The following is a 384302-nucleotide window of genomic DNA, read 5'->3' as shown; positions in this document are numbered from 1 at the left end:
CGCGAACGACAAGCCAGGCCCAGACCAAGGGAGTCACGACAAAACCCCCGGCCAGCTTGCGCTTACCGGGGGTTCCAACGTGAACTACTTGGCGGAGACGGAGGGATTTGAACCCTCGGTCCCCTTACGGGGACTCCACCTTAGCAGGGTGGTGCACTAGGCCTGACTATGCGACGTCTCCAGGTGATCGACGCCGAGGCGCGAGCACACCGGACCATAGTAGCCGGTCGGGGCGTGGCATCCGAATCCGGGGATCGGGATGCCACGCCTCCGGCTCAGCGGACGTTTCCGTTCGAGCAGGTGGCCTGCGCGGCGGTCTGGCCGGCGATCTCCGACGGCAGCGTGATGACGCTCGACGACGGTTCAGGAGTGGGCGTCGCCCCGTCGGTCGGGGCCGGCGCGTCGGTCGGGGCCGCCGCGTCCGTCGCGGCGGGTGCCGGGGTGGCGTTCTCGTCGACCACGACGCCGTTGCCGTCGCTGAGGTTGCCGGACAGCTGGATCGGCTGGTTCGCGGCGAGCGCCGACCAGAGCGCATCCGCGGCCTCGCGGTCGGGGACGACACGGTTCGGGTCGGACGGATCGGTGTAGGTCGGGTACTGAACGAACACGATCTCGTTGAACGGAACGTCCTTCACCGCCATCGCGATCTGCACGAGCGTCAGCGGGTTGGTGAGCGAGGTGGACGGGTCGACGTTGCGCAGCGTCGTGGATGCGAGCTTGTACAGCGTCGCCGGGTTCGACAGCACCTCTTCGCTGCGAAGCTTCGAGACCAGTCGCGACATGTACTGCTGCTGGTTCGAGATGCGCCCCAGGTCGCCGCCGTCACCGACGCCGTGGCGGGTGCGCAGGAACTGCAGCGCATCGAGACCCTTGATGGTGCGCATGCCGGCGGGCCAGTCGATACCGGTGTACTGATCCTTGATGCCGTTGGCGATGCAGACGTCGACGCCGCCGATGGCATCCGTGATGTTGATGACACCACCGAAGCTGACCTTCGCCGCGAACGGGATCTGGAGGCCGCTGAGCTCGGAGATCGTCGAGACGACACAACCGAGGCCGCCGTACATGAAGGCACTGTTGATCTGCTGCTTCGACATCGCCGAGCTGACGTTGCCGTCCGCGTCGGTGCACGAGGGGATCGGCACCATCAGGTCGCGCGGGAACGAGATCACCGTGACGCGGCGGGGCTCGTCGGAGATGTGCACGAGCATGTTGACGTCGTTGAGGTTGCCCTCGGAGTCCGCCCCGCTGCAACGGTCGCCGAAGTACTGCGCGAAGTCGGGCTCGCACTCGTCGGTGCCGACCATGAGCAGGTTCACGCCGCCCTTGAGCTCGCCGATGTCCGGCGGGACCGCAGGCTGGTCGGGCAGATCGACCGCGTCGGCGGTGAAGCTCGACGACAGGTCGTACACGGCGTACGCGGCCACCCCGGCGCCGGCGACGAGGACGACGGCCATCGCGACGGCGAGCGCCCGGAAGAACTGTCCCAGCGGGCCGAGGGAGCGCAGGCGCCCATGACGCGCGATCGTCCTGCGCCCGCGCGGGGTCGTGGTTCTGCTCACTCGGGTCCTTTCGGGAGGACGGATGCCACGGGGCGGCACGCCGAGACCGCGACAACGCGCAGGTCGGGTCGAGTTTAAGGACCGACACCTGAAAAGTGCGTGAACGAACGGTGTGGCGAGTGGACGCGGGGCTGCGGCTGGGCCGGACGGGTCAGGCGCCGAGCTCGGAACGGGAGCCCGGTGCGACGGGCGTGTCGATGTGGAACGTCGCGGCGAAGCGTTCGAGCAACGACTCGTCGCCCGCCAGGACGTGGACGACACCGGAGTCGATGGCATCCCCCGGCGTCAGCGAGCCGGCGATGACGTTCCGGATGCCGGGGCCGGCGGCGAACACGAGGTCGGGCTCGGTGTCGGGGAGCCGTCCGCCGACCGGGGGCGGTGCGGGCGCGAGCGGGATGACCGTGAGGCGATCGCCCGCGACCTCGACGCGGAGCGACACGTCGGCGACGTGGAGTTCGTAGTCCATCGGCGGCATCCCCTCGGCGACTGCGGGCTGGAACGCCGTCCTCAGCGCCATGGTCAACGAGTCGGGCGTGATGACGTCGCCCTCACCTGGCTCCCCCATCGCCGCGAACCCCCACCGCCCGAGAGCCAGGACGATCGGCTCGAGCGCACGCCCGTACGGGGTCAGCTCGTAGATCGGCCCTCGGCCCTTGTAGGGCACGCGTCGGACGACCCCCGACTCCTGCAGCTCCCGCAGCCGGGTCGCGAGGATGTTCGTGGGGATCCGCGGGAGACCCTGCTTGAGGTCGGTGTAACGACGAGCCCCGACGAGCAGATCGCGAATGATGAGCAGTGCCCATCGCTCGCCGATCAGCTCCACGGCCGTCGTCAGGCCGCAGTACTGCCCGTAGTTGCGGGCGGCCACTAGGCCTGCGCCTGCTCCTCGTAGGCCCCCGGGCCTTCCGCAGCCGCCGTCGGGTCCATGTAGAGGAACCCAAGCGAGTTGCCGTCCGGGTCGTCGAGGTCGCGCGAGTACATGAAGCCGTAGTCCTGCGCCTCGCGCGGCTCGGTGCCGCCGGCAGCGAGCCCGAGAGCCAGGATCGCGTCGACGTCTTCACGGGAGTCGCGGGTGAACGACAGCGAGACCTGGACCGCCTCGTTCGGGTCGCCGATCGGCTTGTCCGTGAACGTCGCGAAGAACTCGCGCTTGAGGACCATGAAGTAGATCGTGTCGCTCCACACGACGCACGCCGCGTTGTCGTCCGTGAAGTTCGGGTTGATCGTGCAGCCCAAGGCCGTGTAGAAGGCCTTGGCGCGTTCGAGGTCGGTGGTGGGGATGTTGACGAAGATACTGGTGTCCATGCCCGCGATACTTGCAAAAGACAAGTTCACTTGTCAATAACAAGTATTTCGCGGCGCTCTACTCTGTGCGCATGCGCATGCGCCTCGAACTGATCCCGTTGACCGTCTCCGACGTCGACCGGAGCATCACCTTCTACCGCGACGTCCTGGGCTTCGCGCTGGATCACGACGTCTCTCCCGGCAACGGCATGCGGGTGGTGCAGCTCACCCCGCCCGGCTCGGCATGCTCCATCGCGTTCGGCACCGGGATCGGAGGCGGTGCCCCCGTCACGAACATCCACCTGGTCGTCGACGACCTCGAGGCGGCCCGCACGGCCCTCGCTTCGCGCGGCCTCGAGGTGAGCGGCATCCACGACCTGGGCGGCGGCGTGCGCTACGCCTTCTTCGCCGACCCGGATGCCAACTCCTGGGCGCTGCAGGAGATCCGTCCGGGCGCGTCGCTTCCGGAGTGAGGAGCTGAGCGGCGGCGGCGACGACCCGCTCACCCGTTGATGACGAGCGTTCACCCCTTGGGGGCTCGCGCCTGATGGCGTCCAGAAATAGAATAAAATAAATACGATTCGGGAGGCGCCAATGTCTGAGAGCGCACCGAGCCCTTTTACCCCGGGCTATGGCAGGAAGCCTGCCATCTTCGGCGGTCACGGGGAAGAGCTCACCGAACTCCGTCGCGTCTTCGACACCCTCGATTTCGGGGAGAATCACTCGGTGCTGGTCTCCGGCCTGCGCGGCGTCGGCAAGACATCGTTCCTCACCACGTTGCAGGACGATGCTCGGGAAGCCGGCTGGCTCGTCATCAGCGACGACGCCAGCGCCGGCCTCATGGGGCGAGTCATGGACTCCACCATCCCCACCCTCATCAATGAGCGAGCCCCGGAGTACCGCGCGCGCCTCAGCAAGCTGGGCATCTGGCAATTCAATGCCGAGGTCAGCTACGTCGACCGCCATCGCTCGGTGAAGCCGCAACTGCGTACCGACCTCGTCGCACTGTCCGCCGCGCTCGATGGATCGGCGGGCATTCTCATCACTGTCGACGAGGTCTCGGCAGGCAAGGTCCGCCTCCGCGAACTGAGCAAGTTCGCGCTCCAGGTCTCTCATGCCTTGGAAGACGGGGCGCAAGTCATGGTCGTCTTCGCCGGGGTGAAGGTGAGCCTCGACGCCCTTCTCGCCGAAGCGCACACGACTTTTCTCCGTCGCTCCCGCGAAGTCGAGTTCGAACGGCTGTCTGCGCCCGAGACGAGGAGAGTGTTCGTGGAGACCGCGCGCCTCGGCGGGCGCTCCATCGAGCAGGAGGCACTCGACAAGCTCGTCTCCCTGTCTCAGGGATACCCCTACCTCGTACAGCTCGCCGGTGATTACGCGTGGCGGAACAACTCCGCCGATCCCACCATCACCCTCGCCGACGCCACCGTCGCACATGACAGAGCCATCAAGGCTGTCGAGAGCCGCGTCATCAGTCGTGTCTACGGCGACCTCTCCGACGTCGACCAGAAGTTCCTCGACGCGATGGCCCAGGACGACGATCGCACCAAGGTTGCGGACATCGTCAAGCGGATGGGCGTCTCGGACGCCTACGTGCAGGTCTACAAGAAACGGCTGCTCGACAGCGGCTACGTCCACGCCGCCGGGCGCGGTTACGTTCAGTTCTCCTTGCCGTACCTCGGTGCCCACATCCGCCGGCAACTCGCGGCGGAAGCGAGCGACAATCGCGGCGACGGCGGGTGGAGCGCCTATCCCGCTCCCGATCTGCCGTCGTAGGGCACCGGGGGCGCCCTACGAGAAACGACGGAACGCGGACCCCGGTGGGGCCCGCGTTCCTTTGTGGCGGAGGGTGTGGGATTCGAACCCACGGGACATCTCTGCCCACTGGTTTTCAAGACCAGGTCCATCGGCCGCTCGGACAACCCTCCCGATCGTGCGAGTCTACCCAGCCGCGCACGACCCCACGCGAACGCCCACGATCCGGTCGAGCGCCCCTCGAACGGTCGCCCCGAACCTGGGCGTTCGACCCGAACGTGGGCCTTCGCCCGCCGCGCGGCTGCGCCATCGACGCGCCGAGGGCGCGGCGCCGTTCACGGGGCTGTCGGGGATCTGTCACCTCGTGCCGTTACGATCGGCCGGTGACCTGGGGGACGCGAGCGGAGACCGGCGCGACGAGACGGACGAGCGCTCGTGCACCCCGCGGCCTCCGCGGAGCCGACACCGCGACGTCGAGGAAACCGTTCGCGCGGCACGCCGCCGCCGAGACCGCGTCACAACGGTGGCGTCGGAAGGCCACCGTCGTGGCGGCTCTCCTCGGCGGTCCACTCACCGTCGTCGTCCTCACTCTGGCGGTCGCCGCCGGCGCGTTCGCCTGGCAGGTGCTCCAGGTGCGCGACGACCTCGAGGGAGCCCTGGCGCAGTCGAAGGAGCTCGTCCGCGCCGCGGCGAACGGCGACACCGACGGCATCCAACGATCCGGCGGCGACATCGTCGCCCGGGCACAGCGCGCCTACGACACCGCGCAGAACCCGCTCTGGGATCTCGCGGCGCAGATCCCGGCGGCCCGCACGAACGTCCTGGCGGTACGCGCCGTCACCGACATCGCCCACACGATCACGTCGCAGTCGATCCCCCCGCTGATGACCATGATGGCCACGTCGGGCGGGGACAGCACCGGAAACGGGATCAACCTCCGCCCGTTCCTCCACGCCGGCGAGGTCATCCCGACCGTGCTGACGTCGTTCGATGAGGCATCCCGCATCGCCTCGAGCATGGACCGCACGGGCGTCCTCCCCCAGATCTCCGCGCCGATCGACCAGCTCCAAACGATGATCCAGCAGGCCACCCCGATCCTGACGACGGTCGAGCAGCACCTCCCCGAGATCCTCCGTGCCGCAGGCGCCGAGCGTCCGATGCTGTACCAGGTCATGATCCAGACGCCGGCCGAGATCCGGGCGACCGGGGGTGGGGTCGCTCAATGGCTGGTGCTGAAGGTGGACGACGGCAACGTCGACATGCTCAGCCTCGACACCGGCACCGACCTCATGTACGTCGATCTGCCGTCGCGGGGCTTCGACACCGTGAACGGGTCGCTCCTCCGCCTCCCCGCCGAGACGCGGCAGCTCTACCCGCCCGAGATGACGAACTGGTCGTCGAACTTCACCATGTCCCCGGACTTCCCGACCGCTGTCGAACTGTTCCAGAAGACGCGCGAGTGGACCGACAAGCCGACCTTCGACGGTGCGTTCTCCATCGATCCGATCGTCCTGGCCCACCTCCTCGAAGCGACCGGCCCGATCACCCTCGCCTCGGGCGAGACCGTCGACGCCCAGAACGCCGGCTCCAAGCTCATGAGCGAACCGTACGAGCGGTACGGCATCGACAACGGGGCCATGGACCGCTACTTCAGCGAGATCAGCGCGGCCATGTTCTCCAAGCTGACCGGGCGCCAGTGGGACGTCGGGACCATGTGGAGCCAGGTCGTCCGCAGCGCCCAGGAGGGGCGCATCTACGCCTGGTTCGACGACCCGGGCCTGGAAGCCCTCTCGAAGCAGTACGGTCTGGACGGCACCCTGCAGGAGGACAACACCTCGTCCACCCAGCTCGGCATCTACTTCAACGACTACTCGATCGGGAAGCTCGAGTACCACCTGACCTACTCGCAGTGGGCGACGTGCAACGCCGACGACCGGACCATCACGGTGTCGATGGAGCTGCACAACAGCATCACGGATGCCATCACGAGCGGCTACACCTTGGGACTGCGCAACATCGAACGCGGGATCGACCTGCGCACCATGATGCTCGACGTGCTGTTCTTCGCCCCGCCGGGCGGGGAGATCGTCTCCACGGATCCCGACGAGGGCGACCGCTGGGATTCGACTTTCCACGATCGCTCCGGGTCCGACCACTCGAACCCCGCCGTGAGCCGGACGCTGCTGCTGCCCGAGGGGGCCACACGCACCGTCTCGTACACCGTGAAGCTGCCGGACGGAGACCTCGGTCCGCTGGAGCTGCGCCACACCCCCGGCGCGAACGACACGAAGGTCAGCATCGACGCGAACTGCGCCCCGCTGTTCCGCAGCCCCGAGGGATCCGACAACGTCCTGCTGTCGAAGATCGGCTGACCCCCGCAGAGGGCGCGCGCCACGAGAGGCGATCTCACCGCGCGGTACCCGCCCGGCGTCGCGCCACCTGCACCCCTCTCGCGGACTGACCTGCGCAGACGCGCGGCGGCGGCCCCGGGCGCACCCGCCCGGAACCGCCGCCGTCGTCTTCTAGCCCAGCGGGCCGTAGTTCGCCGGCGTCGTGCGGGCGTGGGTCGCCTGCTCGAAGCCGTAGGCCAGACCGAGGAGCGGCCCCTCGGCGAAGTCGCGACCCAGGAACTCCAGGTTCACCCCTCCCGTCGAGGCCTCTCCGGCGATGCCCTGTCCCATCGGCACCGTGACCGCGGGGAGCCCCGTGTTGGGGCTCAGTCGCATGTTGGTCCCGATCGTGCTGTAGGGGTTGCCCGTCGGATAGACGACGGCATCCAGTCCCTGGTCGTCCATGAACGCCGTCATGATCTGCTTGCCCTTGGCCAGCTGCAGCGTGTGGGTCCCCTGCGGGCCCGCCCACGCCTGGTACGCCTCTTCGGTGACCGCGGCGCGAGTGCCGTAGGGGTTGGTCGCCCGCCCCGGGACGATGTTCGGCGACTGCGAGATCGCGAGGAGGCTCCGGGTGGTCACCGCGGGATCGAGGTAGGCGTCGATGTAGTTCTGCAGGTCGTGTCCGAACTCGGGCCCGCTGCCGCTGCCCTCACCCACGATCGCCGCGAATCCGTCGGGAGCGGCGACCTCGACGAGCGTGGCGCCCTGAGCCTCGAAGGTCGCCCGGGCCTCGGCGAACAACCGCTGCGTGATGGGGTTGGTTCCGAGCATCGAGGCGATGTAGCCGATCTTCTTCCCCTGCAGGGACTCACCGTCGAGGTAGGCGGTGTAGCTCTCCGGGATCTTCCCGGCCGAGCGGGCCGTGACGGGGTCACCGGAGTCCTCGCCGACGACGGCGTCGAGGGCGACGGCCGCGTCCAGGACGGACCGCGCGATCGGGCCACCCGTGTCCTGCGAGAGCGCGAGCGGCACGATGCCGTCGCGGCTGGCCAGACCCACGGTGGGGCGCACACCCACGAGCTGGTTGTACGTCGAAGGGATGCGGATCGACCCGCCGGTGTCCGTCCCGAAGCCGATGCCGGCGAGGTTCGCCGCGATCGCCGCACCCGTACCGCCGCTGGAACCGCCGGAGGTCTGGTTCGTGTCGTACGGGCTCGAGACCGTGAGCGCCGTCCCGGCGGGCTGGAACGCCGACCACTGCGACGACAGGTTGATGGCGAACTCGTCCATCGACGCCTTCGCGACGATGACCGCGCCGTCGGCGCGCAGGCCCTTCACCATCGTGGCATCCGTCGTCGTCTGATTGTCCGTCCAGCAGCCGCAGCCCGCGGTGGTGGGCATGTCGACGGTGTTGTAGTTGTCCTTGAGGGCGATCGGGATGCCGAGCAGCATGCTCGTCATGCCCTTCTCGGCGCGGATCGCGTCGGCTTCGGCCGCCGCCTTCAGCGCGACGTCACTGGTCGTGATGATCGAGTTCAGGGGACGACCGCCGTCCTGGCGCACGACCTTGTCGTACGCGGCGATGCGGTCGAGGTACTGCTGCGTCAGCTCGACCGAGGTCAGCACGCCGGCGTTCATCGCGGCCTGCATCGCCACGGCGTCGGCCTCGACGATCTGGAACGGACCGTCGTCGTAGACGACGCGCTCCGACAGAAGCGCCAGGTCGGATGCCGTGATGGCGCCGTCGTCGTCGAGGTCGAGCGCCGAGATCTGCGCCCACCCGGCGTCGCTCGAGGACTGACCGATCTTCTCGGCCAGCAGGGCCAGATCAGCCTCGGTCACCTGAGCGTCACCGGTCAGGTCGAGCTCGGTGTAATACGGGGCGAGGAACGGCGCCGCCGCGGGGGCGGGGGCGGGCGCAGCCACCGCCGCGGGAGCGGTGAACGCGGCGGCCGCGACGACGCCGAACGTCGCGGTGACGGCGAGGGCGCGGCGGGACAGGGGGGTCATGAGCGATCCTTCACGAGTCGGGGAGGAAGAGGCGGGCGCGATCATCCGCGCACCCCCTGACGGCGACGGGCGACGAGGACCGCGCCGATCGCGACGAGAGCGACACCGACGGCACCGGAGATGAGCCACGGCGTGGCGTCGACGCCGGTGGTGGCGAGATCGCCCGAGCTGCTCACGATGGGCAGAGCCGACGAGGACGACGAGGGCGACGGGGATGCCGAGTCGCTCGGCGACGCGGACGGCTCCGGCGTGGGCAGCGCCGCGAGCTCGACGGTCTCGGATGCCACGTCGGTCTGCTCCGCGGTGTCGCCGGTCGAGGAGACCAGACGCACGGACGTGAGCTCGACGCGGGCCGTGCCCGAGCCGATCGCCCGCAGGGGCACGGTGGCCAGGACGACGGTGCCGGACAGCCCCGGCGAGGTTCCGAGCCGAGTGTGCGAGACGGTGAGGGTGCCGGGACCCTCCACGGCCGAGGTGAACCCTCCGTCGGGGCCGACGGGAGCGTCGGCGGACGCGAGCGCGCCCTCGGTGACGGTGAACACCAGGTCGTAGGCGTAGAGATCGCTCACGTCGGTGCCGGAGACCGTGGCGAGGACGGTGTCGCCCTCGGTGGCGCCGGAAGAGGAAAGCTCGAGCGTGAAGGTGGCGGCGGGCTCGGACGCGTGCGCGGCGGTGGCGGCCGCCAGCGGCGCGAACAGCGCCAGGACCGCGGCGATCGCGGCGCTCACGCGCCGTGTCGCTCTCGAGGGTGATGCGGGGATACGTGCGGACATGCGGTGGCGAAGCTCCTCGGGGAGGGGGCGATGACGACCGCGCGAGCCGGGGTGGTGGCCGGAGCGGTCGACGGGGGTGCCCCGACCCTTTCAGCCCAGCATGTCCGACAAGTTGCGCCAGATTTCGCCCTCGTATCGCGCGCCGCTGGGAGCGTTCGATGCTCCGGGTATGGATTCGTTGTGAACCCATCCCGTCTTCTCTGACGAAGACGTCCTACAGCGCGCGGAGCACCGCGGCGACGCCGCCGTCCGACACCGACAGACCCACCTCGCCGGCGGCGGCGTGCACCTCGGCCGGACCCTGCTGCATCGCGATGGCGCGGCCGCCGTGCGACACCGCCCACTGCATCATCTCGATGTCGTTGCGCCCGTCGCCCATCACGAGCACGTTCTCGGGAGGGATGCCGAGCCACTCGCGCACCAGCTCGAGGGAGGTGGATTTGTTCACGCCCTGCGGCGCGATGTCGAGCCACGCGGTCCAGCCGATCGCGTAAGACACCTGGGTGAGGCCGATGCGCTCGACGAGCTGGAGGAAGTCCTTGTCGGTCTTCTCGGGAGCGACCACGACCACGCGGCACACCGGCTGGTGCGACAACTCGGCGAAGGCCACCTTGTTCGCGCCCTGCAGGTTCCAGTCGTCGAGGTAGTCGGTGAACAGCCGCTGCCCGTCGGGCAGCTCCACGAGGAAGTGCGCATCGTGCAGATGCTCACCCAGCAGCGTCAGGACCTCGGTCGGGTCGAACGTCTCGACGTGCGCGCGCTCGTAGTCGGTGGCATCCGGTCCACCGATCCGCCGCATGACGATGGCCCCGTTCGAGCACACCGCATATTCGGGGTGGATGCCGAGGCGTCCCATGACCGTGTGGGTGCTGTCCCAGCTGCGCCCGGTGGCGAGCATGACCTCATGCCCGGCGTCCTGCGCGTGGCGCACGGCATCCACGACTCCGGGGCTGAGCGACTCGTCCTCGAGGAGGACGGTGCCGTCGATGTCGAGCGCGATGAGCATGCGCCCGACCGGGGCCGTGCGGGCGACGTCGACGACGACCTCGGCCGCCTCGTCCTGCGGCGACGTGTCGACGTCTCCGATCCGGGGAAGGGCGGCCTCGTCGGTCACGCGATCGGCTCCATGACCTCGAGCCCGCCGAGGTACGGCCGGAGCACCTCGGGGATCGTCACCGAGCCGTCGGCGCGCTGGTGGGTCTCCAGCAGCGCGACGATCCATCGGGTGGTGGCGAGCGTGCCGTTCAGCGTCGCGACGGGCTGCGTCTTGCCGCCATCGGCCGGGCGGAAGCGCGTCTCGAGGCGACGCGCCTGGTAGGTGGTGCAGTTCGAGGTACTCGTCAGCTCGCGGTAGGCATCCTGCGTGGGGACCCACGCCTCGATGTCGAACTTGCGCGCGGCGCTGGATCCGAGGTCGCCGGCGGCGACGTCGATGACGCGGTACGCGAGCCCCAGGTCTTGCAGCATGCCCTCCTGCATCGCGACGAGACGGTCGTGCTCGGCCTCGGCATCCGCCGGGTCGGTGTAGACGAACATCTCGAGCTTGTTGAACTGGTGCACACGGATGATGCCGCGGGTGTCTTTCCCATAGGACCCGGCCTCGCTGCGGTAGCAGGTCGACCAGCCGGCGTAGCGCTTCGCCCCGCGCTCGAGGTCGAGGATCTCGTCCATGTGGTACCCGGCCAGAGGCACCTCGCTCGTGCCGACGAGGTAGAGGTCTTCCTTGGGCAGGTGGTAGACCTCGTCGGCGTGCTGGCCGAGGAAGCCGGTGCCGCGCATGACCTCGGGCCGCACGAGCGTCGGCGGGATCATCGGGGTGAAGCCGGCCTGCAGCGCCCGGTCGAGCGCGAGCGTCATGAGCGCGAGTTCGAGGCGCGCGCCGATGCCGGTGAGGAAGTAGAAGCGACTGCCCGACACCTTCGTGCCGCGCTCCATGTCGATCGCGCCGAGCTTCTCGCCGATGGCGAGGTGGTCGAGCGGCTCGAAGTCGAACGTCGGGACGTCACCGTGCGTGCGCAGGGTGACAAAGTTCTCCTCGCCACCGGCCGGCACGCCCTCGATGACGATGTTCTCGATCTTGCCCAGCGCCGCCTCGGCGGCCTCTTCGGCCGCGGTCACCGCGTGCTGCGCGGACTTGACCTTCTCGCTGAGCTCCTTGGCCTCGGCCACCAGCGCGGCCTTCTCCTCCTTGGGCGCCTGCGCGACCTTCTTGCCGTGCGCGTTCTGCGCCGCACGCAGCTCCTCGAAAGCCGTGATCGCGGCGCGACGCGCGCGATCCGCCTCGATCGCGGCATCCACGGAGTCCGGCGACTCCCCGCGCGCGATCTGGGAGCGCTTCACCAGTTCGGGATCTTCACGCAGCAGAGTCAGGTCGATCACGCGTCCATCCTACGGTCGGCTCCGCTCCCGCATTCCCGCGTCACGACCCGGCGCTCGCGGGGTCGAGCGCCTTCGTCACCGCGAGCACGTCGGCGTACTGCCCGTCGATCGCCGCGCGGCGTGCAGCAGCGTCGGCGTCCGCGGCCTCGACGGTGGCGACACGCGAATCGAGGTCGGCGTGGCGCGCGTCGAGGTCGGCGAGGCGCCCGGCGAGCGCCTCCTGCCACGTCCCGCTGCGCCGCACGCCGTCAGCCCCCGTCCAGTCCTGTCCCCACTGCGCCCGATCTGCGGGGGCGAGGGAGTTGTACCGGTCGGCGTCCTGTTGGTAGAGCAGGCGGTCGCGCTCGTACACCTCACGGTCGGCGTCGAGCTGCGCGCGTCGAGTCGCGGCATCCGTCACCGCCTGCCGGAGTTCCGCATCGGCCCGCTCGTAGTCGGAGATCAGCCCGTCGACAGCCGCGGTCACGCGATCGTGCACCTCGACGAGCGCGGCACGATCGGTGAAGTAGCGTGCGTACACCGCCTCGAGCTCGGGGGCGAAACCGCCTTCCGGCCACACCTGCGAGCCCAGGTAGGCGAAGAGCTCGGTGTCGCGGTTCTCCTCGTGATCGCCGACGGACCAGTCGATCTGCTGACGGACCGGGTCATCGGCGTCGACCCGGTCGATCGCATCGTGCAGCAGATCGCGCACGTGCCACACCTCGCCCGAGCCGAGCCGGTCGAACGCCGCGTGCAGGAGTTCGTGCGCGAGGGTCGTGACCGCGGCATCGGCCACGCGCGGATCCGTCGGAACGAAGACGAGGATGCCGGCGAGGCCGTAGCACCCGGCGACCGCGTGATCGTCGGCGGTGTCGGTCACGCCGCAGGAGCGCTGCAGCTCACGCCCCCGCGCCGACGTCGCACCCACGAGCGTGAGCAGTTCGCGCCCCTCGCCCGTCAGGAATGCGTGATCGGCGACCGCCGAGATGTCGGCGGCGAGGGCCCTCGGCCCCATCCATTCCCCGACCTGGGCGACCAGCGCACGGTCTGCGCCGCTGCCGAACACCGCGACGGTGGACACGAGCAGCACCACGGTGACGACGCCCGACACCACCAAGGTCCGACGGCGACGGCGCGACCGGGCGAGGGAGGCGAACGGCTCCTCTTCGGCGGGCCGCCGCGACCGCTGCGGCGGCTGCTCGAACAGGGTCATGGGCGCACGCTAGACGCCCGCGGAGAACGGCGGAGGGCGGCATCCTGAACAATGCCCGCCGTAGCCTCCCGGTCAACCCCCGTCCGCGGGAACGGAAGCGCGCGCGGGCGGTCCTATGGTGGATGCCATGGCCGACCCTCAAGAACCGCACGACGACGCGGACGCCCCCCTCTCCCCCGAGGCCGAGAAGGACCGGGCGGCATCGGAGGGCTCGGGCGAGGACTTCCACGCGGCGAGCCTTCGCGCGGAGGACGAGCCGGACACGGTCGCGGTGGACGACCCCGATCCGAAGGATGCGGCCGAGCCCGACGACGTCATCCATGAGCCCGGGGACGTCGATTCCGACACGTCCGACGGCACCTCCGGCGAGGCGGTGCGCGTCACCCCCGACGGCGACGACGCCCCGATGGATGCCGAGCCCACCGACAAGAAGCGCGCGGCACTCGTCTACAACCCCACGAAGGTCGACCCCGAGGTCCTGCGCCCCCGCGTGAGCGAGCTCTCCGCCGAGGCCGGCTGGGCCGAACCCCTGTTCTACGAGACGACCGTCGACGATCTCGGCGACCTCGCGACCCGCGCCGCCCTCAAAGAGGATGTGGATGCCGTGCTCGTCGCCGGCGGCGACGGCACCGTCCGTGCCGTCGCCGAGGCCCTGACCTCGACCGGCATCCCGTTGACGATCGTCCCCAGCGGCACCGGCAACCTCCTCGCCCGCAACCTCAACCTGCCGCTCGACGACGCCGACGCGATGATCCGCGCCACCTTCGACGGGAAGGTGCACGCGACCGACACCGGGATCGCCCGGATCCGCCGCGCCGACGGGACCGTCGAGGAGCACGGCTTCGTCGTGATGGCCGGAATGGGCCTGGATGCCGCGATGATCCAGAACACCCGCCCCGAGCTGAAGAAGTCCGTGGGCTGGGTGGCGTACGTCGACGGGGCCGCGCGTTCCCTGGTGAACGCCAAACCGTTCCGCGTCATGTACCAGCAGGACGGGCACGGGCACCGCCTCCACTCCGCCAAGGTGCAGAGCGTGCTCTTCGCCAACTGCGGCGCGCTGCCCGGCGGCGTCGCGCTGATCCCGGACGCGTCGATCGCCGACGGCATCCTGGACGTCGCCGTCATCCAGCCGACGGGTCCGCTCGGGTGGCTGGGCGTCTGGCGCAAGATCTGGTGGGACAACTCGGTGCTGCGTCGGTTCCGTGCCGGGCGCCGGGTGCTCGAGCGCCGCCGCGACTCGTCGGTGCGCTACCTGCGCGGCACCGGCATCGAGCTGGCCACGGCCCCCGCGCAGCCGATCGAGCTGGACGGCGACGAGTTCGGCGAGGCGACGCGCATCTACGCCCGCGTGATCGAGGGCGGCCTGCAGGTGAACCTCCCCGCCGGCCACGACACGTCCACGCTGTAGTCGCGCGTCGGTGCTGTGCCCGTCTGGCATCCAGATCACGTGATCTGGCCGAGGTCACCCGACGGTGCGCGTCACGTCGGGTGATCTCGGCCACTTCGCGTGATCTGGCGGCCCGGGCACCCGAGCGCGGGGCACGACGGGACGAGAGGCGCGCGCGGGACTGTCAAGCCCGGCAGCGCGAACCGCAGGCTGGATAGCGTCGCTGCATGGCTTCTCCGTCCCTCGTCTGGTTCCGTGACGACCTGCGACTGACCGATCACCCGGCGCTGCGCGCGGCGCTCGACCGCGGGGAGCCGGTGATCGCGCTGTACGTGCTGGACGAGGAGTCCGACGGCGTGCGCCCGATCGGCGGGGCGGCGCGATGGTGGCTGCACCACTCGCTGGCATCCGTCGCCGAGCGCCTCGAGAAGCGGGGATCCAGCCTCGTGCTGCGCCGGGGACGCGCGGCCGACGTCGTGCCCGCCGTGGTCGAGGAGACCGGGGCAGGGGCGGTGTTCTGGAACCGGCGCTATGGCGGGGCCGAGCGCGAGACCGACGCGGGGATCAAGGAGAAGCTGCGCGGCGACGACGTGACGGTCGCCTCGTTCGCGGCGAACCTGCTGTTCGAACCCTGGACCGTGCGCACGGGCGCGGACAAGCCGTACGGCGTCTACACGCCGTTCCGTCGGGCGGTGGAGAAGATGCCGTCGCCCCGCGCACCGCTGCCCGAGGCGCGGAAGATCCCGGGCCCGTCCAAGGCGCCCGCCTCGGACGACCTGGACACGTGGAACCTGCTGCCCACGAAGCCGGACTGGGCCGGGGGCCTGCGAGAGACGTGGGAGCCGGGCGAGCCCGCCGCCCTCGCGCGCCTGCGGGAGTTCCTCGACGACGACCTCGGCGACTACGCGTTCTCGCGTGACGCGTTCGCGGGCGGCGCCACCTCGAACCTGTCGCCGCGACTGCGCTGGGGCGAGATCAGCCCCTACCAGGTGTGGCACGCCACGCTCGAGCACCGGGGCTCCGGGAAGCACGCCGAATCGGCCACCGGCTTCCTGTCCGAGGTCGTCTGGCGCGAGTTCGCGTGGCACATCCTGTTCCACTCCCCCGATCTCGCGACGAAGAACTGGCGCGCGCAGTACGACGCATTCCCCTGGCCGCGGCTGAACCGTGCGCACCTGGAGACCTGGCAGCGCGGGGAGACCGGGATCGCGGTCGTGGATGCCGGGATGAAGCAGCTCTGGCACACCGGGGTCATGCACAACCGCGTGCGCATGGTCACGGCATCCTTCCTCACCAAGAACCTCCTCATCGACTGGCGCCACGGCGAACAGTGGTTCTGGGACTGCCTCGTCGACGCGGATGCCGCGAGCAACCCGTTCAATTGGCAGTGGGTCGCGGGATCGGGGGCGGATGCCGCTCCCTACTTCCGCGTGTTCAACCCGGAGACGCAGCGCGAGAAGTTCGACCCGCACGACGAGTACATCCGGCAGTGGGCGCCCGAGCACCTCGACGGCGGGGCGCCGACGCCGATGGTCGACCTGAAGCAGACGCGTCAGCGAGCGCTCGACGCGTACGACAAGGTGCGGCACGGCGGCTGAGCCCTCCGGGGTATCGTCGTGCGATGCGCGCCGTTCCGCCGTCCCTCGATCCGCTGATCGTCGACGAAATCGACCGCCGGCTCGTCTCGGTGTCGACCGCGCACGACGTGCGCATCCCCTGGGCGATCGAGAGCGGAAGCCGGGCCTGGGGTTTCCCTTCGCCCGACAGCGACTACGACTGCCGGTTCGTGTTCGTCCGGAGCCCGGAGTCGTACCTGTCGCTGTGGCCGACGCGCGAGGTCATCGAAACTCCGCTCGACGAAATCTACGACGTCAACGGATGGGATCTCGCCAAGACCGTCCGCCTCCTCGTCAAAGGCAACGCCACGGCGATCGAGTGGCTGCGCTCTCCCATCGTCTATACCGGCGATGCCGCCTTCCGCGACCGGCTGCTCGCCCTGGCGGACGCCACGGCGGAGCGAGCCGCTGTCGGACGCCACTATCTGCACGTCGCGCGCCGGCAGAAGACGGGCACCGCGACCCTGAAGCGGTTCTTCTACGTTCTGCGCCCGGCGGCGGCCCTCCGATGGCTGGAATCGCATCCCGGCGCGGTGCTCCCTCCGATGGACCTTCCGCGTCTGCTCGCCGAGGGCGACGTGGACGACGCGGTGCGCCGCGCCGCCGACGAACTCATCGCGGTCAAGTCGCGGACCCGGGAGTTGGGCGCCGGTTCGCCGCCCGACGTCCTGGAACGATTCGTCGCCCGGCAGTTGGAGTGGGCCGGGCGGTTCGAGGACGCACCGCCCGAGAAGGACCCGGTCGAGGTCCGTCGGGTGGCCGACGACTACTTCCGCGCCGAACTCGCGATGCGCTGACGCCGCCCGGCGGGCACGCGAAAGGGGCGCCGGCCGAAGCCGACGCCCCTTTCCACGGAGTCGTCAGTTGACGCGGGTCTCGGCGACCTCGTCCTCGTCGTCGTCGCCCGGGATGAAGACGTCGACCACGGTCACGTTGATCTCGGCGACCTTCATGCCGACGAGCTCGGTGATCGCCTGGTGCACGGCGGCACGGACGTTCGAGGCCACGCGCTGCAGCTGCTCGGGGTAGTCGACCTGGATCGCGATGTCGGCGGCGACCTCGGTCTCGCCCACCTCGACGCTCACGCCCTGGGCGTAGTCCTTCGCACCGACGGCCTGACGGATGTTGCCGATGACGCGAGCCGCACCGCCGCCGAGGGCGTGGACACCGGGGACCTCGGCCGCGGCGATACCGGCGACCTTGGCGACGACGGCATCCACGATGACGGTCGAGCCGCCGTTCTTCGTGGCCGTGGCGGGGGTGGTGGCGGTGGTGTTCTCAGCCATTGCGCTTTCCTTCCGTGAGTGCGGAACCCTGTGTTCCGCGAAGTCACAGTGGAGACGCGCTCGGGCGGGGGTTCGTCACGGCGGATCGGCTGAGAGAACCCTGAGCGTCCGGGGGCGCCGGCGTCACTCGTCGAAGAAACCGCCGTATGGGAGGTCGGCGGTGCCGTCGTCACGCTCGTCGACGGCGACGGTCTCGACCGAGAACACCACGGACGTGTGCGGCGAGAACAGCACGCTCACCTCCCTGTCGCCCACGACGACGAACGACTCGAACCGACCGCCGCGGTCGACGGCGCTCTCGATCCTCGCCTTGAGCGTCTCGATGTCCTGTCCCTGCGCCAACGCGAAGACCGCGTCGTCGACGGCCATCTGTGTGCGGATCATGGTCTTGCCCCCGTTCATGCGGGCGACGGTAGGTCGGTCGGTTCCCCCCGCCGAGGGGGTTGCGGTATCCCCGCCACCGGAATACCCCCGGCCGCCGCCGGGTTGTCTCCGGGGTGAACGTCGCGATCCCCTCCCTCTCCGTTCTCGACCTCGTGCCCGTGCGCGCGGGCCAAACCAGCGCGCAGGCCGTCGCCGCATCTCTCGATCTGGTCGAACGTGCCGACCGTCTCGGCTACCGCCGCTACTGGTTCGCCGAGCACCACAACATGCCGGCGGTCGCCTCGACCGCACCGCCGGTCCTGATCGCCGCGGCCGCCGCGCGCACCGCCCGCATCCGCGTCGGGTCGGGCGGGGTGATGCTGCCCAACCACTCGCCCCTCATCGTGGCCGAGCAGTTCGCCGCCCTCGAGGCCCTCGCCCCGGGCCGCATCGACCTGGGTATCGGGCGGGCCCCGGGCAGCGACCCCGTGATCACGCAGCTGCTGCACCGGTCGGGCGCCACGAGCGACGTGTCGCGCTTCCCCGATCACGTGACCGACATCCTCGCGCTCACCTCGCCCGAGGGCGCGACGGTGCGATTCACCTCCGGCACCGAGTACCAGGTGAAGGCGACACCGCTGGCATCCGGGATGCCGCAGGTGTGGCTGCTCGGTTCGAGCGACTACTCGGCGCAACTGGCCGCGTCGTACGGGCTCCCCTACGTCTTCGCCAACCACTTCGCCGGCGAGGGCCTCGAGCACGCGCTGCGTCTGTACCGCGACCAGTTCCAGCCGAACGAGTCCGGCGACGGCCCGCGGACGTTCGTCACGGCGAACGTCGTCGCCGCCCCCACCGCCGAGGAGGCCGAGGAGCGCGCGCTGCCGCAGCTGCGGATGATGGCGCGTCTGCGGACCAACCGCCCGCTCGTGCCGCTCGAGACGGTCGAGCAGGCGAAGGCCGACCCGTTCGATGCGATGGCGCAGTCGCTGATGGCATCCAGCCGCCAGAAGTGGTTCGTCGGCACCGGCGACGATGTGCGCGCACAGCTGGCCGAGTTCGCGGCCCGGTACGACGTCGACGAGATCATGCTCTCTCCCGTCGCGGGCGCGTACGACGGCGAAGCGCTGGACGCCGCGGGCGGACGCGCGCAGACGTTGGAGCTGGTGGCGGAGAGCGCCGCCGTCGCGGCCTGACGACCCGGGTTACGCGTCGGGCTCGCCGCTGAGCAGGCCTCGCAGCCAGTCGCGCGCCTCGACGAAGACGTCGTCGGAATACCGCTGCGGGTAGCGCACGATCGCCCGGTCGGCGCGCGCGTACGACCCGAGGAAGATCACCTTGGGGCTGAAACGCCGCAGGCCCAGCAGCGCGTCGGCCATCCGTTCGTCCTGCACGTGCCCGTCGGCGTCGATCACGAACCGGTACCGGCCGAGCGCGTCGCCGATGGGACGGGATGCCAGCAGGCTCAGGTTGATGCCCCGGGTCGCGAACTGCTCGAGCAGTTCCAGCAGCGCACCGGGGTGATCCTCGGGCAGTTCGACGATGAGCGAGGTCTTGTCGGCGCCGGTCGGGGGCGCGGGAGCGACGGTCCGGCTGACGAGGACGAAGCGGGTCACCGCGTTCGGGTTGTCGCCGATCTCCTCCGCGAGCACCTCGACCTCATGATGCGCGACGATACCGGGCGCCGCGATCGCGGCATCCGCTCCGCTCGAGCCGTCGAGGACGCCGAGGGCGCTCGCGACATTGCTCGAGGCCGGCAGGTGCGCGTGCGCGGGGAGGTGGTCGCGCAGCCAGCCGAGGCACTGTCCGTAGGCGACGGGGTGGGCCGCGACGAGCGAGACGTCGGCGAGGGTCGCCCCGCGGCGACCGACGAGCACGAAGTTCACCGGCACCAGGTACTCGCCCACGATCCGCAGTCCCGGCACGGTCGCGAGGGCGTCCTGCGTCGTGGAGACACCGCCGTCCACCGAGTTCTCGATCGCGATCATCGCGGCATCCGATCGGCCTTCGATGACGTCGGCGAGCGCCTCGGCGACGTTGCGGACGGGGCGCCAGACCTGGTCGCGGGCCTCGGGCACCTGCGCCAGTGCCGCCTCGGTGAACGTTCCGGCAGGCCCCAGGTAGCTGTAGGTACGGCGGGCGGGCACGGTGTCGGTGTCGGGCAGCACCGGCTCAGCCTAGTCCTCCCGGCGATACGGACGAGATCGACCTGGGGACCGGACGATTTCGGGGGTGAAGAGAACCACCGGAATAGGGGGTCGATGCGGCCGCATGGACCGCCGGGGTATTGGCACGATGAGCGATACCCGCCTGCCCGAGGTGGGTGATCCACCGCCGCGTGCCTCAGCAACCCGCGAGCAAGGAGCCCGATCACCGATGAAACGTGCCCGCCCGAAAACTCCGCGTCGACGTCGCCCGAGAGGCCCGCTCGACCCCACGCCCGGAGCTCTGCACCCCCGGCCTTCGCCCGCGACGATCGTCCGGTCGCGCGTGGCGCTCGTGGCCACCGTCGGACTCTGGCTCCTCTACATGACGACGGTCGTGGTCACGCTCTCCCGCGGCGACGCCCTCACGGACACGTGGCACTTGATCGGGACGGTGGTCTTCCTCGTCTCGGTGGCCGCCCTGACCTTCTCGTCGAGCATGTATCTCCTCGCCCGTGTCGGCGCGCTGCCGCGCATGGCGGCGCATCGTCGGGCGCGACGCGCGGACATCGACGAGCGCTTCGACCGGGACGACCTCCGCGTCCTCGCGCTCCTGCCCTCCTACGGAGAGGATCCCGCCTACGTCCGGATGGCGCTGTGGTCGGTCGCTCTGCAGGAGGTCCCCGACCTCCGCGTCGTGCTGCTCCTCGACGACCCTCCGAGCGACGACCCCGAGATCGTCGACCGACTCGCCCGCACCCGGGCGATCATCGACGAGATCAGCCTGGAGCTGTCCGGCCCCCTCGAGCTCGCCCGTGAGGCGTTCGAGCGCACCGGGACGGATTCCGTGACCGAGGCTCGCAGTGCCGTGGCCGCCGCCTACCACATGGCATCCTGGTGGGTCCGCAGCAGGGCCGACGTGGAACCGCGCGACGGGCACGTCGAGACGTTCTTCGCCGAGAGTGTCCTGGAGTCCCTCGCCGACGAGCTGGGCGCGATGGCCGCCGCCCTCGACGAAGCGGATGACGACGGCGACCAGGCGTTGAGTCCCGCTCGAGTCCGTTCGCTGGCGCACCGCCTGGTGCGGATCTTCAGCGCCGAGGTGACGGTGTTCGAGCGCAAGCGCTTCCGCGAACCGTCGCACGAGCCGACGAAGGCGGCCAACCTCAACGCCTACCTGGCCCTCGTCGGCGGCGTGCACGAGCTGCACGACCTCGACGGCGTCCCGCACACCCTCGACGTCCCGAGCTGCGACGCCGTGATCACGCTCGATGCCGACTCGATCCTGCTGCCCGAATACGCGGCCCGCCTGGTCTACGCCCTGGAACAGCCGGGCAACGAACGCGTGGGGATCATTCAGACCCCGTACTCCGCGTATCGCGGTCGGCGCAGCAGCCTCGAACGCCTCGCGGGCGCGACCACCGATGTCCAGCACATCGTGCACCAGGGCCTGACGGCCTTCGACGCCACGTTCTGGGTGGGGGCGAACGCCGTCATCCGCTGGGCCCTGCTCGAGGATCTGCGCACGGTGGAGGCCGTGGACGGCCGCGACGTCGTCCGTTTCATCCGCGGACGCACCGTCATCGAGGACACCGAGTCCAGCATCGACGTCATCGCCGACGGGTGGACGCTCGTGAACTATCCCGAGCGGTTGAGCTACAGCTCCACCCCGCCCGACTTCGGCACCCTGGCGGTTCAGCGACGGCGATGGGCCAACGGTGGGCTGCTCGTGCTGTCGGCTCTCTGGCGGACGGCTGTGGCCCGACGTGCCGCGGGGCACCCGATGCGTCTGTCCGAGATCCTGTTGCGGGCCAATTACCTCGGCTCGATCGCCTGGGTGACCGCGGCGCTCATCATCCTGCTGACCGTGGTCCCCCTCAACGGCGAGTTGGTCAGCGTCACGCTGATGGTCATGGCTCTCCCGTACTTCATCGAGATGGCCCACGACCTCCGCGTCCTCGGGTACCGGCGGCGCGACATCTTCGGCGTCTACGGCTTGAACCTGTTGTTGGTGGCCGTGAACATCGCCGGGACCGCGGGCTCGATCGCTCAGGCCTTCACGGGACAGCGCGTCGCCTTCGCCCGCACGCCGAAGCAGGGCGACCGGACACCCGCGGGCGCCCTCCTCATCGCCGCCCCGCTGATCATCGCCGGAGGGGCCGTGGTCGTGGCGGTCCGCTCGATCCAGGGCGGGTCGTGGATCGCGGCGGCCTTCGCCGTCTTCACCGCCGTCTGCGTGGGAGAGGCGCTGATCCGGCTGATCGGGATGCGGGCCGCGGTGTCGGACCTGTGGAACGGGTGGCTGGAATGGATCTGGGTGCCGACCGATCGCCGTCCCGCCGCCGCGGCCGACACGACGGTGCCGGCATGGCGCCGCGTGCTCGACGACGGCCTGATCGAGCCGGTGAGCGCATGAGCGCCCGGCCGCGGACACGCTTCGGCGGACGCCGGGTGTCGTGGCTCCGCCTCGCCGTCAGTGTGCTCGGGGGCCTCGGGCTCGTCGCGGTCGGTGTCGCCGCGGTCGCTCCCCCGATCTCGTTCGGCGCTACGGGCACACCGGTGGACCAGCGGTGGTACGCCGGGTACTACGACGTGACCCTGGACCAGGGTGCGGAGCTGGCGGACGACGAGCTCGCCGCGGCACCGGGTGGCGCGGTCCTGGCGTTCGTGGTCGCCGCCGGCGACACCGACTGCACCCCGACGTGGGGCAAGACGTACACGCTCGACGACGCCGCGACCCGCTTCGACCTGGACCGTCGGATCGAACGGATGCGCCGGGAGGGGCATCCCGTGACGGTCTCGTTCGGGGGCGCGATCAACACCGATCTGGCCGTCGCGTGCACGACCTCCGTGGATGCCGCGAAGGCGTACGGCGCGGTCGTCGACCGCTACGGCATCGACACGATCGACCTCGACATCGAGGGCAAGACCCTCGCCGACCGGTCGTCGTGGTCGCGACGCGCCAACGCGATCGCCCGCCTGCAGGGCGCCCGACCGGCGGACCACCCCCTCGCCGTCTGGCTCACGCTCCCCGTCGCCCCCGACGGCCTCACCACCGATGGTCGGGACCTCATCGCCGGCATGCTCCGCGCGGGGGTGAAGCTGGCCGGGGTCAACGCCATGACGATGAACTACGGCATCCAGGATCCGAAGAATCTCGTCGACATCTCGACGCACGCCCTGGATGCCACGGCCTCGCAGCTCCGCACTCTGTGGGACGACGCGGGCCTGGACCTTCCGCCCGGAGGGGTGTGGGAGCTGATGGGTGCGACCCCGATGATCGGACTCAACGACGTCCCGACGGAGACGTTCACCCTCGATGACGCCCGGGCGTTCGCGGCCTTCGCGAGTGAACGCGGGATCGCGCGCCTGTCGATGTGGTCGATCAACCGCGACCACACGTGCGGACCGAACTACCCCTTCACGGGGACGGTCTCGACGCGCTGCAGCGGCATCGACCAGGGCGACGAGACGTTCGCCGGGGTTCTGTCGAACGGGTACCTCGGGCGGGTGGCCCACGCGAGCGTCGAGACCGATCCGCCGATCCTCGAAGACGACCCGAAGACCAGCCCGTACCCGATCTGGAACTCGACCACGTTCTACTCGGCCGGGGTGAAGGTGGTCTGGCACGGCTCCGTGTACGTCGCGAAATGGTGGAACCAGGGCGGGAACGCGCCCGACGATCCGACGCTCGACACCGGGGCGGCCGCCTGGAGCTACATCGGTCCGGTGCTGGCATCCGATCAGCCCTTCCGACTGCCGCAGCTCCCCGCGAACACGTATCCGGAATGGGATGCCACGACCCTCTACAACCAGGGCGACCGCGTGATGGTCGACGGCACCGGGTACGAGGCCAAGTGGTGGTCGCGCGGCCAGAACCCGGCCCGTTCGATCCTCGACCGCGACTACTCGCCGTGGACACCGATCGAGGGCACGGCCGACCCCGCCGCGGGCGACGCCTCCGCGGGCGACGCCTCCGCAGCGGGCGACGCGCCCGCGGCGGGCGGGGTGGCGGTGAGCGGCGGGCCCGCGGGGCGCGTCGGCGCGCAACCGGCACCCGCGGCGGGGTAGGTCGTCAGGCGCCCGTCGGCGACGACGTGGGCGAGCGCGAGACGCCCGGGCGGCAGCACCCGCACGACGACCCGGTGCTCTGCCGTCTCCAATCGAACGCGCACGACCGCGGCGAAGTCCGGCACCCAGGTCTCCGCGCGTCCGGGGGAGCCGCCGTCGTCGAGCAGGACGACGTCGACGCCGCGCAGCCGCGCCTGCATCGCGGCATCCGCGATCCCGTGTCCGTGCAGGCGGCCGGCGCGATAGCCGTCGCGGAGGCGCCCCTCGATCGCCCGCGCATGGCGACGGTCGTCATCGGTGACCGTCCCGACGCGCACGACGTGCTCCAGGAGCGGCCGGGCGTACACGTCGACCTCGGTGAGGTGGGCCACGAGCTCGGCGTGCGCCGCGGCGTCCCAGGCGGCACGACGGGCCGACCCGACGCGGGCCTCGGCTTGCGCGGCCGCCGAGGCCCGCAGTCGACGGAGCACCGCGACGAACACAACGCTGAGGCCCACCATGGTCGCGACGCGGGTGCCGATCCCCAGCATCTGCTGCAGATCGGCGCTGCGCACGACCGCGTCGGCCGCCAGGAGCGCGAGCAGCATGCCCCCGCCGATCAGGGCGACTCCGCCGCGGTCCCGCAGGGCGAGGGCGACCGCGACGAACGCCGACGCGGTCACGAACCACGCCGATCCGTAGCTGATCGGCGCCGGGATGCTGGAGATCCCGACCGCGACGCACCCGCTCAATACCATGACGATGGCCAGCGCACGCAGACGCGAGACCCCGTCACGAGCACGCCCCACGATCGCGGTGAGGACGAGCAGGATCGCGAGCATCGCCAGAGACACCACCCCCGCCCCGCCGATCCCGGCTTGGAACGCCGCGGCAAGACCCACCGCCGTCTGCGTGACGACGAAGATCGCCCCCACCAGGCCTTCGCGCGTGCGGACCGTCCACCCCGGAGGTGTCGAGGAGGTCGGGACGGGAGGCTCGTCGGCCGCCCAACGAAGCCGTACCCGCGTGCCCCCGCCGGGCGCGCTCTCGACCTCCGCCCGCATCCCCGGAATCTCGGCCGGCACGCCGAGGACCGTCATGGCGAGTCCCAGGCGGTTGGCGCGCACGTTCTCGGGAGTGAAGCCCGGGCCGTCGTCGGCGACCTCGATGCGTCCTCCCGCCGGCTCGACGGAGATCGTCACCCTCACATCGGCGCCCGGGGCGTGCCGACGGGCGTTGTCGAGAGCCTGAGCGGTCGCGGCGACGAGGGCATCGGTGACCTCCGGCGAGCACGTCGCCGCGCCCGGGGGGCGCTCCGCGCGGACCCGCGCCCCGGCCTCCTCGGCGAGCGCCGTGACACGCGCGACGAGGTCGGACGACGGCGGATGCGCCCGCACCGACGCGGTGGCGCGGGCCGCCTGGTGGAGGACGGCATCCTCCGACCCGGGCGTCGCGTCGGCGACCCCGCGCAATGCCGCGAGGACCTCGTCGTGCACGAACGCGGCGGCGCGGGATCGGGCCGACAACCGCGCGCGCTCCCCCGCCTCGACCACCGCCGCCGCCGCCGCGCGCACGGCCGCGCGATCGACGTGAACGGCCGTGCGCAGGGCGATGTCGGCCACGGCGCACGTGGTCACGGCGGAGAGCAGGGCCTGGGTGTCGTTGGCGAGTCCGGTGAGCGAGTAGCCGCCGAGAACGCTGCGGGACAGGACGATGACGACCGTCCACATCGAGAGGAACGCCGCCGTCCACCGCCACCCGCCGGCCACGAGGATCGCCAGTGACGGCGCCGAGACCGCGGTGAGCAGCCACGGGACGGTGCCGGAGCTTCCGGCATCCATCACGGCGAAGCCCGCGAAGGGATAGACCACGACGGCGGCCGCGAACGCGACGGCCGCGATCCGGGAGACCCGTCGCCCCGCGGTCGCGCCCATGATCGCGGCGACACCACCGGCGAGCGTGAGCGCACCGAACCCGCCGACCATCCACGCCGACCACCACGCCGGAGCCGTCGCTTCATTGACGGTGGACACGACCAGGACGGCGACGGCGGCGGAGGCGAGGATCGACACCGCCACCCCGAGCAGCAGCGCCCGCCGCGTCGCCTCGACGGCGGACTCGACGCGCGGCTCAGTCACGGCGCGGCACCGGGAGGAACCCGTCCTCGATGCCCCGGCGGTAGAGGTCGACCTTGTTCGGGGCCGGACGGCCGAGCCGCTGGTAGACACCCTTGATCCGCCGAAGGTGGTCGTTCACGGTGTTCTCGCTCACCCACAGGGCCGCGGCGACCTCGCGGGCCCCCATGCCGGAGGCGTAGAGCGACAGCACCTCACGCTCGCGCTCGGTCAGAGGTGCGGCGGTGAGTCCCGGGTCGGAGTCGAGCGCGGACGCCCACTCGGTCGTCGGCACGTGGTGCCCGTCGGCGGCCTCGAGGATCGCGGCGAGCAGATCGTTCCCCGGGAGCGACTTCCGCGCGATCCCCAGGGCGGCGGTACGGGAGGCCTCCCGGACGAGGAAGGGGTTCTCGGCCGAGGTGAGCACGAGGACGTGCGTTCCCCATCGGCGCAGAGCCTCGACGTTGTCCTGCGGAGTACTGCCGTCGCGCAGGCTGAGGTCGAGCAGGACGAGGTCCGCGTCGCGGACGTGCCGCGTCATGGCGGGGACGGTCTGCTCGTGACGGGTGAAGGCGAGCTGCGCGGAGCCGTCGAGGAGGTTGCGCAGGGCGAGGCCGACCAAGTCGTGGTCATCGACGAGTGCGACGCGTTTCACCGGCCCTCCCGGTCAGACTTTATCCATCCTGCGCACCCGCCGGTGACACATGACGCAATCGGACACCGACCGTCGTCACCAGGACGCCGCCCACGAGCAGCACTCCCCCGATCACTTCGGCGGGCGCCGGGATCTGGCCGAGCAGGAGGGCCGCCGAGACCATGGCGACCACCGGCGCGAGGAGCACCCAGGGGACGACCGCCGCGGACGGATTGCGCGCCAGCAGGCCGTTGAAGATCGCGTAGCCGGCGAGTGTGCAGAGGCCTGCGGTGTACAGCGTCGACAGCGCGGCCGACCAGCCGAACGACGCGAGGCCGGCGGTGATCGCAGACGGCCCCTCGACGGCGAACGCGAGCACCAGCGCCGGAACCGGCACCACGAGCGCCGACCACACCGTGAGCGACAGGGCGCCGAGGCGGCCGCGCCCCGCGACGACCCCCGCCCGCCGAGAGATGACGTTGCCGACGGCCCACGACAGCGCCGCGGCGAGCGCGAGCACCACGGCGAGGGCGGGCGCATTCCCCCCGCGGCCGAGGGCGACGGCGGCGAGGCCCGCGACCCCGATCGCGACGCCCGCCGTCTGACCGGGCGTCGGCCGCTCGCGGAGCACGCCGGCGGCGATCACGACGGTGAACACCGCCTGCGCCTGCAGCAGCAGTGCCGCGAGACCCGGCTGGAGACCGAGCGCGAGCGAGGTGTACAGCAGCCCGAACTGCCCGAGGCTCATGAACAGCCCGACGCCCACGATCGTGCTCCAGGATGCCACCGGCCGGGGCACCACGACGGCGAACGCCGCGACGACGGCGAAGCGGATCGCGACGAACAGCAGCGGCGGGATGCCCGGCATCCCCCAGTCGATGACGAGGAAGTTGAAGCCCCAGGCGGAGGCCACCGCGGCGGCCAGGATCATGTCACGACGACTCACGGGTTCAGTCCAGCGCGTCCGCCGATGAAGCACCAGCGAATGTTTCTTCACGAAAAGCAGTAGCTTTGCTTCATGATCGATCTGGAGGCCGTCCGCTCCCTGCGGACCGTCGCCCGCGAGGGCAGCGTGTCCGCGGCCGCCGCCGTGCTCGGCTTCACCCCGTCGGCGGTCTCGCAGCAGATCAAGCGCCTCGAGCGCGAGACGGGGGTCGCTCTGCTCGAACGCGTGGGGCGGGGGGTCGCGCTGACCGACGCGGGCACGCAGCTCGTCGTCGGCTCGACGCCGATCCTCGCCGAGCTGGAGCGGCTCCGCTCCGACCTGCAGGCGAGCGCGCCGGATGACGGATCCGTCAGCGGGGAGGTCCGCATCGCCGCCTTCTCGACCGTGGTGCGGGGGCTCCTCGCACCGCTGCTCGTCGACCTGGCCCGGACGCACCCCGACCTGCGGCTCCTCGTGCGCGAAAGCGAACCGTGGGAGACCGTCGCGCTCATCGCGTCCGGCCAACGCGACCTCGGCATCGCCCACCAATGGGGCGGGGTGGCCCTCGCGATCCCCGACAACATCGTCGTGACCCCGCTGTTCACCGACGTCGCCGACATCGTGCTGCACCGCGACCACCCGCTCGCCGACCGTCACGTCCTGCACCCGCGCGACCTCGCCGATCAGGCATGGGTCGCGACCTTCGAGACGACGATCTGCCGACAGTGGCTGCGCCGCCTGTTCGACGGCATCGGCAACGCGCCCCGGGTCGTGTACGAATCGATGGAGTTCGAGAACCATCTCGAACTGGCGCGCACCGGTGCGGTCGTCGCTCTCGTCCCGCGACTCGGACGCGCGCCCCTCGGCCCCGATCTCGTCGCGATCCCGACCGTCGACCCCGCCTCCACCCGCGACGTCGTCGCCGTCCACCGACGTTCGCAGGCCGATTCCCCCGCGCTGCGCGCGACACTCTCCGCTCTGCGCGAGCGCGGCGCGGCGCTCGAAGGGGCTCGCTGACCTGCGGCATCCCCCGGTCTGGGCACATTCGCGGCATCCCTTGCGCCGGCGCGTGTGCACGACGGCCGCGCAGCGGGCAGACTGTCCGCATGAGCAGTCGCGCAGGACAGCCCGCCGAGGCGTCCGATCTCATCGACATCGACGAACTGATCGCCGCCTACTACGACCGCAAACCGGATGCCACGGTTCCCGAGCAGCGCGTCGCCTTCGGCACCAGCGGCCACCGGGGATCCTCGCTGAGCACGAGTTTCAACGAGGACCACATCCTCGCCACCACCCAGGCGATCGTCGACTACCGCGCGGCGCAGGGCATCGCCGGCCCGCTGTTCCTCGGGCGCGACACCCACGGGCTGTCGCTGCCCGCAGAGCGCAGCGCCATCGAGGTGCTCGTCGCGAACGGCGTGGACGTGCGCGTCGACTCGCGCGACTCGTGGGTGCCGACCCCCGCCCTCAGCCACGCGATCCTCACCTACAACCGTGGCCGCGACGCCTCCGACGCGGGCCGCGCCGACGGCATCGTCGTCACCCCGTCGCACAACCCGCCCCGCGACGGCGGCTTCAAGTACAACCCGCCGCACGGCGGCCCCGCCGACACCGACGCGACGGGCTGGATCGCCGACCGCGCCAACGAGCTCATCGCCGCGGGCCTGGACGGCGTGAAGCGCACCCGCCACGCCGACATCGACCTCGACGGCCTCGGGCAGTACGACTTCCGTGACGCGTACGTGCGGGATCTGGCATCCATCATCGACGTGGATGCCATCAAGAACGCGGGCGTCCGCATCGGCGCCGACCCGCTGGGCGGTGCCTCGGTGGAGTACTGGGCGCTCATCGCCGAGGTGTACGGCCTCGACCTCACCGTCGTGAACCCCGAGGTCGACCCGACGTGGAAGTTCATGACGCTGGACTGGGACGAGAAGATCCGCATGGATCCCTCGTCGCCGTCGGCCATGGCCTCGCTCGTGGCCGCGCGCGCCGACTACGACATCCTCACCGGCAACGACGCGGACGCCGACCGGCACGGCATCGTCACCCCCGACGCGGGGTTGATGAACCCCAACCACTACCTCGCCGTCGCGATCGACTACCTCTTCTCGCACCGCCAGGGATGGCCGACGGATGCCGCGGTGGGCAAGACGCTCGTCTCGTCGATGATCATCGACCGCGTGGCATCCGCTCTCGGCAAGACGCTGCTCGAAGTGCCCGTGGGCTTCAAGTGGTTCGTCCCGGGGCTGCTCGACGGCTCGGTCGCGTTCGGCGGCGAAGAGTCCGCGGGTGCCTCGTTCCTCCGCAAGGACGGCACCGTCTGGACCACCGACAAGGACGGCATCCTGCTGTGCCTGCTCGCGGCCGAGATCCTCGCCGTCACCGGCAAGACGCCGTCGCAGCGGTACGCCGAACTCGAGGCCGAGTTCGGCGCCTCGGCCTACCAGCGCGTCGACGCCCCCGCCACGCCCGCGCAGAAGGCGACGCTGTCGAAGCTCTCGCCGGATGCCGTGACCGCCACCGAGCTCGCGGGCGAGCCGATCGTCGCGAAGCTGTCGCACGCGCCGGGCAACGGCGCCGCGATCGGCGGCCTCAAGGTGCAGACCGAGTCCGCATGGTTCGCCGCCCGCCCCTCCGGCACCGAAGACGTCTACAAGCTGTACGCCGAGTCGCTCCGCGGCGAGGAGCACCTGCGCGCGGTGCAGGAAGAGGCGCGGGCCGTGGTCTCGGCCGCGCTCGGCGGCGCCTGACGCCCTGGTTTCGCGATAAACGCGATTCCCGACGAGACACGGCACGCCGCGTCGTTTCTCGCCGGGATCAGCGTTTATCGGTGGAGGGGCGGCGGGATGCCACGGCCTGCGGCACCGCGGGACGCGGCGACACCACGGGACGCGGCGCATCGCAGCCGAGACACACGAAGGCCCCGACGTTCCGGAGAACGCCGGGGCCTCGTGGCATCCAGGATCAGGCGAGGGTCGCGGCGTCGATCACGAAGCGGTAGCGCACGTCGCTCTTCAGCACCCGCTCGTAGGCCTCGTTGATCTGCTCGGCGGAGATGACCTCGACCTCGGGCGCGATGCCCTTCTCGGCGCAGAAGTCGAGCATCTCCTGGGTCTCGCGGATGCCGCCGATCGACGACCCGGCGAACGAACGGCGGTTGGTGAACAGCGTGAACACCTGGATCGGGAGCGGCTCCGGCGGGGCGCCGACGTTGACCATCGTGCCGTTGAGCGTCAGCAGCCCGAGGTACTTCTTCAGCTCGAGCGGTGCGCTGACGGTGTTGACGATGAGGTCGAAGGTGTTCTTCAGCGCGGTGAAGGTCTCGTCGTCCTTCGTGGCGTAGTAGTGGTCGGCGCCCATCGCGAGGCCGTCGTCCTTCTTGCTCAGCGTCTGCGACAGCACCGTGACCTCGGCGCCCATCGCGTGCGCGATCTTCACGGCCATGTGACCGAGACCGCCGAGGCCCACGACCGCGACCTTCTTGCCGGGGCCGGCGTTCCAGTGGTTCAGCGGCGAGTAGGTGGTGATGCCGGCGCACAGCAGCGGCGCGGCCTTCTCGTACGGGATCGACTCGGGCACGCGGAGCACGAAGTCCTGGTCGACGACGATCTTCTGCGAGTAGCCGCCCTGGGTGACCGTGCCGTCGCGGTCGATGGCGGCGTAGGTGCCGGTGTTGCCGTTGAGGCAGTACTGCTCCTCGCCGGCGAGGCAGTTCTCGCACTCACGGCACGAGTTGACCATGCAGCCCACGCCGACCCGGTCGCCGATCTTGTGCTTCGTGACGTCGGCGCCGACCTCGGCGACCGTGCCGACGATCTCGTGGCCGACGGTGAGCGGGTAGGGCACCTCGCCCCACTCGCCGCGGATGGTGTGGATGTCGGAGTGGCAGATGCCGGCGTAGGCGATGTCGATGAGGACATCCTTCGGGCCCACGTCACGACGCTCGATCGTCGTGGGCTCGAGGGGGGAGGTCGCGGACGACGCCGCGTAGGCGTTGACGTGCATGGGGCTCCTCGGGGAGGGGAATCGAACTCGTCCATCTTTCCGCGCCGGCGGGCGGGAGAGGGCGGGGTTGCACGGATGTGCGTTTCGGATACGGGATGCCACGGGCGCCCACGCGCGAGTCCCGCGCGAACGACGCGGCCGCGCCGACGCCCGGGGGCGATCGACGCGGCCGCGTGATCCGGTGGGGTCAGCCCTCGGTGGAGCCGGCTCCCCGGCGACGGCGCCACAGCACCAGACCGCCCAGGAGGAGGAGCAGACCGGCTCCGGCCGCCAGCACGGCGATGCCCTCCGACTGCAGACCCGTCACGGCGAGATCGCCCGCCGTCGTGCTCGTGGACGAGCCGTTCGAGCCCGACCCGGCCGACGAGCCCGCACCGGTGTCACCGTTGCCCGAGCCGTTGCCCGTCCCGGAACCGCCACCGTTGCCGTTGCCGTTGCCGTTGCCCGACCCGTCGCCGCCCCCGGTGCCCGGGTCGACCGGCGCCGCTGCCGGGACGATGGCCGCGGAGCGCGCGGATCCGGACGTGAAGCCCTCGGCGGACGCCGTGACCTCGACCGAGATCTCCCGCCCCTCGTCGGCGGCGGTCAGCGCATAGGCGTCCGCCGTGGCATCCGGGATCGGCGAACCGTCGCGAAGCCACACGAACGCCAGCGCGGCGTCGGCGGGATCGGTGACGGCCGTCGCCCGCACCGTCGAACCGACGCGCGGCTCGCCCGCGAGGGTCGGCGTCTCGATGCCGACCGCGCGCTCGACCGTCACCGTGTAGGTCTGCTCGGTGCCGTCGGGAGCCGTGACCCGGACGGAGCCCGCGTCACCGGCGGCGCGCGCCGTCTCGGACCCGGCACCCGGCTGGGTGATCCGGACCGCGGCATCCTCGTCGACGGCGAGGGCGTGTAGTTCGGGCCAGGCGGACCCCGTCGACGAGACGGTGTAGTCGAAGACCTTCGGGTCGAAGCCCTCGACGGGCTGGTCGCCGACCGTCAGACGTGCCAGATCGGCGATGCCCGCGGGCGATGCCGAAGCCGCGTAGATCGACACCTCGGACACGATCATGTGCGTCTGCGACCGGGCGTTCATCACGACCCGCACCTCGTCGGCGGCACCCGTCACGGGCACCTCGACCAGGGGAGCACCGCTGGACGGGGTCGGCACGGTGATGAGGTCGCCCTGCACCCACTCGCCGCCGCTCAGTCGGTGATCGACGCGCATCGTCGCCGGCCAGCTCATGCTGCTGCCGTCCTTGTAGAACTGGACGGCGACGCGCGTGAGGGTCTCGCGCTTCGCGAGCGCGTAGCTCAGAGTGTCCTGGTCGTTCTTGGTGCCGCCTCGCCAGTTCGACCATCCCTTGTCGGTCGCGATGCCGTTGATGGTGTTGCTGGCGGGGTAGCCCGACTCGGTGTAGGTCGCCGAGGGAGCGCTCTGCGGGGCGACGTTGTTCTCGGTCGCGGCCGTGACGATGACCGTCAGCTTCGCGTCGAGACGCTCACCGGTGGGACCCGTGGCGACGCCCGCGACAGTCACCGTTCCCGGCGAGGAGAAGGCGGCATCCGTCAGGTCGCCCCACGTCCACTCCACCGGCACCCGGTACCCGCCGCCCGACGGCGTCAGCTCGGCCGGGACGTCGCGGTCGGCGAGGCCCTTCACGACATCGAGGGCGCTGCCCACCGGAACCGTCACCGAGACCGGTCGCGTCGCCGTGAAGGCACCGACCTCGACGGTCGCCGTGGCCTCGAACTCCGTACCGAAGAGGTCGGTGCCCGTACCGCGCACCTGCACGGTGCCGGGTCGCGACCAGTCGGCCCCGTCGAGCTGCCAGGTGACGTCAGCGGCACGGAGCGTGTTGCCGGCGTACCGGACCACGGCTCGAGACGGCAGCTGCGGGGCGACGTCGACCGCGGTCGCCACCGAAACGGGCTCGGTGCCCAGGATGCGCGTCGTCGCGATGCGCCACTGCTGGTTGCCCCCGCCGTTGGACGTCCACAGCCCCACGGTCGCGCCGGGAGTCGTGCTGGCCTGGTTCACATCGAGGACGCGCTCGGCGGCGACGTTCAGCAGCGAGTAGTACTCACCGTCCGTGGTCGAGGCCATCCACTGCGTCGCGGGGTCGCCCGCGGCCGCGGTCGGATCGGCGTCGACGAGAGCGGTGCCCCCGTTGCTGGATGCCAGGAACTTGCCCGCCCCGTTCTGGAGCGTGAAGCGGTGGCGGTTGGTGCCCTCGCCGTCGATCGTGCGCACGGTCCAGGTCTGCGCCCGGGCGGCGTCGGCCGTCGTGGCGGTGGCACGGATCGCCAGACCCGACGAGGCGTCGAGCGCGAGGCCGCTCTGCAGGCCCGTGAGCTGCACCGACTCGCCGTCACGGAACGCTGCAGCGTCCTGCGAGACGCCCGACACGCCGTCGATCACGAACGTCGTGACCGACTTCGCCGGGACGGTGACGGTGGCGGTCCGGGATGCCGCGTCCACGGCCACCTTCGCACCCTCCTTCAGGGCGTTGACCGTCGGCTGGTCGACCGTCGACTGGGTGGTCACGATGGGGGTGACCGTGGCCCCGGGTGCGATCGTCCCGAAGTCGCTCAGGTCGATCTGCACCGTCTTGGCGGAGTCGTCGCCGTTCACGTGCACGATCGTCGCGCCCTGACCGTCGGCGTCGACGGCCGCGGTGGACTGCGCGTTGTCGGTGGCCATGAGGCGGTCGCCCGGGTGGATGTAGTGCGTGAAGTTCCGGACGGTGTTGTACTTCTCGTTCGTCAGCACCTTGCAGGAGGGGTCGGCCTCACCGTCGGCGATGCGCCGCAGCGACTTGCCCTCGGCGTTGCAGTCGAAGTCGATGTAGACACTGCCCCAGTTGAGGTTCTCGACCTTCTGCATGTTGTAGAGGTCTTCGACGGGCTGCCAGAACACCCAGGCGGTCGGCTCGAGCTCGCGGAGGTCGCCCACGATGTGCTCGGCCATTCCGATGCCGTTGTTGATGTCGTTGGTCGTGAAGCCGCCGGCCGTCCAGTTGCCCTCGACCTCGCTCATCCACAGGGGCTTGTCGGCGGCCTTGGCGATGTCGCGGACGACCTGGCGTCCGCTGGTGCCGTAGGTGTGCACGTTGAGCTGGTCGACGAGGCTCTTGGACTGCGCCGACCAGGTGTTCCAGTTCGAGGCGAAGATCCCGGGGTTCGTCTCGTCCATCGCCGAGATCACGGCATCCGTCGTCGTCCCCGGCTGCGCGAGGCGGGCCGCGAGCGCCTTGACCATGGCATCCTGCGCCTGCGGGCCGATGTGCGCACCCTCCTGGCGTCCGCCGGTCGGCCACTGCGCCCCGTTCGGGATCTGGGTCTGCCAGTAGTTCGTGTTCGGCTCGTTGAACGGGTCGATCGTGTCGAACTTCACGCCGTGCTGCTTCTCGAGCTCGTCGACGACATTCACGAGGTAGCCCGCGAACTTGTCCATGTCGGCGGGGGCGAGCTGCTCGCTCGTGGCGTTGTTGATGCCGCCGGAGACGTAGCCGCTCTGAGTGAGGAAGTAGGGCGGCGAGTTGCTGAACGCCTCCCAGTGGGTGATCTTGCCCTTGAGCGCATCGATCCACCACCGCTGGGCGGAGTCGGCGTCGAAGTCATAGGCGTTCGGGTCGTCGGGGTTCCACGCGGCCTTGTACCGCGCACGGTCGGCGTAGTTCGAGGTGATGGCGCCCTGGTCGTCGCTCGCCTGCAGGTCGGGGTTCCAGAATCCGGGCACCGCGCCCCCGGGACGCAGGTAGTCCGGCACGTCCGACGCATTGCCGCCGCCGATGTTGTACCTGGCGATGTTGAGGTTCAGGCCGTCCTCGCCGAACACCGCGTCGTAGAGCTTCTGGCGCACGTCGGCGGGATAGTTGCCGGTGGCGTTGGCGAACCACACGAGGCTCGTTCCCCACCCCTCGAACGGGTCGGCCGCGGTCGCGGGGTTGGGGGTGATGCGCACCGTCGCGTTCGGCGCTGCCACCGCCGCCGCGGGGGCCGCGGTCGCGGCGAGTCCACCGGCCGCCAGGGCGACCGCGCAGGTCATCGACAGCAGTCGAGCTGACTTCATCGTCATTCCGATCCGGCCGCAGCGTCGCGGCCCTTGAGGAGGGGAGATGTTGACGTCAACATGTTGACGTCAACATCGAACTTAGCGGAGCCCGGGGTCGCGATACAACCGCTGCTCCGGCCAGGCATCCCGCGCGGTCGTCCTGCGCGGGGCTGCGTCGCGCGCGCCCCGCGGCATCCCGGGCCCCGCGCCGCACCGAATCCGCGCGCCCGGCGGAGGAGATTCGGCGAAGGGAGGACGGATGCCGCCGATCCGGCCCTCCGCCCGCCGCATCCCCTCCGCTCAGCAGCCGCCCGAGCGCACACCGCCCCTCGCGCACGCACGCGGGAGCCGCGCACGTCGAGCGCGCAGACGGGAGCCGTCAGGCGCGCGGGCCGGAGCTCTCGCGCACCACGAGGGAGGTGGGCACGAGAGTGCGCGTGTGCTCGCTGCCCGAGCCTTCGATGTCGGCGATCAGAGCGCTCATCGCCTCTTCGCCGACACGCTCGAACCGCTGGCTCACAGTCGTCAGAGGAGGCCAGAAGTTCGCCGACTCGGGCATGTCGTCGAAGCCGACGACGCTGATCTCACCGGGCACGGCGCGCCCGGCCTCGTGCAGCGCGCGGATCACCCCGAGGGCCATCTGGTCGTTGGCCGCGAAGACCGCCGTCACCGCCGGGTCGCGTGCGAGCTCCGCGCCGATGCGGTGCCCCGACTCGGCCGTCCAGTCACCGATCTGCACCGGCGGCACGCGGCATCCGCGTTCCTCGAGGGCGGCGCGCCAAGCGTCGCGCCGACGCTCGGCCGCGAAGGACTCCGGCGGGCCCGACACGTGCCACACGGTCTCGTGGCCGAGGTCGAGCAGGTGCTCCGTGGCCAGGCGCGCGCCCTGCGCCTGGTCGTTGTCGACGACCGCGTACGGGTAGTCGGCGCTCGAGTCGACGACGACGACCGGCAGCCCGGAGGGGATGGAGAGTTCGTTCTCACCGAGGCGGTGCGTCTCGATGAGGATCACGATCCCGTCGACGGCGTGCTCGTGGAGTCGAAGGAACGCCCCCGACACGTCGGACTGCGAGGCGGACTGCACCGTGATGAGCGTGATGGAGTACCCGGATGCCGCAGCCACCGACGCCAGCGCGTCGAGCGTGCGCGTGTTGCCGTAGGAGCTCAGCGAGAACATGATCACGCCGATGCTGCGGAAGCGCCCGGATCGCAGGGCCCGTGCGGCACTGTTCGGCCGGTAGCCCAGGGAGGCCATCGCATCGAGCACGCGCTGCCGCGTGTCAGGATCGACGTTGGAGCGATCGTTCGCCACGCGCGACACGGTCTGCCCCGAGACCCCCGCCGCCGCAGCGACATCGGCCATCGAGACTTCCCGTCGTCGCCCGCGACCCCCCGCCGCGGTCGACACCGTCGTCGTCTCGCTCACGTCTGCCTCCTCGGATGTTGACGTTGACATGCTAGCGGGACGGGAGTTATGTTTACGTCAACATCGCGGCAACCCGTCCGCGTTGCGCACCAATGAAGAGGCATCCGGACGATGACGACCACCGCGGCACCCCCGCCCGCTCTGCGCCCCCCGCGCCGTAAGCGACGCGCCCGTATCGACGACCGCGGCTGGCTGTTCGTCGCCCCCTTCGCCATCGTCTTCGCGCTGGTCTTCCTCGCGCCCCTGGCGTACTCGCTCTACCTGAGCGTCTTCCGCGATCAGCTGGTCGGCGGCAACGCGTTCGTCGGCTTCGCCAACTACATCGCCGTCTTCGGCGACGGGAAGTTCTGGGACGGCCTCGGCCGCGTCTCGCTGTTCCTCGTCGTGCAGGTGCCCGTCATGCTCCTGCTGGCGCTCGCCGCCGCGCTCGCGATCGACAGCGCCAGGCTCCACGCCGCCGGCTTCTACCGCATCGTGATCTTCCTCCCCTACGCCGTTCCGGCCGTGGTGGCGGTGCTCATGTGGGGGTACATCTACGGCGACCAGTTCGGCCTCACCCGCAACCTCAACGACCTGCTCGGCGGCTCGTTCATCCAGCCCTTCGTGCCCGAGTGGATGCTGGTCTCGATCGGCAACATCGTCACCTGGCAGTTCGTCGGCTACAACATGCTGATCTTCTACTCGTCGCTGAAGACCATCCCGGGCGAGCTGTACGAAGCGGCATCCATCGACGGAGCCGGAGCCTGGCGCACGATCTTCTCGATCAAGATCCCCGCCGTGCGCGGCGCGGTCGTCATCGCCACGATCTTCTCGATCATCGGCAGCTTCCAGCTGTTCAACGAGCCCAACATCCTCAAGCCCCTGGCGCCGAACACCATCACCACGTTCTTCACGCCGAACATGTACGCCTACAACCTGTCGTTCGCGGGCCAGCAGTACAACTACGCGGCCACGGTCGCGATCATCATGGGCGTCATCACCGCCGTCATCGCTTACGTCGTGCAGCTGCGCGGCTCTCGTCAGGAGGCGCGATGACCACCGCGACCGCACCCCGCACCGACACCGTGGCCGTGACCACCTCCCGTTCGCGCTCGCGCCGCGGCTTCGCCCGCACGTCGCCCACGCAGAGCAAGAAGTCGATCGTCCTCAGCATCGTCATGGCGCTGTACCTCCTGTACACGCTCGTGCCGCTGTTCTGGCTCGTCATCAACGCGACCAAGACCCAGCCCGACCTCTTCTCGACGTTCGGCCTCTGGTTCGGGGACAGCTTCGCCCTGGGCGACAACATCGCCCAGACGCTGACCTACCGCGACGGCATCTTCCTGCGCTGGCTCGGCAACACCCTGCTCTACGTCGTCGTCGGCGCCGGTGGGGCGACGCTGCTGGCGACCCTCGCCGGCTACGGTCTCGCCAAGTACAACTTCCGGGGTCGCAAGGCCGTCTTCGCGGTCGTGCTCGGCGCGATCGCGGTGCCCGGCACGGCGCTCGCCGTCCCGACCTTCCTGCTCTTCAGCCAGCTCGGCCTCACGAACACCCCCTGGGCGATCATCATCCCGTCGCTCATCAGCCCGTTCGGTCTGTATCTCATCTGGGTGTACGCGACGGATGCCATCCCCACCGAGCTGCTGGAGGCCGCGCGCATGGACGGCGCGGGCGAGTTCCGCACGTTCTTCACGATCTCGATCCGGCTGCTGACGCCCGGCATCGTCACGGTGCTGCTGTTCGCGGTCGTCGCGACCTGGAACAACTACTTCCTCCCGCTCATCATGCTCAGCGACCCGGCCTGGTACCCGCTGACCGTCGGTCTCAACCAGTGGAACGCGCAGGCCACCGGCGTCGGCGCCCAGCCGATCTACAACCTCGTGATCACCGGCGCTCTGCTCTCGATCATCCCGATCGTCGCCGCGTTCCTCGTCCTGCAGCGCTTCTGGCAGTCCGGCCTCAGCGCCGGAAGCGTCAAGCAGTGACCCAAGATCTCCTCCCGAAACCGGAGCGTCCTGCCCCGGAACCACGCAACACCATCCACAACAACGAAGTGAAGGAATCCCGATGACATTCATGCGCAAGGGCACCGCCGTACGGCGGACCGTCTTCGCTCTGGCCGCGACCGCGCTCACGGTGGGCGCACTGACCGCCTGCTCCGGCGGCAGCACGGGCGGCGGCAGCAACGGCGGAAGCGCCAACGACATCGAGAAGGCGCTCCAGGAGGGCGGCGAGATCACGTACTGGTCGTGGACGCCCTCGGCCGAGGCGCAGGTCGCGGCCTTCCAGAAGAAGTACCCCAATGTGAAGGTCAACCTCGTCAACGCGGGCACCAACACCGAGGAGTACACCAAGCTCCAGAACGCGATCAAGGCCGGCTCGGGCGCCCCCGACGTCGTGCAGATCGAGTACTACGCCTTCCCGCAGTTCGCGCTGTCGGACTCGCTGCTCGACCTCGCGCCCTACGGCTTCGGCGACCTCGAGAGCGCCTACGCCCCGGGCCCGTGGGGTGCGGTCGACTTCGACGGCAAGATCTACGGCCTGCCGCAGGACTCGGGCCCCATGGCCCTGTTCTACAACAAGTCCGTCTTCGACCAGTACGGCATCGCCGTCCCGACGACGTGGGACGAGTACTACGCGGCCGCGCAGAAGCTGCACGCCGCCGACCCGACGAAGTACATCACCGCCGACACGGGCGACTCCGGCTTCACCACCAGCATGATCTGGCAGGCCGGCGGCACCCCGTTCAAGGCCGACGGCACGAACGTCACGATCGACCTGCAGGACGCGGGCTCGAAGAAGTTCGCCGACAACTGGAACCGTCTCATCGACGGCGGTCTGCTGTCCGACACCCCCAGCTGGAGCGACGAGTGGTTCAAGGGCCTCGGTGACGGCTCGATCGCCTCGCTCGTCATCGGCGCCTGGATGCCGGGTGTCCTCGAGTCCTCCGTGAAGGACGGCGCGGGCAAGTGGGCCGTGGCCCCGATCCCGACGTACGACGGCAAGGCCGCGACGGCCGAGAACGGCGGCGGCGGACAGGCCGTGACCAAGCAGAGCAAGAACCCCGCGCTGGCCGCGGGCTTCCTCAAGTGGCTCAACAACGACGACGAGAGCCTCACGATCTTCGCGGAGTCGGGCGGCTTCCCCTCCACGACGGCGCAGCTGAGCGACCCCGCCTTCGTCGACAAGAAGTCGGACTACTTCGGCGGCCAGCAGATCAACCAGGTCCTCACGCAGGCGTCGAGCGACGTGGTGAAGGGCTGGAGCTACCTGCCCTTCCAGGTGTACGCCAACAGCATCTACGGCGACACCGTGGGTCAGGCCTACGCCACCAAGGGCGACCTGAACGAGGGTCTGTCGACGTGGCAGGACCAGCTGGTCCAGTACGGCAACGACCAGGGCTTCAGCGTCAACAAGTAAGCCGATGATCGGGGGCGGGTCGCAGCGCACGAGCGAGCGGCCCGCCCCTTCCCTTCCCGCTCCAGGAGAGCCCGCATGACCTCCCCCACCCGCATCACGCTGGACCCCCACCGACCCGGAGCCGAGGTTCCGCGCCGCCTGTTCGGCACGTTCGTCGAGCACATGGGCCGGTGCGTGTACGACGGCATCCATTCGCCCGGACACGCGACGGCGGATGAAGCCGGCTTCCGTGCCGACGTGCTCGCCCTCGTGCGCGAGCTCGGCGCGACGGTGGTGCGCTACCCCGGCGGGAACTTCGTCTCGGGCTACCGCTGGGAGGACGGTGTCGGTCCGCGCGCGGATCGTCCGGTGCGGCTGGATGCCGCGTGGCACAGCACCGAGACCAACCAGGTGGGGCTGCACGAGTTCGCCGAGTGGGCGGATGCCGCGGGCCTCGAGGTCATGGAGGCCGTGAACCTCGGCACGCGCGGCGTCGCCGACGCGGCCGACCTGCTCGAGTACGCGAACCACCCCTCCGGCACCGCGCTGAGCGAGCGCCGGCGCGCGAACGGCCGCGACGAGCCGTTCGGCATCCGGCTCTGGTGCCTGGGCAACGAGATGGACGGGCCGTGGCAGATCGGCCACAAGACCGCCGACGAGTACGGGCGCCTCGCCGCCGAGTCCGCGCGCATGATGCGCTTCATCGACCCGACCGTCGAGCTCGTCGCCGCGGGCAGCTCGAACCACGAGATGCCGACGTTCGGCGAGTGGGAGCGGACGGTGCTGCGGCACACCGCGGGTCTCGTCGACCACATCTCGGTGCACGCCTATTACGAGGAAGACCCCGCCGACCCGCAGAGCTTCCTCGCCAGCGGCGCCGCCCTCGACCGCTACATCGGCGAGGTCGCCGACATCATCGACGAGGTCGGTGCCACGACCCCCCAGGGCACTCCGATCGGCATCAGCGTCGACGAGTGGAACGTGTGGAACCAGACGCGCTGGAACGAGGTCGACAAGCCCCGCGTCTTCACGGGCGACTGGCCGATCGCGCCGCGCCTCATCGAGGACGACTACACCGTCACCGACGCCGTCGTCGTCGGGTCGCTGCTCATCACCCTGCTCCGGCGCGCGGACCGCGTGTCGATGGCGAACCTCGCGCAGCTGGTGAACGTCATCGCGCCCATCCGCACGGAGCCCGACGGCGGACCCGCGTGGCGGCAGACGACGTTCCACCCCTTCCGCCTGACGGCCGAGGCCGCGACCGGCCGGGTCGTGCCGGTCGACGTCGAGGGCGCCCGGATCTCCACCGCCCGTCACGGCGACGTCGACGCCGTCGATGCGATCGCCACGGTCGACGGCGACACCGCCCACGTGTTCCTCGCCCACCGCGCGCTCGACGCGGCGACGGAGATCGAACTCGACCTCGGGCCCGTGGCATCCGCCGACGCCGTCGTGATCACGATCCCCGACGGCGGCGACCGCAACACGACGAACTCCGCCGACGCCGAACCCGTGGCGCCCGCACCGCTCGCGGTCGACGTGGTCGACGGCATCCTGCGCTTCACCCTGCCCCCGCTCGCCTGGGCGCGCGTCCGCGTGCAGCTGGCCCTGTGATCCCGAAAGACATCGTGACGACCTTCACCATCGGCGAGACCGACTTCCTGCTGGACGGGCAGCCCTTCCAGGTCATCTCCGGGACGCTGCACTACTTCCGCATCCACCCCGAGCACTGGGCCGACCGCATCCGCACGGCGAAGGCGATGGGGCTCAACACCATCGAGACGTACGTCGCGTGGAACGCGCACGAGCCGGTACGCGGCGAATGGGATGCCACGGGCTGGAACGACCTCGGACGCTTCCTCGACCTCGTCGCCGCCGAGGGTCTGCACGCCATCGTCCGGCCAGGCCCCTATATCTGCGCCGAGTGGCACAACGGCGGCCTGCCGGTCTGGCTGACCTCCACCCCGGGCATCGGACTGCGCCGCTCGGAACCGCAGTACCTCGCCGCGGTGACGGAGTACCTGGAGCGCGTGTACGAGATCGTCGCGCCGCGCCAGATCGACCGCGGCGGCAACGTCGTGCTGGTGCAGATCGAGAACGAGTACGGCGCGTACGGCTCCGACAAGGACTACCTGCGCGAGCTCGTGCGCGTCACCCGCGACGCCGGGATCACGGTGCCGCTGACGACCGTCGACCAGCCGATGCCGTGGATGCTCGAGAACGGCAGCCTCCCCGAGCTGCACCTTACGGGCTCGTTCGGCTCGCGCTCGGCCGAACGCCTCGAGACGCTGCGCGAGCATCAGCCCACCGGTCCGCTGATGTGCTCGGAGTTCTGGGACGGCTGGTTCGACTGGTGGGGCAGCATCCACCACACCACCGACCCCGCGGCCTCCGCCCACGACCTCGACGTCCTGCTCGCGGCGGGCGCCTCGGTGAACATCTACATGGTGCACGGCGGCACGAACTTCGGCGCCACCAACGGCGCCAACGACAAGGGCCGCTTCGACCCCATCGTGACGTCGTACGACTACGACGCCCCGATCGACGAGTCGGGCCACCCGACGGCGAAGTTCCACGCGTTCCGCGACGTCATCGCGAAGTACGCCGCCGTGCCCGATCTCGAGCCCTCGCCGCGGCCGGACGCGCCGGTGTTCGAGGTGGCGCTCTCGGGCGAGGGCGACTGGATGCCGGCATCCACCGGTTCCGTCTCCGACGCGCCCGCGACGTTCGAGGAGCTCGGACACCTCGGGGCCCTGGTGCGGTACGACGTCGCGCTGCCCGCGTCCTCTGCGGACCGCGCCGTGCTCGCGTTCGGCGAGGTCCGCGACCTCGCGTGGGTGCACGTCGACGGGGCGTTCGTCGGACGCCTCTCCCGCACGCTGCACGAGCGCGCGCTCGCGATCCCCGCGGGGGCCACGCTCACCGTGCTCGTCGAGGACCAGGGCCGCGTGAACTACGGACACCGCCTCGGCGAGCAGAAGGGCCTGATCGGGGGGGCGACGCTCGACGGCGCGCCGCTGACGGACTGGACCGCGACGCCGATCGACCTCGCCGCCGCCACCGGGACCGGCGCGGGAGCCGTCGGACGGGTGATCCTGCGCGGGAGCTTCGAGCTCGACTCGGTCGCCGACCTGTTCCTCGACACCGCGGCGTGGGGCAAGGGCTTCGCGTTCGTGAACGGCTTCTTCCTCGGGCGGTACTGGCGGAACGTGCCGCAGCAGACGCTCTACGTCCCCGCGCCGGTGCTGCGCGCGGGCGCGAACGAGATCGTCGTGCTCGAACTGGAGCAGGCCGTCGAGCTCGTCGCGCGCTTCGTCGCGCAGCCGGAGCTGGGGCAGCTCGAGGAGTAGAGCGCGTTCCCGCACCAGGCATCAAGCCCGAGAACAGGCCGATCACGCGAAGATCGGCCTGTTCCCGTTGCGGCGCCTGTTTTCGCGCCGGAGGTTCGCCCGCCGTGGAGCGAGAAGAGTCGGCGACCCGGTACTCATAATGCCGGTTGGGATTTTTATGAGTAAAGTTACTACCGCATAAAGAGCGAAGGGGGCTTTATGACCGCGTCGGACTCATGGCCGCCCATCGGGAGTGAAGACCTCCTGTGGGAACCGTCGGCGATGACGATGTCGAGAGGCCCGCAACGCTACCGCGCGGCCATTCCCTCGAGGATCGCGAGTCTTCTTCCCGCACCGGTTCCGGAAACGAGCGCTCTCGCCGATCTGGCCGCTCAGGAGCTGAGCCGATTCGACGCCGAACTCGGCCACCGCATCTCGACCTTCGCCCCCGTCCTGCTTCGCTCCGAAGCGGCTTCGTCCTCCCAGATCGAGAATCTGACCGCCAGCGCACGAGCCATCTTCAGCGCCGAACTCGGCGCCACCCGAAGTCGGCATGCGATCGAGATCGCGGCGAACACGCGCGCGATGGCGACAGCCCTGGATCTTGCCGAACAGATCTCGACCACGGCGATCCTCCAGATGCACGCCGTCCTCCTCCACGACCAGCCTCGCCACACTCCTGGGCGATTCCGGGATGAGGCCGTGTGGATCGGCACTCGCTCGGATTCACCCGTCGGCGCGGAGTTCGTCGGCCCATCGCACGAGCGAATAGTCGGCCTCATCGAGGACGCGCTTGCATTCGCACGACGCACGGACATTCCTGTCCTCACCGCGGTCGCCGTCGCGCATGCGCAGTTCGAAACCATTCATCCGTTCAGCGACGGGAACGGTCGCACCGGACGTGCGCTCGCGCAAGCGATGCTCCGCTATCGCGGCACGACCCGGAATGTGGCCGTTCCCGTCTCGGCGGGGCTTCTCGCGGACGTCGAGGGGTACCATCGCGCGCTCACGGCTTACCGCGCGGGGGACGTTTCACCCATCATCGCGGCCTTCGCCAACGCCGCCCTGCGAGCCGTCGCCAACGCTCGCGAGCTCGTCCGCGAACTGGACGCGATCCGGAACGATTGGGACACCCGCCTTCATGCGCGGAAGTCGAGCAATGCCTGGCGCCTGCTCGACGTCCTGCTCGCCCGCCCCGTCGTCGACTCCGCAACGGCTGCCGATGCCCTGGGCGTTCGACAACCGAACGTCTATCCACCCCTTCAGTCGCTGGTGGATGCCGGCATCCTGAAGTCCAAAGCCGAGCACCGTCTCGGACCGTACTGGCGCAGCGACGAGGTGCTGGCCGCGATCGATCGGTTCGCCGAGCGTGCGGGGCGCCGCCAGAAGGCGACCTGACCTCCGTCAGCGAGCGCTGTCGCGGACGACCAGCGTCGCGGGCACCGTCTCGCCCGTGTGCGCGCCGCCCTCGATCGCGTCGACCAGCACCGCGACGGCGCGCGCGCCGAGGGCGTCGAAGTCCTGCCGGACGGTCGTGAGCGGGGGGCGGTACTCGGCGGCATCCACGATGTCGTCGAATCCGACGACCGCCACGTCCTCGGGGACGCGGCGACCGGCGTCGGCGAACGCGCGCAGAGCGCCGAGCGCCATCTGATCGTTCGCGACGAAGACCGCAGTGGCACCGTCGAGCGCGCGGGCAGCGGCATGACCGGATGCCGAGGTCCAGTCGCCGCGCACGAGGTCGGGCACGCGGCGACCGGCGTCGGCCAGGGCCTCGCGCCACCCGCGCTCGCGCTCGGTCGCGGCGAACGAGCGCGCGGGCCCGGCGATGAGGTGCACGGTGTCGTGTCCGCGGGAGAGGAGGTGCTCGACGGCCGCGCGGGCACCACCGGCGTGGTCGGTCTGGACGATCGAGAACCGGTCGTCGGGCGGGGAGTCCACGACGACGAGGTGCAGGTCGCCGGGCGGATCGATGTCGCGCACGAGCTCGGTCGCCTCGTTCAGCACGACCGCGCCGTCCACGCCCTGCGAGCGCAGGCGAGCGAAGGCGTCGCGGATGCCGCGCTCCCCCACGCTCACGACGGCGAGCGCGTAGTCGCGCGCGGCGGCGGTCTCGGAGATCGCCTGCAGCATGCGGGAGTTGCCCACGGATGCCAGGGTCGACACGACGAGTCCGATCGTGGAGGTCTGTCCGGTGCGGAGCGCTCGCGCTGCGCGGTGCATGCGGTAGCCGAGATCGCTCATCGCCTTCTCGACGCGGGCACGGGTCGCGGGGTCGACACGGGGACTGCCGTTGGCAACGCGCGACACCGTTTGCGCCGAAACACCGGCCGCTGCGGCCACATCGGCCATCGATACGCGCATGCCACCCCCTCGGTGTTGACGATATCACGCCTGATCTGTAGCGTGTTATCGTGAACACGGACAGCCCCACCGCGGTGGCCCTCGGCGCCGGAGTCGTCAAGCGCCCCACGCGCCTGGCCGACGGCCGCGAACTGATCTACTTCGACGACGCCGACACCGCCCTCGGCGCGGAACGCTCGGTCGACGCCCGCACCCTCGACCCGCGCCCCACCACCGCGACCATGCGACAGGACGTGCTGACGGGCGACTGGATCACCGTGGCATCCAATCGCCAGAACCGCGCGTTCCTGCCTCCCGCGCACCTCGACCCGCTGGCCCCGCAGACGCCGACCAACCCGTCCGAGATCCCGTCGCGCTACGACGTGGCGGTCTTCGAGAACAAGTCGCCCTCGTTCGGCCCCGCGCTCGACATCGCCACCGCCGACGCCCCCGCCGCGATCGACCCGCCGCGCGGCGACGACGACCTCGAGCACCTGGGCCTCGGCCGCACCCGCACCTCGGTCGGGCGCTGCGAGGTCGTCTGCTTCAGCCCCGAGCACGAGGGGTCGTTCGGGACGCTGTCGCGCACCCGCGCGCGGACCGTCATCGAGGCATGGGCCGACCGCACGGCCGCGCTGTCGGCGCTCCCGGGCATCCGGCAGGTGTTCCCGTTCGAGAACCGCGGGCAGGAGATCGGCGTCACCCTCCCCCACCCGCACGGGCAGATCTACGCCTACCCGTACGTCACCCCGCGGACGCAGCGCCTGCTCGACACCGTCTCGCGCACCTCGCCCGACCTCTTCACGCACATCCTCGAGTTCGAGGCATCCGGTCCGCGCGTGGTGCTCCGCGGCGAGCACTGGACGGCCTTCGTCCCGTTCGCGGCGCGCTGGCCCATCGAGGTGCACGTGCTGCCGCACCGCCACGTCGCCGACCTCGCCGAGACCACCGATGCCGAGCGCGACGAGCTCGCCCCGTTCTACCTGCGGCTGCTGCGCGGCATCGACGCGCTGTACGAGACGCCCACTCCGTACATCGCCGCGTGGCACCAGGCGCCCGTCGCCCGCGCGCGCGACAGCGTGCGGCTGAACCTGCAGATCACCTCTCCCCGTCGCGCCGCCGACAAGCTGAAGTACCTCGCCGGATCCGAAGCCGCCATGGGCGCCTGGATCGGCGACGTGACCCCCGAGTCGCAGGCCGAACGCCTGCGCGCCGCCCTCGACACCGTTCCGGAGGTGACGGCATGACCGCCGTCGACGACGCCCGCGCCCTGCTCGCCGCACCCGAGGTGGGAGTGTGGTCGGCGCCCGGCCGCGCCAACCTCATCGGCGAGCACACCGACTACAACGAAGGCTTCGTGCTGCCCTTCGCGATCGCGCAGCGCACCGCCGCCGTGGTCGCCCTCCGTGACGACGACGTCATCCGCGTGCGGTCGACGTTCGCCGACGACGCGGTCGAGGTCTCACTCGCCGACCTCGACGCCCGCATCGCCGCCGGTGGCCTCGACTGGGCGGGATACCCGCTCGGTGTGGCGTGGGCGCTGCGCGCGGCGGCCCCGGATGCCACGCCCCGGGGCGTCGACATCGCCCTGGCGTCGGAGGTGCCCGTGGGTGCCGGCCTCTCGTCGTCCGCCGCGATCGAGGGGGCCGTGGCATCCGCCCTCAACGACGTGTGGGGCGCCGGCCTCGACAAGGTCGCTCTCGCCCGCGTGGGTCGGACGGCCGAGAACGACGCGGTCGGAGCGCCGACCGGGATCATGGATCAGATGGCCTCGATGCTCGGCGTCGCCGACGCGGCCACGTTCCTCGACTGCCGCACGCTCGAGACCCGGCCGGTCGCGCTGGGTTTCGCGGAGGCGGGCCTGGCGATCCTCGTCGTCGACACACTCGTCGAGCATGCCCACTCCTCGGGCGGGTACCGCGAGCGCCGCGAAGCGTGCGAGCGCGGGGCCGCGGCCTTCGGCGTGCCGGCGCTGCGCGACCTCACCGTCGACGACCTGCCGCGGGCCGCCGAGATCCTCGACGACGTGACCTTCCGCCGGGTGCGCCACATCATCACCGAGAACCAGCGGGTGCTCGACACCGTCGCCGCGCTCGATGCCGAGGGCCCGACGGCGATCGGCGACCTGCTGACCGCATCGCACGCGTCGATGCGCGACGACTTCGAGATCTCAGTGCCCGAGCTCGACCTCGCCGTCGAGACGGCCCTGGCCGCGGGGGCCCTGGGCGCGCGCATGACCGGCGGCGGCTTCGGCGGAGCGGCAATCGCGCTGATCCCCACCGAGCTCGTGCCCGCGGCGACCGACGCAGTGCACGCCGCGTTCGCGGCATCCGGATTCCGCGCCCCGAACGTGTTCACGGTCACGCCGTCGGAAGGTGCGCGCCGCGACGCGTGAGGTGCGGCCCGCGCGGGGCGTTGCGGCGCAGCGGCGCGGGGCGCGGTGCGGCCTGCACGGGGTGCGGCGCAGCGGCGCGGGGCGCGGCGCGGCGGGGTTGTGCTGCGATAAACGCGATCCACGACGAGAAACGCCACGTCCCGCCGTGTCTCGCCGCCGATCCCGTTTATCGGTATCAGGGCACGCCAGGATGGGGCGTATGGATGCCGCGGAACCCGTCGTCGACACCACCCGGGGTCGCGTGCGCGGCTTCACCCGCGGCGCAACGGCGGTGTTCCTCGGCATCCCGTTCGCCCAGGCGCCCGTCGGGCCGCTGCGGTTCGCCGCCCCGGTGCCGCCCGAGCCGTGGGAGGGCGAGCTCGACGCGACCGCGTACGGCGCCACGGCGCAGCGCGGCGACACCGGCATCACGCTGATCCCCGAGCCGAGCGTGCCCGGCGACGCCACACTGAACATCAACGTGTTCGCGCCGGTGGACGCGACTCCGGATGCCGCCCTCCCGGTGTTCGTCTGGATCCACGGCGGCGGCTTCGTCTCGGGGTCGCCCGCGAGCCGGTGGTACGACGGCGACGCGTTCACCCGCGACGGCGTCGTGACGGTGGTCCTCTCCTACCGGCTGGGCTTCGACGGATTCGGGTGGATCGACGGCGCCCCGTCCAACCGCGGGCTGCGCGACCAGATCGCGGCGCTGGAGTGGGTCAGAGACGAGATCGGCGCCTTCGGCGGCGATCCCGCGCGCGTCACGGTGGCGGGGCAGTCGGCGGGCGGCGGATCGGTGCTCGCGCTGCTGGCTTCGCCCGCGGCATCCGGTCTGTTCGCCCGCGCCATGGCGCTCTCTCCCGCGGTGGGAGCCGTCAGCGGAGCCGCCGCGCGCGGGTTCGCCGGACGCCTCGCGGACCTCGCGGGCGTGCGCCCCGACCGCGAGGGTTTCGCCACCCTGCCGGAGGAGCGTCTGCTCGAGCTGCAGCGGCTGGCGCAGAAGCCCGAGCGCCGAGCGCGGCTCACGGGGCTCACCGCGCTGCTCGACGACGGGCTGCCGCTCGGCCCGGTCATCGACGGCGACCTGCTGCCCCGCTCTCCGTTCGAGGCCCTGGCCGACGGCGCGTCGGCCGGCATCCCGCTCGTGGCGGGCGCGACCGACGACGAGTTCACGATGGTCACCGCGCGCTGGCGGAAGCCGTTGCGGTTGGTCCCGGTTTCGCTCGCCCTCGCGATGCTGGGGCTCGGGCGTTCCCGCCGCCGGGCGTACCTCGCTCGGTCGCGCCGCCGGGGTGCCGCGGCCCGGCTCGGCGGGTACGTCTCGGATCGTGTCATCCGCTCCGTCGTGCTGCGCACGGCACGGGCCCGCGGCGGGACCGCGACCTGGGTCTACCGCTTCGCGTGGCGTTCCCCCTCGGTCGGCTTCGCGTGCCACTGCCTCGACGTGCCGTTCTGGTTCGATCACCTGGATGCCGAGGGCGTGACGACGATCGCGGGCGACGTTCCGCCCGCCGACCTCGCCGCCGCGATGCACGAAGCCGCGGTCCGCTTCGCCCGCGACGGCGATCCGGGATGGCCGACCTGGGATGCCACGGCCCGCCGCGCTCGCGTGTTCGGAGCCCCGGCATCCACCCCGCCCGTCGAGCCCGACGCGTACTCGGATGTCGCCCCGCTGGTCTGACCGCACGGGCGCACGCAGCACGTACCGCGCTGCGGAGAACCTGCCCGACACGCCGGAATCTCAGTGCGGCGAGCGGCCTGTCGACGCCGAACTCCGCCCAGCGGTGCGGCCACAGGCCGCCGCTGCGCGCGCTACGCGAGCGCCGGAACCACCTCACGCTCGAACAGCGTGATGCCCGAGGTGTCGTAGGCGGCCTCGGGGAAGTAGTGGATGGCGTACCCGAGGCCGTGCTCGGCGCGGGCGCGCAGGCGCTCGACGATCTGCTCGGGGGTGCCGAACGCGTCGGAGGCGCGGTAGTCCGCCTCGATGGCATCCGCCCGCTCGTCGCCCACGTGGGGCCGCAGGCGTGCCACGACCGCCGCCAGGCGCTCGTCGGCCTCGGCCTCGGTGGCCGCGACGATCGTGTTGAAGTTGGTGGACCGCGTGATCTCGCCGAAGTCGCGGCCCAGAGTCTCGCAGTGACTGCGGAGCACGTCGGACTTGTGGTCGAACTCCTCGAGCGAACCGCCGAAGTTCGTGTAAGCGGCGTACTTCGCCGCGATCTTGAGCGTGACCTTCTCGCCGCCACCCGCGATCCAGAGCGGGATGCCACCGGGCTGCAGCGGCTGCGGCTGGACGATCGCGCCGTCAACCTCGTAGTACTTGCCGGCGAGCGTCGCCGAGCCCGTGGTCCAGGCCTGGTGCATGATCTCGACGCCCTCGCGGAGGCGCCCGAGACGCTCGGCGATCGGCGGGAAGCCGTAGCCGTAGGCGCGCCACTCGTGCTCGTACCAGCCGCCGCCGATGCCCATCTCGGCACGGCCGCCCGAGATGAGGTCGACCGTCGCCGCGACCTTCGCGAGGTACGCCGGGTTGCGGTAGCCCATGCACGTGCACATCTGCCCCAGGCGGACGCGGTCGGTGACGGCGGCGAACGCGGCCATGAGCGTCCACGCCTCGTGCGTCGCCTCGGCGCTGGGCACCGGGGTGGTGTGGAAGTGGTCGTAGACCCAGATCGACGACCACGGCCCTTCGTCCGCGCTCTGCGCGAGCGAGCTCATCGCCCGCCACTGCTCGGCGGGGTCGATGCCCACCAGATCGAAGCGCCAACCCTGCGGGACGAAGATGCCGAATTCCATGCGTTTCAGACTAGGGGCGGACGCGGATGTCCGGGCAAGGTCAGGGGTCGGTCGCCCGGAAAGGCACGGCCGACCCCCAGTCCGCTCAGCCCGTCAGCACGCCGCGTTCTGCACGAAGTTGATCCGGGCGCCGTTGGTATCCGTCATCCCTCCTGCCGCCGACGAGACGTTGCTCACGAGGGGCGTGGAACCTGCGTACAGGTCGCCGGTGGGAGTGAGGAAGAACCATCCGCCGACGGCCTTCGTACCCGAGGGCATCGCGGGGTACGTGTTGGTCACGTTCGCCCCGTTCGCGACCTTGGGTACGCCGTGGTCCATGAAGTTCACCATTGCTCCGCTGACGTCCGTCGCGTTACCGGAGGCCGAGGAGACACCGCTTGCGAGGGGCGAGTTCCCGGCGTAGAGGTCTCCGCCAGGCGTGAGGAAGTACCACCCGCCGACGGCCACCGCGTCCGCGGGCACGGAGTCGTACGAGGCAGTGATCGCCGTCCCCTTGATCTCCCTCCCCCCGCCCGGTTGCATGAAGTTCGCCTGCGCTCCGTTCGCGTCGGTCATCGACCCACGCGCGGACGACACTTGCTTCGCCACGGAGGTGTTCCCGGCGAACAGCTCCCCGCTCGAAGACAGAAAGAACCACCCACCCACGGCCGTGACATCGTTCGGGACAAGCGAATACGTCGTGACCACCGAAGCAGCGTTCGCGAGTTTGGCGACGCCGCCCTCGACGAAGTTCACGTAGGCGCCATGCACATCCGTTTGATTGCCGACCGCCGAGGAAACGTTGCTGGCGATGTGCGTGGTGCCGGCATAGAGGTCACCACCCGGCGTCAGGAAGTACCACCCACCGACCGCGACGGCATCAGCCGGGAGCGGCGAGTAGGTCGCTTGAAGCACCAGCCCCATGGCCTCCTTGCCCACGACGCTCGACGCGGTTCCGGTCAGACTGCTCGTGGCAGAAGCCAGGCCCGACATCGCGACGATCGTCTGCGTGGACGGAACGGTCGGCACGGTGATCGCGGGAACCGTGAGGGTTCCCCCCGCGGTCGAGACACCGCTCCACGTCGTGGCACCGCCGGCGAACGTGTACCCGCCCGAGAGGGTGACCGTGACCGACTCACCCGCCGAGGGAACGCCGTTGCGCGTCGCTGTCACCTGGGCACCGGTGATGGTGGCGCACGCCTGGCCGCTGTACGAGCTCTGGTCGAACGCGAGGGCGAGGGTGGTGGACGCCGCCGCAGCGGATGCCGTTGTCGTGATCAGAACAGCGGGAATCGTCCAGGCCGCTCCGGCAAGCACCGTGCGACGGCTTGTGGCCCCGAACTCCCTCTCACGTTCCGGTTTGTCGCCCGCTGCGGGGGGGGGGGGGGGGGGGGGGGGGGCAAACTGCTCTCGTTCGTTCATTTTCGTCCTCCGGGTTCGGGTATGGAGGTCGGCACGGGAAGCCGCTGTTGCGCACAACGGGAAGGTGTCGACGTCACCAACTGTTGCGACGAGCACCAACGAGCAGATCGCGCAGTCCTTCGGCGAACCCCGGGTGAAGGACAACTCCGCCGTGGGTGAGATCTCAAGGTGCGGAGTCGACGCACTGCCGATCCGACCTTCCGCATCCGGCCCTCAGCGAATTCGACGGATGGCCGCGAGACCGCATGCACGTGACATCTCCACTGCAGAGTGCAGTGGAGATGTCGGTCGGATGCAGTCTCGCGGATCGAGCCGCGCCACCCCGCGTCACCCGACGGCGCGGCGGCGGCCCTGCCACGGCAGGGCCTGCATCAGGCTGAGCACCGCGATGATCGCGATGCCGAGGGCCGCGGCCGAGCCGAGCAGGGGCAGCACGAGCGGCGAGAGCGCCCGACTCGCCTCGGGGACGAGGCCCGCCGCCTGCGGCACGGTCGTGATCGGGGCGTTCGCGGCGAGGAACTCACGCGCCGACACCGCCGGGTCGATCGCCGCGGGAGCCCGGCGCAGCGGATTCACCGGCGCGGCGGCGGTCGAACCGCCCCCGGTCGCGGCCGGTACGGCGACCGGCGCCGCGGCCGAGTAGCTCACGGTGAGCGGCGACGCGGGCTTCGCGGCATCCCGGACCCCGCCGGTCGTGAGCCAGTACCCCTGCTGCCCCGTCTGCCGGTGGAAGTCGATGAGCGTCTGCGGGAACGACCCCCAGTGCGCCTGATTCGTCGAGGACCGCGCGATTTGCCCCCCGCCCGTGGTCGCCACACCGAGATACTGCGGCGTGACCGTGAAACCGCCGGTGCCGGCGACGTCGGCGCCGCGGATGTCGGCGAGCACGACGGTCTGCGGCGCGAGACGGTTCCAGGTCGTGGTGTCGTCCATCGAGGTGCCGTATCCGCTCGCGGTGGCCACGAGTCGTCCGGTGCCCGACGCGTCGAGCGTCAGCCGCGGATCCGTGACGCTCCAGTACGTCATCCCGCCGTAGAAGACGACCGTGAACGATCCCGACCACGAGATCTCGACCGCCCCGTCGCGTCGCGTGCCCGTGCCGCCGTCGATGACGGCCTGGTTCCCCGAGACGCTGGTGACGGATGCCACCGACACCGGCGACCCGTCCGGCCCCTGGCACTTCGTCGCCCAGGATGCCGTGACCCACCCGCCCGCGGTCGGCTTCTCGATCCGCACGTTCGCGTCCTGCGCGCGGTAGAGGCCATCGCCCTCCGTCCACGCGCGGGAGCCGCCGGCATCGCCCGCGGCGCCGGCGCTGAGGAAGTTGCATCCGCCCGCGAACGCCCCGCCTCCCGCCTCGGCGTTGAGTCCCCACCGCAGCTGCGCGTCGATGATCGTCCCATCGGTCCCCTCCGCCCCACCCGAGCCGGGGACGGTCACGACGATGTCGCCCGGTCCCGCAGCCGCGGCCGGCGTGGCGGCGAGTCCGAGCACGAGGGCGAGGGCGAGGCCCGATCGCCGCAGCAGCCCCGACCTCATGACGCGGCCCCCGCCGCCGCCCGCTCGGGGATGGGCGCTCCCGCCGCCCTCCGTGCCCGCCGGCGCGCCCGTGCGCGCACGAGGGCGGTGACGATGCTCGTGACCACCAGCGCCGCGGCGAGCGCGATGCAGGCCAGCAGCAGCACGAGCACCCAGGTCGGCGCGGTCGGCGCCTCGGAGACGGATGCCACGGCGATCCCACCGGTGACCGCGACCTCGGCCTCGGCCACCGCCCCCGACCCGGCCCCGCGGAGCGTGAGCAGGTGTGTGCCGTCGCGGATCTCGCGGGGCACGCTCAGCGCCGCCGCCACCTCGCCCTGCGCTCCGGCGGTGAGCGGGCCCACGGCCGTCAGCCCGCCGTCCAGCGACGCCACGACCTGCTCGCCCGGCGTGAACCCCTGACCGGTGAAGACGATGGAGGTGCCCGCCGCGACCGACGCCGACTCCAGCCCGACCCGCACGGTACCCGCCATCGGCGCCGCGGCGGGCGCGTCGGGGGCGGGAGCCGCAGCGGCCGCGGCGAACGACACCGGTGTGAACGTCTCGTTGTTGGCGTTCTTCACGCCGTGCGCGCCGATGGTGATGATCCCGCACGTGACCTTGCGGCAGTCGACCTCGGTGACGCGGCCCTCACGGTCCTGGCTCTCGAAGACCGCCCCCGGGATCACCATGCCCACCGACCACGACCCGTCCGCGCCGAGCACGCCGTTCGCCGAACTCTCGGTCTCGCTGCCGGGGAAGGCCAGGAAGCGCTGGTAACCGTTGTTCTCGCTCGACTCCGCGTCCGGGACGTAGCGGTAGTCCTCGCCGACGACGCCCCCGGCGCTCGGGCGCCACGAGCCTCCCGCGGGGTCGTCGACCCAGCCGAACAGCACGTAGACGCCGCCGAAGCCGTTCGGGACGGCCTGGAAACCCGACCCCGACACGGTCACGTCGGTGGCGTACTCGGCATCCGCGGATGCCGTGCCCCCGGGACCGGTGACCGTCACCGTTCCGGCGGCCCACGCGGGGGCGCCGACGACGACGCCGGTGGCCGTGAGCGCGAGCGCGGTCGCTGTGGCGACCAGGCGACGGGACAGAGCATTCATGCGGGGACTCCGGGGGTGGGGGATGTCACGGGGGCGGGGTCGGCGACCACCAGCAGGGTTCCGCCGGGTCCGTCGACGACGGCGATCGGATGCCGATAGACCCGCGTCAGCAGCTCGGGATCCAGGACGTCGCGCGGGGGGCCGACCGCCACCACGCGCCCGTCCTCGAGGAGAGCGATCCGGTCCGCGTATGCGGCGGCGAGACCGAGGTCGTGCAGGACGACGACGGCTGCTCCCCCGGCATCCACCCGTTCCCGGGTCCGTGCGAGCACCCGGTGCTGGTGCCGGATGTCGAGGCTCGCGGTGGGTTCGTCCAGCAGCGCGATCGCACACTCCTGCGCGTACGACCGGGCGAAGGCGACGCGGGCCCGCTCGCCGCCCGACAGTCCCGTGACGGGACGATCGGCGAACGCCCGCACCTCGCCGGCCGCGAGTGCCTCGGACACCGCGGCGTCGTCGCGGGAGGCCGCCGGATGCCGCCGCCACGGCGCGCGCCCCATGCGCACGACCTCGCGCACGGCGAACGGGAAGGACACCTCGTTGCTCTGCGTCAGCACCGACCGACGCCGGGCCCGCCCCGCGACGGGCCATGCGGACAGCACCGCGCCGTCGAGTTCGACCGATCCCTCGGCGGGAACGCGGTCGCCCGCCAACACCGACAGCAGCGTCGACTTGCCCGCGCCGTTGGGACCGACGAGCACGACCATCTCGCCCGCGGCGAGATCGAGGTCGACGCCGTCGAGCACGCGTCGACCCGCGACGTCGACCGAGATCCCGCGGGCGCGCAGCACAGCGGTCATCCCCATCCCCCCGAACGGCGGCGCGTGCGGCGCAGGAGCCAGAAGAAGAACGGCCCGCCGATGAGGGCGGTGAGCATGCCGATCGGCAGCTCCGACCCCGGCACGATCGTCCGCGCGACCAGATCGGCCGCAACCAGGAGCACCGCGCCGCCGAGGGCGCTGGCCGGCAACAACAGCCGGTGCCCGGGCCCCAGCACCATGCGCATGAGGTGGGGCACGACGAGCCCGACGAAGCCGATGATCCCGCAGAACGCCACCGCCGCGCACGTGAGCAGCGCGATCACGACGATCGCGACCACGCGCAGCCGCTCCACGCGCACCCCCAGATGCTCGGCCTGCCGTTCCCCGAGCGCGAGGAGGTCAAGACTGCCGGCGAAGAACAGGCACGCGACGATGCCGACCACCGCCAGCGGTGCGACCACGGCGAGGTCGTCCCACCGCGTACCGTTGAGCGAACCCAGCTGCCAGAACACGATCTGCTCGCGCTGCTGCGTCGACCCGAGGTAGGTGAACAGCGCGATCGCGGCACCGCCGACGGCGTTGACCGCGATCCCGGTGAGGACGAGGGTCACGACCTCGGTGCGGCCGTCGGCGCGCGCCGAGGCGTACACGACCGCGATCGCCGCAAGCCCTCCCGCGAAGGCGAGCACGGGGAGGGTGAGCGGGCCGAGGAAGGTGAGCCCGAACACGATGGATGCCGAGGCCCCCACCGCCGCGCCGGACGAGATGCCGATGACCCCGGGCTCGGCCAGGGGATTGCGGAAGACGCCCTGCATGACGACGCCCGCGACCGCCAGCGCCGCCCCGACGAGGACGGCCATGAGCAGCCGCGGCATCCTGATCAGCCATAGCGTCGCCTCGCCGTTGACGTGGGCGACGGGCGTGCCGGGCGCGACGGAGAGGAAACCGAGGCCGACGCTGCGCACGGCGTCGTTCCACGCGCGGGCGAACGCCCCGAGGACCTGGTCGGGCGGGATCGACAGCTGCCCGCTCCCGGCCGACACGATCACGAGCGCCACCAGGGCGACCGCGAGCGCGGCGAAGACCACCGGCACGCGACGGGCGACCCGGACGCGCGCCGGCGGGGCGGCCGCGGGGGCGGTCGCGACCGCCGTCATCCCGCGGCCTCGGGCGCGTAGACGGCGACCGCGAGCGCGTCGAGCACGTCGGCGGCGGCGGGACCGAAGCTCAACACCGTCGTGTCGGACATGTCGACGATGCGACGGTGGCGTCCGGCATCCGTCTGGGCGACCGCGGGCAGGTGCTCGACGAGCCCGTCCACGCCACCCACGGACTCCAGGCCCTTGGTCATCATGATCAGCAGGTCGGGGTTCGCATCGACCAGGGCCTCGTCGGTGATCGGCCGCATCCCCGTCCAGCCGATCTCCCCGGCCACGTCGACACCGCCGAGCGCCTCGATGAGGCTGTCGGCCCCGGACTCCTCGCCGAAGAGGTAGTAGACCCCCGACTGTCCGCGGACGTAGAGGAACATCATGCGCAGCTTCCGCACGGGGTCGGACGGTGCGACGGCCGCGATCTGCGCGATCTTGGCATCCACCGCGGCCGTGGTGCGCGCAGCGAGCGCGGCGGCGCGGTCGGGGACGCCCAGAGCCGCCCCGACCTGGGCGATGAGGTCCCCGACGTTCTCCAGCGAGCGACGCGAGTCGACCACGACGACGGGGATGCCGGCATCCCGCATCTGCAGCACGGTGTCCCACGGACCGAGGCTCGTGTCGGTGAGGATCACCGTGGGCGCCGCGTCCAGGATCGCCTCGGCGTTGAGATCGTGACCGTTCTCGGTGACCACGGGCAGGTGGGCCGCCTCGGGGAACCCGGTGGACACGTCGCGCGCGACGACCCGGTCGCCGAGACCCAGCTCGAAGACGATGCGTGAGAGCGAACCGTAGATGTCGAGCGTCAGGATGCGGGTGGTGTCGCTCACGGTCACGGTGGCGCCCTGCGCGTCGGTGACCGTGGCGGGCAGGACCGGGGCGCCGCCGTCGACGGGGTCGATCTCGGTGGATGCCGCCACTGCGGTGGACGGCCCTTCCCAGGTCAGCGGATCGGCGAGCGGTGTCACCTCGGCCAGAGGGGGCGTGGCGGCGGAGTCGCCGCCGTGCGCGGCACCGGCGACATCGCACGCGCTCAGCCCTACGGCGACGGCCACGGAGAGCGCCAGCGCGGCGAGCCCGCGGATCGTTCGATGCATCATCAGACAACCTCCAAGTAAGGTAAGCCTACCCTCAACATTGCCTGGGTGCCGTCTTCATGGTTAGGTAAGCCTAACCTGTCCTCCAGCGCCTCACCGGGGCGCACCGTCGGCATGCCGCCGGAACCCGTCGGAGGGCGGAGAAGGGAACGAACGTGGATTCCTCCACGCGCAGACACCGTTTCACCCGACTGACCACGGCGAGTCTCGCCGCGGCGGCCCTCGCCCTGGGCGGGGCGCTCGTCGCCACGCCCGCGCATGCCGCCGGCACGAGCATCGACGGCGCCGTGTTCCGCTGGGGACTGAACGCCGAGTCGAACGCCGCCGCCTTCGCCCCGGGTACGGTCAACATGCTCTCGGCGGGCATCGTCACCGCCTCGTCCTCGGCGGACCGGGTCACCGCGTCGAACTGGAAGCAGAGCGACGGCAACACGCGGATCCTCAAGAAGCAGGCCGACGGTAGCTACGCCGCGGCCACCTTCGCGGGCCTGCGGACCGACGCGAACGGCACCACCATCACCTCCGGCAACGGGCTGAACTCGGGCCATATCGCCGAGATCGCCGGGGGCACCGGCACGGTGGACGTGGATGCCGGCACCGCCACGATCCAGTGGACCGGCTCGTTCACCTCGGCGTACTACTCGGGCATGACCCGCTCGTGGATCACCGACCCGAAGCTGACCGTCGCCAGCGACGGCACCGGCACGGTCACCGCCACGCTCGGTGGTTACGGCACCTCGATGGACGATCCCGACAAGTTCGAGTCCCTGACCCCGGTGCCGAACGTGGTCATCGCCACATTGACCGGCGTGGACGTCACGCCCACCGGATTCACGGTGACGCCCGACTACCTCGGGCGTACCGTCTCCGTGCCCGCCGGATCCGTCGCGCAGGTCACCACGGGGGCGAACGCGGGCGCGTTCCCTCAGTCCTTCGTCGACTTCCAGGTCACGACCGGGCAGGGGTCGTACTGGTACTCCTCGGGCGGTGCCGCAGACGTGCGCAAGCCCGCGAGCCCGCTGACGGTCGCCTACACCTCGGCCCCGGTCGCGTCGACTCCCACCGTCACCGTCTCCCAGACCACCGGCCTCACCCCGGGCGAGACGGTCACGGTGTCGGGGAGCGGATTCCTCCCCTCCGGCACGGCGACCAACGGCACACGCCCGCCCCTGGCCGGAACGTTCAGCGGCGCCTACGTGGTGTTCGGCAAGTTCGCCGAGACCTGGAAGCCCTCCGCCGGAGCCGCATCGTCGGCACGCTCGGTCATCGCGCAGAAGTGGGCCGTGCCCGCCGCCAGCATGGCCACCATCGGCGGAGCCGGCAGCGGTGCGATCGAGCTCGCGGCCGACGGCACGTTCTCGGTCGACCTCACCCTGACCACCACCGAGGCGCAGAACCTCGCCGCGGGCCGGTTCGGCATCTACACCTACGCCGGCAGCGGCACCGTCTACGCCCCGTTCGAGACCTACACCCCGCTCTCCTTCGCCTCCTCGTCCGACGTGGTCGTCGAGGTGCCGGAGTGGGTCGACGCCCCGACGGGCTCGTTCGGCTGGGCGTTCGAGGGCACCTCGCCGGCGAGCCTCGGCACCGCCGTGCAGGACGGCGCGAACTTCACGGCATCCGGCTCGCTCACGAACATCCTCGTGACCGACACGCGCGCGGGCGGCACCGCGCCGTACACGTGGAGCATCTCGGGCCAGGTCGGCGACTTCGCCTCCAGCGCGGGCGGCTCGTTCTCGAGCGATCTGCTCGGCTGGACGCCCAAGGTCGTCACCGCGGCACCGGCCGTCACCGCCGGCGCCGAGGTCGCGTCCACCCGTCTCGGCGGCCTCGGACTGGGCGCATCGCGCGTGCTCGCCTCGTCGACCGCGGCGACGAGCGCCACGATCGGGGCCGACCTGTCCCTCGTGATCCCCGGCACGACGCCGGCGGGCGACTACACCGCGAAGCTCACCATCACCGCCCTGCAGTGACCCCCGCGGCGGGGCTCCGACGCTCGACGGGGCCCCGCCGCCCCTCCCACAGAAAGCGCACCCGTGTTCGCACGTCTCCCCCTTCCCGCCGCCCTGGTCGGCATCCTGCTCCTGGCCCTCGCCGCCCCCGCGTCCGCAACCGCCGCGGATGGGGGCGTCGCGTGGACGGTCCGGACCGCCGACAACGCCTACGGCACCGGCCGCGCGAACTTCACGTACGACACGGTCGAGCCGGGCGCCGTCATCTCCGACACGATGATCGTCGTCAACACCGGAACCGAGCCCCTTCCCCTCGCGGTGTACGCAGCCGATGCCTTCACCGCGTCGACGGGCGAGATCGACGTGCTCGTCGACGGACAACCCTCACGGGATGCCGGAACGTGGGTGTCGGTGGACACCACGCCGCTCTCGCTGTCCCCCGGGCAGTCGGCGGAGGTGCCCTTCACGATCACCGTGCCCGTCGATGCACGCCCCGGCGACCACGGCGCGGGGATCGTCACCTCGCTCACCAGCACCGACCCGACCTCGACCCTGTCCGTCGATCGCCGGCTCGGCACCCGCATCACCCTCCGGGTCGCGGGCGAACTGACCCCCGCAGCCTCGGTGTCCGCGGCGTCCGCCCGGTACGAGGCCTCCTGGAACCCGTTCGACTCGGGCCGGATCGTGGTGGAGTACGCGCTCGAGAACACCGGGAACACCCGCCTGACGGGCGCGGAGACCCTCGCGACGGCGGGCCTGTTCGGTGCGCGCACCGCTCCGACACAGCTGACCGAGGTGCTTCCGGGATCGACCGTGCGGATCGCGCGCGAGATCCCGGCGTTCTCGCTCGGATGGGTCGCCGGATCCGTGGACGTCACGCCCGAGGCCGTCGGCCTCGGAGCCGCCCCGCTCGCTCCGGTCACGGCCGGGTTCTCGATCGTCGCCGTGCCGTGGAGCCTATACGCGCTGCTCGCGCTGATTCTGGCCGCCGTGCTGACCGCGGTGCTGCTCGTCCGCCATCGGCGCGCAGCCGCGAGCGCGGCCGCGGCGGCTCAGGCCGACTGAGCCGCCTTCGCGCGCGCGAGGTCGACGAAGAGCTCGGTGTTGAACCGGTAGGCCACGAGCACCTCCTCGATGACGCGCTCCTTCTCGTGCTCATCCCACGCAGCGGCATCCAACTGCTCCCGATAGACGTTCTTGAACGCCTCGGGGTCGGCGATGTCGCCGAAGAGGTAGAACCCGATGCCGTTGGTGTCGAAGCCGAAACGGCGCTGCATGAGCCGACCGATGAACTGCCCGCCGGACAGGTCGCCGAGGTAGCGGGTGTAGTGGTGCGCGACGAATCCGCCCGGCCAGGTCGCCGCGACCCGCCGGATCCGTGCGACGTACGCCTGCGTCGTCGGCAGCGGCGAGATGCGCTCGCGCCAGTCGTCGCCGATGAGGAACGCGAGGTCGGCTTCGAGCGCGGGCAGGCGCGTGAGCTTGTCGCTCAGGAACACGGATGCCACCGGGTCGACGCGCATGCGCTCGGTGGCCGCTTCGAGCGCCTCGTAGATGAACCAGTGCTGGACCACGAGCGCGACATAGTCTTCGCGCGTGCCCGACCCGTTCATGAGGTTCGTCATGAAATCCGCGCCCTCGCTCGACGAATGGGCGGTGCGCGAGCGCTCGCGCAGGGCGGTGGAGAACGGGATGACAGCACTCATGGCGCCATCATACGGGAAGGTTAGGCTCTCCTAACCTTCGATTTCTCAGTGCGGTCGCGGCTCGATGCCGAGCCGCCGGCACGCCTCGTCGTACAGCGCGACGATCTCGCGACGCACCTCCCGCCGCTCCGCGATGGACCCGCCGGGCCACGGCACCCGCAGTTCGACGGTCGCCCCGCCCTCGTGCGCGACCGCCCAGTCGCCCCCGTCGCCGTCGAAGCCCGTCATCCGCGCGGACGCGACCGGCGCCCCGTCACCGAACGCCCGCGCGATGAGCACGTTGTCGTCGCGGTGATCGTCGTTCATGTGGCCGAGCACGGCCCGCTGGATCTCGGGGTCGAACACATACGTCATTAGGCAAGCCTAACTTCGCAGGCCTCTCCCTCCTGCCGACCGTTCCGATCCGGCATCCACTCGCCGTACCGTCCCGCGGAGTCTGCCGACGACACGCCGTCCATACGCCGCCGCCGCCGCCGGCGTGTCGCCCCTCAACTCCGCACGACGGCACGACGGCACGACGGCACGACGGCACCACCGCACGACCTCACGAGACCCGAGGACGCCCGCCGGCCGGTCAGACGGCGAACGCCGCCAGCCGCTGGCGCATCACGGCCACCGCGTCGGCGTTGTCGTCGATCAGCACCGAGTGACGGCCGAGCGGGGCGGCGACGGCGCCGAGGGTGCCGCTGCCGGCGAACATGTCGAGCACCCTGTCACCGGGGCGACTGGATGCCTGGACCATGCGCCGCAGCACACCCTCGGGCTTCTGGGTCGGGTAGCCCGTCTTCTCCCGACCCGTCGTCGGCACGATGGTGTGCCACCAGACGTCGGTCGGCAGCTTGCCGCGCGCCGCCTTCTCGGGGGTCACGAGACCGGGCGCCATGTAGGGCTCACGGTCGACGGCGTCCGAGTCGAAGAAATACGCGGCCGGGTTCTTCACGTACACGAGGATCGTCTCGTGCTTCGTCGGCCAGCGGCGCCGGGTCTTCGCGCCGTAGTCGTACGCCCAGATCAGCTCGTTGAGGAACCGCTCGCGGCCGAACAGCGCATCGCACATGACCTTGGCGTAGTGCACCTCGCGGTAGTCCAGGTGCAGGTAGAGGGTGCCGTCGTCGGCGAGCAGCCGCCAGGCCTCCTCGAGCCGCGGCTCCAGGAACGCCCAGTAGTCATCGAACCGGTCGTCGTAGGTCCGGAGATCGCCGCGCAGCCGCGCGTACTCGCGGCCGTGGAACCCGCGCTGGACCACCGGTACGGGCGCGGACTCCTCCTCCTCGTCCGGGAAGACGAGCATCGCCGGATCGCGGGGCGGCTCGGATGCCGGGACGAGGGGCTCCTCGGCATCCGGGGTCGCTTCCGCCGCGGGAGCCCGCAGCGCCGACTCCACCGCCTTGGATCGGGTACGCCCCGTGTTGAACGGCGGGTCGAGGTAGACGAGCGTGAACGACCCGTCCGCGAGGCGCGGGGTCACGGCGAGATTGTCGGCGTGGTGGATCTCGACGCTGCCGTGATCGAGCACGCCGTCCAGGATCGGGGCGCTCACGGAACGCGCTGCAGCCACGCGTCGGTGGCGAACTTCGACGCCACGAGGGCCTCGGCCTCGGCATATTCCTCTTCGGTGATATGTCCGGTGGTGGCTCCGTAGAGCGTCGTGAACGTGTCAATGAACCGCTGGATCACGGCATCCCGAGCGAGGCCGGTCTGGCTGCGCAGCGGGTCGACGCGCTTGGCCGCCGACACCGTGCCCTTGTCGCTGAGCTTCTCGCGACCGATGCGCAGCACCTCGGTGAGCACCTGACCGTCCATGTCGTAGCTGAGGGTCGCGTGATGGAGCACGCCGCCGTTGGCGAGCCGCTTCTGCGCGGCGCCGCCGATCTTGCCGTAGGGGCCGGCGATGTCGTTGAGCGGCTGGTACACCGCGTCGATGCCGAGCGAACGCAGCGCCTGCAGCACCCAGTCGTCGAGGAAGGCGTAGGAGTCGGCGAAGGTCATGCCGGCGACGAGGGATGCCGGGACGTACAGCGAGTAGGTCACGATCGAGTTCGCGGCCATGAGCATCGCCCCACCGCCCGAGATGCGGCGTACGACGTCGAAGCCGTGCTTCGCCGCCCCCTCGGGGTCGACCTCGTTGCGCAGCGACTGGAACGAGCCGATCACGACGGCGTTCTCGTTCCACTCCCACAGACGCAGCGTGGGCTTGCGGAGCCCCGCGCCCACGCGGGCGGTCAGCACCTCGTCGAGCGCGAGGTTCATGCGCGGCGACACGGGGGCGTCGTGGACGACCTCCCACTCGAAGTCGCCCCAGCCGGGCGCGGTGACGAGTGCGCGGCGGATCGCGGTGGCCACCGACTCGGGCGTGAAGCCGAGCAGCTGCGCGCCCCCGGGGAGCGCCGCCCGGATCGCCGCGGCGATCGTGGGGACGTCGGACTCGACCGGCAGGCCGTTCACGGCCGCGTCGATGTCGTCGAGGGCGTCGTCGGGTTCGAGGAAGAAGTCGCCCGCGAGATGGAAGCCGGCGATGCGGCCGTCGCGCTCCTCGAGGTCGACCACGACCAGTTTTCCCCCGGGGACCTTGTACTCGCCGTGCATGACTCCAGCCTACGGCGCGCGCGTGCGCATCGATCCGCGTGGCGCGGAACAGGAGATCGGCCCGCAACAGGACCAGCCCGCGCGGAAACGCCCTGTTCCGGCGGCATCCCCTGTCCTCAGCGAATGGATGCCGAGAGCCCCCGCATCAGCCCCGGGCGGGGAACCGCCGGTCGAGCCAGGCGGCGAGATCGGCGCGCACGTCCGCCTGCTGCGCCTCGGCGAAGATCTCGTGCCGCGCGCCCGGGTAGACGAGGGTGGTGACGTCGGTGAAGCCGGAGCGCTTCCGGTACGCGTCCGCCAGGAGGTGCACGCTGCGCGGGCCGCCGACGGTGTCGTCGCGTCCGACCATGAGGAGCGTCGGGATGTCGCGCCCGAGATCGCGCCGCGGCCGACCGATGAGCTTCGCCGTCTCGACCGGTCCGAACAGTCGCGGCAGCGGCGTGGAGGTCGTGAGGGGGTCGGCGAGGAAGTCGCGACCGACCTGCTCGACGCTCGACAGCCACTCCATCCCCGTGCCCTTCAGGTGCTTCCACGGGGCGTTGAGGTCGCCGGAGTTCAGCGCACCGGGCCAGCGCAGCGCCGAGCCGCTCAGGACGAGGGCGTCGTAGGCATCCGGATGCCGGTCCACCAGCATCTGCGCGAGGAACGACCCCCACGAGTGGCCGAGGAGGATCAGGGGAAGGTCGGGGTGGGCCTCGCGGATGATCTGAGTGAGGGTCCACACCGCCTCGCGGGCCGCGCGGAGTCCGCCGCGACCGAGACGTCCGAGCTTGCCGTGGTCGCCGTTCCACTGCCGGAGGCCGGTGCGGCCGTGCCCGCGGTGGTCGTCGGCGTAGACGGTGTACCCGTCGGCGACGAGGGCCTCGATCAGCGCACCGTACCGTCCGGCGTGCTCACCGACCCCGTGGAGCAGCTGCACGACGCCCCGCGGGGTCTCGGCCTCGTACACGTCGTAGACGATCGGGACGCCGTACGCGTCGACGAACTCGGGCATGCGCCGAGTCTAGGGTCGCCCCCGGGAATTCCCTCGACACCGGACCTTTAGCAAAACTAATGAGCTATGCTAAACATCGAGCACACATGAACGAACGCGTCGACGAATCCCCCCACTCCGACTCTCATGACGCGCTGAGCGCGGCCGCTTCCGAGCTGCGCATGGCGACCTTCCGGCTCGCCCGCCGCCTCCGGGCGGAGCGCGCGGTCGACACGATGAGCGACGGCCAGTTCGCGGTGCTCGCCGCGCTCTCGATCCACGGCGAGCACACGCTCGGCCAGCTCGCCGACCGCGAACGCGTGACAGCCCCCTCGATGAACCGGACGGTGACCCTCCTCGAAGAGGCGGGCTACCTCACCCGCACCCCCGACGACGACGACCGCCGCAAGGTGACGATCGCACTGACGGATGCCGGCCGCCTCGTCGTCGCAGAGACCGTGCGACGACGCGACGCCTGGCTCGAGGCGGCCCTCGCCGCTCTCGGCGAGGAGGAACGACGAACCCTGGGGGCCGCGGCCGAGATCATGCGAAAGGTGGCAGACACATGAGTGCGATGTTCCGCTCGATGTCGGTCTACAACTATCGCGTCTGGTTCATCGGGGCACTGGTGTCGAACATCGGCGCGTGGATGCAGTCGACCGCCCAGAACTGGGTGGTCCTGACCGAGCTCACCCCGAACGACGCCGCCGCGATGGGCGTGACCATGGCGTTGCAGTTCGCGCCTCCCCTGCTGCTGGTCGGCGTCACCGGGTGGGTCGCCGACCGCTTCGACCGCCGCAAGCTCATCATGTGCACGCAGAGCGCGATGCTGCTGATGGCCGTGACCCTCGGCATCCTGCTGCTCACCGGCGTCATGACGCTGCCGCTGATGTTCGTGTTCGCCCTGGCCCTCGGCCTCATCACCGCGTTCGACAACCCCGCCCGGCAGGCCTTCGTCTCCGACCTCGTCGCCCGTGAGAACGCCTCGAACGCGGTGGCCCTGAACGCCGCGTCGTTCAACACCGCCCGGCTGATCGGTCCGGCCGTCGCGGGCCTGATGATCGTCGCGGTCGGAACGGGCTGGGTGTTCCTCGCCAACGCCGTGACGTTCCTCGGCATGATCGCGGCCCTGCTGCTCATGCGTCCGCACGAGCTGGTCACCCACCACCGCGGCGGCGGCCCGGCACGGCTCGCGGACGGCTTCCGCTACGTCGCGAAGCGGCCCGACCTCGTGGTGACCTTCGCGATGGTGTTCCTCCTCGGCGCCTTCGGCATGAACTTCCCGATCTTCGCCTCGACCATGGCCCTGGAGTTCGGACGCGGGGCCGACGGCTTCGGCGTCCTCAGCTCTTTCGTCGCGATCGGCTCGCTCGCCGGAGCACTCCTCGCCGCCCGTCGCGAGCGCGCTCGCCTGCGCGTCGTCATCGTCGGCGCGGGCGGCTTCGCCGTGGCATCCACTCTCTCCGTCCTCGCGCCGAGCTATGAGACGTACGCCGCGACCCTCGTCCTCACCGGGTTCTGCGTCGTGACCATGCTCACCACGGCCAACGGGTACGTGCAGACCACGACCGATCCGGCGCTGCGCGGCCGGGTGCTCGCGCTGTACATGGCGATCCTGCTCGGCGGGACCCCGGTGGGCGCACCGATCGTCGGCTGGGTGGCGGGCGAATTCGGTCCGCGCTTCGCGATCGCCCTCGCCGCGATCGTCGCGTTCCTCGCGTGCGGCATCGGCGTCGCCTGGACTCTGGCGTCGGGCCGTGTGCACAAGCACGAGACGAAGCGGTTCCGTCTGACACTCGACGAGACGCGCCCGATCACCACCATCGCGCCCGAGCCCGAGGACTTCAGCGACGAGATCGCCGGAACGACGCCGATCCCGCTCCCCGCGGAGCGTTCGCCGCGAACCTCGGCGCCGGTACGCCCGGTGGGGCCCGCTCCGCACGCCCGCCCCTCGGCCTGAGCGCGCGCTCCCGCCCCCGTCACGCCGGTCTCGCCCCCGGCCGCACCGACGGCGCGCGTCAGACGTAGAAGCCGTGCGCCTCGAGGACGGCGACCGCCGCCTCACGCCCCGACACCTGCAACTTCGCGTAGATCGAGCGGAGCTGCGACTTGACGGTGTTCAGCGACACCTCGAGGTCTTCCGCGATCTGCGGCAGGCTGCGCGGCCCGCGCAGCGCGAGCGCCAGTCGCTCCTCCCGCGGACTCAGGTTCGGCAGAGGGGGGCGGTGATCGTGGGTGGGGACGAGGGCGAGCATGCCCGTCACCCGGGCGACCGCCGCCTCGGAACCCGGATGCCGCGCGGCCAGACGATCGAGCAGGACGAGCAGGTCGGGCTGGGGCAGCGTGAGGTAGGGAGTGAGCGAGGCTCCCAGGGTCTCGGAGAGGTGGAAGCCCTCCGAGAAGGCGGCATCGGCCGCGGCCTCATTGCCGAGGCGCGCATGCGCGACGGCGCGGCGCAGCAGCAGCGGCGTCAGCGTCCGGACGCAGTGCTGCGTCCCCATGCGGATACACGGATCCGTGGACTCGAGCACCTCCCTCTCGCGACCGAGCGCGATGAGAGCGGCGGCGCGCTGCATGTCGAAGCACAGCGCGTGCCCGGGGGGCGAGACGCGTCCCTCGAGCACGGCAAGGGCGCGGCGGGGCTCGCCGCGCGCCAGCAGCAGGTCGGCGTACACCCCCTGCGCGAAGCCCCGCACCATGCTGTGGCCCGAGTGGGACTCGGTCCCCCCGGCCAACGCGGCCACCAGCACCGTGCCCTCGGCGTAGTCGCGTCGGATCAGGGCGCTCATCGCCCGTGCGGTCCGCGCCGAGTACTGCCAGTACGGGTCGTTGGGGGCGCCGTCACGCAGTTCCTCGGCCGTGCGGTCCATGGTCTCGGCGTCGAGGGCTGCCGAGGCGACGAGGAGACGCGCGAGCAGCAGGTCGTAGTCGGGGTGGCCGCCCTCCCACTCGGACGCGGATGCCAACTCCTCGCACGTGCGCAGTCCCTCGCTCGCGAGGATGTACTCGCCGTTCACGGCCGCGGCGAGGCTGCGCACGGCGTGGGCCCGGAAGGCGCTCACATTGTCGTCGGCGTAAGCGAGCGCCGAGGCGGCGTACTCGCCGGAGCGGCGCGGCCACCCCGCGGCCGCATAGACCTCGGCGACGGCGGAGTAGAGGCGCGAGCGCGTCGCGGTCTCGAGCCGACCCGGCGCCCGCATCCGGCCGTCCACGAAGTGCCGGTCGACGAGGCGGAGCCCGTCGTCGATGCGGTCGAGCCGGGAACGCGCGATCAGCAGACCTTCGAGCGTCTGCGCGCCGGCATCCACCCAGATCCGGGGAGCCGGCCCGGCCTCGATGTCGGCCAGGAAACGCAGGTCGGCGATGTCGGGGGCCGCCGCGATGGGGAGGACGCCCCGGACCACCCGCTCCGCCACGGATTTCACGTTCATCAGAGAGGACGACGCGATCACGACCTGCTCCCCATCCACCGATGCTAAGTCACGGCACTGCGCGGACCGGCCGAATCGCGTCACGAATAAATCTCTTCCGATGCGCGATTTAGCTAGATAAGCTAGCGACATGAACGAACGCATGGCCGGCCGCCGATGGGCGGGACTCGTCTTCATCAGCATCGCCGTCTCGCTGATCATCGTGGACTCGACGATCGTCAACGTCGCCGTGCCCTCGATCGTCGAGGACCTCGGCATCTCCTCCACCGAGGTGCAATGGGTGCAGGAGGCCTACACACTCGTGTTCGCGTCGCTTCTGCTGGTGTTCGGCAGCCTCGCCGACCGCTTCGGCCGACGCCGGCTCATGCTGCTCGGCGTCGCGATCTTCGTGCTCGCCTCGATCGCGGCGGCCGTCGCCCCCAGCGGCGGACTGCTCATCCTGGCGCGGCTCGTCCAGGGCATCGGCGGATCGATGATCCTCCCCACGACGCTGTCGCTCATCAATGCGACGTTCCGCGGACGCGAACGCGGCATCGCCTTCGCCGTCTGGGGCTCGACCATCGGCGGAATGGCCGCCGTCGGACCGCTGCTCGGCGGCTGGTTGACCACCGCGTTCTCGTGGCGCTGGGCGTTCGGGATCAACATCCCCCTCGGCATCCTGATCGTCATCGGCGTGCTCTTCACGGTGGCCGAATCGCGCAGCGACCGGCGCGAGGGGATCGACGGCGTGGGGGCCCTGCTGTCCGTGCTCACCATGGCGCCCCTGGTCTTCGGCCTGATCGAGGGCCGCACCTACGGCTGGTGGACCGTCGACCAGCCCCTGCAGATCGGCGACTGGCAGTGGCCGTGGACGCTGTCGCCCGTCCCGATCGCGTTCGCGGTCGCGCTGGTGGCGCTGGTGGCCTTCGTCGCGTGGGGAGTCCACCGCCAGCGCATCGGACGCTCCACGCTGCTGGCGCTCGGCCTGTTCCGCATCACCTCGTTCCGCAACGGCAACATCGCCGCGGCGGTGGTCTCCCTCGGCGAGTTCGGCATCATCCTCGCCCTCCCCCTGTGGCTGCAGTTCGTCGTCGGTTTCGACGCCCTGCAGACCGGACTGCTGCTGCTCTCGCTGGCGATCGGCTCGTTCGTCGCGAGCGGGATCGCGGGCGCCCTGAGCGGCCGGGTCGCGCCCGTGTGGATCGTCCGTGCGGGCCTGCTGGCCGAGATCATCGGCGTCGCCGGCGTCGCCTTCACCATCGGACCGGATGCCACCTGGGGACCCCTGATCCCGTTCCTGTTCGTCTACGGCGTCGGCGTCGGCCTCGCCACCGCGCAGCTCACCGGGGTCGTACTCGCCGAGGTGCCGCCGGCGGAGAGCGGCGCAGCGTCGGGCACGCAGTCCACCTCCCGGCAGCTCGGCGCGGCGCTGGGCGTCGCGATCCTCGGGACCGTGCTGTTCTCGACCACGTCGAGCGTGCTGACGTCGGCGCTCGACGACCGGGGACTGCCCGCCGAACAGCGGGACCAGGTCGTGTCACAGGTGGTCGACAGCGCGGGGGCCGCGATCGTCGGTCTCGAGCAGTCCCCCCAGACCCAGGACCTGGCGTCGGACGCGAAGGCCGCGTTCAGCGACGGCACGCGCGCGGCGGCGTTCACCGCGGCGGGCTTCCTGACGCTGGGACTCGTGTCGACGCTGACGCTGGGCGCCGCCGCCAGCGGGCGCCGTACCCGCGAAGAGACCGAGGCGGAAGAGGCGGCGACGAGCGGGGACCGCTGAGCCGCGCGCGGCACAACCTCAGCGATCCGCGCAACCTCGGCGGCATCCATGGATTCCGGACCGAGGTTGCGCGAAGCACCGACGCTGCGCACCGAGGCGCCGCCCCGGGATCAGACGCGCGCGTCGACCCCCGCGTCGCCGACCGGCACCAGCCGCGTCAGCTGCGTGACGTGCCGCGGCTCGAGCTCTGCGAGAGACGAGACGCCGAGCAGGGTCATCGTGCGCTCGATCTCGCTGCGGAGGATCGCGATCGTGCGGTCGACGCCCTGGCGTCCGCCCGCCATGAGGCCGTACAGGTAGGCGCGGCCGATGAGGGTGAACTTCGCGCCGAGGGCGATGGATGCCACGATGTCGGCGCCGTTCATGATGCCGGTGTCGACCATGATCGTGGCGTCCTTGCCGACCTCGCGCACGACCTGCGGCAGGAGCCGGAACGGGATCGGGGCCCGGTCGAGCTGGCGACCGCCGTGGTTGGAGAGCACGATGCCGTCGACGCCGAGATCGACCAGGCGCGCCGCGTCGGCGACGTTCTGCACGCCCTTCACGACGAGCTTGCCCGGCCACATGCCGCGGATGATGTCGAGGTCGTCGTAGCTGATGGTCGGGTCCATCGCGGCGTTGAGCAGCTCGCCGACGGTGCCACCGGTCGTGCTGAGCGACGCGAACTCGAGTTTCGGCGTGGTGAGGAAGTCGAACCACCACCAGGGCCGCGGGATGGCGTTGACGATCGTGCCGACCGTCAACTGCGGCGGGATCGAGAAGCCGTTGCGCTTGTCGCGCAGGCGAGCGCCCGCAATGGGGGTGTCGACGGTGAACTGCAGGGTGTCGAACCCGGCCGCCGCCGCCCGCTCGACGAGCCCGTACGAGATCTCGCGCTGCTTCATGACGTACAGCTGGAACCAGTTGCGCCCCACCGGGTTCGCGGCCTTCACGCCCTCGATCGAGGTCGTGCCGAGCGTGGAGAGCGTGAACGGGATGCCGGCGGCCGCCGCCGCGGACGCACCGGCGGTCTCGCCCTCGGTCTGCATCAGGCGGGTGAAGCCGGTGGGCGCGATGCCGAACGGCAGCGCCGAGGGGCCGCCGAGAATCTCGCACGACGTGTCGACGTTCGCGGCCGGCCGCAGGATGTCGGGGTGGAACTCGACGTCCTCGAACGCGCGGCGGGCACGGTCGAGCGAGAGCTCGCCCTCGGCGGCGCCGTCGGTGTAATCGAACGCGGCCTTCGGGGTGCGGCGCTTCGCGATCGTGCGCAGATCATCGATCGTGAGCGCGGCGTCGAGGCGGCGCTTGCGGGCGTCGAGCTCGGGCTTCTTGAACTGCATGAGCTCGAGGAGCTCGCCGACCTTGGGCAGCTGGCGCTGAACCATGGAGTCTCGCTTTCGTGTGGTCTGACCACAGACTACGCCCGATTCGGGCGCGGTGTTCAGGAACGGGGGTCGTAACGGCGGGGAGGACCTGCGTGCCCGACGCGGGCACGCAGGTCCTCCAGGCTCGCGTCGGCGCCGAAGCAGCCGAGGGCGCGGGCCTGGACGAGGACGTTGCCGAGCGCGGTGGCCTCGACGGGACCCGCGAGCACGGGCACGCCCGTCCGGTCCGCGGTCGCCTGGCACAGCAGGGCGTTGCGGGCGCCACCGCCCACGAGGTGGATGACGTCGATCTCGCGATCCGCGAGCGCACCCGCCGTGCGGACGGCCTGAGCGAACGCGGCGGCGATGCTCTCGACGATGATCCGCGCGAACATCGGGCGCCCGGCCCGGCCCGGACGGTCGGCGCCGAGCAGCGCGGCGATGCGACCGGGCATATCTCCGGGGGCTGCGAGCTCGGGCGCGTTGGCGTCGAACAGGCGCGCCGGCGGCGACACCGCACCGGCCGAGGCGAGGAGCAACGGGAGGTCGATCGCGGAACCGTCCTCCTCCTCCCACGCGCGCACCGTCTCACTGAGCAGCCACAGCCCGGTGACGTTGTGGAGGAAGCGCACGCGCCCATCCACTCCGCCCTCGTTCGTGAAGTTCGCCGCGCGGGCGGCCTCCGTCACGATCGGTTCGGGAAGCTCGAGCCCCACGAGCCCCCACGTGCCGCAGGAGATGTACGCGGCGTTCGGCGTCGACAGCGGAACGGCGACGATCGCCGACGCCGTGTCGTGCGACCCGACCGCGACGACGGGCACGGCACCCAGGTCGGCGGGGGTGGCCCCGATCGTCTCGCCCGGGTCCACCAGCGGAGGCAGAACGGATGCCGGGATGCCGAGCGCCTCGGCCAGAGCCGTGTCCCACTCCCCCGTGCGCACGTCGAGCAGGCCGGTCGTCGAGGCGTTGGTGCGTTCGGCGACCGTGCGCCCGGTGAGGCGGTACGCGATGAGGTCGGGGATGAGCGCGCTCGTCTCCGCCTCCGCCAGGCGCGGATCGGCCGCGTACTGGTACAGCGTGGTGAACGGGAGGAACTGCAGGCCGTTGCGGCGGTACAGCTCTTCGAACGGCACCGTCGCGTGGACCGCGTCGACCCCGCGCGCGGTGCGGACGTCGCGGTAGTGGAACGGCTCGGCGAGCAGGTCCCCGCCGCGCAGCAGGCCGTAGTCGACGGCCCACGAGTCGATGCCGACGCTCTCGATCGACGGCTCGCGGCGCAGGGCTTCGGCGAGCCCCGCCCGCACGTGCCCCCACAGCGCCTCGATGTCCCAGTGCCATCCGTCGGCGCGCTCGATCGGTCCGTTCGGGAAGCGCGCGACCTCCTCGAGCGCGAGGATGCCGTCGCCGACCCGGCCGATCATGACGCGACCGCTCGTGGCACCCAGGTCGACCGCCGCGACGGCGCGGACGCCGTCAAGCGTCACGGGCGCGGTCCCGGCTCCGGCCGCGCCCGGCGACGTGACGCTCATCGCAGGAACGCCGCGGCGACGCCCGAGTCCACGGGCACGTGCAGACCGGTCGTGCGCGAGAGTTCGGGGCCGGTGAGCACGTACACCGCGTCGGCGACGTTCTCGGGCACGACCTCGCGTTTGAGGATCGTGCGGTTGGCGTAGAACTGGCCGAGGTCCTCTTCCTTCACGCCGTAGGTCGCGGCGCGGTTCGCGCCCCACCCGGCGGCGAAGATGCCCGAGCCGCGCACGACGCCGTCGGGGTTGATGCCGTTCACGCGCACGCCGTGCTCGCCGAGCTCGACCGCCAGCAGACGCACCTGGTGCGCCTGGTCGGCCTTCGTCGCCGAGTAGGCGATGTTGTTCGGCCCCGCGAACACGGAGTTCTTCGACGAGATGTAGATGACGTCGCCGCCGAGCTTCTGCTCGATGAGGGCCTTCGCCGCGGCCTTCGACACGAGGAACGAGCCCTTGGCCATGACGTCGTGCTGCAGGTCCCAGTCCTTCTCGGTGGTCTCCAGCAGCGGCTTCGACAGCGACAGCCCCGCGTTGTTCACCACGAGGTCGATCCCGCCGAACGCCAGCAGCGTCGCATCGATCGCGGCCTGCACGCCCGCGGCATCCGCCACGTTCGCCGCCACACCGATCGCGACGTCGGTGCCGCCCAGTTCGGCGGCCGCGGCCTGCGCCTTCTCGAGATCGAGGTCGGCGACGACGACGCACGCGCCCTCGGCGGCGAGGCGGGTCGCGATGGCCTTGCCGATTCCGGATGCCGCGCCCGTGACGAACGCGATGCGGCCCTGGTGCGTCTTCGGCTTCGGCATCCGCTGGAGCTTGGCCTCTTCCAGCGCCCAGTACTCGATGCGGAACTTCTCGGCATCCGAGATCGGCGCGTACGTCGACAGCGCCTCGGCGCCGCGCATGACATTGATCGCGTTGACGTAGAACTCCCCCGCGACGCGCGCGGTCTGCTTGTTCGCGCCGTACGAGAACATGCCGACGCCCGGCACGAGCACGATGAGCGGGTCGGCGCCGCGGATCGCGGGGCTGTCGGCCGTGGCGTGCGCGTCGTAGTAGGCCTGGTAGTCGGCGCGGTACTCCGCGTGCAGCTCCTTCAGGCGCGCGATCGAATCTTCGACCGAGGCGTCGGCCGGCAGGTCGAGGATCAGCGGCTTGACCTTGGTGCGCAGGAAGTGATCCGGGCAGCTCGTACCCAGCGCGGCGAGGGCAGGGGCCTTCTCGGATGCCAGGAAGTCGAGCACGACGTCGGAGTCGGTGAAGTGACCGACCATCGGCTTGTCGGTGGACGCGAGCCCGCGGATGGTCGCGGCAAGGGCCGCGGCCTTCGCACGACGCTCCGCCTCGGGGAGGGCAGCGAAGCCGTCGCGCACGCCGCCGAAGGGCTCGGCCGCACCGTTCGCGTCGATGTACGCCTGCGCGGTGTCGATGATCCAGAGCGAGTTGCGCTCCGCCTCCTCCGACGTGTCGCCCCACGCCGTGATGCCGTGTCCGCCGAGGATCGTGCCGATCGCCTGGGGATTCTGCGCCTTGATCGCCGCGATGTCCAGGCCGAGCTGGAAGCCGGGGCGACGCCACGGCACCCACACGACCTTGTCGCCGAAGATCTTCGCCGTGAGCTCCTCGCCGTCGGCGGCGGTCGCGATCGCGATGCCCGCGTCGGGGTGCAGGTGGTCGACGTGCGCGGCATCCACCAATCCATGCATCGCGGTGTCGATCGACGGGGCCGCACCCCCCTTGCCGTGCAGGCAGTAATCGAACGCCGCGACCATCTCGTCCTCGCGCTCGATGCCCGGGTACACGTCGACGAGGGCGCGCATGCGGTCGAGCCGTAGCACCGCGAGGCCCTTCTCGGTGAGGGTGCCGAGGTCACCCCCGGATCCCTTGACCCAGAGCAGCTCGACCGGCTCACCGGTGACGGGGTCGATGTCGGTGCCCTTGGCGGACGTGTTGCCGCCGGCGTAATTGGTGACCTTCGGATCGGAGCCGAGGCGGTTGCTGCGCGCGACGAGGTCGGCGGCGGTGGAGCTGGTGTTCATGCGGGTGAGGTTCCTTTCACCGTTCGGTGTCCAGAACACGCGGATGCCGGTGGGGCGCATCCGCGTGTCCGGGACACTCAAGCCATGTGGGGGGCCGCCCTGCGCGGGGCGGCAGCGGGGTGGACACCGGGACGGCGGATTCAGACGCCGCCCCGGTGGGTCTGGATCAGGCGCCCCAGCCGGCCTGGGTGCCGCCGACACGCTCTTCCGCGATGCGGGGCAGGTAGCCGGATGCCGCGAACGCGGCCATCGGGTCGGCGGGGAGGCCGCGCGACTCGCGCCACTCGGCGAGAGCGGGACGCACGTCGGTGTAGAAGGCATCCATCATCACTGCGTTCGCGGCGAGGACGTCGTTCGCCTGCTGAGCGGCGGTGAGCGCGTCACGGTCGACGAGCAACGCGCGCGCGGTCATCTCCTGCACGTTCAGCACGGAGCGGATCTGGCCGGGGATCTTGTCCTCGATGTTGTGGCACTGGTCGAGCATGAACGCCACGTCGGGGTTGTTGAGACCCCCGCCGCGCACGACCTCTGTGAGGATGCGGAAGAGCTGGAACGGGTCGGCCGCACCGACGATGAGGTCGTCGTCGGCGTAGAAGCGCGAGTTGAAGTCGAACGAGCCGAGCTTCCCGAGGCGCAGCAGCTGCATGACGATGAACTCGATGTTGGTTCCCGGCGCGTGGTGGCCGGTATCGAGGCACACGAGCGCCTTGTCGCCGAGCGCGGCGACCTGGGCGTAGGAGGTCCCCCAGTCCGGAACATCCGTGTGGTAGAACGACGGCTCGAAGAACTTGTACTCCAGCACGAGGCGCTGGTCGTCGCCGAGACGCGCGTAGATCTGCTGCAGCGAGTCCTGCAGACGGTCCTGCCGGCCCCGCATGTCGTTCTGACCGGGGTAGTTCGACCCCTCGGCGAGCCAGATCTTCAGATCGCGGGAGCCCGTGGCATCCATCACGTCGATGCACGCGAGGTGGTGGTCGATGGCCTTGCGGCGGATGCGCTCGTCGTGGTGGGTGAGGGCGCCGAACTTGTAGTCCTCGTCCTGGAAGGTGTTGGAGTTGACCGTGCCGAGCTTCACGCCGAGGTCTTCGGCGTGCCGACGGAGGGCGCCGAAGTCGTCGACGAGATCCCACGGAATGTGGAGCGCCACGGTCGGGGCGAGGGCCGTGAGGCGGTGCACCTGGGCGGCATCCGCGATCTTCTCGAACGGATCGCGGGGCGTGCCCGCGGTCGGGAACACGCGGAAACGTGTGCCGGAGTTGCCGAACGCCCAGGAAGGCAGCTCGATGGCCTGGCTCTCGAGGGTCGAGAGGATCTCGGGGGTGAGGGTGCTCATGGGGCGGTCCTTCTCCACGACGGTGGGGTTCGGAGGAAACGCGTGAATCGTTTCATAACTTGAATCGTTTCAGACTGTAGTGTGGAGGCCTCGGTTCGTCAAGGGGAGGAGCATCGGTGTCAGCGAGCATCAAGGACGTCGCGGCCGCCGCGGGAGTCTCGGTCGGCACCGTCTCGAACGTGCTCAACCGCCCCGAGAAGGTCTCCCCCGCCACCGTGGAACGCGTGCACGCGACGATCGAGGAGCTCGGATTCGTGCGCAACGACGCCGCACGCCAGCTGCGCGCGGGACGGAGCCGTTCGGTCGGTCTGATCGTGCTCGACAGCGCGAACCCCTTCTTCGCCGAGGTCGCACGGGGAGCGGAGGAGCGAGCGGATGCCGAGGGCCTCTCCGTTCTGCTCGGGAACAGCGGGCAGGACGGGGCGCGCGAGAACACCTACCTCGACCTCTTCCGGGAACAACGCGTCCGCGGCGTACTGCTCACACCGAGCGATGTCGCAGCCGCCGGAATCGCGCATGCAGGCCTCCCGCTCGTGCTCGTCGACGGCGAAGCGCCCGACGGCAGCCTGCCCTCCGTCGCCGTCGACGACGTCGAGGGCGGATATCTCGCCACCCGCCACCTGCTCGAGCGCGGTCGACGGCGCCTCGCGTTCGTCGGGGGTCCGGTCGCCGTCCGTCAGGTCGCGGCACGACTCGACGGCGCGCGGCGAGCCCTCGCCGAAGCCCCCGACGCCCACCTCGAGATCATCGAGAAGCCCACCCTCACCGTTCTCGCCGGCCGGGAGGTCGGCGAAGCGTTCGCCGCCCGCCGGCCCGAGGATCGCCCCGATGCCGCCTTCTGCGCCAACGATCTCCTCGCCGTGGGCCTTCTGCAGGGGTCGGCGATCCTGGGGACGATCCGGGTGCCGGAGGATCTCGCGATCATCGGCTACGACGACATCGACTTCGCCCAGTCAACGGTGGTGCCGCTGTCGTCCGTACGCCAACCGGCACACGAGATCGGCGTCACCGCGATCGAGCTGCTGCTCGAATCGTTCGCCGAACCCGCCGCGGCACCGCGGCGAGTGCGGTTCCGTCCGGAGCTGGTGGTCCGGGCCTCGACCGGCGGCTGACCCCGGCCCCGGGCGGCGGCCGGCCGGCGACGCCTCAGTGCCCGACCAGCACACCCCCGCCGTCGACCTGCTTCGGCGTCCGCACGAACGCCGCCAGCACCACCACCGCGATCGACAGGCACGCCGCGACGAAGAAGGCGGAGTGGATGCCGCTGGCCGTGGCATCCACGATCCCGCTGCCCTCGCCCACAGCGGCGGCCGCACCGACCGTCATCAGGGTGACGAACACCGCCGTGCCCGCCGCGCCCGCCAGCTGCTGCACGGTGGAGACGATCGCCGATCCGTGCGGGTAGAGCTCGCGCGGCAGGGAACCCAGCGCCGCCGTCATCAGCGGCGTGAACATGAAGGCCAACCCGAGACTGAGGACGCAGTGCACGGCGATGATGAAGCCGATGGGGGTGGCCGCCGACAGCGTCGAGAAGCCCCACAGGGCGACGCTCGCGACGACCGCCCCGGGCAGCACCAGCGGGCGCGCGCCGAAACGGTCGAACAGCGAGCCCACCAGCGGCGCCATGAGTCCCATGACGAGCCCGCCGGGGAGCAGCATGAGCCCCGTCGGCAGGGTCCCGAGGCCCAGGACGTTCTGCAGGTACAGCGGCAGCAGGATCAGTACGCCGAACAGCGTCGTCATCGCCACGACCACGAGCACGACGGCCACCGTGAACGTCGAATGGCGGAAGACGGAGAGGTTCAGCAGCACGCGGTCGGTCGCGCCCAGACGGAGCTGACGGACGATGAAGGCGGCGAGCGCCAGGATGCCGACGACCAGCGGCACCCAGACGGGCACGATCGCGTGGCCACCCGCGGCCTCGCCGATGCTCGAGAGGCCGAAGATGAGCCCGCCGAAGGCGAGCGCGGACAGCACCACCGAGACCGCGTCGAGCGTGACGGGGCGGGTGTCGGTGAGGTTGCGGACCCAGCGTGCACCGAGGGCGATCGCGACGAGCGCGATCGGGACCATCACGACGAACATCGCCCGCCACGGGAACGCCGACAGGATGAGGCCCGACACGGTCGGTCCGATCGCGGGGGCCACCGAGATCACGATGGAGATGAGGCCCATCATGCGCCCGCGGCGATCGACGGGCACGACGTTGAGCACGGTGGTGAACAGCAGCGGGATCATGATCGCCGTACCCGAAGCCTGCACGATGCGCCCGACCAGCAGCACCCCGAAGCCGGGGGCGAGGGCGGCGATGACGGTTCCCAGCGTGAAGAGCCCCATCGCAGCGAAGAACAACGCGCGGAGGGGGAAGCGCTGGATCAGGAACCCGGTGGTGGGGATGACGACCGCCATCGTCAGCAGGAACGCGGTGGTCAGCCACTGCGCGGTGGCGGCGGTGATGTCGAGCTCGCGCATGAGTTCGGGGAGCGCGACACCCATGATCGTCTCGTTGAGGATCACGACGAATGCGGCGACCACGAGGAGGGCGATGACGGCGCCCGGCCGGACGGGCTTCGCGGGCGGGGCGGCGGTAGGGACGGTTCCGGTGGCGACCATGGCGACCAATCTGAGCAGAGGGCGACAACTTGGCAGCTACTGCCAATAAGACATCGACTACTGTATCGGAGATGAGTACCCCCGCCGCGCCCGGTCTGCGCGATCGCCGACGGCGCGAAACCGCGCTCGAGATCTGCGCGGCCGCCCTCGACCTGTTCGAGGAGAAGGGGGTGGCGGGCACGACCGTCGACGAGATCGCCGCACGGGCCGGGGTCTCCCCCCGGACGTTCTTCCGCCTGGCCGGCAGCAAAGAGGACGCCGTCTTCATCGACGACGACCGTTTCGTCACCGCCGTCACCGGCGCCGGCCGTCCCGGAGACGACATCGCCGCCCTCGCCGCGGGACTCCGCGCGGTCTTCGCGCGCGAACTGGAGAACCTGGATGCCGACTCCGAGGCCCGCGAGCGCTACCTGCGCGTGCGCCGGCTCATCGGGCATGAACCCTCGCTGCTGGGCGCCGCGATCCGCCGCGAGATCACGGCATCCGACCTCTTCGTCGCCGAGATCGCCGAACGCATCGGACGTCCCGAAGCCGACGTCCGTGCGGCGGCGGGCCTGACGGGCCTCGAGATGCGCACGACCCTCGACGAATGGGCGCGGTGCCACGACCGCGGCGAGGCCCGCAGCCTCGTCGACCTGCACCGCGACGTGCGCGAGATGCTGGCCCGCGCCGCGAGCGCCTGAGACTCACGTCTCGCGGGTGATCGTCACCTTCACCTTGAGCTGGCTCTTGCCCGGGCCCGCGTACACGCCGCGCAGCGGCGGCACGTCGTTGTAGTCGCGACCGCGGCCGACGAGGACGTGTCGGTCGCCGATCTCGATGTTGTTCGTGGGATCGAACCCCTGCCAGTCGCCCGCGAACCACTCCACCCACGCGTGCGATTCCCCGGTGACGGCCTCGCCGACCTCGGCGGACGGTTTGGGGTGCAGGTATCCCGACACGTACCGGGCGGGGATGCCGACCTCGCGCAGCGCTCCGAGAGTGATGTGCGCGATGTCCTGACACACGCCCTTGCGCGCCTCCCACGCGTCGACGGCGGTCGAGTGCACGCCCGTGACACCCTGCATGTACTCGATCGCGTCACCGATGGCCTCGGCGATCGCGTGCGCGGCGGGGCCGGGCCGGTCGTATCCGGCCGCGATCCCGCGGGCGAGCGCGGCCACCTCGGGGTGGGGCGCCGTGCGGCGCGTCTGCGTCAACTGCTCGACCGTGGTGATCGATCGGGATGCCTCCGCGCGCAGCGCGTCCCACGTGATGTCGGCGTGCTCGATCGGCCTCGGGCGCACCTCCACGAGGGAACGCGCCGTGATCGTCAGGGCCGAGTGCGGCGAGAGCACGTCGAACGCGGCGACGCGCGTGCCGAAGTAGTCGACGTACTGATTGACCGAGGTCGACGGCTCGATGTCGAGCGACGAGCTCAGCACGAACTGGCTGTCCGTCGAGCCCGGCAGCATCCGCGCTTCGTTGTAGGAGGCCACGACGTCGCCCGGGTACGCGAAACCCGTCTGGTGCTCGATGCGCAGGCGCTTCACGAGATCTCTCCGATCCACGCGGGCTCGGCCTGCGTCGGGAAGAACCGCGACCGGATGGCCTCGGAGGCCTCGCGCGTCACCGTCTGCACGCGCTGCATGTGCTCGGGGAGCTCGGCGAGGATGTCGCTGATGGGGCGGTACTCCAGGTCGTTGCGGATCTGCCCGAGGGCTCGCAGCACCGTGTTGGAGTGGCCGACGCGGTCGGCGCGGGGGTCGATGGCGCTCATGCAGTCCTCGGCGCGCTGGATGGAGTAGATGATCGACCGCGGGAACAGGCGGTCCAGCAGCAGGAACTCGGCCGCGTTGCGGGCGCTCGGCATCCCCCGGTAGGTCCGCAGGTACGCCTCGTACGCGCCGCACGAGCGGAGGATCGTCGTCCAGGACGGACCCGACACCTCGGTGAGCGACCGGGTCGCGAGCAGGCGCGCGGTCATGTCGGTGCGTTCGATGCTGCGGCCCAGCGTGAAGAACTGCCAGGCCTCGTCGCGGTTCGTCGAGGAGTCGACGATGCCGATCGCCAGCGCCGCGCGTTCGCGCACCCACTGGAAGAACTCGTGCACCTTCTCGGTCTGCAGACGCCGCGGCATCCGCGAGTTCGTCGTGTTCAGGGTCTCCCACAGCTCGGTCGAGACGATCTCCCGCGCACGACGGGCGTTCTCGCGCGCCGCGGTGAGCGAGTAGGCGATGCTCGACGGGTTCATCCGGTCGACCGCCAGGCGGGCGAGGACGTCGTCGCGGCGGACCGTGTCGACGTTCTCGGGGAACGGCGACCCCATGACGCTCAGGAGCGAGCGGCACGCCGTGTCCTCGTCGATCCACGGATCCTCGAGGAGGAGCTGCAGGTGGACGTCGAGGATGCGCGCGGTGCCGTCCGACCGTTCGATGTAGCGACCGATCCAGAACAGCGACTCGGCGATACGACTCAGCACGTGGGCACCTCCCCGTCGCTCTGCTGCTGTTGCTGCTCGGCCTGCGGGCCGTGCTGCACGCCCGCATCGGCCTGCTGCTGCTGTTCCTGCTGGTCACGGTCGGCGCGGTGGTCGCGCGGCGCCGTGGCCGGGGCGGGCTGGCCGTCGTAGATGATCGGGATCGCCTCCGTCACCGCCGCCTGGTCGGCCACGAGACCGGAGACGCCGTTGCCCTGGCCGTACTCGACGTGCGAGGGCGCGGATCCGCCGACGACCCACGTGTCCTTCGATCCGCCGCCCTGGCTGGAGTTGACCACGAGCTGCCCCTCCGGGAGCGCCACGCGCGTGAGGCCACCGGGGAGCACCCAGATGTCGTCACCGTCGTTGACGGCGAACGGGCGCAGGTCGGCGTGGCGGGGGCGCATGCCGTCCTCGACCAGGGTGGGGATCGTCGAGAGCATCACGACCGGCTGCGCGATCCACCCGCGCGGGTCGGCGAGCAGTCGCTTGCGCAGCTTCTCGAGCTCGGCGGGCGAGGCATCCGGACCGACGACGAGGCCCTTGCCGCCGGAGCCGTCCACGGGCTTCACCACGAGTTCGGGCAGACGATCGAGCACCTCTTCGAGCGCGCCCGGATCTTCGAGGCGCCACGTGTCGACGTTCTTCAGGATCGGCTCCTCGGCGAGGTAGTACCGGATCAGGTCGGGAACGTAAGTGTAGAGGAGCTTGTCGTCGGCGACGCCGTTGCCCACGGCGTTGGCGATCGTGACGTTGCCCAGGCGCGCGGCGAGCATGAGACCCGGAGCCCCGAGCATCGAGTCGGCCCGGAACTGCATCGGGTCGAGGAAGTCGTCGTCCACGCGACGGTAGATGACGTCGACCCGCTGGGGTCCGCGGGTCGTGCGCATGAACACCTTGCCGCCGATGCACAGCAGATCGCGCCCCTCGACCAGCTCGACGCCCATGAGACGCGCGAGCAGCGTGTGCTCGTAGTACGCCGAGTTGTAGACACCCGGGGTCAGCACCACGATGTTCGGGTCGTCGATCCCGGGCGGGGCCGACGCGCGGAGAGCGGCGAGCAGCTTGTTGGGGTAGTCGCCGACCGGTCGCACCCGCATCGACACGAACAGCTCGGGCAGGGTCTGCGCCATGACCCGGCGGTTCGAGATGACGTACGACACCCCCGAGGGCACGCGCACGTTGTCTTCCAGGACCCGCATCTCGCCGTGCTCGTCGCGGATCAGGTCGATGCCCGACACCTGGATGCGCACGCCGTTGGCGCTGCGGATGCCGGCGGCCTGACGGTAGAAGTACTGCGACGACGCGATGAGTCCGGCCGGGAGCACGCCGTCGCGCACGCAGTGCTGGTTGCCGTAGGCGTCGTCGAGGAACGCCTCCAGCGCCCGCACCCGCTGCTTCACGCCCGCCTCGATGCGCGACCATTCGTCGTAGGCGATGACCCGGGGCACGGCATCCAGGGGGAACGGACGCTCCTCGCCCGCGAAGTCGAACGTCACGCCCTGGGCGAGGTACGAACTGGCGAGCGAGTCGGTGCGCCCGCGCAGTTCCTCCTGCGTCATCTGCGCCAACGCCTGGTACAGCTCCCGATACGCCTCGCGCGAGGGTGCCGTGTCGCCGGGGGTGGCCGGGACACCGAACATCTCGTCGTACGCCGGGATGCCGGATGCGGTCTTGCGCGGCGCCAACGTGGAGCCGTAACCGTCGAACAGGTCACCCATGCCCTGAGCCTACCCACGCCCGTGTTGCGGAGGTGTTTCCCCCGCGCACGGCAGCGTCGTTAGGCTGACGCCACCATCTGCCGCCTCGACCAAGGGTGCCTCCATGCGCGTGCTCGTCACCAGTTCCCGCAACACGTTCGCTCTCGACCTCGTCCGCAAACTCGGCAGCGTCGGGCACACCGTGTTCGCGAGCGACACGTACGACGGCGCCGTCGGCAACCACTCGCGCTTCCTCGCCGGGCACCTGGTCACGCCGTCCCCGCGCTTCGAGACGGATGCCTTCATCGAGACCGTCGGCGCCTACGTGCGCGCACACGACATCGACCTGATCATCCCCACGTTCGAGGAGGTCTTCTACCTCGCCGCCCGAGCTGCGGACCTCCCCGAGGGCGTCGAGCTGTACGCGGGGGGCTTCCCCGACCTCGCACGTCTCCACGACAAGGCGAGCTTCCAGCGCTTGGCTCAGGATGCCGGAGTGCCGATCCCCGAGACGGTGGTCGTCACCTCCCCCGAGGAGCTGCGCACCGCGATCGACGGGTTCCCGCGGTACTTCGCCCGCGCGGCGTTCTCGCGGGGCGGCGTCGGGCTGCTCACCAACACCGGTCCCCTCGCGGGGAAGGTGCCGATCGAGGACTGCGTGCCGACGCCGGAGCAGCCGTGGCTCGTCCAGCCGTTCGTGGATGGCCCGATGGTCTGCACCTACAGCGTCGTCGTGGACGGGCGCGTCACCGCGCACACCACGTACAAGGCCGGCGAGCAGTGGGCGCACAGCACCGCGATCGCGTTCGTCGCCGTCGACAGCACCGACACCCTCCGGTTCACGCAGCAGATCGTCGACACGCTCGACCCGACGTTCACCGGGCAGATCTCGTTCGACTTCGTCGACCACGGCACCGACGGAACGCCCGACTACAAGATCATCGAGTGCAACCCGCGCCCCACCAACGGCGTCATCCTGCTCGAGGCCGAGGATGTCTCGCGCGCGATCGAGGGGACGGTCGAGCACACGATCGTCGCCGTCCCCGGGACTCAGCGCCAGATCACCCTGGCCGTCCTCGCCGAGGCTTTCACGGAGCCCCTCCAGCACCTGCCGAAGACGCTGCACGACCTCGTGCACGTGCGCGATGTGGGGGCCGGGTGGTGGGACGACGCCGCGATGCTGTGGAGCCCGGCGACCATCGTGCACGGGGCCAAGATCTCGCACGGGGACCGCAAAGAGGTTCTGGCCGCACTCGGCGACGACATCGTCTGGAACGGCGAGCCGATCCAGGGCATGAGCCAGGCGGACGCCGCGGCCCTGGAGGCCGTGCATTCCGGTCGCGTCTAGCCCGTCGGCATCCCGTCATCGGGCCGAGGTGCGCGCCGTCGTGCGGACTCCGTGCCCGACACGCCGATGGCCCCGGCTCCTCACCGGCGTGTCGCCACCGAACTCCGCACGACGGTACGTGCCGGCGCGGGACGGGACACGCCGGGAACGGATGCCACGACTCAGCGGCGCGGGCGGACGACGGTGTCGGCGTGCGCCAGGGCCTGCAGCAGCGGGGGGAACCGGGCCGAGACGCCGGTGCGGCGGAGACGGTCCAGCGCCGGCTCCTCGGCCGGGAGGCGATGATGCTGACCGCGGACGAGGCGTCGCGTGGCGTTGAGCAGGGCCATCGGTTGGGTGTCCAGCGCGCTGTGGCCGTTGCGGAGCCGGACCAGGGTGGCATCCGGAGCCGTCCGGGCCACGCGCTCGGCGATCTCGGGCGGAGTGCGCAGGTCGCGATCGCCCGAGAGCAGGACCATCGGCCAGCGGAATCCCGCGACCGCGGCGGTCAGGTCGTTCGGCTCGCCGTCGAACGCCGGATACCGTTCCGCGAGCGGGGCGTAGGTGAGGGCCGGGTCCAGCGGAAGACCGTCGGGCGGAGCGCCGTAGTGCAGCTCGCGGAACGCGATCGTTCCGACGACGTCGAACTCGTAGACGCCCGGGATCCGCGCGACCGAGCCGTCGCGGGACGCGTACGCGGCGAGTGCGTGCCACGCGAGACCCGGGCGGTGCCGTACGAGCGGGCGCACCAGCTCGGGGCCCGCGAGCTCGTAGGCCGCGCGTACGACGTCGAGCACCACGCGTTCGTCGATCCCGTCGGCCACGAGGCGACGCACGCCGCGGGAGAGGTCGTCGTCGGCATCCCAGAACAGGCCCCGCAGACGGGCGCGCTCGAGCGCCAGGTCCTGGGTGGACTGCAGCGCGGAATCGAGGAGCATCCCGGCCACACGGTCCGGATGCCGGGCCCCGAAGCTCGACGTGAGATAGCTGCCGTACGACGAACCGACGACGAACGCCCGGTCGACGCCCTCGGCGTCGAGCACGGCGGCGAGGTCGTCGAGCACCGCGGTGATGCGCATCGCGTCGGCGGGGAGCACCCGGCCGGCGAGGTCGTGCCGCGACCGGCCGATCCCCCGGTGCTCGACCATGAGCACGTCGAGGCCTCCCGCGGCGGCGCGACGACGCAGTCCCCGATACGGCAGAACGGATGCCAGCCCCGGCCCGCCCGGAATGATCAGCGCCGGGGTGGCGGTGCGCGGACCGGTGCGTACGTAGCTCAGCTCGAACGGGGGCGCGCCGCCCGCAGCCGGGCGCCGGAGGGTGCTCACTCGCTCGCGCATGTTCCCGACGGTACCCCCGGTCCCCTCGCACGAGTCGCCAGGATATGCCGCTCCCCGCGGGTCCAGGCGACATTCCTCGGCGACTCACGCGTGCCGCGCGCGTTCCGGTTGGCTGTGAGTTCGGGATGCCACGGCCCCGGCGCCCCGCGGGCTCCCTATGCTCCGAACGTGGCCTCCGCTTCCCGCACCCCCGACCTGCTCGCGGCCGGCGCGGGCGTCGCGGCCGCCGTGCTCGGCGCGGGGGCCGGCGAGCTCACCGCTGCCGTGGTCGCGCCCGCAGCGAGCCCGTTCGCCGTGATCGGCGGCGGCATCATCGACATCGCGCCCCCGTGGGGCAAAGACCTGGCGATCAGCCTCTTCGGCACGAACGACAAGGCCGCCCTCCTGACCGGCATCGCGATCCTCCTCCTGGCGGTGGCCGCCGCCGCGGGCGTGCTGGAACGTCGCCGCCCGCCGTGGGGACGCGTGATCCTGGGCGGACTCGGCGTCGTCGGTGTGATCGTGTCGATGACGCGGGCCGACGCCGACGTGCTGTCTCCGGCACCGTCGTTCGTCGCGGCGGCGGTCGCGGTGATCGTCGGTGCGTTGCTGATCGCCCGCCTCCGTCGCCCGGACGCCGCCCCCGAAGCCGTCGGACCGACGCGACGCAACGTCCTCGTCCTCTCCGGCGCCGCGGTCGTCGTCGGCGCCCTCGCCGCCCTCGGTTCCGCGGCCGTCCGCGGCGGTGCGCAGGCCGCGTCCGCGGTCCGTTCCGCCCTCCGCCTCCCGGCCCCCGCGATCACGACGGCCGTCCCCGCCACGGCCGAGCTCGGCCTCGACGGTCTCGCGCCCGTGATCACGCCGTCCGCGGACTTCTACCGCATCGACACCGCGCTCGTGGTGCCGCAGATCGATCCGGCGACGTGGAGTCTTCGCATCCATGGGCTCGTCGAAGAGGAGGTCGTGCTCACGTGGGACGACCTCGTCGCCCTCCCCCCGCGCGAGACCGTCGCGACCCTCGTGTGCGTGTCGAACGAGGTCGGCGGCGATCTGATCGGCACGGCCCGCTGGCTGGGCGTCCCGATCCGCGACCTGCTCGCCCGCGCGAAGCCGACGGCGGACGCCGACATGGTGCTGTCGCACTCGATCGACGGTTTCACGGCCTCCACGCCGCTCGAGGCGCTGACCGACGAGCGCGACGCGCTGCTCGCGATCGGGATGAACGGCGAACCGCTGCCGATCGCGCACGGGTTCCCCGTCCGCATGGTCGTCCCGGGGCTGTACGGCTACGTCTCCGCCACCAAGTGGGTCACCGAGCTCGAGGTGACGCGGTACGCCGTGGCCGAGGGGTATTGGACCTCGCGCGGATGGTCGGCGCGCGGCCCGGTGAAACTGGCATCCCGGATCGACGTCCCCCGCGCCGGTGCGCGCGTCGCCGCCGGCCCGACGGTGATCGCGGGAGTCGCCTGGCAGACGCACGTCGGCGTCTCCGGCGTCGAGGTGCAGATCGATGACGGGGCGTGGCAGCCGGCGACGCTCGCGACGGCCATCTCGTCCGACACGTGGGTGCAGTGGAGCCTGCCGTGGGATGCCACATCCGGTTCGCACACGATCCGGTGCCGCGCGACGTCCGCCACCGGCGAGACCCAGACGCAGCAGCGCGCCGCGCCCGCCCCCGACGGCGCGACCGGCTGGGACGAACTGACGCTCACCGTCGCGTGAGACGCGAAGAGCCCCCGCACACGGTGGGGGCTCTCGCGTAGCGCGCGATCAGGACAGGACGTGACGGAGCTGCTCGATCGCCCAGTCGATCTCGGTCGCGCGGATCGTCAGCGGCGGCGCGATGCGGATCGTCTGCCCGTGCGTGTCCTTGACGAGCACGCCGCGGGCGAGGAGCTTCTCGGCGATCTCGCGGCCGCTGCCCACGGCCGGGTCGATGTCGACGCCGGCCCACAGCCCGGCCACGCGCACCGCGGTGACGCCGTGACCGACGAGCGCATCGAGCCCCTGCGCGAGGTGCTCGCCGAGCGCCTTCGCGCGGGTCTGGAACTCCCCGGATGCCAGCATCTCCACGACCCGCAGGCCCACGGCGCACGCCAGCGGGTTGCCGCCGAAGGTCGAGCCGTGCTCACCGGGACGGATGACGCCCAGGACGTCCTGGTTCGCGACCACCGCGGACAGCGGCAGGATGCCACCGCCCAGTGCCTTGCCGAGGAGGTAGAGGTCGGGCACCACGCCTTCGCGGTCGCACGCGAACGTCTCGCCCACGCGTCCGAGGCCCGACTGGATCTCGTCCGCGATGAACAGCACGTTGTTCTCGGTGCAGATCTCGCGCACGCGCCGCAGGAACCCGTCCGGCGGGATCACGACACCGGCCTCGCCCTGGATCGGCTCGAGGAGCACCGCGGCGGTGTTCTCATCGATCGCCGCGGCGATGGCATCCGCGTCTCCGTAGGGCACGTGCACGAAGCCCGGCGCGTACGGACCGAAGTCGTCGTGCGCGGTGGGGTCGTCGCTGAAGCCGACGATCGTCGTGGTGCGGCCGTGGAAGTTGCCGTTCGCGACGACGATGGTCGCGGCATCCGGGGCGATGCCCTTCGTCCGATAGCCCCACGCGCGGGCGACCTTGATGCCGGTCTCGACCGCCTCGGCGCCCGTGTTCATCGGCAGGACGAGGTCCTTGCCGCACAGCTGCGCGAGCGCCGTGGCGAACGGCCCGAGCTTGTCGTTGTGGAAGGCGCGGCTCGTGAGCGTCAGACGCTCCAGTTGCTCGCGGGCGGCGGCCAGGATCGCCGGGTGCCCGTGGCCGAAGTTCAGCGCCGAGTACGCCGACAGCAGATCGAGGTAGCGCTTGCCCTCGACGTCGGTGACCCAGACGCCCTCGGCGCGCGCGGCGACGACCGGCAGCGGGTGGTAGTTGTGGGCGACGTGCGTGCCCTCGGCGGCGATGAGCTGCGCGCCGAGATCGTCGACGGTGGTGCTCATCGGGTGCCCCCGCGCAGCTCGAGCGTGCAGCACTTGATGCCGCCGCCGCCGAGCAGCAGCTCGGACAGGTCCACGAGGACGGGCGTGTAGCCGCGCTCGCGCAGCTGCGCCTCGAAGCCCTTCGCGCGCGGCGAGATGATGACGTTCCTGCCGTCGCTGGCGGAGTTCAGGCCGAACACCGCGCCGTCGGCATCCGAGACCCGGATGGCATCCGGGTAGCGCTCGCGCAGGATCGCCTGGCTGCGCTCGTCGAACGCGTTCGGCAGGTACGCGATGTTGGCCTTCTCGACGCCGCCCGGCCCCTCGACCGGGTCGAGCACGGCGATCGCGGTGTCGAGGTGGTAGAACCGCGGGTCGGTGAGGGTCAGCGACACGACCTCGCGCGAGAACACCTCGCCGACCTCGCGGTGGCTGTCGCCGGTGGAGCGGAAGCCGGTGCCCGCGAGGATCGTGTTCCCGACGAGCAGGAAGTCGCCCTCGCCCTCGTTGACCTCGACCGGCTCGGCGACCTCGAAGCCGTTCGCCGCGAACCAGTCGATGAACGCGGGTGCCTCTTCTGCGCGCTCGCGGAAGCGGAACTTCGGGCCGTAGGCGACACCGTCGATGACGAAGCCGCCGTTGGCCGTGTAGACCATGTCGGGCAGACGCTCGACGGGGTCGATGAGCTCGATCTCGTGGCCGAGCGACACGTAGGTGTCGTACAGCGACTGCCACTGCTGCACGGCAAGGTTCGTGTCGGTGGGGCGCGAGGGCTCCATCCACGGGTTGATGCTGTAGCTGACCGTGAAGTGCTCGGGCCGGCACATCAGGTACCGGCGGTGCTGCTGGACGCGCTCGTTCGTCTCGGTTTCGACGGCGGCGGCGGTGGGGTTCGCGGACATCTCTGCTCCTCAGGAGAAGGTGCGGCGGACGCTGTCCTCTGGGCCCGGTGGCCCTTCGACCCGGCGGCGCCTGTCGCGCCGTGCGGGGAAAGGTCGGTCCGAGCACGCCGTGAACCAGTGTCTCACGCGGGCGTGCGGGCGCGCGAGCGGGGCGGGCGGGTGCGGCGGAAGTTCGGCGATGCGCACCGGGTCAGTGGCATCCGCCCGCATCGGGCTGAGGCTGCGCGGATCGCTGAGGCTGCGCGTCGCGGCCGCGCGTCGCGCGATGTCATCCGCGCCGTCCGTGTCGGCGGCCCGTGGGAGAATCGTCGCGATGTCTGCCACCCTCGAGAATTCCGTCGTCCTCGACGAGGCCGCGGGTGTCGTCCGCATCCTCGACCGTCGCGTGTTCCCCGCACGGGTCGAATGGGTGGATGCCACCACCCCCGACGAGGTCGCCGCGGCGATCCGCGACATGGTGACGCAGAGCTCGGGTCCGTTGTACGCGGCGACCGCGGGCATGGGCCTCGCCGCCCTGCAGGGGCGCGGGCTGCCGCTCGGCGAAGCGCGCACCGCGCTCGGCCGCGCGGGCCGCGCCCTGGCCACCGCGCGCCCGACGAACGCGCACCCGCGCGACGCGGTTGCGCGCATCCTGGCGGCGGGGAGGGATGCCGACGACACCGACGCCCTCGTGTCGGCGACGCTCGAGACGGCCGAGGCCGTCGACCGCGACTATCGCGAGGCCAGCCTGCGCCTGGGCCGCGCGACGCTGTCGCTGCTGCCCGAGTCCCCGCGCATCCTCACGCACTGCTGGGCCGACGCCTATCTGTTCGGCCTGGTCGCCGCCGCCCGCGAAGCCGGCCGCGAGATCGAGTGGATCGCGACCGAAACGCGTCCCTATCTCCAGGGCGCGCGGCTCACCGCGCACTCGCTGCGCGAGCTCGACCAGAAGGTGACGCTCATCACCGACGGCATGGCCGCCGCGGCCCTCGCGTCGCCGCGGGGCGTCGGATCCGGGCCGATCGACGCCGTGGTCACCGCCGCCGACCGCGTGGCGCTCGACGGCTCGGTGGTGAACAAGGTGGGCACGCTCGCGCACGCCGCCGCGGCGGCGGCGTTCGGCATCCCGTACTACGCCATGGTCGAAGCGCCCGATCCGAGCGCCCCGACGGGCGCCGACGTCGTCATCGAAGACCGCGACCCCCGAGAGGTGCTCGAGGTGCTCGGCCGACGCACGGCGAGCCCGCTCGTGACCGACGCCTGGTACCCCGCGTTCGACGTCACGCCCCCGCGGCTGGTGACCCGCATCGCGACGAGCCGCGGCACGTTCGCCCCGGCGAACGTCGGCGAGCACTTCACGACCGATCCGGATGCCGAGGCCGCCGACGCCGCGCCCTCGCTGCGGCGACGTCGCTCGCCCGTCGAGCCCGCCCCGGTCGCCGCGACGGTGCAACCCGACACCGTCGCGTTCCGCCCCGTTTCCCCCACCCCCGACGAGGATCCTTCATGACCCGCATCTCCGCCGACGTCGTCGTGCTCGACATCGAGGGCACGACGAGTGCCGCCGGCTTCATCCTGGGCGACCTGTACGACTACGCGCGTCCGCGCCTGGACGCCCTGCTGGGCCGCGACGACGAGACCGTCCGCGCCGCCCGCGCCGACGCGATCGCCGAGACGGGTCTGGATGCCGATGCCACCGACGCCGAGGTCGCCGACGCGCTGCGCGGGCTCATGGCATCCGACGTGAAGTCGACTCCGCTGAAGACCCTGCAGGGGATCCTGTGGGCCGAGGGCTTCGCGGCGGGCGAGATCCACTCGCAGTTCTTCGACGACGTGCCGCCGCGTCTGCACGAGTGGCACGAGGCCGGCATCCGTCTCGCCGTGTATTCGTCGGGCTCGGTCGCGTCGCAGGTGCCGTGGTTCCGGCACGCGCCTCAGGGCGACCTCACGCCGCTCGTGGAGGACTTCTTCGACACCGTCAGCGCGGGGCCGAAGAAGGAGTCCGGGTCGTACGACCGGATCGCCGCGGCGCTGGGCGTGGAACCGTCGCGGGCGTTGTTCCTCACCGACCACCCCGACGAGGTCGCCGCCGCCCTGGCCGCCGGTTGGCAGGTCGTCGCGCTCGACCGCGCCGGGGAGCCGTGGCACGGAGCCGGTTTCGCGGCGCCGTCCGTGGCATCCTTCGACGAGATCGACCTGTCGCGATGAGCCTCCCCCTGACCGCGCGCGTGCAGGAGGCCGGAGCCGCCCTCGCCGCGGAGGCCTCGCGCTTCTCGGGGTACGGCTGGATGCGCGGCACCTCGGGCAACCTGTCGGTCGTGATCGACCGGGATCCGCTCGTGCTCGCCGTCACAGCCTCGGGCCTGGACAAGTCGGAGCTCACCGACCGCGACGTCGTGCTCATCGACGCCGACGGCGCGGCCCTCGACCCCGACGACCCGCGGCCGCCGTCCGCCGAGGCCGGGCTCCACGCGCACATCGCCGCGCGCACCGGTGCAGGCGCGGTGTTCCACGTGCACGCGTTCGACGCGGTCGTCGCGGGGCACCGGTGGCCCGGGGGCGTCGATATCCGCGACATGGAGATGCTCAAGGGCATCGGGCATCGGGCGCACGACGAGACCGTGACGATCCCCGTGATCGCCAACGATCAGGACATGACCGTCGAGGCCGCCCGCTTCGACGAGGTCTACGTGCCGGCGACGGCCGAGGTGCCTGAGGTCCCCGCGCTCATCGTGGCGAGCCACGGCATGTACGCGTGGGGCGTCGACATCGCCGCCGCCCGCCGCCACCTCGAGATCGCCGAGTGGCTGCTGCGTTTCACCGTCGCCACGCGCTGAGCCCCCGGCATCCTCCGCCGTGCCTCCACGCGGCGTAGCGCTGCGCCCGCGCCGGCGTTACGCTCACGCCGACGTTGCGCTCGTACCGGCGTTGCGCCCGCGCCGGCGTTACGCTCACGCCGACGTTGCGCTCGTACCGGCGTTGCGCTGGCGCCGTGCCGCGCCCCCACACCCCCGATAAACGGGATCCACGGCGAGAAACAAGCCGCCCCACCGTGTCTCGCCGTGAACAGCGTTTATCGCGATCGAGGGGACGCCTCGCCGCCGCACCGCCTCACCGCCGCACCGCCTCACCGTCTCACCGCCGCACCCCACCCCGTCGCCACGTCACCGCCGCACCGCCACGTCACCGCCGCACCGACCCAGCGCCGCACCGCGCCGCTCACTGCGCCCCCACACCCCCGAGAAACGCGATCCACGGCGAGAAACAAGCCGCGCCACCGTGTCTCGCCGTGAACAGCGTTTATCACGATCGAGGGGACGCCTCGCCGCCGCACCGCACCCCGTCGCCGCCGCGCCACACCACGCCGCCGCTGCACCGCACCACGCGGCCACGTCACCGCCCCAGCGCCGCACCGACCCAACGCCGCCAACGCCGCCCGCGCCGCCCGCGCCCGCCGCCCGCGATACCCCGCGTCAGCCGAGCAGCGCCACCGTGCGCGCGGTGAGGGCGCGGGGGTCGGCGTCGTCGAGCCGCGCGAGGCCGAGGGTCCGGGCGGCGCTCAGCACGAACCGCGCCGCAACGGCGCGCTCGGGCTCGGGCAACGTCTGGATGTCGGCGACCTTCGAGAACCCGACGATGCGGCGGACGGCCTTCGCGGCGCCGTAGATCGCGGCATCCGATCGCGTGACGGCGAGCGTGTGCTCGAGCACCTCGTCGCCGTACACGCGCGGGTCGACGCGGTCGGGCCAGCGGCGGCGGAACTCCGCCTCGAACGCGTCGATGAGCTCGACGGGCAGCTGCAGCAGCGTCTCCGCGTCGGAAGAACGCCCGAGCACGTGCGCCCGTGCGGCGGCGATGACGAGGTTCGCCCACACGGCCCCGAGGTCGAAGCCGGTGGGACCGTACGTGCCGAACTCCGAGTCGAAGGCCCGCACCGAGGCGCCCTCGGCGCGCACGAAAACCGAACCGGTGTGCAGGTCGCCGTGCAGCAGACTCTGCGTGCTCTCCTGGAACCGCTGCTTCGCCAGACCGATCTCGCGCACGAACGCCCGGTCCGCCCGCAGCTCCCGCACGTCGTCGTCGTTCGTGGCCAGCCAGCCGTTGTGCTCGTGGTCGACGTACGGCTCGGTGAAGACGAGGTCTTCGGTGATCTCGCTCAGCTCCGGGTTCGTCGCCGCGGCGATCGCGCGCCGACGCTCCGGCCCGGGCGTGCCGAACACGCCGGTCGCGAAGCCCACGGCCCCGACGTACCGTCCGAGTTCCGCGGCCGCGTACGTGTGCAGCCGCCCGGCGTTGAGCTCGCCGCGCCAGACGGCGTGGTCGCTGAGATCCTCGATCGACAGCGCGAGGTTCTCGGCGTCGAACCCGTGGAACGCGGGCACGTGCGCCGGGTCGATCCGCTCGTGCACACCGAGCACGACGGCCTCGCGCGCCGCGCGCTCGCGCGTGAGCGGCCACGACGGGTCGACGCGCACGTGCGGCAGCGACTGCTTCACGACGACGCCGTTGCCCGCGGCGTCCTTGACGATGAAGACGAGGTTCAGGTTGCCGTCGCCGACCTCGTCGACCGACACGATGGATGCCGGATCCACCGGTCCCGCCAGGTGCGGGCGCGCGACGAGGTAGGCGGGGACCGTGGCGACGGTCAGCTGATCGGTGAGGAGAGTCATGATGCGGTGGTGCTCCCGGCGACGATGGTGGTCTTGCGACGGCGGAACGTGAAGCTGAACAGCAGGGCCACGAGCAGCACGAGGCCCTTCCCGAAGTCCTGGATGTAGTACGGCAGGCCCATCATCGAGAACCCGGTGACCATGACGGCCACGAGCACCGCGCCCAGCGCCGTGCCCCACGCGTTGGGACGGCCGATGCCCAGCACCGAGACGCCCACGAGCGCGACGGCCACGGCATCCAGCAGCAGGCTGTTGCCGGCCGAGACGTCGCCCTGCCCGATGCGGGCGGCGAGCACGAGACCGGCGATGGATGCCAGGATGCCGCAGCCGATGTACGCGGCGGCGCGGTAGGCCCGCACGCGCACTCCGGCGAGGCGCGCGGCCTCGGGGTTCGACCCCACGGCGGCGAGCGCACGCCCCCAGCGGGTGCGGTCGAGGACGAACCACAGCACGACCGTGAGTCCGAGGAAGAGCACGACGGGCACGGAGAGCGGACCGATGAAGCCCCGGTCGAACCAGAGGAAGTCGGGCGTGAAGCGCCCCGGGGCGGTGGTGCCGTCGTCGAGGGTCATCTGCGACGAGATCGACTTCCCGTCGACGATGATGAGCTTCAGCCCCACGACGGTGAACATCGTCGCGAGGGTCGCCAGCAGATCGGGGATGCGGGCGAACACGATCAACGCCGCGTTGATCGCACCGATCAGCGCGCCGGAGAGCAGCACCACGCCGACGGCGATCCCGCCGACCTGGTTGCCGATGACCATCGTCCACGCGGCGATCGACACCGCGAATCCGGCGTTGGCCCCCACCGACAGGTCGAGGCCGCCGACGGTCATCGCGAGGGTCACACCGAGACCGGCGATGCCGATCGGGGCGATGTACTTCAGCATCCCGACGAGGTTCTCGGGCGTCGCGAAGGCGGGCTGGCTGACGGCGAAGAACGCGATGAGCAGCACGGTGACGGCGACGAAGCCCCACTTCGCGATGGCATCCACGATCCGGGATCCGACGCTCGGCCGCGCGGGAGCGAGGGCGGTGGTCATGCGGTTTCCTTCCGGTGGCCGGAGTCGTCGAGGAGGGCCGCGACGATGCGCGCCCGGTCGAGGGCTCCGGCGGGGGTGTCGAGGACGATGCGGCCCGACACGAGGACGACGATGCGGTCGGCGACGTCGAGGATCTCATCGACGTCGCTGGAGAGCACGAGCACGGCGGCTCCGGCGGCGGCGCGGTCGCGTGCGGCGTCGCCGATGCGGCGGCGGGCGCCGATGTCGACGCCGCGGAACGGCTCGTCGAGCACCGCGAGGCGCGGCCCCGTGCGCAGCCACCGTCCCACGACGACCTTCTGCTGGTTGCCGCCCGAGAGGTCGTCGACCCGAGTCTCGGCGGACGGTGCGACGACGCCGTACGCGTCGATCACCTCGTCGGCGGCGGCGCGCTCGCGCGCGGGCGACACCACTCCCCACCGCGAGATCTCCCGCAGCACCGGGAGGCCCACGGTGCGGCCGATCGACCACCCGGGCTGGATCCCCTGCCGCTGGCGGTCCTCGGGCACGAGCACGACCCCGGCGTCCTGGGCCGCCACGGGCGACGCGGGACGGTAGGGCGCGCCGTCGAGCCGGAGGCGGGCGGTGCCGGTCGGGCGGACCCCCGCGACGAGTTCGGCGAGTTCGGTCTTCCCCGCCCCGAGGAGCCCCAGGATGCCGGTCACCTGGCCCGCGGCGACGTCGAGCGTCAGCGGCTCGCTCCCGGGCAGCAGCGCGGCGCCTTCGATGGAGAGGACCTCGGCGCCGGCGGCGAGCGGTTCGGTGATGTGCTGCTGCAACTCGGTCGGGACGCCCAGCATCGCCTCCAGCGCCACCTGCCAGTCGAACGGGCGAGCGGCCTCGAGCTCGAGGCGACCGTCGCGGAGCACGACGATGCGATCGGCGAGCCGCTCGATCTCGCCGAACCGGTGGCTGACGAAGAGGATCGACAGGCCCTCGTCGCGCAGCACCCGCAGCACCGCGAACAGGCGGTCCGCCTCGGCCGCCGTGAGCGCCGAGGTGGGCTCGTCGAGGATCAGCAGGCGCGGGGTCGATCGCAGCGCGCGGGCGAGCACGAGCAACTGGGCGTCGGAGGTGCCCAGGCGCGCGGCATCCGCCCGCAGGACCTCGTCGGACCACGACAGCCCGAGACGGTCGAGCGCCGCGCGCGCGACACGCTCGGCCTCCGCCCGACGCACGAGGCGATGCCCTCCGGTCGCGAAGTCGGTGAGGGCGAGGTTGTCGGCGACGCTCAGGCCCGGGACGATGCCGTCGGCGATGCGCTGGTGGACGGTTTCGATCCCGGCGCGACGGGCGCGGGCGGGCGACCCGAGACGCTGGGCCGAACCGCCGACCGAGATCTCGCCCGTGTACCCGGCGTTGGCACCCGAGATCGCGCCGATCAGCGTCGACTTCCCGGCGCCGTTGGTCCCGAGGAGCGCCGTGATGCTGCCGGGCAACAGGTCGAGCGAGACGTCGCGGAGCACCACGTTGGTGCCGAACCGCACGCCGACGCCGCTCAGGCGGACGACGGGGGTGTCGTCCGCCTGAGCGGCGTGAGAGAGCGGAAACGTCATCCGGAGACGGCGGGCAGCCAGTCGGCGACCACCGTGTCGTTCAGGAGCAGCGACGGCTCGGCCTCGCGCAGCTGGGCGACGTTGGTGATGCCCTTCTCGATCAGGAAGTCGCGCGTGATCGTCACGGCGGGGAACTGGACGGTGTCCTCGGTGAGCTGGCCGGCCAGCTTCAGCGCCAGCGCGCGCACGACACCGGCGCCCACGGCCGACGGGTCGGTCGCGCTCGTGGCGACCCACGGGCTGCCGTCGGCGGTGATGACCTCGATGTCGGCGTTGGAGATGTCGATGCCGTAGACCTTCACCTTGTCCTGCAGGTTGTTCTGCAGCACCGCCTGGACGACACCCTTCGTGATCTCGTCGTACGGGGCGAAGATCGCCTGCACGCCCGGGTTGGCCTTGAGCGCCGCGTCGACGAGCGGGATGTTGTCGGTCGCGGTCGACTCGGTCACCTTGCCGGTGAAGAACAGCTGGTCGAGACCGTTCTTCGCGACGACCTCGTCCCACACCTTCTTGCGGCGGTCCAGCGGTGCGAAGCCCTCGGCGCTGACCAGGCCGACCTTCGCGCCCTCGCCGTTGTCCTTCACGAGCTGGTCGAGGACGCCCTGCGCCATCGACGCGTCCGACTGCGAGGTGACGACGACACCCGTGGTGTCCTCGAGCGCGAGGTCGTAGACGATGACCGGGATGCCGGCATCCACTGCTTCGCGCACGCGCGGCTCGATCGTGTCGGTCTGGCCGTGGTCGACGATGATCGCGTCGGGCTTGGCGGCGATCGCCTGTTCGAGGTCGGAGGCCTGCTTGGCGTTGTCGTTGCGGGCGTCGTAGACCGTGAGGTCGATGTTGACGGCCGCGGCCTGCGCCTTGGCGCCGGCGGTCCACGCGGTGAAGAAGTCACCGGCACCGGACTGCTGCACGAGGGCGACCTTCACGGGCGCGCCGTCGAACGGTGCGGGCAGGTTCTCGGCTTTCTGGACCGGAGCGGCAGACGCGGCCGGAGCGGCGGTGTTCTGCTGAGCGCAGCCGGTGAGGGCGAGGGCGGCGATTCCGGCGGTGGCGACGAGAGTCGCCCAGCGGTGGGAGCGAACGGACACGGGGTCCCCTTCGAAAGGAGTCGGGTGCGAAAGGCCCTCTCGGGTGCTGTGGGCGAGGACCGTCGAGCAGTCAAGCAGGGCCGCCCCTCACGGACCGTTCGAGGTTGCGCTTTGTTACGCCGCGCCCGTCACACCGCGCCCGCTCACAAGGCGCGAGCGCGAGAATCGGAGAGTCCCGACCGTATTCGTCCGAGAGGAGGAGCCGTGACGCTCCTGACCGTCTGGAAAGAGACCGACCCGAGCGCTCCCGTGCTCGAGACCACCGACGAGGGCGAGATCCGTGCGGCACTGGCCGAGCTCGGCGCCCGCTTCTCCCGTTGGGACGTGCACGAGATCGCTTCGGACGCGGTGCTCGACGACGTGCTCGCGCTGTACGCCGACCAGGTCGAGAAGGTCAAGCAGGACGAGGGCTACACGCTCGTCGACATCGTGGGGCTCTCCCCCGCGCAGGAGAACTACGACGAGGTCAAGGTCGCCTCGCGCGAGCGCTTCCTGTCGGAGCACCGCCACGACGACGACGAGGACCGCTTCTTCGCCAAGGGCGCCGGCGTCTTCTACCTGCACGTGAACGAGAAGGTGCACGCCCTGTACTGCGAGGCGGGCGACCTCGTCTCGGTTCCGGCGAACACGACGCACTGGTTCGACATGGGCACGAACCCCGAGTTCGTCAGCATCCGTTTCTTCCACGACGACGACGGCTGGGTCGGCCACTTCACCGGCAACCCCATCGCCGAGTCGTTCGCGACGTTCGACCAGCTGCACGCGCGGCGCGCGCAGCTGGCCTGACGCCGCGTCTTCGCGACAACGCCCCTGCCTCGCGTGATTCCGCGAGGCAGGGGCGTTCTCGTGCGTTTCAGCCGACGCGGCGCAGCGCCAACGCGGCCCACGCGATCGGCGGGAGCGTCACGCGCAGGACGCCGTCTTCGACCCGCGCCCCCTCCAGTGCGCGGGGCTGCACGCGATCGGGGTGCTCGAGGGTGTTGCTCGCGTACGGGTCGTCGTCGCGCAGCACATGCGTCTCGACCAGCTCGACATCACCGAAGCCCGTGACGTCGATCGCGACCTCGACGGGTTCGTGTCGCCCGCGGTGCACGAGGAAGACCGCGGCCTCCCCCGTCTCGGCGTCGTGGGTCGCCACGGCATCCACCGCCGGGACCGTGCCGTGCTTCGCCGTGTCGATCGTGCCCGCCTCGATCTGCACGCGCAGGGCCTCGCCGCGCGCCAGCCGGGACGTGATCGAGAACGGGTAGAACGTCGTCTGCCGCCAGGCGGGTCCGCCGGGCTCCGTCATGATCGGTGCGATCACGTTCACGAGCTGAGCGAGAGACGCGGATGCCACACGGTCGGCGTGCGCGAGCAGCGAGATCATGAGGCTGCCGAAGACCACGGCATCCACCGCCGAATACACGTCCTCGAGTAGGCGCGGAGCAACGGGCCAGTTGTCGATGCCGCTGAGCTGATCGACGTCGTGGAACCGCGTCTGGTACCAGATGTTCCACTCGTCGAACGAGATGTCGATCCTCTTGTCGCTGCCGCGCACCGCCCCGACGTGGTCGGCGGTCGCGACGACGGCCTCGATGAAGCGGCCGGTGTCGACCGACGAGGCGAGGAACGAGTCGATGTCGCCGTCGTGCTCCTGGTAGTACGCGTGGCACGAGATCATGTCGACCTCGTCGTACGTGTGCGTGAGCACGACGCGCTCCCATTCGCCGAAAGTCGGCATCTGCGCGCCCGACGATCCGCACACCACGAGTTCGATGGACGGGTCCAGCTGGCGCATGCCCTTCGCGGTCTGCGCGGCGAGCTTGCCGTAGTCGTCGGCGGAGCGGTGGCCGAGCTGCCAGGGGCCGTCCATCTCGTTGCCGAGGCACCAGACACGCACGTCGAACGGGGCCTCGCGACCGTTGTCGATGCGCTGCTGCGACAGGGCGGTGCCGCCGGGGAGGTTGCTGTACTCGAGCAGGTCGATCGCCTCGAGCGTCCCCCGCGTGCCGAGGTTGACCGCGAGCATCAGCTCGCTGCCGGCCTTCTCGAGCCAGTCGGAGAACTCGTGGAGCCCGACCTCGTTCGTCTCGGTCGAGTGCCACGCGAGATCGAGACGACGCGGGCGCTGCTCGCGCGACCCGACGCTGTCCTCCCAGCGGAAGCCCGAGACGAAGTTGCCGCCGGGGTAGCGGATCATCGACACGCCCAGCTCGCGGACGAGCTCGAGGACGTCGCGACGGAACCCCTGCTCGTCGGCCTCGGGGTGACCGGGTTCGTAGATGCCGTCGTAGACGTGGCGTCCGAGGTGCTCGACGAAGCCGCCGAAGAGGCGGCGCCGCACGGCCCCGATGGGGAAGCGGGGGTCGACGGTCAGGCGGGCGGTGGTCATCATTGCTCCTCCGGTTCCGTCCGACGGTATCCGCCCACGAGCGTTCCGTAAAACGTTTTCGAAACCGGCGGATGGCGGCCCCTTCCCCGGGCGGCGGGCGGGCGGGGCGCGTCAGATGACCTCGGCGCTCCAGGGGTCGGGGCGGCCGAAGCGGAACGCCTCGATCGAGATCGCCTGCTCCCGGAGGAACGGCAGCAGCTCGACGCGGCCGGCCGTGGTGACCTCGCCGGAGTACACCGTCACCGAGGTGTCGCCGCCGATCGCCTCGGCGAGCGCGACGCGCTGCGCCTCCACCGTGGGGGCGGCCCCGATCAGGCGCACGCGCGACGGGCGCGCGGGCGCCGGGACCACCGCATCCGCGACGGGCTCGGCATCCGGGATGCCACCCGCCAGGCGCTGCAGCCACTCCGCGTCGGTCTCGACCGAGACGGGCACGGCGCTCTCCCCGAGCAGATGCCGGACCGCGGCCGGGAGCCCGACCGGCGTGCTGAGGCTGAAGTCCGAGCCCGAGCGCACGGCCGCGACCAGCACGCGGAGCACCGCCTGCCACGGGGCGTCGGCCGTGGCGCGGATGGCGACGTCGGTGGGGCGGTAGCGCAGCAGGTTCCGCTCCAGTCCGACCCGTGCGGCATCCTTCACCCGCCCGAACTCGCGGTCCCAGGCGACGGCGTCGGAAAGCGCTCCCCGACGCAGCCACTCGAACGCGGCGTAGTCGAGCGTGGGCTGCGCCGCTTCGATGAGCGTCGAGATGCGGGTGTCGAGGCCGCGCAGGTGCAGCGTGGTCGATGCGGGTCCCCCGGCCGACGGCCGCCACGATCCGAGAGCGACGAGGCGGTTCGGGCCGCCCGACATCGCGCCCGCACCCACGCCCGACGTTCCCCAGCCACCGAGCGGCTCGCGCTGCACGACGGCGCCGGTGGTGGGCCGGTTGACCCGCAGCACGGCCGCGTCGACGGTGTCGAGCCACAGGTCGAGCTCGGCGGCGTCGCGGGTGTGGAGCCCGGCGACGAACCCGGAACCGACGAGGTTCTGCAGTTCGATCGCACGGCTCAGCGTGGGGGCGTGCAGGATGCCGAGCACCGGAGCCGCCACGGCGGCGCGCGTCAGGTGCGAGCCGGCGTGGACGCCCGTGCGCACACCGGGCGTCCAGAAGCGTCCCGCCGTGTCGGGGCCGAGGTCGAGCTCGCGCGGCTCGACGAGCCAGCGCTCCCCGTCGGCGAGCACGGTGAGGGCGCGGCGCACCTCGCCCTGGGGTTCCTCGACGAGCGGGCCGACGTCGGAGAGCGGGTCGTCGGCGGGGCCCACGCGCAGCGACCCCACGGCATCCTTGAGCTGCTCCAGGAACCGCGTCGAGCGCGCGGCGGCGCCGACGAGGATGACCAACGACGACGCGGTCGCGGCCTGCCCGGCCCGGCAGAAGGCGCCGGCGACGATATCGGCCACGGCACGGTCGAGGTCGGCCGAGGGGGCGACGATCACCGCGTTGCGTCCGGCCGTCAACGCCTGCAGGGGCAGGCTCGGCCGCCACTCGAGGAACCTCTCGGCGGTCGTCCGCGCGCCCGCGAGCAGCACCCGATCCACCCCGGGGTGCACCAGGAGCGCCCGACCGGATGCCTCCTCGTTCAGGTCGACGTAGGCGAAGACGTCGCGCGGGACCCCCGCCGCCCACAGCGCCTCGGCGACCACGGCTCCGGCTCGCCGCGCGCGCGGCGACGGCGTCAGGACGACGCCGGAGCCGGCGGCGAGCGCCGCGAGGGTCTCGGCGGCGCACAGGCCGACCGAGGAATTCCAGCGCGGAGCGACGACGGTGACCCGGTCGGGGACGAACACCGCGCCGGCGACACGGTCGAGCTCCTTCGCGGTCAGGGCGTAGTACGCGGCGGCGTCGATGGCTTCGTCGACCTCGGCGTCGGCTTCGGCGAACAGCGCGCGGGCCTCCGAGGCCAGCACCTCGACCAGCTCCGCGCGGCGTTCGGCGAGCGCGCGGGATGCCGCGTCGATCACGGCGGCGCGGTCGGTGGCGGCGCGGGCCCCCCACCCGGCGGCGGCGTCGCGGACCCGCGAGATCACGGCGTCCAGACCCGCTTCGTCGTCGATGCGGCCGGCGGCGGCCGTGGCGTCTCCCGCGGTGGAGGCGCCGACCGCGGCGAGGACGTCGTGGACCCAGGCACGGTCCGCGGCGACGGCGGGATCGGCGGCGGGGGTGTTGCGGAAGCCGGGGGCGGCGCCGGAGAGCTCGGCGGTCTCGCGGACCGAGAACACGGCGGTGTCGACGAACGCCTGTCCGCCGAACAGCATCTGCTGGACGTCGGGTCCGAGCGCCTGCGTATCCCCGGGGGCGGCGTCGCGGGCGATCCCCAGCACGGCCTGCGTCAGGCCCGGCTCCTCGACGTCGGCGGCGGCCGGCTCGCGCAGGATCGGTGGTGTCGGGACGGTTCCGCGCTGCGGCTCCCGCGGCGGGGCGGGCGCCGGCTCGGGCGTCGCGAGGGCCGCCGCCACCCGGTCCTCGACGTCCTCGCCGTCGGGCGCCCGTCGCCCCGCCGCCGCGGCGGCGAGGGGCGCCACCACGGCATCGGCGTCGTCGGGGTGCACGACCGGCGCGAGCACGATGTGCGCCCCCTCCACGCTCCACGCGACGCCGAGGGGCAGGGCGAGGTCGATCGGAACGTCGGCGGCGTGGGCCAGGGTCCGCACGATCGCCGCGCGGACCGGGTCGCCGGTCGCGAAGTCGACGCGCACCCCTTCGGCGGCGCGGCGGCCGAGGGCCTCGCGCACGGCGACGACGGCGAGCGCGTCGAGATCGGCGGTCGCGGTGGCCGCGGGGGCACGCCAGCCGTGACGCGCCGCGCGGAGCGCGTCGTCGGTGGTCGGGATCGCGTCGTCGAGGCGCACCGCGAGCGGTGCACCGCCGTCGTCGACCCGCAGGCGCGCCCACGCGGCGAGTTCCCGCAGGACGCTGAGCGTTTCGGGCACGGCGATCGGCAGGGAGATGCCGGCGTCGGCGGCGCGCAGACCCGGCTCCTCGAGCACGCGGGTGAGGACCGCGACGGTGAGGTCGAGGTCGTCGCGGCCCTCGGCGACGAGCGTGACGCGGGTCGCCGCACCGACGGCATCCCGGAACAAGGGCAGCAGCCGCTCCGCGGCGTGCTCGACATCCGCGGCGAAGGCCCACCGCGAGAGGCCGGTGACCACTTCGCGCACGGCGACCGAGACCCGGGTGACGTCGTCGCGGGCGACGAGGGCGCGGATGCCGTCGAGCCGGTGCCGTGCGGCCGTCTCGCCGCGGACGTCCGGTGCCGTGAGCCGCAGGTCGGCGACGGCGTCGGAGCCGAGCGAGGCGAGGGCTGTGCCGAGGCGATCGGTGCGCGCGTCGAGGGACAGCGACGAGAGGGCTTCGGAGAGGACACGGCGCGCGAGCGGCACCGCCGGGGTCGGCAGGACGGGGGCGATCGCCCCGCCCAGGTGGACGGCGCCGCGCACCCGCCACGGCAGCGCCGCGGGGGCATCGCCGGCCAGTCGATGCAGGGCGGCCGCGGGAGCCGACGTCCCCTCCGGTCGCAGGATGTCGTCGGCGGCGCGCGCGAGGAACGCCGCGACCTCGGCGGAGGCCGGCGGCGACGGGAGCGTCGGGGCGTCGGCGGTGAAGGTCGCGGCCAGGGCCGTGGCACGCTCGACCGCGTCGGCGGAGAGCAGGGAACCGTGCGCGTGCGGGTCGTTCTCGCTCATGCTCCACAGCCTAGGCACCGCCCCCGCGCGCCCCGGGCGGCCCCGCCGCGCGACCGCGAATCCACACGGGAAGGACCCCGCCGCCACAGCGACGAGGTCCTTCCCGATCGGACGCGTCAGTCCTGACGGATGCGACGGCGCCGACGGATCGCGACCCCCGCGACGAGCGCGAGCAGACCGAGCACGAGCGCGGCGATCGAGACCGTCCCGCCGGTGACGGCGAGCGGCGTGCTCGCGGCCGGCGTCTGTCCGTTCCTCGTCGGCGGCGTGGTGCCGGGCGTCGCCGCGGCGCGGATCTCGACCGGGACCGACGCCTGCGCGTCGCCGACGATCGCGACCAGCTCGTGCATCCCCGCGGTGACATCGGCCGGCAGCGTTACGGTGACGCGGAACGTCCCGTCGCCGTCGGTGCGCAGAGCGCCGAGGTCGATCGGGGTCGAGTGCAGCTCGAGCCGACCGTCGGCGTCCGTGGGCCAGCCGGTGCCCGTGACGGTGATCGAACCACCGGCGACCAGGTCGCCCGACACCGACAGCGTCGGGTCGCCCGCGGTGGCACCGACCGAGGCCGAGCCGACCCCACCGATGTTGCCGGCCACGTCGACCGCGCGGTACGAGACGGTGACGGACCCCGCCGGGGCGGTCACGACGGCCTCAGCGCCGGACACGGCGGTCCAACTCCCCGAGTCGCCCAGGCGGTACTCGATGCGGTCCACTCCCGAGGCGGCGTCGGCGGCGGTGAGGCGCACCGTACGGGCCGTGGCATCCACGACGCTCGTCACCGTCGGGGCGGCACGGTCGACCCGGACCGTCGCCGGAACGGATGCCGACACGTTGCCGGTCGCGTCCGTGGCACGGAACGCAAGGTTCGCCGTGCCGTCGGCCGGGGTGACCGCGCCGCTGTACGCGGCCCACGTCGTGCCGCCGTCGGTGCTGACCTCGATCCGCGGTGCGGCGTCGACGTCGTCGGTCGCGGTCGCGGTGACCGCGACGGGAGACACGAACCAGCCGTTCGCGCCGTCGGGCGCGGCGGGCGAGGTCGCGACCGTCACGGCCGGCGCCTGCGTGTCGGGCGTCCGGGTGTGCATCCGCAGGAACGTCACCGAGTACGGGGCGAAGGTGCGCGTGAAGCTCCCGCTCACCGTCACCTCGGACGTCTTCGGCGCCACCGGTGTGGCATCCGCGGTGTTCACCGCGCCCGGGGCGGCGGCGAGCACGGTCATCTGCGCGTCCGGCAGCACCGTCAGACCGCCGAGGTCGACCTTCGTGACGGCCTCCTTGGCCTGCGCGTTGACGACCTTGAGGATGACGTCACCGGTCGCCTCGTCCTTCGTCATCACCTGGGCGAAGGGCTCGACCGCGGTGTTCGTGAAGTGGCCGGCCTGCTGCCCGTCGACGAACAGCGTCACCTCGGGGCCGCGCACCTGGATGCGCAGGTCGTAGGTGCGACCGGTCTCGACGCGCGGCGTCCCGGTGTCGGTGACGATCGACTTCGCCCCGCCCACGGCCTTCTCGACGACGCTGCGGGTGTTGCCCCAGCCGCCGAGGTTCCACCACAGGTAGTCGGCCGATCCCTGCACGCCGAAGCCCACGAGGAAGCCCTCGGCGCCGGCGAGCTTGGTGGCCTTCAGCGACACGTCGTAGTCGGTCGCGTCGATCGCCGGCCCCGCGACGAGGGTGTTGTTCGCCGTCGTCGACGACTGCACGTAGCTGCCGTCGGCCGCCGACCACGATCCCGCGTTCGCGAGCTTCGTCCACCCGTCGTCGTTCTTGTCGGAGAAGTCGTCCGCGAAGAGCGTCTTCCCGTCCGGGTCGGTGACCTTCACGTCGTCGTAGCGCGCCGACGTGCTCCAGGTCGACAGCCCGACCGATCCGGCGAGACCCGTGGATGCCAGATCTCCGTCGGCCGTGGTGGGCACGACGCGGTCGCCCGTGTGGGTCATGAACAGCTTCTGCACCTCGTAGCTCGCCGAGCCCCACACCTGGTCGCGGTCGAACCAGATCAGGTCGGGCCGCCACTGCGTGCTGCTCTGGTCCGCAAGGAGCGGCGCGTAGGACGCCATCTTCACGACGTCGGCGTTGCGCTCGAGGCCGGTCATGTAGGCCGCCTCCGACAGCGCGTTGAAGAACCGGTTGTCGCGCGAGGCGTACTCGCCGATCCACACCTTCGGGCCGTTCCGGTCGTAGGAGTCGTACCGGAGGTTGTGCGAGAGGAACCACGAGGGGTCGCGGTAGTAGTGCTCGTCGACCATGTCGACGTTCTCTGCCCGGTTCTGCGCCCAGTGCTTCTCGAAGTTCGCGCCCTCGGCATCCGGACCCGAGTTGCTGATCAGGATCATGTCGGGGTACTTCGCCGTGATGGCATCCCGGAACTTCACGAAGTTCGCCATGAACGCCTCGGGGTAGTTCTCCTCGTTGCCGATCTCGATGCGGTCGAGACCGAACGGGGCGGGGTGGCCCATGTCGGCGCGGAGCTTGCCCCACGTCGTGTCGACGCCGCCGTTGGCGAATTCGATGAGGTCGAGCGTGTCCTGGATGTGGCGCTGGAGCAGCGCGGGGTCGGTCTGCTGGAGACCCTGTCCGCAGCCGTTGAGGAGCGCCGGCACGTCGGGCACGGGCTTGGCGCCGATGTCCTCGGCGAACTGGAAGTACTCGTAGTACCCCAGGCCCAGCGACTGGTTGTAGCCCCAGAAGTTGGCGTTGGTCGCGCGGGTCTCGACGGGTCCGACGCTGTCCTTCCACTGGTACGACCGGGCACGCTGGTAGCCGGATGCCGCGGAGTAGTCCTCGTGGCTGTTGACGTTCACGATGCAGCCGCCGGGGAAACGCACGAACTTCGGGTGCAGGTCGGCGATCTTCTGCGCGATGTCCTTGCGGAGGCCGTTCACGCGGCCCATGAAGGTGTCGCGGGGGAAGAGCGACACCTCGTCGAGCCTCAGGGTGGCCGCGCCGCCGGCCTGCACGAGCAGACGGGCACTGTCGGTCGTCGCGGTCGCCGTCACGGTGCCGGTGTACTTCACCCACCCGTCGCCCGCCACCGTGGCCGTGAGGGCATCGGAGAGCGCCGTGCCGTCGGCCGAACGCAGCGCGATCGAGACCGGGGTCCCCGCCGGCGCCGTCGTGCGACCCCAGAACGACACGTCGTACAGCCCGCCCGCGGTGAGCGCGATGCCGGTGTCGAAGCCCGCGTTCTCGACGCCGAACGTGCCGGCCCCGGAGCTGTTCAGGTCGAGCTGCAGGTACGTGCGGTTGCGGTCGTTCATGCGCGACGCGTCATTGACCGGCTTCGCCGTGCCCTTTCCGCCGCCGACGCCGACGGGCGTCCATGCGGTCATGCCCGTGAAGTCGCGGTTGTCGACGGGGAGGAACTCGAACGACCGGTTGCGCACGAGTTCGGCGTAGAGCCCGCCGTCCGCGGCGTTGTTGATGTCCTCGAAGAACACGCCGTACATCTCGTCCGCGATCTCGGCGCCGTCCTTCGACGGGTCGGCGGTGATCGAGTAGTCCGCGGTCTCGTCGGTCGGGTACGCGGCGTTCAGGCGCTGCTGCTCGGCGACGCTGATCGGCAGGACCGTCCCGTGGCGGGGGCGGCTCGGGAGCTCGGCATCCGGGACCGAGGTCCAGTTCCCCGACGCGATGTCGCGGGTCTCGAACATCATGTAGCCCTGGCCGCCGTGGTAGCTCGGCTGGTCGATGAGCATGTACCAGTGGCCGGCCTCGGCGTTGTCGGCGAACACCGTCGGGCCCTCGCCGTTGGTGAACGTGCCGCCCCAGGGGTTCGGCTGACCGACGCCGATCTGCTCCTTCACGAGCTGCCACCCCGAGGTGGAGCTCGTCGTGGGGAGCGAACCGGTCACGGTCGCGGTGAGGTCGGTGGAGCGCTCCTGACGGACGGTCATGGACGCCTCGTCCTTGATGAAGCGGTAGTACACGTCGCCGTCGCGCACGACGGTGGCGTCGATCGTGCCCTTGCCCGCACCGCGCTTGACGTCGACCCACGGCTGCGGCTCGCTGAACGTCACGAAGTCGCGGGTGGTGACCATCATCATGCGGTTGTAGCTGTCGGCGGCGCGGCGGCCGTCGGTCGAGGCGCTCGGGTAGAGGTTCGAGGCCCAGTAGACGACGTACTCGCCGCGGTCCGCGTCCCACGTGGCCTCGGGCGCCCAGGTGTTGCCGGCGAGGGCGCTCGACACCGTGATCTGGCGCAGCGGGCTCCAGGTCACGAGGTCGTCGGACTGCCAGACGTTGAGCTTGCGGCTGCCGACCTCCTGCGCACGACCGAAGTCGCCGTTGTAGCGGTCGAACATGTTCAGGTCGGTGGACAGCATGTAGAAGCGGTCGCCGTCAGGAGAGCGCAGCACGAACGGATCGCGGATGCCCTCTTCGCCCTGGTCGGAGGTGAGGACGGGCTTGCCGTCGTTGAGGGTCAGCCAGCTCTTCGGGTCGTTCCCCCGCGACGTCGCGAACGAGATCTCCTCGTCGGTGGTCGTGCTCTCACCGGTGAAGAAGGGGAAGAAGTAGGCGCCCAGTTCCTGCTTCTCCGGGAGCGGCTGCACGACGAGGGAGAAGGTGCGGGCGGTCGAGCTCGAGCCCTTGCCGATGGTCGCGGTGACCTCGACGGTCTTCGCCGGGTCGCCGTGCGCCGGACGCGTCACCTCACCGGTCGCCGTGACGACCGAGGGGTCCGACGACGCCCAGGCGACGGTGGTTCCGTTCGCGCCCGCCGTGGGCAGGCTCACGTTGCCACGCACATCGTCGGCACCGGGGATCGCGAGAGCCGCGGCCGCGGCATCCACGTCCTGCTGGTTCGAGGGCGTGCCCTCGGCGACGAGGGCTTTGACGTCGTCGTCGGTGAGGGCGGAGTCGTAGATCGCGACGTCGCGGACACCGCCCTTCCAGATCCGGTCGGGGTACGACGACTTGCCGATGTACGCAACGAGTCCCGTGCCGAAGTCGGCGACGGTCCGGGTGGATGCCACGGTGCCGAGCTTCGTGCCGTCGAGGTACGCGGTGATCGAGGTCGGGGTGATGACCGTCGTGTACAGCGCCCACGCGTCGGTCGCGGCGGGACCGACGACACCGCGGGCGCCGTCGGTCGGCGAGATTCCGCGCTCAAGGGTCCACGGCTGCGAGATGCGCGGGCCGTCGGTGAGGACGGACTTCACCCGCCCGGCGGGGTTCGAGGGGTTCAGCAGCCAGTACTGCTGCGGGAGGTTCTCGGTGGTGCCGAAGAACATCGCGGCTTGGTTGCCTGCGCCGGTGCGGTCCTGCAGCCAGGCGGAGACGGTGACCGTGCTGCGGCCGTCGAAGAGCCCGGTGGGCAGTTCGACGTACGCGGCGTTCGACCCCGCCGCGCCGCCGGGGAGCGAGAGCTTGTCGCCGTCGACGGCGAATCCCGCGCCGCGGATCGTCGCGTCGTGACCGTGACCCGAGGCGTCGGGGACCGTCGTCCCCGACGTGGCACCGAAGTCGTACGACGCCAGCGGCGTGGGCAGCGGTGCCGCGGCCGCTCCCATCGCCGGAACGAGCCCGCTCAGGACAACGGCGGCGGCGGCCAGGACGGAACCGGCGCGACGGAGGGTCCTCCCGCGCGCGGACTCGGGGGTTCGGGGGCGTGACAGCACCAAGATCGTCCTCCTCGACGATGGGTGGTCCGGCGGGGGCCGGCCGAGCGAGCTCTAAATGTTAGCGCTCACTTTTGCATCATCTTTGAGGTCGATAAGCGTTGCTGTCAACACTGAATCAGTGTGGTATCGCTCCCAAGTCGGGAATGTGAGGCTTCACACGCGGCTCACCGTGTGACGGGGATGTCGAGCCGTGCCCCTCGGTCGGGTCCTCTTTCGCTACTGTCGATTCGCCCCGACCCTGGAGACCCCATGGCTCAGACCTTCACCGACATGCCCCTCGAGCTCCTCCGCGAGTACCGTCCGGAGCTCGTCGAACCCGACGGCTTGGACGCGTTCTGGACCGACACCCTCGCCGAGGCCCGCGCCGCGGCCCGTCCCGCGACCCTCACCCCGGTCGACGGTCCCGTTCGGGCGTTGTCGGTGCAGGACCTCCGGTTCAGCGGGTATGCCGGCGACGAGATCCGCGGTTGGGTCGTTCGGCCGCACGGCGACGAAACGCTCCCGGCGGTCGTCGAGTTCATCGGGTACGGCGGCGGCCGCGGCCTCCCCGGCGACAAGATCGCATGGGCCGCCGCCGGATACGTCCACGTCATCATGGACACCCGCGGCCAGGGCTCGGGCTGGAGCATCGGCGACACCCCCGACCCCCACGGATCCACCGCGGCCTACCCCGGCGTCATGACCCGCGGCATCCACGATCCGCGCGAGTACTACTACCGCCGGCTCTACACCGACGCCGCGCGACTGGTCGAGGTGGTCCGCGAGCTTCCCGGAGTGGATGCCACGCGCATCGCCGTCACCGGAGGGAGCCAGGGCGGCGCGCTGGCGATCGCCGCGGCGGCGCTGTCGGGCGACGCGGTGGCCGCGCTCCTGCCGGACGTGCCGTTCCTGTGCGACATCCCGAACGCCATCGTCCGCACCCCCTCGCCGCCGTTCACCGAGATCACGCGGTGGCTCTCGATCCACCGCGACGACACCGCCGCGGCGCTGCACACCCTGTCGCACATCGACGGCGCGATCCTCGCCCGACGGATCCAGGTGCCGGCGTTCTTCTCGGTCGCGCTGATGGACGACATCGTGCTGCCGTCGGGGGTGTTCGCGGCGTTCCACGCGCTGGCATCCGAGGATGCCGCGATCGAGGTCTACCCGTACAACGGACACGAGGGCGGCGGCTCGCGGCACTGGGCCCGTCAGGTGGCGTGGCTCGACGCGCGTTTCGGCGTCGCGGACGGCGCGTGAGTCGCTGAGAGAAGGCTCAACGCCAGTCGCTGGGCGCAGGCCGCTTCGTCGAGGGCAGCGCCGAGGCTGCGGCCCACTCGTGCACCCACGGCTCGACGTCGGGAACACCCTCGGGGCGCCCGACCGCGGCGAACAGCTCCTCGTGCGGCACGGTTCCGCCGGAGCGTCGGAGGATGCGGGCACGGATGATCGCCCGCGCGAAGATCTCGCCGTCGACGACCGCCCGGTGTTCGAGGTAGACCGCGCGGTCGTCGTGTCCGAGCAGACGCGTCTCGAGCTCGAACCGCTGCCACAGCTCGAGCGACCGGCGGAAGGTGATGGTCTCGGCGGCGACCACGGCGTACCAGCCGTGCGCGGTCATCGCGCCGGCGAGTCCGGTCCGCGTCAGCAGATCCCACCGCCCCAGGTCGAACAGCGACAGATACCGCCCGTTGTTGAGGTGACGGAGCAGGTCGATGTCGGTGGGCAGCACGCGCAGTCGCATCCGTCCGACCGTGTTCGGGTCCAGAGGGCCCTCACGACGCAGCCGGCGCCGGGCACGGAAGAGGACGAGCAGGGTTCGCCAGAGGACGTTCACGACGGGCGAGCGTAGTGATCTCCCTACGGAGCGGCGATTCCTTTGTCCACTGCCGACAATTCGATCGGGTCGGGCTCGCGCGGCGGATACACCCAGGTGACGAGGACGACCGAGACGATCATCAGCAGGAACCACGACGACAGCTTCGACGCGTCGACCGGATGCCACCCGCCCACCTGCGACGGGTACAGCCACGCCCCGGCGTACGTGGCGATGTTCTCGGCGAGCCAGATGAACACCGCGACACCCGCGAACGCCAGGAGGAGCGGCATCCGGAACGTCCCCCGGAAGAAGCGGAACCGCATCGTCGTGCGGCCCCAGAGGACGATCACCGCCACCACCAGCACCCAGCGGAGGTCGACGATCCAGTGGTGGGTGAAGAAGTTCGCGTAGATCGCGACGGCCACGATCGCGGTGAGCCACCGGCGCGGGTAGCGCGAGAACCGCAGGTCGAACAGGCGATACACGCGCACCATGTAGCTGCCGACCGCGGCGTACATGAAGCCGCTGTACAGCGGGACGCCGCCGATCCGAAGGACTCCGTCGGCGGCGTACATCCAGGAGCCGACATCGGTCTTGAACAGCTCCATGACCGTGCCGACGATGTGGAACAGCACGACCACCCGCAGTTCGCGCAGCGTCTCGAGTCGCCCGAGCACCATCACGACCTGGATCACGACCGCGGCGATCGTCAGCGCATCGTTGCGGGCGAGCACGGCGTCGTCGGGGTACCAGAGCTTCGCGGCGACCACGACCGCGAGGAACGTCGCCCCGAACACGCACGCCCACGCCTGCTTCAGCACGAACACGGCGAACTCGACCAGCCGCGCCCGGGCACCGGAGCGGCGTGCGGAGCGCAGCAGCCGGTTCGCGAACGCGTCGATGCGCGCCTCGACCGACGTGAGGGCAGGACGCGCGATCATGCCGGGGATCGTGGCACGCGAGTCTGGCAGGATCCCGGGCTCCTAGCGCATCGCGGGGTCGTCTGCGTTCGATTTCCGGGTGGCGGAAGGGCCGCGTAGAGTCACGCCATGACTGCGGAAACCCGAGCCGACATCGTCGTCCGTCCGGTACGCGATGTGGATGCCGAGGCCCTCGGCCGCGTGCACGCCACGTGCTGGCACGAGACGTACGACCACCTGATCAGCACGGCCGCCCTCGAGGCCGTCTCCCCCAAGCGCATGGCCGAGCTGTGGACCCACTGGGCCGCCCAGGGCGAGGACTACCGCATGCGCGCGGCCCTCGTCGACGGCGAGATCGTCGGCTTCGTCGGCTCGGGCCCGGCCCGCGAAGACGACGCCCCGCGGGCGCGCGAGCTGTACTTCATCTACCTGCTCGACCAGTTCCACGGGACCGGCATCGGCCAGCAGCTCTTCGACGCCGCCGTCGACGAGGGAGAAGAGCTGTACCTATGGGTCGCGGAGGACAACCCCCGCGCGCACCGCTTCTACGCGCGCAACGGTTTCACGCTCGACGGCGCCTCACACGTGGAGCCCTTCCTCGGTGAGGAGCTCACCGAGGTGCGCTTCGTCCGCTGACGTGCTGCAGATCTGGGCCCTCACCGGTATCGGTGAGATCGCGCCGGGCACCGACCTGGTCGAGGTGATCCGGGATGCCGCGCGCGACTCGCTCCGTGACGGCGACATCGTCGTGGTCACCAGCAAGATCGTGTCGAAGGCCGAGGGGCGCATCCTGCACGCCGACGACCGCGAGGACGCGATCACCCGCGAAACGGTGCGGCTCGTGGCATCCCGCACCTCTCCCGCCGGTCACGTGACGCGCATCGTCGAGAACCGTCTCGGCATCGTGTCGGCCGCGGCCGGGGTCGACGCCAGCAACACCCCCGAGGGCACCGTGCTGCTACTGCCCGAAGATCCCGATGCGTCGGCCCGCGAACTCGCCGCGGGGCTGCGGGTGGCCACGGGCGCGCACGTGGGCGTCCTCATCACCGATACGCTGGGCCGCGCCTGGCGCGAGGGTCAGACCGACCACGCGATCGGCGCCGCGGGGGTGCAGGTGTTCGAGGACCTCCGAGGGACGACGGATGCCGAGGGTCGCCCCCTCGTCGTGACGCTGCCGTGCGTCGCCGACGAACTCGCCGCGGCGTGCGATCTGGTCAAGGGGAAGGCCGCGCGCCTGCCGGTCGCCGTGGTGCGCGGCCGTGGCGACCTGGTCGGCGACCTCGATCTCCCCGGCGCCCGCTCGATCGTGCGCCCCGCGGAGCGCGACATGTTCGCCCTGGGTTCCGACGAGGCGTACGCGGCGGGCTTCGCCGCGGGGCGTGCCGCGGCCGTCGACTGAGCCGCGAACTGAGCAGGCGCTCTGTTTGGACGCCCCCCTAGCGGTGTCAGTCCCACTTCTGTCGGCGCATGTCCCACTTCTGGCTGCCGCAGAACCCGCCGAGCAGCAACAAGTGGGACGAGGTTGAGTGACGCACCGAGCGGTCAGCGGACGCCGCGGGCGGCGAGCGCCTCGCCGAGCTGGTCGGCGTGACGGAGCGACAGCACGACGAACGGGATGATCCCCGCGCGCAGCGACGGACGCGCGCCGCGGGCGCGCTGCGCCTCGCGCACCTCGGCGGCTAATCGCGCGAGGACCGGGATCGTCGTGATCGTGACCGCCAAGAGGAGTGCGGCGCGCTCGGCATCCACCCCGATCCTCCGCAGCGGACCGAGGCCGCGCTCGAGCGCGTCGAGCATGTCGTCGACGCGGGTGGTGAGCGGCAGGAGTGCGGCGACGAGCAGCGCCGCCGCGACGCGCGCCGTGTTGGCCAGAGCGGGTTCGGGGCCGAGGAAGATCAGCTGGCCGATCATGGTGATCGCGAGGATCCAGCGCAGACCCCACACCTGCCGCCCCAGCTCGCGCACGCCGATTCCCGACACGACGTAGGCGAGGAGGACGGCGAGGGCGCACACGGCAGCCACCCACGCGGCCGTGGGCAGGGCCGCCAACGCGACCGCGACGACGGCGAGCAGCAGCATCTTGGGACCCGCCGGCATGCGGTGCAGGATCCCGTCACCGGGGCGATACAGGCTCAGCACCGCAGGGCCCGCTCATAGACGTCGATGACCTCGGATGCCACGCCCGCGGCGCTCACGGCACCGTCGGCGAACAGCACGGCGGCGTCGCAGCGTCGCGCGAGGGCGAGGTCGTGCGTCACGAGGAGCAGCGCGTGACCGGTGTCGGCGAGGAGGTGATCCGCGACGCGGCGGGCGTTGCGCGCGTCGAGGTACGCGGTGGGTTCGTCCGCGACGACGAGGTCCGGTTCGCGGACGAACGCCCCGCACAGCGCGAGCAGCTGCTTCTGCCCGCCCGACAGGTCGTGCGCCGGCCGTTCGGCGAGGTCGGTGAGACCGAACCGCGCGAGGGCGCGCGCCACCCGCTCGGCGCGTTCCGCTCTGGGCAGACGCTCGGCGCGCAGCGAGAACCCGACGTCGTCGGCGACCACCGGCATCACGATCTGCGCATCGGGGTTGCTCAGCACCAGGGCGACGCGGCGGCGGAGCTCGGCGGCATCCCGGTCGGGGTCCAGTCCCCGCACGGCGAGGTCTCCGGCATCCCGACGGATGAGCCCGGCGACGACGCGCGCGAACGTGGACTTCCCCGAACCGTTGTCTCCGACGACCGCGATCGTGCGGGCGTCGAGATCGAGGTCGATGCCGCGCAGCACCGCGCGTCCGTCGAGGCGCACGGTCAGGTCGCGGCAGCGCAGCACCGACGTCATCGGACCACCTCGACGAGCGCGGCCACACCCATCCCCCCGCCGATGGATGCCGCGGCGACACCGATCGTGCCGGCCGGCACCTCGCCGCGCACCAGGCGCGAGAACAGGCGCACGACGGCGACGGCGCCGCTGGCTCCCCACGGGTGGCCGAGGGCGAGGGCACCGCCGTCGGCGCACACGCGCGGGTCGTCGTCGGCGAGTCGCAGTCGCGACAGCACGCCGATGCTCTGGGCGGCGAACGCCTCCACGAGCTCGATCGCCGCGACGTCGCGCAGCGACACCCCCGACGCGGCGAGCACGGCCTCGATCGCCGGTGCGGCGCCGATGCCCGGCAGTGCCGGGTCGACGCCGACCACGGCACCGGCGCGGATCGCGAGCCCGGGTCCGGACGCGGCCACAACGACCGCGGCCGCACCGTCGCCGATCCGGGTGGACGTCCCCGCCGTGACCGTGCCGCCGGGGAACAGCGCGGGCAGCCGTTCCCGAACGCCGGCGTGCGGCGAGATCGCGTCGTCGCGTCGCGCGGCACCGACCGCCACGATCTCGGCGTCGAAGCGTCCCGCCGCGACCGCGGCCGCGGCGCGGAGGTGGCTGCGGGCCGCGTGCGCCTCCTGACGCGCGCGGTCGATCCCGTCGTGCGCGGCGAGGTCCTCGGCCGCGCGCAGCATGTCGGGGTCGGCGAACCCGGGCGGGGCGAACGGCGCCCGCGTGTAGGCGACGCCGTCGCGGCGACGCTCGGGTGCCGTGGAGGCGCTCTCGACTCCCCCGGCCACGCGCGGCCTGCCGTCGACGCGGACCGCGGCTGCGGCATCCAGGATCGCCGCGAGGCCGCTCCCGCACTGACGGTCGACGGTGCCGCCCGGAACCGCGGGACCGAGCCCGGCGGCGAGCGCGGCGATGCGCCCGGGGTTCCCGCCCGGTCCGACGCAGTTGCCGAGCACCACGTCGGCGATGCCTCCGGCGTGCGCGAGGCCGGCGTCGGCGACGACCGCGGCCACCACCGCACCCCCGAGCACGCCGACGTCGGCGCCGGCGAGCGCGCGTCCGCGCAGAGCGAGCGGCGTGCGACGGGCGGAGACGATCACGGGGTCAGTCATCGCGGGTCGCCCTCTCGAGCAGCTCGGTCGCGAGACGGGCGGCGTCGGCGCGGGCGGGCTTGCCCGACGACGTCCGCGGGAGCGTGCCCACCACCCAGCGACGCGGCCGGTGCGCGGGGCCGAGCAGGCGCGCGGCGGCTTCGCGCACGGGCTCGGGAACGGCACCGCCCACGGACGCGCCCTGGCCGGGTACGCCGTCGAGTTCGACGAACGCGGCGACGAGGGCGCCGACACGGGGGCGTGGCATCCCGAACACGACCGCGTCGCGCACACCGGGGATCGATCGCAGCGCCCGCTCCACCTCGTCGGGGATCACCGTCGCCGACGCCGTGAGGATCGCGTCGTCGGCACGCCCGCACAGCACGAGGCGTCCGTCGCGCAACTCGCCGCGGTCGCCGACGCTCGCCCACGCACCGTCACGTCGCAGGGGTCCGCCGGCACCCAGGTAACCGGATGCCAGGAACGCCGACCGCACCCACACCTCTCCGCCGCGCACCTCGATGTCGACGCCGGGGAACGCGCGCAGTCCGTCTCCGTGGTCGACCGCGACGAACGAGAGCTCGGCCGCTCCGTAGTAGGACACGACACGGATGCCGGCGGCCTCGGCGCGAGCACGCAGGCCGGGGTCGAGCGCCGATCCGCCCACCAGCGCGGCGCGCAGCGACTCGGGGGCTCCGCGCTCGAGCAGTGCGCGCAACGCCTCGGGGGTGCCGTGGAAGCACGTGGCATCCGAGAGGTCCGCGCGCGCGGGTCGCGGGCCGCCCGCGAGGGCGTGGGCGAGCGAGAACAGCGTGATCGACGCGGCGGGCGGGGCGGGGAGGGCGATCACGTCGTCGGGGCCGGCGCCGAGCAGCGTCGCCACCGCGGCGAACGACCTCGCCCACGAGTCGGCGGTGCGCAGCACGATCCGCGGGGCTCCGCTGCTGCCCGAGGTGAGCGCCGCCCACGCGGTGTCATCGGGCACCTCGGCCCCCTCGACCGCCCGCTCGACGGCGGCGGACTGCTCGGCCGACCACCGCGGCTCGGTCACGAGCGGCACCGCACCGGCGGTCCGCAGCTCGGCGAGGCGGGCGAGCAGGTCGGGCCGGCCGCCGTCGACGACCGTGATCACGCGGCGACGGTGGCCGGTTCCGGGGTGGTCGCGCGCCACTGACGGCGGAGGCCGCGCGGATACGCCCGCACCAGCAGCGTCACGACGACCGTCGCGATGGCCGCCTTGATCAGATCGCCGGGCAGGAACAGGCTGCTCGTCAGCGCGGTCTCGGCGAGGGGCAGACGGGTCACGAGGCTCTGGACCGGGATGCCGAGAGCGTAGATCGCCACGATCCCTCCGGCGACCATCGCGATCGCGGTGCGCCACCAGACCGGGCGGCGGCCTCCGGCGTGCACGATGAGCCCGACGACGATCGCGCCGAGGATCCAGCCGAGCGCGTAGCCCGCGGACGGACCGAGGAACACCGCGAAGCCGCCGCGCCCACCGGCCAGCAGCGGCAGTCCGACGGCGACGAGCGCGAGCAGGACCGTCACCGACAGCGCGCCGAGCCACGGTCCGAGGACCGCGCCCGCGAGCATGACGCCCAACGTCTGGAGCGTGATCGGCACGCCCCCGGCGAGGGACAGGCTGCCGGGAAGCCCGAGGACCGCGATGAGCGCGGCGAAGACGGCCACGCGCGCGAGGTCGGTGGCATCCGGGGTGCGAGAGGTCATGACGTTCCTTACCTGAACAGCGTTCACCTGAACGGTGTTCACTATAGTCAGATCCGTGACTCCCTCCGGACGCAGCCGCGGCCACTCCACCGACGACGTCGCGCGCACGGCCCTGCGCATCCTCGACGACGACGGCCTCGCCGACCTCACGATGCGTCGGCTCGCGACCCGGCTCGACGTGCAGCCGAGCGCGTTGTACTGGCACTTCCCGAACAAGCAGTCGCTGCTCGCAGAGTTGTCGGACCGGATCGTCGGGCAGGCGGCATCCCTCCTCCGCGGATCGGGCGTGGTCGCCGAGGCCCGCGCGCTGCGCGACGCCCTGCTCGCCTACCGCGACGGTGCCGAGGTGGTCTCCAGCACCCTCGCGCTCGGCCTCGGCTCGTCCACCGCGCTCGACCGGCTCACGGACGCCGTCGCCGCCGAGGGCTTCCCGTCGGATGTCGCGTCCCGCGCCGCGACGACCCTGCTGCACTTCGTGCTCGGCCACGTCTGGCACGAGCAGCAGCGGCTGCAGTACGACAGCGTCGGCGTCGTCGCCCCCGGTGCGGGCCACGTCCCCGACGCCGACTTCGCCTTCGGCGTCGACCTCATCCACCGCGGCCTGCACGCCGCGGCCGGGGCCCGGCCGGCAGAGGCACCGCATCCCCGCGGCGTGTGACCCCAGAACCGCCCCGCCGCCGAACCGTCCTGCGGAGTCCATCCACGACACGCCGCCCCACGACGTCCCCCACCGGCGCGCCGCCCACGAACTCCGCCACACGGCACACCCCCCACCGGCGCAGACCACACGGCACACGCCCGCCGCGCACACGCCCCGTCGCCCCGACGGCGGCACACGGCCGTCAGCGCTGCTTCACGTCGCCGAACAGGCGCGCCAGCGGGATCAGCAGCGTGGGGCGCGCGGCGATCCAGGCCGCGGCCATCACCAGCAGGGATGCCGCGAACAGCAGCAGCCCGGTCGGGTCGGTGCCGAAGGCGTCGGGGTCGACGGCTCCGCGAGCGGCGTACATGTGGTTCAGGTTGCGGAGGGCTCCCGTGGCGAGGACGAGGAACACGTGCACCGCGATGAACACGACGAAGAACAGCATCACGGGGTAGTGGATGCGACGCGCCCACTCCGCCGACACGACCCGGTTCAGACGGGGGGCGTCCTTCGGCCAAACCCCCGACAGCCGCACGCCCGTGGCGATGGCCAGCGGCGCCGCGACGAAGGTGATCGCGAAGTACGAGAGCTGTTGCAGGGCGTTGTAGTTCACCCAGCCGTTCTCGGTCGGCCAGTCCAGCGCCGCGTACTGCAGCGCGGCGGACACCGCGTTCGGGAAGACGTCCCACGACGTGGGCACGACCCGCATCCACTGCCCGGTCGCGAACAGCAGCACGATGTAGACCACGCCGTTGGCGATCCACAGCACGTCGATCGCCTGATGGAACCAGAGCGCCAGGCTGATGCGGCGCCGCTTGTTCCCCCGCGGCGACCAGAAGGCATCCGGTCGCTTCTGCCGACGGAACTGAAGGCCCGAGCGGATGACGAGCAGCAGGAACAGGCTGTTGAGGAAGTGCTGCCAACCGAGCCACGCGGGGATGCCGACGGGCGCCGCCGCGGGGAGCTCGTACGAGCCCGGGTAGACGTCGATGAACGCCCGGACGGGCCCGAGCGACACGAGCACCCGCGCGATCAGCACGACGAAGACGGCGACGACCAGCGCCGCGGCGCCCAGCAGCAGCACCGATCCGATCCACTGCGCGGGCGTGAGCGCGCCGAAGACGCGCGACGGCCCGCGCTGCGGGGTGCGGGATGTGGACGCCATCTACTTCTTCGGGCCGGAGTGAGGACTGACCTCCCGACGATACCGAAACCGGCTGTCCTTCGACCGCGCGCACGACGCGCTTGGTCGCCGCCCCGCGGGATGGTAGGCCGGTACGGTGAGGCGGAAGGAGGACGGATGCCGAGACGCCTACCGGTCGACCCGATCGCCGAAGCCAAGCGCCAGTGGATCGCGCACGGCTGGGACGACGCCGCCGACGGCATGACCGTGGTGACATCGGTGATTCGCGCGCACCAACTGCTGACGGCATCCATCGAGCGCGCACTCAAGCCGCTCGACCTGTCGTTCTCGCGCTTCGAGATGCTGCGGCTGCTCGCGTTCACACGCGAGGGTCGGATGCCGATGGCCAGCGCGATCGCACGCCTGCAGGTGCACCCCACCAGCGTCACGAACACGGTGGAACGTCTCGCCCGCGACGGCCTGCTGACGCGCGAGGCCCACCCGAGCGACGGGCGTGCGGCTCTTCTGGTCCTCACGGATGCCGGCCGTCAGCGCGTCGACGACGCGACGGAGGCGTTGAGCACCGTCTTCCGCGACCCGGGTCTCGCCCCCGAGGACGCGACCGAACTCGTGCGGATCATCGCCCGGTTCCGGAAGTCGGCGGGCGATTTCGCCGACCCGACGCCCGTGCCCGACCCGCTGTAGCGCGGGCTGTGCTCAGCGGTGCGTGAAGTTCGGCGCCCGCTTCTCGCGGAAAGCCGCCATGCCCTCCTTCTGGTCGGCGGTGTCGAACAGCGCGAAGAACGCCTGCCGTTCGAACCGCAGCCCCTCGGCGAGGGTGGACTCCAGGGCGACGTCGAGCGCGGCCTTGGCCGCGTACAGCGCGGGCAGCGGCTTCTCGGCGATCGTGCGGGCCACGGCATCCGCTTCGCCGAGGAGGTCGGCGGCGGGGACGACCCGCGACACGAGTCCGACCCGCTCGGCCTCGGCGGCGTCGATCATGCGGCCGGTCAGCACCATCTCGGCGGCCTTGTAATACCCGAGCGCGCGCACGAGCCGCTGCGTGCCGCCCATGCCGGGGATGACCCCGAGCTGCACCTCGGGCTGCCCGAACTTCGCGCGGTCGGACGCCAGGATGATGTCGCACATGAGCGCGAGCTCGCACCCGCCGCCGAGGGCGTAGCCGGACACCGCCGCGATCACCGGCGTCCGCACCGCGGCGAAGCGGCTCCACGCCCCGAAGTGGTCGCTGAGGGTCATGTCGAGCCCCGACTTCCCCTCCATCTCTTTGATGTCGGCTCCCGCGGCGAACGCCTTCTCGGAGCCGGTGACCACGATCGCCCCGACATCGGGGGCGTCATCGAAGGCGGTCGCCGCGGCCACCACCTCGGTCATCGACCGCGTGTCCAGCGCGTTCAGCGCCTCGGGCCGGTCGAGGGTGATCCACCCCACCCGCCCGCGCTGCTCGACCCGGATCGTCTCGTACTCGGCGATGTGATCGGCCATGCCGCTCCCCTCGTGGTGTCCTCCCGGCATCGTCGCACGCTCCCCCGACATCGCCGAGGGGGTTCCGGCCCTCAGGCCGCCAGCACGCTCCGCCCGACGATGAGCCGCATGATCTCGTTCGTCCCCTCGAGGATCTGGTGCACGCGCAGATCGCGGACGACCTTCTCGATGCCGTAGTCCTGCAGGTAGCCGTAGCCGCCGTGCAGTTGCAGGGCCTCGTTCGCGACGCGGAAGCCGACGTCGGTCGCGAAGCGCTTGGCCATTGCGCAGCGGGTCGCGGCGTCGGGTTCCTTGGCATCCAGGTGCTCCGCCGCCGAGTGGACGAGGAGTCGGGCCGCCTCCAGCTCGGTCGCCATGTCGGCGACGGCGAACACGACCGACTGCTTCTCGGCCAGCGGGTCGCCGAATGTGAAGCGCTCGTGCACGTAGGCGACCGCGCGTCCCATGGCCCAGCGCGCCCCGCCGAGCGAGCACGCGGCGATGTTCAGACGACCGCCGTTGAGCGCCGCCATCGCGATGCCGAAGCCGCGGCCCTCGCCGCCGAGCAGATTCTCGGCGGGAACACGCACCTCGTCGAGCACGACCTGTCGGGTGGGCTGGGCGTTCCAGCCCATCTTCTTCTCGTTCGGCCCGAACGACAGTCCCGCCGCATCCGCCGGTACGAGGAACGCACTGATCCCGCGCGCGCCCGGTTCGCCGGTCCGGGCCATGACGACATAGACGGATGCCTCGCCCGCGCCCGAGATGAACTGCTTGACGCCCGTGAGCACGTACGCGTCGCCGTGCCGGATGGCCGAAGTGGTGATCGCGGCGGCATCCGATCCCGCCCCGGGTTCGGTGAGGCAGTACGCCCCGAGGTCGTCCATCGCGACGAGGCCCGGGAGCCATCGCTCGCGCTGGGCGTCGTCGCCGTAGGCGTCGATCATCCACGCGACCATGTTGTGGATCGTCAGGTACGCGGTGACCGTCGGGTCGCCCGCGGCCAGCTCCTCGAAGATCTCCACCGCGAAGCGGCGGGGGAAGCCGGCACCCCCGGACTCCTCGCGCACGCACACACCCCCGAGCCCCAGTTCGCCGGCGCGGCGCAGCACGTCGCGCGGGAAGTGCTTCGCGGCATCCCACTCCTGGGCGTGGGGCGTCAGCTCGGTCGCGGCGAACTCGCGGACGGCGTCGAGGATGGCGGCGCGGTCGTCGGCGGTCAGGGCGTCGAGCGCGGGGGCAGGGGTGGCGTCCATGCGGCTCTCCTTCTTCGGCGACGGCGTCGTCGCGAGAGCGATTTTAGTTGGACGTCCTTGTAATTACTAGGAGGCTTTACTTTCTCGTAGCGCTTCCCGCAGAGCACGCGGCGAGGGGAATCCCGACAGGCGCGCGGCTTCGTCGATGGATGCCACGACGGCCGGCTCGTTGCCGGAAAGCAGCTGCGTTGCCACGCGTAGACGCTCATTGCGGATACGTTGCTGAGGGGAGTCGCCTCTTACCGATAACAGCTTCGACACGTACCGGCGGGAGAGGTTCATTCGGCGGGCGAGCACCTCGACGGTGAATTCGGGATCTGTGGCGTAGGCGCGGATGACCGCCTCCGCCTGATCAATCAGGCGGTCCCTGGCCGAGGAAGCCCCCCCCCCCCCCCCCCCCCCCCCCCCCCCCCCCCCCCCCCGATCTTTTCAGGCGGCGCTCGACGAGGAGGGCGGCGGCGGCGTGCTCGGTGGCCTGCCGCATGAGAGACAGAACGGGCTCATCGATCGGTTCCTCGCTGTTGAGGAGGGTGATCAGCATCGACGTGAGGGTGGTCCACGCCGCGGTCGGACTCTCAGGCCCCGCGTCGACGAGCACGCCGTCCGTGTCGGCGATCCACTGATGTTCTTCGTTTCCGATGAGCATCTCAGCCCACGCGACTGCGGATGTCGTCGCCAACACCATCTGCTGATCCGCGGCGGCGAGGAAGAGCCCAGGAGGTTGAACATCTCCTAGGGAACCCTGCAACGACAGCAGCAGCCGGGCACGAGGAGGCGCAGATCTGCCAGAAGAAGCGTGCTTCGACCGCAGCGATGCTCCCGAGTGCCACACGCGTCGCATCACGCCGTCGGGGGTGACCAGTTCGTCTGCGACGAGGCGTAACGGCGACTCGATGGGTTCGGCACGCCATCCACGATCGGCCAACCACGCACATGCCGCCTCCCCTTCGGCATACACGTGTCCGACTTCGCCGACCGCTGGCTGCGACGACACTCGGGCGCGGGAGGGCGCGAAAACCGTGACGTGCATGAGGGGATGGTGCCCCCGCGCACAAGAAGCAACGCGTCGCCGGAGACAAGTCTCGCCCCGACCGTGCTGGATTTCACCAGAACCGCACCGCGAGCTGCAGCTTCTCCCGTCCTCTCATCAGCCCGCGACGACCCCGAACAACGCCCCGACCGCGTACGTCGCGCCGAGGGCGAGCGCACCGCCGATCACGGTCCGCAGGATCGCCCGACCACGGCGCGCCCCGCCGATCCATGCGGCGAGGTACCCGGTGACCGCCAGGGCGATGAGCACGGCGACGAACGTGAGCGGCACGCGCACCTCGACCGGCGCGAGGAGGATCGTCAGCATCGGCAGGATCGCGCCGACCGTGAAGGCCACCGCCGACGCGAACGCCGCGGCCCACGGGCTCACCACGTCGTCGGCGTCGATGTTCAGCTCGATGGAGAGGTGCGCCTTGAGGGCATCGGATGCCGTGAGCTCGGTCGCCACGCGCGTCGCCGTCTCGCGGCTGAGCCCCTGGGCTTCGTACAGACCCACGAGCTCGGCCAGCTCGGCCTCGGGCTCCTCGGCCAGCTCGCGGCGCTCCTTCTGGATGAGCGCGTGCTCGCTGTCGCGCTGGCTCGACACCGACACGTACTCGCCGAGCGCCATCGAGATCGCGCCTCCGACGAGGGCGGCGAGGCCCGCGATGAGCACCGGCCCGACCTCGCTCGTGGCCCCCGCGACACCGACCACGACCGCGGCGGTCGACACGATGCCGTCGTTGGCGCCGAGCACGCCGGCGCGCAGCCAGTTCAGGCGCTGGGCGAGTCCTTGACGGTGCGGTTCATCGGGGTGGGTCCCAGCGACCTCAGGAGACATGGCATCAGCGTACGGCTCCCAGGCCTCACGAGATCGCTCGACTGACGCCGAGAGGAACAACGTCGGCGGAAATGACGCCAGTTCCTTGATCTCGAGTCAACAGAAGTGCCCGTCCTCGAACACTGATCAGATACCCGAACCTTAGGAGAACTCTCATGGATGATTCCATCGATAGCCCCGCCTTCCGAGACGTCCCTCGCCGGACGCTGATCGCTGGAGCAGCGTGGACGATCCCCGCAATCGCGCTGGCGTCCGCGGCACCCGCACACGCTGCGTCAGGCACGCTGACGCTCTCGTTCGACAAGCCTTCGTATTCGGGCACGCTGTGTTCACCGATTTCCGGCGCCTCTGTGACGGCCAGTATCGACAACGTGCCCGATGCAGGCCGAACCATCACGGCCACCCTGAGCAGCGGATACGCGTTCGCCAACGGCACGACGACGTACAGCGGCGTCACCGCGAGCGACGGAAAGCTCGCCCTGCCTGACATCAAGATCGTCTCCGGCGGAAACTCGGGGACGCTCAGTGCGGCATCCGGCACGACGACCTCCAGCGCCTCGGTGAGTTCCCCCGCAGGAAGTACTACCCAGTCAGCGCACTACCGGCGAGCGCTCAACGGCACCTTCTCCAGCTCGGGCAGTGCGGACTGGACTGTCCCCACAGGGACGATCGTGGTCGGCCCCTGGACGACCCTGAGTCCGGCGGGGGAACTATCCAACGGAGCGACCGGTGTGACATCCGCCCATGCCGAGTGGGATCGAGACTACGGTCTCCCAACAACGTGGATCGACGGAAGTGGTGCGCACTATCGGCGCTACAACACCAGTGACACCTCTGTCGGAGCTACGGACTGGGCTGCAGTGCCGGGCTCCACAGTCGTCGGACCGTGGACGATTCTCAGCCCCGGCGGTGCACTGTCTCAGGGCGGGCAGACGATTGCGACGGGCGTCACCTCCGCTCACTCCGAGATCGACCGCGACTACGGACTCTCGATGACGTGGATCGACGGGAGCGGCGCCCACTACCGCCGCTACTTCAACGGCAGCCTGGATACGGCAACAGGCACCGGGGACTGGACAGTGCCCGCGGGATCCATCGTCGTGGGCCCCTGGACTGTGCTCAGCCCGACCGGGCAGCTCTTGGGCGGTGGTCAATCTCTCCTGACGGGCGTGACTTCGGCTGCCGACGAGTGGGATCGTGACTACGCTCTGCCGCTCACATGGGTGGACGCCAGCGGTGGGCATTACCGACGCTATGCCAACGGACAGCTGGACACCGTGGGTGCGGGCGACTGGACCACACCGACGGGATCCAAGGTCGTCGGCCCTTGGACGGTGCTGACTCCCGGCGGCGACCTGACGGGCGGCGGAGCATCTATCGCCACCGGCGTGACATCGGCTCACGCCGAGTGGGGGGACGACTACTGGTACTCGGTCACCTGGGTCGACGGCACCTGCTGACGATGCGCGGCGTGTAGGCACCGCTCGCTGCCACCAAGACGGTCGAATATTTAGCCGCGACCGGAGTGGCCCTCGCTCTTCTGAGCGGGGGCCACTCCGCGTCGCCCTGTCCCTTCCCGCCCCGTTCACCCCACCGTCACCGCCGGTCGGCAGAGTGGCGGGGATCCGCGCCCCCGCACGGACCCTCCCCCGACACCCGAGGACACAGCCATGCCTTCGTCGTTCCTTCGCCGCGCCGTCGCGTTCACCGCGACGACCGCGGCGGTGTGCGCGCTCGCCCTCACGAGCGCGACGGCGGCCTCCGCCGCCATCGTCCCGTCGCCGATCTCGAACAGCGCCCCCGGTGCCGCGATCGCGCTGACCACCGTCGGCTCCTACGACACGAACGTGTACAAGGAGTCCGCCGCCGAGATCGTGCAGGCCTACCGCGACCGGCTGTTCGTCGTGAACGCGCAGGCGGGCACCGTGAGCGTGCTCGACAACAGCGACCCGAAGAACCCGACGAAGCTGTTCGACATCGCGTCGGACGGCGTCGCCAACTCGATCGCCGTCCGCGACGACGGCCTCGGCGTCGTGGCCTTCGAGGCCGACGACAAGACCGCGCCCGGTCACCTGATGTTCTTCGACGCCACCCAGGACGACGCCGCAAGCGCCGAGCTCGGCGAGGTCACCGTCGGGGCTCTGCCCGACATGGTCACGTTCTCGAAGGACGGGACGTACGCCGTCGTCGCCAACGAGGGCGAACCGGCCGACGACTTCTCCCTCGACCCCGAAGGCTCGATCAGCGTCGTGCCGCTGGCATCCACTCGCACCGCTCCCGCGCAGAGCGCGGTCAAGACCGCGGGATTCCGCGCTTTCGAGCAGGGCGGCTCGAAGACGCTCGACCCGAAGGTGCGCGTGTTCGGCCCCGACGTCGCCGCCCCCGATCAGGGCTCCACACCGCTGTCGGCCAACCGCGTCTCGCGCAACCTCGAGCCGGAGTACATCACCGTCGACGGCTCGGTGGCCTACGTCACGCTGCAGGAGGCGAACGCCGTCGCGACCGTCGACCTCGCCAAGGCCGAGGTCACCGGCATCCTGCCCCTCGGCTACAAGGACTGGGGCGCGAGCGCGCTCGACACCAGCGACAAGGACGGCGGGATCAACATCCGGTCGATCCCGGGGCTGAAGGGCCTCTACATGCCCGACGGCATCGCGTCGTACTCGGCCAGCGTCGGCGGCAAGGCGACGACCTACCTCGTCACCGCGAACGAGGGCGACGGCCGCGAATGGGGCACGTTCATCGACGAGGCGCGCATCAAGGACCTCGGCAAGAAGGACCTCGCCCCGATCTGCGCGACGTCGCCGCTCGCGGGGCGCTCGGCGGATGCCGACCTCGGACGCCTCAAGGTCGTCACCGACCTCGGCACGACCGCGGACGGGTGCTACAGCGAGCTGTACGCGTACGGCGGCCGCTCGTTCTCGATCTGGGACACCGCGGGCACGCTCGTCTTCGACTCGGGCGACCAGTTCGAGCAGAAGCTCAAGGAGGTCGCCCCGCAGCTGTTCAACGTGTCGAACGACAACAACACCGTCGACGACCGCAGCGACGACAAGGGCCCCGAGCCCGAGAACGTCACGGTCGGCGTGATCGACGGCCGCACCTACGCGTTCATCGGCCTCGAGCGGGCGGGCGGCGTGATGGTCTACGACGTCACCGACCCGAAAAACGCCACCTACGTCACGTACGTGAACAACCGCGACGCCTCCGCCGACGTCAAGACCGCCGCCGCGGGCGACCTCGGGCCCGAGGGAATCGCCTTCGTCTCCGCGCTGCGTTCGCCCACCGGCATCCCGCTCCTCATCACCGGCAACGAGGTCTCGGGGTCGACGACGGTTTTCGAGGTGCGCCCGACGCAGCCGAAGACGCCCGATCTGCAGATCCTCACGATCAACGACTTCCACGGCCGCCTGCTGCAGGAGAGCGGTGGCGTCGCGGGCGCGGGCGTGCTCGCCGGCGCGGTCGAGAAGTACCGCCAGCAGAACCCGAACACGCTGTTCGTGTCGGCCGGCGACAACATCGGCGCGAGCGCGTTCGAGTCGTTCATCGACCAGGACACCCCGACCATCGCTGCGCTCAAGGCCGCCGGCCTCGACGTCAGCGCCGTCGGCAACCACGAGTTCGACCGCGGCTTCGCCGACCTCACCGACCGGGTCATCCCCGCGTACGGCGACAACACCGGCGACTTCAGCGACTTCGCGCTCGGCGCGAACGTGTACGAGAAGGGCACCAAGACCCCCGCCCTGAAGCCCTACACGATCAAGGAGGTCGACGGCACGAAGGTCGCCTTCGTCGGCACCGTCACCCGCCAGACGGCCGGCATGGTCGACCCGTCGAAGATCGCCGACATCGAGTTCGGCGACCAGGTCGAGGCGGCCAACCGCGAGGCGAAGAACGCCCGTGCGGCCGGCGCCGACATCGTGATCCTGCTCGCCCACGAAGGCTCCGAGGGCACCGACTGCACGAAGATCGCCACCGAGTCCGGCGACTTCGGCGATCTCGTCCGCGGGGCGTCCGCCGACGTGGATGCCATCGTCTCGGCGCACACGCACCAGAAGTACGCGTGCACGATCGAGGGTCGTTCGGTGATCCAGACCGGGTCGTACGGCACCAACCTCGGCACGCTCGACATCGACCTCGACGACGCCGGGAAGCTCGTCTCGATCACGCCGGGCGTCCGGTCGCTGTACGACTCCACCGTCTCGCAGTGGATCGCGTACCCGCAGCCGCAGGTCGCGACGATCGTGGCGGATGCCAAGGCCACCGCCGACGTGAAGGGCCAGGTCGAGGTCGGCACGATCACGACCGACATCACGCGGGCCAAGAACGGTTCGGGCGGCGAGGACCGCGGCGCCTACTCCACGCTCGGCAACACCGTCGCCGACGTCTACCTGTGGGCCACGAGCGAGAACCCGTCGTTCAACGGGCAGGACGCGCAGATCTCCTTCATGAACCCCGGCGGGCTGCGCGCCGACCTGCTCTACGGCGCCGACAACGGGTCGATGTCGTACCGCGAGGTGGCGAACGTGCAGCCCTTCGGCAACACGCTGGTCACGCTCTCGCTGACGGGCGCGCAGATCAAGGCCGTGCTCGAGCAGCAGTGGCAGCCGGCCGGCGCCTCGCGTCCGATCCTCGCCCTCGGGGTCTCGCGAGGTTTCGCGTTCGAGTACGACCCGACGGCGGCGGAAGGATCTCGCATCCTGAAGATCACGCTCAACGGCACCGTCATCGACCCCACGGCGACCTACCGCGTGGTCACGAACTCGTTCCTCGCGGCCGGTGGCGACAACTTCACCGCGTTCGCCCAGGGCACGGGCAAGGCGGACTCGGGTCAGATCGACCTGCAGGCCACGGTGGAGTACTTCGCCGCGAAAGGCACCGTCGCGCCGTCGCCGCTCGGCCGCGCGTACCTGAAGGGCGCGCAGCCGGTCGACGAGGGCACCCCGACGCCGACGCCCACGCCCACCCCGACGCCGACGCCTACTGCGACGCCGTCGAACACGCCGGTCCCCGCGCCGTCGTCGAGCGCGGCCACCGGGTCGCCGGGCGCGCTGGCCACGACGGGCACCGAGGTGCCGTGGGGCCTCGCCCTCGGCGGCGCGTTCTTCCTGGTCGCCGGCGGTCTCGCCTTCGCCCTGCGCAAGCGCCGTACGGTCTGACGCCCCGGCCCGACAACGGCCCTCACCCTTCGGGGTGGGGGCCGTTCGGCATCCCGTCGTCCTGCGTCGCGCGTCCTCCCCCGCCACCGCCCGCCGAACCGTCTCGCGGAGTTCTTCACCGACACGCCGCCGCACCACATCGAAACCCGGCGCGCCACCGACGGACTCCGCACGACGGTTCACGGCCGAAGCCGGGGGCCGGGGTCGGAGACCCGGGGCGTGAGGCCCGAGACCCAGGGCTCAGAAACGCCGCAGCAGCGCCGCCAGGGCCTGACCGCCGCCGATGCACATCGTCACGACCGCGTACTCGAGGTCGCGACGCTGCAGATCGAGGGCCGCGCGGACCGTCAGGATCGCCCCCGTCGCCCCGACCGGGTGCCCGAGCGCGATCGCGCCGCCGTACGGGTTGACCCTTTCGGGGTCGAGGCCGCCGTCGCGGATCACCGCCACCGCCTGCGCCGCGAACGCCTCGTTCAGCTCGATCACGTCGACGTCGGCGGGCGTCAGCCCGGTCTGGTCCCACAGCCGCTGCAACGCCAGCACCGGGGCGTATCCCATGATCTCGGGGTCGACGCCCGCGGTCGTCACGGCCTCGAGGGTCGCGAGGCCGCTTAGCCCGCGCTCGCGCACGTCCTCCTCGCGCATGAGGACGGTCGCCGCGGCGCCGTCGTTGATCCCGGAGGAGTTGCCCGCGGTGACGGAGCCCTCCGCGGCGAACGCGGGCCGCAGCCCCGCGAGCACCTCGAGGGTCGTGCCGGGGCGCGGGTGCTCGTCCGTCGTGACCTCGACCGGCCGCGTGCCGCCGGTGGACACGGGCACGATCTCCGCGGCGAAAGCCGCCCGGCTGGCATCCAGGGCAGCCCTCCGCTGGCTCTCGACGGCGAAGGCATCCTGCTCCGCCCGCGAGACGGAGTACCGGGATGCCACGGTCTCGGCGGTCGTGCCCATGTGCCGGCCGCTGAACGGGTCGGTGAGGATCGCGAGCGTGCCGTCGAGGAGCGTCCGGTCGCCGAGCCGCGCGTTGCCGCGGGCGCCGTACTCGAGGAACGGCGTGCGCGACATGCTCTCGTCGCCACCCGCGACGACGACGTCGACGCCGCCCCAGCGCAGTTCCTGCGCGCCGGACCAGATCGCCTGCAGCCCCGATCCGCACAGGCGGTTGACGGTGAACGCGGGCACCCGGGTCGGCAGGCCCGCGGCGAGCGCGACGCGACGGGCGTTGTAGGCGTCGGGTCCGTTCTGCGCGATGCAGCCCATGACGACTTCGTCGACGGCGTCCTTCGGGACACCCGCGCGCTCGAGGGCGGCCGACACCGCGACGGCGCCGAGCGCGTGCGCATCGACACCGGACAGCGCGCCGCCGAAGGAGCCGATCGGGGTCCGCGCCCCCGCGACGAGGACGATGCGGGGCGGGGTCCCGGTTGCGGCGTTCATCCTGGCCTCCGTGCACGGCGTCGTGAGGGGTTCAGCCTACGGGCAGCTCGCTGGAACGCCGAGACTGCACGCGCCTGACAAGACCACTGCAGGGTGCAATGGAGACGTCAGGCGGATGCAGTCTCGCCGCGCGGCGCGGCGCCGCCGAGCACGCGACCGGACGCCGACCCCGGCACCGGCGGAAGGCTGGCGACGGTCCGCCGCGCGGCGTAGTGTCCGCCCCATGGACGCGGTGATCCGCACGGTGGGGCTGCGCAAGTCCTACGGTCGCACGAACGCCCTCGACGGTCTCGACCTCGAGGTGACAGCCGGGGAGATCCACGGCTTCCTGGGCCCGAACGGTGCCGGGAAGTCGACGACGATCCGGATCCTCCTCGGGCTGGCCCGCGCGACCGGCGGAACCGCGACCGTGTTCGGCGACGACCCGTGGCGCGACGCGGCCCGGTTGCATCGACGCATCGCCTACGTCCCCGGCGACGTGACCCTGTGGCCGGGGCTGTCGGGCGGCGAAGCCATCGACCTGCTCGCGCGGCTGCGCGGCGACGGCCGTTCCGTCGCCTACCGCGACGAGCGGACGCGACTCCTCGAGGCGTTCGACCTCGACCCGCGCAAGAAGGGCCGCTCGTACTCGAAGGGCAATCGGCAGAAGGTGGCGCTGGTCGCGGCGTTCTCCGTCCCTGCGGATCTGCTCGTGCTGGACGAGCCGACGAGCGGTCTCGATCCGCTCATGGAGGTCGTCTTCCAGCGCGAAGTGCGGCGGGCGCGCGACCGCGGCGCGGCGGTGCTGCTGTCCAGCCACATCCTGTCCGAGGTCGAGCAGGTGTGCGACCGGGTGAGCATCATCCGCGCCGGACGCATCGTCGACGACGGCACGCTCGACGACCTCCGGCACCTCACCCGCACGCAGGTCTCGTTCGCCGACGCGGGCGGCGACCTGCCGACTCTGCCCGGCGCGCACGAGGTGCAGCGCCGGGACGGGCGCGTGCACCTCACCGTCGACACCGCCGAGGTGGCATCCCTCCTTCCCGCACTCGGGGCACTGGGGATCCAGTCGTTGCGCGTCGAGCCGGCGTCGCTCGAGGAGCTGTTCCTCGGCCACTACGGGTCGCAGCCGTGACCGGTTTCTGGCTGCTCCTGCGTGCACGGTGGCGGCGGGATGCCGTGCAGCTGACGATCTGGATCGCCGGCGCCCTGCTGCTCGCCGCATCGGCGGTCGTCGGGGTGCGCGGCACGTTCCCGGACGAGGCCGACCGCGCCACGCTGCTGGCCACCGCGGTCGCGAACCCCGTGGTGCTGCTGTTCCGCGGCCTGCCGTCGGGGACCGACGAAGCAGCGTTCACCGCTTTCCTCATCCTCCCGTTCCTCGCGCTGCTCGCCGCGCTGATGAGCACGTTCCTGGCCGTGCGACACACCCGCGGCGACGAGGATGCCGGACGCGCCGAGCTCATCGCGGCCACCCCTGCGGCGCGGACCGTTCCGCTGGCCGCGACCGTGGTGCACGGCATCCTGGCCAACATCGTTCTGGGCGCGCTCGTGACCACGACCTACGTCGCGATCGGGTTCGCGGCGTACGGGAGCATCCTCATGGGGGCGGCCTCCGCGCTGACGGGCATCGCGTTCCTCGGCGTCGGACTGGTCGCAGCGCAGCTCGCGGCATCCGCACGGACGGCGAACGCGATAGGCGTCTGGGCCGTGCTGCTCTCCTACCTCGCGTGCGGACTCGGGAATGCCCTCGGAACTCCCAGCGGAGATCTGCAACGGATGACGAGCGCCCCGCTGGCGTGGGTGTCGCCGTTCGGGTGGGCCGAGAACACGCGCCCGTACGACTCCGACGCGGCGGGCACGCTGCTGCCTTTCGCCGGGCTGATCGTCGTGGCCCTCGTGCTCGCGTTCGTGCTCGCGGGCGCCCGCGATGTCGGCGGTTCGCTGCTTCCGGCGCGCCGCGGGCGGGCGGTGGCGAGCGTCGCCCTCTCGGGTCCGATCGGGATGGTCTGGCGCGAGGCCCGGGGGTCCCTCCTGGGGTGGACGGTCGGCGGCGCGATCGTGGGCGTCCTGTCGACGCGCCTCGCATCCGCGATCTCGGAGGTCGGCGACACGATCCCGTCCGTGCAGGCGCTGCTGCAGTCCCTCGCGTCTCGGGGCTCGCTCGCGCAGGGAGCCATCGAGGTGTTCTTCACCCTGGCCGGAGTGCTCGCCGCGTGCGCCGGCATCCAGACGGTCCTCCGCGCGCGGCAGGACGAGGCGGCGGGTCTCGCCGAACCCGTACGGGCGGCCGGCGTCGGGCCGATCCGGTGGGTGGCGGCGTACCTGTCCGTGGCGCTGGCCGCCGTGCTCGCATGCCTCGCCGCCGCGACCGCGGGCGCGACCGTCGGCCAGCTCGCGACCGATGCGTCGCAGACCGATCTGATCCGGGATGCCGCGGTGGCGGCCGCCGGGCAAGCGGTGGCGGCTCTGACGCTCGTCGTGGTCGCCGCGCTGGTCGTCGTGATCGCTCCCCGGCTGTCGCTGCCGGTGGGGTGGGCGCTGGTGGGCATCGCGACCGTGGTGGGGCTGTTCGGCCCGCTGCTCGGACTCTCGGATGCCGCTGTCGACACGTCGCCGTTCGCCGCGGCGCCGCGTATCGACGGCGATTCCCTGAATCTCCGCGGCGGCGCCTGGCTCGCCGTCGCGGTGGTCGCCGGGGTCGCGCTGCTCGCGGCGGCTGCGCGGCGCCGCGAGCTCGCCCCGGAGCGGTGAGGCGCTACCCCCAGGACTCCAGCGTCGCCGGGACGGATGCCAGCGTCGCCGCGGCCGCGTCGCGGTCGGCGCGGGCGAGGGTCAGCGCCGCCACCACGAGCGACGCGCACACGGCGGAGAGGGAGTCCACGGCATCCGGGGCGAGGTCGGGACGCCGGTCGGCCACGGCCGCGCGGATCGCGGATCGCATCTCGGCGGCGTACCCCGACACCAGCGTGCGGACCTCGGCGTCGTCCGACGCGAGCGGCGACGACCCGGCGTTGAGCAGCAGGCAGCCGAGGCGCGCGCGCGGGGAGTCGGCTTCGATGGCGGCGCGCATGTCCTCGATGTAGGCCTCGAGCGCGCCGGGGTCTCCCCCGCCGAGAGGACGCAGGCGCGTGCGCACGACATCGTCGAGGTACGCCGCGAGGACCGCGTCGAAGAGGCCGCGCTTGCTGCCGAAGGCGTTGTAGATGCTCGACCGCGTGAGTCCGGTCGCGTCTTCGAGTTCGGTGATGCCGGCCTCGGCGTACCCGCGCTGCCAGAACACGTCGCGCGCAGCGTCGACCACCGCGCGACGGTCGAACGTCGGCATCCTGCCCATGGGTTTCCTTCTTCCCGTTCCGGGTCTATATTAGACCGGTCGTTACAAAATAACCACGCGAGGAGAGACATGCGCGCCATCGTGCACCCCCAGTTCGGCGAACCGACCGACGTCCTGAACGTCGAAGAGGTCGAGACCCCCGAGCCCGGCCCCGGCCAGGTGCGGCTGCGCATCCTCCTGTCGCCGATCCACAACCACGACCTGTGGACGATCCGCGGCACCTACGGCTACAAGCCCGAACTGCCCGCCCGCGCGGGGACCGAGGCCGTCGGCATCGTCGACGCGCTCGGCGAGGGCGTCGAGGGCCTCGAGGTCGGCCAGCGCGTCGCCACCGGCGGCACCTTCGGCGTCTGGGCCGAGTACGTCGTGACCCCCGCTGCGGGCCTGATCCCCGTCGCCGACGCCCTCCCCGACGAGATGGCCGCCCAGCTCGTGTCGATGCCGTTCAGCGCCATCAGCCTGCTGCACTCGCTCGACCTGAAGGCCGGCGACTGGCTCGTGCAGAACACCGCGAACGGCGCCGTGGGGCGCATGGTCGCGCAGATCGCGAAGGCCCGTGGCATCCACGTCCTGGGTCTGGTCCGCCGCCAGAGCGCGGTCGACGAACTCGCACAGCAGGGCATCGACAACGTGGTGTCCACCGACGCCGCGGACTGGCGGGACAAGGCCCTCGCGATCATCGACGGCGGACGCGTCGTCGCCGGCGTCGACTCGGTCGGCGGCTCGGCGGCGAACGACGTGCTCTCGCTGCTATCCGAGAACGGCACGCTCGTCATCTTCGGCTCGATGGGCGAGAGCAAGCTCGAGCTGTCGGCGGGCGACATCATCTTCCGCCAGGCGACCGTGAAGGGCTTCTGGGGCAGCGTCGTCAGCAAGACGATGGATGCCGAGACCCGCGGCGCCCTGTTCGGCGAGCTGTCCCGCTACCTCGCCGACGGCACCGTGACGCTCCCCGTCGCGGCGACGTTCGCTCTCGAGGACGTCCGCGACGCCGCCGCCGCGAGCTTCTCCCCGCGCGTCGGCAAGGTGCTGCTGCGCCCGTAAGCCTCCCGGGCGTTCCGCCCCTCGCTCGAGTGTCCAAGACACGCCGTTGCGTCCCACCCGCACACGGCGTGTCTTGGACACTCGGCGTTTCTGCGGCTCGGGGCGGCAGAGACTCAGGCGAGCAGGCGCTCCAGTGCGTCGAGCACGGGACGCTGACCCTTCACGAGGCGATCACGGGCGGCATCCAGACCCGTCCACTTCGCGCGGTCCACCTCGGGGAACGACGCCGTACGACCCGACCGCGGCGGCCACTCCATCTCGAACTCGCCGAAGACGAATCCGGATGCCTCGAACCCGGTGCCGTCGAGGGCGAAGACGACGAGCCTCTTGCTCGAGGTCGCGGCGAACGTCCCGAGTTCGACCCACTCCCCCGCCGGGGGTTCGAGGCCGAGCTCCTCACGGAACTCGCGGCGCGCGGCATCCCGGGGCTCCTCCGCACCCGGCTCGAACTCGCCCTTCGGCATCGACCAGGCGCCGGACTCCTTGCGCGCCCAGAACGGGCCGCCCATGTGCGCGATCAGCACCTCGAGCGCGGGATGCCGCCGGTACAGCAGCAGTCCCGCGCTCCAGGCGACCATCAGACGCCCGCCGGGACGCGCGCCGCTTCGTCGGCGATCACGTCGGCGCGCTTGCGGAACGTGCGGGCCGTGACCCGGTCGAGCGCGATCTGGCCGCGCATGCGTTCGGCCTTCTCGTACAGCGACGGGCCACCGAACCCGGTGAGCACCTTCACGAGCACCGGCAGCAGCTCGATCATGAAGAACAGCGCCGCGATGAGCCAGTGCGCCCAGCGGAGCGTCGGCTCGCGTTCGGAGAGCCGCTCGAGAGCCGAGATCTGGCTCAGGAGGCCCACGGCCCCGGCGTTGCCGTTCGCCACCGAGGACGCGCGGTCGTTGTAGGCCGTCAGCGCCGACTCGTACTGGGCACGCGCGGCGGGCAACTGGTCCTCGGCCTGCTGCTTGTTCTGGTCCGCCGAGGCGGCGGCGGCATCGGCACCGGCCGAGTTCGCGGCGGCCAGCGACGTCTGCGCCTGCTGCAGCTGCGCCGACAGGGCGTCGTACGACGACTGGGCCTGAGCGAGCTGCGCCTTCGCGGCCTCCGAGCTGGCACCGTCGCCGGCGACGCCGGTGCACCCCGCGACTTCCCCGGCGCCCTGGCCGGTCAATTCGCACTGGTACACCGCGCGCGCCTGATCGATCACGGCCTGCTGCGCGGCGAGCTGCTGCGTCAGCTGATCGACCGTCTGCTGGGCGGCGGCGGCTTCGGCGGACGTCGACGAGGTCCCGGCGACGATCCCGGTCGCCGCCTGGTTCTCGAGCGCCGCGACCTGGGCGCTCGCGGCATCCAGGGCCTGCTTCTCGGGGCCGTTCGTCACGGCGTCCTGATCGGTGAGCGCCTGCGTGACGTTGGTGGAGTTGACCTCGCGGTTGATGTCGTTCTGAAACACCTGGAGGACGAGCGGCTCCGCCACGACGATGCCGATGAGCGCCGCCATGATGATGCGCGGGAAAGCCAGACCGAGCAGCCGGAAGACATTCGTGGTCGACCGCATGGTCGACGTGAGGAAGCGGTCGAGGTTGAAGATGATGAGGCCCCACACGAGGGCGAGCGGGATCGCGAGGAAGATGCTGATCCGCACACCCGTGAGGAGCGCGAACATCATCGACAGCGCCGAGACGAGCGCCGTACCCGCGAGCACCAGGAACATCTGCACGAAGCGCGGCACCTCTTCGGGCACCTCGTCGAGCACGTCGTTGTCGGCGCCGCCGAGCACGGCCATGCGCCGCACGAGCGACAGGCTCGGCCGGCGGGGGTCGGCTCGCCGCAGGCGCGGAGGACGAGGGGTGGATGCCACGGGCGCGGGGAACGGCGCCGCCTCGGGGACCACGGGCTCGGGCTCGGCCGCGGGCAGGACGGGTTCGGGTGCGGGTTCGACGGCTCCCGGGTCGGAATCGAGGGGGACCGGTGCGCCCACGGGCTGCGGGGCCGCCGCGGACTCGGTGTCTTCGGGCCACTCGAACGGGGCGGTGTCGTCGTCACCAGCGGGCGGTGCACCCCACGGCTCGGTGGGGTCGTCGGAGGTCACGGTGTCGGCCGACGCGTCGGCGTCGTCACGCTGCTGGGCGATGATGTCGTCGAGGTACTGGGGCTCGCGGTCATCGTCCGTCGTGAACTCGATGCGGCCGTCGGAACCGAAGCGTCCGGGCCGGTGAGCGGAAAAGGACATTCGCACAGGGTACGACGCGAGTCCTGCCCGCTCCTGAGCGGGGCCTGTGGCCCTGCCGGGGCCCCGCTCAGGGTGAGATCAGACCAGACGCGCCTTCGGCGACACCTCGTAGGTGTTCTCGGGATCGGCGAACACGGCGTCGCCGAGGGCCGTGTCGATCGCCGCGAGGGTGTCGGCGTCGAGCGTGACGCCCGAGGCCTTCACGGTGTCCGCGAGCTGCTCCGGACGCGACGCGCCGACGAGCGCGGCCGCGATGTTGGGGTTCTGCAGCACCCACGCGATCGCGAGCTGCGGCATGCTGAGCCCCGCCTCGTCGGCGATCGGCTTCAGGCGCTGGACGGCCTCGAGCACGTCGTCGCGGAGGAACCGCTTGATGAAGTTCGCCCCGCTCTTCTCATCGGTCGCGCGTGAACCGTCGGGCACCGGCTGACCCGGCAGGTACTTGCCGCTGAGCACGCCCTGCGCCATCGGCGACCAGACGATCTGCGAGATGCCGAGCTCTTCGCTGGTGGGCACGACCTTGCCCTCGATCACACGCCACAGCATGGAGTACTGCGGCTGGTTCGAGATGAGCTGGATGCCGAGCTGCTTCGCCAGCGCGTGCCCGTCGCGGAGCTGCTCGGCGGTCCACTCGGAGACGCCGATGTAGAGCGCCTTGCCCTGACGCACGATGTCGGCGAAGGCCTGGAACGTCTCTTCGAGGGGCGTCTCGTAGTCGAAGCGGTGCGCCTGGTAGAGGTCGACGTAGTCGGTGCCGAGGCGCTTCAGGGAGCCGTTGATCGAGTCCATGATGTGCTTCCGGCTGAGGCCGGTGTCGTTGGGCCCCATGGGACCGGTGGGGAAGTACACCTTGGTGAAGATCTCGAGCGACTCGCGGCGCTGCCCCTCGAGGGCCTTGCCGAGCACGAGTTCCGCCGCGGTGTTGGCGTACGTGTCCGCGGTGTCGAACGTCGTGATGCCCGCGTCGAGGGCGGCGTGCACCGTCTTGATCGCGGCGTCGTCACCGACCTGCGAACCGTGGGTCACCCAGTTGCCGAGGGTGATCTCCGAGATCTTGAATCCACTGTTTCCGAGGTAGCGATAACCGACCATGGCTCAACGCTATCGGCGGCATCCGACATCGGGGGCCGCGGGGTTGCCGGATTGTCGACCAAGCCATATGATGACTGACGCCTGACGGCGTACGAATGTCGTCGGCGCAGTTGCACAAAGGAGTCAACGGATGAACGAGAGCGACGCCCTCCGTCCCTTCCCCGCCGAGCGACCGGTCCCCGCGGCCGTGGTGCGTGCCGCCTCGACCTCGCTCGGCGCGCGCCTGGTCGTGCTCGACGACGACCCCACCGGCACCCAGTCGGTCGCCGATCTCCCGGTCCTCACCGCATGGGACACCGCCGACTTCACCGCCGTCTTCGCCACCGACGCACCCGCGGTCTACGTGCTCACCAACGCCCGCAGCCTGGCCGACGACGACGCGCGCGCCCGCAACCGAGAGGTCGCGCACAACGCGCTCACCGCCGCGCGCGAGGCCGGCATCGAGCTGGAGTTCGTCAGCCGCGGCGACTCCACGCTCCGCGGCCACTTCCCGCTCGAGACCGACACGCTCGCCGACACGATCGAGGAACAGGGCGGTACGCCCGTCGACGGCGTCGTGCTCGTCCCCGCCTTCCCCGATGCGGGGCGCGTCACGATCGGCGGCATCCACTACATGCGCGAGCACGACGGCCTGCGCCCCATCGGCGAGACCGAGTTCGCACGCGATGCGACCTTCGGCTACCGCCACTCCGACCTCGCCGGGTGGGTCGAAGAGAAGTCGGGAGGCCGCCACCGCGTCGCCGACGTCATCGTGCTCGACCTCGGGACCATCCGCGCGGGCGCCGAGGCCATCGCCGACACGATCGAACACGCCACAGGTCGCACCCCCATCGTGTGCGACACCGTGACCGAAGACGACATGCGGCTGATCTCGTTGGGCGTCATCGAGGCGCGGCGGCGCGGGAAGACGATTCTCTACCGCGTGGGTCCGCCGTTCGTGCGCGCCCGCATCGGCGCCGACCGCCGCGCACCGCTGACCTCCGCCGAGGTGTTCCCGGACGGAGGGGCGCCCCGCGGCGGCCTCATCGTCGTCGGGTCCCACGTGGCCGTGACGACCCGCCAGCTGCAGCGCCTGCGCGCCGCCCGCCCCGGCATCACCGACATCGAGATCGACGTGGCGCGCGTGCTCGAGGCATCCACCGCTCCCGCCTATCTGGTCGAGATCATCGACGCGACCGTTCGCGCGCTGGAGAGCGGCGACGTCGTGATCAGCACCACCCGCGCGGTCACGACCGCGGCGAGCGCCGACGCGAGCCTCGCGATCGCCCGCACCGTCTCGGCCGCCGTCGTCGACCTCGTCCGGGGAGTCGTCGCCCGCACGCACCCGCGCTTCGTCGTCGCCAAGGGCGGGATCACCTCCAGCGACGTCGCCGCCCACGGCCTGTCGATGCGCCGCGCGACCGTCCTCGGACCGATGCTCCCCGGGATCATCTCGCTGTGGGAGCCGGCCGACGGCCCCGCGGTCGGCATCCCCTACGTCGTGTTCGCCGGCAACGTCGGCGACGACGATGCCCTCGCCCACGTCGTGTCCACCCTCACCCTCCCCCTCCCGGCCGCCACGGGCCGCTGAACGCATCGAAAGCGAAGGAGCTTCCCCCATGACCACCGACTACACCGTCGCCGTCCTCGGACTCGGCGCCATGGGACTCCCCATGGCGTCGCGCCTGGCCACCGGCCTCACGGTCCACGGCTTCGACATCGCCCCCGCCCGGCTGAGCCTGGCCGAGGATCGGGGCGTGACGCCCTTCCCGTCCGCCCGCGAAGCCGTCGCCGACGCCGACGCCGTGCTCCTGGCCGTGCGCGACCAGTACCAGCTCGACGACGTACTGTTCGGCGAGAACGGCATCGCCACGGCGCTGCGCTCCGGTTCCGTCGTCATCCTCACCAGCACCGTGGGCACCGCCGGCATCCGCCCCGTCGCGGACCGTCTCGCCGGTCACGGCATCGACCTCGTGGACGCCCCGCTGTCGGGCGGTCCCGCCCGCGCCGGCGAGGGAGACCTGCTCATCGTCGTCGGCGCCGCACCCGCCGCGCGCGAGAAGGCCGCGCCAGTGCTCGAGCTCCTGGCATCCACCCTCACCGTGGTCGGCGACAACGCCGGTGACGGGCAGGCGCTGAAGACCGTGAACCAGTTGCTCTGCGGTGTGCACATCGCCGCCGCGGGCGAGGCGCTCGCCCTGGCGGACGCCCTCGGCCTCGACCCCGCGAAGACGCTCGAGGCCCTCATGGGAGGAGCCGCCGCGTCGTTCATGCTCGGCAACCGCGGCCCCCGGATGCTGCAGGCCTACGACGAAGAGGGTGCCGAGGTGCTGAGCGCCCTCGACATCTTCGTCAAGGACATGGGCATCGTCGGCGACGCGGCGCGCCGCCTCGGCCTGCCGACCCCCGTGGCCGCCGCCGCCGAACAGCTCTACCTCTCGGGGAAGGCGCAGGGGCTGGGCTCCCGCGACGACTCCAGCGTCATCCGCGCCGTCGCCCCGGAACGCCGCCACGGCTGACCCGAACCCCCACGAATCGAATCGAAGGAGATCCGAATGCTGCTCGTCCCCATGGCCGACACCCCACCCATCGCCCCGGCGGTGGAGCTGGGGACCGGTCCTCTGCTCGGCATCGCCGCCGCGGGCATCGCCCTGCTGCTCGTGCTCATCATCCTGTTCAAGGTGCACGCGTTCGTCGCCCTGCTCATCACGAGCGTCGCGGTGGCGATCTCGGCGCAGATCCCCGCCGGCGACGTGTTCACCCTCGTCGCGAACGGTGTCGGCTCGACCATGGGCAAGGTGCTCATCATCATCGCGCTGGGCGCCATCCTGGGCAGGCTCATCGAAGTGTCGGGCGGTGTCCAGCACCTGGCGGAACGGTTCACCGATCGTCTCGGACCCCGCCGTGTCGCCGTCGCACTGACCATCGTGGCGTTCGTGGTGGCGATCCCGGTGTTCTTCGAGGTGGGCGTGATCGTGCTCGTGCCGATCCTCTACGCCTTCAGCAAGATCGCCGGCGTGAAGCCGATCGTGTTCGGTCTGCCGATGTTCGGGCTGATGCTCGCGGTGCACGTCGCGGTCCCGCCGCACCCGGGCATCGTCGCCGGCGCGGGCGTGTTCGGCGCCGACCTCGGTCTCATCACGGCGATCTCGCTCCCGATCTGCGCGGTGCTCGGCATCCTGTGCTTCTTCGTCGCACGCCTGATGAACCGCACCGACTACGCCCTCGCCGCACGCGTGTCCGAGCAGATGGCCGAGTTCGGCCAGACGTCGACGGTCATCGAGTCGCGTCGCGCCGACGGCACGGTCATGGCACCCCCGAGCCCGCTCACCGTCGTCGCCCTCATCGCGCTGCCGATCGTGCAGATCCTCGTCGGCACGATGCTGTCGCTGAGCCTGCCCGCCGGATCCACCGGACGCGGTGTCGCGACGTTCATCGGCACGCCGGCGTTCGCGCTGCTCATCGCGGTGATCGTGGCGTTCTTCGTGCTGCCGGTGCGCCGTCGCTGGGGTCTCGGCCGCACCAACGAGGTGTTCGAGAGCTCGATGCCGCCGATCGCGTCGATCCTCCTCGTCGTCGCCGGTGGCGGTGTCTTCGGCGCCGTCCTGCAGGCCTCGGGCATCGGCGCCGCCCTCTCGGTCACGCTCGAGGGCCTGGGCGTGCCGCTGCTGGGTGCGGCGTTCCTCATCACCCTGGCGCTGCGCGCGGCGCAGGGCTCGGCGACGGTCGCGATCGTGACGACCGCGAGCCTGCTGTCGGCCGGTGTCGCCGCCGCCGGTTACAGCCCCGTACAGATCGCGGCGGTCGCGGTGGCGGTCGGTTTCGGCTCGCTGGGCCTGTCGATGGTCACGGACGCCGGATTCTGGATCGTGACGCGCTACCTCGGGCTCACGGTGGCCGACGGGCTGCGGACGTGGACGGTCCTGACGACGATCCTCGGCCTCGCCGGCTTCCTGCTCACGTGGGCGGTGTTCGCCCTGGCGGGCTGATCGTCGTACCGCACACGCCGGGTCGGGGACGGATGTCCCCGGCCCGGCTATTAGGTTGGAGCGGAAAGGGGATGCCATGGCGCGACGTTCACGTGTCGACGAGGTCGTCGACGGGATCTTCGACGACATCGTCGCCCGACGCCTGACCGCCGACCAGGCGCTTCCCAGCGAGCCCGAGCTCGGCGACCGCTTCGACGTCAGCCGCGTGACGGTGCGCGAGGCCATCAAGACGCTTCAGGCGCGCGGCGTGGTGCGCGTCGAGAGCGGGCGCGGATCCTTCGTCGAGCCGATCGCCCGGTGGACGTCGCTCGCGGCGGTCCTCGCCGCCACGGCCGCGGTCGACGACGCGAGCGCCGCCGAGCAGCTCATCGAGCTGCGGCGCATCTTCGAGACGGGGGCGGCCGCGCTCGCCGCCGCACGCATCCGGCCCGACGAGGTGGATGCCATCGCCGCCGACCTCGCGGCCATGCGCGGCGCGCACGAGACCGATGACCTGGCCGCGTTCGTCGCGGCCGACCTGTCGTTCCACGACCGCATCCTCGCGGCCTCCCGGAACCCGTTCCTCACGGTCATGTTCGCCCCGCTCACCGAGGTGCTGTCGGAGCGGCGGGCGCAGACCTCGCGGGTGCGCGTCATCCAGGCGCACGCGATCGAGGAGCACGCGCACGTGCTCGAGGCGTTGCGCAGCGGGGACGGCGAGGCCGCGCACCGCGCGATGGACGCGCACATGCAGCAGACGCTCGACGACCTCCGGACGCATGTGCTGCGCACCGGGGCCGCGTAGGCGCGAGGGCCTCAGCCGACCGGCGTCTCCGCGGCGGCGGCTTCGTCCTCCTCGGTCGCGACGAGCTGACCGCACGCCCCGTCGATCTCTTTGCCGCGGGTGTCGCGGAGGGTCGTCGGGATGCCGGCGTCGTTCAGACGCCGCACGAACTCGTTCTGCACGGGGATCTCGGAGGCCGTCCAGATCGAGCCCGGGGTCGGGTTCAGCGGAATGGGGTTCACGTGCACCCAGCCGCGACCGCGGGCGTTGAGCTTCTCGGCCAGCAGGTCGGCGCGCCACGCGTGGTCGTTCATGTCCTTGATCAGGGCGTATTCGATCGAGACGCGGCGCCCGGTCTTGTCGAAGTAGGCGCGGGCGGCATCCAGGGCCTCGTCGACCTTCCAGCGGGAGTTCACCGGGATCAGCTCGTCGCGCAGGTGGTCGTCGGGCGCGTGCAGCGACAGGGCGAAGGTCACCGGGATGTCCTCGTCGGCGAGCTTCTTGATCGCCGGGACGAGCCCCACGGTCGAGACGGTGATGCCGCGGGCGCTCATGCCCAGCCCGTGCTCCTTGTCGACCATCACGCGGACGGCCTGCATCACGCGGGCGTAGTTGGCGAGCGGCTCACCCATGCCCATGAAGACGATGTTGGAGACGCGGTCGAGGGAGTGGTCGTCACGCTTCTTCCCGCCGAGGCCTCCCGCGGCGATGAGGGCATTGGCGCGCACGATCTGCTCGATGATCTCGGCCGCCGACATGTTGCGGGTGAGGCCCGCCTGGCCGGTGGCGCAGAACGGGCAGTTCATGCCGCACCCGGCCTGGCTCGAGACGCACAGCGTGATGCGGCCGGGGTAGCGCATGAGCACCGACTCGACGAGCGCGCCGTCGTGCAGCTTCCAGAGGAACTTGATGGTGTCGCCGCGGTCGGTCTCCAGGCGACGCACCTCGGTCAGCAGGGGCGGAAGCATCCCCGCGACCAGCTCGTCGCGACCGGATGCCGGCAGGTCGGTCATCGCGGCCGCGTCGGACGTGTAGTGGGTGAAGTAGTGCTTCTCGAGCTGCTTCGCCCGGAACCCGGGGAGCCCCAGCTCCTTCACCTTCGCCACGCGTTCCTCGGCGGTGAGGTCGGCGAGGTGCACGGGCGGCTTGCCGCGCTTGGGGCTGGCGAACTGCAGCAGCGGACGGCCGGTCTCGTCCTTGGCCTGCTGCCAGCCCTCCGTGGCGGGACGCACCTGACGCGGCTTCGTCTCGCGGACGGCGGTGTCGGCCGGGGCCCCCGCGGGGCGCGCCTGCCGGGGCGTGGTGGAGCGCACGGGGGGCTGATCGGTCATGGGTTCCAGGGTACCGGGGTGCGCCTGCGCCGAGGCTGGGCGCTGCGCGGTCGCTTCAGCCCCCACGCGCGACGGCACCTTCCGTTGCGGCACATGGTCGCTCGGGGCCGAGCCAGGCGACAAAGTGCGGCAACTCACTCGAGACGCCACCGCCTTAAACTGCATCCCATGCCCGGTGCCGGTGACGTCTCCCTCCCGCCCGGCGGCGTCCAGAGGCTTCTGAACAACAACGTCGTCGTGTCGGTCGACGCCGACGGCCGCGAACGGGTGCTGATGGGCCGGGGCATCGGGTTCCAGCTCAAGCACGATGGGCGCATCGACCCCGCGAAGGTCGAGAAGACGTTCGTGCTCGACCAGGCGAGCGACACCGCGCACGCGCGGAAGCTCCTCACCGACGCGCCCTACACGCTCGTGCAGGCCGTGCTGCGGGCGGTCGACGAGGCCGAGCGCGAACTCGGCCGCGACCTCGGCCGGCGATTCCCCCTCGCCGTCATCGACCACGTGCACTACGTCGTGGAGCGCCTCGACCAGGGCATCCGCATCCCCGGCACCTCGATGCCCGAGCTGCGCATCCTCCACCCCGACGAGTCGCGCGTCGCCGACCACATGGCCGCGTCGATCGCGGCATCCCTCGAGCGCGAGCTGCCGCCCGAAGAGGGCGTGTTCCTGACGATGCACCTGCTGAACGCGACGCGCGACGAGCCCAACGGCACCGCGGCGCTGCTCTTCCGGCGCGTGCAGCACGTCGTCCGCACGGTCGAGACGGGGCTCGGCACGGCGCTCGACACCGACAGCGCCGACTACGCGCGGTTCATCCTGCACGTGCGGTTCCTGCTGCAGCGCCTGGTGGATCGCACGATGCTCGCCAGCGGCGACTCGTCGTTCTTCGAGTTCGCCAAGCACCGCTATCCGCGCTCGTACGACATCGCCGAGGCGGTGAAGGCGTACGTCCTCGCGGCGACGGGCTCGGCCCTCACCGACGAGGAGGTGCTGTACATGATCGTCCACGTCGAGCGGCTCGCGACGAGCATGGGTCGCGGCGACGACGGTGGCGACCCCTCCGCGCCGGTGCTATAGTCGCTGCCGCAGGCCTCACGGCCCGCCGACGAATCTGGATTGTTACCGCGCGAGCGGGCAAGACCTGAACTCACATCGCTGACGAGCGATGAACGGGTTCGGGTCTTTTTTATTGCCCGAAACAGGCCGGAGACGTCGACACAGAACATTCGACAGGCCGCATCGATGCGGTGGAAGGCAGGCGGTTCCGATGGCGGATCACGCGAAGACGGCGGCGGGGGTCCTCGCCGGTGTCGGTGGAGAGAGCAACGTCCAATCCCTCGTGCACTGCGCGACGAGGCTCCGGTTCGTCCTGAAGGACGAGGGCAAGGCGGATGCCGCGGCGATCCGCGCCGTGCCCGGCGTCATCACCACGGCCCAGGCGGGCGGCCAGTACCAGGTCGTCATCGGCAACGACGTGCCCGACGTGTACGCGGCGATCCAGTCGCAGACGAAGGTCGGCGGCGACGCCGGGGCGGAGGAGGGCCCGAAGGGCAACCTCTTCAACCGTTTCATCAAGATGATCTCGGCGATCTTCACGCCGATCCTGTGGGCCCTGGCCGGCACCGGGCTCCTGAAGGCGTTCCTCGCCGCGGCCGTGACCTTCGGCTGGATGGATGCCACGACCACCACCTACACGATCCTCAACGCGCTGTCCGACGCGCTGATCAACTTCCTGCCGCTGGCGCTCGCGATCACCGCGGCCCGCTACTTCAAGGCGTCGGAGTTCACCTCGTTCGCGATCGCCGGTGCGCTGGTGTACCCGTCGATCACGGCGCTCACCGGCGCCCCGGACGTGACGTTCTTCGGCATCCCGGTGACGATGGTGAGCTACGTCTCCAGCGTCATCCCGGTCATCATCATCGTGTGGCTGCAGAGCTACGCGGAGCGCTTCCTGCTGAAGGTGCTGCCCGGGGCGGTGCGCCGCTTCGTCACCCCCATGCTCGTCGTGCTGGTGGCCGTGCCGCTGGTGTTCGTCGTCATCGGACCGCTCTCCGCGCTCCTGGGTGGCGGCCTCGCCTCGGGCATCGGCTGGGTGTTCCAGACCGTGCCGTGGCTCGGCGGCGCGATCATGGGCGGTCTGTGGCAGGTCTTCGTGATCTTCGGTCTGCACTGGGGCCTGGTGCCGCTGTTCCAGCTCGAGTACCAGACCACCGGCATGATCCTGCTCATCGGCCCGGTGTTCGCCGCGGTGCTGGCCCAGGCCGCCGCCGTCGCCGGTGTGCTGGTGCGCTCGCGCAACAAGAACCTGCGCTCGCTCGCGGCGCCCGCCACCCTGTCCGGTTTCCTCGCCGGCATCACCGAGCCCGCGATCTACGGCATCAACCTGCCGCTGAAGCGCCCCTTCGCGTTCGGTGTCGTCGGCGGCGCCCTCGGTGGCGCGCTCATCGCGATGGGCGGGGTCTTCTCCAAGGCGTTCGTCGTCCCCTCGGGCCTCGCGCTTCCGGCGCTGCTCGGAAACGGCAACATGGTCATGCTCGCCATCGGCCTCGCGGTCGCGGTCGTCGTTCCGTTCCTGCTCACGGTGCTCATCGGCTTCAAGGACCCGGTCGACGAGACCGCCCCGGCCGCGCCGGCCGCGGCGACCGACACCGTGGTGCTCAACCCGGTCGACGGCTCCGTCGTCGCCCTCAGCGAGGTTCCGGATGCCGCCTTCGCGGACGGTTCGCTCGGCAAGGGCGTCGCGGTCCGCCCGACCTCCGGCGCCGTGTACGCCCCGTTCGACGCGACCGTCGTCGCGGCGTTCCCCACCGGTCACGCGGTCGGTCTGCGCGGCGTCGACGGCGTCGAACTGCTGATCCACGTGGGCCTGGACACCGTCAAGCTCGGCGGCGAGCACTTCTCGCTGAAGGTCTCGTCGGGCCAGCAGGTGAAAGCGGGCGACCTCCTGGTGGAGTTCGACGGCGACGCGATCGAGCGCGCCGGCTACGACCTGATCACCCCGGTCATCGTGACCAACGGCGACCTCTACCCCGACGTCGCCGACGTCGCATCCGGACCGCTCTCGCACGGCGAGACGCTCTTCCGCGCCGTGTCGGTCGACTCTCTTTCCGCCACCCGTTGATCCCCTGGGAGAACCACGCATGAGCAACACCCCCTTCCCCGACGGCTTCCTCTGGGGCGGCGCCACCGCCGCCAACCAGATCGAGGGCGCGTACGACGAAGGCGGCAAGGGTCTCTCGGTGCAGGACGTGATGCCCAACGGCATCTCGGGTCCGCGCACCGAGCGCCCGACGCCCGACAACCTCAAGCTCGTCGGCATCGACCACTACCACCGCTACGCCGAGGACATCGCGCTCTTCGCCGAGATGGGCTTCTCGGTCTACCGCTTCTCGATCGCGTGGAGCCGGATCTTCCCGAACGGCGACGAGACCGAGCCGAACGAGGAGGGCCTGGCGTTCTACGACCGGGTGCTCGATGAGCTCGAGAAGCACGGCATCGAGCCGCTCGTGACGATCTCGCACTACGAGACGCCGCTGCACCTGGCCGAGCAGTACGGCGGTTGGACGAACCGCGCGCTCATCGGCTTCTACGAGCGCTACGCCCGGACCCTCTTCGAGCGGTTCGGCGCCCGCGTGAAGCACTGGCTGACGTTCAACGAGATCAACTCGCTGCTGCACGCCCCGTTCATGAGCGGCGGCATTCCGATCCCCGAGGGCGGCGTATCGAAGAGCGAGCTGTACCAGGCGATGCACCACGAGCTCGTGGCGTCCGCCCGGGCCACCCGCATCGCCCGCGAGGTCGCCCCCCGGGCGCAGGTCGGCTGCATGGTGCTGTCGATGCCGATCTACCCGTTGACGCCCTCCCCGGCCGATGCGGTCGCGGTGATGGATGCCGACCACGGCAACCTCGTCTACGGCGATGTCCACACGCGCGGCGAATACCCCGGCTACTTCCTGCGCCGTCTGCGCGAGGAGGGCATCGCGCTCGAGATCACCGACGAGGACCGCGCCGACCTGAAGAACACGGTCGACTTCGTCTCGTTCAGCTACTACATGTCGATCGCCGAGACCGCCGACCCTTCGCTGCGCGCCGCCGGCGAGGGCAACATCATGGGCGGCGTGCCGAACCCGACCCTCCCGGCGAGCGAGTGGGGCTGGCAGATCGACCCGGTGGGCCTGCGCCTGGTGCTCAACCAGTTCTGGGACCGCTGGCAGAAGCCGCTGTTCATCGTCGAGAACGGGCTGGGCGCCCGCGACCAGCTCGTCGAGGTCGACGGCGAGAAGACGGTCGTCGACGACTACCGCATCGCATACCTCAACGACCACCTCGTGCAGGTGGGCGAGGCTCTCGAAGACGGCGTGGACGTGCTCGGGTACACCTCGTGGGGCTGCATCGACATCGTCAGCGCCAGCACGGCACAGCTGAGCAAGCGATACGGTTTCATCTACGTCGACCGCAACGACGACGGCTCCGGAACCCTCGATCGGTACCGGAAGAAGTCGTTCCACTGGTACGCCGACGTCATCCGGACCAACGGCGCGTCCCTGACCCGCTGATCCCCATCGATCGGGTCGGCCCCGGACCCTCGCGGTCCGGGGCCGACCCGCGGAGAAACGCATGACCCGCATCGCCTTCCTCGACGTCGACGGCACGATCCTCGAGCACGGCTCGGCGATCGCCCCCTCGACGGTGACCGCCATCCGCCAGGCCCGCGCGAACGGCCACCTCGTGTGGCTGTGCACGGGGCGCGCCGAAGGCGACATCCACCCCGACGTCATCGCCATCGGCTTCGACGGCGCGATCAGCAACGGCGGGGCGTACGCCACGCGCAACGGAGAGACGATCGTCTCCCACCCGATGCGCCGCGACGACGTGGCGGCGATCGAGGACTACTTCGCCGCCCATGGCATCCACTACTTCCTCCAGACGCACGAGGCGGTCTTCGCCTCTCCGGGCATCGAGCCGGTGATGCGCGAGTACGTGCAGAAGCGCCTCGCCGAGCGGGCCGCCGAACTCGCCGCCCTCGGGCACCCCGCCCCCACGGCGGGCCCGATCCCGCGCACCCGGCCGCTCGCCGAGGTAGACCGCGACCGCGTCGCGAAGGCCGTGTTCATCAGCCCCGCGCCCGACACCGTCGCGCACGGCGCCGCCGAGCTGGGCGAGCGCTTCCACGTCATCCCGGGCTCGATCCCGCTGCCCGGCGGCTCCAACGGCGAGATCGGTCTCGCCGGGGTCACCAAGGGCTCCGCGATCCTCGAGGTGCTCGCGATGCTCGGACTTGATGCGGCGGATGCCATCGGCATCGGCGACAGCTGGAACGACGTCGAGATGTTCGAGGTCGTCGGCACCCCGGTGGCGATGGGCAACGCGGTGCCCGAGCTGCAACGTCTCGCCGGCCGCGTGACCACCGCGGTGCTGGAGGACGGCGTGCACAACGCCTTCGCCGAGCTCGGCCTGATCTGACACGGCACCCGCGCCCCGCGCCCGCACGCCGCACGCCGCGCACCACCGCGCACGCCGGCGCGCCCGCGCAGCCCTCAGTCCAGGAAGATGTCGGGATACAGCGCGGCGTCGGGGGTCCCGGGAACGGCCGCGTATCCCGAGAAGTCGGTGACGCCCGCGGCCTCCAGCACGTCCTCGACGATCAGCGTCTGCCCGGTGAGCTCCCGTGAGGAAGCGCACAGCACCTCGTACGCGGCGTCCGCGTAGATCCCCGGCGTCCGCGACACGGCCATGAGCCGGTCGCCGCCGATGACGTTCTGCACCGCCGCGGTCGCGATCGTCGTGCGCGGCCAGAGGGTGTTGGCGGCGATCCCGCCGCTCGCGAACTCCGAGGCGAGGCCGAGGGTCGCCATCGTCATGCCGAACTTCGCCATGCTGTACCCGGTGTGCGCGCCGAGCCACTTCGCCGTGACGTTCAGCGGCGGCGACAGCGACAGGATGTGCGGATTCGCCGCCTCGCGCAGCTGCGGGATCGCAGCCCGCGAGAGCAGGAACGTGCCGCGCACGTTGACGTCCTGCATGAGGTCGTACTTCTTGGTGGTGAGATCGAGCGAGCCCGACAGGTCGATCACGCTGGCGTTGTTCACGACGATGTCGATGCCGCCGAACTCCCCGACCGTCCGCAGGACGGCTTCGGTGATGGATGCCTCGTCCCGCACGTCGCCGACGATGGGCAACGCCCGACCGCCCGCGGCGCGAATGGCGTCCGCCGCGGTGTGGATGGTGCCCTCGAGCTTCGGGTGCGGGGTGTCGGTCTTGGCCAGCAGGGCGATGTTCGCCCCGTCGCGCGCGGCCCGCAGCGCGATCGCGAGGCCGATGCCGCGGCTCCCGCCCGACATCAGGATGGTCTTGCCGGAAAGCGTCATGAGCGTCCCTTCGCGGAGGCGGCGGCGAACGCGGCGACCCGCGCCCGCGCCTCGGGGGTGTCGAAAGCGGCGCCGATCGTGGCAGCCTCGTCGGCGAGGTTGTCGGCGAACGTGCGACCGGCACCCGCACGCACCAACCTCGTCGCCTGCCCGAAGGCCGCTGTCGCCCCGTCGAGCCAGAAGCGCGCGATCTCCTCGACCCGCGCCGAAAGATCGGTGGATGCCACGACCTCGGCCACCAGTCCCCAGTCGAGGGCCTCGGCGGCGTCGAGCATGCGGTCCTGCAGCAGCAACTGCAGTGCCCGGCGCTGTCCGATCGCCGCCGGGAGCAGCGTCGAGACACCCAGATCCGGGGTGAGCCCGATGTTCGCGTATCGGGACACGAACCGCGCGTTCTCGCTCGCGACGACGTAGTCGGCCGTGAGCATCAGTCCGAGTCCCCCGCCGGCCACCGCTCCGTGCACGGCGGCGACCATCGGCAGCGGCGCTTCGGCGAAGGTCCGGATGCCGTCGTGGATCGCCGTGGCCGTCTCGGTCACCTCGGCACCGGACGCTCCGGTCGTCGCCATCGCCACGACGTCGCCGCCCGCGCAGAACGCGGGGCCCGTGGCATCCAGAATCACCGCTCCCACCGTCGTGTCGGAGGTGACCTCGTGCGCGACCTCGCGCCAGCGGCGGGCCATCGGGAAGTCCATCGCGTTGAGCGAGGCGGGACGGTCGAAGGTGACGCGGGCGAGCCCCGCGTCGATGGAGAGCAGGATGCCGTCGGTCATTTCGGCGCCATCCGGATCGCGCCGTCGAGGCGGATCGTCTCGCCGTTGAGGTAGCCGTTGTCGACGATCGCGAGCACGAGCCGTGCGTATTCGTCGGGGGCGCCGAGGCGCGAGGGGTAGGGCACCTGCTGACCCAGGGAGTCCTGCGCGGCCTGCGGCAGGCCCTTGAGCATCGGGGTCTCCATGATGCCGGGGGCGATGGTCGCCACCCGGATGCCGTGGCGGGCGAGCTCGCGGGCGATGGGGAGCGTCATCGCGTGCACGCCGCCCTTGCTGGCGGAGTACGCGGGCTGGCCGATCTGCCCGTCGAAGGCCGCGACGCTCGCGGTGTTGACGATGACGCCGCGATCCCCGCTCTCCGTCGGCTCGGAGGCGGCCATCAGCGCCGACGTCTGGGCGATCACGTTGTACGTGCCGACGAGGTTGATGCGGACGAGCCGTTCGAAATCCGCCAGCGGCGTGGGCTTCAGGTCGCGGTCGAGCACCTTCGCCGGCGGCGCGATCCCCGCGCAGTTCACGACGACCCTCAGCGGCGCGACGGACGCCGCGCGCGCCGCGGCGGCGGCGACCTGTTCGGCGTCGGTGACGTCCGCGGCCGCGAACACGCCCCCGAACCCGGCGGCGACGGTCTCGCCGGCCGAGGACGACAGATCGATGATCGTCACGTGGGCGCCCGCGTCGGCGAGGCGCCGCGCGGTGGCGAGGCCGAGCCCCGAGGCCCCTCCGGTGACGAGGGCTGATGCACCCGCGATGTCCATGCGTTCTCCTTCGAAGCAGAAACTCAGTGTCACTCTACCCGGGACTCAGGTCCGCACCCGGCGGTCGAGCAGGACGCTCCCCCGCCGACGACCGATCCGATCGCTCCGCGGGATCGGCTCCCGATGCCGGCCCGCCCTCAGAACCGCGCGGACCGCCCCCGCGAACGACCCCGGGCGGGCCGGAGGGGGATCGCCCCGGTCGACATGCCCTCGGACAGGAGGGCGACTTCGTCGGGGTTCCATCCGTAGGCGCTGCGGACGCGCTCGGAGAGCGCCGCGACAGCGCCCGGAACCATCACCTCGACGCCCCGCGGGGCGTCGCTCGCCGCCGGGTCGAGGTCGCGCGCCGCCGCCCGCAGCTCCGCGACCAGGGTGTAGACCCGGTTCGGGCCGTAGGCGGCGGAGGCCAGACGCCAGTCGCCGACGACGACGAGACTGGCGCCGGCACGCCGCCGCGACGCCTGCGCCCGGTCGTACTCACGCCACAGACAGGCGACGGCGACCCACACGAGGACGACGGCGGCGACCCCGCTCACCATCGCGGGGATGAAGAAGACCCCGGCGAGCACGGTCGCGGTGTCCCATCCGGCGGCCACACCCACGAGCATCCGCGTCAACGTGTAAACGGCGTACACGGCGTTGACGAGCGCGATGAGCCGCAACGGCCGCGCCGGCTCCGCCCCGGATCGGGTGGCCGCCCACGCGCACGCGCCGCACACCACCACGACCGCCGCGCTCTTGACCGCGAGCGGAACAGGCTGCGGCACCACGGCCGACACGATCGTCACGAGCAGCGTGAGGGCGAAAGCGAGGACGGACGCCTCGATCACCCGCCGCCCCGTCCACGCGCACAGCGCGACGAAGAGCAGCGAGGGACCGAGCGCCATCGCCGCGTCGCCCATGGAGATGAGGTACGCCCTCCCGCTCAGCTGGGCCGTCACGTAGAGAGCGGTCGCCGCGATCGCCGAGAACGCGAACCCCGCGACAAAGCGCACGAAGAGCTGCCATGTGCTCGGGCCGCCCAGATAGGGGAGCGCCACGAGCAGCACGGCGGCGACGACGGGGATGCCGATGGAGAGCAACGACACACCCACGGCAGCCTCCCTGCTTCCCCCGGGCACGCGCGGGGGAGACATCAGCGTAGTCGTCGAGGGTCACCGACCGGCGCGGCGTCACCCGGCAATCCGCCCGGCAGCGGCCGACACGCCGTCCGTCACCCGCCGACGAAACGGAAGGCGCCCGTTGTCACGGCGGCCGCGAGCGCGACGCCGATCAGCACGATCGCCCCGGTGAACGCGATGCCGTCGCGCGGGTGCAGCCGAGAGGGCCGCGACCAGGTGCGGTCGACCGGCGCTCCGAAGCCGCGGGCCTCCATCGCGGTCGCGAGCGTCGTGCCGCGACGGACGGCGAAGACCAGGAGCACGAACGCCATGCCCAGGAAGCGCCGCAGGGCTCCCCGGTCGCCGAGGCCGCGGGCGCGTCGGGCGAGGGTCATCGTGCGCCAGTCGTCGACGAACAGCCCGACGGTGCGGGCGCCGGCGAGCACGCCGAGCACGAACCGGCTGGGGAGTCCGGCGACCTGCGCGAGCGCGTCGGCGAGCTCGGTCGGATCGGTGCGGCCGAACAGCAGGATCGTGGGGAGCCCCAGGGCGAGCACGCGCAGCATGACCGCGAGCGACAGCGCGATCGAGTCGTCACTCACCGTGGCGAACAGGAACTGACCGTAGACGGTTCCCCCCGGCTTCGCGTACAGGAGCATGCTGACCCCGGCGACCGGGGCGAACACGACCACGGGCACGAGTCGCCGCAGGACCGTCGCGATCGCGAGCCCGGTCAGGGGGATGCACGCGAGTTCGAGCACGATCGCCACCGACGCGCTCACCGGGTCGAGCGTGGCGAACAGCGGCACGGACAGCACCAACGCGATGAGGATCTTCGTGACCGGGTTGACCCCGTCGAGCCACGCCGCAGTGCGCCCGGCCACGGCGATCGTCGCGGTCATGCGGCGCCCTCCAACCGGATACGGTGCTGGCCGAGGTGACGGATGACGTCGGCGTCGTGGGTCACGGCGACGACGCTCCGCCCGCGCGTGACCTCGCGCTGCAGGAGCGCGACGAGTTCGCTCCAGCCGCGGCGGTCCTGACCGAACGTCGGTTCGTCGAGCACGATCACGGCGGGAGCGGACGCCAGGACGGTCGCGACCGACAGCCGTCGCTTCTGCCCGCCCGAAAGGGTGAACGGGTGGGCCTCGGCGAGGGATGCCAGGTCGAGGCGCTCGAGCAGTTCGTCGACGATCGCGTCCACCTCGGCCGTCGGCATCCGGAGTGCCCGCGGTCCGACGGCGAGCTCTTCTCGCAGGGTCGACGCGAGGAACTGGTGCTCGGGCTCCTGGAACACGGTACCGATGCGGGTGAGCAGCTCGGTGGATCGCCACCGCGACGGGCGGCGGACGCCCCGGGCGGCGAGCCCGGGCGTGGCGACGACCTCTCCCGCGAGCTCCGGCAGGAGACCCGCGAGGGTCAGAGCGAGCGTCGACTTGCCCGCGCCGTTGGGGCCCGTGACGACCGTCCCCGCGCCCTCCGGAACCACGACGTCGAGACCGTCGAGGACCGGCGTCCGGCGGTCCCGGCCGATCGTGAGCGCGGACGCCGAGAGCACGGCATCCGTCGACGGCGAAGCGGGAGCGAGCAGGGGCAGGTCGACCGGACGTCCCGGCACCCACACACCCGCCGCGGCGAGCGCCTCCCCGTGCTCGGCGAACACCCACGCCGGCGGACCGTCGGCGAGCAGCCCGCCGCCGGGCGCCAGCACGATCACGCGCGTCACGAGGTCGGCCCACACGGCCGTGCGGTGCTCGATGAGCACGAGGGTCGTCTCGTCGCGCGCGACCACCCGCTCCACCGCGGCGCGCACTTCGCGTACGCCGTCCGGGTCGAGGTTGGCGGTGGGTTCGTCGAGCAGCAGCAGCCCCGGACGCATCGCCAGCACCCCGGCGAGCGCGAGCCGCTGCTTCTGCCCGCCCGACAGGGCCTTCGTCGGACGATCGAGCGGCACGTCCAGACCCACGGATGCCAGTGCCTCCGCGACGCGCGAGGGAATGGCATCCGCCGGCAGGCCGAGGTTCTCGCAGCCGAAGGCGACGTCATCGCCGACCTTGGACAGGACGACGCCGGACTCGGGGTCCTGCAGGACGAGGCCGATGCGGCCGCGCTGACCCTCCGGCGGCTGCCCGTCGACCAGGATCCGTCCCGTGGCCTCGCCCTCGTCGCTGCCCCCGAGGAGTCCGGCGAGCCCCGCGAGGAGCGTCGACTTCCCCGCCCCGGACGCCCCGAGGAGCAGCACCCGCTCCCCCGGCTCGATCGTGAGGTCGACATCGCGGGTGGCGGGTAGCCGGCGACCGGCGTAGCGCCACCCCCAGCCGTCGACCTCGACGCGCGCGGGATGCGGCATCAGACCTCGCGGCGGCGTTCGCGTCCCGCGGCGAACCGGCTGAGTGCGCCGCTGGCAGCGAGCGCCCGGACGAGGAGCCACCCCACGACACCGCCGAGCACCGCTCCCGAGACGATGAGCGTGCCGAGGTAGAGGAGGTTGAACTCGGCGGTCTTGACGATGTTGCCGGTGAAGAACTCGAGCACCCACGCGCCGACGCCGGCTCCCGCACCGGCGAGCATCGCGACCGGCAGCGAGAAGCGCAGGTAGAGGAACGCGAGGAAGATCAACTCGGCGCCCAGGCCCTGTGCGAGTCCCGAGTAGATCGTGCTGATTCCCCAGACGTTGCCGATGAGGGCGGACACGACCGCGGCGATGATCTCGACGAGAAGTGCCGCGCCGGGCTTGCGGATGACGAGCCCGCCGACCACACCGCCGAGCAGCCAGATGCCGACGGCGATACCGCCGAGGCCGGGTGTGAGCCCGTCCATCGCGGCGAACCACAGGCCGCCGACGGTGTTCCATCCCCAGAAGACGAGGCCGATCGCGACACCGAGGACCGCGGCGACGACGATGTCGACGACGCGCCAGCGGAAGCGGTCGGAAGTGGCGACGGCCGGGGCCGTCCGGGCAGACGTGGACGTGTGCATTTCTTCTCCTCCCTGCGCCGGCATGATCCGGATCAGGTTCGACGGTCGAAGCGTGGGTCGCTTCCTCTCAGCCCGGCTCACCGGACTCCCGTGGTTGTGGTTCCCGAGTATAGGCCGGTGGCCGGGGTAGCGTGGGCGGGTGCACGACCAGACACCGGCCACACGGCGCGAGCTGCGTGACCGGGTCGATTCCGCGCCCGATGCCCCCGCTGACGACACCCCCGCGCCCGCGGCATCCGTCGCCCCCGCGCACGACGGAGACCCGGCACCCGGCCTTCCCCCGTCCGCTCCGGAACGCATCCTCATCGGCGGACCCATCGCGTTGACGTGGGTGGACCCGGCGTCGGCGGACTCCCCCCGTCCGGCTCCGGAGTTCGCGCTCACCCCGGCAGGACCCCGCCCGCCCGATCTGCTCGCGGGGCGCCGCCGGCGTGCGCTGCGTCCCGGCACCGTCATCCCGCCGCTGCTGCTGATGCTGCTCGTCGCCGTGTACGCCGCGGTCACGCTGCTCTGGCCGCTGAACGCGGTCGCGCCGCGCGTCACGCCGCTCGTGGTGCAGTCCGTCGCGGCCCCCGCCGCGTCGCCGGCGTGGCCGACCCAGGGCGAGGCGGCGGTAGCGGTCCAGGGCATGCCCGACGTGCTGTCCTCAGGGGAAGCCCCCCAGTCGATCGCGAGCATCACCAAGGTCGTGACCGCGCTGCTCGTGCTCGAACGACTTCCGCTGGCTCCGGGCGAACAGGGACCGACGTACGGGTTCACGCAGGCCGACAGCGACGACTACTGGCAGTACCGTTTCCGCGGCGAATCCTCCCTCGACGTCCCCGTCGACGGCACCCTGACCGAGCTGCAGATGCTCCAGGGCATGCTCATCGCCTCGGCCAACAACTACGCTCAGCGACTGGCATCCGATCTCTGGCCCTCGAACGCCGATTTCGCCGCGGCCGCCGCCCGCTACCTGTCTGAGCGCGGAATCTCGGGCATCACGATCGTGAACCCCACCGGGATCGAGGCCGGCAACACCGCGACGCCCGCGGCTCTCATCGCCCTCGCCGAGAAGGCGTTGCAGAACCCCGTGATCGCCGAGATCGTGCGCACCCCCGAGATGTCGCTGCCGGGTGCCGGAACGTTCAAGAACGGCAACCCGCTTCTGGCCGACGCCGGCGTCGTGGGGATCAAGACCGGAACCCTGGATGCCTGGAACCTGCTGTCGGCGAAAGACCTGACGGTCGGCGGGATCACGGTGCGCACCTACGCGGCCGTGCTCGGCCAACCCGGCCCCGACGAGCGCGATCAGGCCAGCCGCGACCTGTACACGCGCCTCGCCGAAGAGGTGCAGCTGCGCACCTCGGTGCCGGCGGGAACGGTCGTCGGCAAGGTCTCGACGCTGTGGGGCGAGGACGTGTCGCTCGTCACGGCGACGGACGCGCAGAACGTGCTGTGGAACGGCGCGAGCGCGACTCCCGGCACGTCGTTCACGCTCGGCGACGCGCGGGACGCGGGCTCGACCGTCGGCGAGCTGATCGCCACCGGCCCCCTGGATGCCGCCACCGTCGACGTCCAGCTGGAGAGCGACATCGAGCCGCCGAGCCCCTGGTGGCGGCTGACGCACCCGCTCGACCTCTTCGGGCTCAACGACTGACGTCTCGCGACGGCGGGGCCGTGCGGCGGCCGACCCGTGTGGCGGCGACGTCTGGGCGCGCTCGCCCGCGGCGTCCCGATTCCGCTTCCGTGGCCTCGCACTCGCCCACCACGGGATCGGCGAAACCTCACCCGCGCCGTCTCGCCGCGAGGAAACACCTGATCATCGCGTGTTTGTTGCGGCCGGCGATGCCACGCACCCCTCCTCCCCAGCAGGCGCGATGTCGGATCTGTCCCGATGTGCCGCCTCGGGGCCGCTGTGATGTCGGACCCCCTCGCTAGCATGCAGACATGTCCTTCGATTCGCGTCCGCCACTCCCCGATGACGGGGCTGTCGCCCTGTCGGTGGTGCTGGCCGAGGTGCGGGGAGTGGATGCCGAGGTCGCCTCCGCCGAGGCCCGGCGGGTGCGGACGTTGGCCCGGGCGGGGCACCTCGCCCTCGAGGCTTCCGCGGGGCTGCAGGCGTCGTCGCGGGCGGCGGAGATGGCGCTGCGGGAGGTCTCGTCCGAGATCGCGGCCGCGTCGCACTTGTCCGATCGCGCCGTGCAGGGGCAGATCGGGCGGGCGATGACCCTCGCCGATGACTTCCCCGTCACCCTGGACGCGTGGGAGGCGGGGGCGCTGTCCCGCGCGCACGTGCGGGTGATCGTGGATGCCGGGACCCCGCTGCCCCAGGATCGTCGTCACGAGTTCGACGTCCTCGCCGTCGCCACCGCCGACGGACTGAGCCCCGGGAGGTTGAAGACCCGTCTTCTGGCGTTGGCGGAGGCGCTGCAGCCCACCACCCTCACCGAACGCCACAAGCGCGGCCGGGAGACCCGATGCGTCCGCGTCGTTCCCGGGCAGGACGGGATGTCCGACCTCATCGCGACCCTCCCGACGGTGCTGGCGGTGGGGATCTACGACCGCCTCGTGCAACAGAGCGCGGCGATCGTCGACATGCGACGAGACGCCGGACCATGCGATGCCTCCGCGGCGGAACCCGTGGACGGCCGCGGGAGTGGTGGCGACCGTGATGATCGCGGGGAGGCCGCGACGGCCCCGCCCGACACGCGAACCCCCGACACCCGCACGGCCGACCAGGTGCGCGCGGACATCCTCGCCGACCTCCTCCTGACCGCCGCGCCCGACGCCGACCCCACCCGCGGCGACGACGGCCCCGGCACACTCGGGGCGATCCGCGCGCGCGTGCAGGTCGTCGTCCCCGCGCTGACGATGCTGCACCCCGGCGACGAGAACTCCGATCCCGCCGCCCTCGTCGGACACGGACCCATCGACGCCGACACCGCCCGCGCCCTCGCCGACGCCACCCCGCTGCCCTGGGACCGGGTCCTCACCCACCCCGTCACCGGCGCGGTGCTGCACACGGACACCTACCACCGCACCGCCGCGATCGACCGACACCTCCGCGCCCGCGACCGCCACTGCCGCTGGCCCGGCTGCACCACCCCCGCCGTGAGATGCGAAGTCGACCACACCCGAGACCACGCCCTCGGCGGCCCCACCGACGTCCGAAACCTCGCCCACCTCTGCCAGCGACACCACACCCAGAAGCAGTTCACCCGCTGGAAAGTCCATCAACTCCCTGGCGGAATCCTCGAATGGACCTCCCCGACCGGCCGCGTCTATATCGACGAACCACTGCCCTACTCACCCGCGGTCAGATTCCTTCCCGACGACCCCACCCCACCGCCACCGCCGCGCACCGACCACGACCGAGAACCAGCGCCGTTCTGAAGCCGTCGTCCAGCGCGTCCGCGCGGACGCCCGCCGACGCGGATGCACATCGGTGCGAGAGCGCGAGAGCGCGACAGCGCCGTGCGGTGCGCGGCGTGCGGCGTGCACCGTCCCGAGTGCCCGCGCGCGCCCGCGTAGCCTCGACGCATGCCCCACGTCCTCGTCACCGGCGCCGCGCGCGCGAACAGCATCGCCGCGGGGATCGTCCCCCGGCTCGAAGCCGACGGCTGGGACGTGGTGACCAGCGACCTCGATTCGGGCGACTCCCCCTGCGACCTCGCGAGCCCCACCGCCCCGACCGAGCTGGTCGAACGCGTCTCCCGCGACCGCGGGCCGATCCACGCGCTCGTCCTGAGCCACGCGCACGACGAGGAGTCCGGCATCCTCGTCCTGGACACCACCGCCGAGAGCTTCGACCGCCACGTCGCCGTCAACGCCCGCGCGACCCTGCTTCTCATCGCGGCCTTCGCCCGCCAGGTCGACGAGACCGGCGGCGCGATCGTCGCGTTCACGAGCGACCACACCACGGGCAACCTCCCCTACGGCGCCTCCAAGGGCGCACTCGACCGCATCGTGATCTCGGCCGCCCGGGAACTCGGTCCGCGCGGCATCTCGGCCAACGTCGTGAACCCGGGTCCGATCGACACCGGAGGGATGGATGCCGAGACCCGCGACGCCCTGACCGCCCACCAGCCGCTCGGCCGACTCGGCGTTCCGCGCGACATCGCCGGGATCACGGCGTTCCTGCTCTCGCCCGAGGGCCGGTGGATCAGCGGACAGCTCCTCCACACCGACGGCGGCTTCTCCGCGCGTTACTGAGCGTCCCGCGCGACGGCGTTCGGCACGACCGCGTCCGACGCGAGCGAGTCCGCCGTGCTACCTTCGCCGCAGTGACACGGGGTGCCCCACGGGGCTGAGAACACACCCGTCGAACCTGATCTAGTTCGTACTAGCGAAGGGATGTCGCGAATGGTCGTTCGCACGTCGTCGTCTCCGTCCACCGCCCTCTCCGATCTGCGGGACGGCCCGCCGCTCGTGCAGTGCATCACCAACGCGGTGGTGACCAACTTCACCGCCAACGCCCTCCTCGCCCTCGGCGCCTCACCCGCCATGTGCGACATCCCCGGTGAGGCGGGGCTCTTCGCCGGCGTCGCCGGGGGCGTCCTGGTGAACCTCGGCACCCCGACCGCCGAGCAGCGCGACGCAGCCCGCGAAGCCGTCGCAGCGGGAACGCCGTGGGTGCTCGACCCCGTCGCCGTGGGGGTGCTGCCGGTACGCACGGCCCTGGCCCACGACCTGCTCGCGGCGCGGCCCGCGATCGTGCGGGGCAACGCGTCCGAGATCCTCGCCCTCGCCGGCGCCGGGGCGGGCGGTCGCGGCGTCGACTCGACGGACTCCCCCGAGGCCGCGGTCGACGCGGCCCGCGCACTCGCGACGCGCACCGGCGGGACGGTGGCCGTTTCGGGTCCGGTCGACCTGATCGTGGATGCCGAGCGCACGGCGCGCGTGCACGGCGGCAGCGTCCAGCTCACCCGCGTCACCGGCGGCGGTTGCGCCCTCGGCGCGGCGATGGCGGCGCTGCTCGCGGTCGCCGACGGCTTCACCGCCGCGACGACGGCGAGCGCGATCTGGGCCGTGGCGTCGGAGCGCGCAGAAGCGACCTCGACCGGACCGGGGTTGTTCGCCGTCGCTTTCCTCGACGCCCTCGCCGCGGTGGAGCCCGCCGACCTCGACGGGCGGGTGACGGTGTGAGCACGCATGACCTGTCGCTGCACCTCGTGACCGATCACCGGATGCCGTTCGCGCGCGTCGTCGAGGTCGTCGACGTCGCCGCCGGATCAGGGGCGAGCGTCGTGCAGTTCCGCGACAAGGACGCGTGCGGACGCGATCTGTTCGATCGTGTGACGGCCCTGGCCGACGTCATCGCGGGACGGGCGACGTTCGTCGTCGACGACCGCGTGGATGTGGCCCTCGCCGCCCGGGCCGCCGGAGCCCGCGTCGACGGCGTCCACCTCGGCCAGAGCGACCTGCCGGTGATCGCCGCGCGCTGGCTGCTCGGCCCCGACGCCCTGATCGGGTGGACGGCGAACACCCCGGCGCACTTCGCGGCGGCCGCCGGGCTACCGACCGGGACCGTCGATTACCTCGGCGTCGGCGTGATCCGCGCGACGGCGACCAAGCCCGATCACCCGCAGCCGCTGGGGGTCGACGGGTTCGCCGCGCTCGCGGCATCCGCTCCTCTGCCCTGCGTCGCGATCGGCGGCATCGAGGTGGGCGATGTCCGCGGGCTACGCGGGGCCGGGGCCGCGGGCGTCGCGGTGGTCTCGGCGGTGAGCGGAGCCGACGACCCCGCCGCCGCCACCCGCGAGCTCCGCGAGGCGTGGGCATGATCCCCCGCGTGCTGAGCATCGCCGGCACCGACCCGACCGGGGGCGCCGGCGTCCAGGCCGATCTGAAGAGCATCTCGGCGTTCGGCGGCTACGGAATGGCGGCGGTGACCGCGCTCGTCGCGCAGAACACCCTCGGTGTGCGCGAGGTGCACGTGCCGCCGACGGACTTCCTGACGGCGCAGCTGCGGGCGGTGAGCGACGACGTCGAGATCGACGCCGTGAAGATCGGGATGCTGGGGTCGGCCGAGGTCGTCGCCGTCGTCGCGCAGTGGCTGACCGCGACGCGGCCACCGGTCATCGTGCTCGACCCCGTGATGATCGCGACCAGCGGCGACCGGCTGCTCGACGCCGACGCCGAGGCGGCCGTACGCGACCTGTGTCGGCTCGCCGACCTCGTCACCCCGAACCTGCCCGAGCTGGCCGTGCTCGTGGGCGAACCCGTCGCCGCCGACTGGGACACCGCGGTCGCGCAGGCACAGGCCCTCGCGGCCCGCACCGACACGGCCGTTCTGCTCAAGGGCGGGCATCTCACGGGCGAGGAGAGTCCGGATGCCATCGTCGACGCGGCCGGCATCCACCCGGTGCCCGGCCGTCGCGTCGCCACCCCGCACACCCACGGCACCGGATGCTCGCTGTCGTCTGCGATGGCGACGCTCGCGGCGCACGGTCTGCCCTGGCCCGACGCCCTCGTGCGGGCGAAACGTTGGCTCACCGGCGCTCTCGAGAACGCCGCCGAGCTGCACGTCGGGCGTGGAAACGGTCCGATCGACCACCTGCACGAGCTGCGGCCGAACCTCGACCTCGCCCCGTCGTGGAGCGCCGCGCGGTGGGAGGACACGGCGGCGGTGCGCGCCGATGTCGACGACTGCGCGTTCGTGCGGGGGCTGGCATCCGGCGATTTGGACCGCGCCGCGTTCACCTTTTACCTCGGGCAGGACCTGCTGTACCTGCGGGAGTACGCCCGCGTCCTGGCCCGCGCCGCGGCCCTCGCGCCCCGCACCGAAGAGCAGCGGTTCTGGGCGGCGGCGTCGGTGTCGTGCCTGGCGGAAGAGGCGACACTGCACGAGTCGCACGTGGATGCCACCGACCTCGCGCCCGCGCCCGCCACCGCCGCCTACACCGACCACATGCACGCCGTGTCGGCGGGCGGCTCGTACGCGGTGCTGGTCGCGGCTGTTCTGCCGTGCTTCGTGCTGTACACCGACATCGGTGCGCGCTGGCGCGGCACGTTCACCCCCGACCATGCGTACGCCGACTGGCTCACGGCCTACGGCGACGAGACGTTCGGCGCCTCCTCAGCGGAGGCGTCGCGGATCGCGGATGCCGCCGCGCGCGACGCCTCACTCGCGACCCGGGCCGCGATGGCCCGGGCGTACGCCCGGTCGATGCGGCTGGAGTTGGCGTTCTTCGAGGCACCGCTGCAGCGATGACGTGTGCCGGGCTCCGGAGAATTCGGCCGTGTGGGCTTCTCCGCGCGGCGAGAAGTCCGCGAAAGGCCCGAATCTCCGGAGTCCGGCCCGGAGGTCAGCCGCTCTTGCGGCGGAACTCGCGCTTCGTGACGGCTCCGTGCGTCCCCTGGACGGCGGAGTGCCCGTCGAGGTGAGCCTGACCCGACCGCTGCTGCCCGTTCTTCTTCGCCAGGGCTTCCTTGAACTTGCGCTTCATGTCGTCGGATGCCGTGGCATCCGGGGTCTCGTCGGTACTCATGGGTCCACCCTAGGCGCGCCGGGTTTCCCGGCGCCCGCCTCAGACGTGCCGGACGCGCTGCTGCAGCCGGGTGCGGACGTCGAAAAGCTCGGTGCCGCCGACCTCACGCGCCCCCGGGATGCCGCGCCGCAGCAACGTCGTGAGGGCGCTCCGCTGCACCAGCACGACGGGGGTTCCGCGGACCTTGCCGAGATCGGTGACCGCGTCGAGGATCGCGTCGTCGGGCAGCACGACCATCGCGCCGCTGAAACGGACGCCCGCGGCCCGCGCGATCACGCGGGCCCGCGACACGAGCTGCGTCACCGGCGAACCGATGACGTTCGGTCCGGTGATCTCCCCCCGGCGCACCCCGACCGGACCGCCGAAGTCCTCGCTCAGCATCGCGTACAGCCCGCTGGGGCCGAGCACGAGGTGGTCGATCTTCTGCTCCGGGTCGAGGCCGTCGCGGTCGGCGAAGACGTCGTGCCACACGGTGTATCCCATCCCGAGGTCGGCGACGAGGCGTGCGGTCTCCTCCTCGGCGAGCGCGTCGGCGAGGATGTGCCGGATCTCCGGCGGCGCCGACCGCACGAGCGCGGGATCGTACGGGTCGGCGATGTCGACGCCGCGGCCCACCCACTCGCGGATCAGCGACAGGTACCGCTCCCGACGCCAGCCGCCGGGCTGGCCGTACGCGCGTGCACGGGGTCGGGTGTCGGGACGCGGAGGAGGGGCTGCCGTGGCCCCACCGCCCCACTCGGCCGATGCGTGTCCGCGGCCGCGGTCGTAGGCGGCGCGGGCCTCGGGCGTGCCGACGAGTTCCCACGCGCGCTGCACCTGGACGAACAGCGCGGCATCGCCGCCGGTGTCGGGGTGCGTTTCGCGCAGTCGGACGCGGTACGCACGGCGGAGTCCCTCGTCGTCGATGTCGACGTCGACGCGGAGAACCTCGTATGCCGAGACCGACATGGGGCTGTCGAACACGTCCGTCATCCGTTCCGCCGCTCGGGTGCGGCACCTTTCAGGCTAACGGGCGTCGTCTGTGCAACCCCCGGGATCCACCCCCAGTTTCGCTGACGGCTGCACGACTCCCGCGTCAGACCTTCTCGTTGCGGCGGGCGTAGGCGGCGGCATCCCGGCTCGAGAGGGCGAGGAGCACGAGGATGTCGAGGCTCACCGTGACGAGGGTCGTACCCACGGTGATCTCCTGCCCGAGCTCCCACCAGCCGGCGAACGCCGTGATGATCGAGAGCGTCGACACGAGCATCACGATCACCCGGGCGACGTTGCTCCCCCGCAGCAGCTGGATGCCGAACACCGCCTGGATGAGCGCGATCACGCCCAGGATGCCGAAGAACAGCCCCGCGCCGATGCCGAGTTCGGGAAGCGTCAGGGTCGGGTCCGCCCCGGAGCCTTCCGCCGCCCCGGCGATCGCCTGCAGCCACGGCGGCAGATCGAACGCGACCGCGATGCCCCACACGATCCCGGACGCGGCGCGCAGGAGCACGAGCACGCCGCCGGCGACCGTCGCAGCCGGGCGCCGCATCGCGGGGTTCCGGGCGACCGGCGCGGCGACCGGTTCGAACGCCGCCCTCTTCCGGGGATGCCTCTCGCTCACGGTCGACCCTCCGTCCCGGCGTCGCCGGCCCCGGCCTCCGCTGCCGCCGAGATCCCGCGCACGTCGAGGATGGGCAGGTCGCCGTCGGTGGTGATGCTGTCGCCGCCCCCGTTGCGCGCGTGGTAGCCGGTCGAGAAATCGCGGATGACGTCGACCTCGACGCCGGGCAGGTCGCGCACGGTGGCGACGATGTGGTCGCGCTCGATGTCGGTGTCGGCGTCGATCCGGTGCGTGACCTGGAGGGTGAACAACGACAGCCCGACGGCGCGGTCGAACGTTCCGGCCGCGAGCCAGTCGACGCGCCGTCCGCCGGGGAGAAGCCAGCCGTCGGGGCACCGCCAGAGCCGGACGTGGTGCCGCTGGGCCGGGGATCCGGCCACCTCCTGCTGATAGGCGAGGTCCTGCATCCGCCCGAACAGGAAGAGGGGGCTGACGGGTGCGGTCGGGTAGCTGCGGCGACGCAGGGTCGACGTGACGATGCGCCAGGACGAGCCGAGGCCGACCGGATCGGCGGGGATCCACCCGGCCGCGGCCATCACCGCCTCGATCTGCGCACGCTCGCCCTGGAAGGCGAGGTTCACCGGGTCGCCGAGCAGGCCGTCCGAGGTGCGGGTACGGCCCATGAAGTAGTCGGGCACGTAGATCGCGGTGAGGATGCGATGCAGCCGCGGGAGCACGAGGTAGGCGAGCAGACCCCAGAAGACGATCGCCATGATGATCCCGGCCCAGCCGAGAGTGAAGGTCTGGGTGAAGCTGAGGTAGGCGAGCCAGACGGCGGCGAGCCCGGCGAACACGAAGAAGAACCCGTCGAGCAGCCGCCCGAACGACCATCGTCTCCGCCCGCTCACGGTGCCGCTACCAGAGAGCCGGTTCGGGGTCGTGGGCGAACGCCTCGGCGACGCGCCCCGGGGGCAGATCGAACCGGTGGGCGGGCGACCAGGACGGCGATCGGTCCTTGTCGACGAGCTGCGCGCGGATGCCCTCGGCCAGGTCGGGCTGCGTGGTCGCGAACCACATCACCAGACCGTACTCCTGCGCGAGGGCGGCCCGGAGCGACGGCAGCGCCCGCGCCCGACGCACGGCCTCGAGCGTCACGGACACCGCGGTCGGGGCCGATGCCTCGAGGAGGTCGGCGGTCGCGTGCGCCTCGGGCTCCCAGCGCTGACGGAGCCGGTGCAGGATGCCGTCGAGATCGTCGGCCGAGAAGGCGTCGTCGATCCACGGACGCCAGGTCTCGAGGTTCGATCGCTCCGGGCTCTCGTCGAACAGCAGCACCAGCTCGGTCGGGCTCGACGGGTCGGCGCGGTACTCCAACGCCTCGTGCAGGGCGGAGAGGTGCGCGACGGGGACGAGATGGTCGGCGAAACCCGCGTACAGGGCGTCCGCGGCATCCATCGTCGCTCCCGTGAGCCCGAGGTACTCGCCCAGCCGTCCGGGCGCGCGCCCGAGCAGCCACGACCCGCCCACGTCCGGGGTGAAGCCGATGCGGGTCTCGGGCATCGCGAGCTGCGAGCGCTCGGTGACGATGCGGATGCGCGCGTGTCCGGCGAGCCCGATCCCCCCGCCCATCGTCACCCCGTCGGCGATCGCGACGATCGGCTTGGGGTAGGTCGCGATGCGGTGGTTGAGCGCGTACTCCTCGCGGAAGAACGTGTGCACCTCGTCGACGCGTCCGTCGACCACGAACCCGTGGAGCGCCCGCACATCGCCGCCCGCGCAGAAGCCGCGGTCTCCCGCGCCGTCGAGCAGGACGAGATCGACATCGGTGTCGTGCTCCCAGCGGTCGAGCGCGGCGGAGAGCAGTCGGATCATGCCGAGGTCGAGCGCGTTGATCGCGCGGGGGCGGTTGAGCGTCAGGTGCCCCACGCCCCGCCAGGCTCGCGCGATGACCGCGTCGTCGGATCGCTGTGCGTTCACGCTGCCACGTTACACAGGGCGCGAGATGTGTTTTCGGCCTCGGATCGGGGAAGATGGGGAGAACGCCCGCGGAACGAGAGGTCCCCGATGCCCCAAGGACAGGTGCTGGAATTCTCGGGGCTGACCAAGCGCTTCGGCGCGGTGTCGGCCGTCGACGGCCTGACCGCTCGCGTGGAGCCGGGCCTGGTGACGGGATTCCTGGGTCCCAACGGTGCGGGCAAGACCACGTCGCTGCGCATGCTGTTGGGACTGGTCCGTCCCACGTCCGGATCGGCGACCATCGGCGGTCGTCGCTACTCCGACATCGACCGGCCGCTGCAGACCGTGGGCGCCGCGCTCGAGGCATCCAGCTTCCACCCGGGACGCTCGGCGTCGAACCACCTCAAGGCCTATGCGCGGGCGGCGCGGCTGCCCCTGTCGCGCGTCGACGAGGTGCTCGGGCTCGTGGGCCTGGCCGATGTCGCGGGACGCCGCGTCGGCGGCTACTCGCTCGGCATGCGCCAGCGTCTGGGCCTGGCCACGGCCCTGATCGGCGATCCCGGCGTGCTGGTGCTCGACGAGCCCTCGAACGGGCTCGACCCCGAAGGCATCCGCTGGATGCGCTCGCTGCTGCGCCACCTCGCGGAGGAGGGCCGCACGGTGCTCATCTCCTCGCACCTGCTCGCCGAGGTGCAGCAGACCGTCGACGCGCTGCTGATCATCTCGCGCGGAAAGCTGGTGTTCCAGGGCGGCACGGAAGACCTCGCCGACCCCGACGAGTACTCCACGGTCGTGGACTCCCCCGACCGCGAGGCGCTGTCGCGGCTGCTCGAGGAGCGCGGCATCCCGTTCCAGCTGCTGCGCAACGGCTTCACGATCCGGCACGTCGAACCACTCGAGATCGGCACCCTCGCCGCCGGCGCGGGCATCGTGCTGTCGCACCTGCAGAGCAAGGGCGCGAGCCTGGAGGACATCTTCCTCGAGCTCGTCAGCGGCGTGCGCACCCACGCGAGCGCGGCGGGGGTGACGGCGAATCCGGATGCCACTGTCGCGGCGCCCGAGCCGGCGGCGGCGACGCCCGAGCCGGTGCCGGTCGTGGCGGATCCCGCACCGTCGACCGACCTCGTCCCGGTCGCGCCTGCCCCGCGGAGCTTCGCGCCTCCCGTCGCACCCGAACCCCGCCGCTCCTACGCGGTGGCCTCGACGGGAGTGATCGACATCGTCCCGGTCGACGACGCCCGCGCCGAAGACACGGAGGTGCCGCGATGAGCCTGGTGGCATCCACTCGCTCCGAGTACACGAAGCAGTTCAGCACCGCCGGATGGTGGGTGCTCGGCATCGTGCTCGTCGTCTACGTCGCCTTCACCGCGGGCGTCCTCGCGCTGGCGTTCGGGGGTGTGGCATCCGGCAAGCTTCCGGGCGCTTCGGGGCCTGTGCCCTCGACGGACGGTCTCGCGGGACTCGTGTACAGCTCGGCGAGCGCCGTGGGATACGTCTTCCCGCTGCTGGCGGGGACGCTCATGGTCACGACCGAGTTCCGGCACAAGACCCTGACCCCGACGTTCCTGGCCACCCCCCGCCGCGGCGTGGTGCTCGTGGGCAAGTTCGCGATCGGCATCCTGGTGGGCCTGCTGTACGGCGTCCTCGGGTCGATCGCGGCGATCGGTGCGGGGGCCGGCGTCTTCGCGGCGTTCGGACTCGACACCGAGCTCGGTTCCTCCGACACCTGGGTGCTCGTGGGCCGCATGCTCCTGGCGTTCGCGCTCTGGGCGGTCGTCGGGATCGGCGTGGGCACGGTGGTGCGCAACCAGGTCGCCGCGATCGTCATCGTGCTGGCGGTGACGCTGTTCATCGAACCGATCGTGCGCACGATCGCCGGCGTGCTCGACGGTCTCGACCAGGTCGCGCGGTGGCTGCCGAGCGCGGCGAGCGACGCCCTGGTGGGCAAGACGATCTTCGGCGCCGTCGGCGCCGGCGGCGCCGACCCGCTGGTGTGGTGGCTCGGCGGCCTCGTGCTGCTGGGCTACGCCGTGGTGCTGGTGCTCATCGGCCTCGCGACGACCTGGCGCCGCGACGTCGACTGACGCGGGGCGGGGTGGCGCGGCATCCGTTCCGCGGCATCCGTTCCGCCAGATCACGTGATGTGGCCGAGGGCACCCGCTGTGGCGCGCAAATGACGCGTGCGCTCGACCAGATCACGTGATCTGGGCGCAGACAGGCGTCAGGACACGAGGTCGGCGACGTCCTCGGGCTCGGGTGCGCCCTCGAGACGCAGCGCCTTCAGCAGCGCCACACCGTGCTTGGTCGTCAGGACCAGGCGCTCGAACTCCTCGTGCCCGCGGAGGTCGATCACGACGCTGGACTTGCGGCGTCGGATGATGACGAAGTCGTTGCCGCCGGCCGACTTCCACGTACCCGCGGCCACGACGACGGGGAGATTGGTGCCCGGGTTCGGCACGCCACGCAGCCACGTCCACGCGTCGTCGGTCAGTTGCACGCGCTCGATCGTCGCGCGCGGCACGACGATGTTGCGCTTGCGGAACGACAGCGCACGCTCGGTCGGCGAGAGCACGACCTCGAGCTGCGCCTGATCGAGCAGCAGGGTCACCATGGCATCCATCCTGCCAGCGACGGTGGATGCCGTCGGCCCCGGCGCCTCACGAGAGCGCAACGATCCGGGGGCGCGGGCCGCGGCCCGCGTGTCGGAGCGGAGGGATAGCCTGGAGCGATGAGTACGGGCAGCGCTGCGCCGCAGGCCGCACCGGCCCGGGGCGACTCGATCGACGACCTCCTCGACCGCGTGCGCGGCGGACACCGGCCCGATGTCGATGAGACCGAGGCGCTGCTGCACGCCCCGCTCGACGTGCTCTCCGCCGCTGCCGCCGCCCTGCGCGACGAGGGGCTCGAACGCGCCGGGCGTCCGGGTGTCATCACGTACTCGCGCAAGGTGTTCGTGCCGCTCACGACCCTGTGCCGCGACCGCTGCCACTACTGCATCTTCGTCGACACGCCGGGGCAGCTGAACCTGCTGCGCAAGCCCGCGTACATGAGCCCCGAGCAGGTGCTCACGGTCGTGCGACAGGGGCAGGCGCTCGGCTGCAAAGAGGCGCTTCTGACTCTCGGCGATCGCCCCGAAGAGCGGTGGCCCGAGGCCCGCGCGTGGCTCGACGCGCACGGTTTCGCCTCGACGATCGACTACGTCGCGCACGTCGCGCGCCTCATCACGGCCGAGACCGGCATGCTCGTCCACGCCAATCCCGGCGTGATGCACTCCGACGAGCTGGCGACGCTGCGCCCCGTCTCGCCGTCGATGGGCATGATGCTCGAGACGACCTCGCGCCGCCTCTACGAAGAGCCCGGTCAGGTGCATTTCGGGTCGCCCGACAAGGACCCCGACCTGCGCCTGCGCGTCATCGACGACGCGGGGGCGGCCGGCATCCCGTTCACGACCGGCATCCTGGTCGGCATCGGCGAGACCGTCCGTGACCGCGCGGAGTCGCTCGTCGCCCTGCGCGACCTCGACGACCGGCACGGGCACGTGCAGGAGGTCATCGTGCAGAACTTCCGCGCGAAGCCCCGCACCGCCATGCAGGGAGCCCCGGATGCCGACATGCACGAGTACCTCGCCACGGTCGCCGTCGCGCGACTCGTCTTCGGGCCCGACATGCGCGTCCAGGTTCCGCCCAACCTCTCCGACCCGCGCGAGCTCGGGCTGCTGATCGAGGCCGGGATCGACGACTGGGGCGGGGTTTCGCCGCTCACGGCAGACCACGTGAACCCCGAGCGTCCCTGGCCGCACATCGACGACCTCGCCGCCCAGACCGCGGCCCACGGCTTCACGCTGCGCGAGCGGCTGACCGCGCACCCCGAGTACGTCCGCGACGCGGCGACGTGGATCGCCCCCGAGCTCCATGCTCCCGTCCGGGCGTTGGCGGATGCCACGGGCCTCGCGGCCGACGTGATCCCCGGGGCCGCACGGCCCGCCACGGGAGGAGATTCGGCGACGGGAGGGCGACCCGGGGCCGAGGCATCCTCCGCTCCCCGAATCCCCTCCGCTCCCCGCGGCGCCGGCACCGCCGATCCCAGCGTCCGCCGCCTCGCCGAGGCTGCCGCGGCCGACCCGCTCGCGCTCGACGACGCCGACTGGACGCGGCTGCTCCACGCGACCGGCGCCGAGCTCGACGCCCTCACCTCCGCAGCCGACGACGCACGCCGCTACACCGTCGGTGAGCCGGTGACCCTCGTCCGCAACCGCAACCTCACCTCGACCGGGTTCCGCCGCGCGGGCCGCACGGGCGGGGGTGAGTTCGACCTCGCGGATGCCGAGGCGATCGCCGCGGATGCCGCCGACCTCGGCGCGACCGAGATCTGCATCCAGGGCGCGCTCGTCGCCGACGAAGACCCCTCGGGGTACCTCGACCTCGTGCGGGCCGTGAAGCGCGGGGCTCCTGGCACCCACGTTCACGCGTTCCGTCCGCTCGACGTGCGCGATCTTGCCGACCGCGGCGGGCTCGGGCTCGAGGGCGCCCTTGCGGCGATGCGCGACGCCGGCGTCGACACGGTGCCGGGCACCGGGGTGAAGGTGCTGAGCGAGCGCGTGCGCGGGCTCGTGGCGCCCGGCGACCTCGAGATCGACCGCTGGGTCGAGGGCATCACCGCTGCGCATCGCGCGGGATTCCGCTCGACGTCGGTGCTGTTCTACGGACACGTCGAGACCGCGGCCGAGCGCATCGCGCACCTGCGCACGCTGCGCGGCATCCAGGCCGAGACGCGAGGCTTCGCAGAGTTCGTGCCGATCCCCCTCCCCGGCGGCGACGTGCCGCTGGTCGCGGGGCGTTCCCCGCTCGACGAGCACCGCGCGATGGTCGCGGTGTCGCGACTGCTGTTGTCGGGCGCGATCGCGCACGTGCAGATCCCGTGGACCCGCGTGGGGCGCGAGAACGCGGCCGTCCTCCTGCGTTCGGGCGGCGACGACCTCGGCGGCACGCTGTACGACGGCCGCGTGCTCCCCGACACGGGCATCGAGCAGGGGCTCGAGCTGCCGGTCCCGGATGCCGAACGCCTCGCCCGCAGCCTGATGCGGCCGTTCCGCCTGCGCACGACCGACTACGGCGTGGTCGCCGCGTGAGCGTGGTCGACGTCGTCGTCGTGGGCGCCGGGTTCGCCGGGCTCGGCATGGCCGGCGCGCTGCACCGCGCGGGCCGCGACGACGTCGTCGTCATCGAGCGGGCGGGAGACGTCGGCGGCACGTGGCGCGACAACACCTACCCGGGCGTCGCGTGCGACGTGCCCGCGCACCTGTACAGCTACGTGGCGCACCCGCACGCGGGCTGGTCGCGCACGTTCGCCGAGGGCCACGAGATCCAGGAGTACCTGCGCGATGTCGCCGCGGGCGTCGGCGAGCGCATCCGGCTGCACACCCCGCTCGTGGGGGCGGAGTGGGATGCCGAGACCTCGGTGTGGAACATCGACACCGGCGCCGAGGTGCTCCGCGCGCGTTCGCTCGTGCTCGCGTGCGGACGCCTCACCGAACCGCACGTCCCCGCGATCGAGGGCCTCGAGTCGTTCGCGGGTCCGCTGTTCCACTCCGCGCGCTGGGACCACGACGTCGACCTCACAGGCAAGCGGGTTGCCGTCGTCGGCACCGGCGCGAGCGCGGTGCAGCTCGTGCCCGAGCTCGCCCGCCGCGCCGCCCACGTGACGCTGTTCCAGCGCACCCCGGCGTGGATCGTCCCGCGCGGCGGCGGCGAGATCTCCGCCGCGGAGCGCGCTCGCCTCGCCGAGAACCCCGGCGCCCTCGCACGGCTCCGCGCCGAGCTGTACGCCGAGGGCGAGGCACGTTTCGCGTCCCGCTCCGGCGACGCCGCAGCCTCCGCGGCCGCCCGTGCTGCAGCCCTCGCACACCTGCTCGCTCAGGTCGCCGACCCCGCGCTCCGCGCAGCCCTGACCCCCGACTACGCCTTCGGCTGCAAGCGGGTACTGCTCTCCGACGCGTTCTATCCCGCCGTGGCATCCGATCGGGTGACCCTCGAACCCAGCGCCCTCGACCGGGTCGACGGGTCGACGCTCACCGCCGCGAGCGGGCGGCAGCACGAGTCCAACGTGCTCGTGCTCGCCACCGGCTTCGCCTCGACGCAGCAGCCGTACGCCGATCTCGTGCGGGGCGAAGACGAGACGCTCGCCGAGCACTGGGGCGAGGGCATGACGTCGTTCGGGTCCACCGTGGTCGCCGGCTTCCCGAACCTCTTCGTCCTCAACGGCCCCAACGCCAGCCTCGGCCACAACTCGGCGGTGCTCATGATCGAAGAGCAGGCCGCGTACGTCGTCCGTGCCCTCGCCGAGCGCGACCGTCGTCCCGATCGCGTTCTGCGCGTCCGCCCCGAGGCCGAGGCGGCCTACACCGACGAGATCGCCGCGGCCGCGGCATCCACCCCCTGGATGACCGGCGGATGCCGCAGCTGGTACGTCGACGAGAGGTCGGGGCGGCTCACGCTGCTGTGGCCGGGCACCGTGCAGGCGTTCCACGAGAGACTGACCGGTACCGACGGCTCGGAGTTCGAACCCGCGCACACCCCCGTGCGCGGCTGACGCATCGCCCGCATCGGCGGGTCACGAAGAAGGAGAATCATGGTCGTTCCGCTGCGATTCGGATACAAGGCCTCGAGCGAGCAGTTCGGGCCGAACGAGCTGCTCGACTTCGGTGTGCTCGCCGAAGAGATGGGCTTCGACTCGGTCTTCCTCTCCGATCACCTGCAGCCGTGGCGGCACGAGGGCGGGCACGCCCCCAACGCCCTGCCGTGGCTCGGCGCGCTCGGCGCGCGCACGCAGCGCGTGATGCTCGGCACCTCGGTGCTGACCCCGACGTTCCGCTACCACCCGGGCGTCATCGCGCAGGTGTTCGCGACGCTCGGCGTGATGTTCCCCGGCCGTGTGGCGCTCGGCGTCGGCACGGGCGAGGCGCTGAACGAAGTGACCCTCGGCCTCGAGTGGCCCGAGCCGCCCGAGCGCTTCCAGCGCCTCAAAGAGGCGATCACCCTCATCGACAAGCTCTGGACCGAAGACCGGGTCACGTTCGAGGGCACGTACTACTCGGTGAAGGATGCCACGATCTACGACCGCCCCGAGCAGAAGGTGCCGATCTACATCGGCGCCTCGGGTCCCGCGGCGACACGTCTCGCCGGACGCATCGCCGAGGGCTACATCACCACGAGCGGCAAGGACCCGTCGCTGTACACGGACACGCTGCTGCCCGCGCTCGACGACGGGCTCGCGAAGGCCGGACGCACGCGCGACGACGTCGACACCCTCATGGAGGTCAAGGTCTCATACCACCCCGACCGCGAGACCGCGCTCGAGAAGACGCGCTTCTGGGCGCCGCTGGCGCTGTCGGCCGAAGAGAAGATGAGCGTGCACGACCCGATCGAGATGGCGCGTCTGGCCGACGAGCTCCCGATCGAGCGGGCGGCATCCCGGTTCATCGTGTCGACCGACCCCGACGAGCACGTCGAGCGCATCGCGCACTACGTCGACCTGGGGTTCCGGCACCTCGTGTTCCACGACCCGGGGCACGACCAGGAGGAGTTCCTGCGCACGTACGGCGCCGAGATCCTGCCGCGGTTGCGGGCGCGGTTCACCTGAGGCGAGGCGGAGGGCGGGGTGCGCCGGTCCCGCGCTCCGGAGGTTTCCCGCCTCCGCAGCACGATTCGCGGGCGCACCGCTACCCCCGTCCGGAAATGTCCGGAGTCCGGCACACAATGGAGCCGATGAGCATTCCTGAGATCCGCGATGGCTGGACGATCGTCGTGCCCGTGAAGCCGGCCGCGCTCGGCAAGACGCGGCTGACGACCGTGACCGCCGACCGCGAGGCGCTCGCGCGCGCGATCGCCCTCGACACCATCGCCGCCGCCGCGGCGACCCCGCGGGTGTCGCACGTGCTGGTGGTGACCGACGATCTCGAGGTCTCCGCCGCCGTGGCGCAGTGGCCCGCCGTCGACGTCGTCCCCGAGGGCGACGTCCGTGGACTCGACGCGGCCGTTGCCCTGGGAGCCGCTGCCGCAGGTCAAGGCGCGCCGCGCGCGGCGCTGCTGGGCGACGTGCCCGCGCTCACGCCGCAGGATCTCGATGCCGCGTTGGAGCTCGCCGGACAGGTCGAGCGGGGCCTGGTCCCGGATGCCGAGGGCACCGGCTCCACCCTCGTCACCGCCCGCCCGGGCGCCGTGTGGGTGTCGGCCTTCGGCGCCGACTCCGCGGCCCGGCACCGGCTGCTGGGGTGCACCGATCTGGCGGTCCCGCGCGGGTCGTCGCTGCGCCGAGATGTGGACACCGCGGTTCAGCTCGCCGAGGCCGTCGCGCTCGGCGTGGGGCCGCGGACCGCGGCGGTACTGGCGGCTGCGGCGGCCTGACAGGACGCTACGCCCCGAGCGCCGCCTCGGCGATCGCGGCCGAGGCATCCTCGTCGCGCATCCACAGCGGCGCGACGACGGCACGGATTCCTGCGGCCTCCACTTCCGGCGCCGCCGCAGCGTCCTCCTCGGCGAGCAGCCACGCGTCGAGCACCCCGTCGACCGACCGCGCGCCGTAGTGCCGCGCGACGGCCGCCGCCGAGGTCTCGACACCGATCGCCGGCAGACACACATCGGCCATGCCGCGCACGACCCGCCCGCCGATGATCGGCGAGACACCGACCACCCGCGCCGACGTCGACCGCAACGCCTCCCGGATGCCGGGAACCGCGAGGATCGGACCGATCGAGACCACCGGGTTCGACGGCGCCAGGAGCACCACGTCGGCCTCCGCGATCGCCTCGACGACGCCGGGGGCGGGCGTGGCATCCGAGATTCCGGGGTTCTCGAACCGGGTCGGAGTCAGGGCCGCGCGATAGCGCGTCCACCACTCCTGGAAGTGCAGACGCCGACCGTCCTCGACGCGCACGTGCGTGTCGACCTCGCTGTCGGTCATCGGAAGCAGCCGGATGCCGAGCGGCCACCGTTCCGCCATCCGACCGAGGACCTCGGTCGGGGTGAGGCCTTCGCGCAGCCAGCCGGTGCGCGCCAGGTGGGTGCCCAGGTCGAGGTCGCCGAGCGTGAACCACGGCCACCCGGCGCCCCACGCCTGCAGTTCCTCGTTGACGCGCTCGGTATCACCCGCACGGCCCCAGCCGCGCACGGTGTCGTTGACTCCGGCGAGCGCGTACGTGATCGAGTCGACGTCGGGCTGCAGCCGCACGCCCGAGAGCCACAGGTCGTCACCGGTGTTGACCACGACGGTCGCTTCGGGCGCCTCGAGGCGCCGCAGAGCGGCACGGACGCCCAGGGTGAACTTCGATCCGCCGACACCGCCGGCGAGCACGACGATGCGGGGCTGAGGATTCGGCATCCGTCCAGTCTTCCACCGCGCCGCGCGGGTGTGACGCGTCAGGCGCCGCCGATGGCGGACCACACGGCGCGCGCGCCACTGTCGCCGACCAGCACCAGATCGATCGTCGTGCCGACGGCTACGACGATCGCGACCACGGCGATGACGGCGGTGATCACACGCGCACCGCCGATCGGGCGGTCCGCGCGCCGCGCACGCCACCAGAACCAGGCCCACTGCCCGACCGCTACCACGATCAGGAAGAACGCCCAGATCACCGGACCGTTGCCCATCTCGGTGTGCGCCTCGACGAGGGCCGTCTCCGGCACCTGACGTTCGAGCGCTTCGCCCGCCTGCTTCGCGAGCAGCGCGAAACCGCCGCCGACGATCGCGACGATGGGGGTCAGGATGCCGAGGCGCCGACGCGCCGCCGGCCAGACGCTGCCGACGACGACCATGAGCGCCGCGAGCGGCAGCAGCACGACGACGGCGTGGACGAGAAGGGGATGGAGCGGGAGTCCCGCGAGCTGCCACATGCGCCGATCACAGCACACCCGCGGCATCCCGGTCTACGCAGGTAATCCTGCCCTTCCGCCGTGGGAGGATACGCCGGATCACCGGCCGACGCGCCGCCGTCCGAAGCCGCGCCTACTGCGCCAGCAGCGTCGGGTCCGCCGCGCCGGCCGCGGCCCGCGCGGCCCCCGGCAGCGCCTCGAGCACGCCCTCGAGGGCGACGTCGTCGTGGGCGGCGGTGAGGAACCACGCCTCGAAGACGCTCGGGGGCAGGGACACACCGGCATCCAGCATCGCGTGGAAGAACGGGGCGTACCGCCACGACTGCTGCGTCAACGCCGTGGCGTAGTCACGCGGCACCTCCGGGAGGAACGCGACGCCGAACAGCGACCCGGCGCGTGGAACGGCGTGCACCACTCCCTCGGCCGTCAGCGCGGCATCCAGGGCGTCGGCGACGCGCGCGGCCGAGGCGTCGACCGCGGCGTACACCTCGGGGGTCGCGAGCCGGAGCGTCGCGAGGCCCGCGGCGACCGACAGCGGGTTCCCCGACAGCGTGCCCGCCTGATACACGGGACCGAGGGGCGCGAGCTGGTCCATGACGTCGGCGCGTCCGCCGAGGGCGGCCAGCGGCATCCCTCCGCCGACGACCTTGCCGAACGTAAGGATGTCGGGCAGGTACGTCTCGCCGTGCGACGCCTGCAAGCCCCAGAAGCCGGCGGGGTGCACGCGGAATCCGGTGAGCACCTCGTCCATGATCAGCAGAGCGCCGTGGCTGTGCGCGATGTCGGCGAGCGCGGCGTTGAAGCCCGGCAGCGGCGGGACGACACCCATGTTCGCGGATGCCGCCTCGACGATGATCGCGGCGATGTTCTCGCCGTGCACCGCGAACGCCTCGCGCACCGCGTCGAGGTCGTTGTAGGGCAGCACGAGCGTCTGCGCGGCGATCGGCGCGGGCACCCCCGCCGAGCCGGGGAGCGCGAGCGTCGCGACGCCCGAGCCGGCGGCGGCGAGCAGCCCGTCGGAGTGACCGTGGTAGTGCCCCGCGAACTTGATCAACAGGTCACGGCCGGTCGCCCCGCGCGCGAGACGGATCGCCGTCATCGTCGCCTCGGTGCCCGTGGACACCAGACGCACCTTCTCGACGGGGCGCAGGTCGCCCACCTGGACCCGACGCGCGATCAGATCCGCGAGCTCGACCTCGGCCCCCGTCGGCGCGCCGAAGGACAGACCCTTGGATGCCGCCGACTGCACGGCCCCGACCACCTCGGGGTGCGCGTGGCCGAGGAGTGCCGGCCCCCACGAGGCGACGAGGTCGACGTACTCCCGGCCCGTGGCATCCGTGATCCGGGCGCCCGCGGCGGACTGCACGAACCGCGGCGTCCCACCGACGGATCCGTACGCCCGCACGGGCGAGTTCACACCGCCCGGGATGACGTCCTTCGCGCGCGCGAACCACTGGTCGTTGAGGTCTGTCATGGTTCCATTCTCCCGGGCGTGCGCGCGTGTCGGCCCACCCGCGGGGAACGCGGGCAGAACGTGGAGCGGAGTTACAGGTCGGCGCGCAGCCAGTGCGCGGCCTCGAGGGCCCAGTACGTGAGGATCGCGTCGGCGCCGGCGCGACGGATGCCGAGCAGGCTCTCCAGCACCGCACCGCGGCGGTCGATCCAGCCGTGGGCCGCGGCGGCCTCGACCATCGCGTACTCGCCCGACACCTGATACGCCCACACCGGCACGTCGACGGCGGCGCGCACGTCGGCGAGCACGTCGAGGTACGGGAGCGCCGGCTTGACCATCACGACGTCGGCGCCCTCCTCGACGTCGAGCAGAGCCTCGCGCACGCCCTCGCGGCCGTTGCCGGGGTCGAGCTGGTACGTGCGGCGGTCGCCCTTCAGCTGCGAGTCCACGGCCTCGCGGAACGGACCGTAGAAGGCCCCCGCGTACTTCGCGGAGTACGCCAGGATCAGCGTGTCGGTGAAGCCCTCGGCATCCAGCGCCTGGCGCACCGCGCCGACCTGGCCGTCCATCATCCCGGAGAGGCCGAGCATCGCCGACCCCGACCGGGCCTGGGCGAGACCCATGGCGGTGTACCGCTCGAGGGTCGCGTCGTTGTCGACGGTGCCGTCCGCGCTCAGCACACCGCAGTGGCCGTGGTCGGTGAACTCGTCGAGACACAGGTCCGTCTGGACCACGAGAGCGTCGCCGACCTCGGAGATCACGGTCTCGGTCGCGACGTTCAGGATGCCGTTCGGGTCGTCGGCGCCGGAGCCCACCGCGTCGCGGGTCTCGGGCACGCCGAACAGCATCACGCCGCCGATGCGGGCGGCCGCGGCTTCGGCGACCACGCGGCGCAACGAGTCGAGCGAGTGCTGCACGACGCCGGGCATCGAGCCGATGGGCACCTGCTGGCTGATGCCCTCCCGCACGAACAGCGGCAGCACCAGCTGTGACGGGACCAGATGCGTCTCGCGCGCGAGACGGCGGATGGCGGGAGTGCGGCGCAGGCGCCGCGGGCGGTACTCGGGGAAGCTCATGCGGGGGTCTCGGACTCCGGGGGGAGGGTGAAACGGGCGACGGCGTCGATCAGGGAGTCGACGGTCTGCCGCTCGGCGACGACGTCGACGGTGAGGCCCGCGCGCTTGGCATCCTTCGCCGTCCGCGGACCGATCGCGGCGATCACGGTGGATGCCGGGATCTCGGGGAACTGCTCGACCACCTGTTCGGCGACCGACCCGCTCGTGACGAGGATGGCGTTGATGCGACCCGAGTGGACGTCGGTGGCGATCTTGTCGGTCACCGGGACGCCGACCGTGCGGTACGCCACCACGCTCCGTACGCGGTGCCCGGCCTCGATCAGCAGACGCGTGAGGACGGGCTTGGCGATCTCGCTGCGCAACGTCAGGACGTTGCGGGGCTCGCACTCGAGGTCGATCATCTGCTCGGCCATGCCCTGCGCGGAGTTGTCCCGCTCGGGAACGAGATCGACGTGATAGCCCACGGCCTGCATCGCCGCGGCGGTCGTCTCGCCGACGGCGGCGACCTTGGTCGTCGCGGGGATCACGGCACGGTACGCGTAGAGCACGTCGACGGTGGTCGCGCTCGTGAGCGTGAGCCAGTCGAACGCGCCGTCGGCGAGATCGGCGAGCGCCTGCTCGAGGGTCGCCTGGTCGTTCGTGGGGGCGAAGTTGATCAGTGGCGCGATGACCGGAACGGCGCCGCGCTGACGAAGGCTGGCGGCGACACCGTCACCCCACGGGCCGCCGCGGGGCACGAGGACGCGCCGGCCGGCGAGCGGCTTGTCTGGGGTCGGCGTGTGCCGATGGCCTTCATTCATGTGGTCGACTCTCGTGGTACCAGGTCGGCCGCCCCACGTTCGAGCAACCGACGCGCGGCTTCTTGGCCCGCACGCGTCGCACGCGCGATGGGTCCCCCGTCGTCGGCAGCATTCGCACCGTTGCCACTGCCAGGTTCCCCACCATACCCCGGCTCCACGCGCACGGTCCGATCGATACCGATCCGATGCGAGCCGTCCAGCGCGTAGACGATGGCCCGCAGGCGCAGGTCGCCGTCGACGAGGGCGGCGTGCGTGGCGACGGGGGCGTGGCATCCCGCATCCAGAACCGAGAGGACGGTGCGCTCCGCCGTGATCGCGACCCGGGTGTCGACGTCGTCGAGCGTGGCGAGAGCGGCGAGGATCTCGGGCGCGATGTCAGTGCGCGTCTCGATCGCGAGCGACCCCTGTCCGGGCGCGGTGGGCCATTCCGCCAAGCCCAGATACTCGGCCTCCAGACCGCCCAGGTCTCCGCCGAGGCGCGCGATGCCCGCGGCGGCGAGGATGACGGCATCCAATTCTCCGTCCCGGACGCGCGCGAGACGCGAATCGACGTTGCCGCGGATGTCGTGGATGTCGAGCCCCGGGTTGTGGCGCAGGGCCTGCGCGATGCGCCGGGGAGACCCGGTGCCGACGCGCGATCCGGCGGGCAGCTCGGACAGCGCGGTCCCGTCGCGGGTCACGACGACGTCGCGGGCGTCCTCGCGCGGCGGCGTGGCCGCGATCACGAGCCCCTCGGGCTGCAGCGTCGGCAGATCCTTCAGCGAGTGGACGAGGAAGTCGCAGCGGTCGGCGGCGAGCGCCTCGCGCAGCCCGTTCGCGAACACGCCGCGCCCGCCGAGCTGCGACAGCGACGCGCGGTTGACGTCGCCCTCCGACACGATCGGCACGAGTTCGACATCACGACCGGATGCCGCGGCCACGGCGTCCGCGACCATCTGCGACTGCGCCATCGCCAGCGCGCTGCGCCGCGTGCCCAGGCGCAGAGCGGCGCTCACTGGAGGATCTCGGGGATCTCGTCGAGGGTGACGCGGCGTCCCGTGTAGAACGGCACCTCTTCGCGGACGTGACGGCGGGCCTCGGTGTAGCGGAGGTCGCGCATCATGTCGACGAGGTCGGTGAGGTCGTCCGCCTCCATCGGCAGCAGCCACTCGTAGTCGCCCAGGGCGAAGGATGCCACGGTGTTGGCGATGACGCCCTTGTACTCGGAGCCCTTCTTGCCGTGCTCGATGAGCATCTCGCGACGCTCGGCCTCGGGCAGCAGGTACCACTCATAGCTGCGGACGAACGGGTACAGGCACAGCCAGTCCTTCGCGTCGATGCCGCGGAGGAAGCCGGGGACGTGCGAGCGGTTGAACTCGGCGTCGCGGTGCACGCCCATGGCGTTCCACGTCGGAAGCAGGTTCTTCAGCAGTTCGGTGCGACGCAGACGCCGCAGGTCGCGCTGCAGGGCCTGCGGGTCTTCACCGTGCAGCCACACCATCAGGTCGGCGTCGGCGCGCAAGCCGCTGACGTCGTAGAACCCGCGGACGGTCATACCGTCCGCCTCGATCAGGTCGACCAGGTCGGCCAGCTCGGTGGCGTCGGCCTCGGTGACGGGGTTCTCGGGGTCGCGGCGGAGGACCGCCCACAGGGTGTAGATGGAAGAGGAGTCGTCGGCCATGCGTCAATCCTCGCCCTCGCGGCGCGCCGCTCCAAACCCGTTGACTCGCCGCCGAACCACCGGCATCCAGTCGGTTACGTGTTCGGTCGCGTGCGGGCCGCGGCGGGCACGGGTGAGCCGGGGCGGGGATGCCCATTTCACGTGAACTGGCCGAGTACACACGCCGTGGCGGCGCAGGAGCCGTACGTTCGGCCAGATCACGTGAACTGGTGCCGCAGACAGCACCCGGACGCGACTGCGGCCAGGACACGGCGAACGCCCGCGGTCCGGGAACGGAACGCGGGCGTTCGAGGGGAGGGATGCCGGGACGGCGACGCCGCGGCGAAGGCGGAGGTCAGCGCGTGTAGGCGCGGACCAGGGCCCAGACCGTGAGGCCGACCGCCGCCGCGACACCGGCCACGGCCGCCGCGGCGACCGCCGGGTTGCGGCGCGCGGACTCCCGCACCTCGGCGACACGGACGTCGACCGCCGCGCTCAGTCGGCGCGGAACGTTGGCCTTGACCTCGATCGCGGCGAGGGCGGCCTTGAGCTCGGCGCGCGCCTGCTCGACCGGGTCGGCGATGCCGAGCGGCACGGCCGTCTTCGGCACGGGAACGGGACGCTCAATACTCATCGCCGGCCTCCTTCACGATGCGGACGTCTTGCGCGATGGCCTGACCCGGGTTCTCGCGGTTGGACAGCTTCTTGAAACGCAGGTAGCCCAGGAGGGCCAGGATCGCGGTGATCACGATCATGACTCCGAAGACCACGAGCGCCGACAGCCACACGGGCCACCACGACGAGAGTCCGGCGATCACGAACGCGAAGAACACCGGGACGGCCCAGAAGACGACGATCAGTGCGCCGACGAACCAGCCCGCGCCGATGCCGGCGTCCTTGGCCGTTCGCGCCGCCCACGCCTTCGCGCCGTTGATCTCGGCGACGACGAGGTTGCGGACGAGCTCGGGGATGTCACCGATGAGGGTGAAGAGGCTGTCATCGGCGCGGTCGCGGAAACCGCGGGGAGTGGTCATGCGTCAGCTCCCCGACGGAGTGGAGCTGCTCTTGTTCGCCTTGGCCCGCGTGGTGGCGCGCTTCTCGGCGCGCTCGGCGTCGTCGACGGAATCCTCGACGGCGTCGGCGACCTCGTGCGCGGAGACCTTGGCGGCACGGCCGGCGCGCTCGGCGCGCTCGGAGACCGTGCCGGACTGCGACGCGGCGCCGGTGACCGACTTCGCGCCCTTCCACACCACACCGGGGACGGACTTCAGGGCGGAGACGCCGAACGCCTTCACCTTCTCGACCTGCCCCTGGACGACGGGCTGCTCCCAGACCTTCTCGGCCTGGGCCTTGATCTGCTCGTACCGCTCGCGCCCCGCGCGTGCTCCGAGCACGTAGCCCGCCACGAGTCCGACGACGAGTGCTGCTTTGCCCCGCATGGGGTCTCCTCACGCTCGATCAGTGCTGGTCGAGTCTCACGATAGCGATGTATTCCCGTTCCGGCATCCACCCTTGACAGGATCGCGCTCGACACCGACGATCCGGGTCGGAGCGACTCAGTCGCGGCGCCACAGGGCGGCGCTGCGCACCCGGTCCGCCTCGGCCCGGGCGTCCGGGATCACCTGGGCGAGGCCCGTCCCCGACAACCACGCGCCCGTGGCCGCCAGCCCCGGGACCGCGCGGACCGCGGCGCGCGCGGCGTCGGTCTGCGCCGCGCGTCCGATCGCGGCTCCGGGCTGCGACTGCACGTACCGCACGCGGTGCGACGCACGCAGGGCGGAGGGGGCAAGTGCGACTCCCAGCAGAGCCGCCGCCTCCGACAAGGCCAGGGCCGCGGCGGCATCGTCGTCGAGGTCGGCGGTCGCGGGTTCCTCACCCTGCGCCCCGAACGACACCCGCACGACGTGGGTGCCGGGCCCGGTGGCATCCCGGACCCAGTCCCATTTGGCGGTCGAATGGGTCAGGGCCTTCGCGATGTGACTGCCCGGGACGGTCAGGACACCAGTGCCGCGCGGCGCGGCGTCCAACGCGGGCGCGTCCAGGACGAGCGTCACGACCTCGACCACCGGCGCGATCGGATCGGCCGGGTCGAGGTTCGGGACGACCGGGGCGAGCAGTTCCCGCGCGGCTCTCTCGGGCAGTGCGACGATGACGGCGTCGGCGTGGACGCTGTCGCCTTCGGTCCCGACGACCCAGCCGTTCCCGTCGCGGGAGAGGCCTTCGACCGAGACCCCGGTGCGCAGTTCCGCCCCGAGTTCGTCGAGGCGACCGACGAGCGCGGCGACGAGTCGCGACATCCCCCCGACGATCCCCTCGACCGCGCCGCCGGGGGCCGGCGTGCGGGGAACGGAACCGGCGACGATCGGGACGTCGGACGCCGGAGCGTCCGCCGGCGCAGGGGTCGCGCGCGCCGCGCGCAGCTCCGCGACGGCGCCGCTCAGAGAACCCGTGCGCGTGAGGGCGGCGTTCAAGCCCGGGGCGGCGAGGTCGACGTCGATGTCGTCCGGCCGCGCGGAGTACACGCCGCTCGTGACGGGCGCGACGAGCCGGTCGAGCACGCGGGCGCCCATCCGGGAGCGGACGAGGGCCCCGAGGCTGTGCTGATGACCGATCGTCAACGGCGGTCGGAGACGGTCGACGTAGGCCCGCCACGCCCCCGCCCAACCGATGACCCGACGGACGTCGGGCGCCCACGGATTGTCCGGGATGCCGAGCACCCCGCCTTTCGGGAGGGGCGCCGCCCCGACTCCCGGCACGCCCGCGACCCACGCGCCGGCGGTGTTCGGTGCCACGACCTGGTCGGCGAGTCCGAGTTCGGAGAGCAGCCCCCGGACGATGCCCCCGCGCGTCGCGAAGCTCTCCGCGCCGACGTCGAGGGTCAGCCCGCCGACCTCCGCGGAGCGCACGACGCCTCCGAACGCGTCCGAGGCCTCCAGCACGGTCACCCGGATGCCGACCTTGGCGCACTCCAGTGCCGCGACGAGTCCCGAGACGCCGCCACCGGCGACGACGACGTGACTCTCGTGCGCGTGCTCCGCCAGACGTTCGAGCGGCTCGCTCATTCCACGTCCCCGTGCGCCCGCGCGACGATGCGCGTGAGCACCGTCGGATCGGTGTCGGGCGGCACGCCGTGGCCGAGGTTCAGCACGTGGGCGCGTGCAGCGCGACCGCGGTCCAGGACGTCGTCGACGTGGGCCGCGAGCACCGGCCATGGCGCACCGAGGAGAGCCGGGTCGATGTTGCCCTGCAGCGTGGTGTCGGGGCCGACGATCGCGGCCGCCTCGTCGAGCGGCATCCGCCAATCGACACCCACCGCGTCGGCGATGCCACCGAGGCGCATGTCGGCGAGGAACGGCCCGGTGCCGACGCCGAAGTGGATGCGTGGCACGTCGATGCCCTCGAGCGCGACGCGCGAGTGGGGCGCGACGTACTCGAGGAACGCGGCGCGCGAAAGCGACCCGGCCCACGAGTCGAACAGCTGCACGGCCTGCGCGCCCCCGTCGATCTGCGCCGCGAGGAAGGCGCGCGAGACCTGGGCCAGCCACCCGGCGAGACGGTGCCACGACTCGGGATCGGCGTGCATCATCCCGCGCGCCCGGAGGTGCTCCTTCGACGGGCCGCCCTCGACGAGATAGGCCGCGAGGGTGAAGGGGGCTCCGGCGAAACCGATGAGCGGCACCTGATCGCCGAGCTCGGCGACGACCAGACGCACGGCCTCGCGGATCGGCTCGGCGGCGGCCGCGACGTCCGCCGGGTCGATGGAGGTCACACGCGCGACGTCGGCGGCCGTGCGGACCGGCTCGGCGAACACCGGGCCCCGTCCGGGCTCGATCTCGACCGCGACACCGGCCAGACGCAGGGGAACCACGATGTCGCTGAAGAAGATCGCGGCGTCGACGTCGTGCCGGCGGACCGGCTGCAGCGTGATCTCCGCCGCCAGATCGGGCGTCAGGCACGCGTCGAGCATCCGCGTACCGACCCGGAGTTCGCGGTACTCCGGCAGCGAGCGCCCCGCCTGCCGCATGAACCACACGGGCTGCCGCTCGGGGCGGTCGCCTCGGAGGGCGCGAAGAAGGGGAGCGTCGGGAGAAGCCATGGCATCCATCCTCCCATTCGCCTTCTGGGAGGAGGAGGGATGCCTTGACGTCGAGAGGCCACCCGGAATACCCCGAGGATGCCGGGCGTAGAATCTCTGCGTGCTGCTCTGTGTGAGCGCGAGTCACAAGACCGCGTCCTTCGATCTCCTCGAGCGGCTCAGCGTACCCACCACCCCCGTCGCCCCCCTGATCGCCGCGCACCACGAGTGCGTGCAGGGAGCGGTCGTCGTGGCCACCTGCAACCGCTTCGAGGCCTACGTCGACATGGACGAGCCCGTCACGGCCGCCGTCGCGGTGGGCGTGGAAGCCACGCTGAGCGCCATCGAGGCGGCCACGGGCGTGCCCGCGAGCGAGCTCGCCGGGTCGTACACCGTGCTCGGTGGCGGCGACGTCGCCGAGCATCTGTTCTCGGTGGCATCCGGTCTCGAATCCGTCGTCGTCGGCGAGGGCGAGATCGCCGGTCAGGTGCGCCGTGCGCTCACCGAGTCGCGCACGCTCGGCACCACCTCGGGTGAGCTCGAGCGTCTGTTCCAGCGCGCGTCCGAAGCGCAGCGCGGCGTGAAGAACTCCACCGCGATCGGCCGCGCCGGACGCTCCATCGTGCGCCTCGGCCTGGAGCTGGCCGACAGCCGCATCGCCGACTGGTCGACCCAGCGCGTGCTGCTCGTCGGTACCGGCGCCTACGCCGCGGCGACGGTCGCGGCCCTCCGTGACCAGGGAGCCGAAGACATCTCGGTCCACTCCCCGTCGGGGCGTGCCGCCAAGTTCGCGGCGAAGCACGGCCTGCGCGCCGTCTCGGCCGAGACCTTCCCCGCCGCCGTCGCCCACGCCGACCTCGTGATCACGTGCACCACGAGCGAGCACCACGTCGTCAGCGCCGCGACCTTCGCCGCCGGCCGCACGGCCGCCGAAGCCGCTGCCCCCGCCTCGGTCGGCTGCCCCGTCGACCACTCCGGACGGCGCCTGGTCATCGACCTCGGTCTGCCGCGCAACGTGGACCCCGACGTGGCCACCGTCCCGGGCGTCGACCTGCTCGACCTCGAGACCATCCGCCTCCACGCCCCGCTCGAAGAGCTGCAGGCGACGGATGCCGCGCGCGACCTGGTCCGCGACGCCGCCCGCCGCTTCGCCTCGGTCGGCGAGCGCAAGAACATCACCCCCGCGGTCGTGGCCCTGCGCGCCCACGTCTTCGGCGTGCTCGACGCCGAGGTGGAGCGCGTGCGCGCCCGCGGCGACGAGGACGGCCAGACCGAGCAGGCGCTGAGGCACCTCGTCGGCGTGCTGCTGCACACCCCCACGACCCGCGCGCACGAGCTCGCGGAGTCCGGCCGCGGCGACGAGTACGTCTCCGCGCTGTCCGCACTGTTCGGCATCGAGGTCGCCGACGCCGAGACGCCCGCGTCGCGCATCGCCGACGCCGGCTGAAACGCTCCGTTCTCGGGCCGATCCCGCGTGGGCGGAGGAGAAACCGGGAGCGGAGGACCGACACCCCGGCATCCCTCCTCCCCCCGCCGAATCTCCTCCCGTCGCCACCGACCGGCGCCCCCACCCCACCGGGCGAACCGAAGCCTCGGCGACCGCGCATCGGGCAGGATGTGCGCATGAGCACTCCCGCATCCGAGGTGTACCGCGTCGCGGGCGAGGATCGTCGCCGTAACGGCCTGCGCTGGGCGGCCACGGTCGTCATGGGTCTGCTCGACGCGGGTTCCGATGCGCCGTCGACGAGCGAAGTCGTGATCCGGCGGGTCGACGGATCCGTGGTCACGCGCCTGAAGCCCGGCAGCGTCGACGACTTCGAACGGCAGCTCACCGAGATCACGGACGACCTGCACACCCTGGATGCCGTGCCCTTCGCCGAGAAATGGATCGCCGCGCGCGCGTGACCCGCGCGAGAATGGGCGGATGAGTCTGCACATCACCGATGACCCGGCCGCCGACGAACTGCTCTCGACGAACCCGCTCGCGCTCCTCATCGGCATGCTGCTCGACCAGCAGGTGGCGATGGAGACGGCGTTCGCGGGCCCGCTGAAGATCCAGGAACGGGTCGGAGCGATGGATGCCACGACCCTCGCCCACGAGGATCCCGAGACGTTCGCGGCTGCGTTCTCGCAGTCCCCGGCGGTGCACCGCTTCCCCGGGTCGATGGCCACGCGCGTGCAGTCGCTGTGCGCGGCGCTCGACAAGGAGTGGGGCGGGGACGCCGCGGCGCTGTGGACGCGCGACGACCCCGACGGCGCGACGGTGTTGAAGCGGCTGAAGGCCCTGCCCGGCTTCGGCGAGCAGAAGGCGAAGATCTTCCTCGCGCTGCTCGGAAAGCAGTACGGATACGACGGCGACGGCTGGCGCGAGGCGTCGGCGCCGTACGGCGAGCAGGGCTCGTTCCGGTCCGTCGCCGACATCACGAACCCGGACTCCTTGGCGAAGGTGCGGGAGCACAAGCGCGCGGCCAAAGCAGCGGCGAAAGCGGGCAGCTGACCCCTCCTACACCATGGGGGAGAAAAAGGAGAGTTCTCTCATCTTCGTTCCGCGACGGGTACCCGGTGGTTAGGGTTTCAAAGTTCGTTGCAGGTTGATTCGCGATCGAAGGGTGGGCTCTCGTGAAGTTCGCAATGGGTTCCGACACTCTGGGTGTGCTGGGTAAGGCCACCTCGGGGTCGAGTGATGAGCTGTCGCTGCTGGTGCGCCAGCTGCTCGAGGCGGCCGAGCCGCTCGAGGGGCAGTTCCAGGGCGCCGGTCGCGCCGCGTTCGACCGTTTCAAGTCGCGCACCGACGCCATCTCGGCCGAGCTGAAGCTCGCGCTCGACGGCGTGCTGGGCGGCATCTCGGGCATGGACCGCTCCTTCCAGGAGGGCGAGTCGTCCATGGTCGACCAGACCACGAGCCTGGAAGCCGGGTCGTCGTTCGACGCCGCGCGCTTCGGCGGCCGCTGAGAATCGGAAGGGACTGACTCATGGTGAACCAGGGAGACCGTCGCGACTACTCGATCGCGGCCTCGCAGAACGCTCAGGACAACTTCAACCGCGTCGCCGCGCAGCTGGAGTCGCTGATCGACCAGCGCGACCGCGACGTGCAGGCCGCCATGGCCGACTACTCCGCCGACGGTGTGTCCGAGGACTACCGCGGCAAGGAGACCCGCTGGAAGAACGCCGCCGCCGAGGTGCGTGGCATCATCCAGACGCTCCGTTCGTCGCTGGAGCGCAACGACGAGTCCGCCCAGACCGCGCTGAGCAAGGCTCGCGCGGCGGTGGAGTCGATCGGCTGACGGATGCCGTCGGATGCCGGGTGCGCGCTGCACCCGGCATCGGTGGCGCCCGCGCGTGGGGGCCGCGCGGATCTGAGGACATGAAGGGGGACGGGCGATGACCAGCTGGAGCATTCAGCCATCGGGCGTCGTGGCCGTGCTGCAGGACGTCAACGTGGATGCCGAAGCACTCGGCGCCGCGCTGAACTCGCTGAGTCCCGCGCTCGAGGGCGCGGTGACCGCGACGCAGTCGGGCGCCATCTCGGAGGCGGTGCAGGCGTACTTCCAGCAGGAAGAGGGTCCGCGCATCCAGGGCATGAGTGCCCGTATCGGCGCGGCGGCGCAGGGCGTCGTGAGCGCCACCGAAGCCTACGTCGCGGGTGACATGGAGATGGCGGCGAACGCGCAGACCGCGGCCGTCTCCGCCGTGTATCCGCCCGACCTCCCGCACGGGGTGATGTGATGCCTGACGCGATCAAGGTCGACGCGATCCCGGGTGCCGATATAAACCCGGATGCCATCGACGAGAACGCCCGCACGATCGGGACGATCTCCGGCCAGGTGTCGGAGCACGGCTCGAACGTGCACTTCAAGTGGCAGGGCATGGCCGGGGTCTACGAGGCGCCGGAGTCGCCCACCCTGCTGGGGCTGATGGCCCCGGTCAGTTCGCAGGCCACCCAGGTCAGCGACAACCTGGCCGAGGTGTCGGCAGCCCTCATCGCCTTCGCCGCCGACGTGCGTCCGATCAAGGCCGAACTCGACTCGCTGCGCGTCCAGGCGCAGACGTTCGTCGACTCGATCCAGGGCGGCGTGCAGGTCCGCGAGATCAACCCCGCCTGGACCGCGGCGCAGTCGCCGTACGGCGGAGCGACCGCCATGCCGACCTACCAGGGTTCGTGGGGCTCGTCGACAACGGGGTCGTCGAGCGCTGCGGCGCCGGACAAATACCGCACGGTCACCAAGGAGTGGCACGAGTCGCAGGACCACGTCGACCGCAACAACGAGCTGATCGCGGCGGTCAACGCGCAGCAGATCAAGCTGTGGGAGGCCGAGCGCGCCTGCGCCAACCGCATCCGCGCCCTCTACGGCGCACAGCCGCTGCACGCCGCGACCTCCGAGGACGACGCTCTCGGCTACGGCATCTCCGAGATCCCCGAAGGCACCGAGATGCCCTGGGGCGCCGAAGTCGAGCGCACCGAGGGCTGCGGCGAGGCGACCGCGAAGTTCATCTTCAAGGACTTCCTGTGGGAGGGCATCATCGTCGGGGGCATCGGCGGCACGCTGTCGGGTCTGGGATCCCTCTTGGTGGGCTTCGACCCCGCCACGTGGACATTTTTCTCCACCGACGCCTGGGGTGCAGCGTGGGGTGGTCTGGGGACGCTCGCCGCAGGCGCGCTCATGAACTCCACGCCGCCGTTGAACATTCTTCTGATGGCGGACGACGTCGCGCAGAACTTCGGCGGGCAGCTCGTCCCGCAGCAACTCCGAGACTTCAAGGACACCACCAACGAGGCGTTCCTCAACGTGGGCAAGTCCATCATCGCGTGGGACAAGTGGCAGGACGACCCCGGCACCGCCCTCGGCGAGTCGGTGTTCAACGTCGCCACGATCATCATCCCCGCCGGAGCGGCGGTGTCGGGCGTGAAGACGGCGGCGGGAGCAGCGTCCGCCGTGTCCAAGATGGCGAAGGTCGTCGACTTCGTCGACCCGGCCGCCTACGCGATGAACGGTGCGATGAAGCTCGGCGGGGCGGGGATCAAGGGCCTCGACGGCATCATCGGACGGCTCGGCTCGGATGCCACCGACGGCTTCCACCTCAACACCCCCGACATGCCGTTCGTCGCCGACGACCCCGCCTCCGCGATGCGCGCCCTCGACGACGCCGGAGTCGACCTCAACAGCATCACGGCACGCGTCGACGATGGCATCCCGGTGTACGAGTTCCCGCCCACCGAGGCCATCCCCTCGGGCCGCATCGAGATGCCCGCCGGAGCGTTCGACGCCGCACGCGGCGGCGACATCCCGGTACGCACCGACGGCGGAGCGGATGCCGGCGTCGTGGCGCCCGTGCGCGAACCCGAACTGGTCGCAGCCGGCGGTGTCCGCGGCGAGACCGGCCCCGGCGCGGTGAACTCGATCGTCGAGGACGCCCCCGTGCGCACCGAGACCGGTCGCGCCGGCGAGTCGACGGTCGTGCGCGAGCCCTCGACCGAGACCGGCGGCGGTGCTAGCCATGCGGGCGGCGAGAGCGGCGGACGTGGCGGCTCCGACGCGGGCAGCGGTGGCGGCCTAGGACGCGGTGACGACGCCACGGTCGGCCCAGGGCGGAGCGACGACGCTACGCCCGACGGGCGCGGCGGGGACGCACCGGTCGGCAGCGCGGGGCGGGGCGGAGGCAGCACCGAGGAGGGTCCTGGAGATACAACCAGCCCCGAGCCCGGGGGTTCGTCCGGCGAAGGCTCAGCGACACCGGCGGCGCCTGGACGCGTGTACTCGTTGATGGACGGAAGCGAACACACAACCTCGTTCGCTCCTGAGGTGCTCGGCGACACCCGTGTGACCACTCCACTTCTGGACAAGTACGGGGTGACAAAATCGCACTTCGAAGATCTGATCAACCGCCCGATCGACACCTTGACGCCGTCGGAGAAGACCATCGTCAATGGAGTGCGGAACGATCTCACGGCTCAGGTGACTCCGGACACGGTCCTCCAGAAGGTCCTCGACCAGCCGCACTTCGACGCTTCGGGGAAGCTGGTGTTCGGTCAGGGCGAGAACATCGTCCTGCGTAACGACGGAATGATCACAGGGTCCGTGTCGGTCGCCGAGGACACCGCGCACCTGACGACGCCCGCGGACTTCTTCCGATCGCTGCGGCTCGACTATCCCAAAACCAACTTCCTCCGCGACGATCAGTCCGCGTTCGTCCTCCGATTCCAGCAGGACTTCGATACGCCGGGTTCCGTCAACCCGCAGCTGCACAGTTCGATGGGCGGTGACCGCTCGGTTGACCATTACAGCGCACCGTTCACAGGCAACGGCTTCCTCAAGACCGGCGAGGACATCATTCCCGAGTACCGTGCGAAGGACGTGAATATGCGCGACGGCGCGGAGATATGGGAAGTGTTGGACGACGGAACGCAAAGACTCTTCGCCGTCTGGCGACGCGGTGAGTGGATCCCGGTGGGGTGAAGAAATCAATGCTGCCAGTGAGCGAGACACTGTTCGAGTACCGAGGCAAACGGTATCCGTGGCATTCCGGAGGGGACGACTACCTGCGCCTGCAGACAGACCGGCCCCCCACCGCCGAAGACTTTCCCGACGCGACCGAGATGAACGCGGATCCCCATGATCCTTGGGTGAAACTCCCCCGTCGTGCAGTGACCGCACGCTTTTCGCAAGAGGTGAGCGGAACATGGCACGGCGTGCCCGTACACGTGGGGTCGCGCGTGAAGCGAGGTCTCGAACGCGGAATGGTCATGGTCTGGTATGCCGGCAAGGAACCGGATGCTGCTGTGTCCGCAGGATTGTCCGGCAACCAAAACGACGGGTGGTCTGCCCTGGTTTCACCGGATGAGATCGAGGATGTACACGTGGAGACGACACGACTTCCTATGGTGAGCGCATGAGAACTGTTCTGCAGAAGCTGCTGCATCCCGGCCTGTCCCAGCTCATCCGTGAACGCGGGTACTCGCAGGTCGGTGGCTCCGTCGTGCAAGCAGGTGACGCGAAGAACCTGCGAACGCCGGGCGCTCTCCGGGAGGCGTACGGGTGGCCGTCCGATGGTGCCGGACACGTCGATGTCGTGCGGTTCGAGGTCCCCCTGTGCGCAACGCTCAGTGTGCCGGCTCAGGTCGAGCGGCCGTGGCCGTCGTACCCGCTCGGGTTCCTCCGACCCGTCGGCGACGAGATCATACCGGTGTGGAACATGTCCACGACCCGCTATTCCCCGGGGGCCGAATTGTGGCGGATCTCAGACTCCGGAGAACAGGAAATCCTGGCTGTGTACCGGGGTGCCGCTCACGGGTGGACCGCACTCCAAGGGCAACCTCCGGTAAAGGAATGGCATCCTTCGAGTCGCTTCTTCGGCACGCGGGCCGTCTACGACGAGACCGAATACGCCGCGGACGTCCATGATGACCAGGTCGATCTCACGTCGTACGTCGAGCCGGCGTCTGCCGACTGGGCACAGGCGCGTCTCGGGGTCTGGACGAGAACAGTTCCGCTCGCGGCTTGCACGGTATACGAGCTCGACTTCACAGCCGCCCTCGGCGACGTTCCCCTCCGGGTGCTCGAGGAGCACAACGGGGTCGTCCGCGTGCAGCTCCTGACCGACGACCCCGAGATCGCCGGGCGACTGTCGGCGGTCATGGTCGACTACGGCGTCTTCGAGGTGTCGGGCATCCCGGGCGCCGATCTCTCCGACACGAAGCTCGTCGCGAATCAGCTCGTCGGCTGAGCCCGGATCGCGATCTCTCGCGGAGTTGAGTACGTGCGGAGCTACTAGGTGATGAAGGAGCCCCACATGACAGTGCCTCGCGCAGAGAACGAGCTCGAAGTCACCATGAGGTCGGTGCGGTCCGGGGAGCTGCCGTCGGAGCGGCTGGCACCGGTTCTGCTGGAATCCGAGTTGGTCGTTCTCGTCGACGGAACGCCCGGCCCGACGGCGATCGAGCCCCTCGTCGTTCATCGCGACGACGCGAGCTTCCTCGCCGTCTTCGCCGCGACCGACCAGGTGCCGGCGGAGTTCAGCGAGGGCCGCTGCGCGCTGCTCATGCCGGGCAGCCTCCTTGTCGGCGGAGCAGCGCCCGAGGTCGGTCTCGTCCTGAACACGGGGTCGGCGGGAGCGATGGAGATCCCGCCGTCGGCTCTGGCTGCCCTCCGCCAGGCGTCCGCGACACCGACCACGCGCTACTTCATCCGTGAACAGATGGTGGAAGGCCAGGTCGTCCCGGTCTCGGTGTTCCGCCGACGCTCGACGCCGGATGGACCGGTCGACGAACGCCTCCTGGACGTCGACTCGTGGACCGACGACCGGCACGGAACGGTCGACGAGGCCATCCGCTTCCCCCTGGATGCCGACATCGAGGAGATCTCTCCGGAGGCCGCGCAGGACGTCTTCGACATGGTCGCCCGCCGCACCTACGTCCCGCTGCAGCGCCGCTGAGGCCGACATGTCGATAGACGACGATCGCCCTGTCGGGTCACAAACATCGGGAGAGCTGCCAGCCGGCAAGGGGGAAATGATCGACGCAGATACCGCTCGCCAGATCGTTCGCGAAGCCCTTCGATGCGCGGAGAACCACGGCGGCGTGCGCTGTGTCCTCGCGGGAGAGACGCTCGACTACGGGAAGTGGTGGGTGCAGGGGTATCAGTCCGAGGCATTCGCCGTTCACGGCGATGTCTTCCAGGCGCTGGCCGGCAACGGCCCTTATGTGATCCCGAAGAACGGCGACGCCGTTTTCACGCTGTCGAGCGCAGAACCCGTCGATGCGCAGATGGCTCGCCTCGCCGCAGCCGATTAGCCCATGAGGCGTGCGCTGATGCGGGAGAGCGGTTCGTCGACGACATGGCTGTATCGGATCGCCTGGCGTTCAGCCGCGATTGCGGCACTCCGACCGTTCCACCGGACCGAGTACACGGACCCTTCGTCGCTGACGACGACACCGGGATCAGCTACGACAGGGAAACAGTCCTGGAGTCCCTGGCCGAGCCGCCAGAGCACCCCGAACCGCGTCAGGAGGAAACGATTCGCGTCCTCCTCCGTTTCGAGGACTGCCTCCGTCGTTCGAGAGCCGCGATTCTCGATGTCCACGTGCCACGTGGAATCGGCGGTTCGGCGAACCGCCAACGCGGTCTCCGGGTTCCACCACCCGCGGGTGGCGTCCCCGGGACGCAGCGGACTGGGGAATCCGGCCCGCTGCGCCCACATCTCGAGGATGCTGTCATCGTCCATCGATCCATCATCCCTGCAGCCGCGGAGCGTCCTCGCCGTGGTTCGACCCACAGGGCGGTCCGTATTGGAGAGAAGATGGAACATGGACGAAGGGCAGACCGTCGATTCGATGGAGCCATTGGCACGCAGCCTCGCCTTCGAGCTGCGTTCGCGAGGAGATGCAGCCGATGACGCCGCGGTAACCGAGATTCGGGACAGGCCGACGCCGTGGCTCACGTTCGAGTTCACGCTTTACGAATTCCTGCCGATTGCCTTCGTATACGACCGTGGACGAGCGGGCTTCAGCGTCGACTACGGGTCTCGCCGCGTTTCGCTCCTCAAACTCACGGACGAGCACTTCGACCACGGCCGCGTCCAGGTTGCGAAGGCGGTCGACGACCTTCTCGCCGCTGCTCGTCTGCGGATCCCGGACAAGTTCCTGGCTGCTCACGGCTGGTCTGCTCAACAGCCACCGACCGACCCTTCGGCGGAGGAGGATGCATGATGCCCGACAACCACCCGTCGCCGCCACCTCTCAGCGCACACGAGGCGGAAGAGATCGCGATCGGTTTCCTCGCCCGCTCGACCGAGCACGATGGCATCCCCCGGGTCATTCTCGGCCCGCCGGTCGAAGCGGGGCCGAACTGGGTCTTCTACTTCCAGGGCCGCGGCTACGTCGAGCACGGCGATCTCGACGAGATGCTCGTGGGGAACATGCCGATCGTCGTCCCCCGCGATCATGGCGCACCGTATGCGCTCAGCGCCTCGGAAGACATCGATGTTCAGATACGGCGGATGAAGCACGATGCAGATCGATGATTTCTACGACGTCCTGGAGAAAGAGCGTCTCCGCAGGTTCCTCCACGAAGGTGCACCCCTCGGCACTACTTCTTCGAAGGTCTGCGTGTTCCAGGACGGCCCGCGCTGGGTGACCTTGCACACCGACGAGAGGGCTGCGGTGATCACCACGACCCGCAGAACCTTCACTGCTCAACCAGAGGCTCTCGATGATGCAGTGAACGGCCTTCGATTCCTTCGGGACCTCGCGGAGTTTCGACGGTGACTCTTCCCCCGCCCCTCGACGATCTCCTCTCGGCGGCCGTCGTCGCGTATCTGGGTTGGAGCCGCGCACACATGCCCGAGGCAGACGAGGGTGCGGTGGTGAACCTCGCACAGCATGAGGATGCCGACGCCGCCGTTCTCCTCCGCGGGGTCCACGAGGCGATCGACGCCTCCGACCGGCTCGAAGTCACGGATCTCTCCGCGAGTCACGACGGCGGAGCGGCGCTCTACAAGCAACGTCTGCGGGCCGCCCGGCCCGACCTTTCGCCGGATGCCGTGGATGCCTTGGCATCCCGGTGGTTCTTCAATCTGAGGTGGCTCGGCGTCGAGTCGGGCATCGACGTGCCGCGCTACTTCGTCCGCTACGGCGGGGAAGGCGCAACGCCGACCCCGATCTCGCTCTTTCGACGCCGCACGGTCGACGGCCGGCCGGTCGATGAGGTCCTCAAGGACGTCGGCAATTGGCAGCCGGATTCGCGTCGCGGGATCGCGAACGCCCTCGCTTTCCCGCTCGAGTCCGATCTCGAACAGGTGACTGCCGATGAGGCTGCGGAATTCGAGGACATGGCGCGTGCGCGGCGGTACGTGCCGTTCCGATCACATCGCGGACCCGCGCCGACAGAGGGTAGGGAGCGGAGCGAGGAGGTCCCGTGACCGCTGAAGAGGCGCTCACCGCGATTCGGCCCGCTCGAGCAACAGCGTCGCCGCGCGGCACGAACAGGCCCGCTGTGAAACGACTGCGGTCCATAACGTCGACGACCCAACCCGACGCGGAGCGAGCACTGAGCGGGGCGTCAATGCGTCGCCATCAGCGCAACGATGTCGTCATGGGGTCGATCGGCGACGTACGTGAACACGCGGGCATCGTCTTCACATCGGAAGACCCCCCGTTCCCCGTTCACCTCAGCGAGATGACCGTCGGCGACGGGGCTGACCCGCGAGCCGGCCGCAGGACCCACCGGGAAGGGATCATGCAAACCATTGAACGATCGCCAGAGCTGACCGAATCGCACGAGGAGCACCGCGACGGCGGAGTCTCGCGACGACGTGACGCCGTCCACGACCCAATGCCCGCGGTTGGCGGAGATCACCTCGAAGCGGTCATCCTTTTCGCGTATTCCGAAAGCGACTTCGATGTCGCCCCAGACCATTTGAGCCTCTGGACGCCGTTGGGAGGCCAGGCCTGCACGCGCGGCGCATTGGTCGAGCAGCTCGGTATCGATCACCGTTCCATCATCGACGACCGCGTCGGGCGCGGCCCCCGTCGTGGAATGGTCATGATCCGATATGACGATGACGAGCCTGCGACCGCTCTCGCGGCGGGACTCAGGGGCAACCAGAACGACGGATGGTCAGCACTGGTGTCGCCGGACGAGGTCGAGAACGTGCGCGTGGAAACGACACAGCTCCCCCTGGTGCGGGAATGACTGAACCGTCGTCGACCCCGGAGGCCCCATGATCCCCGAAGAGACACTCGCGGCTATCCGCACCGAGGGCCTCCGCGACTACCGGTGGTTCGAGGACGCCACGAACGCGACCGACGTCGTGGCGATCCAGCGGACCGCGGACGGCTGGGTCGTCTTCGCGACGGATGAGCGCGCCACCCCGCAGGGCCGCCGCGAGTTCACGGAGGAAGGTCCGGCGCTCGAGAACTTCCTGTCGCGACTCCGCTCGATGAACAGCATCGCGGCGTGGCGCGAGAAGATCCGGCACGAGGAGGCGCCCCGCTACTTCGTCCAGGAACGCCGCGTAGACGGGCGACTCGTCCCGGCACGACTGTTCCGGAGACAGCAGACCGGGAGCGGGCCGGTCGACGAGATGCTCGTCGCCGTCGACACCTGGCATCCCGATTCGAGAGGGGTGCTCGACCGCGCGGTCCGATTTCCCCTGGATGCCGACATCGAGGAGATCTCCCCGGAAGCGGCCCAGGAGGTCTTCGCGATGGTCGCGCGACGCGAATACGTCCCGCTGACGCGCCGGTGAGCCGGTGAGCCGGTAATTCTGCCGCCCCGCGGGTTATCCACGCAAGGGACGGCCCTTCTCGGCGCCGCGGAAGCGTCCCGCATAGGGTGGAAGGTCGAGGGAGGGGGCCCGATGACGAGCACGCACGATCCGCTGCGCCTGGCCGACGTCGATCCGCTCGTGTTCGCCGAGCGGGCCCGTGGGGGCAAGATCGTCGCGACCGTGGCGCTCGATGTCGTCATGCCTGTCGCACTGCTGACGGCCGGAATCATCGTCGTGGTGGCCGGCCAACCCGCTCTCGGCTGGATCTTCGTTCTCGCGGCGGTGGCGCTGCTCGCCGTCGCGGTGTGGCTCCTCGGCCGCACGGGGCGCACACTCGGCGCCGCCACCGTGGACGCGCGGATCGTGCGCCGTACGACCGGCGCTGCCGCAGGGACCACAGCCCTGTGGGCACTGGCATCCGGCAAGCTCGCGATGTTCGACCTCCGGCGGGGCCGCGACCCGTTCGCCCCGGCGATCGCGGCGTTCCAGTTCCCCGAGGCCGTCCCCGCGGCGCCGGGCCGCGCCCGTCGCGGCGCGGTACCGACGCTGCTGCTCGATTCGGGTGAGCGGCTCACGCTCGACACCGCGCTGGTCCTCGGCCGCGACCCTTCGGCACCCGCCGACGCTCCGGCGGAGGTGTACCGCTGGGCCGACATGTCGCGCACGCTGTCCAAGTCGCACGTGCGCCTGGAGTGGGATGGACGCCAGATGTGGGTCACCGACCTCGGTTCGACCAACGGCACGTTCGTCCGCGGCGCGGGAGCGTCGACCCCTCTCCTCCCCCACCAGCGCACGCCCGTGCCCGCCGATGTCGTCCTCGAGATCGGTGACCGCACCCTGACCGTCCGGGATGCCGCATGAGCACCGTCGCCCACCCTCTCCTCGATGCGGCCGGGCCCGGGTGGGCCGGCACCGAGACGCGCGCGCCGATCGTCGCCCTGACGACGGCCATGAGCGACTTCCTGCACAAGACCGCGAGCCAGGGGCTGCGCCCGATCATCGTGTCGGGCGAGTTCTCGCGCATGACGCCACCGCTCGCGCAGGTGCTGTCCGCCGTCCAGGGGCACTGGGTCGTCCGCACGCGCACCGACGGGTTCTACGACGCCCGCAGCGGAGTCCGGCTCGCCGAACCGGCCGGCGTGCTGACCGCCGGTGCGCCGACCACCGACAACGTCCATCCGCTCTTCGTGCGCGCGCAGGTGGCATCCACTCTGCAGGTCGTGGCGACGGTGTCGACGCGGCATCGCGTCTCGCGGCCGGTCCGTCTCGGCGGCGTCGCCGAAGCGGCGGTCGCCCTGTTCAGCGGGGCCGAGCCGACGGCGTGGGGCGCGGTGGAGCCGCTGCTCGCCTCGTGGGACCGCGACGATCTGACCGAGCGGTCACGGCGGCGCATCCCCCTCGACAGTCACTGGGTCGCGGTCGGCAGCGGTGACCGCGCGGTGCTCTCGACCGTGCAGGTCGGCCGCACGAGCGAGGGTCTGGAAGAGACGACCCGTGTCTGGGCGGCGGTTCCGGGCGTAGGCCGCGAGACCGGCCAGACCGCGACGGCGGAGGCGCGCGAGCTGCTGGCCCGTGCCGCCACCGTCGGCCTCCCCCTCATCGGCATCTCCTTCGCCGCGATCGGCGCACCCGATCTCGCGCGTCGGGCGACGGCATCCCCGCAGCCCGAACCCCTCGCCCTGCTCATCGGGCCCGTCGGCATCCGCGCTCTGGGCATCGACGCGAAGCGCTGGATCGACGCGGTCGGCGGCACCACCGTCGGCAGCCCGCGCCTCCCCGGGGTTCTGCTTCCTCTCGGTTCGACGGACGGCGGCGGGTGGGGGCGGCTCAATGACGTCCTCTCGTCCCTCGACCCCGAACGCCTCGGCGAGCTGCTGAACCTCGCCCCGCACGTACGCGCGCAGCTGCGCGTATCGGAAGGAGTGCGCTGATGCCCGACCAGCGGGACACCGTCCTCATCGAGCAGGCGAAGATCCAGCGCATGCGCCTGGGTGCCGCCCTCGTCTACGGCCACATCGGCGAACGCCGCACCGTCAACGACCACATGAAGCGCCTGATGGGATCGATCGTGGTGGCCGCGATCGCGTGCGCCGCGTGCGTCGGCGTCTCGTTCGTCTCGCAGTTGCTGACCGAGCGCGCCCAGCAGGCGTCCTCGACCGTCCAGACCCCCACCGGAGCCGTGACCCCGTGAGCATCTACACCCGTCTGACCGTCGCGGGATCCGAACGCCGGGCCGAGGTCGTCGTCCCGAGCGGCGAGCCCGTGGGCGCGGCGATCCCGCGTCTGCTCGACCTGCTCGGCGAGACCGCCGGAACCGTCGCCCGGCCGCTCGCGGTCATCGCCCCCGACGGCGAGCAGATCGACATCGCCCTCACCCCGCAGCAGCTCGACCTGCCCGACGGCACTCTCGTGCGCCTGGTCCGTCTGGATGCCGCACCCCCGCCGCCCGTCGTGATCGACGTCACCGACGCCGCCGCCGACGCGCACGACGCCCGACCCGACCGTTGGGACGAGCGGTCGCGCACCGTCGCCGGGGCGGCGGGCATCGCCGGGGCGTTCGCGCTCGCGGGATGGCTGTCGCCCTGGTCGTCGCCGACGCTCTCGGCGTTCGCGCTCCTCACGACCGCCGTGGTCCTCGCGGTCATCGGCACGGGACTCGGCCTCGGCGGTCTCCGGCGCCTTTCGACCTGTGTGTCGGCCGCGGCCGCCGGTCTCGCGCTCCCGATCGGCAGCGCCACGATCGGCGCGCTGTCGTCGACCGGCCGCGCGGTCGACGCCGCGATCCTCACCGGTATCGCCGCAGCCCTGGCGACCGGAGCCACCGTCGCCCTGCTCGGCGTCGGGGTGGCGCACCGCCGCCGCGGTGCCGCGGCGGGTGGGGCGCTGGGTGCCGTGCTCGCGTCGATCCTCCTCGGACTCCTGCTGGCGGGGGTGGATGCCGTGTCGGCGTCGGCCGTCGCCGGCGTCGTCGCCGCATTCGCCACCGGCCCACTGCCCTGGATCGCGCTCTCCTCGGCGGGGCTGACCGACCTCGACCAGCGCGCGGCCGCGGGGTCGCCGCCCGCCCGGCCGCGCGCGTTCGCCGCGATCGACGAGGCGTACGCGGCGCTGACGTGGAGCGTGGGGGCCGTGGCATCCGTTCTGGGTGTGACCGGTGTCGTGCTCGCACTCTCGGGCACGATCTGGACCGAGCTGCTCGCCCTGGCGTTCTTCCTGATCGCGGCGCTGCGCACCCGCGCGTTCCCGCTGCGCTGGCAGGGCTGGTTGCTGTGGGCGGCCGCGGGCGCGATCGCCGCGGCCGGACTCGCGGTGCTGCTGGTCGGGGGACTGGGCTGGATCGGAGCGGGGGCCGCCGTCGTCGTGGCGATCCTCCTCGCGACGATGGTGCTCGTGCAGCCGCGTCCGCACGTGCGCGCTCGGCTGAGGGGTCTCGGCAACGTCCTCGAGACGCTGTCGGTGGTGGCGCTCATCCCGCTGCTCGTCGGAACCCTGGGCATCTACGCCGAGCTGCTCGGCATGTTCGGCGGTCGGTCGTGACCGTTCTCGATCTGCGGGCGCTATCGACCGCGGTGTTCGGCAGCGGCGCGAACGCGCGCTCCGAACTGACCTCGTGGGATGCCGCGATCCGCGGCGGTCTGTCCACGACCCGCCGTGTCGGCGTGGTGTCGCTGTCGCCGGGCGCGGGCACGAGCACGGTGGCGCACCAGGTGGCCCGCGCGGTCGCCGCGCGCCGCAGCGAGCCGGTGCTCGCGGTCGACGTCTCTCCCGGAACACCCGGTCTCGCCGCGCGGTTCGGGGCCGAGCCGGTGCCGCCGGACGACACCCGCGCATCGGCGCGAACCACGGCCGAGGCGCTGAGCGGCCTCGACCTGCGCGACGGCGTCGTCGCCCTGCGCCCGCGCGACGCCGAGGATGCCGTCGGTGCCTGGTTGAGCGAGGCAGCGCCCATCGCGCGCTTCTTCGACGTGTCGGTCACGGACTTCGGCGCACGGCATCCGGTGGTCGACCTCGCCGCGTGCGCGGCCCTGTGCGATGTCGTGTGTCTCGTCGCCGATGCGCGCCGCTCCCCCGCCGAGCACGCGAGGTCGGTGATCGACGCGATCTCGGGGCTGCCCGAGTCGCCGTCGGTCGTCCTGGTGCTGGTGGATCACGCGCGCGAGGGCGACGGCGTCGCCCGCGCCCTGGCGACCGGCGCCGACCATCCGGTGATCGCGGTGCCGTTCGATGCGGGCCTGGCCGCCGGCGGCAACGCGCGTCGATCGGTGACGCGGCTCGCGGTGGTCGAGCTGGCCGCGGCGCTCGTCGCCGCCGGGGGAAGCGCCGCCGCGGGGAGGATCGCATGACCGTCCGGATCGTCCACCGCCCCGCCCGTATCAGTGAGGCCGTCGAGCCCGCCGCCGACGTGGTCCTCGCTCCGCCGCCGCCGATAGGCGAGGGCGCCACAGGATTCCCGCTGCAGTCGCTGCTGCCGATCGTGGGCAGCCTGTCGTCGATCACGATGATCGTGCTGCTGCGCAACAACCCGATCATGGTCGTGGTGGGTGCCGTCATCCTGGTGGTCGCGCTCGTCGGCGGCCTGGGAATGGCGCTCACGCAGCGCGGCAACGCGGCCCGTCAGCGCCGCGTGCAGCGCGAGCGCTACCTCGACTATCTGGAGGAGACGCGCGAGAGCGTCCGTGAGACCGCCGACGCGCAGCGCTCCGCCGCGTTGGCGCTGCACCCCGCCCCGGGCACGCTGGTGGAGATCGCGGCCGACCCGGCCCGCCGGTGGGAACGTCGACCGGGGGATGCCGACTTCCTCCGCGTGCGCATCGGCACCGGCGACCTGCGCGCCGTCGAGGTCGCCCTGCCGCCCGAGCAGAACCCCGTGCAGCCGTTCGACCCGGTGATGCGCGAATCCGCCGAGCGCATGGTGCGCCTGGCCGGAATCGCGCAGGGCATGCCCGCGACCGTCGATCTCGAACGCGGCGGCCAGGTGTCGATCGTGGGCGCGCGGCCCGACACGCTCCGCGTCGCGCGGGCGCTGGCGGCGCAGATCGCGGCGTTCCACTCCCCCGACGACGTGCACATCGCCGCAGCCGTCGCCCCCGCGCAGCGCGACGACTGGCACGGCCTCGACCTGCTGCCGCATCTCGCCAGCGACACCCCGCCCGCGGGTGCGGTCACCGCGCGGCGTCTGGCGCCGAGCCTCCCCGAGCTGCTCTCGCTCCTGCGCGACGAGCTGCGCGACCGGGTCGCGACCGCCGCCGCCTCGCGCCGCGCGGGCCGGAAGACCAAGCCCGGGCGCCTGGTGATCTTCGTGGATGAGGCCGATCACGCCGCCTCGCCCGTCCCCCGCCTGGATGCCGCGCTGGACCTGACCGCGCTCGGCGTCACCGTCGTGCACCTGGTCGACGACCGCCTCAAGGAACCCACGACCGTCGCCGTCCGGGTGACGGTGGATGCCGGCATCGCAACGGTGGAGACGCCGGGCACGGGCGAGGCGGCGGTCGGTGGCATCCGGGTCGATCCCGTGACCCCCGCCGCGCTCGACATCGTCGCCCGTCCGCTCGCGGGGCTGCGCCTCACACGCACGTCCGCGCAGGACAGCGGCACCGCCCTCGCCCCCGACGTGACGCAGCTCCTCGGCGTCGCCGACGTGGATGCCATCGACACGAAGGCCGCGTGGCGCACCCGCAGCGCCGCGGAGTTCCTGCGCGTGCCGATCGGCGTCGACGACCAGGGCGGCCCGGTTCTGCTCGACCTGAAGGAGTCCGCGCAGCTCGGCATGGGCCCGCACGGCATCTGCATCGGTGCGACCGGTTCGGGCAAGAGCGAGCTGCTGCGGACGCTCATCCTGGGGCTCGCGCTCACGCACTCCCCCGACGACCTCAGCATGATCCTCGTCGACTACAAGGGCGGCGCGGCGTTCGCGCCGTTCTCCCGCCTCCCGCACGTCGCGGGCATCATCGACAACCTCGCCGACGACCCGCAGCTGACCGAGCGCGCCCGCGCGAGCATCCAGGGCGAAGTCGTGCGTCGGCAGCGTCTGTTGAAGGATGCCGGGAACGCGGCATCCATCGGGCACTACCGGCAGATGCGACGCGACCGTCCCGAGCTGCCGGCGCTCCCGCACCTGTTCCTGGTGATCGACGAGTTCGGCGAGCTGCTCACCGCCGAGCCCGATTTCGTGGAGCTGCTGCTGACGATCGGGCGCATCGGCCGCTCGATCGGCGTGCACCTGCTGCTGTCGAGCCAGCGCATCGAGGGCGGTCGCCTGCGCGGCCTCGACACGTACCTGTCGTACCGGATCGGCCTGCGCACGTTCTCGGAGTCGGAGTCGGCCGTGGTGCTCGACACCCCCGACGCGTTCCACCTGCCGGCGATCCCCGGCTTCGGGTACCTCAAAGTCGACACGTCCGTCTACACGCGGTTCCGCGCCGGATACGTGTCGGGCCCCGTGCCCGACCCGGTCGAGTCGGGGCCGCGGCACGACGACGCCCCGCCGGTGCTGCGGCTGCCCGCGTACGACCTGCCCGACGAGACGCCCGAGGCCGAGCAGCTCGACAGCGCCGAACCCGAGACCCCGACCACCGGCCGCACGCTCGTGCAGGCCGCGACCTCGCGCCTGGCGCGCGGCATCGCCCGCACGAGGCCGGTGTGGCTGCCGCCGCTCCCGCCCGTGCTGACGCTCGGCGGAGTGCTGCCGCAAGCCGACGGCGCCGGAACGCTCCGGGCCCCGATGGGCCTCGTCGACGACCCGTCGAAGCAGACCCAGTCGCCGTGGATGCTCGATCTCACACGCTCGGGCGGACACGTCTCGATCACCGGCGCACCGCAGTCGGGGCGCTCGATGTTCCTGCGGACGCTCGCCGCGTCGCTGTCGTTCACGCATTCGCCGCGCCAGGTGAGCATCTACGGCATGGACCTCACCGGCGGGGGCCTCGCGCGCATCGAGCCGTTCCCCCACGTCGGTGGTGTCGCGACCCGGGGGAGCCGCGAGCGGCTCACGCGTCTCCTCGAAGAGCTGACCGGGATGCTCGCGGTGCGCGAGCGCGTGTTCCGCGACGAGAACCTCGACTCCCTCGCCGACATGCGCCGTCAGCACGCCGACGGGCGCCTCCCCGACCTCCCCAGCGCCGACGTCGTGCTGCTCGTCGACGGACTCGGGGCGCTGCGGCAGGACTTCGAAGACCTCGAGACCCCGCTCGCGCAACTGCTCGAACGCGGTGGCAGCTTCGGCATCCACGTCGTCGTCGCCCTGTCGCGCTGGAACGAGCTGCGCATGAACCTGCAGGGCCTCATCGGCACGCGCTTGGAGCTGAAGCTCAACGATCCCGCCGACTCGCAGATCGCGCGGAAGCTCTCGCAGACGCTCCGCGCCGACGAGCCGGGGCGCGTGCTGACCGACGAGAAGCTGTTCGCGCAGATCGCGCTGCCGCTGCTCGAAGAGGTCGACGACGGCGACACCGGCGAGGCGCTCGAACAGCTCGCCCGCGAGAGCGCGGCCCGCTGGGGCGGTCAGGGCGCGGCGCCCATCCGGCTGCTGCCCGAGGTGCTGTCGCCGGGCGAGCTGCCCGACGCGATCGACGAACCGGATGCCGTGCCCCTGGGCCTGCGCCAGGACACGATGCAGCCGGTCGCGCTCGACCTCGTCACGCGCGACCCGCACCTGCTGGTGCTCGGCGACAGCCGCTGCGGCAAGACGACGCTGCTGCGCGGCATCGTGCAGGGCGCGATCGACCGGCACTCGGCGGAGGAGCTGGTCGTCGCCCTGATGGACGCGCGCGGCGAGCTGGCGTCGGAGGTGCCGGATGCCTACCTCGGCGGGCACGCATCGTCGGGCCGGCAGGCGCGGCTTCTGGCCGAATCCATCGCGGTCGAGCTCGAGAAGCGCGCGAACGATCGCGACGCGGGTCCGCGGATCCTCGTCGTCGCCGACGACTTCGACATCCTCGCCGCCGGCGGCACCGAGCCGCTCCGCCCGCTGCTGCCGTACCTCGCGTCGGCGCGCGACCTGCGACTGAACGTGGTGGTGAGCCGCCCCGTCGCGGGGGCGTCGCGGGCGATGTTCGACGTGGCGCTGCAGGGCATCCGCGACACCGGCGGCACCACGCTGATCATGTCGGGAGACCGCTCCGAAGGTGCACTGCTGCCGAAGCTGTACGCCGAGCCGATGATCGCCGGCCGCGGCCGACTGGCGCGCCGCGGCGAGCGTCCGACCCTCATGCAGGTGGCGAACTTCGTCGCCGGAGAGGGTGACGCAGAGGGTGCTTCGACGGGGGGCGCTCCGGCGGAGGCGGTGCCGGTCGTGGATGCCGCGGACGCTCCGGATGAGACGACGCGCGAGGTGGCTCCGGCTCCTGTGGCGGCGGCGCCGGAGCCCGCGGCCGCGCCGCAGCCCGCGCCCGCGCCGTCGGACGGCGACGTCGACGACGTGACGCGCGAGGTGGTCGCGGCACCGCCCCCCGCCGCGCCTTCGGGCGGCGAGGAACAGCCCCTGACCCGGCGGAGGAGAGACAACCGTGCCCCGTAGCAGCGTCGCGTTCACGCGCGAACCGATCGACATCGAGGCGCTGGCGGAGGCCGTCTCGTCGGTACTCACGCCCGAGGAGCTCGCCGCGACCGCGGTCGAGATCCGGCCCCTCGACGAGGGTGCCGCCGCCCAGGTGCTCGTGGCCGAGCGCGTCGTCCTCACCGCGCTCCGACCCCGGCTCACGCCTCCGGCCGCGGAACTCGCGCGCGTCTACGGCGCCGTCGAGGTGGCGCCCGATGCGCGGTGGTCGACGGAGTGCTTCGTGATGTGGGAGCCGGAGGGCGTGATCGGGGTGCGGTTGCTCGAGGCGGCCGCGGCCGCCCGCGGCGGGGTGGCCGCGCACCTCGGCTGAGGTTCACCAGCGGGTCGGGCGCGACCCCGGGCGGGATTTTGGCGCACGGGTCTCGGGAGAATCGGCGGTCTCCCGGTCACTCCAGCCACGACCACCCGAAGGGCATCACCATGACCACGACACCCGACCAGAACTCCGCTATTACCCCCCCCCCCCCCGCCCCGCGAATGATGTAAATCGGCGCACGATCCTCGCCGGCGCGGCGTGGACCATCCCCGCCATCGCCGTCGCCACCGTCACCCCCGCCGCCGCCGCCTCCACCGCGGCCGTGCTCACGTTCAACCAGGCCAGCTACTCGGGCGTCGCCTGTGGCACCATCACCGGGGCTTACGTCACCGCCACGGTCAACGGCAGCCCGGCCTCGGGCCAGACCATCACCACCACGCTCAGCAACGGCTACACCTTCGCCGACGGCACCACCTCGAACACGCAGGTGAGCGGGAGCGACGGGCGTGTGAACTTGCCGGCGATCAGCGTTCCGTCACAAGGGGGAAGCGGTTCCCTCGGCGCGGCAACTTCCGGCGCATCGCCTGCGTCGGCCTCGGTGACTTCACCCGGGGCCACGAGCAAGCTGGTTGGTGCGGCCTGGAACAACACCGCTTACCCGGCCCTGCCCGCCGGCGTGACCGCCTCGGCCGTCGGATACGGCGCCATCCCCGGCGCCAACCAGGCCTATTTCCTCGGCAGCGACACTTACCTGTACGTCAGCAACAACTACGGAGCCTGGACGAAGACCTCCCCCGCCGGGGTCAGCAGCTTCAGCGTCAGTACCACCGACTCCGGAGCCGTCTACATCACCGGCAACGGCACAGGAGTAGGCGCCGGCTGGAACAACGGCTACTTCCCCGCGCTCCCCGCCGGCGTCACAGCCACCGCCATCGGATACGGCACCACCAGCAACTCCAACGCGGGCTACGTCCTCGGAAGCGACACCTACCTGTACATGAGTATCCAAGGTGGCGCGTGGACAAAGTGCTCCCCCGCCGGGGTCACCAGCTTCAGCGTCAGCACCACCGACTCCGGAGCCGTCTACATCACCGGCAACGGCACAGGAGTAGGCGCCGGCTGGAACAACGGCTACTTCCCCGCGCTTCCCGCCGGCGTCACAGCCACCGCCATCGGATACGGCACCACCAGCAACTCCAACGCGGGCTACGTCCTCGGAAGCGACACCTACCTGTACATGAGTATCCAAGGTGGCGCGTGGACAAAGTGCTCCCCCGCCGGGGTCACCAGCTTCAGCGTCAGCACCACCGACTCCGGAGCCGTCTACATCACCGGCAACGGCACAGGAGTAGGCGCCGGCTGGAACAACGGCTACTTCCCCGCGCTTCCCGCCGGCGTCACAGCCACCGCCATCGGATACGGCACCACCAGCAACTCGAATCAGGCCTACATCCTCGGAAGCGACACCTACCTGTACGTCAGTAACCAAGGCGGCCCCTGGACAAAGACCTCCCCCGCCGGGGTCACCAGCTTCAGCGTCAGCACCACCGACTCCGGAGCCGTCTACAGGCTGCAATCGGCCTGCTAAACGATTAGCTTCCTTTCGAGCCCAAAGCCCCACACGATCATCGGCGCGCGAACGTGGCAACCGCGGCGCCCCGGATGCCCGGCATAGTCCCCAGCGGCACGGTCACCATCGGTACAGCGCGGTGACGGATCGCGAGGTTGCACGTATCGACGCACACGCCGTTGCGCCACGTGGTGTCGGCCGACGCGGGATTCACGACCGCGTCGGCCGATACCACGTCGCTGAGGGTCGGGAAGGCTACGGCGTCGATGCCTTCGGCATCCTTCCGACCTTGGCGTCACAGGCCCCGACTCCTCCGGGCTGGCGCCTGAGCAGGCGCGGTGAGGATTATGCCGTTGGGCAGCTCCGAGGCGCTACGCAAGCAGCTTGTCCAGGCGCGCCTTGAGAGAACTCTCCCGATACCGCGGCGGGCACGCATCCACGTAGCGACGGAGCACCGCAATTTCCTCGTCGCGCTGGCCGAGCTTGCGATGCACAATGGCCGCCTGCTCAGTGTAGAACGGGGCGGGCGAGGTGCCCTCCCGACGCGCGGCCCTCTCCGCGCCCTCGATAGCGGTATAGCAGAGCGCCAGCGCCTCATCGAGCCGGCCCTCTCGTTTGAGCTGCTTGATGGGCTCGACGGTCTGCAGGTAGTGCAGACCGTCGACGGTCCCGGCCGTGAAATCGGCGGCGCGCTCCCCGCCTCTCGCCAACGCTTCACGGATGAGCCGATCGCGCTGACGATGCTCGTCGCGACGCTTGGCTCCGGCGGAGAGGGGCGGCCGGTTCTGTTCCGACCATTTCCACTGGGGAGCATGCTCGCCGAGCCAGCACCAGGCCTCCGCACGCAGCCCCTTCTCGAGCAGCTGTGTGAAGATCTGCAGTCGCACCGGGCGCGACCCCTGCGCCGAAAGATCCACGGTCTGAGCGACGTATCCCGGAAGGTAGCCGATGCGCTCTGCTTCCACGAACACGGCTACCGCGTCGGGATCGAGCGGATTGTTCGGCTCACGCTGGATCGAGCCGTTCACCTCGATGTAGCCGGTGTCGTCGGGGTCCGCTCGCTGCGCGAACGCCGCGATCACTTCGCTTCCGATCGTGGTCGTCCCCGAGAGCTTGACGAGATCCGGGGTCGCACCGGACCGGAGGGCGATTGTCGCGGCCTCTCCGCGCTCAGCGGGTTGCGGTTTCGCGCCGAAGAGCCGCTGCAAGATGCCCATGACGGCAATCATGGCAGAGCCCTGGAGGGCCTCGAAGGTCACGGAACTGAGGAAACCCGCATCCATTTACTCATCCACAAGCGCCCGAGCGCTCGCAGGCTGAAGACCAGGATGAGCGTATGCACCTGTGCTACTTGGAAGACTCCGGGGACTCGAAGAACGGTGTCACGATCACTGCGCTGCTCATCGAGGACCGCGAATGGGCGGCTGTTCTGGAGGCGTGGCTCGGTGGGAGGCGAGCGATCCATCGGGATTTCGGCGTCGTGAAGCACAGCGAGATTCACGCGAACGAACTCTTCAAAGGTCGCGGTCGATACTGTGCGAGCGCGGAGGAGGATCGCGGCTTCGGAACAGCCAAGAGAGCGGCCGCGGCTCGGATCCTGCTCACCTGGATGGCGCGGGCGCAGTTCGCCATCGTCACGTTCGGAACGGCCGACGTGTCCAAGCCGCGAGCATATGCCCGGGCTATCGCGCGCTTGGAGGACTGGGCGACCGAGAACGACACCTACCTCCTCGTGTTCTACGACGGACAGCAGGGGCTTGCCCGGCCTGACGAAGAAGTGACGGCAGACCGGAGCAGAGAGCTGTGGGAAAGAGCCATCCGCGACGCCAAGCCCTACCGATCGGTGCACCGCGACCTTCCGATCGAGAATCGTCGCGTGATCGAAGACCCGGTGATGCAAGACAGCCGATACAGCCAGCTCGTCCAGGCTGCTGACCTGATCGCCTACGGGGCTTATCACCGACACAAGCAGGATCACCCGGAGATCTGGGGCAACCGTTCTCGAGTGACATCCGACGCGATCGTCGCGTACATGAAGCTGGCAAATCACTGGCCGACCGACTCTGACCATGGCATCATCTGGCTCGACTAACGCAAGAACCCCCAGCGGATGCCGGGGGTTCGCGGGGTGCAAGACCCCGTGGACGCCCACACAGGACGTATAGGGCCTTGCGCGGATAACTCTACCAGGCCGCGAGCTCGCCCGACCTGCGCCGTCTGACGTCGGGGACGACGTGACATGGGGCAGCTGATCACGCTCGGGGCGGTCATCCGCACCTTCAGCTCGCCGAACTCATCGCCGGATGCGTCACCGCGACCGTGGCCGGGCTCGGGGTTCGTGGCGAGCACGATCAGCGAAGAGGGTGATCGCGCGGGTGTCCCGGCATCGAGGAGTCGCTGCTGGGGCGTCGCAGGTGACGAGGAGCAGTTGCGATGCGGTCGCGTCGCCGCTGGGCAGCACCCCCGGCTCTGAGCGATCGCGAACACAAATGACGTGCAGCATTTGTTACCCGTTCGGGATACAAACGCCGCCCTGCCGATCCACGACAAAGCTCACCACGGCCTCACGCTCCAGTGGCATGCGCACAACGCCCGGCGGCGCACGGGACAATCGCGATCTCCCCCACCTCGAAGGACCTCACCATGCCCCGATCCCCCGAGGCCTCGGCATCCACCGAACTCGCCCCGAACCGCCGCACCGTTTTGACGGGAGCGGCGTGGGCACTCCCCGCGATCGCCGTCGCCACCGTGGCACCGACCGCAGCGGCATCCGGGACGACGGTGCTGACATTCGACCGCGCGACCTACAGCGGAACCGTCTGCGCCGACATCACGGGGGTGTCCGTCACCGTGACCGTCGACGGAACGGCCGTGTCGGGTGTCGGCGTGACCGTCGCGGCCTCCACCGGGTACCGCTTCGAGAACGGCGCGAGCACGTTCACCGGCCTGTCCGACGCGAGCGGACGTGTGGCCCTGCCGGCACTCCGCGTGCAGGTCGGGGGGACCGCGGGCACACTTGCCGCCACAACCTCTGGCGCCGCCACCGCGGCCACGCTCACCTCTCTGGCGAGCACCGCGACACAGACGCTGCATCGCCGCGTGTGGACGGAGACCGGAGCAGACGACCCGACCGGCAGCGTCGATCTCGCGGTGCCCACCGGCAGCCGCGCCGTGGGGACGCTCGTCACCCTCGACCCGACCGGCATCCTGCGGCGACGGACGACCACCATCGGGACCGGCGTCACCTCGGCGTTCGCCGAGATGGACAAGAACAACTACCTCACGGTCACCTTCGTCGACGCGACCGGCATGCACCGGCGCCTCTGGACCGACGCCGGCTCCGCCTACCCCAGCGCCAACGTGGATGCCACGGTCCCGGCGAACAGCATCGCCGTGGGCACCTTCGTGACCCTCGACCCGGGCGGCGTCCTCCGCCGCGTGGGCACCACCATCGCGACCGGGGTGACCTCGGCCTTCGCCGAGTTCGACCGGAACAACTACACCTCGGTCACGTGGGTCGACGCGACAGGGATGCACCGGCGCGTCTGGACCGACGGGGGAGCCCCCTACCCGGCGAGCAACATCGACGAGTCCGTTCCGACCGACAGCACCGCCGTCGGGACGCTGCTCACCCTCAGCGCGGACGGTGTGCTGCGGAAGGGCGCCGGCGGCGTCGCGACCGGCGTCACCTCGGTGTTCGCCGAACTCGACAGGAACAACGAGACCTCGGCCACCTTCGTCGACGCGACCGGGATGCACCGCCGCAGGTGGACCGCCGCCGGTGCGGCCACCTCCGTCGGAAGCGTGGATGCCGACGTCCCCACCGACAGCACCGCCGTGGGAAACCTCCTGACCCTCGGGGCGGACGGCATCCTCCGGAGAGGCACGGACACCGTCGCGACCGGCGTCACCTCTGCCTTCGCCGAAACCGACAAGAACAACGCCACGGTCGTGACCTGGGTCGACGGGGCGTGCTGAGCGCGGGAGCCCGGTTTGGCACGGGCGTCAGGACGCCTTCCGCTTCTCGATCTGGTAAACGCGCTGCGGACTGATGCCGAGAATCCGGCCGACGTCGGGAGCGCTGTACCTCTGCGCGCGCAGTCGCTCCACGACAGCACGTCGGCGCTCCGCAGCGCGCGCTTGCGCGAGTCGCGCCTCCGCTTCCTCACGACCGGCGGCAGCCCACTCGTCGAGGAGTTCCTGAGCGCCTTCCACGGTGATCGAAACGGCCACATCGGTGACGGGGACGTCGAGCCACATCGCCGCCACGCCCTGCGCTTCGTGCTCGACCTCGTTGAGGGACACCGCCTGACCCCCCGTCCCCAGCTCGGGGATCTCGAACACCCACCACCGACCATCGCGCTCCACGACGACGTCGAACGTGCGGATCATGATTGCTCCCGTCACTTCCACGAGTCAGGGAGTACGACCCCTGCCTTCTGCAATTGCCGAAGCACTCCGGCGGACACCTCGCGATGCCCCGCCGGCACCACAGCTCTCTTCGAACCATCGGGCAGCCCCCACAGCTCATGGCTGCCCTGCCCATCGCGCAGGCGGACCCACCCGATGCTGCTCAGATGCTGCAGCACGTCGCGTGTCTTCTGGGCTCTCACCAGAGTAGAAAAGACCGGCATTGCCTGGCAAGCAAGGGAGGACTAGAGAACCTCATCCGGTCCCGGCCTGCATTCACCCGCGGTGGAGGCCCCAAGCTCACCCGCGGAGACCGGGGCCTCGACCCCTCGGCTGAGCACGGCACAGGACAACTCGCGGCTTTCGGGCGGGACGATGTCCGGTTCGGGGCGCATTCCTTCACGCCCCAAACCGGGTCGGCACCGCCGCTCGAAGCGCAGCCCGCAGCACCGACGCCCCGCGCCCTACCCCAGCGCCGGCGTCCGCGGCGGCACAGTCCGTCGCGGGCGCAGCGCCTCGAACGCCGCGGCCATCGCCAGCAGCGCCGCGTCGTCGTACGCGCGACCCGCGAACGTCAGGCCGGATGGCATCCCGATGTCCGGCATCGTCCCGAGCGGCACCGTCACCGTCGGCACGCCGCAGTGCCGGATCGCGAGGTTGCCCGTCGCCACCCACACGCCGTTTCGCCACGCGATGTCGGCCGACGCCTCGTTCACGTCGGCGTCGGCCGGCGCCACGTCGCTGAGCGTCGGGAAGACCACGGCGGCGAAGCCGTTGGCATCCATCCACTCCTCCAGATCGCGGCGCCGGGTCTCCTCCAGACCCTCGAGCCCCTCGGCCAGATGCGGGATCTCGGTGAACGCCGACACCGGGTGGGCGCTCACGTGCGCGGGGTACGACGCGATGTCGTCGTCGAAGCCCGTGTAGCGGTCGGGCAGCGCGCCCGCGGGGTGCGGGAAGATCGCCGCGCCGTCCACCGTGGCCAGACCGGGGTGGCCGGTGCCGCGGAGGAAGTCGTCCCACGCCCACGCCGACAAGTCGACGATCTCGCGGTGCAGGAACTCCTCCGACACCAGACCTCGCGCGCGGATCGTCGGCGCACCCGGCCGGTCTCCCTCGTAGTTGCTCACGAGCGGGAAGTCGCAGTCGACCACGATCGCGCCCGCGGCTTCGAGGTCGGCGCGAGCCACGTCGAACAGCGCGCGCAGCGACGGCCGCAGCTCGATCGGCTCACCGGTCGGTCCCCCGACACCACGGGGGCCGCTGCCCACGAGCGGGTCGTCGCCGAGGAACATGCGCGGGATGCCGATGCGCTTTCCCGCCAGCGACGAGCCCGCGGCCAGAGCGGCGAACGACGGCGGTCGCACCTCCTCCACGGAGGGCAACGGCACCCACGGCTGCGCGCGCCAGAAATCGCCGCGCGTCTCGGGGTCGTCGGCGACGATCACGTCGAGCACCGCGAGCAGGTCGGCCATCGAGCGGGTGTGCGGCACGACGACGTCCATCGTCGGGACCAGCGGCCAGTTGCCGCGCACCGAGATCATGCCGCGCGACGGGGTGTACGCGCACAGGCCGTTGCAGGCCGCGGGGGCACGGCCGCTCGACCACGTCTCCTCGCCCAGACCGAAGACGCCGAACGACGCGGCCGTCGCCGTGCCCGAGCCGTTCGACGACCCCGACGCGAACGCCGACGTCAGGAAATCGGCGTTGTACGGACTCTCGGCGCGGCCGTACAGCCCGCGCTGCATGCCGCCGTTGGCCATCGGGGGCATGTTCGTGAGTCCCAGGCAGATGGCACCGGCCTCGCGCAGCCGCGCGATCGTGAACGCGTCGTCCGCCGCGACGAGGTCGGCGAACGCCGGGCTCCCGGCCGCGACGGTGAGGCCGCGCACCATGTAGCTGTCCTTGGCCGTGTACGGGATGCCGTCGAGCAGCCCACGTGCCTCCCCCGCCGCGCGGCGGGCGTCGGATGCCGCGGCCTCGGCGAGCGCGCCGGGGTTGCGCACCACGACGGCGTTGAGCTTGGTCGCGGTGTCGGGACCGTCGTACGCGTCGATGCGCGCGAGATGCGCCTCGACCAGCTCGACGGCGGTGGTGCGCCCCTCGGTAAGGGCGGCAGCGAGATCGGCGATGGATGCCTCGACGACGTCGATCATGCGGAGACCTCCGGCTGCTGCTGGGTGATGCAGTGGATGCCGCCCCCGCGCGCGAACAGCTCGCGCGCGTCGACGGTCACGACCCGGCGACCCGGGTAGACGTCTTCGAGGATGCCGCGGGCCGTGGTATCCGCTTCCTCCTCGCCGAAACCGCACGCGATCACACCACCGTTGACGACGAGGTGGTTCACGTAGCTCCAGTCGGTGTCGCCGTCGGCGTCGCGGATGGTGGCCGGTGCGGGCAGGTCGCGGATGTCGAACGGGCGGCCCGCGGCATCCGTCTGCGTCGCGAAGAACTCCCGCAGCTCGCGCGTGACCGCGTGGTCAGGGTGCGCGGCATTGCGCTGGTCGTGGAGGAGCAGGACCCCGGGGGAAGGGATCGTTGCGACGATGTCGACGTGTCCGCTGGTGCCGAAGTCCTCGTAGTCGCGGGTGAGACCCCGCGGGACCCACACCGCGTGCGTCGCGCCCAGCGTGCGGGCCATCTCGGCCTCCACCCGCTCGCGCGTCGCGTACCGATTGCGGCGCGGGTCGAGCTGGACGGTCTCGGTCAGCAGGACGGTTCCCTCACCGTCGACGTGGATGCCACCGCCCTCGTTGACGAGCAGCGACGAGACAAGCTCGGCCCCGGCGGCCTCGGCGACGATCCGGCCGTGGTGCGCGGCCTTCGCCCACACCGACCAGTCGTGATCGCCCCAGCCGTTGAAGATGAAGTCCACCGCGCCGAGGACGCCCGGGCGCTCGGGATCGACCACGAACGTCGGACCGGAGTCGCGCAGCCAGAACTCGTCGACCCCGGCCTCGATGACCTCGATCTCGCTCGACAGCATGCGGCGGGCGCGGGCGAGCTCGCGCGGGTCGACGAGCATCGTCACCGGCTCGAACTCGGCGACCGCGTGGGCGACGGCGGTCCAGGCCGCATAGCCGGCGGAGCGCTCGGCATCCGTGTCTCCGAGGGTGGGTCCCTCGCTCGGGAACGCCATCCACGTGCGGGTGTGGGGGGCCGTCTCGGACGGCATGCGCCAGGTCATGGGGTGTCCTCTCGTGCGGCGGCGAACGTCTCGCGTCCTGCCACCATGGTCATCAGGGGTCGGGCGGTGAGCAGGGATGCCGCGCCCGCGGTGAACGGGTCGGTGTCGATCACCACGAGGTCGGCGGCGAAGCCCGGCGCCAGACGTCCGCGCCAATCGGCGTCGCCGATCGAGGCGGCGGCATCCCGGGTCGCGTGTGCGATCGCGTCGGCCAACGGCAGCGCGTACTGCGGGTGCACGGCCGACACGGACGGGTCGAGGGCCGACGCCCTCGTCGCGGCGACGTACATGTTCGCCAGGGCGTCGTGCGGCGCGGTGGGGGCATCGGTCGAGAACGCCACAAGGGCGCCCGCCCTCTCGTACTCGGGCCACGGGAACGCCCGGTCCACACGCTCGTCGCCCAGCATCGCCGCCCAGTTCGCGAAGATCGCAGGGTCGGCGTGGACGGGTTGGAGGGAGGCCGTCACCCCCAGCCGTGCCATGCGCTCGGCCGTGCCGGGAGCGGCGTACTCGAGGTGCTCGAGGCGGTGCCGGCGGGGGATGTCGCCGTTGGCCGCGATCGCGCGTTCGATCGCGGTGAGCGCGGCATCGCTCGCGGCGTCGCCGATGGCGTGCATCGCGATCTGCAGGCCCGCGGCGTCGGCGGCGGCCACCACCGGCGCGAGATCACGCAGCGGCCAGATCGGCTCGGCGTTCGAGCCGTCGGCGTACGGCGCGCCCATCGCCGCGGTGCACGCGTCGATCGTGCCGTCGAGGATGAGCTTGATGCCGATGACCCGCAGCCACGGCGACGCGGGGCGTCGGGCGAGCTCGACCACGCGGTCGAGCTGCGCGAGGTTGCGGCTGAGGTCGCCGGTGTTCTCGACCAGCCAGTGCGCCGACACCCGCACCGGCAGGCGCCCGCCGTGACGTTCGACGGCCCGCTCGATCGCGGCGAGCGCATGTTCGTTGAACGCCATGTCGACGACGCCGGTGACGCCGGCGCGGGAGTAGGCGTCGAGCATCCGCTCGACCGCCTCGTCGCGCTCGGCATCCGTCGTCGCCGCGTCGCGGCGTCCCCACGCGTACTGCACGGCGGCGGTCTCGAACAGCATCCCGTTCGGCTCGCCGTCGGCGTCGCGGCCGATCGCCCCACCGAGCGGATCGGGGGTGTCGCGCGTGATGCCGAGCTCGGCGAGCGCGGCGGTGTTCACCCAGCAGGAGTGGTAGTCGTTGGCATCCAGGTACACCGGCACGTCGGACACCACGGCGTCGATCATCGCCGCGGTCGGCGCGCCGCCCGGCACCGAATCGAACAGCCACCCGCGACCCCGCAGCACCACGGCGTCGGGATCGGCGGCGCGGGCTTCGCGGAGCAGCTCCCGGATGTCGTCGAGCGTGCGCGCGTCGGTGAGCGCGACCTGGCCGAGGGCCTGGCCCATCATGATCAGGTGCGTGTGCGCGTCGGTGAATCCGGGCAGCACCAGGGCTCCGTCCAGGTCGACGACCTCGCCCCCGCGCGCCTCGGCGGCGTCACCGATCGCGACGACGGTCTCGTCCTCGATCGCGAGGGAATGCGTCCACTGCCGGGCCAGATCGGTGGCGGCGGTGAAGATCCGGCCGTTGCGGAAGACCGTCCGTGTCATGCCGAGGCCCCCTCGTTCGGGCGCTCTTGCGCCGCGTCGCGCTCGAGCCGCCGCGACACCAGCCCGATGACGCCCGCCGGGACGGCCAGCACAAAGCTCGCGATCGCCAGCGTCACCGTGAAGCCGCCGTAGCCGAGACCCGACACGAGGTTCGCGCCGATGACCGGAGTCAGCGCCGAACCGACCAGGTAGGTCGCCAGAAGGGGACCCGACCAGCGGCCGTCCGCGTCGAGCGCCGCCGACGTCGCGATGAAGAAGGCGAAAGCGAGCGCGTAGACGGTGTTCCACAGGACGAAGACCACGACGAAGGCGGTCGGGTCGGTGATCGTGCCCTGGACGATCTTCAGGATGCCGCCGAGCACCAGGAGGACGAAGAGCGGGATGCCACGACCCAGGCGATCACCGACGATCATGAGCCCGATCGAGGCGAGGAGACCGCCGGCGGTGGCGCCGGACAGCGCGACGCCCAGTCCTTCGGGGGCGAGACCCGTCCGGTCGGCTCCCATGACCCCGACCATCGCCCACAGCGAGTCCTCGCTCGCCGCCCACAGCGCGAACACGAGAAGCAGCGTGAACCCGGCGACGGTGACCACGCGCGACGGTCGCGCGGCCGCGCGGAGCGTTCCGGTGGGCGGGATCTCCAGCGGAACGGCGGCACCGGCGGCGGCGGCCGCGTGCACGGGGGCGGCGGGCGCACCCGGCAGCCATGTCGCCAGCACGAGCGCGACGAGGCAGAACACCGCCATCGAGCCGAAGACGTCGATCGGGGCGAGGCCGATGAGCGGCACCACCGCGAGCACGATCGTGACGATGCCGCGATTGGCGAGGCCGTAGAAGCCCGCGACCCGGTCGGGGTTGCGGAACGCGGCGATCGCCGCCCCGGACGTCGCGACCGCCCCGCCCGCGCCGACCCCGCCGAGCAGCAGGCCGGGGAGCAGCAGCACCGGAGCCACCGCGGCCAGGCCGAAGCCGACGACGGCGAGGCCGAGCCCGACGCGGGCCACGGCACGGCGCGAGCGACCGGCGCACAGCGGAGCGACCGCGAGCCCCGTCAGGGCGGTGAGGAGGAGGGCACCGGTGACGAGCCAGCTGGCGGTGAGCACGTCGGCGCCGAGGCCCTGCTGCACGGCGAGGATCAGGTACGGCGACAGGTTGACCCCGAGGTAGCCGGCGACACCGACGACGAAGGTGGCACCGGCGGTGGGCAGGCGGAGGGGGACGCGGGTTGCACCGACGACGGTGACCGTCGCGCTGTCACGGGTGGTGGAGGACACGAGAACCTTTCGGGGTGCCGGCGGACCGGCGGACAGGGTGGGTCCCGGGAGGATCGTCGTCGATCGCACCGGAGGGACCGAGGCTACGGACCGGGTGTTTCGGTTCGTTCGCCCGTCGTGTTTCCAGATTATTAAACGTTTAAGTAGGCGCTCGCGCAAGCCCCGCCCGGGGGTTCGGGTAGCGTCGGCTCCCGTGACGCCCCGCAAACCGACACTGCACGACGTGGCCGCCGCGGCCGGCGTGTCGATCGCGGCCGTGTCGTTCGCGCTGCGCGACAAGCCGGGCGTCTCACCGGAGACGAAGGAACGCGTGCTCGCCGTCGCGCGCGAGCTCGGCTACACCGTCAACCTCCCCGCCCGCAGCCTCCGCACCGCCCGGTACGGCGCGATCGGCCTCTACCTCCCACCGGGAACGACGCGCCTGCCCTACTACACCGAGTTCGCGTTCGGAGCGGTGGATGCCGCCGACCGCCTCGGACTCTCCGTCATCCTGCTGCCGCACCGCGACCCCGCCGACGCCTCCCCGCCCACCGCGTCCGTCGACGGCTACGTCGTCGTGGACGCCACGACGGAGGATGCCGGCATCCGGGGCATCCTCGACACGGGACGTCCGGTCGTGAGCGGCGAGCACGTGGTGGGCGCGGACGAGCGGGTCAGCGGAAGCGTGGTGTACGACCACATCTCCGCGACCACGCGGCTGCTCGACCACTTCGCCGCCGCCGGCGCGCGCCGCATCGCCGCGGTGCTGCCCCCGGACGGCGCCGCGTGGAGCGAGGAGGTCGCCCGCGGCTACGCCGACTGGATCGCCCGGCACGACGGCGTCGCGATCACGCGGCGAATCCCCTTCGTCCCCCGCCCCGACGACGTCACCGCGGCCGTCGACGACGTGCTCGCGAACGAGGACGTCGACGCGCTCGTCGTCTTCCCGAGCGGATCGGCCGCGCCCGCCCTGGCCTCCGCCGCGCGTGCCGGACGCCGCGTCGGCGACGACCTGCTGCTCGCCGCCTACGTCGACGAGCCGTCGCACGCGCTGCTCACCCCCACCGTGACCTCGTTCGACCTGGAACCGCGCGACGTCGGCGCCGCCTGCGTGGCCCTGCTCGTCGAGGCCGGGGATGCCGACGGCCCCGCCGACCGCGTCCGGATCACACAGCCACGACTCGTCGTGCGCGGCAGCTCGGCGCGGGAGCGCTGAACTCGGGCGGCGCGGGGTATCCCGGCATCCCGCCCCGGATCGCCGGGACTGCCTGCCCCCGCCATGACTGCCTGGCTCCCGCCGTGGATGCAGTCTCGCGGTTCCGGCACCCACCCACCCGGCACCCCACCCACCCGGCGCCCCCGCCCACCGCGGGAAACGCAGCCGCAATCCCGCGCGACCTAGAGTGAACACCGTGCAGGTGAGGTTCTTCGGCGGCCTCTCCGTGTCGTCGGGCGCGGACGAGGGAGCGATCCCCGGACGCGGGCAGCAGGCGCTGCTGCTGCGTCTCGCCGTCGACGCCGGGACCACCGTCGGATACCGCGCCCTCGCCGACGACGTCTGGCCGACCGACGCCCCGGACGACCCGCGCGCCGCCCTGCAGTCTCTCGCCTCGCGGCTGCGTCGGGCGCTCCCCGACGGGGTGCTGACGTCGGTCCCCGGCGGCTACCGGCTCGACCTCTCGCGCGACGCCGTCGACATCACCCGGTTCCAAGACCTCGTCGTCGCCGCGCGCCGGGACGGTGACGTGGCCCTCGCGCGGGAGGCCCTCGCCCTCTGGACGGGCGACCCGTGGACGCCGCACGACGGCTTCGACTGGCTCGTGCGCGACCTGTGGCAGGACCGCGGGCACGCGGAGCGCCTCGCGACGGCTCCCCCGCCGGCCCCCGAAGCGCCGAGGTTCCCCGCCGCCATAGCGGGGCTCGTCGGACGCACCGCCGAGCTGGACGCCATCCGCGATCGATTGGACACCGACCGGCTCGTCACCGTCATCGGACCGGGCGGCGCCGGCAAGACCACCCTCGCCCTCGAGACCGTGCGCACCGCCCGCGACGCCCTGATCGTCGAGCTCGCGCCCGCTGCCGCCGGTGAGGTCTGGTCGGCCCTGTCGGGTGCGGTGGGGCACGGCATCCGTCTGAACGAAACCGCCGCGACCGTGCCGCTGACCCCGCGCGAGCGCGTCCTCGACGCCGTCGCCGGGCGCGACGTCGTCGTGCTGCTGGACAACTGCGAGCATGTGATCCGCGAAGCCGCCGAGGTCGCCCAGGCGCTGCTCCTGAGCACACCGGGTCTGCGGATCCTCGCGACCAGCCGCGAACCGCTGGGAATCGTCGGAGAGGCCTTCGTCGACCTGGGCCCCCTCCCCGCCCTCGACGCCGACGAACTGTTCGCGCGGCGGGTGCGCTCGGCGCGCGGAAAACCCCCGTCGCCCGAGGAGCGCGACACCGCCGCGCGGATCGTCCGACGTCTCGACGGACTGCCTCTCGCGATTGAGCTCGCCGCCGCGCGCGCACGGACGCTCACCCTCGCCGAGATCGACAGCGGACTCGCCGACCGCTTCGCCCTGCTCTCGCACGGCCCGCGCTTGAGCCCCGACCGGCACCGCACCCTGCGGGCGCTCATCGACTGGAGCTGGGACACCCTCACCGAACCCGAACGGGTCGCGTTGCGCGTGGCATCCGTCTTCCCCGACGGCGTCGGGACCGATGACGCGGGAGCCGTCGCGGAGACCTTCGAGGTGGATGCCACGGTGTTCGACGCCCTCGTCGATCGCTCGCTGCTCGTGCGACGCGAGAGTCGGTACCGCCTGCTCGAAACGGTGCGCGAGTACGGGCTCGACCGGCTGCGCACCGAGGGAGACGAGGCCGGATTCCGCGAGCGCGCAGCGGACGTCCTGACCGAGCTCGCCACCGCGCGCGAGAGCACGATGCGGGGACCAGGGCTCCGGACCGGTCTCGCCTGGTTCGACGCCAACGAGGAGAACCTCTCCTCCGCGCTGCGGACACGTGCCGCCGGCGCCGACCGGCGCGCCGGTCGGCGTCTGCTGCGCGCCCTGCTCTGGGCGTGGGCCGTGCGAGAGCGCGTGGATGAGTTGCGTCCCGCACTCACGACCTTCGCCGACCCGGACGCGCCGCTCGACGACGAAGCGAGCGTCGTGATCGAGGCGCTGGCCCTGTTCTCGTCCTCGTTCCCGGAACGCGGTGCCGCGCCCCGGACCGATCCGGCGACCTTTGCCGCTCGACGACGGACGATCGAGGAGGCTGCACACCGGCATCCCTCCGAGATCACCGTCCTGGCCGGCCCCCTCCTGCGCCTCGCCGCGACCGTGATGGCGGCCGCGGAAGAGGGGTACGAGCGCGCGTGGCACGTCGACGTCGCCGACGACGAGATCGACACCGCCCCGCTGTGGTCGCGCGCGACGCTGCACATGCTGCGCGCCGGCGCCGCGGTCAACGGCGGCGACACCGCCACCCTCGGCGTCGAGAGCGAACGGGCGCTCCGCATGTTCACCGAGGCCGGAGACCCCTGGGGGATCGGCATCGCCAGCCAGCTCTGGGCCGAGTGGCTCATGCTGTCCGGGCGACTCGACGAGGCGCTCGAGGTCACCGACGGGGCGCTCGAGGTCGTGCGGGGCCTCACCTCCGTGTCGGACCTGCTGCAGCAGCGGTCCCAAGCCGTCGGCATCCTCCTCCGCCTCGACCGACTCCCGGAAGCTCGGGCGCGCGCGATCGACATGGAGGAGATCGCCGCCGCCGACGGGTCGGCGCGCGCGCTCTCGCAGGCGCGGATGGCGACGACGCAGGTCGACCTCGCCGCCGGCGACGGCGCCACCGCTCTGCGTCACGCCGACGAGATCGCCCTCGAACCGGGGTTCCCGGAGCAGATCGCCGCGTGGGTGCACGCGCTGCGCGCTGGTGCGCTGCTGCTGCAGGAGCGTCCGGAGGAGGCTCGCGCGGCGCTCCGGGACGCCGTGCCGCTGGCGGTGCGCTCGCGCGACCACCCCGTCGTCGCGTCCATCCTGGTCCACGTCGCCGGGTGGAACGCCGTCGCGGGCCGGCCCCGCGTCGCCCGCGAGGCGCTCGCCCGCGCCGAGGCTGTGCGCGGAGCCGCCGATGCACGCGACCCCTTCCGGCGCTGGGTGGACGAACGCCTCGGCGCGGACACCGGGGAGGTCCCGGCATCCGCGGCCGGCATCCCCCTCGGAGAAGTGGATGCCACCGTGCTCGCGGCCCTGCTCGACTAAGGCGCGCAGCGGGGCTCGACCGGGGTCACAACCATTTCTTGCGCTTGAAGACGACGTACAGGGCGATGCCGCCGACGACCATGCCCAGCAGCGCCGCGGGATACCCGAGGGGCCAATCCAGCTCGGGCATGTAGGTGAAGTTCATGCCGTAGATCGTTCCGATGAGCGTCGGGGCGAAGAGGATCGCGGCCCACGAGGAGATCTTCTTGATCTCCTCGTTCTGCGCGAGTCCGGTCTCGGAGAGTCGCCGGGTCTCTTCGTTCTGGGCGAGGCTCGCCTCCGAGAGCCGCCTCATCTCATCGTTCTGCTGCTGGGTGACCAGGGTCGAATGGACCGTCAGCGCGTTCTCGAGAAGGGAGCGGAATCCGTCCGCCCGCTCCGTGATGCGGATGACATGGTCCAGGACGTCGCGCAACGAGCGCTGCAGTTCGATGTCGACGCCGTACTTGTCCGCTCCCCGCTGCAGGGCATCGAGCATGTCCCGCAGCGGAAGGGTCGCCCGCTGGAACGAGATCACCTCGCCGAGCAGTTCGTAGATCCGTCGCGACACCTCCGGATCACCGGCGAAGAGCTGGTCCTCGATCTCGTCGATGTCGTTCTCGAGGCCGGCGGTCACGGGCGCGTACCCGTCGACGACTTCGTCCAGGACGGCGTAGAGGACCGCCTCGGGCCCGCACGCCAGGAGCTCGGGCGTGGACTCCAGCCGCGCCCGAACCCGCCCGAGGTTCGGGTTCTCCGCGTGACGGACGGTCACGACGAACCGCGGCCCGATGAAGAGATGGACCTCACCGAACTCCACCACCTCGCGGTCATCGATGTAGCGGGCGGGGCGGAGAACCACGAACAAGGTGTCGCCGAAACGCTCGAGCTTGGCGCGCTGGTGCCCCTTGAGCGCGTCTTCCACGGCGAGGGGATGCAGATCGAACTCGCGGGCCACGGCATGGACTTCCTCGGCATCCGGTCTGTACAACCCGATCCAGGCCATCCCTCGGCGTTCGTGCAACAGCTCGAACGTCTCGTCCAGGGTGGTGGGGTTGCCGGTGCGCCGTCCGCCGACGTAGATCGCGTTGTCGACAAGTGCCATGTTTCCTCCGTCGATATCGACGAAGACGGACTGCGGGCATTCCGGTGACACGTGCGTATCACCGGGCGTCGTGATGCACCTCGACCGTGGCCCGGCCTCACCCGAGGCGGAGCGGACCGGAGCGGAACGAGGAGCAACAACTGTCACTGTCCACAGTCGCCTCCGTCCTCTCCGTGTCACCGGGCCGGGTGGCCCTCCGGAACCTTACACGGGTGCGGGGGCGGTCCCGTCCGATCCTTACGACATCCTCACGACGCGACGACCGCGGGGGCGCACCGAGTGCGTCCCCGCGGTCGATCATCGGATCGGATCACGCCTTCCGCATGTAAGCGCGGACCGTCAGCGGCGCGAACACCGCCACGATGACGGCCGCCCCGACGAGGGAGATGATCGCGTCCGACCCGACCGTGCCCGCGTTGACGAGATCACGGACCGCCGTGACGATGTGCGAGACCGGGTTGATGTCGACGAACCACTGCAGCCACGAGGGCATGGTGTTCGCGGGCACGAAGGCGTTCGACAGGAACGTCAACGGGAACAGGATGAGCATCGAGACGCCCTGCACGCTCGACGCGGTCCGGGCGATCACGCCGAAGAACGCGAAGATCCAGCTGATCGCCCACGAGCACACGATCACGAGCAGCCCCGCGAGCACGACCGCACCGAGGCCGCCCTCGGGCCGGAAGCCCATGATGAAGCCCATCGTGAAGGTCAGCGTCGTCGCGATCGCGTACCGCACGGTGTCGGCCAGGAGCGCCCCCGACAGCGGCGCGATGCGCGCGATCGGCAGCGACCGGAACCGGTCGAACACCCCCTTGTCCATGTCCTCGCGCAGCTGCACACCGGTGACGACCGAAGTCGTGATCACGGTCTGCACCAGGATGCCGGGGATGATGATCGGCAGATAGCTGGCGACATCGCCGGCGATCGCGCCGCCGAAGATGTACGTGAACATCAGGGTGAAGAGGATCGGCTGCACCGTGACGTCGATGAGCTGCTCGGGCGTGCGGCGGATCTTCAACAGACCGCGCCAGGCCATCGTCAGGGTGTTGCGGAACGTCTGACCGAGTCCCGCGGTGCGAGGCAGGTCGCGGGGAACGGTGATCGCGGTCATGCGCGGACTCCTTCCAGATCGGCGGCGCTCTCGCGCGCGGCGTCGTCGTCGGCCGGCACTCCGCTGCCGGTGAGGGTGAGGAACACCTCGTCGAGGGTGGGCTGCTGCACGCTGAACTCGCTCAGGTGCACACCCGCGGCGCGGAACGCCACCAGCAGATCGGTGACCTCGTCGGGGTCGGACATCGGCACCGTGAGGCGCGCCGCCTCCGGAGACACGATGGCCGTGGCATCCAGGACTCTTCCGATCGTCGCGCGGGCGACCTCGAGGTCGGAGCCCGGCTGCAGGCGCAGCACGAGCGACGCCTGACCGACGGATGCCTTGAGCTCGAGCGCCGTGCCCTCGGCGACGACACGCCCGCGGTCGATCACCGCGATGCGGTCGGCGAGCTGATCGGCCTCGTCGAGGTACTGCGTGGTGAGCACGACCGTGGAGCCGGTCGCGACCAGGCGGCGGATCGTGTCCCACATCTGGCCGCGGGTACGGGGGTCGAGGCCCGTGGTCGGCTCGTCGAGGAAGATGAGCGGCGGTTGGGCGATGAGGGATGCCGCGAGGTCGAGGCGACGGCGCATGCCGCCGGAGAACTTCGCGAGCGGCCGGGAAGCGGCTTCGGTCAGACCGAACTCCTCGAGGAGCTCGGTGGACTTGCGGCGGGCATCGGCCCTCGAGAGCCCGAGCAGGCGCGCGAAGATGATGAGGTTCTCGGTGGCCGAGAGCTTCTCGTCGACCGAGGCGAACTGCCCGGTGAGGCCGATGAGCTGCCGCACGATGTGCGCGTCCTTCACGACGTCGTGGCCGAAGATCTCGGCCCGCCCGCCGTCGGGACGCAGCAGCGTCGTCAGCATGCTGATCGTGGTGGTCTTGCCGGCACCGTTGGGGCCGAGAACGCCGTAGACGGTCCCGGCTTCGACGACGAGATCGACGCCGTCGACGGCCCTGTTCGAGCCGAACGTCTTGACGAGCCCTTCGGCTCGCACCGCGGGAACGCGGGTGGATGAGGTGGTCATGACGACAGGATGCGCCGGGCGCCCTGTCGTGCCGCTGTCACGAGGGCAGTGGCGCTGTCATGGTGCTGTCATGGGTGGGGTGGGGGCTGGTCGCAGGTGGCCCCGGGGCGACAGAGGTGGCCCCGGGGCCACCTGCGTGCGCGCGCGGCGACCCCGGAAACCGCGCGTGCCGCGGCGCGCGGCGACCCCGGAAACCGCGCGTGCCGCGGCGTCCGGGGTCGCTGCAGACCGGTCAGGCGCCGCGCAGGCGCTCGGAAAGGTAGGCGTGCAGGCCGTCGAGAGGGATGCGCTCCTGGCCCATCGTGTCGCGGTCGCGGACGGTCACGGCGTTGTCGTCGAGCGAGTCGAAGTCGATCGTGACGCAGTAGGGCGTGCCGATCTCGTCCTGGCGGCGGTAACGGCGGCCGATCGCGCCGGCGTCGTCGAAGTCGATGTTCCAGCCGGCCGCGCGCAGCGTGTCGGCGACCTCGCGGGCGAGCGGCGACAGACGCTCGTTGCGCGACAGCGGGAGAACGGCGGCCTTCACGGGCGCGAGGCGCGGGTCGAGCTTCAGGACCGTGCGGGTGTCGGTGCCGCCCTTGGCGTTGGGCACGTCCTCCTCGCGGTACGCGTCGACGAGGAACGCCATCATCGCGCGCGTCAGACCGAACGAGGGCTCGATCACGTACGGGGTGTACTTCTCACCCGAGGCCTGGTCGAAGTACGTCAGGCTCGAGCCCGAGGCATCCGAGTGGCTCTTCAGGTCGTAGTCGGTGCGGTTGGCGACGCCCATGAGCTCGCCCCACTCCTTGCCCGGGAAGCCGAAGCGGTACTCGACGTCGATCGTCCCGGCGGAGTAGTGCGCGCGGTCGTCTTCGGGGACGTCGAATCGCTTCATGTTGACGGGGTCGATGCCGAGGTCGACGAACCAGTTCCAGCACGCTTCGACCCAGTGCTCGAACCACTCCTGCGCCTCGGCCGGAGGCGTGAAGTACTCGATCTCCATCTGCTCGAACTCGCGCGTGCGGAAGATGAAGTTTCCGGGGGTGATCTCGTTGCGGAACGCCTTGCCCACCTGGCCGACGCCGAACGGGGGCTTGCGACGGGATGCCGTGAGCACGTTCGAGAAGTTGACGAAGATGCCCTGCGCGGTCTCGGGGCGCAGGAAGTACAGGCCCGACTCGTCGTCGACGACGCCGAGATACGTCTTGACCAGGCCGGAGAACGCCTTCGGCTCGGTGTACTGACCCTTGGTGCCGCAGTTGGGGCACGGGATGTCGGCGAGGCCGTTCTCGGCCTTGCGGCCCTTGCGCGCCTCGAAGTCCTCGATGAGGTTGTCAGCACGGAAGCGCTTGTGGCAGTGCAGGCACTCCACGAGCGGGTCGGTGAAGGTCGCGACGTGCCCCGACGCCTCCCACACGCGCTTGGGCAGGATGATGCTGGAATCCAGCCCCACCATGTCGCCGCGGCCGCGGACGAACGTCTGCCACCACTGGCGACGGATGTTCTCCTTCAGCTCGGTTCCGAGGGGGCCGTAGTCCCACGCCGACCGCGAGCCGCCGTAGATCTCACCGGCCTGGAACACGAACCCGCGGTGGCGGGCGAGCGAGATGACCTTGTCGAGGCGGGACTGTTCGGCCACGGTGGCTCCAATGGTCGGGAAAGCTGTGGGTGCGAGCGCGAGTGCGCGGCATCCAGTTTATCGAAGCGGACCGGCCTCACCCTGACCGCCCGACATCGCCCTGTCGCGCTCGGTGCGCCAGTTCTCGAGGTACGGCATGGCGACATTCGCGGCGTGCGCGGCGACGGTCGCGCGAGCAGCCTCCGCGAGGGCTCCGGGGGTCGCGGCGTCCGCGGCGGGCGTGTGCGCGATCGGGTACGGGAAGCGGTTGCGGAACATGTCCATCCACAGCAGCACCAGGTCGTCGCGATGGGCCAGCGTCGCGGTCTCGACCGCACCGCGTTCGTGCCGACGGATCTGCCATCCCCCGCGCGTCTCGGTCGCCGCGTAGTCGGGGTCGCCGCCCCATGCCCAGCGGCCACGACCGCCGGTGGGCGTTCCGTAGGCCCCACCGTTCAGCGCGAGGGCGAGGGCCTCCGGCGTCCACGGCGCCGGGAAGAACGTCGACAGGCTCGCACCGAGCGCGAGCGGCGACAGGACCGACGACGTCTCGGCACCGCGCCGAGGCAGCTCCGCGTCGAGCGCGGCGGCGAGCGCGATGGTCGTCGCGGCGGGTCCGGTCCCGTCGAGGAGCAGGACGAACGTCTGCAGCGACCGCACGTACGACCGGTGGGCCGCGGCATCCGCGAAGGGCGGCAAGGGGATGCCGGCGACGGGCGGACGCCCCCACGGGACGTCGCGGCCGGACGTCTCGTTCATCGCGTGATCCGCTCGCGGTGCACGGTGAAGGCGTCGAGGGCCGTCTCGTCGACCTCGACGCCGAGGCCCGGGCCGGTGGGCACCCACACGTGGCCGTCCTCGATCACCGCGGGCGCTGTCACGATGTCGCGGTCGTAGAAACGGGCGGATGCCGAGATGTCGCCGGGCAGCAGGAACCCTGGGAGGGCCGCGAGCGCCGCGTTGGCGGCCCGCCCGATGCCCGTCTCGAGCATGCCGCCGCACCACACGGGGATCCCGGCCGCCCGGCACCGGTCGTGGATCGCCCGGGCCTCGAGATAGCCGCCGACCCGGCCGGCCTTGATGTTGATGATCGCCGCGGCACCGAGCTGCAGGGCATCGGCCGCGGCCTTGTCGGACACGATCGACTCGTCCAGGCACACCGGCGTCGTGAGTCGTCGGGCGAGCGTCGCGTGGTCGACGAGGTCGTCCTCCTGCAGCGGCTGCTCGATGAGGAGGAGGTCGAAGGCGTCGAGCCCCTGGAGCGTGTCGGCATCCGCGAGGGTGTAGGCGGAGTTGGCATCCACTTGAAGAGGGATGCCACCGAAAGCCGCCCGCACGGCGGCGGTGTCGTCGATGTCGCGCCCCGGCTTGATCTTGATCTTGATGCGGACGTAGCCCTCGTCGAGGTAGCCGCCGACGGTGTCGACGAGGGCGGCGGGATCGCGCTGGATCCCCACCGAGACGCCCGAGGGCACGCGATCCTTCTCGGCGCCGAGGTACTGCCCGAAGCTGCGACCGTCGGCGCGGAGCGCGGCGTCGATCACGGCGAGCTCGAGACCGGCCTTGGCCATGCGATGCCCGACGACCGGGGCCAGGATGCCGGCGACCTCCTCGGGCGCGACCGCGCGGCGTTCGAGGAGGGCCGGCGCGAGGAAGCGGGTGAGGACGTCCCACGCGCCCTGCGTGTACTCGCTGGAGTAGAACGGCTCGGCCTGCGTCACCACCTCGCCCCACCCGGCACCGTCGGAGGTTTCGGCGGTGACGACGATGACCTCGCGCACCGTCTCGGTGCCGAACGACGTCGTGAACGGCGAGACGAGCGGGATCTGCAGGACGCGGAGCTCGACGGCATCCAGGGTCACGGGGGCGGCGGGGGTGCGGGGCGGCATGACGGCAGGGTATCCGGCGGCGTCCCCGGCGCGCGCCCGCGGCGTGCCCGGCGTGCGCCCGCGGCGTGCCCGGCGTGCGCCCGCGGCGTGCCGAACTCCGGAGAATCCGACGTTCGGGCCGCACCTCGGTCCTCCAGCGCCCCGATCACGCGCGTTTCTCCGGAGTTCGGCACGGGCCGCCGCGTCGGCGCGCGACCGTAACGCGCCCGCACGGGCCTGGCAAGGCCGCTCGCCGCCGCCGTGCCCGCGCGTACCGTCGCGGCATGACCGACTTCTCTCCCCGCCACGCGATCGTCACCGGCTCGGACTCCGGCATCGGCGCGGCCACCGCGCTCGCCTTCGCCGCCGCCGGCATCGACGTCGCCATCACCTACAACAGCGACGAGGACGGCGCGCAGAAGGTGGCCGCCGCCGTCCGCGAGCGCGGCGCCCGCGCGGTCGTGGCGCAGTTCGACGCCACCGACTTCGACGCGATCCCGGATGCCGTGAACTCCCTCGCCGACGAACTCGGCGGCCTCGACGTGTTCGTCAACAACGCCGGCGGCGGAATCGGCGGGAGCTTCCTCGACCTCGACATGAAGACGTGGCGCACCGACGTCGCGCTGAACCTCGACGGCGCCTTCCTCGCGCTGCACACCGCCGCGAAGCGCATGGTGGCGGCCGGCAACGGGGGACGGCTCATCGCCGTGTCGAGCGTGCACGAGCACCAGCCCCGCGTCGGCTCCGCGCCGTACGTCGCCGCGAAGCACGGTCTCGGCGGGCTCATCAAGACCATGGCGCTCGAGCTCGGGCAGTACGGCATCACCGCGAACGCCGTCGCCCCCGGGGAGATCGCGACTCCCATCAACGACATGGACCCTGAGGATGCCGACCGCATCCACCGTCCGGGCATCCCCCTCGGCCGCCCCGGCAAGCCGGACGAGGTCGCCGATGTGATCCGCTTCCTCGCTTCGCCGTCGGGCTCCTACGTCACGGGCGCGAGCTGGGTCGTCGACGGCGGGATGCTGCAGATGGGCCCGCAGGCGGGTTCCCACATGGAGTCGGACGCGTGGCGTTCGGCCGGAGAGGAGTGAACACGATGGGCGAAGAGAAGAGCTTCGAAGAGAACCGGCACGACCAGCTGACGAGCGCGCCGAAGGCGACGGAGGCCGACGCGGCTCCGCGCATCGACGTCACGCAGCACGACGGCGTGACGCGCATCGACGTACGCGACGACGCGGCTGTGCGGCCGGGTCCCGGGCAGGGCGACCCCGCCGCCGAGAAGGACGTTCCCGTCTCGGGCGACTGACTCAGACGAGCAGGTAGCCGCGCGCGTCGACACCGCCGATACGAAGACCGGATGCCAGGTGCCCCCGCAGTTCTTCGCGCACCCGGTACCGCCACTCGGCGGCGGACGTCGGGTCGGTGCGGCGGAGCGCCTCGACGTCGTCGGGGATCTCGACGACCGCGCGCACGGCCTCGTCGGCGGGCGTGGGGGCGGGCGGCTCGGCCACAGCCCACGAGACCATGAGCCGGTCGGATTCGTCGCCGCGGTTCACGTCGTCGGGCATCTCGCCGTACTGGTTCACCAGGTACTCGGTGGCGCTCGCGCCGAGGACGGCGAGGTTGAAGTGGGCGTTGCGGCGGATCAGCGGGTCGAACGTCCACGTGATGCGGCCGATCCCCCGCTCGAGCGCCCATTCGCGCTGGTGCGCCTTGAGCTGGCGGCCGAGCCCGCGCCCCTGGTATCCGGGCAGGATGCCGGTGATGTGCGAGTGCATCGTCCGGTCCGCGGGCGGGCCGAAGAACGCCGCGGACGCCCCGATCATCCGGTCGCCGTCGTACAGCCCGACGACGTAGTTGCCGGCGTGTTCGAGCGCCCGCAGGATGTTCGCCGGCATCGTCGCGCGGTCACCCACCCACACGTCGTCGAACAGCTGCGCCCCGGCGACGATGGCCTCGAGGGTGTCGAGCGGGCGGATGTCGATGCCGGTCGTGCTCATGCGTCGAGTCTGGCACCCGCCGCGCGCGCCCGCGCCGCACCTCCAGCCCGGCGGGATCCCGCCGCGGCGTGACGAAGCGCCGCCACGGACCGTCCTATCCGTGAAGCCCGGATCGCCCGGGCCGGGACGAGAGGACGAGACGATGAGAGCCGGACGCATCACGACCGCCCGCCGACCGCGCGGTGTCCTCGTGACGACGGGGATCGGAGTCGTGCTCGTCGTACTCGTTGTTGCGGGACTGTTCCTGCCGCTCGTCGGGTTCCTCGCCGGGGCCACGGCATCCACGGTCGGCCTCATCCCCTTCCCCGGGCTGAGTGTGACGCTGGTGAGCCTGCTCGGGGTCGTCGTCTGCGCCGGCCTGCTGTTCGCGGCCCTCACCCGTCGTCGCACCGCGACCGCGATCGTATGGACCGTCCTGGCCGTCGTGGTCGCGCTGGCCGTGACGGCGTTCCCGCTCGTCGCCGTGGTCACCGGCTCGGCGGACCGCGCATCCGACCTCGCGCCGATCATCGGCGACCTGTGGGGCCGCCTCACGGGTCAGGGCTGATCCCGGCCGCCCCGCGCGGCCGCCACGACGCGGCACCGCCCGATCAGCGCGGCAGCTCACCGCCGACGTGACGGATCGTGCGGGCGCGCTCGACGACGATCGCGATGCCCCCGACCAGCCACAGCGGCACCTGCGTGAGGAACGCCAGGCGGAAGGCATCCAGGGAGTAGGTGTCGGGGGTTCCTGCGCCCTGGACGTCCATCGCGATGCCGATGAAGAGGATCGCCAGCAGCGCCGCGAGGAAGCCGCCGCCGTTCACGATGCCGGTCGCCGTGCTCAGGCGATGGCTCGGTGTGAACGTGCGGGCGTGGTCGAAGGCGATCATCGACGCCGGTCCGCCGGTCGCGAGCGCGAACATGAGCACGATCAGCAGCCACAGCGGGGCGGGCCCCGGCCACGCGGCCACCGCGATCCAGGCGAGCGCCTGGAACACGACCGTGGGCAGCACCAGCCAGCGCGAGCGTCGGCGCGGATGCCGGCTCGACATCGCACCGATCACCGGACCGCACAGGATGCCGAAGAACACGAACAGCGTCATGATCGCCGATGCGGTCGCCGGCGGCAGCCCCTCCCCGGCGGTCAGGAAGGGAAATCCCCACAACAGCATGAACGCCGTGCCGGCGAACGGCGTGGCGAAATGCGACCAGAACCCCAGACGCGTTCCTGGGTGGGCCCACGATTCGCGGAAGCCCTGCCGCAGATCGGCCGCCGAGGTGACGACGCGGATCGTGCCGGTCTCTGTGTCGACGGACGTGTCGACCGCGTCATCCCGCCGCTCGGGCGGGCGGTTGCGGATGATCGCGTACGTCAGCACCGCGAACAGCACGCCCAGCCCCGCGACGCTGCCGAACGCGACGCTCCAACTCGTCGCGTGCAGGAGAGCGGCGAGGGGGACGACCGCGACGATCTGCCCCATCTGGCCGATGATCCCCGTCAACTGCACGAGCACCGGCGCCCGCTGCGCCGGGAACCACGTCGCGATCACGCGCAGGACGCTGGGGAAGATCATCGCGTCGCCCGCGCCGATCAGGACGCGGGCCAGGATGCCGATCCCCACCGCGTCCGCGAACGCCATCACGAGTTGGCCCGCCGCCATCAGCAGCATGCCGATGGCGATCATCGGTCGCGCGCCGTAGCGGTCGAGCAGCAGACCGACGGGGATCTGCATCGCGCCGTAGACGAACAGCTGGATCACCGCGAACAGCGACAGCGCCGAGGCATCCGCGTGGAAGCGGGTCGCGGCATCCACCCCCACCGCCGAGAGGGACGTGCGGTTGACGATCGAGACGACGTACGCGAGAACGCCCACGCCCCACAGCGTCCACGTCCGCCACCCGGGGCGTTCGAGGCTGCTGATCACGTCGAGTCCTGGCGGAGGAAGGGGATGGATGCCACAGGGAGCGGCATCCATCAGGCTAGTCGTGGGCACGGACACGACGGGCCGATGCGCGCGGCCGGGGTCGGAGCGACGCGACGGTGGTCACCGCCGTCACCGGGGCACGGCAGAATGGTCCGATGGTCTCCGCGAGCCCCCACCTGCAGCCCGATCACGCGTGCCTCATCGTCCACGGCAGCGACACCCCCGGCATCATCGCCGCGGTCTCGGCTCTCATCGCGCGCCAGGGCGGCAACATCGTCGCCTTCGACCAGTACTCCGACGGCACGCGCGGCGGGGCGTATTTCCAGCGCGTGGTGTTCCACCGCCCCGACCTCGCGGCATCCCTGCCCGAGATCCAGGCCGACCTCCACCGGACGCTCCGCGACGGTTTCGAGCTGGAGTGGAAGCTCACCGACCTCGCCACCCCCAAGCGCATGGCCATCCTCGCGTCGAAGCAGGACCACTGCCTCCTCGACCTGCTGTGGCGCCACCGCCGCGGCGACCTGCCCGTGAGCATCCCGATGGTCGTGTCCAACCACACGACCTCTGCCGACGACGTCCGGTCGTTCGGCGTGCCGTTCTTCCACGTGCCCTCGACCCCCGGCCCCGACAAGTCCGCCTCCGAGGCGCGCATCCTCGAGCTCCTGGTCGGCAACGTCGACTTCGTCGTGCTCGCGCGCTACATGCAGATCCTCTCGCCGGAGTTCCTCGAGAAGATCGGGGTGCCGGTGATCAACATCCACCACTCGTTCCTGCCCGCCTTCATCGGCGCGGAGCCCTACAAGAAGGCCAAGGAACGCGGCGTCAAGCTCATCGGCGCGACCTCGCACTACGTCACCGGCGACCTCGACGAGGGTCCGATCATCGAGCAGGACACCGTCCGCGTGACCCACGCCGACTCCGCCGCCGAGCTCGCCCGCCGCGGCGCCGACGTCGAGCGCCAGGTGCTCTCGCGCGCGGTGCTCTGGCACGCCGAAGACCGCATCATCCGCCACGGCAACCACACGATCGTCTTCACGTCCTAAGGGCCGGGCCCGACATCGTCGCCGCGGTGTCGGCGCGCCTCGGCGCCGAGACCGCATGCAGCCGACAACTCCACTGCAACCTGCAGTGGATTCGTCAGGCAGATGCAGTCTCGCGGTTCCGGGCCCGATAACCCCCAAAGAGACATTTGACGGTCGGCCCCGAGCGCGCCAGCATCGGGGGATGTCCCGCATCGACGAGCTGCGCGCCACCGCGCACCCGCTCCGCCTCCGGATGCTGTCGCTGCTGACCGGAGCGGCCATGAGCGCCGCCGAGGTCGGGCGAGAGCTCGGCGTCTCCCAGGCCGCGGCCAGCTACCACCTCCGCGTGCTGGAGCGGGTGGGCCTCATCCGCGTCGTCGAGACCGTGCGGTTGCGCGGCGGGGATGCCAAACGCTACCGCCACGAGTCCTCCTCGCGCCGGATCGACCCCGACGCTCCCCCGACCGCGCGCGTGCCCGCCGAAGACGCGGCGTCGTACACCGAGGCCGTCATCGACGAGCTGCGGCGCCGCGAACGGCGGCGCGCCGACGGCCCCGGCGTCACGACCGACGCCGAGCTATGGGTCGATCCCGAAGTGTGGCGGCGGGTGGTGCACCACGTCGCCGAGGCGTCGGCTCTGCTGCACGCCGCCGCCCGGCCGCCGCGCACCCCCGGGACGCAGCCGGTCTCGATGACGGCCGCGCTCTTCCGCCTGGAGCGCCCGTGACCGGGCCGGGGCCGCTCCGCCATGCGGCCTTCCGGTGGCTCCTCGCGGCGCGGACGACGAGCATCGTCGGCAACGCCGTCGCCCCCATCGCCCTCGCCTTCGCCGTGCTCGACCTCACGGGCTCCGCCGCCGACCTGGGGCTCGTCGTCGCGGCGCGCTCGATCACCAACGTCGCCGTCCTCCTCTTCGGGGGCGTCCTCGCCGACCGCCTCCCCCGCAATCTCCTGCTGGTCGGGACGTCGGTCGCGGCGGCACTCACGCAAGGCGGCGTCGCCGCCCTCGTCGTCACCGGATCGGCGACCGTGCCGGCACTGATCGTGTTGAGCATCCTGAACGGCGCGGTCGCCGGCGTGAGCCTGCCCGCGTCCGCCGCACTCGTGCCCGACACCGTTCCCCCGGAGCAGCTGCGCCCGGCCAACGCGCTGCTGCGCCTCGGGCTGAACGCCGGCACGATCCTCGGAGCCTCGGCGGGTGGCATCCTGATCGCCGCGGTCGGGCCGGGCTGGGGTCTGGCCGTGGATGCCGCCGCCTTCGCGGCCGCGGCTGTCTTCTTCTCGCGGCTGCGCCTGCCGGAGCGGGCGAAGGCCCCGCGTGCGTCGGTGATCGCCGACCTGCGGGAGGGGTGGCGCGAGTTCACGAGTCGTTCCTGGGTGTGGATCGTCGTGCTGCAGTTCGCCGTGCTGAACGCGGCGTTCACCGGCGCCGTCGCCGTGCTCGGGCCGGTGGTCGCGGACGAGACGGTGGGGCGCTCGGCGTGGGGGTTCGTCATCGGGGCGCAGACCCTGGGCTTCGCGCTGGGAGCGGTGGTCGCGCTGCGCTGGCGGCCCCACCGCGCACTCGGGATCGGCGTCGCCGCGATGGCGTTCGCGGCGGTGCCGGTCGCGACGCTGGCGGCCGCACCCGTAGTCGCGGTGCTCATCATCGGGTTCGCGCTCGGCGGCTTCGCGACCGAGCTCTTCGCGATCGCCTGGGACCAGTCGCTGCAGTCGCACATCCCGCGCGACGCGCTCTCGCGCGTGTACTCCTACGACATGGTCGGGTCGTTCGTCGCCGTGCCCCTGGGCGAAGCGGTCGTCGGCCCGGTGGCCCACGCGGTCGGGACGACTCTCGTGCTCTGGACCTGCGCCGCGCTCATCGTGGTGGCGACGCTGGCCGCCGCATCCACGCGGAGCGTGTGGCGCGTGACGGCGCCCTGAGGCCGCGCGCGGGTCGCGGCCGGACGGGTCGCGCCCGTGTCCCGAGAGCGCCGAGACTGCACGCGCCTGACGAATCCCCCGCAGGCTGCAATGGGTTTGTCGGGCGGATGCAGTCTCGGCGCTCCGGGGCGGCTCAGTCGGGGTCGGATGCCGTGGCGAGCGGGCCCGTGCCCCCGCGGGGCGGTTGCTTGCGCTGACGCGCGAGCTCGCCGCCCACACGACCGCCGTAGGGACGGCCGTGGTCGGCCCACTCGGCGCGGAAGTACGCCAGGCGCCAGTCGCCCAGCTCGATCCGCGCGCCCGTGCGCAGGATGCGTCCGTCTCCGCGACGTCCCTCCGGCGCGGCACCGCCGCCGCCGACGACGTCGAACCCGTAGAGGACGTACTCGTCGTCGCCTTCGTGCCGGATCTCGGCGTGGACGGGGGCGAGGCCGGGAAGCCGCAGGTCGGCCTCGTCGCCGGACCCGATCACGGTCTTCGTGGGCAGCAGGTCGAACTCGCGCGGACGCGATCCGTCCCACGAGCCGTCGCCGATCGCGAAGATCAGCCGCGGGCGTCCGGAGCCCGGTGTGTAGTGCGTCGTGGTGATGCGACGCCGGACGGAGCGGTTGACGGTCGGCACGAGCGGCAGCGGGGTGCCCGGCGGGACGGGGAATGCCAGCGCCTGTCCGTCCTTGCGTCGCGTGAGCAGGGGCGCGAGCGCGGCGACGGAGCCGAGCCGGATGTGCGGGGAACCCGTGACGACCCGTTGCAGCAGGCTGCTCTTGACGTCACCGAGCTGCAGGATCGGGCCGTCCGGTCCTTCCACTCGCACCGAGATCCCGCGCGCAGCCAGGGCGTCGGCGACCGTCGACAGCTCGGCGAGCGTGCGACGGCCGTTGCCGGGCAGCCGCGACGGATCGCTGAGGGTGATCCGCACCTCGGAGCCCGCGGCGGTGATCGTACCCTCGAACGGCGGGAGGGTGGCATCCGCCCCCGCCTCCTCCTCCGAGAAGGCGAGGTCGATGTCGAGGCGCACCATGACGGCGCCCGCCCTCAGTTGCCGCGGTACGGGTCGGAGCCCGGCGCGGTGTCGTCGCTGGTGGTGACGCGCAGGGTGCCGTTGAGCTTCCACGTCGCCCGGGGCGCGTCGGGGCCGATGTCGCGCGGCACCTCGATGGTCATGTCGACGAACGAGTAGTTGACCGCGGCGCCGCGGCCGGTGAGGTACGACCACATCTCGCGACCGAGGTCGGTCCAGTCGGTGATCGAGTGCCCCTCGGGGCCGGAGGAATTGGCGAACGGGTCGGTGGATGCGGTGGTGTCGGACATCGTCCCAGTCCTTTCTGGTGTTCGGGGGCACCAGGCTCCCACCGGGCCGGTTCGCGCACGGAGGGATTGCGTTCCCGGACGATGTGCGGGATAACCACCCGCCTCAGCCTGCCGAGTCCCAGAGCGGGGTCAGCGCCATGAGGCGGGCATCGCGCCACCGCACGCGCGCGTCCCAGGCTCCGAGCGGCAGCGCCGCGCGGCGCTCCGCGGCGACGCGGGCGACGAGCTCGGGGGTCCAGGGGTCGTGCTGACCGCGTTCGGCACCCATGCGGGCGTACGACTCCCCCATGCGTTCGGCGTGGGCGGCGATGCCGCCGCGCACGTTGAGGTCGCTCGTCTCGAACGGGCCGATGATGCTCCACCGTCGGCCGAGGCCGCTGCGGACGACCTCGTCGACGTCGGCGGCGTCCACGATCCCGTCCCGCACCAGGCAGTACGCCTCGCGGAGCAGCGCGCCCTGCAGCCGGTTGAAGACGAAGCCCTCGATCTCGCGACGCAGCACGACCGGACGCAGCCCCACGGAGCGGTAGATCCCGGCGGCGCGATCGACGGTCGCGGATGCCGTGACCGGCGACGGCACGACCTCGATCACCGGTAGCAGATACGGCGGGTTGCCGGGGTGTCCGACGACCAGCCGAGCGGCGACCTCGAGCGCGAGCCCTTCGGCCAGGACGGAGGGCTGGATCGCCGACGTCGAGCTCGCGAGCACGGCGTCCTCGGGCGCGACCGCCGCGAACCGCGCGAGGATCTCGCGCTTGAGGTCCGCGCGTTCGGGGGCGCACTCCTGCACGAGCTCGGCGTCGTGCGCGGCCGCCGCGGCATCCGTGTGCCATCCGATCCGCGCCGCGACGACGGCAGGATCCTCGGCGAGGAGGCCGGCGTCCGCGAGCAGCCGCAGCCGCGCCCCGACGTCCGCGCGGCCGCGGTCCAGCGCGGCGTCGTCGATGTCGAACACCGCGGCCGTGCGCCCGGCCCGGGCGAACAGCACCGCGAACGCGACGCCGATCGCGCCCGAGCCGACGATCGCGACGGGTCGGCCGGTCACTCGCCCCACCAGTCGCGATCGGCGGCGTGGCCTCGACGGAGGATCTCGAGCACCGCGTCGCGGCTCAGCTCGCGGGGGTTGTTCGCGGTCAGCCGCGTCGCCAGCATCGCCTGGTCGGCGACGAAGCCGAAGTCGTCGGGCGACAGCCCGAGGGTCGCGAGGTCGGTCGGGGCGCCGAGCGCCCGCAGCAGATCCTCCACGGCCCGGATGCCGTCCCGAGCCCGCTCCTCCTCGCTCGCCGACGCATCCCCGGCGCCGAGCAGCCGCGCGATCTCGGCGAACTCCGCGACGCGGGCGGGCAGGTTGTACCGCATGACCCAGGGCAGCAGCGCGGCGACCCCGAACCCGTGCGGGGTGTGGGTCAGGTTGCCGATCGGCGACTGGATGGCGTGCGCGCCCGCGGTGCCCGCGGTGTTGATCGCCATGCCGGCGCAGTACGACGCGAACATCGTGTCGGTGCGCGCGGCGAGGTCGGACCCGTCGGCGGCGACGGCCGGCAGCGAGCGACCCAGGAGCGCGAGCCCCTGCCGTGCGTAGACGTCGGTGAGGAGGTTCTTCCCGGCATAGAGTCTGGTCGCGAGTTCCTCCGGCGTGGGGTTCTTCGCACGACCCGTGAACGCCTCGACGAGGTGCGACAGGGCGTCGGCGCCGGTGGCGGCGGTGAGTCCGGGTGGGCAGGTGAGCGTCAGCTCGGGGTCGATGACGGCGACGGTGGCCTCGAGGTGCGGACTCGCGACCCCGACCTTCATGCCCCGCTCGCCGTCGAAGACGACCGAGATGCACGTGACCTCGGCGCCCGTGCCGCCCGTGGTCGGCACGGTGACGACCGGGACACCGGGCCCCGGGACGAGGAACTCGCCGTAGTAGTCGCGGACGTCGCCGCCGTTGGCGAGCACGACCGCGGACACCTTGGCGAGGTCGAGGCACGACCCGCCGCCCACGCCGACGATCACGTCGATCGGAAGGTCGCGATAGCGCTCGGCGACCTCCATGACGTTCTCGCGCGGCAGTTCGGGCTCGGTGCGGTCGAACACCTCGACCTCGACGCCCGCGCCCCGGAGCCCGTCCGCGATCTCGCGGAATTCGGTACTGGATGCCATCCGCTCGTCGGTGACGAGGAGGGCGTGGCGACCGATCTCGGCGACCACGCGCGGCAGCTGGCGACGTTGCCCCGGACCGAACAGGACCGAGCGCGGCTGCCGCAGCAGCCCGAGCGCGAGGTCGTTGTCGGTGCGGGTCGGGGCGGGGAGGGCGGTGGTGTCGCTCACGAGAGGGCTCCTTCTTCGTCGACGGTGACGGCCAGGTACTTCGGCTCGAGGAATTCGTAGATGCCGTCCTGCCCGCCTTCGCGGCCGAGGCCCGACGCCTTCACACCGCCGAACGCGGCGGCGGGATCGGCCATGATCCCGCGGTTGATGCCCACCATGCCGAAGTCGAGTCGCTCGGCGACGGCGAACGCGCGGGACAGGTCGCGCGTGAACACGTACGCGGCCAGACCATACCGGGTGTCGTTGGCGAAGCGAATGGCATCCGCGGTGCTGTCGGCACGGTAGATCGCGGCGATGGGGGCGAAGAGCTCGCGGTGGCACACGTCGCTCTCGCGGTCGTGCACCTCGAAGACGGTCGGCTCGAAGAAGTAGCCGTCGCCGTCGATCGCGCGACCGCCGGCGAGGAGCGTCGCGTCGATGCGCTCGAACTCCGCGACGAGGTCGGCCACGCCGTCGCGCTGCCGGGCCGAGATGATGGGGCCGACGTCGGTGCCCGCGTCGAATCCGCTGCCGACCCGCAGTGCCTTCGCGAGCGCGACGAAGCGCTCGATGAACGCGTCGGCGACCTTCTCGTGCACGATGATGCGGTTCGCGGCGACGCACGCCTGCCCGGCGTTGCGGAACTTCGCGACGATCGCCTGGGCCGCGGCGGCTTCGACGTCGGCGTCGTCGAGCACGACGAACGGTCCGTCACCCCCGAGCTCCATGGAGGCGTTGACGATGCCGGGGGCCGCCTGCCGCAACAGCGTCGAGCCGACCTCGGTGGAGCCCGTGAAGCTCACCTTCCGCAGCCGCGGGTCGGCCATGACCTCGGCCGAGATCGCCGACGAGGACGTGGTGTGGACGAGGTTCACCACGCCGGGCGGGAACCCGGCGTCGGTCAGCACCGACACGAACAGCGCGCAGGTGAGCGGCGTCTCGCGCGCGGTCTTCACGACGGTGGTGCAGCCGGCCGCGAGCGCGGCGCCGGCCTTGCGGGCGATCATCAGCAACGGGAAGTTCCACGGCGTGATGAGGAGCGTCGGCCCCACGGGCTGGTGGGTCGTGACGATGCGGTATCCGCCGCGCGATCCGTGGGCGAACGAGCCGTGCAGGTGCGCGATCTGCTCGGTGTACCAGAGGAAGAAGTCGGCGCTGAGCTGGAACTCCGCGCGCGACTCGGCGAGGGGCTTGCCGCTCTCGAGCGTCATGATCTCGGCGATGGCATCCCCCCGCTCGAGGAGCAGTCGGTGCGCGCGGGCGAAGAGGTCGGCCCGGTCGCGCGGAGGCATGGCCGCCCACGCGGCCTGCGCGCCGGCCGCGGCATCCAGCGCCGCCTTCCCGTCCGCCGCAGTACCGTCGGCGACGCGCGCGATCTCGACCCCGGATGCCGGGTCGTAGACGGCGAAGTCACCGTCGCCGGCGCGCCATTCGCCGTCGATGAACAGATCCAGGGGCACGGAGTGTCCGCGCAGAGTCGCCGTTCGCGACGGCGGAGCGAGAGTGGTCATCGGTGATCCTTTCCGGAATCGTCATCTCGTATTACGGTAATAGCGACGCCCGCCGCGGACCGGCGAGTGTCTCGATGTGAGACAGCTTCCGAAAGGCCGGTGGCCCCATGCCCGTCATCGAACGGCACGCCGCTCCCCTGCGTCAGCAGGTGCTCCTCCTGCTCCGCGACGAGATCCTCGAGGGGCGCCGCGCACCCGGCGAGCGCCTCCGCGAGAACGACCTGTGCGCCGCGTACGGCGTCTCCCGCACGGTCATCCGCGAGGTGCTCCGCCAGCTCGAGAGCGAGAGCCTGATCTCGGTGATCCCGGGTCGCGGTCCGATCGTCGCGGTCCTCACCAAGCGCGAGATCGAGTCGCTGTACGAGGTGCGCGCGGCGCTCGAAGGTCTCGCGGCGGCGCTGTTCGCGCGACGCGCGAGCCCCGCCGATTGCGCCCGGCTGATCGACCATCACGCCGCGATGACCGCGGAATACCTGCACGGAACCCTCGCCAGCCGGGAGGAGAGCAAGTCGGAGTTCTACCGGATCCTGCTCGCCGGCGCCGACAACGACGTGCTCTCCGACGAACTGTCCGGCGTGCACACCCGGATCGGGCTGTTCCGCCGCTACGCCTTCCTCGACGACGACCGCGTCGCGCAGTCGTTCGAGGAGCTGACCTCCATCGTCCGGGCCACCGCGGTCGACCGCGACCCGGTCGCCGCGCGCGCCACGAGCGAGCACCACATCGAACTCGCCGGACGCCTCGCCGTGCTCGAATACGAGCGCCGCGTGACCCCCGACGGCGGGCTCGTGCACCTCGACGAGGTCGCGGTATGAGCACCCCGCGCCCCATTCCCCCGCGCACGCGGGTGGGGTACTCTCAGCGCACCCGACAGCCCACCCCTCGCATCCGGATCGCCTGATCCGCATCGACGGGCGAGCGAGCCCGTCCTCGACGAAGGAGTCGAAGATGACCCCCACCTCCGCACGGCTCATCGAGCAGGCCAAGAGCGAGATCCTGTCCGCCTCGTCGGCGACGGCCGCCCTCCGCCCCGACCTCGTGACCTCGTGGCAGCGCTCGAAAGAGGCCCTCGGTTCACCCGATCGCATCCGGGATGTCCCGCAGGTCGGCGTCGACCTCCTCGACCGTCACCTGTTGGAGATGTTCCAGGCCCCGCTCGCCCGCGTCTCCGACGAACTCGACGGCACGGGGCTGGGTCTGCTGCTGGCCGATTCGGAGGGCCGCATCCTGCAGCGCTGGACCCACGACCGCGCCGCCGCCGATCACCTCGATCGGCTCGGCACCGTGCGGGGAGCCGTGCTGTCGGAAGAGACCGTCGGCACGAACGGCGTCGGCACGGTCGCCGCGACCGGACGCAGCGTCCAGATCACCGGCAACGAGCACTTCGCCGAGTTCTACCGCTCGGCGGTGTGCACGGGCAGCCCCGTCCGTCATCCGCTCACCGGGCGACTCCTCGCCGTGATCACGCTGTCCACGCACATCACCGAACGCCCCGAGCTCCTCCGCCCCCTCACCCACTCGATCGCCACGCAGCTCGGCCAGCACGTCATGGATGCCGAGCGCCCGGCGGCCCGCAGCATGCTCGCCGCGTTCCTCGCCGCCTCGCGCGTCCAGCAGGGGCCGGTCGTCGCGCTCGGGCCGGACGGGCTGCTGATGCAGAACCAGCGCGCATCCCGGCTCTCGACCGCGGACATGGCGCTCGTCCAGCGCCTGTGCGCCGAGGAGTCGCGCGGGGGGCGCGTCAACGTCGAACTGTCGTCGGGATACGCCGACGTGCAGGTCACCCGCCTGCAGGACGGGGCCGGCAGCGTCGCGGTCGTCAACGTCGGCGAGCGGCCCGTGACGCACGGCGGCTTCGGCCCGCTCCGCCCCGCCCTCGCCGGGCGGTCGACGGAGTGGCTCGCCGTCGCGCAGACCGTCGCCCGTCACCGCGAGGCGCGCACACCGCTGCTGATCGCGGGCGAGCCGGGCACGGGCAAGACCTCGCTCGCCCTCGGGCTGCCGCACCGCCCCGGCGCGGCCCGCGCCGCGACCGTGGTCGACGCGGCCGAGCGTCACGTGCTGGGCGCGCGGCGGTGGTTGCAGCGTCTGTCCGAGCGGCTCGCCGCCGGAGCACCGGTCGTGGTCAAGGGCATCCAGACCCTCGAACCCGGGTCGCTCTCGGGCATGGTGTCGCTCATCGACTCGACGCCGTCGCGCGGCGCCGTGCTGCTGACGCTCTCGGCGGCGGATCGCGCCGAGGCGGGTTCCTTCGCGACCCGCGTCGGCTACCCCACGACGTGGGTGCCGTCGCTGCGGGAACGCTCCGGTGACGTCGGTCCGCTCTGGCGCGCGCTCGCCGACCACGCCGCCTCATCCGCACACCTCGAACCCACGCGCGACGCGCTCTCCGCCCTGGAGGCGCACGCGTGGCCGGGCAACATCGTGGAGCTGCGCAATGTGATCGAGCAGCTCGCGCTGAGCGGTCGCCGCGGCGCGATCGGCGCGGCCGATCTGCCCATGTCGGTCCGCGGGGCGCGCGCCATGACCATGATCGAACGCGCCGAGCTGGAGGCCATCCAGCGCGCGCTGCAGGAGGCGGGCGGCAATCGCTCCCGGGCCGCCGAGATCCTCGGCCTGTCCCGCGCCACGGTCTACCGGAAGATGAAGACGTATCGTCTGACGGCCTGACGCGGGATCAGCCCGCCGGCGTCGGCATCCGGCATCCGGCATCCGGCATCCGGCATCCGGCATCCGCGCCCCGGCCGCACCCCCGCCGCGGTCTGACGGAACGCGGAAGGGCGGAGGCACCCGACGCGCCTCCGCCCCGCCCCGCACCCGACCGCGGTCAGGACTCCCGCGCCATGCGGCGCACGGCCCGACGCCGGACGAGCACTGGCACGAGCTCACGGATCACCACGACCAGCACGAGCACGATCGCCTGCGTCAGCAGCTGGAGCGCGTCGGGCCACCCGACCGACCGCAGCAACTGTCCGAGCTGCGTCAGGAACAGCGCGGCGACCGCGGTGGCGGCGATCGACGCGATGCCGCCCGTGAGCGCCGTCCCGCCGAGAACCACCGCGGCCACGGTCGGCAGCAGGTACTGGTCGCCGAGGAACAGCGCCGGGGTCTTCGTGTACCCGGCGAGCAACACGCCCGCGGCGCCGTAGCAGAGCCCCGCGAATCCGTAGGCCGCGACCTGGTAGACGCGTACCCGCACGCCGACCACGGCCGCGGCGGGCTCGCTCACCCCGACGGAGGTGAGACGCCGCCCGATGATCGAACGCTGCGTGACCACCGCGGCCACCGCGATGACGACGATCGCGATGAGCGCCGTGTTCGGCACCCCGAGCGTGCGCGCGAGGGCGAAGCGGTTGAGCTCGTCGGCTGCCCCCGAGGGTGTGCCGTTCGCGATCGAGAACACCGTGCCCAGCAGCACCGCGTTCATCCCGAGCGTCGCGACCAGCGGCATGATCCGCAGCCCCGCGACGATCGCGCCGTTGAAGAGCCCGAAGACACCCGGCAGCACGACCGCGGCGACCACCGCGGGCCACACGCCCCACCCGTACTGCTGGGGCAGGGCCGTGGCGAGCACCGCGGCGAGCGCGATCATCCCCGGCACCGAGAGGTCGAGACCGCGCTGCTGGACGATCAGCGTCTGCCCGGCGGCGGCGATCGCGAGGACCGACGCGAAGGGGAGCATCGACAGCAGGGGCGCGGCATCCAGGCTTCCCGGCGCGATCACCGGACTCACGAGGAACAGGGCGGCGGTCGCGACCGTGATCGGCACCCAGCTGCCGGCGAGCGCCCTCCGCCACACCGCTTCGGCCGAGCGGCCGGTCGGCGGGACGGGGAGCGATGTCGTCGTGGTCTCCGGCGCGGAGCGCGGAGCATCGAGCTGAGTCATGAGACACCTCCGGGAGAAGCGATGGCGGCGCCCCGCGGGCGACGTCGACGGCGCCCGCTCCCGCGCAGTGCGGCGTAGAGGCCCGCGGCGGCGAGGGTGACGAGGCCGGGCAGCCAGTACGACCACGCCTGCGACAGGCCGAGGAACGGCGAGACGTTGAGGATCTGCTGCACGAGGAACGCCGCCGCGATGACCGCGAGGAACGACCCGCGCCCACCGAAGATGCTCGTGCCCGCCAGGACGACGACGGTGACGGATGCCAGCGTGTACGACAGCGACGGCCGCCCGTCGCCGATGCCGATCTGGGCCATGAGGATCACGGCCGCGGGGAGCACCAGCAGCGAGCACAACACGTACGAGAGGAAGCGGACCCAGCCGACCCGGATGCCGAGGCGGGCCGCAGCCGCGTCGTGCGATCCCACGGCCCGCAGCTGGACGCCCCAGCGGGTGCGGCGCAGGGCGACCTCGAGCAGGACGAGCAGCACGACGCCGGCGATCGTCGCGATGGGCACGAGGCCGACCCGGGCCTGGATCATGTCCGAGACCCCCGCGAAGATGACGCCTCCGGGCGTGGACCGCAGCAGCAGGTACAGGCCCTGCAGGGCCATGAACATCGCGAGGGTGGCGACGACCGGACTGATCCCGAACCTCGTCACGAGCAGCCCGTTGATCACCCCCACGCCGACGGCCCCGGCGAGCATGAGCGCGAGACCGACGTACAGGTTGCCCCCGTCGACGATCCAGAACGACGAGAGCACGACGAGGAACCCCATGAGCGGGCCGACCGACAGGTCGAACCCCGATCCCAGGACGACCACCTGCTGCGCCGCACCGACGAACAGCAGCGGCGCGATCATGAAGAGCAGGTTGTTGAGGTTGAACGGCGAGAAATAGGCGCCGTTCGTGGTCGCGACCGCGACGGCGAGGGCCACGAACACCGCCGCGAGCGCGACGGCCGGGGCGTGGTCGCCGCGCAGCCAGGCCCGCAGCCGGTGACGTCGGCCGTCGGTCTCCTCCCGCGCACGCACGGTCGTGGACGTCAGGGCCGCCCGCGCGATGGCGGTCTCGGTGACCTCCGCCCCGGACAGCTCCTGGACGACCTCGCCGCGCGAGAGGATCAGCACCCGGTCGCACAGCCCCTCGAGTTCGACACCGTCGGATGACAGCACGACCACCGCGGCACCGTCGTCGGCGGCCTCGCGCAGGATCCGGTAGATGTCCACGCGCGCTCCGGCGTCCACGCCCTGCGTCGGCTCCTCCGCCAGGAGCACGCGCGGCCGGGCCAGGAGCGTGCGCGCGAGCACGACCTTCTGCTGGTTGCCGCCCGACAGCGACGCGACGGCGGTGCGGGGGCTGGGCGTCTTGATCGACAGGCGCGAGATCATCTCCTTCGCGCGCGCCATCATCCGACGGTCACTGACGAACCCGGCGACGGATGCCTGCGGCAGCGTGCCGGCCGAGACGTTCTCGGCGACGGAGAGCGGCAGGAAGACGCCCTCGCGGTGGCGGTCGGCGGGGACGTACACGACCCCCGCGGCTGCCGCTCCGGCGGATCCTCCGTTCACGCGACGGCCGTCGACGCTCACCTCCCCCGTGGATGCCTCCAGCCCGGCGAGCGCGCGGATGAGCGCGGCCTGGCCGTTGCCCTGAACGCCGGCAAGCCCCACGATCTCGCCCGAGCGGACGGTGAGGGAGACGTCGTGGAAGTGGTCGCCCCGGAGACCGCGAACCGCCAGCCGGTCGGCATCCCGGATCGTGCCGGCGATGCTGCCTTTCTCGGGGAACACGGCCTCGAGCTTGCGCCCGATGGCGCGTTCGATGATCTGCGCCTCGTCGACCTCGGCGGCGGGGAACGTGCCGCGCACCTTGCCGTCGCGCAGCACCGTGATGCGATCGGAGATCTGCTTGACCTCGGGGATCCGGTGCGAGATGTAGACCACCGCGGCGCCGCCCGCGACGACCTCGCGCACGCGGGCGAACAGCTTCTGGACCTCCTCGATGCTGAGGTGCTCGGTCGGCTCGTCGAGGATCAGGACGCGCGGGTCGAGGGCGAGCGCCTTGGCGATCTCGACGACGAAGCGCTGTTCCACCGACAGGTCGGCGACGCGGGTGCGCGGGTCGATGCCCATGTCCCACGGCGCGAGCTGCGCGGTCGCCCAGGCGACGGCGCGCCCGAGTCCCCCGACCCGGCGGATGCCGACACCCACCGCCATGTTCTCGGCGACCGTGAGGTCGGGGAGCAGCGCGGGGTCCTGGCGGACGATGCCGAGGCCGAGGCGGCGGGCCTCCTGCGGATCGGCGGAGGTGAGGAGGGTCCCCGCGATCCAGACGGAGCCCTCGTCCGCGGCGAGCGCGCCGGACGCGACCGCCATCAGCGTGGACTTGCCGGCGCCGTTCTCGCCGACGAGGGCGTGGATCTCACCGGCACGCACATCCAGATGCACGTCGGTGAGGGCCCGGACGCCGGGGAAGGTCTTCGTGATGCCGTCCAGCCGCAGGAGCGACGAGACCTCGGTGCCCGCGCCCGGCGGCGCGGGGGCCGTTCCGATGTCGATGTCAGTCATGGCGAATCCGTTCTGTGGGGGTGCATCACTGGGCGAGGTAGCCGCCGTCGATGACGAGCTCGGAACCGGTGACGAAGCTGGCTTCGTCGCTGGCGAGGAACACGACGCCGGCGGCGATCTCGCGCGGCTGCCCGGCGCGGCCCATGGGGGTCTGCGACACGACGTAGGCGTTGACCTCGGCGGCCTGCGCGTCGGTGAGGGGCGTCTCGATGAAGCCCGGGTGCAGGGAGTTCACGCGCACGTTCTGCGTGGCGTAGGTGATCGCGGCGTTCTTGGACATGTTCCGGACCGCGCCCTTGGTCGCGTGGTAGGCGTGCGCGCCGCCGACCGCGGCCGAACCCCAGATCGACGAGATGTTGATGATCGAGCCGCCGCCCTGCGCGATCATGTGCGGGATCACCTCGCGCATGCCGAGCCAGACGCCGGTCTGATTGGTGGCCACGACGCTCTGCCAGTCGTCCATGGACAGCTCGTGGAGCGGGTCGTACGCGATGATGCCGGCGTTGTTGACGAGCACGTCGATGTGCCCGTGGGCGTCGAGCACGTCCCCGATGACGCGGTGCCAGTCGTCCTCGGATGCCACGTCCAACGGCGCGTACGCGATGGGACCGAAGGTGGGGTCCGCCGAGGAACGCGAGGTGGCGATCGTCGTCGCCCCCTCTTCGTGCAGCGCCTCGGCGATGGCGCGGCCGATGCCACGGCCGGCGCCCGTGACGACGGCGACCTTTCCGGTGAGTCGGTTCATGAGGGGGTTCTCCTCCTGGGAGTGGGACGGGGTGCCGGGGCCGCGGCACGTTCGCCCGCGGCCCCGGCGGGGGATCACTGGAACAGCTGCTTCAGCTGGTCGACCGAGAGGCCGGAGGAGAGGATCGCGTCGGCGGGCAGGCTGCTCTCGCACTTCGGCTGCTTCGACTGATCCGTGGAGTCCTCGATGATCTCGAGGTTGTAGGTGGACGGCTCGTCGTTCGGCAGGCCGTTGGCCGCCGCGAGCGCCTTGTGCAGGGCCACCGTGACGATCCAGTTGCGGGAGGACTCCGTCGCGATCTGGTAGGTCGGCTGCGTGTCCTTGTACTCGTACCAGAGGCAGGCGAACTCGTTGCTGTCGTTGGCGGACCACACCGGGAACGGCTTGCCGGCGGCCTCGAAGGCACGGATGCCACCGACCGAACCGCCGCCGTAGTCGGCCACGATCCCGTTGATGTCGCCGTACTTCGTGATGAGTCCGGCCACGACCTGCTGCGTCTTCCCGGGCTCCCAGTCGGTCGCGACGGGACCGTCGGTGTTGAGCAGCGTCACCCCGGGGTTCTCCGTGACGGCTTCGAGGACGCCCTCGTAGACACCCTGCGAGTAGGAGTTGCCGGCGATGCCGCCCAGCATGACCAGGTTGCCCTTGCCGCCCATCGTCTTGATGGTCCAGTCGGCGAGGTTCTTGCCGTAGGTGGTGATGTCCTCGGACACGAAGTCGACGTAGTCCTTGCCGGGCGTCCCGCCGGGCGACCCGACGAAGGGCACGACCTTCACGCCCGCCGCGGTGGCCTTCTGGATGGTCGGCAGCAGCGCCTCTCCGCCGTCGACGAACGTGACGATGACGTTCACGCCCTGCGCGACGAGCGAGTTGATGTCGCTGATCGCCTTCTGGGTGTCGCCCTGCGCGTCGGTGTAGAGGACCTTCTTGATGTTCGGGCACTTCGCGGCCTCGGCCTCGAAGATCGCGCGGGTGATCTTGCGCCAGGAGTTGCCGCCGAAGCCGTCGGCGAGGGCGACGGTGATGTCCTTGTCGCCGCAGAAGTTCGAGATGTCCTGGATGTCGCCCTGGACGCCGACGGTGCCGGTGGTGACCTGGCTGTCGGTCGCGCCCGCCGACGCGTCGTCGCCCGAACCGGCCGAGGACAGCGACCCGGTGGAACAGGCCGAGGTGAGCAGGAGTGCGCCGACGGCGGCGAAGACCGCCGCGGTGCGCAGCGCGGTGCTGTGTCGCATGTGCGTGCCAACTTTCTCGTCATTGAGAGCCGGCCGGAGGGTGGGTCCCCCGCTGTGGATGCCGGCACGGATGTGGTGGTGTCCAGCAGTCTGTTGCGGCGGGCGGGGGGCTGATCGCGTCACGGTGAGACGGGGGTGACTCATTCTGCGACACCCCGTCGCGGCGGCCGGAGGGCGGTTCATCCTGGGGTCACCGGGGCGCTCCGATGCCCCGGAACGACCTGGAATCCACGATGAGGAGGATCCGCGAATGGCCGAGAACAGGCCCACCGACCCCCTGGGGGAGATCTACGCCGAGTGGACCGTCGAGTTCACCGCCGCCCCCGACATGTCGCTCCCCGTCCTCCGATGGGTCTTCGAGGACTGGCAGCGCGCGACGGCCGAACCGGAGGACGTGACCTACCGTTCGACGAGCATCGGGGGCGTCCCCGGCATCCTCGTCACTCCGCTGGAGGCGGACCGCGACCGGGTGCTGCTCGTGCTCCACGGCGGCGGGTTCGCCCTCGGATCGTCGGCGAGCCACCGGAAGATGGCGGGGCACCTCGCCAAGGCTGCCGGCTCGTCGGCGTTCGTCGCCGACTTCCGGCTCGCCCCCGAGCACCCGTACCCCGCGCAGCTGGATGACGCGGACGCCGTGATCGACGCCCTCATCGCGGACGGCATCGCCGCCGAGGCGATCACCCCGGTCGGCGACAGCGCGGGGGCGAGCATCGCGATCGCGACCGTCCTGCGTCGGCTGCAGCGCGGCGCGGCGCTCCCCGGCAGGGTCGCGACGATCTCGCCGTGGGTCGACATGGAGAACTCGGGCGAGACGATCGAGACCAACGACGCGACCGACTTCCTGATCGCCCGCGAGGGGTTGCAGGGCAACATCGACCGCTACCTCTCCGGCGGGGCCTCGCCCACCGACCCGCTCGTGAACCCGCTGTACGCGGACTTCACCGGTTTCCCGCCGCTGTTCCTCACCGCCAGCGACGCCGAGTCCCTGTACGCCGACGCGGTGCGTCTCGCCGAGCGCGCCGCACGCGACGGCGTCGACGTGACCTTCGAGACCGTCTCGGGCGAACAGCACGTCTGGCCCCTGCAGGCGGGCCGCCACGCGCCCGCCGACACCTCCATCCGCCTGATCGCCGAATGGGTGCGGGCGACCAGCTCGACCCGCGTCTCGGCATGACCCCCTCCACCGAAAGGACCCCCGCCATGAGCGACACCCCTGCACGCGGCAGCGACCGCGACTACGACGCCATCGTCATCGGCGCCGGATTCTCCGGCCTGGCGATGCTGCACCACCTCCGCGAGATCGGCCTGCGCACGATCGCCGTCGACGGCGAGGACGGCATCGGCGGCACCTGGTGGGTGAACCGCTACCCGGGCGTCCGCACCGACAGCGAGTACTCGTACTACTCCTTCTCGTTCTCGAAGGAGGTGCGCGACGAGTGGACCTGGACCGAGCGCTACCCCTCCGGCGAAGAGGTGCTGTCGTACCTCAACTTCGTCGCCGACCGACTCGACCTCCGTCGCGACATCCGGCTCAACACCCGGGTCGAGTCCGCCGCGTACGACGAGGATGCCAACACCTGGACGGTCCATCTCGCGGGCGGCGACACGCTCACCACGAAGTACCTGGTCAGCGGCATGGGCGTGCTGTCGCAGCCGATCTTCCCCGAGATCCCCGGCATCGAGACGTTCCGCGGCGAGAAGTACCACACGGCGCAGTGGCCGCGGGAGGGAGTCGACCTGTCGGGCAAGCGCGTCGGGCTCATCGGCCTCGGCGCCTCCGGCATCCAGATCGTCCCCGTGATCGCCGGTCAGGTCGACGAGTTCTTCGTCTTCCAGCGCACGCCGAACTTCATCGTCGAGACGAACAACGACAAGGTCTCGGAAGAGGACATGGCGTGGCTCCGCGAGAACTACGACCTCGTGTACGAGAAGGCCGCCAACCACCCGTTCGGCGTCGCGATGGAACCCGCGGAGCACAGCGCGCTCGAGGTGTCCGAGGACGAGCGGCGCCGCATCTTCGAGAGCAAGTGGAACGAGGGCGGATTCCACTTCGCCAACGAGTGCTTCAACGACCTCGCGACCAACCACGAGGCCAGCGAACTGGCATCCGAGTTCATCCGCACGAAGATCGCCGAGATCGTGAAGGACCCCGACACGGCGGAGCTGCTCTCGCCGCGCACGTACTCGTTCAACGGCAAGCGCGTCCCCACGGGGCACGGCTACTACGCCGCGTTCAACCACGACCACGTGCACCTGATCGACACCGCCGAGACCCCCATCACGGCGATCACCGAGAAGGGCGTGAAGGTCGGCGACACCGAGTACGAGCTCGACGTGCTGATCTTCGCCACCGGCTTCGACGCCATGACCGGCACGCTCACCCACATCGACATCGTCGGTCGCGGCGGCCGGACGCTCCGCGAGAAGTGGGCCGAGGACGGCCTGAAGTCGAACCTCGGCATCAACGCGCACGGCTTCCCGAACTTCTTCATGTCGCTCGGGCCGCAGACGCCGTACTCGAACCTCATCGTCCCCATCCAGCTCGGCGCGCAGTGGCTGCAGCGGGCGCTGAAGTGGGCCGAGGACAACGGCGTCGAGTACTTCGAGGCCACACCCGAGTCCGAGGACTGGTGGCGCGAGGAGACCGAGAAGACCGGCCGCCAGACCGTCATGTACACCGAGGGCAAGAAGGCCAAGGCCTGGTTCCTGGGCGAGAACATCCCCGGCAAGCCCGAGGAGTTCCAGGTCTACATGGGCGGCGGGCAGGTCTACCAGCGGTACTGCCGCGAGCTCGAGGAGTCGGGCTACGCCTCGCTCCTCCACCGCGCCGACGCCAAGCAGCCCGTCGACGCCTGACCGACCCACCCCGGCGGGGACGCGTGCGAACGCGTCCCCGCCGTCACGAAAGGACTCCCCCATGGCACGACTGCAGGGAAAGCGTGCGGTGATCACCGGCGCCGCCTCCGGAATGGGCCGCGCGACGGCCGAACTCTTCGCCGCGGAGGGGGCGCGCGTCGCGCTCCTGGACGCGCAGCCCGACGCCGGCGAGGCGGTGGCCGCCGGCATCCGGGACTCGGGCGGCGACGCGCTGTTCACGCGCGCCGACGTCACGAGCGAGACCGATGTGCGCGCCGCCGTCGACGGCGCCGCGGCGGCCTTCGGCGGGCTCGACGTGCTGATCAACTGCGCCGGGATCATCGGCGCCGACAAGCCCACGCACGAGGTCACGGAGCAGGAGTGGGATGCCGTCTTCGCCGTGGACGTGAAGGGCGTCTTCTTCGCGACCAAGGCCGCCGTCCCGCACTTCCTCGAGGCCGGGAAGGGCGCGATCGTCAATTTCTCGTCGATCTACGGGATCCTCGGCAACGACGAGTTCACGCCGTACCACGTCGCCAAGGGCGCCGTGAACATGCAGACCAAGCAGGATGCCGCCAGCTACGGCCGGCACCGGATCCGCGTCAACGCGGTGAACCCGTCGACCGTGCTCACCCCGCTCGTCGAGGGCATCGCCGCCGAGTACCCCGGCGGGATGCCGGCGTACGAGGAGATGATGACCGCGCACCAGTCGATCCGCCGGCTCGGCCGCCCGATCGACGTTGCGTACGCGGTGCTGTTCCTGGCCTCCGACGAGGCCGACTGGATCACCGGCGTCACGCTGCCGGTCGATGGCGGGTACACGGCCCGATGAGCGAGATCGTGGTCTACGGCAAGCAGGAGTGCGCCGACACGCTCCGCACCCGCGCGCTGCTGACGGACCTGGGCGTCGCGCACGCGTTCGTCGACGTCGAGGCCTCGGCGGCGGACGCCGCCCGCGCGGCCGAGATCGGCGGCAGCACGAAGGTGCCGGTGGTCGTGCTGCCCGACGGCACAGCGCTCGTCGAGCCGTCCGACGACGAGGTGCGGGCGCACCTCTGACGGCGCGGCGCGACTTCCCGCCGCGCACCGCGCCCCTCCCCACCGCGAGACTGCATCGGCCTGACGAACCCCCTGCACTCTGCAGTGGAGATGTCAGGCGCGTGCAGTCTCGGGGGACCTCCCGCGCCGGCCGTCAGTACACGTACTCCATCAGCTCGACGCCGAGGACGCGGAAGGCGTCGTGAGCGCGGAGCCGGTGCGCGATCGACAGGTCGTCGAAGTTCACGATCAGCGCGTAGGCCACACCCGCGCGCGGTCCGCCGAGCACGCCCGCTTCGGCGCGCACGCCCTCGGATCGACCGGTCTTGTTGACGAACAGCAGACCGTGGCGGTCGTTCTCGTGGGCGAACGGGTCGAGACCGGTCGCGGATGCCACCAGCGACAGGTCGTGGTTCAGGCTCAGCCATTCCGCGACCTGGGCGCTGACCCCCGGCGACACGACCGTGGAGTTCACGAGACCCGCGAACACGGATGCCATCTCACGCGCGGTCGACAGCGCGACATGAGGGGCGTCGTCGGGGCCACGGTCATCGCGGAAGCGGTCGAGGAGGGCGGTGCGCCGCAATCCCAGCTGCTCGATGCGCGCGCGGACCGCGGGCAGCCCGACGCGCTGCAGCAGGGCGTTGGCGGCCAGCGCGTCACCGGCCGACGCGGCGAGCACCGCGACGTCCACCAGCGGCAGCGCCGGGGCCTTGAGGTGCTGCCACACGCCCCCGGCCGAAGCCGCGTGCACGGAGGACCGGTCGATGATCTCGAGCGCGTCGACGCGGCCGGCCTCGATCGCGGCAGCCACCTCGATCAGCAGCGGGACGAGCCCCAGCCCCGCCACGGGCAACGTGACGAAGTCGTCGCCCTCGAGCACAACGGAGCCGCCGTCGAGGTCGTCGATGCGCACCGACACCTTCGCCCCGGATGCCGCCAGCTCGTCGAGCGCCCGGAGCGAGGCCGTGAACGACCGGCGTCCGGCGGCCGCACGTCGGGGCAGCCGCCGAGGACCCTTCCGCGCCGAGCCGCGGAGGGCCGGGGCATCGCGACGCGATGACTCCACGGGCCCTCCGGCGGGTTCGGGTACGGCAGGCTCGGGAACCGGTGGCATGCCCACGAGCGTGGCTCCTTCCGGGTCAGAAGAGCAACAAACGCCGCCTCACCAAATGGTGACGCGCTGGTCTTCGTCGAGCCACAGGGCGTCCCCCTCGGTGACGTCGAACGCCGAATAGAACGCGTCGATGTTCCGCACGATCTGGTTGCAGCGGAACTCGTTCGGCGAATGCGGATCGATCGTGAGGAGCCGGATGGTCTCGGCATCCCGCCCCTTCTGCTGCCAGATCTGCGCCCAGCTGAGCAGAAGCCTCTGGATGCCGCTGTACCCGTCGACCACGGGACCGTCCGCCGGCTCGTCCTCACCGAGCGACAGCCGGTAGGCGCGGAGCGCGATGCCCAGGCCTCCGAGGTCGCCGATGTTCTCGCCGATCGTGAGCGCGCCGTTGACGTGGTGCTCTTCGCTCAGCCCCTCGGGGACGAGCGCCTCGTACTGGGCGATGAGCGCTTTGGTGCGCTCCTCGAACGCCGAGCGGTCGGCATCCGTCCACCAGTCGCGCAGCGACCCGTCGCCGTCGAAGCGGCTGCCCTGGTCGTCGAACCCGTGGCCGATCTCGTGGCCGATGACCGCACCGATCCCGCCGTAGTTGGCGGCGGCGTCGCGGTCGGCGTCGAAGAACGGGTACTGCAGGATCGCCGCGGGGAACACGATCTCGTTCATCAGCGGGTTGTAGTACGCGTTGACGGTCTGCGGCGTCATGTACCACTCGTCGCGGTCGATCGGCTGGCCGACCTTCGCCAACTGCCTGTCGTGCTCCCACACATGGGCACGGCGGACGTTCCCGACGAGGTCGGCGGCGTCGATCTCGAGGTCGGAGTAGTCCTTCCAGCGCACCGGGTAGCCGATCTTCGGGGTGAAGGCGTCGAGCTTGGCGAGGGCGCGCTCCCGGGTCTCGGGCGTCATCCACTCCAGCGCCGTGATCGACTCGCGGTACGCCTCGATCAGGTTCTTCACCAGGACGTCCATGGCATCCTTCGCCGCGGGCGGGAAGTGCCGCTCCACGTACACCTTGCCGACGGCTTCGCCCAGCGCCGCCTCGACGAGGCCCACGCCGCGCTTCCACCGCTCGCGGTTCACCGGCACACCCGTGAGCTGCGTGCCGTAGAACGCGAAGTTCTCGGCCACGAACTCCTCCGACAGGAACGCCGCGGCGGAGTGCACGACAGCGAACCGCAGCCACGCCTTCCAGTCCTCGAGTCGGTCCTCGACCAGGAGCGAGCCGAGGGACTCCACGAAGCTCGGCTGGTAGACGACGACCTCGGCGAAAGCGTCCTCGTGGCCCGGGGCGACACCCGCACGCCACGGGGCGAGGTCGAGGCCGGCGAGGCCGACCATCTCGTCCCACGTGCGAAGGTTGTAGGTCTTCACGGCGTCGCGGCTGTCCTCGCGCGACCAGTGGTGCGTCGCGAGCTCGGTCTCGAGGGCGAAGACACGATCGGCGGATGCCGCCGGCTCGGCGATCCCGGCCAGCTCGAACATGCGCTCGATGTGCGCGCGGTACGCGGTGCGCGTGTCGGCGAAGTTGTCGAGCCGGTAGTAGCTCTCGTCGGGGAGCGACAGACCACCCTGGTACACCACCGGGACGTAGCGCGTGGGGTCGCCCGGGTCGGGCTCGACGAAGAGGGTCAGGAGGCCGCTGAGGCCGTCGCGCTCGAGCTCTCCGACGAGGTGCAGGAATCCGGGCACGTCGGTCACGGCATCGACGCGGGCGAGCTGGTCGGCCAGCGGCGCCGCCCCCGCCTCCTCGATGCGCGCGGTGTCCAGGAAGCTCGCGAACAGGTCGCCGATCTTGCGGGCCTCGCTGCCCGGCTCGGCCTGCTGCGACTCCTCCACGATGGTGCGGACGTCCTTCTCGGCCTGCTCGGCGATGAGATGGAAGCTGCCCCATCGGGCTTTGTCGTCGGGGATCTCGGTGCGCTCCAACCAGCGGCCGTTCACGTGACGGAACAGGTCGTCCTGGGGGCGGATCTCGTCGCTCAGTTCTTCGAGCGCGAGACCGGAGCGGGGGGTCTCGGTCATGCAGAACAGGATAAGTCCCCCGGCTCCACGCGGGCTCGGTGGGCACTCGGATGCCACGGCCTCCGGCCCGTGTCGGCGGCCGGCCGTAGGCTCGAACGGTGACCACCCCCGCGCCGGCGACACTGAACCGCGCGATCGTGCGACTGGCCGTCCCGGCGCTGGGCGCGCTGATCGCCGAGCCGCTGTTCCTCATCGTCGACGGCGCCATGGTGGGACACCTCGGCGTGGCTCCGCTCGCGGGGCTGGGGATCGCGAGCGCGGTCCTGCAGACGGTGGTCGGACTGATGGTGTTCCTCGCGTACGCGACCACGCCCGCGGTCGCCCGACGCTACGGCGCGGGCGAGCTGGGTCGCGCGGTGTCGGTCGGCATCGACGGCATGTGGTTCGCACTGACCATCGGGGCCGTGCTCGCCGCCGCCGGCGTCCTCGCCACCCCGGCACTCGTCGACGTGTTCGGCGCGGCGCCCGACGTCGCCGAGAACGCCCGCGTGTACCTGTCGATCTCGATGTGGGGCCTTCCCGCGATGCTGGTCGTGTTCGCCGCGACCGGGCTGCTGCGCGGAATGCAGGACACCGTGACCCCGCTGTGGATCGCCGGACTCGGCTTCGGCGCCAACGCGCTGCTGAACCTCCTGTTCATCTACGGCTTCGGCTGGGGGATCGCGGGCTCCGCGATCGGCACCGTCGTCGCGCAGTGGGGCATGGTGGGCGCCTACGTGGTCATCGCCACGCGCCTGGCCCGCACGCACGCGGCGTCGCTGCGCCCCGAGCCCGGCGGCCTCCGCGGCACGGCACGCTCCGGTGGTTGGCTGTTCCTGCGCACGCTGAGCCTGCGCGCGGCGTTCCTGGCGACCGTGGCGGTCGCCACGGGCCTCGGGTCGGCCGAACTCGCGGGATGGCAGATCGCCTTCACGATCTTCTCGACCGCCGCCTTCGCGCTCGACGCCCTCGCGATCGCGGCGCAGGCGCTCGTCGGCAAGTCGCTCGGCTCGGGCGACGTCACGGGGGCGCGGCACGTGCTCTCACGAACGGTCGCCTGGGGCCTGTGGTTCGGAGTCGTGGTCGGGGCGCTCGTGGCTGCGGCATCCGGGGTGCTCGGTCTCGTGTTCACAGGGGATGCCGCCATCGCCGCCCTCATCCAGCCGGCGCTCCTCGTGCTCGCCGTCGCGCAACCGCTGGCGTCGTTCGTCTTCGTGCTCGACGGGGTGCTCATCGGCGCGGGCGACGCACGCTATCTCGCGATCGCGGGACTGCTCAACCTCATCCCCTACGTTCCCGCGCTGGTGCTCGTGGCCCTGTTCGCCGGCGGCGGCGCGGCGGGCCTGGCCTGGCTCGCGGTGGCGTTCTTCGGGGTCTACATGCTGGCCCGGGCGGCCACCCTCGGGCTCCGTGTCCGCGGAAAGGCGTGGATGACCGCGGGCGCGTGAGATGCCCACGCGACTCCCAGGAGTCGCGCGTACCGTGCCGCCATGAGGTCGAACCCCCCGGCCCTCGCGGCCCTCCCCGCTCTGTTCTTCCCGGCGCTGTTCCTGCTCGCGGCGTGCACGGCGACCGATGCGGCGTCGCCCGCGCCCTCCGCGTCCTCGGCCGCCCCCTCTGCGTCCAGCCCGTCGCTCTCGCCCTCCGCGCCCTCCCCCGGCACGGCGCTGCCGAGCGATCCCGCGACGCTCGAGCAGTGGGCGGCGACGGCCCTGCCCGAGAACGGCCTCGGCGGCAGCACGGCCGTCGCCCGCGGGAGTGGCGAGGTCGGGCCGACCGGCGCGAGCGCGGCCCTCCAGCCCGTCGGCGGATCGTGGGACGTCGTCGTCGCGTGCGAGAGCACCACGGGCGCCCCCCTCACGGTCGCGATCGACGGCGACACCGGCACGACGACCGACGTCGCGTGCGGCATCCCCGGCGAGTCCGGTGCGTCACCGACCACGATCCGATGGGATGCCACGTCGGCGGCGACCCTCCGATTGGATTCGACCGAGGAGGCTGTGTTCGTTTACGAAGTGCATCCGCGCGCCGGCACGTGAAATCGACCCCAACCCGTGCATGTGACGGGTGACGTCCCTATCCTGGGTCGCATGCGGGGGCATCTGGGGGCAACACTGATCGTGGCCATTGCGCTGATCGTGGCCATGGCCATCTTCTGCGCGGGAGGCTTCTACTACGTCGAGTACCAGGTATGGGATTCCGCGACCTCGACGTACGTGTACCGGGGCCGGCCGTTCTCGGGCGCGGTGCTCGGAGTTTCGGTGGTGATCAGCGGCGTCGTGCTCTGCACCGCCGCACTGCTGCTGCGGCGGGCCGGTCGGGTCCACGGGAAGCCGGTTCTCGACGAATGCCCGAACCGCGCGCAGGCCGGTCGGCCGGCGGGTCTCACGCCCAGCGGCGACACCACTCGTACATGACCACGGCCGCGGCCGAGGATGCGTTGATCGACCGCGTCGAGCCGTACTGCGTGATCTCGACCACGCTCGTCGCCGCATCGAGAGCCTCGGGCGAGAGCCCCGGGCCTTCCTGACCGAAGAGCAGCACGCACGCCTCGGGCAGGTCGGCGCGGTCGACGGGCACCGAACCGTCGACGTTGTCGATCGCGAGGACGGGAAGCCCCTCCGCGCGCGCCCACTCCGTGAACGCGGCGACGTCCTCGTGGTGCCGCACGTGCTGGTACCGGTCCGTCACCATCGCGCCCCGGCGGTTCCAGCGCCGCTTGCCGATGATGTGCACCTCCGCCGCGAGGAAGGCGTTGGCGCTCCGGACGATCGATCCGATGTTGAGGTCGTGCTGCCAGTTCTCGATCGCCACGTGGAACGGATGCCGCCGGGCGTCGAGGTCGGCGACGATCGACTCCATCGTCCAGTAGCGGTAGGGGTCGACCACGTTGCGCCTGTCGCCCTCCGCGAGCAGTTCCCGGTCGTAGCGCGGATCGTCGGGCCACGCGTCGGGCCCGCCGGGCCAGGGCCCCACGCCGTGCAGCGGCGCGGGCGGCGCGTCGTCGGGTGCGGCATCCGCGGGCTCGGGGGTCGCGTCGCCGTGGGTCACGGCTCCAGGCTATCCGCCGGGCTGCGTCCGCCCGGTCGCGCCGAGGTGCAGGACGCGACGCCCCCACGCGCGCCGGACGCCTCCGCCGAACTCCGTCCGCGCTCGAGCAGTCGCTTTTTCGGGCACCCGAAATATCGCTAGGGTTTCGGCATGCCGAAAAATCCGGATGCCACGATCCCGCGCCGCGCACCCGGCCGCGCGACCTGGCTCCTGGGTCCGGCGATGGTCGCGGGAGTCGCCTACCTCGACCCCGGCAACGTGGCCAGCAACATGACGGCGGGAGCCGTGTTCGGGTACCTGCTCGTGTGGGTGGTGGTGCTGGGCAACGTGATGGCGTGGCTCATCCAATACCTGTCGGCGAAGCTCGGCATCGTGACGGGCGAGAGCCTGCCGCAGCTCCTCGGCCGCCGGATCCACCGCCCCTGGGCTCGCCGGGCGTACTGGTTGCAGGCCGAGCTCGTGGCGATGGCCACCGACGTCGCCGAGGTCATCGGCGGCGCCGTCGCGCTCGATCTGCTCTTCGGCATCCCTCTGCTGTGGGGTGGGGCGATCACCGGAGTCGTGTCGATCGCCCTGCTGATGGTGCAATCGCGCCGCGGCGCCCGCGCGTTCGAGACGGTCGTGATCGGCCTCCTGATCATCATCGCCGTCGGCTTCACCGCGGGACTCTTCTTCGCGCCCCCCGATCCTGCCGCCGTCGTCGGCGGGTTGGTGCCCCGGTTCGACGGGGCCACGTCGGTGCTCTTGGCGGCCTCGATCCTGGGCGCGACGATCATGCCGCACGCGATCTACGCGCACTCGGCGCTGAGCCGCGACCGGTTCGCCCCCGCCGGGCCGACCGGCGCGGCCGACCTGGAAGCGGCGCGAGGCGTGTCGACGCCGCGGCTGCTGCGCGCGACGCGGTGGGACGTGACCATCGCCCTCGCCGTCGCCGGCACCGTGAACCTCGCCATCCTGCTGCTCGCCGCCGCGAACCTCACGGGCGTCGAGGGCACCGACAGCCTCGAGGGCGCGTACGCGGCCCTGCGCGACGGACTCGGGCCGATCGTCGCGACGTTCTTCGCGGTCGGGCTGCTCGCGAGTGGGCTCGCCTCGACGTCCGTCGGCGCGTACGCCGGCGCCGAGATCATGCACGGACTGCTCCGCGTCCGGGTCCCGCTCCTCGCCCGTCGCCTCGTGACGCTGATCCCCGCCCTCCTGATCCTCGGGGCCGGCATCGACCCGACGCTCGCCCTCGTCCTCAGCCAGGTCGTCCTGTCGTTCGGCATCCCGTTCGCCCTCATCCCGCTGGTGGCGCTCACCGCCCGCCGAGAGGTGCTCGGCGAGTACCGCAACCGCACGCTCACGACGGTGGCCGGCGTCGCGGCGTCGGTGTTCCTCGTCGCGCTGAACGCCGTGCTCCTGTGGCTGGTGTTCGGCGGCGGTTAGGCTGAGGGCGTGGAATCGCCCGTGGCCGACGACTATCTCAAGGCCATCTACCACCACACCGAGTGGCAGGACGACCCGATCACGCCCTCGCAGCTCGCCGGAGTGCTGGGCCTGGCCCCGTCCAGCGTCACCGAGATGGTGAAGAAGCTGGCCGCGCAGGGGTTGGTCAGTCATCGGCCCTATGGCCCCGTCTCGCTCACGGCCGCCGGCGAACGGCGTGCGGCGTCCGTCATCCGCCGCCACCGCCTGATCGAGACCTGGCTCGTCCGCGAGTTCCGCTACTCGTGGGACGAGGTGCACGACGAGGCCGAGGTGCTCGAGCACTCGCTCAGCGACCGCCTGCTCGAGGGCATCGACGATCGGCTCGGGCGCCCGCGGTTCGACCCGCACGGGGATGCGATCCCGGATGCCACCGGCGCGGTGCACCGCGAGCCCTTCGTGCTGCTGCAGGACGCGGCATCCGGTCACTCGGGGCGCGTGCTGCGCGTGAGCGACCGCGACCCCGAGCTGCTCCGGGCGCTCGTGGAACGCCGGATCGACGTGGGCCACGAACTCGAGGTCGTCTCGGGCGACGTCGTCCGCGCCGACGGCGTCGAGGTCGCCCTGCCCGAAGGCGCCGGCGCGTCGGTCTGGCTCACGCGCTGAGTCCGCTCGCGCGCTCCGCACCGCTCTTCTCCCTCGCGCGGCGGTGACCGCCGTTACGCTGACCCCACCGGCTCCCACCGAGCCCCCAGGGAGGCATCCATGACCAGCACCACCGCGGCCCGCCGCCCCCTCCCCGTCACCGTGGCGGTGGCGCTCGTGTACGTCGGCGGTTTCGCGAACACCGCGCTCGGCATCCTCGTCCTGCTGGCCCGCTACCAGGTGGATGCCGATGACGTGCTGCCCGTGTCGCTCGTCGGCGCGGCGACCATCCTGCTGGGCCTGCTCACGGTCGCCGGAGGCTCGTCGCTCGCTCGCGGCAGCCGGCTGGCGCGGAACCTGTTGACCGCGTACCTGTCGCTGCTCGTCGTTCTGCAGGCTCTCGCACTCGCCCTCACCGAGCTCGACCCGACGATCATCGCCGCCCTGCTGGCGGCGGTGGCGGTGCTCGCCGCGGTGTGGATCCCGCCGGCGGCGCGACGTTACTTCCGCCGCGCGACGCCCTCCGCGGGCGCCCCGTCGCCGACGCTCTGACCCGACGCTCCGGCAGTGGCGGCCGGCATCCCGAGCATCCGCCGCACGAAGCGTCGATGGGCGAACCGCACCACCTCGATCGCTCCGACGGCGACGATGACCACCCCGGTGACGAGCCACGCGCCGTCTTCGCCCGGATCCTGCAGCTGGAAGAACTGCCCGAGCGGCGGGATCGTGAAGATCGCGGTGAGCGCGATGAACATCGCTCCGATGACGAGCACCTTCACCCGGGTCACGGGCCGCGAGAGCACCGTGAGCACCCAGATCGCCACGATCGCGAGGATGATCGTCGCTCCGGTCCGCAGCTGCTCGACGCTCAGCCCCAGCGCCATCGCGGCGCGCGTGTAGAGCGTCAGCGCGACGGCGATCACCAGGCCCGCCGGGATCGCGAAGCTCAGCGACCGACGCAGGAACCCCGGCACGTAGCGCTGCGTGTTCGGCAGCAGGGCGAGGAAGAAGGCCGGGATGCCGATGGTCAAGCCGTCGGTGATCGAGAGCTGACGGGGCAGGAACGGGAACTCCATCACCAGGGCGCCGAAGAGAACGGCGAGACCCGTGGCGTAGACGGTCTTGGTGAGGAAGAGCATCGAGACCCGCTCGATGTTGGCGATCACCTGGCGCCCCTCGGCGACGACCGACGGGAGGTGAGAGAAGCGTCCGTCGAGCAGGACCAGGCGAGCCACCGCCTTGGTCGCGGCGGCGCCCGAGTTCATCGCGATGCCGATGTCGGCGGTCTTGATCGCCAGCGCGTCGTTGACGCCGTCGCCGGTCATGGCGACGACGTGTCCGCGCGCCTGCAGGGCCGACACCATGCGCCGCTTCTGGTCGGGCGTGACGCGTCCGAAGACCGTGTGCTCCTCCAGGATGCGTCCGAGCTCGACGTCGTCGTCGGGGAGAGCGCGCGCGTCGTACCCTTCGTCGACCTCCAGGCCGACCTCGCGGGCGATCGCGGCGACCGTGCGAGGGTTGTCGCCCGAGATCACCCGCACGGCGACGCCCTGTTCACGGAAGTAGGCGAGCGCCTCGGCGGCGTCGGGGCGCACCGCTTCGACGAAGGTGAGGACCGCCACCGGCGTGGCGCCCGCGGGGAGACGTTCCGCAGCGACGTCGGCGTCGTCGAGCGCGTCCGCGGCGTGGGCGAGCACCAACGTGCGCCGCCCCGAGGAGGCGAGCCGGGTCACGGCCGCACCGAGCTCGCTCGCGGCATCCGCGGCCGTATCGCCGAACACCATCTCGGGCGCCCCGAGCACCCAGGTTCCGGCGGCGGCCCCCGCGAACGACACGGCGCTCCACTTGCGGGCCGACGAGAAGGGGATCCTCTGCGTCACCGTCAGCGGCACCGCGACCGCGAAGGGTTCGCGAAGGCACTGCGCGGTGGCGTTGGCGTCGTCGGCCGCGCCGTACCAGGCGAGCACGTCGCGCCAGCCGTCGGCCGGCTGCATCTCGAGAGCGGCGTCGAAGCGGATCTCGCCCGCCGTGAGCGTGCCCGTCTTGTCGAGGCAGATGATGTCGACCCGCGCGAGGCCCTCGACCGCGGGCAATTCGTTGACCAGCACCTTCTTGCCCGCCAGACGCGCGGCCCCGACGGCGAACGCGATGGAGGTCATGAGCACGAAGCCGAGCGGGATCATCGCGGTCAGCGCCGCGATCGTGTTGACCACGGCCTGCGACCACGTGCCCTGCTGCCACGCCTGCACCCAGCCGCCGGCGACCATCATCTGCGCGTTCAGCACGAGCAGCCCGATGGGCCCGATCCCCCAGCCGACCCATCGGAGGACGCGGTCGATCGACGTCCGCAGCTCGCTCGAGACGAGCTGGAACCGTTTGGCCTCGGACGCGAACGCGTTGGCGTACGACTCGGCACCGACGCGCGTGACGCGCGCCGTGCCCTCACCGGCCACGACGATCGACCCCGACAGCGCCTCATCGCCCGGCCGCTTGTCGACGGCATCCGACTCGCCCGTCAGCATCGACTCGTCGATCTGCAGGGCGCGCGTCTCCACGACGACGGCGTCGGCGGGAACCTGGTCGCCCGCGCGGACGACGAGCAGGTCGTCGCGGACCACCTCGGCCGGGGCGATCTCCGCGTCGACGCCGTCGCGGCGCACCCGCGCGCGCGGCGCGTTCAGCAGGGCGAGTCGGTCGAGGGCGGCCTTTGCGCGGAACTCCTGCACGCAGCCGATCACGGCGTTAGAGAGCGCCGCGACGCCGAAGAGCGCGTCCTGCCAGCGACCGAGCAGGAGCAGCACGAGGAAGCACGCGCCCACGATCCCGTTGAACAGCGTGAAGACATTGGCCCGGACGATGTTCCACGCGGAGCGGCTGGTGTCGGCGACGAAGGCGTTCGTCTGACCGGCCGCGACCCGCTCGGCGACCCCGGCCGCGGTCAGCCCGCGGTCATCGGCCAGGGTCTCGGCGACGGTGGGGGGCTCCATGCGATCACTGTAGAGGCACGTCCCGACATCGCGGCGACGGATTCAAGATGCCGTGCGGCGCACCCGCTCGAACGGCCACCGGACGTGCGTCGCGGTCTCGCACGCCCGCCACAGGTCGGCGCTGAGGGAGCCGTCACGCGTCAGCCGCGCGGGGGTCGCCCGACGCGGGGCACCGCGCACGACCTGCGCCGGTCCGTACATCGAGCCGCCCTCGGCGAGCGGATCGACCAGCGCGCGCACCAGCGCCCACGCCCCCTCGTCCTTGCTCTGCGTGAACGCGGCCTGCAGGTTGTCGACGAAGCGCGTGAGGCGCGTGGGTTCGTTCACGCCCCGGATGCCACGGGTCCGGCCGCTCGTGGAGTATCCCGGGTGGGCGACCAGGCTCTCGACCGGCACGCTGTGCGCCTTCAGCCGCCGGTCGGCCTCGAGCGCGAGCATCGTCGTCGCCGCTTTGGACTGCACGTACGCGCGCCACGGCGTGTATCCGTCGACGAGCTCGGGGTCGGTGGGGACGTGCTTCCAGAGCGAGGTGGACATGCTGCCGACCCACACCATCCGGCCGCGCGCGGTGGCCAGCGGGGTCAGCAGTTCTCCCGCGAGCGCGAAATGTCCGAGCACGTTCGTGGCGAAGACCTTCTCGTGTCCGCCCGACAACTCGCGGGTCTTGGGCGGGTGCACGATGCCGGCGTTCATCAGCAGCCCGTCGAGACGGCCCCGCGCCCGGACCGTCGCCGCGGCGGCGCGCACCGACCCGAGATTGCTCGTGTCGAGCAAGAGCGTCTCGATGGAGGCATCCGGGTGCGTCCGGCGCACCGCCTCTTTCGCGAGCATGAGCCGATTGGGGTTCCGGCCGGTCAGCAGCACGTGCGCGCCCGCGCCGGCCAGCTGCTCGCACGCGAAGTAGCCGAGTCCGCGGGTCGCCCCGGTGACGAGGTACGCGCGGCCCGTGAGGTCGGGAAGGTTCCGGGGGTCCCACTCGTCGCGTGCCACCCTTCGACCCTAACGATCTCTCTCGACGCCGTCACGGGTGCATTCCGGATGCGGAATACCGATCTCGTGAACTTTTTCGCTCGGTCGTGTGACGAATGGCCTGGTCGATGCGTCTGAGGAGTGAGCACACCGGCTCCGCCGCGGCCATCACCCGGCGCGACGACGTCATTCCAGGGAAGGAACCGATCATGGGTCTCGACGACAAGATCAAGAACGCCGCTCAGGACATCGTGGGCAAGGCGAAGGAAGCCATCGGCAACGCCACCGACAACGACAAGCTCGCCGCCGAGGGCAAGGCCGACCAGGTCAAGGCCGACGCGAAGAAGGCCGGCGAGAACGTCAAGGACGCCTTCAAGTAAATCGCCGCGTTCAAACGGGCCGCCGACCTCGCGTCGGCGGCCCGAGCTTTTGCCCCACGGTCGTGTCGGACCCCGGAGATAGGCTGATCGCATGCGAACCCGTGGCGACGTGGAGTGCTGGCTGACCGACATGGACGGCGTGCTCGTCCACGAGAACACCCCGATCCCCGGTGCGTCCGAACTGCTCGCGCAGTGGCGCGCCGAAGGCACCCCGTTCCTGGTGCTGACCAACAACTCGATCTTCACTCCGCGCGACCTGAGCGCACGGCTGCGGTCATCGGGTCTCGTGGTGCCCGAGTCCTCGATCTGGACCTCGGCGCTGGCCACGGCCGACTTCCTGCGCTCGCAGATGCCCGGCGGCTCCGCCTTCGTCATCGGCGAGGCGGGACTCACCACGGCGCTGCACGAGGCCGGTTTCATCATGACCGAGACCCACCCCGACTACGTGGTGGTCGGCGAGACGCGCAACTACTCGTTCGAGGCGATCACGAAGGCCATCCGCTTCATCCGCGACGGCGCCCGTTTCATCGCCACGAACCCGGATGCCACGGGCCCCTCGACCGAGGGGGTGCTCCCCGCGACGGGGGCGATCGCCGCGCTGATCACGAAGGCGACCGGCAAAGAGCCGTACATCGTCGGCAAGCCGAACCCCATGATGTTCCGTTCGGCGCTCAACCGGATCGGCGCGCACTCCGAGAACACCGGCATGATCGGCGACCGGATGGACACCGACATCGTGGCCGGCATCGAGGCGGGGCTGCACACCGTCCTGGTGATGACGGGCATCAGCGACCAGAGCGAGATCGAGAAGTACCCGTTCCGCCCCGACGAGATCCTGGCATCCGTCGCCGACCTGGTTCGCGACGAGCCGGTCGAGTCCGACCTCGCCGACGGCGAAGAGGGCCTGGCCGAAGGCCTGTGACGTGGGCGCGCTCGACGACGGGGTGAAGGTCACGGCGCTCGACGCCGCCGAGTGGGGCCGCTGGCTCGAAGAGAACCACACCGTGTCGAAGGGCGCGTGGCTGCTGCGCGGCCGGGGCGCCCACGCGGGGCGCTACGTCGAGTACGAAGAGGCGATCTGCGAGGCGCTGTGCTTCGGGTGGATCGACGGCCCCGTGCGGGTGTTCGACGAGCTGAGCTCGGGGCTGTGGTTCGCTCCCCGCCGCGCGACCAGCGGGTGGGCGGCGACGAACAAGGCCCGCATCGCCCGGCTCGAGGCCGAGGGGAGCCTGCGACCGGCCGGACTCCGCGCGCTGGAGGTCGCGCGCGCGAACGGCGCGTGGGAGATCCTCGACGGGCCCGAGGCGGGCATCGAGCCGCCCGAGTTGACGGCCGCTCTCGACGCCGTGCCCGCGGCCCGGGCGAACTGGGACGCGTTCCCGCCCTCGGCCCGCAAGTTCGGGCTCACGCAGATCGCGATGGCCGTCCGGCCGCAGACCCGTGCCACGCGGATCGCCAAGATCGTGGCCGACGCCGCCGCGGGTACACGCCCCGCCTGACCAGGAGATCCCATGGACGACCGCACGCTCTGGCTGCTCACCGCTTTCCTGATCACCGCGGGCACGTTGGTCGCGTTCCTCGTGCAGTGGCGGCGGTCGCGTCGCGGGGACCATCGCGATCCGTTCGACGGTCCGGGCGACGGCACCGACTGATCCGCGCGGCCGGCGCGTGGCATCCGGTTCGGGAACAGGCCATCGTTCGGTAACAGGACGGTCCGTGCCGAGACGGTCCTGTGCTCGGCGAATCGCCTGTTCTCGCGCGCGTCGACGGATTACTGCGGCTGCAGGCCCAGGTCGTCGAGGTCGATGGATGCCAGCCACTGCAGGCCCTCGGCCTCGATCGCGGCCTGCGCGCCGGTCTTGCGGTCGACGATGACGGCGACGGCGACAACCTCGGCGCCCTCGCGGCGCAGCGCTTCGACGGCCTTGAGAGCCGACTGGCCGGTCGTGGAGGTGTCCTCGACCACGACGACGCGCTTGCCCTTGACGTCGGCGCCCTCGATTTGACGGCCGCGGCCGTGGTCCTTGGGCTCCTTGCGCACGACGAACGCGTCGAGCGGGTGACCCGCGTGCACCGACTCGTGCATCACGGCGTTGGCGATCGGGTCGGCGCCGAGCGTGAGCCCACCGACGGCGACGACACCGTCGAGGTCCTTCACGAGGTCGAGCACGAGACGGCCGATCGCGGGGGCGGCACGGTGGTCGAGCGTGAGCTTGCGCATGTCGACGTAGTAGGTCGCCTTCTTGCCGCTGGAGAGCGTGAAGTCGCCGTGGAACACCGCCTCGGCGTTGATGAGGCCGATGAGGGCCTGGCGGTCGGCTTCGAGCTCGGGCGTGGAGGCGGCAGTCACGGCGTCGAGTCTATTGCGCCGCGGTTCGCGGCATCCGTCCCGCGGAGTTCGTGACCGACACACCGGGCACGAACGGCCACCGACGGCGTGTCGTCCGCCGGCTCCGCAGGACGGTACGCGCGACCAGGGACGCGGCCCGGAGGCCGCGTCATCCGTCCCGCGGAGTACCTCCGCGACACGCGGCACCGACGCGGACGAGAACGGCGTGTCGCCGACGAACTCCGCGCGGCTGACACGGCCGACCGCCCGGCGATGTCGCCGCCCGAAAGTAGGCTGGATGCCATGCGCCTGGCCACCTGGAACGTCAACTCCGTCCGCGCCCGCGTCGCCCGCACCGTCGAGTTCGCCGTGCGCGAGCACATCGACGTTCTGGCGATGCAGGAGATCAAGTGCAAGACGGAGCAGTTCCCGTACGCGGCGTTCGAGGAGGCCGGGTACCACGTGGTCGCGCACGGGCTGAACCAGTGGAACGGTGTCGCGATCGCGAGCCGTGAGCCGATCGAGGACGTCGAGATCGGGTTCCCCGGGATGCCCGGGTTCGAGAAGGGCAAAGAAGGCCCCGACCTGCCGAAAGAGGCGCGCGCGATCGGCGCCACGATCGACGGCGTGCGCGTGTGGAGCCTGTACGTGCCGAACGGCCGCGGTCTCGACGATCCGCACTACCGTTACAAGCTCGACTGGCTCGAGGCCCTCCGCCGCCACACCGAGGACACCCTCGCGGCGAACCCCGGTCTCCCGCTGGCCCTGACCGGCGACTTCAACATCGCCCCCACGGATGCCGACAACGGCGACCCCACCGTGATCGAGGGCGTGACCACGCACGTCTCGCCGCCCGAGCGCGCCGCGTTCGCCGCCTTCGAGTCCGCGGGACTCACCGACGTGGTGCGTCCGCTCATCCCCACCGGCTACACCTACTGGGACTACAAGCAGCTGCGTTTCCCCCGCAACGAGGGGCTGCGCATCGACTTCATCCTCGGCTCGACGGCGTTCGCCGACGCCGTGCAGGGCGCCGAGATCCACCGCAACGAGCGCAAGGGCGAGGTGCCCAGCGATCACGTGCCCGTCGTCGCCGACCTCGACTTCTCGCACGGTGAGGACGACGACGATCTGCCGATGATCTTCGGCTGACGGCATCCGGCGATCTTTTTTCGCCCCTCTGTCGATTCCGCCCGTCGCCGTTCGACGCGATAGTAGGGGCAGGCATCCGCTCCCCCGGAACCCACGGCAGCGAGGAAGAGAAGAGACCATGACGAAGTACATGCTGATCATGCGCGGCACCGACGAGGCGTACGCGGCGTACAAGCAGATCCCGTTCGAGCAGATCATCAACGACATGGGTGCGTACAACGAGTCCATGATCACCGCGGGCGTGCTCGTCGCCGGCGACGGCCTCGCCGAGGACATGAGCCAGAACTTCGTCGTCGAGTTCGGCGGTGAGGAGCCCGTTGTCACCGACGGTCCCTACGGCGAGACGCACGAGCTGTTCAACGGCTTCTGGATCATCGAGGTGTCCTCGCGCGACGAGGCGATCGAGTGGGCGCGCCGCGCGCCGCTCATCGCCGGCAACAAGCTCGAGGTCCGCCGCGTGACCGACGAGACCGACTTCGCCGCGTTCGCCGACAACGAGTACATCCAGAAGGAGGAGGGCTGGCGCGAGGAGCTGTCCGGCCGGTGACCCCCGACCCCGAGGTCGCGCGCCGCGTCGCGGCGATCTGGCGCATCGAGGGCGCCCGGATCGTCGCGGCGCTGGCCCGCGTGGTCGGCGACCTCGGCACCGCGGAGGACCTCGCGCAGGACGCGCTCGTCGAGGCCGTGGAGCAGTGGGGGCGCGACGGCGTCCCCCGGAACCCCGGGGCGTGGCTGACGGCGGTGGCGAAGCGGCGTGCGATCGACGGCTGGCGGCGCGAGCAACGCCTCGGCGAGAAGTACCGGCTCCTCGCCGGCGACCTCGACGAGGTGTCCGACGACGTGTGGGAGCCCATCGACGACGACGTGCTGCGTCTCGTGTTCGCCGCCTGTCACCCGGTGCTCTCGCGCGAGGCGCAGGTGGCGTTGACGCTGAAGGTCGTGGCCGGCCTCGACACGGAGGCGATCGCGCGGCTCTTCCTCGTGCCGGTTCCGACGATGCAGCAGCGGATCGTCCGGGCGAAGAAAGCGCTCAGCGCCGCCCGCGTGCCGTTCGCGGTGCCCGAACCGGCGGAGTGGCCCGCGCGACGCACGGCGGTGCTCACCGTCGTGTACCTGATCTTCACCGAGGGCTACGTCGCGAGCACGGGCGACGCGGTGCTCCGCACCGAGCTGGCGCACGAGGCCCTGCGCCTCGGCCGCGTCCTCGACCGACTGCTCCCCCGCGAGCCGGAGGTGCTCGGGCTGTCCGCGCTCATGGAGTTCCAGGCATCCCGGTTCGCGGCCCGCGTCGACGGGAACGGGGATGCCGTCCTCCTGGTCGACCAGGATCGACGCCGCTGGGACCGCTCGGCGATCGCCCGCGGGCGCGCGCTGCTCGACGGGGCCGATGCCCTGGGCAAGGGTCGCGGTCCCTACCAACTGCAGGCGGCGATCGCGCTGTGTCATGCAGAGGCCGCGAGCGTCGACGAGACCGACTGGGACCGCATTGTCCTGCTGTACGAGATGCTCGGCCGGATCACCGCGAACCCGGTCGTCGAGCTCAATCGTGCCGTCGCCGTGTCGATGGCATCCGGCCCCGAGGAGGGGCTCGCGATCGTCGACGGGATGGATGCCACGCCCCTCCGCGGCTCGCATCTGCTGCCCTCGGTGCGCGGCGAACTGCTCGCGCGCCTGGGCCGTGTCGAAGACGCGCGCGCCGCGCTGCTCGAGGCCGCCGACCTCACCCGCAACGCCCGCGAGGCGGCACTGCTGCGGAGGAAGGCGGAGGCGCTGGGCGGCTGAGGCTGCGCGGGTATCCGAGTTTGAGCGCCCGGTGCGCGGGTTTGGGGCGCGTTCTTCACTCTGGGGCGCGAAATTCACGCCCCGAAGCGCCAAACGCGCCCCAGACCGAGAGGTGGTGCGTCAGGCCGCCGGCACCGGCGCGGGAGCCGTCCGCTGGGCGAGCGTCACGAGCGCCTCGATGATCGAACGCAGGAACGCCGCCGTGCCCTCGTCGGTGACGGTGCCGTCCTCCTCGAAGAGGCCGGGCGTGGACTGGATGTAACCCTCGGGCTGGCCGAGGACGAGGGCGTTGTAGTGCAGGAGCACCGAGCGCAGGTGCTGCTGGCCGGCTGCCGTGGCGATGCCGCCCTGCGACGTGCCGATGACCGCGGTGGGCTTGTCGTTGAACGACGCCTCACCGTAGGGACGCGCCGACCAGTCCAGCGCGTTCTTCAGCACGCCGGGGATCGAGCGGCTGTACTCGGGGGTCACGATGAACACCGCGTCGGCATCCTCGATCGCGTTCTTGAAATCGACCGCGACCTGGGGGAAGTCGCCGTCGTAGTCGGGCGAGTAGAACGGGAGGTCCTTGATCGGGATCTCCTTCAGGGTCACGCCCTCGGGCGCCACCTTCTCGAGCGCCTTCGCCAGGCGGCGGTTGATCGAGGTGCTGGAGATGCTTCCGACGATGTAGCCGATGGTGTGGTCGGTCACGATGATCCTTCCTGGATGACGAGGGCGCGGGCGCCCGAATGCATTCACGTGCAAGCTTTTCGTTTCTCGGACTATTCCCCGCGGGGCTTGACTCCGCCCCCAGGGGGATGCCGAACGTCGGAAGCCCCCTCTACCGTGGAGGGATGCCGAACCTCACCCGGGCGCAGTGGCGCAGCGACATCGTGCTCGCGGCGGTGCTGTTCGTCGGAGGGCTGCTCAGCGCCGTGCTCTCCGCGGTCGCGGGGATCTACGGCGATCAGCAGGCCGAGTTCGTCCTCGCCGTCGCGTACGTCGCGGTGCTGTCGATTCCGCTCGCCTTCCGGCGACGCTGGCCGTCGATCGTGGCCGTGATCGTCTCGGCGGCGTACTTCTTCGCCGTGACGCTGAGAGTGCCCGAGGTGTACGCGGGCAACATCGCCATGTTCATCGCGATCTACACGGTCGGAGCGTGGTCGACGAACCGACGCCGGGCCACGATCGTGCGGGCGGCCATCATCCTGGGCATGTTCGCGTGGTTGTTCGTGGTGATGTTCCAAGATGCGACCATGCCGGTCGACCAGGTGCCCGAGGGATTCCCGTCGCGCACGGGCGCCTTCTCGCCCTTCGTCGCCTCGCAACTGCTGGGGCTCGCCCTCAACGCCCTCTTCTTCGGCGGCGCGTACTTCTTCGGCGAGCGCTCGCATCAGCAGCGCCTGCAGCGCCTCGCCCTCGAGGAGCGCACGGCCGAACTCGAGGCCGAGCGCGAGATCACCGCCGCCCAGGCCGTCGCCCTCGACCGGGTGCGCATCGCGCGCGAACTGCACGATGTCGTCGCCCACCACGTCTCGCTGATGGGCGTGCAGGCCGGAGTCGCCCGCTCGGTCATGGACCGCGACCCGGACACATCGCGCGAGGTGCTGAGCGGCATCGAGGAGTCGGCGCGCACTTCCCTGCGCGAGCTGCGCCAGCTGCTCGAGACGCTCCGCACCCCGGATGCCGACGACGAGCCGAATGTCGACACCGCTCCGACCACCCACGGGCTGGCATCCATCCCCTCCCTCGTCGAGGCGGCCTGTGCCGCGGGACTGCCGACGACGTTCGCGGTCATCGGCGAACCGGCGACCGAGCCGTCCCCGGTGGTGCAGGTGAACCTGTTCCGCATCGCCCAGGAGGCGTTGACGAACGCCCGTCGGCATGCGGGGCCGGATGCCACGGCCGACGTGCGTGTGCGGTTCGACGACTCGACCGTCGAACTCGAGGTGACCAACACGGGCCGCCGCGCGTCCGGAGCCCCGGGCCTCGGGCAGCGTGGAATGCGCGAACGCGCGGCCGTGTCGGGCGGCAGCATCGAGATGGGGCCGCGCACGCGCGGCGGCTATCTCGTGCGGGTGCGTGTGCCCCTGGCGGAGGCGGAGGTCGCGCATGTCTGACCTGCGCGTGCTGCTGGTCGACGACCACGCGATGATGCGGGCGGGGTTCCGCACGATCCTGTCGCTCGAAGACGACATCGAGGTCGTCGGCGAAGCGCGCACGGGGATCGAGGCGATCGCCGCGGCGGAGACGCTGCAGCCCGACGTGATCTGCATGGACGTCCAGATGCCCGACATGGACGGGCTCGAGGCGACGCGGCGCATCGTCGCCGACCCCGACTCGGACGCCGCCGTCCTCATCGTCACGACGTTCGACCGCGACGACTACCTGTTCGACGCCCTCGCGGCGGGCGCGAGCGGCTTCCTGCTGAAGAACGCGGGACCGGAAGAGCTGGTGGGCGCGGTGCGCGTGGTGGGCGCGGGCGACGCGCTGCTCGCCCCCGAGGTCACGCGCCGCGTCATCGCGCGGTTCGCGGGCCAGGGCGGCGAGGCCGTGGCATCCCCCGCACAGCGTCCGGCCGCCCCGCCCCTCGTCCTCGCCGAGCCGCTCACCGACCGCGAGACCGAGGTGCTGAAACTCGTCGCCGAGGCTCTGAGCAACGCCGAGATCGCCGCGCGGCTGTTCATCGGCGAAGCCACCGTGAAGACGCACGTGTCGAACGTGCTGCAGAAGCTCGGCGCGCGCGACCGCGTCCAGGCCGTCGTGCTGGCCCACCGCCACGGCCTGGCGTAGCGCTCCCCCGCACGACGGAGGGACGGAACCCGCCCCCGGACGGATGACGCGCCGCACGGCCGTCCGTAGCGTGGATGCCATCACCAGAAAGGGGTGGACCGTGCTCGAACTGAACGGCATCACCAAGAGCTACGGCGGACGCCGGGTGCTCGACGACGTGACCTTCACCGTGGCCCCGGGACGTCTGACGGGATTCGTCGGCGGCAACGGCGCGGGAAAGACCACGACCATGCGGATCGCGCTCGGCGTGCTCGGGAAGGATGCCGGCACGGTGTCGATCGACGGCGCCGAGCTCACCGCCGGGGACCGCCGCCGCTTCGGCTACATGCCCGAGGAGCGCGGCCTGTACCCGAAGATGAAGGTCGTCGAGCACATCGCCTACCTCGCGCGCCTCCACGGCTTCGGCAAGGCGGAGGCCACCGCGAAGGCGACCGCCCTGCTCGAACGCCTCGGACTCGGCGAGCGCCTGAACGACCTGGTCGAGACGCTGTCGCTCGGCAACCAGCAGCGCGCGCAGATCGCGGCGTCGCTCGTGCACGAGCCGGAGGTCCTGATCCTGGACGAACCGTTCTCGGGCCTCGACCCGCTCGCGGTCGACGTCGTCGCGGGCGTGCTGCAGGAGAAGGCGGCCACGGGCACCGCCGTGCTGTTCTCGTCGCACCAGCTCGACGTGGTCGAGCGGCTGTGCGACGACCTCGTGATCATCGCCGCCGGAACGATCCGTGCGGCCGGCAGTCGCGACGCGCTGCGCGCCCAGCACGCGACGCACCGGTACGAGCTGCTCTCGGGCGGTGACGCGGGCTGGCTGCGCGACCAGCCCGGTATCACGGTCCTCGACTTCGACGGCGGGTACGCCGTCTTCGACGCGGCCGACGACGACGCGGCTCAGGCCGTGCTGCGGGCGGCGGTCGCCCGCGGCGACGTGGCGAGTTTCGCGCCTCAGCGCCCGACCCTCGCCGACATCTTCAAGGAGGTCATCCAGTGAGCACCGCACCCACATCGCGCCGGTCGGCGCCGGGCGCTCCCAGCGAACTGCAGAGCGTGTGGCTCGTGGCCGAGCGCGAGATCGGATCGAAGCTGCGGAGCAAGGTCTTCGTGATCTCGACGGCGATCCTCGTGCTCGCCGCCCTCGCGTCGGTGCTGTGGGGCGGTTTCGCCGCGCAGAACGCCGGGGGCAGTGGCATCCCCGTCGCCGTCACGAACCAGACGCAGCCCGCGCTGTCGGGGGTCGCGGGCGTAGACGCGACGGTCGCCGATTCCGACGCCACCGCCCGCGCGCTCGTCGAGGACGGGACGGTGGATGCCGCCCTCGTGTCGGGATCGTCGAACCCCGCGTTCGACTACACGGTCGTGGTGAAGGACAAGGTGCCGGGGGCGCTGCTGCAGCTGCTCAGCGAGACTCCCGAGGTGGAGACGATGGAACCCGGCGCGGGCGCGGCGGATGCGCTGCGCTACTTCATCGCCCTCGGGTTCGGCATCGTGTTCCTCATCGCGGCCAGCACCTTCGGCGGGACGATCGCCCAGAGCGTGGTGGAAGAGAAGCAGACGCGCGTCGTCGAGATCCTGATCTCCGCGATCCCGGTGCGGGCGCTGCTGGCGGGCAAGGTTCTCGGCAACACCATCCTCGCGATGGCGCAGATCGTGCTGCTCGCGGCGGTGGCGGTGATCGGGCTCGCGGTGACCGACCAGGTGGGGGTGCTCGGTGCTCTCGGCGCACCGATCGCGTGGTTCGCGATCTTCTTCCTCTTCGGGTTCACACTGCTGGCCTCGCTGTTCGCCGCGGCCGCCGCGATGGTGTCGCGCCAGGAGGACATCGGCGCGACCACGACTCCGATCACGATGCTCGTGATGGCGCCGTACTTCCTCGTGATCTTCTTCAACGACAACCCCGTCGTGCTGACGATCATGTCGTACGTGCCGTTCTCGGCACCGGTGGGGATGCCGCTGCGGATGTACCTCGGCGACGCGCAGTGGTGGGAGCCGGTGCTGTCGCTGGTGATCCTCGTCGCCTCCTGCATCGCCGCGATCGCAATCGCCGCGCGGATCTACCAGAACTCCCTGCTGCGCATGGGCGCGCGCGTCAAGCTCGCGGAGGCGCTGCGGGGCTGACCGGCTCGGGCCCGGTCACCGGCGGGATGGATGCCACGGCTTCTGGCATCCATCCCGCTTTCCGTGTCGCGAGGTCACTCTTCGAGGACGGCGAGGACGTTGCCCGCGGGGTCGCGGAACCAGGCGATCAACGGTCCTCCTTCGCGCATGATCCCGCGGGAGTCCGTGGGGATGTCCGCGTCGTCGTAGATCTTCGTCTCGACACCGCGCGAGCGGAGATCGTCGACCGCCGCCTCGACGTCGGAGACGGGGAAGTTCAGCACCGTGAACGTCGCCGGCACGTGGTGCGGTTTGCCGTAGACGAGCACGCGCCCACCGGATCCGAGGTGCAGGACGAGGAACCCGGATCCCTCGAGCACCTCCACCCGGATGCCGAGGGTGTCGGCGTAGAAGCGGTGGGCGGCGTCGAGGTCGTCGACGGCCAGGCCCGAGAAGGCCCCGTCAGGATCGAACATGGTCGTGCCCCTTTCTCTAGTTCGGCCGCACGTAGGCCGTGACGCTGTCGGAGAGTCGGATCTGCGTCCCCGCGACGGTGTCGTCGGCCGGGTCGCCGATGGCGACGGAGAGGTTCTCGTCGACACCGAAGACCGCCGCGCCGGGCTGCGCGCCGCTCGCGCACCCCGCCGACCACGGCCGGTTGTCGGTGGAGGTGAAGACCGCGATGCACCGGCCGTCGCCGTCGTCGGGGACGGCGAGGTAGATGCGGAAGTCGCGGATCGTGGCGATGTAGCGGATGCTCGCCGGGTCGATGCCGCTGTCGGACAGGATGTCGCCGGAGATCACGTCCTCGGAGGTCTGCACGAAGGCGAGTTCGGGCAGGCCGGATGCCGTGGCGTCGGTCGGGGCGGGCTGAGTGGCCGCGGCGAAGCCGATCGCGATGCCGAGTCCGAGGAGGGCGACGCCGGCGAGACCCGTGAGGATGCGCCGGGCGAGAGGACGGCCGGGCGCGGGCGCGTCTGCGTCAGCGGGCTGCGCGTCGTCGGCGGGTGCCTCGGGCGGCGGGGCGTCGGGTGGGACCGGATCGGTGCCGAGGCGAAGGCGCTCCTCGAGGTCGGCGAGCCGGGCGATCTCCGCCTCGGTGGGCGCGCTCCCCCGCCCGCCGTACACACGCTCGCGGAGGCGGATCAGCTCGACGTCGACGTCGCTCATGCCACGACTCTAGGCGTGCCACAGGTGGCCACGGCCCCACGCCCGCGTCACTCGACGACGTACGCCGTGACCGACTCCGACAGGCGCACGGGCGTTCCGCGGATCGACATCCGGGACGTGTCTCCGAGCGCGACGCTCAGGTGCCGGTCGATGCCGAACACGGCACCGTCGTCGAAGGGTCCTCCGGTCGTGCATCCCGCGGACCACGGCTGATCGTTGACGACGATGAACGTCACCACGCACACCCCCTCCCCCCGCTCCGGCTGGGCGAGGAACACGCGGAAGCCGCGCATCACGGCGATGTACCGTGTGGTGGCGGGGTCGATCCCACTGTCGTCGATGATGCTGGCCGAGATGACGTCGTCGTCGGTCTGCGGGAACGCCAGCTCGGGATACCGCGCCGACGGGGTCGGAGACGGGGTGGCCGAAGCGGCGACGAGGGACGGTGCGGCCACGCCCGCGGCGTACCCCGCCCCGAGCAGGACACCCGCCGCGACGACCGCCGCGATCACCGCGAGCGAGCGGTGGCGCGGAGGTGCGGCATCCCTCGGCGCCCCCTCGTCGGCAGGGTCGCCGGGCAGGTCCACGGGCTCGGCGGATGCCACGGAAGCGGCGGCCGGAGCGTGATCGGCGGCGGGGCTGGGGGCACGGCGGGCACGGGCGGCCTCTTCGAGGGCCGTGAGGCGTGCGATCTCGTCCGGTGTCGCCGGGAGGGCGGCAGCGCCGTAGACGCGCTCGCGCAGGTGGTTCAGCTCGACGTCGTCGTCGGTCATGCCCCGACTCTAGAACCGCCCGAGGCAGGGTGGGGCGGTAGTCAGGGAGCCGTGGCGCCCAGGGCGTCCGCCGCTCCCACGAGCGCGAGGTGCGACAGCGCCTGCGGTGTGTTGCCGGCCTGCCGCTTGCCCTTCGGGTCGTACTCCTCGGACAGCAGCCCCACGTCGTTCGCGACCGCGGTCAGCCGCCGCATGAGGGCGACGGCGTCGTCGCGTCGGCCCGTGCGCGCGTACTGGCCGACGAGCCAGAACGAGCACGCCAGGAACGGGTGCTCGTCGCCCGCGAGCCCGTCGACGCCCGTCGTCCGATAGCGCAGCAGCCACCCGTCGGGCATGAGGGTCTGCTCCATGCGCGCGACGGTGGCGAGCATGCGCGGGTCGTCGTACGCGCAGAAACCCACCTGCGGCAGGATCAGCAGCGACGCGTCGACCTCGTCGGTATCGGCGTGCTGCGTGAACCAGCCGCCGCGGTGCACGCCGTGCGCGTCGATGTCGGCCCGAACGCGATCGCGCAGCTCACGCCACGTGTCGACCTCGCCCTCCAGCCCGTTCTCTTCCACGGCCCGGATGCCACGATCGAACGCCGCCCACACCATCGCCCGGGAGTGCGTGAAGAAGTGGGGGTCGCCGCGCATCTCCCAGATGCCGTTGTCGGGACGATCGACCCACTGCACGAGCTGATCGAGCAGCGTGCGCTGCAAGGCCCACGAGAACGTGGTCTCCTCGACGCCGGCCCTCCGGGCGGCCTCGAGGGCGACCATGACCTCGCCGATCACATCGGCCTGGTACTGGTCGACCGCGCCGTTCCCGATGCGGACCGGCCGCGCCCCCTCGTAGCCGGGCAGGCTCGTGATCTCACGCTCGGGCAGGTCGCGCTCCCCCGCGATGCCGTACATGATCTGCACGTCGGCCGGATCGCCGGCGATCGCCCGCAGCAGCCACGTGCGCCAGCGATGCGCGGCGTCGAGGTAGCCGTGGTCGATGTACGCGACGAGAGTGAGCGCCGCGTCGCGGAGCCACACGTAGCGGTAGTCCCAGTTCCGTTCCCCGCCGAACGCCTCGGGCAGCGAGGTGGTGGCCGCGGCCACGATACCGCCGGTCTCCGCGTGGGTCAGCGCGCGCAGGACCAGGAGCGAACGGGTGACGAGCTCGGCGTGCTCACCCGCCGCCTGCACGCGCTCCGCCCACGAGGCCCACCACTCGATGGTGCGTTTGAGCGTGGCATCCACGTCGATCGGGGCGGGCGCCTCGCGCCACGACGGCCCCCACTGCAGCACCGAATCGACGCTCTCGCCCGCGACGGTCGTCCACCGCGCGCGGTGCGCGGTGTCGACCGCGATCAGGCGCGGACCGCGGAGGACCACGGCATCCGGCCCGGCGACCGCGAGGATCGCGTGCGCGTGGCCGTTCCCGATCTGCCGCACCCACGGCACCGCCCGGGCGTAGTCGAACCGGAACCGCACCTCGCTGACGAAGTCGACCTCGCCGGAGATCCCGACCACGCGCCGCACCACGGCCTCGACGCCCTCGTCGATCGGCATCGCGTCGTGCACCTCGGCCACCCCCGTCGCCGTCTGCCAGCGCGTGACCAGCACGAACGTGTCGGCGTCGTAGTGTCGGGTGACCGTGGCATCCGGATCGCTCGGACGCAGCGACCAGGCCCCGTGCGACTCGTCGCCGAGCAGCGCGCCGAACATCGACCCGCTGTCGTACCGGGGCAGGCAGAGCCAGTCGATGCTGCCCCAGCGGGACACCAGGGCGGCGGATCGGCAGTTGCTGAGGACGGCGTAGTCCTCGATCGCGGTGCTCACCCTCGTGATTGTGACAGGGGATGCCGACATCGTGGCCGTGCATCCCGCTAGTGGCATCCGTGGGCTCGCTGCAAGCGACCACGCGGTGTCGGACGGGGACGCTACGGTGGCCCCATGCCGGCGGACACCACCCTGATCATCCTGGGCGCTTCGGGCGACCTCACCTCGCGTCTCCTGCTGCCCGCCCTCGGGCAGCTGCTCACGCGCGAGCCGAGCCGCTCGGTCCGGCTGCACGGCGCCGGCATGGAGGACTGGAGCGACGAGAAGTGGCGCGACACCGTGCGCGCCTCCTTCGCGACGATGGGCGCCGAGAAGGCCTTCGAGAAGGTGGCCGACACCACGTACAGTCAGGCCGACATCACGAAGACCTCCGACCTGCAAGAGCTCCTGGATGCCGCGGAGGGCCGGCCGGCGCTGTACTTCGCCGTCCCCCCGGCGGTCGCCGAGAAGGCGTGCGTCGCGCTGGCCGACGCGACCCTCCCCGACGGCACGATCCTGGCTCTCGAGAAGCCGTTCGGCACCGACGAAGCCAGCGCCCACGCTCTCAACGAGCAGGTCGCGAAGCTCGTCCCCGAGAACCAGGTGTTCCGGATCGACCACTTCCTCGGCCGTTCGACGGTGTTGAACCTGCTCGGCGTGCGCTTCGCCAACCGTCTCATCGAGAGCGTGTGGTCGGCCGACGACATCGCCGGTGTCACGGTCGACTTCCCCGAGAAGCTCGGACTCGAGGGGCGCGCGGGCTACTACGACCATGCCGGGGCCCTGGTCGACATGATCCAGAGCCACCTGCTGCAGGTCATGGCGTTCGTGACGATGGAGCCGCCGTCCTCTCTCGACCAGCTCGATCTCCGGGATGCCACCTCCGCGGTGCTGCGTGCGACGCACGTGTGGGGCGACGACGCCGTGAAGAACTCCCGCCGCGCCCGGTACAGCGAGGGCACGATCGGCGACCGGCACTTCCCGTCGTACGCCGACGAGCCCGGCGTCGACCCCGCGCGCCAGACCGAGACGCTCGCCGAGATGACGGTCGAGGTGCGCACCGCTCGCTGGCAGGGCGTGCCGATCGTGCTGCGGTCGGGCAAGGCGCTGGGCCCGGATGCCGGCGACCCCGCCGTCACCGTCACCTTCAAGCCCGTGCGGCACCTGCCCGACGGCTTCGTCGGCGAGAGCGCCCCCTCGGTACTGACGTTCTCCCTCGGCCCCGACACCATGAGCCTCGGGCTGAACGTCAACGGCGCCGACGACCCGCTCGAGCTGGAGCGCGTGACCCTCGCGGCCGACCTCGGCGAGGGTGGCCTGAAGGCCTATGGCGAGGTGCTCTCCGGCATCCTGGACGGCGACGCGATGCTCGCTGTCCGCGGCGACGCCGCCGAGCAGTGCTGGCGCATCGTGCAGCCGGTCATCGACGCGTGGCGGGAAGATCGGGTGCCGCTCGACGAGTATCCGGCGGGGACGGCCGGTCCGACCTCCTGGGGGCTGTGACTTTCTCCGTCACACGGGAACATCCGGGGGTCCGACGGCGTTCGATGGAACGGGTCAACGGCGCCCCGGCAACGTTCTCACCCTCAGGAGTACCCCATGTCCCACGTTCTCGACCGCACCGCCCAGACCGACGTCCCGATCCTCGACGTCCTGGCCGAGCGCTGGAGCACCCGCGTCTTCGACGCCGACGCCCCCGTCGACGAAGAGGCCCTGCGCGCCGCCCTCGAGGCCGCCCGCTGGTCGCCGTCCGCCAACAACACCCAGCCGTGGCGTTTCCTCCTCGCCCGCCGGGGAACCGACGCGCACGCGAAGATCGTCGCGTCGCTCGTCGGGTTCAACCAGGGCTGGGCGCCGGCCGCCGGGGCCCTGCTCGTCGTGCTGGCCGAGACCGTCGACGACGAGGGCAATGCCCGCCCCTGGGCGACCTACGACGCCGGACAGTCCGCCGCGTTCTTCACCGTCGAGGCCCACGCCCGCGGCCTCGCCACCCACACCATGGGCGGCTTCTCGGGCGAAGACCTGCGTCACGCGTTCGAGATCGACCCCCGCTTCACCCCGGTGACCGTCATCGCCGTGGGCGCCTTCGGCGACCTGAATGCCGCCGACGAGACCGTCCGCGCCCGCGAGTCCGCACCGCGCACGCGCCGGCCCATCGCCGAGTCCCTGCTGCTCGACGCCTGACACGACGCCGGTCTCCGGCACCATCCGCCCCCGTATCCGCGCCCGCGGTGCGGGGGCGGACCCGTCTGCGGCGGGGCACCGGCGCGACATCGCGCACGGGTGAGTGCCGCAACCGGCTCAGCGCTCGACGAGCACGCCGTCCTCGTCGGCCCACACGTGTCGCCCGGGCGTGAACACCACACCCGCGATCGTCACGGCGACATCGACCTCGCCGACGCCGTCCTTCGCGCTCTTGCGCGGGTTCGAGCCGAGCGCCTTGACCCCCAACGGCAGGGATGCCATCGCCGCCCGATCGCGGATCGCGCCGTGCACGATGATCCCCGCCCACCCGTTCTCGACGGCCGACGCGGCGATGAGGTCGCCGACGAGCGCGGACTCGAGCGAGCCGCCACCGTCGACGACCAGCACGGCGCCCGCTCCGGGCGTGGCGAGCACCCGCTTCACGAGCGCGTTGTCGCGGTGGCACCGCACGGTACGGACGAGGCCGTCGAACGCGACGTGTCCGCCGAGGTCGAGCATCTGCAGGGAGAGCGAATCGAGCTCGTCGCCGCGCTCGTCGTAGAGGTCAGCCGTAGCGATGGTCATGCCGCCAGGCTAGCGACGCGCCCCGGCGCCCCACCCCCGCCCCACCCCGGCGGCCCGCCCCGGCGTCCCCCCTTGCCGATAAACGCCATCGGCGGCGAGACACGGCGGGAGAGCGCGTTTCTCGCCGCAAATCGCGTTTATCGGCACCAGAGGCGGAGTCGGGACGGGGCGGGGCGCGGGGCTACTCAATGATCTCGGCCTCGATCACGTCGTCGTCGCCGGGCTCCGGCTCGGCGGCGGGGCCGGCGCTCGTGAGCACCAGCGACTCCCCGTCGCTCGCGACGTCGACCTTCACCAGGTCGCCGTCGCGCACGCCGCCCGCGAGGATCGCCATCGCGAGGCGGTCCTGCACCTCGGACTGGATCAGGCGACGGAGCGGACGCGCGCCGTACACCGGGTCGTACCCGCGCTCGGCGAGCCACGACCGGGCGTCGGGCGTCACCGCGAGGGTGAGCCGGCGCTCGCGCAGCCGCTTGTGCAGCGCGTCGACCGCGAGCTCGACGATCTGGGCGAGGTCGTCCTCGGTCAGCGCCTGGAAGATCACGATGTCGTCGAGACGGTTCACGAACTCGGGCTTGAACGCCTGGCGCACCAGCGCCTGCACCTGCGCGCGCTTGACCTCGATCGACAGCGTGGGGTCGATGAGGATCGGCGAGCCGAGGTTCGACGTCAGGATCAGGATGACGTTGGTGAAGTCGACCGTGCGGCCCTGGCCGTCGGTCAACCGACCGTCGTCCATCACCTGCAGCAGGATGTCGAACACCTCGGGGTGCGCCTTCTCGACCTCGTCCAGCAGTACGACGCTGTAGGGGCGCCGACGCACGGCCTCGGTGAGCTGCCCGCCCTGCTCGTAGCCGATGTATCCCGGAGGGGCACCGACGAGCCGCGCGACGGAATGCTTCTCGCCGTACTCCGACATGTCGATGCGGACCATGGCGCGCTCGTCGTCGAACAGGAAGTCGGCGAGCGCCTTCGCGAGCTCGGTCTTTCCGACACCCGTGGGGCCGAGGAACAGGAACGACCCCACCGGGCGATTCGGGTCGCTGATGCCGGCCCGCGAGCGCCGCACGGCATCGGACACCGCCTTCACGGCGTCCTTCTGTCCGATCAGGCGCTTGCCGAGCTCGCGCTCCAGGTGCAGGAGCTTCTCGGTCTCGCCCTGCAGGAGACGCCCGACCGGGATGCCGGTCCACGCGGCGATGACGGCGGCGATGTCTTCGTCGGTGACCTGGTCGTTGACCATGCGGTCGCCGGCGGGCTCCTCGCGCTCGGCGGTCATCAGCTCGCGCTCGAGCGCCGGGATGTCGGCGTACAGCAGGCGCGACGCGCGCTCGAGGTTGCCCTCGCGCTGGGCGCGCTCGGCATCCACCCGGGCCGCGTCGAGCCGCGTCTTGAGGTCGCCGACGCGGTTGAGCGACGCGCGCTCGCGCTCCCACCGGGCCTGCAGCTCGTCGAGCTTGGACTGCTCGGCGGCGAGGGTTTCGCGCAGGGTCGCCAGGCGCTCCTTCGAGGCGGCGTCCTTCTCTTTCTTCAGCGCCAGCTCTTCGAGCTTCAGGCGGTCGACGTGGCGGCGCAGCTCGTCGATCTCGAGCGGAGCCGAGTCGATCTCCATGCGCAGCCGGGACGCAGCTTCGTCGATCAGGTCGATGGCCTTGTCGGGCAGTTGCCGCGAGGGGATGTACCGGTGGGAGAGGGATGCCGCGGCGACGAGCGCCGCGTCGGCGATGGCGACCTTGTGGTGCGCTTCGTACCGCTCCTTGAGTCCGCGGAGGATCGCGATGGTGTCCTCGACCGTGGGCTCGCCGACGTAGACCTGCTGGAAGCGGCGCTCGAGCGCGGCATCCTTCTCGATGAACTCGCGGTATTCGTCGAGCGTGGTCGCGCCGATGAGGCGCAGCTCGCCGCGGGCAAGCATGGGCTTCAGCATGTTGGAGGCCGCGACCGAGCCCTCGCCGCCGCCCGCGCCCATGAGCACGTGAAGCTCGTCGATGAACGTGATGATGCGGCCGTCGGACTCGGTGATCTCCTTGAGGACGCTCTTCAGCCGCTCCTCGAACTGGCCGCGGTACATGGCACCGGCCACGAGGGCCGAGATGTCGAGCGACACGAGCTCTTTGTTCTTGAGGCTCTCGGCGACGTCTCCGGCGACGATGCGCTGCGCGAGTCCCTCGACGACGGCGGTCTTGCCGACGCCGGGTTCGCCGATGAGGACCGGGTTGTTCTTCGTGCGGCGCGTGAGCACCTGGCTGACGCGCCGGATCTCGCTGTCACGCCCGATGACGGGGTCGAGCTTGCCCTGGCGGGCCCGGTCGGTGAGGTTGATGCCGAACTGCTCGAGGGCGCTGCGCGCGTCCTCCTGCCCCGGCTGTTGTGTGGCGTTCATTTCGTTCTCCTGGGAAGTCGTTTCGCAAACTTGAGTTGCGTTGACTCAAGTTTAGCAGCGGCACAACCGGAGGGCAATGGATGCCGAGATACCCCTGACGGCGCCGACGGGAGCGGGTCTATGGTGAGCGCGTGAGCACCGGTACGGCCACCGCGCCCCGCCCCGACATCCCGTGGAACCCGCCGCCCTCGTCGCCCGAGCGGCGCGCCCAGGGTCGCGCGATGCGCGCGCGGGTGCCGCGGCGCGATCTCGCCCGCCTGACCGTCGAGGGCCGTGACCCGCTCGGCATCCTGGCCGCGCAGAATGCGACGCGGATCCCCGAACTCGTCCCGCTGCGCATCCAGCGGATGTCGGCGAACCCCTTCGCCTTCTACCGTGGCGCCGCGGCCGTCATGGCCGCCGACCTCGCGCGCGACCCGTCCACCCCGTTCCACGTCGCCTCCTGCGGCGACGCGCACGTGGCGAACTTCGGCTTCTACGCCTCACCGCAGCGCACGCTCGTCTTCGACCTCAACGACTTCGACGAGGCGGCCTGGGCCCCGTGGGAATGGGACGTGAAGAGGCTCCTCACCAGCGTCGTCCTGGCCGGTGCGGAGACGAACCGCGACCCCTCCATCGTCCGGGATGCCGTCGAGGCGACCGTCCGCTCCTATGTCCGGGCGATCCGCACCCTCACCCGACGCGACCCGATCGAGCGCTACTTCGAGCACTTCGGCCCCCGGGACGTCCTCGACTCGCTCGATCGCGCGTCACGGGCGGTGCTCAGCCGCGCCATGTCGGACGCCGAACGTCGCACCGGCGCCCGCGCCGTCCGACGGCTCACCACCGACGTCGGTGCGGGTCGTCTCGCGTTCACTCCTCACCCCCCGCTGATGACCCCCGTCGACGCGGAGCTCGCCGCCCGCGTCCTCGCCGTCGACGGCGCGTACCGGACATCGGCGAACGTCGACGTGCGTCTCACCCTCGAGCAGTACAGCATCACCGACGTCGCCCGACGCGTGGTCGGGGTGGGCAGCGTCGGAACGCGGTGCTACCTCCTGCTGCTGCAGGACGGCGACGCGCACGCCTTCGTCCTCCAGGGCAAGCAGGCCGGCGCCAGTGTGCTGCAGCAGTTCGGTGGCATCCGTCAGCCGGAGTCCCTGGTCGCACTCGTCGCGTCCGACGGCGAAGGAGCCCGGGTCGTGTCGCTGCAGCGGGTGCTGCAGGGCGTATCCGACCCGTTCCTCGGGCACGTCCGCGGCGCCGACGCCGATTACTACGTCCGCCAGTTCCACGACATGAAGGGAGGCATCGAGATGGTGGAGTTGACCGACAAGCCGTTCCGCCGGTACGCGCAGGCGTGCGCCGTCACCCTCGCGCGCGCGCACGCGCAGTCCCCCGATGCCGCCGCCGTGGCGGGCTACGTCGGGTCCGGTGGCGCCCTGACCGACGCCCTGGCATCCTGGGCCTTCGCGTACGCCGACCTGTCGCGCGCCGACCACGCCGCGTTCGTCGCCGCGCACGCCTGACGCCCCCGGGGCACGGCGACGCACCGCCCCGCGGAGTTCGTCCGCGACACGCCAGCCCGAGCACGGCCCACCCGGCGCGACCGTCACCATCTCCGCACGACGGCCCGGGTCAATGGATGCCAACGACCCGGCGACATGCCGGACTCAGACCGACACGGCTTCCCGGGACGCGGCCGCCTCATCGCTGCACGAGAACCGCGCGCGGTACGCGGTGGGCGTGAGACCCATCGTGCGGGCGAAGTTCTGCCGCAGCACTGCCGCGGAGCCGAAGCCGCACTCGGACGCGATCCGGTCGAGCCCGAGATCGGTCTCTTCGAGGAGCCGCTGGGCGTGCAGCATCCGCTGACGCGCCAGCCAGGCGGCCGGCGTGGCGCCGAAGTCGGCTTTGAACCTGCGCGCGAACGTCCGCGGCGACATGTGCGCGCGAGCCGCGAGTCGCTCGACCGGCAGGTCGGCGTGCAGGTTCTGCAGCATCCACTCGGTGACGGGCGCGAGCGACAGCGACGCGTCGACGGGGATCGGGGCCGCGATGAACTGCGCCTGCCCGCCGTCCCGCTGCGGAGCGACGACCATCCGTCGGGCGATGCGGTTGGCCAGTTCGGCGCCCAGTTCCTGCCGGAGAAGGTGCAGGCACGCGTCGAGCCCGGCGGCGGTGCCCGCGCTCGTGACGATGTTGCCCGACTGGACGTACAGCACGTCGGGGTCGACCTCGATCGCGGGGTACATCCGCGCCATCGTGTCGGCGTACCGCCAGTGCGTGGTGGCGCGACGTCCGTCGAGCACCCCCGCGGCGGCGAGCACGAAGGAGCCGCTGCACACGCTGAGCAACCACGCGCCCCGCGCGTCCGCGCGGCGGACGAGGTCGAGCACGCGTTCGTCGACGGCCTCCCACTGCGCGCGGGGGATCGGGGCGAGCACGAGGATGTCGACGTCGTCCGCGACCTCGAGACCGTGCTCGACGTTGATCGAGAACCCGATGTTCGACGGGACGACACCCGGGTCGGGACTCACGATGCGGAAGTCGAAGTTCGGGATGCCGTCGTCGCTGCGGTCGAGCCCGAACGCCTCGCACGCGAGGCCGAACTCGAACGGGGCGAAGCCGGGTTGGACGACGACGGCGACGGAACGCATGGATCCTCCGGGTGGCAGAAATACTTCGAACGTCGTCCATCATGCCACTCGTGGGCATGATTCGTACAGACGTAGTTTATCTGCCATGGCTTACTTCATCGCCCTCGGCATCCTCGCCCTGATCGGGACCGGCTCCACCCTGTGGCTGGTCCGCACCGACGGACACCGTCGCGTGCCCACCGACCCTCGCCGTCTGCCCGGCGGCACCGAGCTCCGCGCCCCCCGCGCCGACGCGACGGCGGCCGCGCCCGAGGGCATCGAGGCGCCGCGGCGCGCCGCCCCCGGCCGCATCCGGCGCGCTCAGCGCGGCGCGACCGCGCGGGCGTAGACCTCGACCATCGCCGCCGTGCGCGACGACTGCCGGAACCGCCCCTCGATCGACGGATCCACCGCGACCGGGGAGCCCTCGGCGATGTCCGCGGCCGCGCGGCGCAGGGTCTCGGCGAGCGCCGGGACCGTGGCATCCGCGACGCTCCAGACGCCTCCGCCGAGCTCCGCGGCGATGTCGGGGTCGCTGACGACGGCGGGGGTTCCGAGCGACGCGGCCTCGAACACCGTCATGCCCTGCGTCTCGAAGCCGATCGACGTCTGCACGACCGCGTCCGCCTCGGCGAGACGGGCGAGCGTCCGGGCGTACGGCATCCGTCCCGCGAATCGGATGGATGCCACCGGCCGCGTGCGCTCCACGAGGCGACGGGCCGCGCGCAGCTGCGCTCCGCCGCCGATCACCTCGACCTCGGCGTCGATCCCGGACTCCGCCACCGCCTCGAGGAAGGGCAGCAGGCGCTTCTCGGGACTCATCCGACCGATCCAGACGAACCGCGGGCGGCCGGGGCGCCGCTCGACGGGCCCGGCCGCGAGCGCGGCATCCAGGATGTCGTCGTCGATGCCGTTCCAGACCACATCGACTCCCGCGGTCTCTGCGGCGCCGGAGGCCCCCGGCATCGCGCCGTGCGCCTCGAGTCGTCGCGCGAAGTGCGCCGACGGGGCCGTCACCGCGGCCGAGAGCCCGGCGAGCCGACGCAGGTAGGCCCAGCCGTCCGGCACCCGCCGCGCCTCACGGACGCGCAGCGCCGGGCGCAGCGCGCGCCGCGCCCACACGTTGAGCACCCGCAGCACCAGCGCGGGGAACGGCGCCGTCGCCTCGATGCCGACGTCGACACGGTTGTGCATGGTGTGCACGACCGGCAGACCGTGGCGTGCGGCGTACCGGTGGCCGATGAACGCGCCCCAGAAATCCGCCTGCACGTGCACGACGTCGACCGGCGCGCGACGCGCCATTGCGGCATCCACGAAACGATCGATGCGGATGCCGGGCCACGACAACGCGTACTCCCGGTCGGGGGTGACCGGGATCGACGGGAGGTCGACGTACGCCGGATCGGTGGGAGCCGGACGGTGCATCCGGGGGGCGACGACCGTGACGGTGTGCCCGGCGCGCTCCAGGAATCGGCGCTGCAGACGCATCGACACCTGCGCACCGCCCAGCGACTCCACGTGCTGGTCGGCGAACATCACCACGTGCACGCGGTCACTCCGGGATCGGCCGACCGCGGTAGAGCGCCTCGAACGTGTCGAGCGTGCGACCGATGTCGTGGACCCGCACGCCGTCGAGCGACGCCTGCTGCATGCGACGGCGCTCCTCGGGCTCGGCGGTGAGCACGTCGGTCAGCCGCGCGGTGAGCTCCGCGACGTTGCCCGGTTCGAAGAGGTACCCGTTCTCGCCGTCGTGCACGAGATGCGGGAGCGCGACGGCGTCCGCGGCCACGATGGGAAGACCGGATGCCATGGCCTCCATGGTGGCGATCGACTGCAGCTCCGCGATCGAGGCGATCGCGAAGACAGTGGCGCGCGTGTACAGGGCACGCAGGTCTTCCTCCGACGCGTGCCCGTGGAAGGTCACACGATCGGCGACACCCAGCTGGGCGGCGAGCTGCTCGAGGTTGCGGCGCTGGTCGCCGCCTCCGACGATGTCGAACGTCGCATCGAGAGCGGGGTCGAGCTGTGCGAGCGCGCGCAGGACGACGTCGATGCCCTTCTCGGTCGTGAGGCGACCGACGAACAGGATGCGGTTCGCCTCGCGCGGCTCGAGATCGGCAGTGTAGTTCGAGCGGTCGATGCCGCACGAGATGGGGATGACGCCCCGGATGTCGATGGTCGCCTCGAGGAAGTCCGCCGCCCGCCGGGTGGGAGTCGTCACCGCGCGTGTGAGGGCGAACGTGCGCTTCGCATCGGCCCAGGCGAGCTTGACGAAGATGCGATCGAGGAAGTCGGGCAGGGTCGTGAAGTCGAGGATGTTCTCGGCCATGACGTGATTCGTGGCGATGAGCGGGATGCCCCGCTTCCGCGCCTCGCGCGCGAGACCGCGACCGATGACGATGTGCGACTGGATGTGCACGACGTCGGGCTTCACCTGATCGAGCACCCGCCGGGCGTAGTGCTTCGACCGCCACGGCAGGACGAACGTCAGCCAGTCGTGCGGAAGGAAACGGTACGAGGGGAGGCGATGCATCGTCATCGGCTCCCCCTCGATCACCTCGGTGAACGTGCCGGAGTGGCCGTGTCCGACGCTCGGGGCGGCGACGTGGACGTCGTGTCCGCGCGCCACGAGACCGGCGGCGAGCCGCTCGGCGAAGCGGGCGGCACCGTTGACGTGCGGCAGGAAGGTGTCGGCGCCGATCAGGACCTTCAACGGGCGGTCGGCCGAGGACGAAGGGGCGGGCGTCGCAGGAGTGGTCACGGGTGGTGAGGCCTATCTGTGCGGCGGAACGGGTCGCACTGTGCGGTGCATGCGCGTCACAACTGTACCCGAGCGGTTTTTGGAGGACCCCGGATGCCGCCCGGGCGCGGGGCCCGTGACGCGGGCGTTCGCGGGCCGGACGCGTGCGCCGGACGTGTGCGCGGGACTCCCTCGGGCGCGGCGGACCGGGGCGGCATCCGTGCACCGGGGCGGTCGTTGCGCGCCCCGGTGCACGAATCGTGCCCCGTCGTGGGGTCAGGTGCGCGTCGCGGTCGGATCCAACTCGGGAGTGGCCGCCTCGTCGCCCGCCGCGGCCTCGAACTGCGACTGGTACAGGCGCCAGTACGCGCCGTGCGCCGAGATCAGTTCGTCGTGCGAACCCTGCTCGACGATGTCGCCGTGCTCCATCACGAGGATGAGGTCGGCGTCGCGGATCGTCGACAGCCGGTGCGCGATGACGAAGGAGGTGCGGCCCTCGCGGAGCGCCGCCATGGCCTGCTGCAACAGCAGCTCCGTGCGCGTGTCGACCGACGACGTGGCTTCGTCGAGGATCAGCACCGACGGCCGTGCGACGAACGCGCGTGCGATCGTGATGAGCTGCTTCTCACCGGCCGAGACGTTCGCGGCATCCTCGTCGAGGACCGTGTCGTACCCCTCGGGTAGAGAGTGCACGAACTGGTCGACGCGCGTCGCGACGGCGGCCTCCACGATCTCTTCGTCGGTGGCCGACTCGCGACCGTACCGGATGTTGTCGCGGATCGTGCCGGCGAACAGCCACGGGTCCTGCAGCACCATGCCGGTGCGCGACCGCACGTCGTCGCGACGGAGGTCGGCGATGTCCTGCCCGTCGAGGAGGATCCGGCCGCCGTCGAGCTCGTAGAACCGCATGATGAGGTTGACGAGGGTGGTCTTCCCCGCCCCGGTCGGACCGACGATCGCAACGGTCTGACCGGGCTCGACCCGGAACGACAGGTCACGGATGAGCGGCCGCTCCGGCGTGTACGAGAAGCGGACCGACTCGAACTCGATGACGCCGTGGCCCTCGACGTGGGCCGGGGCGTCGTCGGCATCCGGGTCTTGCTCGTCGGCGTCGAGGAGCGCGAACACGCGCTCCGCGGAGGCGGTGCCCGACTGCACGACGGCGGCCATTCCACCAAGCTGCGACAGAGGCTGAGTGAACTGCTGCGAGTACTGGATGAACGCCTGCACGTCACCGAGACGGATCTGTCCGCCGGCGACCATCAGGCCGCCCAGCACCGCGATGCCGACGTAGGTGAGGTTCCCGACGAACATCATGCCGGGCATGATCATGCCGGACAGGAACTGGGCCCGGAAGCTCGCCTCGAACAGCTCGTCGTTCTCGACCTCGAACTTCTCCCGCGCGTCCTTCTCGCGGCCGTACACCTTCACGAGCGCGTGGCCCGAGAAGGACTCCTCGATGCGGGCGTTGAGGCGACCGACCTTCTTCCACTGCTCGCCGAAGGCCTTCTGCGACTTGGGGCCGATCACGCCGAAGATCACCGCCATGAGCGGCAGGGAGACGAGGGCGACGAGAGCCAGCTGCCACGAGATGCTGAACATCATGATGAGCACGCCGAGCACCGTCAGCACCGAGGTGAGGGCGCTGGAGAGCGACTGCTGCATCGTCTGCGTGATGTTGTCGATGTCGTTGGTCACGCGCGAGATCAGCTCGCCGCGCTGCACCTTGTCGAAGTAGGACAGCGGCAGGCGGTTGATCTTCGCCTCGACGTCTTCCCGCAGGCGCCACATCGTGCGCACCATGATCACGTTGATGACGTAGCCCTGGATCCACGACAGCAGCGACGAGCCGACGTAGATGGCGAGCACCGTGACGATGACGATGCGCAGCGCGTCGAAGTTGACCCCGGCGCCGACCTGGAAGTTGTCCATCGCCGAGACGATGTTGGCGACGTCGCCTTGACCGGCCGACCGGAGGGCCTCGACGACGGTGTCTTTCGGGGTGCCCTCGGGGAACCCCTGCGCGAGGGATTTCGAGACGACGCCCTCGAAGATGATGTTGGTGGCGTTGCCGAGGACCCGCGGCGCGAGCACCGCGAGCACCACACCGACGGCCCCGAGGAACGAGACGACCGCGAACGCCCAGGCGTGAGGGCGCAGCAGACCGATGAGTCGGCGGAAGCTCGGGCCGAAGGCTGCGGCCTTGCCCGGAGCGACACTGTTCCAGTCGCCGGAGTTCTGCCGCGCCTGCTCGGCGAGCTCGAGTTCCGCGCGGTCTTCTTCGGTGAGGGCGTCGGGCGTGCTCATGCTTCCACCCCCAGCTGCGACTCGACGATCTCGCGATACGTGGCGCTGGACTGCAGGAGGTCGTCGTGGGTGCCGAGTCCGACCATGCGGCCGTCTTCCAGAACCACGATTCGGTCGGCCCCGGTGATCGTCGAGACGCGCTGCGCCACGACGATCTTCGTGACCTCCGGCAACTCTTCCCACAGGGCTCTGCGCAATCGCGCGTCGGTGGTCAGGTCGAGGGCCGAGAACGAGTCGTCGAAGACCAGGACGCGCGGCCGGTGCACGATCGCGCGGGCGATGGCCAGGCGCTGGCGCTGCCCGCCGGACACGTTCGTGCCGCCCTGCGCGATGCGGGCCTCGAGGCCGCCCTCCATCTCTCGCACGAAGTCGCGACCCTGTGCGATCTCGAGCGCACGCCACAGCTCGTCGTCGGTGGCCTCTTCACGCCCGAACCGCAGGTTCGAGGCGACGGTGCCGCTGAAGAGGAACGGACGCTGGGGCACGAGCCCGATCCCGCGCCACAGCTCGTCGAGATCGGCCTGTCGCACGTCGACGCCGCCGACGCGCACGGCGCCGTCGGTCACGTCGAACAGGCGCGGGATGAGCGAGACCAGCGTCGTCTTGCCGGATCCCGTCGATCCGACGATCGCGACGGTTTCCCCCGGAGCCGCGGTGAAGCTGATGCCCGAGACGACGGGGGCCTCGGCGCCGGGGTAGGCGAACGCGACGTCGTCGAAGACGACCTCGCCCGGCGCGGGGAACGCGGCGACCGGGTTCTCGGGACGGACGAGGGTGGAGGTGCTGTCGAGCACCTCGCCGATGCGTTCGGCCGAGACGGCGGCCCGCGGGATCATCACCGTCATGAAGCTCGCCATGAGGACGCCGCCGAGGATCTGCGCGACGTACTGGATGAAGGCGAAGAGCGTACCGATCTCGACCCCGCCGGCGTCGACCTGGATGCCGCCGAACCAGATGACTCCGACCACGGTGACGTTCAGGACGAGCATCGCGAGCGGGAACAGCAGGACGAAGAGGGACCCCACCTTGCGCCCCACCACGAGGATGTCGGTGTTCGCGCCGCGGAACCGCTCTTCTTCGATGCGCTCGCGCACGAACGCGCGCACGACGCGGACGCCGGTCAGCTGCTCGCGCATGATGCGGTTCACGGCGTCGAGCTTGGCCTGGTAGCTGCGGAAGAGCGGCACCATCCGGGCGATGATCAGCGCGACCAGGACCAGCAGGACGGGCACCGCGACGCCGATCAGCCAGCTCAGGCCCACGTCCTGCTGCAGCGCCATGATGATGCCGCCGATGGCCAGGAGCGGGGCGCTGACGAGCATCGTCGCGCCCATCATCGCGAGCATCTGGACCTGCTGCACGTCGTTGGTGTTGCGCGTGATCAGCGAACCGGCGCCGAACTGCGAGAGTTCCCGTTCCGAGAAGCCGCTCACCCGCTCGAACACATCGCGTCGGATGTCGCGCCCGGCGGCCATCGCCGCGCGCGCGGCGAAGTACGTGGCGATGACGGATGCCGTGATCTGCCCGAGCGAGATGACCAGCATGATCGCGCCGCGCGACCAGATGTAGCCGGTGTCGCCGCGGGCGACGCCGAGGTTGATGATGTCGGCGTTCAAGCGCGGCAGGAACAGCGTCGCGACGGCGGACGCAGCCTGGAACGCCAGGATGGCGACGAGGAGCCAGCGGTACTTCGAGAGGTACCGAATGAGGAGCTTTCCGAGCACGACGTTCTCCGGATGTCAGATCGTGGCGGCGCGACCACCGCGGAACAAGAGTCGCACGAACCTCCGACATCGCGGGAGTGCTTCCGCCGACGGCGTACCACGGCCCCGGCATCCCGGCATCCGGGCTCGTAGGCTGGGGCCATGCCCCGACTCCAGGCCGACGCTTCCGCCGCTCTCTGGGTGCCCGTCACCGGTTCGCTCGGGCTGCGCGGCAGGCGCCACCGCAAGGCGGCGATCCGGATGCTCCTGACGCAGGCCAATCGCGCGGTCGGCGCGACCGAACGCCCCGGCAGCGGACTCTTCGCCTGGGTGGCGAGCCAGGCCGCGCCTCTGCTCATGCGCCGCGCCGGGGGCCGCGTGCTGGTGTGGGTGTGGAAGAGCGACCCCGACCTGCTCGTCGTGATGGCGCAGTTGCAGGAGGCGACCTCGCAGCTGCGTGCCGCCCGCGCGATGATGCCGATGGAGTACGACGACACCGAGTCGTTCCGCAATCCTCACCTGGGGGTCGGCGAGAAGCTGGCCATGCCTCTTCCGGCCGACGCGCGCACGCCTCCCTTCGCGACCTACACGTGGGACACCGGGGCGCACTTCGTCACCGTCACCGCCGTGTGCGCCGACCGCGAGCGGTTCGGCACCGTGATCGGCGCGGTCGACGACGTGGCCCGCTCCCTCCGCGTCGTCGACGACCTGCGCGTGGGCGAGTCGGCCACGGTGCTCCGGCTCGGCCCGCCCTGACGGGAGCGGATGCCGCGGCCGGGGCCTCAGCCGCCCGGATGGTCGGCGTCGGACGCCTGAGCCCGCTTCCGTTCGTGAGCCTGCGCGACCCGCTCGCTCGCCCACGACGAGATCGTCGCGACGATGAGCCCGACGAGCACCACACCCCCGGCCATGAGCACGACGGCCGCGAGGCGACCCGTGACCGTGACCGGCGCGTAGTCGCCGTATCCCACCGTCGTCACGGTGCACACGGCCCACCAGATCGCATCGCCGAAGGTCAGGATGTTCGCCCCCGGGGTATGCCTCTCGGCCTGCAGCACGACCAGCGCGACCTGCCAGATGAGCAGCGACACGCTGCCGAGACCGTAGATGATCAGTTGTGCGCGCACCGAGCTGCCCGCCGTGCGGGTGAAGCTCGTCAGGCGCGTCAACGCGCCCAGCAGCCTCAGCGGCCGCAGGATCGGGACGAACACCACGGCGAGATCGAGCAGATGCGCCCGGAACCACACTCCCCGCGGACGTGCCCACAGCAGTCGCACGACGTAGTCGCCGGCGAAGACGACCTGCACCGCGAACATGAACGTGAAGGCGACTCCCTCCCAGCGCCCCCGGACGTCGCCGATGACCTGCGCGGTGTAGACGATCACCCACACCAGGGCGAGGCCCGTGAGCGGCCAGTAGGTCCAGCTCTCCCATCTCCTCGTCGCGGCACTCTCGCCGCGCTGGCGCACCGGAGGGGGAACGGAGGAGAGCGTCATGCTCGCACTCTAGAACCGTCGGTGCGCACCGACGAGGCGTCGCCGCGCCGCAGGGCACCGGGCGAACTCAGCGGGCGCGTCCGTCGTCGTCGCGGTCGAGGAGACCGTGCGGGCGCCACAGCACGACGTCGGTCGCACGGCGTACGCGCGCGCCGTGGCGGAGCGTCACGACCGAGCCGGTCGCGCCGGCCGCGAACACGCGGGCACCGGGGCGCGACTGACGCTCGGCCATCAATTGCCGCTCGAGGTCGGTGACGCGGCGCGCAAGCTCGTGCACCCGCTCTTCGAGCGCGAGGAGCCGCGCGATCGCGGGAAGGCTCATGCCCTCGCTCGACAGGCGCGCGACCTCGCGCAGCTGCTGCACGTGGCGGCTGGAGTACCGCCGCGATCCGCCCTGCGTGCGGGCGGGGACGACCAGACCGAGTCGGTCGTACTGCCGCAGCGTCTGCGGGTGCATGTTCGACAGCTCCGCGGCCACGGCGATCGCGAAGATCGGCGCATCCTCATCGAGTTCCTTGTCGGACACGACCTCTCCTCTCTCGTCGATCGCCTGCTCCTGGCATCCGATTGTGGCGGATGCCAGGAGTCCGGCGTCACTGCCGCGCCTTGGCCATCAGGTCGGCGCGGGGGTTTTCTTTCGGTTCGAGCTCGTGGAAGCGCTCCAGCGCCTCGCGGGCAGCCTCGTCGAGGTGACCGGGGACGGCCACCTGGACCTCGGCGAGCAGGTCACCGGTGCCCTTGGACGAATGGATGCCTCGTCCCTTGACCCGCAGCACGCGGCCGGACGGGGTGCCCGGCGCGACGCGCAGCCGGACGGGCTCGCCGCCGAGGGTCGGGACCTCGATCGTGGCGCCGAGGGCCGCCTCGGTGAAGGTCACGGGAACCGTCAGACGAAGGTTGAGGCCGTCGCGGGTGAACACCGGGTGGGGGCGCACCGCGACCGTCACGACGATGTCGCCGGTCTCCCCGCCGTCCGGAGACGGCCGGCCGCGACCGCGGAGTCGGATCTTCTGGCCGTCGGCGACGCCCGCGGGGATCTTCACCTTGAACGGCACACCGTCCTCGCCCTGCAGCGTGATCGTCTCGCCCTTGGCGGCGGTGACGAAGTCCAGCGTCGTCCGGGCCGTGACGTCGGCGCCGCGCTGCGGACCGCCGAAGCCGCGGTATCCGCCCGTGGTCTGACCGAACCGGCCCGAGCCGAAGCCGCCGCCCTGCTGGTCGAACATCGAGAAGAAGTCCTCGAAACCGCCGGGAGCCGACGCGCCCCCGCGCTGCTGCCCGAACCGGCTGAAGACGTCGTCGAAACCGCCGCCTCCGCCGGCACCGGGCGCGGAGAACCGCGCCCCCGAGCCCATCGCACGGATCTGGTCGTACTCCTCGCGCTGCTCGGGGTCGTTGAGCACCGCGTAGGCCTCGCTGATCTCCTTGAACTTCGCCTCGGCCTTGGCGTCACCCGGGTTCGAGTCGGGGTGGTATTGGCGTGCGAGCTTGCGGTACGTCTTCTTCAGATCGGCAGCGCTCACGCCCTTGTCGACACCGAGGACCTTGTAGAAGTCCTTGTCGAACCAGTCCTGACTCGCCATGTGTCCTCCTACTCGGCCGGCACGGCGACGACGACCTTGGCCGGGCGCAGCTCGACGGAGCCGAGGCGGTAACCGACCTCGACGACCTCGAGCACCGTGGCCTGGGTCACGCCCGGGGTGGGCGCCTGGAAGATCGCCTCGTGCTGCTGCGGGTCGAAGGGCTCGCCGGCCGTGCCGTACGAGACCACGCCGAGCCGCTCCGCCACGGCGCGCACCTTCTCGCCGATCGCGGCGAACGGGGTGCCCTCGACGAGGTCGCCGTGCTTCTCGGCGCGGTCGAGGTCGTCCATCACGGGGAGCAGGCCCTTCACGGCCTCGCCCTTCGCCCGCTCGATCTCGCGCTCGCGCTGCTCCTCGGTGCGCCGACGGTAGTTGGCGTACTCCGCCTGCAGGCGCTTGAGGTCGATCAGCAGCGAGGCCTCCTTGTCGGAGCCCGCCCCCTCGGCGGCGGCCTCGGGGGTCTGCTCGGCGCCGAGGATGTCCTCGATCGTGAGGCCCTCGGCATCCGGGGTCTGGTCCGACGGCGCGGGGCCGGAGGTGTTCTCCTCCGGCCCCGTCTCGTCAGGACCGGCGCCCGAGCCCTGGGGCTGTTCGTCGTCCTTGTGTGCCATCAGTTCTGTCGCTTACTTCTTCTCGTCGGTCTCGTCGTCGACCACTTCGGCGTCGATGACGTCTTCCTCGGGGTTGGGCGTCTCACCGTTGCCGGGCTGGCCGACGTTCGGGTCGGCCTGCTCGCCGGCGGCCTGCGACGACGCGTAGATCGCCTCGCCGAGCTTGCCCTGGCTGGCGTTGAGCTTGTCGAACGCGGTCTTGACCGCGTCGTCGTCGTCGCCCGCGAGCGCCGTCTTCAGAGCGTCGACGTCGGCCTGGACCTCGGTCTTGACCTCTTCGGGCAGCTTGTCCTCGTTCTCCTTGATCAGCTTCTCGATCGAGTAGGACAGGGTCTCGGCCTGGTTGCGGGTCTCGGCGGACTCGCGGCGCTTCTTGTCTTCCGCCGCGTTCTCCTCGGCCTCGCGGACCATGCGCTCGATGTCTTCCTTCGGGAGGGACGAACCGCCCGTGATGGTCATCGACTGCTCCTTGCCCGTGCCCTTGTCCTTCGCGGACACGTGCACGATGCCGTTGGCGTCGATGTCGAAAGTGACCTCGACCTGGGGGATGCCACGGGGAGCCGGGGCGATACCGGTGAGCTCGAACGTTCCCAGCGGCTTGTTGTCACGCGTGAACTCGCGCTCGCCCTGGAAGACCTGGATCGCGACCGACGGCTGGTTGTCGTCGGCGGTGGTGAAGGTCTCGCTGCGCTTGGTCGGGATGGCCGTGTTGCGCTCGATGAGCTTGGTCATGATGCCGCCCTTGGTCTCGATACCGAGGCTCAGGGGGGTGACGTCGATGAGCAGGACGTCCTTGCGCTCGCCCTTGAGGACACCGGCCTGGAGGGCTGCGCCCACGGCCACGACCTCGTCGGGGTTGACGCCCTTGTTCGCGTCGCGACCGGTCTCCTTCTTCACCAGCTCGGCGACCGCGGGCATGCGGGTCGAGCCGCCGACGAGCACCACGTGCGCGATGTCGTCGACCTTGACGCCGGCCTCGCGGATGACATCCGAGAAGGGCTTGCGGGTGCGGTCGAGGAGGTCCTTCGTCAGGTCCTCGAACTTGGCGCGGGTCAGCGTCTCGGACAGCGACACGGGGCCCGAGTCGGTCAGCGAGAGGTAGGGCAGGTTGATGGATGCCGAGGTCGAGCTCGACAGCTCCTTCTTCGCCTGCTCCGCGGCCTCCTTGAGGCGCTGCAGCGCGATCTTGTCGCCCGAGACGTCGACACCGGTGGTGTCCTTGAACTGCTTGATGAGGTAGTCGACGACGCGCTGGTCCCAGTCGTCTCCACCGAGGCGGTTGTCGCCGGCGGTGGCGCGCACCTGGATCGTGGAGAAGTCGTCGTCCTTGCCCACCTCGAGCAGCGAGACGTCGAACGTTCCGCCACCGAGGTCGAAGACGAGGATCAGCTCGTCCTCCTTGCCCTTGTCGAGGCCGTACGCGAGGGCCGCGGCGGTGGGCTCGTTGATGATGCGCAGGACGTTGAGGCCCGAGATCTCGCCGGCCTCCTTGGTGGCCTGACGCTCGGCGTCGTTGAAGTACGCGGGCACCGTGATGACGGCATCCGTCACGCTGTCGCCCAGGTACTCCTCGGCGTCGCGCTTGAGCTTCTGGAGGATGCGCGCGGAGATCTCCTGCGGCGTCCACTTCTTGCCGTCGACGTCGAACGTCCAGGTCGTGCCCATGTGGCGCTTGACCGACGAGACTGTGCGGTCGACGTTGGTGACGGCCTGGCGCTTGGCGGTCTCGCCGACGAGCACCTCGCCGTCCTTGGTGTACGCGACGACCGACGGGGTCGTGCGGAAGCCTTCGGCGTTGGCGATGACCTTCGGCTCGCCACCCTCGAGCACGCTCACGACGGAGTTGGTCGTCCCGAGGTCGATTCCCACTGCACGTGGCATATGTGTCTCCTTGATCATGAGCCGGGCGGATGCCACGACTCGGGGTTTCGTGAAGTCTGCTGCGCGGGTTGAGCCGCGATGACTCAAGGCTAGCGCAGGCCGTTCCGGGCGTCAAGCAGACTTGATATGGATTGGCTCAACTTCTGTTGCTGCACGTTTATGGCCCCGGGGCCACATGCGACGCCCCGGGGCCACGAAGGACGCCCCACGTCACCGGCATCCACCCCGTTCCGGATGCCGCGACGTCGACGCCCCCGCGACCGGAAGGTCACGGGGGCGTCGAACGGATGCCGCGGAGTCAGTCGCGATCGCGATCGCGGCGCTGTGGCCGGTCGCTGCGCTTGGCGGAGCGACCGCCCTGATCCAGGCGCAGGTCGATGAGCTGGCCCGAGATGCGCGTGTCGGTGAGGCGGTTGAGGGTGTCGCGCGACAGGTCTGCGGGGAGCTCGACGAGCGAGAAGTCCTGGCGGATCTGGATCGCGCCGAAGTCGTTGCGACGCAGGCCCCCCTCGTTCGCGAGGGCGCCGACGATCTGCCGCGGCTCGACCCGCTGCCGACGTCCGACCGCGATGCGGTACGTCGCGAAGCGGCCGTCGCTGCTGCGTCGGTCGCCGCGGTCGCCGCCGTCGCGCCCACCCTCGCGCGGCGCGCGGTCGCGGTCGCGGTCCGAGCGATCGCGGTCGAACCGGGGCTGCGAGATCGGCTCCTCCGCCATCAACAGCGGAGTGTCACCCTGCGCGACCACGGCGAGCGCCGCGGCGACGTCGGCCTCGGGCACGTCGTGGTGGGCGACGTAGTGGGCGACGACGTCGCGGAACGTCGCGATCGCGGCGGTGTCCTCGAGCGCGGCGGTGATCGCGTCGTCGAAGCGGGTCAGGCGCGTCGCGTTGACGTCGTCGACGCTGGGCAGTGACATCTCGGTGAGCGGCTGGCGGGTCGCCTTCTCGATCGCGGTGAGCATGCGGCGCTCGCGCGGGGTCACGAAGCTGATGGCATCCCCGGTGCGCCCGGCACGGCCGGTGCGGCCGATGCGATGCACGTACGACTCGGTGTCGATCGGCAGGTCGTAGTTGACGACGTGGCTGATGCGGTCGACGTCCAGACCGCGGGCCGCGACGTCGGTGGCGACGAGGATGTCGAGCTTGCCGGACTTCAGTTGGTTGACCGTGCGCTCGCGCTGCACCTGGGCGACGTCTCCGTTGATCGCGGCGGCGGTGTAGCCGCGGGCGCGCAACTTCTCGGCGACGGTCTCGGTCTCGTTCTTCGTGCGGGTGAAGACGATCATGCCCTCGAAGTTCTCGACCTCGAGGATGCGGGTGAGCGCATCGATCTTCTGCTGGTACGACACGATCAGGTAGCGCTGGGTGATGTTCGTCGAGGTCGCGGTCTTGGTCTTGACCGTGATCTCTTCGGGGTCGTTGAGGTACTGCGCCGAGATCCGGCGGATCTGCGCCGGCATCGTCGCCGAGAACAGCGCCACCTGCTTGGTGGAGGGGGTGTCGGCGAGGATCGTCTCGACGTCCTCCGCGAAGCCCATCTTCAGCATCTCGTCGGCCTCGTCGAGCACGAGGTACTTCAGCTCGCTGAGGTCGAGCGTCCCCTTGTCGAGGTGGTCCATGATGCGACCGGGCGTGCCCACGACGATGTCGACGCCGCGGCGCAGCGCCGACAGCTGCTGGCCGTAGCCCTGCCCGCCGTAGACGGGGAGCACCGAGACGCCCTTGATGTGGGCGGCGTACTTCTCGAACGCCTCGCACACCTGCAGGGCGAGTTCGCGGGTCGGGGCCAGCACGAGGGCCTGCGGATTCTTGTGGCCGGTCTCCATCTGCGACAGCACCGGGAGGGCGAACGCGGCGGTCTTCCCCGTGCCGGTCTGGGCGAGGCCGACCACGTCGCGGCCCTGCAGGAGGACGGGGATCGTGGCGGCCTGGATGGCCGACGGGGTCTCGTAGCCGACGTCCTTGAGGGCCTTGAGCACAGCGGCATCCAGTCCCAGGTCGGCGAAGGTGAGCTGCTCGGGGGCGGTGTCCGCCTCTGCGGAGGGGACGGGGTTTTCGGATGCCATGACTCCACGGTAGTCCGCCACCCCGGGAATCCCCTTGTCCAGGCCGTGCGAGGTCTAGCCTGAGCGGGCGCACCGACGGTGGTGCGTCCGCGCCGGAGGTCTCCGCGCGTTCACCGAAGGGTTCTAGCGTGAGCGACATGTCCTCTCCCGGCACCGCGTCCGCGGCATCCCTCCCCTCCGTCGACGGCAAGCGCCCCGTCCTCGCCTGGGCGCTGTGGGACTGGGGTTCGGCAGCGTTCAACGCGGTCGTCACGACCTTCGTGTTCAGTACCTACCTGTCGAGTTCGCTGTTCGTGGACCCCGCGATCGTCGCGGCCGCCGGCGACGACGACCGCAACCCCGCGCTGGTGAAGGCGCTGGCCGAGAACGCGAGCCTCGTCGGCACCGCGCTGATGATCGCGGGGATCGCGGTCGCACTGCTGGCACCCGTGCTCGGCCAGCGCAGCGACGGCTCCGGGCGCCGCAAGCTGTGGCTCGCGATCAACACGGGCGTCATCGTGCTCGCCATGGCCGCGATGGTGTTCGTCGAAGGCGCGCCCCAGTACCTCGTGCTGGGCGCGACGCTGCTGGCGGTCGGAAACGTCTTCTTCGAGTTCGCGAGCGTGAACTACTACGCGATGCTGTCGCAGGTCTCCACCCGCGAGAACGTGGGACGGGTGTCGGGGTTCGGCTGGGGCATGGGCTACGTCGGCGGCATCGTGCTGCTGCTGCTCCTCCTGGTGCTCTTCATCCAGGGATTCGGCAACCCGGATGCCGCCGGCCTCCTCGCCGTCCCGAAGGACGGCGGTCTGAACGTGCGGTTGGCGGTCCTGGCATCCGCGGTCTGGTTCGCGGTGTTCGCCATCCCGGTGCTCGTGCGGGTACCCGAGATCCCGGCGCAGAGCCGGAGGGTCCGCGTGGGCTTCTTCGCGTCGTACGTGCTGCTGTGGGGGACGCTGCGTTCGCTGTGGCGCGACAGCCGGCCGGTGCTGCTGTTCCTCGTCGCCAGCGCCATCTTCCGCGACGGCCTCACCGGCGTCTTCACCTTCGGCGCGATCATCGCGGCGCAGGTGTTCGGGTTCTCGTCGACCGAGGTGCTGTACTTCGCGGTCGCCGCGAACGTGGTCGCCGGCATCAGCACGATGTTCGCCGGACGCCTCGACGACCGCTTCGGCCCGAAGCGCGTCATCGTCTTCTCGCTCGCGGGCCTCATCGTGCTGGGCACCGTGATCCTGTTCATCGGCACGTCGCAGCCCGCGTTTTGGGTCGCCGGGCTCGGGCTCGGACTCTTCGTCGGTCCCGTGCAGTCGGCCAGCCGCACCTACCTGTCGCGGGCGACTCCCGAGGGCCGCGAGGGTGAAATCTTCGGGCTCTACGCCACGACCGGTCGCGCGGTCTCGTTCCTCGCTCCCGGACTTTTCGCCCTGTTCGTCTCGCTGACCGGCGACACCCGGCTCGGGATCGTCGGGATCGTGCTGATCCTCGCGGTGGGCCTGGCGCTGATGATCCCCGTGCAGAACCGCGGCGCCGAGATCCGCTGACGCGGTTCGGGCCGTGCCGGGCTCCGGAGACTCCGACCGGCTTCCGCTCTCACCGTGCGATCCAGCGTCCGCCGGGGTCGGTTGCTCCGGAGCGCGGCACACGCCTCTCCCGGCACTCCGGCCCGGATGCCGACAGGCCACCCCGGATTCCGGCACGCCGGCCCGGATGCCGCGGACTCAGTCCTGCGGCCAGGCGTCGGCGAACTTCGCCAGGAGGCGGGCGAAGTCGGCGCGCTCGGCCTCGGTGAAGGACTCCAGGGCGGAGCGCACGGCATCCCTCCGCCGACCCCGGAAGCTGGAGACGAGCCGTTCGCCCTCGGCGGTGATCCGCACGCGCGTGCGCCGGGCGTCGTCGGGGTCGGGCTCGCGCTCCACCAGCCGCATCTGCACGCCCTGTTGCACGAGGCGAGACGCGCGGGGCTGGTCGACGCCGACCGCGTCGGCGATCTCGCTCACGGTCAGTGACCCGGGTGCCGCGATGAGCGCGTCGAGCATCCGCAGGCGCGCGACGCCGGCGAACCGTCCTTGACCGGGGTCGGCCCACGGCGGACCGCCATGGAACGGATGCCGACCGTGATGTTCGTAGCCGTGCGGACCGCCGTGACCCCCGCCCGGACCGAAGGGCGGGCGCGGGCGCCGACCGCGGAGCTTGGCGAGGGCGGCGGCGATCTCGTCGGCGGGGTCGGCGGTCATGGCGCCGATTTTACATGTCTCTTGACAAGTATTCGGAATACATGTCACAGTACATCCGTTGTCACATGACATGTAACCGGCGGGCCCTCCGCCACACGAAAGGAACACCCCATGAACACCTCCACACCTCTGGACCCCCGCAGCCTCGCCCATCGCCTCACCACGGTCGGGCACGCGCTGCACCACCGCCTGTTCGCGCAGCTGCGCGACAGCGACCTGCACCCCAAGACCGTCCTCGTGCTCCGCGCGATCGACGGCCGCATCGACGCCCCGTGGATCGCCGAGCGCCTCGCCCGCGGCGGCAAGCGCGTCACTGCGCTCGCCGAACGCGGATGGATCGAGCGCACCGACGACGGCTGGGCGCTGACCACGGAGGGTCGCGAGATCCTCGACCGGGTGGATGCCGACCGCACGGCGCTCCTCGCCGACGTCCCCGCCGAAGAGCTCGAACGCCTCGTCGCCGCGCTCGACGCGGTGTCGGCGGCGCTCGGCATCGACGAGTCCGACGCGGCGCCGTTCGGCCCCGGCCGCGGACCCGGCATGCGCGGCTTCGGTCCGTTCGGCCCCGGGTTCGGCCCCGGCGCGCGGGGTTTCGGCCCCGGGTTCGGCCCCGGCATGCGCGGCTTCTGCCCCGGCATGCGCGGTGAGCGCACCGTCGAGCACGACGGCACCCCCCACGGCCGCGGATGCGACCCCCGCCACGCCGGCCACGCGCCGCACGGCGGACAGCACCACGGGCGACACGGGCACGACGGCCGCGGCCACGACCGCCGGGCCGAGCAGCGCGCGTACGAGCGCGGCTTCGATGCCGGGTACAGCCGGGGCCGCGAAGGTTCCGCAACCCGTGAGTCCGCGGCATCCGAGTGATCCCCGATAAACGCGATCCGCGACGAGACACGGCACGACGCCGCGTTTCTCGCCGGGAATCGCGTTTATCAGCGGATGCGGCGCCGCCGCACGCGGGCCACACCCGGAGCGCTACGCCGCACACGCGCCACACCCGGAGCACCCGCCGCACACGCGCCGCGCCCGGATGCGGCGCCGGCCGCACCCGGAGCGCACCCGCCGCACGCCGGCCGCACCCGGAGCGCCCGCACCGAACAGCCCCGTCTACGCGACGGGGCTGTTCGCGTGGGGTCAGCGTCCGGGCGAGCCGGCGTCGGTCGAGCCGACGTTCGTGCGATGGAAGTTCAGCGCCGAACGCGACGCCGTCGGGCCGCGCTGGCCCTGGTAACGGTTGCCGTAGGGCCCCGATCCATACGGGTTCTCGGCCGGAGACGTCAGACGGAAGTAGCAGACCTGGCCGATCTTCATGCCGGGCCAGAGCTTGATCGGCAGCGTCGCGACGTTCGAGAGCTCGAGGGTGACGTGACCCGAGAATCCCGGGTCGATGAAGCCGGCGGTCGAGTGCGTGAGCAGCCCGAGGCGTCCGAGCGACGACTTGCCCTCGAGGCGCGCAGCGACGTCGTCGGGCAGCGTGACGCGCTCGAACGTCGATCCGAGCGCGAATTCACCCGGGTGCAGGATGAACGGCTCATCGGGCTCGACCTCGATGAGGCGGGTGAGCTCGGGCTGGTCCTCGGCGGGATCGATGAACGGGTACTTGTGGTTGTCGAACAGCCGGAAGTACCGGTCGAGGCGCACGTCGACGCTCGACGGCTGCACCATCGCCGGATCGAAGGGGTCGAGCCCCAGGCGGCCGTCGGCGAGTTCGGCGCGGATGTCGCGATCGGAGAGCAGCACGCGCCCAGCCTAGGGCGTGGGGCCTGCGCCGGTGGCGCGGGGTTCGCCAGATCACGTGATCTGGGCGAACCCACCCGCAATGCCGCGCCACGGCGGGTGATCTCGGCCACATCACGTGATCTGGGCATTCATGACGCCGAACCGCGGCCCGGATGCCACGGGAGACGCTGTTATGCTGGCGGGAGTGCCTCACGGCGCTCGGGGCTGTAGTTCAATGGCAGAACTTCTGCTTCCCAAGCAGACAGCGCGGGTTCGATTCCCGTCAGCCCCTCCACATGTATCGCGCGCTCGGCATCCTGATCGGCGCTCTCCTCGCGCTCGGCCTCACGGCGTGCGGGCCATCTACGCAGCCGGAGCCCACGAAAGCGCCCGGCGCGACCACCGTCGCGTTCTACGGCGACTCGTACACGCGCGGCACGGGCGCGAGTTCGTCCGAGAAGCGGTGGTCGACGATCATCTGCGCCGAGCGCGGGTGGACCGAGATCAACCGCAGCGAGAACGGCCTCGGCTTCGTGAACCGCCGGGCGAGCATGGGGCCGGGGCTCGACGACATCCCCGCGCAGATCATCCGCGACGAGCCCGACATCGTCTTCGTCACGATGGGTCTGAACGACAACTTCAGCTACGACAGCGCCGCCGCCGAGATCCACGCGGCGATAGACAGCGACCTCGACCGGCTGCGCCAGGGGCTCCCGCGCGCGCGGATCGTCGTGGTCGAACCGTTCTGGTGGACCGCCGACCGGCCGGCATCCGTCGACGTCATCATCGGCTGGGTGCGCGACGCGGCCGACCGGATCGGCGCCGACCACATCGCCGGCGCGAGCCACTGGCTCGATGGCCACTACGCCGACGACGCCGACAGTTGGATGGCCGGCGACGGACTCCACCCCGACGACGTCGGCTACGCCCGGATCGCCGAGCGAATGGATGCCGAGCTCCGAGCGCTCGGCCTCTGACACCGCCGCGGCTACGCCGCGCGCGCCTGGCGTCAGGCCCCTGCCACGACCGGCACGCGCTCCGAAACGAGGAGATCCTTGGCGATCCGGCCCGCCTTGGCCACGACGACCACATTCTCGGGAGATCCCAGAGCGGATATGTCCGCCAGCGGGTCGACGTCGGCAACGACGAAGTCGGCGATCTTGCCGGCTTCGAGCGTGCCCAGTCGGTCGTCGACGCGAAGGAGCTCGGCCGCGTGCGCCGTGCCCGCGCGCAGCGCGTCCATCGGCGACATGCCGAGCTCGACGAGGTGCGAGAGCTCGGCGAGGTTGCGCCCGTGCGGGCAGATCCCCGAGTCGGTGCCCATGGCGAAACGCGCCCCCCGCTCGATGGCGCGAGCGATGTTCACCCGTGTGATCTCGACCCAGCGCACCTTCTTCTCGTAGTGGAACGGCCGCATGTGCTCCTTGACGAGCGGCGTGAAGACCGTGGAGAGCGTCGGCACGAGGAACGTGCCGTTCTCCCCCGCCAGGTCGATCCCCTCGTCGTCGATGCCGTAGGCGTGCTCGACGCTGTCGACGCCGCCGCGCAACGCCGCGATGATACCGGCGGTTCCCTGCGCGTGGGCGGCGATGGGTCGACCGCCGTGGCGGTCGACCTCGTCGCGGATAGCTCGGATCTCTTCCGCCGTGATCCCCTCGTCGGTCGGCTGGTCGTGGGGACTGGACATCCCACCCGTCGTGCAGACCTTGATCACGTCCGCACCGTCGCGCAGCAGGCGGCGCGTGGCCGTGCGCACCTCGTCGACGGTGTCGGCGATCTCATCGGCCGCGGAAATGTGGTACTTCACATGACCGCCGGGGAGGTGGAAGTCCGAGTGCCCTCCCGTGTGACTCATGATGCGCACGGCCGTGTGCAGGCGTGGCCCCATCACGAGCCCCTGCTCGACCGCGGCCTTGTGCCCCAGAGTCAACCCGGCGAGGTCGCGCGCCGTCGTCACCCCCGCGTGGAGGGTCTGCTCGAGTCGACGCCCGGTCTCGAACACCACCTGCACCGGGTCAGTGGTGAGGTCGTGGAAGGGACCGTCGCCGGAGTCGAAGCCGAGGTGCACGTGCGCGTCGATGAAGCCGGGGAGAAGCGTGCGTCCCCCGAGATCGCGTGTGACCGCCGCCGCGACGACGGGCGCGCGGGCGGCGGGGCCCGCGAAGAGGATGCGCCCCTCCGCGTCGACATGCAATTCGGCATCCGGCACGGGAGCCGCGCCGGTGCCGTCGATCAGCCGGGCGCCGGTCAGGCGAAGGGAGACGGGGGAGATCGTCATCAGTGGATCCTTTCGAGGGCGGTCTCGAGCGTGAAGCCGGGGGAGCCGGGCACGGATGCCAGCAGCTCGCGGGTGTAGGGATGCTGCGGTGCCGCGAACACGTCACGGACGGATCCGTACTCGACGATGTCGCCGGCGCTCATGACCGCGACCTCGTCGCACACGACGTTGACCACCGCGAGGTTGTGCGAGATGAACAGCATCGTCAGCCCCAGGTCGCGTCGGAGTTCCGCGAGCAGCCGCAGCACCTCGGCCTGCACCGAGACGTCCAGCGCCGAAGTGACCTCGTCCGCGATGAGGACGCGGGGCTCAACGGCGAGACCGCGCGCGATGGCGATGCGCTGGCGCTGACCCCCCGAGAACTCGTGGGGGTAACGCCCGACGGCGTCGCGCGGGATGCGTACGCGATCCAGCAGTTCGTCGATCCGCGCGCGGGAGCCTCGCACCGAAGGACGAACGGGGTCGACGGCCTCAGCGAGCGCCTGGCCGACCGTTCGGCGGGGATTCAGCGACGAGTAGGGGTCCTGCGGAATGAGCTGGACGCTCCGGTGCAGCTTTCTGCGCGCCGCGCGATCGGCATCGCCGACATCGATGTCCGCCACCTCCACGACACCCGACGTGGGGGCGACGGAGCCGACGAGCACTTTGGCGAGCGTCGATTTGCCCGAGCCGGACTCGCCGACGAGACCGACGGCGGAGCCGGACGCAACGTCGAGATCGACGCCGCGCAGCACTTCGGTCTTTCCGAACGAGACGCGAAGATCCCGCGCGCTGACGATGGAGCCGAGATCCGTCATGCGGACACCTCCGGGCGGGCGACGTCGAACGCGGGGTTGGCCTCGAGCAGGCTACGCGTGTAGGGGTGGCGGGCGTGCTCGAGGTCGAGATGTGCGGCTGGCAGCTCCTCGACGATCTCGCCGTCCTTCATCACGAGCACGCGATGGCAGAGGGCGCGCACCACGGCGATGTCGTGCGAGATGAACAACAGTGCGCATCCGTTCTCGATGCTCACACGGCGGAGCTCCCGGAGGATCTCGCGCTGGACGGTCACATCGAGGGCCGTCGTCGGCTCGTCGGCGATGATCAGTTCGGGCGTGACGGTGAGGGCGGACGAGAGCATCGCCCGCTGCCGCATCCCCCCGGACCACTCATGAGGACGTTGGCGCATGCGGCGCGGCGCGTCGGAGACCCGCACCGCCTCGAGCGCTTCCTTGACGGCGGAGTCGGCCTCGGAGCGACTCCGGCCGAAGTGGGCGCGAAGAACCTGACCCAGCTGAGCGCCCATCCGCAGAGCCGGGTTGAACGTCGTTCCCGGATCCTGGTACACGAGCGCGATCGCCCGGGCCATCACCGCGGGCAGCTGTCGCCGCAGCAGATCTTTCTCGCCCAGGGTGAGCCGACGAGCACTCGCTTCCAGACCCTCGGGAAGGAGGCGAGCCACGGTCAGGGCGGTGAGCGACTTGCCCGACCCCGACTCCCCGACGATGCCGAGCATCTCGCCTCGCCCGATGCTGAACGAGACGCCCTTGACCAGAGCGACGCCGTCGGCACGCGAGACCACGACGTTCTCGGCGTGCAGCAGCGCGTCGCCGGGCGCGTGCAACTCGGTCGGCCGCATGGGAGCGGCACGACCCGGCGCGGATCGACGCGGATCGGCGCGAGCGGCGAGACCGTCGCCGACGAGCATGGCCGCGACACCGGCGAGCACGATGAGCGCGGCGGGACCGACCACCTGATACGCGCGACCCGCCAGGAGCGACGGAAGCGCCTCGTTCAGAAGCTTGCCGTAGTCGTAGGCGGGCGATTGAACGCCGAGCCCGACGAAGGACAACGCGGAGATAGCCGTCAGAGAAGCGGCGAAGGTGGAGGCCGTCAGCACCAGGACCGGCTCCGCGATGTTCGGCAGGACGTGCCGACGCAGGACGGCGAGCGGCGGCACGCCGAGCAGCCGTGCAGTCTCGACGTAGTCGCGATGCAGGACGGATCCAGCGAGATTGGCGGCGAGCCTGGCGAAGTACGGGATGCCGGACACCCCGATCGCGACGACGGCCGAGGGCGCACTCGCACCGAGGATCGCAGCGACGACGAGAGCGAGCAGGAGGCCCGGGAAGGCGACGAGGCTGTCGATCGCGCGCAGGGCGAGCTCCCGCGGCCGCCCGGGCAGGAGTTGCACGACTCCGCCGAGCAACACGCCCCCGATGACGGCGATGAGGGTCGCCCCCGCGGTCATCAGCAGCGTGAGACGGGTCGCCACCAGGCTTCGGGCGAACATGTCGTGCCCCAACGCATCGGTTCCCAGCCAGTGCTCGGGGCTCGGCGGTTGCGACCGCGCGCCCAGGGCGTCGGCCTGGCTCTGGAGCACGAGGGGAGCGACCACGGCGGTGATCAGCAGAATTGCGGCGAGCACGAGCCCGGCGATGAGTCCGGCGCCGCCGGCACGTCGCCCGGGGGCGCTGCGCGCCGTGGATGCGACAGGGTCAGAGATCTGCATGACGTCCTCCGAGGGTGCGCGGGTCGACGATGCCGAGCAGGATGTCGACGAGCAGGTTGACCAGAGCGGCGACGAGGCCGATGACGAGCACCATCCCTTGGATGACGGGGAAGTCGCGGTTCAGGATGGCCTGGATGATGCCGGTGCCGAGGCCGGGAAGCGCGAAGACGCTCTCGATGACGAGGGCGCCCCCCAACATGCCGCCCAGGATCAGGCCGCTCAGGGTCAGGGTCGAGGTGAGGAGGTTCGGGAGCGCGTTGCGGATGTACAAGGCGGCGGTACCGAGGCGCCACCCGCGTGCCGTGCGTATGTAGTCCTCGGCCAGCACCACCGCCGTCTCCCGGCGCACGAGACGCGACACCATGCAGATCGGCCCGACCGAGAGCGCGATCACGGGGAGAACGAGCGAGGCGACCGGGGCCGAAGCGAGGTAGGCCGGCGGGAGAAGCCACAGAAAGCCCACACCGGTGCCGAGGAGCACGACGAGGATCGTCGCGAAGATGTAGCCGGGGAGCGAGTCGAGGAGACCCGTGACCGCGCCGAAGCCGGTGTCCAGCCACGAACGTCGCCCGCCACGGGTGAGCACACCGATCGTCAGACCGAGGGGAATCGAGACGAGCAGCACGAGGACGATGCTCGACAGCGCGATCGCTGCGGTGAACGGCAGGCGTGCAGCGATCAGCTCCGCGACCGGGCGCCCGTACATGAAGGACTGTCCGAGATCGCCCTGTACGAGTCCGCCGACGTACACGGCGAATTGCTCCCACACGGGGAGGTCGAGTCGCAGCCGCGAGCGCAGCGCCTCGATCTGCACGGTCGTCGCATCGGGACCGGCCAGTGCAACGGCGGGGTCGCCCGGGATGAGCTGAACGATGAGGAAGGACACCACGACCAGCACCGCGATAGTCGCCGCCAGGCCCGCCCCGCGGCGCACGGCGAACCCGATCCAGGGGGAGGTCGCCGTCCGACGTGGCGGCGGCGCTGTGGCCGGCCGAGCGTGCGCGAGCTGTGTCATGGTGTCCTTCCTCGCCGTCACCGGGTGATGCGCATCGTCGACACGTCGAGGTAGTCGCCGAAGGCGCGGATGCTGAATCCGTCGGCCATGAAGACGATCCCGGGCGTGCTCACCAGCGGCACGGCGTCGACGCGCTGGAGGATGCTCTCCTGAGCGTCGCCCAGCGCGGCGCACTTCTCGGTGGCGTCGGTGACGCTCATCGCCCGCAGCAGAGCGGCGTAGCCCGCGTCATTCGCCGCGCCCGTCTTCGAACGGCCGCCGTCTTCCGTCACCGGACCCATCGCCCGCAGCAGTGACGACGGCAGCGTGCCCATGATGTTCACGTCGCCCTGCAGCGTCATGTCCCAATCCGACCCGCCGGCACCGGTGGTGGAAGACCAGGTGGCGTTGTCCAGCGCGTTCACCTCGACGGTTGCCCCCTGCGCGCGCAGAACCTCGGCGATGTAGTCGTTTGCGGCACCGAATCCAGTGGTCCCGATGAGGCGGATGGTGACGCCCGACAGGGTGTCCGTGGCATCCGCGTCGTACGCGATGGCGTCGGCGGGGTCGTCGACGACACAGGCCAGGGCGTTCGAGGCGAGCGTGTGCAGCACCTCGCCGCGTCCGTTCGTCACGACGTCGTTGACCGCGCTGGGGTCGATGGCACGGGCGACGGCGAGGCGCAGATCGCGGTTGTCGGCGAAGACCGTGCCGGGTCGCTCGTTGAAGACGAGGTAGCTCGTCGAGTTGGTGTAAGTGACCGAACGGAAGCCGCTCGCGCTCTCCATGCGATCCACGGCGTCTCCGAAGACCGGGGCGAGGTCGATCGCTCCCGCCATGAGCTGCGTGGCCACAGTGGCGTCGTCTGCGATGGGGGTGAGCACGACCGTGCGGGCCGGGCGGCCCTCGAGAGGCGTTGCGAATGCGGGCCACTGGTCGTAGCCATCGCGCAGAGCGAAGGTGTAGGACACCGCGGGCTGCGCTGAGGCGAGGGTGTACGGGCCGGTGGTCGCCCCGACGACCGTCCCGGCGGCGAGTCCGTCGAGATCGGCCAGGCCGGGAGCGCACACGATGCCGGACTGCGGCAGGCTGACACCCACGGGGAGGTCCGACCACGGCTCGGACAGCGACACCGTCACCGTACGGGCCGCGTCATCCGCGGTGACCGTCGCGGTCCCGGCGCCGATGGCCAGGCTGCGCGCCGACGAACCCGTCTCCGGGTCCATGAAACGCGCGAGGGACGCAGCGACGGCGTCGGGAGTGAGGGGGGATCCGTCGGAGCAGGTCGCGTCATCGCGCAGAGTGAAGACGTAGTTGCTCGCGTCGACGGCCTGCCACGAACTCGCGAGGCCGCCCACGAGCTCGTTGCCGTCGTCGCGGCGCAGCAGGGTGTCATAGAGCAGCCGCGCCGTCGTGTAGTCGTCGGTGGCGCGGGAGAGCGCCGGGTCGAAGGTGCTCGGATCGGTGAGCAGCGTGGTGCGGATGGTTTCCACATCGCTGCCGCCGTTCACCTCCCCGCTCGCCGCGCAGCCGGCGGTCGCGAGCACGCCCACCACGGCCAGAGTGGATGCGAGAAGACGATGCGATCGCGCCACGGTTCCTCCAATTGGATACAAGAACTGCTTTTCGGGATACTTTCTCCAATGATGCGGTGTTCGCGCGAATCGGCGACTCCACTGGCCAAGACCGCACGAATCGCTCGATCGGAAGGCTGCCAACGCATGGATATCCCTGAGCTCGACGCGTTGGATTTCCGCATTGTTAACGCGCTCCAGTTGCATCCGCGTGCCTCGTGGGCCGAGTTGTCGGGCGTTCTGTCGTCGGATGCGAGCACGCTCTCACGCCGCTGGAGCCGCCTCACCGATAGCGGAGCGGTGTGGTCGAGTTGCTTCTACATGCCGCTCGAGCGCCGGAAGCGGCAGCCGCTCGCGTTCGTCGAGGTGCTCTGCCACCCCGCCGGGCTCGACGAGACCGTCGACGCCCTCGCGGTGATCCCCGAGGTGTTCAGCGTGCATGGCACCTCGGGCGACCGCCAGGTCTACGTCACCGTGGGGGCGGCCTCCCTTGCGGAGATCGATCAGTGCGTACGCACGCGCATCGCCACCGTGCCTGGCGTCACGACCACACGAGCGCACTATGTGCGGCGGGTCTTTCAAGAAGGCGGGCAGTGGCGCCTCGGCGTGCTCACCGATGCTCAAACCGCGGCGATCGCCGCCCGTCGACCGCAGCCCGCGACCGACCTCGCTGCGGAACCGACCCCGGAGGAGTGGAGTGCGCTCGAAGCGCTGGCCGACGACGTCCGCCGTCCACTCGCTCAGATCCGGGAACGTACCGGCGGCTCACTGGCGGCGGTGTCCCGACGGGTCACGACGCTGCTCGGCGCGGACTGGGCGCATTGGCGCATCGACGTCGCGCACCGCGCGCTCGGGTACGAATGTGCCGTGATGCTCTGGCTGCGCGCTCCCCAGGAGAATCTCGAGCAGATCGCCACGTCCTTCCGGCTCCTGCCGGAATCGCGCCTGATCGCTTCGGTCACCGGGCCGGCGAACCTCGCGATCTCCCTCTGGCTGCGGGATTTGGCCGACCTCGACGACCTCGAACAGCGCGTGGCCAAGGTCTACCCCCAGCTGTCGTTCACGGACGTGTGGGTCGTCCCTCGGGTTTACAAGCGAGCGGGGCATGTCCTCGACGCGAACGGGATGCAGGCGCGACACGTGGCCTTCCGTGAGAGCGGCGGGGACTGAAGCCGTCAGCGGCGGAGCGGACGACGTCGCGACATGGCACGCAGACCTAGTTTACGATCTGCGAATATCACTCTTAAAGACTTTTTGATCTGTCAATGCCGAAGTAATATCAGTGCATGGCTGCTCCTACACCGGTCCCCGTCACACGCGGCCTGCGGACGATCGGACAGAACGTGGCCGATCAACGGAAGCTGATGAATCTCACGGCAAAGATGGTCGCCGAGCGGGCAGGGGTCAATCCCCAGACGATCAGCAAGCTCGAGAACGGCGAGGGCACGACGCTGGAGATCGCTCTGCGCGTGCTGCGCGTCCTCGGCCTGTTGGATGCCGTCGTCACCGCGACCGATCCCTTCCAGACCCCGCGCGGGCGGCTGATGGCCGACGAGAAGCTGCCGCAACGGGTGCGAGTCCGCGGCGATGCCTGACAGCTACTCGGTGACGACGACGCTCGGACGGGAGGAGGTCGTCGCCGGGACCCTGTACCGGACACGCACGTCGGGGACGTTCGTCTACGACATCGACTACCTGCGCCGCCGCGACGCCTTCGCCCTCGTTCCCGCTCTCGGGCTGTTCCCCGGCCCGCAGAGCCTCGGGCCGCCGAACCCGTTCAGCGACTCCGCACCCGACACCTGGGGACGAAAGGTGCAGAATCGAGCCACGGGCCGGCGCCTCGACGACCTCACACTCATGCTCGGAGTGAACGACGAGGGACGCCAGGGCGCGACGCGCTTCTGGCGGGACGGCACAGCTATCGCCGACGGCGATGGAGTGCCCGCTGAGGCGGACCTGTCCGAGATCATCCAGGTCGCCGACCAGATCGAACTCGACGATCCCGACATCGACGAGGTCGCGCTGCGGCGCTTGTTCCGGGCGACCGGCTCCCTGGGCGGGGCACGGCCGAAGGCCAATGTCCGACTCGGCGACGAATTGTGGCTCGCGAAGTTCCCCACACCTCGCGGCGACGACTGGAACGTCATGGCGTGGGAGGCATCCATGCTCGATGCGATGGACCACTGGGGGATCGACGTTCCCGCTCGGAGAACGAAACAGATCACGGTGGAGGGCACCGTCCGGACGATCCTGTTCCTGCGTCGGTTCGATCGGGGGGCTGGCGGGGTCCGGATCCCGTACATCTCGGCGATGACGGCGCTCGAGTCTCGGGACGGCGACGGGGGTGACTGGCTCGACCTCACCGATTTCGCGCGCGCCCACGGCGCGGACGTCCCGCAGTTGTGGCGGCGTGCGGTCTTCGGCGTCCTGGTCGGCAACCTCGACGATCACCTGCGCAACCACGGCTTCCTCCGGCGAGGAGGCGGTTGGGCGCTCTCACCCGCATTCGACGTGAACCCCCAACCCGGCGACCACGGCGACGATCATGAACTCGCGCTGTTCGGCTCCACGACCCTGGATGTCAGCTCCTTCCTCACGAGGGAAGCCCTCTCGATGTTCGGGCTGAGCGCCGCCGAGGCTCGAACCCACCTCGCCGCGCTCCTCCCTCTTCTGGGTGCCCTGCCGCGCTTCGCCGAGGACCACGGCGCCGATGCGCGAAGCATCCGACTCATGCAGACTCGCCTCGAAGCGGCTGCAGCCCGGCTCGGGTGAGGTCACGGACGAACGGCTACGCCGCGCGCCGCCCCGATCGCACGCGGAACCACAGCGTCAGCTCGGCGAGCGCCCGCGCGGTCACCGTGGCATCCCCGGAGTCGAGGTCGTCGAAGCTGTCGCGGAAACCCTCCGGCGGTGCCGACGTCGACGTTCCGAGCGGTTCGTAGCCCATCGTCCAGTCGGGGAACCGGCGCTCCTCGATCGGCTCGGACACCAGAACCCGCACGTCGCGGTGCCGGGGATCGTTGCCGATGCGGTCGAGGGCATCGCGGACCGCCGACTCGGGACCCTCGAGCACCTGAAGGAATCGGCCGCCGCGGAAGAGGAGCAGGCCAGACAGATCGGTGCCGACGTTGGCGACACGGCTGGACTCCAGCAGCCGGGCGAGCTCGTCGTCTCCGAACGGCACGGACGCCGTGCTCGAGTACGTCAGCGAGAACAGGTCGTCCGTCTTCACTGCATCACCGCCCCGGGGAAGACGTCGGGGACCTGGCGCAATTCGATCTCGGGCGCGGTGTTCGTGGCATCCGCGTGCGCGTGGGCGACGGCCGCCATCGCGGCGACCAATCCGGGGAGGCGTCCGACGAGACGCGAGCGTCCGTTGTAGGCCAGATAGCTGCCATCGGCTTCGCGGTCGACATAGCCCAGGAAGACCCCGCGCGCACTGGCGACGTGGAAACCCTCCTCCACCCGCGCCCACACGACACCGGCACCGGGTCGATCGTCAACAGTCATGCGTGTGCCCTTCCGCCCCGCCAGGGCCCCCTACGAAAGTACACATGCCCGAGAGGCGGTCCAGCCGCTTGACAGCGAGAGAGTCAGAGCACCGCGGCGCGGATCGCTTCGACGTCGTCGGTTCCGGATGCCTCGACGATGCGGCCCCGTGTGACCCGGTACATCGCGAACGCGGCGATGCTGACACGGCGACGCGTCGGCGGCAGGTGCCGGAAGATCCCGGTGTGCGTGCCGCTCCCCCGCAGGTGGACGGCGAGACGATCCTCTTCGACCACGATCTGGATGCGCCGCCACTGCCAGTCGGGGAAGCCGCGCACGAGGTCGGCGTAGTCATCGAGCCAGGCATCGGAACCGGCGGGGAGATGCGCGCGGCGCACGTCGGGGGCGAGGAACTCCCGCACCGCCTCGGGGTCATGGCGGTTCAGCGTCTCGAGGAACTCCTGGAACCACTCGCGCGTCTCCCAGGCCTCCACCCGCCCCATTATCCCCGCGCGTGAGTCGCCGGGATGTGTCGCCTCGGCCGGCCGAGAAGCGACAAATTCTGGCGACTCACGCCCCCCGTCAGGATGCGGCGAGCTCCTCGGCGAGGCGGCGGGCACCGCGGACGGCGATCGCGACGCTCGTCAGCGTCGGGTTCATCGTGTTCGCGGTGGGGATCACGCCGTTACCGCCGACCACGAGGTTCTCGAACCCCCACACGTGGGAGTACGGGTCGGCGACCGAGGTGGCCGGGTCGGTGCCGGCGCGCATCGTCCCCATGAAGTGCAGGCTCGAGCCGTTCGGGAGGAGCCGGGGCTCGGCGATGAACGAGCCCAGCGCCGCGCCGGCGCGCCGCAGCCGCTCGGTCGCCTGCGCGATCTCGGCATCCTCCCGCTCGGTGAGGGCGTACTCGATCGTGAAGTTTGGGAGGCCGCGGTAGTCGAGCTCGTCGTCGTTGAACGTCACACCGTCCTCGACGCGCGGGAACTTCCGCACGCCGAAGCCCATGTTGATGTACCCCCACCGGTTGCCCGCGGCGGGGTGGTCGGGGTCCAGCGGGAACGGAGGGGTCTCGGCGTACATGATCTGCGCCGAGTACGGGTGCTCGGGCTCGGAGAACGGGATGCGATTGACCGCCGCGACGGGATCGGCGGGGTTCATCGCGCGCCGGTCCAGCTCGGCCTGCAGCTCGTCGTCGGAGACGAGCTCGCTCATGCGCTCGCCGTCGAGCACGACGGTGGCGATGACGACGTGATGCTCGGTGAGGTACCGGCCGAGGGGCGCCGGGCGGATGCCCGAGGCCCAGAGCAGCTGCGGCGAGCGGAACGCGTCCGCGGCGACGACGACGGCATCGGCCGCGACGAACGACTCTTCGCGCGTGCGAAGGTCTTCGACGACCACGCCCCGCACGCGTGCGCCGTCGTGCTCGATGCGCCGGACGAGAGTGAGGTCACGCAGTTCGAAGCGGGCCGCGGTGTCGGTGCCCTCCTCGATGATCGGACCCAGCACCGTGTCGGTGCCGGCCCAGCGCATCGTGCCGTCGGGTTGCGGGTCGCCGGCGACGGGCAGCGTGCTCACGCCGTACCCCTCGGGGAGCTCGGCACCGAACTCGTGGTCGAGCAGCGTACGGATGGCCGCGCCGACGGGCGAGTCGGAGAACGCCGCGCTCTGCTTGTGCAGCAGGTCCTCCGCGGTCGAGACGAGCTCCTCCCATTCGTCATCGGCGATGAAGTCGAGCTTCTCGCTGAACGCCGGGCGTGGGATCGCGCAGGTCCAGTGCGCGCCCTGACCCCCGACGTTCGTGGCGGCCGCGGCGGCGGGGAACGCCGCGGCGTGCGCGGAGCCCTCGCCACCGAAGTCGAGCAGGTGCGTGCCCTGACGCGCCGTGAACATCCCCTCGACGATGGTCCCGGAAGGGAGCCCGAGCGAGTCGCGGTACTCCCCCGCCTGCGGCCCTTGCGACCTCTCGCGGGCGCGGGCCTTCTCATCGGGGTCGGCGATGTTGCGCACGCTCTCTCCGGGGCGCTCGGTCACCTGGGGGCCGGCCTCGAACATGAGGACGCGCGCATGCGGAAGCGACTCCAGCAGCACCCGCGCGTACGCGGCACCGATGGGCCCGCTGCCGACGACGGCGATCGTGGGGGTGTCGGACATGGTCTCTCCTTCGAGATCAGGCGGGCTGGCGGTCGGCGGCCGACCGGGCGGGGGCGGACGCGGGGGCCTCGTCGGAGAGGCGTCCCGCGGGCAGGAGCAGCGCGAGGACGATCCCGCCCACGTACACGACCGCGAGGCCGAGGAACACCGGGGCGAAGACGTCGTGGTAGACGGCGGCGATCTCATCGCGCACGCTCTCGGCCGCGGCCCGGGCCACGGCGGGCGTGAGGGTGTCGGCATCCAGGCCGATCGGGAGGTTCGCCGCGACACCGAAGCCGACGATGCCGCCGACGATCGCGGTTCCCACGGCGGAGCCGATCTGGCGCACGAGGTTCGTCGTCGCCGTGACGGCGCCCAGGTCGGACGGGGCGGCGGCGCTCTGGACGACGGCGAAGATGAGGTTCGTGAACGCACCCGTGCCGATGCCGACGACGGCCATGACGACCATCGGCGCCCACAGGGGTGCGTCCACCGGCAGCACCGCCATGGCGGTGAGTCCGGCGGCGGCGAGGACCGTGCCGATCACCGGGTACGCGCGGTAGCGTCCCGACCGGCTCACGAGCCACCCGGTGAGCAGGGTGCTGACGAGCATGCCGAGAACGGTCGCGATGGGCACGAGCCCCGAGACGGTCGCGGTCGTGCGATACGCCATCTGGATGTAGGTGGGCACGTACGCCACGATCGCGAACAGTCCCGCGCCCACGACCAGCGACAGACCGAGGCACACGAGGATCGTGCGGTGTCGCAGGATGCGCGGGGGGAGGATCGGCTCGGCGGCACGCCGCTCGACCGCCACGAGGGCGAGGATGCCGACCGCCGTCCCGGCGGCGCAGACCAGCGCCGCGGGGCGCAGGGCGTCGTCGCCGATCCAGGTGACGGCGAGGACGAGGGCGACGAGGGTCCCGGTGAAGACGGTCGAGCCGGCGATGTCGAAGCGCGGCCGGGCCCCGCCCGGGAGGCGCGGGAGGGCGACGAGGGCGAGCGCGAGCGCGGCGACACCGACCGGGATGTTGATCCAGAACACCCACGACCAACCCCAGAAGTCGGTGATGAGACCGCCGACCACGGGTCCCACGACGATCGCGATCGGGAAGGCGGCGCCGATGATCGACATGTAGCGCGGCCGCTGACGGGGACTCGTGACGCGGGCGATGATCGTCTGCGACATGAGCTGCAGTCCCGCGGAACCGAGACCCTGCACCACTCGGGCGGCGACCAGCCAGCCGAGGTCGGGGGCGAACCCGCACCCCAGCGAGGCGACGAGGAACAGCCCGAGGGACACGAGGAACACGCTCCGCGGTCCGATGACGTCGGCGAGCTTGCCGAGCACCGGCAGCATCACGGTGGCGGCGAGGGTGTAGCCGACCATGATCCAGCTCATGTGCTCGAGCGCGCCGAGGTCGCCGGCGATCGTGGCGAGCGAGGTCGAGACCACGGTGTGGTCGAGGGCGCCGAGGAACGACACCACCAGGAGGGCGGCCACGAGGATGCGGACGCGTGCGGGAGAGAGAGTCATGCGTGGGGCGCCCGTACGACCGGGCGATCGACGCGACCGTATGTGCCGCTCCGGCTCCCTCACCGGGCGAACGGACCCGATGGGCCCCGACGTCACGACGATCATACCCGACTTATGTCGATTTTCAACATTAGCGGAGGGCGTCCGAGAGCACGGTCGCCGCCCCCGACAGCGCCTGGCCGCCGTCGACGCCGATCTCCGCACCGGTGAGGAACGCCGCGGCATCCGAGAGGAGGAACGCGACCACGTCGGCGACCTCGGTCGCCTCGCCGACCCGGTGCAGCGGAATGATCGCGCTGTTCGCCTCCGCGAACACGGGCGATGCCGACGCGGTCATCGGGGTGCGGATGAAGCCCGGATGCACGAGATTCACCCGGATGCCGCGGGGCCCGAGTTCCGTCACACTCGCGTGCGTGAGTCCCCGCAGCGCCCACTTGCTCGCCGTGTACGCCGCCGTGTAATGCCCGGTGAGTCCCGCCACCGATCCGATGTTGACGATCGAGGAGCCGGCATCCATGAGAGGAAGAAGAGCCTGGATGCCGAGCATCGCGCCCGTGACATTGACGGCGAACACACGGTCCCAGTCGGCGCGGTCGAGCTCGCCGATGCGGGCGCGATGCGTGATGCCGGCGTTGTTGACGATACCGCGCACGCGCCGGCCGTCGAGGGAGTGAGCGAGCGCGGCCCAGTCCCCCTCGGATGCGACGTCGAGGCGCCGGTACTCGAGCGAGCCCGCGAGAGGCGCCGCGCGCTCGCGCATCTCGGGAGCGTCGTCGGCCAGGTCGACGGCGATGACGTCGGCCCCGGCGGCGACGAGCGTCAGCGCCTCCTCCGCCCCCTGACCGCCTCCGGCCCCCGTCACGACGAACAGGTGACCCTCGATGCCCGGCAGGCGCAGGTCCGTCATCGCCCGGCCGGGGATCCCGCGACGTCGGCGCGGTGCCGCGCGCGCGAACGCACCCGCGCCCGCGGCAGCTCCGGGGCGGGTACGCGTTCCCCGACGACGTTGACGATCTCGCCGACGCCCTCGATCACCATGCGCACCTCGTCGCCGGGCTCGAGCGGCCGCGGGTCGAACGATCCACGACGCCCCCACAGCTCGCCGAGGCACCCGCCGTTGCCGACCGTGCCCGAGCCGAGCACGTCGCCCGGCACGACGATGGAGTTCCGCGCGGCGTACGCCACCAGCTCGGGGAACGGCCAGCCCATGTTCGACACGAGGTCCTCGCCGATCAGCTCGTCGTTGACGTACAGCTCGGCGCGCACCGCGAGGAATCCGTCGGTGTCCACGAACGGTGCGAGCTCGTCGGCCGTGACGATCCACGGTCCGAGCGTCATCGCGAAGTCCTTGCCCTTCGCGGGCCCGAGCCGCACCTTCATCTCCCGCGACTGCAGGTCGCGCGCCGACCAGTCGTTCATCACGGTGTAGCCGAAGATGTGGGCGTCGGCGGCCGTGGCATCCAGGTTCTCCCCGTCCGACCCGGCCACCCCGCCGATGACCGCGGCCAGCTCCAGCTCGACGTCGAGGCGCTGAGTCTCGGGGATCGTCACGACGTCGCCCGTCGCGCGGACCGTGTGCGGGTTGGTGAAGTAGAACGTCGGGGCTTCGTACCACTCGGGCACGACCTCGCTCTTGCCGTCGACCGATGCGCTCACCCCTTCGACGTGCTCCTCGAACGCGACGAAGTCACGGATCGAGGCCGGCACGAGCGGGGCGAGCAGGCGGACGCCGGACAGCGGCCGCGCCGTGGCCGCATACCGACGCTCGTACAGTGCCGACGCAGCAGCGAGACCCTGCGCGAGCACCTCGGCCACCCGCAGCCCATCGGGGAACGGCACGACCTCGGAACCGACGACGAACCCTTCGCCCACATCGGCGCCGTCGACCCAGCGCGCGACCCTCACGCGTGCACCCGCGTGCGCAGCAGCGCCTCGGCGTTGCCCCCCAGGATCGAGGCGGCGTCGGCCTCGGCGATTCCCGCGCCGCGGACGAACCCCACGGGGTCGTCGAGTCCCATGTCGAACGGGAAGTCGCTGCCCAGCAGCACCCGGTCGGCACCCGCCACCTCGACGAGCCACCGCAGGGCGCGCTCGTCGTGCACGACGGTGTCGAACCACAGCTTCGACAGGTAGCTCGACGGCGCCGTGGCGCAGCCGTGCGCCTCGGGACGCACCCTCCACGCGCGGTCCGAGCGACCGATGGCGGTGGGGAGGTACCCGCCGCCGTGCGCGGCGATGAGACGCAGACCCGGATGCCGGTCCAGCACGCCCGCGAAGATGAGGTGCGAGAGTGCGACGGCGTTCTCGGTGGGCTGCCCGACGGTGTTCGACAGGTAGAACCGGTCGAGACGCTCGTCGAGCGAGCAGCCGAAGGGGTGCAGGAACACCACGGCGCGCAGTTCCGCGGCGCGCGCCCAGAACGGCTCGAGCCGTTCGTCGCTGAGCTCGACGTCGCCCGCGAACGACGAGATCTCCACGCCCGCGAGCCCGCGCCCGAGCACCGCGTCGTCGAGCGCGTCGACCACGAGGTGCGGGTGCTGGAGCGGCACCGTGCCGAGGCCCACGAGGCGGTCGGGCGCCAGGGCGACGTGCTCGGCGATGAGGCGGTTGGTCTCGCCGGTCGCCCACGTCGCCAGCCCCTCACCCGCCCACGGGTAGAAGTGGTTGGGCGAAGGGCTGACCCACTGACGGTCGACGCCCTGCGCGTCCATCGCGGCCAGGCGCGCCTCGACCGAGGTCAGCCGCGGGAAGCGCTCGCCGATCATGCGGCCCGACGCCTGCAGGCTCGCGAGCCCGTTGCGGCGCAGCTCGAGGTCGGCCGCGGCCTGCACCTCGTCGGGCACGCGCCGCTCGACCTCGGCGTGGAGCCCGGGCATGAGGAGGTGGGCGTGGACGTCGGTGACGTCGTGCCCCGGGACGGCGCTCACGCGCGGGCCGCCGTGAGCTGTGCCACACCGAACATGAGGCCGCCCATGTCGGCGTCGCGGACGCCGTCGAGCTGCCACTGTCCGAGCTGCACCGACGCGTCGACGATCGCCTTCGCCCGCGCCACGCGGCGCTCGTGGAAGGCGTCCCACAGCGCCGCGTCGACGGCATCCCGCTCGACGAGGAGCTCGCTCAGCACGGCCGCGTCCTCGAGCCCCTGGGCCGCTCCTTGCGCGATCGTGGGAGGGCAGCTGTGGGCGGCGTCGCCGATGACGACGACGCGGCCGCGGTTCCACGGCGCCTCGACGAGGTGTCGCGTGAACCAGGTGTAGTTGGCGTCCGCTCCCGCCTCGATGTCGGCGCGGATGTGGTTCCACGGCCCGTCGTAGGCCCGCGACTGCTCGACCATGATGCGCCGGGCCTCTTCCGGAGAGACCTGCGAGCGGTCCTGCGCCGCCTCCACGAGGAACGCGTACATCGTGTCGTCACCCGTGGGCGTGTAGCCGGCGATGTACATCGGCCCGCCGTAGTACAGCTCGCTGCGGTCGACGTCGGGCGGGAGCGACACGAACGTGCGCCAGATGCCCATACCCGTCTGCTCCGGAGAGACCTGGATGCCGATCATCCCGCGCACCGCGGAGTGCAGACCGTCGGCACCGACGAGGAGATCGAACGTGCCCGCCGGAGCACCGTCGACCTCGACCGCGACGCCGTCGTGGGTCTGCGACAGGCCGGTCACACGCCGACCGAAGTGCACGCGGGCGCCGTGGCGCTCCGCCGCGGCGAGGAGGATCCGCGCCAGGTCGGGGCGCGACATGCCCATCGTGGACGGGTAGTCGGGGCCCCCGGTCTTGAGGTCGGGGAGCGCGGCGACCACCGGCGCACCGGGGCCGGGGGCTCGGAGGTTGAGACCCTCGAACGCCTTGCCGGCGGCGGCGACCTCGTCCCACACGCCGAGCTCGTCGAACACGCGGAGCGCATTGCCCTGCAGCGTGATGCCCGAGCCGCGCGTCGTGAGCGCGGGCTGGGCGTCGTAGAGATCGACCTCGACACCGGCCTTCGCGAGGAAGATGGCGGTGGCCAGGCCCGCGACGCCGGCTCCGGCGATCGCGACTTTCTGAACGGCGGTCATGTCAGAACCTCTCTGTTCTGGGACGGGGGTCTAGAGAAGAGCCAGGGGGTTCACCGGCGAACCGACGGCCCCGGTGATCGGCAGCGGCGGCGCTGCGAGCAGGAACTCCCAGCGTCGCGCATCCGCGCAGGCCTGGGCGAGCGCGTCGAGATTCCACATCTCGCCGATCGTCAGGCCCATGTTGGGGATGACGACCTGGTGCAGCGGCTGGAACGCGGGCACGTCGAACTCGTTGGGGCGCACCTCGAATCCCCAGGTGTCGGTGGCGATCGCGGCGATCTCGGTGCGGTGCAGCCACCCGGCCGTCGTGAGGGAGAGACCGGGAGCCGGACCACCCGCGTAGTCGCCCCACCCCTCGCGGCGCGCGCGCGTGTAGTGGCCGGTGCGCACCAGCACGATGTCGCCGCGGCGCACCTGCACTCCCTCGGCGGTGGCGCACGCCTCGAGGTCGGCGACGGTGATCGCGTGACCGTCGGCGAGTTCACCGGACTCGGGGGCGAGGTGACGCCCCACATCCAGCAGCACGCCGCGCGAGACGATCACGGATGCCGCGTGCTCGATACCGGTGACGAGGTCGCCGTCGCTGGTGACGACGTCGCCCGCGCGGCGACCGTTCCAGGCGAAGCCGTGGTCGAAGATGTGCCCGAGGCCGTCCCACTGGGTCGAGCACTGCAGGGGCATCGCGATGACGTCGTCGGCGCCGCCGATGCCGTGCGGGAAGCCCTGATTCCCGCGCTCGGCATCCGTTCCCGTGTCGGTCATCGTGTGCACCGGGTTGGTGCGCCTGCGCCACCCCTTCTGGGGCCCGTCGGTGTCGAACGGCTGCGACAGGGAGATCGAACGCCCCTCGCGCACGAGTGCGGCCGCTTCGCGACGGATGTCGTCGTCGATGAAGTTGAGGGTGCCGAGCACGTCGTCGTCGCCCCACCGCCCCCAATTACGGTAGGCCTCGGCGCGTGCGGCGATCTCGGCCTCGGGATTCTGCCGGTCGAGGTCGGCGGGGTTCTCCGACGGCGCGCTCACGCCGTCTCCTCCGCGACGCAGCGCACGACCTGCGTGCCGAGCGCGCCGATCGTCCCCGTCATGACGTCGCCGTCCCGCAGGAACCTCTTCCAGTGCTGCCCGTTGCCCGCGGGGCTGCCGGTCAGCAGCAGGTCGCCCGGAAGCAGCGGGTGGGTCTGGGATGCCGCGGAGACGAGCGCCGGCACGTCGAACAGGAGGTCGGAGGTCGAGGCATCCTGCATCACCTGCCCGTTGAGCTCGAGACGCACCGGGGTGTCGGCGGGGTCGACGAACCGCGCGGGGACGAGGAGGGGCCCTGTCGGCAGGAACCCGGGCGCGTTCTTCGCGCGGTACCAGTCGGTGCCGATCTCCTTCATGTCCTTGCGGAACACGAGGTCGCGCGTGGTGATGTCGTTGACGATGGTGTATCCGGCGACGTGGTCGAGCGCCTCCTCGCGCGAGACACGGAACGCCTCGCGACCGATCACGACGGCGAGCTCGAGCTCCCAGTCGTGGACCTCGCTGGAGCCCGGCAGCACGAGCGGGACGTCGTCGCCCACCACGCACGCGGTGAGGCCGATGAAGAAGTACGGCTCGCCGCTGCGCGCGCGCTCGTCCATCATGTCGGCGGCGAAGGCGCGCGCCTCCTCGGGCGTGCGGTCGGTGTTCTGCGTCAGCCCCGCCGCGACGAGCTCGATCACGTGCTGGCGATAGTTGGCGCCGGTCTGCAGCACCTGACGGGGCTCGACGGGGGCGGTGAGTGTGACGTCGGCGAGCGGATGCCACTCCCCCGGCGCCGCGATCAGGGCTTCGAGGCGATCCCAGTCGGGGTCGGCGAGGAACGTGTTCAGGCCACCGCCCAGCTCGTCGTCGGAGAGCGCGCGGATGCGGTCGTCGGCCACGAGGCCGACGTGCACGGCATCCCCGTCTCGGAAGCGCGCGAGGGCGAAAGGTGCGGTGGTCATGGTGGTGCTCACTCTCCCCGACCGGGATCGACGCTCAGCCCCGGCCCTGGACGGCGTACGGGTTCAGCAGGGCGTCCTTGATCTCGTCGGGCACGCCCTCCTCCGTGGCGCTGGGGCCGTCGGCGGGCGGGAAGGACTCGGTCATCGACATGGGCATGGCGCCGTTGCGGTACAGGTTGTTCGACCCGAGTGAGGGCTTCCAGGTGTTCGCCTCCCAGTCGGGGACGTAGTTGCGGTAGCCGCCGGTGTTCAGCTCGATGCGCAGCGTCGAGGGCTCGCGGTAGTAGAGGAACGTCTGCTCGCCGATGCCGTGGATGTTCGGGCCGTACTCGATCGGGATGCCGTTCTCCATGAGGGTGTCGGCGGCGATGAGCAGCTCTTCGCGGGTGTCGACCCAGAACGCGTAGTGGTTGATGCGGCCGGCGCGGGTCGAGCCGTCGAGGACGACACCGAGGTCGTGCGACTTCTCGTTCGTGGTCAGCACCGAGAACACCGAGATCGGGGCCTCGTCGAGCACGGTGCGGGCCATGAAGCGGAAGCCCAGCGTGTCGACGTACCACTGCACGAACGCGTCCACGTCCTTCGTGGCGACGGTGACGTGGTCGAGCTGGCGCGGGGCGCCGGCGACAGAGCTGCGCTTCTCGGGACGGTCGGGGAAGATCGACGCGGTGTGGGGCTCGGCGCGGTGGCGCTCGACGTCCCAGTGCAGCGTCATGTTGTGGCCGAACGGCCCGGTGAAGCGGTAGGCGCGGCCGATGCCGCGGCCTTCGAACCACTCGCCCTGAATGCCGGTCGCTTCGACCCGCTTCGCGGCCACCTCGAGCGCCTCGGCCGACGAGGTGCGCCATGCCATGGTCTCCAGCGCCGGCTCGTCGCCGCGGACCACCACGACGGAGTAGGAGTAGTAGTCGCCCCAGCAGCGCAGGTAGACGCGGTCGTCCTCGCGCGCGACTTCGGTCAGACCCACCTGGTTGACGTAGAAGTCCACCGAGGCATCGACATCGGGCGTCGTGATCGCAACGAAGGACAGGTGCGAGAGAAGCTTGATCATCTTCGATCCTTTCGGTGAATCGGGCCGTTCCGACTCTTCTTCCACTATCCGACCGAAGTCGGTATCAGGGAAGCCGATCCTGTGGATGCCAAGCATCGACGTCGCTTATTCCACCCCGAGGATGCCGTCGTCGTGGGCCAGCTCGTCGAGATCGCCCGGACGCATACCGGCGTGGACGGCATCCCGCAGCCGCCGGAGGGCCACACGCTCGGCCGCCTCCCGTCGCGGAGCGGCGATCCGCCGACCCTCGGCATCGGCGATCTCGACATGGATCGTCGCCGCGGCGGAGTCGGTCCGCACCTCCACGCGCCGCGGTCCGAGCGCGACGGCCGTCAGCGCGTCGCCCACCCCCGCCCCACCCCGTGCCCGCGTGACGCTGACGCCGACCCCGTCGCGGGTGAGCGCGAGCGTGTCCGCCGTCGGCGTCGCCACGTGGGCGACGCGGGCGAGCGGGCCGCCGGCGAGCACGCGCCCCCACCCCACGGCGTCCCGCAACAGCGTCGCCGCCTCCGCGGGGGCTCCCCACGCATCGACCACGACGTGCGCTGCCGTCACCGAGACGACCGTCGCCACGACATCCGCGCGCAGGCGGCGCCGGGCCACGACCACGGGGATCCCCAGCGCGCGCAACCGCTCGTGCGCGGAGGCGGGAGCCGGCTGCGGTTCATCCACGACGACCCCGACGGTGTCGGTCAGCCGCTCCAGACGGTCCCACCACGCACCGCGGCCGTCGACGACCCGCAGGATGCCGGGCTCATCGGCATCCGCCGAACGCATCAGGGGTGCGAGCTCGGCGACCGCCGCCCGGTAGGCGGCGAGATCGGTCCACACCCCCATCACGGTCATACCGCCACCCCCGCCCGGACAGCGGCGGCCGCACCGTCGGCCACGGCGATGACGAACGCGGCATCCGCGCGCAGCTCGTCGTACTCCATCGCCGTCTCGCCGCGGAGCAGCGCCGCCAGCGCACGCCACTCCGCGTCGTACCCGTCGCGCCGGTCGATCGGATACACGGTCTGGATGCCGCGCCCGTCGCGCACCGTGGTGCGGGCACTGCCCGCGTGCACGAACGGGGGCGGGAACTCCACCTCGAGGCGGGCGCCGTCGGTCGCGACGTTCACGCACCACAGCGAGTCCGCGCCGTCGGAACCCATGACGGCCGTGAAGCGCACGATCGCGTCGGGCGAGCGCAGGGCGAGGTCGAACCCGATCGGGGCGACCGGCCGCGCCCACGCGACCTCGGTCGCATCCGGAACCAGGTCGCGCACGAGCGGAAGATCGTGCACCGCCAGCCCGACGACCAACTGCCGCACGATCCACGCACTCCGCTCGCGGTCGTCGGGGTCGATCGGCGGTCGGGCGGGGCCGGGCGCCCCGGGCAGAGGGGCTCCCGTGACCAGCTCGTGGTACCGCCCGTTCGGCGCGAGCGAGAGGGTGACCGCCACCGACCGCACCCGATCACGGGTGGCGTGCAGGTGGTGAGTGGCCCGCGACCACGCCGGATCGAACAGGTGATTCGTGCCCACGACCAGGAGGGCGCCGGCGTCGCCGCACTCGGCGACGATCCGCTCGGCATCCTCGAGTGTGGTGGCCAGGGGCTTCTCGCAGAAGATGGCCCGGCGCCCCGCGGCGAGGCTCGCGCGCACGTGCGCGGCGTGCTGGTCGGGCGGGCTGCAGACCGCGACGATCTCGACCTCGGGGTCGGCGAGCAGGGCATCGACACCCGTCGAGGAGCGCGCGCCGAAGCGTTCCGCGATGAGGGCGGCGCGCCCGCTGCCGCCGTCGCTCACGTGCACCAGGCGGAAGTCGCCGGCCGTGCGCGCCAGAGTCGGGGCGTGCAACGCCGCGACGCCGGGACCGGCCCCGATGATGCCCACACCCCAGGTCATGTCGCTCCTTCGCGCCACTTCAGACCGAATAGTGCCGAAGTTCGAGACTAATGAACCATAGATGGGGCGAAACCGGGAACGGAACCGCTCCCTTGTGTGAAGATCGAGCATGGCCAACGACTCCACGCTCCGCTTCGGCGCACAGACCGACGAGGTCACGAGCCTGCTGCGGATCGTCAACATGGTGCGACTCGGAGAAGCGGTGACGCGCCCCGAAATCGGACGCGTCACCGGACTGGGTCGTGGCGTCGTGACGCAGCGCGTCGATCGTGCGGTCGAGATGGGCTTCCTCGAGGACGCCGAGTACGCCCCCTCGTCGGGGGGACGGGCTCCGCGGACGCTCCGCTTCCGTTCCGAACGCGGCCGGATCGTCGTGTGCGCCCTCGGTGGACTGCACATCCACGTGGGCGTCACCGACCTCGACGGCGAGATCCGCGCCGAAGCCCACCGCGTGTGGGACATCGCCGCCGGCCCCGACGAGACGCTGGCGATCGCCACGGCGATGGTCGACGAACTGCTCGAGTCCGACGGGAACCCCGCGGTCTGGGCCGTGGTCGTGGGCCTCCCGGGCCCGGTCGACTTCGAGACCGGTCGGCCGGTCGCCCCGCCGATCATGCCTGGCTGGAACAACTTCGACGTCCGCTCCCGGTTCGAAGAGCGCTATTCGGCTCCGGTCTGGGTGGACAACGACGTCAACCTGCTCGCGGCCGGCGAGCGCGCGCGCCGCCGTGAGGCCACCCCCGACCTCATCTACTGCAAGGTCGGAACGGGGATCGGCGCGGGGCTCGTGTCGCACGGACGACTGCACCGCGGGGCGAACGGCGCCGCGGGCGACATGGGCCATGTCCGGGTCCCCGGCTCGGAGCACCAGTGCCGGTGCGGGAAGATCGGATGCCTCGAAGCCGTCGCCGGCGGCTGGGCCCTCGTCCGCGACGCCCGCGAAGCCGTCGCGGCGGGCGGTACCGGCGCGCTCGCCGACATCCTCGCATCCGGCGAAGAGCTCGCCCCCGAGGACATCTCCCGTTCCGCCGAACGGGGTGACGCGCTGGCGATCTCGCTCGTCCAGGCCTCGGCGCGGCAGATCGGCGAGGCGATCGCGGCGCTGGTGAACATGTTCAACCCGAGCGTGATCGTCGTCGGCGGGGCCGTGGCGGCCGCCGGCGAGCTCTTCCTCGCCGAGGTCCGCCACCGCGTGTACGAGCTGTCGCTCCCGCTCGCCACGCGCGACCTCTCGATCGTGACGAGCGTCAACGACGCCCGCGAGCCCGTGCGCGGAGGAGTGGACCTCGCGCGCGAGCAGCTGTTCGAGGCGGTGTTCCCCCGATGGTTCGCGGAAGGACGTCCCACGCTGGCGGCGATCCGCGGCGAGGCCGCTCCGGTCTGACACTTCTTTCTATTTGCGACATTAGTCGGTAGGTTCAGGACTTATGGTCCTGTCCGCGCTGCGCGACGATGCGCTGCACACCCGTCCCGACGGGTACGCCCTCCGCCTGTCCCTGCCCTGGATCCGGTCGCTTCCGCTCGCCGGCCTCGTCGACCCCGAGGTCCGCGTCGACGGGCGATCCCTTCCCCCGACCGTGATGCTGGGCGACCGCCGCGTCGACCCCGGCGACCTCACGGCCGACACGCGCTGGTGGCATCTGCAGGATCGCGTGGTCCTCCACCTGCCGGACGCCGCGAGCCCCGGCATCCACGAGGTGTCGGTCTCGTTCCGGCTGGAGGTTCCGTACCTCGAAGGCGGACCCGATGGACCCTTACGCCTGCCCTTCTTCTTCACTCGCCGACTGGACACCGAGACCCCGACCACGGGTGTCTCGCGCGACGTCGGGAGCCTCGCATGAACGCCCCACCCGACGGCTGGACCCTCTCGGCGAGCGCGTTCAACCTCACGCCCGAGGTGGTGCGCGCCGAGCACGCGGCCCCCGACCTCGCCCTCACGCTCGTCGAGCGGGGCCTCGCGTCCGAGATCGAGGTGGAGCTCGGGCAGCTGTGGCGGGGCTACCCGGCAGCCACCGTCGACGAGGCCCGCACCCTGCGCGACCGCCTCCACGCGGCCGGCGGGCGGGTGAGCATCGTCGGCGTGAGCATCGACGAGTGGGACGGGCACCGGCGACGTACGGAGGACGAACGCCTGGCCTTCCTCGAGCCGCAACTGCGCACCTCCGCCGCGCTCGGCGCGCGCGGCGTGCGCCTGCCGCTCGGGCAGGCGGGTGGCATCCTCGAGCGCACCGTTCCGCTGCTCGAGGAGCTCGACCTCGTGCTGTACGAAGAAGCGCAGGGGCATCAGACCCCCGCGGCTCTGCCCGCGGACTACGCGCGGATCGCCGAGATCGACAGTCCCCACGTCCGTCTCCTGCTCGACATCAGCATGCTGATGCCGGCGCTCCCCGTGACCTACCTCGACGCGCTCTCCCGGAGCGGCCTCGACCCGGCGCTCGTCGCCGTGCTGCGAGACCACTGGCGCGAGGCCGAGACGCACGCCGCGGTGATCGACCACCTGCGGTCGGGCCGCGTCCCCGGGCCCGTGCACACGCTGTACATGAACCTCCTCGTGCGGTTCGGGCGCTCGGACATCGCCGACGTGGCATCCGTCCTGCCCCTTCTCGGCGGGGTGCACCTGAAGTTCTGGGACCTCGACGACGCCGACCACCGACTTTCCGACCCGATCCGCGACGTGGGCACCGCCCTCGCCGCGACGGGCTTCACCGGCACGCTCTGCAGTGAGTGGGGCGGCCAGGAGTGGCTCGACGACGACCCGTGGGAGATGACCTCGCGTCATCTCGCGCTGGCCGCCGGCATCCTCTCCGACCGTCACCCATCCGCACCCCCGCAGGAAGCGAGCACACCATGACCGACCGCCCCATCAAGTGGAGTTACATGGACCATTGGCGGGCCCAAGGCCCCGCCGGACCCTACGACCAGTGGCAGTCGCGACTCGCGATGAAGCGCTTCCTGCAGCAGGTCGCGGCGGTCGGGTTCGACGCCATCGACACGTTCGACTTCCGGATCTGGCAGATCTTCGAGCAGTACGGATCCGTGGCCAACTACCAGGAGTTCGTGCAGGAGCAGGGCCTCGAGCGCATCGTCAACACGTTCCACGGCGTCTACTACTCCCCCGACCGCTACGCGCCCGAGGTGCCCGCGACCCACGCCACGATCCTCGAGGACTTCCAGCGGACGCTGGACATGTGGTCCGGCATCCAACTCGACAACATCATCGTGATGCCCGGGTCCCGCTACTTCGACGAGGCCGGCGTGCCCGATGACGGCCTCAAACACGCGGCCGACATCTGGGGAAAGGTCGGCGAGCTCACGCAGCAGTACGGCGTCAACCTCACCTGCCACCACGAGTTCTACGCCGGCATCCGCACGCGCGACCAGATCGACCGCTTCTACGCCTACGCCGACCCGCGCTATGTGAAGTTCTTCGTCGACACCGCGCAGCACTGCATCGCCGACGTCGACCCGGTCGCCGTGTACGAGAAGCACCACGAGCGCGTCACGGGCTTCCACTTCAAGGACACCCGCCACAAGGACGTCAACGACGACCACCGGATGTTCCCGGATGCCGAGGTCTCGGCGAAGACGACCGAGAAGTGGTTCTACGAGATGGGCACCGACGAAGGGCTCGTCGACTTCGAGGCGATGATGCGCTCGGTCCGCGACCACGGGTACACCGGCTGGATCAGCGTCGAACACGACAAAGCCGACAAGCTCGGCGGCGACTACGCCGAGAGCACCGCGATCTCGCGCTGGTACGCCAAGAACGTGCTGGACGGCATCTACACCGAGGAGGCGGCGCGATGAGCGACGTGCGCTGGGCCTACGCCCTCAACCAGTGGGACACGAACATCGACTCCTTCGTCCGCACACGCGAGCACGAGCGGGCGTTCAAGACCGTGTCGATCAGCGGCTTCTCGGGCGTCGAGCTCACGGCCGTGAGCTTCGGCGCGTGGGAGCCGCTCGGGACACCGCAGCAGATCGCCGACCTCTACGGCTCCCTCGAGGGGTTCCGCGAGGTGCTGTCCGCGTGCGCGCTCGAGGCCGTCAGCAGCTACGTGTACGACCCCTCCGTCGGCTTCGAGGTCGAGATGGGCCGCGGCCCCGACCCCCTGGATCCGGCGTCGGTCGGCGAGATCACCCGCACCGCACGCTGGTTCGCGGATGCCGTGCACCGCCTGAGCGGCAACGTGCTGGTGGTGCGCGCTGCGCCGTCGGCGTGGCAGACCGGGCCGCTCTCGGACGAGCAGATCGGCGTGCTGGCGAACCTGTGGAACACCGTGGGTGAGGCGATCGCGACCGACGGCATCGCGCTGGGTCTGCACGTCGACTTCCTCTCCGCGCTGCGCCTGGGGGATGGCATCCATCGCCTGCTCGCCGCCACGGACCCCGCGAAGGTCGGTCTCGCGATCGACACCGCGGAGTACGCGATCGCGGGGATCGACCCCGTCGCGCTGTACCGGCGGTACGCGGACCGCGTCGTGCACGTGCAGCTGAAGGACGCCCGCGAGACCGTGGACGACGCGGAGGCGTCGACGCCGCACGCCGAGCAGTTCATCCGCACCGAGGGCGGCGCGCGCCGGATCCTGCGGTGGTTCTACGAACCGAGCGACGAGCGCGCCCTGGTGGACTTCGAGGGCTTCGTCGGCGCGCTCGCCGAGCACGGCTACCGCGGCTGGATCGTCGTGGAGTCCGACCAGAGCCCCCACCCCGCCGAGAGCACGATGGTCGCCGGCTGGTACGTGCAGAAGGTGCTGCAGCCGCTGCTGGGCTGAGGTGGGGGGCTCGGGCGAGGCGTCGTCAGAGCCACCTCTCGACAGCCACGATGAACTCTCCGCCGAGGATGACTGCGGCGTCAGCGCGCTCCCTTGTCTCATCCATGCGTCGGTAACGACGGGTGAAGGTGCCCCGACCTGTCGGCTTCAGTAGGTCGAGTTCGTGAGCAACCTGATTACGAGCGATGAAGAAGTCACTGAATCTGAAAAGTGAAGACTCGGACAGCGCGCCCGTGTCCGGGAGCCCGAGGGCCTTCCGAATCTCGATGAGTTCACTGTGGCCCTGCAGGCTGCCTTTAGTCAGGTCTGCGATGTACTGCTTGCGGAGCGCCTTCGTCGGGTCGGGGCTCATCAAGATCGACTTGGCCTTGGCGGGTTGCTCCGACGTGAGCCGTCCGCTGTAGCCCTTCAACGCGCCCTGTGCGGCGGGGTAGGTGTCCAAGAGTTTCGGCAATGCGTCTCGCACGAGTTGCTTCAATACGGCGTCCAGCCCTGCACCCGCGAAGACTAGAGCCGCGCGCAGCAGGTCCACCTCGGCGTGCGACAGACGAGCGATCGAGACACCGTCAACGACTTTCGCGTCCCGGACCGAATGCAAAGTCCCGAATAGGCCATCGATGCTGTCGTGTGCGCCTTTCAGCCTCCTGGCCGATTCGCGGGTCTGTCGCTTCGATGACGAGACCTTTAGCGGGGTCAAGCGAAGTCGCGGATTGGCGGCCATGACGGGACCATACAGCCAGATCTCTCCCTGCCCAGCGATGTCGGCCCTCCCCGGCAGAATTGATGGGCGCACGCGAGACGGTCGACGACACGAGGCCTCCGCGCCCCCGCCGAGCAGTTCATCCGCACCGAGGGCGGCGCGCGCAAGATCCTGCGCTGGTTCTACGAGCCGAGCGACGAGCGCGCCCTGGTCGACTTCGAAGGCTTCGTCGGCGCACTCGCCGAGCACGACTACCGCGGCTGGATCGTCGTCGAATCCGACCAGAGCCCCCACCCCGCCGAGAGCACGATGGTGGCGGTGGTACGTGCAGAAGGTGCTGCAGCCGCTGTTGGGGTGAGGTGGGGGCTCGGGCGGGGGGCGTGTGTCGGCAGGCGGGTCGCGTGGCTATGGCCGGGGAGGGGGTCGCGTGGCGTATCGGGCCCGGGGGGGCGGCTCCCTTCCTCCCCAGCGGGGCTTCTTCGCAAGTTGTCCCCGGGATGCCCTCAGAACCGGCGGGAATGTCGGAGGTCCTCGCTAGCATGCACACATGTCTTCTTCGGAGCCTTCTGTCGCACCGGAGGACGGGGCCGATGCCCTGTCCTCGGTGGTGATCGAGGTGCTCGCGGCGGACGCCGCCGTCGCCGCCGCCGAAGCGCGCCGCACCCGGGCGCTGGCCCGAGCAGGACACCTGGCTCTGCGAGAGATGGCGGGGCAACGGGCGTCGTCTCGCGAGGCAGAGCTGGCGATGCGCGAGGTGGCGTCCGAGCTCGCCGCGGCGCAGCACCTGTCGGATCGCACCGTGCAGGCGCAGATCTCTCGCGCCTTGGTCCTCACCGACCACCTCCCAGTGACCCTCGATGCCTGGGAATCGGGGCGGCTCTCGCGCGTGCATGTGCACGCGATCATGGATGCCGCGTCGGCGGTGCCGGTGGAGCGGAGGGCGGAGTTCGACGGGCTCGCCGCCGCCACCGCCGAGGGGTTGAGCCCGGGTCGATTGCGCTCTCGCCTCGCGATTCTCGCCGAGAGCGTGCAGCCGACGACTCTGACCGAGCGGCACCGCGCGGGTCGGGCGACCCGCGGGGTGCGCGTGGTTCCCGGCGAGAACGGCATGTCCGACCTCATCGCCACTCTCCCCACCGTGCTGGCGGTCGCGGTGCACGATCGGCTCACTCAGCAGGCTCGCGCGATCATCGACGCCCGCCAAGACCAGCCGGCACCGGCCGGGCCCGGCGTCCGCGCGGGCGCCGACGGCCCCCGTCCGCCGGCGGTCGACGGGCCCGCCTCCGCGTCGCCCCCTGGTCCGAGCGAACCCGATACACGGACGATGGACCACGTAAGGGCCGACGTGCTGGCAGACCTGCTTCTGACCGCGGCTCCCGACGCTGATCCCACGCGCACCGATGACGGCGCGGGGACGCTCGGCGCGATCCGCGCACGGATCCAGGTCGTCGTTCCCGCGCTGACGATGCTGAGGCCCGGACGGGAGAACGCGAACCCCGCGGAACTGGTCGGCCACGGGCCCATCGACGCCGACACCGCGGGCCGGCTCGCGGACGCGACCCGTGTCCCGTGGGACCGGGTCATCACTCACCCCATCACTGGCGCGGTCCTGCACACGGATACGTACCAGCGGACCGCGGCGATCGACCGCTATCTCCGCGCGCGCGACCGGCATTGTCGCTGGCCAGGCTGCACCGTTCCCGCCGTGCGCTGCGAGATCGATCACAACCACGACTGGGCTCGGGGCGGACGCACCGAGGTCTGCAACCTGTGCTGCTTCTGCCAGCGGCACCATACGCAGAAGCAGTTCACGAGATGGAAAGTTCGACAACTCGACGGCGGGGTGATGGAGTTCACGTCACCCACCGGCCGGGTCTACACCGACTCCCCTCACCCGTACCCACCGGGTGTCCGCTTCACCGAGGCGAGTGAGGAGTCACCGCCGCAGCCGGTGCCGCCACCGGTCGAGCGCGCGCCGTTCTGAGGGTGACGGATGGGTCAGCGCGGCAGCAACCCGGCCGCGCGGTAGATCGCGTCGACCGTGCGCATCGTGCCCACGGCGATGCGCGTCGAGCGGGCTGTCCGCGCCGGCGGTGAGCACGTCGCGCAGGTGCTCGAGCTGCCGGGCGTAGCTGTTCTCGGCCGGGTCCACCGCGACCTCGCGCAAGACCGTGCCGTCGGGCGAGGTCACGGTGAGCGTCGCTCCCCACTGCGGCACGATCACGCTCGTCGCGCGCAGCGCCGCCGCGCTGCGCGCGACACGGACCTCCATCGCGCCGGCGTCGTCACCGAGGAACGACGCGCGTACCGCGGCCGGGATGCCGCCGAGCAACCGCAGTTCGGCGTCGGTCCGCAGGTCGATGCGGGGGTCGGCGTCGTACGTCCGCGCCGACGCCGAGGCCACTTCGGGTTCGCCCCACGCCGCCCGGAGCAGATCGACCGTGTAGCAGCCGACGTCCATCACGGCCCCGCCGGCCAGGTCGCCGTCGAGGCGGATGTTGCCGGGCTTCACGACGAAGTGCGGGATGCTGAAGTCCACCTCGACCCGCTGCACGTCGCCGAGGACGCCCGACGCGATCGTGGCGAGGAGGTCCGCGATGAACGGATGCAGTCGATAGCGGAAGCCGACGAACGCGCGTCGGCCCGTGGCATCCGCCGTCTCCGCGATGACTGCGGCGGTGGTGCCGTTCGCCGACAGGGGCTTCTCGCACAGGACGTGCTTGCCGGCCTCGAGCGCCCGGATCGCCCACTCGGCGTGGACGATCGGCGGCAGCGCGAGGTAGACGAGGTCGACCCGCGGATCGGACAGTACCGCGTCGTAGTCGCCCCACGCGGGGAGGTCGAGGCGGTCGGCGAAGGCACGTGCCCGTTCCGGATCCCGCGCGCCGATGGCCACGACGTCGACCGCCCGCGACGGCTCGACCATCGCGCGCTCGGCGATGCCGCCCGCACCCAGGATGCCGATCCCGATCATGCCCGTCTCCCGTTCCTCATGGACGCTGCTCGCCCGTATGGGCGCCGCGCACTCCTGGTCCCTTTGGGTGAGAAACGCGATCCGCGGCGAGAAACAAGACGTCGTCACGTGTCTCGCCGTGAATCGCGTTTATCGCTGCAGGGCACCGCCCGCCGCGGCACCGCCCGCCGCTGCGCTTGCCGCCCCACTCCGCCGCGACGCGGGTCAGCCCTCGCCGTTGTAGTACGGCCAGGGGTTGATGCGGCGGTCGCCGCGGCGATCCGGGCCGGTGAGCGTGACCTCGCCGGTCGCGGCCCACTCGACGCCCCGCGGGAACATGCGGATGAACTCGATGCGCCGGAACGTGTCGATGTCGTGCCCGATCGTGATCGTGAACGAGCGGCCCGCGCCGTAGTCGTTGATCCACGCGAGCGGCTGCTCGGTGTTGATGCCCGGCAGCGCCGCGATGCCCTCCGCGGGGATGTCGACGGGGTAGTGCGACATGGGCCACACGGGCGCCTTCTCGTACGCTTCGAGGTCGTCGAACGTCGTCAGCAGCACCTGGGCGCCCTCGTACATCTGCACGCCGACGAGGATGTCGTCACCGGTGACGGTCCACGTGGCGTTGATGCCCTCGGTGATCGGATGCCGGGGCTCGGCGGTGTGCAGCTGCGCCTCGCCCCAGGGGCGGGGGCGGAGGCCCGTCTCCCACGCGCTGAGCTTGGCGCCGCGCATGACGTTGTACTCCTCGGGGTATCCCCACCGGTCCTCTTGGGCGGCGGAGCCGTGGAACCAGACGATGCCCTTGCCCTCGTCGTGCACGAACCGCAGGATCGCGGCATCCGTCTCCGCCCCGAACCCCGTCGCGACGTCGTGGTAGCCGTCGCGCCCCTCGAAGATCACGATGAGCACGTCGTACTTGTCGATCACGCCGGCCGGGAGCCCGCGCGGGTCCTCGACGACGCGGACCTTGAAGCGGCCCGTGTCCTCCAGCAGCGTCGTGATCCACTGGTTGTGCAGGCGGAAGCTGCGGTGCGCGTTGTCGTGCTCGATGGTCATGTGCCCCGAGAGGATGAGCACGTTCAGTACGTCGGTCATGGTCAGTCCTTGCGCGAGAACGCGGCGTCGAAGAGCTGGTGCGGCGGCGTGATCTCGCCGAGCTTGCGGACGAAGGCCAGCGCCTCGGGGCCCCCGACGAGGCGGTCCATGCCGGCGTCCTCCCACTCGACGCTCGTCGGACCGTCGTAGCCGATCGCATTGAGCGCGCGGAAGATCGGTTCCCAGGGCACGGCACCGTGCCCGGTCGAGACGAAGGTCCAGCCGCGCCGCGGGTTGTCCCACGACAGGTGCGACCCGAGCACGCCGTTGCGTCCGTCGAGATGGGTCACCGACTCCTTGCAGTGCACATGGAAGATGTGGTCGGCGTAGTCGAGCACGAACGCGACCGAGTCCAGCTGCTGCCAGACGAAGTGCGAGGGGTCGAAGTTGAACCCGAAACTCTTGCGGTGCCCGATCGCTTCCAGCGTCCTCTTCGCGGTCCAATAGTCGTAGGCGATCTCGGACGGGTGCACTTCGAGCGCGAAGCGCACCCCGACCTCCTCGAACACGTCGAGGATCGGATGCCACCGCTCGGCGAAATCCGCGTACCCTCGCTCGATCATGGCGTCGGAGGCCGGCGGGAACATCGCCACGTACTTCCAGATGCTGGATCCCGTGAACCCGGTGACCGTGGTCACGCCCAGCGCCGCGGCGAAGCGCGCCGTGTTCTTGAGGTCTTCCGCGGCGCGCTGCCGCACGCCCTCGGCATCCCCGTCTCCCCACACGCGCGAGGGCACGATGTCGCGGTGCCGCTCGTCGATGGGGTCGTCGCACACGGCCTGCCCGACGAGGTGGTTCGCGATGGTCCAGACCTTCAGGCCGTTGCGCTCGAGAATGTCGAGGCGCGACTGCACGTAGTCGGCGTCGTCCCAGCGCGAGACGTCGATGTGGTCGCCCCAGCAGGCGATCTCAAGACCGTCGTAACCCCACTCGCCCGCGAGCCGCGCGACCTCTTCGAAGGGCAGGTCGGCCCACTGGCCGGTGAACAGGGTGATCGGGCGTGCCATGACAAACCTTTCAGGGAACCGGAACGGGGGATGCCACGCTCGTCCACGCGGCGGCCGCGGACGAGCTGCGCTCCACGGCGTCGAGGACCCGCTGTACCGCGAGCCCCTCGGCGAACGAGGGGTGCGGGTCGGTGCCGGCGTGGATCGCGGAGACCAGGTCGACGACCTGGTGGGTGAAGCCGTGCTCGTAGCCGAGCATGTGCCCGGCGGGCCACCACGCGGCGACGTAGGGGTGCACGGCCTCGGTGACGAGGATCCGGGTGAAGCCCTGACGTCCCTCGGGCGCCGTGCGGTCGTAGAACCGGAGACTGTTGAGATCCTCGAGGTCGAAGGCGAGCGCCCCGCGGTCGCCCGACACCTCGATGGTGAGGGCGTTCTTGCGGCCGGTCGCGAAGCGCGTCGCCTCGAACGACGCCAGTGCCCCGTTGGACAGGCGTCCGGTGAAGATCGCGGCGTCGTCCACGGTGACCTCGCCGAACCCGTCACCGGCCGAGCCCGACAGCCCCGACCCGGCGGCCTGCAGCGGCCGCTGCTTCACGATCGTCTCGAGCGTGCCGGTGACGCTGTCGACGCCGAGACCGGTGACGAACTGGGTCATGTCGATGATGTGCGCGCCGATGTCGCCGAGCGCCCCCGAGCCGGCGTGCTCCTTCTGCAGGCGCCAGGCGAGCGGCATCCCGGGGTCGACGAGCCAGTCCTGCCGGTACGCGGCGCGCACCTGCTGCACCGTGCCCACGGCGCCCTCGGCGATCATGTCGCGCAGCAGCGTCACGGCCGGCACGCGACGGTAGGTGAACCCCACCATCGAGCGGACGCCTCGCGCCGCCGCGCGCTCCGCCGCCTCGGCCATCGCCTCGGCCTCGGTCACGGTGTTCGCCAGCGGCTTCTCGCACAGCACGTGCTTGCCGGCCTGGAGCGCCGCGATCGCGATCTCGGCGTGCGAGTCGCCCGGCGTGACGATGTCGACGATGTCGATGTCGGCGCGCGCGATGACCTCGCGCCAGTCCGTCGCGGATTCGGCCCAGCCCCATTTCGCGGCGGCGGATGCCACGGCATCCGCGTTCCGTCCGACGACCACCGCCATCTCCACCGGGCGCTCCAGGTCGAACACGTGCGGCGCCTGCCGCCACCCGACCGAGTGCGCCGCGCCCATGAAGCCGTAGCCGATCATCGCCACGCGCAGGGGGCGAGTCATGCCAGCACCAGCTCGCGCTCGACCGGAACCCGGTTCGTGACGTAGCGACCGGGGCCGCCGTCGACGCCCGGCATGATCTGCATGTAGAGCAGACGCATCGTCAGCACGACCTCGACGGTGATCGTCTCGCCCGCCGCGGGCGGCGTGTCGAGGTGGATCAGCACGTCGGGACGGTCGGCGACGAACCACAGGACGTCGGACTGCTCCGGCAGCTCCTCGATCCGGTACTCGCGGCCCTCGAGCGAGAAGCGCAGGTCCGCGGTCGGAACCGCGACGCCGTTCACGGTGGCGGCGACGCCGTCGACGGCCGACAGCCAGAGGCTGCGGTACCAGGGCAGTTGCACCGAGACCGAGAGGCCGTCGTCGGTGCGACGGACGTCCTTCTCGGCGAAGAGCGAGTTGTGGGTGGCCATGGGGGCTCCTAGGCGAACGTGTCGACGAAGTGCTCGTGCGCGACCGGGGGCACGGGCTCGAGCTTCTGCGTCGTCTCGGGGCTGTACGGGTGGTTCTTCGACGGAACCGGCTCGTCGGCCGGGGGCATGAAGACGGGCTTCCCGTCGTCGCCGAAGTACATCAGGTCGAGGTCGAACGCCCCCTGGTTCTTCAGGCCGAAGCTGACCCAGTTCTCCTCGAACGGGGCGCGAGCCAGCTCGTAGCAGCGGAACTTCCAGAACTTCCACTCGCCGTCCTGCTTGCGGAAGTCGATGGCGTACTTGCACCACACCCAGTGCGCCCAGACCTTCTTGCCGAGCACCTCGTCGGGCGAGTACATGTCGGGGAACGCTTCGGCGACCTTCGGGTCGGTGAGCCCCGACTCGGTGCCGGCCATCATCCAGACGCCCTTGGCGGTCTCGCCGTCGGCGGCGACCTCGATCACCGGGGTGTTGGTGGCGTGCAGGATGAGCTTGCCCTCGGGGTGGGGGCGACCGCGGTGATAGTCGGTGACGCTCTGCCACGTCGTGTACTGGCCGGCGTTGGTGTAGCGGGCGCGGATCCCCTCGGTCCCCTCCTTCACCCAGAGCGGGATGATCTGCTCGTCCTCGAACGCGTTGTGCAGGTACATGTAGCGGTTGAACAGGTTCTCGACCTGCCCCCGGTCCTCGGCGCGCTGCGCGAGGGCGTGGGCGGCTTCGACCTGTTCGCGCAGACGCGCGACCTCGGCGACGAGTTCGGCGACGGATGCTTCGGCGGTGGTGTTCGACACGGGTACTCCTTCGTACGCGATGGGGGTGTCAGGCCGGCTGGCGCGCGGCGACGGTCTCTTCGATGGCGGTGCGCATGAGCGCGTGCTGCTTCTTCACGAGGTCGATCGGGTCGCTCTCGCCGAGGTCGCTGAAGGCGTGTCCCTCCCACTCGCTGGAGAGGTAGCCCCGGTACCCGCCGATCACGAACTGCTTCACGATGCGCGGGATGTCCATGGCCGGCTCTTCGCCGTCGACGCCGATGTCGTAGAACTTCGCGTGGACGTGGAAGATCTGCGGCATGATGTCGAGCCATTCCTCCGGCGCGACGAGACCGTGCATGTTGAACGCGAGGCGCGTGAACGGACCGAAGCGCAGAGGGTCGACGCCCTCGCCCGAGAGGTAGTCCTCGAACTTCTGGTTGCGCACGTGCATGGGTGCCGGTTCATGCCAGATCTCGTCCATGACCGGGAAGTGCTTCTCGTCCATGCCCATCTGCCCGAGGGTGCGCAGCAGGGTCGGCGACAGGGAGTGCATGGTCGACGAGAAGTCGGCGGTGAAGCCGAGGCGGTCGCTGCCGAGCTCCTCGTACACTTCGCGGATCTCGAGCACCTTCGGGTCGTTGGGCCCCGAGGGCGCGTGGATCTCGTAGCCGAGCCTCTGGTCGTACTTCTCCGCCAGCGGCAGCAGGCGGCGGAGCAGCTCCTTACCGGCCGAGCGGATGACGACCGTCGTGAAGCCGAGCGTGTGCGCCGACTTCAGTTGGCGCGCGAAGAAGTCGTGCTCCTCGTCGGGGGTCATGTCGCGGTCCTTGCGACGGCCCATGTCGAGGTTCGTGCCCACCGCGCTGGCCTCGAGGCCGTACTTCTCGAGCGAGTCGAACCACAGCTTCACGAAGGCGTCGTCCACATCGGGGTACGACCGCAGCAGCTGGGCGAAGTTGAACTCCACCCCGGGGCCGATGCCCTGGTCGTGGACCTCGCGGATCAGCGTCTCGGGGGTGTACAGCCCCGCGGCGAACTCGCTCGTCATCGAGTAGAGGGTGGTCCCGAGCTGGATGCCGGTCCCGGCGATGCCGTCACTCATTACGCTCGTCCCTTCAGGCCCGCACGGCGTGCGACAGGTGGGTGTCGATGGCGCGCCGGGCCTCGGCGGCATCCGTGATCATGCGGGAGCCGGCGGCCTCGGCCGCCGTGCGCTGGATCGCCTGCTCGGCGCGGATGATCTCGAACGGGCTCTGCCAGTGGTTCCAGTGCCAGCCCTCGTACTCGCTCGAGACGGCGCCGCTGTAGCCGTTGTCGACGAGCAGGGTGATGAGGTCGGCGACGGGGACCGAAGGCTCCTGACCGTTCTCGTCGATGCCGAAGAACTTGCCGTGCACGTGCCGCACCCAGGGCATGATCTCGAGCCAGTCGTCCACGCGCGCCGGCCCGAAGAGCCCGGTGCCGTTGATGCCCATGTCGATGCCGAGGTCGGGGCGGCCGTACTGGTGGCCGAGGCCGATGAAGCGGCCGAAGCGCTGACCGTGGTCGGCCTGGTCGGCGGGCGGCCCCTGCTCGTAGTACTCGTCCCACAGGGAGACGACAGCGGTGAGCAGCTCCTCCGACGCGCCGCGGCGGCGGTACGCCTCGATCAGCGAGGGCGCGAAGCCGGTGACGGTGGCGCCCCAGTCCATCGTGAAGCCGAGGAAGGGCGAGCCGACCTTCTCGTAGCGGTCGCGGAGCGCCAGGATGCGCGGGTGCGAGGCGTACTGGTCGGCGTGCACCTCGAGCGCGAGGGTGACGCCGTACTCCTCGGCGATCGGGGCGAGGGCCTCCATCGAGTCGGGCTCGATCGAGATCTGCACCCGGGCGATCGGGAAGCCGAGCTTCGCTGCGGCGGCGAGCTGCTTGCGCATGTAGGCCAGCAGCTCGTCCTGGTTCATGAGCGCGTCGGGGCGCAGGCCGATGTCGGCGTTGACCGCGAGCGACGTGCGGACGAGTCCGACCTCGTCGATCAGGTCGGAGAAGCGCCCGGCGAAGTGGTCGTCGATCTCGGGGAACCCGCGGAAGCTCGAGAATCCGATGATCTCGAGGCCCGGCCCGAAGCCCTCCGCCGCGGTCTTGCGGATGAGCTGGTCGAGGTCGTACTCGCGGCCGTGGAAGGCGCGGGTGAAGCTGTACAGCGTGACGCCCTGGATCGGCGTGCCGAGAGCGGTCATGCCGCGACCTCCATCGTCTTGGTGTCGTGCTCTTCGATGTGGAGCACCTGGTCGTCGGCGATGATGATGTACGGGATGTAGAGCTCGAGGTCGACGCGCACCTCGTGCGCGCCGGCATCCACCGCCAGGTCTCCCGAGAGCACGGCCGAGTCGGTGGGGAACCACCACTCCTGCGTGTTCGACTTCATCTCGGCGAAGGTGAATTCCTCGCCGTTCATCTCCCAGCGGAGCGTCTCGGCCGGCGCCTCGGCGCCGTCGATTGTGAGCTTCGCCGCGGAGATGCAGGATGCCGGCAGCGCGCGGTACCAGGGGAGGCGGACTTCGACCGTCGCGCGTCCGTTGCGGGCACGCAGTGTGCCCTGTTCGATGATGCGATCCGGGATCACCGGGACCTCCTCGTCGGTGCGGCCGAAGCCGCAGACCTCTTTGTCTTGATTTCTACACTCTATTGTCTGATTTCTGCATAAGCAAGGATCAGATGAGGGATGCCGCGATCGCGCGGGCTCCGCGGACCGCTAGCGCCACGGACGTCACCGTGGGGTTGCAGGCCGTCGCCGTGGGGATGACGCCGTTGCCGGCAACGAACAGACCAGGGACGCTCCACACCTGGCTGTCGGGATCGCACACGCTCGTGCCGTCGTCGACCACGCCCATCCGCGTCGAGCCCTGATAGTGCAGCGACGACCCGAGCGGGAGGGTGAACGGCCGGTCGCCGACCGGATCGCCGATCGCCTCGGCCAGACGCACGATCTCCGCGCGGGCGCGTCCGATCACCTCCTGGTCGCGATCGGTGAGGAGGTAGTGGATGCGGGGAGCCGGCATCCCGTATCCGTCGACATGGACGTCGTCGAACTCGACGCGGTCGTCGGCCCGCAGATCCTTCGCGCAGAACAGACCCAGCCCGACGATCGAACCGGGGACGACCGGGTCGTCCTCGGCGAGCGCGATGGGCGAGGCGTCGAGCTGCATGATCTGCCCGTGGAACGGCAGGGCGTCCGTGAAGGGCACCCAGCTGACCCCGCTGTACTCGGCGAGCCCGGTGGTCGGGGCATCGGCCCCGAGCGGGGCGACATCGCGCAACCGCGAGGCGAACACCACCTGCGCCTGGTCGTTGAGGTAGCGTCCGAGCGCTGCCGGTCGAATGCCCGAGGCCCACAGCAGCTGAGGGGTGCGCAGCGCATCGGCGGCCACGACCACGGCGCGCGCCGCGACCTCGTGCTCCCCGCCCGAGCGCAGGTCGCGGACGACGACGCCCGCGGCGCGTCCGTCGGCGCGCACCACCGAGGTCACCAGCGACTCGTCGAACAGCGAGAACGCGGGGTTCTCGCGCGTCACGTCGCCCAGTACCACGTCCGACCCCGACCAGACGAGGCGACCGTCGTCGCGCCGGTGCACGGCGAGCGGCATCCGCTGCACCCGGGTCGCCTCCGCGCGACCGGCGTCGACCGCGGCCGCCAACCTCTCGCGCACGATCTCGCCGAACGGGGCGGAGTCGAAGGCGTTCCGCGTGACTCCGAGGAGACGCTCCGCTTCGACGAGGAGCTCATCCATGTCGGGGAGGAACGCGATGCGCTCGCTCTCGTTCGGCCACGGGCACGCGCCGGTCCAGTGGGCGGCCATGCCGCCCACGTTGCTGGACATCGCCGCGACCGGCAGGCCGTCCTCCCCCTCGAAGACATAGCCGTCGTCGAGCAGGAACGTCCCGGGACGTGCCCCGCGCACCCCCGCCTTGGCGGCGCCGGGGCTGGCGACCTTCGTCCCCCGCTCCCCCGGCCCTTCCGAGGCGGCCTGCGCGCGCGCACGGGTGTCGGGATCGCCGATGTTCTTCACGTGGGCACCGGGCGGGTCCGACAGCGTCGGTCCCACCTCGAACATCGCGATCGAGAGGCTCGGCGCACGCTCCGACAGGATGCGGGCGTAAGCGGCGCCGGTGGGCCCGCTGCCCACGATGACGACGTCGACGGCCGCGGGATACCGGCGCGCGTTCATGCCGCGCGCGCGATCTCGACCACGTGGGTGACGGATGCCTCGGACGCGGTGGTCGGGTAGTACTCCAGCCCGACCGGCCCGTCGTAGCCGCTCGCGCGCAGGAGGCGGAAGCGCTCGGCCCAGTCGAGGTCGCCCGTGCCCGGCTCCCCGCGCCCCGGGGCGTCGGCGAGCTGCACGTACCGGATGAGGTCGCCCGCGTTCGCGAGCTCGGCCGCCATGTCCTCGCCCTCCACGGCCGAGTGGTAGATGTCGTACAGCACGCCGAAGTACGGCGAGTCGACACCGCGGGCGACGAAGACGGCCTCCGCGGTGCGGTCGAGCAGCGAACCCGGGTGGTCGACACGGACGTTCACCGGCTCGAGCACGAGCGTGATCCCCGACCCGTCGATCTGCGCGATCGCCTTCCGATAGATCTCGACGAGCTTGTCGAGCTGGACCTGCCGCTTCCAGCCGCCGAACCCGGTGCCGCTGCCGACGACCATGCGCGGGCAGCCGAGGTCGCGGGCGATGGCGACGCCCTCGTCGAGCTTGCGGAAGAACTCGGAGTGGTCCCACGGCGGGATCATGAACTGCGTGCGCGGCTCGGCCAGCTGCGCGGTGAGCCGTGTGCCGGTCTCCTCCAGCGCGGCCTTGAGGGCCGGGAGGTCCTTGGGCGTCGCGGGGGCGTCCACACCGGTGGGACCCCACATCTCGACGGCGTCGAAGCCGGCCGCGGCCACCGCGCGCACACGATCGTGGTAGTCGCCGGCCTCGGTGAAGAGCAGTTCGATGTTGGGGGCGAGCTGGTACATGGGGGTTCCTTTCGTTGTGCGGGCGCGACGACCGATGGATGCCAGTCGTCCTGGCATCCATCGGGGTGCGCCCTAGCCCTTGAGGCCGCCGGCGAAGCCCTGGATGAAGCGCTTCTGCGCGAAGAGGTAGAAGGCGAGGATCGGCACCATCGAGACGATGACGATCGCGAAGATCTGATTCCAGGCCGACACCAGCGAGCCGATGTAGTAGTACATGGCGACCGGCAGGGTCTGGTTGGCGGAGCCGCCGAGGAAGATCAGCGACGTGAAGAAGTCGTTCCACACGATGAGGCCCGCGAGGATCGCGACGGTGCCCGTGGCGGGCGACATCAACGGCAGGACGATGCGGAAGAAGATCTGCGTGCGGGTGGCGCCGTCGATGGTGGCTGCCTCTTCGTACTCGGTGCCCAGACCCCGGAAGAACCCGGCATACAGGAAGATCGCCAGCGGCAGCAGCATCCCCGTGTAGAGGATGATCATGCCCCAGGCCGAACCGGTGAGCCCGAGCGAACGCGCACCGATGTACAACGGCACGGTGCCCAGCTGCGTCGGCAGCACGATCGCCACCAGGAACAGGTAGTAGACGGCACGACTCCAGCGGCGGGTGCTGCGGGCGATCACGTAACCGGTGAGCGACCCGAGCAGCACCATCAGCACGATGCTGCCCGCGGTGATCACGATGCTGTTGACGAGCCCCATCACGACGTTCGAGTTGCCGGTGGCCGTCAGCACCTTGATGAAGTTGCCGAAGTCCGGAGCGGCCGGGGGCGCGAGCGTCGAGGAGGTGATGACCTCGCGGTCGGACTTCAGCGCCGTCGTCACGAGGAAGTAGAACGGCAGGAGGAACACCAGCGCGAGGAGCCAGAAACCGAACTCGCGGAGGGCGGTGAGCTTGGTGTAGCGGAACATGTCAGGACTCCTCGGAACGGCCGGCGGTCACGCGCTGCTGCACGACGGCGAAGACCAGGATGATGAGCGTGAGCAGGAGGGCGAGTGCCGCGCCGTACCCGAAATTGCCGAGGGCGAACGACTGCTTGTACACCTGCGTCGCCAGGGTCTCGGTCGCCGCGGCGGGGCCACCACCGGTGAGGGCCATGATCTGGTCGAACACGCGCAGGCCGTTGACGAGACCGAGGGTCGTGGCGATCGCGACGGCGGGGCGGATGGACGGCAACGTCACGTGCCAGAAGCGCTGCCAGAGGTTCGCCCCGTCGATGGCGGCGGCCTCCTCGATCTCGACGGGCACAGCGGCGAGTCCGGCCATGTAGATCACCATCGCGAAACCGATGTTCTGCCAGACCAGAACGATGAGGATCGTCCAGATCGCCCAGGTGGGGTCGGCCACCCACGCGCGGGCGAGATCGCCGAGGCCGACTCCGCGCAGCGCGAGGTTCAGCGGACCGTTGTAGTCGAAGATGAACTTCCAGATGTACGACGTGGCCAGCGGGCTCAGCACGACCGGCATGAAGAAGAGAGTGCGCAGGATGTAGCGCGACTTCAGCCCGCGATTGAGCCCGAGCGCGAACCCCAGGCCGAGGACGTTGCTGAGGATCACCGACCCGAATGCGAGGAAGAGGGTGTTCCAGAGGGCGCCGAGCTTGGTGGGGTCCTGGAAGATCTTGACGAAGTTCTCGAGCCCGATCAGCTGGAAGGCGCCGATGCCGGTCCAGTTCGTGAAGGCGAAGAATCCGCCGACGCTCGTGGCGACATAGTGGATGCCGATGACGAAGACGATGCCGGGGAGGGCCCACCACCAATAGCCGAACTTCAACAGCCCCGACCGTCGGGGAGACGGTACCCGGCGCCGTCCTCGGCGCGGGAGGACCACCCGCTCGGTCTCGGTCCGAGCAGCCTCGCTCGATCGAAGGGTTGTGCTCATGACGTCCTCGTCTCCGTGGGGAAGGGTGCGGCTCCGCCGCCCGGGTCCCTCGGGGTCCCGGGCGGCGGAGGAGGTCAGTTGCCCCAGGCGGCGTCCATGCTCTGGAGCACCTGGTCGATGGTGGTCTGCCCGGTGAGCAGCCCCTGACCACCGACCTGCAGCGCCTCGTACACCGACGGGTTGGGCCAGATGTTGTTCGGCAGCGGCGTGTACTGCTTGTTCTTCAGCAGATCAGCCACCGGCGCGTAGATGGTGCCGGTCAGGTCGAGCGTGTCGAAGGCCGACACGGGCAGCTCGCCCGAGAGCTCGTAGTAGCGCTGCTGCTGCGCCGGCTCGGCCATCCAGGCGAGGAAGTCCTGGGCGGCCTGCTTGTTTTTGGCCTTGGCGTTGATCGACAGGGTGTAGTTGGAGCTGCCGAGCACCATCGGCTTGCCGCTCTTGGCGGGGAAGGGCTCGACGGCGAACTCGGCCTCGGCGGGCGCGGCCTTGGAGATCTCGACCGCCGCACCCGACGGGATGAAGCTGCCGACGGAGGTGCCCTGCGCCAGACCGTTGGTGATGGCGTCGAAGCCGCCGCCCTCGGCGCCGGGCTGGAAGCAGCCGGCGTCCTTCAGGTCGATGAAGGTCTGGAGGGCGTCCTTCCAGCCCTGGCTGTCGGCGAAGGTGGTCTTCCCGTCCGCGCGCTGCGCGTTCCAGTCGGGCGTCGACGAGTAGACACGGGTCGCCGCGATGCCCTGGATGGTGAGACCGACGTTCGGACCGGCGGCGCCGGCGAGGGCGAGGAGCGACGCGCCCTGGCTCTGCAGCGACGAGCAGGCCGACGTGAGCTCGCTCATGGTGGTCGGGAATTCGGTGAGGCCCTTCATCTTGGCCGTTCCGAGACTCGCGACGACCGCGCCGATCGTGAAGTCCAGGGGCTGGCCGTAGACCTTGTCGTCGATGGTGTACACCGACTCGCTGCCGGGGATGATGAGGTTCTTGGCGGTGTCGCCGAGCGGCTCGAGGAAGCCGGCCTCGGCGAGCGGGATGATCCCCCGGGCGTCGCCCGAACCCGGGGTGGTCTGGATGACGTCGGAGGCGTTGCCGGCCTGCAGCTGCGTGCGGATGGTCTCGCCGTACTTGTCGTTGGGGGTGGGGTTGGTCGTGATGGTGACGCCCTCGTGCTGCTCCTGGTACTCGTTGGCGAGGGTCTGGTACGGGCTCTCCAGGTTGTTCGAGGTGGCGAACGTGAACGTGAACGACTTCCCATCACCCGAGCCGGCGTCGCCGCCGCCCGAGCCGGAGCATCCGGCGAGGACCAGGGCTGCGGTGGCGGGGAGAGCAAGGAGACTTACGAGCCGCGTGACGCGACGGCGGGGTTGAGTCATGGCCAGCCTTTCTGACGACGTTGTCGGCGGCCCCTTCGGTGGAGCGCCTGTGCTGTGATCCTCAGTATCGAGGCGATGCGCCGAAAAAGCACATAAGTCTTGCGGATGGAGCGCATAAGGCCCGACGAGCGGATGGCATCCACCCACGCGATGCCGAGGGTGCGTCGCATAGACCCCGTGGATACACTGAGCCGGACGCATATCCGAGCGAAGGATCACACCGTGGTGACCGATCATGCGACCCTGTCGCGCCTCGACCTCAACCTCCTCATCGCGCTCGACGCCCTGTTGACCGAGCGCAGCGTGACGCGTGCGGCGGAGAGTCTGCACCTCAGCCAACCGGCACTGAGCGCCTCGCTCGCGCGGCTGCGCACCCACTTCAACGACCAGATCCTCGCCCGACGCGGCAACACGTACGAACTGACCCCGTTCGCGGTGCGCCTCACCGATCACACGAGCACGGCGCTCGAGGCGGCGCGGCGGGTGTTCGAGAGTCAGGCGTCGTGGTCACCGGCGGAATCGACCCGCGAGTTCTCCATCTACGGCTCGGACTACGGCTTCGTCACCGTCGGAACCGTGGTCTCCCAACTGGCGGCCGAACAGGCCCCCGGTGTGCGGTTCCGCTACATGCTGCACAACCCCGGGATCGTGGAGGACGCCGCGAACCGCCTGCGCTCGGCCGACGCGATGGTGATCCCGCATGGACCGGTGTCGGAACTGCCCTACATCGACCTCTGGCAGGACGACTGGCTCGCCGTCGTCGCCGACGACAACGACGAGGTGGGCGACGCGCTCACGATGCAGAACCTCGCGGACATGCCGTGGGTGCTCACCTTCCAGTCGCGATCGGCCTTCACCTCGGCCGCGCGCCAGATCCAGCAGCTCGGCGTCGAGCCCCACATCGAGGTCGTGCTGGAGAGCTTCCTCTCGGTGGGGCATTTCGTCAGCGGCACACGTCGGGTCGGCCTCGTCCAGTCGGCTCTCGCCCCGCACCTGCTGCGCATCGGCGGCATCCGGGTGGTGCCGCTCCCCTTCGCCGCCACGCCCATCGTGAGCGCCCTGTGGTGGCATCCCTCGCACAACCGCGACCCGGAGCACGAGTGGATGCGCGGACTCTTCGCCGAGGCCGGTCGCAGGATCGCCGCGGGGCACGCGCCGCACTGACCACGCTCCGTCGCGGGGCGCCCGCATCACGAGAAGTGATGGAGCGCATCCGGATGCCACCGCGTCCATCGATGGCCGTCCCCGGGGTCGGAGGGCTACTTTCAGAATCAGAACCAGCGTACTGATTCTGAAACCGTACGTTCGTCGACCGCCCGTTGTCTGCTCAGAGAGGAGCACGCCTTGGCACACCCGTGGAGGATCCTGATCGTCGGTGCCGGGATCGGAGGCTTGAGCACGGCCTCGGCCCTCGCCCGCATCGGCGCGCACGTCGATGTCATCGACGACAAGCCCGAGATCAGCGTCGCCGGCGTCGGGTTCGGGCTGCGCATCAACGGCCTCCGGGCGGTGCGCGACATCGGCCTCCTGGACGACGTCCTCGCCATCGGCCACGCGGCGCCCGGAATCGACAACTACGACGCCGACGGCACGCTCCTCAGCACCATGAGCTACGGCTCGCAGGACGAGGGGCTCCCCGGCTGCGTGACGATGTCGCGGATCGCCTTCCTGGAGCTCGCCGCGAAGCACGCCCGCGACAACGGCTGCACGTTCCGGATGAGCACGACCGTGACCGACATCGAGCAGGATGCCGACAAAGCCACCGTCACGTTCAGCACGGGCGACCGCGCCGACTACGACCTCGTGCTCGGCTTCGACGGCCTCCACTCGCAGATCCGCCGCGACTACTTCGGCGAAAAGTACGGGCCCCGACCGGTCGGCGGGGTGGCGTGGCGCGCGGGCCTGCCGAACCGCCGCAAGATCATGCAGCCCATCATCTGCCAGGGCTACGGCGGCAAGATCATGCTCACGCCCCTGTCGGAAGACCTCATGTACATGGTGCTCACCGTGGCGGAAGAGGGACGCCCGCGTTACGACACGAGCAGGATGGCCGAGATCATGCACGATCGCGCGGCCGCGCTCACCCGCGGATCGGAGTTCCTGGCCGATGCGCTTGAAGACGTGCGCCACGCCGAGAACGTCGCCTACACGCCCTACTCCACCGTGTGGGTGCCCTACCCGTGGTTCCGCGGCCGCGTGATGATCCTCGGCGACGCGGCCCACACGATGACGCCGTACCTCGGATCCGGCGCGGCCATGAGCATCGAGGACGGCGTCGTGCTCGCGCAGGAGCTCGCGAAGGACCAGTCCCTGGTCGACGCTCAACTGAACTTCATGAAGCGTCGGCTTCCGCGCGTGCGTGCCGTCCACGAGCGGTCGATCGAGTCGATGCTCGAGGAGTTCGACTCCGTCACCGAGGAGACCTACCGCGCCCGCATCGACCACCTCCGCCACGACGAGCCGATCGCCAACGAGTACGCGAACCGCCTCCTGCGGATGCCCTACTGAGACCCTCTGAGGAGACGCACGTGTCGCACACACCCACCCGCACCCTTGTCGTGGATGCCGCCCGCGAGAGCTCCTTCCGCCCGCTGAACGGCGTCGGCGGCATCCCCGGCCCCGCCGACGGCTATCCGCAATTCCCCGACATGACGCCGTTGTGGCGCGAAGCGGGGGTGACGGTCGTCCGCTCGTTCGACTGGGTCTCGCGCCTCGACACCCGCGACAACCCCACGAGCCTCTTCCCCGAGTGGAGCGCCGACCCCGACGACCCGGCGAGCTACAACTTCGCCGCCACCGATCTGTGGGTCGAGGCCGTGCACGCGATCGGCGCCGAGGTGATGTTCACGGTGGCGAGCTCCATCCCGCAGAACAAGCTTCCGGCCGAGGACGTCGAGGTGTACGGCCGGGTCGTCGAGCACATCGTCCGCCACTACTCCCAGGGGTGGGCCGGCGGACCCGCGAAGCCCGTCCGCATCTACGAGTTCGGCGACCAACCCGACTTCGGGCCCCTGCACTTCGCGGGGCGACCCGAGGAGTTCTACGCGATGTACCGCGCATTCTGCGCCGCCGTGCAGCGCGTGGACCCGACGTTGACGGTCGGCGGGCCGGCCACCGCGTTCCCCCTCGAGGCCGACGCGCCCTACCGCGAGGGATTCCTCGCGTTCGTGCGCGAGAACGACCTGCCCCTGGACTTCTTCTCGTTCCTCTGGTTCACCGACGGCAGCCGCGACCCCCTCGACTACCGCTACGTCGCCCGGGAGCTGCGCGCGCTGCTCGATCGGCACGGGTTCACCGACACGGATCTGACGCTGTCGTACTGGAACTACCTCGCGGTTCCCAGCAGCACCGCCCCCGCCGCGGAGAAGGGCGCGTTCCAGGCGGCGACGGCGATCTACCTGCAGGACACGGTGATCGACCACGCGTTCTTCTTCCGCGCCGACAGCGGCCGCGACCCGCACTACGGCTTCGTCGATCCGGGGGGCGTCGGCGACGTGGATGGGCGACCGGACGAGCGTTCCCGCGCGCTGGCCCTGGCCGGACGCGCGCTCACCGGGCGGCGCCTCGCCGTCTCGGGCGGGGACGAGTCGGGTCTGGCTGTCGCCGCCGGCCGCGAGGGCGACACCGTGCGGGTGCTGGTGGCGAACTACGTCGCCCCCGACAGCGCGCTCGCCCCGCGCGACGAGGACCGCTTCGCCTTCCGTATCCCGATCGGGGAGCAGCGGATCGAACTGGGGCTGACCCTGCCCCCGCAACGCCCCGATCTGGCATCCGCCGGAGCGGAGTCCGTGCGTATCGAGGTGCAGAACCTCCCCTGGACGGATGCCACGGTGCACGCCACGATCACATCCCTGGACGGGGTGGTCGACGGTCCGCGCGCGGTCGCGGTGTCCGGGGCGGGTACGGTGCACATGGACATCGCTCTGGCCCCGCAGACCGTCTTCCTCCTGGAGCTCACGGCCTGACCCACGGAACGCAGCGACGTGAGCGAGAGCGGAGAGCGATGGAGGAACGACCCTCGATGAGCGGCCTTTCGGAACCCAAGCAGCAGCGCAGCCGCGACTCCTTCGCCAAGGTGCGCGCCGCCGTGCTCGATCTCCTCCACGAACGTGGAACGGGCCAGTTCTCGCTCGCGGAGGTCAGCGCCCGGGCCGAGGTGTCCATCGGCTCGATCTACGGTCGGGTTTCCGGCAAAGCGGATCTGCTGCGGGTCGTCCAGGCTCAGGAATTCGACCGCCTCGACTCCGAGACCGAGGAGCGCGTGGGCGCCGCCGGCGTGGGCGCCGCGTCCCTCGCCACCGCGACGGCCGAGATCGTCACCGCCTACGCGCAGGTCCTACGGGAGAACCGCGACCTGCTCTCCCCGTTCTTCCTCCTGGGGGTGGAGGATGCCGAGATCCTCGCGCGTGGGCGCGTGTCCGGTGATGGCGGGCAGGCGATCTTCGTCCGCGCGCTGCTCGCGGCCGCCTCGGAACAGGGCGTCGCGCTGTCGACGCAGAGCGCCACCTGGGCGTTCGAGATCTTCTACAGCCTGTGCGTGCGCTATCTCGGCCTCGGCGTGACGGCGACCGCGAGCCCGCACGACACCTATGCCTGGCCGGACCTTCTCGACCGTCTCGCGCGCACGGTGTACCTGACGATCGCGGCGGACTGACGGCAGCAGCGCCCCGCACAGGGCTGCTCGACGGGTCACCCGCCGATTCGAGTCCAGGTGGCGGAGCGTCCGGCGCCGTCCGATTGCACGCTCCCCGCGACTCGGAGCTGGTCGAGAGCGAGACGGATCGTCTGATCGCTGACGCCCGGCAAGGCCGCGCGGATGTCCGCCATGCGGAAGGTCGGGGCGGCATGGTTGGTGACGTAGTCGCGGACGCGGTCCTGCTTGCTCCCCGTCGACCGGCTCGCGGCGGTGATCGCGGCAAACTGTTCGTAGGAGTCGCGCACGACGATGACGAAGTAGCGCAGCCATGGCCAAGGGTCGTGCTCACCGGTGTGCCAGCCGTGGGTCGAGGCCAACAGGCCGGCGTAATAGGCATCGGCAGTCCGGGCGATGCGGTCCTCGAGCGAGACGTAGCGCGTGACGTCGTAGCCCGCATCCTGGAGGAGGGCGTTCGTGAGGGCTCTCGTGATGCGCCCGTTGCCATCTCCGAACGGGTGAATGGTGAGCAGATCGAGAACGAACAGGCCGATGAGCAGTATCGGATGATGCCGGTCGGCATCGATCGCGCCGCGGTACCGCGCGATCAGCTCTTCGAGGTAGGACGGTGTCTCGGTCGGCGCGACGGGGGTGAAACGGGTGGTCGTGCTGCCGTCCGCGTGGCGGTCGATGACGAGGTTCTCCGTGGTCTTGAGCACCCCGCCCGGCATGTCCGTGTACCGGAACAGCAGCCGGTGGAGGTGCAGGAGGAGGCCGATGTTCAGCGGCCGCCAGGACTCCTGGTACAGGTAGTCGAGCGCTTCCCGGTAGCCGGCGAGCTCCTGCTCGCTGCGGTCACGCAAACCGGTGACCTCACCGCCGAGAATGGCGTCCGCTCTCGCTCGGTCCGACACCACGACGCCTTCTATCGCGGACGATGCTTCGATGCTGGCCACGCGGGCACGCTCCGCGAGGGAGGTGAGGAGAGCAGGGAGCTTGTCACGATAGAGCGCTTCACTCCCCCGGCCGGTGTCGACCGCTCGGAGCGAGGCGACGACGTCGAAGGGCACGGATCCGATGAAACGGTCGAGGTCGACGAACGATCTCATCCTGCTCCTCAATCTACTAAATTTACTAACTTCAATCCCACATTAGGACATTTAGTAGATTCTTGAGAGGATCGCGCCGCTGCGACAAGGACTACGCGGCGCGTAGTGCCGGTCAACCCACCGGCACCGCCCGCATCGAGGCGCGGATGAGGTCGTGCTGGCGCCGCACGAGCAGCAGCGGGTCGACCTCGCCCAGCTCGGCGAAGGCGTGGCCCTCCCACTCGCTCGACCAGAAGCCGCGGTAGCCGCCCTCGACGAACACGCGCACGAGCTCGGGGTAGTCGATCGCGGGTTCCTGGCCCTGGTCGTCGATGTCGTAGAACTTCGCGTGCACGTGCAGGATCTGCGGCATGATGTCGGCCCACTCGCGCGGGTCGACGTGTCCGTGCATGTTGAAAGCGAGGTGCGCGAACGATCCCAGGCGCCCGGGATCGAAGTCACGACCGCGGAGGTAGCCGAGGAACTCCTGCTGGCGCGCCTGCATCGTGGCATCCGTCGCCCAGATGTCCTGGAGTCGCTGGACCGCCTCGTCGTCGAGGCCCGCGCGGCGGACGGCCCGCAGCAGCGTCGGCGACATCGCGTGCATCGTCGAGGAGAAGTCGGCGACGAAGCCGAGCAGCGGCGAGTCGAGTTCGGCGTAGGTCTCTCGCACGCGCAGGATCGGTTCGGCGTTCGGGCCCATGGGCGCATGGATCTCGTACGCGAGCTTCAGCTCGAGGTCCTCGGCGATCGGCAGGAGCCGACGCAGCAGGTCGGGTTTGGCCGACTGGATGCGCACGAGCGGGAACCCGAGCTTCTTCGCCCCCTCGAACATGAGCTTCGAGAACGCGAACTCCTCGTCGGGCGTCATGTCGCGGTCGCGCCGGCGACCCATGTCGAGGTTGGCCCCGAACGAGCTCTCCACGAAGCCGTGCCGGTCGAACGCCGCACGCCAGGTCCGCACGAAGTCGTCGCCGACGACGGGGTAGGTGGGGACCATCTGGGATGCCACGATCTCGATGCCCGGGCCGATCCCCAGCTCCGCGACCCGGTCGAGCAGGCCGTCGAAGTCGAAGTATCCGGCGCGGAACTCCGCGCTCGCGGAGTAGAGCGTGAGCCCGAGCTGGAACGGGTCCTCCTCGGCCGCGGGCGGCGGGGGCGTGACGTCCGACACGAGCGCCGGGATCTCGGCATCCGCGTCGACGACCGTCAGCGTCTTCACGTCGTGCACGACGTTCGGCACGTACATCCCGGGTCCGCCGTCCTGCCCCGGCGCGATCTGCATGTACGGCAGGCGCAGCTCGCCGTGCAGCACGACGTCGTGGGTCTCGCCGAGGGCGACGGGCGCGGGGCGCCGGGCGATGAGCAGCGGATGCTCCTGCAGGAACCACAGCCGCTCGCTCTGCTCGGGCAGCTCGTCGAGGCGGAACGCGGTGTCACCGAACTCGACGCGGAGGTCGTCGGCATCCACCTGTTTCCCGTCGACGGTGAGGGCGAGCGTCGTCACCGACGACAGCCACAGACTGCGGTACCAGGGGATCGTGAGGCGCAGCGCGAGCCCGTCCGGGTGCGGGCGGAGGCTGTCGTCGTGGATCAGTCCGTTGGGCATGTCGTGGTCCTTAGATGCGGTCGGCGATCTGGCGGATGAGCGAGTGCTGCCGACGCACCTGCTCGATCGAGCGCCAGGGTTCGCGCTCGCCCTCGTACTCGCTCGAGAGGTACCCGGTGTAGCCGGCGTCCTTCAGCGCGCGGAGCACGGGCTCCCAGGGGATCTGCTTGTCGTCGAGCTCCTCGTCGATGTCGTGGAACTTCGCCTGGATGAAGACGACGTTCTCGATCACGTCGAACACGTCGGCGGGGTCGACGTGGATGCCGTCGAGGAACGCCGGGCGCTGGCCCGGCAGCTCGCCGGGCTTCAGCGGGATCGGGCGATCCTGGAAGATCCCGGTGTCCAGCAGCAGTCCGAAGTGCTTCGTGCCGGTGCGACGGATGAGCGCGATGTAGTCGTCGACGACCTCGTGCTTGATGGGGGTCGGCGAGTGGATCTCGGGGCAGATGATGACGTCGAGCTCTTCGGCGAGAGGGAGGGAGGCCTCGACGGCCTCGGTCCAGATCGGGTGCGGGATGAGGTCGCTGGAGACGACTCCGATCTTGGGCCGCACGAACCGGAAGCCGAGGCGCTTCGCGAGGCGCAGGTCACGCTGCAGGGCGGCCGCGCCCTCCTCGACCGTCATGTCGCGGGCGTTCGGGCCGCTGGAGTGCAGGCGCGTGTCGATCCACGATCCGTAGTTCGTCGGCTCCAGGCCATACTTCCGCAGCAGCGCGAACCACTGGTCGACCCACTCGTCGGACGGGTTCGGGTAGTTCGGGATGTGCGCCTCGCCGAGGATCTCGATCCCCGTCGCGCCGAGGTCGGCGATCGAGGCCATCGCGGTCTCGAGGTCCATGACGGTGCCGAAGTCGCTCATGTAGCTGTACAGCGAGACGCCGTATCGGAACGGAGCTCCGGATGCCTCGGGCGCGAGCGTCACGTGCTTCGTGACGCGGTAGGTGCTCGGCTGGTGCTCCTGCGGGATGTACGACATGCGCAGGCGCAGCTCGATCGAGAGCTCGTGCACGCCGTCGGGGAGGCCACCGGCCAGCGGCACCGTGATGACCGCGGCATCCTCGAGGGGCCAGCGCACCCCGTCGCCGTCCCACAGCTCGGCGAGCGTGTACTGCGTCCCCTGCAGCGTCCACAGCGGCACGTCGGGGGCGACGTCCACGAGCCCGGGGATGCGTACGCCGATCCCGTCGATGAGGGAGGCGGCCATGCCGCGGTACGACGGCATCCGGACGCGGAACTGGAAGCCGGTGATCTCGTCGCCCTCTCGGACGTTGCGGAATCCGACGGACTGGATGAGGTCTCTTTCGAGAAGCATCGTCGCTCACTCTCTGTGGTGTGCTTTCGACGCTACCCGCTTATGCCTCATTCAGACATAAGCGTTCCTGATCCCCCGCATCAGGCCGTGTGAGTCGCCTGCCGCGGCGCCTCGCGCTGTACGCAGAGGCCGTCAACCGCACGTCAGGCGGGGATGCCTTGGCAACGTCGAGCCGCCGTCGGGCGCGCGATCAGAGCATCAGCACGGGCCCCATCACAGATGCGTGACCCCTGACGGGCGTCACCGCGGTTGTCGCAATCTCACCTGGAGTTGCACGCCTTAGACCTGAGCGAAGTGGATTTCCTTAGGCGCCGGGATGAAAGGGCGATCGTCCTCGAGCTGAGCAGGCAGACGAACCCCATTGGGCTTGAGGGCGAGGTACTCCAAGAACATGCCAACCGTTGCATCCGCACTAGGACGAGAGCCATCCGTCGCCAGGTCTTCGGCGTCCGAAGCGCCAATGGCGCAGGAAGCGTCGATAAATGCGAGCATGCGAACCGTCGCACCGTCAGATACGAACACATTTGCGTAGCCGCCGACGTTCCGCACACGCCGGAGAAGCACTGGCAGATCTTCGCCGACCAGAGCGGCAACAACAGGATGCTTGCCGTCGTTGTCAACAACGGGCAGATCTTCGTGGGAGAGCTCTCCCAGAGCGAGATTGAAGTTGATCGAGTTCCGGAACTTATCGAGTTCAGACATGGCAGCCATGGTCACGACCTCCTGTCTCGAATCATAACGGCAACATCTGACACGACGCTGTTAGCCAGCGCGTAAGCATTTTCGACATCATCAATCGAATCAAGCCTCAGAATCGGCTCGTGCCGGTCAAGATCACCCGGTGGGTGAAGATGACAACGCCCGCCCCGACAGTCGACACGAGCACGCTCTACCCAGCTATCTGGTTGGTCCCACCGGCCCGACTCGACCCGCATGACAAAGTCGACCAACCTACCCCCGTGGCGCCATATCCATATCGATACTCGAACTGTCGCACTATCGTCGACAGCTTGATGCCACTCCTTCTGGTCGCACTCGGCGCGGTCGGGTGGCTCAAAATCGCCCTCTTCCCGGCTGAGCTCCGCATCGAGCGCCCGCCTGGCGTCCGCGAGCGCCTTCCGGCGCTGTTTCGGACCCTGTTGCGACATGAGCGACAGCCTATGAGAATCACCGGCGGAGTGCCCTCAACGGAAGACAGGCTAAATGACCGCTCACGCGTCTTCGGCGAACACCTCGGACGCGATGCGGAACGCGGTGTTCGCGGCGGGGACGCCGGAGTAGATCGCGGACTGCAGGATGACCTCGCGGATCTCGTCGATCGTCAGGCCGTTGCGGATCGCCGCGCGCAGGTGCATCGCCAGCTCCTCGTGGTGGCCGTGGGCGATCAGCGACGACAGCACGGCGACCGAGCGCGAACGGCGGTCCAGCCCGGGCCGTGACCACACGTCGCCCCAGGCCACGCGCGTGATGAAGTCCTGCCAGTCGGCGGTGAGGTCGGTCGCGGCGGCCGTCGCACGGTCCACGTGCGCGTCCGACAGCACCTCGCGCCGCACGGTCATGCCCTGGTCGTAGCGTTCCTGGTCGGTGGCCATCAGGCGTCCTCTCCCGAGACGGATGCGAAGAACTCGCGCAGCAGCGCGGCGACGGCCTCGGGCTGCTCGGCGGGCGGCAGGTGGCCGGCGTCGTCGATGCGCACCGCGCGCCCTCGCGCGACGCCGCCGGCGATCTCGACGGCCTTCTCCTCGGGCGCGACGGCGTCGAACCGCCCCCACGCGGCGAGCACCGGCACGTCGATCCGTCCGAGCGAGGAGCGCACGTCGTACGCCGCGAGCGCTTCGCAGCAGCGGGCGTAGCTCTCGTCGTCGGCGTCCTGCAGCACGTGCAGCAGGACGCCGCTGAGCTCGGGACGCCGGGCCATCGAGTCGGGCGCGAACCACCGCTGCGCCGAGCCGATGATGAGGCTGGAGGTGCTCTGCGTGCGCGCCTGCGCGGCGCGGGCGGTCCACGACTCCGGGTCGCCGAGCTTCGCCCCGGATGCCACGATCGCGGCGGCCCGCAGCCGGGGGCCGTGGCGCAGCGCCAGCTCGAGGCCGGTCGCCCCGCCGAGCGAGACCCCGGCGTAGAGGAACGTCTCGTCGGGGACGGCCGCGGCGACGGCGTCGGCGAGGTCGGCGACCGTGAACGGGCCGGTCGCCACCGGACCCGCGCCGTGCCCGGGGAGGTCCCACGCCGCGACGCGGTAGTCGCCGGCCAGCAGCGGGACGACGTCCTCCCACAGGATCGTCGAGGTGCCGAGCGACGGCCCCAGCACGACGAGCGGCGCGTCGGCGGGACCGACGGGCGCCGTCAGCGAGATCAGCGAAACCGCACTCATTCGTCCACCCCGTATCCGTTGGCATCCGATCCCGTGCGGTCTCGGCGATCGGGTGCGGTCTCGGCGCCGTCCCCGGCCCCCGCGCCGGCGCCGGCCCCGCCCCGGGCCAGGCGCGGCGCGAGCCCGACGTACGCCGCGGGGTCGAGCAGGGCGTCGAGGTCGAGGTCGCGGGTCTCCGGAAGCGCGCGCAGCGCGTCCCCGAGGTCGCCGTCGCCGCCGATGAGCGCCGCGAAGCGGTCCGCGCCGATCAGCGGCACGAGGATCCCCCGCAGACGTTCGCTGACGATCCGGCCGCCGGTGAGCGCGAGGTTCCGGGCCACGGCATCCGTGTCCACGCGCAGGTGCGCCGCGAGCGACGACGCGTGCCACGACGCCCCCAGCGCGAGACGCAGCAGTTCGCGGAGCGTCGGCCACTCGGCGTGCCAGGCGCCGTCGGGGCGCTCGTCGACCGCGAGAGCGGATGCCAGGTGCAGCGTCGCGGCCAGCTGCGGCGCGCGAAGAGCAGCGGAACGGATGAGCACCGCCTCGGCCGGGTTCTGCTTCTGCGGCATCGCGGACGAGCCGCCGCCGGTTCCCTCGGACACTTCCGCGATCTCGGTGCGACTGAGGGTCGCGACGTCGGCGGCGAACGCGCCGAGCGCGTCGATCGCCTGTGCCAGTGCGTCGCCCAGCTCGGTCACCGGCCAGCGCGTGACGTGCCACGGCGCGTCGGGCACGTCGAGCCCCGCCGCCTCGGCGTAGGCCGCGGGCAGGGCGGCAGCGGCATCCACCGATCCCGTGATCTCGACGAACGACGCCAGCGTGCCGGCCGCCCCGCCGAGCTGCGCGGGGAAGGCCAGCGCGTCGAGCCGGTCGACCGCGCGACGGATGCCGCGCTCCCACGCCGCGGCCCGGGCACCGACCGTCGTCGGCACGGCGTGCTGCGTCAGAGTGCGGGCCGCGGCGACGGTGTCGGCGTGGGCCTCGGCGAGCGCGCGCAGCCACTGGGCGGCGTGCGTGAGCGACGCGCGCATCTGCGCGACTGCGGCGCGGGCGACGATCATCGTGGCGGTGTCCAGGATGTCCTGGCTGGTCGCACCTCGGTGAATCCAGTTGGCGTGCTCCGCGGGCACCTCGGCCTTCAGCGCGCCGACGAGCGGGATGACCGGATTGCCGCCGGCGACCGCCGCCGCGGCGAGCGCGTCGAGGTCGAGTCGCAGCGAAGGACGCCCGTACTTCTCATCCAGGCCGAACGCATGGTCGACAGCGACGGTCGCCTCGCGCGGTGCGATCCCCCGCGCCGCGTAGGCCGCGACGAGCGCGCACTCCGCGCGCACGAGCGCGTCGAGATACGCCCGATCCGAGACGAGGCTGTCGTGACCGACGGTCGCCGGCGAGAGGAGACCGGCGTCGAGGGGGTCAGAAGGCAAGGAAGACCGTCTCCTTCTCGCCCTGCAACCGGATGTCGTGATGGAGGTGTCCGTCGGGCGTTCGCGTCGCCACGAGGCTAGCGCGCTCCTCCGCGTCGAGCGAGGACAGCAGCGGGTCGGCCGCGAGCGCCGCGTCGTCGCCGGGCACGTAGATACGCGTGTGCAGCTTGTTCGGCAGGCCGCGCGCGAACACGATCGCCGCGTAGAACGCCGCCGAGCCACGGATGCCGCCGGGCTCGCGCGTCCAGAACTCGAAATGCCCCTCGTCGTTCGTGAACGCGCGGCCGAAGCCGGTGAACGTGTGGTCGTCGCGGCGGAACGCGCCGCGCGCGCGGGGCACCGAGCCGTCGGCATCCGCCCCGAAGATCTCCACCAGCGCGTCGGGGATCGGGGCGCCCGCCCCGTCGTACACCGTGCCGCCGAGCACGATCGCGCCGGGCGAGTGCGGGAAGGCGACCTCGTGCTGCTTCGGGAACTCCAGGCCGTACGCGAAGAACGGCCCGACCGTCTGACCGGGGGTGGGGCGGTGGGTCTTGGCGGGGGTGCTCATCACTCGTCGCCCTCCTGCTCGAAGTACGTCTGGTCGGGGCCGTCGACGACGATGTCGAAGCGGTAGCCGGTCGCCCACTCGGGCGAGGTGAGGTCGTGGTCGTAGACGCCGACGAGGGCGTCCCGGTCCTTCTGCCGGTGGATGCTGTTGTAGATCGGATCGAGCGCGAACAGCGGGTCGCCGGGGAAGTACATCTGCGTCACGAGACGCTGCGTGAACGACGTGCCGAACACCGAGAAATGGATGTGGGCGGGACGCCAGGCGTTCCGGTGGTTCTTCCACGGGTACGGACCCGGCTTGATCGTCGTGAACGCGTACTCGCCCGCGTCGTTCGTGACCGCGCGACCGGCACCGGTGAAGTTGGGGTCGAGCGGGGCGGGGTGCTGGTCGCGCTGGTGGATGTAGCGCCCGGCGGAGTTGGCCTGCCAGATCTCGATGAGCTGGTTCGCGAGCGGCCGCCCCCACGAGTCGAGCAGGCGGCCCCGCACCGTCATGCGCTCGCCGAGCGGCTCTCCGGCGTGCTGCAGCGTGAGGTCGGACTCGATCGCGGCGACGTCGCGCTGGCCGAACGCCGGCGAGAACAGCTCGATGGTCTCGGGGTCGACGAGCTTCGGGTTCTTCGTGGGATGGCGGAGCACGCTCGACCGGTACGCGGGGAAGTCGTAGGCGGTCGCGGGCACCGTCTCGCCCGCGGCCTCGCGGGCGTCGAGGGCGGCGTGCGCGGCCTGGATCTCGCGGGTGATCTCGGCCTGCGTCGCCTGATCCGGGGCGGCGAGGAGCGATTCAGGGGCGGCGGCGGGGGTGCGGGACATCGGGTCTCCTTCGACCGGTCCATGTTCCGGCATGCCCCGATTCGTGCGCCAGTGCGTTCCCGCTGAATGGGAGTCGTGGCATCCTCAGTCCATGGCCAACTCCCCCTCGGGCGACTCGGTGACCGACCGCCTGGTACGCATCCTCGAGACGTTCACGCCCACGCGCACCGCGCAGACGACCGCGGAGATCGGCCGCCGCGCCGACCTGCCGAGCTCGTCCGCGCACCGCATCGTGAACGAACTGGTGGATGCCGGCCTCCTCGAACGCGACGAGGAGCGACGCGTTCGGGTGGGCATGCGCCTGTGGGAGCTGGCGACCCGCTCCTCGCACGCGCTGCGGTTGCGCCAGGCCGCCCTGCCGTTCATGGAGCGCGTGCAGGTGCGCGTGCGCGAGCACACGCAGCTGGCGATCCTCGAGCAGGACGAGGCCCTGTTCCTCGAGCGCCTGAGCGCACCCGGCTCGGGGGCGAACGTCACCCGCGTCGCGGGGCGCCTACCCCTGCACGCCTCGTCGTCGGGCCTGGTGCTGCTGGCGTTCGCGCCGCACGATTTGCAGGAGCGAGTCCTCGCCGGCCCGCTCGCGGCCGTCACTCCCGCGACGATCGTCGACCCGGCCGCGCTGCGGCGCACGCTCGCGGAGATCCGCAGCCTCGGCCGCGTCATCGCGCCCGGCTACGTCGACGAGGTGTCCACGGGTGTCGCGGTGCCGGTGCGCGATGAGACGGGCGCCGTGATCGCGGCGCTCTCAGTGGTGCTGCCGCGCGACGCCGAGACGCAGTTCGCCCTCGGCGAGCTGCACCGCGCCGCCCGCGACACCGAGCGCGCCCTCGGCTACCGCCGCTGAGCCCCCTCCTCCCCTCGCCCCGACGTTTCGTTGACTTCGGGGAAACGTACGCGGGCGTCGCGTCCCGGCGTACGTTTCTGCCAAGTCAACATCTCCCGCGCCGCGCGCCCAGGCCCCACCCCGCCCCGCCCCGCTCTCGCTGACTTTGGCCTTATGTACGCGCGGGGGCCTCCCCGACGAACGGTTCCCCGAAGTCATCGGGGCGGATGCCGCATGGCATCCCGTTCAATGAGAGAGGGGCGGTGGAGGGTCGCGTCGGCGGGCAGCATGACGACAGCACCGTCGAAGGAGACGCCATGACCCCCACCGTCCGCACCCGTGTCGCGATCGTCGGCGCCGGCCCCGCCGGGCTCCTCCTCTCGCACCTCCTGGATGCCGTCGGCATCCCCTCGGTCGTCATCGACCAGCGCTCGCGCGACGAGATCGAGAGCACGATCCGCGCCGGCATCCTGGAGCAGGGCACGGTCGAGCTTCTCGACACCCTCGGCGACGCGTCGCGCGTGCGCACCGTGGGGAACCGCCACGACGGCATCGAGTTGCGTTTCGCCGGCGAGGGGCACCGCATCGACTTCCCGTCGCTCGTCGGCCGCGCGGTATGGCTGTACCCGCAGCACGAGGTGCTGAAAGACCTCATCGCCGCGCGCCTCGCCGCCGGGCAGGACCTGCGGTTCGGCGTCACCGCGGAGAGCGTCCAGGATGCCGAGACCGACCGCCCGCGCGTCATCGCGCGGGACGCCGACGGGCAGCCGTTCGAGATCGAGGCGGAGTTCGTCGTCGGATCCGACGGGTCGCGCAGCGTCGCCCGCGCCGCGGTGACGGGCTCGAGCACCGGCGGCTACTTCCGCGAGTACCCGTTCGCGTGGTTCGGCATCCTGTGCGAGGCGCCGCCGAGCTCGGACGAGCTGATCTACAGCAACTCCCCCGACGGCTTCGCGCTCATCAGCCAGCGGTCGGCGAGCGTGCAGCGGATGTACTTCCAGTGCGACCCCGAGACCGACACCGCGGCGTACTCGGAGGCGCAGCTGTGGGACGAGCTGCAGAAGCGCGTGCCGGGAACGACGCTGAAGGAAGGGCCGATCTTCCAACGCGACGTGCTGCGGTTCCGGAGCTTCGTCGCGCACGAACTGCTCCGCGGCCGGGTCGCGCTCGTCGGCGACGCCGCCCACACCGTGCCGCCCACCGGCGCGAAGGGCATGAATCTCGCGATCGCCGACGTACGGCTGCTGGCCGACGCGCTGGGCGCGCTGCTCCTCGACGGCGACGCGCGCCCGCTCGAGACGTACCCCGAGCGGGCGCTGCACCGCATCTGGAAGGCGCAGCACTTCTCGTGGTGGATGACGAGCCTGCTGCACGTCGCCCCGGATGCCACCGACTTCGACCGCCGCCGCCAGCTCGGCGAGCTGCGCTCGGTGGTGGAGTCGGACCACGGCCGCGCGTACCTGGCCGAGGCGTACACCGGCTGGCCGCAGTCCTGAGCGCGACTGCGGCCTACTCCTTCGAGAACGGGGAGGGGACCACCGGCACCGAACCCGTGTAGCCCTCGCGCTCCTCGGCGAGCTCCGCGATGCGCTTGCGGCACGCGAACCACCCGATCACGATGCAGATGGATGCCACCAGCGCGACGAGCGCGGTCGCGGGCGAGTCCACGAACACCAGCACGAGCACGATCGCCAGGAACGCCAGCGTCAGATACCCCGTGTACGGAGCCCAGAACAGCCGGAATTTCGGGCGCTCCAGCTCGCCGCGGTCGGTGAGGCGCTGGAACTTCATCTGGCAGAGCATGATGGTCGCCCACGTGACCAGGATGCCGACGGCGGCGACGTTCAGGACGGTCTCGAACGCGTCGCTGGGAGCCACGAAATTGATGACGACGCCGAAGAGGGCCACGAACGCGGTGATCGCGATGCCGCCGTACGGCACACCCGCCTTGTTCATGCGGGCCGCGAACTTGGGCGCCGAGCCGGCGACCGCCATCGACCGCAGGATGCGCCCCGTGGAGTAGAGCCCCGCGTTCAGCGACGACAGCGCGGCGGTCAGCACGACGAGGTTCATGATGACGTCGACGCCCGGCACGCCGATCGACGCGAAGAATGTGACGAACGGGCTCTCGTCCTTCGAGTAGGCCGTGAACGGCAGCAGCAGCGAGAGCAGCAGCACCGAGCCGACGTAGAACACCGCGACGCGGATGATGACCGAGTTGATCGCGCGCGGCATGACCTTCTCGGGGTTCTTCGTCTCGCCGGCGGCCGTGCCGATCAGTTCGATCGAGGCGTACGCGAACACGACGCCCTGCATGAGGATGATCGCGGGCAGGATGCCGTTGGGGAAGAAGCCGCCGTTGTCGGCGATGAGCGAGAACCCGACGGGGGCTCCGGTGGGCGTGCCGAAGACGACGAAGTAGATGCCCACCAGCAGGAACGCCACCAGGGCCGTGACCTTGATGAGGGCGAACCAGAACTCCAGCTCGCCGAAGACCTTCACCGACACGAGGTTGACGGCGAGCACGGTGACCAGGGCGGCGAGCGCCCACACCCACTGCGGCACGGCGCCGATCCACGGAACGTACTTGCCGAAGAAGTTCATGTACAGCGCGGCCGCGGTGATGTCGACCATCGTCGTCGTGGCCCAGTTGATCCAGTAGAACCAGCCGGACACGAACGCGGCCTTCTCGCCGAAGAACTCGCGCGCGTACGAGACGAACGAGCCCGAGGTGGGGCGGTGCAGCACCAGCTCGCCGAGCGCGCGGAGGATGAAGAACGCGAAGAGCCCGCAGACGGCGTAGGACAGCACGATCGCCGGACCCGCCTGTGCGAGGCGGCCACCGGCGCCGAGGAACAGACCGGTGCCGATCGCGCCGCCGATCGCGATCATCTGCACCTGACGCGAACTCAATCGCTTGTGGTATCCCTCGTCCTCGAGGTGCACGGTCGAGGTGGTGATCGGCTCGGCAGCGCCGCCCGAGCCCGAAGGAGTGGTGTCAGTCACCCGTCCATCATCGGCACCCCGGCCCGCTCCGAGGCGAAGCGCGCCGTGCGTTCTCAGAGCCAGTGCTTGCGTTTGAAGGTCAGCCACAGCCCGAAGGACGTCGCCGCCATCAATGCCAGGGCCATCGGGTAGCCCAGAGTCCAGTCGAGTTCGGGCATGTTCTTGAAGTTCATGCCGTAGATCGCGCCCACCAGCGACGGGCCGAAGAGGATCGCCGCCCAGCCCGAGATCTTCTTGACCTGTTCGTTCTGCTCGAGCGACGTCTCGGTCTGCCGCTGCGTGACGAGAGTGGCGTTGACGGTGAGGGCGTTGTCGAGGATCGCTCGGAGGGATGCCAGCTTGTCGCACTGGCGCAGGACGTGGTCGAGGACATCGCGGAGCGACCGCTGCAGCTCGATCTCGACCCCGTACTTGTCGGCCCCGCGCAGCAGCGCCTGCAGCATGTCGCGCAACGGCTCGGTCGCCCGCTGGAAGTGGATCACCTCGCGTGCGAGCTCGTAGATGCGCTGCGTCAGCTCGGCGTCGCCGGCGCCGAAGAGCTGGTCCTCGATCTCGTCGACGTCGTTCTGCAGCCCCGCCGCGACGGGGTCGTACTGGTCGACGACCTCGTCGAGGATGGCGTACAGCACCGCCTCCGGACCCCGCGCGAGCAGCTCCGGCTGCCCCTCGAGACGCCGGCGCACCCGCGAGAGGTCGGGCACCTCCGCCTGCCGCACCGTGACGACGTAGTCGGAGCCGACGAAGACGTGCAGCTCACCGAAGTCCACCGTCTCGGTCGCATCGTCGTAGCGCGCCGGTCGCAGGACGGCGAAGAGATTGTCGCCGTAGCGTTCGAGCTTGGACCGCTGGTGCCCGGCGAGGGCGTCCTCGACCGCCAGCGGGTGCAGCGAGAATTCGGCCGCGACGCGCTCGAGCTCCTCGGGAGACGGGCGCAGCAGACCGATCCAGGCCATGCCGCCGTGGGCCTCCATGTACTCGAACGTCTGGTCCAGGCTCGACGGGTTCTCGATGCGGTGGCCGTCGACGTACACGGCGCTGTCGATGATGGGCATGCGTCCGTTCTACCTCCCGAAGATGGACGGCGGATGCCGCTGGCGCGGGGCGCCGCGACCTGGCATCCGTTCCTCAGCCGACGGGTTCGACGGCAGGGCGCCGGGATGCCGCGGTCACGGCGCCGATGCTCGCCGCGATGACGAGGGCGATACCCGCGATCTCGAGCCACGACAGGTGCTGACCGAGCAGGAGGAAGCCCGCGAGCGACGCCGTCGCGGGGCCGAGACTCATCATGATCGCGAAGGCGGATGCCGGGAGGCGCCGCAACGCGATGAGCTCGAGCGCGTAGGGAACGGTCGACGACAGCAGGGCGACCGCCGCCCCCAGTGCCAGGATGCCCGGCTGGAGCAGCACGGCGCCGGCCTGCGCGATCCCGAAGGGCAGGGCGATCACGGCGCCGACCGTCATGGCCAGCGCGAGACCGTCCAGCCGCGGGAACTCCCGCCCGACCCGCGCCGAGGCGAGGATGTACAGCGCCCAACTCACGGCTGCGGCCAGGGCGAACACGACGCCGAGCGCGTCGAGACGGTCCCACCCGCCCGCGCCGAGTGCGACGACGCCCGCGAGCGCGAGACCGGCCCACAGCCACCGAGCGAGGCCCGTCGCGGTGAGGATCGAGAGCGTGAGGGGCCCCAGCACCTCGATCGTGACGGTGACGCCGAGCGGAAGTCGCTGCAGGGCGAGGTAGAACAGCCCGTTCATGGATGCCAGCACCACACCGAACCACACGACCGAACGCCACGCGCCCGCCGTGTGCCCGCGCAGCCGGGGCCGCGCGATCGCGAGCAGCAGCAGGGCCGAGAAGACCAGACGAAGCATGACGATGCCGAGCGGCCCGGTGTCCGGGAACAGCATGACCGCGAACGAGGCCCCGACCTCCTGGCAGGCGAGACCGACGAGGACCAGCGCCGCCGCGGATCCGCGACCCGTGCGCGCGGTCATCGCGCGACCACGCGGCGGATCACTGCGCGGGAGGGCAGATGGCGATGGTGCCGAGGTTGTCGCGCATCTGCTGGGCCGTCCACGGCAGGCCCGCCTCGGGCACCGTGCGGCCTTCGGCGGCGGGGGCCTTCGACGCGATCGCCGCGAGCTCCCACGCGAGCCACGCACCGGCGTTCTCGTTCGCTCCCGAGTTGTTCAGCACCACGGCGACCGACATGCCCGTCGAGGGGTCGGCGAACGCGCCCACGATGTAGCCGGGGACGGAGCCGAACTGCCCGATGAGCGAACCGGCCTGGTACGCGGCGCCGGTGGCGGTGAACCAGGTCGGGGCGTCGCCGCTCACGGGCAACGGGGAGGCGAAGCGGTTGTTGTCCTGCGGCAGCAGCGCACCGGTGGCGAGGGCCTGCGCGTAGCGGCCGAGGTCGGTGATGTCGGTCACGATCCCCGAGTCGCCCACACCGAAGCTCGCCGAGGTGACGGTGTAGTCGCCGGGGTCGGTGCAGTTCCACGCACCGTCGGCCCCCGGCCGCGACCAGTAGCCGTTGAGCGGATCGTCGGAGGGCGCCGCGGCTGCGGCCCCCGGCAGCGAGGTCGCGTCGAGTCCGAGCGGGCGCGCGACGCGCTCGGCGATCAACTGGGAGAGCGACTCGCCCGTGGCGCGTTCGACGGCCATGCCCGCGAGGAGGTAGTTCGTGTCGGCGTTGGCGTACGCCGCGCCCGGAGCGTTCTGACGGGGGCTGGCGATGCCGTACGCCATGAGCTCACGGGCGTTCCAGGCTCGGTCGGGATTGCTCAGCACCTGGTTCGAGAGGTACGACTGGTAGCCGCCGAGACCCGAGGTTCCGTTGCACAGCTGGCCGAGGGTGATGTCGTCGAACCCGGGGAGGCCGCTCACCCACTTCGTCACGGGGTCGTCGAGCGAGAGCGTGCCGTCGGCGGCGAGCTCGTAGACGATGTCGCACGTCATCGCGCGCGTCACGTCGGCCGCGCGGAAGCCCATGTCGGCGGTGACCTCGGCTCCGCCCGGGCCCTGAGTACCGAGACCCGAGACCCACGAACCGCTCCACGGCGCCCAGACCCCCACGATCGCGCCGGTCGAGCCGGTGATCGCCATCGCCGAGGTCACGGCATCCCGGAGCTGCGTGACGGTGTCGTCGGGGAGCGCCCCCTGCGCCTGCTCGGGAACGTCGACGGGCACCGACGTGTCGGGCGTGCACCCTGTCAGGGTGACGGCGATGATGCTGGCTCCCGCGACCACGACGGCCACTGATCGGCGCCAACCCCGCATGTCCACCCCCGGATGATTCCGCGCACGACGAAGCGGCGCTCGAAGAATTCAAACACACGCCGAACACACGGAGCGTCGGCTTGCACCGTCGCGGAGTCACGTCTGCATCTCGATTGCCGGGACCCCGCCCCCTCCGCCGGCGCGCAGGCATCGCACCCGCGCGGCCGACCGTCAGGCCTGCGCCGCCTACTGCCGGCCGAGCCACGCCTGCTTCATGAACCGCCGGACGTCCTCGTCGACGCGGATGTCACTCGGGCGCAGCGGTCGGGAGAGGTACAGGCCGTCGAGCGAGGTCAGTCGGCTCAGGGCGACGTAGGTCTGTCCGGGCGCGAAGGCCCCGGCCCCGAGATCGACGACGGCGCGATCGTAGGTCTTGCCCTGCGACTTGTGGATCGTCACCGCCCACGCCAACCGGAGCGGGAACTGCGTGAACTCCGCCACGATCTCGCGCGAGAGGTTCTTCGTGCCGGGGTCGTAGGCGTAGCGGTATCGCTCCCAGACGGCGGGTTCGACGTCGTGCTCGATCCCGTCGACCTCGACGCGCACACTGTCGCCCGCGATCCGGGTGACCGTGCCGATCGTGCCGTTGACCCACCGCGAGGCCTCGCCGAACTGGGCCGAGTCGTTGCGGAGGAACATCACCTGCGCGCCGATCTTGAGCGTCAACGCCGGCTCGGCCGGGTAGTTCCCCTCACCGCGTCCGAAGTCGCCCGAGATCTCGGCGTTCGCCGTCTGCGTTCGGCCGACGAGTTCTTCGAGGTGCCGTCGGTTGATCTCGTTGACACGGTCGTTGCGGGTCGCCAGCGTGATGATCGGGTGCTCGCCGTCGGCGGGGTGTGGCGGAGTGCGCGCGCCGGCCGTGTTCAGGATGCCGGCCATCTCGGCCGTGACCCGCCCGTACCGCACCGCATTCAGCAACGTCTTGAAGCCCGGGTCGGACTGCCGGTGGATCTCGACGAGCTCGTTCACGTGCAGGTCAGCGCCGTGCCGACCGATGTCGATGAGGCCGTCGGTCGCCGCTTCACCCGACCACACCTTGGCGTCGAAGAACCAGAACGAGCGGTAGTGATCGCGGATGTAGCGCGCCTCGTCGCCCCGCGGCGGAACGGGCGCGAGCTGATAGGGATCGCCGAACATCACGATCTGCGTCCCCCCGAACGGCTCGGAGCGGCGACCGCGGGCCTGGCGGAGCGAGCGGTCGATGGCATCCATGAGGTCGGCGTTCACCATCGAGATCTCGTCGATCACGAGGGTGTCGATCGCGTTGAGGAGCTTGCGGGTCGCGTCGTTCTGGTCGATGTCGCCGTTCGCGATGAGCCCGATGGGCAGACGGAACAGCGAGTGGATCGTCTGTCCCTCGACGTTGAGGGCGGCGACGCCCGTCGGCGCGCACACCGCGATCTGCTTCTTCGTGTTGTACGCCAGGTGCTGCAGGAGCGTGGACTTGCCGGTGCCCGCGCGCCCGGTGACGAAGACGTGCTCGCGCGTGTCCTCGATCAGGCGGAACAGCGCCTGCTGCTCGGCCGAGAGAGGGGGCGTGGTCACCGGTTCATGCTAGTTCGCGCGGGATGCCGGGGCCGTGAGCGGGCGGAGCCTGTGGATCAGTCGCTGTCGCAGGCGGAGGCCTCCTCGCTGTCGCAGGCGGAGGCCTCCTCGCCGTCGCAGGCGGAGGCCTCCTCCGCGTCGACGGCGGCGACGTGGCGGGCGACGGCCTGGGCGATCTCGGCCAGAGAGTCCAGCTGCGCGTCGGTGAGAACCTCCACGAACCAGCGGCGCACCGCCGCGAAGTGCTCCGGGGTGGCCTCGCGGATGGCGCGTAGTCCCGCGTCGGTCAGGGCGACCTCGAAGCTGCGCGCGTCCGCCTCGGACCGCGTGCGGCTGATCGTCCCGCGCGACTCCATCCGCGTGAGCTGGTGGGAGAGCCTGCTGGGTTCCCACTGCAGCCTGCGGAGGAGGGCCTTGGAGTGGATGACACGGCCGGGCGATTCGACGACGGCGAGCAGCACGCTGTAGTCGGCCTCGGTGAGGCCGGACTGGGTCAGGAGGTCGCGGGAGACCCGGGCGACCAGCAGCGTGCGCATCTCGTTGAATCCGCGCCACGCTGCCTCTTCACGGGGATTCAGACGGTGTTTCGGCATGGACTGCTCCTCGGGCGACGCGCGTGCCCAGCGTAGCGGTGACGCGCGCGAACTCTTTTCGGATGAGCGGGGAATATTTGATACATCAACTTCCTTCGAGATGATGGACACATCAACTTCCGGCATCCGCCGGACCTCAGAAGGAGCCCCCATGACCATCAAGATCGGCGTCATCCTCGGCAGCACGCGCCCCGGCCGCAACGGCGAAGCAGTCGCGAACTGGGTGCTCGAGCACGCGGCCGCCCGCACCGAGGCGACCTATGAACTCGTCGACCTCAAGGACTACCCGCTGCCCCACCTCGACGAGCCCGTCTCGGCCTCGTTCGGCATCTACCAGCACGAGCACACCCGGCAGTGGGCCGCGAAGATCGCCGAGTTCGACGGCTACATCTTCGTCACCCCCGAGTACAACCACTCCACCTCGGGCGTGCTCAAGAACGCCATCGACTACCTCGCCAAGGAGTGGAACAACAAGGCGCTGGGCATCGTCAGCTACGGGGGCGCCGGCGGCGTCCGCGCCGCCGAGCACCTGCGTCTGATCGCCGGCGAACTGCAGCTCGCCGACGTGCGCCAGCAGGTGACGCTGTCGCTCATGACCGAGTTCGACTGGTCGCGCGGCCCCGAGAACGTCACCTTCACTCCGAGCGAGTACAGCCTCGGCAACCTGCAGACCCAGTTCGCCCAGGTCGAGGCGTGGGCCGCGGCTCTCGCCCCGCTCCGCGCCGCCGCGTGACACCGGAAAGAGAAGCATCATGATCATCGCCCTCTGGATCCTCAACGGCCTCCTCGCCCTCGCCTTCCTCGGCGCGGGGCTCATGAAGATCACTCGGCCCCGCACCGCTCTCGTCTCGTCCGGGATGGGATGGGCCGATGACTTCTCGGCCGGATCCGTCAAGGCCATCGGTGCCGTCGAAGCGATCGGCGCCATCGGCCTGATCCTCCCGCTCCTGACGGGCATCGCCCCCGTCCTGACGCCCCTGTCCGCGGTCGGCCTGCTGATCGTCATGGTCGGCGCCGTCGTGGTCCACGTGCGCCGCAAGGAGAACCCCGTCCCGCCCATCGTGCTCGCGGTGCTCAGCGCCGTCAGCGCGGTCCTCGGGTTCCTCGTGATCGCCTGACCCGATCACCGCATCCGTAGACGAGAGAGGAACGAGCTGATGCTCATCGGTCTGCAGACCTTCGCCGAGGTGCCCGTCCGCGACGGCGTACCGCAGTCCCACGGGGAGACCCTCCGTCAGACGGTGGAGGCCGCCGTCCTCGCCGAGCGCGTGGGACTGCACGCGTTCACGATCGGGGAACACCACCGAGTCGACTACCCGGTGCCGTCCCCCGAGATGCGCGGGTCTTCCCCCACTCGGACACCCCGGGAGGGCTGACGACCTGGGTCGGCGTGGGGGGCAACCCTCAGTCCGTCGTCCGCGCCGCGGCCTACGGCTTCAACCTGATGCTCGCCGGACTCGGCATGACGCCGCAGCGCATCGCGCAGTACATCGATCTGTTCGATCGCGCGCTCGAGCAGTTCGGGCACCCGCGGCCGCTCATCGGCCTCTCCCTCACGGGCCACCTCGCCGACACCGACCGCGAAGCCCGCGACCAGGCATGGGGTCCCTACTTCGAGCGGATGTCGAAGCTCAGCGTCGAACGCGGCTTCCCGGTGCCGACCCGCGCGAGCTTCGAGCAGTCGATCGACCACAGCCTGAATCTCATCGGGGCTGCCGACACCGTGCGTGAGCGGGTGGAGGATCTCGCGCGGACGCTCGAGATCGATCGGATCGACTTCGGCATGGACACCGGGGGACTGCCGCTCGAGGTCAAGCACCGCTCGATCGCGTTGCTCGGAACGGGCGTCGCGGCTCCGCTCGCCGGGGTGCCGGCCGACTCCATAGGCCGCACGACCGAGGCCGCAGCAACGCATTCCGCTCCCGTGCAGGTGGCCTTCCTAGACTGAGACCGTGAACAGCGCGGCGGGGGCACCGACGGCATCCGAGGATGTCGTCGCGCGCCCGCGCCACCTCGCGCGCGACCTCACGATCCTCGGCGTCGTCGGCGTCCTGCTCCTCGCCGCACTCGGGGCGGGGGCGGCGGCGGCCTACCGCGAGTTGTACAGCCCGCGCGCGTTCGTGCTGCACTACCTCGAGCTCCTGCAGGATCGGAACGCCGCCGAGGCTCTCGCCGTTCCCGGCGTCGCCGTCGACTCGACCGAGCTCCAGAACGCGGGGCTGCCCGCCACGGCATCCGATGCCCTCCTCCGCACCGACGCCCTGCAGACGATCACCACGGCGCACGTCACCGCCGAGACCGTCGTCGACGACGTCACCCGCGTCACCGTCGAGTACCGCGCCGGTTCCTACGATGGCCGCACGACGTTCGCGGTCCGTCAGGACGGCTGGATGGGCGTCGTGCCGCGCTGGCGATTCGACGTGAGTCCCCTCGCCGTCGTCGACCTCAGTGTGCGCGGATCGATGCGCTTCTCGGTCAACGGCTTCGACGTGGACAAACGCCAGGTCTCCGTCGACGGCGTGGATGCCGATCCCTCGGCGGCCGTGCCCCTGCTGGTGTTCTCGCCCGGGCTGTACTCGGTCGCGGTCGACACGCCGATCTCGGCCACCCCGGGTGTCGCGATCCTCGCCGACTCCCCGCTGACCGGCGTTCCCGTCGACGTGCAGGCCGAGCCCACGGAGGAGTTCGTCTCGGTGGTGCAGCAGCGCGTCGAGGATTTCCTCACGGGCTGCGCCGAGCAGAAGGTCCTGCAGCCCACGGGATGTCCGTTCGGATTCACGGTCCGCAATCGGATCGACGGCGCGCCGACCTGGACGATCGTCGAGCAGCCGACGGTCTCGGTCGTCCCCGACGGGGCCGGCTGGCGCATCCCGTCGGCGAAGGCTACGGCGCACATCGAGGTCGACATCCGCTCGATCTTCGACGGGTCCGTCCGTACCGTGGAGGACGACGTGCCCTTCACCGTGGACGGGCAGATCTCGGTGCAGCCCGACGGGTCGGCATCCATCTCGATCGGCGGAAGCCTGGACTGACCGGGCTCCGCCTCAGCGACCCTTCGCCGCGGGGCGTGCTCAGGACGGCGGCTCGGTGTTGACGACGCGCCAGCGCGCGGTGCCCTCGAGGACGTCCTCGACGTGGCTGCGGAAACGCGGGCACTGCGTGATGTCGTGCGAGCGACACCGGAGGGCGTGCGCGGTCATCGCCCGCGCCTGCGCGATCTCGTCGGCGCGGCGGTCGAGCTCGGCCACGTGCTCCTCGAGCACGCGATGCCGATCGGGGGCGTCCTCGTCGAGGAGCACACGGATCTGGTCGAGGGACATCCCCGCGGCCTTGTTGCGGAGGATCACCGCGATCCGCACCAGATCGGCATCCGCGTACCGGCGTCGATCGGCGTCGTCGCGCGCGGGGTGCAAGAGCCCGGCATCCTCCCAGTGCCGGAGCACGTGGGTGTCCAGCCCGAACCGCGCCGCCGCGTCGCCGATGCTCTCGCCACTTGACTTCATGTCGACATGAAGTCACACCATGGTCGCGAACGCAAACGGAAGGAGCCCGTCATGTACGAGGCCATCATCATCGGCGGCGGCCCGGCAGGGCTCCAGGCCGCGCTCACCCTGGGCCGCATGCATCGGCGCACCGTGCTGCTGGACTCCGGCGAGTACCGCAACGCCACGGTCGCCCACGCGCACAACCTCCTCGGCCACGACGGCGAGTCCCCCGCCGACCTGCGCCGCCGCGGCCGCGCCGAGCTCGCGGCCTACGCGTCGGTGGAGGTGCGGGATGCCACCGCCACCGCGGTCGCGGCCGACCCCCACGGCGTGCGGGTGGAGGTCGCGGGCGAGACACTGCGCGCCGGGCATCTCGTACTCGCGACGGGCCTCGCCGACGAGCTCCCGCCCGTTCCGGGACTCGCGGAGCACTGGGGGGATCTCGTCGCGAACTGCCCGTTCTGCCACGGGCACGAGTTCGCAGGACGCCCCGTCGCGATCCTGAACGCCTCCCCGCACGCGCAGATGCTCCGGGGCATGCTGGCGCCCGTGGCATCCGAGGTGTTCGTGCTCGATCCCGCGCGGGTGACGCGCGTGGAAACAGCGGACGACGGGCTGCGCCTCGTGCTCGACGACGCCTCGACGCTCTCCGTCGCCGGAGCATTCATCGGCCCCGCGCCCCGTCAGCGGGCACCGTTCGCCGAGGACCTCGGCCTGGCGCTGCAGGAGTCGGGGGCCGTCCGGGTCGACCCGTTCGGGCGCACGAGCGTGGAGCGGGTGTTCGCCGTCGGCGACATGGCGCACGCCGACCACTTCCCCGGCCCCATGGCCACCCTCGCCGCCGCGATCGCGGCGGGTCAGCTGGCGGCCGTCGCCATCGTGCAGACCCTCGCCGCGCCCCGCTGAGTCAGCGTGGCCGCCGCGCTCGTCCGACGGCCACGCGCGCGAGGCTCGAGAGCTCGATCGCGCGAGCGTCGACCCCGCCGGGAATCGTCATCCGCGTGGGGATGTAGCCGAACGAAAGTCCGTGCGCCGGGTCGGCGAAGGCGATCGCCCCACCCGCACCGTCGTGACCGTAGGCGCGGAAGCTCCCGAACGGCATGTCCGCGTGGGGCTTCATGAAGACGACGCCGAAACTCAGCGGGATGTCGAGCACGAGATCCCGGCCGCGCACGTGCATCTGCCCCATGTCGGCGAACGTGTCCGGCGGGGCGATCGGATCACCGATGTACCCGAGGGTCGCCGCGTACAGCCGGGCGAGCCCGCGCGCGGATCCGACCCCGCCCGCCGCCGCCGTCCCCCGGCGACGGACCGCCGGGGTGTGCGGACCGAACCCGTTCAGGAGCGCATCGCCCGCCTGGCCGACCGGGCCGAAGGAGGCCGCGAAGAGGTTGTCGCGCGGGCCCGGATCGGGGGCATCGCCCACGAGCGCCGGTCGCGGGTCGACGTAGCGCGCGGCCTGAGAGTCGGGCAGGCCGAGATAGAAGTCGATGTCACGCGGAGATCGGATGCGGTCGTCATAGACCGCCTGCAGCTCCTGCCCGGTGATCCGGCGCACCAGCTCCTCCATCAGGATGCCGATCGTGATGCCGTGATACCCGAATCCGCTCCCCGGTCGCCAGAGGGGCCGCTGTCGGGCGAGGCGCTCAGCTCCCGTGCGCGAGTCGAGCGCGTCCTCGGGCCGGATTCCGTCGTCGGTCGCGGGCAGGCCCGCTTGATGCGACAACAGCTCGCGGACCGTGATGTCGGCCTTCCCCGCCGCGGCGAACTCCGGCCAGTAGTGCGCGACGGGACGGTCGAGCTGGAGCTCGCGCTCCCCGAGGAGCAGAGCGATCACGGTGCCCGCCACGCCCTTGGTCACCGAATACACGCCGGTGATGGCATCCGCACCCGGCCCGCAGGTCAGGTCGACCACGACCTCGTCGCCGACGAGGACGCACACCTGCGCACCGTAGTCCGGGTCGGCGGAGGACCACTCCGCGAGACGCTCGCTCACGGACGCGAAATCGGGATGGATCCGCCCCTGGACCGAGTTCACGGCATCCTCCTCGATGACGCCCCCACCGCCCCGGTGGCGGGCATGTCGAGACTAGCGGGCGCGACGCATTCCGCTTCCCGGTCTCCGTCGACGGCGCGGATGCCGTCCCCTCGGCGACTGTGCCGGCTGCCGCCTCAGCGGCCCTTCGCCGCGGCGCGTTCGGCCGCGCGGGCGTCGCGCTGAGCCAGCCGCTGCAGCTCGGCGTTGTACTCGTCCAGCTCGACGTCGCCCACCCGGTCCACGTGCCGGTCGCGGCGTCGCTGCTGCCGCTCGTCGCTGCGGCTCCACTGGATCGCGACGGTGATCGCGAGGATCAGGGTCGGGATCTCGCCGACGCTCCACGCGACGCCGCCACCGGTGTACTGGTCTTCCAGCGGGGTGGCGCCCCACGTCCGCCCCATCGATCCGAACCATTCGGCCGCCATGAGGCCGGAGTTCATCATGATCGCGATGCCGAAGAAGGCGTGCATCGCCATGACCGCGATCAGGATGAGAAGACGCCCCGGGTAGGGCAGGCGGTAGGGCACCGGATCGATGCCGATGAGGCTCAGCACGAACAGGTACCCGGTGATGAGGAAGTGCGCGACCATCCAGATGTGGCCGACGTGGTCGTACAGCGACCAGCGGAACAGGTCGGTGTAGTAGAACGCCCACAACGAGACGATGAACAGCCCCGCCGCCACGAACGGGTTCGTGAGGACCTTCGCGACCGGGTTGTGCACGGCCCACAGGATCCACTCGCGACCACCGCGCGACCCGTCGTCGCGCTTGCGGATCGCCCGCGCGGCGAGCGTCACCGGGGCTCCGGCGACCAGCAGGAGCGGGATCGCCATCGACAGCAGCATGTGCTCGATCATGTGGACGCTGAACAGGTAGTCCTGGTACACGTTCAGCGGGCCCGACGTGACCCAGAAGATCGCCAGCATGCCGAGCGACCACAGGATCGTGCGGTGGACCGGCCAGGAATCGCCGCGACGACGGAGACGCCACACGCCGGCGAGGTAGAAGAACAGGCCGAAGCCCGCGACGAACGCCCATAGCAGGTCGATGTCCCACGCGGTGAACCACCGGTCGAGCGTGAACTCCGGCGGAAGGGGCGACCCCGTCAGCACCTCCGCGGGAGTCGTCCCGATCAGCGGCAGGTCGGCGGCGGGCGGGGGCGTGCGTGCAAGGGCGACCGCGATTCCGCTCGCGACGCCCATGAACACCAGCTCGAGCAGGACGACGCCCCAGAAGCGACGCGAACCCTCGTCGTCGCTCATCCGGGCGATGAGGCGCTGGCGGTACCAGGCACCGAGGATGCCCATCGCCACGAGCGCGGTCACTTTGACCAGGACCAGGATGCCGTACGGCGACAGGAGGTTCTGCCATCCGACCAGGCCGATCGAGGCGCGCACGGTGCCCGAGATCGCCACGACGAGGAACGCGACCAGGGCGATCGAGGAGTATCGCAGCAGCGTCGTCTGCAGCTGCGGACGGCTCATCGCGGGACGCACGACGACCAGCAGGATGAGGCCGCCGAGCCAGACGGCGGCGGCGAGGATGTGCAGCACCAGCGACGTGACCGCGGCGGTGTGGCTGGCCTCGGTGCCGGCGTGGCCCTGCGTGCCCATCGGGATCAGCGAGGCGAGGGCGAGGAGCGCGACCAGCAGCGTGGGAATCCACGTCCGCACCGCGAACGTGAGCACCGTGAGGACCGCGCCGGCGATCGTCGTGATCAGCCACGCGGGGCCCACCTCGGTCTCGACGAGGAAGCGCCCGAGCTGCTGGCCGAAGAGCGGGTCGAGCGTCGGGGTCGCGTTGATGACGTTCAGGAACGTCAGGAACCCGGTGGCCGCGGCCGAGACGGTGAAGACCGCCGCGCCGATGGATGCCGTGTCCAGAGCGATCTCGAACGGCCGCTCCCCCGCGGGCAGAGCGAACAGCGCCAGCACGAGCGCGCCGACCATGGTCGCCGCCGACAGGTTGACCACGAGCGTGGCGACGGGAAGGCCCCACCGGACGAAGGGGCCGGGATCGGCCAGGAGCGTCGGCGCCGCGCCGCCGCCGTAGGCGAGACCTGCGACGACGCAGATCACCGAGACCACGACCAGGAAGACGGGTCCGGCCACGCGCAGGGCTCGGGGATTCACCCCCCAAGCCTACGTCGCGCGGGAACACAAGAGGGGGGATGCCACCGGCATCCCCCCTCTCGACAGCTCGCGTCGTCTTACTTGACGGCAGCCTTCAGCTTCGAGCCGGCGGTGACCTTGACGCGCTTGCCCGCGGGGATCGAGATCTCCTCGCCCGTCTGGGGGTTGCGGCCGGTGCGGGCCGACGTGGCGACCTGCTCGAACGCGATCCAGCCGGGGATCGAGACCTTGCTGCCCTTGGCGACCGCCTCGGAGACGGTGGAGAAGAGGGAGTCGAGCACGCTCGACACGGCGGACTGGCTCTGTCCGGTCGCGCTGGCGATGCTCGCGACGAGCTCGGTCTTGGTGATGGACTTGTCGGCCATGTGGTTTGTCCTCCAGGCGACGGTCGGGTCGCCTCTCGTTACATCGGACGAGGAGAGATTCCCCTCGGTGGTCGGGAGACCGCCTCGACAGTATCAACCGAACCGCGGAATTACGCGGATTTTGACCGATTTCGCCCTTTGCGTACCGGCGTGTCGCGCGCCGCGTGGGGCCGGAGTGCCCTCTGGGGCGTGCGAGACGCCGCCGAGGCCGCACCGTGGCGGAGCCGCGAGCGCGGTCGCGGCGGGGGCGAGCCGTCGAGCGGAGTCCGTGGTCGACACGTCGGTTCAGGATGCCACGGCCCGGGGTGTCCCCGACGTTCTCCGCTCGACGGTCCGCCGCGGAGCGGGCCGGAGAACGACGAAGGGC

General features: G+C 71.1%; 346 protein-coding genes, 3 tRNA genes, 1 pseudogene and 2 riboswitches. Of the genes and pseudogenes, 151 read left to right on the top strand and 199 right to left on the bottom strand.

What is annotated here, in order from left to right:
- Positions 1–89: 89 nt before the first annotated feature.
- The 4 genes from BW982_RS12350 to BW982_RS12335 all read right to left on the bottom strand — a co-directional run bounded on the left by BW982_RS12350 (position 90) and on the right by BW982_RS12335 (position 2867).
- Positions 90–181, bottom strand: a tRNA-Ser gene (locus tag BW982_RS12350).
- Positions 182–275: 94 nt separating this feature from the next.
- Positions 276–1562, bottom strand: coding sequence for an LCP family protein (locus BW982_RS12345; RefSeq protein WP_076493563.1), 1287 nt, complete (start codon positions 1560–1562; stop codon positions 276–278).
- 151 nt (positions 1563–1713) lie between these two features.
- On the bottom strand, positions 1714–2430 hold the full coding sequence (locus BW982_RS12340; protein ID WP_076493561.1) for a winged helix-turn-helix transcriptional regulator: 717 nt from the start codon (positions 2428–2430) through the stop codon (positions 1714–1716).
- Positions 2430–2867 carry a VOC family protein gene (locus BW982_RS12335; RefSeq protein WP_076493558.1) on the bottom strand — a complete coding sequence of 146 codons (438 nt, stop codon included), beginning with the start codon at positions 2865–2867 and terminating at the stop codon, positions 2430–2432. Before BW982_RS12335 ends, BW982_RS12340 begins: the two co-directional genes overlap by 1 nt.
- Positions 2868–2938: 71 nt before the next feature.
- Here BW982_RS12335 and BW982_RS12330 point away from each other — a divergent pair, with 71 nt between their 5' ends.
- On the top strand, positions 2939–3319 hold the full coding sequence (locus BW982_RS12330) for a VOC family protein (protein ID WP_076493556.1): 381 nt from the start codon (positions 2939–2941) through the stop codon (positions 3317–3319).
- Between the two features lie 121 nt (positions 3320–3440).
- Entirely contained in the window at positions 3441–4622 is a 1182-nt protein-coding gene (locus BW982_RS12325; protein ID WP_139327429.1) for an ATP-binding protein, read from the top strand.
- A gap of 64 nt (positions 4623–4686) precedes the next feature.
- Here the strand turns inward: BW982_RS12325 and BW982_RS12320 are convergent.
- Positions 4687–4774 (bottom strand) — tRNA-Ser (locus BW982_RS12320).
- A 372-nt stretch (positions 4775–5146) separates the two neighbouring features.
- On the opposite strand from BW982_RS12320, the gene BW982_RS12315 reads away from it, so the two are divergent.
- Entirely contained in the window at positions 5147–6973 is a 1827-nt protein-coding gene (locus tag BW982_RS12315) for a DUF4012 domain-containing protein (protein ID WP_139327428.1), read from the top strand.
- A gap of 150 nt (positions 6974–7123) precedes the next feature.
- On the opposite strand, the gene BW982_RS12310 is transcribed toward BW982_RS12315, so the two are convergent.
- From BW982_RS12310 to BW982_RS12290, 5 genes are all read right to left on the bottom strand, one after another.
- A complete protein-coding gene (locus BW982_RS12310; protein WP_076493548.1) occupies positions 7124–8944 on the bottom strand; it encodes an amidase family protein in 1821 nt (606 codons plus the stop codon).
- 41 nt (positions 8945–8985) lie between these two features.
- The gene (locus BW982_RS12305; protein WP_076493545.1) at positions 8986–9672 is read right to left on the bottom strand and encodes a cohesin domain-containing protein; all 687 of its coding nucleotides are present in this window, start codon (positions 9670–9672) and stop codon (positions 8986–8988) included.
- A gap of 259 nt (positions 9673–9931) precedes the next feature.
- A complete protein-coding gene (locus BW982_RS12300) occupies positions 9932–10831 on the bottom strand; it encodes an HAD family hydrolase (RefSeq protein ID WP_254845584.1) in 900 nt (299 codons plus the stop codon).
- Positions 10828–12096, bottom strand: a complete 1269-nt coding sequence (serS, locus tag BW982_RS12295) for a serine--tRNA ligase (protein WP_076493543.1) — start codon at positions 12094–12096, stop codon at positions 10828–10830. Before serS ends, BW982_RS12300 begins: the two co-directional genes overlap by 4 nt.
- A gap of 40 nt (positions 12097–12136) precedes the next feature.
- The gene (locus BW982_RS12290; protein WP_076493541.1) at positions 12137–13288 is read right to left on the bottom strand and encodes a hypothetical protein; all 1152 of its coding nucleotides are present in this window, start codon (positions 13286–13288) and stop codon (positions 12137–12139) included.
- Between the two features lie 127 nt (positions 13289–13415).
- On the opposite strand from BW982_RS12290, the gene BW982_RS12285 reads away from it, so the two are divergent.
- From BW982_RS12285 to BW982_RS12275, 3 genes are all read left to right on the top strand, one after another.
- A complete protein-coding gene (locus tag BW982_RS12285; protein ID WP_083696684.1) occupies positions 13416–14696 on the top strand; it encodes a diacylglycerol/lipid kinase family protein in 1281 nt (426 codons plus the stop codon).
- 206 nt (positions 14697–14902) lie between these two features.
- Positions 14903–16273, top strand: a complete 1371-nt coding sequence (locus BW982_RS12280; protein WP_076493539.1) for a cryptochrome/photolyase family protein — start codon at positions 14903–14905, stop codon at positions 16271–16273.
- Positions 16274–16296: 23 nt separating this feature from the next.
- On the top strand, positions 16297–17088 hold the full coding sequence (locus BW982_RS12275) for a nucleotidyltransferase domain-containing protein (protein WP_076493536.1): 792 nt from the start codon (positions 16297–16299) through the stop codon (positions 17086–17088).
- 63 nt (positions 17089–17151) lie between these two features.
- Here the strand turns inward: BW982_RS12275 and BW982_RS12270 are convergent, their stop codons facing one another.
- The gene (locus BW982_RS12270) at positions 17152–17577 is read right to left on the bottom strand and encodes an Asp23/Gls24 family envelope stress response protein (protein ID WP_076493533.1); all 426 of its coding nucleotides are present in this window, start codon (positions 17575–17577) and stop codon (positions 17152–17154) included.
- A gap of 123 nt (positions 17578–17700) precedes the next feature.
- The gene (locus BW982_RS12265) at positions 17701–17979 is read right to left on the bottom strand and encodes a hypothetical protein (protein ID WP_076493531.1); all 279 of its coding nucleotides are present in this window, start codon (positions 17977–17979) and stop codon (positions 17701–17703) included.
- Between the two features lie 95 nt (positions 17980–18074).
- On the opposite strand from BW982_RS12265, the gene BW982_RS12260 reads away from it, so the two are divergent.
- Positions 18075–19133 (top strand): LLM class flavin-dependent oxidoreductase, encoded by a 1059-nt coding sequence (locus tag BW982_RS12260; protein WP_076493529.1) that lies wholly within the window; start codon positions 18075–18077, stop codon positions 19131–19133.
- A 9-nt stretch (positions 19134–19142) separates the two neighbouring features.
- Here BW982_RS12260 and pheA read toward each other — a convergent pair whose 3' ends face one another.
- Positions 19143–20105 carry a prephenate dehydratase gene (pheA, locus tag BW982_RS12255; RefSeq protein WP_076493527.1) on the bottom strand — a complete coding sequence of 321 codons (963 nt, stop codon included), beginning with the start codon at positions 20103–20105 and terminating at the stop codon, positions 19143–19145.
- A gap of 322 nt (positions 20106–20427) precedes the next feature.
- On the opposite strand from pheA, the gene BW982_RS12250 reads away from it, so the two are divergent.
- Both BW982_RS12250 and BW982_RS18680 read left to right on the top strand, forming a co-directional pair.
- A complete protein-coding gene (locus BW982_RS12250; protein WP_076493525.1) occupies positions 20428–22497 on the top strand; it encodes a glycosyltransferase family 2 protein in 2070 nt (689 codons plus the stop codon).
- Positions 22494–24152, top strand: a complete 1659-nt coding sequence (locus BW982_RS18680; RefSeq protein WP_076493523.1) for a chitinase — start codon at positions 22494–22496, stop codon at positions 24150–24152. The genes BW982_RS12250 and BW982_RS18680 overlap by 4 nt, the downstream gene beginning before the upstream one ends.
- 998 nt (positions 24153–25150) lie before the next feature.
- On the opposite strand, the pseudogene BW982_RS18675 reads toward BW982_RS18680, so the two are convergent.
- The 3 genes and pseudogenes from BW982_RS18675 to BW982_RS12230 all read right to left on the bottom strand — a co-directional run.
- A pseudogene (locus tag BW982_RS18675) lies at positions 25151–25861 on the bottom strand (sensor histidine kinase); the annotation flags it as partial.
- A gap of 400 nt (positions 25862–26261) precedes the next feature.
- Positions 26262–26900 carry a LuxR C-terminal-related transcriptional regulator gene (locus BW982_RS12235; protein WP_076493518.1) on the bottom strand — a complete coding sequence of 213 codons (639 nt, stop codon included), beginning with the start codon at positions 26898–26900 and terminating at the stop codon, positions 26262–26264.
- A 19-nt stretch (positions 26901–26919) separates the two neighbouring features.
- Positions 26920–27825, bottom strand: coding sequence for an EamA family transporter (locus BW982_RS12230; protein ID WP_076493516.1), 906 nt, complete (start codon positions 27823–27825; stop codon positions 26920–26922).
- Between the two features lie 72 nt (positions 27826–27897).
- Between BW982_RS12230 and BW982_RS12225 the strand changes: the two genes are divergently transcribed.
- The gene (locus tag BW982_RS12225) at positions 27898–28821 is read left to right on the top strand and encodes a LysR family transcriptional regulator (protein ID WP_076493514.1); all 924 of its coding nucleotides are present in this window, start codon (positions 27898–27900) and stop codon (positions 28819–28821) included.
- An 89-nt stretch (positions 28822–28910) separates the two neighbouring features.
- Positions 28911–30557, top strand: a complete 1647-nt coding sequence (gene pgm, locus BW982_RS12220; RefSeq protein ID WP_076493512.1) for a phosphoglucomutase (alpha-D-glucose-1,6-bisphosphate-dependent) — start codon at positions 28911–28913, stop codon at positions 30555–30557.
- A gap of 214 nt (positions 30558–30771) precedes the next feature.
- On the opposite strand, the gene BW982_RS12215 is transcribed toward pgm, so the two are convergent.
- The 3 genes from BW982_RS12215 to BW982_RS12205 form a co-directional block, all read right to left on the bottom strand.
- The gene (locus tag BW982_RS12215; protein WP_076493510.1) at positions 30772–31812 is read right to left on the bottom strand and encodes an NAD(P)-dependent alcohol dehydrogenase; all 1041 of its coding nucleotides are present in this window, start codon (positions 31810–31812) and stop codon (positions 30772–30774) included.
- Positions 31813–31999: 187 nt separating this feature from the next.
- Complete coding sequence (locus BW982_RS12210; protein WP_083696683.1) at positions 32000–35869, bottom strand: RICIN domain-containing protein; 3870 nt, start codon at positions 35867–35869, stop codon at positions 32000–32002.
- A gap of 361 nt (positions 35870–36230) precedes the next feature.
- Positions 36231–37214 carry a LacI family DNA-binding transcriptional regulator gene (locus BW982_RS12205; RefSeq protein ID WP_139327441.1) on the bottom strand — a complete coding sequence of 328 codons (984 nt, stop codon included), beginning with the start codon at positions 37212–37214 and terminating at the stop codon, positions 36231–36233.
- Between the two features lie 174 nt (positions 37215–37388).
- On the opposite strand from BW982_RS12205, the gene BW982_RS12200 reads away from it, so the two are divergent.
- The 6 genes from BW982_RS12200 to BW982_RS12175 all read left to right on the top strand — a co-directional run bounded on the left by BW982_RS12200 (position 37389) and on the right by BW982_RS12175 (position 45385).
- Positions 37389–38312 (top strand): carbohydrate ABC transporter permease, encoded by a 924-nt coding sequence (locus tag BW982_RS12200; RefSeq protein WP_076493505.1) that lies wholly within the window; start codon positions 37389–37391, stop codon positions 38310–38312.
- A gap of 122 nt (positions 38313–38434) precedes the next feature.
- Complete coding sequence (locus tag BW982_RS12195; protein WP_076493767.1) at positions 38435–39244, top strand: carbohydrate ABC transporter permease; 810 nt, start codon at positions 38435–38437, stop codon at positions 39242–39244.
- A gap of 82 nt (positions 39245–39326) precedes the next feature.
- A complete protein-coding gene (locus tag BW982_RS12190) occupies positions 39327–40679 on the top strand; it encodes an ABC transporter substrate-binding protein (RefSeq protein ID WP_139327427.1) in 1353 nt (450 codons plus the stop codon).
- Positions 40680–40754: 75 nt separating this feature from the next.
- The gene (locus BW982_RS12185; protein WP_076493503.1) at positions 40755–42272 is read left to right on the top strand and encodes an alpha-N-arabinofuranosidase; all 1518 of its coding nucleotides are present in this window, start codon (positions 40755–40757) and stop codon (positions 42270–42272) included.
- 14 nt (positions 42273–42286) lie between these two features.
- The gene (locus BW982_RS12180; protein WP_076493761.1) at positions 42287–44008 is read left to right on the top strand and encodes a glycoside hydrolase family 35 protein; all 1722 of its coding nucleotides are present in this window, start codon (positions 42287–42289) and stop codon (positions 44006–44008) included.
- A gap of 198 nt (positions 44009–44206) precedes the next feature.
- Positions 44207–45385, top strand: coding sequence for a Fic family protein (locus tag BW982_RS12175; RefSeq protein ID WP_076493501.1), 1179 nt, complete (start codon positions 44207–44209; stop codon positions 45383–45385).
- Between the two features lie 6 nt (positions 45386–45391).
- On the opposite strand, the gene BW982_RS12170 is transcribed toward BW982_RS12175, so the two are convergent.
- Entirely contained in the window at positions 45392–46351 is a 960-nt protein-coding gene (locus BW982_RS12170; protein WP_139327426.1) for a LacI family DNA-binding transcriptional regulator, read from the bottom strand.
- Between the two features lie 50 nt (positions 46352–46401).
- Here BW982_RS12170 and galT point away from each other — a divergent pair, with 50 nt between their 5' ends.
- From galT to BW982_RS12155, 3 genes are all read left to right on the top strand, one after another.
- Complete coding sequence (gene galT / locus BW982_RS12165) at positions 46402–47577, top strand: galactose-1-phosphate uridylyltransferase (protein WP_076493499.1); 1176 nt, start codon at positions 46402–46404, stop codon at positions 47575–47577.
- Entirely contained in the window at positions 47574–48725 is a 1152-nt protein-coding gene (galK, locus tag BW982_RS12160; RefSeq protein ID WP_076493497.1) for a galactokinase, read from the top strand. Before galT ends, galK begins: the two co-directional genes overlap by 4 nt.
- A 199-nt stretch (positions 48726–48924) precedes the next feature.
- Complete coding sequence (locus tag BW982_RS12155) at positions 48925–50385, top strand: carboxylesterase/lipase family protein (protein ID WP_076493495.1); 1461 nt, start codon at positions 48925–48927, stop codon at positions 50383–50385.
- 131 nt (positions 50386–50516) lie between these two features.
- Here the strand turns inward: BW982_RS12155 and BW982_RS12150 are convergent, their stop codons facing one another.
- The 7 genes from BW982_RS12150 to BW982_RS12120 all read right to left on the bottom strand — a co-directional run bounded on the left by BW982_RS12150 (position 50517) and on the right by BW982_RS12120 (position 58543).
- A complete protein-coding gene (locus tag BW982_RS12150) occupies positions 50517–51503 on the bottom strand; it encodes an LLM class F420-dependent oxidoreductase (RefSeq protein ID WP_076493493.1) in 987 nt (328 codons plus the stop codon).
- Positions 51504–51596: 93 nt separating this feature from the next.
- On the bottom strand, positions 51597–52799 hold the full coding sequence (locus BW982_RS12145) for a hypothetical protein (protein ID WP_076493491.1): 1203 nt from the start codon (positions 52797–52799) through the stop codon (positions 51597–51599).
- A gap of 432 nt (positions 52800–53231) precedes the next feature.
- The gene (locus BW982_RS12140; protein ID WP_076493489.1) at positions 53232–54443 is read right to left on the bottom strand and encodes a hypothetical protein; all 1212 of its coding nucleotides are present in this window, start codon (positions 54441–54443) and stop codon (positions 53232–53234) included.
- Entirely contained in the window at positions 54440–55531 is a 1092-nt protein-coding gene (locus tag BW982_RS12135; protein WP_076493487.1) for a hypothetical protein, read from the bottom strand. Before BW982_RS12135 ends, BW982_RS12140 begins: the two co-directional genes overlap by 4 nt.
- Entirely contained in the window at positions 55528–56331 is an 804-nt protein-coding gene (locus BW982_RS12130; protein ID WP_076493485.1) for a heme ABC transporter ATP-binding protein, read from the bottom strand. The genes BW982_RS12135 and BW982_RS12130 overlap by 4 nt, the downstream gene beginning before the upstream one ends.
- Positions 56328–57449: a FecCD family ABC transporter permease gene (locus BW982_RS12125; RefSeq protein WP_076493483.1), complete on the bottom strand. Its 1122-nt coding sequence runs from the start codon at positions 57447–57449 to the stop codon at positions 56328–56330. The genes BW982_RS12130 and BW982_RS12125 overlap by 4 nt, the downstream gene beginning before the upstream one ends.
- A complete protein-coding gene (locus tag BW982_RS12120; RefSeq protein WP_083696665.1) occupies positions 57446–58543 on the bottom strand; it encodes a heme/hemin ABC transporter substrate-binding protein in 1098 nt (365 codons plus the stop codon). The genes BW982_RS12125 and BW982_RS12120 overlap by 4 nt, the downstream gene beginning before the upstream one ends.
- 152 nt (positions 58544–58695) lie before the next feature.
- Here BW982_RS12120 and BW982_RS12115 point away from each other — a divergent pair, with 152 nt between their 5' ends.
- Both BW982_RS12115 and BW982_RS12110 read left to right on the top strand, forming a co-directional pair.
- A complete protein-coding gene (locus BW982_RS12115) occupies positions 58696–60513 on the top strand; it encodes a hypothetical protein (protein WP_076493481.1) in 1818 nt (605 codons plus the stop codon).
- Between the two features lie 63 nt (positions 60514–60576).
- Positions 60577–61557, top strand: coding sequence for a hypothetical protein (locus BW982_RS12110; protein WP_076493479.1), 981 nt, complete (start codon positions 60577–60579; stop codon positions 61555–61557).
- Here BW982_RS12110 and BW982_RS12105 read toward each other — a convergent pair.
- The 5 genes from BW982_RS12105 to BW982_RS12085 form a co-directional block, all read right to left on the bottom strand.
- The gene (locus BW982_RS12105; RefSeq protein WP_076493477.1) at positions 61545–62198 is read right to left on the bottom strand and encodes a biliverdin-producing heme oxygenase; all 654 of its coding nucleotides are present in this window, start codon (positions 62196–62198) and stop codon (positions 61545–61547) included. The genes BW982_RS12110 and BW982_RS12105 overlap by 13 nt on opposite strands.
- A gap of 45 nt (positions 62199–62243) precedes the next feature.
- Positions 62244–62552, bottom strand: coding sequence for a DUF2470 domain-containing protein (locus tag BW982_RS12100; RefSeq protein ID WP_076493475.1), 309 nt, complete (start codon positions 62550–62552; stop codon positions 62244–62246).
- Between the two features lie 220 nt (positions 62553–62772).
- Entirely contained in the window at positions 62773–63738 is a 966-nt protein-coding gene (locus BW982_RS12095) for a DNA methyltransferase (RefSeq protein WP_083696664.1), read from the bottom strand.
- Entirely contained in the window at positions 63735–64784 is a 1050-nt protein-coding gene (locus tag BW982_RS12090; protein WP_076493473.1) for a lipoate-protein ligase LplAB, read from the bottom strand. The genes BW982_RS12095 and BW982_RS12090 overlap by 4 nt, the downstream gene beginning before the upstream one ends.
- A 145-nt stretch (positions 64785–64929) precedes the next feature.
- Positions 64930–65778, bottom strand: a complete 849-nt coding sequence (locus BW982_RS12085; protein WP_076493471.1) for an alpha/beta fold hydrolase — start codon at positions 65776–65778, stop codon at positions 64930–64932.
- Between the two features lie 86 nt (positions 65779–65864).
- Between BW982_RS12085 and BW982_RS12080 the strand changes: the two genes are divergently transcribed.
- Positions 65865–66326 (top strand): MarR family winged helix-turn-helix transcriptional regulator, encoded by a 462-nt coding sequence (locus BW982_RS12080; RefSeq protein ID WP_076493470.1) that lies wholly within the window; start codon positions 65865–65867, stop codon positions 66324–66326.
- Positions 66323–67717 (top strand): MFS transporter, encoded by a 1395-nt coding sequence (locus BW982_RS12075; protein WP_076493468.1) that lies wholly within the window; start codon positions 66323–66325, stop codon positions 67715–67717. The genes BW982_RS12080 and BW982_RS12075 overlap by 4 nt, the downstream gene beginning before the upstream one ends.
- Before the next feature lie 58 nt (positions 67718–67775).
- Here the strand turns inward: BW982_RS12075 and BW982_RS12070 are convergent, their stop codons facing one another.
- A complete protein-coding gene (locus BW982_RS12070; RefSeq protein ID WP_139327425.1) occupies positions 67776–69188 on the bottom strand; it encodes a helix-turn-helix transcriptional regulator in 1413 nt (470 codons plus the stop codon).
- 130 nt (positions 69189–69318) lie between these two features.
- Between BW982_RS12070 and BW982_RS12065 the strand changes: the two genes are divergently transcribed.
- Positions 69319–70947: a DHA2 family efflux MFS transporter permease subunit gene (locus BW982_RS12065; protein WP_254845583.1), complete on the top strand. Its 1629-nt coding sequence runs from the start codon at positions 69319–69321 to the stop codon at positions 70945–70947.
- Between the two features lie 110 nt (positions 70948–71057).
- On the opposite strand, the gene BW982_RS12060 is transcribed toward BW982_RS12065, so the two are convergent.
- From BW982_RS12060 to rhaI, 4 genes are all read right to left on the bottom strand, one after another.
- Positions 71058–72314 carry an alpha-hydroxy acid oxidase gene (locus tag BW982_RS12060; RefSeq protein WP_076493464.1) on the bottom strand — a complete coding sequence of 419 codons (1257 nt, stop codon included), beginning with the start codon at positions 72312–72314 and terminating at the stop codon, positions 71058–71060.
- A gap of 56 nt (positions 72315–72370) precedes the next feature.
- Positions 72371–73822 (bottom strand): rhamnulokinase, encoded by a 1452-nt coding sequence (locus tag BW982_RS12055; protein ID WP_076493462.1) that lies wholly within the window; start codon positions 73820–73822, stop codon positions 72371–72373.
- Positions 73819–75858, bottom strand: coding sequence for a bifunctional rhamnulose-1-phosphate aldolase/short-chain dehydrogenase (locus BW982_RS12050; protein WP_076493460.1), 2040 nt, complete (start codon positions 75856–75858; stop codon positions 73819–73821). The genes BW982_RS12055 and BW982_RS12050 overlap by 4 nt, the downstream gene beginning before the upstream one ends.
- Positions 75859–76024: 166 nt before the next feature.
- A complete protein-coding gene (gene rhaI, locus BW982_RS12045) occupies positions 76025–77191 on the bottom strand; it encodes an L-rhamnose isomerase (protein ID WP_076493752.1) in 1167 nt (388 codons plus the stop codon).
- 116 nt (positions 77192–77307) lie between these two features.
- Between rhaI and BW982_RS12040 the strand changes: the two genes are divergently transcribed.
- Positions 77308–78303: a LacI family DNA-binding transcriptional regulator gene (locus BW982_RS12040; RefSeq protein ID WP_076493458.1), complete on the top strand. Its 996-nt coding sequence runs from the start codon at positions 77308–77310 to the stop codon at positions 78301–78303.
- A 34-nt stretch (positions 78304–78337) separates the two neighbouring features.
- On the opposite strand, the gene BW982_RS12035 is transcribed toward BW982_RS12040, so the two are convergent.
- Positions 78338–79804, bottom strand: a complete 1467-nt coding sequence (locus BW982_RS12035; RefSeq protein WP_076493456.1) for an MDR family MFS transporter — start codon at positions 79802–79804, stop codon at positions 78338–78340.
- A gap of 71 nt (positions 79805–79875) precedes the next feature.
- Here BW982_RS12035 and BW982_RS12030 point away from each other — a divergent pair, with 71 nt between their 5' ends.
- Positions 79876–80487 (top strand): TetR/AcrR family transcriptional regulator, encoded by a 612-nt coding sequence (locus BW982_RS12030; RefSeq protein WP_076493454.1) that lies wholly within the window; start codon positions 79876–79878, stop codon positions 80485–80487.
- Positions 80488–80490: 3 nt separating this feature from the next.
- Here the strand turns inward: BW982_RS12030 and BW982_RS12025 are convergent, their stop codons facing one another.
- From BW982_RS12025 to BW982_RS12015, 3 genes are read right to left on the bottom strand one after another with little or no spacing between them, the layout of a single operon-like run.
- Complete coding sequence (locus tag BW982_RS12025; protein WP_076493452.1) at positions 80491–81336, bottom strand: transglutaminase family protein; 846 nt, start codon at positions 81334–81336, stop codon at positions 80491–80493.
- A complete protein-coding gene (locus tag BW982_RS12020) occupies positions 81333–82265 on the bottom strand; it encodes an alpha-E domain-containing protein (protein ID WP_076493450.1) in 933 nt (310 codons plus the stop codon). The genes BW982_RS12025 and BW982_RS12020 overlap by 4 nt, the downstream gene beginning before the upstream one ends.
- Positions 82259–83983: a circularly permuted type 2 ATP-grasp protein gene (locus BW982_RS12015; RefSeq protein WP_076493448.1), complete on the bottom strand. Its 1725-nt coding sequence runs from the start codon at positions 83981–83983 to the stop codon at positions 82259–82261. Before BW982_RS12015 ends, BW982_RS12020 begins: the two co-directional genes overlap by 7 nt.
- 103 nt (positions 83984–84086) lie before the next feature.
- Here BW982_RS12015 and BW982_RS12010 point away from each other — a divergent pair, with 103 nt between their 5' ends.
- Positions 84087–85310, top strand: a complete 1224-nt coding sequence (locus tag BW982_RS12010; RefSeq protein ID WP_076493446.1) for an ATP-grasp domain-containing protein — start codon at positions 84087–84089, stop codon at positions 85308–85310.
- Positions 85311–85471: 161 nt separating this feature from the next.
- Here the strand turns inward: BW982_RS12010 and BW982_RS12005 are convergent, their stop codons facing one another.
- A complete protein-coding gene (locus BW982_RS12005; RefSeq protein WP_076493444.1) occupies positions 85472–86629 on the bottom strand; it encodes an alpha/beta fold hydrolase in 1158 nt (385 codons plus the stop codon).
- 168 nt (positions 86630–86797) lie between these two features.
- On the opposite strand from BW982_RS12005, the gene BW982_RS12000 reads away from it, so the two are divergent.
- Positions 86798–88330, top strand: a complete 1533-nt coding sequence (locus BW982_RS12000) for a molybdopterin-dependent oxidoreductase (RefSeq protein WP_083696663.1) — start codon at positions 86798–86800, stop codon at positions 88328–88330.
- Positions 88331–88378: 48 nt separating this feature from the next.
- Here the strand turns inward: BW982_RS12000 and rocD are convergent, their stop codons facing one another.
- Both rocD and ddaH read right to left on the bottom strand, forming a co-directional pair.
- Positions 88379–89593: an ornithine--oxo-acid transaminase gene (gene rocD, locus BW982_RS11995; RefSeq protein WP_076493442.1), complete on the bottom strand. Its 1215-nt coding sequence runs from the start codon at positions 89591–89593 to the stop codon at positions 88379–88381.
- A complete protein-coding gene (gene ddaH / locus BW982_RS11990) occupies positions 89590–90474 on the bottom strand; it encodes a dimethylargininase (protein ID WP_076493440.1) in 885 nt (294 codons plus the stop codon). Before ddaH ends, rocD begins: the two co-directional genes overlap by 4 nt.
- Before the next feature lie 313 nt (positions 90475–90787).
- On the opposite strand from ddaH, the gene BW982_RS11985 reads away from it, so the two are divergent.
- Genes BW982_RS11985 through mtnB form a run of 3 tightly spaced genes read left to right on the top strand, consistent with a single transcriptional unit; the run spans position 90788 to position 93290 of the window.
- Positions 90788–91963 (top strand): translation initiation factor eIF-2B alpha/beta/delta subunit family protein, encoded by a 1176-nt coding sequence (locus BW982_RS11985; RefSeq protein WP_083696682.1) that lies wholly within the window; start codon positions 90788–90790, stop codon positions 91961–91963.
- Positions 91960–92661: an acireductone synthase gene (gene mtnC, locus BW982_RS11980; RefSeq protein WP_076493436.1), complete on the top strand. Its 702-nt coding sequence runs from the start codon at positions 91960–91962 to the stop codon at positions 92659–92661. The genes BW982_RS11985 and mtnC overlap by 4 nt, the downstream gene beginning before the upstream one ends.
- Positions 92658–93290 (top strand): methylthioribulose 1-phosphate dehydratase, encoded by a 633-nt coding sequence (gene mtnB, locus BW982_RS11975; RefSeq protein ID WP_076493434.1) that lies wholly within the window; start codon positions 92658–92660, stop codon positions 93288–93290. Before mtnC ends, mtnB begins: the two co-directional genes overlap by 4 nt.
- 636 nt (positions 93291–93926) lie before the next feature.
- On the opposite strand, the gene mtnK is transcribed toward mtnB, so the two are convergent.
- Genes mtnK through BW982_RS11955 form a run of 4 tightly spaced genes read right to left on the bottom strand, consistent with a single transcriptional unit; the run spans position 93927 to position 98813 of the window.
- The gene (gene mtnK, locus BW982_RS11970; RefSeq protein ID WP_076493433.1) at positions 93927–95123 is read right to left on the bottom strand and encodes an S-methyl-5-thioribose kinase; all 1197 of its coding nucleotides are present in this window, start codon (positions 95121–95123) and stop codon (positions 93927–93929) included.
- On the bottom strand, positions 95120–96166 hold the full coding sequence (locus BW982_RS11965) for an ABC transporter permease (RefSeq protein WP_083696662.1): 1047 nt from the start codon (positions 96164–96166) through the stop codon (positions 95120–95122). Before BW982_RS11965 ends, mtnK begins: the two co-directional genes overlap by 4 nt.
- Positions 96163–97722 carry a sugar ABC transporter ATP-binding protein gene (locus BW982_RS11960; protein WP_076493431.1) on the bottom strand — a complete coding sequence of 520 codons (1560 nt, stop codon included), beginning with the start codon at positions 97720–97722 and terminating at the stop codon, positions 96163–96165. The genes BW982_RS11965 and BW982_RS11960 overlap by 4 nt, the downstream gene beginning before the upstream one ends.
- Positions 97719–98813: a substrate-binding domain-containing protein gene (locus BW982_RS11955; RefSeq protein WP_076493429.1), complete on the bottom strand. Its 1095-nt coding sequence runs from the start codon at positions 98811–98813 to the stop codon at positions 97719–97721. Before BW982_RS11955 ends, BW982_RS11960 begins: the two co-directional genes overlap by 4 nt.
- Positions 98814–99017: 204 nt before the next feature.
- Between BW982_RS11955 and BW982_RS11950 the strand changes: the two genes are divergently transcribed.
- Positions 99018–99599 (top strand): 1,2-dihydroxy-3-keto-5-methylthiopentene dioxygenase, encoded by a 582-nt coding sequence (locus BW982_RS11950; protein ID WP_076493428.1) that lies wholly within the window; start codon positions 99018–99020, stop codon positions 99597–99599.
- A gap of 67 nt (positions 99600–99666) precedes the next feature.
- On the opposite strand, the gene BW982_RS11945 is transcribed toward BW982_RS11950, so the two are convergent.
- From BW982_RS11945 to BW982_RS11935, 3 genes are all read right to left on the bottom strand, one after another.
- Entirely contained in the window at positions 99667–101187 is a 1521-nt protein-coding gene (locus tag BW982_RS11945) for an arabinosylfuranosidase ArfA (protein WP_076493746.1), read from the bottom strand.
- Between the two features lie 111 nt (positions 101188–101298).
- The gene (locus tag BW982_RS11940; protein ID WP_076493426.1) at positions 101299–104913 is read right to left on the bottom strand and encodes a proline dehydrogenase family protein; all 3615 of its coding nucleotides are present in this window, start codon (positions 104911–104913) and stop codon (positions 101299–101301) included.
- A gap of 116 nt (positions 104914–105029) precedes the next feature.
- Positions 105030–110534, bottom strand: a complete 5505-nt coding sequence (locus BW982_RS11935) for an alpha-L-arabinofuranosidase C-terminal domain-containing protein (RefSeq protein ID WP_076493424.1) — start codon at positions 110532–110534, stop codon at positions 105030–105032.
- A gap of 252 nt (positions 110535–110786) precedes the next feature.
- Between BW982_RS11935 and BW982_RS11930 the strand changes: the two genes are divergently transcribed.
- On the top strand, positions 110787–111776 hold the full coding sequence (locus BW982_RS11930) for an acetylxylan esterase (RefSeq protein ID WP_076493423.1): 990 nt from the start codon (positions 110787–110789) through the stop codon (positions 111774–111776).
- A 16-nt stretch (positions 111777–111792) separates the two neighbouring features.
- On the opposite strand, the gene BW982_RS11925 is transcribed toward BW982_RS11930, so the two are convergent.
- Positions 111793–112353 (bottom strand): acyl-CoA thioesterase, encoded by a 561-nt coding sequence (locus BW982_RS11925; RefSeq protein ID WP_076493421.1) that lies wholly within the window; start codon positions 112351–112353, stop codon positions 111793–111795.
- Positions 112354–112376: 23 nt separating this feature from the next.
- Positions 112377–113276 (bottom strand): DUF817 domain-containing protein, encoded by a 900-nt coding sequence (locus tag BW982_RS11920; protein WP_076493417.1) that lies wholly within the window; start codon positions 113274–113276, stop codon positions 112377–112379.
- A 108-nt stretch (positions 113277–113384) separates the two neighbouring features.
- Here BW982_RS11920 and BW982_RS11915 point away from each other — a divergent pair, with 108 nt between their 5' ends.
- Together BW982_RS11915 and cofE are read left to right on the top strand one after the other, a co-directional pair.
- A complete protein-coding gene (locus BW982_RS11915) occupies positions 113385–113891 on the top strand; it encodes a GNAT family N-acetyltransferase (protein ID WP_076493415.1) in 507 nt (168 codons plus the stop codon).
- Between the two features lies 1 nt (position 113892).
- Positions 113893–114654, top strand: a complete 762-nt coding sequence (gene cofE, locus BW982_RS11910) for a coenzyme F420-0:L-glutamate ligase (protein WP_076493414.1) — start codon at positions 113893–113895, stop codon at positions 114652–114654.
- A gap of 143 nt (positions 114655–114797) precedes the next feature.
- Here cofE and BW982_RS11905 read toward each other — a convergent pair whose 3' ends face one another.
- Genes BW982_RS11905 through BW982_RS11885 form a run of 5 tightly spaced genes read right to left on the bottom strand, consistent with a single transcriptional unit; the run spans position 114798 to position 118881 of the window.
- Entirely contained in the window at positions 114798–115394 is a 597-nt protein-coding gene (locus tag BW982_RS11905) for an energy-coupling factor transporter transmembrane component T family protein (RefSeq protein WP_076493412.1), read from the bottom strand.
- Entirely contained in the window at positions 115388–116077 is a 690-nt protein-coding gene (locus BW982_RS11900; RefSeq protein WP_076493410.1) for an energy-coupling factor ABC transporter ATP-binding protein, read from the bottom strand. The genes BW982_RS11905 and BW982_RS11900 overlap by 7 nt, the downstream gene beginning before the upstream one ends.
- The gene (locus BW982_RS11895) at positions 116074–117174 is read right to left on the bottom strand and encodes a thiolase family protein (protein ID WP_076493409.1); all 1101 of its coding nucleotides are present in this window, start codon (positions 117172–117174) and stop codon (positions 116074–116076) included. The genes BW982_RS11900 and BW982_RS11895 overlap by 4 nt, the downstream gene beginning before the upstream one ends.
- The gene (locus BW982_RS11890) at positions 117167–118285 is read right to left on the bottom strand and encodes a class I adenylate-forming enzyme family protein (protein WP_076493744.1); all 1119 of its coding nucleotides are present in this window, start codon (positions 118283–118285) and stop codon (positions 117167–117169) included. The genes BW982_RS11895 and BW982_RS11890 overlap by 8 nt, the downstream gene beginning before the upstream one ends.
- Entirely contained in the window at positions 118282–118881 is a 600-nt protein-coding gene (locus tag BW982_RS11885) for a biotin transporter BioY (protein ID WP_076493407.1), read from the bottom strand. Before BW982_RS11885 ends, BW982_RS11890 begins: the two co-directional genes overlap by 4 nt.
- Before the next feature lie 55 nt (positions 118882–118936).
- On the opposite strand from BW982_RS11885, the gene BW982_RS11880 reads away from it, so the two are divergent.
- Positions 118937–119539 (top strand): TetR/AcrR family transcriptional regulator C-terminal domain-containing protein, encoded by a 603-nt coding sequence (locus BW982_RS11880; RefSeq protein ID WP_076493405.1) that lies wholly within the window; start codon positions 118937–118939, stop codon positions 119537–119539.
- 184 nt (positions 119540–119723) lie between these two features.
- Here BW982_RS11880 and BW982_RS11875 read toward each other — a convergent pair whose 3' ends face one another.
- Positions 119724–120689, bottom strand: coding sequence for a cytochrome b/b6 domain-containing protein (locus tag BW982_RS11875; protein WP_083696661.1), 966 nt, complete (start codon positions 120687–120689; stop codon positions 119724–119726).
- A gap of 135 nt (positions 120690–120824) precedes the next feature.
- Here BW982_RS11875 and BW982_RS11870 point away from each other — a divergent pair, with 135 nt between their 5' ends.
- Positions 120825–121352: a MarR family winged helix-turn-helix transcriptional regulator gene (locus tag BW982_RS11870; protein ID WP_076493404.1), complete on the top strand. Its 528-nt coding sequence runs from the start codon at positions 120825–120827 to the stop codon at positions 121350–121352.
- A 12-nt stretch (positions 121353–121364) separates the two neighbouring features.
- On the opposite strand, the gene BW982_RS11865 is transcribed toward BW982_RS11870, so the two are convergent.
- The 5 genes from BW982_RS11865 to BW982_RS11845 form a co-directional block, all read right to left on the bottom strand.
- Positions 121365–122141 carry an enoyl-CoA hydratase-related protein gene (locus tag BW982_RS11865; protein WP_076493742.1) on the bottom strand — a complete coding sequence of 259 codons (777 nt, stop codon included), beginning with the start codon at positions 122139–122141 and terminating at the stop codon, positions 121365–121367.
- Positions 122142–122224: 83 nt separating this feature from the next.
- Positions 122225–123388, bottom strand: a complete 1164-nt coding sequence (locus BW982_RS11860; protein ID WP_076493402.1) for an acyl-CoA dehydrogenase family protein — start codon at positions 123386–123388, stop codon at positions 122225–122227.
- 66 nt (positions 123389–123454) lie between these two features.
- Positions 123455–123670: a helix-turn-helix domain-containing protein gene (locus BW982_RS18670; RefSeq protein ID WP_076493401.1), complete on the bottom strand. Its 216-nt coding sequence runs from the start codon at positions 123668–123670 to the stop codon at positions 123455–123457.
- Between the two features lie 70 nt (positions 123671–123740).
- Positions 123741–124418 (bottom strand): hypothetical protein, encoded by a 678-nt coding sequence (locus tag BW982_RS17815; RefSeq protein ID WP_139327423.1) that lies wholly within the window; start codon positions 124416–124418, stop codon positions 123741–123743.
- 117 nt (positions 124419–124535) lie between these two features.
- The gene (locus tag BW982_RS11845) at positions 124536–125258 is read right to left on the bottom strand and encodes a VIT1/CCC1 transporter family protein (RefSeq protein WP_076493399.1); all 723 of its coding nucleotides are present in this window, start codon (positions 125256–125258) and stop codon (positions 124536–124538) included.
- A 155-nt stretch (positions 125259–125413) separates the two neighbouring features.
- Between BW982_RS11845 and BW982_RS17810 the strand changes: the two genes are divergently transcribed.
- Positions 125414–126718, top strand: a complete 1305-nt coding sequence (locus tag BW982_RS17810) for a hypothetical protein (protein ID WP_139327422.1) — start codon at positions 125414–125416, stop codon at positions 126716–126718.
- Positions 126719–126928: 210 nt separating this feature from the next.
- Entirely contained in the window at positions 126929–130417 is a 3489-nt protein-coding gene (locus BW982_RS11835; protein ID WP_076493396.1) for a choice-of-anchor I family protein, read from the top strand.
- A gap of 240 nt (positions 130418–130657) precedes the next feature.
- On the opposite strand, the gene BW982_RS11830 is transcribed toward BW982_RS11835, so the two are convergent.
- Positions 130658–131851 (bottom strand): thiolase family protein, encoded by a 1194-nt coding sequence (locus BW982_RS11830; RefSeq protein ID WP_076493393.1) that lies wholly within the window; start codon positions 131849–131851, stop codon positions 130658–130660.
- 223 nt (positions 131852–132074) lie between these two features.
- Here BW982_RS11830 and BW982_RS11825 point away from each other — a divergent pair, with 223 nt between their 5' ends.
- Both BW982_RS11825 and BW982_RS11820 read left to right on the top strand, forming a co-directional pair.
- Positions 132075–132968 carry an ABC transporter ATP-binding protein gene (locus tag BW982_RS11825; RefSeq protein ID WP_175611092.1) on the top strand — a complete coding sequence of 298 codons (894 nt, stop codon included), beginning with the start codon at positions 132075–132077 and terminating at the stop codon, positions 132966–132968.
- Positions 132965–134587, top strand: coding sequence for an ABC transporter permease (locus tag BW982_RS11820; RefSeq protein WP_076493391.1), 1623 nt, complete (start codon positions 132965–132967; stop codon positions 134585–134587). Before BW982_RS11825 ends, BW982_RS11820 begins: the two co-directional genes overlap by 4 nt.
- Positions 134588–134591: 4 nt before the next feature.
- Here the strand turns inward: BW982_RS11820 and BW982_RS11815 are convergent, their stop codons facing one another.
- Positions 134592–135170, bottom strand: a complete 579-nt coding sequence (locus BW982_RS11815) for a TetR/AcrR family transcriptional regulator (RefSeq protein ID WP_076493390.1) — start codon at positions 135168–135170, stop codon at positions 134592–134594.
- 69 nt (positions 135171–135239) lie between these two features.
- Between BW982_RS11815 and BW982_RS11810 the strand changes: the two genes are divergently transcribed.
- Positions 135240–136214 carry a zinc-binding dehydrogenase gene (locus BW982_RS11810; RefSeq protein ID WP_076493388.1) on the top strand — a complete coding sequence of 325 codons (975 nt, stop codon included), beginning with the start codon at positions 135240–135242 and terminating at the stop codon, positions 136212–136214.
- Positions 136215–136327: 113 nt separating this feature from the next.
- Here the strand turns inward: BW982_RS11810 and BW982_RS11805 are convergent, their stop codons facing one another.
- The 3 genes from BW982_RS11805 to BW982_RS11795 all read right to left on the bottom strand — a co-directional run bounded on the left by BW982_RS11805 (position 136328) and on the right by BW982_RS11795 (position 139533).
- Positions 136328–136792: an NUDIX hydrolase gene (locus BW982_RS11805; protein ID WP_076493386.1), complete on the bottom strand. Its 465-nt coding sequence runs from the start codon at positions 136790–136792 to the stop codon at positions 136328–136330.
- On the bottom strand, positions 136792–138441 hold the full coding sequence (locus BW982_RS11800; protein ID WP_076493385.1) for a DUF4407 domain-containing protein: 1650 nt from the start codon (positions 138439–138441) through the stop codon (positions 136792–136794). The genes BW982_RS11805 and BW982_RS11800 overlap by 1 nt, the downstream gene beginning before the upstream one ends.
- 78 nt (positions 138442–138519) lie before the next feature.
- Positions 138520–139533, bottom strand: a complete 1014-nt coding sequence (locus BW982_RS11795; RefSeq protein ID WP_076493383.1) for an aldo/keto reductase family protein — start codon at positions 139531–139533, stop codon at positions 138520–138522.
- Positions 139534–139663: 130 nt separating this feature from the next.
- Between BW982_RS11795 and BW982_RS11790 the strand changes: the two genes are divergently transcribed.
- From BW982_RS11790 to BW982_RS11775, 4 genes are all read left to right on the top strand, one after another.
- A complete protein-coding gene (locus tag BW982_RS11790; RefSeq protein ID WP_076493381.1) occupies positions 139664–141103 on the top strand; it encodes a four-carbon acid sugar kinase family protein in 1440 nt (479 codons plus the stop codon).
- A gap of 28 nt (positions 141104–141131) precedes the next feature.
- Positions 141132–142031 (top strand): NAD(P)-dependent oxidoreductase, encoded by a 900-nt coding sequence (locus BW982_RS11785; RefSeq protein WP_076493380.1) that lies wholly within the window; start codon positions 141132–141134, stop codon positions 142029–142031.
- 36 nt (positions 142032–142067) lie between these two features.
- Positions 142068–143501 (top strand): GntP family transporter, encoded by a 1434-nt coding sequence (locus BW982_RS11780; RefSeq protein ID WP_083696659.1) that lies wholly within the window; start codon positions 142068–142070, stop codon positions 143499–143501.
- Positions 143502–143577: 76 nt separating this feature from the next.
- On the top strand, positions 143578–144285 hold the full coding sequence (locus tag BW982_RS11775; RefSeq protein WP_076493378.1) for a FadR/GntR family transcriptional regulator: 708 nt from the start codon (positions 143578–143580) through the stop codon (positions 144283–144285).
- Positions 144286–144296: 11 nt separating this feature from the next.
- On the opposite strand, the gene rlmN is transcribed toward BW982_RS11775, so the two are convergent.
- On the bottom strand, positions 144297–145595 hold the full coding sequence (gene rlmN / locus BW982_RS11770; RefSeq protein ID WP_175611091.1) for a dual-specificity RNA methyltransferase RlmN: 1299 nt from the start codon (positions 145593–145595) through the stop codon (positions 144297–144299).
- Positions 145596–145763: 168 nt separating this feature from the next.
- On the opposite strand from rlmN, the gene BW982_RS11765 reads away from it, so the two are divergent.
- The 4 genes from BW982_RS11765 (at position 145764) to BW982_RS11750 (ending at position 151058) form a co-directional block, all read left to right on the top strand.
- Complete coding sequence (locus BW982_RS11765) at positions 145764–146672, top strand: PRD domain-containing protein (RefSeq protein ID WP_076493377.1); 909 nt, start codon at positions 145764–145766, stop codon at positions 146670–146672.
- Between the two features lie 190 nt (positions 146673–146862).
- Positions 146863–148716, top strand: a complete 1854-nt coding sequence (locus BW982_RS11760) for a beta-glucoside-specific PTS transporter subunit IIABC (protein WP_076493375.1) — start codon at positions 146863–146865, stop codon at positions 148714–148716.
- Positions 148717–148735: 19 nt separating this feature from the next.
- Positions 148736–150151 (top strand): glycoside hydrolase family 1 protein, encoded by a 1416-nt coding sequence (locus tag BW982_RS11755; protein WP_076493373.1) that lies wholly within the window; start codon positions 148736–148738, stop codon positions 150149–150151.
- A 61-nt stretch (positions 150152–150212) separates the two neighbouring features.
- Positions 150213–151058: a Cof-type HAD-IIB family hydrolase gene (locus BW982_RS11750; RefSeq protein WP_076493371.1), complete on the top strand. Its 846-nt coding sequence runs from the start codon at positions 150213–150215 to the stop codon at positions 151056–151058.
- 74 nt (positions 151059–151132) lie between these two features.
- On the opposite strand, the gene BW982_RS11745 is transcribed toward BW982_RS11750, so the two are convergent.
- From BW982_RS11745 to BW982_RS11715, 7 genes are all read right to left on the bottom strand, one after another.
- Entirely contained in the window at positions 151133–151963 is an 831-nt protein-coding gene (locus tag BW982_RS11745; protein ID WP_076493370.1) for an SDR family oxidoreductase, read from the bottom strand.
- Positions 151960–152736 carry an enoyl-CoA hydratase/isomerase family protein gene (locus tag BW982_RS11740; RefSeq protein WP_076493368.1) on the bottom strand — a complete coding sequence of 259 codons (777 nt, stop codon included), beginning with the start codon at positions 152734–152736 and terminating at the stop codon, positions 151960–151962. Before BW982_RS11740 ends, BW982_RS11745 begins: the two co-directional genes overlap by 4 nt.
- Positions 152733–153494, bottom strand: a complete 762-nt coding sequence (locus BW982_RS11735; RefSeq protein ID WP_076493366.1) for an SDR family NAD(P)-dependent oxidoreductase — start codon at positions 153492–153494, stop codon at positions 152733–152735. Before BW982_RS11735 ends, BW982_RS11740 begins: the two co-directional genes overlap by 4 nt.
- Before the next feature lie 137 nt (positions 153495–153631).
- A complete protein-coding gene (locus BW982_RS11730) occupies positions 153632–154588 on the bottom strand; it encodes a hypothetical protein (RefSeq protein WP_076493364.1) in 957 nt (318 codons plus the stop codon).
- Positions 154589–154707: 119 nt separating this feature from the next.
- The gene (locus BW982_RS11725; protein WP_076493362.1) at positions 154708–155496 is read right to left on the bottom strand and encodes an energy-coupling factor transporter transmembrane component T family protein; all 789 of its coding nucleotides are present in this window, start codon (positions 155494–155496) and stop codon (positions 154708–154710) included.
- On the bottom strand, positions 155493–156944 hold the full coding sequence (locus tag BW982_RS11720) for an ABC transporter ATP-binding protein (protein ID WP_076493361.1): 1452 nt from the start codon (positions 156942–156944) through the stop codon (positions 155493–155495). The genes BW982_RS11725 and BW982_RS11720 overlap by 4 nt, the downstream gene beginning before the upstream one ends.
- Positions 156944–157573, bottom strand: a complete 630-nt coding sequence (locus BW982_RS11715) for an ECF transporter S component (protein WP_076493359.1) — start codon at positions 157571–157573, stop codon at positions 156944–156946. Before BW982_RS11715 ends, BW982_RS11720 begins: the two co-directional genes overlap by 1 nt.
- Positions 157566–157675: riboswitch (TPP riboswitch) on the bottom strand. (Overlaps the previous gene by 8 nt.)
- A 37-nt stretch (positions 157676–157712) precedes the next feature.
- Between BW982_RS11715 and BW982_RS11710 the strand changes: the two genes are divergently transcribed.
- The 6 genes from BW982_RS11710 (at position 157713) to thiD (ending at position 164768) form a co-directional block, all read left to right on the top strand.
- Entirely contained in the window at positions 157713–159212 is a 1500-nt protein-coding gene (locus BW982_RS11710) for a D-alanyl-D-alanine carboxypeptidase family protein (RefSeq protein ID WP_083696658.1), read from the top strand.
- Between the two features lie 290 nt (positions 159213–159502).
- Positions 159503–160948, top strand: a complete 1446-nt coding sequence (locus tag BW982_RS11705) for an HNH endonuclease signature motif containing protein (RefSeq protein ID WP_076493358.1) — start codon at positions 159503–159505, stop codon at positions 160946–160948.
- 147 nt (positions 160949–161095) lie between these two features.
- Positions 161096–161767 (top strand): SDR family oxidoreductase, encoded by a 672-nt coding sequence (locus BW982_RS11700; protein ID WP_076493356.1) that lies wholly within the window; start codon positions 161096–161098, stop codon positions 161765–161767.
- Between the two features lie 67 nt (positions 161768–161834).
- Positions 161835–161926: riboswitch (TPP riboswitch) on the top strand.
- On the top strand, positions 161918–162700 hold the full coding sequence (thiM, locus tag BW982_RS11695; protein ID WP_076493354.1) for a hydroxyethylthiazole kinase: 783 nt from the start codon (positions 161918–161920) through the stop codon (positions 162698–162700). (Overlaps the previous riboswitch by 9 nt.)
- Positions 162697–163338, top strand: coding sequence for a thiamine phosphate synthase (thiE, locus tag BW982_RS11690; protein ID WP_254845581.1), 642 nt, complete (start codon positions 162697–162699; stop codon positions 163336–163338). Before thiM ends, thiE begins: the two co-directional genes overlap by 4 nt.
- Positions 163335–164768 (top strand): bifunctional hydroxymethylpyrimidine kinase/phosphomethylpyrimidine kinase, encoded by a 1434-nt coding sequence (gene thiD / locus BW982_RS11685; RefSeq protein WP_076493730.1) that lies wholly within the window; start codon positions 163335–163337, stop codon positions 164766–164768. The genes thiE and thiD overlap by 4 nt, the downstream gene beginning before the upstream one ends.
- Before the next feature lie 94 nt (positions 164769–164862).
- Here the strand turns inward: thiD and BW982_RS11680 are convergent, their stop codons facing one another.
- The 5 genes from BW982_RS11680 to BW982_RS11660 all read right to left on the bottom strand — a co-directional run bounded on the left by BW982_RS11680 (position 164863) and on the right by BW982_RS11660 (position 168559).
- On the bottom strand, positions 164863–165045 hold the full coding sequence (locus BW982_RS11680) for a DUF5302 domain-containing protein (protein ID WP_076493352.1): 183 nt from the start codon (positions 165043–165045) through the stop codon (positions 164863–164865).
- Positions 165046–165084: 39 nt separating this feature from the next.
- Positions 165085–166008: a J domain-containing protein gene (locus BW982_RS11675; RefSeq protein WP_076493728.1), complete on the bottom strand. Its 924-nt coding sequence runs from the start codon at positions 166006–166008 to the stop codon at positions 165085–165087.
- A 112-nt stretch (positions 166009–166120) separates the two neighbouring features.
- Positions 166121–166642: a hypothetical protein gene (locus BW982_RS11670; RefSeq protein ID WP_076493350.1), complete on the bottom strand. Its 522-nt coding sequence runs from the start codon at positions 166640–166642 to the stop codon at positions 166121–166123.
- On the bottom strand, positions 166639–167490 hold the full coding sequence (locus BW982_RS11665) for an LssY C-terminal domain-containing protein (RefSeq protein ID WP_076493348.1): 852 nt from the start codon (positions 167488–167490) through the stop codon (positions 166639–166641). Before BW982_RS11665 ends, BW982_RS11670 begins: the two co-directional genes overlap by 4 nt.
- Before the next feature lie 7 nt (positions 167491–167497).
- Positions 167498–168559 carry an enoyl-CoA hydratase/isomerase family protein gene (locus BW982_RS11660; protein ID WP_076493346.1) on the bottom strand — a complete coding sequence of 354 codons (1062 nt, stop codon included), beginning with the start codon at positions 168557–168559 and terminating at the stop codon, positions 167498–167500.
- An 87-nt stretch (positions 168560–168646) separates the two neighbouring features.
- Between BW982_RS11660 and BW982_RS11655 the strand changes: the two genes are divergently transcribed.
- Both BW982_RS11655 and BW982_RS11650 read left to right on the top strand, forming a co-directional pair.
- Positions 168647–169807, top strand: a complete 1161-nt coding sequence (locus BW982_RS11655; protein WP_076493345.1) for an ABC transporter ATP-binding protein — start codon at positions 168647–168649, stop codon at positions 169805–169807.
- A complete protein-coding gene (locus BW982_RS11650) occupies positions 169804–170622 on the top strand; it encodes an ABC transporter permease (RefSeq protein WP_076493343.1) in 819 nt (272 codons plus the stop codon). The genes BW982_RS11655 and BW982_RS11650 overlap by 4 nt, the downstream gene beginning before the upstream one ends.
- Positions 170623–170759: 137 nt before the next feature.
- On the opposite strand, the gene BW982_RS11645 is transcribed toward BW982_RS11650, so the two are convergent.
- Positions 170760–171149, bottom strand: a complete 390-nt coding sequence (locus BW982_RS11645; protein WP_076493342.1) for a hypothetical protein — start codon at positions 171147–171149, stop codon at positions 170760–170762.
- A gap of 117 nt (positions 171150–171266) precedes the next feature.
- On the opposite strand from BW982_RS11645, the gene cofG reads away from it, so the two are divergent.
- The 4 genes from cofG (at position 171267) to cofC (ending at position 176940) form a co-directional block, all read left to right on the top strand.
- The gene (cofG, locus tag BW982_RS11640; protein WP_076493340.1) at positions 171267–173666 is read left to right on the top strand and encodes a 7,8-didemethyl-8-hydroxy-5-deazariboflavin synthase CofG; all 2400 of its coding nucleotides are present in this window, start codon (positions 171267–171269) and stop codon (positions 173664–173666) included.
- Positions 173663–175126, top strand: a complete 1464-nt coding sequence (locus tag BW982_RS11635) for a flavin-containing monooxygenase (protein WP_076493338.1) — start codon at positions 173663–173665, stop codon at positions 175124–175126. The genes cofG and BW982_RS11635 overlap by 4 nt, the downstream gene beginning before the upstream one ends.
- A 39-nt stretch (positions 175127–175165) precedes the next feature.
- Positions 175166–176176, top strand: coding sequence for a glucose-6-phosphate dehydrogenase (coenzyme-F420) (gene fgd, locus BW982_RS11630; RefSeq protein WP_076493335.1), 1011 nt, complete (start codon positions 175166–175168; stop codon positions 176174–176176).
- A gap of 125 nt (positions 176177–176301) precedes the next feature.
- Complete coding sequence (gene cofC, locus BW982_RS11625; protein ID WP_076493726.1) at positions 176302–176940, top strand: 2-phospho-L-lactate guanylyltransferase; 639 nt, start codon at positions 176302–176304, stop codon at positions 176938–176940.
- A 7-nt stretch (positions 176941–176947) separates the two neighbouring features.
- Here cofC and cofD read toward each other — a convergent pair whose 3' ends face one another.
- The 12 genes from cofD to hemE all read right to left on the bottom strand — a co-directional run bounded on the left by cofD (position 176948) and on the right by hemE (position 187471).
- The gene (cofD, locus tag BW982_RS11620; RefSeq protein ID WP_076493333.1) at positions 176948–177913 is read right to left on the bottom strand and encodes a 2-phospho-L-lactate transferase; all 966 of its coding nucleotides are present in this window, start codon (positions 177911–177913) and stop codon (positions 176948–176950) included.
- Between the two features lie 38 nt (positions 177914–177951).
- Positions 177952–178428, bottom strand: coding sequence for a DUF2231 domain-containing protein (locus tag BW982_RS11615; protein ID WP_076493330.1), 477 nt, complete (start codon positions 178426–178428; stop codon positions 177952–177954).
- A 112-nt stretch (positions 178429–178540) separates the two neighbouring features.
- Positions 178541–179881: a glutamate-1-semialdehyde 2,1-aminomutase gene (locus tag BW982_RS11610; protein ID WP_076493327.1), complete on the bottom strand. Its 1341-nt coding sequence runs from the start codon at positions 179879–179881 to the stop codon at positions 178541–178543.
- A gap of 71 nt (positions 179882–179952) precedes the next feature.
- Complete coding sequence (hemB, locus tag BW982_RS11605; protein WP_076493325.1) at positions 179953–180936, bottom strand: porphobilinogen synthase; 984 nt, start codon at positions 180934–180936, stop codon at positions 179953–179955.
- The gene (locus tag BW982_RS11600; RefSeq protein WP_076493322.1) at positions 180933–181736 is read right to left on the bottom strand and encodes a uroporphyrinogen-III synthase; all 804 of its coding nucleotides are present in this window, start codon (positions 181734–181736) and stop codon (positions 180933–180935) included. Before BW982_RS11600 ends, hemB begins: the two co-directional genes overlap by 4 nt.
- Positions 181733–182731 (bottom strand): hydroxymethylbilane synthase, encoded by a 999-nt coding sequence (gene hemC, locus BW982_RS11595; protein WP_076493320.1) that lies wholly within the window; start codon positions 182729–182731, stop codon positions 181733–181735. The genes BW982_RS11600 and hemC overlap by 4 nt, the downstream gene beginning before the upstream one ends.
- Complete coding sequence (gene hemQ / locus BW982_RS11590) at positions 182728–183396, bottom strand: hydrogen peroxide-dependent heme synthase (protein ID WP_076493318.1); 669 nt, start codon at positions 183394–183396, stop codon at positions 182728–182730. The genes hemC and hemQ overlap by 4 nt, the downstream gene beginning before the upstream one ends.
- Positions 183397–183730: 334 nt before the next feature.
- Positions 183731–184009, bottom strand: a complete 279-nt coding sequence (locus BW982_RS11585) for a hypothetical protein (protein WP_076493315.1) — start codon at positions 184007–184009, stop codon at positions 183731–183733.
- Positions 183999–184409, bottom strand: coding sequence for a phage holin family protein (locus BW982_RS11580; RefSeq protein ID WP_076493313.1), 411 nt, complete (start codon positions 184407–184409; stop codon positions 183999–184001). The genes BW982_RS11585 and BW982_RS11580 overlap by 11 nt, the downstream gene beginning before the upstream one ends.
- 3 nt (positions 184410–184412) lie before the next feature.
- Positions 184413–184814 carry a hypothetical protein gene (locus BW982_RS18270; RefSeq protein ID WP_076493311.1) on the bottom strand — a complete coding sequence of 134 codons (402 nt, stop codon included), beginning with the start codon at positions 184812–184814 and terminating at the stop codon, positions 184413–184415.
- Positions 184815–184931: 117 nt separating this feature from the next.
- On the bottom strand, positions 184932–186437 hold the full coding sequence (gene hemG / locus BW982_RS11570) for a protoporphyrinogen oxidase (protein ID WP_076493310.1): 1506 nt from the start codon (positions 186435–186437) through the stop codon (positions 184932–184934).
- Positions 186434–187471, bottom strand: coding sequence for a uroporphyrinogen decarboxylase (gene hemE, locus BW982_RS11565; protein ID WP_083696657.1), 1038 nt, complete (start codon positions 187469–187471; stop codon positions 186434–186436). The genes hemG and hemE overlap by 4 nt, the downstream gene beginning before the upstream one ends.
- A gap of 100 nt (positions 187472–187571) precedes the next feature.
- Here hemE and BW982_RS11560 point away from each other — a divergent pair, with 100 nt between their 5' ends.
- The 11 genes from BW982_RS11560 (at position 187572) to BW982_RS18260 (ending at position 196238) form a co-directional block, all read left to right on the top strand.
- Positions 187572–188897, top strand: a complete 1326-nt coding sequence (locus BW982_RS11560; protein ID WP_076493307.1) for a glutamyl-tRNA reductase — start codon at positions 187572–187574, stop codon at positions 188895–188897.
- A 176-nt stretch (positions 188898–189073) separates the two neighbouring features.
- Positions 189074–189355, top strand: coding sequence for a hypothetical protein (locus BW982_RS11555; protein WP_076493305.1), 282 nt, complete (start codon positions 189074–189076; stop codon positions 189353–189355).
- 19 nt (positions 189356–189374) lie between these two features.
- The gene (locus BW982_RS11550) at positions 189375–189947 is read left to right on the top strand and encodes an HhH-GPD-type base excision DNA repair protein (protein ID WP_076493303.1); all 573 of its coding nucleotides are present in this window, start codon (positions 189375–189377) and stop codon (positions 189945–189947) included.
- A gap of 122 nt (positions 189948–190069) precedes the next feature.
- Positions 190070–190402, top strand: coding sequence for a hypothetical protein (locus BW982_RS11545; protein WP_076493301.1), 333 nt, complete (start codon positions 190070–190072; stop codon positions 190400–190402).
- Positions 190403–190422: 20 nt separating this feature from the next.
- Positions 190423–190734, top strand: a complete 312-nt coding sequence (locus BW982_RS11540) for a pore-forming ESAT-6 family protein (protein WP_076493299.1) — start codon at positions 190423–190425, stop codon at positions 190732–190734.
- A 97-nt stretch (positions 190735–190831) separates the two neighbouring features.
- Positions 190832–191176 carry a DUF6507 family protein gene (locus BW982_RS11535; protein WP_076493297.1) on the top strand — a complete coding sequence of 115 codons (345 nt, stop codon included), beginning with the start codon at positions 190832–190834 and terminating at the stop codon, positions 191174–191176.
- Positions 191176–193905 (top strand): hypothetical protein, encoded by a 2730-nt coding sequence (locus BW982_RS11530; protein ID WP_076493295.1) that lies wholly within the window; start codon positions 191176–191178, stop codon positions 193903–193905. The genes BW982_RS11535 and BW982_RS11530 overlap by 1 nt, the downstream gene beginning before the upstream one ends.
- A 17-nt stretch (positions 193906–193922) precedes the next feature.
- Positions 193923–194342 carry a hypothetical protein gene (locus BW982_RS17800; protein ID WP_139327421.1) on the top strand — a complete coding sequence of 140 codons (420 nt, stop codon included), beginning with the start codon at positions 193923–193925 and terminating at the stop codon, positions 194340–194342.
- Positions 194339–195172, top strand: a complete 834-nt coding sequence (locus BW982_RS11525) for a hypothetical protein (RefSeq protein WP_076493293.1) — start codon at positions 194339–194341, stop codon at positions 195170–195172. The genes BW982_RS17800 and BW982_RS11525 overlap by 4 nt, the downstream gene beginning before the upstream one ends.
- A 66-nt stretch (positions 195173–195238) precedes the next feature.
- A complete protein-coding gene (locus BW982_RS18265; protein ID WP_076493291.1) occupies positions 195239–195880 on the top strand; it encodes an SseB family protein in 642 nt (213 codons plus the stop codon).
- Positions 195881–195956: 76 nt separating this feature from the next.
- The gene (locus tag BW982_RS18260) at positions 195957–196238 is read left to right on the top strand and encodes a YrhB domain-containing protein (RefSeq protein ID WP_076493289.1); all 282 of its coding nucleotides are present in this window, start codon (positions 195957–195959) and stop codon (positions 196236–196238) included.
- Here BW982_RS18260 and BW982_RS11510 read toward each other — a convergent pair.
- Positions 196235–196753 (bottom strand): hypothetical protein, encoded by a 519-nt coding sequence (locus tag BW982_RS11510; protein WP_139327420.1) that lies wholly within the window; start codon positions 196751–196753, stop codon positions 196235–196237. The two genes, BW982_RS18260 and BW982_RS11510, sit on opposite strands and share 4 nt — an antisense overlap.
- Here BW982_RS11510 and BW982_RS11505 point away from each other — a divergent pair.
- The 14 genes from BW982_RS11505 to BW982_RS11435 all read left to right on the top strand — a co-directional run bounded on the left by BW982_RS11505 (position 196752) and on the right by BW982_RS11435 (position 210115).
- On the top strand, positions 196752–197153 hold the full coding sequence (locus BW982_RS11505; RefSeq protein ID WP_076493284.1) for a hypothetical protein: 402 nt from the start codon (positions 196752–196754) through the stop codon (positions 197151–197153). The two genes, BW982_RS11510 and BW982_RS11505, sit on opposite strands and share 2 nt — an antisense overlap.
- Positions 197150–197467: a YrhB domain-containing protein gene (locus BW982_RS11500; protein ID WP_083696655.1), complete on the top strand. Its 318-nt coding sequence runs from the start codon at positions 197150–197152 to the stop codon at positions 197465–197467. Before BW982_RS11505 ends, BW982_RS11500 begins: the two co-directional genes overlap by 4 nt.
- On the top strand, positions 197454–197711 hold the full coding sequence (locus BW982_RS11495) for a hypothetical protein (protein ID WP_076493279.1): 258 nt from the start codon (positions 197454–197456) through the stop codon (positions 197709–197711). The genes BW982_RS11500 and BW982_RS11495 overlap by 14 nt, the downstream gene beginning before the upstream one ends.
- A 71-nt stretch (positions 197712–197782) precedes the next feature.
- Positions 197783–198364, top strand: coding sequence for a hypothetical protein (locus BW982_RS11490; protein ID WP_139327419.1), 582 nt, complete (start codon positions 197783–197785; stop codon positions 198362–198364).
- Positions 198361–199137 carry a hypothetical protein gene (locus tag BW982_RS17795; protein ID WP_139327418.1) on the top strand — a complete coding sequence of 259 codons (777 nt, stop codon included), beginning with the start codon at positions 198361–198363 and terminating at the stop codon, positions 199135–199137. Before BW982_RS11490 ends, BW982_RS17795 begins: the two co-directional genes overlap by 4 nt.
- A 28-nt stretch (positions 199138–199165) precedes the next feature.
- Positions 199166–199693, top strand: coding sequence for an Imm59 family immunity protein (locus BW982_RS11475; protein WP_076493272.1), 528 nt, complete (start codon positions 199166–199168; stop codon positions 199691–199693).
- A 111-nt stretch (positions 199694–199804) separates the two neighbouring features.
- Positions 199805–200575, top strand: a complete 771-nt coding sequence (locus tag BW982_RS11470; RefSeq protein ID WP_076493270.1) for an FHA domain-containing protein — start codon at positions 199805–199807, stop codon at positions 200573–200575.
- Complete coding sequence (locus BW982_RS11465; protein ID WP_076493268.1) at positions 200572–201645, top strand: DUF6177 family protein; 1074 nt, start codon at positions 200572–200574, stop codon at positions 201643–201645. The genes BW982_RS11470 and BW982_RS11465 overlap by 4 nt, the downstream gene beginning before the upstream one ends.
- Positions 201645–201905: a hypothetical protein gene (locus BW982_RS11460; RefSeq protein ID WP_076493267.1), complete on the top strand. Its 261-nt coding sequence runs from the start codon at positions 201645–201647 to the stop codon at positions 201903–201905. Before BW982_RS11465 ends, BW982_RS11460 begins: the two co-directional genes overlap by 1 nt.
- The gene (locus BW982_RS11455; RefSeq protein ID WP_076493265.1) at positions 201902–203251 is read left to right on the top strand and encodes a ubiquitin family protein; all 1350 of its coding nucleotides are present in this window, start codon (positions 201902–201904) and stop codon (positions 203249–203251) included. The genes BW982_RS11460 and BW982_RS11455 overlap by 4 nt, the downstream gene beginning before the upstream one ends.
- Complete coding sequence (locus BW982_RS11450) at positions 203248–204057, top strand: P-loop NTPase family protein (protein WP_076493264.1); 810 nt, start codon at positions 203248–203250, stop codon at positions 204055–204057. The genes BW982_RS11455 and BW982_RS11450 overlap by 4 nt, the downstream gene beginning before the upstream one ends.
- Positions 204054–208229, top strand: coding sequence for a type VII secretion protein EccCa (eccCa, locus tag BW982_RS11445; protein WP_076493262.1), 4176 nt, complete (start codon positions 204054–204056; stop codon positions 208227–208229). The genes BW982_RS11450 and eccCa overlap by 4 nt, the downstream gene beginning before the upstream one ends.
- Positions 208219–208581: a hypothetical protein gene (locus BW982_RS11440; RefSeq protein WP_076493260.1), complete on the top strand. Its 363-nt coding sequence runs from the start codon at positions 208219–208221 to the stop codon at positions 208579–208581. Before eccCa ends, BW982_RS11440 begins: the two co-directional genes overlap by 11 nt.
- A gap of 268 nt (positions 208582–208849) precedes the next feature.
- Positions 208850–210115 carry a hypothetical protein gene (locus BW982_RS11435; RefSeq protein ID WP_076493259.1) on the top strand — a complete coding sequence of 422 codons (1266 nt, stop codon included), beginning with the start codon at positions 208850–208852 and terminating at the stop codon, positions 210113–210115.
- A gap of 353 nt (positions 210116–210468) precedes the next feature.
- Here BW982_RS11435 and BW982_RS11430 read toward each other — a convergent pair whose 3' ends face one another.
- Positions 210469–211380, bottom strand: a complete 912-nt coding sequence (locus BW982_RS11430; RefSeq protein WP_076493257.1) for an HIRAN domain-containing protein — start codon at positions 211378–211380, stop codon at positions 210469–210471.
- Between the two features lie 53 nt (positions 211381–211433).
- Here BW982_RS11430 and BW982_RS11425 point away from each other — a divergent pair, with 53 nt between their 5' ends.
- Together BW982_RS11425 and BW982_RS11420 are read left to right on the top strand one after the other, a co-directional pair.
- Positions 211434–212189 carry a DUF3800 domain-containing protein gene (locus tag BW982_RS11425; protein WP_076493256.1) on the top strand — a complete coding sequence of 252 codons (756 nt, stop codon included), beginning with the start codon at positions 211434–211436 and terminating at the stop codon, positions 212187–212189.
- A gap of 551 nt (positions 212190–212740) precedes the next feature.
- The gene (locus tag BW982_RS11420; protein ID WP_076493254.1) at positions 212741–214075 is read left to right on the top strand and encodes a hypothetical protein; all 1335 of its coding nucleotides are present in this window, start codon (positions 212741–212743) and stop codon (positions 214073–214075) included.
- A gap of 27 nt (positions 214076–214102) precedes the next feature.
- Here the strand turns inward: BW982_RS11420 and BW982_RS11415 are convergent, their stop codons facing one another.
- The 6 genes from BW982_RS11415 to BW982_RS11390 all read right to left on the bottom strand — a co-directional run bounded on the left by BW982_RS11415 (position 214103) and on the right by BW982_RS11390 (position 220593).
- The gene (locus tag BW982_RS11415; protein ID WP_217693681.1) at positions 214103–214489 is read right to left on the bottom strand and encodes an antitoxin HicB; all 387 of its coding nucleotides are present in this window, start codon (positions 214487–214489) and stop codon (positions 214103–214105) included.
- A gap of 11 nt (positions 214490–214500) precedes the next feature.
- Positions 214501–214731: a type II toxin-antitoxin system HicA family toxin gene (locus BW982_RS18665; protein ID WP_368483027.1), complete on the bottom strand. Its 231-nt coding sequence runs from the start codon at positions 214729–214731 to the stop codon at positions 214501–214503.
- A 240-nt stretch (positions 214732–214971) separates the two neighbouring features.
- Positions 214972–216663: an amidase gene (locus BW982_RS11405; protein ID WP_076493253.1), complete on the bottom strand. Its 1692-nt coding sequence runs from the start codon at positions 216661–216663 to the stop codon at positions 214972–214974.
- Entirely contained in the window at positions 216660–217694 is a 1035-nt protein-coding gene (locus BW982_RS11400; RefSeq protein WP_076493251.1) for an agmatine deiminase family protein, read from the bottom strand. The genes BW982_RS11405 and BW982_RS11400 overlap by 4 nt, the downstream gene beginning before the upstream one ends.
- A complete protein-coding gene (locus BW982_RS11395) occupies positions 217691–219319 on the bottom strand; it encodes an amidohydrolase (protein ID WP_076493249.1) in 1629 nt (542 codons plus the stop codon). The genes BW982_RS11400 and BW982_RS11395 overlap by 4 nt, the downstream gene beginning before the upstream one ends.
- Complete coding sequence (locus BW982_RS11390) at positions 219316–220593, bottom strand: MFS transporter (RefSeq protein ID WP_076493720.1); 1278 nt, start codon at positions 220591–220593, stop codon at positions 219316–219318. The genes BW982_RS11395 and BW982_RS11390 overlap by 4 nt, the downstream gene beginning before the upstream one ends.
- A 193-nt stretch (positions 220594–220786) precedes the next feature.
- On the opposite strand from BW982_RS11390, the gene BW982_RS11385 reads away from it, so the two are divergent.
- On the top strand, positions 220787–221788 hold the full coding sequence (locus tag BW982_RS11385) for a substrate-binding domain-containing protein (RefSeq protein WP_076493247.1): 1002 nt from the start codon (positions 220787–220789) through the stop codon (positions 221786–221788).
- 196 nt (positions 221789–221984) lie between these two features.
- On the top strand, positions 221985–224813 hold the full coding sequence (locus BW982_RS11380) for an ATP-binding protein (protein WP_076493719.1): 2829 nt from the start codon (positions 221985–221987) through the stop codon (positions 224811–224813).
- Positions 224814–224838: 25 nt separating this feature from the next.
- On the opposite strand, the gene BW982_RS11375 is transcribed toward BW982_RS11380, so the two are convergent.
- The 6 genes from BW982_RS11375 to menC all read right to left on the bottom strand — a co-directional run bounded on the left by BW982_RS11375 (position 224839) and on the right by menC (position 231507).
- A complete protein-coding gene (locus tag BW982_RS11375; protein ID WP_076493246.1) occupies positions 224839–225897 on the bottom strand; it encodes a magnesium and cobalt transport protein CorA in 1059 nt (352 codons plus the stop codon).
- A 310-nt stretch (positions 225898–226207) separates the two neighbouring features.
- Positions 226208–227011 (bottom strand): ABC transporter permease, encoded by an 804-nt coding sequence (locus BW982_RS11370; protein ID WP_076493244.1) that lies wholly within the window; start codon positions 227009–227011, stop codon positions 226208–226210.
- Entirely contained in the window at positions 227008–228018 is a 1011-nt protein-coding gene (locus BW982_RS11365) for an ATP-binding cassette domain-containing protein (protein ID WP_076493243.1), read from the bottom strand. The genes BW982_RS11370 and BW982_RS11365 overlap by 4 nt, the downstream gene beginning before the upstream one ends.
- Positions 228019–228250: 232 nt before the next feature.
- Positions 228251–229639: a glycine--tRNA ligase gene (locus tag BW982_RS11360; RefSeq protein ID WP_076493241.1), complete on the bottom strand. Its 1389-nt coding sequence runs from the start codon at positions 229637–229639 to the stop codon at positions 228251–228253.
- A 57-nt stretch (positions 229640–229696) separates the two neighbouring features.
- Entirely contained in the window at positions 229697–230377 is a 681-nt protein-coding gene (locus BW982_RS11355; protein WP_076493239.1) for a hypothetical protein, read from the bottom strand.
- The gene (gene menC, locus BW982_RS11350) at positions 230374–231507 is read right to left on the bottom strand and encodes an o-succinylbenzoate synthase (protein ID WP_076493238.1); all 1134 of its coding nucleotides are present in this window, start codon (positions 231505–231507) and stop codon (positions 230374–230376) included. The genes BW982_RS11355 and menC overlap by 4 nt, the downstream gene beginning before the upstream one ends.
- A gap of 263 nt (positions 231508–231770) precedes the next feature.
- Between menC and BW982_RS11345 the strand changes: the two genes are divergently transcribed.
- Complete coding sequence (locus tag BW982_RS11345) at positions 231771–232580, top strand: SDR family oxidoreductase (RefSeq protein ID WP_076493236.1); 810 nt, start codon at positions 231771–231773, stop codon at positions 232578–232580.
- A 5-nt stretch (positions 232581–232585) separates the two neighbouring features.
- On the top strand, positions 232586–232795 hold the full coding sequence (locus BW982_RS11340; protein WP_076493717.1) for a multidrug transporter: 210 nt from the start codon (positions 232586–232588) through the stop codon (positions 232793–232795).
- A gap of 1 nt (position 232796) precedes the next feature.
- Here BW982_RS11340 and BW982_RS11335 read toward each other — a convergent pair whose 3' ends face one another.
- Complete coding sequence (locus tag BW982_RS11335; RefSeq protein WP_076493234.1) at positions 232797–233489, bottom strand: GNAT family N-acetyltransferase; 693 nt, start codon at positions 233487–233489, stop codon at positions 232797–232799.
- 142 nt (positions 233490–233631) lie between these two features.
- Here BW982_RS11335 and BW982_RS11330 point away from each other — a divergent pair, with 142 nt between their 5' ends.
- On the top strand, positions 233632–234036 hold the full coding sequence (locus BW982_RS11330) for an MFS transporter permease (protein WP_076493232.1): 405 nt from the start codon (positions 233632–233634) through the stop codon (positions 234034–234036).
- A 43-nt stretch (positions 234037–234079) separates the two neighbouring features.
- Here the strand turns inward: BW982_RS11330 and BW982_RS11325 are convergent, their stop codons facing one another.
- Complete coding sequence (locus BW982_RS11325; protein ID WP_076493230.1) at positions 234080–235396, bottom strand: MFS transporter; 1317 nt, start codon at positions 235394–235396, stop codon at positions 234080–234082.
- Between the two features lie 155 nt (positions 235397–235551).
- On the opposite strand from BW982_RS11325, the gene purU reads away from it, so the two are divergent.
- From purU to BW982_RS11310, 3 genes are all read left to right on the top strand, one after another.
- Positions 235552–236439, top strand: a complete 888-nt coding sequence (gene purU, locus BW982_RS11320) for a formyltetrahydrofolate deformylase (RefSeq protein WP_076493715.1) — start codon at positions 235552–235554, stop codon at positions 236437–236439.
- Between the two features lie 181 nt (positions 236440–236620).
- Positions 236621–237145, top strand: a complete 525-nt coding sequence (locus BW982_RS11315; RefSeq protein WP_076493228.1) for an ArsR/SmtB family transcription factor — start codon at positions 236621–236623, stop codon at positions 237143–237145.
- On the top strand, positions 237142–238341 hold the full coding sequence (locus tag BW982_RS11310) for an MFS transporter (RefSeq protein ID WP_076493227.1): 1200 nt from the start codon (positions 237142–237144) through the stop codon (positions 238339–238341). The genes BW982_RS11315 and BW982_RS11310 overlap by 4 nt, the downstream gene beginning before the upstream one ends.
- 133 nt (positions 238342–238474) lie before the next feature.
- Here the strand turns inward: BW982_RS11310 and BW982_RS11305 are convergent, their stop codons facing one another.
- The 5 genes from BW982_RS11305 to BW982_RS11285 all read right to left on the bottom strand — a co-directional run bounded on the left by BW982_RS11305 (position 238475) and on the right by BW982_RS11285 (position 243455).
- Entirely contained in the window at positions 238475–239362 is an 888-nt protein-coding gene (locus BW982_RS11305) for an FHA domain-containing protein (protein ID WP_076493225.1), read from the bottom strand.
- Positions 239363–239376: 14 nt separating this feature from the next.
- Positions 239377–239652 carry a hypothetical protein gene (locus BW982_RS11300; RefSeq protein ID WP_076493224.1) on the bottom strand — a complete coding sequence of 92 codons (276 nt, stop codon included), beginning with the start codon at positions 239650–239652 and terminating at the stop codon, positions 239377–239379.
- 103 nt (positions 239653–239755) lie between these two features.
- On the bottom strand, positions 239756–240697 hold the full coding sequence (locus BW982_RS11295; RefSeq protein WP_217693680.1) for a 3-hydroxyacyl-CoA dehydrogenase: 942 nt from the start codon (positions 240695–240697) through the stop codon (positions 239756–239758).
- The gene (locus BW982_RS11290) at positions 240694–241965 is read right to left on the bottom strand and encodes an iron-containing alcohol dehydrogenase (RefSeq protein ID WP_076493222.1); all 1272 of its coding nucleotides are present in this window, start codon (positions 241963–241965) and stop codon (positions 240694–240696) included. Before BW982_RS11290 ends, BW982_RS11295 begins: the two co-directional genes overlap by 4 nt.
- The gene (locus BW982_RS11285) at positions 241962–243455 is read right to left on the bottom strand and encodes an NAD-dependent succinate-semialdehyde dehydrogenase (RefSeq protein WP_076493220.1); all 1494 of its coding nucleotides are present in this window, start codon (positions 243453–243455) and stop codon (positions 241962–241964) included. The genes BW982_RS11290 and BW982_RS11285 overlap by 4 nt, the downstream gene beginning before the upstream one ends.
- A 107-nt stretch (positions 243456–243562) precedes the next feature.
- Between BW982_RS11285 and BW982_RS11280 the strand changes: the two genes are divergently transcribed.
- Positions 243563–244270 (top strand): GntR family transcriptional regulator, encoded by a 708-nt coding sequence (locus BW982_RS11280; RefSeq protein ID WP_076493219.1) that lies wholly within the window; start codon positions 243563–243565, stop codon positions 244268–244270.
- 133 nt (positions 244271–244403) lie between these two features.
- Positions 244404–246125: a sigma-54-dependent Fis family transcriptional regulator gene (locus BW982_RS11275; RefSeq protein ID WP_076493217.1), complete on the top strand. Its 1722-nt coding sequence runs from the start codon at positions 244404–244406 to the stop codon at positions 246123–246125.
- A 157-nt stretch (positions 246126–246282) separates the two neighbouring features.
- Here BW982_RS11275 and BW982_RS11270 read toward each other — a convergent pair whose 3' ends face one another.
- The 4 genes from BW982_RS11270 to BW982_RS11255 form a co-directional block, all read right to left on the bottom strand.
- On the bottom strand, positions 246283–247341 hold the full coding sequence (locus BW982_RS11270; protein ID WP_083696652.1) for an ABC transporter permease: 1059 nt from the start codon (positions 247339–247341) through the stop codon (positions 246283–246285).
- Positions 247338–249905 (bottom strand): ATP-binding cassette domain-containing protein, encoded by a 2568-nt coding sequence (locus BW982_RS11265; protein ID WP_076493215.1) that lies wholly within the window; start codon positions 249903–249905, stop codon positions 247338–247340. The genes BW982_RS11270 and BW982_RS11265 overlap by 4 nt, the downstream gene beginning before the upstream one ends.
- Before the next feature lie 25 nt (positions 249906–249930).
- Positions 249931–250650 (bottom strand): SDR family NAD(P)-dependent oxidoreductase, encoded by a 720-nt coding sequence (locus BW982_RS11260; protein WP_076493214.1) that lies wholly within the window; start codon positions 250648–250650, stop codon positions 249931–249933.
- 74 nt (positions 250651–250724) lie between these two features.
- A complete protein-coding gene (locus BW982_RS11255; protein ID WP_076493212.1) occupies positions 250725–251885 on the bottom strand; it encodes a substrate-binding domain-containing protein in 1161 nt (386 codons plus the stop codon).
- A 250-nt stretch (positions 251886–252135) separates the two neighbouring features.
- Between BW982_RS11255 and BW982_RS11250 the strand changes: the two genes are divergently transcribed.
- The 4 genes from BW982_RS11250 to BW982_RS11235 all read left to right on the top strand — a co-directional run bounded on the left by BW982_RS11250 (position 252136) and on the right by BW982_RS11235 (position 255800).
- Positions 252136–253059 carry an alpha/beta hydrolase gene (locus BW982_RS11250; RefSeq protein ID WP_083696650.1) on the top strand — a complete coding sequence of 308 codons (924 nt, stop codon included), beginning with the start codon at positions 252136–252138 and terminating at the stop codon, positions 253057–253059.
- Positions 253060–253085: 26 nt separating this feature from the next.
- Positions 253086–254741, top strand: coding sequence for a flavin-containing monooxygenase (locus BW982_RS11245; RefSeq protein WP_076493709.1), 1656 nt, complete (start codon positions 253086–253088; stop codon positions 254739–254741).
- Between the two features lie 61 nt (positions 254742–254802).
- On the top strand, positions 254803–255573 hold the full coding sequence (locus tag BW982_RS11240) for an SDR family NAD(P)-dependent oxidoreductase (protein ID WP_076493209.1): 771 nt from the start codon (positions 254803–254805) through the stop codon (positions 255571–255573).
- Entirely contained in the window at positions 255570–255800 is a 231-nt protein-coding gene (locus tag BW982_RS11235) for a glutaredoxin family protein (RefSeq protein ID WP_076493207.1), read from the top strand. Before BW982_RS11240 ends, BW982_RS11235 begins: the two co-directional genes overlap by 4 nt.
- A 133-nt stretch (positions 255801–255933) precedes the next feature.
- Here BW982_RS11235 and BW982_RS11230 read toward each other — a convergent pair whose 3' ends face one another.
- Together BW982_RS11230 and BW982_RS11225 are read right to left on the bottom strand one after the other, a co-directional pair.
- Positions 255934–256848, bottom strand: coding sequence for a serine hydrolase (locus tag BW982_RS11230; protein ID WP_076493205.1), 915 nt, complete (start codon positions 256846–256848; stop codon positions 255934–255936).
- Between the two features lie 96 nt (positions 256849–256944).
- Positions 256945–258918, bottom strand: coding sequence for a M13 family metallopeptidase (locus BW982_RS11225; protein WP_076493204.1), 1974 nt, complete (start codon positions 258916–258918; stop codon positions 256945–256947).
- A 98-nt stretch (positions 258919–259016) separates the two neighbouring features.
- On the opposite strand from BW982_RS11225, the gene BW982_RS11220 reads away from it, so the two are divergent.
- The 3 genes from BW982_RS11220 to BW982_RS11210 are packed head-to-tail and all read left to right on the top strand — an operon-like array spanning position 259017 to position 261314.
- Positions 259017–260345: an MATE family efflux transporter gene (locus BW982_RS11220; RefSeq protein WP_076493202.1), complete on the top strand. Its 1329-nt coding sequence runs from the start codon at positions 259017–259019 to the stop codon at positions 260343–260345.
- Positions 260346–260387: 42 nt separating this feature from the next.
- Complete coding sequence (locus BW982_RS11215) at positions 260388–260936, top strand: hypothetical protein (RefSeq protein WP_076493201.1); 549 nt, start codon at positions 260388–260390, stop codon at positions 260934–260936.
- Between the two features lie 51 nt (positions 260937–260987).
- On the top strand, positions 260988–261314 hold the full coding sequence (locus BW982_RS11210) for a hypothetical protein (protein ID WP_139327417.1): 327 nt from the start codon (positions 260988–260990) through the stop codon (positions 261312–261314).
- Here the strand turns inward: BW982_RS11210 and BW982_RS11205 are convergent.
- Positions 261283–261882: a TrmH family RNA methyltransferase gene (locus tag BW982_RS11205; protein WP_076493707.1), complete on the bottom strand. Its 600-nt coding sequence runs from the start codon at positions 261880–261882 to the stop codon at positions 261283–261285. The two genes, BW982_RS11210 and BW982_RS11205, sit on opposite strands and share 32 nt — an antisense overlap.
- Positions 261883–262098: 216 nt before the next feature.
- Between BW982_RS11205 and BW982_RS11200 the strand changes: the two genes are divergently transcribed.
- The 3 genes from BW982_RS11200 (at position 262099) to BW982_RS11190 (ending at position 264552) form a co-directional block, all read left to right on the top strand.
- The gene (locus BW982_RS11200) at positions 262099–263376 is read left to right on the top strand and encodes an Nramp family divalent metal transporter (protein WP_076493199.1); all 1278 of its coding nucleotides are present in this window, start codon (positions 262099–262101) and stop codon (positions 263374–263376) included.
- 9 nt (positions 263377–263385) lie between these two features.
- Positions 263386–264021 carry a metal-dependent transcriptional regulator gene (locus BW982_RS11195; RefSeq protein ID WP_076493198.1) on the top strand — a complete coding sequence of 212 codons (636 nt, stop codon included), beginning with the start codon at positions 263386–263388 and terminating at the stop codon, positions 264019–264021.
- A 99-nt stretch (positions 264022–264120) separates the two neighbouring features.
- On the top strand, positions 264121–264552 hold the full coding sequence (locus BW982_RS11190) for a hypothetical protein (RefSeq protein ID WP_076493196.1): 432 nt from the start codon (positions 264121–264123) through the stop codon (positions 264550–264552).
- Here BW982_RS11190 and BW982_RS11185 read toward each other — a convergent pair.
- Together BW982_RS11185 and BW982_RS11180 are read right to left on the bottom strand one after the other, a co-directional pair.
- The gene (locus BW982_RS11185; protein ID WP_083696649.1) at positions 264501–266987 is read right to left on the bottom strand and encodes an HAD-IC family P-type ATPase; all 2487 of its coding nucleotides are present in this window, start codon (positions 266985–266987) and stop codon (positions 264501–264503) included. The two genes, BW982_RS11190 and BW982_RS11185, sit on opposite strands and share 52 nt — an antisense overlap.
- A gap of 42 nt (positions 266988–267029) precedes the next feature.
- Entirely contained in the window at positions 267030–267977 is a 948-nt protein-coding gene (locus tag BW982_RS11180) for an SDR family NAD(P)-dependent oxidoreductase (RefSeq protein ID WP_076493195.1), read from the bottom strand.
- A 188-nt stretch (positions 267978–268165) separates the two neighbouring features.
- Between BW982_RS11180 and BW982_RS11175 the strand changes: the two genes are divergently transcribed.
- The 4 genes from BW982_RS11175 (at position 268166) to BW982_RS18255 (ending at position 269988) form a co-directional block, all read left to right on the top strand.
- Positions 268166–268336, top strand: a complete 171-nt coding sequence (locus BW982_RS11175) for a CsbD family protein (protein ID WP_076493705.1) — start codon at positions 268166–268168, stop codon at positions 268334–268336.
- Between the two features lie 91 nt (positions 268337–268427).
- Positions 268428–269258, top strand: a complete 831-nt coding sequence (locus tag BW982_RS11170; protein ID WP_076493194.1) for an HAD-IIA family hydrolase — start codon at positions 268428–268430, stop codon at positions 269256–269258.
- 1 nt (position 269259) lies between these two features.
- Positions 269260–269835 (top strand): YdeI/OmpD-associated family protein, encoded by a 576-nt coding sequence (locus tag BW982_RS11165; RefSeq protein ID WP_076493193.1) that lies wholly within the window; start codon positions 269260–269262, stop codon positions 269833–269835.
- Between the two features lie 12 nt (positions 269836–269847).
- Positions 269848–269988 carry a hypothetical protein gene (locus BW982_RS18255; protein WP_175611090.1) on the top strand — a complete coding sequence of 47 codons (141 nt, stop codon included), beginning with the start codon at positions 269848–269850 and terminating at the stop codon, positions 269986–269988.
- Between the two features lie 119 nt (positions 269989–270107).
- On the opposite strand, the gene pyrE is transcribed toward BW982_RS18255, so the two are convergent.
- The gene (pyrE, locus tag BW982_RS11160; protein WP_076493192.1) at positions 270108–270686 is read right to left on the bottom strand and encodes an orotate phosphoribosyltransferase; all 579 of its coding nucleotides are present in this window, start codon (positions 270684–270686) and stop codon (positions 270108–270110) included.
- A gap of 282 nt (positions 270687–270968) precedes the next feature.
- Between pyrE and BW982_RS11155 the strand changes: the two genes are divergently transcribed.
- From BW982_RS11155 to BW982_RS11145, 3 genes are all read left to right on the top strand, one after another.
- Positions 270969–271814 (top strand): exodeoxyribonuclease III, encoded by an 846-nt coding sequence (locus BW982_RS11155; protein WP_076493190.1) that lies wholly within the window; start codon positions 270969–270971, stop codon positions 271812–271814.
- Between the two features lie 118 nt (positions 271815–271932).
- Positions 271933–272361, top strand: coding sequence for a YciI family protein (locus tag BW982_RS11150; protein WP_022878177.1), 429 nt, complete (start codon positions 271933–271935; stop codon positions 272359–272361).
- Positions 272358–273596: an RNA polymerase sigma factor gene (locus BW982_RS11145; protein ID WP_076493189.1), complete on the top strand. Its 1239-nt coding sequence runs from the start codon at positions 272358–272360 to the stop codon at positions 273594–273596. Before BW982_RS11150 ends, BW982_RS11145 begins: the two co-directional genes overlap by 4 nt.
- A 120-nt stretch (positions 273597–273716) precedes the next feature.
- On the opposite strand, the gene BW982_RS11140 is transcribed toward BW982_RS11145, so the two are convergent.
- Entirely contained in the window at positions 273717–274289 is a 573-nt protein-coding gene (locus BW982_RS11140; protein ID WP_076493188.1) for an NADPH-dependent FMN reductase, read from the bottom strand.
- A gap of 143 nt (positions 274290–274432) precedes the next feature.
- On the opposite strand from BW982_RS11140, the gene BW982_RS11135 reads away from it, so the two are divergent.
- The 4 genes from BW982_RS11135 to BW982_RS11120 all read left to right on the top strand — a co-directional run bounded on the left by BW982_RS11135 (position 274433) and on the right by BW982_RS11120 (position 278480).
- Positions 274433–275698 (top strand): sensor histidine kinase, encoded by a 1266-nt coding sequence (locus tag BW982_RS11135; RefSeq protein ID WP_076493186.1) that lies wholly within the window; start codon positions 274433–274435, stop codon positions 275696–275698.
- Positions 275691–276371, top strand: coding sequence for a response regulator (locus BW982_RS11130; RefSeq protein WP_076493185.1), 681 nt, complete (start codon positions 275691–275693; stop codon positions 276369–276371). The genes BW982_RS11135 and BW982_RS11130 overlap by 8 nt, the downstream gene beginning before the upstream one ends.
- A 100-nt stretch (positions 276372–276471) precedes the next feature.
- Entirely contained in the window at positions 276472–277356 is an 885-nt protein-coding gene (locus BW982_RS11125; protein ID WP_076493703.1) for an ABC transporter ATP-binding protein, read from the top strand.
- Positions 277353–278480, top strand: coding sequence for an ABC transporter permease (locus BW982_RS11120; RefSeq protein WP_076493183.1), 1128 nt, complete (start codon positions 277353–277355; stop codon positions 278478–278480). The genes BW982_RS11125 and BW982_RS11120 overlap by 4 nt, the downstream gene beginning before the upstream one ends.
- Positions 278481–278554: 74 nt before the next feature.
- Here the strand turns inward: BW982_RS11120 and BW982_RS11115 are convergent, their stop codons facing one another.
- Genes BW982_RS11115 through BW982_RS11100 form a run of 4 tightly spaced genes read right to left on the bottom strand, consistent with a single transcriptional unit; the run spans position 278555 to position 282213 of the window.
- Entirely contained in the window at positions 278555–278935 is a 381-nt protein-coding gene (locus BW982_RS11115) for a VOC family protein (RefSeq protein ID WP_076493182.1), read from the bottom strand.
- Between the two features lie 16 nt (positions 278936–278951).
- A complete protein-coding gene (locus BW982_RS11110; protein ID WP_076493180.1) occupies positions 278952–279629 on the bottom strand; it encodes a hypothetical protein in 678 nt (225 codons plus the stop codon).
- Between the two features lie 47 nt (positions 279630–279676).
- The gene (locus BW982_RS11105) at positions 279677–280402 is read right to left on the bottom strand and encodes a hypothetical protein (protein WP_076493179.1); all 726 of its coding nucleotides are present in this window, start codon (positions 280400–280402) and stop codon (positions 279677–279679) included.
- Positions 280403–280443: 41 nt separating this feature from the next.
- Positions 280444–282213 carry a glycoside hydrolase family 15 protein gene (locus BW982_RS11100; protein WP_254845580.1) on the bottom strand — a complete coding sequence of 590 codons (1770 nt, stop codon included), beginning with the start codon at positions 282211–282213 and terminating at the stop codon, positions 280444–280446.
- Positions 282214–282327: 114 nt separating this feature from the next.
- Here BW982_RS11100 and BW982_RS11095 point away from each other — a divergent pair, with 114 nt between their 5' ends.
- A complete protein-coding gene (locus BW982_RS11095; RefSeq protein WP_076493177.1) occupies positions 282328–283695 on the top strand; it encodes a glucose-6-phosphate dehydrogenase in 1368 nt (455 codons plus the stop codon).
- Between the two features lie 96 nt (positions 283696–283791).
- Positions 283792–284376, top strand: a complete 585-nt coding sequence (locus tag BW982_RS11090; protein ID WP_076493176.1) for a nitroreductase family protein — start codon at positions 283792–283794, stop codon at positions 284374–284376.
- A 117-nt stretch (positions 284377–284493) separates the two neighbouring features.
- Here BW982_RS11090 and rraA read toward each other — a convergent pair whose 3' ends face one another.
- Positions 284494–284961: a ribonuclease E activity regulator RraA gene (gene rraA, locus BW982_RS11085; RefSeq protein WP_076493174.1), complete on the bottom strand. Its 468-nt coding sequence runs from the start codon at positions 284959–284961 to the stop codon at positions 284494–284496.
- 181 nt (positions 284962–285142) lie between these two features.
- A complete protein-coding gene (locus BW982_RS11080; protein ID WP_076493173.1) occupies positions 285143–287344 on the bottom strand; it encodes an ATP-dependent Clp protease ATP-binding subunit in 2202 nt (733 codons plus the stop codon).
- 131 nt (positions 287345–287475) lie between these two features.
- On the opposite strand from BW982_RS11080, the gene BW982_RS11075 reads away from it, so the two are divergent.
- A complete protein-coding gene (locus BW982_RS11075) occupies positions 287476–288852 on the top strand; it encodes a DUF2252 domain-containing protein (protein ID WP_254845579.1) in 1377 nt (458 codons plus the stop codon).
- 144 nt (positions 288853–288996) lie between these two features.
- Here the strand turns inward: BW982_RS11075 and BW982_RS11070 are convergent, their stop codons facing one another.
- Positions 288997–289983, bottom strand: coding sequence for a GlxA family transcriptional regulator (locus BW982_RS11070; RefSeq protein ID WP_076493171.1), 987 nt, complete (start codon positions 289981–289983; stop codon positions 288997–288999).
- An 85-nt stretch (positions 289984–290068) separates the two neighbouring features.
- Between BW982_RS11070 and BW982_RS11065 the strand changes: the two genes are divergently transcribed.
- Positions 290069–290311 (top strand): hypothetical protein, encoded by a 243-nt coding sequence (locus tag BW982_RS11065; RefSeq protein WP_076493170.1) that lies wholly within the window; start codon positions 290069–290071, stop codon positions 290309–290311.
- On the opposite strand, the gene BW982_RS11060 is transcribed toward BW982_RS11065, so the two are convergent.
- The 4 genes from BW982_RS11060 to BW982_RS11045 form a co-directional block, all read right to left on the bottom strand.
- A complete protein-coding gene (locus BW982_RS11060; RefSeq protein WP_076493168.1) occupies positions 290284–291510 on the bottom strand; it encodes a glycosyltransferase in 1227 nt (408 codons plus the stop codon). The two genes, BW982_RS11065 and BW982_RS11060, sit on opposite strands and share 28 nt — an antisense overlap.
- 4 nt (positions 291511–291514) lie before the next feature.
- The gene (locus BW982_RS11055; protein ID WP_076493166.1) at positions 291515–292723 is read right to left on the bottom strand and encodes a glycosyltransferase; all 1209 of its coding nucleotides are present in this window, start codon (positions 292721–292723) and stop codon (positions 291515–291517) included.
- Between the two features lie 255 nt (positions 292724–292978).
- Positions 292979–295009, bottom strand: coding sequence for an ABC transporter ATP-binding protein (locus BW982_RS11050; RefSeq protein ID WP_076493165.1), 2031 nt, complete (start codon positions 295007–295009; stop codon positions 292979–292981).
- Positions 295006–296733, bottom strand: coding sequence for an ABC transporter ATP-binding protein (locus BW982_RS11045; RefSeq protein ID WP_076493163.1), 1728 nt, complete (start codon positions 296731–296733; stop codon positions 295006–295008). The genes BW982_RS11050 and BW982_RS11045 overlap by 4 nt, the downstream gene beginning before the upstream one ends.
- A gap of 141 nt (positions 296734–296874) precedes the next feature.
- On the opposite strand from BW982_RS11045, the gene BW982_RS11040 reads away from it, so the two are divergent.
- Entirely contained in the window at positions 296875–297468 is a 594-nt protein-coding gene (locus BW982_RS11040; protein WP_076493162.1) for a hypothetical protein, read from the top strand.
- Positions 297469–297494: 26 nt separating this feature from the next.
- Here the strand turns inward: BW982_RS11040 and BW982_RS11035 are convergent, their stop codons facing one another.
- From BW982_RS11035 to BW982_RS11010, 6 genes are all read right to left on the bottom strand, one after another.
- On the bottom strand, positions 297495–298208 hold the full coding sequence (locus tag BW982_RS11035) for a potassium channel family protein (RefSeq protein WP_083696647.1): 714 nt from the start codon (positions 298206–298208) through the stop codon (positions 297495–297497).
- A gap of 67 nt (positions 298209–298275) precedes the next feature.
- A complete protein-coding gene (locus tag BW982_RS11030; protein ID WP_076493159.1) occupies positions 298276–298734 on the bottom strand; it encodes a heat shock protein transcriptional repressor HspR in 459 nt (152 codons plus the stop codon).
- Between the two features lie 67 nt (positions 298735–298801).
- The gene (locus tag BW982_RS11025) at positions 298802–299791 is read right to left on the bottom strand and encodes a DnaJ C-terminal domain-containing protein (RefSeq protein WP_076493157.1); all 990 of its coding nucleotides are present in this window, start codon (positions 299789–299791) and stop codon (positions 298802–298804) included.
- 8 nt (positions 299792–299799) lie between these two features.
- Positions 299800–300402 carry a nucleotide exchange factor GrpE gene (locus BW982_RS11020; RefSeq protein ID WP_076493156.1) on the bottom strand — a complete coding sequence of 201 codons (603 nt, stop codon included), beginning with the start codon at positions 300400–300402 and terminating at the stop codon, positions 299800–299802.
- A 12-nt stretch (positions 300403–300414) separates the two neighbouring features.
- Positions 300415–302283, bottom strand: coding sequence for a molecular chaperone DnaK (gene dnaK / locus BW982_RS11015; RefSeq protein ID WP_076493154.1), 1869 nt, complete (start codon positions 302281–302283; stop codon positions 300415–300417).
- A gap of 298 nt (positions 302284–302581) precedes the next feature.
- Positions 302582–304348: a DEAD/DEAH box helicase gene (locus BW982_RS11010; RefSeq protein WP_076493153.1), complete on the bottom strand. Its 1767-nt coding sequence runs from the start codon at positions 304346–304348 to the stop codon at positions 302582–302584.
- A 137-nt stretch (positions 304349–304485) separates the two neighbouring features.
- Here BW982_RS11010 and BW982_RS11005 point away from each other — a divergent pair, with 137 nt between their 5' ends.
- Positions 304486–305868, top strand: coding sequence for an MFS transporter (locus tag BW982_RS11005; protein WP_076493697.1), 1383 nt, complete (start codon positions 304486–304488; stop codon positions 305866–305868).
- A 177-nt stretch (positions 305869–306045) separates the two neighbouring features.
- On the opposite strand, the gene BW982_RS11000 is transcribed toward BW982_RS11005, so the two are convergent.
- A complete protein-coding gene (locus tag BW982_RS11000; RefSeq protein ID WP_076493151.1) occupies positions 306046–306561 on the bottom strand; it encodes a MarR family winged helix-turn-helix transcriptional regulator in 516 nt (171 codons plus the stop codon).
- A gap of 111 nt (positions 306562–306672) precedes the next feature.
- On the opposite strand from BW982_RS11000, the gene BW982_RS18250 reads away from it, so the two are divergent.
- A complete protein-coding gene (locus tag BW982_RS18250) occupies positions 306673–307428 on the top strand; it encodes a MarR family winged helix-turn-helix transcriptional regulator (protein ID WP_076493149.1) in 756 nt (251 codons plus the stop codon).
- A gap of 270 nt (positions 307429–307698) precedes the next feature.
- Here the strand turns inward: BW982_RS18250 and dcd are convergent, their stop codons facing one another.
- Positions 307699–308304, bottom strand: coding sequence for a dCTP deaminase (dcd, locus tag BW982_RS10990; RefSeq protein WP_076493148.1), 606 nt, complete (start codon positions 308302–308304; stop codon positions 307699–307701).
- Between the two features lie 200 nt (positions 308305–308504).
- Here dcd and BW982_RS10985 point away from each other — a divergent pair.
- Together BW982_RS10985 and BW982_RS10980 are read left to right on the top strand one after the other, a co-directional pair.
- Positions 308505–308578 (top strand) — tRNA-Gly (locus BW982_RS10985).
- 1 nt (position 308579) lies between these two features.
- Positions 308580–309260, top strand: a complete 681-nt coding sequence (locus BW982_RS10980) for an SGNH/GDSL hydrolase family protein (RefSeq protein ID WP_076493146.1) — start codon at positions 308580–308582, stop codon at positions 309258–309260.
- Positions 309261–309292: 32 nt separating this feature from the next.
- Here BW982_RS10980 and BW982_RS10975 read toward each other — a convergent pair whose 3' ends face one another.
- Genes BW982_RS10975 through BW982_RS10955 form a run of 5 tightly spaced genes read right to left on the bottom strand, consistent with a single transcriptional unit; the run spans position 309293 to position 315641 of the window.
- Positions 309293–310561 carry a metal-dependent hydrolase family protein gene (locus BW982_RS10975; protein WP_175611089.1) on the bottom strand — a complete coding sequence of 423 codons (1269 nt, stop codon included), beginning with the start codon at positions 310559–310561 and terminating at the stop codon, positions 309293–309295.
- Positions 310561–311358 carry an ABC transporter ATP-binding protein gene (locus BW982_RS10970; protein ID WP_076493143.1) on the bottom strand — a complete coding sequence of 266 codons (798 nt, stop codon included), beginning with the start codon at positions 311356–311358 and terminating at the stop codon, positions 310561–310563. Before BW982_RS10970 ends, BW982_RS10975 begins: the two co-directional genes overlap by 1 nt.
- Complete coding sequence (locus tag BW982_RS10965; protein ID WP_083696646.1) at positions 311355–313052, bottom strand: dipeptide/oligopeptide/nickel ABC transporter permease/ATP-binding protein; 1698 nt, start codon at positions 313050–313052, stop codon at positions 311355–311357. Before BW982_RS10965 ends, BW982_RS10970 begins: the two co-directional genes overlap by 4 nt.
- The gene (locus BW982_RS10960; RefSeq protein ID WP_076493142.1) at positions 313039–314067 is read right to left on the bottom strand and encodes an ABC transporter permease; all 1029 of its coding nucleotides are present in this window, start codon (positions 314065–314067) and stop codon (positions 313039–313041) included. Before BW982_RS10960 ends, BW982_RS10965 begins: the two co-directional genes overlap by 14 nt.
- Before the next feature lie 17 nt (positions 314068–314084).
- Complete coding sequence (locus BW982_RS10955) at positions 314085–315641, bottom strand: ABC transporter substrate-binding protein (RefSeq protein WP_076493140.1); 1557 nt, start codon at positions 315639–315641, stop codon at positions 314085–314087.
- On the opposite strand from BW982_RS10955, the gene BW982_RS10950 reads away from it, so the two are divergent.
- The 3 genes from BW982_RS10950 to BW982_RS10940 all read left to right on the top strand — a co-directional run bounded on the left by BW982_RS10950 (position 315627) and on the right by BW982_RS10940 (position 318392).
- The gene (locus BW982_RS10950; RefSeq protein WP_139327415.1) at positions 315627–316790 is read left to right on the top strand and encodes an Lrp/AsnC family transcriptional regulator; all 1164 of its coding nucleotides are present in this window, start codon (positions 315627–315629) and stop codon (positions 316788–316790) included. The two genes, BW982_RS10955 and BW982_RS10950, sit on opposite strands and share 15 nt — an antisense overlap.
- 116 nt (positions 316791–316906) lie before the next feature.
- Positions 316907–317215, top strand: coding sequence for a helix-turn-helix domain-containing protein (locus tag BW982_RS10945; protein WP_076493136.1), 309 nt, complete (start codon positions 316907–316909; stop codon positions 317213–317215).
- Positions 317208–318392: a type II toxin-antitoxin system HipA family toxin gene (locus BW982_RS10940; RefSeq protein ID WP_083696644.1), complete on the top strand. Its 1185-nt coding sequence runs from the start codon at positions 317208–317210 to the stop codon at positions 318390–318392. Before BW982_RS10945 ends, BW982_RS10940 begins: the two co-directional genes overlap by 8 nt.
- Before the next feature lie 16 nt (positions 318393–318408).
- Here BW982_RS10940 and BW982_RS10935 read toward each other — a convergent pair whose 3' ends face one another.
- The 14 genes from BW982_RS10935 to BW982_RS10870 all read right to left on the bottom strand — a co-directional run bounded on the left by BW982_RS10935 (position 318409) and on the right by BW982_RS10870 (position 331743).
- The gene (locus BW982_RS10935) at positions 318409–318852 is read right to left on the bottom strand and encodes a BLUF domain-containing protein (RefSeq protein ID WP_083696643.1); all 444 of its coding nucleotides are present in this window, start codon (positions 318850–318852) and stop codon (positions 318409–318411) included.
- Positions 318849–319130, bottom strand: coding sequence for a hypothetical protein (locus BW982_RS17500; RefSeq protein WP_175611088.1), 282 nt, complete (start codon positions 319128–319130; stop codon positions 318849–318851). Before BW982_RS17500 ends, BW982_RS10935 begins: the two co-directional genes overlap by 4 nt.
- An 83-nt stretch (positions 319131–319213) precedes the next feature.
- On the bottom strand, positions 319214–319612 hold the full coding sequence (locus BW982_RS10925) for an ester cyclase (protein ID WP_254845578.1): 399 nt from the start codon (positions 319610–319612) through the stop codon (positions 319214–319216).
- 79 nt (positions 319613–319691) lie between these two features.
- Positions 319692–321263: a GMC oxidoreductase gene (locus BW982_RS10920; RefSeq protein WP_076493131.1), complete on the bottom strand. Its 1572-nt coding sequence runs from the start codon at positions 321261–321263 to the stop codon at positions 319692–319694.
- A gap of 16 nt (positions 321264–321279) precedes the next feature.
- The gene (locus BW982_RS10915; RefSeq protein ID WP_076493129.1) at positions 321280–322779 is read right to left on the bottom strand and encodes an MDR family MFS transporter; all 1500 of its coding nucleotides are present in this window, start codon (positions 322777–322779) and stop codon (positions 321280–321282) included.
- Positions 322780–322909: 130 nt separating this feature from the next.
- Positions 322910–323686, bottom strand: a complete 777-nt coding sequence (locus BW982_RS10910; RefSeq protein WP_076493127.1) for an SDR family NAD(P)-dependent oxidoreductase — start codon at positions 323684–323686, stop codon at positions 322910–322912.
- On the bottom strand, positions 323683–324684 hold the full coding sequence (locus tag BW982_RS10905; RefSeq protein ID WP_076493126.1) for a fumarylacetoacetate hydrolase family protein: 1002 nt from the start codon (positions 324682–324684) through the stop codon (positions 323683–323685). Before BW982_RS10905 ends, BW982_RS10910 begins: the two co-directional genes overlap by 4 nt.
- Entirely contained in the window at positions 324681–325706 is a 1026-nt protein-coding gene (locus BW982_RS10900) for an amidohydrolase family protein (protein WP_076493124.1), read from the bottom strand. The genes BW982_RS10905 and BW982_RS10900 overlap by 4 nt, the downstream gene beginning before the upstream one ends.
- The gene (locus BW982_RS10895; protein ID WP_076493123.1) at positions 325703–326836 is read right to left on the bottom strand and encodes an FAD-dependent monooxygenase; all 1134 of its coding nucleotides are present in this window, start codon (positions 326834–326836) and stop codon (positions 325703–325705) included. The genes BW982_RS10900 and BW982_RS10895 overlap by 4 nt, the downstream gene beginning before the upstream one ends.
- A gap of 30 nt (positions 326837–326866) precedes the next feature.
- Positions 326867–327859 (bottom strand): cyclase family protein, encoded by a 993-nt coding sequence (locus tag BW982_RS10890; protein WP_076493121.1) that lies wholly within the window; start codon positions 327857–327859, stop codon positions 326867–326869.
- Entirely contained in the window at positions 327856–328803 is a 948-nt protein-coding gene (locus tag BW982_RS10885) for a fumarylacetoacetate hydrolase family protein (RefSeq protein ID WP_076493120.1), read from the bottom strand. The genes BW982_RS10890 and BW982_RS10885 overlap by 4 nt, the downstream gene beginning before the upstream one ends.
- A gap of 34 nt (positions 328804–328837) precedes the next feature.
- Positions 328838–329854, bottom strand: a complete 1017-nt coding sequence (locus tag BW982_RS10880; protein ID WP_076493118.1) for a VOC family protein — start codon at positions 329852–329854, stop codon at positions 328838–328840.
- Between the two features lie 105 nt (positions 329855–329959).
- Positions 329960–330700 (bottom strand): hypothetical protein, encoded by a 741-nt coding sequence (locus BW982_RS10875; RefSeq protein WP_076493117.1) that lies wholly within the window; start codon positions 330698–330700, stop codon positions 329960–329962.
- Complete coding sequence (locus BW982_RS10870) at positions 330697–331743, bottom strand: Gfo/Idh/MocA family protein (RefSeq protein WP_076493115.1); 1047 nt, start codon at positions 331741–331743, stop codon at positions 330697–330699. The genes BW982_RS10875 and BW982_RS10870 overlap by 4 nt, the downstream gene beginning before the upstream one ends.
- A 109-nt stretch (positions 331744–331852) precedes the next feature.
- Between BW982_RS10870 and BW982_RS10865 the strand changes: the two genes are divergently transcribed.
- The 5 genes from BW982_RS10865 to BW982_RS10845 are packed head-to-tail and all read left to right on the top strand — an operon-like array spanning position 331853 to position 336518.
- On the top strand, positions 331853–333127 hold the full coding sequence (locus tag BW982_RS10865) for an ROK family protein (RefSeq protein WP_076493114.1): 1275 nt from the start codon (positions 331853–331855) through the stop codon (positions 333125–333127).
- A 43-nt stretch (positions 333128–333170) separates the two neighbouring features.
- The gene (locus tag BW982_RS10860) at positions 333171–333584 is read left to right on the top strand and encodes a hypothetical protein (protein WP_076493112.1); all 414 of its coding nucleotides are present in this window, start codon (positions 333171–333173) and stop codon (positions 333582–333584) included.
- Positions 333581–334594: an apurinic/apyrimidinic endonuclease family protein gene (locus BW982_RS10855; protein WP_076493111.1), complete on the top strand. Its 1014-nt coding sequence runs from the start codon at positions 333581–333583 to the stop codon at positions 334592–334594. The genes BW982_RS10860 and BW982_RS10855 overlap by 4 nt, the downstream gene beginning before the upstream one ends.
- Positions 334591–335550 (top strand): sugar phosphate isomerase/epimerase family protein, encoded by a 960-nt coding sequence (locus BW982_RS10850; RefSeq protein WP_076493109.1) that lies wholly within the window; start codon positions 334591–334593, stop codon positions 335548–335550. The genes BW982_RS10855 and BW982_RS10850 overlap by 4 nt, the downstream gene beginning before the upstream one ends.
- On the top strand, positions 335547–336518 hold the full coding sequence (locus BW982_RS10845; protein WP_076493108.1) for a sugar phosphate isomerase/epimerase family protein: 972 nt from the start codon (positions 335547–335549) through the stop codon (positions 336516–336518). Before BW982_RS10850 ends, BW982_RS10845 begins: the two co-directional genes overlap by 4 nt.
- A gap of 25 nt (positions 336519–336543) precedes the next feature.
- Here BW982_RS10845 and BW982_RS10840 read toward each other — a convergent pair whose 3' ends face one another.
- On the bottom strand, positions 336544–337512 hold the full coding sequence (locus BW982_RS10840; RefSeq protein ID WP_139327414.1) for a hypothetical protein: 969 nt from the start codon (positions 337510–337512) through the stop codon (positions 336544–336546).
- Between the two features lie 253 nt (positions 337513–337765).
- Between BW982_RS10840 and BW982_RS10835 the strand changes: the two genes are divergently transcribed.
- On the top strand, positions 337766–339202 hold the full coding sequence (locus tag BW982_RS10835) for an HNH endonuclease (protein WP_076493106.1): 1437 nt from the start codon (positions 337766–337768) through the stop codon (positions 339200–339202).
- Here BW982_RS10835 and BW982_RS10830 read toward each other — a convergent pair.
- From BW982_RS10830 to BW982_RS10765, 14 genes are all read right to left on the bottom strand, one after another.
- The gene (locus BW982_RS10830; protein WP_254845577.1) at positions 339155–340192 is read right to left on the bottom strand and encodes a Gfo/Idh/MocA family protein; all 1038 of its coding nucleotides are present in this window, start codon (positions 340190–340192) and stop codon (positions 339155–339157) included. The genes BW982_RS10835 and BW982_RS10830 overlap by 48 nt on opposite strands.
- A gap of 204 nt (positions 340193–340396) precedes the next feature.
- Positions 340397–341269, bottom strand: a complete 873-nt coding sequence (locus BW982_RS10825; protein WP_076493105.1) for a ThuA domain-containing protein — start codon at positions 341267–341269, stop codon at positions 340397–340399.
- Positions 341270–341271: 2 nt separating this feature from the next.
- Positions 341272–342276, bottom strand: a complete 1005-nt coding sequence (locus tag BW982_RS10820) for a sugar phosphate isomerase/epimerase family protein (RefSeq protein ID WP_076493103.1) — start codon at positions 342274–342276, stop codon at positions 341272–341274.
- Positions 342277–342286: 10 nt separating this feature from the next.
- The gene (locus BW982_RS10815) at positions 342287–343471 is read right to left on the bottom strand and encodes a Gfo/Idh/MocA family protein (RefSeq protein WP_076493102.1); all 1185 of its coding nucleotides are present in this window, start codon (positions 343469–343471) and stop codon (positions 342287–342289) included.
- Positions 343468–343884, bottom strand: coding sequence for a C-glycoside deglycosidase beta subunit domain-containing protein (locus BW982_RS10810; protein ID WP_076493100.1), 417 nt, complete (start codon positions 343882–343884; stop codon positions 343468–343470). Before BW982_RS10810 ends, BW982_RS10815 begins: the two co-directional genes overlap by 4 nt.
- An 8-nt stretch (positions 343885–343892) precedes the next feature.
- A complete protein-coding gene (locus BW982_RS10805) occupies positions 343893–344675 on the bottom strand; it encodes a nuclear transport factor 2 family protein (RefSeq protein WP_076493099.1) in 783 nt (260 codons plus the stop codon).
- 28 nt (positions 344676–344703) lie between these two features.
- On the bottom strand, positions 344704–345738 hold the full coding sequence (locus BW982_RS10800; RefSeq protein WP_076493097.1) for a sugar phosphate isomerase/epimerase family protein: 1035 nt from the start codon (positions 345736–345738) through the stop codon (positions 344704–344706).
- A 13-nt stretch (positions 345739–345751) separates the two neighbouring features.
- Positions 345752–346852: a sugar phosphate isomerase/epimerase family protein gene (locus tag BW982_RS10795; RefSeq protein WP_076493096.1), complete on the bottom strand. Its 1101-nt coding sequence runs from the start codon at positions 346850–346852 to the stop codon at positions 345752–345754.
- A complete protein-coding gene (locus tag BW982_RS10790) occupies positions 346849–347238 on the bottom strand; it encodes a C-glycoside deglycosidase beta subunit domain-containing protein (protein ID WP_076493094.1) in 390 nt (129 codons plus the stop codon). The genes BW982_RS10795 and BW982_RS10790 overlap by 4 nt, the downstream gene beginning before the upstream one ends.
- 88 nt (positions 347239–347326) lie before the next feature.
- Positions 347327–348841: a GMC oxidoreductase gene (locus tag BW982_RS10785; protein WP_076493093.1), complete on the bottom strand. Its 1515-nt coding sequence runs from the start codon at positions 348839–348841 to the stop codon at positions 347327–347329.
- Positions 348838–349632 (bottom strand): TIM barrel protein, encoded by a 795-nt coding sequence (locus BW982_RS10780; protein WP_076493091.1) that lies wholly within the window; start codon positions 349630–349632, stop codon positions 348838–348840. Before BW982_RS10780 ends, BW982_RS10785 begins: the two co-directional genes overlap by 4 nt.
- Before the next feature lie 72 nt (positions 349633–349704).
- Entirely contained in the window at positions 349705–350541 is an 837-nt protein-coding gene (locus BW982_RS10775; protein WP_076493090.1) for a carbohydrate ABC transporter permease, read from the bottom strand.
- A 1-nt stretch (position 350542) separates the two neighbouring features.
- Positions 350543–351511: a carbohydrate ABC transporter permease gene (locus tag BW982_RS10770; protein ID WP_076493088.1), complete on the bottom strand. Its 969-nt coding sequence runs from the start codon at positions 351509–351511 to the stop codon at positions 350543–350545.
- A 74-nt stretch (positions 351512–351585) separates the two neighbouring features.
- The gene (locus BW982_RS10765; protein ID WP_076493087.1) at positions 351586–352878 is read right to left on the bottom strand and encodes an extracellular solute-binding protein; all 1293 of its coding nucleotides are present in this window, start codon (positions 352876–352878) and stop codon (positions 351586–351588) included.
- Positions 352879–353103: 225 nt separating this feature from the next.
- On the opposite strand from BW982_RS10765, the gene BW982_RS10760 reads away from it, so the two are divergent.
- From BW982_RS10760 to BW982_RS10745, 4 genes are all read left to right on the top strand, one after another.
- The gene (locus BW982_RS10760; RefSeq protein ID WP_076493689.1) at positions 353104–354042 is read left to right on the top strand and encodes a LysR family transcriptional regulator; all 939 of its coding nucleotides are present in this window, start codon (positions 353104–353106) and stop codon (positions 354040–354042) included.
- Positions 354043–354222: 180 nt separating this feature from the next.
- Entirely contained in the window at positions 354223–355386 is a 1164-nt protein-coding gene (locus BW982_RS10755; RefSeq protein ID WP_076493085.1) for an FAD-dependent monooxygenase, read from the top strand.
- Positions 355387–355406: 20 nt separating this feature from the next.
- Positions 355407–356843 (top strand): GH39 family glycosyl hydrolase, encoded by a 1437-nt coding sequence (locus BW982_RS10750; RefSeq protein WP_076493084.1) that lies wholly within the window; start codon positions 355407–355409, stop codon positions 356841–356843.
- A gap of 56 nt (positions 356844–356899) precedes the next feature.
- A complete protein-coding gene (locus tag BW982_RS10745) occupies positions 356900–357532 on the top strand; it encodes a TetR/AcrR family transcriptional regulator (protein WP_076493082.1) in 633 nt (210 codons plus the stop codon).
- A 35-nt stretch (positions 357533–357567) separates the two neighbouring features.
- On the opposite strand, the gene BW982_RS10740 is transcribed toward BW982_RS10745, so the two are convergent.
- The 9 genes from BW982_RS10740 to pcaH form a co-directional block, all read right to left on the bottom strand.
- Positions 357568–358620, bottom strand: a complete 1053-nt coding sequence (locus tag BW982_RS10740; RefSeq protein ID WP_076493080.1) for a Fic family protein — start codon at positions 358618–358620, stop codon at positions 357568–357570.
- A gap of 112 nt (positions 358621–358732) precedes the next feature.
- A complete protein-coding gene (locus tag BW982_RS10735; RefSeq protein WP_076493078.1) occupies positions 358733–360208 on the bottom strand; it encodes a C-glycoside deglycosidase beta subunit domain-containing protein in 1476 nt (491 codons plus the stop codon).
- Between the two features lie 10 nt (positions 360209–360218).
- Entirely contained in the window at positions 360219–361520 is a 1302-nt protein-coding gene (locus BW982_RS10730; RefSeq protein ID WP_076493077.1) for a C-glycoside deglycosidase beta subunit domain-containing protein, read from the bottom strand.
- 279 nt (positions 361521–361799) lie between these two features.
- The gene (locus BW982_RS10725) at positions 361800–362222 is read right to left on the bottom strand and encodes a hypothetical protein (RefSeq protein WP_139327413.1); all 423 of its coding nucleotides are present in this window, start codon (positions 362220–362222) and stop codon (positions 361800–361802) included.
- Positions 362223–362731: 509 nt separating this feature from the next.
- Positions 362732–363112, bottom strand: coding sequence for a 4-carboxymuconolactone decarboxylase (gene pcaC, locus BW982_RS10720; RefSeq protein WP_076493074.1), 381 nt, complete (start codon positions 363110–363112; stop codon positions 362732–362734).
- Positions 363112–363894 carry an alpha/beta fold hydrolase gene (locus BW982_RS10715; protein ID WP_076493072.1) on the bottom strand — a complete coding sequence of 261 codons (783 nt, stop codon included), beginning with the start codon at positions 363892–363894 and terminating at the stop codon, positions 363112–363114. The genes pcaC and BW982_RS10715 overlap by 1 nt, the downstream gene beginning before the upstream one ends.
- Positions 363891–365303: a lyase family protein gene (locus BW982_RS10710; RefSeq protein ID WP_076493071.1), complete on the bottom strand. Its 1413-nt coding sequence runs from the start codon at positions 365301–365303 to the stop codon at positions 363891–363893. Before BW982_RS10710 ends, BW982_RS10715 begins: the two co-directional genes overlap by 4 nt.
- Complete coding sequence (pcaG, locus tag BW982_RS10705; protein ID WP_076493069.1) at positions 365293–365853, bottom strand: protocatechuate 3,4-dioxygenase subunit alpha; 561 nt, start codon at positions 365851–365853, stop codon at positions 365293–365295. Before pcaG ends, BW982_RS10710 begins: the two co-directional genes overlap by 11 nt.
- Entirely contained in the window at positions 365853–366665 is an 813-nt protein-coding gene (gene pcaH / locus BW982_RS10700) for a protocatechuate 3,4-dioxygenase subunit beta (protein ID WP_139327412.1), read from the bottom strand. Before pcaH ends, pcaG begins: the two co-directional genes overlap by 1 nt.
- 91 nt (positions 366666–366756) lie before the next feature.
- On the opposite strand from pcaH, the gene BW982_RS10695 reads away from it, so the two are divergent.
- Positions 366757–367509: an IclR family transcriptional regulator gene (locus BW982_RS10695; protein ID WP_076493066.1), complete on the top strand. Its 753-nt coding sequence runs from the start codon at positions 366757–366759 to the stop codon at positions 367507–367509.
- Between the two features lie 296 nt (positions 367510–367805).
- Positions 367806–368984: a 4-hydroxybenzoate 3-monooxygenase gene (locus tag BW982_RS10690; RefSeq protein ID WP_076493687.1), complete on the top strand. Its 1179-nt coding sequence runs from the start codon at positions 367806–367808 to the stop codon at positions 368982–368984.
- A gap of 13 nt (positions 368985–368997) precedes the next feature.
- On the opposite strand, the gene BW982_RS10685 is transcribed toward BW982_RS10690, so the two are convergent.
- The 6 genes from BW982_RS10685 to BW982_RS10660 all read right to left on the bottom strand — a co-directional run bounded on the left by BW982_RS10685 (position 368998) and on the right by BW982_RS10660 (position 375915).
- A complete protein-coding gene (locus BW982_RS10685) occupies positions 368998–370494 on the bottom strand; it encodes an amino acid permease (protein WP_076493065.1) in 1497 nt (498 codons plus the stop codon).
- Between the two features lie 53 nt (positions 370495–370547).
- Entirely contained in the window at positions 370548–371546 is a 999-nt protein-coding gene (gene corA / locus BW982_RS10680; protein WP_076493063.1) for a magnesium/cobalt transporter CorA, read from the bottom strand.
- Between the two features lie 73 nt (positions 371547–371619).
- Positions 371620–372489, bottom strand: a complete 870-nt coding sequence (locus tag BW982_RS10675; RefSeq protein ID WP_076493062.1) for an EamA family transporter — start codon at positions 372487–372489, stop codon at positions 371620–371622.
- A gap of 19 nt (positions 372490–372508) precedes the next feature.
- Positions 372509–373777 (bottom strand): serine hydrolase domain-containing protein, encoded by a 1269-nt coding sequence (locus tag BW982_RS10670; protein WP_076493685.1) that lies wholly within the window; start codon positions 373775–373777, stop codon positions 372509–372511.
- 186 nt (positions 373778–373963) lie between these two features.
- Complete coding sequence (locus BW982_RS10665) at positions 373964–375322, bottom strand: ATP-dependent DNA helicase (protein WP_076493060.1); 1359 nt, start codon at positions 375320–375322, stop codon at positions 373964–373966.
- A gap of 56 nt (positions 375323–375378) precedes the next feature.
- Positions 375379–375915, bottom strand: a complete 537-nt coding sequence (locus BW982_RS10660; protein ID WP_076493059.1) for a MarR family winged helix-turn-helix transcriptional regulator — start codon at positions 375913–375915, stop codon at positions 375379–375381.
- A gap of 151 nt (positions 375916–376066) precedes the next feature.
- On the opposite strand from BW982_RS10660, the gene BW982_RS10655 reads away from it, so the two are divergent.
- Genes BW982_RS10655 through BW982_RS10635 form a run of 5 tightly spaced genes read left to right on the top strand, consistent with a single transcriptional unit; the run spans position 376067 to position 378947 of the window.
- Positions 376067–376648, top strand: coding sequence for an NADPH-dependent FMN reductase (locus BW982_RS10655; protein ID WP_076493057.1), 582 nt, complete (start codon positions 376067–376069; stop codon positions 376646–376648).
- A 19-nt stretch (positions 376649–376667) separates the two neighbouring features.
- Positions 376668–377033: a DoxX family protein gene (locus tag BW982_RS10650; RefSeq protein ID WP_076493056.1), complete on the top strand. Its 366-nt coding sequence runs from the start codon at positions 376668–376670 to the stop codon at positions 377031–377033.
- Between the two features lie 39 nt (positions 377034–377072).
- The gene (locus BW982_RS10645; RefSeq protein WP_076493054.1) at positions 377073–377291 is read left to right on the top strand and encodes an LLM class flavin-dependent oxidoreductase; all 219 of its coding nucleotides are present in this window, start codon (positions 377073–377075) and stop codon (positions 377289–377291) included.
- A 14-nt stretch (positions 377292–377305) separates the two neighbouring features.
- On the top strand, positions 377306–377863 hold the full coding sequence (locus BW982_RS10640; RefSeq protein WP_076493052.1) for an LLM class flavin-dependent oxidoreductase: 558 nt from the start codon (positions 377306–377308) through the stop codon (positions 377861–377863).
- A gap of 4 nt (positions 377864–377867) precedes the next feature.
- Positions 377868–378947: a hypothetical protein gene (locus BW982_RS10635; protein ID WP_076493050.1), complete on the top strand. Its 1080-nt coding sequence runs from the start codon at positions 377868–377870 to the stop codon at positions 378945–378947.
- Positions 378948–378986: 39 nt separating this feature from the next.
- Here BW982_RS10635 and BW982_RS10630 read toward each other — a convergent pair whose 3' ends face one another.
- Positions 378987–379418, bottom strand: a complete 432-nt coding sequence (locus tag BW982_RS10630) for a MerR family transcriptional regulator (RefSeq protein ID WP_076493048.1) — start codon at positions 379416–379418, stop codon at positions 378987–378989.
- 51 nt (positions 379419–379469) lie between these two features.
- Between BW982_RS10630 and BW982_RS10625 the strand changes: the two genes are divergently transcribed.
- Positions 379470–380306 carry an NAD(P)/FAD-dependent oxidoreductase gene (locus BW982_RS10625; RefSeq protein ID WP_076493046.1) on the top strand — a complete coding sequence of 279 codons (837 nt, stop codon included), beginning with the start codon at positions 379470–379472 and terminating at the stop codon, positions 380304–380306.
- Position 380307: 1 nt separating this feature from the next.
- On the opposite strand, the gene BW982_RS10620 is transcribed toward BW982_RS10625, so the two are convergent.
- The 3 genes from BW982_RS10620 to BW982_RS10610 form a co-directional block, all read right to left on the bottom strand.
- A complete protein-coding gene (locus tag BW982_RS10620) occupies positions 380308–381438 on the bottom strand; it encodes a serine hydrolase domain-containing protein (RefSeq protein ID WP_076493044.1) in 1131 nt (376 codons plus the stop codon).
- 134 nt (positions 381439–381572) lie between these two features.
- Positions 381573–383570, bottom strand: a complete 1998-nt coding sequence (locus BW982_RS10615; protein WP_076493042.1) for a bifunctional copper resistance protein CopD/cytochrome c oxidase assembly protein — start codon at positions 383568–383570, stop codon at positions 381573–381575.
- Positions 383571–383647: 77 nt separating this feature from the next.
- Positions 383648–383935, bottom strand: a complete 288-nt coding sequence (locus BW982_RS10610; RefSeq protein ID WP_022878194.1) for an HU family DNA-binding protein — start codon at positions 383933–383935, stop codon at positions 383648–383650.
- Positions 383936–384302: the final 367 nt, after the last annotated feature.

This window comes from Microbacterium sp. RURRCA19A (assembly GCF_900156455.1).
Classification (GTDB): domain Bacteria; phylum Actinomycetota; class Actinomycetes; order Actinomycetales; family Microbacteriaceae; genus Microbacterium.
The sequence above is the reverse complement of the archived record's forward strand: the minus strand, read 5'-3'. Positions and strand labels throughout refer to the sequence as shown.

Coding starts and splice junctions, on each gene's coding strand:
- BW982_RS10655 (WP_076493057.1), top strand. CDS start 376,067: ATGACCATCAAGATCGGCGTCATCCTCGGCAGCACGCGCCCCGGCCGC.
- BW982_RS18255 (WP_175611090.1), top strand. CDS start 269,848: ATGGACGACCGCACGCTCTGGCTGCTCACCGCTTTCCTGATCACCGCG.
- BW982_RS11465 (WP_076493268.1), top strand. CDS start 200,572: ATGAGCACCGTCGCCCACCCTCTCCTCGATGCGGCCGGGCCCGGGTGG.
- BW982_RS11960 (WP_076493431.1), bottom strand. CDS start 97,722: ATGACGTTTCCGCTCTCTCACGCCGCTCAGGCGGACGACACCCCCGTC.
- BW982_RS11650 (WP_076493343.1), top strand. CDS start 169,804: ATGAGCCTGGTGGCATCCACTCGCTCCGAGTACACGAAGCAGTTCAGC.
- BW982_RS11790 (WP_076493381.1), top strand. CDS start 139,664: ATGAACGAGAGCGACGCCCTCCGTCCCTTCCCCGCCGAGCGACCGGTC.
- BW982_RS11645 (WP_076493342.1), bottom strand. CDS start 171,149: ATGGTGACCCTGCTGCTCGATCAGGCGCAGCTCGAGGTCGTGCTCTCG.
- BW982_RS11370 (WP_076493244.1), bottom strand. CDS start 227,011: ATGACCGCGATCACCGTTCCCCGCGACCTGCCTCGCACCGCGGGACTC.
- BW982_RS11965 (WP_083696662.1), bottom strand. CDS start 96,166: ATGACCACCGCCCTCGCTCCCGCGCGGCCGAGCGTCGGATCCCGGATC.
- BW982_RS11305 (WP_076493225.1), bottom strand. CDS start 239,362: ATGGTGCGCCTCGACATCGACCTCGCCTTCTCGGAGGAGGAGGCGGGG.
- hemG (WP_076493310.1), bottom strand. CDS start 186,437: ATGAGCGAGCCGCTCGAACGTCTGGCGGAGCACGCGCACGAGAGTCAC.
- BW982_RS11340 (WP_076493717.1), top strand. CDS start 232,586: ATGGGCGAAGAGAAGAGCTTCGAAGAGAACCGGCACGACCAGCTGACG.
- BW982_RS11825 (WP_175611092.1), top strand. CDS start 132,075: ATGGACGCGGTGATCCGCACGGTGGGGCTGCGCAAGTCCTACGGTCGC.
- BW982_RS11235 (WP_076493207.1), top strand. CDS start 255,570: ATGAGCGAGATCGTGGTCTACGGCAAGCAGGAGTGCGCCGACACGCTC.
- BW982_RS10945 (WP_076493136.1), top strand. CDS start 316,907: ATGGCTGCTCCTACACCGGTCCCCGTCACACGCGGCCTGCGGACGATC.
- BW982_RS10855 (WP_076493111.1), top strand. CDS start 333,581: ATGAACGCCCCACCCGACGGCTGGACCCTCTCGGCGAGCGCGTTCAAC.
- cofD (WP_076493333.1), bottom strand. CDS start 177,913: ATGCCGAATCCTCAGCCCCGCATCGTCGTGCTCGCCGGCGGTGTCGGC.
- BW982_RS11260 (WP_076493214.1), bottom strand. CDS start 250,650: ATGAACCGACTCACCGGAAAGGTCGCCGTCGTCACGGGCGCCGGCCGT.
- BW982_RS12335 (WP_076493558.1), bottom strand. CDS start 2,867: ATGGACACCAGTATCTTCGTCAACATCCCCACCACCGACCTCGAACGC.
- BW982_RS11150 (WP_022878177.1), top strand. CDS start 271,933: ATGACGAAGTACATGCTGATCATGCGCGGCACCGACGAGGCGTACGCG.
- hemB (WP_076493325.1), bottom strand. CDS start 180,936: ATGAGCTTCCCCGAGTACCGCCCGCGGCGCCTGCGCCGCACTCCCGCC.
- BW982_RS12190 (WP_139327427.1), top strand. CDS start 39,327: ATGACATTCATGCGCAAGGGCACCGCCGTACGGCGGACCGTCTTCGCT.
- BW982_RS12055 (WP_076493462.1), bottom strand. CDS start 73,822: ATGAGCGTCACGTCGCCGGGCGCGGCCGGAGCCGGGACCGCGCCCGTG.
- BW982_RS10800 (WP_076493097.1), bottom strand. CDS start 345,738: ATGAGTGACGGCATCGCCGGGACCGGCATCCAGCTCGGGACCACCCTC.
- BW982_RS11255 (WP_076493212.1), bottom strand. CDS start 251,885: ATGCGACACAGCACCGCGCTGCGCACCGCGGCGGTCTTCGCCGCCGTC.
- BW982_RS11800 (WP_076493385.1), bottom strand. CDS start 138,441: ATGTCCTTTTCCGCTCACCGGCCCGGACGCTTCGGTTCCGACGGCCGC.
- BW982_RS11505 (WP_076493284.1), top strand. CDS start 196,752: ATGGACGAAGGGCAGACCGTCGATTCGATGGAGCCATTGGCACGCAGC.
- BW982_RS12105 (WP_076493477.1), bottom strand. CDS start 62,198: ATGAGTGCTGTCATCCCGTTCTCCACCGCCCTGCGCGAGCGCTCGCGC.
- BW982_RS11190 (WP_076493196.1), top strand. CDS start 264,121: ATGACCAGCACCACCGCGGCCCGCCGCCCCCTCCCCGTCACCGTGGCG.
- BW982_RS11400 (WP_076493251.1), bottom strand. CDS start 217,694: ATGACCTGGCGCATGCCGTCCGAGACGGCCCCCCACACCCGCACGTGG.
- BW982_RS12170 (WP_139327426.1), bottom strand. CDS start 46,351: ATGCGCGTATCGATGGCCGATGTGGCCGCAGCGGCCGGTGTTTCGGCG.
- BW982_RS11050 (WP_076493165.1), bottom strand. CDS start 295,009: ATGAGCACGCCCGACGCCCTCACCGAAGAAGACCGCGCGGAACTCGAG.
- BW982_RS11550 (WP_076493303.1), top strand. CDS start 189,375: ATGAGTCTGCACATCACCGATGACCCGGCCGCCGACGAACTGCTCTCG.
- BW982_RS11130 (WP_076493185.1), top strand. CDS start 275,691: ATGTCTGACCTGCGCGTGCTGCTGGTCGACGACCACGCGATGATGCGG.
- BW982_RS11720 (WP_076493361.1), bottom strand. CDS start 156,944: ATGCCGCATCCCGCGCGCGTCGAGGTCGACGGCTGGGGGTGGCGCTAC.
- BW982_RS17815 (WP_139327423.1), bottom strand. CDS start 124,418: ATGCACGTCACGGTTTTCGCGCCCTCCCGCGCCCGAGTGTCGTCGCAG.
- BW982_RS10715 (WP_076493072.1), bottom strand. CDS start 363,894: ATGAGTGCGGTTTCGCTGATCTCGCTGACGGCGCCCGTCGGTCCCGCC.
- BW982_RS10845 (WP_076493108.1), top strand. CDS start 335,547: ATGAGCGACGTGCGCTGGGCCTACGCCCTCAACCAGTGGGACACGAAC.
- BW982_RS11155 (WP_076493190.1), top strand. CDS start 270,969: ATGCGCCTGGCCACCTGGAACGTCAACTCCGTCCGCGCCCGCGTCGCC.
- BW982_RS11420 (WP_076493254.1), top strand. CDS start 212,741: ATGCCCCGATCCCCCGAGGCCTCGGCATCCACCGAACTCGCCCCGAAC.
- BW982_RS11835 (WP_076493396.1), top strand. CDS start 126,929: ATGCCTTCGTCGTTCCTTCGCCGCGCCGTCGCGTTCACCGCGACGACC.
- BW982_RS10925 (WP_254845578.1), bottom strand. CDS start 319,612: ATGGGGCGGGTGGAGGCCTGGGAGACGCGCGAGTGGTTCCAGGAGTTC.
- BW982_RS10770 (WP_076493088.1), bottom strand. CDS start 351,511: ATGAGCACAACCCTTCGATCGAGCGAGGCTGCTCGGACCGAGACCGAG.
- BW982_RS10780 (WP_076493091.1), bottom strand. CDS start 349,632: ATGTACCAGCTCGCCCCCAACATCGAACTGCTCTTCACCGAGGCCGGC.
- BW982_RS10860 (WP_076493112.1), top strand. CDS start 333,171: ATGGTCCTGTCCGCGCTGCGCGACGATGCGCTGCACACCCGTCCCGAC.
- BW982_RS10725 (WP_139327413.1), bottom strand. CDS start 362,222: ATGTCTGAACTCGATAAGTTCCGGAACTCGATCAACTTCAATCTCGCT.
- BW982_RS11615 (WP_076493330.1), bottom strand. CDS start 178,428: ATGTGGCAGCTCGCGGGACTCCCGCTCCATCCCCTTCTCGTCCACGCC.
- hemE (WP_083696657.1), bottom strand. CDS start 187,471: ATGGCTTCTCCCGACGCTCCCCTTCTTCGCGCCCTCCGAGGCGACCGC.
- BW982_RS11920 (WP_076493417.1), bottom strand. CDS start 113,276: ATGATCGCGCGTCCTGCCCTCACGTCGGTCGAGGCGCGCATCGACGCG.
- BW982_RS12325 (WP_139327429.1), top strand. CDS start 3,441: ATGTCTGAGAGCGCACCGAGCCCTTTTACCCCGGGCTATGGCAGGAAG.
- BW982_RS10910 (WP_076493127.1), bottom strand. CDS start 323,686: ATGACGGACCTGCGCCTGCCGGGCATCGAGGGTCACCTGTTCGTCGTG.
- BW982_RS17810 (WP_139327422.1), top strand. CDS start 125,414: ATGGATGATTCCATCGATAGCCCCGCCTTCCGAGACGTCCCTCGCCGG.
- BW982_RS11225 (WP_076493204.1), bottom strand. CDS start 258,918: ATGACCGAGACCCCCCGCTCCGGTCTCGCGCTCGAAGAACTGAGCGAC.
- BW982_RS18270 (WP_076493311.1), bottom strand. CDS start 184,814: ATGCGGGGCAAAGCAGCACTCGTCGTCGGACTCGTGGCGGGCTACGTG.
- eccCa (WP_076493262.1), top strand. CDS start 204,054: ATGACCGTCCGGATCGTCCACCGCCCCGCCCGTATCAGTGAGGCCGTC.
- ddaH (WP_076493440.1), bottom strand. CDS start 90,474: ATGTCCGCGAACCCCACCGCCGCCGCCGTCGAAACCGAGACGAACGAG.
- BW982_RS11000 (WP_076493151.1), bottom strand. CDS start 306,561: ATGACCGCCGACCCCGCCGACGAGATCGCCGCCGCCCTCGCCAAGCTC.
- BW982_RS12090 (WP_076493473.1), bottom strand. CDS start 64,784: ATGCACGGCGAGTACAAGGTCCCCGGGGGAAAACTGGTCGTGGTCGAC.
- BW982_RS11010 (WP_076493153.1), bottom strand. CDS start 304,348: ATGGCATCCGAAAACCCCGTCCCCTCCGCAGAGGCGGACACCGCCCCC.
- BW982_RS11680 (WP_076493352.1), bottom strand. CDS start 165,045: ATGAGTACCGACGAGACCCCGGATGCCACGGCATCCGACGACATGAAG.
- BW982_RS10940 (WP_083696644.1), top strand. CDS start 317,208: ATGCCTGACAGCTACTCGGTGACGACGACGCTCGGACGGGAGGAGGTC.
- BW982_RS10870 (WP_076493115.1), bottom strand. CDS start 331,743: ATGACCTGGGGTGTGGGCATCATCGGGGCCGGTCCCGGCGTCGCGGCG.
- BW982_RS17500 (WP_175611088.1), bottom strand. CDS start 319,130: ATGACTGTTGACGATCGACCCGGTGCCGGTGTCGTGTGGGCGCGGGTG.
- rlmN (WP_175611091.1), bottom strand. CDS start 145,595: ATGACCGATCAGCCCCCCGTGCGCTCCACCACGCCCCGGCAGGCGCGC.
- BW982_RS11200 (WP_076493199.1), top strand. CDS start 262,099: ATGCCGAAAAATCCGGATGCCACGATCCCGCGCCGCGCACCCGGCCGC.
- BW982_RS11175 (WP_076493705.1), top strand. CDS start 268,166: ATGGGTCTCGACGACAAGATCAAGAACGCCGCTCAGGACATCGTGGGC.
- BW982_RS11525 (WP_076493293.1), top strand. CDS start 194,339: ATGAGAACTGTTCTGCAGAAGCTGCTGCATCCCGGCCTGTCCCAGCTC.
- dnaK (WP_076493154.1), bottom strand. CDS start 302,283: ATGCCACGTGCAGTGGGAATCGACCTCGGGACGACCAACTCCGTCGTG.
- BW982_RS12215 (WP_076493510.1), bottom strand. CDS start 31,812: ATGCACGTCAACGCCTACGCGGCGTCGTCCGCGACCTCCCCCCTCGAG.
- BW982_RS11585 (WP_076493315.1), bottom strand. CDS start 184,009: ATGAGTATTGAGCGTCCCGTTCCCGTGCCGAAGACGGCCGTGCCGCTC.
- purU (WP_076493715.1), top strand. CDS start 235,552: ATGGTCTCCGCGAGCCCCCACCTGCAGCCCGATCACGCGTGCCTCATC.
- BW982_RS12155 (WP_076493495.1), top strand. CDS start 48,925: ATGGATGCCGCGGAACCCGTCGTCGACACCACCCGGGGTCGCGTGCGC.
- BW982_RS11940 (WP_076493426.1), bottom strand. CDS start 104,913: ATGAGCGAGAACGACCCGCACGCGCACGGTTCCCTGCTCTCCGCCGAC.
- BW982_RS10610 (WP_022878194.1), bottom strand. CDS start 383,935: ATGGCCGACAAGTCCATCACCAAGACCGAGCTCGTCGCGAGCATCGCC.
- BW982_RS12010 (WP_076493446.1), top strand. CDS start 84,087: ATGCGCGTGCTCGTCACCAGTTCCCGCAACACGTTCGCTCTCGACCTC.
- BW982_RS10920 (WP_076493131.1), bottom strand. CDS start 321,263: ATGTCCGACACCCCCACGATCGCCGTCGTCGGCAGCGGGCCCATCGGT.
- BW982_RS10965 (WP_083696646.1), bottom strand. CDS start 313,052: ATGCAGATCTCTGACCCTGTCGCATCCACGGCGCGCAGCGCCCCCGGG.
- pgm (WP_076493512.1), top strand. CDS start 28,911: ATGAGCAGTCGCGCAGGACAGCCCGCCGAGGCGTCCGATCTCATCGAC.
- rocD (WP_076493442.1), bottom strand. CDS start 89,593: ATGAGCACCACCGTCGACGATCTCGGCGCGCAGCTCATCGCCGCCGAG.
- BW982_RS11355 (WP_076493239.1), bottom strand. CDS start 230,377: ATGAACGAGACGTCCGGCCGCGACGTCCCGTGGGGGCGTCCGCCCGTC.
- BW982_RS11915 (WP_076493415.1), top strand. CDS start 113,385: ATGACTGCGGAAACCCGAGCCGACATCGTCGTCCGTCCGGTACGCGAT.
- BW982_RS12005 (WP_076493444.1), bottom strand. CDS start 86,629: ATGCGCGAGCGAGTGAGCACCCTCCGGCGCCCGGCTGCGGGCGGCGCG.
- BW982_RS18680 (WP_076493523.1), top strand. CDS start 22,494: ATGAGCGCCCGGCCGCGGACACGCTTCGGCGGACGCCGGGTGTCGTGG.
- BW982_RS10950 (WP_139327415.1), top strand. CDS start 315,627: ATGCGATCGCGCCACGGTTCCTCCAATTGGATACAAGAACTGCTTTTC.
- BW982_RS11270 (WP_083696652.1), bottom strand. CDS start 247,341: ATGACTCAGCTCGATGCTCCGCGCTCCGCGCCGGAGACCACGACGACA.
- BW982_RS11215 (WP_076493201.1), top strand. CDS start 260,388: ATGAGGTCGAACCCCCCGGCCCTCGCGGCCCTCCCCGCTCTGTTCTTC.
- BW982_RS10885 (WP_076493120.1), bottom strand. CDS start 328,803: ATGACCACCGCACCTTTCGCCCTCGCGCGCTTCCGAGACGGGGATGCC.
- BW982_RS10865 (WP_076493114.1), top strand. CDS start 331,853: ATGGCCAACGACTCCACGCTCCGCTTCGGCGCACAGACCGACGAGGTC.
- BW982_RS10785 (WP_076493093.1), bottom strand. CDS start 348,841: ATGAACGCGCGCCGGTATCCCGCGGCCGTCGACGTCGTCATCGTGGGC.
- BW982_RS12275 (WP_076493536.1), top strand. CDS start 16,297: ATGCGCGCCGTTCCGCCGTCCCTCGATCCGCTGATCGTCGACGAAATC.
- BW982_RS11425 (WP_076493256.1), top strand. CDS start 211,434: ATGCACCTGTGCTACTTGGAAGACTCCGGGGACTCGAAGAACGGTGTC.
- BW982_RS11275 (WP_076493217.1), top strand. CDS start 244,404: ATGACCCCCACCTCCGCACGGCTCATCGAGCAGGCCAAGAGCGAGATC.
- galK (WP_076493497.1), top strand. CDS start 47,574: ATGACCGCCGTCGACGACGCCCGCGCCCTGCTCGCCGCACCCGAGGTG.
- fgd (WP_076493335.1), top strand. CDS start 175,166: ATGGTCGTTCCGCTGCGATTCGGATACAAGGCCTCGAGCGAGCAGTTC.
- BW982_RS11170 (WP_076493194.1), top strand. CDS start 268,428: ATGCGAACCCGTGGCGACGTGGAGTGCTGGCTGACCGACATGGACGGC.
- BW982_RS10830 (WP_254845577.1), bottom strand. CDS start 340,192: ATGATCGGGATCGGCATCCTGGGTGCGGGCGGCATCGCCGAGCGCGCG.
- BW982_RS18265 (WP_076493291.1), top strand. CDS start 195,239: ATGACAGTGCCTCGCGCAGAGAACGAGCTCGAAGTCACCATGAGGTCG.
- cofG (WP_076493340.1), top strand. CDS start 171,267: ATGAGTACGGGCAGCGCTGCGCCGCAGGCCGCACCGGCCCGGGGCGAC.
- BW982_RS11335 (WP_076493234.1), bottom strand. CDS start 233,489: ATGAGCACGACCGGCATCGACATCCGCCCGCTCGACACCCTCGAGGCC.
- BW982_RS12075 (WP_076493468.1), top strand. CDS start 66,323: ATGAGTGCGATGTTCCGCTCGATGTCGGTCTACAACTATCGCGTCTGG.
- BW982_RS12175 (WP_076493501.1), top strand. CDS start 44,207: ATGACCGCGTCGGACTCATGGCCGCCCATCGGGAGTGAAGACCTCCTG.
- BW982_RS10835 (WP_076493106.1), top strand. CDS start 337,766: ATGTCTTCTTCGGAGCCTTCTGTCGCACCGGAGGACGGGGCCGATGCC.
- BW982_RS10730 (WP_076493077.1), bottom strand. CDS start 361,520: ATGCTTCTCGAAAGAGACCTCATCCAGTCCGTCGGATTCCGCAACGTC.
- BW982_RS11760 (WP_076493375.1), top strand. CDS start 146,863: ATGGCGGATCACGCGAAGACGGCGGCGGGGGTCCTCGCCGGTGTCGGT.
- BW982_RS11785 (WP_076493380.1), top strand. CDS start 141,132: ATGACCACCGACTACACCGTCGCCGTCCTCGGACTCGGCGCCATGGGA.
- BW982_RS11735 (WP_076493366.1), bottom strand. CDS start 153,494: ATGGACATCGCGGGTGCATCAGCCCTCGTCACCGGAGGGGCCTCGGGG.
- BW982_RS11580 (WP_076493313.1), bottom strand. CDS start 184,409: ATGACCACTCCCCGCGGTTTCCGCGACCGCGCCGATGACAGCCTCTTC.
- thiM (WP_076493354.1), top strand. CDS start 161,918: ATGGTCGTTCGCACGTCGTCGTCTCCGTCCACCGCCCTCTCCGATCTG.
- rhaI (WP_076493752.1), bottom strand. CDS start 77,191: ATGAGCACCCTCACCCCCGAGATCCTCTCGACCCTCGAGAGCCAGGCC.
- BW982_RS11415 (WP_217693681.1), bottom strand. CDS start 214,489: ATGATCCGCACGTTCGACGTCGTCGTGGAGCGCGATGGTCGGTGGTGG.
- BW982_RS10810 (WP_076493100.1), bottom strand. CDS start 343,884: ATGGCCACCCACAACTCGCTCTTCGCCGAGAAGGACGTCCGTCGCACC.
- BW982_RS11105 (WP_076493179.1), bottom strand. CDS start 280,402: ATGACCGACGACGACGTCGAGCTGAACCACCTGCGCGAGCGCGTCTAC.
- BW982_RS10690 (WP_076493687.1), top strand. CDS start 367,806: ATGACCCCCACCGTCCGCACCCGTGTCGCGATCGTCGGCGCCGGCCCC.
- BW982_RS12285 (WP_083696684.1), top strand. CDS start 13,416: ATGGCCGACCCTCAAGAACCGCACGACGACGCGGACGCCCCCCTCTCC.
- BW982_RS11885 (WP_076493407.1), bottom strand. CDS start 118,881: ATGACCTCTCGCACCCCGGATGCCACCGACCTCGCGCGCGTGGCCGTC.
- BW982_RS11700 (WP_076493356.1), top strand. CDS start 161,096: ATGCCCCACGTCCTCGTCACCGGCGCCGCGCGCGCGAACAGCATCGCC.
- BW982_RS11870 (WP_076493404.1), top strand. CDS start 120,825: ATGCCGAGACGCCTACCGGTCGACCCGATCGCCGAAGCCAAGCGCCAG.
- BW982_RS11250 (WP_083696650.1), top strand. CDS start 252,136: ATGGCCGAGAACAGGCCCACCGACCCCCTGGGGGAGATCTACGCCGAG.
- BW982_RS12120 (WP_083696665.1), bottom strand. CDS start 58,543: ATGATGCATCGAACGATCCGCGGGCTCGCCGCGCTGGCGCTCTCCGTG.
- BW982_RS10625 (WP_076493046.1), top strand. CDS start 379,470: ATGTACGAGGCCATCATCATCGGCGGCGGCCCGGCAGGGCTCCAGGCC.
- BW982_RS11495 (WP_076493279.1), top strand. CDS start 197,454: ATGCAGATCGATGATTTCTACGACGTCCTGGAGAAAGAGCGTCTCCGC.
- BW982_RS12130 (WP_076493485.1), bottom strand. CDS start 56,331: ATGACCGCTGTGCTGCGCGCCCGCGGGATCTCGGTCGACGTCGCGGGT.
- BW982_RS11210 (WP_139327417.1), top strand. CDS start 260,988: ATGCGGGGGCATCTGGGGGCAACACTGATCGTGGCCATTGCGCTGATC.
- BW982_RS11740 (WP_076493368.1), bottom strand. CDS start 152,736: ATGACCGACGGCATCCTGCTCTCCATCGACGCGGGGCTCGCCCGCGTC.
- BW982_RS11610 (WP_076493327.1), bottom strand. CDS start 179,881: ATGACAGACCTCAACGACCAGTGGTTCGCGCGCGCGAAGGACGTCATC.
- BW982_RS18665 (WP_368483027.1), bottom strand. CDS start 214,731: ATGCCGGTCTTTTCTACTCTGGTGAGAGCCCAGAAGACACGCGACGTG.
- BW982_RS11985 (WP_083696682.1), top strand. CDS start 90,788: ATGTCTGCCACCCTCGAGAATTCCGTCGTCCTCGACGAGGCCGCGGGT.
- BW982_RS12065 (WP_254845583.1), top strand. CDS start 69,319: ATGAACGAACGCATGGCCGGCCGCCGATGGGCGGGACTCGTCTTCATC.
- corA (WP_076493063.1), bottom strand. CDS start 371,546: ATGCCCATCATCGACAGCGCCGTGTACGTCGACGGCCACCGCATCGAG.
- BW982_RS10630 (WP_076493048.1), bottom strand. CDS start 379,418: ATGAAGTCAAGTGGCGAGAGCATCGGCGACGCGGCGGCGCGGTTCGGG.
- BW982_RS18260 (WP_076493289.1), top strand. CDS start 195,957: ATGATCGACGCAGATACCGCTCGCCAGATCGTTCGCGAAGCCCTTCGA.
- BW982_RS11395 (WP_076493249.1), bottom strand. CDS start 219,319: ATGACACGGACGGTCTTCCGCAACGGCCGGATCTTCACCGCCGCCACC.
- BW982_RS10820 (WP_076493103.1), bottom strand. CDS start 342,276: ATGGCACGCCCGATCACCCTGTTCACCGGCCAGTGGGCCGACCTGCCC.
- BW982_RS10795 (WP_076493096.1), bottom strand. CDS start 346,852: ATGACCGCTCTCGGCACGCCGATCCAGGGCGTCACGCTGTACAGCTTC.
- BW982_RS11795 (WP_076493383.1), bottom strand. CDS start 139,533: ATGGTCGGTTATCGCTACCTCGGAAACAGTGGATTCAAGATCTCGGAG.
- pcaH (WP_139327412.1), bottom strand. CDS start 366,665: ATGTCCCGCACCCCCGCCGCCGCCCCTGAATCGCTCCTCGCCGCCCCG.
- mtnC (WP_076493436.1), top strand. CDS start 91,960: ATGACCCGCATCTCCGCCGACGTCGTCGTGCTCGACATCGAGGGCACG.
- BW982_RS10695 (WP_076493066.1), top strand. CDS start 366,757: ATGGCCAACTCCCCCTCGGGCGACTCGGTGACCGACCGCCTGGTACGC.
- BW982_RS11705 (WP_076493358.1), top strand. CDS start 159,503: ATGTCCTTCGATTCGCGTCCGCCACTCCCCGATGACGGGGCTGTCGCC.
- BW982_RS10980 (WP_076493146.1), top strand. CDS start 308,580: ATGTATCGCGCGCTCGGCATCCTGATCGGCGCTCTCCTCGCGCTCGGC.
- BW982_RS11070 (WP_076493171.1), bottom strand. CDS start 289,983: ATGCGTTCCGTCGCCGTCGTCGTCCAACCCGGCTTCGCCCCGTTCGAG.
- BW982_RS11035 (WP_083696647.1), bottom strand. CDS start 298,208: ATGACGCTCTCCTCCGTTCCCCCTCCGGTGCGCCAGCGCGGCGAGAGT.
- BW982_RS10670 (WP_076493685.1), bottom strand. CDS start 373,777: ATGCGGGGTTGGCGCCGATCAGTGGCCGTCGTGGTCGCGGGAGCCAGC.
- BW982_RS10650 (WP_076493056.1), top strand. CDS start 376,668: ATGATCATCGCCCTCTGGATCCTCAACGGCCTCCTCGCCCTCGCCTTC.
- BW982_RS10675 (WP_076493062.1), bottom strand. CDS start 372,489: ATGACCGCGCGCACGGGTCGCGGATCCGCGGCGGCGCTGGTCCTCGTC.
- cofC (WP_076493726.1), top strand. CDS start 176,302: ATGAGCATTCCTGAGATCCGCGATGGCTGGACGATCGTCGTGCCCGTG.
- BW982_RS11280 (WP_076493219.1), top strand. CDS start 243,563: ATGCCCGTCATCGAACGGCACGCCGCTCCCCTGCGTCAGCAGGTGCTC.
- BW982_RS12060 (WP_076493464.1), bottom strand. CDS start 72,314: ATGGTTCAGCGCCAGCTGCCCAAGGTCGGCGAGCTCCTCGAGCTCATG.
- BW982_RS11810 (WP_076493388.1), top strand. CDS start 135,240: ATGCGCGCCATCGTGCACCCCCAGTTCGGCGAACCGACCGACGTCCTG.
- BW982_RS11765 (WP_076493377.1), top strand. CDS start 145,764: ATGCCCGGTGCCGGTGACGTCTCCCTCCCGCCCGGCGGCGTCCAGAGG.
- BW982_RS11755 (WP_076493373.1), top strand. CDS start 148,736: ATGAGCAACACCCCCTTCCCCGACGGCTTCCTCTGGGGCGGCGCCACC.
- BW982_RS12140 (WP_076493489.1), bottom strand. CDS start 54,443: ATGAGGTCGGGGCTGCTGCGGCGATCGGGCCTCGCCCTCGCCCTCGTG.
- BW982_RS12080 (WP_076493470.1), top strand. CDS start 65,865: ATGAACGAACGCGTCGACGAATCCCCCCACTCCGACTCTCATGACGCG.
- BW982_RS11510 (WP_139327420.1), bottom strand. CDS start 196,753: ATGTTCCATCTTCTCTCCAATACGGACCGCCCTGTGGGTCGAACCACG.
- BW982_RS10740 (WP_076493080.1), bottom strand. CDS start 358,620: ATGAGATCGTTCGTCGACCTCGACCGTTTCATCGGATCCGTGCCCTTC.
- BW982_RS11240 (WP_076493209.1), top strand. CDS start 254,803: ATGGCACGACTGCAGGGAAAGCGTGCGGTGATCACCGGCGCCGCCTCC.
- BW982_RS11430 (WP_076493257.1), bottom strand. CDS start 211,380: ATGGATGCGGGTTTCCTCAGTTCCGTGACCTTCGAGGCCCTCCAGGGC.
- BW982_RS10775 (WP_076493090.1), bottom strand. CDS start 350,541: ATGTTCCGCTACACCAAGCTCACCGCCCTCCGCGAGTTCGGTTTCTGG.
- BW982_RS11265 (WP_076493215.1), bottom strand. CDS start 249,905: ATGACTGACATCGACATCGGAACGGCCCCCGCGCCGCCGGGCGCGGGC.
- BW982_RS11005 (WP_076493697.1), top strand. CDS start 304,486: ATGTCCTCTCCCGGCACCGCGTCCGCGGCATCCCTCCCCTCCGTCGAC.
- BW982_RS12015 (WP_076493448.1), bottom strand. CDS start 83,983: ATGGGTGACCTGTTCGACGGTTACGGCTCCACGTTGGCGCCGCGCAAG.
- BW982_RS11245 (WP_076493709.1), top strand. CDS start 253,086: ATGAGCGACACCCCTGCACGCGGCAGCGACCGCGACTACGACGCCATC.
- BW982_RS11110 (WP_076493180.1), bottom strand. CDS start 279,629: ATGAGCGACGTCGACGTCGAGCTGATCCGCCTCCGCGAGCGTGTGTAC.
- BW982_RS10815 (WP_076493102.1), bottom strand. CDS start 343,471: ATGACTCGCCCCCTGCGCGTGGCGATGATCGGCTACGGCTTCATGGGC.
- BW982_RS11065 (WP_076493170.1), top strand. CDS start 290,069: ATGGCTTACTTCATCGCCCTCGGCATCCTCGCCCTGATCGGGACCGGC.
- mtnB (WP_076493434.1), top strand. CDS start 92,658: ATGAGCCTCCCCCTGACCGCGCGCGTGCAGGAGGCCGGAGCCGCCCTC.
- BW982_RS11600 (WP_076493322.1), bottom strand. CDS start 181,736: ATGAATGAAGGCCATCGGCACACGCCGACCCCAGACAAGCCGCTCGCC.
- BW982_RS11090 (WP_076493176.1), top strand. CDS start 283,792: ATGTCCCACGTTCTCGACCGCACCGCCCAGACCGACGTCCCGATCCTC.
- BW982_RS11900 (WP_076493410.1), bottom strand. CDS start 116,077: ATGACGTCGGTGCTGCGCTGCCGCGACCTGACCGTGCGCCTCGACGGA.
- BW982_RS11860 (WP_076493402.1), bottom strand. CDS start 123,388: ATGGACGCCACCCCTGCCCCCGCGCTCGACGCCCTGACCGCCGACGAC.
- BW982_RS11020 (WP_076493156.1), bottom strand. CDS start 300,402: ATGGCACACAAGGACGACGAACAGCCCCAGGGCTCGGGCGCCGGTCCT.
- BW982_RS11040 (WP_076493162.1), top strand. CDS start 296,875: ATGCCCCGACTCCAGGCCGACGCTTCCGCCGCTCTCTGGGTGCCCGTC.
- BW982_RS12085 (WP_076493471.1), bottom strand. CDS start 65,778: ATGCCCGAGTTCGTCGACGCGTACGGCGTCCCGATCGTCTACGACGTG.
- BW982_RS11135 (WP_076493186.1), top strand. CDS start 274,433: ATGCCGAACCTCACCCGGGCGCAGTGGCGCAGCGACATCGTGCTCGCG.
- BW982_RS11895 (WP_076493409.1), bottom strand. CDS start 117,174: ATGACTGACCCCGTGATCGTCTCCGCCCGTCGCACGCCGCTCGCTCTG.
- BW982_RS11725 (WP_076493362.1), bottom strand. CDS start 155,496: ATGACCGCGACGATCGCCGTGGCCGGGCGCACTGCGGCGTGGCTCGAC.
- BW982_RS12050 (WP_076493460.1), bottom strand. CDS start 75,858: ATGAACACCAGCTCCACCGCCGCCGACCTCGTCGCGCGCAGCAACCGC.
- BW982_RS11115 (WP_076493182.1), bottom strand. CDS start 278,935: ATGTTCGATCCTGACGGGGCCTTCTCGGGCCTGGCCGTCGACGACCTC.
- BW982_RS11535 (WP_076493297.1), top strand. CDS start 190,832: ATGACCAGCTGGAGCATTCAGCCATCGGGCGTCGTGGCCGTGCTGCAG.
- BW982_RS11500 (WP_083696655.1), top strand. CDS start 197,150: ATGATGCCCGACAACCACCCGTCGCCGCCACCTCTCAGCGCACACGAG.
- BW982_RS12070 (WP_139327425.1), bottom strand. CDS start 69,188: ATGAACGTGAAATCCGTGGCGGAGCGGGTGGTCCGGGGCGTCCTCCCC.
- BW982_RS11300 (WP_076493224.1), bottom strand. CDS start 239,652: ATGTCCGACACCACCGCATCCACCGACCCGTTCGCCAATTCCTCCGGC.
- BW982_RS11875 (WP_083696661.1), bottom strand. CDS start 120,689: ATGGCGTCCACATCCCGCACCCCGCAGCGCGGGCCGTCGCGCGTCTTC.
- BW982_RS10970 (WP_076493143.1), bottom strand. CDS start 311,358: ATGACGGATCTCGGCTCCATCGTCAGCGCGCGGGATCTTCGCGTCTCG.
- pcaG (WP_076493069.1), bottom strand. CDS start 365,853: ATGAGCACCCCCGCCAAGACCCACCGCCCCACCCCCGGTCAGACGGTC.
- BW982_RS11715 (WP_076493359.1), bottom strand. CDS start 157,573: ATGCACACGTCCACGTCTGCCCGGACGGCCCCGGCCGTCGCCACTTCC.
- BW982_RS11750 (WP_076493371.1), top strand. CDS start 150,213: ATGACCCGCATCGCCTTCCTCGACGTCGACGGCACGATCCTCGAGCAC.
- BW982_RS12035 (WP_076493456.1), bottom strand. CDS start 79,804: ATGGTCGCCACCGGAACCGTCCCTACCGCCGCCCCGCCCGCGAAGCCC.
- BW982_RS10825 (WP_076493105.1), bottom strand. CDS start 341,269: ATGACCGACGTACTGAACGTGCTCATCCTCTCGGGGCACATGACCATC.
- BW982_RS12270 (WP_076493533.1), bottom strand. CDS start 17,577: ATGGCTGAGAACACCACCGCCACCACCCCCGCCACGGCCACGAAGAAC.
- menC (WP_076493238.1), bottom strand. CDS start 231,507: ATGCCGCCCCGCACCCCCGCCGCCCCCGTGACCCTGGATGCCGTCGAG.
- mtnK (WP_076493433.1), bottom strand. CDS start 95,123: ATGACTCTCCTCACCGATCAGCTGACCGTCGCCACGGTCCCCGCCTAC.
- BW982_RS12205 (WP_139327441.1), bottom strand. CDS start 37,214: ATGGCCGATGTCGCTGCGGCGGCGGGGGTCTCGGGGCAGACCGTGTCG.
- BW982_RS10850 (WP_076493109.1), top strand. CDS start 334,591: ATGACCGACCGCCCCATCAAGTGGAGTTACATGGACCATTGGCGGGCC.
- BW982_RS12265 (WP_076493531.1), bottom strand. CDS start 17,979: ATGAACGGGGGCAAGACCATGATCCGCACACAGATGGCCGTCGACGAC.
- BW982_RS12330 (WP_076493556.1), top strand. CDS start 2,939: ATGCGCATGCGCCTCGAACTGATCCCGTTGACCGTCTCCGACGTCGAC.
- pcaC (WP_076493074.1), bottom strand. CDS start 363,112: ATGGCCACCGACCAGGAACGCTACGACCAGGGCATGACCGTGCGGCGC.
- BW982_RS10975 (WP_175611089.1), bottom strand. CDS start 310,561: ATGACGATCTCCCCCGTCTCCCTTCGCCTGACCGGCGCCCGGCTGATC.
- BW982_RS11830 (WP_076493393.1), bottom strand. CDS start 131,851: ATGAACGCCGCAACCGGGACCCCGCCCCGCATCGTCCTCGTCGCGGGG.
- BW982_RS11460 (WP_076493267.1), top strand. CDS start 201,645: ATGCCCGACCAGCGGGACACCGTCCTCATCGAGCAGGCGAAGATCCAG.
- BW982_RS12280 (WP_076493539.1), top strand. CDS start 14,903: ATGGCTTCTCCGTCCCTCGTCTGGTTCCGTGACGACCTGCGACTGACC.
- BW982_RS11945 (WP_076493746.1), bottom strand. CDS start 101,187: ATGACCACCGCCCGCCTGACCGTCGACCCCCGCTTCCCCATCGGGGCC.
- BW982_RS10960 (WP_076493142.1), bottom strand. CDS start 314,067: ATGACACAGCTCGCGCACGCTCGGCCGGCCACAGCGCCGCCGCCACGT.
- BW982_RS10660 (WP_076493059.1), bottom strand. CDS start 375,915: ATGCCGAAACACCGTCTGAATCCCCGTGAAGAGGCAGCGTGGCGCGGA.
- BW982_RS12200 (WP_076493505.1), top strand. CDS start 37,389: ATGACGACCACCGCGGCACCCCCGCCCGCTCTGCGCCCCCCGCGCCGT.
- BW982_RS11315 (WP_076493228.1), top strand. CDS start 236,621: ATGTCCCGCATCGACGAGCTGCGCGCCACCGCGCACCCGCTCCGCCTC.
- BW982_RS11845 (WP_076493399.1), bottom strand. CDS start 125,258: ATGTCTCCTGAGGTCGCTGGGACCCACCCCGATGAACCGCACCGTCAA.
- BW982_RS11490 (WP_139327419.1), top strand. CDS start 197,783: ATGCCCGAGGCAGACGAGGGTGCGGTGGTGAACCTCGCACAGCATGAG.
- BW982_RS10880 (WP_076493118.1), bottom strand. CDS start 329,854: ATGATCAAGCTTCTCTCGCACCTGTCCTTCGTTGCGATCACGACGCCC.
- BW982_RS10645 (WP_076493054.1), top strand. CDS start 377,073: ATGCTCATCGGTCTGCAGACCTTCGCCGAGGTGCCCGTCCGCGACGGC.
- rraA (WP_076493174.1), bottom strand. CDS start 284,961: ATGACCATCGCTACGGCTGACCTCTACGACGAGCGCGGCGACGAGCTC.
- BW982_RS11930 (WP_076493423.1), top strand. CDS start 110,787: ATGGCTCAGACCTTCACCGACATGCCCCTCGAGCTCCTCCGCGAGTAC.
- BW982_RS11470 (WP_076493270.1), top strand. CDS start 199,805: ATGACGAGCACGCACGATCCGCTGCGCCTGGCCGACGTCGATCCGCTC.
- BW982_RS10765 (WP_076493087.1), bottom strand. CDS start 352,878: ATGACTCAACCCCGCCGTCGCGTCACGCGGCTCGTAAGTCTCCTTGCT.
- BW982_RS11365 (WP_076493243.1), bottom strand. CDS start 228,018: ATGACCACCTCATCCACCCGCGTTCCCGCGGTGCGAGCCGAAGGGCTC.
- BW982_RS11775 (WP_076493378.1), top strand. CDS start 143,578: ATGGCGCGACGTTCACGTGTCGACGAGGTCGTCGACGGGATCTTCGAC.
- BW982_RS18250 (WP_076493149.1), top strand. CDS start 306,673: ATGAACACCTCCACACCTCTGGACCCCCGCAGCCTCGCCCATCGCCTC.
- BW982_RS11540 (WP_076493299.1), top strand. CDS start 190,423: ATGGTGAACCAGGGAGACCGTCGCGACTACTCGATCGCGGCCTCGCAG.
- BW982_RS12310 (WP_076493548.1), bottom strand. CDS start 8,944: ATGACCCCCCTGTCCCGCCGCGCCCTCGCCGTCACCGCGACGTTCGGC.
- BW982_RS11745 (WP_076493370.1), bottom strand. CDS start 151,963: ATGACGCTTTCCGGCAAGACCATCCTGATGTCGGGCGGGAGCCGCGGC.
- BW982_RS11330 (WP_076493232.1), top strand. CDS start 233,632: ATGAGAGCCGGACGCATCACGACCGCCCGCCGACCGCGCGGTGTCCTC.
- BW982_RS10745 (WP_076493082.1), top strand. CDS start 356,900: ATGAGCGGCCTTTCGGAACCCAAGCAGCAGCGCAGCCGCGACTCCTTC.
- BW982_RS18670 (WP_076493401.1), bottom strand. CDS start 123,670: ATGAACCTCTCCCGCCGGTACGTGTCGAAGCTGTTATCGGTAAGAGGC.
- BW982_RS12125 (WP_076493483.1), bottom strand. CDS start 57,449: ATGACGGCGGTCGCGACCGCCCCCGCGGCCGCCCCGCCGGCGCGCGTC.
- thiD (WP_076493730.1), top strand. CDS start 163,335: ATGATCCCCCGCGTGCTGAGCATCGCCGGCACCGACCCGACCGGGGGC.
- BW982_RS11555 (WP_076493305.1), top strand. CDS start 189,074: ATGAGCACTCCCGCATCCGAGGTGTACCGCGTCGCGGGCGAGGATCGT.
- BW982_RS12195 (WP_076493767.1), top strand. CDS start 38,435: ATGGCGCTGTACCTCCTGTACACGCTCGTGCCGCTGTTCTGGCTCGTC.
- BW982_RS11345 (WP_076493236.1), top strand. CDS start 231,771: ATGACCGACTTCTCTCCCCGCCACGCGATCGTCACCGGCTCGGACTCC.
- BW982_RS10895 (WP_076493123.1), bottom strand. CDS start 326,836: ATGACCGCCGTTCAGAAAGTCGCGATCGCCGGAGCCGGCGTCGCGGGC.
- BW982_RS10735 (WP_076493078.1), bottom strand. CDS start 360,208: ATGCCCAACGGACTGATCCACGACGACAGCCTCCGCCCGCACCCGGAC.
- BW982_RS11080 (WP_076493173.1), bottom strand. CDS start 287,344: ATGAACGCCACACAACAGCCGGGGCAGGAGGACGCGCGCAGCGCCCTC.
- BW982_RS12030 (WP_076493454.1), top strand. CDS start 79,876: ATGAGTACCCCCGCCGCGCCCGGTCTGCGCGATCGCCGACGGCGCGAA.
- BW982_RS11815 (WP_076493390.1), bottom strand. CDS start 135,170: ATGGGCAGGATGCCGACGTTCGACCGTCGCGCGGTGGTCGACGCTGCG.
- BW982_RS12150 (WP_076493493.1), bottom strand. CDS start 51,503: ATGGAATTCGGCATCTTCGTCCCGCAGGGTTGGCGCTTCGATCTGGTG.
- BW982_RS11780 (WP_083696659.1), top strand. CDS start 142,068: ATGCTGCTCGTCCCCATGGCCGACACCCCACCCATCGCCCCGGCGGTG.
- BW982_RS12185 (WP_076493503.1), top strand. CDS start 40,755: ATGACCTCCCCCACCCGCATCACGCTGGACCCCCACCGACCCGGAGCC.
- BW982_RS12225 (WP_076493514.1), top strand. CDS start 27,898: ATGATCGATCTGGAGGCCGTCCGCTCCCTGCGGACCGTCGCCCGCGAG.
- BW982_RS12210 (WP_083696683.1), bottom strand. CDS start 35,869: ATGAAGTCAGCTCGACTGCTGTCGATGACCTGCGCGGTCGCCCTGGCG.
- BW982_RS11285 (WP_076493220.1), bottom strand. CDS start 243,455: ATGACCACTCTCGCTCCGCCGTCGCGAACGGCGACTCTGCGCGGACAC.
- BW982_RS11185 (WP_083696649.1), bottom strand. CDS start 266,987: ATGGAGCCCCCCACCGTCGCCGAGACCCTGGCCGATGACCGCGGGCTG.
- BW982_RS11530 (WP_076493295.1), top strand. CDS start 191,176: ATGCCTGACGCGATCAAGGTCGACGCGATCCCGGGTGCCGATATAAAC.
- BW982_RS12290 (WP_076493541.1), bottom strand. CDS start 13,288: ATGACCCTGTTCGAGCAGCCGCCGCAGCGGTCGCGGCGGCCCGCCGAA.
- BW982_RS11805 (WP_076493386.1), bottom strand. CDS start 136,792: ATGGTCGCCTGGAGCGCGGGACTGCTGCTGTACCGGCGGCATCCCGCG.
- BW982_RS10875 (WP_076493117.1), bottom strand. CDS start 330,700: ATGACCGTGATGGGGGTGTGGACCGATCTCGCCGCCTACCGGGCGGCG.
- BW982_RS11095 (WP_076493177.1), top strand. CDS start 282,328: ATGCCGGCGGACACCACCCTGATCATCCTGGGCGCTTCGGGCGACCTC.
- BW982_RS11405 (WP_076493253.1), bottom strand. CDS start 216,663: ATGATCGACGTCGTCGAGGCATCCATCGCCGATCTCGCTGCCGCCCTT.
- BW982_RS11375 (WP_076493246.1), bottom strand. CDS start 225,897: ATGGCACTTGTCGACAACGCGATCTACGTCGGCGGACGGCGCACCGGC.
- BW982_RS10915 (WP_076493129.1), bottom strand. CDS start 322,779: ATGACTCTCTCTCCCGCACGCGTCCGCATCCTCGTGGCCGCCCTCCTG.
- BW982_RS12100 (WP_076493475.1), bottom strand. CDS start 62,552: ATGACGTATGTGTTCGACCCCGAGATCCAGCGGGCCGTGCTCGGCCAC.
- BW982_RS11655 (WP_076493345.1), top strand. CDS start 168,647: ATGCCCCAAGGACAGGTGCTGGAATTCTCGGGGCTGACCAAGCGCTTC.
- BW982_RS11475 (WP_076493272.1), top strand. CDS start 199,166: ATGATCCCCGAAGAGACACTCGCGGCTATCCGCACCGAGGGCCTCCGC.
- BW982_RS12135 (WP_076493487.1), bottom strand. CDS start 55,531: ATGAATGCTCTGTCCCGTCGCCTGGTCGCCACAGCGACCGCGCTCGCG.
- BW982_RS11025 (WP_076493157.1), bottom strand. CDS start 299,791: ATGGCGAGTCAGGACTGGTTCGACAAGGACTTCTACAAGGTCCTCGGT.
- hemQ (WP_076493318.1), bottom strand. CDS start 183,396: ATGGCCGACGACTCCTCTTCCATCTACACCCTGTGGGCGGTCCTCCGC.